A 449,174-nucleotide genomic window follows, 5' to 3' on the forward strand; every position below is an offset into this window, starting at 1 on the left:
AGCACCTGGGGCTGGACCAGCCCGGCCGTGCTGTCGATGTTCGCCGCCGCCGTGGTCCTGTTCGGACTGTGGGGCTTCCAGCAGCTGCGCAACCGCAACCCCCTCGTGGATCTGCGGGTCTCGGCGCGGCGCACCGTCCTGATGCCGCACCTGGCCGCCCTGCTGGTCGGGTTCGCGTTCTACGGCAACACCCTCATCACCACGCAGCTGCTGCAGGCCGACCCGGACCGCGGCGCCGGTTACGGGCTGCCGATCCTGCTCGCGGCCCTGTGCCAGCTGCCGGCGAGCTTCGCGATGATGTCGTTCTCCCTCGTCGCGGCGCGGTTGTCCGACCGGTGGGGAACGAAGGTCCCCATGCTGGCCGGCGCACTGTTCCTGCTGTGCGGATACTCGCTGCATGCGGTGCCGGACAAGCCGCTGTGGTCGGTGGTGGTGGCGCTCGGCGTCGCCGCCATCGGCACCACCCTCGTGTACTGCACGCTGCCGGTGCTGATCATGGGCGCGGTCCCGCTGGAGCAGACCGCCGCGGCGAACGGCGTCAACGTGCTGCTGCGCACCACGGGCAGCACCGTGTGCAGCGCGGTGGTCGCGACCGTTCTCGCGGCGCATCTGTCGAACGGGGGCATCACCACGGCGGGCTTCTCGATCGCCTACCTGGTGTGCGCGACGTGCGCGGTGGTGGTGTTCGTCGCCGCGCTCGCCCTGCCGGCGGCGAACCGGCGTCCCGCCGAGCACGTCGCCGAGGTGCCCGCCGGGTGACGCACGCCGGCCCGCCGCCCCTCCGGGGCGGGCGGGCCGGCGCCCTCCCCTCCCCCCGGATCAGTACCCCACGCCGAGATCCCGGGGGCGGTAGCCCTCCGGATATCCCGGATAGGTGCGGTTGTTGGGGTTGCTCGCCGCCCGCGAGAGCCGTCGCTTGGGCAGCCGGCGCACCACCGCGGACCGGGCGCGCAGCGCGGCCTCCGCGACCGCCCGGACCCGCGCAGAGCCCTGCGGGAACCCGAACGCCGCGGCCATCCGCTCGTCGATCAGCGCGTACACCGCGGTGGCGACGGCGGGTGCGAGCGCCTTCGGATACCACGACTGGAACAGCCGCAGGGTGTAGGTGCCGATGCGGTGGTTGTCGTCGCTGTAGGTGAAGTGCTCGTCCTCGTAGTCCAGCTTGAACCGCTGGAACTCCTGGTAGGACTCCGGAATGTCCTTGATGCCCATCCGGATTCCCACCTGCCGGTAGAAATGGAACGACGCGAGGCGCTCGTGCGGGTGCAGCCGCCGCCAGCCGTAGCGGTCGATCCAGTCGATCGGGTCGTAGACGAACGTCGAGAGCACGTAGAGCATGTCGTCGTTGTCGATCGAGTACCTGCCGTGCATCCGGTTGACGTTGCGCAGCGACTCGCGGCCCCGATCGGAGTCGTAGCCGTGCTCGACGAGCTCGGACATCAGGATCGCGGTGTCGTCGTAGCGCTTCTGCGGGCGGTGCTCGAACTCGCCGGTGCGGGCCAGCAGCGCGGAGATGCTCGGCACGCAGTAGGTACGGAACAGCGCGAACTCGAGCGACCGCTGGTAGTCCCACGGGAACTCGTAGCCCGCGGTGATCCGCAGGATGTCCTGATGGTGGGTCACCGGGTCCAGGCCCTCGATCACCTTCAGCCAGCCGAACCGGCCGAGCCCGGCGTGCGGGTCCCGGTTCGGCGCCGGGAAGGTGGTGGCCTTCTCCGTCCGGGCGTCGGGGCGGGCGGCGACGGACGCGCCGCGCGTGCGTTCCTGGGTGCGGTCGGGGGAGGTCGACGTCATCGGTGTCACCGCCCGTGCCGGGTCTTGAGCATCCACGCGGCGATCTTCATGTCCCGCGCGGTGCGCTCGAGCGTGAGCAGGTTCAGCGGGGCCCGGAACCTCTCGACGGTCACCGACTTGGGCCGGCTGAATTCGCGCAGGCCGTCGGCGCCGTGGATGCGGCCGAACCCGGATTCGCCGATGCCGCCGAACGGCAGCGACGGGATGCCCGCGAAGCCGAGCACCGAGTTCACCGACACCATGCCGGTGCGCAATCGGTCGGCGATCTTGCGGCCGCGGGAGCGGTCCTTGGTGAACACCGACGCGCCGAGGCCGTAGTCGGTGGCGTTGGCGCGCTCGACGGCCTCGTCGAGATCGCGCACCTTGTTGACCACCACCGTCGGGCCGAAGGTCTCCTCGCACACGGCGGAGGACCGCTCCGGCACGTCGGTGAGGATCACCGGGTCGACGTAGCGGTCGTGCACCGACTCGCGACCGCCGACGACGGCCTCGGCGCCGTGATCGAGGGCGTCGTCGATCTGGCCGCGCACGATGTCGATCTGCCGGGGCAGCGTCATCGGGCCGTAGCTGGCGTCGTCGGTGCCGCCGGGGCGCACCCGCTCGATGGTGGCGGTGAGCTTGTCGAGGAACTGCCGGTAGACCGGCTCGACGACGTAGATGCGTTCGACGCCGGCGCAGGTCTGGCCCGCATTCCCGAACGCGCCGAACGCGGCCATCTCCACGGCCTTGTCGAGGTCGGCGTCCTCGGCGACGATCATCGCGTCCTTGCCGCCGCACTCGGCGACGAGCGGGGTGAGGGTCTCGGCGCACACGGCCATGACCTTGCGGGCGGTGGCGCCGGAGCCGGTGAAGGCGATCTTGTCGACACCGGAGCGGGCGAGTGCCGCGCCGGTCTCGCCGAGGCCGGTGACCACCTGGAACACCGGCTGCGTGGGAGCGAGCGCGTTCCACTTCTGCTCGAGCCACCTGCCCACGCCCGGGGTCAGTTCGGACGGCTTGAACACGACGGCGTTGCCGGCGGCGAGGGCGTAGGAGATCGAGCCCATCGGGGTGTAGACCGGGTAGTTCCACGGCCCGATGACGCCGATCACGCCGAGCGGCTGGTACTCGAGGGTGGCGTGCTGGTTGGCGCTGGCGAGGCCGGACGGCACCCTGCGGGGGCGCAGCACCTTCTTGGCGTTGCGGGCGGCCCAGTCGAGGTGCTCGATCGCGAGCATCACCTCGAGGAAGGCGTCGCCGCGCGGCTTGCCGGTCTCGGCGGAGACGACGGCCGCGAGGGCCTCGGCGTCGGCGGCGACGGCCTTCTTGAACTCGAGCAGCCAGTCCCGGCGGCCGCGGAAGCCCTGGGCGGCCCACCAGCGGGCGGCCGAACGGGCGCGGTCGACGGCGGCGGCCACGTCGGTGGCGTCGGCGATCGGGTACTCCGCGAGGACGGAACCGTCGCGCGGGTCGAGGCTGGTGAACGTGGCGGACGGGGGAGCGGGCGACGGCGTGCCGGGGGTGCTGAGGTCCTGGGTCATGGAGTGACGCTTCCTTCACTGGGTCGCATCAAATATATTTGATGTGATTCACTGTCGTGGATCTCACACTAGGCGGCGCGCCCGGCGTCGACAACCCCCCACTACTTGTCCAGGCCAGGAGGCCGATCCCATGCACACCAACCTCACCGAGTTCACTCCGGAGCAGCAGGACTTCGCGGCGGCCGTCGCCGACTTCTGCCGCCGTGAGGTGGGCACCCGCGCCCAGCGCGACGCCCTCACCGACCACGGCACGCACAGCCACAGCCAGGAGCTGTACCGGAAGATGGCCGACCTCGGCTGGCTCGGCGTGACCGTCCCCGAGGAGTTCGGCGGGTCCGCCGGCAGCACGGTCGACCTGTGCATCCTGCTCGAGCAGAGCACGCGCGGCATGGCCCCCATCGGCGGCATCGGCCCCACCCTCATCACCGGCGCCGCCTACGAGAAGTTCGGCACGCAAGCGCAGAAGGAGACCGTGCTCGGGGGCATCGTCGAGGGCCGGTCCCAGTCCATCTCCATGTCCGAGCCCGAGGCCGGTTCCGACGTCGGCGCCCTGACCTGCCGCGCCGAGAAGGTCGACGACGGTTGGCTGATCAACGGCCAGAAGACCTGGTGCTCCAACGCGCACTTCGCCGACAACATCCTGCTCGTCGCCCGCACCGACCGCAGCGGCGCCAAGCACCAGGGCCTGACCATGTTCCATCTGCCGGCCGGCACGCCGGGCCTGAAGATCAGCGGCATCGAGACCATGGGCGGCAAGGAGGTCAACGACCTCTACCTCACCGACGTGCGCCTGCCGGAGGACGCCGTCGTCGGCGAGGTCGGCAACGGCTGGACCCAGCTGATGGCCGGGCTGAACACCGAGCGGCTCATCCTGGCCGCGATGATGCTCGGCACCGCGCAGCGCGCCTTCGACGACGCCCTGCAGTTCGTCACCGAACGCAAGCAGTTCGGCCGCCCGGTCGGCACGTTCCAGGCGATCCGTCACCGGGTCGCGGACCTGGCCACCGAGATCGAGGCGACCCGGCTGCTGGTGTACCGCGTCGCGCGCCTCGTCGACGCCAACCCGGGCACGCTGTTCCCGCGCGAGGCGTCCATGGTCAAGCTCAAGGCCACCGAGGTCGCGAAGAAGACCGCCCTCGAAGGCATGCAGATGATGGGTGGCTACGGGTACGCCACCGAATTCGACATGGAACACCACGTGCGCAGGACGATCGTGTCGACGATCTTCGGCGGCACCAACGAGATCCAGCGCGACATCATCGGCAAGAGCTACGGGCTGTAGACCGATGACGGCACCGGCCCGAGCGTCGCGCGGACTACGGCGACGGCCCCAGCTCTCCGAGGAGGTCGCGACCCACCTGCGCGGACTCATCATCTCCGGTGCGCTGCGGCCCGGCGACTTCGTGCGTCTCGACGAGACCGCCGCCGAACTCGGGGTCAGCGTCACCCCGGTCCGGGAGGCGCTGCTGACGCTGCGCGGCGAGGGCTTGGTGCAGTCGGTACCCAACCGCGGCTACGTCGTCTCGCCGCTCGACCGGGGCGACGTGGCCGACATCTTCTGGCTGCAGAAGCAGATCGCGGTGGAACTGGCCCTGCGCGCGCTGCGCTCCGCGGAACCCGCGGACCTCGAGCGGTTGAGCGCCCTGAACGATGCGCTGTGCCTGGCCGTCGAGTCCGGAGAGGCACAGCGGATCGCCGACGCGGAGTTCGAGTTCCACCGGGACCTGAACCGGATCGCGGCCAGTCCGAAGCTCGCCTGGTTTCTCTACTGTGCGGCGCGCTATACCCCGTACCGGCTCTACGCGGCGGATCCGGGTTGGGGCCGGCTCGCTGTCGCGTCGCACGCCCGGCTGATCGACGCGTTCCGCAGGGGGGACCGCGCCGAGGTGATCGCGCAGACCGAGGTGCAGTTCGACGACGCGGTGGCCCGGTTGCTGGCCCACCTGGACCGGATCGCACCTCGCAGCTGACCCGCACCCCGGGTGGCGGTGGTTGCGGTGGTCGTGAGGGCCGAATGTCACATTCCTTCGATCAGACCGAAGTGATGTGACATTCGGCCACTGCCAACGGGATCGGGTGCTACAGCGCGACGTCGCGTTCGAGGCCGAACCAGTAGTGTTCGCCCGCGTCGAAGACGAGCTTGCCCTTGCCGTTCATGACCCCGACGAGCGTGTCGTCGTCGGCCTTCTTGAAGTGGTCGAACACGGGCATGCCGTCGTAGACCATCGTGGCGGTGACCTCGCCGCGGAACCGGATCTCCCACAGGCTCGCCTCGCCGCGCCCGGTGTCGACGTCGGAGAAGAGTTCCCCGTTCGCGTCGTAGCACAGCAGCGGCTGCACGTCGTCGGCGGCGGCGAACTGCTTGCCGTACCACCGGGCCCGGTCGAGGAGGGTGTGGGTCCGGTGGCCGGTGTCGAAACTGAATCCGCGCCAGCGGTATCCGACGAGATCGCCGAGGCGGGCGGGCTCCAGACGCGCCCACAGGGCGTCGAGTTCGCGCGGGGAGATCACGTCGGTCCGGCTGCGCAGTGCGGCCAGCTCGTCGGCCACGGTCATGGTCACTCCTGAGGGTCGAAGGTGAGTACTGCCTTGACGACGTCGCCGGCCCGGACGGCGGCGAGCGCCTCGTCGAATCGTTCGAACGGGAAGGTGCGGATCAGTCTCTCCACTGGGAACGAGCCCTGCTGCCACAGGCGGACGAGTTCGGGGAGGAACACGTGCGGGTCGGCGTCCCCCTCGATCACCCCGGTGAGGGTGCGCCCGTTGAGCAGATGCGTCTGGTCGACGGTGACCGGATTCCGGCCGGCGCGCAGTCCCAGCGTGGCACAGGTGCCGGGGATCGTGAGCGAGGCCAGTGCCTGCCGGATCACCGCTTCGGTACCGACGGCTTCGACGGCGTGATCGACTCCCCCACCGGTGATCTCGCGGATCCGCCGGCCGGGGTCGGTGTGTTCGTCGGGGTTCAGTGTCTCCGTCGCACCGAGTTCGCGGGCGAGCGCGTGCCGCCGCGGGTTCGGGTCGACGCCGACGACGGTGCCGCACCCGGCGATCCGGGCGGCCATGACGGCGGCCATGCCGACCGCGCCGAGACCGAACACGGCGATCGACGAGCCGGGTTCGGGCCGCAGGACCCGCAGCACCGCTCCGGCGCCGGTCTGCAACCCGCAGCCCAGCGGTCCGGCCGGGACGAGCGGAACGTCGTCCGGCAGGCGCACGGCGTTGCGTTCGGTGGCAATCGCGAGGGATGCGAACGACGACTGTCCGAACCAGTTCCCGTGCAGGGGTTCCCCCGACGCGTCGCACAGGGTGGTCGAGCCGTCCGCGCGACGGCCGCCGTAGTTGAGCGGGGCGAAGCGGGTGCAGTAGGCCGGCCGGCCGCGCGCGCAGTTGCGGCACGTTCGGCACGAGTCGAATCCGAGCACCACCGGGTCGCCGACTGCGAGATCGGTGACGTCGGAGCCGATCTCGACGACGGTGCCCGCACCCTCGTGCCCGAGGACGGCCGGCAGCGGGATCGGGACCCCGCCGGCGGCGGCGGTGAGATCGGTGTGGCAGATGCCGACGCCACCGATCCGGACGAGGACCTCGTCGGGCCGCAGCGGCGGCAACTCGATCGGCTCCGCCCGCGGTGTCGTCCCGTAGTCGCGCAGTACCGCCGCGGTGGCCGTGTGCGTCACGAGTTCGCCTCCCGCGGGGCGCTGTTACCGAGGAGGGTGACCAGCATCAGTTGCTGCACCCGGCTCTCGTTGGACGGGGTGGGTTCGAAGTGCATCAGCCGGCCTATGTCGAGCACGAGGTTCAGCGCGGCATGGACCAGGAATCGGCACTCGACCGCGGACAGGCCCGGCCGGACGTCGGCGAGCAGACGGGCCCATTCCTCGACGTTGAGCCGCTGGATGTTGCGCAGGTCGGTGCGGTGGGCGGCGGGCAGGCTGCCGATCTCCGTGAAGTACACCGACATCAGCTCGCTCTGGGCGAAGGACAACCGGACGTACACGTCGGTGAGGGCGCGCAGCGCCTCGGCCGGAGACGTGGAGTCGGCCAGCGCGGTGTTCACGGCGACGGAGAGCCGGTCCGCGGCTCGGTGGAAGGCCGCGGCGAGCAGGTCGGACTTGCTCGCGAAGTGCCGGTAGACGCCGGAGGCGTTGATGCCGGCCGCGGCGCCGATCTCCTCGATGCTCACGTCGTGGTACCCGCGGGCGTGGAACAGCAGGATCGCCTCGTGCAGCAGCACCTCGCGTTTGTTGGCGACGGCGAGGCCGGGGGTCCGGACGGCCGCGGCGCGCGACGGGCCGGCCGCCTCGAGCCGGACCGCGGCCACCGACCGGCACGCGTCCAGCAGCAACCGCTCGATCCGGCGGTTGGACAGCGGCGCCCGATGGGCGGTGATGCTGCCGACGACGCTGAGCATGGCGGCGCTGAGCAACACGTTGTCCGGCTCCGGCAGGTCCGGGCGCAGGGCGGCCAGGGCGGCGCCGACACGGCGGTTGACGCCCCAGATCACGCTGCGGACCTCGCTGCGGTCCTCGGCCGTCAGGTAGCGGTTCTCCCACCGGTAGAGCCCGGCGGTGCGACGGCACTCGACGGTGGTGCGGATCGCGGCGAGCAGCAGCCGCTCGAGCCGCTCGGCGGGGTCGTCCACCGCGTCCTCGTCCGCCTCGGCGACGGCCGTGCCGAGCGTCGTGCCCAGGCTCAGCGCGGCGTCCCGGAACAGCGCGTACTTGTTGGGGAAGTGCCGATAGAGGGCGGGGCCGGAAATGCCGACCGCGGCGGCGATCTCGTCGATCCCGACGCCGTGGTAACCGCGTTCGCTGAACGCTTCCGCCGCGACCGCGGCGATCTGTGCCTTGCGGTTCTTCGGCCGCCGTCGCGGAGCCGGTGCCGCCTCGGTCGACGTGCGGGCGGTCGACCGTGTCCGCGTCGCCCGCGAACCGGTCCGGGTCTGCTCCGCCACCGTACCTCCATCCATGCCGGGCGTGGTCCCGGCAGCCTATCGCAAACGTTAGCGCCCAGCACCATATCCGCGGCGGCGAATTCCCTCGGGCCGCTCCGTGGAAAGGCCTGCGGAGAGCCCTTGACAAACAAGACCGCACACCGCGAAAGTTAACGGGAATTCTTGAAGTCATCACGGTACCCGGTGCTGCGCCGGACGTGTCCGTCCCCTGCGCTCGCGGCGCAGGTCCAGGATCCGAGGAGGTCCAGTGAGAACCCGATTCACCGAGGCATTCGGGGTCGAGCACCCCATCGTCCAGGGCGGGATGATGTGGGTCGGTCGCGCCGAGCTCGTCGCCGCCGTGGCCGAATCCGGCGCCCTGGGATTCCTGACCGCGCTCACCCAGCCGACGCCCGAGGACCTCGTGAAGGAGATCGCCCGGACCCGCGAGCTCACTGACAAGCCCTTCGGCGTCAATCTGACGATCCTGCCGTCGATCACCCCGCCGCCGTACACCGAGTACCGGCAGGCCATCATCGAGTCGGGCATCAAGATCGTCGAGACCGCCGGCTCCAACCCGGTCGACCATCTGCCCCACCTGAAGGACGCCGGCGTCAAGGTCGTCCACAAGTGCACGAGCGTGCGGCACGCGCTCAAGGCGGAACGGGTCGGCGTCGACGCCGTCAGCATCGACGGGTTCGAGTGCGCCGGCCATCCCGGCGAGGACGACGTGCCCGGCCTCGTCCTGATCCCCGCGGCCACCCGGCAACTGCAGATCCCGGTGATCGCCTCGGGCGGCATCGCCGACGCGCGCGGCCTCGTCGCCGCGCTCGCCCTGGGCGCGGACGGGATCAACATGGGGACCCGGTTCATGTGCACCGTCGAGTCGCCCGTCGCACACGCGGTCAAGGAACAGATCGTCGCCAACACCGAACGCGACACCAGGCTCATCTTCCGCACCCTCCACAACACCGCCCGCGTGGCGGCGAACTCGATCAGCGCGGAGGTCGTCGAGATCGAATCGCGCGGAGCCGAGTTCGGCGACATCGCGCACCTCGTCGCCGGGGAGCGTGGCCGGAAGGTGTTCGAGGACGGCGATCTCGAGGCGGGCATCTGGACGGCCGGGCAGAGCCAGGGCCTGATCGACGACATCCCGACCGTGGCCGAACTCGTCGACCGCATGGTGACCGAGGCGGAGTCGATCATCGAGGACCGGCTCCGCGGATTCGTCGGCCAGGGGGTCCGGGCATGAGTACGCCGACCGTCGAGGGGCTGCGGTCGGAACTCGCCGACGGCATCCTGCGTCTGACCATCGACCGGCCGAAGCGGATGAACGCCGTGGACCTGCCGACCATGCGGGCGCTCGGCGCCGCGCTGGATGAGGCCGGCGCCGATCCCCGGGTTCGCACCGTCGTCCTCACCGGCGAGGGGACCGCGTTCTGTACCGGAGCCGATATCGCTGCGGCGGCGACGAACCCGGCCGACCCGTCCGAGGTCATGGACGCCGCGAACGCGGTGATCCGATCCATCGCGACGGTTCCGGTGCCGGTGATCGCCGCCGTCAACGGCCCGGCCGCGGGGGTGGGTGTGTCGATGGCTGTCGCGGCGGACCTCACCTACGCCACGGAGAGCGCCTACTTCCTGCTGTCGTTCGTGAACATGGGGCTGATGCCCGACGGCGGCGCGAGCCTGCTCGTTCCTGCCGCGGTCGGACGTGCGCGGGCCGCGGAGATGGCGTTGCTCGGCGAGCGGGTCTCGGCCGCGGACGCCGACCGGTTCGGCCTCGTCGCGCGCACGCTGCCCGACGCGGAGTTCGCCGCGCACGTCGACGCCGTGGCGGCCCGGACGGCGACCACGCCGCGGCGCGCCGTCGCGCTGACCAAGCGGGCCCTCGCCGCCGCGACGCTCGGCCGGCTCGACGACGCGCTGGCACGGGAGAAGAGCGGCCAGACGGAGCTGCTCGCCTCGGCGGACTTCGCCGAGGCGGCCATGGCCATGCTCGAGAAGCGCCCACCCCGATTCTCCTGACGATCGCTCGCATACTTCCAGGCCCGGGTGCCCGGGCCGCCGAGGGGCGGGTCTGCGCCGAGGATCTCTGTTATACCCCTGGTCAGCAGTAACATTCATGCCGGAGAGCGGTCCCGTGCTGCGTGCACCCGCCCCTGCATCGACGGTCAGATCGGATGAGAATTTCGATTAACAAAGTGGTGGCCGAATGTGGCCGATGCCTGTAATGTGCCTCACATCGAGAACCGGGATCGCGTCCCGTCGGCACCCCCGTCACGCCCCGAGAGGAACCCTCATGGTCACCCCGTCAGCCCTCGCCGAGACCCAGCGCCTGCGCCGCAACAACTGGAACAACCACGTCGCTCGGCACGCTCTGATGATCCCGGACCGCACTGCGCTGCGGTTCCAGGGCCGGTCGATCACGTGGGCGGAGTTGCACGAGCGGGTCGAGCGGCTCGCCGACGCCCTCGCGCGGCGCGGCGTCGGTTTCGGCGACCGGGTCGTCGTCCTCATGCTGAACCGTCCCGAGTATCTCGAGACCGTGCTCGCCGCCAACGCCCTCGGTGCGATCGCCGTCCCGGTCAACTTCCGCCTCACCGCACCCGAGGTGGCATTCCTGCTGCGGGACAGCGGATCCAAGGCGATCGTCGTGGAAGCGCCGCTCGCTCCGCTGGCCGCCGCGGCCCGTGCGGAGAGCGAAGGCCTGGAACTGTCCGTCACCGTCGGCGGCATCCCCGAGGGCGACGGCCTCGCCTACGAGGATCTGATCGCCGAGGCGGGCGACCCCCACCCGGCGGTCGACGTCCCGGACGACACCCCGGCCCTGATCATGTATACCTCCGGCACCACGGGCCGGCCCAAGGGCGCGGTGCTCTCCCACAGCAACATGTCCGCGCAGGCGCTCACGTGCATCCGCGCGTTCCACCTGTTCGACGAGTCCGGCGTCGGGTTCTGCGCCTCCCCGATGTTCCACATCGCCGCGCTCGGCGCGATGGCGCCCAACCTGATGCTGGGCGTTACCACCGTGATCCATCCGGTCGGGGCGTTCGACCCGAACGACCTGCTCGACGTCCTCGAGGCCGAGCAGGTCACCAACCTGTTCCTCGTGCCGGTGCAGTGGCAGGCGGTGTGCGCCGCCCAGCAGGCGAATCCGCGGAAGCTGGCCCTGACCAACATTTCCTGGGGCGCGGCGCCGTCGTCCGACACCATCCTGCGCGCCATGGCCGAGACGTTCCCCGACGCGTCGAACGTCGCGGTGTTCGGCCAGACCGAGATGTCGCCCATCACCTGCGTGCTGGACGGCGCGGACGCGCTGCGCAAGCTCGGTTCCGTCGGCCGCGTCATCCCGACGATCCAGGCGCGCGTCGTCGACGACGAGATGAACGACGTGGCGCCCGGTCAGGTCGGCGAGATCGTCTACCGCGGGCCCACCATGATGAGCGAGTACTGGAACAACCCGGCTGCGACGGCGGATGCGTTCCACGGCGGCTGGTTCCACTCCGGCGACCTCGTGCGCGTCGACGCGGAGGGATTCGTCTACGTCGTCGACCGCAAGAAGGACATGATCATCTCCGGGGGTGAGAACATCTACTGCGCCGAGGTCGAGAACGTGCTGTTCTCGCATCCGAAGATCCTCGAGGCGGCCGTGATCGGGCGTCCGGACGCGAAGTGGGGCGAGGTGCCGGTCGCGGTGATCGCGTTGCGGCCCGGCCACGACGATCTCACGCTCGACGAGTTGCAGCCGTTCTTCGACGCGCAGCTCGCGCGCTACAAGCATCCGAAGGAGGTCGTGATCGTCGAGGCCCTGCCGCGCAACGCCAGCGGCAAGGTCGTCAAGCACCAGCTGCGCGGCGGCCTGTCGGCGGTTGTGCAGGGCTGAAGACCGCAGGGGCCGAAGAGGTTCCATCGGGGGACGGGGGACGCCGCGATGACGCGTACGGGAGTGTGGGAGTGACGTTCGAGCTGCCCAAGGCGAGGGGGCCGGTGCACGACCTGGCGATCCAGGTGGGTGCGCTGGTGGGGTTCTCGGTGGAGACCCTCGCCACGACCGTGCGCGTCGTCGTCGGCCGTCGCCTCTCGCTCCGCGAGACGATCACGCAGTCGCTGTTCATCGCCAAGGTGTGCAGCGGTCCGGCCCTGCTGCTGATGCTGCCCGTGGGGGTGCTCATCGCGGTCTCCGTCGGATCCCTGGCGGGCCAGCTCGGAGCCGGCGCCTACTCCGGCGCGATCGTCGCCTTCGTCGTGGTCGGACAGGCGGCCGCACTCGTGTGCGCCCTCATGCTGGCCGGCGTGGGCGGCTCCGCGATCTGCGCCGATCTCGGCGCACGCACCATCCGCGAGGAGATCGAGGCGATGGAGGTGATGGGGCTGAACGTCATCGAGCGCCTCGTCGTGCCGCGGCTGCTCGCCGCGGTCCTGGTGTCGGTGATGCTCTGCGCGCTCGTCACACTCGTCGGGGTGGGCGCCTGCTATCTGTACGAGATCTACCTCAACGATGCCTCCGGCGGCGGATTCCTCCGCACCCTGGGCGAATACGGCCGGTTGTCGGATTTCGCGACGGCGATGGTCAAGTCGGCGTTCTTCGGGATCACCTCCGCCCTCATCGCCGCGTTCAAGGGCCTGCACGCCAAGGGCGGTCCCAGCGGCGTGGCCGACGCCGTCAACGAGGCGGTCGTGCTGGCATTCGTCATGGTGTTCGTCGTCAACACCGTTCTGTCCCAGATGTACACCGTGATGGTGCCGGCCGTGGGGACGTACTGATGCTCTCCTGTTCGGCGGTGACACAGGCCCGGGCCGTCCATCGGTCGCTGACCGGGGTCGTGGGCGCGTTCGCCACGGTGGGCCGGCACGTGGTGTTCGCGGTCGAGGCGATCGCCGGTGTCCCCACGGCGCTGCGCCGCTACTTCAAGCACGTGATGTACCACGTGGGGGAGGTCAGCTTCGGCTACGCCTCCCTGCTCGCCGGGGGCGGCACCATCGGCATCGTGTTCGCGATGTCCGCCGTCGCCGCGATGATGGTCGGAGTCGAAACCCAGCGGGGTCTCGAACTGATCGGGATGACCTCGCTGTCGGGCATGCTCTCCGCTCTGGCCAACACCCGCGAACTGGCGCCGGTGGTCGCGTCCATCGCCCTGGCCGCGAAGGTGGGCACCGGCTTCACCGCGCAGCTCGGCGCCATGCGGATCTCCGACGAGATCGACGCCCTCGACGCCATGGCCGTGAAGTCGGTGCCCTTCCTGGCCAGCACCCGGCTCATCGCCACGGCCGTGTGCGTGGTCCCGATCTACATGGTGGGCCTGCTGTCCGCGTTCGTCGCGACGCGCCTCGTGGTCGTCACCTTCCAGGGCAACTCGGCCGGCACCTACGACTACTACTTCCACCTCGCGCTCTCCCCGGCCGACCTGTGGTACTCGCTGACCAAGGCCGTCGTGTTCGCGGTGATCGTCGGCATCGTGCACTGCTCGTACGGCTACCACGCCACGGGCGGCCCGGAGGGCGTCGGCCGGGCCGCCGGGCGCGCACTGCGCACCAGCATCCTGGCCATCGGCATCACCGACGTGGTCCTGACCTTCGCGTTGTGGGGTCTCGTGCCCACCGTGCCGGGGGTGGGGCTGGCGTGACGACCCAACGCGACCGGACGACTCCGTCCGGCACGGGCATCCCGCCGAACGGCCGGACCCGGTCCGCGGCGCCCCGCCGCAGTCGCCGGCTCGGACTGCGCACCGGCACGCTGGCCGTCGTCGGTGCGCTCGCCGTCGCGGTGCTCACCGTCACCGGCGGACTGCTCGTCGTCTCCGGATCCGGTGGGCTGTCGAGGGATCCGGAGATCACCGCCGTCGTCCCGGCCGGCGCCGGGGTGATCTTCGGTGCCGCGGGTGTGCAGTACCAGGGCGTGCACGTCGGCCGTCTCGCCCACCTGGACGCGGGTGTCACCGGCTCGCGTATCACGATGCAGCTCGACCCGGACGCGATCCGGAACATCCCGGCAGCCGTGCGGGTGCGGATCGTGCCGCGCACCCTGTTCGGTGACGTCTTCCTCGAACTGGTGCCGCCCGGCGACCCCGCCGCCGGGCCGCGCCTGCGCGACGGTGCGCAGGTCACCGCGGACACCTCGGCCGAGGCCGTGCAACTGGCCGGCCTGTACTACACCACCACGGAGCTGCTGCAGGAACTGCGCCCGGACCGGCTCGCGGTCGCGCTCGACGCGATGAGCCAGGCGCTCGCCGGCCGCGGTGAGACCCTCGGCCGGACCCTCGACCGCACCGCCGCGCTCACCGAGCAGCTCGGTCCCCGGATCGACGCAGGCCTGGCGGCGTCGCCGCAGCTGGCGGCGGTGACCGAGGCCATGGCCGCAGCGACGGACGACATGATCGGCACGATGCAGAACGCGGCCACGCTCTCCGAGATCGTCCTCGAGCGCCGGGACGGCATCGCGCGGCTGCTGCGCGGCGGCGCCGGCCTGGCCGCCGAGGGCTCCGCGCTGATGTCGGAGAACACCGACCGGATCATCTCGGTCGTCCGCACCGGCAGCCCGGTGCTCGGTACGTTCGCCGCGGACACCACCGGCCTCGACGACACCCTGCGCTACCTCACGACCTTCGGCGACGCCGGCGCGCGGGTCTTCGCCACCGGCCGGTTCGACATCACCGCGGTCGTGGATTTCTCCGATCCGATGCCGTATACCGCGGCGGACTGCCCGCGCTACCCCGGGCTCGACGGCGCGAACTGCGGTGACCCGGTCGACGGCCGGCCGGTCCTCTCGGCCGCCACCGAACGCGACACCCTCGGCTACCTGGAGCAGATCGCGGGCGGTGTGGATCCGTCCGACCCGAAGGCGACGGAGGTGGACCCGTCCACCGCGGCCTCGGTTCTGCTGGCACCCCTGGTCCGCGGCACGGAGGTGGCGGTCTCGTGAACACGCTGCTCCGGCCGGCGCTGCGCCTGGCGGCGTTCTGCACGGTGGGGGTCCTCGCCGCGGTCGTCGTCGGCAACACCCTCGACAGGACCGTCACCGGGCCCACCCGCGACTACGCCGCCGAGTTCACCGACATCGAGGGGCTGAGCCCCGGCAGCGACGTCACGCTCGCCGGCGTGCGCGTCGGGCGCGTCTCGGACGTGACGTTCGCCCCCCGGGACGACGGGACCTCGCGGGCAGTGGTGGATTTCGAGATCGACTCGGAATTCGAGCTCACCACCGATGTCACCGCCGACATCAACTACGGCGACATGATCGGCGTCCGGTACGTCGCGCTGACACTGCCGGAGCGCAGCACCGGCACGGTACTGCCGGAGGGCGCGACGATCCCGATCGAGCAGACCGCACCCGCCCTGGATCTCACCGCGCTCGTCAACGGATTCGAGCCGCTGTTCGAGTCGATCGATCCGGCGCAGATCAATGCGCTCGCCACCGCGGTGATCGAGGCGTTCCAGGGGCAGGGCGGCACCCTCGATTCCCTGCTGCTGCACATCGCCGCGGTCAGCAGCGACATCGCCGACCACGAGCAGGTCTTCGACAGTCTGGTCGGCAATCTCGAGACGCTCGTCGCCGTGGCGGACCGGCGCAGCGAGGACATCAGCCGGCTGCTCTCCGGGCTGGCCGTCGTCGGTGACGCACTCGCCGGGGACGGTGAGCAACTCGCCACGCTCGTCGACCGTGGCAGCACCGCGGTGCGTTCGACGGCGGTGCTCATGGCCGGCGCGATGGCGCCCCTCGACCGGTCCGTCACCGATCTGCGGGTGATGACCGACGCCTGGATCCCGCAGACGGAGAACTTCGAGCAGGCGGTGCGCCGGCTGCCGGAACTGGCCGACAGCCTCAACCGCATCAGCGACTACGGCGGCTGGCTGAACCTCTACATGTGCAACTTCACCATCAAGGCAGGCGATTTCGAAACCAACATCTTCGGTTCGACGTACTCGGAGGTGTGCCGATGAGGCGCGCGCAGCAGATTCGCGACGCGCTGCGGGCCGTGTTCGCGGGCCGCCGCGGCCGCGCCGGCAACCCGCTCGTCGTCGGGGCCGTGGGCATCGTCCTCGTCGCCCTGGTGATGACCGTCGCCCTGGCCGCGCCCCGGGCCACGTACCTGCTCCGGACGAACGGCTACACCGCGGAATTCGCCAACGCCGCCGGTCTGCAACCCAACGATCCGGTGTACGTGGCGGGTGTGCCCGCCGGACGGGTGGAGAGCCTCGAGCTCGCGGCGGACCGGGTGATCGTGACGTTCCGCGTCGACGGCGGCCAGCCGCTCGGCGACCGGACGACCGCCGAGGTGCGGCTCAGGACCATCCTCGGGAAGATCTACCTGGCGGTGACGCCCGCCGGTGCCGGAGAACTGCCCGGCGGGCGTATCCCCCTGGCGCGGACCTCCGTTCCGTACAGCCTCGACGACCTCGCGTCCGAGGCGCAGCACGTGGCCCGGGAACTCGACGTGCCCGCCCTCGAGGCGATGATGCACACCCTGGCCGAGGCCGTGCCGTCCGACCCGGGCCGGATCGCCGATGCGCTCGCCGGAGCCACCGCCGCGGCGGAGATGCTGTCCCGCAACGACGCCCGCATCCACTCCCTGCTGCAGGCGTCGAAGTCGCTCACGTCCATCGTGGCGGGCCAGAGCCGGGACGTCGAGCTGCTCGTGCAGAACGCCACGACCGTGGTGTCGATCCTCGAAGCCCGTAAGGAATCCCTCGTGCAACTCGTCGAGGATCTGCGGCTGCTCACCGAGCACACCGCGACGTTCCTGACCGACAACTCCGGCGAAATGGACGCGTTGCTGGGGAACATGCGGTCGGTGACCGACACGCTGAACCGCAACGCCGAGCAGATCGACGTGCTGATGACCCGGCTTCCGCCCGCCCTGCGCGCCGCGGCCGACGCCTCGGGCAACGGCAACTGGGTCGACGTCCACGCCCCGGCCGGGCCGATCCCGGACAACCTGCTGTGTGCCCTCGGAGTGATGGAGGGTTGCCGGTGACCACCGTCGGAACCACGCGGAAGACCCGGCTGCTGCGCGGTATCGGGATCGTCGTCGTCGCGGCGCTGTGTGCTGCCGCTGCCTGGTACGTGTTCGTCGGGACCGACCGCACCCGCACCGTGACCGCCGAGTTCGCGTCCGTCGGAGGCATCTACCCGGGGAGCAAGGTCGCGGTCCTCGGCCTGCCCGTCGGCACCGTCGAAGCCGTGGAACCGGCCGGAACGGTGGTCGAGGTGACGATGCGGATCCCCGACGACATCACGCTGCCGGCCGACGTGTCGGCGTTCGTGATGAACCCGTCGATCATCAGCGACCGGTTCGTGGAACTGAGCCCGGTGTACACCGCCGGACCGCGGTTCGAGGGCGACGATGTCATTCCGCCCGAACGCAGTCACGCGCCGATCAACTGGGACGAACTGCTCGAGAGCGTCGATACGATCGCCGCGGCGCTGGGACCGGAATCCGGGTCGCTCGGATCCACCCTCGACCTCGCCGCCGACGCCACCGCAGGTCTCGGGCCGGAGATCAACCGGGCGTTGCGCGCGCTCGGGGCGGCCGGCTCGGTGCTCGGTGCCCGGTCCGAGGACATCGGTGCCCTCGTCGACGACCTCGGCGTCGCGGTTGCCGCCGTCGACGCCCGGCAGGGCTCCCTGTCCGAGCTCGCCGGGGGGCTGTCCGAACTCGGCGCCGAGATGCAACGACAGAACCTCGACGTCGCCGGGCCGATCGGTCAGCTGACGACCATCCTCGATCGGCTCGACGTCCTGCTCGGCTCCCGCGGCGAGGACATCGCCGCCGTCGTCTCGAACGCCCAGGTCCTCACCGGGCAGTTCGCACAGCACGAGGTCGACTTCGCCGAGTTCATGGACGTGCTGCCGCTGGCGATGCAGAACATCGACAACACGATCGGCGCCGACACCACCGCGCGTATCCGCCTGAACATCTCCACCCAGGTCGGCCAGTTTCCCCGCGCGAGGGAACTCTGCGAGCGCGAGCGCCTTCCCCTGTGCACGGGCGCCGGCTTCACCAACCCGATCACCGTTCCCTTCGACCTGTCCGATCCGCTCCAGGACCTCGTGCCGGAGTCGCTCGACCGGGCGCTGAACGAGGGAGGCGTCCGGTGAGCCCTTGGGGAAGAATGGGATTCGTCGCTGCGCTGACCGCGGTGGCCGTCTCGGTGACCGGCTGCGGACTGGGTCTGCATCAGTTGCCGACGGGACGCAGCGGCGCCGGCGAGACCTACCGCGTGATCGCCGTGTTCGACGGAGCCGATCGGATCGATCCCGGCACCGAGGTGCGGGCAGGTCAGGCTGTGGTCGGCCGGGTCCACGGGATCTCGACGGACGGGCACCGGGCCTTCCTCGAACTGAGTATGAGTGAATGGGCCGCGCTTCCGTCGAACGTCGGTGCCTCCGTGCGGCTGCCGTCCGCGCTGGGCAACCCGTTCGTCCAGATCGATCTGCCGGAGCAGCCGTCGCCGGAGTTGCTCGCCGACGGCGACGTCATCGACCGGACGGAGATGGGGCCGGAACTCGAGGCCACGTTCGCGATGCTCGGACAGGTGATCAACGGCAGCGGTCTGGACCAGCTGCGCACGATCACCACCGAGCTGAACGCCGCCTTCGGCGGCCGGGGGCAGACCGTTCGGGAACTGCTCGAGCGGACGGACCGGACGATGGCGCTGGCCGCCGAGAACGGCGACGACATCTCGCGGGCGCTGCGGGCCACCGACGCGGTGGCCGCGCGGCTGGCGCAGCAGCAACAGCTGATCGACGACGGTCTGGCGAGCAGCGCGGAGGTCGTGGACCTGCTCGCCGCTCAGGAGCAGGACCTCCGGTCGCTGGTCTCGAGCACCTCGTCGGTGCTCACCTCGCTGGACACGGTGCTGGCGGACTCCGGCCGGATCGGCGGAGCGGTCGACGACCTGGACGAAATACTGTCCGGGATAAGGGACTTCAACAACACCGTGGGGTCTGCGCTGACCAACATGAACGCCTTCATGGACGGCTTCGCGCGGTCCGTGCACGGCGACTACCTGTTGTTCGACGGCGCCCTGGACGTGCCGGGAGCGATCGACATGCTGCTCACCGGCGGCGTTCCGGTGACGATGCTCGGCGAGTCGCCGCCGGTCACCGTCCCGGCGGGGCTGCCGGACCTGCTTCGGGGCGGTGTTCGATGAAACGCCCGGTGCTGGTGCAGGTTTCACTGTTCGTTGTGGTAGGCCTGCTGGCCACCGCCTTCGGCGTCCGTTACGTCCTGGGCCCGCAGAGCTTCGGTGGCGGCATCGAGGTGCGAGCGCACCTGGTCGACGCCCGCGGTATCGGCCCCGGAACGACGGTGACCTACCGCGGGGTCGCGGTAGGGGAGATCGAATCGGTGACGATCGACGACGGCGGTCGCGGCTCGACGGCGGTGCTCGTGCTGGATCCGGACACCCGCATCCCGGTGGGCAGCACCGGACGGATCGCAACCGCGACCGCGATCGGCATCCTCACCCTCGACATCGAACCGCAGACCGCCGACGGCCCCTACCTGACGGACGGCGACACCGTCGAGGTCCCGGCGGACGAGCAGGGACTGCGCCTCGATCAGCTGCTCGTGCGGATGAGCGCACTGGTCGAGAGCATCGATCCGCAGTCCGTCGCCACGCTCGGCGAGACGTGGGGCACCGCCCTCGCCGGGACCGGAGCGGACCTGCAGTCGATGATCGAGAACGCCGACGCCCTCTCCACGATGGCATCCGAACGGGCGCCGGCCCTGGCGGCACTCCTCGAACAGGGTGTCGATCTGGTGAACACGCTCGCCGAGGACGCCGGCACCTTCCCGGGTGCGATGCGCGCCGTCCGGGACGTCTCCGATCAGCTCGTGGGCAGCCGGGACGCGCTCGTGTACCTGCTGGACCGGTCGCCGGACACGCTGGCGAAGACGGAGGAGCTGTTCGCCGAGACCCGCGACGACTACGGGCTGCTGCTGACGAACCTGGTGACCGTGGGCGATGTGCTCGCCCCGCGGACCCCGGCGCTGGCGGCCGGCCTCGACTCGATCCCTGCGGCACTCGGCGATCTGACCTCGGTGGTCAAGGGCGACCGCGGCGACTTCTCGCTCGTCGCCACGCAGGGTCCGGTCTGCTACTACGACACACAGCGCCGTGCGGTCGGCGACGAAAGCCCCCGCACGCCGAACCTGTCGCTCTACTGCCCCCCGGGCGAAGACCTCGCCCAGCGCGGCGCCCGCGTCGCACCGCGGCCCGACGACCTCGGACTGCAACACCAGAGCACCCCGGGAAGGGTGACCGGGCCGGACATGGCGCAGGACCCGCTGCTCGTCCCGACCGGAGTCGAGGTGCTGCAGTACTGGCAGAAGCTGTTGGAAGGACTGGGTAACTGATGCCGACCACGGACCATACTGTCGACGACACCCCCGCGACCGCGCCGCCGGATCCGCCGGCCCCGCGCTCCCGGGTGCGGCGATGGCTGACGCCCGCACTGATCGTGCTGCTCGCCGCGGCCGCCGGCTTCTGCGGATTCCGGTGGTGGCAGGCCGAGCAGGCCGAGGGCCTGCGCGCCGACGCGCTGGACCGGGCGCGGGAGTACGCGATCGCCCTCGGCACCTACGACTACCAGCATTTCGACGATGCGCTGGCCGCGGTCACCGACGTCTCCACCGGGGAGTTCGCCGAGAAGTACCGCTCGGTCGCGGGGGACCTGCGCGGGCTCGTCGAGAACGGGCAGGGCGTGTCCGTCGCGACCGTGTCGCACGCCGCGGTCGAGACACTGGACGCGGATCGCGCGACGGTGCTCGTGTTCCTCGACCAGGACGTGAAGAACGTCGCGGTGCCGGACGGGCGGGTCGACGCGACGCGGTTCCTGATCACCCTCGCTCGGGTGGACGACCGGTGGCTGCTGCAGGGAGCGGATGCGAAATGACGGCGTGCGGGGCGGTGACATGCCGCGGGGCGGTGACATGCCGCGGGGCGGTGACATGCCGCGGGGCGGTGACATGCCGCGGGGCGGTGACATGGCGCGGGGCGGTGACATGGCGCGGCGCGGTGACATGGCGGACCTGACCGGACCCGGCGACGGTACGTCGGGACGGATCAGGAGGCTGACACAGGCCGCGCTCAACGCGGACGTGACGATCGCCCGGATCGAGGGCGTGGCCGACGGGATCGGCGTCTCGCTCGCGAACTTCGACCGGGTGCTGGGGCGGTTCGACGAGCAGCTCGGGGACTTCGCCGTGGCGGTGGACCGGCTCGGCGCGTCGATCGACCGGGTGGACCTCACTCTCCGGAAGATCGAACGGATCGTGGACACCGCCGATTGGCTGCTCACCCCGGTGTCGGCGACCCGCCGGCAGCTGACCCGGTTGCCGGCGGAGATACTGCCGGTCCTGCACGGACCGTGGCGCGACGTGTCGGGACTGGCCCGCACGGTGCTCCGAGGGCTGGGCCGTCCGGGCCCGGGCTGAGAAGTCCCGCCCGGGAGAGGAGTCTCCCGGGCGGGTGCCGTCTCGTCAGTACCGGGGCCGGGGGCCCAGGTCGTCGGACAGGTGCGGATGCTCGGAATCCGATCGCACCAGGTAGGCCTTGAAGGCCGCGGTGCCGCCCAGTGCGGCACCGAGCAGTAGCAGTAGCTGGACCACGTTCGCGTTCATTTCGGTTCTCCTCTCGACGTGTGGCCCGAGTTGCCGAGGGTCAGTCGGCCGTCGGGTGCTCCTGCTGGTCGTGTTCCGCGAACATGGCCTCGATGCGGGCCTTGATCTCCTCGGTGCTCATGGAGCGACGGGCCGCGGCGACAGCGGAGGTGTGCATCTGTGGTGTTGTTCCTGTCTGTGGTGTCGGAATGGACGGGGCTCGGTCGACCGGGACGATCAGTTCGTCCGGAGGAAGGACACGAGACCCGTGACGGTGGTGGTGGTGCCGATCGCCGTCAGGCCGGTGACCATGAGGGCCGCGGCGCTGACGGAGACGGCGGTGCCGAGTGCGTGCCCGAGGGCGGAGCGCCACCCCGACGTCGATGCGCCGGTGGTGGACGTGAGCACCAACGGGGTGCTCCGGGCGTCCTCGTCGTGTGCTGTGTGGCGGCGCGTTGCCGTGCCTGTCATATTCGGTTTATCCCCCTGCAAACAAATCGTGACTTGGTTCACAAAACCAATGCCGATGTGTTGTACCGCATCACAGCGACCGGCGCCACTCGAACGGATGTCCAACTCGTGCCGCGGCACCGCCGGACCGCCCCGAATTCGCATGTAGGAAGCGAATTCGCCGTCCGGGCGAATAGGGGGGTGTTCCGGCGTCTCTGGTTGAATGGCGATCCGACGCCCCGCACGGAAGGGCGCGGCGAAGAGGTCGAGGAGCGCTCATGCAGAACGGACAGTCCGCGGCTGATCCGGCGACGGTGTTCGCCGCACTGGCCGAGATCGTCTATGGCGGCGCCGAGCCCTCGGAGGCGTACGCGGCGATCTGCGTGGCCGCCACGATGCTGGTTCCCGGCTGCGACCATGCGAGCCTCATGCTGCGGGAAGGCAGGGCGTACGTCACCGTCGGCGCCTCCGACGCCGTCGCGCGGCACGTCGACGACCTCGAGCGCGCCACCGGCGAGGGGCCGTGCCTGGATGCGATCGAGGAGGAGGCCGCCCAGATCGAGCCGGACCTGAGCGTCTCCGAGCAGTGGCCGCACCTGGCTCCCGGCGTCGTGAAGCAGACGCCCGTGCGGGGGGCGATGGGATTCCGGTTGCGGGTCGACGACCGCAAGGTCGGGTCGCTGAACCTGTTCTCCGACACGCCTGGGGCCTTCGACCTCGCGGCCGCCGCGAACGGCACCGTCCTGGCCGCCTTCGCGGCCGTCTGCGTCGCCGCCGTCTCCCGCGGCGAGGACGTCGCCTCGCTCCGCAACGGCATCGAGAGCAATCGGGAGATCGGCAAGGCGATCGGGCTCCTCATGGCGCTGAACAAGATCTCCGACGACGAGGCTTTCGATCTCCTCCGCCGGACGTCGCAGCAGGTCAACGTCAAGGTTGCGGAGCTGGCCCGCACCGTCGTCGACCAGCATCGCCGCGAGATCAAGGGGAGTAGCTGAACCCCGGATCCCACCCCTTGCCATCGGGGTGTGATGCAGGTAACATCAGTAGTGCGAATCGAGCAGACGTCCGAGGACGACAGAGGCTCGTGAAGCAGAGATCCGGCCCGGAGGTTGCGAAAGCGATTCCCGGGCCGAACCCCTGTCCGGGGGTGGTCTCGTCCGAGCGGCGGGTCAGGCGAGCCGCTCGCGGCGCAGCTGCTCGACCTCCGGCAGGTCCAGCGGCGGCAGCGAGTCCACACCGAGCGCGCGGGTCAGCAGCAGGTCCGCCAGCTCGGGATTGCGGGCCAGCACCGGGCCGTGCATGTACGTGCCGACCACCGAGCCCTGGACGACCCCTTCGACGCCGTCGCCAACGCCGTTGCCGACGCCCCGGGTGACCCGGCCCAGTGCGCGGGCGGCGGGGCCGAGAGTCGTTCCGCCGCGGTGGTTCTCGAATCCGGTCAGCGGCAGGCGCAGGCCCTCGACGAGGGGAGTGGTGACCACCTCGCCGATGGCCCGGGTCTGCTGCGGAGCGGTGGTCACGTCGAGCAGGCCGACGCCGTCGACGCGCTCGCCCGCCGACGTCTGGTACCAGTTGCCGAGCACCTGGATCGCCGCGCAGATCGCCAGCACCGGCGCCCCGCGTTCGACCGCCCGTTGCAGGCCCGGATGGCGCTGCAGGTGCCGAGTGGCGAGGCGCTGCGCCGAGTCCTCGGCCCCGCCGAGGGTGTACAGGTCCAGGGACTCGGGCACCGGGTCCGTCAGGTTGATCGACACGACCTCGGCGTCCTGCCCGCGCATCCGCAGGCGCTGCCGCAGGACCAGCGCGTTGCCGCCGTCGCCGTAGGTGCCCATCACGTCGGGCAGCACGAGCCCGATCCGGACGGTGGACTCAGACATGCGCGGCTCCCTTCGCCAGGGCAGTGTTCAGATCCCGGAACGCGGTGTAGTTGGCCAGGACCTCGACCCGTCCCGGCGGGCACGACGCGATGGCCCGGATCGGATCTGCCACCAGCGTGTGCTCGACCCCGGCGTAGGTCAGCCGTACGGCCAGGTCGGTGCCGCGCTCGCCGGACGCCACGACGTGCACGCCCTCGAAGTGCTCGAACCGCACGTCCCACAGCCACGACAGGTCCTCCCCGTCCGGCACCTGCCCGTTGACCGCGATGACGAGACCGTCGACCGTCGGGTCGATCATCGACAGGGCCTCCTGCCACCCGGCCGGGTTCTTCGCGAGCAGCATGTGCACCGAATGCGGACCCACCTGCACGGTCTTGTACCGGCCGGCGACCTCCTCGACGACACCCGCGGCCGCGACGGCCGCGGCCGGATCGGCGCCGAGGGCGACCGCCGCGGCCACCGCCTGAGCGGCGTTACCGCGGTTGGCGCGCCCGGGCAGGGTCAGCGTCATCGGCAGCACCAGACCGTCCGGCCCGTAGAGATTCTCGTCGTCGACCCACCAATCCGGTTCGGGCCGTGCGAAATCCGAGCCCGTACTGTGCCAGCGCCCGTCTTCCCAGAGGATCGGCTCACCGGTGCGGGGGCAGCTGACCGAGTCGCCCGACCAGCCGGCCCCGGCCGCCACCCACACCACGTTCGGGTGGTCGTAGGCGACGGAGGTGACGAGCACGTCGTCGCAGTTGGCGACGACCACCGCGTCCGGGTGGCGTTCGAGGCCCGCACGCAGCTTGCGTTCGATCATGTTGATCTCGCCCACGCGGTCGAGCTGATCGCGGCTGAGGTTGAGCAGCACGATCGCTTCGGGGTCGAGGGCGTCCGCGACGTGCGGGGTGTGCAGCTCGTCGACCTCGATCGCGGCGAGCGGCGCCTCCTGGTGGGCGACCAGCGCGGCGACGATGCCGGCGTCCATGTTCGCCCCGTCGGCCTGCGTGGCGACGGCGTCCATCGTCTCCAGGGCCGCCGCCGTCATCCGGGTGGTGGTGGACTTGCCGTTGGTGCCGGTGACCAGGACGGTGCGACGGCCGCGGCCGAGCTGTTCCATCAGGCGCGGATCGATCTTCAGCGCGACGAGGCCGCCGATCATCGACCCCTTGCCGCGCCCCGCCTTCTGCGACGCCCACGAGGCGGCCTTCGCCGCGCGCAGCGCCAGCCGCCCGCGCCCGGTGATTCGAGTGCTTGTACCCACGTCGCGAGTTTTCCACAGCGGCGCCTCCACCGCCGCGGCGCGGCCGTGTCCACCGCCGCGGCGCGGCCGTGTCCACCGCCGCGGCGCGGCCGTGTCCACCGCCGCGGCGCGGCCGTGTCCGCACGGTCACACGCCGCTACGCTGCGGGAATCGCTCACAGCGACCGCGCCGCCGGATGCGCCGCCGCAGGTTGCGTGGTCCCCTGAGGCGGGGAGGTGGTCGCCGTGGCGGAGGCGGATACAACCGGCGGGAACACCGGGACGTACGTCGTGGTGGGCGACACCACCGTCGCGCGCCGGGTCTGCGCCTCGCTCGTCGACCTCGGCTGCGCGGTGCGGCACGCGCCCCGGCCCGACGACGAGGAGCTGCGGGCCCTCCTGGACCGGCCGCCGGTCGCCGGGATCGCGGTGCTCCTGCAGGACGACGTGGTCGCGCTGCGGTATGCGCTCGCCGCGGCGCACCTGCAGCCGGACGCACCGATGGTCGCGACGATCTTCGACCGCACGATCGGCGATCAGCTCGCACGGTTCCTGCCGCAGTGCGACGTGACGTCGCCGGCGGATCTCGCCGTGGCCTCCCTGGCCGGGCCGTGCGTGGCACCCGGCCTGCTGGCCGTGACCTCCACCCGCGAACCGCGCGGCATCCGCGTGGCCGGCGACGTGCTCGACGAGGTGCCCGTCGCGGTACCGCGACGGATGGTGTGGCAGCGGTGGGCCGGGCAGCTCACCGCGGTGCTGCGCACCCACGAGACCGGCACCCGCATCCTGCTGGCCGGGCTGCTCGGCCTGGCGGCGGTGCTGTTCGGCGACTGGGCCTGGCTGACCTTCGGGGAGGGCAAGGGGGCGATCGACGCGTTCCACGAGGCGGTCCGCGTGGTCACGACGGTGGGCCCGGCGGCCGATCCGCACGGCAACGAGGCGTACGCCGCGATCGCGTCGACCGCGATGCTGGCGACGATCGTGTTCACCGCCATGTTCACCGCCGGGGTGGTGGACCGGCTGCTGGGCCCCCGCCTGACCGCGCTGCTCGGCCCCCGGTCGCTGCCCCGCTCCGGGCACGTGATCGTGGTGGGCCTCGGGCAGGTGGGCCTGCGGCTGTGCCGGGAGCTGCGGGACCTCGGCATCCCGGTGGTGGGCGTCGAGCGGGACACCAATGCCCGCAACCTGCGGCTCGTGCGCGACCTGAACATCCCCGCTGTGGTCGGCGACGGCGGCGACCGGCGGCTGCTCGAACGCGTCGGGGTGCATCGCGCGGCGGCGCTCGCCGCGGTCGGCTCCGACGACCGGGACAACGTCGCGGTCTCGCTCGCCGTCCAGGGCGTCGCGCCGGGCCTGCGGCTGGTGTTGCGCGCGGGCGAGCGCGAGGTGCTCGCCGAGACGGGCTCGCTGCTGCCGCTGGGCGTGATCCGCGACGTGACCAGCCTGAGCGCGACGTACGTGCTCGCGCGCCTGCTGGGTCGCGAGCCGCTGGGGGTGGTCGCCGGTGCGGTGCACGTACACCTGCGCTTCCCGGACGGCCGGTTCGAGGAGCTGCCGATCGCGTCGCCGGGTGGATGCCGGCACACGTCGGCTGCAGGCGTGGGGACGAGCCTGCGGTAGCCGTCGGTGGTATGCCGGAGAGCACCGTCCCGACGTCAGCGACCGCCGAAGGCCTCGCCAACAGCGAAGGCGACGACGAGTAGAAGCGTGAGGGAGGCGATCACGACAAGGAGAATCGACCGCTCCCCCTTCCGGAAGATGGCCAGGCCTGCCGTGACCAGCGAGACGCCAGCGAGCCCGATGATGGCGATGCCTGCCGCAATGCTGAGAGCCCGCCACGAGTCGGGGATCAGGCGAAGTACGGACCAGTACAGGGGGTAGAGCAGCACGGGTAGCAGCAGCCACAACGCGCGCTTCCCCAGCTGGGTTCGCGGTAGGACGTACATCTTCGATTCCCCCTGCCTATACGGTCCTTTCGGTCCGGGAACCGGGACACAGAACGTCAACCGGCTGCGAACAGCCTGGAGTGCGCGAGGGGCGGTTTCAGCAAGTCCCCCGGCTGCAGGTCAGCCTTCGTGTCATGGAAGAGGGGGCCGAAGTCCTTGGCCTCGGACGGCATCGGTTCGTTCTCTGCTCCGGATGCTTCGTTCACCCCGACATGTTCGCTGATGCCGCGGCGCGTGTCCGTCGCCGCGGTCACGAGTTTCCTTACTGTGCGGGCCGACGGCCATGTGGTGTGGGACGGCTCCGGCTAGCTGCCGGATTCGCCGAAGCTGCCGTGCCGCCCGGCGCCGGCGGCGAACCGGGAGGCGCCGTCGAGCGTGTCGTGGGCGAGGGAGACCGTGCCGTGCCGGAACTCGTTGAGCAACGCCTGGTCCTCGTCGAGACCGTGCTGTTCGAGCAGGGAGAGACGATCCCGGCGCAGGCAGGTCTGGGGGAAGGCGGCGATCTCGGCGGCGAGCGTGCGGGCCGCGGCGAGCGCCTGCCCGGCGGGCACGAGCCGGTTGACCAGCCCGATGCGCAGCGCCTCGTCGGCTTCGACGGGACGGCCGGTCAGGACGAGATCCATCGCGCGGCTCTCGCCGATGAGCCGCGGCAACCGCACCGTGCCGCCGTCGATCAGCGGCACGCCCCAGCGGCGGCAGAACACGCCCAGCACCGCCCCCTCCTCGGCGACGCGCAGATCGGCCCACAGCGCCAGCTCGAGCCCGCCCGCGACGGCGTGGCCCGAAATCGCGGCGATGACGGGCTTGGACAGCCGCATCCGCGACACCCCCATCGGCCCGTCACCGTCCGGGGCGACCCGGTTTGCGCGTCCCTCACTGATCGCCTTCAGGTCGGCGCCGGAGCAGAAGGTGCCTCCCTCGCCGTGCAGGACGGCGACCGCCGCCTCGTCGTCGGCGTCGAAGGCGCGGAAGGCGTCGGCGAGCGCCTGCGCCGTCTCCCGGTCGACCGCGTTGCGGACCTCGGGACGGTTGATCCCGATGGTGGTGACGGGCCCGTCGCGGCGGACCCGAACCGGATCGGACGTCATCGTCGTGATCCCCCCGGGGGCGGCGTCAGGCCAGCGCCTTGGCCTTGAGGGCCTGGTATTCGGCCTCGGTGATGGTGCCCGCGTCGAGCAGGGCCTTGGCGTCGGCGATGTGCTCGGCGGGGGACTTGCCGGCGACCTCGCGGATGTAACTGTCCTGGGCCTGCTTGACCTGGGCGTACTCCCGCGCGGAGCGCTCGGCCATGCCCTTGCCGTTGACGATCAGATAGATCAGGGCGGTCAGGAACGGCAGGAAGATCAGGAAGACGATCCAGATCGCCTTGATCCAGCCGGACTGCTGGTGGTTGCGGAACAGGTCCCCGATGATGGAGAAGAGCACCATCAGGTACGCGATGAACGCGAAGCTGACGATGATGAACCAGATGATGTCCCAGAAATCCATGTGACGCTCCCTTTCGTGGGGCACGTGCGGAGACGGATCCGAACCGAGATTCGCCCGGCCGACAAACGGACACGCGGCGGCACTCCTGCGAAAGAGTACCGCCGCGTTCGTCCGAATTCGCGCCGTTTGCCGCGGTGTTCGCGGGACCGGAGGGCTCAGTGGGCCCGGTTCACCGCCGAGACCACCGCGCGCAGCGACGCCGTCGTGATGGACGGCGCGATTCCGACACCCCAGACCAGGGCCGAGACCCCGTCGGGCCGGGTCACGTCCGCCTCGACGTACGCGGCCGCGAGGGCGTCGTCACCGGCCGACATGGCGTGCTCGGCGTAGCCGCGGACCGCCACCTGGTAGCCCAGGGTCTCCAGGGCGTCGACGAAGGCGGCGAGCGGGCCGTTGCCGGACCCGGTGATCTCCTGTTCCTTGCCGTGATACTTCACGACCGCGGTGACGGTGTCGGTGCCGTCGTCGGTCTCGGCCGCGGCGACCTTCTGCCGGATCCGCTCGAGCGGGGTGATCGGGGTCAGGTACTCCTCGTGGAAGATGTCCCACATCTCCTTGGGGCTGACCTCGCCGCCCTCACCGTCGGTGACGCGCTGCACCGCCTGCGAGAACTCGATCTGCAGCCGCCGCGGCAGGTTCAGGCCGTGGTCGTGCTTCATGATGTACGCCACGCCGCCCTTGCCGGACTGCGAGTTCACCCGGATCACGGCCTCGTAGCTGCGGCCGACGTCCTTCGGGTCGATCGGCAGGTACGGAACCGCCCAGGTCAGGTCGTCGACGTCGGTGCCCGCCGCGTCGGCGTCGGCCTTCATCATGTCCATGCCCTTGTTGATGGCGTCCTGGTGGCTGCCCGAGAAGGCCGTGTACACCAGGTCGCCGCCGTAGGGGTGCCGCTCGGGCACGGGCAGCTGGTTGCAGTACTCGACGGTGCGGCGGATCTCGTCGATGTTGGAGAAGTCGATCTGCGGGTCCACGCCGCGGCTGAACATGTTCAGGCCGAGGGTGACCAGGCACACGTTGCCGGTGCGCTCGCCGTTGCCGAACAGGCAGCCCTCGATGCGGTCGGCGCCGGCCTGGTAGCCCAGTTCGGCCGCCGCGACGCCGGTGCCGCGGTCGTTGTGCGGGTGCAGCGACAGGATGATCGAGTCGCGCTTGGCCAGGTTGCGGTGCATCCACTCGATCGAGTCGGCGTACACGTTCGGCGTGGCCATCTCGACCGTCGCCGGCAGGTTGATGATCACGGGGTTCTCGGGGGTCGCGCCCAGGGTGTCGACGACCGCGTCGCACACCTCCTTGGCGTACGACAGTTCCGTGCCGGTGTACGACTCGGGGGAGTACTCCCACCGCCAATTCGTGTCGGGGTGGTTCTTCGCCTCCTCGAGTACCAGTTCGGCCGCGTCGGTGGCGATCTTCTTGACCGTGTCCTTGTCCGCCTTGAACACCACGCGGCGCTGCAGGATCGACGTCGAGTTGTAGAAGTGGACGATGGCCGTGTGGGCCCCGGCGCACGCCTCGAAGGTGCGCTTGATCAGCTCGGGGCGGGCCTGCGTCAGCACCTGGATGGTGACGTCGTCGGGAATCGCATTGTCCTCGATGATCTCTCGGACGAAGTCGAAATCGGTCTGGCTCGCCGACGGGAAGCCGACCTCGATCTCCTTGTAGCCCATGCGTACCAGCAGGTCGAACATGCGCCGCTTGCGGGCGGGGCTCATGGGGTCGATGAGCGCCTGGTTGCCGTCACGCAGGTCCACGGCGCACCAGGCGGGGGCCCGGTCGATGACCTTGTCCGGCCAGGTGCGGTCCGGCAGCGTGACCGGCTCGACCTCCTCGGCGAACGGCCGGTACCGGTAGGTCGGCATCGAGGAGTTCTTCTGCGTGTTCCACGCCGGCTGATCGGCGGGGGCGGGCTTGCTCGGCGGCGTGATAGTGCGCGAGCCGGAGGTGAATGCGTCGGCGGGTGACATGACGTAACTCCAAAAAAAGGGGACCGGTGAGTCCGGATGAGGATACGACCGGCGCGACCACACCCCGCGACGGGAAGCCGGTCTGGTCAGATCCCGCCGCGGCGGCCGAGGAGAAGCGCGCGCTGCATGCCAGGCAGTGTACTCGCTCGCCCCCGCCGGAGCCCACCCGGGATGCGGGGATTTCGCTGCCGGGGCCGGGCGGAGCAGGCCGTGCGAACGTGACCCGATCGATACGGAGGGCGCTGTCGCGAGCCCCATCGATCCAATACGTTGACCTCATTTGTCACGCAGACACCATTGGTCACAGGAGTATCAGGGAAGACGCGTTTCGGTCACCCGGCCGGGAGGAGGGCTCATGAGGGCGGTCCGGTCGGCGACGACGTTCTCCTCGGCGCTGCTGCTCGCGCTCGGCTGCGCGGTGCCATTTGCCGCCACCGCTCAAGCGGAACCGTGCGGGGGCTCCGGGTCCGGAAGCAGCGGCTTCGGCAGCAGCAACCCCGGTGCCGGGACGCCGCAGGGACCGCTGCCGACGATCACCTCCGGGCCCACCCGCACCGTCGCCTGGGTCACGGGACCGCGCAGCCCGAACCGGACCGACACCCGCTTCTCCGTCTCGGGCACCGACCTGGGAATCATCTGGGACAACGGCGGGACCGGCCCCGGCCGGCAGGTGCTCGCGGCCTTCGGAGACACCTTCGGCGACTGCTCGGTCGAGGGCGACGAATGGCGCCGCAACATCCTCATGCGCAGCGGCGACACCGAGCTGTCGGACGGCATCGCCGTGCCCGACCCCCGACCCGGGGATCGCTACTCCGGGGCGCCGGTGCTCTCCTCCGACCCGAACTTCGCCCGCGAGGTCCTCGGCAGCGTCGGCATCGACGGGGTCGAGACCACCGTCGTGCCCACCGCCGGCATCTCGGTCGGCGGCACGCAGTACATCAACTTCATGTCGGTGCGCGCCTGGGGCGAACCGGGCGAATGGTGGACCAACGCCTCGGCCGTCGCGTACTCGACCGACAACGGTGAGACATGGACCGTCGACCCGGCCACCGCGCGGGTGAACACCCCCGTCGAGGTCCCCGGCGTCCAGCAACTGGCGACGGGCAACAGCAACTTCCAACAGCACGCGTACGTGAAGCACGACGGCTACGTCTACGACTTCGGCACGCCCAACGGGCGCTTCGGTCCGGCCCACGTCTCGCGCGTGCCCGAGGCGCAGATCCGCGACCTCACCGCCTACGAGTTCTGGACCGGCACCCACTGGATCCTCGGCGGGATCGATGCGGCGGTCCCCGTCGTCGACGCCCCGGTCGGCGAGATGTCGGTGCACTGGACCGGCAGCACCTTCGTCCTCCTCTACGGCAACGAGGAACGCGGGCAGATCGAGATGCGCACGAGCGCGCGCCCGGAAGGCCCGTGGAGCGCGCCGCGGGCGGTCGTCACCGGCGCCCAAGATCGGAGGCCTGTACGCGCCGTACATCCATCCGTGGTCCAGCGGCAACGACCTGTATTTCGTCGCGTCCCGCTGGAGCGACTACAACGTCATGCTGCTGCGCACGACCGTCGCGGGATGAGCCGCCCGTCCGGTCTCAGCCCCCGTGACGGATCGTCTCGCGCGGCTCGGCATAACGGACGGTCTCGTACCCGATGAGGACGAGCAGCACCGCCACCAGGATGCCGAGGGTCGCCAGCGCCGGGACGTGCCCCACCACGGGAAGGAGTGCGAGCAGGACGACCGCCGTCGTCGCCCGGGGAACCTCGACGCGACCGGTCGCGTAGGCGCGGAAGAACACCAGGGCGAGGAGATAGAGCGCGGCCCCGCCGTACAGGCCGGCCAGCGGCCAGCCCTGGAGGGGATCGGTGAGCCGATGATGGTTCCCGTCCCCGACGTAGGCGAGGATCTTCTTCAGGCCCAGCGAGAGCATGACGATTCCGATCACCATCGGCAGGTGGGCGTAGCTGTAGCAACGCTGGGCGATCCGGATCAGCCGGGTCCCGGTCGCCGCGTCGAAGACCTTCTCGACGGCCAGGGACGTGACGTCGAAATACGCCCACCACAGCAGCGCCGAGACGGACAGACCCAGCAGTGACGCGACGATGATCGCCCAGGAGATCGGCAGCGCCGCGACGCCGATCCCGATCGAGACGATCGACTCACCGAGGGCGACGATCACCATGAGTCCGTGCCGCTCCGCGAAGTGGCTCACCGAGCGGAGCCGCCACCCGGTGCCCCCGGCCAGGGTGCCGAGGTAGTCGCCCGCCAGGGCGAGGATCCACAGCACCGTCTGCGCGGGTCCGGACAGCTGCGAGGCGATCAGCAGGAACGCCGTTCCCGCCAGCATGCTCGGAAGGAATCGGAGCACCTGCCGCCGCAGCTGCGGATCGTCCCGGCTCAGGACGAGGAACGTCGACAGGTGGATCAGGCGCACGGTGAAGTAGCCGACCGCGAAGATCACCGGTCCGTCGAGGCCACCCGGCATGTCGTCGAACGCCTCGGGAATCGTCAGGGCGACGACGAACACGGCCCCCATCGCGGCGAACATCACCACTCGCATGAGGCCCTCGTCGGCGCGGGCGAGATTGCCCAGCCACGAGTAGCCGACCCACACCCACCACAGCACCGCCATGACGAGGGCGGCGCGCAGCACGTCGACGCCGCTGGTGTCCACCGCCATGAGGTCGGTGACCCGGGTCAGGGCGAAGACGAACACGAGATCGAAGAACAACTCGATGGGGGAGGCGGAGGAACGTTCGTCCACCGCTCGGACCTGCAGGCGTCTGCCGATGCTCACGCCGGAGATGCTGTCACCACCCGAGACCGCTGTCACGCCCGACGGTTCCGGCCCTCGCCGCAGGCCGGGAGTGGACGGCTGCCGGGTGCCGGGGCAGGTCGAGCCCCGTCCCTCCAGGCCGCATCGGTAAGCTGATCCCCTGGACTTGCACCCAAGACCCCGGAGGTTCGCCAGCGTGGCACTCGTCGTCCAGAAGTACGGAGGATCCTCGGTCGCGACGGCCGAGCGGATCCGGCGCGTCGCTGAACGGATCGTCGAGACCAAGAAGGCGGGCAACGACGTCGTCGTCGTGGTCTCGGCGATGGGCGACACCACCGACGAGCTGCTCGACCTCGCCCAGCAGGTGTGCCCGGCGCCGCCGGCGCGGGAGATGGACATGCTCCTCACCTCCGGTGAGCGGATCTCCAACGCCCTGGTCGCGATGGCGATCCACTCGCTCGGCGCCGAGGCGCGGTCGTTCACCGGCTCGCAGGCCGGCGTGATCACCACGAGCAGCCACGGCAACGCGAAGATCATCGACGTCACCCCCGGCCGCGTCCGGGCCGCGCTGGACGAGGGCAGCATCGTCCTCGTCGCCGGCTTCCAGGGCGTGAGCCAGGACAGCAAGGACATCACCACCCTCGGCCGCGGCGGCTCCGACACGACCGCCGTCGCCCTGGCCGCGGCGCTGAACGCCGATGTCTGCGAGATCTACACCGACGTCGACGGCGTCTTCACCGCCGACCCGCGCATCGTCAAGGACGCGCAGCGGCTCGAGAAGGTCTCCTTCGAGGAGATGCTCGAGCTCGCGGCGTGCGGCGCGAAGGTGCTCATGCTGCGCTGCGTCGAGTACGCCCGCCGCTACAACGTGCCCGTGCACGTTCGTTCGTCGTACACCACCAAGCCCGGCACCATCGTGTCCGGATCGATGGAGGACATCCCCGTGGAAGAGGCTCTGATCACCGGCGTCGCGCACGATCGCGGCGAGGCCAAGGTCACCGTCGTCGGCCTGCCCGATACCCCCGGTTACGCCGCGAAGGTGTTCCGCGCCGTCGCCGACGCCGAGATCAACATCGACATGGTGTTGCAGAACATCTCCAAGGTGGAGACGGGCAAGACCGACATCACCTTCACCCTGCCCAAGGGCGACGGCCCGCGCGCCGTGGAGCTGCTGAGCAAGCAGCAGGAGGAGATCGGCTTCACCCAGGTGCTGTTCGACGACCACATCGGCAAGGTCTCGCTCGTCGGCGCCGGCATGAAGAGCCACCCGGGTGTCACGGCGAAGTTCTGCGAGGCCCTCGCGGGTGCGGGCATCAACATCGACCTCATCTCCACGTCGGAGATCCGTATCTCGGTCCTCGTCGACGACACGGAACTCGACGACGCGGTGCGCGCCCTGCACGCCGCGTTCGAACTCGGCGGCGAGGAAGAAGCCGTCGTCCACGCCGGAACGGGACGGTAATCGCTGTGACCACTCTCGCTGTCGTCGGTGCCACCGGACAGGTCGGCATCGTCATGCGCACCCTTCTCGAAGAGCGCAACTTCCCCGCCGACCGGGTGCGGTTCTTCGCCTCGGCCCGCTCGGCCGGCAAGAAGCTGCCGTTCCGCGGCGAGGAGATCGTCGTGGAGGACGCAGCGGCGACCTCCGACGAGGATCTGAAGGGCATCGACATCGCCCTGTTCTCGGCCGGAGCGACCCTCTCGCGCGCGCAGGCGCCGCGGTTCGCCGCCGCCGGCGCGACCGTCGTCGACAACTCCTCGGCCTGGCGCAAGGATCCCGAGGTTCCCCTCGTCGTGAGCGAGGTGAACCCGCAGGAGGCGAAGAACCCGCCCAAGGGCATCATCGCCAACCCGAACTGCACCACCATGGCCGCGATGCCGGTGCTCAAGGTCCTGCACGACGAGGCCGGACTGCAGCGGCTGATCGTCTCGAGCTACCAGGCCGTCTCCGGCAGCGGCATCGCCGGCGTCGACGAACTGCTCGGCCAGGCGCGCGCCGTCATCGGCGACGCCGAGAAGCTGGTGCACGACGGCAGCGCCGTCGACTTCCCGGCCCCGGACAAGTACGTCGCGCCCATCGCGTTCAACGTGCTGCCGCTGGCCGGCTCCCTCGTCGACGACGGCAGCGGCGAGACCGACGAGGACCAGAAGCTGCGCAACGAGTCCCGCAAGATCCTCGGACTGCCGGACCTGCTGGTGTCGGGTACCTGCGTGCGCGTGCCGGTGATCACCGGCCACTCCCTGTCGATCAACGCCGAGTTCGAACGCCCGCTGTCGGTGGAGCGCGCGAAGGAACTGCTCGCGAACGCCCCCGGCGTGCGGCTCGTGGACGTTCCGACGCCGCTGCAGGCCGCGGGCCAGGATCCGTCGCTGGTGGGCCGGGTCCGTCAGGATCCGGGTGTGCCGGAGGGCCGCGGTCTCGCGCTGTTCGTCTCGGGGGACAACCTCCGGAAGGGCGCCGCCCTCAACACCATTCAGATCGCCGAGCTGCTGGTGTAGGTTCTTCGCCCCCGAGGGGGAGGTTGCCGCGACACGTCGCCGGCAACCTCCCCCTCGTCGTTCTCGGTGGGGCGTCGACGCATGGGCGCGGCGTTCCTCGTGCCGATTTCGCCGGCAGAGACGATCAGGACGCGTGTGTGTCCTCTGACGAGACCGGATGATCGGATTCGTCGAACGACGGCCTGTTCCCCTGAGCGAGCATGAGGTGGTCGTTGCTGGCGCCCGCTGCGATCACCGGCCAGACCAGGGCGGTGTCGTCGACGATGAGGTCGACGACGACGGGACGGTCTTCGGTGGCGCGTGCGCGATGGTGTCCTCGAGATCCGCCTCGTGTTCGCAACGCAGCCGAGCGCTTCGGCGAGGAGGGCCAAGTCCGGGATGCGCCGCGAATGGGTGGCGAGGTCGACGCTCGAATAGCGGCCCTGGTAGTGGATTTGCTGGAGTTGCCGGACCATGCCGAGGTTGCCGTTGTTGATGATCGCGACCTTGATGGGGATGCCTTCGACGGCGGCGGTGGCCAGTTCCTGGTTGGTCATCTGGAAACATCCGTCACCGTCGATCGCCCAGACCTCCCGATCCGGGGTGCCGAGTCTGGCGCCGAGTGCGGCGGGAACGGCGTAGCCCATGGTGCCGAGGCCGCCGGAGTTGAGCCAGGTGCGGGGCTTGTCGTAGGTGATGAAGTGTGCGGCCCACATCTGGTGCTGTCCGACTCCGGAGAGGTAGATCGCGTCCGGGCCCGCCCTGCGTCCGATCGCATCGATGACGCGTTCGGGCGCCAGAGCGCCGGTGGGCGGGCGGGTGTAGCCGAGGGGGAAGGTGTCGCGTAGTCGGTCCAGATCGGCGTACCAGCCGGTCGGATCGGGTGCGGGAGGGCAGGCTGGGCGGGCGCGGATGTGGCGTATCAGGGAGCTGATCGTTGTCTTGCAGTCGCCGACGATCGGTACGTCGGCGAAGCGGTGCTTGCCGATCTCGGCCGGGTCGATATCGACGTGGATGACCCGGGCGTGCGGGGCGAACGAGGCGGGGGCGCCGGTGACCCGGTCGTCGAACCGTGCGCCGAGTGCGATCAGCCGGTTCCTGCGTTGCAGGGCGGCGACGGTGCCGTGCATGCAGGGCATGCCGTAGTGCAGTCGGTGACTGTCGGGGATCGCGCCGCGGGCCATGTGGGTGGTCACGACGGGGATGCCGGTCAGCTCGGCGAGTTCACGCAGTTCGTTCGAGGCGTCGGCTTTGATCACTCCGCCGCGGACGTAGAGCACCGGGCGTTCCGCTGTGGCGATCAGGTCGGCTGCGGCCCGGAGGTGCTTGTCGTGGGGTTGCGTGATGACGTGGTACCCCGGTAGCTGTCGTTCCGGGGGCCAGGTGCAGGTGGTGCGGGCTTGCAGGACGTCCTTGGGAATGTCGACGAGCACCACGCCGGGTCGGCCGCTGGAGGCGATGTGGAAGGCGTCGGCGAGGGCTCGGGGGATCTCGGCCGGGTCGGTGAGCAGGACGTTCGGGACAGCTTCGAGACGCAGAACTGTCGTAGGAACGTACGGGTCGCGAAATCCACTTCATCGATCGGAGTGGTGGTCACCATCGCCAGAAGGCGTTGGTAGAACACCGCGGGGGTGAGGCCGAATTCGGGAAGGATGTACTCGTCTCCTCCGCCGAAGGGGGACCATTTGACGGCCAATGCCAGCAGGGTGCGATCGTCCGGGCTCACGCTTGCTCCTTCCGGGTGTGGTGGGCGGTCAGGTCAGGTCGGTTGTGGTGAAGCCGCATTCGAGGGTGTTCTTGACTGTGGTGAGGAAGCGGGCGGCGTCGGCGCCGTCGACGATGCGGTGGTCGTAGGTGATCGACAGGTAGGCCATCGAGCGCACGTCGATGCGGAGTTCACCGTCGGCTCGGATGGGGATCAGTCGTTCGACCACGGCACCGACGCCGAGGATGCCGGTCTGGGGCTGGTTGAGGATCGGGGTGTCGAACAGGGCGCCGCGGCTTCCTGTGTTGGTGAGGGTGAAGGTGCCGCCGGTCAGTTCGTCCGGGGAGATGGTGCCGGTGCGGACGCGTTCGGCCTTGCCGGCGATGGCCCGGGCGAGCCCTTCGATCCCGAGATTCTGGGCATCGCGGATGACCGGCACCATCAGCCCTTTGTCGCTGTCGACGGCGATGCCCAGGTGGCAATGGTCGAAATAGGTCACCTCGGTGACCTCGCTGTTCAGCGAAGCGTTCAGAATCCGGTGCTGCGCGAGCGCGTCGACGGCGGCCTTGGCGAAGAACGGCAGGAACGAGAGCTTGATGCCGGTGCGGTCGTAGAACTCGTCCTTGTGGGTGGTGCGCAACCGGGCGATGGCGGTGACGTCCACCTCGAACACCGTAGTCAGCTGGGCGGCGGTTTGTAGCGACTCGACCATTCGCCGGGCGATGGTGCGGCGGATGCGGGGCAGCTTTTCCACTGTGGTGTCGCCGGTCCCGGGGTCCTTCGGTTGTGGGGCAGCGTCTTTCGGTGTGGGGGGCGGTGCCGGGGGCGACGGCCGCAGGGGAGGAGCCGCAGCCACCGGCGCCACCGGCGCCGCCGCGGCCGGGGGTGCCGGATTCGCAGCAGGCGCCGGGATGGGTGGCTCAGAGGGTGTATCCACCGATCCGGTGTCCGGTTCGGCGATGACGGCCAGGTCGGCGCCGACGGCGACGACGTCGTTCTCCTCGGCGAGGATGCGTTGCAGGACACCGGTGACGGGGGAGGGGATCTCGGTGTCGACCTTGTCGGTGGCGACCTCGAGCAACGGTTCTTCGGCGGTGACGTGGTCGCCGGGTCGTTTGAGCCAGCGGGTGACGGTGCCCTCGTCGACGCTCTCGCCGAGGGCCGGCATGCGCACGGTGGTGCCGGTGAGTTGTCCGGTGGTCATGGGGGTCTCTTCTGTTTCCGGTGATGCGTGAACGGTGCCAGGTCAGGGGAGGAGGTCGAGGGCGGCGGCGACGATGCTGTCGGTGTCGATGCCGTGGTAGCGGTAGACGTCGTCGAGCCCGCCGACCTGCCCGAACTTGCTGACGCCGAGGCAGGTGCTGCGCACCCGGTTGATGCCGGCGAGGAAGGCGAGGGTGTGGGGGTGGCCGTCGAGGACGGTGACCATCGGGGTGGCGCGGTCGGCGGGGAAGAGCTGATCGAGGATCCAGCTCTGACCCGAGGCTCGGCCCTGGCGGGCCTGCCAGGCCTCGAACAGCAGTCCGGGGCTGGTGATGCACAGCACGTCGGCCGGCGCACCGGAGGCCTCGAGCCGGTCGGCGGCGGCGAGCGCCTCGGTGATCATCGCGCCCATCGCCACGATCGTGACCTGCGCGCCCTCGCGGCGCCGGATCGGGTAGCCACCGGCGACGACCTGGCGGCGGCGGCGTTCGCGCGCGGCCGGGTCGGTGGGCACGGCGGCAAGGGTCTGATCGACCGGGCGGGTGGACAGCCGCAGGTACGCGGAGGTGCCGTCGGGGCGGCCGAGCCGGGCGAGGGAGGCGAGCAGGGTCCATTCGACGTCGATCGCGAAGGCAGGTTCGTAGCTGATGCAGCCGGGTTGTTCGAGGCCGATCGAGGGGGTCTTGATCGACTGGTGCGCACCGCCTTCGGCGGCGAGGGTGACCCCGGAGGGGGTGCCGACGAGGATGGACTGTCCGCCGGCGTAGATGCCGTACGACCAGGGCTCGAGGGCGCGTTCGACGAACGGGTCGTAGAGCACCCCGATGGGCAGCAGCGGCTGGCCCCAGCGGCTCCAGGTGGCGCCGAGTTCGCCGATCAGTCCGACCAGGTTGGTTTCGGCGATACCGAGTTCCATGTGCTGGCCGGTGGGGCGTTCGTTCCAGTGCATGATCGTTTCGGCGTCGTCGGCGAACCAGTTGTGCCGCTCGGCCGCCGACCACACGCCGACCTTGTTCACCCAGCCGCCGAGGTTGGTGGTGGAGCTGACGTCGGGGCTGACGGTGACCACCCGCCCGGCGGCCTCGGGGGCTTCGCGGGTCAGGTCCAGCAGTACCCGGCCGAGGGCGGCTTGGGTGGTGGCGGTGCCCTTGGGGGTGCGGCCGATGTCGGTGGGAATCGTCAGGTTGGGCAGCGCCGGGGTCGCGTCGCGCCGCAGCCGATCGGCGGTGCTCTGGCACAGCTGTCCCGCTGAGGTGTCGGCCGCGAACCGGCCCCACGGGTGCTGCGGGTCCATTCCCAAGGCCGAGGCCAGTTGCGTGTATTCGTCGACGGTCAGCAGCGCGGAGTGGTTCTGCGGGTGGCCTTCGGTGGGCAGGCCGTAGCCCTTGATGGTGTAGGCGATGATCACCGTGGGGCGGGTGTCGTCGATCTGCCGGTACGCCTCCGAGAGGGCTCGAAGGTCGTGTCCGCCGAGGTTGCGGACCGCGGCGGTGAGTGTCGCATCGTCGAGGGTGGCGATCAGCTCGGCGATCTGCGTGCTGCCGGGGCCGTCGCCGGGCAGCCGGTCGCGGACCTCGGCCGGGGTGCAGCGCAGCAGCCGCTGGTATTCCGGATTCGGCATGTCCAGGATGCGGGTGCGCAGCGCATCCCCGCCGGGTCGGGCGAACAGTTCTTCGAGCAGCGTGCCGAATTTGACGGTGACGACCTGCCAGCCGGCGGCGTCGAACATCTTCTCCAGGCGGCGGGCGGCGATGTGGGGCACCACCCGGTCCAGGGACTGGCGGTTCAGATCGACGATCCACACCACCTCACCGAGGTCGGTGATACCGGGATCGAGGATGGCCTCCCAGACCGCGCCCTCGTCGAGTTCGGCGTCGCCGACCAGTGAGTACTGCCGGCCCCGGCCGGTGTCGCCGAGGTGGGTGTCGACGTAGCGGCGGGCCATCGCACCCCAGATCGGGGCGGTGGCGCCGATCCCGACCGACCCGGTGGAGTAGTCGACCGTGTCCGGGTCCTTCGACCGGCTCGGATACGACTGCAGGCCCCCGAACTCGCGCAGGGTGGTCAGGTACTTCTCGTCCAGTTCGCCGAGCAGATAGTTGATGCTGTGCAGCACCGGGGAGGCGTGGGGTTTGACCGAGACCCGGTCCCCGGGCTGCAGGTGCTCGAACCACAGGGTGGTCATGATCGAGACCATCGACGCGCAGGACGCTTGATGGCCACCGACTTTCAGGCCGGTGGGGTTGGGGCGGACCCGGTTCGCGTGGTGGATCATCGAGGTCGACAGCCACAACACCCGCTGCCGGATCGCCTCGAGGGCGGCAAGGTCCTCGGACGCACCGGTGTGGTCGGTGGGGTGCGGGGTCACGGAGTCGAGGGACACGGGCAGGGACATCGGAATTCTCCTTGAAGACAACAACGCGGAACCGGGCAGGACTACTGCATCAGGTGCCGAGGGGAGCCGGCTCGGCCGGCGACGGATGAGACGCGGCCGAGCGGCGAAGGAATGGGGATGCCCACCGGATTGTGTCTGGGAGGCTGCCCGACCTGCGGGGTGTTACAACAGTCCACCAGCGGGTGTCTGTTTGCGCAATACTGGAACCGAAAATTGAGCATTATGCACCCCGCTGGCGGGTGTGGACGAAAGGGAGGTGGGCACTGTGCCAAGCACACACCGAGCCGACCGGATCGACGCGCGAATCCTGACCGCCCTGTCCGACGACCCCCGCGCCACCGTCCTGGCGGTGGCCGAGCGAACAGGTCTGTCCCGCAACACTGTTCAAGCACGTTTGAGCAAGCTCGACGAGGCGGGGGCGCTGCGCTCGTTCGAACGCCGCATCGACCCGGCAATCCTCGGGTATCCGCTGCAGGCGTATGTGCTCACCAACGTCACCCAGCGCAAACTCGACCGGGTCGGGGCCGCACTCGACGCGATACCCGAAGTTCTGGAAGTGCACGGCCTCAGCGGCGTCGCCGATCTGCTCGTCCACGTCGCAGCCCGGGACGCGGACGATCTGTATCGCGTCGCCGGGGACATCCTGAACATCAAGGGCGTCAAACGCACCACGACGGCCTTGGTGATGCGCGAAATGGTGGACTACCGGGTCCGACCACTGCTCGACACGCTCGCGGAGTAAGTAACCCACGATCACTCCCAGCGGAGGCACTCGGTGTCCTCGAGGCGCGGAAGCCGCTCGAACCACGGATTCTGCCCCGGGTAGCCGATGTTGACGACCAGCAGCGACCGCCACTGCCCGTCGGGGAAGAAGTCGGCATCGAGTGCGGCGGCGTCGAAGCCGCTCATCGGCCCGGCCGCCAGACCGCGGGCCCGGACGGCGAGGATGAAGTAGCCGGCCTGCAGCGCCGCGTTCAGCTGGGCGGTGGCCGACCGGACTGCCTCGTTCGATTCGTAGAGCGGCCCGAGTTCGGGCTTGAACGGCAGCAGCGTGCCCATATGGTCGTGGAACCGGGTGTCGACGGCCAGGATCGCCGCGGCCGGAGCCGAAGCGGTCTTGGCCTTGTTGCCGTCGTTCATGTGGGCGACCAGACGATGACGCCCGGACTCGGTGCGTACGAACACCACTCGCAGCGGCTGAGTATTGGCCCCGGTCGGTGCCCAGCGTGCCAGCTCCCAGATCTCGGTGAGGTGTTCGTCGGACACCGGGATGGGTGCGAAGGTGTTCGCGGTCCGCGCCGCGGTGAACAACGCCTCGAGCGCCCGGTCTTCGACAGGCTCGAGCCGGTGGGGTGCAGGGTTCTCGACGGTGTCGGTCACGGCAGTCCTCACTGATCCTGTGTCTGGCGAGAGCGGTGAAAGGCGTTGGCATAGTCGATGTACCAGTCCAGAGCGTCGGTATCGGCGACGGTGGACCGGTTCAGTGCAGTCTCCGGCGGGGCCCCTTGGATGAGCTTCTTGATCGGCACCTCGAGGCGCTTGCCGGTGCGGGTGGTGGGTACGGCCGGGACGTCGACGATCTCGTCGGGCACGTGGCGGGGGGAGACCTCGGTGCGGATGGTGGTGCGGATCTTGTCGACGAGAGCGTCGTCGAGGTCGTATCCGGGGTGGAGTACCACGAACAGGGGCATGTGGTAGCCGCCGTCGGGGAGTTCGGCGCCGATGACCAGGGCGTCGGCGATCTCGGGGAGGGCTTCGACGGCCTGGTAGATGTCGGCCGAGCCCATCCGCACACCGCCGCGGTTGATGGTCGAATCGGAGCGGCCGTGGATCAGGCAGCTGCCGCGGCCGGTGACGGTGATCCAGTCGCCGTGCCGCCACACTCCGGGAAAGGTGTCGAAGTACGCGTCGTGGTAGCGGTGACCGTCGGGGTCGTTCCAGAAGTAGATCGGCATCGACGGCATCGGCGCGGTGATCACCATCTCCCCGACCTCGTCGATCAGCGGGTGTCCCTCGGCATCCCAGGCCTCGACGGCGACGCCGAGGCACGGTCCCTGCAGCTCGCCCGTGTACACCGGCTGGAGGGGATTGGCGCCGACGAATGCGGTGGCCACATCGGTGCCGCCGCTGTCGGATCCGAGATGCACATCCGGTGCGATCTCTCGGTAGACCCAGGCCCAGGTGGAGTCGGGCAGCGGGGAGCCGGTGCTCATGATCGACCGCAGGGAGCCGAGGTCGAAGTCCTCACCCGGTGTGGCGCCGGCCTTTTCGCACAGGGTCAGGTAGGCGGCTCCGGTGCCGAAACGGGTGACGCGTTCCTTACCGCAGATACGGAACAGGGTGTCGGGGCCGTCGGCGGTGGGGCTGCCGTCGTAGGTGACGATGGTCGCGCCGGTGACCATGGCGTCGACGAGCATGTTCCACACCACCCATGCGGTGCTGGCGGCGATGAACACCCGATCGGTGGGGCCGAGGTCGTAGTGCAGGGCGTTGGCCTTGAGGGATTCGAGCAGGATGCCGCCGTGGGAGTGCACGATGCCCTTGGGCAGCCCGGTGGTGCCGGAGCTGTAGAGGATCCACAGGGGATGGTCGAACGGCACCTGCTCGTACCGAGGTTCGGCGTCACCGGTGATCAGCTCGGCGAAATCGAGGACACCGACGGGAAGCGGTGCCGTGCTGTCGAGGTGGCGGACCATGATGGTGTTTTCGACGGTGGGCAGGTGGGCCTGCAGCTCGGCGAGCAGGGCGCGGCGGTCGACAGTCTTGTGGTTGAACCGGTAGCCGTCGACGCCGATGAGCACGGTCGGTTCGATCTGGGTGAACCGGTCCAGCAGTCCCTTGAGACCGAAGTCCGGTGCGCAGCAGGACCACACCGCGCCGACGCTGGCCGCGGCAAGCACCGCGACCACGGTCGGCGCGATGTTCGGCAGCACCGCCGCGATCCGGTCGCCGGGGCGCACCCCCATGGCGCGGAACTGTGCGGCGAGACTGGCGACCTGGGACACCAGCTGCGCCCGCCCGATCTCGGATCGGTGGCCGTCCTCGTCGAGCGAAATGATTGCCGGGCCGTCGGCGTCGATGTGCCGTAGCAGGTTCTCCGCCCAGTTCAGCCGCGCCCCGGGGAACCACTGCGCCCCGGGCATCTTGTCTGCGGCCAGCGCGGTGGAAGCGGGAACCGAGGCGAGGACGTCGAAGTACTCCCAGATCGAGGACCAGAATCCCTCCGGATCGGTCACCGACCATTGCCACAGCGACCGGTAATCGGTGGTGCTCACGTTCTTTTCGGTGGCGAGCCAGCGCTGGTACTGCGACATCCGGCAGGAGGCGACCCGCTCGGCAGCGGGAGACCACAACAGTTCGGGCTCGGGACCGGACATCGGTGGGTGTTTCCTTTCGGCTGGTATGCCACCCCGGCGACCGAGGTATGCGCTGGTAAGCGCACAGGTGTCGGTCGTCGGGGCGGCGTGTGCGGCGTCGGCTCAGCGGGACAGGAGGGTGCCGACGGTGCGGGCGAGCTCGTCGGCAGGATCGGCGGCGCGCCCGGCGCTGCGCCAGGCGACGTGGTTGTCGGGGCGGACCAGGATCGCCCCGTCTTCTGCGATCTCGCGCAGTTCGTTCCAGCGGCCGGTGGGATCGGTGTAGTCGGCGCCGTCGGCGATCGTGACGACCTTGATGCGGATCCCGAACTTCTCTTCGACCGTGTCGGCGGCGGTCACCCATGCATCGCCCTGGGCACCGGTGATGAGCACGAAGGCGGTATCGGTTCCGGTGAGATCGTGGGTGGAGATCCGCCGGCCGTGGTGTTCGATCCAGGCGTGGGGAAGGCGGTGTCCGGGACGGGTGGTGGGGAAGTACACGCTGCCCATCGGGTCCCGCGGCGGAGCGTCGCTGCCGTCGGGCACCAGGGCGCCGTCCTGGTAGGCGAAGCCGATCTCGAGGTCGTGCGCCTGGAACTCGGTGCGCTGGGTGTTGGCGACCTCGAACGCCCGCGACCGGCGGGTTTCGCCCATGGGGGTGTCGGAGAAGAAGTCGCGGAACACCTGGGTGCGAAGCTCGAGGGGCTGATCGGGGCTCAGGCCGAGGCCGGCGTCGATGACCATGTGGTTGAGGAAGGTGAACATGGCCCAGTCGACGTTGCGCATGCCCACCAGGCGCCGTTCCGGCTCGTAGGTGTCGAGCAGTGCGGGCGAGGCGTCCCCCCGCAGGACGGCGGCGAGTTTCCACACCAGGTTGTGGGCGTCCTGGATCGCGGTGTTGAGCCCGAGACCGGTGGTCGGGGGGTGCCGGTGGGCGGCGTCCCCGGCGAGGAAGATCCGCCCGACCTGGTACTTGTCGGCGAGCACCCCTTCGAGGATCCAGTGGCTGACCTTGTGCACCTTCGGTTCGAGGTCGGGCAGCTTGAGCAGTTCCCGCAGCCGGGGAACGATCGCCTCTTCGTCGAATCGGTTGGGGTCGTCCGGGCGGAAGGTGAAGTGGATGACGAACTCTTCCGAATGCTTGCCCCAGGTCGGTCCCATCGCGGCCATGGCGCCGCTGTGCCACGATCCCGCCCCTTCCGGGTTGACCAGCCAGGTGATCAGCACGTCGTCTTCCCAGTACTGCGACAGATCCGCGGTGAAATGGGTGCTGACCATGTCCAGGATCCCGGTCGGGCCTTCCAGCGTCACCCCCAGTTCGGGGCCCACGGTCTTGCCGCCGTCCGCGGCGACCAGGTACTGGGCGTGGACGGTGTAGGTCTGCTGCGTGTCCCGGTCGAGGATGACCGCATCGACGCCGTCGTCGTCCTGGGTGAACGAGACCAGTTCCCGGTGGAAGTGGATCGAGCCCGGTGCGCGCTGCTCGGCGTGCGCGCGCAGCAGCGGCTCGAGCCGCACCTGCGGGTAGTTGCTCGACAGGCACGGGCTGTCGTCGGCGTACTTGTTCTCGAGGCCGCCGCCTCCGAACGAGTCGAGGGTGAACAGGGTGCGGCCGTCGAGTTCGCCGTCGCCGCCCAGGGAGGTCACCCAGCGGGTCTTGCCCATGTTCTTCGGCGGCGTGCCGACCTCGTAGATCGAGTCCGCGACACCGTACTGCCGGAGCACCTCCATGGTGCGCTGGTTGAGGTAGTGGGCCTTCGGCAGCGGCGAGGTGCCGGTGTGCCGCTCGACGAGATGGTGGTCGATGCCGTGCTCGGAGAGCAGGATCGAGGTGGTCAGGCCGCAGCCGCCGCCGCCGACGACGAGTACGGGAACGGTGATGTCAGACATGGTGCGTGCTCCTGGAAACGGTGGTGAGGGGGTGGGGGCGGCCGGTGGCGACGAAGCGGTGGCGCATCTCGCCGATGCCCTCGGCCCGGCTCACGAGTTCGTCGTCGGTGCCGATGAGGCGTTTGGGCTCGCGGGTGAAGCCGATGCCCGCGGGGGTGCCGGTGAAGATCAGATCGCCGGGACGCAGCGGCACGATCGACGACAGGTAGGACACCAGGACGGGGATCGGGAAGATCAGATGCCGGGTGCGGGATTTCTGCATGAGTTCACCCGAGAGCACAGTGCTCACCTCGACGTCGTCACGATCGGCGAACTCGTCGGGGGTGACCAGCACGGGTCCGATCGGCGCGAAGCCGGTGAAGGACTTGCCGAGGGCGAACTGCTGCGGCGGTGGTCCGGACAGCTGCAGCTCGCGTTCGGAGAGGTCCTGACCGAGGGTGAGGCCGGCGACGTGGTCCCAGCCTTGCGAGACGGGGACGTGGCGGGCGTGTTTGCCGATGACCGCGACGAGTTCGACCTCGAAGTCCACCGAGCCGCCGGGGTGTTCGATGGTGTCGTACGGTCCGGCAATCGCGGCGGGGAACTTCGTGAACACGAAGGGCGCATCGGACAATTCGAGACCGGATTCTTCGACGTGATCGGCGTAGTTCACGCCGACGGCGAAGATCTGGCCCGGCCGGGGAACCGGAGCGTGCAGCTCCGATTCGATCACCGAAGCAGCATTGGAGAAGTCCACTGTCCGGGCCCACGAGACGAACTCGTCCCAGCGCTCGAAAATCTGCTGGGGATCCGCAGGGAAGCGCCCGGCGCTGACGGTTTCGACGTCGACGCCGCGTCCGTCCGCGACGAGGATGAGCCGGCCGGATTGATTTGCCACACGCATGAGAACGAGTCCTTCGAGAGACGATCGAGTGTCGGTATCGGTAGAGGCCGTCGGGTCAGCTGGTGAGCGCGACCATCGGATCGGGCAGATGGGGGCTGGTCTCGAGAGCCCAGGCATGGGTGGTGATCTCCGAGACCGGGGTGCCCATCGCGAGCGCCTCGCGCATCAACTCGGGGACGAACGACACACCGACGGGGTTGTTGCCGTATTCCGGCCCGTGCATGTACTCGGTCGCCTCCTCCGGGGTGGCGAAGTTGTCGATCTGCAGTTCGACGAAGTTCCCGTCCGGGTCCTGGTAGTACAGCGACGTGGTCACCCCGTGCTGGATCGGCACCTTCGGTTCGATGCCCTTGTCCTTGAGCCTGTCGTACCGGTCGAGCAGATCCTGCAGGGTGTCGAAGGTGTAGGCGGTGTGGTGCATGCCGGCGGCTCCGGGGTTGCGCGGCGCCAGCTCGACGGGGGCGCCGAGCAGAGCAACCCGGTGATGCTCCTCGTCGAAGGTGATGAAGCACAGGCCGTGGCCCTCGTAGACCACGTGAGCGTCGAGGACGGTGCAGTACCAGTCCCGCATCTCGTCGAAACGACTGGTCTGCAGCACAACGTGAGCGAACTTGGGGGTGGAGGTCATCGGTGTCTCCTTCGGAGCTGAACGTGGTCGTCGGTGCGAGACCTCGCGCGAATCCGGGCGGACCTCCACGTGGGCCGCTCGGGCAACAGCGTGCTCAGGACGGGAACGCTGCTGTCTGTGGAAGCGACGGCGCTGCCGGGACGGATTCTTGATGTGGTCTCTGTCACGTGATCTGTTGCACAATTCCATCCGATGTCGCCTTGTGCGGCTACGGGCTGGAAGCCAAGAAATCCGGACAGAGTTGGTCTGGAGCCCAATAGAGTCGTCTACACACCGTGCCGGGGTCGGATCGGAAGGATGCCGAAGTGGCGCATTGGACAGATGAGCTCTCGGGAGCACGTGCACCCCAGGCCGAGGACGAGTGGCTGAGCCCGGATGCCGAGCGCGTCAGGGAGGCTCTCGGGGGCGGGGCGGTGACCTGGGCGGTCGAGGTCGGTCAGGACATCGCCGCCAGGATTGCCCAGAAGATACCGGCCCTGGCGGACGAGGCGGCTGCCAGGGAGGCGGTACGTCGTGCCACCACCTCCACCACGCTGCGCGCACTGATGTTGGTGGCCGGTCTCGGCGAGCCCGACACCACGCTGGCCAGTGCCGAGGTGGGCGAGATCGCCCGGGACTTCGCTCGTCGAGGTATGGCCCTCGACGATCTGCTGCGTGCCATTCGCGTGGGGTACGCCGTGCTGGCCGCGGCCCTGCTCGACGCGGCGCGCCTTGTGCTCCCGCCCACGGAGAGCAGTGCCGAACTTCGGCGGATCTCGGTGTTGCTCTTCGAAGTGCACGACGACTTCACGGCCGTGGCTGCCTCGGCTTTCATCGAGGAGCAGAGTGTCTGGGCCGCGGGGGTGTCTGCAGCCCGATTCGATCTGGTGAACCAGATCCTGGGCGCCGAGGACGTCGATCGGGTCCACGCCGAGAAGGTTCTCGGCTATGCGCTCGCCGGCCCCCACATTGCACTCGTCGCGTGGAGCGGACCGCACTCCACCCGGGATCTGCGTGCCGTCGTCGACACCGTCCTGCGGCAGCGAGGCGTCCCGTCGGCCTCGTTGGTACTACCGGTCGGGCTCCAGACGGTATGGGCATGGGGAACCATGACCTCCGGGAGTTCGCCGCACCGGTATGCGCTACCCACGTTCGACGTCGCGTTCGTCGTGGTAGGGGAGACGGGCGTCGGGGTGGAGGGCTTCCGTCGAAGCCATGCCGAAGCCAAGGCGGTCGAACGGCTGATCCGCCTTCGCCCGGGTCAGGGTCCCTGCACCGTGGCCCACGAACACGTCGCACTCGAGGTGTTGCTCCTGTCGGATCCGGACGCGGCAGAACAGTTCGCATCGCGGCTGCTGGGCCCACTCGCGCAGCGCGAACCTCGCATGGCAGAGCTTCGGTCGACGCTGCGCCGCTATCTCGACATGGATCACAGTCTGTCCAAGGTGGCTGCGGCAGAGCATATCTCGAAGAACACGGTGACCTATCGCGTGCACAAGGCGTTGAATCTGTGTGGTCATTCGGGGGAGACGACCACCGACCTGCGTGCCGCGCTCCGCATTCACGAGTGGCTTCGAGGAGATCCGCTCGCCCGAGAATAGCGCTCGGCGGTACCGGCATCCCGCGTCCGCAGGTTGGTCTGGAAACCAAGGTTGGTGCGCAACCTTAGGCTGCGCACCAATGCGCAAGGCGCAACCCGTGCGGTCTACTTGTGTCCTAGAACACAGCCGGCCACCGCGGTGAGAGCAGTCGAAGCGGGTCCCGGCGCCCCATCCTCCAGACCCGCGGCATGTCCCGCGGTCGATCGAAGGACACGTCCGTTGACCTCGCTCCAGGAAACATTCAAGAACGTGATGGCGCACGTAGCCACCCCCGTCGCCGTCGCAACCTCCATGGACGGCGGGCTGCCTGTCGGCACCACCGTCAGCGCCTTCCTCTCGCTGTCGATGAACCCTCCGATGGTCCTCGTCTCCCTCGACCGGGGGTCCGAAACCCTCGAACTCGTCACCGAGTCGCGCAAGTTCGGCCTGAACATCCTGTCCAGTGACCAACACAGCGCCGCCCTGAAATTCGCCACCAAGAACGGCCTCGGCAAGTTCCACGGGGTCCGCTGGGACATCGACCACGACCTGCCCCGGATCACCGGTGCGGCCGGATGGGTAGCGTGCACCGTCGAACGGATCCTCGAAGGCGGCGACCACATGATCGTGCTGGGCACTGTCGTCGCCGCCGAGCAGCGCGACAGCGACCCCCTCACCTATCACCGCCGCACCTTCGGCACCCACTGCGCGCTGGAAATGGTGTAACCGGACAGTGCCGGTCGGCAGCGTCTGTCGCTTCTGCCCCTGCTTCCCAGCGCCGAACACCCTCGAAGAGAGGAAAGTCATGACCACCTCCGTTGCATACGCCGCTCTCCCGCGGACACCGTGGTCGACTGCAGCCGAGGGCATGCGCGCCCTGGCACGAGGCGAACTGATCATCCTGCGGCACGGTGCTCGTCTCGTGCTCGTCGGATGTGCAGGCACCGTGACCACCGAGCAGATGGCCTTCGTCATTCGACACAGCACGGGATTCGTCCAAGTGGCCCTCCACGAGCGGGACTGCGACCGGCTCGGTCTGCCCGAAGCCACTCCGAGTTCGCGCGCACCGTCGGTATGCGCATACGGCCAATGTGTTGCCGTCGACGCTTCGGCCGGAGTCACCACCGGCATCTCCGGGGCAGATCGGGCTCTCACCGCCCGGGTGCTCGCGGATCCCCGCTCGAGCGTCGACGACCTCAGCAGGCCCGGGCACCTCGTCCCCGTGCGGGTCGATCCGCGAGTCCTGTGCGAGCGACGAACAGTCGCCGCCTGCGCGCTCGCGCTGACCGATCTGGCACGGCCGGAATACTCCGGTGCGGTCTTCGCCGAACTCGACGGCATCAGCGACCCGGTGAACACCGCCGGCCCCCACGACGCCGAGGCACTGGCCGACAGCTACGACCTCACCCTCGTAGCACCCGACGAGCATCACGAACGCTCCCGCTGACCGCCACCCTTTTCCGAATCTCTTCCGATCCAGCCGATGTCGCGCACCCGAGGTGTGCGGTGCCGGCGTGGGTCAGCTCTCTGCGATCAGTTCGACCACCCCCATCCCGAAGCGAGGAAACCATGGACATCACCGCCGATCAACTGATGAGCCGCGTCAACGACCTGGTGCCGGTCTTGGCCGAACGCGCCCAGAAAACCGAGGAGAACCGAGCGCCGCTCGACGAGACGATCACCGACCTGATCGACTCGGGGATCCTGGCGACGCTGACACCGAAAGCGTACGGCGGGCTCGAACTCGGTCTCGATGTCGCAGCGGACATCGTTCGTGCCATCAGCGCTGTGTGCCCGTCGACGGGGTGGGTCACCTCCTTCTACATCGGCGCGGCATGGCGCGTGAACATCTTCCCCGAGCAGGCACAGCGGGAGATGTTCGCGGACAAGCCCTACACCCTCACCGCCGGCACTGCCGCCCCGCTGCGCGGAGTGCAGAAGGTCGAGGGCGGCTACCGGATCACCGGCCAGACCGCCTGGAACTCCGGTTCCGCCCACGCCGAATGGTTCACCTTCGCAGGAGTTTCCATCGAGGAGGGGCGCCCGCCGGCGCCTTTGTGGTTCCTCGTTCCTCGCAGTGAGGTCAAGATCCACGACACCTGGTACATCTCCGGCATGGCCGGGACCGCCAGCAACGACGTCTCCGTCGAGGACGTGTTCGTCCCCGACTACCGGACCGGCCCGTTCGACCTCGCCCTCGCCGGCACGGCCCCCGGCATGCTGATCCACGAGAACCCGATGTACCACCTGCCGTTCCTGCCCTTCGCGATGGCGGAGGTGACCCCCGTCGTCGTCGGCGCCATGCGGGGGGCGACGAACGCCTTCGTCGACCGCACCCGTCAACGGCAGGGAACCTTGAGCCAGGAGAAGGCCGCCGGCAAGCAGGCCGCCCAGATGCGGCTCGGCCGTGCCCTTGCCGCGGCGGACGCCGCAGAGACTCTCCTGCACGCCTTCTTCGAACGCCTCACCGCACAGCGTCCCGAGCAGTCGGATCCGCAGGACCGGGCCGAAATGAAACTGAAGGCGGCGTACATGACCGACCTGTGCCGCAATGCACTCAACGACATGGTGCGCGGCATCGGCGGCGACGGATTCCGCACCGCCTCGCCGATCCAGCGCTTCCATCGCGACCTCAATGTCCTGGCGGTACACGCCTTCCTCGACATCGACACCGCATCGGAAACGATGGGTCGCTTCACCCTCGACCTCCCCGTCGCCGACCCGCTGCTCTGACACACCCGAATCGGTCCACCCACACGCCTCCAGGTGCGCGACGTACGAGCACCTTCACCGCAACGGAAGTGAACGCCATGACATCGGATACGACCTCCCACGATCTCACCGCCCTCGAGATCACCCGCAACCTTCTTCATGCTGCGGACACCGATATCGCCCGATTCTTCGGGTACTTCTCCACGGACTGCATCTTCCGCATGGGGAACAACGACCCGGTCGAAGGAAGCGAGGCGATCCAGGAGTGGGTGGCGTCCTACCTGGGATCGGTCGCCGGAATGCGGCACGTCATCCTCGAAGAATGGTTCGACGGGAACGTCACCGCCTTGCATGTGAACGTCACGTACACGATGAACGACGGCACCACGTTCACCCTTCCCGCGGTCACCCGCACCCGCATCGAGGACGGGAAAGTGACCGAGTATCTGATCTTCATGGATCCCAGCCCGGTCGTCGCCGCGCGCTGACACCGAGAGGCGGCTGCTGCCGCAGACCTACCGGTGGAAGCCACCCGACTCGGTGACGCCACATCGCCCCACCCTGCGCATCCCCCACGCCCCGTCGTACTCCACGATCGCGTACGGGGTGGAACACCTCGAAAGGAACCACCATGAACCATCCCACAAGTCGCGAGCCGGAACAGGACTCGGTCGGCCCCGAGTCGTCGTCGACGAACGCCGCCACGGCGATCGATGTGTCGTCGCGGCGACCGGTGGTGATTTCCGGCGCGGGCCCGGTAGGGATGATTCTCGCGCTCGAACTCAGCCTGCACGGGATCCGCAGCGCCCTCGTCGAACAGGCTCCGCAGACGACCCGCTTTCCGAAGATGGATCTGACGAATGCGCGCAGCATGGAGCTTCTCGACCGGCTCGGTCTCGTCGACGACATCCGGTCGGTCGGCGTCGCCCCGGAGCACTCGCACGATGTCGTCTTCTGCACCTCGATGGCAGGCCGGCAGGTAGGCCGCTGGAAGTACCCCAGCGTCGACGAGATGTCCGAGTGGATCGCGTCCAGGAACGACGGCACCACGCCGGCGCACGCCTGGCAGCGGGTCACCCAGATCGAGGTCGAAAAGCTGCTCATGCGCCGCTGTCTCGCAGACGAGAACATCGAGGTTCTCCGGCCCTGGCGCGTCACCGCCGTCACCCAGGACGACAGCGGCGCCCGGATCGAGATCACCTCCCCGGTCGACGGCACCGTCCACACACTCGCGGCGGACTACGTCGTCGGATGTGACGGCGCCGCCTCGGTCGTGCGCCGCGCCATGGGGCTGACCATGGAGGGCGAGCGCGGCGTCATCACGTTCTGCCAGGTGCATTTCAAGTCCCGGGATCTCGAAACCCTGCACGCGCACGGCCAGTTCTGGCACACCTTTTTCGTCGGCGGCGGCGTCGGCGCGATCATCGCCCAGGACGAACGCGACACGTGGACGCTGCAGACCAGCGCCATCACCGACGGTGTGCGGACCGAAGACATCGACAAGCAGGAGCTGCTGGACGCGGTCTGCGGCCGGCACCTCGACGTCGACGAGGTCCTGCAGAGCAGTGTGTGGCACGCGAACGTACTCGTCGCCGACCGGTACCGCCTCGGTCGGCTGTTCGTCGCAGGCGACGCCGCCCACGAGGTCATCCCGACCGGCGGATACGGACTGAACACCGGCATCGCCGATGCCGTCAACCTCGGATGGAAGCTCGCCGCAGTCATCCAGGGATACGGCGGCAACGATCTTCTCGACAGCTACGAAACCGAGCGTCGTCCGGTCGCGGTCATGGCCCGGGACTGGTCGTTCCGCCATCTCGGCGTCCACGTCGAAGCCCAGCAGCTCGTCGACCGCGAACTCGTCGAAGCCGACACCGCCGAAGCAGACGAGCACCGGCACGCCCTGGAGGAGTACTTCGCTTCCCACACCGGTGAGCACGAGAGCTTCGGCGTGGAAATGGGGTATGTGTACGCCTCGCCGGTGATCGTCCGGGACGACAGTCCTGTCCCCGACAACGACGGTTCGACCTACATCCCCACCACTCTTCCCGGCGCACGCGCACCGCACGTGCGGCTGCCGGACGGCCGGTCCATGCTCGACGCCTACCGCGACACGTTCACGATCGTCAGCTTCGTCGGCAAGGACGCCGCGACGGAACTGGTCGATGCTGCAGCCGCCGCGAACATGCCCATTCGAGTGCTCGCGGTGGACGACGCCACGGTGCGCGCCGTCTACGAGGCCGATCTCGTACTCGTGCGGCCGGACGGTCACGTGGCGTGGCGCGGAAACAGCATTCCCGAGGATGTGTCCGCGCTGATCGGGGCGGTCACCGGTCGAGTCGACACATCCGCGTGCTTGGCCATTACTTCTGTTCGAGGACCACAGTTTTCGTGATCGGGGACCGTCCCTGGGTCGACGCCGTGACGTCGGCGAACTCGTCGGCGAGGTAGGCGCTGCTGCCGACGAGCATGATGAGCGCGCCCGCGATCCACGCGGTCCAGGCCGCGCCGTCGCCGGCGAACTGCCCGATCCACGGCGAGATGAACAAGATCAGGCCGACGACGGACAGGGACCAGTGGTCCTTGGTCGGATCCCGGGCGATCAGCGACCACAGGGCGTAGATCGCGGCGATGGCGCCCAGTCCGAGAGTGACCCCGGAGCCGACGGGGGTGGTGTCGAACCATACCGATGCGGTCATGGTGACGATGCCCAGGATCAGGGCGATCGCTCCGGCCGACGAGTTCGAGATCTTCATGTGCGTCCCTCTCTTCGAATCGCTACATGTTGCGTAGCTACATATAGTGTAGCGCTATTGTAGGATTGTCGTAAGTCGAGACAGCGGACAGGAGGGGGCGCATGCGGCAAGGTGAGGGGACTGCCACGCCGGAGGAACGCATCGCCGACGCCGTGCTCGAGCTGCTGCGTCGCAAGGGGCCCAAGGCGGTGACGATCGAGGCCGTGGCCGCACACACGGGCATGGCCCGCACCACCATCTACCGCCGCTACCGCGACCGGGACGAGATGCTCACCGCGGTGATGGAGCCGATCGCGCAGCCCGCGCCTCCCGCGCCGGATGCCACCGCGCACCAGGTGCTGACGTGGCTGGCCGAGCAGTCCCTCCGTTCGGTCGACGGGGGCGTCGGCTTCGGCGGCCTTGCTGCGCTGGTGACCGATGCGGATCCCGCGTTCACCGGTCTCATCCGCTCGGTGCTCGTGCGCCACCGCAGCACCTTGACCGAGGTCGTGCGACACCACATCTCGCGGGGACTGGTGCGAGCCGACCTCGACGTCGAAACATTTCTGGACTGCATCGTCGGTGCCTACTTCGCGGAACGGGCCCGGAGCGGTGACATCGACGCCAACTGGAACGAACGGGTCGCGCAGACGCTGCTGCCCGCGTTCGTGCAACCGTGAGCCGTCCTGGAACGAGCGAATGTACCCTTCCCCCTTGTAGATCGACGGAAGGGTACATTCGCTCGGCTGCAGGCGGCGGCCGCTAATCGAACATGCGGTAGACCGCCTCGACGACGACGGCGGGCCGCTCGCTGCCCTCGAGCTCGATCATGCCGTCGATTGTGATCTGCACGCCGCCCTTCGGCAGCTTCTCGAGCGACTTCAGCGTGGCGTTGAGGCGGACCTTGCCGCCGGCCGGAACGGGGTTGGTGAAGCGGACCTTGTTCAGGCCGTAGTTGACGGCCATGGTCACGCTGTCGACCTTCAGCACCTCGCTCCACATCGGGATGATCAGCGAGAGCGTGAGGTAGCCGTGGGCGATGGGGCCGCCGAAGGGGCTTTCCTTCTTCGCCCGTTCGACGTCGAGGTGGATCCACTGGTGGTCGTCGGTGGCGTCGGCGAAGGTCTGGATGCGGTCCTGCTCGACGGGCAGCCACGAGCTGACACCGAGCGGTTGCCCGACGAGTGCCTCGAGATCGTCCAGGGTGGCGACGTGGGTGGTGGCGGTGGCGGGAATGGTCATGGGAACTCCTCGGTTCGCAGGTACCGACGTCAGCGCTCGATGCCGAGAACGCGCAGCGCGTTCTGCTTGAAGATCATCGGGGCTACGTCGGGTTTGATGTCGAGAGTGGCGAAATCGTTGCGCCATCGATCCACTTGGATGACCGGGAAGTCGGATCCGAACAGCACCTTGCGGCGCAGCATCGTGTTCGCGGCCTTGACCAGTTGCGGCGGAAAGTACTTCGGCGACCAGCCGGACAGGTCGAGGTAGACGTTCGCCTTGTGGGTGGCGATGGAGATCTGCGCGTCGACCCACGGTACAGCGGGGTGGGCCATGACGATGGTCAGATCGGGGAAGTCGGCCGCGACGTCGTCGAGCAGCATCGGGTCGGAGTAGCGCAGCTTGATGCCGTGCCCACCGGGCAGCCCCGCGCCGATGCCGGTCTGCCCGGTGTGGAACAGGGCCGGCACCTGTGCCTCGACAAGGGCCTCGTACAGCGGGTAGAAGCGCCGGTCGTTGGGCTCGAAGCCCTGCATGCTCGGGTGGAACTTGAAGCCCTTGACGCCGTACTCGTCGACCAGGCGGCGCAACCGCTGGACGGCGGCCTTGCCCTGCAGGGGGTCGACGGAGCCGAACGGGATGAGCACGTCGTTGTTCTCGGCGGCGAACTCGGCGATCTCCTCGACCGAGTTCGGGGCGTGCCCGGTGGCCGACTGCGCATCGACGGTGAACACGACCGCGGCCATGTTCCGCTCGCGGTAGTGCTCGGCGATGGACTTGATGGTCGGGGTGCGTTCCTCGCCGGACTTGAAGTACTTCTCCGACGCGGCCATCAGTTCGTCGTCCATGGACCGGTGGCCGCAGCCGTCGATCTCGACGTGGGTGTGGATATCGAGGGCGTCGATCTTGTCGAAGTCGATGCCGTATTCGTAACGGCTCACTTGGCGAGCACCTCCTCGGGGAATTCCTCGCCGACGGACTCGACGCGGTCGGCGAACACGATGGGCCACTGGGCGGCGACGTCGTCGGCGGAGAAGCCGCCGTCGTGGAAGGCGGTGGCGGTCAGCTGCGGGTGCGACCACAGTGCGAGGCGATCCCCGCCGACGGAGAACGCCTGACCGGTGATGGCGGCGGCGTCGTCGGAGGCGAGGAAGGCGATCAGGCCCGCGACGTCCTGGGGGGTGCCCATGCCGACCTCGCGGCGGATGACCGCGGGCAGCTCGCCGGTCTGCTTCATCTGTTCGATGTAGGGCGCGAAGATCGGCACGGTCTCGGTCATCGCCGTGACGGCGACGGGGCACACGGCGTTGGCGGTGATGCCGGCGCGCTGCAGTTCTATCGCCCAGGTGCGGACCATGCCGACGACGGCGGCCTTGGCGCCGGCGTAGTTGGTCTGGCCGAAGTTGCCGCGCTGGCCGGCGGGGGAGCCGATGGCGATGATGCGCCCGCCCTCGCCCTGCTCGCGGAAGCGCAGCACGGCCTCGCGCACGCACGTGAAGGTGCCGCGCAGGTGCACGTCGATCACGGCGTCGAAGTCGTCGTCGGTCATCTTCCACAGCACCTTGTCGCGCAGGATGCCGGCGTTGGTCACCATCACGTCGAGGCGGCCGAAGTGCTCGACCGCGGCCGCGACGAGCTTCCTCGCCGTCTCTGTGGGGCCGACGGGGGCGACCACGGCGACGGCGCGTCCGCCCGCGGCGGTGATCGTCGCGACGGCGGCATCGGCGGTGGCCCGGTCGACGTCGTTGATCACGACCGCGGCGCCGTGACGGGCCAGCTCGGTGGCGTAGGCGAGGCCGAGGCCCTGTCCGCTACCGGTGACGACGGCGACTTTGTTGCTGAGGTCCACGAGATCCTCCGTTGCTCGAGCTGATGTACTCCCAATCACATAGGAACATCTATTATTGAAAAAGTCAACGATTGAGGAACTGTTACCCTGAGGGTCACGACGAAAGGCTGTCGGAATGGAACGTCGACGCGTCCTCGAGGACGACCTGGGATTTCTGCTGACGCGTGCCAGCGCGATGGTGGTGCGATCGGTGAACGAGGCCCTCGCCCCGCTCGGGCTGCGGGTGCGCCCGTACACGGTGCTCTCCCTCGCGTGCGACGAACCCGCCGGTGTGGCGCAGCGCCGCATCGCCGCGGACATGGGACTGGATCCCAGTCAGATCGTCGCGATCGTCGACGAACTCGAGAGCCGCGGCCTCGTCGCGCGCACCGCGGATCCGGGCGACCGGCGCAACAAGCTCATCGTCGCCACCGACGAGGGGCGAAAGCTGTGCGACGAGGCGCGCCGGCTCAGCGAGGAGGTGTCGGACCGGCACTTCGCCGGCGCGAACCCGGCTCTTCTCACCGAAATGCGCAATGTGCTCGGCCGCATGGTTTTTCCCGAGTCGGTGAACTCGGTCTCCTGAACGGCCGCAAGCCGCCTCGCCGACGGCGCTGGGTGCATGTCAGCCTTGCCGGGCAGGAGTCGACGCATCGATCGATGCCGGACGGGTGACCAGCCACAGCGCCGCCACTACGGTGCCTCCGAGTGCGGTCGCGGCAAGAGCGGCGGCGGCGGAATCGATCCACAGTCCGGCAAGTGCGAGGCCTGCCGGAACAGCCGCGGTCAGCACCCCCTCCGTGATCGCCACGGCACCGGTGAAGCGGGTGAGTTCGGTGCGGCCGAGAGCCAGGACCAGAAAGAAGAGCAACCAAAGCCCGGCCCAGGCCAGCCAGAATACGACGAAGAGCCGGCCGCCGTCGTACCAGGTGCGGGCGGCAAACCCGACCGCGGCCACCGCAACGAAGAGGGAGAACCAGCCCAACCCTTCCGGAGGCCATCCCGTCGCAGCGTTGATCCCGACCCACAGGTACGTGAAGCCGAACAGGTAGAGACCGGCTGCCCCGGCGATTGCGGCGCCGCCACCGTCCGTGGTGACGATCAGGACGGTCGGGATCACCACCTGGAGGGTGCCGACGCACAGGTTCAGCGGCGCAGCGGCGCGGGCGGAGATCCGCCCGAGAAGCATGATGCCGTTCACGATCAGGACGGCACCGACGTAGAACAATCCGACATCGGTCATCTGCGGTCGCTTTCCGCCGAGGCGCCCGCGGTGCCGGGGCGTCCGAGCATCCCGGCACCGCGGACCCGTCGACTTACTGGGGGAGGATGTCCTTGTCGAAGATGTCGAGCGGAATCTTCAGCGTGACAGCCGCGTTCGGAATGTCGACGATGCCGCCGACGTGCATCTCGCACGGTGCGACGCTGATGATCGTGTACGCCTGCTCGGGCGCGTAACCGAACTTACCGAGGTAGTCGATCGCCTGTTCGACGGCGTCGACCGCGGCCATGGTGGTATCGATGTACTTCTGCTCCCGGCCGCGCGCGGACAAACCGGTGAACGACAGGTACCGGGTACCGAAGTTCGGGTCGACAGGAGAGGGTCGCAGCATCGGGTTCCGCACCCCGTACTTCGCCATGCCACCCTTGATCAGGTTGAACCGCAGCCACGTGGACCCATCCATTTCGATGGCGTTCCAGGTGATTTCACCATCGCCCTCGGCGAAGTGAAGGTCGCCGCACGAGAAGAGCGCCCCCTCGACGAAAACCGGGAAGTACACCCGCGAGCCGCGGGAGAGGTTCTTGATGTCGAGGTTGCCGCCGTTCTCTCGGGGCGGCACCGTGCGCGCCGCCGTGGCGGCGACCCGCGCCCATTCGTCGCCCTCCAGGGTGCGCAGCACCGACGTCGCGATCGCGTCCTCCCGCGGGCCGGCCAGGCCGTCGGCGATCAGCGGATCCTCCCGCTCGTTCCAGATCTGCAGCAGCTCGTGCGACGGCGCCACGCCGATCACACCGGGGTGGCTGATCGCGGGGATCTCCACGCCCGGGATCTGCCGGCTCGTCGCGAACAGACCGTGCAGGTCCCACACCGTCTTGAAGCCTCGAGGGAACCAGCTCGCCAGTGGTCCGCCCATTCCGGGCAGGATGTTCGAGTATCCGATACCCGAGAGCGGCTGCACGTCCAGAACATCGACCACCAGTAGGTCGCCGGGCTCGGCGCCGTTGACGTAGACCGGTCCGGCGATCGGATGGGTACGGGTCAGGTCCAGATCCCGGATGTCCTGGTCCTCGTCGGCATCCTGGAGCTGGTAGTCGTCGTAGCCGGGGGTTTCGAGGATCACCTCGTCACCCGGATCCAGTTCGTGCAGCGGCGGAATGTCGGGATGCCAGCGGTTGTGCCCGAGCTCCTTCTGCTCGGCAAGGGGAACGCCCACCTCGCAGCAGAATCTCGGAACGCCGAGATCGCGGTTGGGGAAACGGGATACGCCCGAGCGCGTGAAGTCCACGTCGGCTCCGAGCGAACGGGGGAGAGCAACATCGCTTGACATCTGTCCGACCTCCAATGGGGGATGTGCGTGGTGCGGCTCACAATTTACTTCCATTTGGAACTGTGTCAAGTGGAAATAATCTCGGAGCGGACGCCGCTACCTCCGTGCGCAGGGGTGCGTGGCGCGCGAGGAAAGCTGCCGCGCGGCACGCGGCAGCATCCGTGAGTCACACGGGGGCGACGGTCAGCGAGTGGTGAGCTTCTCCAGAAGCGTTCCCAGTTCACGCAGCTCCGCAGGCGCGAGCGGGGCGAACGCGTCCGCGAGCGCGGCGGTCACCGCCGGGGCGAGTGCACGATGACGAGCGATGCCGCGGGCACTGAGGCGGACCATCATGCGTCGCCGATCGTAGGAATCCAAGGTCCGGTACGCCAGCGCGGCGTCGACGAGCCGATCGACCGTCCGGGTCAGGCTCGGCCCCGGGATGAGGGTGACGGCGGAGATCGCACTCATCGTGGCCTCTTCCACGGAGGCGAGGTGGTCGACCACCCGCCACTGGTCGAGGGTGAGATCCGACCCGGTGAGGGCGCCCCGCACGGCCGCGCGGACCAGGGCGGCCGCCCGATCGACCGCCAGCGTATCCACCATGACCGCGTCGTCCCGATCAGCCTGCACCATGGGCACCCCTTGCTGAGACATCGTTCCGAACGCAATACTTCCAGATGAATATTCCACCGCTCGCGCAGCGGCCGCAAGGAGGCTCGATGATGTCGAGGAGCTATCGCATCGGACTGGTCATTCCACTGCGCGGGCCGGGCGGAATCTACGGTCCGTCGTGTGAGGCCGTCGCGAACCTCGCCGCCGCGACCCTCAACGACAACGGCGGCATCCTCGCCCGCGAGGTGGAAATCGAGGTGATCGACGCGAGCCTGCCCGCGCCGGAGCTTCGCGCCGAGATCGCTCGACTGCTGGCCGCAGACCGCATCCACGCGGTGACCGGCTGGCACATCTCGACGGTACGCGAGCAGCTCTCCTCGGTCCTGGCCCACCGGATCCCGTACGTGTACACCTCCCTCTACGAGGGCGGCGAGTCGCGTCCGGGCATCATCTGTTCCGGTGAAACCCCGGGCCTGCAAATCGGTCCCGCGTTGCGATGGCTGCGGGAGCACGCCGGCATCCGGCGGTGGACGGTCGTCGGCGCCAACTACGTGTGGCCGCGACGGACCGTCCCCGCCATCCGCGCCTACTGTCACGAGCTCGATCTGCAGGTCGTCGAGGAGATCTACGTCGACTACGGCACCACCGACTTCTCCCGGGTGCTGCCGCGTATCGAAAAGAGCGGCGCCGAGGGCACCGTCATGTTGCTCGTGGGTCGTGACGCAGTCGCGTTCAACCGGGCGTTCTGCGGACGGGGTCTGCATCAGCGGCTGTTGCGGTTCAGTCCGCTGATGGAGGAGAACATGCTACTGGCAAGCGGGGCGGACGCTACCGAAAACCTGTTCGTCGCCGCGAGCTACTTCACATCACTCGTCACCGCGTGTGCGCAGGATTTCATGTCCGCCTATGTCCGTCGGTTCGGTCCGGGCGCACCACCGCTGAACAACGCCGCCGAATCGTGTTACGAGGGCGTGACCACTCTCGCCGCGCTCACCGCCGCGGCCGGATCCAACACGATCGACGAGATCCTCCGTCACTCGGGCACATTGAGGTACGACGGCCCGCGCGGGTCGGTGCACGCCAGCGCCGGGTTGATGCACCAGGACGTGCACATGGCCGTGGCGGACGGGTACGAATTCGACGTCGTGGCCACGCTCTGACGCTCCTGCTCCGGGCGCAGGACTCCCGATGGTCATCAGCGCAGGAGACCAGCCGGACAGATGCCATGCCTCGGTTCGAACAGGACTGGAAGCACATGCATTTCCGCGGGGATCCCGGGACAGGGCAGGAACACACCGGCCGGTCCCACGGCGCCTCGGCGTGGATCGGACTCAGCGAGGCCATGGGCCGTGGTCACGACGCCGGCGCGTGGCCGGCGAGGACCGGTGGCGGCGCGGCGCGGTCGACGAGCCGCAGCTTCCACTCGGCAGCACGCACGGCTGCAACCGTGCGGTTGGCGGCGCCGGTCTTGCGCAGCACGTGCTCCAAGTGGGTGGACACCGTCGACGGGCGGATTCCCAGCTCCCGACCGATAGCGGTATTCGACGCGCCGTCACGCACCAGGCCGAGCACCTGCAGTTCCCGCACGGTCAAGCCGTCGGGCGGTGGCACGACGCGCGCCCGCACGAGGACCCCTCCGCCGCGGGCGGGCGCTAGATGGGCGTCGTAGACAATGCCGGTGGCGATGAGCAGGTAGTCGGCGGCGCGCCCGCGGCGACGCACCTCGGCCGCGACCGCACGCAGCCCGTCGCCCGCGGCTACGAGCGCGGCGGCGGCGGGCTCCGGGGGCGCGTCGAGGGGGCGGTCGATCGCGCCGGATGCGGCGACAACGAGCACGATCCCGCGCCCCGGATCTCGGTCAGCGGGGCCGGGCGCGGCAGCCGGGTCGACGACGCAGGCGAGGTCGGCGGCGAGCAGCGCCACCATGACCAGGTCTTCCCGATCGAACACCCGTCCACCGGCAGCGCTCAGGTTCAACATCCCCACATAGCGCCCGTCGGGGGCAAACAGGCATTGGCTGAGGCCGTCGGTGTACTGCTGCGGCACGATGACCTCGTCGAAGACGGGACCGTGGCGCAGCCGCGGGGGCACCGTGCACAGCTGCTGCGGCAGGCGCCGGCCGAGCATGTCGTCGAACAGCGGGTGGCGGGGCAGAAAGCGATTGATCGCGTCGACGATCGGCCGCGGGTAGCCGAGGCTGGAGGCGGTGCGGTGGCACCCGCGCGCCGCGTCCCAGCGAGAGATGGCGCCATGCGCGAACGGCACGCACGCGGACAGCTCGAACAGGACGCGAGCTGGGTCGGGCGGGTTGTCGTCGCGGGCGAGGCGTGCACTCAGTGCCAGCGCGGCCGCGAGGCGTTCCGTGTCGGCGCGGGACATGAGGTGATCATCCCCGGCGCGTCGCGCGTTGGCCAGGGGCATCGTTTCGGCGTTCGCGCATCGGTCGTTCGGCCGATGTTGTGTTACGGGCGTCACCCTACTGTCGGGCCGTTCGTTCCCCCGAATGGAGATCACCGTGGACATCAACGACTACACCGCGCACGACGCAACCGGCCTGGCCCGCCTCATTGCTGACAGGCAGGTGAGCCCGGCCGAGGTGCACGACGTCGCGGCGCGGGCGATAGACGCCGTCGATCCGGTTCTCGGCGCAGTCGCCGGCGAACGGTTCGCCACCCCGCTCGACCACAGCAGCGACGGCCCGTTCGCGGGCGTACCGTTCGCGATCAAGGACCTCATCGCGCACGCGGCCGGCGTCCCGCAGCGCAACGGAAGCCGGCTGTTCGGCGACGGTCTCGTGCCCGCGGAGGACACCTATCTGATGGCGCGTTTCCGCCGCGCGGGCCTGGCCACCATGGCCGTGACCACCACGCCGGAGCTGGGGTTCAACGCGTCGACGGAGGCGGCCGCCGCGTACGGGCGCCCCACTCGCAACCCGTGGGACACCGACCGCAGCCCGGGCGGGTCGAGCGGCGGGTCGGCGGCGCTGGTGGCGGCGGGTGCACTACCGATGGCACACGCCAATGACGGGGGCGGGTCGATCCGGATCCCCGCCGCCGCGTGCGGGCTGGTAGGCCTGAAGCCGACCCAGGGCCGCACCACCCCCGGACCCGAATACGCCGACCCGCTCATGGGCCTGGGCATCGAATTCGCGGTGACGCGCACCGTCCGCGACAGTGCCGGGCTGCTCGACGCGGTGCACGGCAGTGAGCCGGGCGATCGGTATCTGCTCCCGGCGCCCGAGCGCCCGTTCGCCGAGCTGGTCGGGCAGGACGTGCGGCCGTTGCGGATCGCGGTGTGCACCACCCCGTACGACCCGTCCCGCGCGGTCGACCCGCAGTCCGTCGCCACGGTGCAGGAGGTGGCGGCAGTACTCGAGCGACTCGGCCACCACGTCGAAGAGGCGGCCCCGCGTATCGACGCGCAGACCTTCGACGACGCGAACTTCACCGCCTGGTGCAGCTTCCTCGCCGACGGCGTCTACGCAACCGCAGAATTGCTGGGCGTCACCCCCAGCCGCGAGCACCTGGAGGCGACGACGCTCGAGTGCGCCCGGTACGGCGCGACGCTCACCGCGCGCGATCTGTACGCCGCCGACCGGGTGTTCAACACGGTGCGCCGCGAGGTGGCACGCTTCCTCGGCGAGTACGACGTGCTCCTCACACCGACGACCGCGCAACCGACCGTCCCGCTCGGGCACCTCGACGCCGACAACCCGGAGCTGGACGCGCGCGGATGGTACGACCGCATCTTCGACTACGGAGCGTTCACCTCGGTGTTCAACACCACTGGGCATCCGGCGCTCTCGCTGCCGCTCGGGCAGTCCGCCGAGCGCTGGCCGGTCGGGGTGCAGTTCGCCGGGCGCTACGGAGACGAGGCGACCCTGCTGCAACTGGCGGGCACGATGGAGCGGGCGATGCCGTGGGCGCATCGCCGTCCTCGCGTCCACGCCTGACCGGCGGCGGCCCCGGCGTCGAGGCGCGAACCGGGGCCGCCGCTCGCACGCCGCGAGTCCGAGCCGGCGAAAGACCTGGGTGCGACGGTGCCGGGCCGGTTCCACGCGTCTCTTTCGGTGAACCGCCCTCGATCCGCCCCGTGGCCCCCCATAGTCGTGGGTGCGCCGTTCGGGCATGCCCTGACGGCGCACCAGCGCTGACCCCGGCTCGTTGGTGGAATGGGCAGGGCGGGGCGAAGGTGCAAGGCGCAGCGAGACCGCTTGTGCCGCTGCCGAGGCGAGCAGGACCTCCGGCAGGGAACATGCCGGCTTGCTCCTGTCGGCGCGCCGTTTCTGGACGTTCATCGCGTGCTCGGAGTTCGGTGCCCGAGCATTTCGTGCGCTGGCACTATCGACCTTGTGGTTGCTGTAGCGGTGGCGATGCTCGCCGGGGTGCTCGTCTTCGCCGTGATGCGTCCGTGGGGACTGCCGGAGGTGTTCGTGGCACTGCCGGCCGCGGCCGCGGTCGTCGCATTCGGCGTCGTAACCCCGCACGAAGTAGAGCAGCAGCTGCGCACGCTGTTCCCGACCGTTGCGTTCCTCGCCGTCATACTCGTGCTCGGGCATCTCGCCGACGCGCTCGGCGTGTTCGCGTGGGTGGCGTCGGTTCTCGTCCGGCGCGCGAATCACGACCCGCGACGTCTGCTCAACGCCGTGTTCGTCACCAGCGCCGTCGTGACCGCCGTGCTCAGTCTCGACGCCACCGTGGTCCTGCTGACGCCGATCGTCCTGCGGGCCGCGACGGCGCTGCGGATGTCGCCCCGACCGCACGTCTACGCCACCGGGCACCTGGCGAACTCGGCGTCGCTGCTGATGCCCGTCTCCAACCTGACGAACCTGCTGGCCTTCACCGCTACCGGGCTCACATTCCTGCACTTCACCGTCCTCATGACGCTGCCGTGGCTCGCGGTGGTGCTCGTCGAGGGTCTCGTCTTCCGGTGGTTCTTCGCGCGCGACCTCGCCTCGTTGCCACCGCTGCAACCCGACCCGATACCGCCCGTGCACGCGCCGCGTTACGCGCTCGGGATCGTCGCCGCCACCCTCGTCGGATTCGCGGCGACGGGGCCGCTGGGGATCGAACCCGTGTGGGCGGCGGCGATGGGCGCGGCGGCCCTTGCCGTCCCGGCCCTGCGGCGGCATCGCACCACCCCTCGGCGAGTTCTCGCCGCCGCCGATCTGTGGTTCTGCGTGTTCGTCTTCGCGCTGGCCGTCGTTGTCGCCGGCGTCTCGTCCGGCCCCGTCGGCGACGCGTTGGCGAACGTGCTGCCCACCGAGTCGAGCCTCGGGGCGCTGCTCGGGGTGGCGGCCGCAGCCGCGGTGGCCGCCAACGTCGTCAACAACATTCCCGCGACGTTGATGCTCCTCACCGCTCTGGGCCCCGGGGCCCCGCCCGCTCTGATCCTTGCTGCGCTGCTCGGTGTAAACCTCGGTCCGAATCTCACCTACGTCGGTTCCCTCGCCACGATGCTGTGGCGACGTCTGCTCGAAGGCTCCGCCGGCCGTCCGGACCTTTACACCTACACCCGGCTCGGCGTGATCACGACGCCGCTCACCCTGGTCGTCGCGGTTCTGGCGCTGTGGATCGTCACCTGACTCCGCGTCGGACCTGACCGACCACCTCGGCGCAACCTCCGGGTCGAACTCGTTGCACGGTGCAGCGTCCCGGCTCCGGCGACCAGCCCTCAGCGGTGAACCGGCGGCACGTCCCGTTGCTCCAGCCGCAGACGGGCGGCGGGAATGACCCCGGGAAAGTAGTAGTGGCCCTCCGGAGACTCGACCAGATCCTCGGCATCGATACCGTGGACCTCCCACACGTCGACCGCGCCGCCGGTGTTGTTCATCTGCACGAACCAGTCCCGCTCCCACTCGCCGGCGCAGAGGAAGCAGCCCTGCTGCTCGGGCCGTCGGCTACCGGCGATACCGGGCGCGGCATCCATCCGATTCCAGTCCAGGCCGTATCGCGAGATGGAAGCACGGTTGAGCACGGAGGTGACGTGGTAGCGGACAGCCATCCGCCGACGGTAACAACGACGAACTATCCCCGGATAGTAGATTTTTTCGGAACCCCTGGGTATGGAACGCCGCACACCGGACTCGGCTGAGGTGACTTCGATGCGAGAAGTCCGTGCCCGGGCGTCACCTTCGCCAGAACGGGTGGTGCGTCACGCCGCTCGGGCTGGGCACGACCTCGAGATGGAACCGGTCGAGTAGCTCATCGGGTGACTCCCAGAGTCGTACTCCGGATCCGAGCTGCACCTGCGAGACTGCCACGTGCATGGTGTCGACGAGGTCGGCCTCGAGAAACTGCCGGATGGTGGTAGTCCCGCCACCGAGTCGGACATCCTTGCCCCGCGCCGCCTCCCGCGCCCGCTCGAGGACCGTGGCCGGGTCGCCGTCGACGAAGTGGAAGGTGGTGTCGGAGAGGGTGAACGACGGGCGCGGGTGGCGGGTCAGCACGAACACCGGGGTGCGGAACGGGGGTTCGTCGCCCCACCATCCGCGCCACTCGTGGTCGTGCCAAGGCCCGCGTTGGGGACCGAACTTGTTGCGGCCCATGATCTCGGCACCGATATTGCGGGCGTAGTCCCGCGTGAAGTAGTCGTCGAGGCCACGGCTGCCGCCAGGGTCTGTGCGCATGGGCCAGCTCGCCGTCGCGCCGGCCCACGCGAACATCTCGCCAGGGTCGGCGTGTCCGAACGGCCTCTCGAGGCTCTGGTGTACACCGGCCCCGAAGCCGTCACACGAGACGGTGAAGTTCTGGACTCTCAGCAGCTGATTCACTCGGTTCCTCCCGCACTCTCGATGAGGATGATACGGAGATTGAGACTCCATGGGGTGGACAAACTCATCGGTGGGGTGGCAATCATCCGAAATTCGGATCACTTCGAGAGACGACGGGAGGAACATCCGGGGAACAGAGTTCCTTGTCGGGGCGTCGGCCGCCCGGCCATGGTGATCGCAGGTGACACCGGGTCCGTGGCCGTCGTGCCGCGGTTCGTCGAGTACTCGAGGCATGAGATGCACAGGTTCACCGAACCGATCCCCATCCCTCCTGCGGCATTCATCGCAGCCCGACGTGGTTCACCCGCGACCTCGACACCACGGGACGGATCGAGACCGGTGTACTGATGGAGGTGGCGGTGCCGCGCTGATGGGAACCGACTCGTCGATCCTCGCCGACAGCACGCCGTCGCCACCGTCGGCCAACTCTTGGACGGCATCGCCTGCCGGGACCGAGGGTCGATCGCCCGGCGGTCGACCGGCCCACTCCTCGATGAGCTGCTGCCGGGCAGCAGCCAGCCCTTGTCCACAGGTCAGCACAGCCGGTACCACCCCGGTCTCGGCGGGGCGCCCATTGCCGTCGTCGAGGACGACGTTGCCGTGGTGCTCGGCGCCACCGACGAATCCGCCGAGCGTGCACCGAGGCCGGTCCCGGCCGTGCTGGTCGCATCCTCCTCCGCGCCTCGAACGGGACGCTGGGACGATCCCACCGTGATCCTTGGACCGACGCGCGGACAACACGGTCGCGGACGCGGTCGCCGAACCGGCCGAGTGGGACCGGAATGCCTGGCCGTGGATCGCCGACGACTGCGCGCTGTGGTGCGGTCTGCATCTGCGAGCTCGCCATCCCGAACTCGTCCGCCGGTACTGGGTGCTGTCTCCGTTGTCATGACACCCACCGCCGCTGAGTGCTGCCGACTGGGTTCTCGTCACGCCTGTCCCATTATCCTCACGATCGAGCGAAGACGGAGGCGAGGCGGTGGATCGCTCGGGCTCGGGCCAGCCGGGGGATGTCGCTACCGTCTCTGACACGGGTGCCGTCCGCGCCGAGTTGGTCGATGACGTCGCGGGCCCAGTCGATGTCGGTCGGGGTAGGGCTCAGGGCGCGGTTGATGACGGGGGCCTGCTCGGGGTGCATGCACAGCTTGCCCGACAAACCCATGGTGCGGGACACGGCGAGCGCGTCGGTGAGCGCGTCCTCGGCGGTGGTGAGTGTGGGGCCGTCGATGGGGCCGGGCAGTCCCGCTGCTCGGCTCGCTACCACCAGTCGTCCCCGCGCGTAGGACAGGGCCGGTGCTAGATCGGCTGCCCCGGTGTCGCGGCGGAAGTCGCCGCTACCGAAGGCGAGCCGGAAAGTTGGTTCTGTGGAAGCGATGTCGTAGGCGCGTTCGATGCCGAGTGCCGACTCGACGAGTGCCAGGACGGGGGTGCCGGCAGGTAATCGTATGAAGGTCTCGGTGACCTGTTCTGCCGATTCGCATTTGGCGAGCATCACGCCCAGCAGTCCGGGTGCTCCATCGAGTGCGTCGAGGTCGTGGTTCCAGTCCTCGCTTCCGGCGGGGTTGATTCGGACCCAGCCGGTGCCGCCGCGAGTGAGCCACAGGTAGAGGGCTTCTCGTGCCGCGGGTCTCGCGGAGGGGACGACACCGTCTTCGAGGTCGTAGATGACGGCGTCCGCCGCTCCGGTGCACGTGTCACCGAGATGCCGGCTGTGGGCTGCGGATACGAGCAACCACGATCGGGCATCGGTGGCGGGGACGACGGGATGGTCCGGGGGCATCGGTGCCATGGGCGGTCCTCCAGGTAGTCGCTGTTGTTATCGGGACAGCCATCCACCGTCGACGGACAGGGCGGTGCCGGTGACGTAGGCGGACGCGGCCGAGGCGAGGAAGACGACCGCGCCGGCGACGTCTTCCGGCCGTCCCCAGGTGCCGGTGGGGATGCGACGCAGCATGTTCTCGGCCCGGGTGGGGTCGTCGCGGTGGGCGGCGGTGAATTCGGTTTCCATGTAGCCCGGGGCGATCGCGTTGACGCGGATGTGGTGGGCCGCCCACTCGTTTGCCAAAGCGCGCGTCAAGCCGAGGATTCCGTGTTTGGAGGCGGCGTAGGACGGGACCTCCATCCCGCCCTGGAACGAGTTGACCGATGCGATGTTGATGATGCTGGCGGCGGCGTTGTCGTCGAGGGCGGACCGCGCGAAGGCCTGGCTGAGTAGGAAGGGGGTAGTGAGGTTGAGGTCGAGCACCGCCGACCAGTCCGAGGGTGTGGTTTCGGTCGCGGGACCACGGCGGATGATGCCGGCGTTGTTGACCAGGATCGTCGGGTGCGGGAACTCGGTCTTGGCCCAGGAGAAGAGTTCTGCCGCCGATTCGGGGGTCAGGCCGCTGAGGTCGGCGGTGCGGGTCGCGCAGCGGACTCCCCGGGCGCGCACTTCCTTGGCGACCTGATCGAGTTCCCCGATGTCGACGGCGACGATGTCGGCTCCGGCCTCCGCGAGTGCGATGGCGAGCGCGCGGCCCAAACCGCGCGATGCCCCGGTCACGATGGCCGCGTTGCCGTCGAGTCGGAACAGGTCCAGGACCGGGGTGTGGACGGGTGCGTTCATGCGAGAGCTCTTTCTGCTCGGATCGGGAGACGAGACCTTTTGGCCGGGCCGGTGTGCGGGTGAGCGCCGCACACCGGCCCGGCGGCGTTGTCAGTTCCGGGTGGCCTCGTCGAGGACCCGGTCGTGGACGAGGGAGGTGCGGGCGGTTTCCTTCGCGGCGATCACGGCGATGATGGTGATCACGGCCAGGATGGCGAGGTAGATGCTGACCGCGATCGTGTTCTTCTCCTCGACGGTTCCCAGCAGTGAGACTGCGATGACGGGGGCCAGACCGCCGGCGAACACCGAGGCGAGTTGGTAGCCGAGGGAGGCGCCGCTGTATCGGACGCTGGTGCCGAACAACTCGGAGAACATCGCCGCCTGTGGCGCGTACATCAGTGTGGTGAAGATCAGGCCGATGAAGATGGCCGCCGCGATGATGGTCTGGTTGCCGGTGTCGATGAGGGGGAAGAACACGAATCCCCATATGCCGGCGCCGAGTGCGCCGGTGAAGTAGAGGGGTCGACGGCCGACTCGGTCGGACAGGGCGCCGATGAGCGGCGTGAGGAAGAACTGGGCGACGGAGGCGATGAGCACACCGGCGATCGCGGCACTCTTGGGCATATCCAGGTAGGTGACCATGTAGGTCATCACCACGACGGTGAAGATGTAGTACGAGGTGTTCTCCACCAGTCTCAGTCCCATGGCGATGAGCACCTCGCGCGGGTACTTGCGCAGGACTTCGATGATGGGGGCGTGTTCGCTCTTGTGGTTTTCGAGGGCCCTCTTGTTTTCGGCGAAGACGGGGGATTCCTCGATGCTCAGACGGATCCAGAGACCGATCAGGACCAGTACTGCACTGAGCAGGAAGGGAACTCGCCATCCCCAGGAATCGAAGGTTTCGTCGCTCTGGACCAACGCCAGCACCCAGAGCACCACCGCGGAGAGGAGGTTTCCGAGAGGAACGCCGGCCTGGGTCCACGAGGTCCAGAATCCGCGACGATCGTTGTCGCCGTGTTCGGCGGCCATGAGCACTGCTCCGCCCCATTCGCCTCCGACGGCGAAGCCCTGCAGTAGCCGGCAGCCGATGAGCAGCATCGGCGCGGCGATGCCGATGCTCGCGAAGGTCGGCAGCAATCCGATGGCGAAGGTCGCGGCGCCCATCATGAGCAGGCTGACGACCAGCATCTTCTTGCGGCCGAGTTTGTCGCCGTAGTGACCGAAGACGATGCCGCCGAGCGGGCGGGCGAAGAATCCCACCGCGAAGGTCGCGAACGCGAGCAGGGTGGCCGTGGCAGGTTCGCTGTCGGGGAAGAACAGGGGCCCGAAGACGAGCGCGGCGGCAGAGCCGTAGAGGAAGAAGTCGTACCATTCGACGGCTGTGCCGATCATGCTGGCGAAGGCGACCTTGACGATCGACGTGCGCCCGGCCGCGTGAGTAGCTGGTTCGACAGCGACATCGGAACTGGACATGGCGTGGCCTTTCGGGACAGGGGTGGGGTCCGGTGTGGTCATGGGACGAGCACGACCTTCATGTCGTGGCCGGCCGCGGCACGTTCGAGTGCCGAAGCCGCGTCAGTGAGGGGAATCTCGGTCACCAGCTGCGGCCACGGTGTCGGGTCGACGGCCATGGCGGTGGCAGCGGCCCGGTAGTCGACCTTGGTCGATCCGTAGCTGCCTTGCAGGCGAATCTCCTTGCGGGTGACGGCGTTGAAGTCGACCGGTCCGGTGCGGGCGAACAGGCCGACGACGGAGATGGGGCTGCCGGGGAGGACGGCAGCGATGGCGGCGTCGAGTGCCGCGGTCGAACCGGAGGCGTCGACCCAGGCGGTAGGGGTGAACGGCAGCTCGTCCCGTCCGGCGATCACGGTGCGCAGACCGAGGGAACGGGCGAGCGGCAATCGCCCGTTCTCGTCGTTGTCGACTCCTGAAAGTACGACATCGTGGCCTCGCTGGGCGAGGACGAGAGCAGCCATCGTGCCGATCGGTCCGGGTCCGGAGACCACCACCTGGGTGGGGCCCTCGCCGGCGTTCTCGATGTGCGCTACAGCGCGGCAGGCGACCGAGAGTGGTTCGGTCAGGGCCAGTGTCGACGCCGGCAGGTCGCGGTCCACCTCGACCAGGCGGACCTCGGAGACGACGAACGATTCGGCGGCGGCGCCGTCGAAGGACAGCCCGAGGACAGTGCGTTGGGGACAGATCTGGCGGAAGCCGCGCTCGCACAGCGTGCATACCCCACAGCCGTCGATCGCCACGGGCACCACTCGCTTGCCGAGCCAGTTCGGGTCGACACCATCACCGAGAGCTTCGACGCATCCGACCGCCTCGTGTCCGAGCACTACCGGGGGGCGGATCCATTCATAGCCGGTGTCGTGACGCCAGGCGTGCACGTCGCTGCCGCACAGGCCGCAGGCCTCGGTGCGAACCCGCACCTGTCCCGGGCCCGGTTCGGGCTTGGGCAAATTCTGCACGCGGACGTCGCAGGGGATGGCACTTTTCTTGGTGAGAGCTCGCATGGGGAACCTGTACTTTCGCCCGCGGGCGGGCTCAGGGCTGAAAGAGGGTGAGATGCCGGCGGACACCGCCCCCGCGTGCGTAGAGCACTCGGTGTGGTTGCACCAGGCCGGGCGGTGTCCGCCGGAGCGGCGTCAGCGGATGAAGCGGTCGACGTAGTCGGCGCCGAGACCGACCGTCTCGTAGTGGGCGCGGGCCTTGTCGATCTTGCTGAAGACGTCCTCGATGCCGACGGTGTTGCCGTCGACGTCGACGTAGATGTAGGCGCCGCTCACGTGGAACAGGGTGGCCATCTCGGTCACGTCTTCGGGGACCTCGAGGGTGTGGATGTCGCCGGGCGGCTCGAAGGCGTAGGTGCCCTCTTCGGCCCACCAGTCGTATTCGAGGTAGTGCCAACGGCCGCGCAGGGTGAACGCGTGCACCGCGCCGGCGTGCCGATGGCGGGACAGGATTCCCGAGCGGCGTACTCGCAGGATGTTCACGAAGTAGCCCTGGCTCGCCGACAGCACCAGCGGGCGGAACTCGACGTCCTGGGACTGGGGGACCCACAGCCGTTCGTCGCAGTCGAGGTCCAGGGCACCCGGAACGATCAGGTCGTCACTCATGCCATACGGCTTGGGCCCCGTGTACGCGACCGCGGCCTCGTCCCTCATCTCAACGGTGGAACTCATGATGCTCTCCTTTCGCTTAATCGCATAAGTTACGGTACAGCCCTGTGTTTCAGCGCACAAGCCCCAAAGATGTCGGGGAGGTATTACGCGTCCACCTGGTCATATGCGGGCGGCGTCGCGTTCGTATGGGGCGACTCGAGTCCGCCATACCGGTAAGTCAATCTGATTAACCGAATCAGTCGGACCTGGGCGCACGCCGTGGCAGGAAGTCCCGGCCTGTGCCGAGTGCTTAACCGACTAAGCTTTCGGTATGGCTGATGTCTCCCACCCCCAGAGCGGGGGCCGTCCCCGCGGAGGGCGTCCTCGCCGAGTGACGATGAGCGATGTCGCTCGTCGGGCAGGGGTGTCCTCGGCAGCAGTCTCCTACGCGCTCAGTGGGGCGCCGGGGGTGAGCGAGGAGCGACGTCAACGGATCCTCGCCATCGCCGAAGAAATGGGATTTCGGCCCAGCAGAATCGCCCGGGAGCTTCGCGCCGGTACCACGAAAGCCATCGGACTGCTCCTCGCCGACATCGCCAACCCCTTCTACACCGAGGTCGCCGGCGGTGTGGTCGCTGCCGCCGCCGAAGAAGGCTACGAGGTGTTCGTCTCCCATGTCGGCGTGGATGGCTCCCGCCAGGCCGATGTCGCACTGGCCCAGGTCGATCGAAACTGCAGCGGCCTGATCTTCACCTCGCTCGTCGCCGACGACAAGCCGCTCCTCGACAAGCTCCGGCACGAGAACATCCCCGTGGTGCAGCTCTATCGCAAGGTCGAGGACGAGCCCTCCGACTGGGTCGGCATCGACGACTATTCCGCCTCGTTCGAAATGGCTTCCCACGCCGTCGCAACCGGCCGACGCAAAGTCGCGATCCTCGGCGGTCCCGACACGTCCAGTGTGTCCGTCAACCGCATGGCGGGATACCGCGACGCCCTCACCAAAGCAGGCCTGCAGGCGATCAACGAACCAGACCTGTGGGGCGAACTCACCCGCGCCTCCGGGGCGCTGCGCGCACGGGCGCTGTTCGCCGAACACCCCGAAACCGATGCGATCGTCTGCGGCAACGACCTGATCGCCCTCGGCGTTCTCGACGTCTGCCGAGAAATCGGCAAGCGCGTGCCCGAGGATGTGGCCTTGACCGGTTTCGACGACATGAGTTTCTCGAGCGCAGGCCCGTTGCAGCTGAGCACCGTGACGGTGCCGCGGGACCTGATGGGGCAACGAGCCGCCCGCATGCTCATCCAACGGATCACCGGCGACGAGAGTCCCCCACGCAACGAACTACTGCCCTACAGCATTCAGGTACGGGATACGACCGCCCGCCGCGGATAGTTCGCTCAACCGGAGCGTCGTAGCGATCCGGTTGAGCGCTGCGCACCGCCGAATGGGCGAACCGATGCGCAGGCATGGCCGAACGAGGGCGAGGCGTGCTCGATACGTCGTTGGAAGGGCAGCCGTCCCGGTACGGGCCTGGTGGCTGCACCTGCGCACGACCCCCTTTCCTCAGGGACCGGAGAAGATCGCGTGCCTGTGCCGTCCCCACCGGATAGCTGAGGCGACTACCCTTCGTCGATGATCGGTACTCCGAGGAGTGACTCGTGACAGGCGCAATCGGGCAGTCCCTACCGATTGCGGTCGGCCTGCTGCTGGCCGCGATGCCGATGGTGATGCTGTCGGTGCTCCTGGTCACCAAGCGGCCGGTGAGCGTGTCGTACGCCTTCGTCGGTGGCTGGGTTGCGGGCCTGCTCGTCGTGGGCGCCGTGGTGCTCGCGGTGGCGGATGTGATCATGCTGGCCGACGAGCCCACCTGGTGGGCCGGTGCTGTGAAACTCGCGCTCGGGATCGTGCTGGTCCTGATGGCTGTCCGGAAGTGGCGGGCGCGGCCGCAGGCCGGAGAGGAGTCCACCGTGCCAGGGTGGATGGCGGCCGCACAGACCATGACCGCTCGACGGGCTCTGCGTCTGGGGTTTCTGTTTGCGGCGGCGAATCCGAAGAACCTCGCCCTGGTCGCGGCGGGCGCAGCGGTCATCGCGGACGCGACTGCGCGGGTGCTCGAGCAGGTCGTGGCGCTGGTTGTCTTCACGGTCGTGGCGAGCCTGGGCGTGGCCGCCCCGGCCGTGGTTCGGGGCGTGTTCACCGACCGCGCTGATCGCGCGCTCGCCGTGGCCGATGAGTGGATGACCCGGCACCACGCGGCGATCATGGCGGCGGTCCTGCTGATTCTGGGCGTGCTTCTGATCGGCAACGGGATCGCCGGGCTGTAGACGCCTGCCCTGAAGCTCCGTCGTCGGCAGGCTTGTTGCCGCCGGATCGATGCAACGACGTCGGCAATTCTGCACTGCGGTGGTGGTCTCCACGGTGGCGAGTTACGGGTTTGCGCTAGACGGTTTGGATGAGACGCAGGAGCGGAAGTACGCGATCGGTGCGGCGAAGATACCTGGCATAGTCGGGGGCGGTCTGCAGTATCCGCGGCCAGAACGCGGCTGCCTGCTGGGGTGTCAGCTCTTCGGCGCGAACCTGTTTCGTCTCGCCGTCGACCTCGACCTGCGCCTGGGGGTCGGCTTTGAGGTTGAAATACCAGCCCGGATGGGTTGGCAGCCCGCTGTTCGCTGCGACGACTATCAGGTCTGGGCCGTCCGGGAAGTACTGCAGTAGTACCGTGCGCGGCAGGCCGGAGCGTCGCCCACGGGTGGTGAGGATGAGCGCTCGGCGGTGCCACGGACGCACGATCCGGCCCCGGGTCCGTCGGATGAGCCATGCCCCGATCCCGACCGAACGGGTGTCGACGACGTGTTCGATGCGTGTCTCGAGCCGTTCGACGCGCCGGGCAGCACTGTTCGTGTGGTCGTTCGAATCGGAGTTGCGCAGCTCGGTGGCGAGCAGTCGTAAGGCGCTCCGGCGGATCAGGCCGCTGAAGGGACCGACGACGGTCCAATAGCGGCCGAACCGCCGTCTGCTCTCCGCATCGGTCACGGCGACGCGCGTTTCTACTGTGAGAATCGACGACTCGGCGCCGTATGGGGCGACTCTGAGGTTGAGCACGATCTTGGCAAAGCCCGGCTCTTCGAAGGTGGCGAAGCCATCCGGGCTGACGTTCGGACCGGACGAGGCGTCGGCAGCCGCCCACGGGCGACCGATCTGGCCGAGGACCATCTCGAGATTCGGTGCTTCTGCGAGCAGAACCCAGCCATGGTCGGTCATGTCCGTGAGCCGGAAGGTCGGTGCAGCGGCGGCAGCTACTCCCGGGCCGGTCCGGTGCGCGATGAGGCGTTGGGGGAGGGCGCGCAGACCGATGAGCGTCCGGATCAGCGGGGCCTGGAACAGGTCGAGCTGACGCGCGGCGCGGTAGCACGATCGGGGGTGGGCGCGGACGATGTCGGCGTGTGCGATGGAGTAGTCGTAGTGCGGTAGGAACTCATCGATCAGCATCGCTGACGCGGTCGTCGGGGCGGGCGCGGGGTGCGGCCGCGGGGCCGATTGCTCACCGGTCACCACGATGCCTTCGGCATCCCGGGTACCGGCGGCTGCGACGGGGACGTCACTGTGCAGCGGAAGCGGGTGCCGACACCGATCAGCCCATCGATGAGCTTGTTCGCACGTAGCATCCGCGGGGTGTAGGCAGGTTCGTTGCGCTTGTCTATGACGACGTCGAACACTTCCTCAACCGGCCGGTGGATGAGGATCTCCCCGGTGATGGTCGCCATGGTGCTCTCCTGTCGACCTTCTCGGATGCTTGGGAAACTACCTCGAATGATACGGCCGGCAACTCCAGTAGTTCGCAGAAGAACTCAGCGAACTACTGGGGCGCAGCGGTGTGGTCGCGGGTTCATATCCTCCGAATCGGTACTGTTCGCCGGCGAGGCGCAGCTTGCGGTCCTCGACCATCGGAGTCGCACGCCCCGAGGTGGCAGCCGTGACCGGCGCGCCGGCGTGGACGCGGCGACATGCCGGTCCAGCACCCGCACGCACGCCGCGTCCCGCGGTGGATCCACATTAACGGCATACCGACTGTGGATGCGGCTATCGGCCGAGCCGGCAACACCTGCCGACTGATAGCCGGCGACCCACCGCTCGAGTGTGCTCACCGACACGTGCAGCTCCTCGGCTTGGTGGCCGTGGCGCCGATCGGAACATTCCGGCGTCGTCGCGACGGGACTACCGGTGTCCTGCACGTATCCGACCTCGACTTCGCCGGTCCGGGCACGATTCCTGTGTTGACCCCGAGGGACATCGAACCGCATCGAACTCGGTCCGGTTTCATTCAGCTGCCTGATCGGTCGACGACAAGCGGGCGAGGTGTCGAGTGTCAGTCCAGCATTTCCTTGAGATAGGCGGTGATCATGGCCGTCAGCTGGTCCGCGATGACGTCCGGCTCGATGGGCGGCTGATCGAGCACGTAGCCGACCGCGACGTTCTCGACGGTGCGGACGAGCATCCACGCGATGGCCTCGGGATGCTCGATCGGGCGCCGGCCGGGATTGAAGCGCAGCCACATGGCCAGCAGCGCGTCGATGCGGTGTTCGAACGCGACCAGCCGGCTGTCCGGCGTGCGGGGGAGTTGTTCGATGAGCACGCGCAGCAGGCGGGGGTTCTCGCCGAGTGCCTCGAGCAGCACCCGCATGTTGGTTCGCACCGATTCGGTCCAGGTGGGGGCGTCGAGCGCACCGGTGAACACGTGCGAAATGCGAGCTTGCACCTCCTCGGTCCAGCGGTCGACGACTTCGGCCACGATGGCATCCTTGCCGGGGAAGTACTGGTACAGCGATCCGGGGCTGATGCCCGCCGCGGCGGCGATCCGATTGGTGGAGGCGCCCTCGTATCCGTCGGTGAGCAGGACCTCCCGGCCGGCGGCGACGATGCGTTCGACCATCTCCAGCGAGCGGCGCTGCTGCGGTACGCGGCGCATCCGGCCCTGCTCCGCCGGTCTCACCGGCACCGTCCGGATGCGAATTGAACGCGAGTAATTGCTCGTGTAAGCATCGGCCCATGGTGGCACAGGAGATTCGACAGGACGCGCAGGCGGTGCGTTACCCGCACCGATACGTCGGCATCCGACCCAGAAACGAGCGCATCGGGCGGCCCCTGCGTGCCTACGCGCGGATCGGTGCCGTCGACGAGGAACTGCTCGACCGGATCGGCCGCCGGATGGTCGCCCGCGACGAGGTGGGCGCGGACCTGGTGCGCGCGATGCGCCGCCCCCGGACGGACGCCGAGCGGGTGACCATGGCGCAGTTCCAGCGGGCGCTCGAGCACGGCATCGACGCGGTGCCGGACGCGCCGGACGCACTGCGACGGTTCTTCGCCGTGGTCGATCACGTCCCCGAATGGGTGGACTTCGGCCTGGTGGAGAAGGGTGCCCGGGCCTTCCGCCGGATGGGCCGCAGCCGCATCGACGTGCTGCTCCAGCTGTCGCTCATCGGCGGTTACCGGTTCGGTGGGCCGCCGGATCTGCTGGTCGAGACCGGGGGCCTGACCGGTTCGACCGCGATGCGACGCCTCGGCGAAACCCAGAAGTGGGGTACGGCTGTCGGCGAGCCCGGTGGGATGCGCCGGGACGGTGAGGGATTCAAGCTCACCGTGCACGTGCGCGCCATGCACGCGCTGATCAACCACCAGTTCGAGACCAACGGTCGATGGGACATCGAACGCTGGGGGCTGCCGATCAACCAGACCGACCAGGCGGCAACCCTGGGGCTGTTCAACGGCACACTGCTGCTCGGCATGCGGGCGCTCGGCTACTTCGTCACCCGTGAGGAGTCCCGGGCGGTGATGCACCTGTGGAAATACGTCGGATGGCTCATGGGCATCGACGAGGACTGGCTGTTCGACACCGAACGCGAGCAGCACGTGTTCAACTACCACGTGCTGTTGGTGCAGGACGACGTCACGCCCGCGGGGGCCGCGCTGTCCGGGGCCCTCGTGGAGGGCCAGCGCACCCTCGACTACGGCCGGTTCGGCGACGTGCGCGGCCGGTACGAGCGGCAGCGCCTGCTGAGCATGCTCCGGTACTTCCTCGGCACGCAGAGCCTGCGGGAGCTGGGTCTGCCCGTCACCCCGGCATGGGCGGTTCCGCCGGTGGTGGTCAAGAACGTCGTCATCTCCACAGTGGTCGCACGCACGCGCACCGGGAGGCGGTTCCTCGAGCGGCTCGGCGACCGGGCCGCACGGCGCGAACTCGCCTCGAAGTTCGGGGCGTCGAGGCCCGCCGTCGGCGCGCTGCCCGGCTGAGCTTTTCCCGGCCGCCCACCGGGGGCCGGATCGGTCGCGTCGTCCCGGTCGCTAGGCTTGTCCCGGCAAGCCGGACCGCCGGTCTCCAGCAGCTGCGGGCGGCGGTCGTCGAGTGGAGCGGGTGAAAGACGTTGACGGACTCCGGAGAGCTGAGCATCGGGCCCCTTGTGCGCCCGTCCGACGGCAGTGACGACACGGCGAAGGTGGTCGCCGACCTCGTCAATGCCGTCTATGCGGTCGCCGAGGAAGGCATGTGGCCGGAGGGAGCCACCCGGACCTCGGCGAGCGAGATCGCCGAATTGGCCGGTGCCGGCCGGCTCTTCGTCGCCTCGCTCGGTGACCGGATCGTGGGCTGCGTGAAGGTGGTGCAGCTCGACGCCCGCGTCGCCGAGTTCGGGATGCTCGCTGCCGATCCGGAGGTGCGGGGCGCCGGCATCGGCCGTGCCCTCGTGCGGTTCGCCGAGGCCCACGCGGCACGGCTCGGGAGCGAGATCATGCAGCTCGAGGTCATCCAGCCGAGAGACTTCGAGCACCCGTCGAAGGTGTTCCTGTCGCAGTGGTATCCGCGAATGGGGTACGAGCCGGTGCGGACGGACGGGCCCGAGGTCATGTACCCCGAACTGGTCCCGCTGCTCGCGGTCCCGTGCGACGTCGTCGTCTACCACAAGCGGCTCGGCTGACCGGTCCGTCTCCGCGTGGCGCCCGGCGCGGGCGGCGGCGACGTGCTTCCATGGTCGGACGAGTTCCGCGAGGAGGCGAGATGACGAGCAACCGTATCGGCCGCCATGCCCGGCGCGCGGGAGCCACGCTGCTGCTGACGGCCGCGGCCGTCCTCGGTGCGTCCGGTCCGGCAGCGGCCCAGGACGAGTGGCCCGAGATTCCGTCCTATCCGACACCGATGGTGCCGTTCGAGACCAAGGACTTCCTCACCCCGGCGGACCTCGACTACTGGAATCCGCTGGTGAACCGGAATCGGCTCACGTCACCGTTCGGCACCGGCACCCGGATCGTCTGCGTCGGATTCCACGGCGTGACCACCGACTGCTGGCAGGCCGATCAGAACGGACAGCCGCACAAGCTGATCCGGCTGCCGGCCAATCTGCCGAACGTCACGGGTTCGAGTCTGCCGGGCGGTGGGCCGGGACACTTCGTCTACCCGATCCTCTGAATCCGCACCGCGGACATATCAGCCGGTGAACAACACCGCTGCCTGAGCCGGCAACCGCGCGCCGTCCTTGCGGCGGAACAGTTCCGCCGGCCGGCCGGCGCCCGGACTCGACATGCGCCCGGTGCTGACGAGAGCGTCGACCACGTGGCGGCGGAACGAATCCTTCTGCAGCGGAACGCCGAATATCACCTCGTACAACCGCCGCAGCTCGAGGACGGTGAACTCGTCGCCGAGCAGTCCGTCGGGATCCACGCGCTGCGCGTAGCGGGTTCGCAGATCCGCGACGGCCGCCGCCACCATCTCGGCATGGTCGAAGGCCAACGGCTGCTCGGCCTTTCCGTCGCGCACGCACACGAGGTGGGCGTCGCCCGGAAGGTCCTTGCGAGGCAACGCCGCGGCGTGGGCGATCGAGATCACCCATCCGCGCGGGTCCCGGTCGGGAGCGTCGAACACGCCGATCTGATGGAACCGGATGCCGGTGAGTCTCGTCTTGTCACGCAGTGCACGTCGGGCGGCGTCGGCGGCGCGTTCGCGTTCGCGGAGGAAGGTGCCGGGCAGGGCCAGGTCTCCGAGACTGTGCTCGACCACCAGCACTCGCAGTTCGCCGTCGGAGTAGGTCAGCACGGCGATGTCCACCGCGGTCGAGGGGTGCGGGTACTCGGCCAGCTTCCGGCCCGCCCCGTCCGTCCAGTCGCTCACGGTTGCACTTTAGCGTGATTTTGATCTAAGTTGATAGCGCAGATTTGATCGAAATGGTCGGCGGAGGGAGCGGGAAATGGCGTTGACGGCGCAGCAGTGTGACCGGGCGGTGGGGGTGCTTCTCGCGACGGCGGCAGGGGACGCCCTCGGTGCCGGCTACGAGTTCACTCATCCCACCGCCGACGCGGTGATCGACATGATCGGCGGGGGCGTGTTCGGCTGGGAACCGGGGGAGTGGACCGACGACACCGCGATGGCCGTCGCCGTCGCCGAGGTCGCGGCCACCGGCGTCGACCTCGGCGGCGCAGCAGGTCTCGACGCGGTGGCCGCGCAGTTCGTGCGGTGGTTCGACTCCGGCCCGAAGGACATCGGCAACCAGACCCGCGCCGTGCTCTCGCATCGCCCCGCCGGCGCCGCGGCGATGCAGGCCCGCGCCCGCGCGCTGACCGGTCGCAAGGGCGGCAACGGCGCCCTGATGCGGACCGCCCCGGTCGCCCTGTCCTATCTCGGCTCGGGCGACGCGGACGCTGCCGTCGCCGCCGCCGGGGAGGTGGCGCTGCTGACCCACGACGACCCGCAGGCGGTTCAGGCCTGCCGGCTGTGGACGTATGCGATCCGCCACGCCGTCCTGCACGGCACCTTCGACGGTGTCCGCGGCTACCTGCAGGTCTGTCCCGCCGACGTCGCCGGTTACTGGGCTCCGCTGCTCGACCGGGCCGAGCACGGCACGCCCGGCGACTTCGCGAACAACGGATGGACCGTCCACGCCCTGCAGACCGCGTGGTGGGCGATCAGCACCACCGACGATTCCGACGCCGGGCACCTGCAGCGTGCCCTCGAGGCCGCGGTCCGCGCCGGCGGTGACACCGACACCACCGCCGCCATCGCGGGCGGACTGCTCGGCGCCCGCTGGGGAGCCTCGGCGGTCCCCGATCGGTGGCGGCGCATCCTGCACGGCTGGCCCGGGCGCACCGCGCACGACCTGAACCACCTGGCCACGGACGCCGCGCGGAAGGGATACGACCGCCGCGCCGCCGTCTCCGCTCACCCCACCGAACTCCAGGAGCAATCGTGACCCTGATCGACGTCGTCCACGGCGACATCACCACCCAGCGCGTCGACGCGATCGTCAACGCCGCCAAGTCCTCCCTCCTCGGCGGCGGCGGCGTCGACGGCGCCATCCATCACGCCGGCGGTCCGGAGATCCTCGCCGCCTGCAAGGCCCTGCGCGCGACGACGCTGCCCAACGGTCTGGACGTGGGCGCGGCGGTGGCCACCACCGCAGGAAAGCTCCCGGCGCGCTGGGTGATCCACACCGTCGGGCCGATCTACTCGCCTCACGAGGACCGCTCGCACCTGCTGCGGTCGGCGTACACCCGCAGCCTTGCCGTCGCCGACACCCTCGGTGCCCGGACCGTCGCGTTCCCGTTGATCTCCGCCGGTGCCTACGGCTGGCCGAAGGAAGACGCGATCCGGCAGGCGGTCACCGCCCTCACCGCCGCCCGGACCGCGGTCGAGATCGTCACGCTCGTCGCGTACGACCGGAGCGTCGCCGAACTGATGCGCCGCACCCTGGCGTAAGGCGCTGGAGCCGGCGGCCGAATGTCACACGCGTTCAATTGGATCGAATGCGTGTGACATTCGGCCGCGGCGATCCTGCGGCGCTCAGGACATCGACGGTTCCTGCGACGGCAGGGTGAACACACAACTCTCCCCGGCCCCGAGTTCGCACACCTGGCCGTCGAGACCCACCCGGACGGGGCCGTGGAACCCTTCGGGCTGAGCGAGCACCGTCAACTCGTTGCCGACGATGCGCACCCGCAGTGGCGTGCCCCGGAACCGGATCGAGAAGGACACGCCGTCGAGCCGGTCCACCAGCCGGGGCCGGAACAGCAGCACGCCCTTGTAGACCCGGGCCCCGACGAAGCTGCTCTGGAGCAGGTCCAGCGTGCCGGACATGACCCCCATGTGGATGCCTTCCTTGGTGGTTCCGCCCTGTATGTCACTGACGTCGCTCTCGAGAGCCACCATGAAGCGCTCCCACGAACTGGGCGGGTGGATGTCGGCGAGCACGCCGGCGAACGTGACGTGGCTGAGCGTCGACCCGTGCGAGGTCCGTTGGTCGTAGTACTCGATGGTGCGCCGGGCCAGTTCCTGGTCGTACGGATAACCCAGCCGCTCGAACGTCGCGTGCAACTCGTCGTCGTCGAACAGGAAGAACAGCATCACCGTGTCGGCCTGCTTGGCCATCTTGAACCGGTTCGGATCCTCGCCCTCCGCCCGGAGGATGCGATCGAGCCGCTGGATGTTGGGGTAGGCGGCACGGTAGTGCTCCCAATCGAGCTCCTCGAGCTCGTCGTAGCCCTCGAACTGGCTGATGACCCCCTCGTGGAAGGGCACGAACATCCGCCGGCTCATGTCGTCCCACGTGTGCAGCTCCTCGTCGGTCACCGCGAGCTGGGCGAGCAGGGCGCTGCGGCGGCTGGCCGAGAGCGAGTCGAGCACCGACGGCACCGTCGCCATGATCCAGGCCACCATGACGTTGGTGTAGGCGTTGTTGCGCAGTCCGTCCTCGGACGCGCCGGGATGGCGCTCGTGGAACTCGTCCGGCCCCATCACACCGTGGATCTCGTAACGTTCGCGCTCGGGGTTGAAGTGGGCGGTCGACGCCCAGAATCGGGCGATCTCGAGCATGAGCTCGGCGCCGTAGTCGGCCAGGAACTCCGTGTCGTCGGTCGCCTGCAGGAAGCGCCACACGTTGTAGAAGATCGCCGCGTTGACGTGCCGCTGATTGCGGCTGAGGTCTGGATCCCACTGTCCGGAAAGGGGGTTGAGATGTACGGCCTGGGTCTCCTCGGTGCCGTCGCTGCCGCTCTGCCAGGGGAACATCGCACCGCGGTACCCGGCCTCCTCGGCCGCGGCCTGGGCCTCCGACAGCCGTCGGTACCGGTAGAGCAGCAGGCTCCGGGTCACCTCCGGCATCCGCAGGTTCAGGAAGGGGTAGATGTACATCTCGTCCCAGAACACGTGCCCCCGGTAGGCCTCCCCGTTGAGGCCCCGCGCCGGCACCCCGACGTCGTGCCGCGCCGTGTGCCGGGAACAGACCTGCAGCACGTGCGCCACGTGGAGCCGCAGCAGCAGGTGGGCGCGCGGCTCGCTGGGCAGCCGGACGTCGCAGATGTCCCACAGCTCGTCCCACGCCGCCTCGTGCTCGGCGTACGCGGCGGCGAAGTCGGGGTACCGCAGCACGTGCCGGCCGGACGCGGCCAGCGCCTCGGTGATCGCATTGTCCCGGGAGGTGAACAACGAGACCATCTTCTCCACGCGTGTCGGCCGGCCCTCCTCGACATCGAAGCAGAGCACCTGCTGGATGTAGTCCTCCATCTGGTACAGCGAGCGGTCCACCTCCACGGGTCCGTCGTCGTAACCTTCCCCGCGGAAGACCCGGGTGCGTGCGGCCTCGGCGACGTAGATGTCGGACTGGCGGGTCTGCACCCGCAGGGCGATCGTCTCGGTGCCGAACGTGCGCGGGGACACCGGATCCAGATGGCGCCCTTCGAGCTGCCGGTAGCGGGCGACGATCTGGTTCGTGACGCGACCGTCCAGCGCGGAGACCACCTCGATCTGCCCCGACCAGTTCTCCGGGACGAGCGTCCACTCGATCCCGGCCTGGTGGCTGTGGGCCATGCTCACGAAGCGGCGGCTCCGCAGCGTCGTCTCCCGCCCGAAGCGGTCCCGGAACCGCAGCTCGCGCATCACCGTGGCGAGCCGGATGTCGTAGGTGTGCCGGTAGGACAGCACGTCGACGTTGTCGAGCCGGACCGCGTCCTGGCCCTCGATGCGCAGCTTGAGGACGAGCCAGTTGGACACGTTGACCAGGTCCTCGTTGAGTACCGGGCGTCCGCCCATGATCGTGGTCTCGCGGTTGTAGATCCCGTGCACATAGGTGCCGGGATAGTGGATGGGGCTCATGTCCTCCCACTCGGCGGTGCCGCGCGTGCAGAAGTAGCCGTTCCCGGTGGAGGTCAGCGCCTCCCGCAGTCCCTCCGACGCGCTGTCGAACCGGTCGTAGTCGAGCTCGAACTTCGGCTCCTGCACGACGTTCCCTCCCGGACTCCCGTGGCGTGGTCCGCGATCACCGCGCCAGTGCGGTCAGAAAGCGCTCCACCTCGTCGACGGAGGAGAGCACGAACTCGGCGGCCGTGGTCCGGCCTGCCATCTCCGGATCGTCCGCCCGGCCGACGAGGATGCCGATCCCACGTCCGCGCAGCGCCCGGAAGGCGTCCTCGTCGGTGATGTCGTCGCCCAGGTACACCGGTACGGTGCCGGCGGAGTCGAGGTCGAGCACCTCGATCAGGTACAGCACGGCTCGGCCCTTGTCCCAGTCGACGGCGGGCGCGAGCTCGTACACCATCTTCCCCGGGGTGACCTTCAGCTCGCCGCGGTACTCGGCGAGCAGCCCCTGCACGACCGTCGCGATCCGGTTCCGGTCGGCGGGTTCGGCGAGCCGGTAGTGCACGGCGACCGACGCCCGTTTGGGCTCCACCAGCGCCCCGGGGATCGCCCCGATCTCGGTGCGGAGCCGGTCGGTCACCGCCGCGACGAGGTCCGCGAACCGGGCGACGCGGTCGTCGGAGACGGAGCCGCGTTGCGGGGTCCAGATGTCGAAGCCGTGGCTGCCGGCCACCACCAGGTCGTCGATACCCATCAGCTGCTGCACCACCGCCCGGTCCCGGCCGGTGACGACGCATACCGGGCAGCGTGACGCGAGTTCCCGGACCACGGTGCGCATGCCGTCCGAGATCACCGCGTCCTCCGGTCGCGGCACGATCGGGGTGAGTACTCCGTCGTAGTCCAGGAACACCGCCGGCCGGCACTCCGCCAGCCGACGGGTCAGGCTTTCGTTCCCCAGCGCGCGAGGCAGATCGCGGACCGAAGTTTCCTCCATCATCGGGGCACCCCCTGTGGCGCGGCGGACGCCGCGCCTGCGGCACGGCCACGGTCTACCCTTCCACTGTAGGACCGTGTCGTGGGACGAGGGGGGTATCCCGTCCGCACCCGCGGTACGGGTGTGGGCACTACGACGGCCCGCGGGTTCGTAGACTTCAGCCATGACGTCCGGCGCAATGTTCGACCCCGCCGACGTGCAGCGCGCCGTTGCGGCACTGCACACGCCGGACATCGACCGGTGGGCCCACCGCTTCGAACTGTTGTCCGACGTGAACCGGCTGCGCTTGTTGCTGTGCCTGCACCACGCGCCGGGCATCTGTGTCACGGACCTTGCCGCAGCCCTGGAGATGACCGGCACCGCGGTGTCCCACGCGCTGCGCCTGCTGCGCAACCAGGGCTGGGTGGCGGCGGAGCGTGAGGGTCGTATGGTGCGGTACCGCCTCGTGGACGAGACGGTCCACGAGTTGCTGCATTCGATCGGCGCGACCCACCAGCACGCCGGGCACACGCACCCGGACCGTGACCACGCCGCCCCGGAGAACGGAAGCATCTGATTCCGCGTCCCCGGGGCGGGCCCGCGGCCTATCGTGAAGACGAGCCCGTGAGGTGGGCGGAGTGGGGCCGCGATGCATGAATTGTCGATCGCGCAGAGCGTCGTGGACGCGGTGTGCGAGCACGCCGGCGACCGTCGCGTGCACAGTGTGCGCGTCGCGGTGGGAGCGCTGTGTGCCGTGATCCCCGACTCGATGCTGTTCTGCTTCGAGCTGGTCACGGTGGGCACCGTCGCGGAAGGTGCACGGTTGGACATCGAGACGCCCGCCGGTGTCGGGCACTGTCGGGACTGCGGGACCGAATTCGCACTGTTCGATCCGATTCTGTTGTGCTCCTGCGGAAGTGCCGATGTCGAAGTGCGGTCGGGTCGCGAGCTTCGCATCGTGTCGATGGAGGTGAGCTGAAGCGATGTGTGCCACCTGTGGCTGTGACGACGAGGCGGGGCCGCGGATCACGGTGCCGCCCGCGCACGACCTTCCCCACGGCGCCGAGCGCGGCCACGAGCACGGCCACGAGCACGGCCACGGCCACGAGCACGGCCACGGCCACGGCCACGGCCACGAGCACGGCCACGAGCACGGCCACGGCCACGAGCACGACCGTGCGCCCGTGCAGACCGAGACCGTCACTCTCGAACAGCAGGTGCTCGCGAAGAACGACCTGCTCGCCGAGCGTACGCGGGGGTGGCTCGCGGGTCGCGGCGTGACGGCGATCAACGTGATGAGTTCGCCGGGGGCCGGCAAGACCACCCTGCTCGAACGAACGATCCGTGAGCTGTCCGGCTCCGCGCCGATCGCGGTGATCGAGGGCGACCAGGAGACCCTGCTCGATGCCGAGCGCATCCGCTCGACGGGATGCGCCGCGGTGCAGGTCAATACCGGTGCCGGATGCCATCTCGACGCGCAGATGATGCACGACGCGCTCACCGCCCTGGATCCGGCTCCGGGAACGCTGTTGTTCGTGGAGAACGTGGGGAATCTGGTGTGCCCGGCCCTCTTCGATCTGGGGGAGCAGGCCAAGGTGGTGCTCATCTCGACGCCGGAGGGAACGGACAAACCGCTCAAGTATCCGCACATCTTCGCGGTCGCCGATCTCGTCGTCGTCAACAAGGTCGACCTGCTGCCGTATGTCGACTTCGAACTCGAAACCTGTGTCCGCCACGCCGGATCGGTCAACCCCGGCGTGGAGGTGCTCGCGGTGTCGGCCACCACGGGGGAGGGCATGGAGGCGTGGTACCGCTGGATCGCCGACCGCCGGTCGGGACGATCATGATTCGTTGACATCCCTCCGGAACGGGGCGTTAATAGAGAAAGCGCCGCGCAAGTGGGCCGAGGGTCGACTCCTGCGGCGCAGGAGCGTGGGGCGCTCCGGAAGGTGGTCGGCATGCCCACACCCGAGGCCCAGGCGGCCGAAGAGGCCTTGATCCACGTGTTGTGGATCAACGCCGGGCTCAGTTGCGACGGCGATTCCGTGGCTCTCACCGCCGCCACGCAACCCAGTGTGGAAGAGATTGCACTCGGCGCGCTGCCGGGGCTGCCGAAGGTCGCGGTGCATTGGCCGCTGATCGATTTCGAATGCGGCCCCCAGGGTGGTGCGGACGACTTCCTCGAATGGTTCCGCAAGGCGGACCGCGGCGAGCTCGAGCCGTTCGTGCTGGTGGTCGAGGGTTCGATCCCCAACGAGAAGCTGCACGACGAGGGGTACTGGTCCGGCTTCGGCAACAACGAAGAGACCGGGCAACCGATCACCACCAGCGAGTGGCTCGACCGGCTGGCGCCGAAGGCCACGGCGATCGTCGCGGCGGGCACCTGCGCCACGTACGGCGGCATTCACGCCATGGCCGGTAACCCGACCGGCGCGATGGGCGTGCCCGACTACCTGGGCTGGGAATGGAAGTCGAAGGCGGGTATCCCGATCGTGTGCGTGCCGGGATGCCCCATCCAGCCGGACAACCTGTCCGAGACGCTGACCTACCTGCTGTACCAGGCGACGAATCAGGCGCCGATGATCCCGCTGGACGAGGCACTGCGGCCGCAGTGGCTGTTCGGCATCACCGTCCACGAGGGCTGCGATCGCGCCGGGTACTACGAGCAGGGCGACTTCGCCACCGAGTACGGCTCCCCGAAGTGCATCGTGAAGATCGGCTGCTGGGGGCCGGTTGTCAAATGCAATGTCCCCAAACGTGGTTGGATGAACGGAATCGGCGGATGCCCCAACGTGGGGGGTATCTGCATCGGCTGCACGATGCCCGGCTTCCCGGACAAGTTCATGCCGTTCATGGACGAGCCGCCCGGGGGGAAGCTCTCGACGCGGGCGGTCGGCGTGTACGGCTCGGCCGTGCGGCAGCTGCGGAGCCTGACGAAGAGCACATTGGACAAGGAGCCGACCTGGCGTACGCCCGGTACGGAACTCACCACCGGCGCGACCCGTACCTGGTAGTCCCGCCCCGAGAGAGGCAGCCCGATGACAGCCACCGTCCCCGATCCCGCCGCCGGCAGCAACCTGGTGGAGATGGCGTGGGATCCGATCACCAGAATCGTGGGCAGTCTGGGTATCTACACGAAGATCGACTTCGCGAACCGCGAAGTGGCCGAATGTCACAGCACCTCGTCGATCTTCCGTGGCTACTCGCTGTTCATGAAGGGCAAGGACCCGCGCGACGCGCATTTCATCACCAGCCGCATCTGCGGTATCTGCGGGGACAACCACGCCACCTGTTCCTGTTATGCGCAGAACATGGCGTACGGCGCCAGGCCGCCGCACCTCGGTGAGTGGATCGTCAACCTCGGTGAGGCCGCGGAATACATGTTCGACCACAACATCTTCCAGGAGAACCTGGTGGGGGTCGACTACTGCGAGAAGATGGTCTCCGAGACCAATCCGGGGGTGCTGGCGAAGGCCGAGAACACCCGGGCCCCCCGGGCGGACCAGCACGGCTACCGCACGATCGCGGACATCATGCGCTCGCTCAACCCGTTCACCGGCGAGTTCTACCGCGAGGCACTGCATGTGAGCCGCTCGACCCGGGAGATGTTCTGTCTCATGGAGGGTCGCCACGTGCACCCGTCCACCCTGTACCCGGGCGGTGTCGGCACGGTCGCCACGATCCAGCTGATGACCGACTACCTGACCCGGCTCATGCGCTACGTCGAGTTCATGAAGAAGGTCGTGCCCATGCACGACGACCTGTTCGACTTCTTCTACGAGGCGCTGCCGGGGTACGAGAAGGTGGGGCTGCGGCGCACCCTGCTCGGGTGCTGGGGTTCGTTCCAGGACCCGGAGACGTGCAACTTCGCCTACCGGGACATGGAGGACTGGGGCCGGAAGATGTTCGTCACCCCGGGGGTGGTCGTCGACGGCAAGCTGGTGACGACCTCGCTGGTGGACATCAACCTGGGCCTGCGCATCCTGCTCGGCTCCTCGTACTACGAGGACTGGACGGATCAGGAGATGTTCGTGAAGACCGATCCGCTGGGCAATCCGGTGGACCGTCGCCATCCCTGGAACCAGCACACCAATCCGAGACCACAGAAACGCGATCTCGAGGACAAGTACAGCTGGGTGATGTCGCCCCGCTGGTTCGACGGCACCGACTACCTGGCCCTCGACACCGGAGGCGGGCCGCTGGCCCGGCTGTGGTCGACGGCGCTGGCCGGGCTTGTCGACATCGGCTACGTCAAGTCCACCGGGTCGAGCGTGCAGATCAACCTCCCCAAGACCGCGCTGAAGGGGCCGGTGACGTTGGAGTGGAAGATCCCGCAGCACGGCAGCAACACCCTCGAACGCAACCGGGCCCGCACCTACTTCCAGGCCTATGCCGCCGCGTGCGCCCTGCACTTCGCCGAGAAGGCGCTGGTGGAGATCCGGGCCGGCCGCACCAAGACCTGGGAACCGTTCGAGGTCCCCGACGAGGGCATCGGCTGCGGGTTCACCGAGGCGGTGCGCGGCGTTCTCTCGCATCATCTGGTGATCCGCGACGGGAAGATCGCCAACTACCATCCGTATCCGCCGACACCGTGGAACGCCAGCCCGCGCGACAGCTACGGCACACCCGGCCCGTACGAGGATGCGGTGCAGGGGCAGCCGATCTTCGAGGAGAACGACCGCGAGCACTTCAAGGGCATCGACATCATGCGCACCGTGCGCAGTTTCGACCCGTGCCTGCCCTGCGGGGTGCACATGTACCTCGGAGACGGGAAGACCCTCGAGAAACTGCACTCGCCGACCCAGTCGGTCACCGGGGAGTGACGGATGGAGCGATGGCGGGAGTCGGGTGAACGTATCGAGGCACTGCTGGACGCGAGCTCCGCGGCCGGGCCGGCGGCGCGCGAACGGGCCGAGGACCTGGTCCGGGAGGTGATGGGACTCTACGGGGCGGGACTCGCCGGAATCTGCGACGCGCTGGCCCGGTATCCCGGCGCGATGGACGACCTGGCCCGCGACGACCTGGTCGCCAGCCTGCTGCTGATCCACGGGCTGCACCCGCACGACGTGGAGACCCGGGTGCGCACGGCGCTGGACGGGGTGCGCCCGTACCTCGGGTCGCACGGCGGGGACGTCGAGCTGGTCGCGATCCGCGACGACGTGGTCCGGTTGCGTCTGCTCGGCAGCTGCCACGGATGCCCGTCGTCGGCGGTGACCCTGGAGCTGGCCGTGCAGGACGCGGTGCGGGCGGCGGCGCCGGAGATCACCGAACTCGAGGTCGAGACCGCCGGGTCCACGGGGCAAGGACTCATTCCCGCGGCGGCGCTGTTCACCCGGGTGCATTCCGATGTTCGTGGAACATGGTGTGCGGCGCCGGAACTCGACGAGATCCCGGAAGGTGAGGTCGGCGGCTTCGTCGTCGCCGGACTGCCGGTTCTGGTGTGCCGCGTCGCCGGTGAGCTCCTCGCCTACCGGGACCGGTGCCCGGTCTGCACCCACGCGTTCGCCGGCGCGGCGCTGCACCGGCGGGCCGGGGCCGGGGCGGACGCGGCGGTGCTGCGGTGCCCGACCTGTGCGGCGCACTTCGACGTGCGCGGTGCCGGGGTCCGGCTCGACGCGGGCGACGAACACCTCGAACCGGTGCCGGTGCTGGTGCGGGACGGCGTGCTGTCGGTGGCCGTGCCCGCCGGGGTGGCGTGATGCCGTCCCCCTTCGAGGTCCTGCAGCGCATCGCCGCACCTCGGCCGGCGGGGGAGCGCTGCGAGATGTGCGCCGTGGGCATCGGCGACGGGCACGGGCACGTCGTCGACGTGCAGGCACGCCAGCTGATGTGCGTGTGCCGGGCCTGCTGTCTGCTGTTCACCGATCCCGGGGCAAAACTGCGCTACCGGGCGGTGCCGGAGCGGTACCTGTCCTTCCCGGAGTTCGCGCTCACCCCCGGCGCCTGGGCGAGCCTCGAGATCCCGGTGAACCTGGCGTTCTTCTTCCGGAATTCGACCCTGGGCCGGACCGTCGCGTTCTATCCCGGCCCGGCCGGCGCGACCGAATCGGAGCTGCCGCTCGACGCCTGGGAGGCGCTGTGCGGCGGCAACCCGTCGCTCCTGCCCCCGCTGCCGGACGTCGAGGCGCTGCTCGTGCGGGTTCCGCGACGGGGCGCCGCCGACTGTCATCTGGTGCCCATCGACGCCTGCTACGCGCTGGTCGGCCGGCTGCGACGGGTCTGGCGCGGCTTCGACGGCGGCACCGATGCCCGTGCCGAGCTCGACGCCTTCTTCGCGGAGGTCGCCCGGCGGAGCCGTCCCGTCCCGGCGAGGGGGCAGGCGTGACCGCCCTGGACTTCACGGTCGTCGACATCGCTCCCGAACCGTATGCCGCCACCCCGAGCCTCTCGGCGCGCCTCCGGATCCGGGAAACCACGGGTGCGCCGGTGCACAGCGTGGCGCTGCGCTGCCAGGTGCGCCTGGAACCGGCCCGCCGACGCTACGGTCCGGACGCCGAGGCCGCCCTGGGAGACCTGTTCGGCACCCGCGACCGGTGGGGCAGCACCCTCTCCTCGTTCGCGTGGTTGCAGACGTCCACGATGGTGCCGGGCTTCGCCGGCGAGTGCGAGACGGCACTGCCGCTGCCGTGCACGTACGACTTCGAGGTCGCGGCCGCCCGGTATCTGCACGCCCTCGACGACGGCGCGGTGCCGCTGCTGCTGCTGTTCAGCGGGACGGTGTTCGGCCGCGGCGGCGGCGGGGTGGCTGTCGAGCCGGTGCCGTGGGACCGCGAGGCCCGCTACGACCTGCCGGTCTCGGTGTGGCACGAGATGATCCGCAGCCACTTCCCCGGCACCGGGTTCGCCCGCATGGGGCACGACACGCTGGCCGCGCTGACCCGGTACAAGGTGGCGCACGGGCACACCGATCTCGACGCGGCGGTCACCGAACTGCTCGCCGCGGCCGAGGCGAGGCCGGCCGCGGCGACCGGCGCGGGGGAGGCGGCGTCGTGACCGTGCAGGGACAGGCTGATCGGGTGCGAGCGGTGGCCGACGCTGTGCTGTACGAGGGCTACCTGTTGTACCCGTACCGGGCCAGTTCCCGTAAGAACCACTCCCGCTGGCAGTTCGGTGTGCTCGGCCCGCCCGGCGCCGCCGCTGCGGGGATCGGCGAGGAGCCGGCGCTGGCCACGCAGTGCGTGCTGCGCCCACTGCGCGCCGACGCCACGATCGACGTGGTCGTGCGGTTCCTGCAACTGCAGACCCGCACGGTGCAGCGCCGCGACGGCGACGACTACGTCACCGTGGCCGAACTGACCGTCGCGGGCCGCTCGTGGATCGGGTGGGACGAGGCCGTGGAATGCGAGATTCCCCTCGGGCCGCTGCCGGTCACCGAACTCGCCGTCCCGCGTATGGTTCCGGTCGCCGTTCCCGGCGGTGCGGACATCGAACTGCTCACCGCCGCGGACGGTGCCGTCACCGGCCGGGTGGTACGCACGCGGTGGCCGGTGCACGCCGTCGTTCGTGTGGAGCGGGGCCCGTCCGCCGGAACCGGTGCGGCGATGCGCCTGGATCTCACCGTCGAGAACACCGGCGATGCACCCGTGGACGCCGCCGACGCGCTGCGACGGTCGCTGATCGGGGCGCATCTGATCCTCGCCGCCCGCGGCGGGCGGTTCGTCTCGCTGCTCGAGCCGCCCGCCGACGTCGCCGACCTCGCGGACGAGTGCGCACACACCCGGTGTTTCCCGGTCCTCGCCGGCGACGCCGACCCTGCCACACCCGGCGAGTCCGCCACGCTGCTGGTGTCCCCGATCATCCTGTACGACCATCCGCAGGTCGCCGAGCAGAGCGGCGGGGACCTGTTCGACGCCACCGAGATCGACGAGATCCTCACCCTGCGGGTCCTGACCCTGACCGACGAGGAGAAGGCCGAGGCGCGGGCCACCGACCCCCGGGCCGCGCAGATCGTCGAACGCTGCGAGACGATGACCCCCGCCGAGATGCAGGCCCTGCACGGCATCCTGCGGGACCCGCACCGCGAGGGCGGGCTGATTCCAGAATTGCCCGACGGCGTCGACTGGTGGACCCCCGAGGCGGACACCAGCGTCCGGCCCGAGACGGACGGGGTGCTGATCGGCGGGATCCGGGTCGCGCAGGGCAGCCTGGTGCGGCTGCACCCGTCGCGCCGGGCCGACGCGCAGGACCTGTTCTTCCGGGACCGGGTGGCGCGCGTGGCCACCGTGCACGCCGACGTCGACGGCGAGACCCACGTCGGGGTCGTCCTCGTCGACGATCCGGCCGCGGACCTGCACGACTGGTACGGGCGCTACCTGTACTTCGCGCCCGACGAACTCGAGCCGCTCGGGAGGAAAGAGGAGCCATGAGATTCATCGGAATGCTGGCCACCGCGGCACTGGCCGCCGCGGTGATCGGCGGGGTGGTCGTGACGGTGCAGTCGCTGCCGGACATCCAGCGGTACCTGCGGATGCGCAGGATGTGACGTGGTGCGGATCCTGGTGGCGGGCATCGGCAACATCTTCCTCGGCGACGACGGCTTCGGCCCCGAGGTGGTGCGGCGGATCCCGGCCGACACACCCGGAACCCGGGTGGTGGACTACGGGATCCGCGGCATGCACCTGGCCTACGACCTGCTCGACGGGTGGGACGCGCTCGTGCTCGTCGACGCCGTCCCCGGCGCCGGCGAGCCGGGCGCCGTGCGGGTCTTCGAAGCCGACACCGCCACGCGGGGGCCGGCGGGAATCGACGCGCACGCCATGGACCCGGCCGCGGTGTTCGCGAGCCTCGAGGCGCTCGGCGGGCAGGCGCCCCCCACCGTGGTGGTGGGCTGCCAGGTGGCGGCGGTCGAGGAGGGCATCGGGCTGTCCCCGGCGGTCGCCGCGGCCGTCGGCCCGGCCGTCGATGCCGTCCGGCGCACCGTGCGCCGCCTGCGTGCGCAGGCGCCGCCGGCGGGAGCCGCGGTCGCCGGGGACGAGGGCTGAGCGGTGTGCCTCGGCATCCCGGGACGGGTGATCCGGCGGCTCGACGGCTACGCCGGGCAGCTCGCCCTCGTCGACGTGGCCGGCGAGGAGCGCAAGGTGAACGTCGGCATGCTCGACGACCCGGACCTCGCGCCCGGCGACTGGATCGTCATCCACATGGGCTTCGCGATGGATCGGGTCGACGAGGCCGGCGCGCGGCGCGCGATGGAAGGGCTCGAACTGATGGGACGGCCCCGGGACGAACCGGGAGCGGCGCCGTGATCCCCGTGGCCGAGCGACGGCGCCTGGTGGTGCGTGGCGTGGTGCAGGGCGTCGGCTTCCGGCCGTTCGTCGCCGGGCTGGCCCGCGAGTTGCGCCTGGGCGGGTACTGCGGCAACGACGACTCCGGGGTGTTCCTCGAGATCGAGGGTGCCGCCGCGGATCTGGACGAGTTCACCCGCCGCCTGCGCGACGACGCACCGCCGCTGGCCGTGCTCGTCGACGTGGCCACCGCCCCGCGAATGCCGCGCGGCGAGGACGACTTCCGCATCGTCGAGAGTCACCACGCGGACGGGGCGCGCACCCTGGTCCCGCCGGACGTGGCGACGTGCGCCGACTGCCTGCGCGAGCTGAACGATCCCGCCGACCGGCGCTACCGGCATCCCTTCGTCAACTGCACCCACTGCGGGCCCCGCTACACGGTGATCACGGACCTGCCGTACGACCGGCCGGCGACGACCATGGCCCGGTTCCCCCTGTGCCCGAGTTGCGCCCGCGAGTACACCGATCCCACGGACCGCCGCTACCACGCCCAGCCGATCTGCTGCCCGGACTGCGGGCCGCGGATCTTCGCCGTACGCGACGGCCGCCGGATCGACGGAGACTCGGAGGTGCTGGCCACGGTGCAGGCGGCGCTCGCCGCCGGGGACATCGTGGCGGTCAAGGGACTCGGCGGCTTCCATCTCGTGTGCGATGCCACGAACCCCACCGCGGTGAACCGGCTGCGGGAGCGGAAACACCGGCCGGACAAGCCGTTCGCCGTGATGGCGCCGGACGTCGCGGCCGTCGCCGCGGTGTGCCTGCTGTCCGCGGCCGAGCAGGCCGTGCTCACCGCGCCGGCCCGGCCGATCGTGTTGCTGCGGGCCCGTCCCGGCGCGGCCGTCGCCGACGCGGTCGCACCCGGACTCGACGAGCTCGGGGTGATGCTGCCGTACACGCCGCTGCACCACCTGTTGTTCGCGCCGGTGCCCGGGCACGGGAACGATGTGCCGCGGCTGCTGGTGGCGACGTCGGGAAACCTGTCCGGTGAGCCTCTCTGCTTCCGCAACGACGACGCCCTGGCCCGGCTCGGCGGCATCGCCGATCTGTTCCTGATGCACGACCGGGACATCGCGGTGCCGTGCGAGGACTCGGTGGTCGCGGTCGCCGACGGCATGGAACTGCCGCTGCGGCGCTCCCGGGGATTTGCGCCGATGCCGGTGCTGCTCGGCGGCGCGGCGCCGGTGGTCCTCGCGGTCGGCGCCGAGGTGAAGAACACCTTCTGCCTGACCCGGCAGGACTACGCCTTCTGTTCGGCGCATCTCGGGGACATGGGCACGGTGGAGAGCCGGCGCGCCTTCGAGGCGTCGGTCGCGCAGCTGACCGCCCTGCACCGCGTCACCCCCGAGGTGGTGGTGGCCGACGCGCATCCCGGCTACGCGACCCGGGAGTGGGCCGAACGCTACTGCGAGGACCACGACGTCGAGCTGCGCGCAGTGCAACACCACCACGCGCACGTCGCGTCCCTGCTCGCCGAGCATCGCCGGCTCGGTACCCCCGTGCTGGGGATCGCGTTCGACGGCACCGGATACGGCTGCGACCGCACCGTCTGGGGCGGGGAGCTGCTGCTGGTGGGAACGGATCCCTGCGACGCCCGGCGCGCCGGGCACCTGCGGTCGTTCCCGCTGCCCGGCGGCGACGTCGCCGTGCGCACCCCGGCCCGGGTCGCGCTGGCCGTGCTGCGGGAGGCCGGCATCGAGGAGATCGAGGACCTGCCGTGCGTGAGCGCGCTCGGTGCCGCCGAACGCGCCCTGGTGGACTCGCAGCTGGCGTCGGGCGTCGGCTGCGTGCGCACCACCAGCGCCGGCCGGCTGTTCGACGCGGTGGCCTCCGTGCTGGGGGTGCGGCACCGGATCAGCTACGAGGCGCAGGCCGCGATCGAACTCGAGGTGCTGGCGCGCACCGCCACGGATGCCGCGCCGGTGCATTCGTCGCTGCGGGGGGACGAGCTGGACTGGGCCGGCACGCTGGCCTGCCTCGTCGCCGGCGTCCGGCTCGGGGTCCCCGCCGCGGACCTCGCGGCGGGCTTCCACCGTGCGCTGGCATCGGCAACAGTGCGGTTGGCGGCCCGGATCGCCGATGCGGCGGAGGTACGCACCATCGGCCTGACGGGCGGCGTGTTCCAGAATCGGCTCCTGCTGGGCATGGTCCGAACTATGCTGCAGGACAGAGGGTTCGAGGTGCTGACACACAAGCGGGTGCCGCCGAACGACGGTGGCCTGTCGCTGGGGCAGGCCGCGCTCGGTGCCGCGTTCGCACGCGGCCGGGCCGTGGACCCTGCCGGGACGGGACGAGCGCGATGACATCGACACACGACACCGAGCCGATCGGCGCGGAACTCGCCGCCGACCTCGCCGCGACGGCGCTGAGCCTGGCCCGCCGGTTCCATGCCGGGGCGACCCTGTGGGTGGTGTCCCCGCAGTGGGAGCCGCACGCCCATCACGTGGCGGTCGAGTTCGTGCACCCCGTGATCATGGGTAAACGGGCGTTGCCGTCGGTGTCGCTCGTGGAGCCGGACCCGGTCGCCCAGTGCCGGGTCGCCGCCCGCCCCGGCGACGTCATCCTGGCGGTCGCCTCCGCCGATCAGCCGGCCGTGCGCGAGATCGCCCGGCGCGCACCCGCGTGGGGCACCGACACCATCTGGATCGGCTCCGGTCCGCGGCCCGCGCCCGGTGCGGCCACCCACGTGCTGTGGGTGGACTCGGACGATCCGATGGTGCCCGCCACCGGGCGGTTCGTGCTGCTGTACCACCTGCTGTGGGAACTGACGCACGTGTGCTTCGAGCATCCAGGCCTGCTCGCCGACCCGGGCTGCACCGACGAGGTGTGCGTGACCTGCAGCGACGAGGGCCGGCTCGGCGAGGTGATGTGGCCGGCCGACGACACCGGCGCCGCGCCGGTGCGGACCGCGGCCGGCCGGGAGCGGGTCGACGTCTCCCTCCTCGGCGACGTCACGCCCGGCGACCTGGTGCTGGTGCACGGCGGCGTCGCCCTCACCAGACTCGACGCGCCGGAACTCGATGCTGGGGCACTCGATGAGGGGGAACGGCTGTGAGCACCGAACCGGACGGCACCGACTTCCTGTACCCGTTCATCGACGCGCAGGAGCACGACGCCACCGCCCTGTTGCGCGACCTTGCGGAATCCGCCCGCGGCAAGGCGGCCGACAGCGCGCGTCTGCAACGGGCTTCGCTGGACGAATGGGGCGAGGACCTCGTCGCGGCGGGGCAGCGCATGGCCGAGCGTTTCGCTCGCGGCGGCCGGCTCTACACCTTCGGCAACGGCGGCAGCTCCACCGACGCAGCGACCCTGGCGACGCTGTTCAGCCGGCCGGCCCGGGGACGGCCGGTGCCGGCCTGGTCGCTCGCCGCGGACCAGGCGGTGGTGACGGCGCTCGGCAACGACGTCGGATTCGAGCTGATCTTCTCGCGGCAGATCATCGCGCACGCGCACGGCGACGACGTCGCGATCGCCCTGTCCACGTCTGGCAACTCCGACGACCTGATGACGGCGCTGGCGGAGGCGCGGCGGCGGGGACTGCTCACCATCGGATTCGCGGGGCACGACGGCGGCCGGATGGCCGCCACCGACGATCTCGACTTCTGCTTCACCATCCGCTCGCAGAGCATCCACCGGATCCAGGAGAGCCACGCCCTGATCGGGTACCGGCTGTGGTCGGCCGCGCAGGAACACCTGGCGCGCGCGGAATCGGCGACGGGAGGCGGACGGTGAGCACATCGGCCGAACGCGAGGACCGGGTCCTCGAACGGATCGAGGCGTTCCGGCGGCGCCGGCCGCGCCTGCGCGACACCGTGATCTCCCTCTCGCACGGCGCCGGGGGCAAGGCGTCCGCGGCCCTGGTGGATTCGGTCTTCGTCGAGGCCTTCCGCAACACCGAACTCGAGCAGCTCGGCGACGCCGCCACCGTGCGCCTCGACTCCGGGGAGAGACTGTCGTTCTCGACGGACTCGTTCGTCGTCAAGCCGCTGTCGTTTCCGGGCGGCTCGATCGGGCACCTCGCCGTGCACGGCACGGTCAACGACCTTGCCGTGTCGGGCGCGCGGCCGCGGTGGCTGTCCGCGGCGTTCGTCATCGAGGAGGGCTTCGAGATCGCGCGGCTGCGCGAGATCGTCGCCGACATGGCTGCGGCCGCCACCCGGTCCGGGGTCGAGATCGTCACCGGCGACACCAAGGTGGTGGGCCGGGGCGCCGCCGACGGTCTCTACATCAGCACCGCCGGGGTCGGCCTGGTTCCCGCCGGGCGCCGCCTCGGGGCCGACCTGGTGCGCCCCGGCGACCGCGTGCTGATCTCGGGGACGCTCGGCGACCACGGCATGGCGGTGCTGCTGGCCCGCGGCGACCTGGCGATCGAAGCGGACATCGCCTCCGACACGGCGCCGGTGCACGAGCTGGTGGCGGCCCTGCTCGCAGCCGCGCCGTCGACCCGGTGGATGCGTGACCCCACCCGCGGTGGCGTCGGTACCGTCTGCAACGAGCTGGCGCAGGCCACCGGCTTGGCGGTGGTGCTCGACGAGGCCGTGCTGCCGATCCGGCCGACGGTGACCGGGGCGTGCGACATGCTCGGCATCGACCCGCTGTACGTCGCCAACGAGGGCAAGTTCGTCGCGGTCGTCGCCCCGGACGAGGCGGACGCCGCCCTCGCCGCACTGCGGGCGTGCCCCGGCGGCGGCGACGCCGCGGAGATCGGGGAGATCCTGGCCGAACCGGAGGGCATCGTCGCGTTGCGTACCGCGTTCGGGGGCAGCCGGATCGTGGACATGCTCGTGGGCGATCCGCTGCCCCGGATCTGCTGAGGTGAGGAGAGACGCAATGTGCCTGGGAATTCCCGGCCGGGTGGTCGACATGGTCGACCCCGCCCAGCACCTGGCGAAGGTGGACGTCAACGGCGTGCAACGCGCCATCAGCGTCCGGCTGCTCGCCGGCACCGGCCTGCAGGTCGGGGACTGGGTGCTGGTGCACGTCGGCTTTGCGATGGCCCGGATCGACGAGGACGAGGCGAAGCTGACCCTCGATCAGGTGCGGAAGATGGGCGCCGACTACGTCAACGAGATCGAAGCCTTCAACGCGTCCGAGATCGCGTGAGCACCGGATGAAAGGCGGAGCAGGATCATGAAATTCGTCGACGAGTTCCGCGACCCCGCCGCGGCGCGCGCCCTGGTGGCCTCGATCACCGACCTCGCCGCCGGGGAGGAGTTCAAGTTCATGGAGGTGTGCGGCGGCCACACCCACACTATCTACCGGCACGGCATCGAACATCTGCTGCCCGCGTCGGTGGAGCTGGTGCACGGCCCCGGCTGTCCGGTGTGCGTGATCCCCATGGGCCGCATCGACGACGCCATGTGGCTGGCCGAGCAACCGAACGTGGTGTTCACGACGTTCGGAGACATGATGCGGGTGCCCGGCTCGCGCGGGAACCTGCTCGAGGCCAAGGCCCGCGGCGCCGACGTCCGATTCGTGTATTCCCCGCTGGACGCCCTGAAGATCGCGGTGGACCACCCGGACCGGCATGTGGTGTTCTTCGCCGTCGGATTCGAGACCACCGCCCCGTCCACGGCGGTGACGCTCGTGCGGGCGAGACAGCTCGGCCTGAGCAACTTCACGGTGTTCTGCAACCACGTGACGATCGTGCCGCCGATCAAGGCGATCCTCGAGTCGCCGGATCTGCGGCTCTCGGGATTCCTCGGACCGGGGCACGTGTCGACCGTGGTGGGACTGCGTCCCTACCGCTTCGTCCCCGCCGTGTACGGAAAACCGATCGTGGTGGCCGGATTCGAGCCGCTCGACATCCTCGCCTCGGTGCACATGCTGCTGCGGCAGATCCGGGACGGCCGGTGCGAGGTGGAGAACCAGTACAGCCGGGTGGTGCGGCCCGAAGGAAACGTGCAGGCACTACGGCTGATGGCGCAGACGTTCGCGCTACGGCCGCACTTCGAGTGGCGCGGCCTCGGATTCATCTCGCAGAGCGCGCTCGGCATCCACCCCGACTACGCGGATTTCGACGCCGAGCAGCGGTTCTCGATGCCTGGCCTGCGCGTCGCCGACCCGAAGGCATGTCAGTGCGGCGAGGTGCTCAAGGGCGTCATCAAACCGTGGGAATGCAAGGTCTTCGGCACGGCGTGCACGCCGGAGACCCCCATCGGCACCTGCATGGTGTCACCGGAGGGGGCGTGTGCCGCCTACTACAACTTCGGCCGGCTGCACCGGGACACCGCGGCGCTGGTGGGGCAACGCGGAACGGCCTGATCCGTGGCGGTGGTGACTGAGGGGCAGTGGTGACGGAGGGGCAGTGGTGACGGAGGGGCAGTGGTGACGGAGGGGCAGTGGTGACGGAGGGGCAGTGGTGACGGAGGGGCAGTGGTGACGGAGGGGCAGCGGCTCTTCGCCCGTTACGCCCATGCGCCGAACGCACTGGGCTACTGCGGCCCGGCAGGGGCGGCGGCCCTCGAGGCCGCCGCGTGCGGGCACGGCGACGGCGCGGCGGTCGTGGCCGCCGCCCGGCGGTTCACCGGAGCATGGCCCTACCAGGAGCTGATCGCGGCCCTGGCCGGCCGGACCGACCCCCTCGACGCAGAGGTGGTGCGCGCCTACTGGACCGGCAACGCCCTGACGGACCGGATCGATCCGGTGGAGTTCGGGACCCGGCTGCTCGAGCGGCTGGGCACGCAGGCGGGGCACTACTGGACCCACCTGACACCCGAACTGCTTGCCGAGGCGGCCCCGACGCACGCGTTCCACGTGCTGGGGGTGTACCCGTGGTCGCGACTGCTGACCACCGGGATGCCCCAGCCGGTACAGGTTCTCGATTCCTGCCGGATCCGCTGGGGCACCGTCGTCGCCGTCGGACCCGACACGGCGACGGTGCGCAGCCGCCGGCTCGGGTTCGACGGTGCCCGCCTGCGTCTCGGCGCGGAACGCGCCGAGACGGTACGGCGCCGCACCGGTGCGGGTGTGTTCGTGCCGGGACTGCGGCTCGGCGAACATGTTGCGCTGCACTGGGATTTCCTGTGCGACCGGCTCGAGGAGGAGGAGGTGGGCCGGCTGGAGGCCGCGACGGTGCGGCAGCTCGACCGCACCAACGGCCGGCTCGCCGCGGGGTGACGGCGCTCAGCGCGGGTCGGTCTCCGGCAGGGTGAATCCCCACGGCAGTTCCAGCCGGTTCGCGGCGAGCAGGTCGGCGTCGGCGAGCAGGGCGGTGATCGGACCGTCCGCGACGAGTCGTCCGTCGCTCACGATCACGGCCCGGCTGCACACCTGCGCGGCGTACGGCAGGTCGTGGGTGACCAGCAGCAGGGTGGCGTCGATGCCGAGGAGGACCTCGGCCAGTTCCCGGCGGGCGACGGGATCGAGGTCGGTGGACGGCTCGTCCAGGACCAGAACGTCGGGCCGGCACGCCAGCACGGTGGCGAGGGCGACCCGTCGACGCTGACCCGCGGACAGATGCGCGGTGTTGCGGCCGGCGTGCTCGGTCATGCCGACCGCCTCGAGGGCCTCGCGGACCCGGGCGTCGAGTTCGGCTGCGGAAACGCCGAAGTTGGCGGGCCCGAACGCCACGTCCTGTGCGACGGTCGGCATGAACAACTGGTCGTCGGGATCCTGGAACACCAGTCCGACCCGTCGCCGGATCTCACGCAGGGTGTTCCGCGCGACCGGCAGCCCGCCGATCCGGACGGTCCCGGACGACGGCGCCAGTACGCCGTTCAGGTGCAGCATCAGGGTGGTCTTGCCGGCGCCGTTCGGGCCGAGGACCGCGACCCGCTCACCGGCGGTGACGGCGAGGTCGATGCCGTCGAGGGCGCAGTGCCCGTCGGGGTGGACGTGCCGTACCCCCGTCAGCAGCACGGCCGGCTCCGCGGTCATGCCGTCACCCAGGCGGCGGCGCAGACGGCACCGGCGACGGCGGCCGGCAGCAGGCCCGCAGCCCAGGCCATCGCGGTGGCGGGAGGACCGGAGGCCGGGACGGCACCGGTGAATCCGCGGGAGAGCATGGCCAGATGCACCCGCTCACCGCGCTCGTAGGCGCGGACGAACAGCCCCCCGATTCCCCGGGCCGTCGCTCCGATGCGGTGGAGGGTGCGTGGGTCGTCGCCGCGGGAGATCCGGGCACGGTGCATTCGGTTCGCCTCGGCGGCAAGCAGTTCGAGATAGCGCAGCATGAGCACCGCCACCGTCGTGAGCAGTGCCGGAACCCGGAGGCGGGCCAGGCCGGCGGGCAGGTCCTGGGCCGGGGTGGTGGCCGCGAGGACGAGGGAGACGAGCACCCCGAGGGTGCCCTTGACGAGGATGCCCCACGCCGCGTACAGGCCCGGAACCGACAGGGAGAACCCCAGGACGTCGACCCGGTCGCCGGCCTCGGCGAACGGGAGCAGGACGGCGAGCGCGACGAACGGAGCCTCGATCGACATGCGCGGCGCCAGCCAGGCGCAGCGGATCCCGGCGAGTGCGCAGATCGCCGCGACGACCGCGAAATGGAGGGCGAAGGCCCACATCGCCTCGCGCGGAGTGGCGACCACGACGAAGACGAATGCCGTTGCGGCGACGATCTTCACCTCGGTGGGCAGGCGGTGCACAGCAGTCGTCGCGCGTGCAGGCCCGCCCCGCAGCGCGGTGGTCACGGCCGCGCTCCCGGAGTCCTGTTCCCGGATGCGCCCCGTCGACGGACGAGGAGACGGAACAGCGCGGCGGCCACCGCCGAGGTCGCGGCGACGCCGAGAACCCCGGCCACGCCGGTGGATCCGGTGTGGCCGCCGACCGTGTAACCGGCCAGCGGACCCGCGTCCCACGGATGATCGGTGGCCTCACCCGCCAGGCACTCCCCGGTGACCGTGGCGCTACCGTCGACTTCGACCACGGCACACCCCCGCGCGGTCGCGGCCTCGAGGCCGTCGGGGCTCGAATCGGCAAGGTACGACAGCATCCCCGCGCACAGGAACGCCGCCACCGCGAACAGGATCAGGAGACGCCGGCGCGTCATGCCGGTGCCCGGGTCGGCGGCCGCAGCGGGCGGAGCAGATGGACGATGTCGGGCCGCGCCCGTGCCACCGCGACGACGGTGACGGCGGTGACGAGTCCCTCACCGGCGCCGATGAGAACGTGGGTGCCGAGCAGGAACGCAGCGACGGTGCCGGCGGACCCGGCGGTGCCGCCGACCGCGTACTCGACCAGGAACCCGGTCGCCGCGGCGACCGTCGCGACCAGCGCTGCGGCAAAAGAGATCACGCCGAGGGCCGGTCCGCACGGGTACCGGCGCAGCAGCGGACGCAGCGCCACGGCCGTGCCGTACCCGGCGAGCACGCCGAGCAGGGCCATGTTGGTGACGTTGGCGCCGAGGGCGGTGAGACCGCCGTCGGCGAAGAGCAGTGACTGCACGACCAGCACGACCGTCAGGCACAGGGCGGCGGTCGCGGGACCGACCAGGACGGCGGCGAGCGCGCCGCCGAGTACGTGCCCGCTCACCCCCGGCAGGACCGGAAAGTTGATCATCTGCAGGGCGAAGACGAAGGCCGCGACGAGGCCGGCCAGGGGAGCGATGCGCTCGTCGAGCCCGGACCGGGCCCTGCGGAGCGCCACCGCGAGGCCGAGCGCGGCGACGACGAAGAACGCCAGCGAGGTCCGCGCGTCGAGCAGACCGTCGCTCATGTGCATGGCTACGACGTCCATCGGAAGAACCTCCGAGACGTGAGGATGCGTCGACGCGATTCTAGCTGCCCACCTGAACAACTGAACAGTCTTTCGGCCGTCGGGCCGGTTCGTCCAGTTCCGCCGGGACCTTCGTGCGGCGCGGTCCGCAGTGGGGCGTCCTGCCGTCTCCCCGGCGAGATCGACTGTCGACAAACGCGGCGCCGCGTGCTCGGATGGAGTGAGGGGGTCCATTCGTCGGAATGCTCGAATCCCCGAGGAGAAGCGATGAACGACGGAACCGGAAGGCAAGAGGAGCCGCAGTCGGAGCGGGGTGCCCCCGGCTCGCGCGACATGGGCTCCACCGGCCCCGGAGGAGGGCCCGCGGACCGCCCCGCCGGCGCGTTCGAGGACGACGAGATGATCTCCGTCGACCCCGGCGACGCGGGGGTCGCACCGACCCGGGCACACCACGACGGTCGGGGATGCGGACGCGGCCGTCCCGCCCTACGAGGGGCGGACGGAGCGCGGGGATGTCCGTCCCGCGCCGGACGACAGGGGAGAGGCGAGCACCGGGGGTGCCGGACGGCCGGTGGCCGACGAGACCCGCAAGTCGGCGGAGCCCTCCGAGACCCCGGGTGGCGCCACGACGTCGCCGACCGAGGAGCGGCCCGCCGGGTGAGCCGACACGACCCGAGGTGACGACGAGGGGCCGGCCCCGCCCACCGGGCGAGGGTGCACCGCGCCGAGGACGCGCGCTGTTCGGGCGGACCAGGGAGCCCGGTGCGCCGGGGCGGCGTCAGACGAACGTGCGCGCCAGCACGATCGCCAGCGCGATCAGCAGTGCGACCTTGACGATCTCGAGCGCCACATAGGCGTAGTGCACCTTCGAGCGGGGTGCGTCCTCCCCCGCGAGGATGCGGTTCGAGCGGCGCGTCAGCGGCGGGCGGATCACCGCCACCTGGACCGCCAGCACGGCCACCGTCACGAGGAGCAGGATCCACCCGGTCGTGCCGGGCGACGAGACCAGGCACGCCGTGATCAGCACGAGGGCGAGGACCCCCTCCACCGTGTTGAGTGCCCGGAACACCAGGCGACCGATACCGAGTCCGAGGGGGATGGTGATTCCCGGCGCCCGGAACTTCAGGGGTGCTTCGAGGAAGGAGATGGCGAGCACCATCCCGAGCCAGAGCATCGGCACGAACAGTTCCACGTAGCGTGCGAGAGTTTCCATCACTTGTCCTCGACTGCTGTGATCGGCACCTGATCGCCGATCCTAGTGGCGCCTGCGGCGACGGGGACGCCGGCCGTCCTTCGTCACGGCGAGAAGGGTGAGGACGAGGGCCGTCGCTGCGAGAGCGCGACGAAGACGACCACGTGGGCCGCACCCGCGCTGCGGTCACTACAGTCCTGACCGTCCTCGGATTACTCGTTGCGCAGAGGGGGAGCGGGAATTCCGGCCACGGACGTGTGTGAACGATCGACCCGTGGCGGCCCGTTCTTGCTCGGCGGCCGAGACCGAGGAATGCTGCTGACAGCTCGCGTTCGACAACGTTCACCGAAAGGATCGGTCATGCCGCGCATCGGTACCGTCGCCCGGGACCTCTACCGACGGGAGATGGCCGCGTCGAAAACTGCCGGCGACCCGCAGCAACGGTGGCGCCACCTCGAACGGGCGCACATCCTGTCCCAGCCGGATCCGTGGTTGCACACCTGCAATCACGTCGCGATGCTCGCCCTGGCGCTGCGCTGCCGTGACCGCCGCGAGGCCCTCGGGCAGGTCGTGCGGATCGTCGTCGCTGCTCCCGGTTCGATGACCGGCCGGTATCCCGAAGGCAACACCGGACGGGTCGCCGCCGGCCTGACGACCCCGATGCCGGTTCCGGCCGATCTGGCCCGGGCGCTGTCGGCGTAGTCGCCCACCCCCGGGTTCGGAGGGGCGGACCCCGCTCACGACCGGCTCCTACAGGTGCACGGTCCCGCGGATGCACGTCGTGCTGTGTCCGCCGATCCACACCTCGTCGCCCGACGAGTGCACGGTCACGATGCCGCAGCGGCCGACGCGCGTCCCCTGGCTCGCTCGGTAGTCGGCCGGCGCGATGCCGGCGCCGATCAGCCACTGGGCCAGGCCGGCGTTGAGGCTTCCCGTCACCGGGTCCTCCTTGACGCCGACGGGCGCGGCGAAGGCGCGGACCTCGAACTGCTGCGGCGATCCCGGCGGGTAGGGGCCGACGACACCGAGCATCAGGTCGCGCATGTGCTGGTCGTCGGGTTCGAGGTCGAGCACGTCCTGCGCGGACTCGAGCAGGACCGCAGCCCAGCCGGGCCCGTTGTCGACCCAGTTGTGGGCCACGATCCGCTCGCGCGCGATCCCGAGGCCACGGGCGATGCGGGCCAGGTGGTCCTCGTCGAGGTCGCCGCGACGGACCAGCTCGGGGGCGCGGAACGCTGCCGACTCGTCGGTGTGGCGCAGTTCGACGAGTCCGGCTCCGCATTCCTGGACGAGAAGGCCCGGGGTTTTCGGCACGCCGCCGGCCTCGAGCCACGCGTGCGCCGAGCCGAGCGTGGGATGGCCGGCGAACGGGATCTCCGCGCCGGGGGTGAAGATGCGCAGCCGGTAGTCGGCCTCGGGGGTCGTCGGGGGAAGAACGAACGTGGTCTCGGACAGGTTCGTCCACGCCGCGAACTGCGCCATCGCCTCGTCGGGGATGCCGTCGCCGTCGAGGACGACCGCGACCGGGTTTCCCCGGTACGGCTCGGCGGCGAACACGTCGACCTGCGCGAAGTTCCGGGAACGTGGCTGCATCATCGGCTGTGTCTCCTTCGTCGGTTCCGTCCCGACGATTGTGGTCGCGGCGCCGGCGGGGCGCATCCGAATATGCCGGCGACCCTGCGATGGGCTCAGTGCGGACCATCCGTTCCGCGACGCTCGCCCGCATCGGTCCGAACCACCTCGAGGCCGGCATCGATCACGTGCCGATGCGGCGCTGAACGACTGCGGCGCTGAACGACTGCGGCGCTGAACGACGAAGGGCGCGCAGGGAAGTCCCTGCGCGCCCTTCACGGTTCGAGGATTCAGTGCTCGTACGTGCTCAGGTCGCGGTCCTTGCTCTCCTTCGCCAGGAGGATGAACACCGCGCTCAGGACTGCCAGCCCGATCATGAACGCCGCGACCAGGCCGGTGCCGCCGCCGGCGGCCGCCTGCAGCGACGCGAGGATCACCGGCGTGAAGCCCGCGCCGAGCAGTGTCGCGCCCTGGTAGCCGAGCGAGGCGCCGGTGTACCGGGCCGCGGTGCCGAACTGCTCGGCGATGTACGCCGCCATCGGACCGTAGGTCGCGGACTGGCAGACGCCGAAGCCGAGCACGAACCCGAGCGTCACCAGGGCGACGTTGCCGGACGACAGTAGCGCCAGGATCGGCACGATCAGCACGACGAACGCGCCGAGACCGAAGAGCATCACCGGTCGCCGGCCGACGCGGTCGGAGAGGCGGGCGAATCCGAGCAGGGTGAAGATCGCGACGAACTGGCAGACGGCGAACGCCAGGAGCGCCTGCGATCGGGTCACCCCGGAATGGGACGCGTACCCGATGGCGAACGTGGTGAACATGGTCTGGATGCCGAAGCTGGCCATGCACCCCAGGGCGACGAGCAGCAGGTTCCGCGGACGGCGCAGGATGCTCAGGATCGGCGGGGTCCGCCTGTCGACCGCGGTGGCGTCCACCTCGGCCTGCTTGGCCATCGCCTCCCGGAACAGCGGGCTCTCGGACACCCGGGCCCGGACGAACAGGCCGACGGCCAGCATCACCGCGGACAGCAGGAACGGGATGCGCCAGCCCCACGACAGGAAGTCGTCCTCGGGCAGCAGCGCCACCAGCGCCAGGGCGAGGGTGCCGAGCAGGGAACCGGTGGGTGCGCCGGCGTTGGTGAACGAGGCGGCGAAGCCGCGCCCCCGCCCGCCGACGTGTTCGAGGGACATGAGCGCCGCGCCGCCCCACTCACCGCCCACGGCGATGCCCTGGCACACGCGCAGCAGCACGAGAATGATTGCGGCCCAGGATCCGATCGCCGACGCCGGCGGGACGAGGCCGATGAGGAACGACGCGACGCCCATGACCGTCATGGAGATCAGCAGCATCGACTTGCGGCCGTACCTGTCGCCGAAGTGCCCGAAGACGACGCCGCCGAAAGGACGGGCCAGGTAGCCCGCGGCGAACGTGCCCATCGACGCGATGGTCCCGGCGAGCGGGGACAGGTCCGAGAAGAACACGGGTGCGAAGACGATCGCTGCCGCGGTCGCGTAGAGCAGAAAGTCGTAGAACTCGATGGTGCTGCCCAGATAGCTCGACAGCACGACGCGTCGAACTTCCTTCTTTCTCTGGGCCGCAGTGATGTCCGCGGATGCGGTGACGGTCATGGGAGCTCCTGCCGTGGCGGTCGGGTCAGTGGGCGTACTGCTCGCGCAACTTGTCCTTGCGGATCTTTCCGGTGGCGTTGCGGGGGATCTCGTCGAGAACGAGAAGGGATTTGGGGATCTTGTACCTGGCGAGGCGCTCGCCGAGGAAGGCGAACAGCTCGTCCTCGGTGAGGGTGGCGCCGTCGGCGAGGGTGACGGCGGCCCGGCCCACCTCACCCCACTTCTCGTCGGGCACACCGAAGACGGCGCAGCCGAGGACGCCGGGCAGGTCGAGGATGGCGGCCTCCACCTCGGCGGGGTAGATGTTCTCGCCACCCGAGATGATCATGTCCTTGAGCCGGTCGACGATCGTGACGAAGCCGTCCTCGTCGGGAACCCCCACGTCGCCGGAGCGGAACCAGCCGTCGCCGGTGAAGGCTTCGGCGGTGGCGTCGGGGCGATTCCAGTACCGCCGCATCACGTTCGGGCCGGAGATCTGGATCTCGCCGCGGTCGCCGGGGGCGACCTCGGTGCCGTCCGGGTCGACGACGCGCACGTCGGTGAAGAAGTGCGGGGCGCCCGCGGTGCCGAGCTTGCGCTCGGCGTCTTTGGGCGTGAGGATCAGCGCGCCCGGGCCGGTCTCGGTCAATCCGTATCCCTGGCAGAGGCGGACGCCACGGGCGGTGTAGGTCTGCAGGGTCCGTGGCGGTACCGGTGCGGCCGCGACGATCCAGCGACGGATCGAGCTCAGGTCGGTGCGGTTCCAGTTCGGGTGGGTGCTCATCGCGTCGAGCATCGTGGGCACCCCGAACGAGTACGTGACCCTCTTGGTTTCGATCAGGTGCAGGATGCGGCCGGGCTCGAAGCCCTCCTCGACGATCACGGTGCCGCCCTTGAGCAGGGTCGGCAGGGCGACGAAGTTCAAGGCGGCGGTATGGAAGAGCGGTGCGGCGACCAGGGCCACCTCGTCGGAGAGGAAGTCGAGATCGACGATCGGATTCATCACCGCGAACACCACGTTGCCGTGGGTGAGGACGACGCCCTTGGGCCGGCCGGTGGTGCCGGAGGTGTACATGATGAAGCACGGGTCGTCGTGCGTGACCGGGACGTCGAGACGGTCGGCGGGGGCGGTCGCGATGATCTCCTCGTAGCCGACGGCCCGGTCGTCGGGTGCCCCGTCGAGGACCACGCGCCGGGCGGTGCCGGCCGCGGTGGCGGCCGCGTCGGCGACGTCCGCGAGGGCGGCGGAATGGATCAGCACGGCGCTGCCGGAGTCCGCCAGGCAGTACTCCACCTCGGGGGTGGTCAGCCGGGCGTTGAGCGGCACGAACACGGCCCCGAGCAGGCCGGCGGCGAACAGCACCTCGAGGTAGGCGGGGTGGTTCGCGGACAGCAGCGCGACCCGGTCTCCGGGGCCGATACCCCGGGCGCGCAGGGCGTGGGCGAGCCGGGTGACCCGCTCGTCGAGTTCGCGGTAGGTGACGGTGGTGCCGCGGAAGTCGAGCGCGACCGCGTCGGGGGCCTGCCGGGCGCGTCGGTGCGGCCAGGTTCCGGTACCTTGATTGAGCACGGGATCTCCTCGATGCCTTGGGATGCGGGATGGTCTGTGGCCGAAGCGACTACGTCCGGGTGAGCCGGCGACCGACGATCTCCTTCATGATTTCCGTGGTGCCGCCGTAGAGGGTCCCGGCCCGGGAGTCCAGATAGTCGCGGGCGACGTCGTACTCCTTCATGAACCCGTAGCCGCCGTGCAGCTGCACGGCCCGGTGCACCACCTTCAGATGCAGTTCGGTGACCCACCACTTGGCCATCGCCGCCGTCACCTCGTCGAGCCGGCCGTGGGCGGCGTCGAGGATGCAACGGTCCACGAACACCTGCGCGATCTCGATTTCGGTGGCCAGTTCGGCGAGGTAGAAGCGGTTGGCCTGGAAGTCGACGATGCGCTGCCCGAACGCTGTGCGGTCGGTGGCGTAGCGCAGCGCCGTCTCGAACGTGCGGGTCATCAGGGCCATGGAGGTCACCGCGATGCTGAGCCGCTCCTGCGGCAGGTTGTGCCGCAGATAGCCGAAGCCCCGGTTCTCCTCGCCGAGCAGGTTGGCGCGGGGCACGCGGACGTCGTCGAACACCAGCTCGGCGGTGTCCTGCGCGGACAGGCCCACCTTGTCGAGCGGGCCGTTCTTCGTGAACCCGGGCATGCCGTCCTCGACGACGAGCAGGCTTACCCCGTTCTTCCCGGCGGCGGGATCGGTCTTCGCGACGACGATGATCGTGTCGGCGAGCAGGCCGTTGGAGATGAAGATCTTGCTGCCGTTCAGCACGAAGTGGTCGCCGTCGGGAATCGCGGTGGTGGCGACGGCGGCGAGGTCGCTGCCGGCGCCGGGTTCGGTCATCGCGATCGCGCCGATCGCCTCACCGGCGACCATGGGGGCGAGCCAGCGATGGTTCTGCTTCTCGGTGCCGAGGGCCGTGAAGTACGGGGCGACCAGGTCGTTGAATCCCGACAAGCCCATGGTGACGGCCTGGGCGCCGACGCGGGCGAGTTCCTCGATGAGCACGGCGCCGAACCGGAAATCGTCGATGCCCCCGCCCCCGAACCGTTCCGGCACGGCGACACCGAGCAGGCCGAGCTTGCCGGCCTGCCGGTACAGCTCGCGATCGACGCGGCCCGCCGCGGCCCACGGCTCGAGGTGGGGTGCGACCTCGCGCTCGGCGAAGCGTCGCGCGGTTTCGCGGAACGCGGCGTGGTCGGGTTCGTAGATGGTGCGTTCGAGCGACACGGCACTCATGGAGACGGCGGTCCTCCTTCTGCGACCTCGTGGTTTGTCGCGCAGATCACAGTAGACCAATAATGATTGAAATAGTCAACGGTTGAATTCCATCCGCTTTCCGGGTGGGCGGTGCCCTCAGCTGGGGATATGTGTCTCGGCTAAAAACTTGCAAGCAGTCTGGACTGTTTGTTGTTTTGCTGTTACCGTCCGTTCTTGTGACTCGAACCACATCCACGGGCACGGGGCGCACGCAGGCCGAGCGCACCGCCGTGACCCGGGCGAAACTCCTCGACGCGGCCGTCGACTCGCTCGTCGAACTCGGCTACGCGCGCACCACCACCCAGGTCATCGCCAAACGGGCCGGGGTATCCCGGGGTGCGCAGCTGCATCACTTCCCGACCAAGGAATCGCTCGTCGTCGCCGCGGTCGAGCACCTCGTCGACAAGCGCCTCACGGAGATCCTCGAGGCCAGCCCGGACCCCGAGCGTGGCCTCGACGTCCTCACCGACGCGTTCCGCGGACCGTTGTTCCACGCCGCGCTCGAGCTGTGGGTGGCCGCCCGGACCGATCCCACCCTGCACGAGGCGGTGATCCCCCTCGAGCGCAAGGTCTCCGACGCGCTGCGGGTCGGCTGCCTCGAGATCATGGGGGACCGGATGGGCCCCGACGGAATCGACCTGAGCATCGAGCTGGCCCGCGGCCTCGCCGTCGCCGCCCTGATGCGTACTCCCGAATCGGATCGTGAGATCCGGGAGCGGCTGCTCCCGGTCTGGAAGGAACTGGTGATGAAGTGAGCATCGTGACCCTCCCGCCGCACGTCCACACGCTCGTCGTGGGGGCCGGCTTCGGGGGCATCGGCATGGCGGCCACGCTGCTGCGTGAGCACCCGCGCGCCGACGTCCTCGTGATCGAGCGGGGCGACGACGTCGGCGGCACCTGGCGGGTGAACACCTACCCGGGCGCGGCCTGCGACGTGCCGAGCGCGCTGTACTCGTTCTCCTTCGCGCCCGAACCGGACTGGTCGAAGGCCCACGGCACCCAGGAGGAGATCTACGCCTACCTGCGTCGGGTCGCGACGGAACAGGGCGTCACCGACCGGACGATGTTCGGGTGCGAACTGCGCGACGCGCAGTGGGACGGCGAGAACACCCGCTGGATCGTGTCGACGTCGCGGGGCGACCTCACCGCCGACGTGCTGGTCTCGGCGACCGGTGCGCTGTCCACCCCGACCCTCCCGAAGGTGCCGGGCCTGGAGATGTTCCGCGGCAAGATGTTCCACTCGGCAGAGTGGGACCACGGCTACGACCTGCGCGGCAAGCGCGTCGCCGTGATCGGTACCGGCGCCTCCGCGATCCAGTTCGTCCCCGCCATCGTCGACACCGTCGGGCACCTGACGCTGTTCCAGCGCACCGCCTCGTGGGTCATGCCCAAGCACGATCACACCATTGCGCGTCCGGTGCGCGCCCTCTACCGGCGTTTCCCGCTCGCGCAGAAGATCGTTCGTGGGGCCGTCTACGGGCAGAAGGAAACGTACGTCGTCGGGATGACACGGCCGTTCGCGCGCCGGTGGCTCGTGCCGTTGTTCGAGCGCCGAGCGCTGTCGGTCCTCGACAAGCAGGTCCCGGATCCGGATCTGCGGACGAAGCTCACCCCGGGGTTCCGGATCATGTGCAAGCGGATCCTGCTGTCCAACGACTGGTTCCCGGCGATCACCCGGCCCGACGTCACCGTGGTTGCCTCCGGGCTGACCGCGGTCACCGAGAAGGGTGTCGTCGACGAGACCGGCAACGAGTACGAGGTCGACGCCGTCATCTTCGGCACCGGCTTCACCGTCACCGAACCGCCTGTGGCCCGGCACATCCGGGGACGCGACGGCTGCACCCTGGCCGAGGCCTGGAACGGCAGCCCCAGCGCCTACCTGGGCGTCTCGGTCCACGGCTTCCCCAACCTTTTCCTGATGTACGGGCCGAACACCAACCTCGGCCACAGCTCGATCGTGTACATGCTCGAATCGCAGGCCGCCTACATCGCGGACGCCCTGCGCACCATGCGGTCCCGGGCACTGGCCACCGTCGAGGTGACCGCCGGCGCGCAGCGCGACTACAACGCCGAACTCGACCCCGCCCTCGCCGGCACGGTGTGGAACGCGGGCGGCTGCCACAGCTGGTACCTCGACCGCAAGGGGCGCAACTCGGTGATGTGGCCGACGTTCACCTGGCGGTACCGCGCCCGGACCAAGCGCTTCGATCCCGAGAACTACGTGACCCGTCCCGCTGCCGAAAGGATTGCGGCATGACCCATTACGACGTTCTGGTCGTCGGGTCCGGCTTCGGCGGCAGCGTCGCCGCGCTGCGCGCGACCGAGAAGGGCTACCGCGTCGGCGTTCTCGAGGCCGGCCGCCGCTTCGCCGACGACGAACTGCCGAAGACCAGCTGGCGACTGCGCAAGTACCTGTGGGCCCCGGCCCTGGGCTGTTACGGCGTGCAGCGCATCCACCTGCTGCCCGACGTCCTGGTCATGGCGGGCGCCGGCGTCGGCGGGGGATCGCTCAACTATGCCAACACCCTCTACCGGCCGCCGGCCCGGTTCTTCCGGGACCCGCAGTGGGGGCACATCACCGACTGGCAGGCCGAGCTCGGACCGTACTACGAGCAGGCGGCGCGGATGCTCGGCGTGCGCCCGAATCCGCTGACGACCCCCGCCGACGAGGTGATGCGCTCGGTGGCCGAGGAGATGGGGGTCGGCGAGACGTTCACCACCACGCCGGTCGGGGTGTTCTTCGGCGAGCCGGGGAAGACGGTGTCGGACCCGTTCTTCGGGGGCGCCGGGCCCGAGCGCACCGGCTGCACCGAGTGCGGCGGCTGCATGACGGGTTGCCGGGTGGGCGCGAAGAACACCCTCGTCAAGAACTATCTGTACCTTGCCGAGCAGGCCGGGGCGACGATCCATCCGCTCACCACCGTCACCGAGATCCGTCCGCGCGCCGAGGGGGGATACGAGGTCCGTGCCCGCAGCACGAACCGGATCCGCAAGCGCCACACAGTGTTCACCGCCGACCAGGTGGTGTTTGCCGCCGGCACCTACGGCACGTCGCGGCTGCTGCTCGCGATGCGCGAGACCGGTGCCCTGCCGAGGTTGTCGCCGCGACTGGGCACGGTGGTGCGCACCAACTCCGAAGCGGTGCTCGCCGCGACGGCGCAGGACCGCACCGTGGACTACTCCCGCGGCATCGCGATCACCGCCTCCTTCCACCCGGACGACCACACCCACATCGAACCGGTGCGGTACGGCAAGGGCAGCAACGCCATCGGGCTTTTGCAGGCCCTCCTGGTCGACGGTGGGGGCCGGGCACCGCGGCTGGTGAAGTTCCTCGCGGTGGCGGCCCGCAACCCCGCCGCGTTCCTGCGCACCCTGTCGGTGCGGCGCTGGTCCGAGCGGACCGTGATCGCGCTGGTCATGCAGACCGACGACAACTCCCTCGAACTGGCGAGCACGCGCGGGCCGTTCGGACGCCGGCTCACGAGCCGTCGCGGGCCCGGCACGCCACCGCCGGAGTGGATTCCGGTGGGTCACGAGGCCATCCGGCGGGTCGCCGGCAAGATCGACGGCGACGCGGGCGGATCGGTTGCGGACCTGGTCAACATTCCCATGACCGCGCACTTCCTCGGCGGCTGCGTGATCGGGGACTCGCCCGAGTCCGGTGTCGTCGATCCCTACCTGCGCGCCTACGGCCACGAGGGCCTGCATGTCGTGGACGGATCCGTGGTCAGCGCCAACCTGGGCGTGAACCCGTCGCTCACCATCACGGCGCAGGCCGAGCGGGCGATGGCGTTGTGGCCCAACAAGGGTGACGCCGATCCACGCCCGACGCTCGGATCCGGTTACGTGCCGGTCACTCCGGTGCGGCCGGTGCGGCCCAGCGTGCCGGAGTCGGCTCCCGCGGCGCTGCGCCTGCCGATCCATCCCGTCCGACGAGAGGAGGCCGCCCGTGTTGTGGAGCGTGCCTGAGAGCACCGACGAACGTACCGACTGGCCGACGTCCGCGCCGCCGCCGTGGTCGGCGCAGGCGCGCGCGGCCCTGTGGTGGCACCGCAGCGCGCCCGGGGCGGCCCAGTTCGGCCCCGGCGGCCGGACCCTGCCGTTCACCCTCGCGATGGTGGTGGACTACCTCGAATCGCCCGTCGGCCCCTATCGCGAGGTGCTCGCAAGTCCCGTCCTGCGCCCGGGGCTGATCCCGGCGATGGCCGTGCCGTTCATCGCCGTGGACTCCGAGGCGTCCGTGCACGGCGGGCGCGAGCACTGGCATCTGCCCAAGGTGCTCGCCTCGTTCACCGGCGACGTCATCGGCCGGTTCTCCGCCACGGGCGACACATGGAAGGTGGACACCGACGCGACCCCGCGCGGTCCGGAACTGCCGATCGTCGGGGGACTGGCGTTCGCACAGCCCGAACCGGACGGCAGCCAGGCCCGCGCCACGGCACGGCTGAGGGGACGGTTCCGCTATGCCCGGGTCCGCGTCGAGGCGCAGGGCCCGACACTGGGACGGTGGCTGCTGCCGGGGGCCCACCACGGCATCGTCATCACGTCGGGCCGGATGAGCATCGGCCCGGCCCGGACGGTGCGCTAGGGAACCTGCGGTGGGCTCACGACGCCTCGCGCATCGTGAGCCCACCGAGTTCGACGACGTACTGCCCGGCTGCGTCGTCCCACGTCACCGAGTAGGTGGTGGGGTAGTAGCCGGACTGCTGATACGCGCTCGGCTGCCGCAGTTCCTCGTGCAGGTCGGGCCGGGACGCCAGCCAGTCCCGGGTCATCATCGGCTCGATGAAGACGTGCCGGCCGTCCCACGAGCCCTGCAGGACCGTCTCGGTGAAGTGCCCGTGCGGCTCGGCGGTGTCGAGCCAGTGCAGTCCCATGTTGGGGACGGTGCCGAGAATCGGCTGGGGGTCCGACGGCGCGTAGCCTTCCGGGAGGTACTTCGGGTCCGGCAGCTTCGCCGCCCGCTCGAGATACCCGGGGACGAGCGGGTTGATCGACTCCACCGTCGCGGTGTCGACGAGGTAGAAGTGCACATCGAAGTGCGGCTGGTCGAACCCGTGTTCCGGATTGTGGCCGTGAGAGTTCCAGTCCAGCGTGACATGGTCGACGACCGTCGCGGGCGCCCCGTCGGGAACGTCGAGCACGTAGGCCTCGGTGGTGGGCAGCAGACCGCTCGTGAGGCCTTCGAGGGCGGCGGCATCGAGGCGGACGCCGATCGCGGTGGGGGTGTCGTCGGGTCCGACGGTGACGTACGTGTGCGCCGATCCGTTACCGACGGGGCGGGGCGGGCCGTCGACGGACGTGGAGCCCTGGGCTCCGGCCACGGAACCGACGACGAGTGCCGTCGCCGTCGCCGTCACGCCGACGACTCCGAGCACCGCGAACGTGCGAAGGTGCACCACTGTCACGACTCCTCTCGCATGGTGAGTCCACCGAGTTCGACGACGTACTCCTGCGCCTGGTCGTCGAAGCTCACCGAGTAGGTGGTGGGGTAGTACGCGCTCTGCTGATAGGCCTCGGGCTGTTTCACCGGCTCGTCGATCGTGGGCCGGGTGAGCAGCCAGTCGCGGGTGAGCATCGGCTCGATGAAGGTCCATTCCCCGTCCCAGGATCCCTCGATGAGGATCTGGGTGAAGTCGTACTGTCCCGGCGCGATCGGCAGGGTGCCGTCGACCCAGTGCATCCCCATCTGCGGGACGAGCGCCATCTCCGGCGGACCGGCGGGCACGTAGTCGGCCGGCATGTACCGGGCTTCGGGCATGTTGGCCGCCGCGTCGACGTACCCGGGTGCGGCCGGGTCGATCTCGGAAATCTGCTCGGCGCCGATCATGTAGAAATGGATGTCGAAATGAGGCTGGTCGAACAGCCCCACCGGTTCGTGCCCGTGCGGGTTCCAGTCCATGGTCAGGTGGTCGAACGCGGTCTCGTCCGCCTCGGCCGGGAACTCGAGCGTGTGCACCTCGAGGGCGTCGGAGAGGCCGTCGAGCGCCGTCGCCGAGAAGCGGACCCCGATCGCCGCGGGGGCACCGTCGTCGCCCTGCTCGACGTAGGTGCGGGCCGTGCCGTCGCCGACCTCGACGGTGGGGCCGTAGGAGTAGGGCTCGGATTCCGTGTCGGATCCGCTGGAGCAGCCGAGCAGCAGGGTGAGCGCGGTGCCGGCCGCGATCGCGATCCCGGAGGCGCGAGAGATCGGGTTGGTGCGCATGGCGAACCTCTTCCGGTGGGCTGAGAAGCAGGGTAGACCCGGCCGGCGGGTCCGTTGTGCGGAATCAGGCGATCGTGTGCGGACCGATCCCGCCCGTCTTTTCTTGACTAATTCCAGAAAAGGGGCATACTGGGGTCATGCAACGAGCGGATGAGCACCTCGACCCCCCGGCGCAACTTCGCTCCGTGGGTCTGCGGGTGACCGCTCCGCGTGTTGCCGTGCTCGGCGCGGTTGCCGCGCACCCCCATTCCGATGCGGACGAGATCGCGGCCGCGGTGCGGAGCGAACTCGGCTCCGTCTCCACGCAGGCGGTGTACGACGTGCTCAAGGCGTGCGTCGGGGCCGGGCTCCTGCGCCGCATCGAACCCGCGGGTTCGCCGGCCCGGTACGAGACCCGGATCGGCGACAACCACCACCACCTGGTGTGCCGCAGCTGTGGCGCGGTCACCGACATCGAGTGCGTCGTCGGGGTGGCGCCGTGCCTCGAACCCTCGGACGACCACGGCTACGTCGTGGACGAGGCCGAAGTGACGTTCTGGGGACTGTGCTCCGACTGTCGAGAGTCTTAGTCCCGCAACATTTCTCCACTACGACCCGCACCGCGGCGACGTGGCGCGGAGCGTGCACCCTTCCAGAGGAGGATCACCGTGACGAATCCCCGCCCCACCACCAACAACGTCGGCATTCCGGTCGCGAGCGACGACGAATCGCTCACCGCAGGAACGCAGGGCCCGGTACTGCTGCACGACCACTACCTGATCGAGAAGCTCGCCCACTTCAACCGCGAACGGGTCCCGGAGCGTGTCGTGCACGCCAAGGGCGGCGGCGCGTTCGGCGAACTCGTCGTCACGGGCGACGTCAGTGCCTACACCAAGGCCAAGCTGTTCCAGCCGGGCGCGAAAACCGAATCCCTCGTGCGTTTCTCGACGGTCGCCGGGGAGCAGGGCAGCCCCGACACGTGGCGCGACCCGCGCGGTTTCGCGGTGAAGTTCTACACCGAGGACGGCAACTACGACCTCGTCGGCAACAACACCCCGGTGTTCTTCGTCAAGGACCCGATCAAGTTCCCCGACTTCATCCACTCCCAGAAGCGGCTACCCGGTTCGGGTCTGCGCGACCACACCATGCAGTGGGACTTCTGGACGCTGCGACCCGAGAGCGCCCACCAGGTGACGTGGCTGATGGGTGACCGGGGCATCCCCCGAACCTGGCGCCACATGGACGGTTTCGGCTCCCATACCTACCAGTGGGTCAACGCCGCGGGAGAGCGGTTCTGGGTCAAGTACCACTTCAAGACGAACCAGGGCATCGAATTCCTCACGCAGGACGAGGCCGACCGCCTCGCCGGCACCGACCCCGACTACCACCGCGCCGACCTCCACGACGCGATCGAGCGGGGCGAGTTCCCCAGCTGGACGCTGAAGGTGCAGATCATGCCGGTGGCCGAGGCGGAGGGGTATCGCTTCAACCCGTTCGACCTGACCAAGGTGTGGTCGCAGCGCGACTATCCGCTGATCGAGGTCGGCACCTGGACGCTGAATCGCAATCCGCGCAACTTCTTCGCCGAGATCGAGCAGGCCGCGTTCGCGCCGTCGAACATCGTGCCGGGCATCGGCCTGTCGCCGGACAAGATGCTGCTCGGCCGCGTGTTCTCCTACGCCGACGCGCACCGCTACCGCATCGGCGCGAACCACGCGCAGCTGCCGGTCAACGCGCCGAGGAACGAGGTGAACTCGTATTCCAAGGACGGCGCCATGCGGTACTCGTTCAACGACCCGGGCACCCCGGTGTATGCGCCGAACAGCTTCGGCGGCCCGCACGCCGACCCGCAGGCCGCCGGCGACGAAGGTTTGTGGGAGTTCGGCACCGAGGCGGTGCGGGCCGGCTACGTCCGGCATGCCGAGGACGACGACTTCGGTCAGGCCGGCACGCTGGTCCGCGAGGTGCTCGACGACGCGGCCCGTGAGCGGCTGGTGGGCAACATCGTCGGCCACATCCTCGGGGGGACCGCGGCGGCGTTGTACGAGCGGATCTTCGAATACTGGTCGAACGTCGACGCCGACCTCGGCAAGAAGGTCGAGGAGGGCGTGCGGGCGGGCCGGGCCTGACCTCCCGTCAGAGAATGCCCCACCAGTAGAGGAGGGTGGCCAGTATCCACACGATGACCGTCTGCATCACTCTGTCCTCCCTCGATACGGATTCTTCCTCCATCATCCGCCCGCGCGGCCGCGGCTGCCACGGACACTCCGGGCCGAAGGGGCCCCGTATCCACTTCGTTGCCTGCGGCCGCGCGGAACTCGGTCACCGCGTCGAGCGTTGAAGCGGGGGAGATATGTCCGAAGCACGGCCGGCGCGCGACGTCCGTCGCCGCCGGGAGGCACATCGACACGGATAGGAGCTCGGATCATGACCGGACCGATCACCAGCACGTTGAGCCCGGACCAGCAGAAGGTCGCCGGGGACGCTCTGCAGGGCACCCTCGTCGACATGATCGACCTGAGCCTGATCGCCAAGCAGGCGCACTGGAACGTCGTCGGCCCGCAGTTCCGCAGCCTGCATCTCGCGCTGGACGAGATCGTCACGGCCGCCCGCACCTACACCGACGAGGTGGCGGAGCGCCTCACGGCGATCGGCGTCAGCCCGGACGGACGGGCCACCACCGTCGCCCAGGACTCCGGCACCACGGGTTTCGGCGCGGGCTGGACCAAGGACGAGCAGGTCGTCGCGGCGATCACCGACAACCTCGCGGCCGTCATCGGACGCCTGCGCGAGCGCATCGCGGTGACGGACGAGGCCGACCCGGTCACGCAGGACCTGCTCATCGCCCAGACCGCCGGCCTCGAGCAGGCGCACTGGATGTGGCAGGCGCAGCTCGCCTGAGCCGTCGAGTGCGAGAGGGCCACCCGTTCCCGCGGGTGGCCCTTCGTGTGCGCCGGGCGATCGAACACCTGTGTTACTGAAGTGTCGGATGTGATTGCTACGTTGGCATCGGTTCGTTCTTCGATCGAAAGGTGCCTGCAGCGATGGTCATGGGTCCCACCCACGCGGTGTCCGGGGCGCTGGTCGGCCTCCTCGTCGCCGACGTGCTGCCCCGCGAGTGGGGCGGGCCCACATCCACGGCCGAGACGTTCGCGTTCGCCGCGGTCTGCGCCGGTTCGGCCCTCCTGCCGGATCTCGACACGCCCCAGTCGACGGTGGCGCGGTCCTTCGGGCCGGTGAGTCAGGTCGCGGCGCGCGGCATCGACAACCTCTCGCTCGGTTACTACACGCTCACCAAGGGCCGCCGCGACCGCAGCCGTCGCGGCGGGCATCGCACGCTGACGCACACGGCCCTGTTCGCGGGCCTGCTGGGGGCGGGGGTGTCGACGCTTGTCGCCCGGTTCGACCGGGTCGCGGTCGTCGCCGTCCTGTTCGTCACGCTCGGCCTGGCGCTGCGCGGGCTCGCGGACGGATGGGCCAAGCGCAACGGCTGGCTCGTGGTGACCGCGACCTCGGCGGTGCTGTCGGTGCTCATGTGGAACTGGTTCCCCGGAGAGGTCGGTTCGGTGGGCCTCGGGGTGGCAGTGGCGCTGGGATGCGCGACGCACTGCCTGGGCGACGCCGTCACCAAGGAGGGCATACCGTTCCTCGCGCCGTTCCTGCCGTGGCGCGGCGAGCGCTGGTGGGAGATCAAGATGCCCGGGTTCCTTGCCATCCGCGCCGGCGGCGCCTTCGAGCTGGCGATCCTCGGTCCAGGGCTGACGATCGCCGCGTTCGCGATGGCGGTGTGGTCGATCGACGGCGCGCCGGAACTCCTGCGGGAGGCCGTCGGCGTGTAGGTCCTCGAGGGTGCTCACCTGCGCAGCGACGCGGCGATGCGATACACGGCGGGCACTGTGTACGCCCAGTCCTGCAGCGACAGGTAGGCCGACGTGGGGACGAGCACCACATGCCGCAGCCCGGCCTCCCCGAACTCCCGCAACCGCGCGGTGATCCGGCCCGGTGTGCCGACGAGGAATCCGTATTCGGTGACCTCCGGGGGCACCGCCGCGAGCGCCTCCTCCCACCGGGCCCGGTCGTAGCGTTCCGGGATCACGTCGACCGAGCCGCGGAACTCCGGCCCGAAGGGATGTACCGCGCCGGCCGCAGCCCAGTGCTCGGCGGAGAACAGCAGCGTCCAGTACCGCATCATCCGGCTGTGCAGCATCGCCTGCGCCCGCTTCTGTGTGGGGGCGACGAGGATGTAGGCCACCAACGCCGGCACGATCCGGTCGGGGTCGCGACCGGCCTCGGTGGCGGCGGTACGGATGCGCGCCAGTTTCGCCCCGTACTCGTCCGGGGTGCGCAGTGCGATGGTCATCGGCAGCCACCCGTCGCCGTAGCGCCCGGTCAACTGCAGCATCCGAGGTCCGTGGGCGGCGATCCAGATCTCCGGGGTGCGCCCGGGTGGGGCCTGCAGGTCCATCACCGCCCCGTCCAGGTGGAAGTGCGTGCCGTGGAAGTCGAACGGGCCGTGCGAGTCGAAGCAGCGGCGGACGATCTGCACGGCTTCGGCGAGTCGGTCGACCGGGTGGGCCTGCGACAACCCGTACGGGTCGATGTTCATCCGCTCCCCGCAGCCCAGGCCGAGGATCGGCGCGCGCTTGGTCAGATGCGCCAGGGTCAGGGCGGCCTGAGCGAGCAGCACCGGGTGGCGCCGGATCGGCTCGCTCACTGCCACCCCGAGCCGCATCCTCCCCGCAGGGGCCGCCAGTGCCCCGAGCAGGGTCTGGTAGTCGAACACCTCGTGCGGACTCGACACCTGGTCGCTGAAGCGGGTGAAGGTCCTGTCCCACAGGGCGGTCGGGAAGAACTCCTGGAAATGGTCCCAGACGAACAGCGACGTCAGCCCGCCATACCTCGCCAGCGCCGTGATGACCCGCACCTCGCGCCACGGTGGGTTGGACGAGGTGTACATGCCGGTATCGATCGTGGTGGACGTCATGGCGTTCCCTTCCGGGCCTGTCCGTTCACCGGCGGCCGGCGGTGCTCTGACGCCGCCGTGCAACGGCACTCTGTCGCCGCCGTGCAACGGCACTCTGTCGCCGCCGTGCAACGGCACGCTGTCGCCGCCGTGCAACGGCACGCTGTCGCCGCCGTGCAACGGCACGCTGTCGCCGCCGTGCAACGGCACTTGCCACTGTCTGCCCGTGACCGGGTGCGGGGCTAGGGTCCTACGTCCTCGCTCCGGTCGTGGACGGCGGCGTTCAGCCGGTTCGGCGGCGCATTACGGAACCACTGGCATCGAAAGAGAACTTGTTCTATTTTTGCTCTGTTTCTGCCTCTTCCCAGATCGGAGCCCAGCCCGGTGGACCCCCGCGACGCCCGGACGGACGGCGACCCCGCCTCGACCACGACCCTCAGCCGACGAGCCCTCCTCGGCGCCGCCGGTGCCGCCGGTGCCGTCGCACTGACCGGCCTCGCCTGGACCCCCGCCGGTGCGGTCCCGGCCGGCGATCCGCGCGCCACCATTCCGGCACCGCCGGAGTTCCCCGCAGACATCCCGCTGGCCCAGCAGCGCTTCGAGAACTGGGCCCGGACGATCCGCTTCGACGCGGTGTGGACCGCCACCGCACGCGATGCGCACGACGTCGTGCGCATCGCCGACTGGGCCCGCGCCCACGGTTACCGCGTCCGGCCGCGCGGCACCATGCACAGCTGGAGCCCGCTGACCGTCGTGCCCGGCGAGAGCGTCGAGAAGATCGTGCTGATCGACACGATGGTGCACCTGAACGCCGTCACCGTCGATCCCGCGGGAACACCCGCCACCGTCACCGCCGGCGCGGGTGCGAGCATCGAGTCGATCCTCGCCGCGCTCGAACAGCACGGCCTCGGCTGGGCCAATGCCCCCGCGATCGGCGACATCACCATCGCGGGCGCGCTGTCGATCGGCGCGCACGGCGCCACCTATCCGGCCGCGGGGGAGCGTGCGCTCCCCGGCCAGTCGTTCGGCTCACTGTCGAACCTCGTCGTCGCCCTCACCGCCGTCGTGTGGAACGCCGCCGCCGGCGCCTACGAACTGCGTGAGTTCCGTCGGTCCGAACCCGAGATCACGCCCCTGCTCGCCCACCTGGGCCGCAGCTTCGTCACCTCGGTGACCCTGCAGGCCGGGGCCAACTACCGGCTGCGCTGCCAGAGTTTCACCGACGTGCCGTGGCAGGAACTGTTCGCCCCGCCCGGTTCCCCGGGCCGTACCTTCGAGCGGTTCGTCGAGGAGTCCGGCCGCGTCGAGGCGATCTGGTTCCCCTTCACCGAGACGCCGTGGCTGAAGATCTGGTCGGTGTGCCCCGAGAAGCCACCGACCGCGCGCGAGGTGCACGGCCCGTACAACTACTTCTTCTCCGACAGCATCCCCGAGGAGGTCACCACCCCTCTCGGCCGGGTGGCGAGCGGGATGCAGGCTGCCACCCCGGCCTTCGGTGCCGGCCAGTTCGGGGCCGTCGCCGCCGGTCTCGCCGCCACCGGCACCGCCGACCTGTGGGGCTGGTCGAAGGACCTGCTGTTCTACCTGCGGGCCACCACGCTGCGCGTCATCGCCGGCGGTGGGGTGGTCGTCACGCGGCGCGCGAACATCGCCCGCGTCGTCCACGAGTTCACCACCTGGCTGCACGAGCGGATGACCCACTACGCCTCGCTCGGGCAGTATCCGGTCAACATGCCGTTCGAGGTGCGACTGTGCACCGTCGACGACCAGTCGGAGGTGCTCGTCGATTCGGCCGGAGCGCCGAATCTGTCGGCCGTGCGTCCCCGTCCCGACCGGCGCGACTGGGACACTGCCATCTGGATGAACGTCGTCTCCATTCCCGGCACCGCGGGGCAGTCCGCGTTCTTCCGGGAGATGGAGCAGTGGATGGCCGACCACTACTCCGGTGACTACGCCGCCTTCCGGTCCGAGTGGTCGAAGGGCTGGGCGTTCGACGAGCAGGGGGGGCACCGGGATTCGCGGTTCCTCGGCGAGACGATCCCGGCGATGTACCGCACCGGGCTGTCCGCCGACGAGGGCTGGGACGCGGCGCGCGCGGCGTTCGATCGGCACGATCCGCACCGGGTGTTCAGCAACGGTTTCCTGGACCGGCTGCTGCCGCCGGTGTAGGGGCCACGGGAGGGGGTTCCGGTACGGTCCGAGGGCACGGTTCGGTTTCGATCCGGCCGCTTGCGCCTTTCACAACTCCCACACCAGTCACATCCGTATACATTTGCCCCGTTCCATGTGAGTCGACGGTGGGAGCGACGTGCGGAAGTTCGAGACGGGGAAGAAGGCGGGCGGTCACCACGCGGCTCGACGCCACGTCCGCCGTGGATCCGTCGCGGCCGCGATGTCGCTGCTCGCCTTCCTGATCGCGCCGGCGCCACCCGCCGCGGCGAACCCGATCGTCGAGCCCGTCGCGGCCGACCCCAGCATCGTGCGGGCGCCCGACGGGGCGTACTACATGTACACCACGGGCGACGACTGGGGCGACGGCCGGGGACTGCGGGGGATGTCCGTCTTCAAGTCCTTCGACCTCACGGACTGGATGTACGTCGACGACGTGTTCTCCGAGAGTCCCGGATGGCATCCGGCGAACAACTACGTCTGGGCTCCCCACGTGATCGAGTCGGACACCGGGTACAGCCTCTACTACGCGCTGCCGGACGGGGCGAATCCGTGCATCGGCCTCGCCACCGCACCCGGACCGGCCGGCCCGTGGACCGACCTGGGCCGCCCCGTGTTCTGTGCCGAGGACGTCGGCGTCCAGGGCACGATCGATCCGTTCGTGTGGGACGACGGCACGACGAAGACGATGTTCGTCGGGAACTTCAAGGGCGTCTACGCCATCCCGCTCGCCGCGGACGGAACCGCGCCCGCAGGCGAACCGGTCCGGGTCGCGGACGAACGCTTCGAGGGGCCGCACGTCGAATACCGCGACGGCTACTACTACCTGTTCCTCTCCTCCGGCCACTGCTGCAACGGCGCAGACACCGCCTACCGGGTGCTCGTCGGCCGGTCCGAGTCGTTGACCGGCCCGTACGTCGACCGCAAGGGTGACGACCTCGACGGCGGTGGCGGCGCGCTCATCCTGGCCGGCAGTGATCCGTGGGCGGGACCCGGGCACAACACGGTGGTGACCGACGACGCCGGCGACGACTGGATCGTCTACCACGCGATTCCCCGCGACGATCTCCAGCTTCCCAGCGGTGCCCAGCGACGGGAGGGCATGATCGACCGGATCGTGTGGGCCAACGGCTGGCCGGAGATCGGCGACGGGTCCCCGTCGTCGACCCGCCCCGACGTTCCCCGGACGGATCTTCCCGTACGCGTCTCGCTCACGGCCGACACGGCCACGACGCTGCCCGCCTCGGGCGGGGTGATCGAAGCCACCATGCTCGTCGAAGCACCCGGCGACGCGCCCTACACGGGTCAGGTGTGGGGCAGTGCGGTCCGTCCGAACGGCGAGGAAGGCGAGCCGGTCCTGGGCCCGATCGACGTCGATCTGGCGCCGGGGGAGACCCGCGAGGAGCGAATCGCCTTCACGGTGAGCGACAGTGCGGCGAACGGCACCTACGGCCTGTACGCCTTCGCCGGCACCCACGGCGTGGAGACGGTCGAGTTCGGTGCCGTCACCGCCCGCAAATCCGAGGGGCTCTCGGACGTCGGCGACCCCCTCGACGTGGTGACACTGCGAGTGCGCGAGACGGCCCGCTGACCGCGTGGTCCCACCCCGGCGCGCCGGGGCTTCGGCGCGACGGGGGAGCCACCCATAATCGAGGGATGGATCGAGCCTCCTATCCGGCGCTGTTGCGCGCAGACACCGAGCGGCTGCTCGCCGCCGGCGAAGGCCGGCTCGACCGGCCGGTCCCGACCTGCCCGCGCTGGTCCGTCGAACGGCTTCTCGGGCACGTCGGCCGAGTGCACCGGAACGCGGCGGGCTGGTTGCGCACCGGCGGTCGCACCGAGATCCCCCCGGCTCCGGCCGGGGCCGCCGTCGTCGCATGGGTGCGGGACGGACTCGAGGAGCTGACGGAGGCCGTGCAGTCGGCCGATCCGCACGTCGACGAGCAGACCTTCGCCGGACCGCAACCGGCTTCGTTCTGGGTCCGTCGCATGGCGGTCGAGACTGCGCTGCACCGGATCGACGCCGAACTCGCCGCGGGCGAGGGCACCACGCCCGTCGACACCGCGCTGGCCGTCGAGGGCATCGACGAACTCTTCGGGGTGCTGCTCCCGTTCCGTGCCCTCGGCGGCGCGGGGGCCCTCGGTGAGGCGGGGAGTGCCGGGTCGCCGGCCGGGTCGGGGAAGACGATGCACCTGCATGCGACCGACCCCGCCCTCGCCGCCGGCGAGGGCGAATGGTTGATCACCTTCGATGCCGACGAACCTTCCGTCGTCCACACCCACGCCGAGGGGGACGTCGCGGTCCGCGGGCCGGCGTCGGATCTGCTGCTCCTCCTGTGGAACCGGGCGTCCCTCGATCGATTCGACGTGTTCGGTGACGCCGCGCTGCTGACCCGTTGGCGCGACGAGGTGACGATCTGACGCCGATCTCGGTTACTGCCGTGCGAGCAATCGCTCGAGGTCGTCGAGAACGAGCATCGCGCCGGTCGGGCCGAGTGCGAGGAACCACGTCTCGTCGCTCACCGCGACGGCGCGCCCCTGCTGCACGGCTGTGAGGCTCGACCACAGCGGGCCGCCGACGACGGCCGCCTCGTCGGTTTCCCTGCCGTAGCTCGAGTAGAAGATCCGGTCGCCGTCCGCCTCCGTGATCGTTTCCGGGCTGACCTCGGCCGCAAGTTCCTCGATGTCCTGGACCGGCGGACGTCGCAGCCCGACGTCCTGCAGGATGACGCCGATGAACGAGAGGTTCCCGTACAGGCGGATCTTGCCGGACATGAACCGCACGAGCGAGATGCTCGGATCGCCCTGGATCGAGTCCCGCACCTCGTCGGCGCGGGTCTGGTAGGCGTTGAGGACGGACTCGGCCTTCTCCTCCTCGCCCAGCGCGTCCGCGACGAGCAGGAAATTCTCCTTCCACGGGAAACCGGGCCGGATCGAGAACACGGTCGGGGCGATGGCGGACAGCTGCGGGTACATCTTGTCCGCGCGGAGCTTGCTGCCGACAATCAGATCCGGCCGCAGCGCGCCGATGGCCTCGAGATCGAGGTTGTTGATCGTGCCCACGTCGGCCACACCGGCGAGCCGGTCCGCGAGGTACGACGGCTGCTCCGCCGCGCCCTCGGGACTCGCGAGGCCCACGGGTGTGAGGCCGAGGGAGAGGACGTCGTCGAGTTCGCCGCCGTCGAGCACGACGACGCGCTGCGGCTTGGCCGCGATCTCCGTCTCGCCGAGAGCGTGGGTGACCACGCGGGGGAACCGGCCGGGTTCCGCCTCGCTACCGAGCTTCGCCGTCTCCTCGTCGGCGGTGGCGAACAGCCGGCCGCCGGTGGCCACGTCGGTGTTGCCGGAGCCGGAGCCGGTGTCGCGGGTCGACTCGGCCGCGCCGCCGCACGCCGCGACGGTGAAGGTGACGAGCAGGGCCGCGGCGGTGAGGCGGCCGAGGTGTCTGAGCTTGTGCATGAGGGCAGGCTATCCTTGCCTCATATCCTTCGTGGCCCCACCCCCGGGAGGATCAACCCGTTGTCGGGGTCCCTCGCCGGCGGTTGCGCCGGTCGATGTGCAGGGTCCGCAGAACTGCCCGACGGCCGGGTCGCGGGGCTGCCGGCGGAACGGCCGGCGCGGTAGTCGGGGAGCGGAACTTCAGTTCGGAGGCGGTTTCCGGGGCGTCATCGGAGGTCGCGCGCAGGAATCGATCAGGCAGAGCGAGCTTGTGGATCGTGCGCAGCGTCAGAAGGTACTGCCGGACGAGCGAGCCGGTGGTGTACGGCAGATCGTACTTCTCGCACAGCGCCCGGACCTCCGTGGAGATCTCTGCGTAGCGGTTGCTGGGCAGGTCCGGGAACAGGTGATGCTCGATCTGGTAGCAGAGGTTACCGCTCATGAAGGCCATCACCGGACCGGCGTGGAAATTGGCGCTTCCGAGCATCTGCCGGAGATACCATTCCGCCCTTGTCTCGCGCTCGAGCTCGACGAGGGTGAACTTCTCGGCGCCGTCCGGAAAGTGCCCGCAGAAGATCACCACGTACGACCACAGGTTCCGGAGCAGATTCGCGGCCAGGCCGGCCGTCAGGGTGCGCCGCCAGCGACGACCGCTGAGGGCGGGGAAGACCAGGTAGTCCTTGAGCGATTGGCGGACAACCTTTCCCAGCAGTGCCCGGTTGTGGTCGGTCTTCTCGGCCGCGCTGCCGGCGTGCTCGTTCACGGAGTGCAGACCGTGCAGTGCGATTCCCCACTCGAATGTGGTTGCCAACAGCAGGTTTCGCAGCGGTTGCGCCAGATTGCCCGGATGCCAAGGCTGGTCGCGGGTGATCCGGATGACGCCGAAGCCGAGGTCGTCGTCCATGCCTACGACGTTGTTGAAGACGTGGTGGCGGTAGTTGTGGGAGTACCGCCACTGTGAGGAGAGCCCGGCCATGTCCCATTCCCACGTGGTGGAGTGGATCTCCGGGTCGTTCATCCAGTCCCACTGCCCGTGCGAGACGTTGTGGCCGATCTCCATGTTCTCCACGATCTTGGCCCCGGCGAGGGCCGTCACCCCCAGCACCCACACGGCCGGCGCCTTGCTGGCGCATATCATCAGCCGCGCGGCGACATCCAGTGCACGCTGGAAGGCGATCGCGCGCCGGATGTAGGCGGCGTCCGCCGCGCCGAGCGACTCGGTGACATCCCGGCGGATCCCGTTCAGCTCGTTGCTCAGAGCCTCGACGTCTTCCGCGGTGAGGTGCGCATATTCCTTGATGTCGGAGATCGCCATCGTGTTCTTTCCGTATCGAGTCCGCAACGCGCGATGCCGGATTCGGCCCCGCACGGCAGGACTGAATCAGTAGTAGTCGCGGCGGACTGCCACGGCGTACCCCGTGGAGCCGTGTGCCCGCTCGCTGTCGCTCGGCCCTCCGGGCCCGACGATCACGGCGGCGAGCAGGGGGTTCGGTCGCAGAACGTTGATCATGGCGGCCTCCGGGGCCTGGGGTGTAGACCCAGTCAACACCCGCAGCGCCCGAGGTGTCAACACTGTAGACATACGACATAGGGCTACAATGGAGGCGAACGGAGAGGAGTCCGTGATGCCGAAGGTTCCCGCGGGCCGCTCGATCGGATCCGACGACGGCAGGTCCGGCGGGAACACTCGAGCCCGGGAATTGATCCTTGCGTCTGCGCTCGCGATCATCGATCGCGACGGCGTCGAGGGGCTTTCGATGCGCCGCCTCGGCAAGGCTCTCGGCCGGGATCCGATGACCCTCTACCGTCACGCGCCGAACAAGGCCGCCCTCCTCGACGGAGTCGCCGAAATCGTCCTCGGGCAACTGGCCGTCGACCCCTGCGACGGTGACTGGGAAGATCAACTGCGCACGGTTGCAAGGGATTTCCGTCAACTTGCCCTCGACCACCCGCGCGTGGTTCCGTTGCTGGTCACCCGCCCCCTGGCCACACCCCTCGCGCTGCGGCCGCTCGGCACGCTGCGTCCGCTCGAAGGCATCCTGACCTTGCTCACCCGGGCCGGCTTCTCCGCGGCCGATGCGTTGCACGTCTACCGGGCCTTGTTCGGATTCCTCCACGGTCACGTCCTCGACGAGCTGCAGGAACTCGTCGAGCGTCCCGAGGAGTCCGACGACCTGCTCCGCCTGGGACTGCATCGCCTGCCGATCGTCGAATTCCCTCTCCTGCGCAGTCTCGCGCCGATACTGGCCTCCTACGACGGCGCCGCCGAATTCGAACGCGGCCTCGACCTCCTCTTTTCCGGCCTCAGGGCAATACTGGACTCCGGGGACGGTCGGCCTTCCGGATGAGCCGCCGGCGCCGGCCGGACCTACGAATCCGCCAACGTGCGCATGATGCCGTAGGCGTGATCCGGTTCGGTGTCGGGGTGCAGGAGTACCAGCACGAGTTGGGTGCCGTTGCATCCGAGGAAGTACATCGTGTGCGGTGGTTGTCCGGGTGCCGGCTCGCGCAGTGCGATACCGCCGGAGTCGAGGTCGAACTCGTCGATTCGCTTTCGCGATATCTGCAGGGCGTTCCAGTCGAAGCAGACCCGGGCAACGGGGCCGAGTCGCAGGGTGAGCGCGGAGATCAGGTCGTCCAGCTCATCGGTGAGGTTCGCGGTCCACGGGAACCACGAGCCGTCGATCGAGGACGGTGGTGCCGAGTTCGGCCGGAGCAGGAAGCGGGGAGTCTGGGTCGGTGTGGGAAATCGAGCAGGGGGGCGTCGCGACGGTAGGGGGCGCTCGGGAGGGCCGGAGCGATTCCCGTTGCTGTGGGTGATGGCGTGGTTGTGCGTCATGAGACGCTCCTTGCGCGGCCTCGAGGAGGCCGACTTGTCACCGGGAGGCGTCGAGCCGGGCGCTCGAGGCGGGAAACGTGCCGGTCTGCTCACCGTACGTCACGATCGCGTCGGGCGCGTCGTGCCGAGACCCGGAGAACGGGATCGGGGCCCCTTCTCCGGATGGAGAAGGGGCCCCGATCAGGTCCTTCACGAGTCGGGGTGGCGGGATTCGAACCCACGACCTCTTCGTCCCGAACGAAGCGCGCTACCAAGCTGCGCCACACCCCGTTTCGAACCTCGGTTAGCTTACAGCACGATCGGGGTGACGGTTAAATCGCCTGGTCAGTGCGGTGAAAACGTGCTCCGGGTGCCCGCGTCCGCGGTGCTGCGAGCCTGCTCGCGGGGGGCCGGGATCAGCGTCAGCAGCGTCGCCTCGGGCCGGCACCAGAACCGGGCGGGGGCCGTCGGCGACGTGCCGATGCCCGCCGACACGTGCAACCGCATGTGCGAGCCCCAGCGCGACACGCCCTTGACCCGCGACCGGTCCAGCCCGCAATTGGTCACCAGCGCGCCGACCAGCGGCAGGCACAGTTGGCCCCCGTGGGTGTGGCCCGCCAGCACGAGGTCGTAGCCGTCGTCCGCGAACCGGTCCAGCACGCGCGGCTCGGGTGAGTGGGTCAGCCCCAGCCGCAGATCCGCCACCGGGTTCGCCGGACCCGCGACGGTGTCGTACCGGTCCCGGTCGATGTGCGGGTCGTCGACACCGGCCGCGCTGATGCGCACCCCGGCGATCTCGAGTTCGCGGTGCACGTGCGTGACGTCGAGCCAGCCGCGCTCGCTGAACGCGGCGCGCAGATCGCTCCAGGGCAGCGGCACGCCGTGTACGCGCTCGTGGTCGCGGTCGAAGTACTTCAGCGGGTTCTTCACCCGGGGCCCGAAGTAGTCGTTGCTGCCGAAGACGAACAGCCCCGGCCGGGCGAGCAGACCGCCGAGCGCCTGCACGACGGCGGGCACAGCCTTCGGATGCGCAAGGTTGTCGCCGGTGTTGACCACGAGGTCGGGTTCGAGGCGATCGAGTTCGCGGAGCCAGTTCTGCTTGAGCCGCTGCCCGGGCGTCATGTGGATGTCGCTCAGGTGCAGCACGCGCAGCGTCGAGGCGTCCGGTGCAAGGACCGGGAGCGTCACCTCCCGCAGGGCGAAGGCGTTGCGCTCGATGAGCGTCGCATAGCCGAGGCCCAGGGCGGCGGCACCGGCCGCACCGATCGCGGCACGTCGAAGAGTGGGAACGTCTGGCACGTCTCCAGCGTACCGCCGGGGCTCGTCCGCGCACGGGTTCGCGGGGCGCCGCGTAGCGTCGAGGCATGTCCGACACCACGTCCTCGCTCAAGTCCACGCTCCGCGCCGACCTCACGGCCGCGATGAAGGACAAGGATCCGCTGCGGATCACCACGCTGCGCATGCTGCTTGCCGCGATCCAGACCGAGGAGGTCGCCGGCAAGCAGGCGCGCGAGCTCACCGACGAGGACGTCGTGAAGGTGCTCGCGCGCGAGGCGAAGAAGCGCGGCGAGGCTGCCGAGGTGTATACCGAGAACGGTCGCGGCGAACTGGCGGCCAAGGAGCACGCCGAGGCCCGCATCATCGACGAGTACCTGCCGACGCCGCTCACCGACGCCGAGCTGGCCGACGTCGCGGATACCGCCATCGCGCAGGTCGCCGAGGAGATCGGGGAGCGGCCCGGGCCGCGGCAGATGGGTCAGGTCATGAAGGCCGCGACCGAGATCGCCGCCGGGAAGGCCGACGGCAAGCGTCTGTCCGCCGCCGTCAAGTCGCGCCTGTAGCCGAAGACCCCGTCCGGTCGTCGCGCGACCGGACGGGTGACGGTCATCGTCCCGGGATGGGTGCCGGCGCGGCTGGCACCGTCGTGTCCGGCACCTGGCTCTCGGTCGGTCGGCCGGGGGTCGCGCTCGGGCTCGGTGGCGCGGCGCGCACCGAGCCGTCGCTGACGAAGATCGTCACCGTGGACCCCGGGACGGCCGACCCGGACGGGGAGACCGAGGCGACGGTGCCGCTGCGGCCCTCCGCCTTGACCGTCGTCTCCGTCACCTGGAAGCCGGCGTCGATCAGCCGTTGGCTCGCCTGCTGACGGTTCAGACCCACGACGTTGGGCACCTGGGCATTGCCGGCGCCGCGCACGTACTTCTGGTCCGCGGGCGGCAACTCGGTGGGCCCGAACTTGTTCGCGACGGGCAGCAGTGCCGTGAACCAGGTGCGGGCCGGCTCGGTGCCGCCGAACAGATTGCCGTCGGAGCACGGGCGCACGGGTCCGCTGCAGATCTGCCCCGGCGTGGGGGAGTCGCCGTAGGTGTAGACCGCCCCGGCCAGGTTGTTCGTGAACCCGACGAACGCCGACGACATGTGCGACTCGGTCGTTCCGGTCTTCGCCGCCACCGGCAGGTTCCAGCCCACCGATCCGGCCGCACCGGACGCCGTACCACCGCCCGCGGTGTCCTTGCTCAGGGCGGTGGCGAGGGTGTCGGCCAGCCCCGGTTCGACGACCTGCTCGCACGCCTGCTGGGTGATCGGCACGGGCTTGCCGTCGCGGTCGAACACGGCGTCGATCGGCGTCGGCGGGCACCACTTGCCGTGCGAGGCCAGCGTGGCGGCGACGTTCGACAGCTCCAGCGGGTTCACCCAGGTGGGGCCGAGCGTGAACGAGCCGAGGTGCTGGGCCTTCTGCATGTCGACCATGCTCTGCTCGCCGAAGCCGGACGTGTTGGGCTGCGCGTACGAGCGCAGGCCCAGCCGCACCGACATGTCGACGACCGCGTCCACACCGGTGGCCTCGATCAGCTTGACGAAGGCGGTGTTGGGGGACTGTGCGAGCGCGTCCGGCACCGACAGCTTCGCCGGGTACGGTGCGGCGTTCTCGACGCAGTAGGTGGCCGGCGGGCATCCGGGGGCACCGCCGTCGCCGAGGCCGCGGGCGTTGTAGCGGGACGGCACGTCCAGCACGGCGCTGGTGCCGAGGCCCTTCTCCATCGCCGCGGCGACGGTGAAGATCTTGAACACCGAGCCGGCGCCGTGACCGGTCAGCGAGTACGGCTGCGGCTGCACTGTCTGCGAGGCCCCGCCGTCGAGGCCGTACACGCGGCTCGACCCCATCGCCAGGACGCGGTGCGAATCCTCCCCGGGCCGGATCACGTTCATCACCGTCGCGACGTCGTCGACGGTCGGGCTGGTGAACTTGTCCAGCGACGATTTGACCGAGCCCTGGATCTCGGGGTCGAGCGTGGTGCGGATCAGGTACCCGCCCTTGTCGATCTGCTCGCGCGACAACCCGGCCTCGGCCAGGTACTGCAGGGCGTACTCACAGAAGAACCCGCGGTCGCCCGCCGCGATGCAGCCGCGCGGCAGGGTCTTCGGCTCGGGCAGGACGCCGAGCGGCTGCTCCTTCGCGGCCCGGATCTCGGCGGCGCGCTCGGGGATGTTCTGGATCATCGTGTCGAGCACGACGTTGCGTCGCGCCAGCACGCCGTCCGGATTGGTGTACGGGTTCAGTGCGGAGCTGGACTGCACCATGCCGGCGAGCATCGCGGACTGGGTGACGTTCAGATCCTTCGCGTCGATGCCGAAGTACGTCTGGGCGGCGTCCTGCACGCCGAAGGACCCGTTCCCGAACGGCACGAGGTTCAGGTAGCGGGTGAGGATCTCGTCCTTGGTCAGCTCGTCGTCGAGCGTCAGCGCCATCCGGATCTCCCGGATCTTGCGCGCGGGCGTCGTCTCGATCGCCGCGCGCCGCTCGGCGTCGGTCTTGGCGACCACGTGGAGCAGGTAGTTCTTCACGTACTGCTGGTCGATCGTGGACGCGCCCTGCTCGACCTGACCGCTGGTGGTGTTGGTGAGGAAGGCGCGGATCGTGCCCTGCCAGTCCACGCCCTGGTGTTCGGCGAAGCGCTTGTCCTCGATGGAGACGATGGCCAGTTTCATCTCGTTGGAGATCTGGTCGCTCGGCACCTCGAACCGGCGCTGGTCGTAGAGCCAGGCGATGGGGGTGCCCGCCGCATCGGTCATCGTGGTGACCGCCGGCACCACACCCTCGACGAGTTCGGCGGAACTGTTGTCCACCGTGTCCGCGGCGCGGTTCGACACGTAGCCGAAGCCTCCGGCCGCCGGGAACATCACACCGGCCAGCAGGACTCCGCCCAGTGCCGTGCATCCTGCGAGCTTCGCCACCGTTTTTCCGATCGACACGCCTACACAGTACGTGCCACCCCGGGGCGCAGACCCCGGCGCACGCGTTCCCGTGTGCGCGTTGCGCTGGCAAAAGCCCTCCGACGTGCAGTGATGCACGGGCGTACCAGAAAAGTGTTTCTCCACCTTGCATCCGGGGAAGTCTTTACCTAGATTGAGTCCTCAGTGTGATGCAGATAACACCTGAATAGGAATGTGGTGCAGATCCGTCGTGCTACGCCGCCGATTCTGCGCGCCTTCCAGGACCCCGTGACACGGCGTTCGGAGAGTAAGGGGCAACTGAATGCACATGACCACCCCGATGGCCCGGCTCGACGTAGACCAAGCAGAAGCACGCATCGCATGGGTATCGAAAGCCCGATGCCGTGAAGTGGACCCCGATCAGTTGTTCGTCCGCGGCGCCGCCCAGCGCAAGGCCGCAGTCATCTGCCGGCACTGCCCGGTGATGCTGCAGTGCGGCGCCGACGCCCTCGACAACCGCGTCGAATTCGGCGTGTGGGGCGGAATGACCGAACGTCAGCGCCGGGCGCTGCTCAAGCAGCACCCCGAAGTCGACTCCTGGGCCGACTTCTTCGAAGCGCAGCGTCAGCACCAGAACGCCGTCTGACCGCGCACCCCCGAGACCCGCGAGGTTACGCCTCGCGGGTCATCTGATCGGCGACGGCGCGCAGCCCGTCGAGGTCCGAGACCTCGAACGGCAGCGACGGCACGCCGACGACCGGAACCCGCGGGTGCGCACTCGTGAACCGGGCCAGCAGCCGCAGCTCCCGCTTCGCCGTCACCGCCCGATGAGCATGGACCCGGAGCACGGCCTCGGCCGGCGCGCTCTCCTTCCGGCCCTGCTCCTCGAGCAGATCCGCCGCGGTCAGGGCGTGGTCGGCCGGCAGCGGGCACAGCGTGGGATGCGTGCGGTTGAGGATCAGACCCGCGAGCGGCATGCGGTCCTCGGAGAGCCGCTCGACGAAGAACGACGCCTCGCGCAGCGCATCCGGTTCGGCCGCGGCCACCACCATGAAGTGGGTGCCCGGCTGCTGCAGCAACTGGTACGTGCGGTTGGCCCGCTCCCGGAACCCGCCGAACATCGAATCGAGTGACTGCACGAAAGCCGAGGCATCCGAGAGCATCTGGCTGCCGACGATCGTGGAGACCGCCTTCAGGGCCAGGCCCATCGCGCCCGTGACCAGCCGCCCGAGCCCGCGGCCCGGCGCGGTGAACAACCGGATCATCCGGCCGTCCAGGAACGCCCCGAGCCGCTGCGGTGCATCGAGGAAGTCCAGCGCGTTCCGCGACGGCGGGGTGTCGACCACGATCAGATCCCACGTGTCGCTCGCCGCGAGCTGCCCGAGCTTCTCCATCGCCATGTACTCCTGCGTGCCGGAGAACGACGAGGCCACCGTCTGGTAGAAGGGGTTGTCGAGGATCTGCTGCGCCTTGTCCGGTGCCGAGTGCTCGAGCACCATGTCGTCGAAGGTGCGGCGCATGTTCAGCATCATCGCGTGCAGCTCGCCCTTCGCGTCCGGCCCCAGCTGCACGAGTTGCGGGCTGTTGTCGAGGGCCTGCACGCCCAGCGCCTGTGCCAGCCGCCGAGCCGGATCGATCGTCAGCACCACGACGTTGCGGCCCTGCTCGGCCGCACGCAGGGCCAGCGCCGCCGCGGTCGTCGTCTTGCCGACCCCGCCCGCGCCGGTGCACACGATGATGCGCGACGAGGGGTCGGCGAGGATGGATCGGACGTCGAGCGGGGGCGCGTGGTGCGCCCGCGGCGCGGTCACCGCACGCCCTGTTCACCGAGCTGCTCGGCGAGTTCGTACAGCCCGCCGAGATCCACGCCGTCCGCCAGCGCGGGCAGATGCATTCGTGCCACGTTCACCTCGTCGAGTTGGGCGGCGCTGACCTGCTGCGCCTGCAGGGTGGATGCGTACTCGATCGTCTCGGTCAGCAGACCCGCGAAGTCCTCGTCGCCGAGGGCGACCCCGGCGCGGTCGAGCCCCTCGCGTACCGCCTCCGCGTCGATCCGGCCGGCGGCGGCCTCGTCGACCATCTCCTCGGGCAGGAAGTCGGGGGCGGTGCGGTTGACGATCACCGTGCCCAGCCGCAGGTCCGCCGCGAGCAGCTCGGCCACCGCGTCGGCGGTCTCCTGGACCGGCAGCGCCTCGAGCAGCGTGACCAGGTGGACCATCGTCTCGTCGGAGTGCAGCAGCCGCACCACACCCTCGCTCTGCGACCGGATCGGACCCGACTTGGCAAGGTCGGCCATCGCCTTGGTCACGTCGAGGAAGCTGCCGATGCGTCCCGTCGGCGGGGAGTCCACCACGACCACGTCGTACACGGGTTCGCCGGTGCGGTCGGTACGCACCACGGTCTCCTTGATCTTGCCGGTGAGGATCACGTCCCGCAGGCCCGGCGCCAGCGTGGTCGCGAACTCGATCGCACCGATCCGGCGCATCGCCCGTCCCGCGAACCCGAGGTTGTAGAACATGTCCAGGTACTCGAGGAAGGCCGTCTCGATGTCGATGGCGAGGGCATACACGGCGCCGCCGCTGTCCGTCGTGGCGATCTTGGTCTCGACCGGCGGAAGCGGCGGCACGTCGAACAGCTGCGCGATGCCCTGCCGTCCCTCGACCTCTACGAGCAGCACCTTGCGGCCGCCCGCCGCCAGGGCCAGGGCCAGCGCCCCCGCGACGGTCGACTTACCGGTACCGCCCTTGCCCGAGACGAAGTGCAGCCGCGCCTGCGCGGCCTTCGCCGGCCAGACGTCGTGTTCAGCAGTCGTTGATGCCACGACGTCGAGCCTATAAGTCCGGTGCGCATATAGGGTCGAGACATGAGCGAATTGACAACGTGGGAGTACGCGACGGTGCCCCTGCTGACCCATGCCACGAAGCAGATCCTGGACACGTGGGGAGCCGACGGCTGGGAACTCGTGTCGGTGCTCCCGGGACCCACCGGCGAGCAGCACGTCGCCTACCTCAAGCGCCCGAAGGGCTGAGCCGCGTGGCAGCAGAGGATTCCGCGGGGCGGACCTGGACGGCGCGGCTCGCCGAACTGGGTCTGAGCCTGCCGCCGGTGGCGGCACCCGTCGCCGCCTACGTTCCCGCCGTCCGCACCGGTGACCACGTCTACACCTCGGGGCAGCTGCCGTTCGTCGACGGCACGCTCGGTCTCGTCGGCAAGGTGGGCGCCGACGTCTCGGCCGAGGCCGCCAAGTCCGCGGCGCGTATCGCCGCGCTCAACGCGCTGGCCGCGCTGGACGGCCTCGTCGGCATCGACAACCTCGTCCGCATCGTGAAGGTCGTGGGCTTCGTCGCCTCGGCGGAGGGCTTCACCGGCCAGCCGGGTGTGATCAACGGCGCGTCCGAACTCCTCGGTGAGGTGTTCGGGGAGGCGGGCGTGCACGCCCGCTCCGCCGTCGGCGTGGCCGAACTGCCGCTCGGCGCTCCCGTCGAGGTCGAGATCATCGCCGAGGTGCGCTGACGGGCGCGGGGTGAGCCGGATCTAGAGTGGGACGCACCCCACACCTTCCGACGGAGGAGGCCGGATCATGACGCTGGTTCACCCCGCGTACGCGCAGTTGCGACAGGTCACCGCCAATGCCGCGGTGGTGCTGGCGGAGAACCCGTCGATGATGACGCTCGACGGCACCAACACCTGGATCCTGCGGGCGCCCGGCAGCGACGAGTGCGTCGTGGTCGATCCGGGCCCGCTCGACGAGGCGCACCTCGCGCGCGTCGCCCGGGTGCCCGTGGCGCTGACCCTGGTCAGCCACCGGCACGGCGACCACACCGACGGCGCCGGACGGTTCGCCGAACTCACCGGCAGCGCGGTGCGGGCCGTGGACGCCCGGCACCGGCACGGCGGGGGAGCGGGCCTGGCCGACGGCGAGGTGATCGAGGCGGCCGGACTGCGTATCCGGGTACTCGCCACGCCGGGTCACACGGCGGACTCGCTGTCCTTCGTCCTCGAGGACGACCGCAGCGTGCTCACCGCCGACACCATCCTCGGTCGGGGCACCACCGTCCTCGACGACTTCGACGGCGACCTCGGGGACTACCTCGGGTCGCTGCGCCGGCTGATCGACCTCGGCGCCGGCTACACCGTTCTGCCCGGGCACGGACCGGACCTGCCCGACCTGGAGACCATCGCCCGCGGCTACCTCGACCATCGGGAGGAGCGGCTCGACCAGGTGCGGGCCGCGCTGCGGGTGCTGGGGGACGACGCCACGCCGCGGTCCGTCGTCGAGCACGTGTATGCCGACGTGGACCCGTCGCTATGGCCGGTCGCGGAGAAGTCGGTCAACGTCCAGCTCGAGTACCTGCGCAGCTTCGCCTGACCTCCCGAACGATCGAGGCCGGTGCATCGACGATGCACCGGCCTCGATTCGTGGAACGGGTGTTACCGCGCGCGGCGGGCGAGGCGCTCCGAGTCGGAGATGAGCACGCTCTTGCCCTCGAGCCGCAGCCAGCCGCGGTGCGCGAAGTCGGCGAGCGCCTTGTTCACGGTTTCGCGGGAGGCGCCGACGAGCTGTGCGATCTCCTCCTGGGTCAGGTCGTGCGTGACGCGCAGCGCGCCCGCCTCCTGGGTGCCGAACCGCTGCGCGAGCTGCAGCAGAGCCTTCGCGACGCGACCGGGCACGTCGGTGAAGATCAGGTCGGCCAGGTTGTTGTTGGTGCGGCGCAGACGGCGCGCGAGCACGCGCAACAGCTGCTCCGCGATCTCCGGGCGCTGGTCGATCCAGGCCTTGAGGGCGTCGCGGTCCATGCTCACGGCCCGGACCTCGGTCACGGTCGTGGCGGTGGAGGTACGCGGGCCCGGGTCGAAGATCGACAGCTCACCGAACATGTCGGACGGGCCCATGATGGTCAGCAGGTTCTCGCGGCCGTCCGGCGAGCGGCGGCCGAGCTTCACCTTGCCGGAGACGATGATGTACAGGCGGTCGCCCGGCTCACCCTCGTTGAAGATGACATGTCCGCGGGGGAAATCGACCGGCTGAAGCTCTTTGACCAGCGCCGCAACCGCCGAGGGTTCGACTCCTTGGAAGATGCCTGCTCTGGCCAGGACGTCGTCCACGTGCGCTCCTTTGGGGAAAATTCTCGTCGTCATGCTGCCGGGTCTGCACGACGTCCACGGGCGCCCGGACAGGCCACCTGCAACGCGTACGGAAACGAAGTCTACTGTGCGCGCACTCGGCATGAGTGATTGACACCACGACAGCTGCCGTGCCGTTCCTGCAGCAACGCCCACGCATCCTACCGATGCGTCCCGAAATCAGCTCGCGCGGCGCGCTCCCATGTCGGACTCCGCATCGTCGAGCTCCATGACGAGGACCCGCCGCCGACGGCGGTGGAACCGGGCGAGAGCGTGGGGGAATCCCTCCCTGGCCAGGGTGGCGACGTCGTCGTGGCTCGCCTTGTCGAGGAACTCCTCGACCTCCTGCTGGCGAACGGACAGACGGCTCAGCCGGGACTCGACCCGCTCCATCGCCAATGCGAACAGCATGAGCAGCACGGGGAAGAGTACGACAGCAAGAGCTTGCATACCGGGAAGTAAACACAAGAAAGGTCTCAGAAGCGACACAGCGCCGAATCCGCGACCGGCCGGGTACGTACAGTGGAGCAGGTGCATGCGACCCCGTCCGAGAGTCCCGACGTGCGCCGACGACGCGTGTCCGGAGGCGAGCGGAAACCCGAGAGCAGGCTCGCCCTGGTGCGGCGGGCCCGCCGCATGAACCGGCGGCTCGCCGAGGCGTTCCCCCACGTGTACTGCGAACTCGACTTCACCACGCCGCTCGAGCTGGCGGTCGCCACGATCCTGTCCGCGCAGTGCACCGACGTGCGGGTCAACCAGGTCACCCCGGCCCTGTTCGCCCGCTACCCGGACGCCCGCGCCTACGCGGAGGCCGACCGGGCCGAGCTCGAGGAGTACATCCGGCCCACCGGTTTCTACCGCAACAAGGCCAACTCCCTGATCGGCCTCGGACAGGCCCTGCTCGAGCGGTTCGACGGCGAGGTACCGCGCCGCCTCGAGGATCTCGTCACACTTCCCGGATTCGGCCGCAAGACTGCCAACGTGGTCCTCGGCAACGCGTTCGACATCCCCGGCATCACCGTCGACACCCACTTCCAGCGTCTCGTGCACCGCTGGAAGTGGACCGAGGAAACCGACCCCGTCAAGATCGAACACGCCGTCGGCGCGCTCGTCGACCGCAAGGAATGGACCCTGCTCTCGCACCGGGTGATCTTCCACGGCCGGCGCGTCTGCCACGCCCGCAAACCCGCCTGCGGCATCTGCGTGCTGGCCAAGGACTGCCCGTCCTACGGCATCGGACCCACCGACCCCGTGACCGCCGCCGCGCTGGTGAAGGGACCGGAGACCGAGCACCTGCTCGAACTGGCCGGACGGTGACCCGGTGCAACTGACCCGCGCAGGCCGCTGGAGCCTGGTGGCCCTCGTCGTCGTGGTGGCCCTGATCGTCGCGATCTGGCCCCGCGACGCCGACGACCCGGCGCCGGCCGCCGACGGTGGTCGCCCGACCGCGGCGCCGGTGGACCGCCGCGCCCAGGACACCCCCGAATCCCTCGCGCCGCTGCGTGCCGCGGCGGCGCTCGAGCCCTGCCCGGCCCCGGCCGGGAACGGGGCCGGGCCCCTCGCGGGGTTGCGGTTCGAGTGCCTCGGCGACGGCAGCAGCGTCGATCTGGCCGCCGCGCTCGCGGGCCGGCCCGCGCTGGTGAACCTGTGGGCCTGGTGGTGCGGGCCGTGCGCCGAGGAACTGCCCTACCTGCAGGAGTACGCGCAGCGTGCCGGTGACGCGGTTGCGGTCGTCACCGTCCACACCGACCCCAACGAGGCCAACGCCCTGTCCCGGCTCGCCGAGTACGCCGTACGGCTGCCGGGGGTGCAGGACGGGTCCGCGCGCATGCAGGCAGCGGTGCAGTCGCCACCCGTGCTGCCGGTGACGGTGCTGATCCGGCCCGACGGTTCCGTCGCGAAGGTGCTGCCTCAGCCGTTCCGCAGCGCCGACGACGTCGCCGCAGCCGTGGAGAACCACCTGGGGGTGAAGGTATGACGCCGTACTGGCTGCGCCGCGTGTCCACCGTGGCGCCGAGCGATCCGCACCAGGTCAACCCGGTGCTCGACCGCCGCGCACCGAACGGGTTCACCGTCCGTCCGGCGGCCGTGCTCGTGCTGTTCGGTGGCTCGTCCGAACCCGATCCCCTCGCGCGGGGCGGTCTGCCCGCCGACGCGGATGTCCTGCTCACCCAGCGGGCGCCGACGATGCGTCAGCACAGCGGGCAGGTCGCCTTCCCGGGTGGCGCCGCCGACCCGGAGGACGGCGGCCCGATCGCGACCGCGCTGCGCGAGGCGCAGGAGGAGACGGGCCTCGACCCCGCCGGCGTCCGTCCGCTGACGGTGCTGCCCGAGATCTTCATCCCACCGTCGGGGTTCGACGTCACCCCGGTGGTCGCCTTCTGGGAGAAGCCCACCCCCATCGGGGTGGTCGATCCCCGCGAGGCCGTCCGGGTGGTGCGGGTCTCTCTGCACGACCTGCTCGATCCGGACAACCGCTTCCAGATCCGGCACGAGCGCGGCTACCAGGGACCGGCTTTCCTCGTGGACGACATGCTCGTGTGGGGGTTCACGGCGGGGATCCTGGCGGGCCTGTTCGCGGTGTCGGGCTGGGAGATCGAGTGGGACCACACCGACATCCGTGACTTCGAGGTCACGCTCGCCGAGCTCGAGACAGGGGTGGTCGAACCGTGACACCGTCCGGATGGATCGACGTGCTCATCCTGCTGGTCGTGCTCGTGGCCGCGTCGTCGGGCCTGCGACAGGGCGCGGTGGCGTCTGCGCTGGCGTTCCTCGGCGTGGTGCTCGGCGCGGTCGCCGGCATCCTCATCGCCCCGCACGTGCTCGTGCACGTCGAGGAGGGACGGATGCGGATCCTCGCCGGGATTGCGCTCATCGTCGTGCTCGTCATCATCGGCGAGGTCGCGGGCATGGTGCTCGGCCGGGCGGCACGGAGCAACATGCACAGCCCCGTCGCGCGGGGCGTCGACAGCGTGGTCGGGGCCGGTCTGCAGGCCGTGGCGGTGCTGGTCGCGGCGTGGCTGCTCGCGATTCCGCTCACCGCGTCGTCGCAACCGGAGATCTCGGCCGCCGTACGCGGCTCCCGGGTGCTGGCCACGGTCGACGTGCTGGCCCCGGACTGGCTGCGCGGCGTCCCCAAGGAGTTCTCGGCGCTGCTCGACACCTCGGGCCTGCCGGAGGTGATCGGGCCGTTCGGCCGCACGCCCATCACCGAGGTGGAGCCGCCGGACCCGAGCGTGCTCGCCAGTCCCGTCGCGCTCGACCTGCACCCGAGTGTGCTGCGCATCAACGGCGTCGCGCCGAGCTGCCAGCGTGCGCTCGAGGGATCCGGGTTCGTCGTCGCGCCCGAACGCGTCATGACCAACGCGCACGTCGTCGCCGGCACGTCGGCGGTGTCGGTGGAGACGCTCGGTGGGGCGCTCGACGCCGAGGTCGTGCTCTTCGATCCCGCCGTCGACGTCGCGATCCTCTCGGTGCCGGGACTCGACGTGGCGCCGCTCGCGTTCGCGCCCGCGCCCGCCGATTCGGGTCAGGACGCCCTCGTCCTCGGATATCCCGGCGGGGGCCCGTACACGGCGAGCGCCGCACGGATCCGGGAGACACTCGACCTGCAGGGGCCGGACATCTACCGCTCCGGCACCGTCGAACGGGAGGTGTACACCGTCCGCGGTTCGATTCGTCAGGGCAACTCCGGCGGGCCGCTCGTCGACGATCAGGGCCGGGTGCTCGGCGTCGTGTTCGGCGCGGCCGTGGACAACAGCGATACCGGGTTCGTGCTGACCGCGGCGGAGGTGAGCAGTCAGCTGGAGCTGGCCGACGATTCCTTCGCGGCGGTGGCGACGGGTACGTGCATCGCCTGAGCCGGGGCGTCCCTACAGTCCGGCGGCGAAGTCGAGCAGCGCGGCGGTCACGTCGTCGGCGCATTCCTGGTGGGCGTAGTGCCCGGCGTCGTCGATCATGAGCAGTTTCCGGCCCGGAGCGTGGCGGACGCACCGGCGCACGGTCGCCGGCAGCACGTACGGGTCCAGCGTGCCGTGCAGTTGCAGGACCGGCAGGGTCAGCGTCTTGTCCATTGCGGCCATGAACCGGCGTCCGTCCGGCCGCCATTGGCTGCGGAACGCCCAGCGCTGGTACTCGAGCGTGCAGTGCGCGGTGCCGGGAATCCGGATGGCCGACCGCATCCGCTCCGCGACCTCCCGGAATTCGTCCGACTGCTGCCACCGCGCGCCGGAACGGGCCTGCAGCAGTCGTTCGATCTCCCACCCGTCGTCGCGCACGAGCTTGCGTTCGGGCCGCCACGGCACCTGGTAGGCGAGGAACGTGGGCAGCAGCGCCGACCGCTGCGCGCGGTCGTGCAGCGCCGCGTCCCGCAGCGAGATCGGGTGCGGCGAGTCCACGAGGGCGATCGCCCGGACGAGCCGCGGGTGCAGCACGGCCGTCGCCCAGCACACCAGCCCGCCGTCGGCGTGTCCGATCAGCGTCGCCTCGGAGCAGCCGAGGGCGCGGATGAGGCCGGCGACGTCGCCCGACAGGGTCCAGCCGTCGTAGCCGCGCGGCGGCTTGTCGGAGTCACCGTAGCCGCGCAGGTCCACGGCGACGGCGCGGTATCCGGCGTCCGCGAAGGCGGTGAGCTGGTGGCGCCACGACCACCACAGGTCGGCGAACCCGTGCAGGAACAGCGCCAGCGGCGCGTCGGGGCCGGACGGGCCGGCCTCGACGGCGTGCAGGCGGATGCCGTTGGCGTGGATGTCGCGGTGCGTCCACGGCCCGGGGTACCGGACCGTGGACGGATCGGGGAGGGACACGGTGCCCTGCATGTGGAGGGTCAGCGCGCGTGCCGGGGGCCCGGTGCCGGCTCCGCGTCGTGCTGCTGCGGCAGGACGGTACGGGCCTGCCTGAGCGAGTCGATGGTCTTCTCCGGGGCGCGCAGCTTGCGCACCCGCAGGTAGCCGATCAGGGCGAAGATCGCCGTGACCACGACCATGATGAGGAAGACGATCAGGAACGCCAGCCAGCGGGGCGTCCAGATGTCGATCAGTTCGGCGAGGAAGAAGAAGAAGAAGAACGAGCTGAACACCAGGACCGCGAAGGCCAGGATGAAGAACAGGCTGCCCTGCAGGCCCTTCTTCACCTCCCCGGTGACCTCGGCCTTGGCGAGTTCGACCTCGGCGCGGAACAGCGTCGAGACCTGTGCCGTGGCATCGCGGACCAGGTCTCCGATGCTCGCTTCCTGAGGAGTGCGGGCGCGCACCTCGGTCAGCGGAATGGACGAGATGCTCGTCGGTACCCCGTCACCCTGCTTCCGGTTCCCGTTCGTCACGCTCAATTGTCGACCCCTCCAGTTGGTTCGTATTGACTACGGTGGGCTCGCCCACGCCGTAACAGTAGCGTCGATCCCAGCACCGAGGCGATCAGTGACGTGACGAGGACGGACGCCTTCGCGATCTCCGCGGGCGCCCCGCCGTCGATACCGGCGAGCGAGAGGTCGGCGATGAGCAGGCTCACGGTGAATCCGATGCCTCCGAGCACGGCGAGTGCCAGCAGGTCCTGCCACGCCAGCCCGGTCGGCCTGGTGGCCACGCCCACGCGGATCGCGAGCCAGGACGCGCCGAAGATGCCGACGGTCTTGCCGATCAGCAGGCCCAGCAGGACGGACAGGCCCACCGGGCTGGTGAACACGTCACCGAGGACCTCACCGTTTATGGGGACGCCGGAGGCGAACAGCGCGAACAGGGGCACACACAGGCCGGCGGACCAGGGCTGGATGTCGTGGGCGAGCCGTTCGGCCGGTGCCTGCCGCTCGCCCGGGTCGGTGCGGACGCGGGTGAGCAGGCCCAGTACGACGCCCGCGATGGTGGCGTGGATGCCGGCCTCGTGCATGCCGTACCAGGTGAGCAGCGCCAGTGGGACATACAGCCACGAGGTCGTGATCCGCTTGTGCTGGGCGTACCAGTAGGCGGCAGCGCACGCGACGGTCCCGAGCAGCCACAGTGCCGCGATGGACGTGGTGAACAGGACGGCGATCAATGCGATGCCGATGAGGTCGTCGACGACGGCGAGGCTGAGCAGGAAGACGCGCGCGCCGGTGGGGATGCGGGAACCGGTAAGGGCGAGGACTCCGAGTGCGAAAGCGATGTCGGTGGCGACGGGGATCGCCCAGCCGCGGTCCATGCCCGGGCTGCCCCACCCGACCGCGGCGGCGATGAGCGCCGGGAGCAGCACGCCGCCGCACGCGGCGATGACCGGCAGCAGGGCTCTCTTACGGTCCGCCAGTTCACCGACGACCAGCTCGCGTTTGAGTTCGAGTCCGGCGACGAAGAAGAACACGGCGAGCAGGCCGTCCTGCGCCCAGGTGCCGACGGTGAGGTTCAGGTGCAGTGATTCCGGCCCGAAGGGGAAGTCGCGCAGCGCCTCGTAGGCGGGTCCGAGCGGGGAATTGACCCACAGCACGGCCACGGCGGCGGCGACCAGGAGGATCGCGCCACCGACGGTCTCGGTACGCAGGTACCGGGTGAGTTCCGAGCGCAGTGGCTGGTTCACGAAGGCCTTTCGATTCGCGAATTCGGGGTACGCGGGGAGCGCCGCCGAACGGGCGTCCCGGCGTATCCCGGCACGAATCGTAGCCGTCGCCGACCCGGACGACCGATGTCCGATTTGATTCGCTCGGGAAAGGAAGTGTTCACTTTCCTAGCAACTGGGATCGATTCCCATCATGTGATTCTCTGGAGCTGGTTTCGTGAGCACTTCCCTCGACAACACCGCCGGCCGGGACGGATCGCTGGTCGCGGGAGTACCGCGCAGCCGCATCATCGTCGCGAGCACCGTCGGCACCTCGATCGAGTTCTACGACTTCTACATCTATGCGACCGCCGCCGTGTCGGTGTTCCCGCACCTGTTCTTCCCGAAGGGCAACGGCACCACCGCCCTGCTCGCCTCGCTCGCGACGTTCGGCCTCGCGTTCGTCGCCCGGCCGGTCGGCTCGATCCTGTTCGGCCACTTCGGGGACCGCATCGGCCGCAAGGCCACCCTCGTCGGCTCGCTGCTGACGATGGGCATCGCGACGTTCCTCATCGGAATCCTGCCCACGTACCACCAGGTGGGACTGCTGGCCCCCGCACTGCTCGCACTGATGCGCTTCTGCCAGGGCCTCGGCCTCGGCGGCGAATGGAGCGGCGCGGCGCTGCTGGCCACCGAGACCGCCGAGAAGGGCAAGCGGGCCTGGGCCGCCATGTGGCCCCAGTTGGGCGCGCCGATCGGATTCTTCCTGGCCAACGGCCTGTTCCTGATCATCACGCTGTTCCTGAACCACGACAACGCCGACCCCGACCTGGGCAGCGCGTTCCTGACGTGGGGCTGGCGGATCCCGTTCCTGCTCAGCGCCGTGATGGTGATCATCGGCCTCTACGTGCGGCTCAAGCTGGAGGAGACCCCGGTGTTCGCCCAGGCCGTCGCCGAGGGCAAGAAGGTCAAGACGCCACTGGCCGAGGTGTTCAGGACGAGCTGGCGTCAGCTGATCATCGGCACTTTCGTGATGCTCGCGACGTACACCCTCTTCTACATCATGACGACCTGGGTGCTCAGCCACGGCACCGGCAAGACCCCCGCCCAGGGCGGCACCGGCGCCGGCTTCCAGTACTCGGACTTCCTGGTGCTCCAACTCGTCGCCGTGCTGTTCTTCGCGGCCGCGATCCCGGTGTCCGGTCGTCTCGCCGATCGCCACGGCCGCCGCATCACGCTGCTGGTCATCACCGGAACCATCATGGTGTTCGGCCTGACCTTCGGGATCCTGCTCGCCCCGGAGGGCATGAGCGAACCGCGCATGCTCCTGTTCCTGATCATCGGCATGATCCTCATGGGCTTCACCTTCGGCCCCATGAGCGCGGTGCTGCCCGAACTGTTCCCGACCAACGTGCGCTACACCGGTTCGGGCATCGCCTACAACGTCTCGAGCATCCTCGGCGCGGCCGTCGCCCCGTTCATCGCGACGTGGCTCGCCACCACCTACGGCGTCGGCTGGGTGGGTGTGTACCTGCTGGTGGCCGCCGCGCTGACCTTCGTCGCGCTGCTCGTGATGCACGAGACCAAGGACCGCCACCTCGAGGAGGTGTAGGGCCGCTTCGCGGCCGGTGCGTCCTTCGGGCGGCTACGACAACCCGAAGGACGCACCGGCAGCTCCGCTGCCTACTTGCCCTGGGCGCGGATCGCCTCGAAGACCTTCGGGTCGACCAGGGTGGAGGTGTCGCCGAGCTCGCGACCCTCGGCGACGTCGCGCAGCAGGCGGCGCATGATCTTGCCGGAGCGGGTCTTGGGCAGTTCCGGCACGATCGAGATCTGCCGGGGCTTGGCGATCGGGGAGATCTCGGTGGAGACCTGGTTGCGCAGCTCGGTGATGAGCTGATCGCCGGTGTTGGTCACGCCCTCGCGCAGGATGACGAACGCGACGATGCCCTGGCCGGTGGTCTCGTCGGCGGCACCGACGACGGCGGCCTCGGCGACGGCCGGGTGCCCGACGAGCGCGGATTCGACCTCCGAGGTCGAGATCCGGTGTCCGGAGACGTTCATGACGTCGTCGACGCGGCCGAGGACCCACAGGGCCCCGTCCTCGTCGTAGCGGGCGCCGTCGCCGGCGAAGTACCAGCCCTCCTCGGCGTACCGGGACCAGTAGGTGTCCTTGTAGCGGTCCATGTCGCCCCAGATGCCGCGCAGCATCGACGGCCACGGCTGATCGAGCACCAGGTAGCCGTTGCCGCCGGCCCCCAGCGGCACGGCGTTGTCGTCGACGATCTTGGCGGAGATGCCGGGCAACGGCGCCATCGCCGAGCCCGGCTTGGTGGCGGTGATCCCCGGCAGCGGGGAGATCATGATCGCGCCGGTCTCGGTCTGCCACCAGGTGTCGACGATCGGGGCCTGGCCGGCGCCGATGACCTCCCGGAACCAGCGCCACGCCTCGGGGTTGATCGGCTCGCCGACCGAGCCCAGCAGCCGGATCGAGGACAGGTCGTGCGCGTCGGGGATGTCCCGGCCCCACTTCATGAAGGTGCGGATCAGGGTCGGGGCGGTGTAGTAGATGCTCACCCCGTACTTTTCGATGATCTCGAAGTGCCGGTGCTCGTTCGGCGAGTTCGGGGTGCCCTCGTAGACGACCTGGGTCGCGCCGTTGCTCAGCGGCCCGTACACGATGTAGCTGTGCCCGGTGACCCAGCCGATGTCGGCGGTGCACCAGTACACGTCGCGGCCGGGCTTGTGGTCGAACACGTAGTGGTGGGTGTAGGAGGCCTGCGTCAGGTAGCCCCCGGAGGTGTGGATGATGCCCTTGGGCTTACCGGTGGTGCCCGAGGTGTAGAGGATGAACAGCGGGTGCTCGGCGTCGAACGGCTGCGCCTCGTGCTCGGCGGAGGCCTTGTCGACCGTCTCGTGCCACCACAGATCGCGTCCCTCGGTCCAGTCGACGTCGATGCCGGTGCGCTTGACCACCAGCACGTGCTGCACCGACGCCGCATCGGCGACAGCTTCGTCGGCGGCCGGCTTGAGCGGGGCGGCCTGACCGCGGCGCCACTGCCCGTCGACGGTGACGACGAGTTTGGCCTGCGCGTCGTCGATGCGCGAGCGCAGCGCGTGCGAGGAGAACCCGGCGAAGACCACCGAGTGGGTCAGGCCGAGGCGGGCGCAAGCCAGCATCGCCACGATCGCCTCGGGGATCATCGGCATGTAGATCGCGACCCGGTCGCCGGCGACCAGGCCCAGGTCGGTGAAGGTGTTCGCCGCCTTGCACACCTCGGCGAGCAGATCGTTGTAGGTCAGCGCGCGCGAATCGCCGGGCTCGCCCTCGAAGTGGATGGCGACGCGGTCGCCGTTGCCGGCGAGGACATGCCGGTCGACGCAGTTGTAGGCGACGTTGAGCTGCCCGCCGACGAACCACTTCGCCACCGGCGCGTCGGACCAGTCCAGCACCTCGGACCACTCGGTGGCCCAGTCCAGCCGCTGCGCCTGCGTCGCCCAGAATCCGAGCCGGTCGGCGTCTGCGGCGGCCTGCAACTCGGGACCGGCGTTGGCGGTGGCGACGAACTCGGGGCTCGGTGGGTACACCTGCTGTTCGTGGTCCTGCGCTGCGCTCGTCATGGTTGCGGGGCCTCTTTCCGGTCGGTCCAAACAGTTCGGGCACCTGTGAGGGTAGTCACCTGTGACCGACATCGCACCGTTGCATCCGGCTGCAACCTGGTCACTTTCGACAATCGGTCGGTCCCGCGCGACGGGCGGTCGGCCTCCGCGGCCAGTGGAACCGCGGGCGCGGGTGGTCGGCAACAGCCGGTACCGTCGGATGCCGTGACCGACCCCTTGCAGCCCCTGCTCGACCTGCCCGGAGTGCGCGATGCCGCGGACCGGGCGCGCGATGCCCTCGCCGAGGTGCACCGGCACAGGACCAACCGGCGCGGCTGGCCGAACACCGCCGCCGAGGCGTCGGTTCGGGCGGCCCGGGCCTCCGCCGCGCTCGACGGCGGATCGATGGAGCTGCCGCCGCCGGGGGAGGCGGGTGATCCGATCCTCTCCGGTGCGCTGCGGGTGGCGCAGGCGCTCGACGGCGACGGCCTGGCCGTCATGGTGTCCACCTGGCAGCGCGCGCCCCTGCAGGCCCTTGCGCGCCTGCACCTGCTCGCGGCGGCCGACCTCGTCGACGAGTCGGAGGCGCTGGGCCGGCCTCGCACGGAACCGGGCGTGGGGGAGCGGCTCGACGCGCTCGCCCAGTTGGTGACCGGAGGCACCCGGGCGCCGGCGCCGGTGCTGGCCGCGGTGGTGCACGGCGAGCTGGCGGTGCTGCGCCCGTTCGGTGTCGCCGACGGCGTGATCGCCCGGGCGGCGTCCCGCCTCGTGTCGGTCGCGAGCGGGCTGGACGTGCACAATCTCGGTGTTCCCGAGGTGAGCTGGATGCGTCGCGCCCAGGCCTACCGCGACGGGCTCGCGGGCTTCGAGTCGGGCACCGCGGAGGGCGTCGGGGGTTGGATCGTCTTCTGCTGCGGCGGGCTGGAAGCGGGCGCGCGCGAGGCGACATCGATCGCGGACGCCTTCGCCGGAGGATGATCCGGAGCGTGAATCGTCTTGCGTGTCACCGATTTTCATGCAGGTGACCACATGTAAGCGGGCGACGTCGCCGAATGACTTCGGTGGCGTCGCCCGCCGGCACGGACTGCCGAGTTACCAAGCGTGCTGCATGGGTTGTGTGTCACTGGCCTCGGCGAGGGTTCGGATATCGCTGGTTCGTCCTCGCAACGGGTGCGGGGTGTTCGCCTTCGAAGACCCGAATCTCGCAAGCCCACAACACTTTTGCCCTTATAGTGGCATCGGCTCCGCGTGGGTGCTCGGTGTCCGTGCTGGGAATTCCGGTCGGGAGATCGAACCTTCTCTTCCGATTCGCTCTTGGCCTTCCGTCCTTCCGTAACTCCTTTCTACTCCCGGTCTCCGAGGGGGGCAAGTCCCATTTTCGGGACCGTCACCCGCGCGCCGCGAACCCCGGCCGGTGCCGCCGGCGCAGCGCGAGGTACGTCGCCGCGCCCGCCGCCACCGCGCCCGCCGTGATCGCGGCCGTCGCGGCGACGGCGGCCGGCGGCGTCGCGGTGAGACGATGCAGGAGCGGCACAGGACGCGTGAAAGTAAGTATCGGCCAACCATTTTCGAGGGATTCTCGACGCAGCACCCGATCCGGGTTCACCGCGCGCGGATGGCCCACGGCCCGCAGCATCGGAATGTCCGTCGACGAGTCGGAGTACGCGTAGCAACGTGCGAGATCGTAACCGTACTGCAGCGCCAGTGCCTGTATCGCCTCCGCCTTGGCCTCGCCGTAGCAGTAGAACTCCAGCTCTCCGGCGTAGCGGCCCTCCTCGATCCGCATCCGGCTGGCGGTGCTGTGCGTCGCCCCCAGTGCCGCCGCGATGGGAGTGACCACCTCCTCCCCGGACGCGGACACGATGATCACGTCGTGCCCGCGGAGCTTGTGGTCCGCAATGAGATCGGCGGCCTCGGCGAAGACCAGAGGATCCACGATATCGTGCAGCGTCTCGGCGACGATCGACTTGATCTGCTCGACATCCCAGCCCGTGCACATCGCCGCGATGTGGGCCCGCATGCGCTCCACCTGATCGTGGTCGGCCCCGGACAGCATGAACAGGAACTGGGCATAGCTGCTCTTCAGCACCGCCCGCCGGTTGAGGAGTCCCTGGGCGAAGAACGGCTTGCTGAAGGCGAGTGCGCTGGACTTCGCGATGACGGTCTTGTCGAGGTCGAAGAAGGCGGCGATTCGGCCGGACTGGGTCGGGGCCACGGTCGCGTCGGTCACGGCACCACAATAGGTGTGACTGCTCCTTCCCGGTACGCCCTGCGCTCCGGCCGGTCGTCCGGCCCCTCCACCTGCGCAAAACCCGCGACGGTCGAACCTGCACACTGCGTGAAATGCGCGACGGTTGAACTTGCAAATATCGGGTCGGGGCGTAGTATCGACGACACCTGGACATAGTCCAGGGGGTGTTCAGCCCGACCCCCCCGGGGCTGAACATGACGACCCTCGCCTCCTCCCCCCCTGGCGAGGGTCGTCCTCTGTTCCGGGACCTTTCGGAGCCCGGCGCGTTCATCCACAGGCAGCGCGTTCATCCACAGATTCGCCGGTTCCCCCGGCAGCTGCTTCCGGGGCGCCCAGCCACCGCGCAAGCTGGGCGCCATGACCGATGTCCTGGCCCTCGTCGACGATCCCGCGCTGATGGCGAGCCTGCGTCGCGTGGCGGCCGCCTCCGACCGCACGGTCGGTGAGACGGTGACGACACCGTCGCGCAGAACCTGGCTCGACGCCGGACTCGTCGTGATCGACCGCACCGCGGCCCTGGCATGCGCGCAGCAGCTCCCCCGGCGGGGCGGAATCGTCCTGGTCACCGCCGGCGGCGCCGACCTCCCCGATTGGCAGGCGGCCACCGCGGTCGGCGCCGAACACGTGGTGGGGCTGCCCGACGACGAGGTCGAACTGCTCACCGTGCTCGGCACGGCCGCCGAGCCCGACGCGGGCGGCGGCCACGTCGTCGCTGTCCTCGGCGGCTGCGGCGGCGCCGGCGCGTCCACGTTCGCAGCCGCCCTGGCATGGACGGTCGCCGCCTTCCGGCGCAGTGCGGGAGCCCTCCTCGTCGACGGCGACCCCCTGGGCGGGGGACTGGACGTCCTCACCGGAATCGAGGACCGGCCGGGTGTCCGCTGGCCCGGTCTCACCGTCGATCGTGGCCGGCTCTCCGCCCGGACCCTGCGCGATGCGGTGCCCGAATGGCTGCCGGGACTCGGCGTGCTGTCCGCAGATCGCGAGTCCGCCGCAGAGCCGGCGCCCGCCGCGGTCACCGCCGTGCTCGACACCGTCCGCCGCTCCGGCGACCTGGTGGTGTGCGACGTGCCCCGCAGCCGCGGGCCCGCCGCCGAGGCGATGGTGGCCGCCGCCGACCTGACCGTGCTGGTGGTGCCCGCCCGCGTCCGCGCCGCCCTCGCCGCGGGGCGGGTCGCCGGCTGGGTCGCCGAACAGAACACCAATCAGGGCATCGTCGTGCGCGGCCCGGCCCCCGGCGGGTTGCGCGGCCGGGACGTTGCCGACGTGGTGGGGCTGCCGCTGATCACCACGATGCGCGCGCAGCCCGGGCTCGCCGCGGCGCTCGAACGCGGCGGACTGCGGCTCGGACGGCGCTCTCCACTCGTCCACGCCGCCGAGTCCGTTCTCGACGTGCTGACCGGACCCGAACCGGGCTCGCGGTGGGCGGCATGAGCGCCGTCCTCACGGCCGAGCTGCTCGACCGGGTCCGCGAACGGCTCGCGACCGAGGCCGGCGAACCCACGCCGGACCGTGTCGCCGCCGCGCTGCGTGCGGAGTCCGGCGGGGTTCTCGGCGACTTCGACCTGCTCACGGCCCTGCGGCACCTGCAGACCGAGCTCTCCGGCGCCGGCCCGCTCGAAGCGCTGCTCGCCGAGCCCGGCGTCACCGACGTCCTCGTCACCGCCCCGGACCGGGTCTGGGTCGACCGCGGCGCCGGGCTGCGGCTCGCTCCCGTCGCCTTCCCCGACGAGGCGTCGGTGCGGCGACTCGCCCAGCGCCTCGCGCTGTTCGCCGGACGGCGCCTCGACGACGCGCAGCCGTGGGTCGACGGCCGGCTGCCCGGGCACGGCGATTTCGGGGTGCGCCTGCACGCCGTCCTCGCACCCGTCGCGCAGGGCGGCACCTGCCTGTCGCTGCGCGTGCTGCGGCCCGCCACCCAGGGGCTCGACGCGCTGCGTGATCGCGGCGCCGTCGATCCGCACGCCTATCGGCTGCTGCGACGGATCGTCGCCGCCCGGCTCGCCTTCCTCGTCGTCGGGGGCACCGGGGCAGGCAAGACCACCCTGCTCGCGGCACTGCTCGGCACGGTGGACCCGGGCGAGCGGATCGTGTGCGTCGAGGACGCCGCCGAGCTCGCTCCCGCCCATCCCCACGTCGTGCGGCTCGTCGCCCGGGCCGCCAACGTCGAAGGCGTCGGTGAGGTCGCGGTGCGCGACCTCGTGCGGCAGGCGCTGCGGATGCGGCCCGACCGCATCGTCGTGGGCGAGGTGCGCGGCGCCGAGGTCGTCGATCTTCTGACGGCACTGAACACCGGTCACGACGGCGGCGCGGGCACGGTGCACGCCAACTCGCCGGACGAGGTGCCGGCGCGGCTCGAAGCGCTCGCCGCACTCGGCGGCCTGGACCGGGCCGCCCTGCACAGCCAGCTCGTCGCGGCGGTGCAGGTGGTTCTGCACGTGCACCGCACCCCCGACGGGACCCGCCGGCTGACGGAGATCGGTGTCGTGCAGCGGGACACCGTGTCGGGTGTCGTCGTCGCGCCCGCGTGGACCCACGAGCGCGGCACGGAGGCCGGCATGGACCGACTCGAAGAGCTGTTCCGCCGACGGGAACCGCGGTGACCGCGGCGGCCCTGTGCCTGGCCGCGGCCGTGCTGGTGGCGCCGGGTGCGGTCGCCACGCCGCGGCTGCGGGCACTGCGCACGACGGTCGCCGCCGGACGGTCGTGGCGGCCGCCGCAGGAGGTGACGGTCGGGCTGTGCGTCCTCCCGGCGCTGCTGCTCGGCGTCGCGCCCGCCGTCGCGGCGGCGGTCGTCGCCGGCACCGCCGTGCGACGGCTGCGGCGACGGCGCCGGGACCGCGCACTCGACGCCGAGCAGCGGACCCTGCTCGCCGGGCTCGAAACCGTTGTCGCCGAGCTCGAGGTGGGCACCCATCCGGCCGAGGCGTGCGCGACGGCGGCGCGGGAGACGACCGGGCCGACTGCCGACGCCTTCCGCGTCGCGGCGGCGCGGGTCCGGCTCGGCGGCAGCGCGGCCGACGGCCTGCGCGCCGCGGCCCGCGCGCCGGGACAGTCGGGGCTCGCCGCGTCGCTCGAGCGGCTCGCCGCGGCCTGGGAGGTGTCGGACCGGCACGGGCTGGCGCTGGCGCAACTCCTCACGGCCGCGCGCTCGGATCTGTCCGGCCGCATGCGGCTGCGCTCGCGCACCGAGGCGGGACTGGCGGGGGCCCGCGCGACGGCGACGGTGCTCGCGGCCCTTCCGGCGCTCGGTGTGGCGCTGGGGCAGATGATGGGGGCCGCGCCGGTGACGGTGCTGCTCGGCGACGGTCTCGGTGGTGTGTTGCTGGTGGTGGGCACCGTGCTGGCGTGCGCCGGGCTGCTGTGGACCGATCGGATCGCGACGCGGGTGGCATCGTGACGGCGTCGCTGGTGTGCCTTGCCGTGGCGCTCGTGATCCTGCCGGACCTGCAGGCGCGACGGTTGCAGGCCCTCGCCGCCGGGGCTGCGACGTCCGGCGGAGCGGCCGACTCCGGCGGTGCGCCGGACGACCCCCATGCCGTGCCCGCCGCGTTCGACCTGATGGCCGCCTGCCTGCGTGCCGGCCTGCCGACGGCGACGGCGGCCCGGGCGGTCGCCGACTCGGCGCCGCCGGCCCTCGCACGGGCCCTGCGTCGGGGCGCGGACCGGCTCGAGCTCGGGGCCGCCCCGACGGACGCGTGGAGCGGTCTCGGGGACGCGACCTCGGACGGCTCCGGCGCCGAGACGGAGGCGCTGGAGGCCTTCGCCCGCGCGGCGCGGCGATCGGCGCGGTCCGGTGCCCCGCTGTCGGGCATCGTCGCCGAGGTGGCGGAGCGGCAGCGCGAACAGGCGGAGGACCGGGCGGCTGCGGCCGTCGAGCGTGCCGGGGTCCTGGTCAGCGGCCCGCTCGGGCTGTGCTTCCTGCCGGCGTTCGTGTGCCTGGGCATCGTGCCCGTCGTGATCGGGCTCGCGGGACGCGTGCTCGGCGACGGGCTGTTGTGAGACGTCGGCGCGGACGGTCCGCGCCGAAGGAGGGGAGGAACCATGGTAGGCAACGTGATTCGGGCGGCGGCGCAGCGGCTGAGCGGTGCCGTCGCGGCGGAGGACGGCATGTCCACCGCGGAGTACGCGATCGGCACGATCGCCGCGGCGGCGTTCGGTGCCGTGCTGTACACGGTGGTCACCGGCGACAACATCGTCACCGCGCTCACCGGCATCGTCGAGCGCGCGCTGAACACGGCGGTGTGAGCGGGGACGACGGCGGGGTGACCGTCGAGGCGGCGATCGCCCTCACCACGCTGGTGAGTGTTCTCGTGCTGTGTCTCGGTGCGGTGCTGTGTGTTTCGAATCAGCTCCGGTGTCAGGACGCGGCGCGGGAGGCCGCCCGGCTCGCGGCTCGCGGCGACGGGGTGCGAGCGGTGGAGGTGGCGGCGCGGGTCGCTCCGGAGGGCGCACGGATCTCCGTGCGCCCCGACGGTGACCTCGTCGTGGCGACGGTGACGGCGGACGGTCCGCTGCTGCCGATGGTGACGCTCACGGCGGAGGCGGTATCCGTGATCGAACCGGAAGTGGCGCAGTGACATTCGGGGACGACCGGGGTAGTGCGAGCGTGCTGGGGTGTTTCGTCGCGGTCGCGCTGATCGTGGTCACCGGGCTGCTCGTGCAGACGGGGGCGGGGGTCGCGACGCGGCACCGGGCGCAGGCGGCGGCCGACCTGGCGGCCCTGGCGGTGGCCGGTGCGCTCGATCGCGGATCGGACACCGCATGCTCGGAGGCGGACCGGATCGCGGCGCGGATGCGGGTGCAGGTGCGCTCGTGCACCGTCGACGGCTGGGACGCCGTCGTCGAGGTCGGGGCCGAGGTGTCGCTGCCGGCTGGGCGGCAGGCCCGGGCGATCGCGCGGGCGGGGCCGGCCGGGTGAGGCGCGAGGTCAGGCGAGGGTGTCGAGCACCGCGCCCAGCAACGCGACCGCGCCGGCCTTGTCGAGCGGGTCGTTGCCGTTGCCGCACTTGGGGGAGTACACGCATGACGGGCAACCGGCGGCGCATTCGCAGGCCGTCACGGCCGCGCGGGTTGCACCGAGCCACTCGGCGATGCGCGCGTACCCGCGGTCGGCGAAACCGGCGCCCCCGGGATGCCCGTCGTAGACGAAGACGGTGGGCAGCCCGGTGTCCGGGTGCACCGCGGTGGACACGCCGCCGATGTCCCAGCGGTCGCACGTCGCCACGAGCGGCAGCAGGCCGATGGCGGCGTGCTCGGCGGCGTGCAGCGCGCCGGGTACCCGTTCCGGTCCGATCCCGCACCGGTCGAGCAGTTCGGGGGTGACGGTGTACATCACCGCGCGCGTCGGCAGGCACTGGGACGGCATGTCGAGGTCGGTGCTGTCGAGCACCTCGCCGGACGGCAGCCGTCGCAGGTACGAGACCACCTGGTGGGTCACCTCGACCTCGACGAGGCCTACGGTCACCGGCCCGAGCGAGCGCTGTTCCGCCACGGCGGTCACGACGATGTCGGTGATCTCCCGCGCGGAGGTGGACCATTCGGGGTCCTCGGCGTGCACGAGCGCGATCCCGTCGTCGAGGTGCAACTCGTCGACGACGAACGACTCGCCGCGGTGCAGGTACACCGCTCCCGGATGCGCGGTCGCCGGTGCGCGACCGCCGTCGACGGTGCCGAGCATCCGTCCGGTGTCCGACTCGACGATGGCGATCTGGGTGCCGATGCCGCCGCGGATGTCGATGTCGGAGTGGGGACGGGTGTCCGGGGTGACGAACCAGCCGTGCGGGCGCCGCCGGATCGCTCCCTGCGCGGCCAGGGCGGCGAGCACGTCGGCCGCACCGAACTCCTCGACCTCGGCGTCGGTGAGCGGCAGCTCGAGCGCGGCGCACAGCAGTTGCGGGCCGAGCACGTACGGATTGGTGGGATCGGTGACCGTCGCCTCGACGGGCTTGTCGAGCAGCGCCGCCGGATGGTGCACGAGGTAGGTGTCGAGCGGATCGTCGCGGGCGACGAGCACGACCAGCGATCCCGCACCGCGGCGCCCGGCCCGGCCGGCCTGCTGCCAGAACGACGCGACGGTGCCCGGGAATCCGGCGACGACGACGGCGTCCAGGCCGGCGATGTCCATGCCGAGTTCCAGGGCGTTGGTGCTGGCGGCACCGAGCAGCCGGCCGTCCGCCAGGGCCGCCTCGAGCTCGCGGCGCTCCTCGGCGAGGTAGCCGGCGCGGTAGGCGGCGACCCGATCGACGAGCTCGGGGGCGGCCTCGGCGAGCAGCCGCTGCGCACCGAGCGCGGTGAGTTCGGCACCGCGCCGGGACCGCACGAAGGCGAGGGTGCGGGCACCCTCGACGACGAGGTCGGCGAGGATGCGGGCGGCCTCGGTTCCGGCGGCGCGGCGCACGGGGGCACCGTTCTCGCCGGTCACCTGCTCGAGCAGCGGCGGCTCCCACAGCGCGACGGTGCGAGGTCCGTGCGGGGAGCCGTCCTCGGTCACCTCCCGGCAGGGCGCGCCGACGAGCCGGGACGCCGCGGCGCCGGGGTCGGCGGTCGTGGCGGAGGCGAGGACGAAGACCGGCCGGGCGCCGTAGCGCGCGGCGATCCGCCGCAGCCGGCGCAGCACCAGGGCCACGTTGGAGCCGAAGACGCCGCGATAGGAGTGACACTCGTCGACCACCACGTAGCGCAGCCGGCGGAAGAACCGGGACCAGCGGGCGTGCCCGGGCAGCATCGACATGTGCAGCATGTCGGGGTTGGTGAAGATCCACCGTGAGTGGCTGCGCGCCCACTGCCGCAGTTCGGTGGAGGTGTCGCCGTCGTAGGCGCACGCGTGCACGTGACCGAGTTCGGGCTCGGCGGCGGTCACCTCGGTGACGGCGCGCAACTGGTCCGCGCAGAGCGCCTTCGTGGGGGAGAGGTACAGCGCGGTGGCGTGCGGGTCCTCGGCGAGGGCGGTGAGCACGGGTAGCTGGTAGGCGAGGGACTTGCCCGAGGCGGTGCCGGTGGAGACGACGACGTGCTCCCCGCCGGCGGCGAGGTCGGCGGCCTCTGTCTGGTGGCTCCACGGCCGGGGCACGCCGGTGGCGCGCAGAGCCCGGACGACGGCGTCGGACGCCCAGTCCGGCCAGTCGGTGTGGCGAACGTCGCGGGCGGGCAGGTCCGCGCTGTGGGTGAGGGGATGTTCCGAGGCCGGCGTGCCGGCAAGCACCCGTTCGAGCAGTTCGTGGCCGAAGCTCGACGGCCCGTCGCCGACGGGACGGCGGTGCGGCGAGCTGGTCACACTGGGTACTCCGGAGGATGCGGTCGGGATGGGTAACCAGCGTAGTAGGCCATCGCTCCCGGCGTTCGGTCGGTGTCCGGTCGCGCGCGGGGTAACATCGACGTAACCGTACCGGCGAGTAATCCTGCCGTCGGCATATACAAGATCAAATTTTCGGGCGAATTGTGCGCCCGCCTACTGTTGTCTGCGCCCGGAACGTGGTTCACTGACATCGGTCGCAGCTTCTGTGTTCGGTGACTTGAGAAAGTGCACGGCTCGCAGGATCGATGGTTGCGAGCGCGGTGCTTTGCTCTTCCTGTGGGGGGATCAAGAAGTACAGCGGTCGGAACCGGCCCGGCGGCTCGCTCGCCCGCGAACCGCCGCATCCGGTGTTAGAAAGAGAAGGAAAAGCATGGCACAGGGCACTGTGAAGTGGTTCAACGCGGAGAAGGGCTTCGGCTTCATCGCTCCCGAGGACGGCTCCGCCGACGTTTTCGTCCACTACTCGGAGATCCAGGGCAGCGGCTTCCGCACCTTGGAGGAGAACCAGCGCGTGGAGTTCGAGGTCGGCCAGGGCACCAAGGGCCCGCAGGCCACCGGCGTTCGCGCGCTCTGATCGTCGACGCTCCTGCCGGAGCCTGACGTGACTCGGTCCGCAGGGACCGAATCCTCGATCGTCCCCCGTCACCATCGGTGAGGGGGACGATCTGTTTCTGCGGCAGGTAGCGGAGGAAGGGCGGGTGAGTGAGCCAACTGTCGTTCTTCGGGGCCGAGGAGATGCCCCCGGACCCGACCGACCTCGGCGGCCTGCTGGCCGCGCACGGCCACGCGGTGGTCTCCGGTGACGGCGCACGGATCTCCGTGGTCGTGGACGAGCCGTGGCGGGCGGAGGCGATCGCGGAGCTGATGGCGCAGGCCGCGCTGTCCCCGGAGGTCACCCGGACGGACGAGGGACACCCCCTGGTGCGCACCGCCGCCCTACCGGAACTCGTCCCGGTGGCGGCCGCATGGACACGGGGTGCGGTGAAGGCGGTGCCGGCGGGATGGGTGCCGGGCTCGCGAGCTCTGCGGGCGTGGGTGCTCGCGGCCGGCCGCGCCGAGGCCGAGGGCGAGCGCTACGTGCTGGGGCTGGATCCGCATGCCCCGGACACCCACCCGGTGCTGGCCCAGTCGCTGATGCGCGCCGGGATCGCGCCGACGCTGATCGGCACGCGCGGCGCCGCACCGGGCCTGCGGGTGTCCGGGCGACGCAGGTTGATGCGTCTCGTCGAGAACATCGGGGCGCCGCCGGACGACCCCCGCGCGCGGCAGATCTGGCCGCGCGTGCGGTAGGCGCCGCATCACAGGTGACAGGCCTTCCGTCGCAGGTGTGCGACCCTGTGTATGGCCGCGTCCGGGGAACGGGTCGGTATACATGTCGGGGAGAAGCACGACATGTCAGCGAACAGGGAAGGTGCGGGCAGCGCTGTGGCAGCACGGGACAACAGCACGTCGAACGGCTCGTCGGGCACGCGTCGGCTCGTGATCGTCGAGTCCCCGACCAAGGCGAAGAAGATCGCGCCCTACCTGGGCCGGGACTACGTCGTCGAGGCCTCCGTCGGGCACATCCGTGACCTGCCGCGCGGTGCCGCCGACGTGCCGGCCAAGTACAAGGGCGAGTCGTGGGCCCGGCTCGGCGTGAACGTCGACCACGGCTTCGAGCCGCTGTACGTCGTCAGTCCCGAGAAGAAGTCCAAGGTCACCGAACTGAAGGGGCTGCTGAAGGACGCGGACGAGCTGTACCTCGCGACCGACCCCGACCGTGAGGGCGAGGCCATCGCCTGGCACCTGCTCGAGACCCTCAAGCCGAAGGTCCCGGTCCGCCGGATGGTGTTCCACGAGATCACCGAGCCGGCCATCCGGGCCGCCGCGGAACACACCCGCGACCTCGACAACAACCTCGTCGACGCCCAGGAGACCCGCCGCATCCTCGACCGCCTCTACGGCTACGAGGTCAGCCCGGTGCTGTGGAAGAAGGTCATGCCGCGGTTGTCGGCGGGCCGCGTGCAGTCCGTCGCCACTCGGGTCATCGTGCAGCGCGAACGCGAGCGCATGGCCTTCCGGTCCGCGACGTACTGGGACATCGCCGCCACGCTCGACGCCGGCGCCGACGCGAGCCCCCGCTCGTTCGGGGCCCGGCTCGTCGGTGTCGACGGCGCCCGCGTCGCGGCCGGCCGCGACTTCGGACCCGACGGGCAGCTCAAGTCCACCGGCGTCGTCGTGCTCGACGAGGCGTACGCGCGACGGCTCGCCGAGGCCCTGCACGGTGTCGACCTGACGGTGACGTCGGTCGAGAGCAAGCCGTACACCCGCAAGCCGTACGCGCCGTTCATGACGTCGACCCTGCAGCAGGAGGCGGGCCGCAAGCTGCGGTTCTCGTCAGAGCGCACGATGCGCATCGCGCAGCGCCTGTACGAGAACGGCTACATCACGTACATGCGTACCGACTCGACGACCCTGTCCGAGAGCGCGATCTCCGCCGCCCGGGCGCAGGCCACCGAGTTGTACGGCGCGCAGTACGTGCACCCCACCCCGCGGCAGTTCACCCGCAAGGTGAAGAACGCGCAGGAGGCGCACGAGGCGATCCGTCCGGCCGGCGACGTGTTCGCCACGCCCGGCGAGCTGCACTCACGCCTCGACACCGACGAGTACCGGCTCTACGAGCTCATCTGGCAGCGCACCGTCGCCTCCCAGATGGCCGACGCGCGGGGCACCACCCTGACGCTGCGCATCACCGGCACCGCCGCGAGCGGCGAGGAGTGCACGTTCTCCTCGTCGGGCCGCACCATCACCTTCCCGGGCTTCCTCAAGGCGTACGTCGAGAGCGTCGACGAGGAGGCCGGCGGCCAGTCCGACGACGCCGAGTCCCGGCTGCCCAACCTGTCCGAGGGACAGCGCGTCACCGCGACCGAGCTCGATCCGGACGGCCACTCGACCAACCCGCCGGCCCGCTACACCGAGGCCAGCCTGATCAAGGCGCTCGAGGATCTCGGCATCGGCCGGCCGTCGACGTACGCGTCGATCATCAAGACCATCCTCGACCGCGGCTACGTCTACAAACGTGGCAGCGCCCTGGTCCCGTCGTGGGTGGCGTTCGCGGTCATCGGGCTGCTCGAGGCGCACTTCGGACGCCTCGTCGACTACGGCTTCACCGCCGCCATGGAGGACGACCTCGACGAGATCGCGGGCGGCCACGAGCAGCGCACCGACTGGCTGACGAGCTTCTACTTCGGTGGTGCCCACGGCGCCGAGAACTCGGTGGCGCGCGAGGGCGGCCTGAAGAAGATGGTCGGAGAGAACCTCGAGGACATCGACGCCCGCGAGATCAACTCGATCCGGCTGTTCGACGACGCCGAGGGCCGGGAGATCCACGTGCGCGTCGGCCGGTTCGGCCCCTATCTCGAGCGGATGGTCCCCAATCCCGACGCTCCCGACGGGGAACCGGTCTCCCAGCGGGCGAACCTGCCCGACGACCTGCCGCCGGACGAGCTGACGCTCGAGTACGCGGAGAAGCTGTTCTCGACCCCGCAGGAGGGCCGGGTCCTCGGTGTCGACCCGGCCAGCGGCAACGAGATCGTCGCGCGGGAGGGCCGCTTCGGTCCGTACGTGACCGAGCTGCTGCGCGAACCGGAGCCGGAGCCGGAACCGGACATCACGCCCATCCCGGTCGAGGAGGCACCCTCGGCGGGCGGCACCGCGACTGGTGGTGGCACGGCCACCGTGACGAAGACGGCCGCGAAGAAGGCCGCGAAGAAGGCGCCGGCGAAGAAGGCCGCCAAGAAGGCGGCCGGCCCCAAGCCGCGCACGGCCTCGCTGCTCAAGTCGATGGAACTGTCGACGGTGACGCTCGAGGACGCCCTGCGGCTGCTGTCGCTGCCGCGGGTGGTCGGGGTCGACCCCGCGACGGGCGAGGAGATCACCGCCCAGAACGGCCGCTACGGGCCGTACCTGAAGAAGGGCACCGACTCGCGGTCGCTGGCCGACGAGGAGCAGATGTTCACCGTCACCCTCGAGGAGGCGCTGAAGATCTACTCCGAGCCCAAGCGCCGCGGTCGGCAGGCCGCCGCCACGCCGCCGCTGCGGGAGCTGGGCACCGACCCGGTCAGTGGCAGCCCGATGGTGATCAAGGACGGCCGCTTCGGCCCGTACGTCACGGACGGCGAGACCAACGCCAGCCTCCGCAAGGGCGACGAGGTCGACACCATCACCGACGAACGCGCCTCCGAGCTGCTCGCGGATCGTCGCGCCCGGGGCCCGGCGAAGAAGACCGCGAAGAAGACCGCGGCCAAGAAGGTTCCGGCCAAGAAGACGGCCGCCAAGAAGACCGCGGCAAAGAAGACGACCGCGAAGAAGGCCGCCGCGAAGAAGGAGTGACCCTCCCCGGAGCGGCGGCCTATCCTCGCCGTGTGTACCGCGAGGCGGCGTCCGGCATACCCGGCGTGCTCGTGTGGACGGCGACGAGGACCGCGGGTACGGCCGGAACGTCCGTGCTGCCCGACGGCTGCACGGATCTGATCTGGCACGAGGACGGCTTCCTGGTGGCCGGACCGGATACCCGCGCCCAGTTCTCCGACCTGGGCACCCGCCGGGACCTGACCGCGGTGCGGTTCGGTCCCGGGGTGGGGCCGGCGGTGCTCGGGGCGGACGCGGCCGAGCTGCGCGACGCGCGCGTACCGCTGGACCGCATCCGGCCCGAGGCGCACGTTCGTCGCCTGGTGTCGGCCGCGGAGTCCGACCCGCTCGGTGCGCTCCTGCACGAGACGCGGCGCCGCCTGGACGGCGTCGACCGCAGCGTCGAGACGGGCATCGCGTCGCAGCTCGGCGCCGGAGCGTCCGTCGCCGAGGTGGCGACGTCGATGGGTTGGAGTGCGCGGCGGTTGCACCGGCACGCGCTGCGGGTCTACGGCTACGGTCCGAAGACGCTGGCGCGCGTGCTGCGATTCCGTCGCGCGGTCGGTCTCGCGCGCGCCGGCCGGTCGTTCTCCGACGTCGCGGCCGAGTGCGGTTTCAGCGACCAGGCCCACCTCGCACGGGAGGTACGCGCCCTCTCCGGCGTTACGCTCGGCGCGCTCGTTCGCTGAGCGGTCACGCGGGCAAGGCCGCGAACAGTTCGATGCTGTGCCCGTCGGGATCGTGCACGCTCGCATACCGCTGCTTCCAGAACGCGTCCCACGGTTCGAGCACGCTCGTGCATCCCGCCTCCAGCAGGTCGCGGTACGTCGCGTCCACATCCGCTGGTGAACCACAGTCGAACGCGAGTGCAGGACCACCGGTGCCCGGCCGGAAGCCCGGATGGAAGGCCCGGACCGACTCGAGGGTGTCCCACGCCAGGCGGAGCCCGCCCGGCAGCGTCGTCTCGTAGTGCGGTTCGTCGGAGCCGGCGGGCAGGTCCAGCCCGAGGCGGCGATAGCAGTCGAAGGAACGGGTCATGTCGGCGACGACGAGCCCGACCAGCGCGAGTTGTGCAGTCATGACGGTGACGCTAGGCCGCCGCGACGTCGCCGTCTTGAAGGTTTCGGACGGCCGACGCACCGGCCGCGTCGGAGCCGGTCGCTACGCTGAGGCCATGCCCGGTGTCTTCGAACGTCTCGTCGGCCAGCGCGACGTGGAGACCGAACTGACCGCCGCGGCCACCGCCGCGCGCGGGGGCGGAGCCGGTTCTCGGATGACGCACTCGTGGCTGTTCACCGGGCCCCCCGGCTCCGGGCGGTCGATCGCCGCCCTCTGCTTCGCCGCCGCCCTGCAGTGCACCGACCCCGCGGCACCGGGCTGCGGTCACTGCCACGCGTGCAGCACCACCATGGCCGGCACCCACGGCGACGTCCGTCGGGTGATCCCCGAGGGGCTCACGATCAGCGTCAAGGCGATGCGCGACATCGTCCGGACCGCCTCGCGTCGCCCGAGCACCGGGCAGTGGCAGGTCGTGGTGATCGAGGACGCGGACCGGCTCACCGAGGGCGCCGCGAACGCGCTGCTCAAGGTCGTCGAGGAACCGCCCGAACGCACGGTGTTCCTGCTGTGCGCGCCGTCGATCGATCCGCAGGACATCTCCGTGACCCTGCGCTCGCGATGCCGGCACGTCGCACTCGTCACGCCCAGCCCGGACGCGATCGCCCGGGTCCTGCGCGAACGCGACGGGCTCGACGCCGAGACCGCGAGCTGGGCGGCGTCGATCAGCGGCGGCCACGTCGGCCGTGCCCGGCGTCTGGCCACCGACGAGTCCGCCCGCGCCAGCCGGCGGCGTGCGCTGGATCTGGCCGAAGCCGTGCTCCGCCCCGCGACCACCTACACCGCCGCAGACGAGCTGGTCCAGCGTGCCGAGGCCGAGGCGAAGGAGATCAGCGTCGCGCGCGACGAGCGCGAGACCGAGGAACTCCGGACGGCTCTCGGCGCCGGTGGCACCGGTAAGGGCGCCGCCGGGGCGCTCCGCGGTGCGGCCGGCGTCCTCAAGGACCTCGAACGCACCCAGAAGTCCAGGCGCACGCGGACCGAGCGCGACATCATGGACCGCGCCCTCATCGATCTGGCCGGTCTCTACCGGGATGCGCTGGCACGTTCCCTGGGCGCTTCCGGCACCGCCAACCATCCCGACATGGCCGAGCGTGCCTCCGACCTGGCTTCGCGGGCCCGGCCGGAGGCGTTGCTGACCTGCATCGAGGCGATCCTCGAATGCCGTGAGGTTCTCGCACAGAACGTCAAACCGCGCTTCGCGGTGGCCGCCATGGCGGCCCGGCTGAGCTCGGCATTCCGGTAGGCGGCGAGGGGTGGTTTGCATTGGACAGGGGGGTAGGCGCTAAACTCGTGCGCGCCGTCAGGCACGCTGCCTTAGCTCAGTCGGTAGAGCATTTCACTCGTAATGAAAAGGTCGCGAGTTCGATTCTCGCAGGCAGCTCGGAGCGACGAAGGCCCTTCACCCGGAAGACGGGTGGAGGGCCTTCGTCGACCGGGGGACCCTTCCGGTCCGCTCGCCCACGACGAAGTCGCCCGCCGGCGCCCTCCGTGCCGGATGATGGCACGTGTGCTTCTGGAAATTTTCTCGATCGTTCTGATCGTCGGCGCCCTGGTCGTTCTCATCCCCACCGCGATGCGCGTGTTCCGCCGGCGCGACGACGACCACTAGGTCGGTCTTCGCCGCTCGGCACCCCGCTCGGGCGGCGCCCCCTCAGTACACTCGACTTATGAGTGAGTCGTTGAAAGAGCGGGTGCGAGCGAAGATTCTGCGCCAGCGCGGCGAAGACGGCGGGCGCCCTCTCGGTGACGCCGAAGGGGACAACCCCCGGCTCATCGACATCGACCTCGACCTGGCGCTGCTGGAGCAGGCCGCCGAGGGCGATGCCGTCGTGGAGGAGCTGGCCGTGAAGTACTGGGTGCCCTGACTCGGCGCAGAAAAGCGGTCTGACCAGGTGATTTGGTGAGAGCGCAATGTTCACGTAACTTATTCCAGGTCAGAGCGACACGGACACCGACCCGGCCCGCAGGGGCTCGGGACAACGAGGTTGGACGCAGGCGCCTGATTGTTCGGTTCGGAATCTTCTGGTAGGGTTCTGGGCCGTTGCCGATCCCACCGAGCGCGTCGGGTTTGTTTTCGCCGGGTGGTGTGGGTAGGCTGGAACGGTTGCCCCGGAACGCCGCGGACCTCGGTTCGTGGGGTGATGGTGTGTGCGTGTTCTTTGAGAACTCAACAGTGTGCCGATGAATGTCAGTGCCAAAATTTGTTTTTGGTGCGACCGCCCCTCTTTTCGGGGGGTGGTTGTTGCTGGCTGCCGCATTCTTCCGTCTGTGGTGGTCAGTGTTTTTGCTGGTTTGAGTTTTTTGCTGGTGATTTGGCTCGATGTCTATGACTGATCGGCCCTTCGGGGTTTGATTGTGAGTCTTCAACGGAGAGTTTGATCCTGGCTCAGGACGAACGCTGGCGGCGTGCTTAACACATGCAAGTCGAACGATGAAGCCCAGCTTGCTGGGTGGATTAGTGGCGAACGGGTGAGTAACACGTGGGTGATCTGCCCTGCACTTCGGGATAAGCCTGGGAAACTGGGTCTAATACCGGATAGGACCTCGGGATGCATGTTCCGGGGTGGAAAGGTTTTCCGGTGCAGGATGGGCCCGCGGCCTATCAGCTTGTTGGTGGGGTAACGGCCCACCAAGGCGACGACGGGTAGCCGGCCTGAGAGGGCGACCGGCCACACTGGGACTGAGACACGGCCCAGACTCCTACGGGAGGCAGCAGTGGGGAATATTGCACAATGGGCGCAAGCCTGATGCAGCGACGCCGCGTGAGGGATGACGGCCTTCGGGTTGTAAACCTCTTTCAGTACCGACGAAGCGCGAGTGACGGTAGGTACAGAAGAAGCACCGGCCAACTACGTGCCAGCAGCCGCGGTAATACGTAGGGTGCGAGCGTTGTCCGGAATTACTGGGCGTAAAGAGCTCGTAGGCGGTTTGTCGCGTCGTCTGTGAAAACCCGCAGCTCAACTGCGGGCTTGCAGGCGATACGGGCAGACTTGAGTACTGCAGGGGAGACTGGAATTCCTGGTGTAGCGGTGAAATGCGCAGATATCAGGAGGAACACCGGTGGCGAAGGCGGGTCTCTGGGCAGTAACTGACGCTGAGGAGCGAAAGCGTGGGTAGCGAACAGGATTAGATACCCTGGTAGTCCACGCCGTAAACGGTGGGCGCTAGGTGTGGGTTTCCTTCCACGGGATCCGTGCCGTAGCTAACGCATTAAGCGCCCCGCCTGGGGAGTACGGCCGCAAGGCTAAAACTCAAAGGAATTGACGGGGGCCCGCACAAGCGGCGGAGCATGTGGATTAATTCGATGCAACGCGAAGAACCTTACCTGGGTTTGACATACACCGGACCGCCCCAGAGATGGGGTTTCCCTTGTGGTCGGTGTACAGGTGGTGCATGGCTGTCGTCAGCTCGTGTCGTGAGATGTTGGGTTAAGTCCCGCAACGAGCGCAACCCTTGTCCTGTGTTGCCAGCAATTCGGTTGGGGACTCGCAGGAGACTGCCGGGGTCAACTCGGAGGAAGGTGGGGACGACGTCAAGTCATCATGCCCCTTATGTCCAGGGCTTCACACATGCTACAATGGCCGGTACAGAGGGCTGCGATACCGCGAGGTGGAGCGAATCCCTTAAAGCCGGTCTCAGTTCGGATCGGGGTCTGCAACTCGACCCCGTGAAGTCGGAGTCGCTAGTAATCGCAGATCAGCAACGCTGCGGTGAATACGTTCCCGGGCCTTGTACACACCGCCCGTCACGTCATGAAAGTCGGTAACACCCGAAGCCGGTGGCCTAACCCCTCGTGGGAGGGAGCCGTCGAAGGTGGGATCGGCGATTGGGACGAAGTCGTAACAAGGTAGCCGTACCGGAAGGTGCGGCTGGATCACCTCCTTTCTAAGGAGCAACTCCTTGCTCGGACCAGCACACAGGTGCCGGGGGAGCGAGGCAGAGCCATTTCGGATTCACACGTAATCCGGTGGTGCTCATGGGTGGAACGCTGACAGCTTCATGCACGCTCGGTGGGTCACATGGCCGGCCGGTGGGTGATATATCGGTGCACTGTTGGGTCCTGAGAGAACACGCGAGTGTTTTGTCAGCGACGATGATCGGGAACGAAGGGGTTGTTTCTTCTTCCGGTACCGGTTGTTGTGTGTTGTTTGAGAACTGCACAGTGGACGCGAGCATCTTTGTTGTAAGTGTTTATGAGCGTACGGTGGATGCCTTGGCACCAGGAGCCGATGAAGGACGTGGGAGGCTGCGATATGCCTCGGGGAGCTGTCAACCGAGCTGTGATCCGAGGATTTCCGAATGGGGAAACCCAGCACGAGTGATGTCGTGTTACCCGCGCCTGAATATATAGGGCGTGTGGAGGGAACGTGGGGAAGTGAAACATCTCAGTACCCACAGGAAGAGAAAACAACATGTGATTCCGTGAGTAGTGGCGAGCGAAAACGGAAGAGGCTAAACCGCGGGTGTGTGAGAGCTGGCAGGCGTTGCACTCGTGGGGTCGTGGGGCCCTTCTTCCCATCACTGTCATGGTGGGCGAGAGTAAGAAACCGGTGTGTTAGTCGAAATGGTCTGGAACGGCCTGTCGTAGAGGGTGAGAATCCCGTAGACGAAAACATGCCGGCTCTCGTGGAGGGTACCCGAGTAGCAGCGGGCCCGTGAAATCTGCTGTGAATCCGTCGGGACCACCCGATAAGCCTGAATACTCCCTGGTGACCGATAGCGGACTAGTACCGTGAGGGAAAGGTGAAAAGTACCCCGGGAGGGGAGTGAAATAGTACCTGAAACCGTGCGCTTACAATCCGTCGGAGCCTTCGAGCAGTTTGGTCTGCTGGGGGTGACGGCGTGCCTTTTGAAGAATGAGCCTGCGAGTTAGTGGCATGTCGCGAGGTTAACCCGTGTGGGGTAGTCGTAGCGAAAGCGAGTCCGAACAGGGCGTCTGTAGTGGCATGTTCTAGACCCGAAGCGGAGTGATCTACCCATGGCCAGGGTGAAGCGACGGTAAGACGTCGTGGAGGCCCGAACCCACTTAGGTTGAAAACTGAGGGGATGAGCTGTGGGTAGGGGTGAAAGGCCAATCAAACTCCGTGATAGCTGGTTCTCCCCGAAATGCATTTAGGTGCAGCGTCGCGTGTTTCTCACCGGAGGTAGAGCTACTGGATGGTCTAGGGGGCCCACAAGCTTACCGAAATCAGCCAAACTCCGAATGCCGGTGAGTGAGAGCGCGGCAGTGAGACTGCGGGGGATAAGCTTCGTAGTCGAGAGGGAAACAGCCCAGATCGCCGGCTAAGGCCCCTAAGCGTGTACTAAGTGGAAAAGGATGTGGGATCGCTGAGACAACCAGGAGGTTGGCTTAGAAGCAGCCACCCTTGAAAGAGTGCGTAATAGCTCACTGGTCAAGTGGTTCTGCGCCGACAATGTAGCGGGGCTCAAGTACACCGCCGAAGCCGCGGCACTCGCACAACACCCCGGAGGGTCCACGGATCGTCCGGCAGTGGTGCGGGTGGGTAGGGGAGCGTCGTGCAGCCGGGGAAGCGCCGGAGTGATCCAGGTGTGGAGGCTGCGCGAGTGAGAATGCAGGCATGAGTAGCGAAAGACGAGTGAGAAACTCGTCCGCCGAATGACCAAGGGTTCCTGGGCCAGGTTAATCCGCCCAGGGTGAGTCGGGACCTAAGGCGAGGCCGACAGGCGTAGTCGATGGACAACGGGTTGATATTCCCGTACCCGTGTGAACGCGCCCCTGGTGAATCATCGGTACTAACCGTCCAAAGGGTGATCGAGTTCCTTCGGGAGCCGAGAGCCTGCTGCACGGGACCTTCGGTGGTAGTAGCCAAGCGATGGGGTGACGCAGGAAGGTAGTGGGGCCGGTCAGTGGTTGTACCGGTGTAAGCCCGTAGGGCGTGACACAGGCAAATCCGTGTCGCACACAGCCTGAGAGGTGATGCGTAGCCGAATGAGGCGAATTCCATGATCCTATGCTGCCGAGAAAAGCCTCTAGCGAGCTTTCACACGGCCCGTACCCCAAACCGACACAGGTGGTCAGGTAGAGAATACCGAGGCGATCGAGAGAACTGTGGTTAAGGAACTCGGCAAAATGCCCCCGTAACTTCGGGAGAAGGGGGACCAGTCCCGGTGACCGGACTTGCTCCGTGAGCCGGGGGTGGTCGCAGAGACCAGAGAGAAGCGACTGTTTACTAAAAACACAGGTCCGTGCGAAGTCGTAAGACGAGGTATACGGACTGACGCCTGCCCGGTGCTGGAAGGTTAAGAGGACCGGTCAGCGGAGTTCACTCCGCGAAGCTGAGAATTTAAGCCCCAGTAAACGGCGGTGGTAACTATAACCATCCTAAGGTAGCGAAATTCCTTGTCGGGTAAGTTCCGACCTGCACGAATGGCGTAACGACTTCTCTGCTGTCTCAACCACAGACTCGGCGAAATTGCACTACGAGTAAAGATGCTCGTTACGCGCGGCAGGACGAAAAGACCCCGGGACCTTCACTACAGCTTGGTATTGGTGTTCGGTTCGGTTTGTGTAGGATAGGTGGGAGACTGGGAAGCCCGCACGCCAGTGTGGGTGGAGTCGTTGTTGAAATACCACTCTGATCGTATTGGACCTCTAACCTCGGACCCTGATCGGGTTCAGGGACAGTGCCTGGTGGGTAGTTTAACTGGGGCGGTTGCCTCCCAAAATGTAACGGAGGCGCCCAAAGGTTCCCTCAGCCTGGTTGGCAATCAGGTGTCGAGTGCAAGTGCACAAGGGAGCTTGACTGTGAGACCGACAGGTCGAGCAGGGACGAAAGTCGGGACTAGTGATCCGGCACCGGCATGTGGAAGCGGTGTCGCTCAACGGATAAAAGGTACCCCGGGGATAACAGGCTGATCTTCCCCAAGAGTCCATATCGACGGGATGGTTTGGCACCTCGATGTCGGCTCGTCGCATCCTGGGGCTGGAGTAGGTCCCAAGGGTTGGGCTGTTCGCCCATTAAAGCGGCACGCGAGCTGGGTTTAGAACGTCGTGAGACAGTTCGGTCTCTATCCGCCGCGCGCGTTAGAAACTTGAGGAAGGCTGTCCCTAGTACGAGAGGACCGGGACGGACGAACCTCTGGTGTGCCAGTTGTCCCGCCAGGGGCACGGCTGGTTGGCTACGTTCGGAAGGGATAACCGCTGAAAGCATCTAAGCGGGAAGCCTGTTCCAAGATGAGGTTTCTCACCCCCTCGAGGGGGTAAGGCCCCCGGCAGACCACCGGGTTGATAGGCCGGAACTGGAAGTGCGGTAACGCATGCAGGTGACCGGTACTAATAGGCCGAGGACTTACCACAAAGAAGCTACGCGTCCACTGTGCGGTATCTGAAACAACACACTCACACTCGCTGCGCGAGGAGTCGGAGTAAACGCTGCCCCCCAAAGAATGGGTGGGCCTGCGGCCCCCGACCCACGCGAACAGCGTGCGTGGGTCGTTTCACAGAGTTACGGCGGCCATAGCGGAGGGGAAACGCCCGGTCCCATTCCGAACCCGGAAGCTAAGCCCTCCAGCGCCGATGGTACTGCACCCGACAGGGTGTGGGAGAGTAGGACACCGCCGAACACCCGTTACCGGAAGCCCCCCAACCTCGTTGGGGGGCTTCCGGCATTTTTCGTGTCTATTCCGGGGCGTCGCCATTCCCTTCCGGAAACCTGCGTTCACGGCCGTGACCGGGCCCCGTGAACTGCTCCGTTTCGTGTGAGAGTCGGTCCTGAGTTAGGACATTTGGCTTAGTGTCCCGATTCGAAGCCGAGACGGGTGAGAATCTCCAGTTCAGCAGCAGGGATCTGCGGCGGAAAGTCCTGGACGGCGCCGTTGATGGCGATGGTCGAGGTTCGTAGCGGCCGCAGTTGCTTGACCAGCCTCGCGATCGCCACACCGGTGTGGTCCTGGGCGCAGCGGGCGACGGCCAGAGCGGCGAACACGATGGTCAGGTGGGCCTCGATGGCGTCGCGGGTGCGGTGGAACATCGGCCGTGCCCGCAGATCGGTCTTCGACATGCGAAACGACTGCTCGACATGCCACAGGTCGTGGTACTTGCCGATCACCTCGCCCGGTTCCATGAGCGTGACCGGGATATTGGTGACGTATCCCTTCAAGCCGACCAGCGATCGAGCTCGTGCCAGCGCGGCATCATCGAGTCGCTGACCTGCGGTGGTGGTCTTGACGAAGCGCGTCGCCTTCGACTTCTGGGTGCCCTCGACCACCGCCCGCGCCCTCGCCTCCTGGGCATTGAGAGTCTGGTTGTCGCGCACGGCACGTTTGCGGGTGTACTGCCAGATCGCCCGCCACGAGGTGGGATGCCGAACCGGATCCCAGACCGGTTCGGCCCGCCTTTTCACGGTGTTGACCACGCTGCGGGCGTGCCGGGGGGTGACGGTGTCGATGATCTGCCCATCGGTGAACACATCACCGTGCCAATGGAAATGGGACGTCAGATCAGCGGGCGCCTTCGTCACCCGGGAGCCGACGATGAACTTCAGGCCGGCCTCGTCGAGAGCGGTGAGATTCGCCGCCGACAGCATGCCGGCATCGGCGGCGATGACCATCTCCACGCCCTCGAGGTCGTGCCGGGCTTGGAACTGACGCACCATGGGGACCAGGGTGTGCGTTTCGGCCTTGTTGCCCTCGAAACAGGCGATCTCCAGTGGGAACCCGGTGCGGTCGACGAGCAACCCGACCACGATTTGTGGATCGACCCGGCGCTCTTTGGAGTAGCCGACCTTGCGCAGGTCGTCTTCCTTCTCGGCCTCGAAGTACAAGGTGGTCACATCGAACAGCAGCAATCCCAACCCGCCGGTGCTGGCCGCGTACTCGAAGCAACGGCGGGCGATCCGGTCGCGGTAGTCGCCGGTGATGATCTGCGCGAGGTGGCGTTGAATCCTTTTGTACGACACCGGATCAGCGCCGAGATCGTCGAGGACGCGCAGGGCATCGATCTTCGAGGTCGGTTCGACGATCCGGGCGATGACCAGGTCTTTGAACACCGCGTCGTCGATGATGTCGAAGCCGAGCCCGTCGTAGACGAAGGTGAGCACGTCGTAGAGCAACCGGGCGCTGGTGCGCACGGTTCGTCCCGCCCCGGCGAGCTCGCCACCCTTGCTCGTCGTCGGGCCGGGCAGTTGGCCGGTCCGCCAGTCGGCAACATCGGCGATCTGCTCGACGGGCGTCGGCACATCCAGCTCCAGCACGCCTTGATCGCCGTGCAGCAGGTGTCGGGCTCGTTCGAGCAGAATGCCCAGCTCGACGTCGGTATGCGCGGACCCGACGTGAGCGAGGATCTCGTGCCGGCCGCGGTGTTTGCGCACGACCTGCACCGCTACCGCCCCGGATGCGGTGCGCACTTTCCGCACGAATGCCACGGCCCGAACCTACCTGCTTAGTGTCCCGATCCGCTTCGTCGACGTCGTGAATGCGCAGGTGGAAGCCTCGGCAGGTGTTCTACCCGCCAGTAATGTCCTAACTCAGGAGGAGTCGGAGTAAACGCTGCCCCCCAAAGAATGGGTGGGCCTGCGGCCCCCGACCCACGCGAACAGCGTGCGTGGGTCGTTTCACAGAGTTACGGCGGCCATAGCGGAGGGGAAACGCCCGGTCCCATTCCGAACCCGGAAGCTAAGCCCTCCAGCGCCGATGGTACTGCACCCGACAGGGTGTGGGAGAGTAGGACACCGCCGAACACCCGTTACCGGAAGCCCCCCAACCTCGTTGGGGGGCTTCCGGCATTTTTCGTGTCTATTCCGGGGCGTCGCCATTCCCTTCCGGAAACCTGCGTTCACGGCCGTGACCGGGCCCCGTGAACTGCTCCGTTTCGTGTGAGAGTCGGTCATTGCGGTGCAGGCACCAGGTTGTACCGCTGGTAGCCCACGGGCATTGCCTCCTCGAGTTCCACTCGATGAGGGGACGGGCCGCTGTGCGCGGTGTGTCGGTGTTCGCCGGCTGGTTCGGGATGCTGAACGACGAATTTCTCCTGCCCTGGAGGTCTATCTCAGCGGAACAGCCCGGCGGGCTGGAGGCGAAGGCGACAGGAGTGGAGCGCACCCATGGTCATCGTTGCAGGACACCTCACCGTCGAGCCGTGGCGGCGCAAGTCCTACTGAAGCACAGGCGATAGGTGCCCCAGTCGGTGAGAGTCGATCAGGGAGAGGTGCGGGTTGGCGCGTAGACCGCCGGCGGCTACCTGCCCGGGTGCAGCGTGTCGACGACCTTCTCCAGTCCGATCAGCCTGCCAGTGCCTCGCGCCGCCGCCACAGCCGGGCAACCGTCCATGGCCCGAACACGAGCGAGATGATGTTGATCCCGGTCTCGACCGCCATGTCCGCAGTCATGTGCCGGTAGCTGCCGTGCTCGAGGTTCCACAGCGTATCCATGGCCCCGAGGAATGTCATCGCGCCGCCGGCCGCGATCCCAAGCGGGATGGCGACCGCTCGTCCCCTTGTCAGGTGCCAGGCACTCGTTGCGAAGCTCGCGGCCATCAGTCCGTCGGCGGCCGGAAAGGCGTTCTCGAACGCGATATAGGCGGCATCGTCGGACGACCTGACATGTCCGGCAGTGAAGTAGTCGAGCCAGTACGCCGCGACGCCGCCGGCGACGCTGCCCATCGCAACCGCGTGCAGCCGATCGCCCCACGTCGGCGGTGGTTTCATCACGCTCCCTTCAGTGCATCCGAGTATGGCGGCTGCTCTTCGCAGTTGAGGGTGTAGGGCTGGTCGGCGCGTCGGTGGCCGGGTCGGCCGGCGAGGTGCCGCCGGTCGGGGTCACCCGCCCTGTGCGCTGCTGCACGCCTTTCATTATGGGCGCGCGACGCACGACCGGCTCCGGCTGGGGTTGCCCTCGTCAGCGGGCCGGGTCGTCCTGGAACTGCCGGACCTCTTGCGAGCAGCGGCAGGCGACGGCGATCTTCGCGGCCCACTCGAGTGCCGCCTCCCGCGAGGGCAGCTCGAGAACGGTGTAACCGCCGTTGGGCACCTTGTGGCCGGGGTACGTGCCCTCGGTGACGGTGCCGTCACCGGCCACGAGCACCGGGTCTACGTCCTCATCGATCCCTCCGGCGAAGACGTACACGCCCGCCGCCTTGGCCTCGTCGATGACGGCATGGGAGGCTTCGACCACCGCCTCGAAGTCCTCCTCGGGGAACACCATGGCCTCGCCAGGGAACGAGATCAGGTACTTCGCCATTCGAGGACTCCTCTGCTCCTGCCGCGTCATCCGCCGGCTCTTCTCTACGGCACCGCTCGAATGCCCAGCCCGATTGCGGCTCCGGCGCCCGACATGTGCTCGAGGTAGGGCGTCGCGACGGACCCGCAGAACCTCCTCGACGCTCTCCCCACGACCGCTTTCTCCTGTTGCGATGGACGGGTTCACCGGATTCGAGGCCGCCGCCGCGAAGAGCTCCCCGAGGCGGTCGCGGTCATGGCTCCCTTCCACCTTGCCCTCCTGGGCAAGCCGGCAGGGCCGCGTGGTGCCCCACCGTCGGCCTACGGTATAAATACATCTTGTGTCTATGTCGTATTCAGCCGCCGAGGCGGCCTACCGCGAGGTCAAGGAGCTGATCCTCTCGGGTGAGCTGCCCGGCGGGGATCTGATCAGCGAAGGGGAGATCGCCGCACGGATGTCGTGCAGCCGCACCCCGGTGCGCGAGGCCTTCCTCCGGCTCGAGGCGGAGGGCTGGATGCGCCTGTACCCCAAGCGGGGCGCGCTCGTCGTCCCGGTGGCGGACGGGGAGGCCGAGCACGTCGTCGATGCGCGACGGCTGCTGGAAACGCACGCCGTGCGCGCCGTCGCGTCGGCTCCGCAGGCGCGGGAACGGCTCGAGCGCACGTTGCGCGAATGCCTGGACACCCAGCGGGAGCTGGCCGAGCGCGGGGACGTCGGCGCCTTCAGCGGCGCCGACGCGGACTTTCACCGCAGCATCGTCGCGGCGGGCGGCAATCCGCTCCTCGACAACTTCTACGCAAGCCTGCGTGAACGCCAGCGACGGATGACGGCGCGTTCGGTCGCTCGTGATCCGGCGCAGCTGCAGAAGATCATCGCCGACCACACGCACCTGGCGGATCTCGTCGCCGCCGGGGATGCCGACGCGTTCGACGAGGCGCTTCAGGTGCACATGCGTGAGGTGCACGGACTCGGAGGGGGACGACTGTGACCGCTACTACCACCGACCCCGGTCGCCTGCCGGCGCTCACGGAAACGGTCCCGCGCGGGACGTGGCTGCTCGTGGCCGCCGCGATGTTCACCGTCGCCTGGGGCGGCAACGAGTTCACGCCGCTGCTCGTGATGTACCGGCTCGAACACGGTTTCGCGCCGGTCGTCGTCGACCTGTTCCTCTTCGCGTACGTCCTGGGCATCGTGCCGGCCCTGCTCGTCGGCGGCCCGCTCTCCGACCGGCTCGGGCGGCGACCGGTCATGGTGCCCGCGCCGTTCGTCGGCCTGGCCGGTTCCGCGGTGCTCGCCCTCGGGGCGGACTCCGCGCCGCTGCTCATCCTCGGTCGCATCCTCTGCGGGATCGCCCTCGGTCTCGGCATGGCCGTCGGCGGCAGCTGGCTGAAGGAACTGTCCGATCCGCGCTGGGATCCGCGCGCGACTCCCGGTGCCGGTGCGCGACGGGCCGCGATGAGCCTGACCGCCGGCTTCGGGGTCGGGGCCGGGGTCGCGGGGGCCCTCGCGCAGTGGGCGCCGATGCCGAGCGCCCTGACCTACCTCGTGCACATCGGGCTGAGCGTCGGCGCCGGTGCGGCGCTGCTCCGGACGCCGGAGACCCGGCCGGCGCAGCCGGAGGTGGAACGGACTCCGCTGCGGGAGGATCTGAAGATCCCGGCGGCCGGGCACGCCCGCTTCCTGTTCGTGATCGCCCCCGTCGCCCCCTGGGTGTTCGGTGCCGCGAGTTCGGCCTACGCGATCATTCCGGCGCTGATGACCGGACACAGCGGCGACGCGCCGGTCGCGTTCTCGGCACTGCTGTGCGTCGTGGCCCTCGGTGCCGGTTTCGCGATCCAGTCGCTGGGCCGCCGGATCGACACCCCACGCAACGCCCGGGCCGTGGTGGTGGCGCTGACGCTGCTCGTGGTGGGGATGGTCACGGCGGCGGTCGCGGCCGCGGCACTGACCGTGCCGCTGGCGCTGCTGGCCGCGGTCGTCCTGGGGTGCGGCTACGGCATGGCACTGGTGTCGGGTCTGCAGGAGGTGCAGCGCATCGCCGGCCCCGACGACCTCGCCGGGCTCACCGCGGTGTTCTATTCGCTGAGCTATCTCGGTTTCGCGGTGCCCGCCGCCATGGTGTACCTGTCGCAGACGTACCCGGTCCTGACCTACCCGGCGATGTTCGTGGTGGGCGCCGTCGCGGCGGCCGCGTGCCTGGTGCTCGTCCTGGTCAAGTGGCGGGCGCACCTGCCGGAGCGAGCACAGGCCTGACGCCTCACGGCTCGGGCATCGGCGGCAGTGCCTTCTCGGCGAGCCACGCGTCCCACAGCGGACGCAGCGGTGCATCCGCGAACCGCGCCGCCAGATCGGTGAACTGCTCGGTGGTGACGGTCCCGTGCCGGTGCTCGGCGGTCCACTGCCGCAGCAACGCGAAGAACTTCTCGTCGCCGAGGCGCAGGCGCAGCGCGTGCAGGGTCAGGGCGCCGCGCTTGTAGACGCGGTCGTCGAACATCAGCTCCGGACCCGGGTCGCCGAGGAGGAGGTCCTGGGGTTTGCGGCCGAGCCCCCGGTGCGCGTCGGCGGCGATCGTGTGCGCCGACGGGCCGTCGGAGTTCTCCGACCACAGCCACTCCGCGTAGCAGGCGAAGCCCTCGTTCAGCCAGATGTCGCGCCACCGCGACAGGGTGAGGCTGTTGCCGAACCACTGGTGGGCGAGTTCGTGCGCGACAAGCCGCTCCTCGCCGCGGCTGCCGTCGCAGTGGTTCGCGCCGAAGATCGACAGGGTCTGCGCCTCGATCGGGATCTCGAGCTCGTCCGCGGTGACGACGACGCTGTAGTGCGTGAACGGGTAGGGCCCGAAGAGCCGGGAGAAGACGTCCATCATCTGTGGTTGCCGGCCGAAGTCCCGGTCGAAGTTCGCCTTCAGGCGCGGGGGATGCACCGCGTAGAGGGGCACCGGCCCGTCGGACACCCTGCGGGTCTCGTAGTTTCCGATCTGCACGGTGGCCAGGTAGGTCGCCATCGGCTCCGGCTGTTCGTACTCCCAGGTGGTCTGGCTGGCCCTCGTCGTCCTGCGCACCAGTGTGCCGTTCGCGATCACCTGGAAGGGCGAGTCGGCGGTGACCGTGATCCGGTAGCTGGCCTTGGCGCCGGGATGGTCGTCGCAGGGGAACCACGATGCGGCGCCGTTGGGCTGACTCGCGACGAGCGACCCCTCCTCGAGTTCCTCCCAGCCGACCTCGCCCCAGGGGCTGCGGATCGGTTTCGGTGTTCCGTGATAGTGGACGACGATCGTCAGGACCCCGCCCACGGGAATCTTCCGGGCCGGGGTGACGACGAGCTTGCCGTCGCGCTGGGCGTACTTGGCGGGCCGGGATCCGTTGACCGACAGTTTCGTCACCCGCATCGTCGGTGCGAGGTCGAGCGCGAACTTGCCGCGTGCGTCGGTGGTGGTGGCGATGACGGTGGCCGTGCCGGTGAGCCGGTTGGCCACCACCCGGTAGGTCAGGTCGAGCTCGTACCGCGACACGCGGTACCCGCGGTTGCCGCTCCGCGGCAGGTACGGATCGATCGGGGCGTCCGGCTTCGCGGTCCTGCCGTTGTCGCGCGACTTCTTCGGGTCGTTCCCCGGCTTCACTGCGGGGACCAATCGCTCGGGTGTGACCACGGTGCGATCGGATTGCCTTGCCATCTGCTCGAATCCGGAACGACGTCGCCGCGCATCACCAGCGAGGCGGGACCGACGGTGGCGCCGGCTCCGATTCCGGCCGCGGGCAGTGCGACGCACTGGGGGCCGAGGGTGGCGCCGGCGCCGAGCGTGACGGTGTCCATGGACATGATCCGATCATGGAACAGGTGCGTTTGCACAACACATCCGCGTTCCACCGTCGCGCCGTCGCCGAGGGTCACCAGGTCGGCCTCCGGCAGCCAGTAGCTCTCGCACCACACCCCGCGGCCGATCTTCGCGCCCAGGCCCCGCAGCCACAGGTTCATCACGGCCGTTCCGGTGGCGGGCCGGGCGAACCACGGCGCCGCGACGGTTTCGACGAACGTGTCGGCCACCTCGTTGCGCCACACGAACCAGCTCCACAGCGGGTGCTCCTCGCGGCCGATGCGCCCGACGGCCACCCACTTGGCGGTCACGGACACGATGCCGGCCACGGCGCCGGCAAGGATGAGCACGAGGCCGCTCAGCGCCGCGGCCGGGCCGTATCCCGCCGCGGCGGCCAGCGCCTGCAGGGCGAACAGGACGCCGAGGCCGATGCCGAACGTGACGATCATGGGGAGCAGGCGGAAGGTCTCGACGAAGCCGCGTGCCACCCGGAGCCGCAGCGGGGGCGCGAACGTGCGGCTCGAGTCGCCGTCGTTCGCGGCGCGGCGCAGCCGCACCGGTGGGCTGCCCAGCCACGAGGAACCCGACTTGGCCTTCGACGGGGCAGCGGAGAGCACGGCGACGAGCCCGTACTTGGGCACCCGGCGCCCGGGGGCGGCCATGCCCGAGTTGCCGAGGAACGCGCGCTTGCCGACCTTGGCCCGGGAGATGTACAGCCAGCCGCCACCGAGTTCGTAGCTGGCGACCATGGTGTCGTCGGCGAGGAAGGCGCCGTCGGCGACGCGGGTGAACTTGGGCACCATCAGCACGGTGGAGGCTTCGACGTCCTTGCCGATGTCGGCGCCGAGCAGCCGCAGCCAGCCGGGGGTGAGCATCGAGGCGTAGAGCGGGAACAGGAACGTGCGCGAGCTGTCCATCAGGCGCTCGGTCGCCCACACCTGCCAGCCGACGCGGCTGCGGACGGGGTGGTGGCCCTCGATCATGCCGAGGGACAGGGCGCGCACCGACAGCACCGTGAGCGCGGCGAACACGAACAGGGTCAACAGTGCGGCCACCGGCAGGATCGCTGCGCTGCGGAGCAACGCGTCGGTCAGGTCGGTGGTGTCGCGGATCCACCATCCGACCAGCGTGAGGCCGGCGGCGATCGAGACGATCGGCAGCGAGGCCAGCGCCACCGACGTGAGGCCGAAGACCGGCACCCACCACGCGGCGCGGCGCGGCGGCTCGTCGGGCCACGGATGTACGGCTTTGCCGACCTTCCGCGCAGGGGAGCCCGCCCAGTGCTGGCCGGCCTTGACCCGGCCGAAGACGGCGGAGCCGGCCTCGACCTCGGCGTTCTTGCCGATCTTGGCGCCCGGGGCGAGCGTCGAGCGGGCACCGACGGTGGCGCCGGCGCCGATCCGGATGGTGCCGATGTGGACCTCGTCGCCGTCGACCCAGTGGCCGGACAGGTCGACCTCGGGTTCGACGGAACAGCCGTCGCCGAGTTCGAGCATGCCGGTCACCGGCGGCAGGCTGTGCAGGTCGACGCCCTGACCGACCTTCGCGCCGAGGGCGCGGGCGTAATACAGCATCCACGGCGCCCCGGACAGGTTCACCGCGCCGCTGGCCTCCGACAGCCGCAGCGCCGTCCACAGCCGCAGGTGTTCGCTGCCGCCCCTCGGATAGGTGCCGGGTTCCAGGTTGCGCAGCAGCAGCCGCGTCCCGGCGACGGCGACGGACATCCGGCCGAGCGGGGTCAGGAACAGCAGGATCCCGAGCGCCACCCACCACCACGACACCGGCGCGAGCCACGGCAGGTCGACGAACAGCGCGAAGACGTTGTTCGCCGTCGCCAGCCATGTCACCCATTGCAGTCCGGTCAGGGTGGTGAGCGGCACCGTGATGGCCAGCTGCAGCAGCTGCGTCCGGCGTGGGACGGGGGCCACCTGCCGCGGCGCGACCACCGCGGACGGTGCGAGGTCGTCGAGGTACCCGGCCAGCGAGCCGAGCCGCGGATGGTCGTACAGTTCGGCGACGGTCATCGCGGGGTAGCGCTCGCGCAGGGCGGTCACCAGCTGGGCCGCGGAGAGGGAGCCGCCGCCCAGTTCGAAGAAGTCGTCGTCGATGCTCTCGATCGGGGTGCCGAGGATCGACACCCACAGTCCGGCGACCCACTCGGCGGTCGGGTCGAGACCCAGGGCCTCGGCGGAGTCGGCCTCGGCGCCGGGCAGCGGCCACGGCAGCGCGTTGCGGTCCACCTTGCCGGAGGTGCGGGTGGGCAGCTCGTCCACCAGCGCCAGCCGCGGCACCAGGGCCGCGGGCAACTGCTCGCCGAGCAGGTCGCGCGCGGAGGCGAGGTCGAACTCCGGGTCGGTGCTGGCGATGTACCCGACGAGGATCGAGTGCCCGGCCGCGGTCTTGCGCACGGCGGCCGCGCCGCCGGCGACGCCGGGCAGGTTCTGCAGAGCGTTGTCGACCTCGCCGAGCTCGATGCGCCGACCGCCGATCTTGACCTGATCGTCGGCGCGTCCCTGGAACAGCAGGCCCCTGCGGTCGAGGGTGACCAGGTCGCCGCTGCGGTACGCGCGGTCCCAGCCGAGGGTGGGCATGGGGGCGTATTTCTCGGCGTCCTTGGCCGGGTCGAGGTAGCGAGCCAGTCCGACGCCGCCGATGACGAGTTCGCCGGTACCGCCCTCGGGCACGGGCCGGCCGTCGGCGTCCACCACGGCGAGGTCCCAGCCGTCGAGCGGCAGACCGATGCGGATCGGGCCCTTGCCGTCCATGGTTGCCGCGCATGCGACGACGGTGGCCTCGGTCGGCCCGTAGGTGTTCCACACCTCGCGACCGGGCACGGCCAGTCGCTCGGCGAGGTCCGGCGGGCAGGCCTCGCCACCGAAGATCAACAGCCGCACCGCTTCGAGCGCCTCGGCGGGCCACATCGCCGCGAGGGTGGGGACGGTGGAGACGACGCTGATGTCGCGGGAGACCAGCCACGGCCCGAGGTCCATCCCGGACCGCACGAGCGAGCGGGGCGCCGGCACGAGGCACGCGCCGTGCCGCCACGCCAGCCACATCTCCTCACAGGAGGCGTCGAAGGCGACCGACAGTCCGGCCAGTACGCGGTCGCCGGGCCCGATCGGGTTCTCGCGCAGGAACAGCCGGGCCTCGGCGTCGACGAAGGCGGCGGCGCTGCGATGGCTGACCGCGACGCCCTTGGGGGTGCCGGTGGAGCCGGAGGTGAAGATGATCCAGGCGGCGTCGTCGAGGCGCGGGCCGCGCAGCTGTGGCGCGGGCGACGGCGGCGCGGTGCCCGGGCCGATGCCGTCGGCGGTGACGACGGCGGTGACCATCGCCTCCCCGAACACGAGTTCGGCGCGTTCGTCGGGGTCGTCCGCGTCCACCGGCACGTAGGCCGCGCCGGCCGCGAGGATGCCCAGGATCATCACGTACAGGTCCTTGGAGCCGGACGGCATGCGCACGCCGACGCGGTCACCGGCGCCGACTCCCGCGTCGGCGAGCCGGTACGAGCAGGCGATGACCTCCTCGACGAGTTCGGTGTAGCTGAGAGTGACGGTGCCGTCGTCGACGGCCGGGGCGTCCGGGTGGGTGTCGGCGGTGGCCCGCAGGATGTCGACGAGGGTGCGGGGGGCCGGGGCGTGGGAGGAGCGAACGTACTCCTCGGGGATGCGATACGACCGATCCGGATCCGTCGTGGGCTGGGCAGGCAATCGCATGTCCTTCTCTCGGCCTGGTGGTGCGTTCGTCCGGTTATCTCACGGTCAGATGGACGGAGGGTGAACATCGGGTGTGTCGGTGCCCACTCCATCGGTGGAATCTCCCGCTCGACCCGACGTCGCGCTCCGCGGCGCGGCGTCCGACTCCGCTCGAAAAACCTTATCTCCCTGAAACTTCCGTTTGCGGGACGACGGCCTCCGCGATTCCGGTTTGACATCCGTGCGCGCTCCTGCAATCCTCTTCGGCAGGTCACGAGAACCAGCGACAAGCCCCGGCTAGCTGGTCGGCAACCCTCCTCCGCGGTGGGGTGCTCCGGGTGACGACCAGGCCGTGTTTCCACACCGGACACGGCAAGCGCGGATTCGGACCGTGATCGCACTCGGGCGACGAGGCGACCACCGGCGAATCCCTGAACGACGAGGGAACGTCATGACTGCTGCCGTACTGACCGCCGACACCTGCATCGCCCCGTTCGCCCGGGTCACCGGATGTGACCTGCAGGTACCCCTGGTCCAGGGTGGTACCTGCACCTACGCCAACTTCGACTACGCGGCGAGCGCGCCCGCCCTCGAAGCGGTCACCGAGCGGATCGCCGAGCTCCTGCCGTACTACGCCAGTGTGCACCGCGGTGCCGGTTACGCCTCCCGGATCTCCACCTCGAGCTACGAGCAGGCTCGTGAGTCGGTGGCCCGATTCGTGTGCGCCGCAGACGATCAGGTGGTGGTGTTCACCCGCAACACCACCGACTCCCTCAACCTCCTGGCCGGAGCCGTACCCGGCGACGTCGTGGTGCTCGACGTCGAGCACCACGCAAACCTGTTGCCCTGGAAGAATGCCCGCGTCGTCGAGGCCGCGGACACCGTCGCCGAGACGGTCCGCCGGCTCGTCGCCGAGCTGTGCAGCAAGCCCGCCGCGCTGCTCGCCGTCACCGGCGCCTCCAACGTGACCGGCGAGGTCCTCCCGATCGCCGAACTCGCCGACGTGGCGCACGCCTGCGGCGCCCGGATCCTCGTCGACGGAGCGCAATTGGTGCCGCACCGGCGGATCGACCTCACCGCTCTCGGCGTCGACTACCTCGCGTTCTCGGGTCACAAGCTCTACGCCCCGTTCGGTGCCGGCGCTCTGGTCGGACGCCGGGACTGGCTCGACGTCGCGGAACCGTATCTCGCAGGGGGCGGTGCGGTCCGCGAAGTGCGTCTCGGTCACACCGAATGGGCGTGCGCCCCGGCGCGGCACGAGGCCGGCACGCCGAACGTGCTCGGCGTCGCGGCCCTCGCCGCGGCGTGCGACGCGCTCGCCGGTTTCGACGCCGACGCCGTCGCCGAGCACGAGGAGGCGCTGTGCCGGCGCCTCCTCGGCGGGCTGCGCGACCTCGACGGCGTGGAGATCCTGCGGCTGTGGAGCGACTCGCCGGACTCGGTCGGCATCGTCACCTTCACGGTCTCCGGATTCGAACCCGGCGAGGTAGCGTCGTACCTGTCCGCCGAGCACGGAATCGGTGTGCGCGACGGCCGGTTCTGCGCACACCCGCTGCTCGCGCGGGTCGGCCTGCCCGGCGGTGCGGTGCGCGCCTCCCTGGGGCTCGGCAGCTCGTCCGCCGACGTGGACCGCCTGCTCGACGCGCTGCGCGGGCTCGTCGACGCCGGTCCCGGCTGGACCTACGCCAAGACCGACGGCCTGTGGGGACCGTCGCCCGAGACCCGTCCGGGCCTGGTGGAGTCCACCGCCGGCGCCGCGCAGTGCAGCTGACCGATTCCCGGGCGGACCGCCGGACAGGCACTGCCCGCCGGTCGAGCCGGCAGGTCTAGTCGACGTCGACGTCGACGGCCGCCGTGATGCGCATCAGCTCGCGGAACGTCGTGCGGAACAGCGTGCGCGGATGCCCGCCGGAGGCCCACAGCTCGGGGAAAGCGGCCAGGGCGGTGTCGACGTACGTGGTCAGGTTCGTCGGATGCCCGAGCGGTGCCACCCCGCCGACGGGCTGCCCGGTGACCTCGGTGACCACGTCCGGGGGCGCCGCAACGAGCGCACCACCGAGGCGTTTGCCCGTCCGTTCCGGGTTCACCCGATGCGCACCCGAGACCAGCAGCAGCACCGGTTCGTCGTCGAGCAGGAACACCAGCGACTTGACGATCGCACCCACGTCGACCCCGAGTGCGGCCGCCGCCTGCTCCGCGGTGTGCACCGACTCCGGCTGGGTTGTGATCAGCCCGTGATGACCGCGCGCGATGAGCGTGTCGGCCACCCGAGCGGCATTCGGATGCAGTGTCCCGGACATGGTTCCAGCCTAGGAGCCCACCGCCGTCCGTGGCCCCGATCGACAGGGCTGCCTGCCCGCAGTCGGCGGTCAATACAGGGGAAAGCCGTCCTCCGGTCCGAGCATGCGCTCGAGCCGGGTACGGGTGATCTTGGCCAGTTCCTCCGTGCACGCTTTGCGCTCCGCCTCGGGTTCGTGCGCGAGGCGGTGGTGAAGATCCGTCAGCAGTTCCCCCGGCCCGCGTCCCTGGGGGCACCACAGGTAGCGGTAGCCGAAGCGCTCCTCGTAGGCGGCCGCCGCGGCCGTGATCGCGGTCATCAACGCCTCGTCCTCGTCCCACAGCGAGCACTGCTCGAGCCGCGAGGCGGTGCTGCCGCGCCGGCGTCCCACCACCGGGTGGCAGTCGAGGGCCTCCGCGATCTCCGCGTCGCCCAGCGAGAACAGGGCGGCGTCGGCTCGGGCGAACAGTTCCGAGTAGCTCGCGTAGGGTCGCCCGGCCGCCACCGACTGGGCCCAGGTCAGCGACGCGCAACACTCGTACAGCGCGTGGGTGGCGCCCCGCCGGGACAGGGCATTGAAGGCGCCCAGACCGATGCCCTGATGCATCAACATGGCAGTCGCTCCTTTGCGAGTCGGACCGTTCGTGTCCTCAGGATCCGTCCGGTTCGCGGCGGTCACCAGTGGGGTAGCAGGGAATTTTCGAGGCTGTAACGAGCGGCCCTCGTCGGCCGTCCGAAGCGCAGACATTACTGTTGAGTAATGACTGCAGATTCCCGCTGGAAAGCGTTCACCGTCGACGTCGCCGACCACGTCGCCCGCGTCACGCTGGTCGGGCCCGGTAAGGGCAACGCGATGGGTCCCGACTTCTGGACCGAGCTGCCCGTGCTGTTCGGCGAGCTCGACGCCGATCCGGACGTGCGCGCCGTCGTGCTCGCCGGCGCCGGCAAGCACTTCTCCTTCGGCCTCGACCTGCCCGCCATGAGCGGCGACCTGGGCAAGGTCCTTGCCGACAAGGCGCTGGCCGCCCCGCGCACCGAGTTCCACGAGATGGTCAAGCGGATGCAGGCGGCGATCACCGCGGTCGCGGACTGTCGCAAGCCGGTCGTCGCGGCCGTGCAGGGCTGGTGCATCGGCGGCGGCGTGGACCTGATCTCGGCGGCCGACATCCGCTACGCCAGTGCCGACGCGAAGTTCAGCGTCCGCGAGGTCAAGGTCGGGATGGTCGCCGACGTGGGTAGCCTCGCCCGCCTGCCGCTGATCATCGGCGACGGGCACCTGCGCGAACTCGCCCTCACCGGCAAGGACATCGACGCGGCACGTGCGGAGAAGATCGGTCTGGTCAACGACGTCTTCGCCGACGCCGACGCCGTTCTGGCGGCCGCGCAGGCCACCGCCGCCGAGATCGCGGCGAACCCGCCGCTGGTCGTGCACGGCATCAAGGACGTCCTCGACCACAGCCGCTCGGCGCGCGTCGACGACAGCCTGCGCTACGTGGCGGCCTGGAACGCGGCGTTCCTGCCGTCGGAGGACCTGACCGAGGCCATCACGGCAGTCTTCGAGAAGCGGCCCCCGGAGTTCCGGGGGCGGTAGAGGATGGACGGGTGCGACGGCATCCGGCCCTGACGTGGGGCGGCCGGCTGGTGCCGGTCGTCCCACTGTTGTATCTGGCGGTCTATCGGCCGTGGCAGCTGCGCTGGGGTGCGACCAGGACCGAAGTGGCTCAGCGGGTTCCGGGGGACGAGATCGTGCCCGGTCCGCACTGGTCGGCGACCCGTGCGGTGTCGATCGCGGCCGACCCCGAGGACGTGTGGCCCTGGCTGGTCCAGATGGGGGCGGGGGACCGTGCCGGCTGGTACAGCTACGACCTCGTCGACAACGGCGGGAAGCCGAGCGCCGGCGAGATCCGGCCCGAACTGCAGCGGCTCGAGGTCGGCGACCCCGTCCGGCTCGTCGCGGGTTCTCCGGCCGCCTTCCGGGTGGAGTCGATCGACCCCGGACGTTCGCTCGTGTATGCCCACTCGCACGACGGTGGCACGGTCACCGCCGCGCTGGTGCTGCGCCCGGACGGTCCCGGCCGTAGCCGGCTGGTGCATCGCGTGCGATTCCGCATCCCTCCGTCGCCGTTCGCTGTCGGCTGGGCCGCCCTCATGGACGCGGGGGACTTCGTGATGTCCCGGCGGATGCTGCTCGGCATCCGGGACCGGGCCGAGCGGCATGCCCGACGGCGCCGGGGCGGGCCGCCGCCTGTCGACGAAAGTCATGGGGCCACAATGGATTTCCGGCTCATGATCCCGGTGCGCCGACCGCCCGGTGCGGCGTTCGCGCTGCTCGCCGACGTTCAGGAACACGTGGGTGCACCGGCGCGCACGGGCGTCCGGATGAGCAAATCTCCACTCGGTCCGACCGCCGAGGGCACCCGGTGGCACGAGCGGGTGCGGCTCGCGCCGGGCTGGTGGATGTCCGTCGACAGCGTCGTGACCGCGATCGAGGAGCCGGAGCTGCTCGGGATGGACTTCCGGAGCGCCTGGTTCACCGGTCACCTCGACTACCGGATCGAGTCCACCCCGGGGGGATGTCTCCTGCGGCAGCACTTCGTCATGCGGTTGCCGCGCCCGCTGCAGTCGTGGTCGGCGCGGGTGGACGCCCGGCTCCGCCCGCGCCTGCTCGATCGGCTCGCCGAGGTCCGGGACGCGATCGAGCAGGGCGTGTGAGAACGCGTTCGGGCTCCGCAGCCGGCGGCCGCGGAGCCCGAACGATGCGTGGTGTCAGTGCCCGCCGTCGGCCTTCAGGCGCTCGATCGACGCGGAGACCTCGGCCTCGGCCTCGGCGCGGCCGACCCAGTCCGCGGCCTCGACGTGCTTGCCCGGCTCGAGGTCCTTGTAGTGCACGAAGAAGTGCTTGATGGCGTCCAGTTCGAACTGCGAGACGTCGCTGATGTCCTTGACGTGGTCCCAGCGCGGATCGCCCGCGGGCACGGCGAGGACCTTGTCGTCGCCCCCGGCCTCGTCGACCATCTTGAACATGCCCACCGGGCGGGCCTCGACGATGACGCCGGGGAACACCGACTCGGGCAGCAGCACCATGCAGTCCAGCGGGTCGCCGTCCTCGCCGAGGGTGTTCTCGATGTAGCCGTAGTCGGCGGGGTAGCCGAACGAGGTGTAGAGGTAGCGGTCCAGCTTCACACGGCCGGTTTCGTGATCGACCTCGTACTTGTTGCGCTGTCCCTTGGGGATCTCGATGGTGACCTCGAACTCCACGCCGTGTCCTCACTTGTAAGTCGATACGACTGCCGTATCTGCGGTGATGGTCCGCACAGAGGATAACGGGTCGGCGCTAGGCTGGTGGCGCAGGTGCCGGACCAGCGGGGCGGCCACCAGGGCGCGGGTTTCGCCGGAGCGGACGCCGCGGGATTCGACACAGCGGAGGCGTGTTGGCGGGGCAGGGCAAGAAGAAGCTGGGCACACTGGCGGGACGGCGCCGCCGGAACCTCCGGATCCTGTTCACCATCTGGGGAGCGGGAACCGTCGCGCTGCTCGTGGGGGGAGCCTTCGCGCTCTCCGACGTCCGCAGCGGGGAGGCCGCCGCCGCGATAGCGCCCGCGCCGGCGCCCGTCACCGCAACCCCGCAGGTGGCGCCGGTACCCGCCGACGCGCTCGCCCCCACCGCTCCCGCGCTGGCGGCCACGCTCGCACCGGCGCTGGGGAACGCGGGACTCGGCAACTTCACCGGCTCGATCACCGACGCCGCCACGGGCACCGTGCTGTGGTCGAAGGATCCCGCCCGGCCGATGATCCCGGCGTCGACGACGAAGGTCCTCACCGCCGCCGCGGCGCTGCTCGCCCTGCCCGCCGAACACCGTGTCACCACCAAGGTCGTCGAGGGTGGCCGGCCGGGGGAGATCGTGCTCGTCGCCGGCGGCGATCCCACCCTCACCGCCCGGCCCGTCGGCGAATCCGGCTTCTACGCCGGCGCCCCGCGCATCGCCGACCTGGTGCAGCAGATCCAGCGGAGCGGCACCGTCGTCGACACGGTGCTCGTCGACGCCGGTGCCTACGCCGGCGACCCTCTGGCCCCCGGCTGGTTCCCGGCCGACATCGCCGGCGGTTCCGTGGCCCCGATCGAACCGGTGATGCTCGACGGCGGCCGCCTGAACCCGCTCGAGGACGAGTCGCCGCGCACGCCCACCCCCGCCCTCGACGCCGGTCGGGCCCTCGCCGCAGCACTCGGCGCCGACCCCGCCCGGGTCGCCGCCGGCACCGCCCGGCCCGGAGCAGCCCCGCTGGCCGCGGTCCAGTCGGCGCCGCTGCGCGACCGGCTCGGGCAGATGATGGGCTACTCCGACAATGTCCTCGCCGAGGCCGTCGGCCGCGAGATCGCCGCGGCCGAGGGCGCCGAGCCGTCGTTCCGCGGCGCGGTCGACAGCGTCTCCGCGGTCCTGCGCGAGGCCGGATTCGACCTGACCGGGCTCACCCTCCACGACGTGAGCGGGCTGTCCGTCGACAACCGGATTCCCGCGCAACTGCTCGACGGGGTGATGGCCGCCGCCGCCGGAACCGAACAGGCGTCGCTGCGCCCGATGCTGGACTACCTGCCCGTCGCCGGCGCCACCGGCACCCTCTCCGAGCGCTACGCCTCGACCAATCGCGACGGGGCGGGTTGGGTCCGCGCGAAGACGGGCACTCTGTCACAGGCGAGCGGCCTGACCGGATTCGTCGTCGACACCGACGGACGGGTGCTGACGTTCGCCCTGTTGTCCAACGACCGTCCGCCGGGCGAGAGCCGGCCGGCCCTCGACGCGGTGGCGGCGACCCTCCGAGGATGCGGATGCCGATGACCGACCAGGACCGGACGCTGGGTGACGCGATCGACTGGAAGCTCGCGGCCGGGATCGGGGCGCGCCTGACCCGACCGGGCCCGGCGATGTCGCGCTACACCGCCGAGACCGTCTCCGCCGAGCTGGCGTCGGCCGCCGACCGCGCCGAGCCGCCGGTGCGGGAGCTGACCGGACTCGGTGACGGGCGGGACGTGCCGCCCGCCGCGGTCGTCGACCGGTCCGGCTGGGTGCACGCCGCCGCCAGGTCGATGGCAGACCTCACCGGTTCCGGGCCCGCCGACGGCCGCTGGGTCGGCAAGCCCGCCGGCGTGCAGGCCGGTGCGATGCTCGCGTACCTTTCCTCCGCCGTGCTCGGTCAGTACGACCCGTTCTCACGGTCGCTGCTGCTCGTCGCGCCGAACGTCGTCGCGGTCGAGCGGGCGCTGCGGGTGCCCACCGCCGACTTCCGGCTGTGGGTGTGCCTGCACGAGGTCACCCACCGCGTGCAGTTCGCCGAGGCGCCGTGGATGGCAGATCTGATGCGCGAGGCCGCGGCGGAGCTGGGCCGGACCGCGGAAGAGTCGTTCACCGACCTGGCCGGCCGGATCACCGGGGTCCTGCGCGATCGCCGGCCGGGCGAGGAGAAACCCATGGCCGAGCGCGGCGTGCTCGGTCTCGTCCGAGCGGTGCAGTCCGAACCCCAGCGCGCCGCACTCGACCGCATGCTGGCCCTCGGCACCGTGCTCGAAGGCCACGCCGACCACGTGATGGACGCGGTCGGGCCCACCGTGGTGCCCGCCGTCGCGCAGATCCGCCGGGCGTTCGACAACCGCCGGCGCCGGGCCGTGAACCCCGTCCACCGCATCATCCGCGCACTGCTCGGGATGGACGCCAAGATGGCCCAGTACGTGCAGGGCAAGAAGTTCGTCGACACCGTCGTCGAGCGGGCGGGCATGGCCCGGTTCAACGTCGTCTGGAGCGGTCCGGACGCGATGCCGACCCTCGCCGAGATCGACGACCCCCACGCGTGGATCGCGCGGGTGCTGGGCTGACGGTGTCGTCCGAGCGGCCGCTCCTGCCCGAGACCCCTGCCCTCCACGAGGTGCGCCTGGCCGTGCGGCGGTGGGTCGCGGCCCACGGCCGGTCCGTCGCGGTCGGCCTGTCCGGCGGCGCCGACTCGTCGGCCCTGACCGCCGCCGCCGTCGCCGAGGCGGATTCGGTGCGGGCCGTCGTCGTCGACCACGGCCTGCAACCCGGCTCCGGCGACGTGGCCGCCCTGGCCGCGGAGTTCGCGCGATCCGCCGGGTGCGGATCGGTGCAGGTCGTCCGCGTCGCGGTGACCGGCCCCGGCGGACTCGAGGCGGCAGCGCGCGCGGCCCGCTACCGGGCGCTCGGCGAGGCCCGGGCGGGGTTGCCCGTGCTGCTCGGGCACACGCTCGACGATCAGGCCGAGACGGTGCTGCTCGGGCTGGGCCGCGGTTCCGGTGCCCGGTCCCTCCGCGGCATGTGCGAGTTCGACGATCCGTGGGGCCGCCCCCTGCTCGGGGTGCGCCGCGAGGTCACCCGCCGGGCATGCGCGGAACTGGGGTACGCGCCCTACGAGGACGCGCACAACAGCGACCGGCGCTTCACCCGGGTGCGGCTGCGTGAGGAGGTGCTGCCGCTGCTCGAGGAGGTGCTCGGGGGTGGGGTCGCGTCGGCCCTGGCGCGCACGGCCCGGCAGTTGCGCGAGGACGAGGACGCATTGGAGGAGCTGGCCCTGCAACTGCTCGCGGAGGCCCGGGTCGGGACCGGCCTGGCCGTGGACGCCCTCGCCGGCACTCCCGTGGCGGTGCGACGGCGGGTCCTGCGGCGATGGCTGCTCGACTCGGGGGCGTCGGCGCCGACGGACCGCACCCTGCGGGCCGCCGACGAGCTGATCGGCCGGTGGCGCGGGCAGGGCGCGGTGGCCGTGGGCGGCGGGCCGGAGCCCGGCGTCAGGTTGGTGGTCACGCGTCGGCGTGGCAGGCTGATCGTCGAGTTCGTCGGCCGGCGACAGGGCGCGGACGACTGAGGGAAGGCAGGAAGAACCCGGTGTACGAGAACGACATCGCGTCGGTACTGATCTCCGAGGACCAGATCAAGCAGCGCACGAAGGAGCTGGCCGAGACCATCGCCACGCGCTACCCGGTGGGCGCACCCGAGGGTGACCTGCTGCTCATCGGCGTGCTCAAGGGCGCGATCTTCTTCATGACCGACTTCGCGCGGGCGCTGCCGATCCCCACCCAGATGGAGTTCATGGCGGTCAGCTCGTACGGGTCGTCCACGTCCTCGTCCGGTGTGGTGCGCATCCTCAAGGACCTCGACAAGGACATCGCCGGCCGGAACGTGCTGATCGTCGAGGACATCATCGACTCCGGCCTGACGCTGTCCTGGCTCATGCGCAACCTCTCCTCGCGCAACCCGGCGTCCCTCGAGGTGGTGACGTTGCTGCGCAAGCCGGAGGCCGTGAAGGTCGACGTCCACGTCGCCGACGTGGGATTCGACATTCCGGACGAGTTCGTCGTCGGCTACGGCCTCGACTATGACGAGCGCTACCGCGATCTGCCGTACATCGGCACCCTCGACCCGAAGGTCTACACCGGCTGATCCGAGGTCGGCCCCACCGGATCGCGCGTCGACCGCGTCGGGGCCATACCGCGCTGCAGCGCCCGCAGGTCGTCCTCCATGATGCGGAACAACCAGTACACGAGCACGAACGCGGCGATGCTGCCCACCGCCAGCACCCGGACCGCGACGAGAACCTGCTGGATCTCCTCGGGCGAGAGATACGTCACGCCGGCGACCCCGACGAGCGGCACGGCCGCCGCGAGCGCCAGGTAACGCACACTGCGCCGGTGCAGCCCCTCGAGTTCGCGGGCGTCCGTGGCGTCGGTCGCCCCGTGTGGCAGGAACGCCGGATACAACGATCGCACCATGTAGAAGGCAACCAGGAAGAACGGGTAGGCGACGGCGATCGCGCCGCACACCAGGATCGACGTGAGGAAGTGCGCGGCCGAGGGGCCGTCGATGTTGCCGCCGACGAAGTGCAGCGCGACGGGGAACGCGATGCCCGCGACCGTCCACAGGGTCATCACCACCGCGGCGACGCGGTCGCTGATCAGCAGCGCGTCGTGCCGGGCCCGGGCGAGTTCCACCGCGTTGTAGCTGCGGCCGCGGTGGAGGCCGCGCGGCACGGTGATCAGCCGTCGGCACAGGTACACGATGATCACCGTGCCGAGGGGGAAGGTGATCCCGTTGATGATCAGCGCGAGCTGTTCGAACTCGCGCTGGGTGTCCGGTGGGAGCCGGTCGACGATCAGGTTCGCATTGTGCTGGTAGTTGTACAGGGCGGCCAGCACGTTCGGGATCGCGATCGCGGCCGTGAGGATCGGCACCACGGGGCGGCGCAGCCGGGCCCGCCAGCTGTGCGGCGGCGGGTCGACGAGGTCCCGGGCCCGCGGATCGAGGCATAGGTCGAACTGCTGGGCCAGCTCCGCGCCCGACGCCCACCGGTCCGCCGGATCCGGCTCGAGGCACTTCGCGAGCACCCGGAGCAGGGTCTGGGGGCAGTCGGCCGGTACCCGCTCGCGTGCAGCCGCGGTCAGTCCCGTGCGGCGCCGCGCGAGCATGGTCTCGAGCGCGGGCAGGGTCTCGGCGCCCAGATCGTCCTCGCTGTTGGGCCGGCCGCCGGTGAGCAGTTCCCACAGCATCACCCCGAGCGCGTAGATGTCGCTGCGGGTGTCCATGTCCGCGGCGGTGCCGGGTAGCCCGGGATGGCACGCCTCGAGTTGTTCGGGCGACATGTAGGCCAGGGACCCCCCGAGGTACGCCACGGCGGACGTGCCGCCGACGGACTCGGCGAAGCTGATGTTGAAGTCGGCGAGCTTGGGCACGCCCTCCGCGGTGAGCAGGACGTTGGCCGGCTTGACGTCGCGGTGGAGCACGCCGCGCCGGTCGGCGTAGTCCAGCGCGGAGGCGAGCCGGCGGCCGAGCCACGCGACGGTCTCGGGCCAGGTCAGGCTCTCGAGCCGGCTGCGTACGGTCGACTCGGCGGGCCGGATCTCACCCTTCTCGGCGAGGGTCTCGTCGACGACGTCGAGCAGGAGCCGGCCGCTGCGCTGCTCCGGCGGGGTGGTGCGCACCCGTTGAAGCACCCGCAGCAGCGTCCCGCCCGGCAGATACTGCATGTACAGCAGCCGCAGGCCGTGTTCCGGCAGGATCCGCTGGTCGAAGACGCGGACGATGTAGTCGTGGTCGAGCTGGGCGAGGGTCTGCGCCTCGGTGCCGCGGTCGGGGGAGATCTTCACCGCGACGAGCCGCTGCATCGAGTGCTGCCGGGCGAGGAACACGCGGCCGAAGGCGCCGCGGCCGAGGTTGGTGAGCAGGTCGAAGTCGTCGATCCGGTTCCCGGCCTCGACGTCGTCGATGCCGGTGGGGACGCGGACCGGGAAGGGCTCGGTCGTCGACTCGCCAGGAAGGACGGCCGCAGCCGTGCGGGTCGGCTCGGTGGTCGCATCGGCCGTGCGCGTGAGGTCAACAGGTGCGGTACGGGTGGGATCGGCCGCAACCGTGCGGGTCGGCTCGGCCGCAGCCGTTCGGGTCGGCTCGGCCGCAGCCGTTCGGGTCGGCTCGGCCGCAGCCGTTCGGGTCGGCTCGGCCGCAGCCGTTCGGGTCGGCTCGGCCTCGGTGATCCGGGTCGGGTCGGCCTCGGTTGCAGCGTCCGGCTCCTGCATGGCCATGCGAAATGATAACCACGTCGTGGCCCGTGACCGCAGGCACCTGACGCGACCGGGAACCCCCGGGTGGTCCCGGACGTTGATCCTTCGGACCGTGCGGCCGCGCGAGGGCAACGCTGCGCGTCCACGCGGTAACCTTGCGGTGTCCGGTTCGTCGCCGGACTCCTCGGGACGACCACGATGATGACCGCACTATCGAAAGGACCGGCCGGCCGGGCCGAACCTGTATGAACCGCAAGACAGTGTTCCGTAATCTGGCGATCGTCGCCGGCATCCTGTTGGTCATCTACGCCTTCAGCTACTTCGGCGACGACACCCGCGGTTTCGCCAAGGTGGACACGTCTGTCGCGATCGCCCAGCTCGACGCGAACAACGTCAGCCGGGCGCAGATCGACGACCGCGAGCAGCAGGTCCGCCTGTGGCTGAAGAGCGGCAACGAGGCGACCGGAGACAACACCGAGATCCTCGCGAAGTACCCGGAGTCGGCGTCCGAGCAGATCTTCGACAAGGTCGCCGGCGCGGGCCTCGAGAAGTTCGACACCACCGTCACCCAGGAGAGCTGGCTGACGTCGATCCTGCTGTTCGTGCTCCCGATGATCATCCTGCTCGGGGTGTTCTTCTTCGTGATGAGCCGCATGCAGGGCGGTGGCCGCGGCGGCATGATGGGCTTCGGCAAGTCCAAGGCCAAGCAGCTGTCCAAGGACATGCCCAAGACCACGTTCGCCGACGTCGCTGGTGCGGACGAGGCGGTCGAAGAGCTGTACGAGATCAAGGACTTCCTCCAGAATCCGGCGCGCTACCAGGCCCTCGGCGCGAAGATCCCGAAGGGCGTGCTGCTGTACGGACCTCCCGGCACGGGCAAGACCCTGCTCGCCCGCGCGGTCGCCGGCGAGGCCGGTGTCCCGTTCTTCACCATCTCCGGTTCGGACTTCGTGGAGATGTTCGTCGGTGTCGGCGCGTCCCGCGTGCGCGACCTGTTCGAGCAGGCCAAGCAGAACAGCCCGTGCATCATCTTCGTCGACGAGATCGACGCGGTCGGCCGCCAGCGTGGCGCCGGCCTCGGCGGTGGCCACGACGAACGTGAGCAGACGCTCAACCAGCTGCTCGTCGAGATGGACGGCTTCGGGGACCGGCAGGGCATCATCCTTATCGCCGCCACCAACCGTCCCGACATCCTGGATCCGGCCCTGCTGCGTCCGGGCCGGTTCGACCGGCAGATCCCGGTCAGCAATCCCGATCTCGCCGGGCGCCGGGCGATCCTGCAGGTGCATTCCAAGGGCAAGCCGCTCGACCAGAACGCCGACCTCGAGGGGCTGGCCAAGCGCACGGTCGGCATGTCCGGTGCCGACCTGGCCAACGTCGTGAACGAGGCCGCGCTGCTCACTGCGCGCGAGAACGGCACCGTCATCACCGAGGCCTCGCTCGAGGAGTCGGTGGACCGCGTGATCGGCGGCCCGCGGCGCAAGAGCCGCATCATCAGCGAGCACGAGAAGAAGATCACCGCCTACCACGAGGGCGGGCACACGCTCGCCGCCTGGGCGATGCCGGACATCGAGCCGGTCTACAAGGTGACGATCCTCGCCCGTGGCCGCACCGGTGGTCACGCGATGACCGTCCCCGAGGACGACAAGGGCCTGATGACCCGCTCGGAGATGATCGCCCGCCTGGTGATGGCCATGGGTGGCCGCGCCGCCGAGGAACTCGTGTTCCACGAGCCGACGACGGGTGCCTCCTCCGACATCGACCAGGCCACCAAGATCGCCCGGGCGATGGTCACCGAGTACGGCATGAGCGCCCGCCTCGGCGCCGTCCGCTACGGGCAGGAACACGGCGATCCGTTCCTCGGCCGCTCGATGGGCGTGCAGTCCGACTACTCGCACGAGGTGGCCCGCGAGATCGACGAGGAGGTACGCAACCTCATCGAGGCCGCGCACACCGAGGCGTGGGCGATCCTCAACGACTACCGCGACGCGCTGGACCTGCTCGCCGGTGAGCTGCTCGAGCACGAGACCCTCACCCGCAAGGACCTCGAGCGGATCCTCGCCTCCGTCGAGAAGCGGCCACGGATCACCGAGTTCAACGACTTCGGTGGACGCACGCCGTCGGACAAGCCCCCGATCAAGACGCCGGCCGAGCTGGCGAAGGAACGCGGCGAGCCGTGGCCGCCGGAAGCGGTGCGCCCGTCCTTCACCAAGCCCGCCCAGCCGCAGCCGCAGCCCGCGGCGCCGACGAACGGGCATCCGGCGCCGGTGCCGGCGCCCGCCTCGGAGCCCCTGCCGGGCTTCGGGCAGCCGCCGCACCCGGGTGGGCCGCGTCATGCGACCCGGCCCGACTACGGCGCGCCGGCCGGCTGGTCGGCACCCGGTTGGCCGCCGGCCGAGTCCGAGCAGCCGCCGCAGAGCACCTATCCTGGGTATCCGCAATGGACCCAGCCCGCGCGCCCGGCTGACGACGACGAGCGGCAGACCGGTAGGAACGTGGCTCCCGAGCCACCGCCGACACAGCCGTGGGAGGGGCCGACCGGTCCGCGCTGAGCCCGAGTCAACGAGAGTGGAGGTACGGTCTGGTGTCGGTGAATCACCTGGATTCCGAGACGGATTCCGCGTCGATCGGCGGTGACGGCGAGGTCCTGCGCAGCCTGGAATCGGGCCGGGTCTTCGATCAGGCCCGCGCGGAGGCGGCCGTCCGGGAACTGTTGATCGCGGTGGGGGAGGACCCCGAGCGCGAAGGTCTGCTCGACACCCCGGCCCGCGTCGCGCGGGCGTACCGGGAGATGTTCGCCGGCTTGTACACCGATCCGGACTCGGTCCTCGACAAGACCTTCGACGAGGGCCATCAGGAACTCGTCCTGGTGCGTGACATCCCGATGTACTCCACGTGCGAGCACCACCTGGTCTCGTTCCACGGCGTCGCGCACGTGGGCTACATTCCCGGCCGCACCGGCCGGGTGACCGGGTTGTCGAAGCTGGCGCGGGTGGTGGACCTGTACGCCAAGCGCCCGCAGGTGCAGGAGCGGCTGACCAGTCAGATCGCGGATGCGCTCGTGCGCAAGCTCGATCCGGTCGGGGTGATCGTCGTCGTCGAGGCCGAGCATCTGTGCATGGCCATGCGGGGCATCCGCAAGCCCGGGGCGAGCACCACCACCTCGGCGGTGCGGGGGCTGCTGCAGTCCAACTCGGCGTCGCGTGCCGAGGCTCTGGATCTGATCCTCCGCCGGTGAGCGCGCTCCCGAACCCCGGGCGCCCGGTGGTGATGGGCGTGCTGAACGTGACCCGGGATTCGTTCTCGGACGGTGGCCGGTACCTCGACCGCGACGCGGCGATCGCGCACGGTCTGGAACTGCGCGACCTCGGCGTGGACATCGTCGACGTCGGCGGCGAATCCACCCGTCCCGGAGCGGCCCGGGTCGACCCGGAGGTCGAGGCCGGGCGCGTCGCGCCGGTCATCGCCGCCCTGAGCGCCGCCGGCATCCCCACGAGCGTCGACACCATGCGCGCGTCCGTGGCCGAGGCCGCGATCGAGGCCGGCGTCACCATCGTCAACGACGTCTCGGGTGGGCGCGCCGACTCCCGCATGGCCGCGGTCGTGGCGTCGGCAGGCGTGCCGTGGATCCTCATGCACTGGCGGCCCGCGGGCGGCTTCGTGCACGCCGGCGGGTCCACCCACTACGACGACGTGGTCCGTGAGGTCCGCGATGAGCTGATGGTGCAGGTGGATGCCGCGCTCACGGCAGGCGTGGAGCCGGCGAACATCATCCTCGATCCCGGACTCGGATTCGTGAAGGACGCCGACCACAACTGGGAACTGCTGCACCGGCTGCCCGAGCTGACCGAGCTCGGCTACCCGGTGCTGATCGGCGCGTCGCGCAAGCGGTTCCTCGGGTCCCTGCTCGCCGCCCCCGACGGTACGATCCGGCCACCCGGCGGCCGCGAGGTGGCCACCGCGGTCGTGTCGGCGCTCGCGGCCGAGCGCGGGGCCTGGGGGGTGCGCGTACACGACGTGCGGGCGTCGCTCGATGCCGTCGCCGTCGTCGGCGCGTGGCAGCGCGGCAGTGCGGCGGGAGGACCGGCGTGAGCGACCGGATCGAACTGCGCGGACTGCGCGTACGCGGCCACCACGGCGTGTTCGACCACGAGAAGCGCGACGGTCAGGACTTCCTGATCGACATCGTCGCGTGGCTCGATCTCGCGCCGGCCGCGGCGAGCGACGCCCTCGACGACACCCTGCACTACGGCATCCTCGCCGAGCGGGCCGCCGCGATCGTCGCGGGCCCGTCGCGGGACCTCATCGAGACCGTCGCCGGCGAGATCGCCGCCGACGTCCTCACCGATCCGCGGGTCACCCGGGTCGAGGTCACCGTCCACAAGCCGTCGGCGCCGATCCCGCTCACCTTCGCGGACGTAGCGGTGGTGGTCGATCGCACCCGGAGCGGCTCGTGAGCCGGGTGGTGCTGTCCATCGGGTCGAACATCGGGGACCGGCCGGCGCACCTGCGCTCGGTCACCGAGGCCCTCGCCGACCGGATCGTGGCCGTGTCACCGGTGTACTCGACCGCGCCGTGGGGCGGGGTCGAGCAGCAGGACTTCCTCAACGCGGTCGTCGTCGCGGAGGACCCGTCGCTGGACTGCCGCGGCTGGCTCGAGCTGGGCCGGCAGCTCGAGGCCGCCGCCGACCGGGTCCGGGAGCAGCGGTGGGGCCCGCGCAGCCTCGACGTCGACGTGGTCACCTGCCACGACTCGGACGGTAACGAGGTTCTCAGCGACGATGCCGAACTGACCCTGCCGCATCCGCGTGCCCACCTGCGCGCCTTCGTGCTCGTCCCGTGGTGGGACGTCGAACCCCAGGCGACGCTGACGGTCGACGGCACGCGACGACCGTTGACGGAGTGGCTCGCCGCTCTCGACGTCGACGAACGCGAAGGGGTGCGCCGCACCGAGTACCGGCTGGAGCCGCCGCGGTGATGAAGGCGACGCGTATCCGGGACCTGCTGGCGCTGGCGGTGCTCGCCGCCGTCGCGGCGTGGTTGCTGGCGCGCGGCCTGTACGGCACGTTGCCGCCGATCCCCGTCTACGCGGGGGCGTCGCTGTACCCGGTCGCGATCGTCGAGGTGGTGCTGGCGTTCATGATCCGTTCCCGGGTGGGCAAGCACGAGATCGGCGACGGGCCGCACCAGTTGCATCCCATCACGGCGGCCCGCGCGGTGGCGCTGGCGAAGGCGTCGGCTCTGGTCGGGGCGGCCAGCGCGGGCATCTGGGCAGGATTCCTGCTGTACCTGGTTCCGCAGCGGCCGGTGCTGCAGGCCGCAGTCGAGGACAGCGCCGGGGTGATCGTCGGGCTGCTCGCCGGCGTGGCGCTCGCGGCTGCCGCGCTGTGGCTCGAACACTGTTGCCGGACACCGGAAGACCCGGACGAGCCCGCGACCTGACCGGGGCGGCGAATCCTGTGCGCTCGACTCTCGGGACCCGGCGGCCGCGCCCAGTAGTCTGGAACGCATGGGGACTCCGGTGCGAACGAGGAAGGGCCGTCGGTCACGGCGCAGCGCGAGTTCTGTGATCGTGGCGGCGCTGCTCGCCCTGGCGTTGATCGCGTCGCTGTTCCTGGTCTTCAGCGACAGCGTCCAGCTGCTGCGCGTCGGTCTGGTCGTCGCGTTGTGGGCCGCCACCGTCGGCGCGATCGCGATGACGAAGTACCGTCGCGAGTCGGCGCTGGACCGTGCCAAGGTCCGGGATCTGCAGACCGTGTACGAGTTGCAGCTCGAACGGGAGATCGCGGCGCGGCGCGAGTACGAGCTGACCGTCGAGGAGAAGGTCAGGTCGGAGCTGCGGATCGATGCCGACCAGATGGCGGCCCTGCGCGCCGAGCTCGGTGCCCTGCGCCGCAACCTCGAGGTGCTCTTCGAGGGCCGGCTGCCCGAGGACCGTGCGGCGTTGTGGGCGGGCCGGGGACAACTGCAGGAGCTCGGCGGCGGGAACTTCCGGGTGACGGCCGCGCCCCGTCCGGCGGGCCCGTTCTTCGCCTCGCCCGACGACGAGCCGGTGACCGCCGAGACCACGGTGGTCACCGACGGCGACACGACGACGGCCGTGCCCCGCCGGCCGGCGGGCGCGACGGCCGCTCCCGGCGGATCCGAGGACACGGAACGGCGGGACCGGACCGAGCCGGAGGAACCGGCCGAACCGGAGGGCCGGGCCGAGTCCGGGTCGCAGCCGGAGGAACCCGAGGAGCAGGCCGAGGCGGACGACGACGCCGAGCCCACGGGCCGACGCGCCCGGCGACGGCGGCCGGACGGTGCCGGCGGCGAGGGGGCACACAGCCAGGGCCGCACGGTCGCGGAGATCCTCGCCGCCCTGTCCGCCGAGCGCTGAGCGTTCGCCGCGCCGGGTGAGGCGCAGATCACGTTCCCCGGCCATGGCCGGGGTTGCTCGGGCCGCGCTATTGTCGGTCGGAACGTCTGGTACCCGCCGAGCGGGACTGGAACGAACGAGAGGACTCCCGTGACCTCCTTCGGGATCACAAACGAGCCTGCGCCTGCACGACTGACGGTCGGAATCGTTTCCGCCGGGCGGGTGGGCACGGCGATCGGCGCGGCACTCGAACGCGTCGGCCACCTGGTCGTGGCCTGTTCCGCGGTATCCGAACTGTCCAAGCACCGCGCCCGCACCCGGCTTCCGGACACCGAGGTTCTCCCCGTCGACGAGGTCGCCGCCCGCTGCGACCTGCTGCTCCTCGCCGTTCCGGACTCGGAACTCGGCTCGCTCGTCCGCGGGCTCGCCGCCACCGGCTCCGTCTCGCGCGGCACGATCGTCGCCCACACGTCCGGCGCGAACGGCGTCGGCATCCTCGCTCCGCTCACCGAGCAGGGCATCGTGCCGCTCGCCATCCACCCGGCGATGACCTTCACCGGCCACGACGAGGACACTGCCCGGCTCGCCTCGGCGTGCTTCGGCATCACGGCTGCCGACGACATCGGCTACGCGATCGCCCAGTCCCTCGTGCTCGAGATCGGTGGCGAACCGGTGCGCGTCCGCGAGGAGCGGCGCGCGCTGTACCACGCCGCGCTCGCGCACGGCAGCAACCACCTCGTCACCCTCGTGGTGGATGCGGTGGAGGCGCTGCGGGTGGCGCTCGAGGGCGACGAACTGCTCGGCCAGCAACTCGTCGACGACGCGCCCGGCGGTGTCGCCGAGCGGGTGCTGCAGCCGCTGTTGTCGGCGGCCCTCGACAACGCGTTGCGCCGCGGGCCGTCGGCGCTGACCGGACCCGTCGCCCGCGGCGACGCACAGGCCGTGGCCACGCACCTGCGGGTGCTCGGGGAGGTCGATCCCCGGATCGCTACCGGATACCGCGCGATGTCCCTGCGATCCGCGCAGCGCGCCGGAGCGAAACCCGAACTGATGGAGATCCTCGAAGGGGCTGATCACGGTGAGTGAATCGCAACAGGGCGGCTACGTGCGCGGCGAACTGACCGTGCACCACGACCCCGCCGCCCTGACCAAGGTCACCAAGGCGCTGCGTGGCGTCGGCCGCACGGTCGCCCTCGTGCCGACGATGGGCGCCCTGCACGCCGGTCACCTGGAGCTCGTGCGGCAGGCGAAGCTCACCGGTGCCGTGGTGGTGGTGTCCGTCTTCGTCAATCCGTTGCAGTTCGGGGCCGGTGAGGATCTCGACGCCTACCCGCGCACCCTCGACGCCGACCTGGAGCTGCTGCGGGAGGCCGGCGTCGAGCTGGCGTTCGTGCCGTCGGTGTCCGCGATGTACCCGAAGGGCCGGCGGACCGTGATCCACCCGGGGCCGCTGGGGGCGGAGCTCGAGGGTGGCAGCCGCCCGACGCATTTCGCGGGGATGCTCACGGTGGTGGCGAAGCTGCTGCAGATCGTCGCCCCCAATGTCGCGTTCTTCGGCGAGAAGGACTACCAGCAGCTCGCCCTGATCCGGCAGATGGTGGAGGACCTCAACTTCGACGTCCGCATCGTGGGCGTGCCCACGGTGCGTGAGCAGGACGGGCTGGCGCTGTCCTCACGCAACCGCTACCTGGATCCGGAACAGCGCCGGGTCGCCACCGTGCTGTCCGCGGCGCTGGTCGCCGGGGCGCACGCCGCCGCCGGCGGTCCCGAGGCGGTGCTGACCACCGCGCGCGAGGTGCTCGCCGCCGCGCCCGAGGTGGAGCTGGACTACCTCGAGCTGCGCGGCGTGGACCTCGGGCCCGCGCCGGAACGCGGCGACGGCCGGCTGCTGATCGCCGCGCGGATCGGCACCACCCGGCTCATCGACAACGTCGGTGTCGCGATCGGCACCGGATTCCTCGAACGCGAGACCGGCCCGGTCGACGCGTCCACCCCCGACGACCTGCTCACCCGCCGATAGCGCGACCGGCCCGAAAAAGCTGAGGAGACACCATGTTCCGCACGATGATGAAGTCGAAGATCCACCGCGCCACGGTGACCCACGCCGATCTGCACTACGTGGGTTCGGTAACCGTCGACCAGGACCTGATGGACGCCGCCGACCTGCTCGAGGGCGAGCAGGTCGCCATCGTCGACATCGACAACGGCAACCGTCTCGAAACCTATGTCATCGCGGGCGAGCGCGGCTCCGGCATCATCGGGATCAACGGTGCGGCAGCGCGTCTCGTGAGTCCCGGTGATCTCGTCATCCTCATCGCCTACGGCGTGATGAACGAGCAGGAGTGCCGCGACTACGACCCGCGCGTGGTGTTCGTCGACGCGGACAACCGGCAGGTCGAGCTCGGCAACGATCCGGCGCACGCGCCGGAGGGTTCCGGCCTGATCACCCCGCGCATGCTCGCCACTCTCGACTCCGGTTCGTTGGTGTAGCAGTGCTCCTCGCTGTCGACGTCCGGAACACGAACGTCGTCCTGGGTTTGTTCACCGGCAGCGGCTCGCACGCGAAGCTGTTGCGGGACTGGCGGATGCGCACCGATCCGCGCATGACCGCCGACGAGCTCGCGCTCATCTTCCGTGGTCTGCTCGGCGGGTACGCCGACCAGATCACCGGCGTGACCGCGTTGTCCACGGTGCCGTCGGTGCTGCGCGAGATCCGGGTGATGCTGAGCCGCTACTGGGAACACGTGCCGCACGTGGTCGTCGAGCCGGGTGTGCGCACCGGGGTGCCGCTGCTCGTCGACAACCCCAAGGAGGTCGGCGCCGATCGCATCGTCAACAGCCTTGCGGCACATCACTTCTACGACCGGCCGTGCATCGTGGTCGACTTCGGGACGTCCACGTGCGTGGACGTGGTCTCGGCGAAGGGCGAGTTCCTCGGCGGCATCATCGCCCCCGGCATCGAGGTGTCGATGGACGCGCTGGCCTCCCAGTCCGCGGCGCTGCGCAAGGTGGAACTGCTGCGCCCGCGCGCCGTGGTCGGCAAGAACACCGTCGAATGCATGCAGTCCGGTGCGGTTTTCGGATTCGCCGGGATGGTCGACGGGCTGGTGCGCCTGGTGCGTGCCGAGCAGCGCGGATTCGAGGGTGACGACGTCGCGGTCATCGGGACCGGCGACCGTGCGCCGTTGATCATGCCGGAGTCCGAGACGCTCGAGCACCACGAACCGGACCTGACGCTGGAGGGCCTGCGCCTGGTGTACGAGCGCAATCTCGCACGGCGCGGCGCCCGATCTGCCGCCGTGGGTTCCGCCCGCCGCGATCCTGTGCAAGAATAGTCGCCGTGATCCGCTGCATGAGCGCCCAGGAGTGTTGTCGAGGCTGACGTCCGCCTCGATCGTTCACACATACCTGGAGTCACCCTCATGCGCACTGCGCTTGCTGCATCCTTCGTCGCCGCACCCGTTCACACTCTCCCGCTCACCACCGAGCGCACCTATCCGGCCGGGCTGGCCGCGACCGTCGCGCGCGGCGCGGTGGTCGTCGACATCCGCACCCACGCCGAACGCGCCGTCCAGGGCACCCTGCCCGGGGCGCTGGCCATCTCCGCCGAGCTGCTGCCCCGGCGCCTGCATCCCACCAGCGACGAGCGTCTGGCGGTGGCCGTCGACCGCGACGTCGAGTGGGTCGTGGTCTCGGCCTCCGGCGCGGAGACCGACGCCGTCGTCGCCGCGCTGCAGGCGCTCGGGCTGCGCCGCGTCACCGGCCTCGTCGGCGGGTACGCGGCCCTCGCGGCGGCCGGGGCGACCGATGCGATCGCCGCGGCCCCGCACGTCGAGGACGACGTGGCGCGCGTGACCGCGCACTGACCCGGCGGGCGCCGGCGCCCCGGGCACCTCGGCCCTGCGCAGGCGCTGGTCCTGCGCAGGCGCTCGAGGCGGTCCGATAGTCTGGTCACCCGTGAGTGATGCACCCGTTCAGCAGTCCGACGACACCCCCGAGCAGATCCGCATCCGCCGCGAGAAGCGCGAACGGATCCTGGCGCAGGGCAAGGACGCGTACCCCGTCGTCGTGCCCCGCACTCACACCCTCGCGGAGATCCGGGAGAAGTATCCGGACCTCGAGCCCGACACGACGACCGGGGAACAGGTCGGCGTCGCGGGCCGGGTCATCTTCTTCCGCAACACGGGCAAGCTGTGTTTCGCCACGTTGCAGGAGGGCGACGGCACCCAGTTGCAGGCGATGATCAGCCTCAACGGCGTCGGCGAGGAGTCCCTTGCGGCGTGGAAGCACGACGTGGACCTGGGCGACTTCGTGTTCGTGCACGGCGAGGTGATCAGCTCTCGGCGCGGCGAGCTCAGCGTCATGGCGGACTCGTGGCAGATGGCCGCCAAGGCCCTGCGGCCGCTGCCGGTGGCGCACAAGGAGATGAACGAGGAGACCCGGGTCCGGCAGCGCTACGCCGACCTGATCGTGCGTCCCGAGGCCCGCGCCAACGCCCGCATGCGTGTCGCGGTGGTGCGCGAGTTGCGCAACGCGCTCGAGCGGCGCGGCTTCCTCGAGGTCGAGACCCCGATGCTGCAGACCCTGCACGGCGGCGCGACGGCCCGTCCGTTCGTCACCCATTCGAACGCCCTCGACATGGATCTGTATCTGCGCATCGCGCCGGAGCTGTTCCTCAAGCGCTGCGTGGTGGGCGGCATCGAGAAGGTCTTCGAGATCAACCGCAACTTCCGCAACGAGGGTGCCGACTCCACGCACTCGCCCGAATTCGCGATGCTCGAGACGTACGAGGCGTACGGCACGTACGACGATTCGGCGACGATGACCCGGGAACTCATCCAGGAGGTGGCGATGGCGGTGTTCGGCACCCACGTCGTCACCCTCGCCGACGGCACCGAATACGACCTCGGCGGCGAGTGGAAGACGATGGAGATGTACCCGTCGCTGTCGGCGGCCATCGGAACCGAGGTCACGCCCGACACGTCGCTGGAGGAGCTGCACGCCCTCGCCGATCGGGTGGGTCTCGAGGTCCCGGAAGGCAAGGGCTGGGGCCACGGAAAGCTCGTCGAGGAGTTGTGGGAGCACCAGTGCGGCGACCAGTTGCACGAGCCGACGTTCGTGCGGGACTACCCCGTCGAGACCTCGCCCCTCACGCGGCAGCACCGCAGCAAGAACGGCGTGACCGAGAAGTGGGATCTGTACGTGCGTGGTTTCGAACTCGCCACCGGTTACTCGGAACTCGTCGACCCCGTGATCCAGCGGGAGCGGTTCGTCGACCAGGCGCGGCTCGCCTCGGCCGGTGACGACGAGGCGATGGTTCTCGACGAGGACTTCCTCGCGGCGATGGAACAGGGTATGCCTCCGACGACCGGAACCGGCATGGGAATCGACCGTTTGCTGATGGCGCTGACGGGCCTCGGAATCCGGGAAACAATCCTGTTCCCAATTGTTCGCCCGGCGAGGTAATTGATCGCATTCGTTTTCCGTATTGCCATGAATTGATTCCCGGGTATTGTTGTCTCGTACCGCGGGGGGCCGCGCTTCTTCATTCGAGAGGATTTGCAGCACATGGCAAAGAAGGTCACCGTTACCCTGATCGACGACGTGGACGGGGAGACGGCGGCGGACGAGTCCGTGGAATTCGGGCTCGACGGAGTCACCTACGAGATCGATCTGTCGGAAGACAACGCGGCCAAGCTCCGGGAGGAATTGGAGTTCTGGGTCACTCATGCCCGCAAGGTGGGTGGCCGTAAGCGCGCGAAGGTCGTGCCCACCGCGCCCGCTCCCCGCAAGTCTTCTCGCGGCGGCACGGACCGGGAACGTACCGCGGAAATTCGGGAATGGGCCCGCAACAACGACATGCCCGTCTCGGCCCGAGGCCGTATCTCCGCCGAAATCATCGAGGCTTACAACAAGGCGCACTGAGCCGGAAGCGTCGCCTTCCGTCCGACCGAGGCGATATCCGCGACAACTGTCGCGGATATCGCCTCGTCGTCGTACCCCGCGGAATTCTTTGCTATTCGTTCGAGAAAAGAAACGGTCGGTCGGAACGGGGCGCCGCCGGGAAGCGGAGACAGTCGGGAATCGGAGACAAGGGTCACACCCGCTCGGTATCCCGTCCGTCGCGGCGGAAACGGCGGTATCCCCGGGTAGCGTGTCGGCCATGGGAGAGCGGATTGCCGTCCCGGGTGAGACGTGCTGGCGGGTCGATCGTGCCGATCGCCTCGCCTGCATTGTCGACGCCGCCGACTATTTCCGATACGCCAAGTCGGCGATGCTGCAGGCACGGCGGCGGATCCTCCTGATCGGGTGGGACTTCGACACGAGGATCAAGCTCGAACCCGACCGGAAGACCCTCGAGGGCCCGAACCGGCTGGGCGCATTCCTCAAGTGGCTGCCGCACCGGCACCCGGATCTCGAGGTGTTCCTGCTGAAGTGGAACATCGGCGCATTCGCAGCCATCGGGCGCGGGATGACACCGGTCTTCGTGCTCAACTGGATGAGCGACCCGCGGCTCCGGCTCGAAATCGACGGCGCCCATCCCGTGGGAGCGGCACACCACCAGAAGATCATCGTGATCGACGACGCCGTCGCGTTCTGTGGGGGCATCGACATGACCGTCGATCGCTGGGACACCAGCGAGCATCCCGACCACAGCCGCTACCGGCGGGAGCCGAACGGCCGTCGGTACGGACCGTGGCACGACGTGACGACCGCGGTGGACGGCGCGGCCGCCCGCGCGATCGGCGAACAGGCTCGCGCCCGGTGGAAGGCGGCAACGGGGGAGGACCTCGAGCCGGTCGACACCGGGCACACCATCTGGCCCGACGGGCTGCGCCCGGCCCTGCGCGACGTCGATGTCGCCGTCGCACGGACCCTCCCCGAACTCGGCGACCGGGCGGAGGTCCGGGAGATCGAGGCCCTCTACCTGGCGGTGATCGCCGGCGCCCGCCGCACGCTCTACCTGGAGAGCCAGTACCTGGCGTCCCGGACCCTCGCCGAGGCCCTCGCGAAGCGGCTGCGGGAACCGGACGGCCCCCAGATCGTGCTGGTGCTGCCGCGCAACGCCGAGGGCTGGCTCGAACAGAAGGCGATGGACGGCGCCCGCCGCAAGCTGCTGCACCTGCTGTGGAACGCCGACGTCCACGGCCGGTTCGCCGCCTACTACCCCGTCACCGCGGGCGGGGCGCCGATCTATGTGCACGCCAAGGTCGTCGTCATGGACGACGTGCTGCTGCGCATCGGCTCGTCGAACCTGAACAACCGGTCCCTGGGCTTCGACACCGAGTGCGATCTCTTCGTCGAAGCGGACCACGAGGGCGACCACATCAGCCGCGCGGTGGTCGAGATGCGGGAGCGCCTGCTGTCCGAGCACCTCGGGGTGTCCCCGGCCGACGTCGCGTCCGCCGTCCGGTCCGAAGGTTCGCTCGTCGCCGCGGTGGAGCGGTTGCGCGGACCCGGTCGGACCCTCGCGCTCTTCGAGCCGGGCACCGTCGCCGACGAGGACAGCCCCCTCGCGGAGAACGAACTCGTCGACCCGGAACGCGCCCCGCAGCGCATCGGACGGCGCATTCGCCAGCTGATGCCCCGCTGAGCAGCGTGTTCGCTGCTGGCGTACACGGAGGCGGGAACGCCGTGCCGACGTGCAGCGTTACCCCTCGTGACCGGAGTTGCCGCCGGCGCCGATCGGGTGGAGGGGCAGCGCCTCGAAACGGCGGCAACTAGAGTGTCAAGTGGGGTCGTGGAACCTGGTTCCACTCGACGACTCGAGTGCCGGAGCGAAACGCGGCAGCCGGGTCCGGAACGATCCGCGTACCGGACCTGTCGGCCGGAGAGTGTGAGGGAGTGCGATGTTCGAAAGGTTCACCGATCGCGCGCGGCGCGTCGTCGTCCTGGCTCAGGAAGAGGCCAGGATGCTCAACCACAACTACATCGGCACGGAGCACATTCTCCTGGGCCTCATTCACGAAGGCGAGGGCGTAGCGGCCAAGTCGCTCGAATCTTTGGGGATCTCCCTCGAAGGCGTCCGCAGCCAGGTCGAGGAGATCATCGGCCAGGGACAGCAGGCCCCGTCGGGCCACATCCCGTTCACGCCCCGTGCCAAGAAGGTGCTCGAGCTCAGCCTGCGTGAGGCGCTGCAGCTCGGACACAACTACATCGGTACCGAGCACATCCTCCTCGGCCTCATCCGCGAGGGCGAGGGCGTCGCGGCACAGGTGCTCGTCAAGCTCGGTGCGGACCTGAACCGGGTGCGCCAGCAGGTCATCCAGCTGCTCTCCGGGTACCAGGGCAAGGAGCCCCAGGAATCCGGCACCAGCCGTGGCGAGGCCGGCACCCCGTCGACGTCGCTGGTGCTCGACCAGTTCGGCCGCAACCTCACGCAGGCCGCGCTCGAGGGCAAGCTCGACCCCGTCATCGGTCGCGCCAAGGAAATCGAGCGCGTCATGCAGGTCCTGAGCCGCCGCACCAAGAACAACCCGGTGCTCATCGGCGAGCCGGGCGTCGGCAAGACCGCCGTCGTCGAGGGCCTGGCGCAGGCCATCGTCAACGGCGAGGTCCCCGAGACGCTCAAGGACAAGCAGCTGTACACCCTCGACCTCGGTTCGCTGGTCGCGGGCAGCCGCTACCGCGGTGACTTCGAGGAACGCCTGAAGAAGGTGCTCAAGGAGATCAACAGCCGCGGCGACATCATCCTGTTCATCGACGAGCTGCACACGCTCGTCGGCGCGGGTGCCGCCGAGGGCGCCATCGACGCGGCGTCGATCCTGAAGCCGAAGCTGGCGCGCGGCGAGCTGCAGACCATCGGTGCCACCACCCTCGACGAGTACCGCAAGTACATCGAGAAGGACGCCGCGCTCGAGCGCCGGTTCCAGCCGGTGCAGGTGGGCGAGCCGACGGTCGAGCACACCATCGAGATCCTCAAGGGCCTGCGCGACCGGTACGAGGCGCACCACCGCGTGTCCATCACCGACAAGGCGCTGGTCGCCGCGGCGAGCCTGGCCGACCGCTACATCAACGACCGCTTCCTGCCGGACAAGGCGATCGACCTCATCGACGAGGCCGGTGCGCGCATGCGCATCCGCCGGATGACCGCGCCGCCGGACCTGCGCGAGTTCGACGACAAGATCGCCGACGCGCGCCGGGAGAAGGAGTCCGCGATCGACGCGCAGGACTTCGAGAAGGCCGCGAACCTGCGCGACAAGGAGAAGCAGCTCGTCGCGCAGCGCGCCGAGCGCGAGAAGCAGTGGCGCGCCGGTGATCTCGACGTCATCGCCGAGGTCGACGAGGAGCAGATCGCCGAGGTCCTCGCCAACTGGACCGGTATCCCGGTGTTCAAGCTCACCGAGGAGGAGACCACCCGTCTGCTCCGCATGGAGGACGAGCTGCACAAGCGGATCATCGGCCAGGAGGACGCCGTCAGGGCCGTCGCCAAGGCGATCCGGCGTACCCGCGCCGGCCTGAAGGACCCGAAGCGTCCCGCCGGTTCGTTCATCTTCGCCGGCCCGTCCGGCGTCGGTAAGACCGAGCTGTCGAAGGCGCTCGCGAACTTCCTGTTCGGCGAGGACGACGCGCTCATCCAGATCGACATGGGCGAGTTCCACGACCGGTTCACCGCGTCGCGGCTCTTCGGTGCCCCTCCGGGCTACGTCGGCTACGAAGAGGGCGGCCAGCTCACCGAGAAGGTGCGCCGCAAGCCGTTCTCCGTGGTCCTGTTCGACGAGATCGAGAAGGCCCACCAGGAGATCTACAACACCCTCCTGCAGGTCCTCGAGGACGGCCGCCTCACCGACGGCCAGGGACGCACGGTCGACTTCAAGAACACCGTGCTGATCTTCACCTCGAACCTCGGTACCGCCGACATCTCGAAGGCGGTCGGCCTGGGCTTCACCAAGGGCTCCGGCGCCGAGTCGAACTACGAGCGGATGAAGCTCAAGGTCAACGACGAGCTGAAGAAGCACTTCCGGCCCGAGTTCCTCAACCGCATCGACGACATCATCGTCTTCCACCAGCTCACGCAGGATCAGATCATCCAGATGGTGGACCTGATGATCGGCCGCGTCGAGGTGCAGCTGAAGAACAAGGACATGGGCATCGAGCTCACCGAGAAGGCGAAGTCGCTGCTCGCGAAGCGGGGCTTCGATCCGGTCCTCGGCGCCCGGCCGCTGCGCCGCACGATCCAGCGCGAGATCGAGGACCAGCTCTCGGAGAAGATCCTCTTCAACGAGATCGGCCCCGGCCAGATCGTCCTGGTCGACGTCGAAGGCTGGGACGGCGAGGGTGCCGGGGAGAACGCGAAGTTCATCTTCACCCCGAGCGAGAAGCCGGCCGCGGTGCCCGACACCCCGGCGGTGGCCCTGGCCAAGGACGCCGAGTAGTCCTGCTCCGACGAACGCCGACGGGCGGCACCCACTGCGGGTGCCGCCCGTCGGCGTTGGTGTGTCGGGATCAGCGCCGCCAGGCCGCGGTGTCCCGCCCGGACCAGTTCGCGAGCCGCTCAACGGGGCTCGCGTCCGGCGCCGGCTCGACGGCCGCGCCGAAGGGAACCCGTCCGCCGCGCACGGAGGCGGGGATCTTGCTGCGCGCGACGACGAACGCGGCCTCCACGAGCACCGGATCCGGCTCGGCCGGCAGTCCCGTGGCGACGGCGAGATCCCAGCCGTGCACGAGGGCCTCGTTGAGATTGCTCAGCACCGCGGCGCGGCCGGGCACCGTTCCCCACGGCGCGACGACGGGCCGGTCGAGCAGGTCGTCGTCGCTCCACACCTTCCGGTAGTGGGCCTGCGCCCGCTCGAGTTCGGCGCGCCACGCGTCGTCGGGCACGCCGGTCAGGAACTCCGGAACGCTCAGCGGGTCGCCGTCGCTGCCGATCACGCGGCCGCGATCGACGGTGGCGACGAGGTGGCCGAGCAGCGCGCGCACGTCGTAGTCCGGGCAGGGCGTCGGGTCGGTCATCTGCTCGGGGCGGACCTCGTCGATCAGCGTGGCCACCCACGCCAGGGCGTCGCGGTAGAGGGGACGGGGGTCGGACGCGGTGCTCATGTCGGGCCTTTCGGTCGTGTGGTTGCTGCCGGACACGATCCTGCGCGCGAAACACGACACCTTCTGTCATGTATTTCTGGGAGAGTTCGGCAGGTGCGAGCCGATCGGTTGCTGTCCCTGGTCCTGCTGCTGCGACACCGGGGCCGGATGACCGCGCCCGCGATCGCCAGGGAACTCGAGGTCTCGGTGCGCACCGTGCTGCGCGACGTCGAGGCCCTGTCGGCGGCCGGGATCCCCGTCTACGCCGAACGCGGACGCGACGGCGGTTTCGCGCTGCTCCCCGGCTTCACCACCGACCTGACCGGCCTGACCGTCGACGAGGCGACCGCCCTGCTCGCGGCGAGCGCGTCGGCCACCCCCGACTCGCTCGGCATGGCCTCCGCGTTCGCCTCGGCGATGCGGAAGGTGACCGTCGCGCTGCCCGAGGCGCAGCGCACCGCCGCCGCGCGGGTCGGGGAGCGGATCGTCGTCAGCTCGTCGGGGTGGGTGGTCGATCACCGGCGGGACGAGCACCTCGGCGTCGTCCAGCAGGCCGTGTTCACCGATCGCCGCCTGCGCATCCGCTACCGCTCCCGTGGCGCCGAGGCGCGGTGGCGGACGGTCGACCCGCTCGGGCTGGTCAGCGCGGCGGGCCGCTGGTATCTGGTGGCGCTGCATCGCGGCGCCGAACGCACCTACCGCCTCTCCCGCATGGAACGGGTGCAACCGCTCGACACCGCGGCTCACCGCCCACCCGACGTCGACCTCGCCCGGATCTGGCAGCGGCGCCGCACCGAGTTCCGGGCCGGTCTGGGCACGGTCACCGCCGCGGTGCGGATCCGGGACCGGCGCCGGGAAGACCTCGCGGCGATCGCGATCCGCGTCGTCGCGCAGCGGCCCACCGGCGACGGCTGGTGGGAGGCCGAGGCGGAGTTCGGCGGGGCCACCCACGCCGGCGCCGCGATGTGGCAACTCGGCGACGACGCCGAGCTGCTCGGGCCGCCCGAACTCCGGGAGCAGGTCCGGTCGTCGGCCGAGCGCCTCGCCGAGCGGCACCGGTAGCCCGGCCCGTCACCGCGCCACTGCGGTTCTCGTCGCCGCATCGCCGCGGTCCGGGACGCGAGGGGCGGCGACGAACGCCTCCTCCGCGATCTGGGCCGCGTAGACCGCCGGGTCGATCCGCGCGACGAGGTCGGCGGTCTGGGTCGCCATGGCCCGCAGCGCGGTGAGTTTGCGGTCGAGCGCGAGCCCGTGCAGCCGGACGTGGACCGCGAGCCGCTCTTCGCGCACGCCCGTGGGGCGCTCGTCGCTCATGTACATGCCCCATTCCTCGTAGAGGTCCCGGAACCGGTCGAGATGCTCCACGGTGGGGGTGGCATACAGCAGCCGGGAACGGCAACCGCGGTCACGCCAGGCCCGGGTGACCCAGCGGTGCACGGCGGTGTGGTCGGGGTGGTAGGTCATCCCGTCGGCACCGAAGGTCAGGATCGTGCCGGGGCGGACGTCGTCGAGGAGCCGTCCGGCCCACGCGAGACCGGTGTCCTCGTGCTCGGCGAGGGCACCGTCCGGCAGGCCGAGGACGTGGTGCTCTTCGACACCGAGGACGGCCATGGCGGCGGCCGCTTCCCAGCGGCGGACCCGGCCCAGCCGCTCCGGAGGCCACGAGCGGGGGTCGGCGGTTCCGTGCTCGCCGGCGGTGGCCGAGGCGCACACGACGCGCCGGCCGTCGTCGCGGGCGGCGGCCATGACGCCGGCGGCGAGGTAGGTCTCGTCGTCGGGGTGGGCCCAGATCGACAGGATCGTCCCGGGCAGGGGCAGGGATGTCGTCGCGTTCATGCCTCTCACGGTCCGTGCGGGCCCTGCCCCGGCGCTCCCGCGCGCTCTCGGCGCGCTGGGATCCGGTGGGAGCGCGGTGAGAGCAGGCGGGCGCATCGTCGTGGCCATGGACACCACACTCACCCTGAACCCCACCCGGAACCGGACCGCGGCCGAGTTGCCGACCGAGATGCTGGAGCGGTTCCGATCCCGTGCCGGCGAACTCGACCGGTCCAACTCCTACTTCGACGAGGACCTCGCCGAGCTGCGGGCCGCCGGCTATCTCGGCGCCGCCGTACCCACCCGCTACGGGGGATGGGGCCTCGATCTGGCCCGGCTGGCCGCGAGCCAGCGGCGCCTCGCCCGCTACGCCCCGGCGACCGCGCTGGCGATGACGATGCACTCCTACTGGATCGGGATCGCCACCGAACTGGAACGCACGGGCGACACGTCGCTCCGCTGGATCCTGGAGGCCGCGGTGGCCGGCGACGTGTTCGCCGCCGGACACGCCGAGACGGGCAACGACATCCCGGTGCTGCTGTCGACGTGCCGGGCGCAGCGCGTGGCGGGCGGCTACCGGCTCACCGGCCGCAAACAGTTCGGCTCCAACGGTCCGGCGTGGCGGTGGCTCGGCGCGCACGCCGTCGACGCGGACGCGGCGGGCGGGCCGCACATCGTGCACGCCTTCGTCGAACGAGGCAGCGCGGGGGTGAAGGTCGTGGAGACGTGGGACACCCTCGGCATGCGGCCGACGCAGAGCCACGACACGGTTCTCGACGACGTCTTCGTGCCCGACGACCGCATCGGGCGGGTCGTCCCCGCGGGCGACGGCAGCGACCCGTTCCTCGTGGCGATGACGATGTGGCCGCTCTCGCTCATGGCGGCGGTGTACCTGGGGATCGCCGACCGCGCCCTGGAACTCGCCGTCCGCAGCGCCCGGCGCAAGACCTCGGTGGCGATCGAGCGGGGCGCGTACGCGTACAACCCGTTCGTGCAGCACCAGGTCGCGGAGATGTATCTCGAGCTGGACGCCGCCTCGGCGACGCTCGACCGGTTCGTCGCGGACTGGGTGGCCGGCACGGACCACGGCGACGAGTGGGTGCCCAAGGTGTATGCGATGAAGTGGCGGGCGGTGGAAGCGGCCAAACGGGTCGTCGACATCGCCCTCGACGTGGCCGGTGGCGCCGGCATGTTCACCGGGAACGAGCTCGAACGCCTCTACCGCGACGTGCGGTGCGGGGGATTCCACCCCGGCAACGACGCGCTCACCCACGAACTCGTCGGCAAGTCGCTGCTCGGCATTCTCGGCGAACAGCCCAGGTGGTGAGGTCGCGCCCCGGCCCGGGCGGTCACAGCGCGCGGAGCGCATGCTCGGCGGCGGCCTCGCCGTCGAGCATCGCGCCGTGTCGTCGCGCCGCCTCGTACGCGTCGTCGCCGAGCGCGGCGCGCAGTCGCGCGCCGAGCTCGTCCAGGGCCACCTCGTCGGCGCCGAAGATGCGATGACCGGCCGCGGTCGCGCGCACGGCCCCCTCGAGCACCGCGGCGTCGCGGTAGCGGTCCAGGCGTTCGAGAAGCCCGGCGATCGAGCGCAGCATCGTCCACTGCGTCGACCACATCCCGGCGCGCCGCCAGTGCGGGATCAGGCGCCGGTACTCGTCGGCGGCGGCCGCCGGGTCACCGATCCGGGCGTCGATGGACGCCTTCGACGCGCCGGCGAGACCGGTCACGAACGAGGCGTTCGTCTGTTCCGCGATGTCCAGTGCCCGAGCGAAGCGCGCGCGGGCCCGTTCGACGTCGACTGCCAGATCCGCCTCCCCGGCGCAGTGCCAGACATACGCGGCGTGCGGGGTGCGTGCGTCGGCGACCTCGGCGAGGAGGGCCTCGGCCTGCTCGACGGCGGCCGGGTCACCCGCATAGCCCAACGGCAGCAGCTCGGTGGCACGCGCCATGAGCCGCTGCGCCGGGTCGTTCGCGGCGGCCGCGGCGGCCCGCCGGTACCAGGCGGCGGCCTCGTCGAGATGCCCCTCGAACAACTCGTAGCTCCCGCGAACGGTCATCGCCTCCGCCGCCGGCTCGGTCTTCGCCCGCTCGACGGCGCGCAACGCAGCGGCGCTGAGCCGGCCCGTCTCGGCCACGTCGCCGGACATCCATGCCGCGTAGGCGGCCACCACCCGCACGCGCGCGGCGAACGGGCTCCGGCCCTCCGGATCGGCGTCGATCACCAGCCGCGCCCAGCCCAGCACGTCCGGTCGCAGCCGGAAGATCCCGTAGTCCAGCAGGGCATTGACGAGACGACCCGCGAGCGCGACCTCGTCGTGGTCGAGCAACCAGCCGAGCGCGCTGCGCAACTCCGGTACGGCGGCATCGATCTGCGCCAGGACCTGCTCGCCCGGCTGCAGCAGTCGTGAATCCGCCCGGTCGACCCAGTCGGCCAGGTGCCGGGCGTGCCGTTCCGCGACGAGGTCGACCCGGTCCTCGCGGGTGAGTTGTTCGGCGCCGAACGCCCGCAGCGTCTCGAGCAGCATGTACCGGCGGCCGGGTATCCGCAGCACCAGCGAGCGCTCCACGAGGTGTGTCAACGCCGCGGTGACCGTCCCCGGATCCGTGCCGCAGACCGCCGCGGCGTCGGCCGCGTCGAACGAGCCCGAGAACACCGACAGTTCCGCGAAGGTCCGCTGCAGATCCTCCGCGAGCAGCCCGAACGACCACGACACCGCCGCGGCCAGCGACCCGTGCCGCGGCGACGTGCGGTACCCCGACGCCAGCAGCTCGAAGCGGTGGTCCAGGCCCGCGGCGACCTCCGCGACCTCATGGGTGTGCAGGCACGCGGCTGCCAGCTCGATCGCCAACGGCAACCCGTCCAGGCGCCGCACGATCTCGGCGATGCAGGCGAGTTCTCGCCCGTCCGGCTCGAAGCCCGGGACGACGGCCCGCGCCCGCTCCTCGAACAACCGCACGGCCGGTGCGTCCTCGCCGTCGTACGACAGCGTCGGCACCTGGCGGACGTGCTCGCCTACGACTCGGAGCCGCTCCCGGCTCGTTGCCACGATCCGCACGTGCGCGCAGGTGGCGAGCAGGCGTTCGACGACAGCGGCGATCGGATCGAGCACGTGCTCACAGTTGTCGAGCAGCAGCACGAGCTCGGTGTCGCCCAGCACGTCGGCCACCCGCTCGGCGAGGGAGGTGCCGGGACGGGCGTCGATCCGCAGGGCGGCGGCGGCCACGTCGACCGCGGAGTCCGGGTCGGCAGTGGCCAATTCGCACAACACCACCGGCCGATCCGGTCGGGCGGCCCGGAGCCGGTGCCCGACCTCGAGGAGCAACCGGGTCTTGCCGACCCCGCCCGGACCGACCAGGGTCACCAGGCGCCCGGACTCCGCCAGCTCGGTCACCGCCACCGCCAGGGCGTCCCGGCCGACGAGCGACGTCGCCGGAACCGGCAACCGGCCCACCGGCGCCCACGCCCGGTCGGCGGCACCGGCGAGCAGTTCCGCGTGGTGAGCCGCCAGTGCCGGCGACGGTTCGATGCCCAGCTCGTCGCCGAGCAGCCGCCGGAAGTCGTCGTAGACCCGTAGCGCCTCGGCCCGGCGTCCGGTCGCCGCGAGCGCCGTCATCAGCAGCGCGCGCGGCCGTTCCCGCAGCGGCTGCGCGTCGGCGAGCGCCACCAGTTCGGCAACGAGGCCGTCGGTGTCGCCCCGTCCGAGCCGCACCTCGGCCCGGACCTCGTGGGCCCGGGAACGCAGCTCCTCCAGCCGCGTCGCCTCGGCCCGGGCCTCGTCCACCTCGTCGAGTTCGGGGTAGGCGGGGCCCTGCCAGCGCGCGAGCACGGCGTCGATCTCGGCCGACACGCCCGCATCCCCCGTCGCCCCCGCGCTCAGGGCCACCACGAGCCGGTCGGCGTCGACCTCGACACCGGCCGGATCGAGCCGATAGCCCTCACCGACGGACTCGATCAGGCCGTCGGGCAGACCACGGCGAAGCCGGAACATGTGGTTCTGCAGGGCGGCGGCCGGATCCGCCGGTCGCCTGGACGGCCACAGGGCATCGACGGCGGAGTGCGCCGGCACCACCCGGCCCCGCCGGAGCACCAGCAGTGCCAGCAGGCGTCGCTGCAGCAGCCCGTCGGGAGTGATGTCGCGCCGATCCGCATCCAGCACGCGGAGCGGGCCGAGTACCTCGACTCGCGCCCGGTCGCCACCCGTGACCACGGAACCATTGGACCACTCCCGCCGGTCTCCTGCCGAGACCCGGGGCCTTCACGTGCGATGCGGTTCCGGCGGATCGGCGGGCCGCATCCACAGCGCCGCGACGAGGAAGCACACCGCCCCGACGAACGTGCCGAGGTCCGCGAGCCGCGGCGCGAGTGTTTCGCCGGCCGGATCGATGTGGGCGCCGACGGCCGAGGCGCCGAATGCGAGCGAACCGAGCATGTTCAGCCACGTGCTGCGCCAGTTGCGGGCGTGCGGATCCCACAGCGCATCGGTGTCTGTGGTGGCCACCACCGCCAGTGCGCTGCTGACGAGGAAGCACACCGACCCGACGGCGTCGGGCCGCCACACCAGGTTCCGCTCCTCGGACGCCGTCAGGCCGGCGACGAGCGCGAATCCGGTGCTCACGTTGAACGTGAGTGTGCCCGCCCACTGCACCGCGGCCGACCACCAGTCGTACCGGTCCACGCGCGTCGCCGCGGGCGGGCGGTGCGTCAGCAGCAGTTGCACGGTCGCTGCCGCGGTGAAGAACCACGAGCCCACGAAGTAGAGCAGATTCGAGGTGGCGGCGGGGAGGACGAGCACGCCGCCGGAACCGGCGGCGAACAGGGCGGAGCCGATGACGAACAGCCGCGACTCGCGGCGCAGCGTCGGCCGGGTGAACACACCCGCGAACCTAGCGGGCGCGGCCCGCCGCCGTGCAGAGGGGCGGCCCGCCGCCGTGCAGAACCGGAGCCGGGCTGCGCGACGTGGCGTAGGTTCGGCGGGGGAGGACACCCCACGACGAAGGGACCGATCGATGCCCACACGTACCGCTCGCACCGCCTGGAACGGTGGCCTGCAGGACGGCGCCGGACAGGTCGAACTCACCAGCTCCGGCCGCGCCACGTTCGACGTCTCGTTCCCCAAGCGGGCCGCCGAGGACGCCGGTGGCACCACCAGTCCGGAGGAGCTCATCGCCGCGGCACACTCGTCGTGCTACGCGATGCAGCTCTCGGCGCTGATCGCCGAGGCCGGCGGCACGCCGCAGAGCCTCGACGTCACGGCCGACGTCTCGCTCGGCCCCGACCCGGACGGCGGTTTCCGGCTCACCGGCATCAAGCTGACGGTGCGCGGCGAGGTCGACGGCCTCGATGCCGACGGGTTCGCGAAGGCCGCGCAGGGGGCCAAGGAGGGCTGCCCGGTCAGCAAGGCACTGACCGGGGTGGACATCACGCTCGACGCGGCACTCGAATCCTGAGCGATTCCACCACCGCGGGTGCGCACCCGCTGCGGCGACGACCGTGTCGTCCCCGGCACCCGCGCACCCGCGGTGTGGGTCACCGTCCGGCGAGCGCGTCGAGGTAGCGGCCCATCATCCACCGCTGAGCGAGCGGCAGGACCGGCGCGCCGAGGCGGGTGAACCATCGGCCGGGGCGGGAGACGGCGCTGATGTGGCCGAACACCGCGCCGTCGGGCCGTCGCTCGACGACGAACGCCTCCTCACCGCTGACGGGGTGACCGTCGAGGGTGCCGTACGCGAAACCGCGGCGATCCGGCTCGTCGACGACGTAGACCACGCGGCACCACGCACCCCAGCGCGCCGGACCGAACCGTGGATCCAGCCGTACCTCCAGCCCCGCCCGCGGCCGCGGAGTATTCGCATCGACGCGAAACCCCGCATGCCGCTGCATGTTCCAGCTTTCCAGTGCCCGAACGGCGGTACGGAACGCGACGTCGCCCGAGCCGAGGCGGCGGGTGAGGTGCGCGTGCCGGAACCCTGCCGGAACCCTGCCGCGCGTGGCGCCGACGTGCGGGTAGTTGAACGAGCGCTGCGCGTTCACGGCGGCGCGCTCAGCCCTGATCGGTGTCCTCGCCGGCGGCCTTCACGTCGAGCACGACCTCGAATTCGAGCAGCGACGCCCCCGACGCGACCGGCCGCTTCGCCTCACCGGCGTGCGCCTGCCGGGCCGGGCCGTCCCGCCACGCCGCGAACGCCTCCTCCGACTCCCACTGGGTCACCACGAAGTAGCGCGTCTCGCCCTGCACCGGCCGCAGGAGCTGGAAACCGAGGAAACCGGGCGAGTTCTCCACGGTGTGCGCGCGGTGCGCGAAGCGCGTCTCCAGTTCCGGGCCCGCGCCCTCGGGGACCTCGATTGCATTGATCTTCACCACTGCCATGGCGGCGAGCGTACTCCGCTACCTTGGCGGTTGTGTTGCACGACGAAGGTGGTTCCGGGCGGCCGATCCTGCTGCTGCACGGCCTGATGGGCAGCTCCCGCACGTGGCGCCGGCAGTTGCCGTGGCTGCGCGCGCACGGCCACGTCCACACCTTCGACGCCGCCGGCCACGGCCGTCCCGCCCCGGATCGGCTCACCACTGAGGCGTTCGTCGCAGACCTCGCCGCGCACCTCGACGGCATCGGTGAACCGCTGGTGGTGATCGGGCACTCGATGGGCGCCCTGCACGGGTGGTGCTTCGCCGCCGCGCACCCCGGCCGGGTGGCCGCGCTCGTCGTCGAGGACATGGCCCCCGACTTCCGGGGCCGCACCGCGGCGGACTGGGCCGCGATGATCGCGCGGTGGCCGCAGCCGTTCCCGGACGAGGAGGCGGTCGTCGGCTACTTCGGCGACGTCGCCGGCCGGTACTTCCTCGACTCCTTCGAGCATCGGGCCGACGGCTGGTACCTGCACGGCGAGGTGGCCACCTTCCGCGACATCTCCGAGGAGTGGGGCGCCCGGCACTTCTGGGACCAGTGGCGGTCGATCTCGGTGCCTGCCCTGCTCGTCGAGGGGGAGTTCACCATCACCCCGGAAGGACAGATGCGGCGGATGGCCGACGAGCACCCCGGGGCCCGGTACGCCCGGATTCCGGGCGCAGGGCACCTGGTGCACGACGAACGCCCCGACGAATACCGCGCCGAGGTCGAACGATTCCTCCGTACCCTCGCCTGATCACGCCTAGCCGGCGAGGCCTTCGCCGGCGAGCGCGAAACGTCCGTCGTCGGTCTGTTCCACGAGACCGTCCACGAGCAGCGAGTGCAGCGCCCGGTCGCGCTGCCCCGGATCCGTGAGCCACACCCGGTCCAGCACCGGCCGCTCGACCGGGACGTCGCTCTCGCGCAGCACCGCCATGAGCTTGCCCCGCACCTGACGGTCGGTGCCCGTGAACTTCTGCACCCGTCGCGGCGGGCCGTCGTGGGCGGGCCGGCCGGCCTCCACCCATGCGCACCGCGGCAGCGGGCACCGGGCGCAGTCGGGCGAGCGGGCCGTGCAGATGGTCGCACCGAGTTCCATCAGGGCTGCGGAGAACGTCGCCGCCCGCTCGCGGGTTCGCGGCAGGAGCGATTCGACGTCGGCCAGGTCCCGGGTGACCGACGGATTACCGGGTTCGGCGGCACCGTGCACCGCCCGCGCGACGACGCGACGGACGTTCGTGTCCACCACCGGGACGCGCCGGCCGTACGCGAAGCAGGCGACCGCCCGCGCCGTGTACGCGCCGATGCCCGGCAGCGACAGCAGCACGTCCACGTCGGCAGGGACCACGTCGCCGTGCTCGGTGGCCAGGACCCCGGCGCACTCGTGCAGCCGCAGCGCCCGGCGCGGATATCCGAGCCTGCCCCAGGCGCGCAGGACGTCGGCCTGGCTCGTCGCGGCCATCATCGACGGCACCGGCCACCGCTGCACCCACTCCAGCCAGATCGGTGCCACGCGGGCCACCGGCGTCTGCTGCAGCATCACCTCGCTCATCAGGATCTGCCACCCGGTGACGCCCTCCTCGCGCCACGGCAGATCCCTCGCCTCGGCGGCGTACCAGCGCAGCAGGGCGGTCGCGTCGACCGGCATCTCTCACATCCTCCCGTCCCGTTGTCGGCCCGATTTAGCCCCGCGGTAACTCCACCGAGCGGGATGCGTCACAGTAAGGGATGGATAATGCCCTTATGCCTAACTCCAACCCCATATCCGCGTGGAAGGCCCTGACCGAGGGTAACCAGCGTTTCGTCAGTGGTACCCCGCTGCACCCCAGCCAGGGCATCGACCACCGTGCCACCCTCGTCAACGAGCAGCACCCCATCGCGGTGCTCTTCGGATGCGGCGACTCGCGGGTGGCCGCCGAGATCATCTTCGACCAGGGCCTCGGCGACATGTTCGTCGTGCGCACCGCCGGACACGTGATCGACAGCGCGGTGCTCGGTTCGATCGAGTACGCGGTCGGCGTGCTGAACGTGCCGTTGATCGTCGTGCTCGGTCACGACAGCTGCGGCGCGGTCAAGGCCACCCTGGACGCCCTCGACAAGGGAGACATCCCGCCGGGATTCATCCGGGACATCGTCGAGCGCGTCGCGCCGTCGATTCTCATGGGCCGCAACGACGGGCTGTCCACGGTCGACGAGCTCGAGGGCCGCCACGTGGTGGAGACCGGGAAGTTGCTCAGCCAGCGGTCCCAGATCATCGCCGAGCGCATCGCCAAGGGGCAGTGCGCCATCGCGGGCGTGACCTACAAGCTCTCCGACGGTCACGTCCAGTTGCAGGGACACGTCGGCGACATCGGTGTGACCGTCGACTGACGCGACACGCCGACTTCGGTGCGGCGACGCCTCGCCGGTGGCACATACCGTGTGAGGCGTGCTTGAACCGACCGGGCCGCTGCCCCCCGAGATCTACTGGCGTCGACGCGCGCTCGCCGTGGGTGTCGGCGTGGTCGTGCTCGCGCTCGTCGTGTGGCTCGTCCTGTCCCTGACCGGCGGGGGCGACGACCCGGAGCCCGACCCGGCGGCCGCCGGCGTCCTGACGTCCGAGACCAGCACCACCCGCACACCCACCAGCAGCACCGGGAGCGAGGAGGCCGACGGCGTCGCCGCCGCCGGCCCCGGCGGGTCCTCCGGAGGCTCCGATTCGGGGTCGTCGCAGTCGGGGTCGTCGCAGTCGGGGTCGTCGCAGTCGAGCACGACGTCGGGGTCCGCCGGGTCCTCGAGTTCCGCGGCGGCGAGTGCGTCCGCCGTCGCGGCCGGGCAGTGCCCGGACCAGTCGCTCGCCGTGCGGGTGACCGCGGACCGGCCCAACTACCAGGTGGGCGAGGAGCCCGAGTTCACCATCGTCATCACGAACATCGGCACGGCCGCCTGCGAGCGCGACCTCGGCGCGGGCCTGCAGCAGGTGCTGGTCTACTCGCTCGACGGCAGCCGGCGGTTGTGGGCGAACACCGACTGCTTCCCCGAGTCCACCGCCGATGTGCGCAAGCTGGCCCCGGGTGACCAGGCCGCCTTCGCGGTGAAGTGGTCCGGAACGACCTCCGAGCCCGGTTGCCAGGCACCGCGGGAACGGGTTCCGGCCGGGGCCTACACCGTGGTCGGCCAGCTCGGGGGCCTGCGCAGCACGCCGGAGCCGTTCAACATCGCCTGACCGGCCGACACCGCCCGACCGGCGCGCCGCCGTGCTCGCGGATCAGTCGTACGGGCCGCTGATGGACGATTCCGCCAGCCGCGACAGCCCTTCGCGGATGTAGCGGGCCCACAGCCCGCCGATGCCCTCCACGGACTGCAGGTCCGCCGCCGTCGCCGCCAGCAGGCCCTGCAGGCTCCCGAACGAGCCGACCAGCCGATGGATCTGCGACGACTGCAGCCGCGGCACCCGATGCAGCACGCGGTAACCGCGCGGACTCGTCGCCGCGTCCAGCGCCTCGATCGTGCCCGGATACCCGAACACGCGCGCCAACGTCGTCAGATCCAGCAGATCGACGTCGGTGAGCCGGTCCAGCGCGGCGAGGGTCTGCTCGACGGCGACGAGCTGCGGCGCGTCGGTGCCGGCCAGATAGTCCCGCACGATCAGCTGCCGGGCCAGGTCGTTGTCTCCCACCAGCTCCTCGAGCTGCAGTGCCAGCTGCCGCCCGTCGGTGCCCAGTTCGAGCACCTCCTGTTCGATCTCCACCGAAACGCGGCGCACCATCTCGAGCCGCTGCGCGACGGTGAGCGCGTCGCGCAGCGTCACGAAGTCCTCGATCTCCACCACCGACAGCTGCCGGGTGACCTCGTCCAGCCGCGACTTGTAGCGCTCGAGCGTCGCGACGGCCTGGTTGGCGCGGGAGAGAATGGTCGCCGAATCGTTGATCACGTGCCGCTGGCCGTCGACGTAGACGGTCACGATGCTCATCGACTGGCTCACCGACACCACCGGGTAGCCCGTCTGAATCGCGGTGCGCTCGGCGGCGCGGTGCCGCGTGCCGGATTCGACGGTGGGGATCCGGTGATCGGGTACCAGCTGCACGTTGGCCCTGACGATGCGGCCGCCGTCGGTGGACACCACGACCGCTCCGTCCATCTTCGACAGCTCCCGCAGCCGGGTGGGGGCGAACTCCACGTCCAGCTCGAAGCCGCCGTCGCACAGCGCTGCCACGTCGTCGTCGAACCCGAGAACGATCAGGCCTCCGGTGCGGCCGCGCAGGATGCGCTCGAGTCCGTCGCGCAGGGCGGTGCCGGGCGCGAGCCGGGCGATGGTCTCGCGCAGCGTCACGGACGGTGCCACATCGGTCATCGATGGATCCTTCCCGTGTCCGGCCGGTGCGGCGAACGTCACTTCGTGTCGGTCCGCCGGGTGGAGCCGACCGAACCGCCGACTAGATTACTGCCCCATGAGCGGTACCTGGACCCTGCCCGACGACCTCACCCTTCCCAAGCTTCCCGACGACCATCCCGGGGCAGGCGCGCCGATTCCGTCCCATTGGAGCAAGTGCTTCGGCTGCGGCGACGACCAGCCCGCGGGAATGGCGATGCAGTTCACGTTCGGCGAGGGTCTCGAGATCACCGGCATGCTCGACGTCGCGAACCGCTACCAGGGCGGTCCCGGCTTCATCCACGGCGGGATCCTGAGCACGGCGTTCGACGAGGCGCAGGGCATGGCATGCATGGTGCTGCGCCGGCCCGTCGTCACCGGCCACCTGCAGATCGACTTCGCCAAGCCTATCCCGCTCGGGTCGGTGCTCGAGCTGCGCGCCCGGATCGACGGGACGGTGCGCCGCAAGGTGTACACCAGCGCGGAGGCCCGCATCGTCGAGGGACCGTTCGCCGACCCGGACGTCGTCGTCGCGACGTCGCGCGGGTTGTTCCTCACCGTCGGCGCGCAGCACTTCGACAGGGCCAAGGACTTCGTCGACGGGGTACCCAGGTCGCCGCACGGCACCTCGTCCGTGTAGCCGCCCCGGTCACTCCGGCAGGAGGGGCACGGCCGGGTGCGGACGCCGGCCGAGCAGCGAGGCCGACGTGAGCGCCCGCGTGCCGAACCGGCCGTGCACGTCGTCGAGCACGGCGTCCAACGCGTGGCGGTCGACGGGCGGATGGCCGGCCGCCGCACCGTCGGAGGCCGGTTCGTCGAACGGCAGCTCGAGCTGTTCGGTGTCCGCGGAGTCGAGATTCGACACGGCCACGCCGATCAGGGTCAGCCCCCGATCGGCGACCAGCGGCCCCGCTTGCGCCAGCAGTTCCCGCGCGGCGCCGAGGACGACGTCCGTCCGGGCGGTGGGTCCGCGCAGCGTGTGCGACCGCGTCACCCGCGTGTAGTCGGCGAAGCGCAGGCGCAGCACCACGGTGCGACCGGGCCGCCCGGCCGCGCGCATGCGGCCGGTGACCCGTTCCACCAGCATCCGCAGCGTCCCGTCGACCTTCTCGGGATCGTGTCCGGCGGCGCTGCGGGGCCGGCCGAGGGCGTGCTGCGCGCCCATGGACCGGCGCCGGTGGTGGGGGCGGACCGGTCTCGGATCGTGCCCGTGCGCGAGCGCATGCAGGTGACGTCCCATGGACGTGCCGAGCAGGGCGACGAGCTCGACCTCGCTCTCCCGCACCAGGTCGGCCACGCGACGGATGCCGTGCGCGTGCAGGGTCGCGGCGGTGACCTTGCCGACGCCCCACAGGCGTTCGACAGGCAGCGGGTGGAGGAACTCGAGTTCCCGGTCGGGAGGCACCACCAGCAGCCCGTCCGGCTTGGCGACGCCGCTCGCGACCTTCGCGAGGAACTTGGTCCGGGCCACCCCCACCGTGATCGGCAGCCCCACCTGTTCGGCGACGTCGCGCCGCAGCCGGGCCGCGATGTCGGCCGGGGTGCCGCCGATTCGCCACAGCCCGGCGACGTCGAGGAAGGCCTCGTCGATGGAAACGGCCTCGACGAGCGGCGTGGTCTGCTCGAATACCGTGAACACGGCGCGGCTGGCCTGCGCATACGCGTGCATGCGCGGAGGAACGACGATCGCCGCCGGGCACAGGGCGCGGGCGGCGCGCCCGGGCATGGCCGTCGCGACGCCGCAGGCCTTGGCCTCGTAACTGGCGGCGAGTACGACGCCACCCCCGCCCACGATCACGGGCCGGCCGCGCAGGCCCGGGTCGTCGCGCTGCTCGACGGATGCGTAGAACGAGTCGAGATCGGCGTGCAGGATGGTCGCGTGACCGGACACGAACACATGTTCGCATCCGGTTCCGACACGTCTACATGCCCAGCGCGGCGAGCGCCTGGCCGACGTTGCCGACCTCGATCGGATCCCCGTCGGAGGCCGGGGACCGCGACGTGCGGCCGCCCACCGGGGCCGCCGCGGGTTCGTGCGGCACGATCGCGCGGGTGAATCCGAGCCGCCCCGCCTCCGCGATGCGCCGCCCGACCCCGGTGACCCGGCGCACCTCGCCGGCGAGGCCGACCTCGCCGAGCAGCACCGTGCCCGGCGGCAGGGGGCGCTCACGTGCGGCCGACGCGACCGCCAGGGCCAGGGCCAGGTCCGCGGCCGGATCGGTGATGCGCATGCCGCCGACGGTCGAGGCATAGACGTCGCACTTGCCGAGCGGCAGCCGGCATCGCCGCTCGAGTACCGCCAGCACCATCGCGACCCGTGCCGCATCCAGGCCGCTGACCGCGCGCCGTGGTGCGGGGTTCTGCGTCGGCACCACCAGCGCCTGCAGTTCGCCGAGCAGCGGCCGCTTGCCGTCCATGGTGACGGTGACGGCCGTGCCGGCCACTTCCTCGGTCCGATGGTGCAGGAACAGGCCCGACGGGTCGCTGACACCGACGATGCCGCCCTCGGTCAGTTCGAAGCAGCCCACCTCGTCGGCGGCACCGAAGCGGTTCTTCACCCCCCGCACCATGCGCAGTGTGGAGTGCTTGTCGCCCTCGAAGTGCAGCACCACGTCGACCAGATGCTCGAGCGAACGCGGACCCGCCACCGCACCGTCCTTGGTGACGTGCCCGATGAGCAGCACCGGGACGCCGCTGGCCTTGGCGAGCGAGGTCAGCGCGCTGGTCACCGCCCGGACCTGGGTGACGCCGCCGGACACGCCCTCCACGTCGGCGGCGAGCATCGTCTGCACGGAGTCCACCACCAGCAGCGTCGGCTTGACCTGCTCGATGTGTCCGAAGATGGTCGCCAGATCCGACTCGGCGGCGAGGAAGACGCGTTCGTGCACCGAACCCGTGCGGTCGGCGCGCAACCGTACCTGTCCCGCCGATTCCTCCCCGGTGACGTAGAGGGCCCGGTCGTCGCTGCCGCGCCGCGCCCAGCGGTGGACCACCTCGAGCAGCAGGGTGGACTTGCCGACGCCGGGCTCCCCGGCGAGCAGCACCACCGAGCCGGGAACGACGCCGCCGCCGAGCACCCGGTCGAGTTCCTCGATGCCGGTGGGCTTCGCGTGGGTGGTCCGGCTGTCGACGAGGGTCAGCGGCGTGGCCGGGGTCGTGGGGAGAAGTGCCGCGGCCCCGGCGCGGGCGAGCGAGGTGCCGGGCCGCGACGCCATCGCGGCAGGCAGGGCCGGCGCCTCGTCCATCGAACCCCACGTCCCGCAGTCGGGGCAGCGGCCGACCCATTTCGCGACGGTGTGCCCGCAGTCGGTGCAGCGGTAGATCGACTTCGTCTTTGCCACCACGTCAGCCTAGGGCCGGGGGCCGACACGAGAACGGGGCCCGGGGCGAGCGGAGTGCTCGCCCCGGGCCCCGGGTGCCTCGGGGGTGCCGGTCAGTGACCCTCGCCCTCGACCGGCGACTTCTCGGAGACGTTGCGCTCGACGTCCGTGCCGGCGTCGACCGGGACCTGCATGGTGACGTCGCCGGCCTCGGCGAAGGTGAACGTGACCGGGATGGTCAGGCCGGGGCGCACGCCCTCCTTCAGTCCGGTGAGCTCGACCTGGGCCACGGACGGGGTGTCGGAGGACTCGGCGGCCTCGGCGGGACGCGGGGACTCGTCGGTCGCGGCTTCGGCGGTCGCGTCCTCGGCGAGGGTTTCACCGGTCAGGCCGGCCGAGATCGAGGCCTGCGGCTCGATGCGCAGGCCGGACACGCCGGTGGCGGAGGACGCGAAGTCGGTGGTGATGCGGGTCAGCTCGTCGGGGGTGGTCTCGCTCAGGTTGACCACGGTGAAGCCGAGCGCGGCCTTGCCGCCGGGTTCGAGGCTGTACTCTTCGGAGTCCGGGTAGATCACGTGCACGTTGCGCAGCGCGATGTTTCCGAGCTCGGCGCTGTTGCCGTTGACCGCGGCCACCTGGGTGGCGGTCTGGCTGATCTGACCGGCGCCGCAGGCGGACAGCGTGAGCGCCGCACCCGCGGCCAGGGCGAGAGCGGTCGCGACTCGGCGAGTCGGCGCTTTGGGAGCAGTCACGGGTTGTCCTCCACTCGAGTAAGGCTCGCAATCCACTAGGCAGAGTAGTAGTCGAAGGGCGCCGAGTCTGCGCCGGGGGCAGAAGTCGGGGCTTTCGTCCCGCTCGGGCCGCGTCCGCGGGGCTGCGAAGGGCCGCTCCGGGTGGTGTGTCGAACATCACCGGATGCACGTAACCGGTTGGCTGTCAAGTCCTACGCGCACGCGTCTGTGCCCCTGACCTGCGCCGTTGATGAGAGCCGGACGTAAGCACGTGTTAAACTCGAAGAATCGAAAGGGGCACGGGACACATGATTTTCAAGGTCGGAGATACCGTCGTATACCCCCATCACGGTGCGGCGCTGATCGAAGCTATCGAAACGCGCACCATCAAGGGTGAGCAGAAGGAATATCTGGTTCTGAAAGTCGCCCAGGGCGACCTGACGGTTCGGGTACCTGCGGATAATGCAGAATACGTCGGCGTTCGCGACGTGGTCGGGCAAGAAGGCCTCGACAAGGTTTTCCAGGTGCTGCGCGCACCGCACACCGAAGAGCCGACCAACTGGTCGCGGCGGTACAAGGCCAACCTCGAGAAGTTGGCCTCCGGAGACGTGAACAAGGTCGCCGAGGTCGTGCGTGACCTGTGGCGGCGGGAGCAGGACCGCGGCCTGTCCGCAGGTGAGAAGCGGATGCTGGCCAAGGCGCGGCAGATCCTCGTCGGCGAGCTCGCGCTCGCGGAGGGCACGGACGACGTCAAGGCCGACAGCCTGCTCGACGAGGTGCTCGCCGCCGCTTCCTGAGCGGCCGCGCGAACTGCAGAATTACAGATGAGCGATCGCAACGGGCCGGTCGTCGGAATCATTCCGGCGGCCGGCCGTGGTGTACGTCTGGGCGAATCGCTGCCCAAGGCGTTCGTCGAACTCGACGGGCGCACGATGCTGGACCGGGCAGTGGAGGCCATGCTGGCCTCGGCGGTGGTCGACCGCGTGGTCGTGGTGGTGCCGCCGGAGCTGGTGGCGTCCGTCGCGGCCACGGCGCCGGCGCGGGTGTGCGTGGTGGCGGGCGGCGCGGAGCGCACCGATTCGGTGCGCGCCGGGCTGGCGGCGGCGGAGGACGCCGCCTACGTCCTGGTGCACGACGCCGCACGCGCCCTCACTCCGCCGCGGTTGTTCGCCCGGATCGTGGTGGAACTGCGCGGCGGACGGTCCGCGGTGATCCCCGTGCTGCCGGTCGCGGACACCGTCAAGAGCGTCGACCGCGACGGCCGTGTCACCGGCACCCCCGACCGGTCCGTCCTCCGGGCGGTACAGACCCCGCAGGGATTCGAGGCCGGCCTGCTGCGCCGCGCCAACGCCGGCGCCGGGGACGCGACCGACGACGCCGGTCTCGTCGAGCGCCTCGGCGAGGGCGTGTACACCGTCCCGGGCGAACCGCTCGCCTTCAAGATCACCACACCGCTCGATCTGGTCCTGGCCCGTGCCGTGCTCGCGGCCGGGGCCCCCGTCGGACAGGAGAGCTGAGTGCGCGTCGGGATCGGAACCGATGTCCATCCGATCGAGCCCGGACGGCCGTGCTGGCTGGCCGGTCTGCTGTTCGAGGACGCCGACGGGTGTGCGGGGCATTCGGACGGTGACGTCGCGGCCCACGCGCTGTGCGACGCCCTGCTCTCCGCGGCCGGCCTCGGCGACCTCGGTTCCGTCTTCGGCACCGGCCGGCCGGAGATGCACGGCGCGAGCGGTGCGGCCATGCTCGCCGAGGTGCGGCGCCTGCTCGACGGCGGGGGCTTCGCGATCGGGAATGCCGCCGTCCAGGTGATCGGGAACAGGCCCAGGATCGGTCCCCGCCGCGACGAGGCGCAGCGGGTGCTGTCCGAGGCGCTCGGGGCGCCGGTGTCGGTGTCGGCGACGACGACGGACGGCCTCGGCCTGACCGGGCGCGGCGAGGGCGTCGCGGCCGTCGCGACGGCACTCGTATTTTCGCGCGACGACGACCGGTAGGATGGCCGGTCGTGACCTTGCGCTTGTTCGACACCGAATCGCGGGCCGTGCGGGATTTCGTTCCGCTGGTCCCCGGCCGGGCTTCGGTGTACCTCTGTGGCGCGACGGTCCAGGGTGAGCCCCACATCGGTCATGTGCGCAGCGGCGTCGCCTTCGACGTGCTGCGGCGCTGGCTCATGGCGAAGGGCCTGGATGTCGCCTTTGTGAGAAACGTCACAGACATCGACGACAAGATTCTGCGCAAGGCCACCGAGGCGGGCCGGCCCTGGTGGGAGTGGAAGACGACCTACGAGCGGGCCTTCGCCCGCGCCTACGACCAGCTCGGTGTGCTGCCGCCGTCGGTGGAGCCTCGCGCGACGGGTCACGTCACCCAGATGGTCGAGCTGATGCAGCGCCTGATCGACGCCGGGCATGCCTACGCGGCCGACGGGAACGTCTATTTCGACGTGCTCAGCTACCCCGAGTACGGCCGGCTGTCGGGCCACCGGATCGACGACGTCCATCAGGGGGAGAGCGCGGGCAGCGGCAAGCGGGATCCGCGGGACTTCACCCTGTGGAAGGCGGCGAAGCCGGGCGAGCCGTCGTGGCCGACGCCGTGGGGCCGCGGCCGCCCGGGCTGGCACCTCGAGTGCTCCGCGATGGCCGAGTACTACCTCGGCGAGTCCTTCGACATCCACTGCGGCGGAATGGATCTCGTCTTCCCGCACCACGAGAACGAGATCGCCCAGGCCAAGGCCGCCGGCGACGGGTTCGCGCGGTACTGGCTGCACAACGGCTGGGTCACGATGGGCGGCGAGAAGATGTCCAAGTCGCTCGGCAACGTGCTGTCCATCCCGAACGTGCTCGCCCGGGTGCGGCCCCAGGAGCTGCGGTACTACCTGGGCAGTGCCCACTACCGGTCCATGCTCGAATACTCCGACGCCGCGCTGCACGAGGCGGCGGCCGGGTACCGCGGCCTCGAGGCGTTCGTCCTCAAGACCCGGGACCGGGCCGGCGACATCCCGGTAGGAACGTGGACCGAGGAGTTCGCCGCGGCGCTCGACGACGATCTCGGCGTCCCGAAGGCGCTCGCCGAGATCCACGGCCGGCGCAGCGAGGGCAACAAGGCGCTCGACGCCGGCGACCTGGACACCGCGGTGCACATCGCCGCGCAGGTACGCGCCATGCTCGGCATCCTGGGGGTGGACCCGCTCGACCCGCACTGGGCCGAGGTGGCCGGCCGCGACTCGGCGGCCCTCGAGGCCCTCGAGGTGCTGGTGGCTGCCGAACTCGACCGCCGGCAGGCGGCGCGGGCCGCGAAGAACTGGGCGCTCGCCGACGAGGTGCGCGATCGATTGACGGCGGCGGGCATCGAGGTGACCGATACGCCGAACGGACCCGAGTGGTCCCTGAAAGCAGGGCAGTGATGGCTGGAAATTCTCAGCGACGAGGTGCGGTCCGCAAGGGCGGCACCAAGAAGGGCCAGGTCGTCGGGTCCGGCGGGCAGCGCCGCCGCGGCCTCGAGGGCCGCGGTGCCACCCCCAAGGCCGAGGACCGGCCGTACCATCCCGCCGCGCGGCGCGCCCGCGCCGCGGCGAAGGCCGCCGACAAGCGCGGCCGCAGCACCGCCGGCCGCAAGGGCGAGGACGGGCCGGAGATGGTGCTCGGCCGCAACCCGGTCGTGGAGTGCCTGCGCGCGGATGTTCCCGCGACGGCGCTGTACGTCGCGGTCGGCGCCGAGGCGGACGAACGCCTCAAGGAGGCCGTGCAGCGGGCCGGGGACGCGGGCATCTCGATCCTCGAGGTTCCGCGCGGCGAGCTCGACCGTCTCACCGCCAACGGCATGCACCAGGGCATCGGGTTGCAGGTCCCGCCGTACCGCTACGCCCATCCGGACGACCTGCTGGCCGTCGCCCACGACCACCACGAGCGGCCGCTGCTGGTGGCCCTCGACAACATCACCGATCCGCGGAACCTCGGCGCGGTGATCCGGTCGGTGGCCGCGTTCGGCGGGCACGGCGTGCTGATCCCGCAGCGGCGCAGCGCCGCGGTCACGGCGGTGGCGTGGCGGACCAGCGCGGGTGCCGCGGCGCGCCTCCCCGTCGCCCGGGCGACGAACCTGACGCGCACCCTCAAGGAGTGGCAGTCCCGGGGCGTCCGGGTCGTCGGGCTGGATGCGGGGGGCGACACCAGCCTCGACGAGTTCGACGGCACCGATCCGGTGGTGATCGTCGTCGGCTCCGAGGGCAAGGGACTGTCGCGCCTGGTCCGCGAGACGTGCGACTCGATCCTGTCGATCCCGATGGCCGGCGACGTGGAGTCGCTCAACGCGTCCGTCGCCGCCGGCGTCGTCCTCGCGGACATCGCGCGTCAGCGCCGCCTGCAGTAGTCCCGGATCCGCGCCGACGGTCGGCCGCGACACCCATCGAGGTGGCGGCCGACCGGGGACCACGCGGCCGGATGTTCCGGGGAACGGTTCCGTCCCCGACTGCGTCGAATCGGGTAGAGCGATCGACCGCGGACGGGGGACACATGGCACATCGAACCGAATTCACCGGACGGATCGAGATCGATCCTCCGCTGAACCGGCAGGAGATCGACTTTCTCGTCGCGTTCGCCGGCCCGGCGAGTGGCCCGCACCGGTCGCCCGCCGACGGACTGCCCAGGCGGGGGCGCCCGCTGTCGTGGTGCCAGTGGGTGCCCACCGCCGACGGCACCGCACTCGGCTGGAACGGCGGCGACTGCTTCTACTTCTACACGGAGTGGCTGGCCTACCTGATCGACACCTTCCTCTCGCGCCGGGCGCGGTTGCGCCGCGCGTCGCGGGGCCCGCGTGCGACGGTCCCGGCCGGATGCACGGGTTTCACGTTCGACCACGTGCTCGACGGCACGGTCGACGTCCGCACGCCGGCCGGCACGTTGCGACGAATCACCGTGCGGGACAATCGCGTCGAGGAACACCTCGTTGCGGGCCCGGGCCTCGCGGTCCGGTCGTCGAGCGATGCGGCGGTGTCCTGACCGGTCGCGGGGTCACCGCGTGAGGGTGGCGACGAACCGCACCCGGTGCCCCGGCTCGAGCTGCGCGGCGACGGGAAGATCGGCGGGCACGACGACGGCGATCACCGGGTGGTCGCCGACGACGGGGTGGTCGGCCAGGAACAGGATGGGGTTGCCGTCCGGGGGAACCTGCACCGAGCCCGCGACGGTCGGCTCCGGGCGGTCGGTCCCGCCCCGCGCGAGATGCAGCCTGCCCGGGCCGTGCAACCGGATCCCGACGCGGTCCAGTTGCGGCGTCACGGTCCACGTCTCGTGCAGCAGCGCGTGCACCGAACCGGCGCTGAACACCTCGGAGTGCCGGCTCAGACGCACACGCAGCATCGCCGGATCCTCGATCGGGGCCGGCGGCGGGATCTGCTCCTCGATGGGCAGCTCGCCCGCCAGGGTGCCGACCGGGAGCCGGTCGCCGTCCCTGATCGGGGCGGGGCCGGTCCCGGTCAGGGTGTCGGTGGATCGGCTGCCGTGGGTCTCGGGCACGTCGATTCCGCCGCGCACCGCCAGGTACGAGCGCAGCCCCCTCGACGGGCTGCCCAGCGCCAGCACGTCACCGTCGTCCAGCTTCAGCATCGCGTAGTCGGCCTCGGGGTGGCCGTCGACGGTCACCGGCACGCGGGCGCCCGTCACCGCGACGACGTTCTCGCCGATGCTGCGCACGGTCAGCCCGCCGGCGGCGACCTCGAGGGTCGCGGCGGCGGGCTCGTTGCCGACCAGCCGGTTGGCGGCGGCGTGCGCCGCGCGGTCGGCGGCGCCGGACGTGCCCAGCCCGTGGTCCCCGTGTTCCGGCCGGCCGCGGTCCTGGACGGTGGTGAACATCCCGCTGTGGACGACTTCGAGCCCCTGCATGGGGAAATTGTCCCCGGAACCGCGGGGGTGCCGGGGGCGTCTTCGCGAATCAGCTCGCCGCGGAGCAGGGCGGTTCGACGGCGGTGACCAGCGGGCCGCCGGCCGGAACCAGGGAGCCGACGGCCGAATCGAGGTTGTCGTGCAGATTCAGGCGGGAGCGGACCCCGGCCGCGGCGATCGTCCGGCGGACGCGTCCTGCCGGGGCGACGACGGCGACGGTGCCGGGATGGGCGGAGGTCGCGCGCAGGAGGATCGTGAGGCCCACCGCGCCGAAGAAGGTGACGCCGCCCATGTCGGCGACGAGGGCACGGCCGCGATGGGCGTTGTCGAGCGCGGAGCGCAGCAGGTGCGCGGTGGTCATGTCGATCTCGCCGGCGACCGAGAGCACGGCGTATCCGGCACGTTCCGACAGGGTGGCTCCGAAGGCCGGCGACGGTGCGGGGGAATCGGACGGAGTCTCGGGAGTAGTGGGGTCGATCATCGGCACGAACCTTTCGCTCGGGATGTCTCGACGCCGTGGATCCGACGCTGTTTCGCAAAAGCAAGCATGTCGCAGTTCGATAACGGCCCAGGACCGCGCTCCATAGCGAAATGATCTCGAAAAGATAGCGATGAGATAACGGAGACGGGAAAGGCCTGGCAGAGGAGGGGACCGGACTGCGCGGAACCGGCCGCTTCGCCGCCCGAAAATCGCTCGTGCCGGCCGCCGTGCTCCTGCTAGCGTCGCGGCACCGCCTCCTCCCGAGTGAATGCCGACCGCCGTGACCACCCTCGACCTGACCACCCGCCGCTTCGCGCCGCTGATCCTCCTCAACGTCGCCACCCTGCTGTCCGCCACCGGCAACGGCATCGTAGTCGTCGCGCTGCCGTGGCTGGTGCTCGAGCAGACCGGCCGGGCCACCGACGCGGCGATCGTCGCGGGCGCGGCCACCGTGCCGCTGCTGCTGGCAAGCCTGCTCACCGGCACCGTCGTCGACCGGTTCGGCCGGCGGCGCACCGCCGTGGTCTCGGATGCCCTCTCGGCGCTGTCGGTCGCGACGATCCCCGTGCTCGCGGCCACCGTCGGACTCTCGGTGCCCCTGCTCGCCGCACTCGCGGCGCTCGGTGCCGTGTTCGACCCGGCGGGCATCTCGGCGCGGGAGTCGATGCTGCCGGCGGCGACCCGCGCCGCCGGGTGGTCGCTGGACCGTGTCAACAGCCTCTACGAGGCGAACTACAACCTCGCCTACCTGATCGGACCGGGTGTCGGCGGTGTCCTCATCGCGGCGGTCGGTCCCGAGAACACCCTGTGGGTGACGTCGGCGTGCTTCGTGCTCTCCCTCGTCACCGTCGCCTTCCTCCGGCTCGAGCACGCCGGCCGGCCCGACCGGGCCACCCGGCCCGCCTCGCTGTGGGCCGGCACCCTCGAGGGGCTGCGGTTCGTGTGGCGCGACCGGTTGCTGCGCACGCTCGCGCTGGTCGACATGGTCATCATGGCGCTGTTCCTGCCGATCGAGTCGGTGCTGCTGCCCGCCTACTTCACCGGCCTGGACGCACCCGCTCAGCTCGGCTGGGTGCTGATGTCGCTGAGCATCGGTGGCCTGGTGGGTGCCCTGGCCTACGGCGCCTTCGCACCGCGCCTGCGGCGCCGCACCCTGATGCTCGTCGCGGTCACGGTGCTGGGCGCGGCGACGACCGGCATGGCGTTCCTGCCGCCGCTGGGGGTCCTCGTGCTGCTGGGCATCCTCATCGGCCTGGTGTTCGGCCCGGTGGGGCCGATCGGGAACTGGGCCATGCAGACCCGCAGCCCGGAGCACATGCGCGGCCGCGTCGTCGGTGTGATGACCTCGACCGCGTACGCGGCGGGCCCGGTCGGGATCCTGGTCGCCGGGCCCCTGATCGACGCGGCGGGTGTGCGGACGACGTTCTTCGCGTTGGCCGTGCCGATGATGTTCGTCGCCGCGGTGTGTTTCGCGCTGCCCGTCCTGCGGGAACTGGATCCCACCCCGGAGTCCCGTGCGGCCTACCGGCCGTAGCCGCCCCCGCCCGGCGTCTCGACCACGAGCACGTCACCGATCCCGACCTCGACGGAGTCGCAGCCGGCCATGTGGGTGACGGCGCCGTCGGCGCGCTCGATGCGGTTGCTGCCCAGCGCTCCCGGCTCGCCCCCGGCCATCCCGTACGGCGGCACGCGCCGGTGCCCGGAGAGTGTGCTGACGGTCATCGGCTCGAGGAACCGGAGCCGGCGCACGGCGCCGTCGCCGCCGCGCCACCGGCCGCCGCCCCCGCTGCCGTGACGAATCGTGAAGGCCTCCAGCAACACCGGAAGGCGCCACTCCAGTACCTCCGGATCGGTGAGCCGCGAGTTCGTCATGTGGGTCTGCACCACCGACGTCCCGTCGAACCCCTCGCCGGCGCCCGACCCGGAGCCGAGCGTCTCGTAGTACTGGTATCGCGCGTTGCCGAAGGTGACGTTGTTCATCGTGCCGGCGCCCTCGGCCTGCACCCGCAGCGCCGCGTAGAGCGCGCCGGTGACGGCCTGCGACGTCTCGACGTTGCCCGCGACGACGGCGGCGGGGAACTCGGGGGCGAGCATCGACCCGTCGGGGACGACGATGTGCAACGGACGCAGGCACCCGTCGTTGAGGGGGATGTCGTCGGCGACGAGCGTGCGGAAGACGTACAGCGCCGCGGCCCGCGTGACGGACGAGGGCGCGTTGAAGTTCGACGCGAGTTGCGGTGACGTGCCGGTGAAGTCGATCGTCGCCGAGCGCGCCCGCCGGTCGACGGTGACCCGCACCGCGATCACCGCACCGGAGTCCATCTCGTAGCGGTACTCGCCGTCGTGGAGGCGGTCGACGACGCGGCGCACCTCCTCCTCGGCGTTGTCCTGCACGTGGCGCATGTAGGCCTGGACGACGTCGAGACCGAAGTGGTCGATCATCCGGCCCACCTCGACCACCCCGCGGGCGTTGGCCGCGATCTGTGCGCGCAGGTCCGCGAGGTTGGTGTCCGGGTTCCGGGACGGGTACGGGCCGCCGGTGAGCAGCGCGCGGGTGTCGGCCTCCCGGAAGGTTCCGTTCTCGACGAGCAGCCAGTTGTCGAACAGCACGCCCTCCTCGCGGATGTCGTGGCTGCCGGAGGGCATGGAACCCGGTGTCGATCCGCCTATTTCGGCGTGGTGACCACGGGAGGCGACGAAGAAGAGGATGTGCTCGCCGGACCCGTCCGGCCCGGGGCCGAAGACCGGCGTGATCACCGTGACGTCCGGCAGGTGGGTACCCCCGTGGTACGGGTCGTTGACCGCGTACACGTCACCCGGCTTCATCGACCCGTGCCGGCGGCGCACCACCTCCTGCACGCTCGTGCCCATCGAGCCGAGATGGACGGGGATGTGTGGCGCGTTCGCGATCAGGTTTCCGTCCGGATCGAACAGCGCGCACGAGAAGTCCAGGCGCTCCTTGATGTTCACCGACTGCGCGGTGGATTCGAGGGTGGTGCCCATCTGCTCGGCGATCGACATGAACAGGTTGTTGAAGATCTCGAGCATCACCGGGTCGGCGTGGGTGCTCACCGCGGTGTCGTCGTGGGCGTGCACCCGGGTGAGCACGAGATGGCCCTGCTCCGACATCGTCGCCGCCCAGCCGGCCTCGACGACGGTGGTCGAGTTGTCCTCCGCGACGATTGCCGGGCCGGCCACGGCGTCGCCGGGGGAGAGGTGTTCGCGGCGGTGCAGGGGGGCATCGCGCCACGCGCCGTCGACGAACATCCGGACGGTGCCGCGCGGCGGGCGGGTGGGCTCGGGTGCGCCGCTGTCGTCGCTGCGGCCGCGTCCGAGCCCGGACAGGTCGGGCCGGCGCGTCGCCCCGACGGCCTCGACCGCGACGGCATCGACGATCAGCGGACGGTCCATGAGGAAGGAGTAGGTGCGCCGGTGCACGGCCTCGAACTCCGCGGTCATCGTCGCCGGGTCGGCGAGCGCGACGGGCACGGACGTGTCGGTGCCGTCGTAGCGCAGGTGCGCCCGGAAGGCCACGTCGATGCGTTCGGGGGGCACGTCCTCGTCGAGCAGTTCCGCGCGCGCCGCGGCCTCGAGTTCGGCGGCGACGTCGCGCAGCCGCGGCATCGCCTCGGCGTTCAGTTCGACGACGACGGACTGCTCGCGCATCGCGGTGGTGTCCGCGAGACCCATGCCGAGCGCGGACAGGACACCGGCCAGCGGCGGCACGAGGACGGTCCGGATGCCGAGCGAGTCGGCCACCGCGCAGGCATGCTGCCCGCCGGCGCCGCCGAAGGTCGTCAACGCGTACTCGGTGACGTCGTGTCCCTTCTGCACCGAGATGCGCTTGACGGCGTTGGCCATGTTCGCCACCGCGATCTGCAGGAAGCCGGCGGCGACCTCCTCGGGGCTGCGGTCGTCGCCGGTCGCCTCGCGGATCTCGGCGGCCAGGGCGGCGAACCGGGCCCGCACCGTCTCGTCGTCCAGCGGTTGGTCGCCGCCGGGACCGAACACGTGCGGGAAGTGCGCGGGCTGCACGCGGCCGAGCATGACGTTGGCGTCGGTGACGGTGAGCGGGCCGCCGCCGCGGTAGCAGGCCGGCCCGGGGTCGGCGCCGGCGGAATCGGGCCCCACCCGGTACCGGCTGCCGTCGAAGTGCAGGATCGAGCCGCCGCCGGCGGCGACGGTGTGGATGTCCATCATGGGGGCGCGCAACCGCACCCCGGCGACGACGGTGTGGAAGACGCGCTCGTATTCCCCGGCGAAGTGCGACACGTCCGTCGACGTGCCGCCCATGTCGAACCCGATCACCTTGTCGAACCCGGCCAGCGCCGACATCCGGCTCATGCCGACGATGCCCCCGGCAGGACCGGAGAGGATCGCGTCCTTGCCGCGGAAGTGCATCGCCTCGGTGAGCCCGCCGTTGGACTGCATGAACATCAGCCGCACGCCCGGCAGTTCCTCGGCCACGCGGTCCACGTAGTGGCGGAGCACGGGCGAGAGGTACGCGTCGACGACGGTGGTGTCGCCGCGCGGCACCAGCTTCATCAGCGGGCTGGCGACCGCGGACAGCGAGATCTGCCCGAAGCCGAGACGCTCGGCGAGCTCACCGATCGCGTGCTCGTGCTGCGGGTACAGGTGGCTGTGCATGCACACCACGGCGACGGAGTCGATGCCGTCGTCGCGCACCTGCCTCAGGTCCCGCTCGAGCCGGTCGAGGTCGGGGGCACGCAGCACCGTGCCGTCGGCCCGGATGCGTTCGTCGACCTCGAGCACCCGCTCGTACAGCAGCTCGGGCAGCACGATGTTGCGCTCGAAGATCCGCGGCCGGTTCTGGTAGCCGATGCGCAGCGCGTCCCGGAAACCGGCGGTGATCACCAGGGCGGTCCGGTCGCCCTTGCGCTCGAGCAGTGCGTTGGTCGCGACGGTGGTGCCCATGCGCACCTGCTCGACGAGGTCGGCGGTGACGGGTTCGCCGGCGGGCACCCCGAGCAGCTCCCGGATCCCGGCGACGGCCGCGTCCCGATACCGGGACGGGTTCTCCGACAACAGCTTGTGGGTGACCAGGGCACCGTCGGGCCGGCGGGCGACGACATCGGTGAAGGTGCCGCCGCGGTCCACCCAGAACTCCCAGCGCCCGGGTGTCCGGTCTCGTTCGCTCGCCTGCTCCGCTGTCGCCATGACAGCAGGTTAGCCACCGCGTGCGGGACGGCCCAGACCGCCGCACCCGGGCTCAGGCGGTGACGGCCGCGGCCCTGTCCGGGGCCGGCGCGGGCGCTCTGCGTCCGGTGCCGCGCCGGGTGCGGGCCGCGCCGATTCCGCGGCACACGAGATAGATGACGAACGCGATCGCCGTGATGAACGCCGAGACCGGCACGCCGGGCGCGAGGGCGAGCAGGATCCCACCGACCGCGGAGACCTCCGCGAAGATCACGGCCAGCACCGTCGCGGCGAGCGGGCCGCCGGCCACCCGGGACGCCGCGGCGGCCGGGGTGATGAGCAGCGCCATCACCAGCAGGGCCCCGACGATCTGCACGCCGAGGGCGGCGGTGATTCCGACCAGCACGGCGAAGACGATGGACAGCGCCCGCACCGGCACCCCGCGCGCGGCGGCGACCTCGGGGTCGGTGCTGGCGAACAGCAGCGGGCGGTAGATGACCAGCATGGTGCCGATGACGCCGACGGCGCAGGCGGCGAGCAGCGCGATGCCCGTGCCACCCGGCGCGACGATCTGGCCGGTGAGGAGGGAGAACGCGGCGCCGGTGCGGCCGTCGTAGGCCCACAGCAACAGCACGGCCAGACCGAGCCCGAACGCCATGACGACGCCGATGACGGAATCGCGTTCACGGGCGCGGGTGCCGAGGACACCGAAGAGGATGGCCGCCACCACCGCCCCCAGCACGGCGCCGAGCCCCACGGAGACGCCGATGATCAGGGCCGCGGCGGCACCGGTGAGCGAGAGCTCGGAGGTGCCGTGCACGGAGAATGCCATCTGACGGCTGATCACCAGCGGCCCGATCACGCCCGCGAGCAGGCCGAGGATCGCGCCGGCCAGCAGGGCCTGCTGCACGAAGTCGTACTGGAGCAGGTCGACGGTGGCCTGCACGTCGAACATCCGGCCCATCGCGTCGGTGAACTTGCTGCTCAATGCTGATCCTCGTGATGGTCGTGGTGGACGCCCTCGCCGGGGCGCAGCCCGCCGGCGCTGCCGAGCGCGTCGATGGCGTCGCCGGTGCCGACGACGACGAGACGGCCGCGGATCTCGAGGACCTCGACGTCGGTGCGGTACAGCTCGGAGAGCACCTCGGAGGTCATCACCTCGGCGGGGGTGCCGATGCGGAACTGCCCGTCGACGAGATACAGCACGCGGTCCACCAGAGGCAGGATCGGGTTGATCTCGTGGGTGACGAACAGGACGGCGGTGCCGTGTTCGCGGCGACGACGGTCGATGAGGGACGACACGAGGTGCTGGTTGGCCAGGTCGAGACTGAGCAGCGGTTCGTCGCAGAGCATGACCCGCGGGTCGCCGACGAGGGCCTGCGCGATGCGCAGCCGCTGCTGTTCGCCGCCGGAGAGGGATCCGATCGGGGCGTTGGCGTAGGTTTCGGCGCCGACCTGCCGGATCGCGGCGTCGACGGCGCTGCGGCGGGTCTTCCAGTAGCGCAGGCCGGTGCCCCAGCGATGGCCGTCCACGCCGAGCCCGACGAGGTCGCGGCCGCGCAGGGGCACGCCCTCGTCGAGCGACTTCTGCTGCGGCACGTAGCCGACGTGCGAGTTGCCCGTGCGGGCGGGCGCGCCGGCGATCGTGGCGGTGCCACCGCTGAGGGGTAGCTGACCGAGCAGGACCTTCAGCAGCGTCGACTTGCCCGCCCCGTTGGGGCCGAGCACCGCGACGAACTCGCCGGGCTCGACGGTGAGATCGAGGCCCCGCCACAGGACGCGGTCGCCGAAGGCCATGCGGGCGTCGCGGAGCTCGACCGCGGCGGTGCGGCCGGCGGGCGTCGCGGGCGCGCTCGGTGCCGCGGCGGTGCCGCCCGGTGTGACGTCGGCCGGTGTGGTCACGGGAGTGATGTCCTTGCCCTGCTCGAAGGGTCAGCGGGCGGCGTCGAGGGCGGCGGCGAGCGCCTCGGCCGTCTGCTTCTGCCACTGAATGTAGTCCACGCCCGCGGGCAGGGTCTCCACAACTTCGACGACGGGGATGCCCGCGGATTCCGCGGTCGCCCGCATGTCGCGGCTGACCTTGTCCTCGGTCTGCGGGTTGTGGAGCAGGACGGCGACCTGCTTGTCGAGGAGCAGCTGGCGGGTCGCGGCGATCGCGGCGGGCGACGGGTCGGTGCCGTTCTCGACGGCGTTGGTGAAGTCGGCGGGCGTCCGGTCCTCGAGCTTCGCGGACGTGACGAGGTAGTAGCCGATGGATTCGGTCTGCGCGACGGGGGTGTTCGCGTGCGCGGCGGCGATCTCGGCGGTCACGTCGGTGACCTCGTGCAGCTGCGAGTGGAAGGCCTCGGCGTTGGCGCGGTAGGTGTCGGCCCCGGCCGGATCCAGTTCGGCCAGCCGGTCGGCGACGGTGTGCGCGACGGCGTCGGCGGCGGCCAGGTCGTACCAGACGTGCTCGTTGATGCCGCTGTGGTCGTGCCCGGCGTGCGCGTCGCCTTCCTCGGCGGCATGGGTCTCACCCTCGTGGGTGTCGCCCTCGGGTGCGGTGCCGCCCGAGTGGTCGTGGCCGTCCTCGAGGTCGCTTCCGGTGCCGGACTCGAACAACGCGAGGGCGTCGACCGTGGCGGTGTCGGTTCCGGTGGACTCGAGGATGTCGTCGACGAACTGGTCGTAGCCGCCGCCGTTGTAGACGACGAGGGTGGCGTCGCTGATGGCGGCGGCGTCGGCGGGGCTGGCCTCGTACGAGTGCGGGTCGGCGGAGGGCTCGGTGATCAGCGACTGCACCTGGGCGCGGTCCCCGGCGACGGCCTGCGCGACCGAGCCCCACACGTTGGTGGACGCGACGATGCGGATCTCGCCGGAGCCGGTGCCCGCCCCGTCCCCCGAGTCGCTGCCGCAGGCGGCGAGGGTGAGCGCGGCGGCGCAGGTCAAGCCCACGGTCGCGGTGGCGGCGCGCATTCGGCGGGGCAGTCGCACGGTTCCATCTCCTGTGATCACGTTCGGCCGGAGGGCCGGGGAGGTCGCGGTTCCCACCTTATTGGAAACCGTTACCGTTCCACTTTAGCGGATGTCCGGATCTGCGCCCATCCGGCCCGATTCGTCGCCGCGGCGCGGACCCGCTACCGTCCGTTCATGCCCAGGTCTCGTCAGCCGCGTCCCCAGGCCACCCTGGCGTCGATCGCTGCCGAGCTGAAGATCTCCCGCACCACCGTCTCCAACGCCTACAACCGGCCGGACCAGCTGTCCGCCGAGCTTCGCGAGCAGATCCTCGAGGTCGCCAAGCGTCGCGGCTACGCAGGTCCGGACCCGATGGCCCGATCCCTGCGCACCCGCCGGGCCGGGGCCGTGGGCGTGCTGCTCACCGAGGCGCTGAGCTATTCGTTCCGGGACCCGGCCGCGATGAGCTTCCTGTCCGGCCTCTCCGAATCCTGCGAGGCCGCCGGCGAGGGCCTTCTGCTCATTCCCGCCGGACCGGAACGCGACGAGGAGGAGGCAGCGCAGGTCGTGCACGGCGCGGCGGTCGACGGCTTCGTCGTCTACTCGGTTCCGTCCGACGATCTGTATCTCGCCGCCGTCCTCGAACGGAACCTGCCCCTGGTGGTGTGCGACCAGCCCCGCGGCATCGCGAGCGCGCCCCTGGTCGGCATCGACGACCGAGGCGCGATGCGCCGGCTCGCCGAGCACCTCATCGCCCTCGGCCACCGCCGGATCGGGGTGCTGTGCATGCGACTCGGCCGCGACCGGCACGACGGTGTCGTCGACCCCGCCCGCTTCGAGTCCGACCGCTTCCACGTGCAGCACGAGCGGATCCTGGGCGTGCAGGAGGCCCTGCGCGCGGCCGGCCTCGACCCCGCGAGCCTCACGGTCGTCGAGCGCTACGCGCACACCGCGGAGGACGGCGCGTCCGCCGCCGCGCAGGCGCTGGCGGCGAACCCGGCGATCACCGCCCTGATGTGCACCACCGACGTCCTCGCACTCGGCGCGCTGGCGTGGGCACGCAGCGCCGGCCTGGAGGTCCCCGGACGGTTGTCGATCACCGGCTTCGACGGGATCGGCGAGGCCCTGCGCGAGGGCGTGACCACCGTGCGCCAGCCTCAGGAGGAGAAGGGCCGGCGCACCGGCGCCCTGCTCATGGCCGCGCCGTCACACTCCGGGGTCGCGACGGTGGAAACCCTTGCGACGGAACTGCTCATCGGCCAGACCACCGGCGTGCACGACGAGACGTCGATCTACGCCGAGTGATCGACGACCGACAGCGTCCGATCCGCCTCCGCCGGCGCCGCCGCGAGCAGCTGGGCGCACCGCAGCAGCCCGAGGTGGCTGTACGCCTGGGGATGGTTGCCGAGTGACCGCTCCGCCACCGGGTCGTACTCCTCGCTGAGCAGCCCCGTGGGCCCCGCCGCGTCGACGAGCTGTGCGAACAGCGCCTCCGCCTGCGGACGGGCGCCGACGAGGAGATATGCCTCCACCAGCCACGCCGCGCACAGGTGGAAGCCGCCCTCGGTTCCGGGCAGGCCGTCGTCGTGCAGGTAGCGGTACACCGTCGAACCGCTGCGCAGCTCCGCCTCCGTCGCGACGACCGTCGCGTGGAACCGTGGGTCGTCGGGGTCGATGAGCCCGGACAGGCCGATGAACAGCGTCGCCGCGTCGAGATCGGTGCCGTCGTAGGCCGCGGTGTAGGAGCAGACGTCCTCGTTCCAGCCCTTCTCCAGCACCTCCTCCGCGATCTCGGCGCGCAGCCCGGCCCAGTTGTCGCCGGCGGTGCGCCCGAACTTCTCGGCCAGCGTCAGCGCGCGGTCCACGGTCAGCCAGCCCATGACCTTCGAGTACACGTGGTGGCGCGGGTTGTCGCGGATCTCCCAGATGCCGTGGTCGGGCTCGAACCAGCGGCATTCCACGGCGGTGACCATGGCGCACACCAGCTCCCAGTCCCGGTCGGTGAGGGCCTGATCGTGCGGGACGCCGCGCTCCTCGCGGCGGTGCGCCAGCGCCGAGATCAGGTCCACGATCGGACCGAACACGTCGAGCTGGACCTGCTGGCTCGCGGCGTTGCCGACCCGGACGGGCCGGGAGCCGGCGTAGCCGGGCAGCGTGTCGATGACGGCCTCGGGCGGCAGCGCGCCGCCGGCCAGCGTGTACAGCGGGTGCAGGCGCTCGGGACCCGGCACGGTGTCGAGCACCCGGTGCACCCAGTCCAGATAGGCATCCGCCTCGGCGAGCGACCCGACGCTCACCAGGGCATGCGCGGTCAGGGCGGCGTCACGGAGCCAGCAGTAGCGGTAGTCCCAGTTGCGGACGCCGCCCATCTCCTCGGGCAGCGACGTGGTCGCGGCCGCCATGATGGATCCCGTCGGTGCGTGCACGAGGCCGCGCAGAGTCAGCGCCGACCGCTTCATCAGGTCCCGCTTGAGCGGCGGCAGGTCCAGGCCCGCCGCCCACTTCCACCAGTACTCCTCCGCGGACGCGCGCCGCTGCACCTCCGCGACGGGGTGTGGGCCGATATCATCGGTGCCGCAACGGAATTCGAGGATGATGTCGCTGTCGGACGGATCGACGACGGCGTGCGCGGTCTGATGGGCGCCGTCGGTGGTGATGTTCCACTCGACGCCGGGGGAGCGCAGCACGTACGGCTCGTTGAATCCGAGTACCCGCAGGCCGTCGGCCACGGGTTCGAGCCCGACCTGGCCCTGTCCGAACTCGGGGCGCGGCGCGAACGTGACCACCGCCTTGGCCTTGCCGGTGATGACCCGGGTCAGGTCGGTGCGGCCCGGTTCGACGTCGTGCGGAAGGTAGTCGATCACCGCGAGGCTCGCCCAGCGGGTCACCGCCGTCATGGTGCCGTCGATGTAGCGCTGGCTCAGGGGCAGGGCCTCCCGGCTCGGACCGATGGTGAAGTGCCCGGCCGGTTCGCCGCCGAGCAGATGCGCGAACACCGCCGCGGAATCCGGCTCGGGGTGACACAGCCACGTCACCGTTCCGTCCGGCGTCAGCAGCGCCTTCGAGCGCGGGCTCGCCAGCATCGTCAGCCGCTCGATCGGGCAGGCCTCCGCGCCCGAGAGCCACGTGCGGCGCTGGTCGAGCAGGAACGCCAGCGCGGCCGCGACGTCCTCGACCGTGCCGATCCGGTACTGGGCGGCGGTCTCGCCGTCCCCGACCTTGACGCCCACGTCCGGGCCGTGGAGGGAGGCGAAGGCCTTCTCGTCCGTCACGTCGTCGCCGAAGAAGACCGCGGCGCTCGCCGATTCCTGGTGCCGGATGATGTCCAGCGCGTGGCCCTTGTCGGTGGGCACGACCGCCAGCTCGATGACGGCCTTGCCCTCGGTGACCTGCACACCCGGGTGCCGGGCGAGGTCGCCGCGGACCAGCGACAGTGCCAGCTCGGCGTCGGCCGGGTCGGCGTTGCGCACGTGCAGCGCGGCACTGGCCGGCTTCGCCTCGACGTGCACGCCGTCGTAGCGGGCGGCGATCGCCTCGAGCTCGGCGACGATATCGCGCAGCAGCTGCCGGGCGTCGCTGTCGATGGCGTGGACGAAGCCGATGTCGAACTCCGAGCCGTGGCTGCCGACGAGCTGCACCTCGGCGGGCAGGCGGGACAGGGCCGCGAGATCCTTCAGGGCGCGACCGGAGATCACGGCTGCGGCCGTGGACGGCAGGCCGGCGAGCGCGCGCAGGGCGCGGACCGACTCGGCGTTCGGGAACGCCTTGTCCGGATCCGAGACGATCGGCGCGACGGTACCGTCGTAGTCGGAGGCCACGAGGAGCCGCGGGGTCCGCGCCAGCGCGACGAGGGCGCGGCGCAGGTCGATCGGGAGGTCTTGGGCGCTCACTCACTCAAAGGTAGGTGATCCGGCGCCCGGCGTCGTCTCCCCTGTCCGGTTCGGGACGTGTTTCCCGTTACAGTTCCGCTCCTCGCGGCGCAGGTCAGCCTTCCTGGACCGGAATCGAGGCCGGACGCTGCGATCCGTCGCCGAGCAGCAGTTCGACGGTCAGCTCCAGCCGGCGCGCGACGTCGGTCGCGGACGAGCGCCGCGTCAGCCACGCCACGAGGTTCGACAACCACACGTCGCTGATGACGCGGGCGATCGCCAGTTCCTCCTCGGTGGGCTCGCCCTCGTTCATCGCGCGGGCGAAGAGCCGGTCCATGAGCAGGCCGACCTGATCGACCTCGGCGGCGGCCGAGGCGTCGGCGAACATGAACGCCCGGGTCATGGCTTCGGTGAGCAGCGGGTCACGTTGCATCGCCTTCGTGATCAGGCTCAGGATCAGTTGCATCCGCTCGAGCGGCGTGTGGCCCGGGGGGATCTTGCCCTTGCCCTCGATGCGCGCGAACTCGCGGCCGAGGGCCGAGACGAGCAGGTGCACCTTCGAGGGGAAGTACCGGTACAGGGTGCCGACGGCCACGTCGGCCTTCTCGGCGACGGAGCGCATCTGTACGGCCTCGTACCCACCCTTGGAGGCGAGCGCCAGGGTGGCGTCGAGTATCCGCTTGCGCCGTTCCTTCTGGGCGTTGGAACTGAGATCGTCCTCGGTGAGGGCGGTCAGAGTTCCGCCGCCGCCGGTGGAACGTGAGCGGGACGATGTCGTCATCGAGATGTCTTCCTCTGCCTTGACTCTGAACCGGCTGTCATATTAGAACACGTTCTAGGCATCGTGTCATTCCCGAAAGGCGGAAACCCGCTGTGAGCATTGCCACCACCGAGGAACAGCAGGCCGCGCAGGCCTCTGTACAGGCCTGGGCGCGCGCCACAGCGCCGATCCAGAACCTACGCGAACGACCGGCGACCATGTGGCGGCCGGGGTGGGAATCGCTCGCCGACCTCGGAATCTTCGCCGTCGCCGTGCCCGAGGCCGCGGGCGGCGCCGGCGCCGGCGTCGTCGACCTGGCGACGATGCTCGAACAGGCTGCGCACCACCTCGCGACGGGCCCCGTCCTTCCCACCGCCCTGGCCGCGCTCGTCTTCGGCCGCGCCGCCGGCACCGACGGCGCCAAGTGGACGGAACTCCTGGCCGAGGGCGCCCTGCCGACCGCCATCGCATTGGACGGCGCGCTCACCGCGACGACCCGGGAGGGCGGGTACGACCTCGACGGCGACGCGGGTCCGGCGCTCGGCGGCGAGCCGGGCGTCGCGGTCCTGGTCCGCATCGGCACCGACGGCGGGACCGAACGCTGGGCGTTGCTCGACGCCGACACCCCCGGACTGAACCTCGAACCCCTCGACACTCTCGACAAGTCGCGGGCGCTCGCCCGCGTGCGGCTCGCCGGCGTCGCCGTCACCACCGACCGGGTCGTCTGCGTCCCGGCAGGCCTGGTGCGCGACCTCGCCGCCACGCTCGCCGCCGCCGAACTCGCCGGCGTCGCCGGCTGGGCCCTGGCCACGGCCGTCGAGTACGCCAAGATCCGCGAACAGTTCGGCAAGCCCATCGGCTCGTTCCAGGCGATCAAGCATCTGTGTGCCGAGATGCTCTGCCGTACCGAGAAGATCCGCGCGGCGGCCTGGGACGCCGCCGTGGCGGCCGACGCGGCCCCGCACGAACTGCCCCTGGCCGCGGCCGTCGCGACCGCCGTCGCCCTCGACGCCGCCGTGCAGAACGCCAAGGATGCCATCCAGGTGCTCGGTGGTATCGGCTTCACGTGGGAGCACGACGCCCACCTGTACCTGCGCCGCGCCGTCGTCACCCGTCAGCTGCTCGGCGGCTCCGCCGCGTGGCGGGCCCGGGTCGCCGGCCTCGCCCGCTCCGGCGCCCGCCGTCACCTCACCGTCGACCTGAGCGCCTTCGACGACGAACGCGTGCGCATCCGTGCCGAGATCGCGCAGCTCCTCGACCGGCCCGGACCGCAGCGGCGGGCCGCGCTCGCCGAGGCCGGGTTCCTGGCCCCGCACTGGCCGCCGCCGTACGGCCGGGGCGCGCACGCCGCGCAGCAGATCCTCATCGAGGAGGAACTCGCGGCCGCCGGCGTGGACCGGCCCGATCTGGTGATCGGGTGGTGGGCCGTGCCCACCATCCTCGAGCACGGCACCGCCGAGCAGATCGACCGCTTCGCCCTGCCGACCCTGCGCGGTGAGATCGTCTGGTGTCAGCTGTTCTCGGAGCCGGGCGCCGGATCCGACCTGGCGTCGCTGCGCACCGCCGCGGAGAAGGTCGACGGGGGCTGGCGCCTGCAGGGGCAGAAGGTGTGGACCTCGCTGGCCCAGGAGGCCGACTGGGCGATCTGCCTGGCCCGCACCGACCGCGACGCCCCGAAGCACAAGGGCATCACCTACTTCCTCGTCGACATGAAGTCCGCGGGCATCACCGTCTCGCCGCTTCGGGAGATCACCGGCGACGCGCTCTTCAACGAGGTGTTCCTCGACGGCGTGTTCGTCCCCGACGAGTGCGTCGTCGGCCCGCTCGGCGGCGGGTGGAAGCTCGCCCGCACCACGCTCGCCAACGAACGGGTCGCGATGAGCGGCGGATCCTCGCTGGGGAGGGCGGTCGAGCAACTGCTGGACCTGGTGGCACCCGGTGACCCGGTCGCCGAGGACCGGATCGGCGGGCTCGTCGCCGAGGCCACGGCCGGGTCGCTGCTCGAGCTGCGGACCACCCTCGCGCAGCTCGACGGTCAGGACCCCGGCCCGGCGTCGAGCGTGCGCAAGCTGATCGGCGTACGGCAGCGCCAGGACACCGCGGAGCTCGCGATGGATCTCGCCGGTGCGGCCGGCTGGGTCGAGGGCCCCCTCGCGCGCGAGTTCCTCAACACGCGCTGCCTGACGATCGCCGGCGGCACCGAGCAGATCCTGCTCACCCTCGCGGCGGAGCGCCTGCTGGGCCTGCCGCGCGGCTGACGGGTGCTTCCACCCGCCCTGCCGAGGTGATACAACTAGAACACGTTCTAATCGAAGGTGGAAACGTGGACTTCGCTCGTGACGACACGCAGGAGGCCGTGGCCCAGGTCGCCGTCGACCTGCTCGCCCGCGACCTGAGGCCGGACGAACTGTGGCGCGCCCTCGCCGACGCCGACCTCCTCTCCCTCGCCCTGCCCGCGCGGCTCGGCGGCGACGACCTCGGCGTCGCCGAGGTCACCGCACTGCTCACCGAGATCGGGCGACGTGCCGCACCCGTCCCCGCCCTGGCCACCCTCGGCTTCGGTGTGCTGCCCGTCCGGATCCTCGCCGCCGACACGCAGCAGGACGAGCTGCTCGCGGGCGTCGCCGACGGCGCCGTCCTCACCGCCGCCCTCGCCGAGGTCGGCCGCGCCTTCCCGGCGTCCCCCGCCGCCACGGCGGTACCCGACGGCGAACGCCACGCCGTCACCGGGCGCTTCGTCGGCGTGCCCTACGCGGCGACGTCGCGAAAGATCCTGGTGCCCACCGACGCCGGTGTGATCGCCGTCGAACCCACGGCGCCGGGCGTGACCCTGACCGAGAGCCCGTCGTCGGCCCACACCCCCGAGTGCTCCGTGCGGCTCGAGTCCGCGCCGGGCCTGCTCCTCGGCGACGGCGCCGACCCGGCCGCCGACGTCGCCGTCCTGTACCGCCTCGCCCTCGCCGCGCTCGGCGCCTACGCGGACGGACTGCTTTCGGGCGCAACGCAGCTCACCGCACAGCACGTGAGCACCCGGCACCAGTTCGGCAAGCCGCTCGCCGCCTTCCAGGCGGTGGCCCAGCAGATCGCCGACGTCTACGTCACCTCCCGCACCCTGCACGTCGCCGCGCTCGCCGCGGCCTGGCGGGTCGCGCAGGACGCCCGCAGCGCCGCCGCGGACGACGACCTCGACGTCGCGGCGTACTGGATCGCCACGGAGCTGCCGCCCGCCGTGCGCGTGCTGCACCACCTGCACGGCGGTCTCGGCGTGGACGAGACCTATCCGCTGCATCGCTATTCCTCGACCGCAAAGGATCTGGCGCGCCTGCTCGGCGGCGCCTCGTACCGACTCGACCTCGTGGGGGCCCGGTGTTCATCGATCTGACCGACGAGCAGCGCGCGCTGCAGGCGGAACTGCGACGGTACTTCGCGGACCTGATCTCCCCCGAGGAGGCCGCGATCATGCGCACCGAGCGCCACGGCCCCACCTACCGGGAGGTCGTGCGCCGGATGGGCAAGGACGGCTGGCTCGGCGTCGGCTGGCCCGTCGAATTCGGCGGCCGCGGCTTCGGTGAGGTCGAGCAGCAGATCTTCGTCAACGAGGCCGTGCGCGCCGACGTGCCGCTGCCCAGTGTCACCCTGCAGACGGTCGGGCCGACCCTGCAGGTCTACGGAACCGAGGAACAGAAGCGGAAGTTCCTGCCCGCCATCCTCGCCGGCGAGGTCCACTTCGCGATCGGCTACTCCGAGCCCGACGCCGGGACCGACCTCGCCGCACTGCGCACCACGGCCGTGCGCGACGGCGACCACTACGTCGTGAACGGGCAGAAGATCTTCACCACCGGCGGCCACGACGCCGACTACGTCTGGCTTGCGGTGCGCACCGGCAGCGCCGACTCGAGGCACCGCGGCATCTCGATCCTCATCGTCGACACCAAGGACCCCGGCTTCGGCTGGACCCCCATCATCACCTGCGACGGCGCGCACCACGTCAACGCCACGTACTACAGCGACGTGCGCGTCCCGGTCGAGATGCTCGTCGGCGAGGAGAACGAGGGCTGGAGGCTGATCACCACCCAGCTCAATCACGAACGCGTCATGCTCGGCCCCGCCGGCCGCGTGGGCGGGCTCTACGACCGGGTGTTCGCCTGGGCCCGTTCCCGGGACCTGCTCGGCGAACCCGACGTGCGGCGCGGGCTCGGCGAGATCCACGCGACGTTCCGGCTCAACGAACTGCTCAACTGGCAGGTCGCCGCCAGCGAATCCGAGGCGGTCGACATCGCGGACGCGTCGGCCACCAAGGTGTTCGCCACCGAACGCATCCAGCGTGTCGGCCGGCTCGCGGAGGAGATGGTCGGCCGGTTCGGGGATCCCGGCGACCCGGAGACCGCGGACCTGCTGCGCTGGCTCGACATGCAGGTCAAGCGGAACCTGGTGATCACCTTCGGCGGCGGTGTCAACGAGGTGATGCGGGAACTGATCGCGACGGCGGGCCTGGCCATGCCCCGGGTCCCGCGGTGAAGGGGGACGTGTCGATGAGCGCCGCCGTGCCGGCCCCCCACGACGAGATCCGCGCGGCCGCCGAATGCGTCCGCGCCGACGGGCCGTCCAAGCCGCGTGCGGGCCGCGACCGGGTGAACCTGCCGCTGATCCGCAACTGGCTCGAGGCGATCGGAGACGAGAACCCGATCTACACAGACGAATCCGCCGCGATTGCGGCCGGGCACGGCGGCCTCGTCGCGCCACCCGCGATGGCGCAGGTGTGGACCATGCGCGGCCTCGGCGCCAAGCGCGAGGAGGACGATCCGCTCCGCCGGATGACGGAGATCCTCGACGAGGCGGGCTACACGTCGGTCGTCGCCACGAACTGCGATCAGGTCTACCACCGCTATCTGCGCCACGGCGAGGAGGTGACCATCGAGTCCACCCTCGAGGACCTCGCCGGACCGAAGAAGACCGGCCTCGGCGAGGGCTGGTTCTTCACCACCCGCAGCGTGTGGAAGGTCGGCGACGAGGTGGTCGCCGAAATGCTCTTCCGCATCCTCAAGTTCGCGCCGCCCCTCCGCGAGACCGGCCGAATGTCACATTCTGTCGATTCAACCGAACCGGTGTCACATTCGGCCCCGACGGTTCCGGCGGACCTCGACCCCACCCGCATGCTGCAGCCGTCCGCGTCGCAGGACACGCGGTTCTTCTGGGACGGTGTCGCCGCGCACGAACTGCGTATCCAGCGGCGGCCCGACGGCACGCTGCAGCACCCGCCGGTGCCGGCGCTGTGGCTGGCCAAGGACGAGACGACCGACTACGTCGTCGCGTCGGGCCGCGGCACCGTCTTCAGCTACGTGGTGCACCACGCGCCGAAGGTGCCGGGGCGGACGGTGCCGTACGTCGTCGCCCTCGTCGAACTCGACGAAGGCGTTCGTATGCTCGGCGAACTGCGCGGGGTGGACCCCGGCGACGTGCGCATCGGGACGCCGGTCGAGGCGATCTTTCTCGATTTCCCGGGCGACGACGAGACCGGCGGCGATCCCTGGACCTTGTACGCCTGGCAGCCGAGCGAGGAGAGCGCATGAACGCGGGAACGGTCACCGTCGGACAATCCTTGCCGCCGTTGACGATCCGGGCCGATCCGACGTTTGTCGTCTCGACGGCCTTGGCCACCAGGGACTTCCAGGACGTGCACCACGACCGCGACAAGGCGCAGCAGCGCGGGTCGAAGGACATCTTCGTCAACATTCTCACCGACACCGGGCTGGTGCAGCGCTATGTCACCGACTGGGCCGGTCCGCGCGCGGTGCTGAAGTCGGTCTCGCTGCGGCTGGGTGTGCCCTGGTACGCGTACGACTCGCTGACCCTGACCGGGACCGTCGCCGCCGTCGAGGAGGACGGGCGCATCACCGTCGACATCGTCGGCAAGAACGGTCTGGGCGACCACATCACCGCGAAGGCCGTCCTCGAGATCGGAGGCTCCGCATGAGCGACCTGTCCCGCCGCGCCGCCATCGTCGGCATCGGCGCCACCGACTTCTCCAAGGACTCCGGCCGCAGCGAACTGCGCCTGGCCGCGGAGGCGGTGCGGGCGGCGCTGGCCGACGCCGGCCTGCGCCCGGCGGACGTCGACGGCCTGACCTCCTTCACGATGGACACCAACACCGAGATCGCCGTCGCACGTGCGGTGGGGATCCCGAGCCTGAAGTTCTTCTCCCGCGTCCACTACGGCGGCGGCGCGGCATGTGCCACCGTGCAGCAGGCGGCGATGGCCGTCGCCACCGGCGTCGCGGACGTGGTGGTGGTGTACCGGGCCTTCAACGAGCGCTCCGGGGCGCGGTACGGTCAGGTCAACACCGCGCTGTCCGCGCAGGTCAACTCCTCCGGCACCGACTACGCCTTCTCCTATCCGCACGGCCTGGGCACCCCCGCTTCGTTCGTGGCGATGGCCGCCCGGCGCTACATGCACGTCACCGGTGCCACCAGCGCGGACTTCGGGAAGGTCGCCGTCGCGGCCCGCAGGCACGCTGCGACGAATCCGCATGCCTTCTTCCACGGCAGGCCGATCACCCTCGACGACCACCAGAATTCGCGGTGGATCGCGGAACCGCTGCACCTGCTCGACTGCTGCCAGGAATCCGACGGCGGCGTCGCGCTCGTCGTCACCACGACCGAACGGGCGCGGGATCTGCCCCAGCCGCCGGCCGTCGTGGCGGGGGCCGCCCAGGGCAGCGGACCGGACCAGTACATCATGGCCAGCTACTACCGTGACGGCCTGACGGGGCTGCCCGAGATGAGCATCGTCGGCCGCCAGCTGTGGGAGCAGTCCGGCCTCGGCCCGCAGGACGTGCAGACGGCGGTGCTCTACGACCACTTCACGCCGTACGTGCTCATGCAGCTCGAGGAACTCGGGTTCTGTGGGCCCGGCGAGGCGAAGGACTTCGTCGCCGACGGGGCGATCGAGCTCGGCGGCCGCCTGCCCCTCAACACCCACGGCGGCCAGCTCGGCGAGGCGTACATCCACGGGATGAACGGCATCGCCGAGGGGGTGCGCCAGCTGCGCGGCACATCCGTCAATCAGGTTCCCGACGTGGAGAACGTACTGGTCACCGCGGGCACCGGCGTGCCGACGTCGGGACTGGTGCTGGCGAGGAGCTGAGGGCGGCGATGTCCGCCCGGACCCGGGAGGATCCGGCCGGACATCACGGCCGGGAGCCGACCGGGACGGTATAAGTAGGACATGAATTCCGCCTCACACTCAGGCCGCGGCGACGCGGGCCGCGACGCCGACTGGGACGGACCGGCGCCGTCCATGGCGCCGGCGGACCTGCTGCACGACCCGCCGGTCACCCAGCGCGGGGCGCGCCGCCGCGCCGAGCTGATCGCGGCGGCCCGGGTCGTCTTCGAGCGGTCCGGGTTCCTCGACAGCAAGCTCACCGACATCACGCGTGAGGCGAAGTGCTCGACGGGGTCCTTCTACACCTACTTCAACAACAAGGAGGAGGTGTTCGCGGCCGTCCTCCAGGAGGCCCAGGAGGACATGCTGCACCCGGGGATGGGCCGGGCCGCGGGCACCGACGACCCGTACGCGGTGCTCGAGGCCAGCAACCGGGCGTACCTCGAGGCGTACCGCCGCAACGCCCGCCTCATGGTGCTGCTCGAGCAGGTCGCGAGCATCGATCCGCGCTTCCGCGAGCTGCGGCGCCGGCGCGGCGAGACCTTCATCCGGCGCAACGCGCGCAGCATCGCGGAGCTGCAGAAGCGCGGCATCGCCGATCCGGAACTCGATCCGATGCTCGCCTCGCGCGCGCTGTCGGGCATGGTCAGCCGCCTGGCCTACTCGACGCTCGCCCTCGGCGACGCCGAGCCGGTGGATTTCGACGTCCTGGTGACCACCCTGACGCGGCTGTGGGCCAATGCGCTGCGGATCCCGGAGCGCGCCGCCACGGCAACCACTTGAACTCGAGGTTTGATTCAACTAAACAGAGAGGCATCATCCCCGACGAGAGGAACGCCAGTGCACGTCGAAGGCAAGGTCGCCGTTGTCACCGGAGCCGGTAACGGGATCGGCGCCGCACTCGCTGCCCGGCTCGTCGCCGCGGGAGCGCGGGTGCTCGTCGCCGATCTCGACGGCGACGCCGCGCAGCGCGTGGCCCGCGAACTCGATCCCGACGGCGCCGGTCTGGCCGTGGGCGTCGGCGCCGACGTCGCCGACCCCGACCGCATCCTGGAGATCGTCGACCGCGCCGAGGCCGACCTCGGTCCCGTCGCGCTGTACTTCGCCAACGCCGGAGTCGCCGGGGCAGCGGGGCTCGGCGCCGACGAGTCGGCCTGGGACCTCGCGCTCGACGTGAACCTGCGCGCGCACGTGCGGGCCGCGCAGCTGATGGTGCCGCGATGGCTCGAGCGCGGCGAGGGCTACTTCGTGAGCACCGCCTCCGCCGCCGGGCTGCTCACCCAGATCGGTTCGGCCACCTACTCGGCCACCAAGCACGCCGCCGTCGGATTCGCCGAATGGCTGTCGGTCACCTACGGCGACAAGGGAATCCGCGTCAGTTGCGTGTGCCCCATGGGGGTGAACACCCAGCTGCTGCACGAGGGGGAGACCTCCGGCGAGGGGCTGGGCGTGGCGGCCGCGCGGGCCGTCACCTCCGCGGGGGCGGTCCTCGAACCGGCCGACGTCGCGGAGGTGGTGCTCGCGGGGGTCGAGGCCGAGCAGTTCCTGATCCTGCCGCACCCCGAGGTCCTCGACATGTACCGGATGAAGGGCGCCGACTACGACCGCTGGCTCACCGGAATGCGGCGCTATCAGGAACGACTGCTGGCCGGTATCTGACGAGCCGGGAAAACCGCTCGAAACCTGTCGGAGGTCTGTAGCACACTGGGGCGCACATCCGACGACGGGGAGGACTCATGGCCGACGCCATAGTCGCCGAGGGGTTGATCAAGAGGTACGGACGGGTCACGGCCCTCGACGGAATCGATCTGCGAGTCCCGGAAGGGACGGTGACGGCGCTGCTCGGGCCCAACGGCGCCGGCAAGACGACCACGGTGCGGGTGCTCACCACCCTGCTCGTACCGGACGAGGGCCGGGCCACCGTGGCGGGACTCGACGTCGTCGCCGACGCGCGCGCTCTGCGTTCGCACATCGGCGCCTCGGGCCAGTACGCCGCGGTCGACGAGTATCTCACCGGGTTCGAGAATCTCGAAATGGTCGGTCGCCTCTACCATCTGGGTATCAAGCGCAGCCGCGAGCGGGCGCGTGAGCTGCTCGAGCAGTTCGACCTGGTCGAGGCCGGGGACCGTCCGGTCAAGGGCTACTCCGGCGGCATGCGGCGCCGGCTCGACCTCGCCGGTGCGCTGGTGGCGCAGCCACCCGTGCTGTTCCTGGACGAACCCACCACCGGGCTGGACCCGCGGGCCCGGCTCCAGCTGTGGGAGGTCATCGACCAGCTCGTCGCGCAGGGGACGACGCTGCTGCTCACCACCCAGTACATGGAGGAGGCGGAGCGGCTCGCAGACCGGATCGCGGTGATCGACCGGGGCGTCGTGATCGCCCGCGGCACCGCCGACGAACTCAAGAGCCTCGTGGGCGGGGAACGCATCGAGCTGGGGGTCGCGGACGCCGCCACGATCCCGACCGTGCGCCGCGAGCTCGACGACCTCGCGGTCGGCGAGATCCAGGCCGACGCGGGATCCGGTCGCGTCACCGTGCCGGTCAGCGACACCGGCTCGACAGGCAGCGGCGCCGATGTGCTGGCCACGGCGCTCGGCCGCCTGTCCGCGGCGGGCATCCGCGTCACCGATGTGGCGTTGCGCAAACCGACACTGGACGACGTGTTCCTCGCCCTCACCGGGCACGAGGCGGACGAGAAGATCGAGGAGGCGGTGGGATGAACACGGCTCAGATGATGGTGTCGGACGGGGTCACCATCGCCAAGCGCAACGTCATCAAGATCAAGCGCGTGCCCGACCTCATCGTCTTCACGATGCTCTCGCCGATCATGTTCGTGTTGCTGTTCGCGTACGTGTTCGGCAGCGCGATCCAGGTTCCGGGGATGTCCTACCGCGAGTTCCTCATCGCCGGCATCTTCACCCAGACGGTGATCTTCGGGGCGACCTGGACCGGTCTGGGCATGGTCGAGGACCTGCAGAAGGGCATCATCGACCGGTTCCGCTCGCTGCCCATGGCGCCGTCCGCGGTGCTGGTCGGCCGCACCTCCACCGACGTGCTCATCAACGTGCTCAGCCTGGTGGTGATGTCGCTGACGGGCCTGCTCGTCGGGTGGCGGATCCACTCGTCGTTCGGGGAGGCCCTTGCCGGATACGCGCTGCTGTTGTTGTTCGCCTACGCGCTGTCCTGGGTGATGGCGGTGGTGGGGATGTGGATCCGCACGCCGGAGGTGTTCAACAATGCGAGCTTCATGGTGATCTTCCCGTTGTCGTTCGTGGCCAACACGTTCGTCGACATCTCCTCGCTGCCCCCGGTGCTGCAGACGATCGCGGAATGGAACCCGGTGTCGGCCCTGACGCAGGCTGTGCGGGAGTTGTTCGGCAACACCAATCCGGCGATGCCCGTGTCGGACGCGTGGCCGCTGCAGAACCCGATCCTGGCGTCGCTGCTGTGGACGGCCGCGATGCTGATCGTGTTCGTGCCCTTCGCGATCCGTCGCTACCAGAAGGCCGTCAGCCGCTGAGGAACCCTGGTCGACGCGCTGGGGTCGCGCACGGGCCGCGGCCCCAGCCGTCGAACGCGCTACGCGGTGCTCGTGGCCGGACTGGTGCACCTGCCCCCCCGACCCGATGGTCAGTGGGAGGTGTGGTCGTTGGTGCCGATGCGGTGGACGTGGATGAGGTCGGTCGAGCCGATGGTGTTCGGGGGTGATCCGGCGACGATGACGACGAGGTCGCCGTGCCGGTAGCGGTCGAGTCGGAGGAGGGCGGTGTCGACTTGGCGGATCATGTCGTCGGTGGTGCGGACGGGGTCGACGAGGAAGGTCTCGGTGCCCCAGGTCAGGGCGAGTTGGTTGCGCACGTCGGGCAGCGGGGTGAAGGCCAGTAGTGGCAGCGGGGTGTGCAGGCGGGCGAGGCGGCGGACGGTGTCCCCGGATCGGGTGAACGCGACGAGGGCTTTCGCGTGCAATCGCTCCCCGATGTCGCGGCCGTCTCCCGGCGGACGCACCTCACGCCACCCGCACGCACCCTGATGGACTCGGAAAATCGTGCCGCAGTACGACTAGCGCGCTCGGGGGATGGGTACTCCGTCCGTACCGATCCACGTCGTGGGGAAGGGGCCATGACAGCTGAGAACCAGGGCGACCGAACCGACGTCGACAAGGCGTTGCTCGGGCACGCCACCTATCGCAGCCTCGGCGAACAGCGGCTCTCACCCGCCGAAGAGCGGTTCGAGAAGGGCCGCCGCACGATTGGGCTGTTTCTCGCGCCGCTGATCGCGATCGTCTTCCTCGCCCTGCCGATCGACATACCGCCGCAACAGCAGACGTTGGCCGGCGTGCTGCTCGGCGTCATCCTGCTGTGGGTGAGCGAGGCGATGCCGATCCCGATCACCGGACTGCTCGGTGTCGCGGTCGTGGTCTTTCTGGGGGTGGCGCCGGCCGACGAAGTCCTCGCAGCGTTCGGGTCGTCGACGATCTTCACTTTCATCGGAGCGTTCATCCTCGCTCAGGCGATGCTCAAACACGGCGTGGCGCGTCGGTTCGCGTTCCGCATCCTGACCCTGCCGCGTGTGGGCCAGTCCACCACCGGGGTGATCATCGCCTTCGGCGCGATCACGTGCGGGCTCTCGGCCTTCGTATCCAACACCGCGACCGTCGCGATGCTGCTGCCCACGGCGCTGGGCATCCTCGGCGTCATCGCGAAGCTCATGCAGAACCGCGGCGTCGTCGCACCCGACTTCGACCCGCTTCGCGTCCGGGTGGGCGCCGCGATCATGCTGATGCTCGCGTACGGAGCAAGCGTGGGCGGCCTGCTGACGCCGGTCGGGAGCCCACCCAACCTCATCGGACGCGGGCTCATCGAGGAGGCCACGGGGGAGCGGATCAGCTTCGGGCAGTGGATGGTGATCGCCATCCCGATCTGTCTGTCGATGTTCATCGCGCTCGCCGTCATCCTGCTGCGCCTGAACAAGCCGGAGATCCGACGTATCGAGGGCGTCGCCGACTACCTGGCGCAGCAGCGCGCGGAAATGGGTCCGCTCTCTCGTGCCGAGAAGAACACCCTCATCGCTTTCGGAGTCACGGTGACGCTGTGGATCTTGCCCGGTGTCGTCGCGGTGATCGCCGGCAACGACTCGGACCTCTACAGCACGATCAGCGACCGACTCGACGAGGGCATGGTCGCGGTCTTCGGGGCGGCGTTGCTCTACCTTCTGCCGACCGATTGGGAGAATCGCGAGTTCACGCTGCGCTGGCGAGACGCAGCGGAGATCGACTGGGGCACGATCGTGCTGTTCGGCACCGGCATCATCTTCGGCTCCCTGCTCGCCGACACCGGCCTCGCCGAGACGATCGGCACATCCGTCGCGGACTCGCTGGGCCTGACGAGCGTCGTCGCCATCACGGTCTTCGCCGTCGTGCTGGCCATCGCCGTATCGGAGACGACGAGCAACACGGCGTCGGCGGCGGTCGTGGTGCCGATCGTGATTCCGGTGGCGGTGGCGGCCGGTGTCAACCCCTTCGTGCCGGCGCTCGCGGCCACGTTCGCTGCGTCGTTCGGCTTCATGCTTCCGGTCTCGACGCCGCAGAACGCCGTGGTCTACGGCTCCGGGGCCGTCCCGATCACCACGATGATTCGAAGCGGGGTGGTCTTCGACATCGTGGGTGCGATCCTGATCATCGTTCTCCTGCCCTTGACGATCGCCCTGGTCGGCCTCGGCGCTGCATGATCGGCCACACCGTCGTCGCGAAGGTCGATGTCCGGAGACTGCACGCGACGGGGGTGGTCATCGATGGCGCGATGCGGTTGCGGTTCGTGGGTGTAGTCGTCGGTGCGGTCGACGTGGATGCCATTGGCGTGCAGCCTCGGTAGGGCAGCGCTCGCACCTCGTTCAGGAGGCCGGAGTCGTCGTTGCCGAGGGAGGCGATCGCTGCGTGCCGCGGCCCTTCCACCCGAAAGAGCCTGAGTGAACGGCCCGGAGAGATGCCGGTCGCCGTGGGATAGTGGGCCTGTCGAGCGAGTACAGGGAGCAGGCCCACATGCACGAATCGACCGGGAGATGACGATGAGTGGACCGGTGATCGACCCCCGCCGTCACGACGCGGTGATCTTCGACCTCGACGGGGTGGTCACCGACACCGCGGCGGTCCACGCCGCGGCGTGGAAGGAACTCTTCGACCGGTATCTCTCGCGTCGTCCCGAACGCGACGGCGAGGAACATCGCGAGTTCACCGACGAGGACTACCGCAAGTTCGTCGACGGCAAGCCGCGCGTCGACGGCGTCGCCGATTTCCTTGCCTCGCGCGGAATCACGCTGCCGTGGGGGGACCCCGACGACGGCCCGGACGTCGAGACCGTGTGCGGGCTCGGTGCCCGCAAGGACGAGATGTTCCGCGAGCGCATCCACCGCGACGGTGTCCCGGTGTTCGAGTCCAGCGTCGATCTCGTGCGCCGGGTCCAGAGCCTCGGGCTGGGCACCGCGGTCGTCACCTCGAGCCGCAACTGCACGCTCGTGCTCGAGGCCGCCGGGCTCGCCGACCTGTTCGGCGTCCGGGTCGACGGCGTGGTCTCCGACGAACTCGGGTTGCCCGGCAAGCCCGATCCGGCGGCCATGCTCGAGGCCGCCCACCGGCTCGGGGTCCACCCGGCCCGGTCCGTCGTCGTCGAGGACGCGGAGGCGGGCGTCGCCGCGGGCCGGCACGGCGGGTTCGGTCTCGTCGTCGGCGTGGACCGGGTCCATCATCGCGACGAACTGCGGCGCCGCGGCGCCGACGTGGTGGTCGACGACCTCGCCGAGCTGGCGGTGCGCACCGGCGACCGGCGCATGTCGGAGATCCCGGACGCGTTGGCGTCGCTCCAGCAGCTGACCGCCTTGCTCGGCACACGCCGGCCCGCCGTCTTCCTCGACTTCGACGGCACGCTGTCCGAGATTGTGAACGATCCCGCGGCCGCCACGCTGGTCGACGGTGCGGCGGCGGTGCTGTCTTCCCTGGCGAGCGAATGCACCGTCGCCGTCATTTCGGGACGCGACCTCGCCGACGTGCAGACCCGGGTCGGTCTTCCGGGCCTGTGGTATGCAGGAAGTCACGGCTTCGAACTGATCGGCCCCGACGGGCAGCACCAGCAGAACGACGCGGCCCTGGCCGCCGTGCCCTACCTCGAGCGGGCCGCCGCCGCTCTGCAGGAACGGCTCGCCGACGTGCCGGGCGCGGTGATCGAACACAAGCGGTTCACCGTCGCCGTGCACTACCGCAACGTCGATCCGGACCGCGAGGAGGGACTCGTCGCCGCGGTGCACGAGGTCGCCGCCGCCGAGGACCACCTCCGGGTCACGACCGGTCGCAAGGTCGTCGAGATCCGCCCCGACGTCGACTGGGACAAGGGCCGGGCTCTCGAATGGGTGCTCGAGCACGTGCGCGACGAGGACAACCCGATCCCGGTCTACATCGGTGACGACATCACCGACGAGGACGCGTTCGACGCGCTGGCCGGCACCGGACTCGGAATCGTGGTGCGCCACACCGAGGACGGCGACCGTCGCTCGGCGGCACAGTTCTCGGTGGACGGCCCCGAACAGGTCCGGCGGCTGCTGCAGCGGCTCGCCGAGCTGTGGGGCGAGGACCAGGAGGTCGGCCCGCGTCACGACGCCTGGACCCTGTACTTCGAGGGTTACGATCCGCCGGCCGAGAAACTGCGCGAGGCCGTGTGCACGGTCGGCAACGGGTACTTCGCCACTCGTGGCTGCGCCCCCGAATCCCGCGCCGGTGCCGTGCACTACCCCGGCACGTACGCCGCCGGGATCTTCAACCGCCTGACGGACGAGGTGGCGGGCCGCACCATCGACAACGAGAGCATGGTGAACCTGCCGAACTGGCTGCCGGTCACCTTCCGCATCGACGGCGGCGAGTGGTTCGACATCGACTGCGTCGAAGTGCGGGAGTACTGCCAGTATCTCGATCTGCGCCGGGCCGTGCTCACCCGGCGGTTCCGATTCCGCGACGGTGCGGGCCGCACGACGACGGTCGTGCAGCGCCGGTTCGTCGCGATGCACCAGCCGCACGTGTGCGGCCTCGAGACGACGATCGTCCCGGAGGACTGGTCGGGGCGGCTCGAGATCCGGTCGGAGGTCGACGGCGCGGTCCGCAACACTCTCGTCGAGCGCTACCGGCACCTGGCCGGCGATCATCTCCGATTGCTGCACACCGCCCGGTTGTCCGAGGACTCGGTGTGCCTGACGGTGCAGACCAACCAGTCCCGCATCCCCGTCGCCGTGGCGGCTCGCAGCACGCTCTGGCGCGACGACGAACGGATCCCCGCCGAGTACACCCTCCTCGACTCGGGAGGGCGGGTCGGGCACATCGTCGCGCTCGATGTCGCGGCCGGGGAGCCCGTGACCCTGGAGAAGATGGCCACCCTGTTCACCGGGCGTGACCAGGCGGTGTCCGAGCCGTCGGAGGAGGCCACGCGCTGGCTGGCCCGCACGGGGCGCTTCGAGGAAACGCTCGAGGGGCACGTACTCGCCTGGGTGCACCTGTGGGACCGCGTGGACATCTTCCTCGGGGGCGACGGCGAAGGCCTGCGGATAGTGCGGCTGCACCTGCTGCAGATGCTGCAGACGCTGTCGCCGAACACCGCGGATCTCGACGTCGGCGTACCGGCGCGCGGCCTGCACGGCGAGGCGTATCGAGGGCACATCTTCTGGGACGAGCTGTTCGTGCTGCCGGTGCTGAACCTGAGGTTGCCGGGGTTAACCCGTTCGCTCCTGCGCTACCGCCACCGCCGCCTGGACGAGGCCCGCCGCGCGGCGCGGGAGGCGGGTCACAGCGGCGCGATGTTCCCGTGGCAGTCCGGCAGCGACGGCCGCGAGGAGAGCCAGCAGGTGCACCTCAATCCGAAGTCGGGACGGTGGAATCCCGACGCGAGCTGGCGCCAGCACCACATCGGGGTCGCGGTCGCGCACAACGTGTGGCAGTACTACCAGGTGACCGGGGATCTGGGGTTCCTCGCGGAGTACGGGGCCGAGATGCTGGTGGAGATCGCCCGGTTCTTCGCCGATCTCGCCACGTACGACCGCGCCCGTGATCGGTACGTCATCCGCGGCGTCATCGGCCCGGACGAGTTCCACTCCGGCTATCCCGACGCGCCCTTCGACGGGATCGACAACAACGCCTACACCAACGTCATGGCGGTGTGGGTGATCCTGCGCGCGCTCGAGGCGCTGGAGATCATCCCGCTGCGGATCCGCACCGAACTGGTCGATACCCTCGGCCTGACCGCTCGCGAGACGGCGCGTTGGGAGGACGTCAGCCGCCGCATGTTCGTGCCCTTCCACGATCAGGTCATCAGCCAGTTCGAGGGCTACGGGGACCTGGCCGAACTCGACTGGGAGGGATACCGGCGCCGGCACGGCGACATCCAGCGTCTCGACCGGCTCCTCGAGGCCGAGGGCGACGACGTCAACCGCTACCGCGCGTCGAAGCAGGCCGACGTGCTCATGCTGTTCTACCTGCTGTCGGCGGACGAACTGCGGGAGCTGTTCGAGCGGCTCGGCTACCAGCTGACGGGCGAAACCATCCCGCGGACGATCGACTACTACATGGCGCGGACGTCACACGGGTCGACGCTGAGCGCGGTGGTCCACTCGTGGGTTCTGGCCCGGGCGCATCGCGGCCAGGCCATGGAGTTCTTCGACCGGGTGCTGGCGTCCGACATTGCCGACATCCAGGGTGGCACCACCTCGGAGGGGATTCATCTCGCGGCCATGGCCGGCAGCGTCGACCTGCTGCAGCGTTGCTTCTCCGGGCTCGAGGCGCGGGGGGACCGCCTGGTCTTCGGCCCGGAGTGGCCGGAGGAACTCGGCGCGCTCGAATTCCCGATCTTCTATCGGGGGCACCACCTGCAGGTGCGGATCTCCGGTCGGCAGGTCGAGGTCAGTGCAGGTGCGGGCATCCAGCGGCCGATCGAGATCGAATGCCGCGGCCGGGTCGAACGCCTGCATCCGGGCGACACGGTCCGGATGCTCTGACGGTCCGGCCGTCGGCTAGAGCGGGCTGTCGAGCCACGAGTAGTCGACCCCGATCCAGCCGCCGGCCAGGCTGAGCGTGCCCAGCAGCCACAGCGTCATGACCACGATCGCGCCGGTCGTGAGCGCTCCCGCGCCCCGCACCACCAGCGACTGCTGCCCGAACCAGTGCATGAACCGGTCGTAGCGGCCCCGCGCGAAGTGCAGCAGACGGTGAGCCCAGGCGAACTCCGAGGCCAGGATCCCGAGGCCGGCGAAGACGATCAGCCAGCCCGGTCCGGGGTAGGGGATGGCGACGACGCCGGCCAGCAACACGAGCGCTCCGAAGGTACCGACGGTGATGCGGTACGTCAGATTCAGCGACGGGCGCGTCTCGATGCGCCGGCGCCAGCGGAGCCACCGCTGCTTCAGCCGACGCAACGGGGATATGTGGGTCCGGGCCCCGACCCGGTCGGGCGCAACCGCGTGCCGAATCCGTCCTTCACTCACGATCTACCGAGCCTGCTTCTCGTCATACCTGGGTGCCGTGCACGGCAGGGTCGTCTTCCAGTCTACCGACGACCGGCGGGTACGGCGGGGCCCGGAAACACGGACCCGCACGTCGCGGCCGGTCCGATCCGCGTGGTCAGGCCGCCGCGGCGTCCGTCGGGGCGGGATTCGCGGCGGTGAGCCGGTCCAGGTAGGCGGTGAAGACGGTGCCGAGGGCGACCGCGGTCTCGATCGTGTCGAGCCCCCGTATCGCCGCCACGAAGGACTCGTAGACGATGGCCGCTGCCTGCGACGGGAACAACCCGCCCTCGTCGGCGGTCAGCACCCGCACCGCGTCGTCCACGCTGCCTTCCACCGCGCCGGCCACCGATCCGTGCAGCGGCACCGCGGCCGCCGCGGCGATCAGGGCGTCCGCCAGCGCGGAGGAGGGGAACGCCACCGCAGCCGGTGCGATCACCCGACGGAACATCGTTACGTTCGCCATGTCGAACCTCCCGTGGAATCTCCCGAGCCGTTCTGTCGAGTGGTACCCGTGCGGGCACGCTGTACACAGTGCCCGAGGGGACCGACAAGTTCCGCTGCCGGCGAGCGACTCGTCACGCCGCCAGGACGCGCCGGGCATCGGCACGTCCGGCATGCATGAACTCCGGCCAGTCCCGGGTGCCGAGGAACTGCCGGTAGAAGCCGACGCCTCGCACTTTCTCGTACGGAACCGGCTCGATCATCGTGACGTGGGAGGCCGAGCGCAGCCGCGCCAGGTTCTCCCGCGCCAGCTCGACCTGCTGGGACGTGCGCACCTGACCGGCGATGTAGAGGATGCTCGCGCGCCGCTCGGCCCAGCCGGTGGCGTCCTCGCCTTCGAAGCCGGGTGGGTAGAAGCCGTTGACGGCGAGGGTGACCTCGCACGGCTGCTCGAGGTCGAGCAGCGGGTGGACGGGGAAGATGTCGACGATCCCGCCGTCACACCAGTGGAATCCGCCGAGCTCGACGGGCGCGACGAACAGCGGCAGCGCGACCGCCATGTGCACGGCCCGGGCCACGGGCAGGTCGGGATACGTTCGTGGCCCGAGGTATTCGAGCCGGTTCTGTTCGATGTTCCAGATCGGCGCGTAGGCGGGTACGGGCATCGCGGCGAGAGTCATGTCGCCGAGCAGGCGCCGGTACGTGGCCTCGATCGCATCGCCGCGCAGGATGCCGGCGAATCCGCGGCCCACCGTCGGTGCGACGGCGAGCAGGCGACGCCAGTCGACGTCGAGATAGTCCTCGGGATCCAGCGCGAGGGTGAACTCTGCGACCTCCTCGGCGGGGACTCCCGCTGCGATCGGGAAGCCGAACAGCGCGGAACCGGAGCACAGGGAGATCACCGCCGGCCGGATCCCACCCTCCTCCATCGCCCGGGCCACACCGACCAGAGACGCGAGCGCTCCGCTGCCCCCTGTCGCGGCCATCGCGATCCGATCCCCCTCCTGCAGCCCGACCCGGAAGGGCTCGAACCGGGGAAAGGGGTGCAGTTCCCGGTCCGGCGTGCCCGAGGGCCGCTGCAGGGCCGCCCGCGCGACGTCGACGAGAAAACCGGCGTCGCTGCGCACGCCTTCGACCACGTCACGACCGCGGGAGAGGAGGTCGAAGTACTGGCGCACCCGGAAGATGTCGAGGACGGTGTCGAGCATGCCTCGACTGTGCGCGCGTGCCACACCGCGGGCCAGGGTCCTCGGTCCCGAATCCGTGCGGGATGCCCGCCGCGCAGCGGCTACCGGCCGGGGACGCGGCCCGGTTGTGCCGCGGTGCGGAGTTGATAGCGCCGTTCGGCGTAGTCCAGGTCGTCGCGCCACAGCCGGGTGGCCGTGTGCCGCATGAGGGGGCGGAGGGCGGCGGCGGCGCGCCGGGTGGCGATGCCGAACCCGGGGCGAGGGGAATCGGCGACGACGGCCTCGACGATCGCGGTCCGGGGCCGCCCGTCCGGTCCGGCACCGAGGGGCGTCGCGTGGGTCTCGACCACGCTGCCCATGCCCTCGCCCGACACGATCCGCATGACGACGGTGCGCGGGTCCGGGCTGGTGAATTCGGCGCGCACCGGCACACCGATCCGGCCGGCGACCCGGAAGGTGACGTCGACGAGGAACCGGTCCTCGCCGTCCGCAGTGCCGCGGGTGGAGGGAGCCTCGACCACCTCCAGGCGGGCGAACGAATACGGGTGGAACCAGGCGCCGTGCCACGGGTCGAGGCGGTTGGCGACGATGTCGGCCGGTTCGCACACACCGACGAGGGTGGCCACCGCGGCGAGGCGGGACCCGGCCGTCGGGCGAGTCGGGACGATCGGCAGTTCCGTCGGCTCCTCGCCGCCGACGTGATCGAGACGGACCCACACGAGCACCCCGTCGTCGTGGCTGGGGAAGGGCTTCCAGCCGTAGGCGCCGTCGGCGTCGAGGCGCAGCCCGTGCCAGCGGCAGACCAGCGCGCCGCAGTCCACCGCGGCCAGCGCCATCGGGGCGCCGAGGTGGGGGCAGGCGCCGGGGCCGACGAGCACCCGGTCGCCGTCGCGCCAGGCGACGAGTTCGATGCCGGCGATCGTGATGCCGAAGGGCCGGTCCGCGCCGATCTCACGGCTGGCCGCCACGACGTACCAGTTGCCGGACGGCCGGCGCTGGGCGCGGTCGAGGACGGCGGAGATCAGCTCGGGCCGTGCACCGCGGTAGGTGGGTTGCTGCGCGGCCCAGCGGTCCGGGTCGATGGGCCGGACGGGCCAGGTGTCGGGCCAGCGCCGGTACAGCGGATCGAGCACGCTCATGCGGGGTGCCTTTCCAGGGCGGCGAGCCGGCGCAGGACGGGTGAACGGCCCTGCGTGGGCACCGTGTACAGGTCGTGTCCGGCCACACCCCATTGCGCGAGAAGGGAATTCGCGGCGTGCCACCCGGTGGTGGCCGCGCGTTCCATGAGGGCCACCGGCAGATCGATCCGGATGCCGTCGCCGGCGAGCATCAACCGCTCGTGCGGGGTGCGAACGGTGGGCCGTCGCGCGAAATCGCCCACCCCGAACAACGGGCAGTCCTGACGCCAGAGCGTGCGTTCCTCGACGACGCGGGCCGCGGCGGTCTCGGGATAGATCGCGTGCAGGCGCGCGAGTACCTGGGCGCGCACGTCGTCGGGCGAATGTGCCCCGCCGACAGCGTCTCCCGTCGCGGCGTACGCGTGCAGTTCCACGACCGAGCCGCCGGTGCGGCGAGTCCAGGCCCGGGCCTCCTCCTCGTAACGGTCGAGCACGCTGACATTGTCGAGCGGGCGCAGGCCGCCGGTGCCGAGAAATGCCGGGCGGTCCGCGGCGACGGGACGGTCCAGCCACAGGCGCTGCACCAGGAACGGGGGCGCGGAACGCAATCGGTCCACCCGGGAACGCCATCCGGGATCGCCGAGATCCGGCGAGGCGTCGACGAGGGCGCGCAGCCCGGCCACGTCGAGCGCGAGGACGAGGCCGTCGGCGTCGATGCTGCCGCCGGTGCCGTCGTGGACGCGGAAGGTCCGGGTACCGCCGAGTTCGACGCCGGTCACCGCGGTGGACGTCCGGATGCGCGCGCCGTGTCCCGCGAGGTACCGGCCGAGCGGCTCCCACAGGGTGGTGTCGAAGTTGCCGGTGGCCACGTCGAAGAGCAGTCCCTCGGCGGAGCCGAGGAAGTAGATGTGGAACATCGTGGCCAGCTCGGCGGCCGACATGCCGGCCGGGGGAGCGAAGAAGCTGCGCGAGAACACCTCGAACGCCAGATGGTTGGCCGCCTCCGGAAAGCGGATGCGCTGCAGGAACGTCTGTGCATCGACGTCGTCGAGCCGGTCGTAGATCTCCGGCACGGACACGGTCGCCAGCGGGGCCGCCGCCCGCACGTCGATGCGCACCAGGTCCTGCAGCCGGAACGTGGGGCTTCGCAACGCGAACACCAGCGCGTTCCACGGAGGGGTGTTCGGGATCCCGCGAAAGGTGTCGCGCCGGCCCTCGCCGTCGATGAGCGGATAGTCGTCGACCGCCGTCAGCCGTTGCAGATCCGGGTCGGTGCGGCGCAGCAGCCGGCGCAGGTTGTAGTACTGCCGGAAGAAGGCGTGGAACCCGCGGTTCATCGCGATCCCGGTGCCGTCGTCGAGCCGCTCGTGCCACCCGCCGACCCGCCCGCCGAGGTGAGCCTCGCGTTCGAGCACCTCGACCTCCACGCCGCGCTCGGCGAGGGCGGTGGCGGCGGTCAGCCCCGCGATGCCCGCGCCGACGACCACCACTCGGGGCCGCTGCGGCAGATGCCCGGTGTCCGGCGCACCCCGAGAGGCGGCGTGGTGGGCGATCCGCCGATCGCTGCCGACGGCACCGTTCATATAGCTGCCCTCCTGCGGCGCCGGTCCGAATCCGGCCGTCCTGGTCGAACAGTGGCGAGGCCGAGCCTACCGCGGCAAGGCCCCCGGCGACGGCCGACGCGGTCAGGCGCCGAGCCGGGCCGCGTGCGACGCGACGGCCTCGAGATGCTTGTCCGCGGTGCTCAGATCCAGGTGGGCGTCGCTGAGGCCGTCGACGACCTCCCGCAGGTTGGCCTCGGCGGCGTCGTCGTCCGGTACCGGATCCACCAGGTCGAACGCCTCGGCGAGGGAGCGCACGCGCCGGTCCAGGGCCTGTAGATCCGTACGCAGTTCGGCGACCTGCCGGAGGAGATCGTTCATCGTGCTCCCTCCCCGTGCTGTGCGGCCGGCGACGGTCCGGGCGCGAACATCCAGCCGCACGCTCACGGTAAGCCGGAACCGGGGACCTTCGAGGCGGAACGGGCGGTCCGGGAAGTGACGTCACGAGATAGGCTCGACTGTGCGCGTGTGTCGGCGAGCGCATGCGGCAACCGGGTGAGGACGAAGGCAGTGGAACGGCTGAAGTCCCGGAGGGCGTGGACTTCTCCGGGGCGCGTAGCCGACACCGGGTGGGAGAAATGTGAAGAGAACCGCCGGCCTGTCCCTCCTGGTCGTGCTCTGCCTGGCGAGTTGTTCGGATGGCGGCGGGCCGCAGGGTCGGCCGTCGCCGCCCGCGACCGTCCCGGCGGCCGCAGCGTGCGACGTTACCGAGAGCGCCGGCCATCGCTACATCTCCGCTGTCGGTCGTGACGGCCGCTACTTCGAAGATCAGCATGGCGACCCGATCCTGATTCGCGGAGACTCGCCGTGGTCCGGCCTGGCGGACTGGTCGCCCGAGCAGGCCGAATCGTACTTCGCGAATCGTGAGGCCCACGGGTTCAACGCATCGATAATCTCTGCGGTCGCCGTCCCCGACAACGGCGGGCCGAGCGAGGAGGGGGCGACCTTCGACGGCATCCGACCGTTCGTCGACGGTGACATCACGGCGTGGAACGAGCGGTACTGGGCGCGTGTCGACGAGTACCTGCGGATCGCCTGCCGGCACGGGAACACGCTGTTCCTCTACCCGATGGACGGGTGGAACATCTCCGACGTGTTCGCGTCGGCGACTGCCGAACAGGCCGCCGTCTACGGCCGGATGTTCGCCCAGCGATACGCTCGGTTTCCGAACATCGTCTGGATGACCGGCGGGGACTATTCTCCCGAGACAGACGATCCCGCTGCGGGTTCCGACTCCGACCACGTGTTGCGCGGCATGCTCCAAGGGATCAGGGCGGCCGGCTCGGACAGGCCGTTCTCGATACAGCTGGGACCCCAGAAATCGCTCTCGACGGACAACCCCTTCTGGGAACCGTTGGCGGACTGGAACTTCGTCTACACATATCTGCCGACGTACAAGGCAGTGCTGGACGGTTACCAGCGACCGGCGGGCGCCAGGGACCCGCGTCCCGCCGTCTTCTCGGAGGGAAACTACGAGGGCGAGAACAACCAGCCCGACACGGCGCCGACAACCGACGAGACCCTTCGGCGCCAGGCTCTGTGGGCGTTGACCTCCGGATCACCGGGGGAGTTTCGTGGCTCCGACGACTGGGAGTTCCGAGACGGCTGGGAATCGCGCCTCGACACACCCGCCGTCACACAGCTCGAGGCCATTCGCGATCTGTGGGCCTCGTGGGCCTGGTGGCAGTTGGTGCCGGACGTCGACGAGCCGTTCGTGCTCGACGGGCGAGGCACCCGATCGACGGACGACGAGATGGTGGACGTCCTGGACGACGACTACGTCACCGCTGCACGCACCCCGGACGGCTCGCTCGCCGTCGTCTATGTGCCGACGCAGCGCACGATCCGGCTCGACCGTGCACTGATTCCGCCGGGAGCGACACTCGGCTGGATCGATCCCGCCGATGCCGCCGCGCCTTCGCTGCCGGCGGAGATCGATCGGGACGGATACGTGGCCACCCCGGGGACGAACGTCGACGGCGACCAGGATTGGCTCCTGGTGGTCGAGGCGTGAACGGGGAGCCGGGTCCGCGCGTCAGATCATGATGGCGGCGATGGCTACGGCCACCAGGACGGACGCTGCGACTGCCAGCCCGAGAAGCACCGAACCGGTGACGGCGACCGCCATGGCTGCCGCCACCATGCACGCACCTGCCGCCGTGCCGGACGTGTGCCGGAGACGCGAGTAGGACTCGCCGGCGTCGTCGTCGATATCGGTCCGTAACCGGTGCCGACCCTCGCATGTATGGACCACTGATGTACCCCCTGCCGTACCACAGTGTGATCGCTCTCACATTATGCACTCATTTGTATCGCATCACAAAACGATTTCGCCAGTCGAACGCGTATCCGGATCGTCGCGGTGCTCCTCTCGTCCCCTGTTCGTGCACCGAGGGTGTGAATTCCGTCCGGGCTGGGTATCGGATACGGAGTCGGCAGGAAAGGAGACGGGCGGATGGAGACGGAACGACAGGGCGGCAACGACGAGCCTCTGGTCGCGCACCCCGTGGTGGCTTTCGTGCTGGACGGCGTGCTGGTGCTGGCCGTAGCCGTGGTGGGGATGTGGATGTTCGGTTCGCTCCTCTGGGCGGCACTCGGCGGGGCGTTCTGCGCGGCCACGCACCTGCTGTGCCGGGCCACGGGGAACTGCGGTGCGCCCTCGCGCTCCACGGTCACGCAGCCGGAGAAGCAGAAGTCGGTCCCGGTGGCCACGGACGTCCGAGCCGAGGTCGCACAGGCGGCCTGACGCTCGGTCCCGCGGGTTCGAGTCGCACGCTCACGACGCCTCCTCGCTGCGCGAGTTCGTCGGTCACGGGTGCCGATCCCTTCCCCGGGCAACGATGTTCCGAACGTTACCGTAGGTCTCCGGCAGCAGAGGAGACACGGAACCGCCTCCGCGGGGTGTCGTCGCGGCCTATCGTAGGCGTGCGGATCTCGTATGGGAGGACCCATGGCCGAACCGGTGTTCGAGGAGTCGCAGGGCGCGGGCGGACCGCCGCAGTTCGAGGGACTGCGTGCGATGTTCGTCAACTGCACGCTCAAACGATCGCCCGAGACCAGCAACACGCAGGGGTTGATCGATCGCAGTGTGGCGTTGATGGAGCGCGAAGGCGTCACGGTGGACCAGATCCGGGCCGTCGACCACGACATCGCGACGGGCGTGTACCCCGACATGACGGAGCATGGATGGCCGAGCGACGAATGGCCGCAGTTGTTCGACCGGATCCTCGCCGCGCACATCCTCGTCATCGCCGGGCCCATCTGGCTGGGTGACAATTCGTCGGTCACCAAGAAGGTCGTCGAACGTCTCTACGGCTGTTCCTCGCTGCTCAACGAGCACGGCCAGTACGCGTACTACGGCCGCGCGGGCGGTTGCCTGATCACCGGCAACGAGGACGGCGTCAAGCACTGCGCGATGAACATCCTCTACAGCCTCCAGCACCTCGGATACGTGATCCCGCCGCAGGCCGACGCCGGCTGGATCGGGGAGGCCGGCCCGGGTCCCTCGTACCTCGATCCGGGGTCGGGCGGCCCCGAGAACGACTTCACCAATCGCAACACCACATTCATGACCTACAACCTCATGCACACCGCCGCACTGCTCGTGCGGGCCGGCGGCTTTCCGGTGGGTGGCAACCAGCGATCGCTGTGGGACGCCGGGTGTCATCCGTCGTTCGAGAACCCCGAGCATCGGTGATGCCGGCACAGATCGGCGAGCGGGGGCCGGGGGCCGTGTGGTGCGCGCTCCTCCCGCTCGTGGTGCTCGTCGCCACCGGCTGTGGGGCGACGGGCGAGAGCTCCTACGATGTCGTCCCGGCGTCGGAACCTGCGGTGACCACGGCCGGCGAGCCGACGGTGATCACCACGGCGAACGGTCCCATCGGTGAAATGCTCTTCGACCGGAGGGACCAGGCGATCTACATCTTCGACCGGGAGGCAGGCACGGTCCCCGACTGCTACGGGGACTGTGCCGTGGCGTGGCCGCCGGTGCTCACCGTCGGTGCTCCCGTCGCGGCCGGTGACGCCGACCAGGGGCTGCTGGGCACCACGTCGCGCTCCGACGGGACCGCTCAGGTCACCTACGCCGGGCACCCGCTGTACTTCTATGCCGACGAGGAGCCCGGACAGGTGCTGTGCCACAAGGTCGAGGAGTTCGGCGGCCTGTGGCTGGCGATAGACGAGGCCGGCGTGCCACTCCCGTGACCGGGGTGACCGTCCGGTGGTGTTCTACCGTCGCCCGGGCGAACGTGAGCGGATACCAGGAGTGACGGGTGCGCACCATTCGAACCCGCTATATCGGTCTGCTCACCAGATTCCTTGTTGCGCAGCATATCTCGAGCGACGGTCCTCGTTCGGTGAGGGGCTTCCGCGGACCTTGGCCTGCGCGTCGAGTGCGGCTACCAGTACTGATGCCGTCTTCCGTCGGTGTCGGCGACGAAGATGACCGCGTCGGCGCCGTCCAGGTCTGCCGGGCCCAGCGGGATGTGGCCGGGCACGATCGGTTCGCCCGTGCCCATCGACGGGGCAAGCGCGGCGCGCAGGGCCGGTGCCGGGAACAGGGCGCGGCGGGTGGTCGCCTCGGCCAACACGCCCTGGAGGGTGCCCGGATCGCTGTCGGGGTTGGCGTCGGTGGCCAGGAACACATAGCGCTCGCCGAGGGTGAGCCCGACGAGCGCGCCGGCGCTCCCCCAGCTCACCTCGCTCTCGCCGACCGGCATGTGGGACTGCGCACGCTGGAGGTGAACGTTGTGCGCGAACACCAGACTCGGCCCGCGTCGCTGCTCCTGGGCAACGATCGCGAGCAGGTTCTCGGCCATCATCTCGGCGCGCAGGCTGAGCAAGGTCGCGATGCGATCGGGTGCGGGACTGGCCATGGCGGCGTGATAGCGCAGCAGGCCCTGGGCGGTGCGCGCGTGCGCGACGGCGTGGTCGTAGCCGGTCGGGTCGGCGGAGCGCAGGCCGGGTGCCGCGCGGCGCAGGGCGCTGGCGAGGTCGTCGGCGACAATGCGCAGGGCGCGAGCGCGATCGGAGTCGCCGACGGACGCTGCCGGGTCGAACATGGCCGCCTGGTTCGTCCAGTCCGCGTCCTCGCCGAGCAGCGCGTCGAGGTCGCGGACCGATGCGGGCCGCAGCGCCGCGGGCAGGTAGTCGTTGGCCGAGGACAGTGCGCGTCGCGGGCTCGGCGCCCCGGAGAACTCCAACGGCGCGTCGAAGCCGTGGAAGCGAACCCGATCCTGCTCCGCGCGGCCGGCATTGTGCGCGCGGAGCCATTCGACGAGTTCGCGGTTGCCCGGCACCGCGCCGAACCCGTGGCTGAACCCGGTCGCGAGCACCGTGTCGATCTCCGCCGTTCCCACGGCCACGTAGTCGTCGACGACGGACGCGGCGAAGACATCGGTCTCCAGCACGATCGACCGGTACCCCCGTTCGACGAGGTGACCGAGGAGTTCGTTGCGCAGTAACGGGAACGCCTCGATCCCGTGGGTCGGCTCGCCGAGGGCGAGCAGGGTCGGCGGCTCGGTCCGCGTGGCGAGCAGTTCGTCGAGGGCGCGGCCCAGGCTTGCCGGATCGTCGAGTTGGCGGCCGATTCCACGCAGTGCTGCGGCAGTAGACATGAACACCCCTTGTCGGAAGGAACTGCCCTCGACGATATCGTTGAAGAATCGGGTGAAACTTCTGCGATTCCGACCAGGAATCTGGAGGTAGAAGCCTCAATCGGAGGTGCACGTTGCGACCCATCGACCTCGCCCGGGAACACGGGTTGTCCGCACAGGCGATCCGCAACTACGACGACGCGGGCATCCTCCCGCCGACCGAGCGCAGCGAGACCGGCTACCGGCGCTACACGCCCCTGCACGCGCAGGCTCTACGCGCCTTCCTCGCGTTGCGCGGTGGCCACGGGCACCGGCAGGCAACAGACATCATGCGTTCAGTCAACCGCGGCGACACCGAGTCCGCCTACCGGCTGATCGACGCCGCGCACGTCGCGCTGCTCGCCGAACGCGGCACCCGCACCGAGGTCGCAACGGCCCTGGGCGCCCTGTCCACCACGGCACCGACTGCTGTCCGCGGTGGACCGCTGACTGTGGGCGAACTCGCCCGCCGACTCGGCGTGCACCCGGCCACGCTGCGCACCTGGGAGACCCAGGGCATCCTGCGCCCCGACCGCGACCGAGCAACGGGCTATCGCGAATACGGACCGGACTGCGTGCGCGACGCCGAGATCGCACGGCAACTGCGCCAGGGCGGCTACCCGCTGTCCCAGGTCGCCCGGTTCCTCGAGTCGCTGCGCACGGCGGGCGGGGCGGACGCGTTGGCCGCCTTCCTCGGCTCCTGGCAGGACCGGCTGACCACGCGCAGCCGCAACCTTCTCGCCGGCGCGGCCCAGCTCGATACCTACCTCACCCTGCTCGACCGGACGCAGCAGGGGCGACCGACGACGTCGTGAGGGCAAGGGCCGGATCCTGGGGCCATTCCGCGCAGTGCCGGGTCGCTCGCGTGGATGCCACCGGTATCCCATCTTCCGGAGGCTTGCCCATGCCTCAGCCTCATTCTCGATCGGATTCCATTGTCACGGATACAATTCCGTGCGAGCCGCAGTCGCGAACGGATCGTGCCGTTCTCATTCGGAAACCGTGCACGCCGCTGCCGCGCCCGCCCCTCCAGCATCGCCTCGCACACAGTCTGCCCAGCGTCCAAGTGCACGACGTTGCATGCCAGAACCCCGTCGCGTCGAACCGGGGGCCTCGTCAAACCACAGCGATGGTGCATCCATTCCTATTTCGGTGCTCTTACCTCCTCCGGCTCCTTGTCCGGCCGCAGTCCCTTCCAACTCGGGTGGCGCAGACTGTCGCCGGTGAACTCGCGATACTCGACGTCCCCGACCAGCACCGGCTCGGCCCATCGGGCGGCCCGGACGACGGGCGCCGGAGGCATCACGTCGAACGGATCGCTGGGCCGCTCGAGTTCGTCGAGCCTCTCCCACAGGGCGCGCCGGCCGGCGGTGGTGAAGCCGATGCCGAGGTTGCCGATGTGGACGAGACGGCCGTCGTCGTCGTGGGCGCCGAGGACGAGGGAGCCGAACGTCGCGCGGTGCATGCCGGTGCCCGGCAACCATCCCGCGATCACGGCTTCGGTGCTCTCGCGCAGGGCGGTCTTGATCCATGCCGGAGAGCGGCGTCCCGGTTGGTAGACGGAATCGGTCCGCTTGCAGACGATGCCTTCGAGACCGTGATCGCGGGCAAGGTCGAGGAGGATCTTCGTGTCGGTGCCGACCCAGTGCGGCGGCGTGCGGACCAGGGGGCCGGACACCGACAGGTCGACCAGCCGACGGCGACGTTCGAGGTACGGCAGCCGGGTCGTCGGCGCGCCGTCGAGCGCGAGCAGGTCGAATGCGTAGAACTCCACGGGGATGGTCCGGATCAGGGCCGCCGTCGGTTTCGCCACGTGGATGCGGCTCTGCAGCCGGGCGAACGCCGGCGCCCCGGACCGCGGATCGGGAGCGACGATCTCCCCGTCGACGACCATCGGCCGGCCCCGGGACACCGCCGACAGTGCGATCGTCAATTCCGGGTAGACCCCCGAGACGTCCTTGCTGTTGCGGCTGTAGAGCCGGCACCGCTCGCCGTCGCACACCGCCACCGTGCGGACGCCGTCCCACTTCATCTCCACCGCCCAGCCGGTGCCGATCGGCGGCCGGCCGGGCGTGGCCAGCGTCGGGGCGGGCACCGCGGAGCGGGAGGCGGGCATGGGTCGAATTATCCGGTGTGGCGTGCCCGGCTGCAGGGCAACTGTTCGGATCACCCTGTACCGGAATGAATTACACGCGTGTATTCCGCTGCCGTCCGGTGGCGTCGGTGCATTGCCGCAGTTTTCGTGCCGGTGGCGACACCTGTCGCTCGTCTTGACGAAACTCCTGCGGAGTGTCTACCGTCACATATATCCACTCAGCGGACATGCGTTCGCATTACGAACACACGGATCGAGGATCGGGTATGAACGAGCGGCACCTCGCCGGCCCAGACGAGTCTCAGGCTCGGCGCGCAGCCTTCGGCAGCTTCGTCGGCGCCGTCATCGACTGGTACGACTTCATCCTCTACGGCCTGGTGGCCGCGCTCGTCTTCAACAAGGAGTTCTTCCCCAACGTCAGCCCGGCCATCGGCACGCTCGCCGCGTTCGCGACTTTCGGCGTCGGATTCCTCTTCCGGCCGCTCGGTGGGGTGGTCTTCGGTCACTTCGGTGACCGCCTCGGTCGCAAGCGGATGCTGGTGCTCACCATCGTGATCATGGGAAGCGCCACTGCCCTGATCGGCCTGCTGCCGAGCTTCGCGTCGATCGGGTGGTGGGCGCCGGTCCTGCTCGTCACGCTGCGGGCTGTGCAAGGATTCGCCGTCGGCGGTGAATGGGGTGGTGCCGCGTTGATGGCGGTGGAGAGCGCGCCACCGAAGAAGAAGGCTCTCTACAGCAGCGGCGTACAGGTCGGCTACTCCGTCGGCCTGATCCTCGCCACCGGATTCGTCATGCTGATGAGCAGCGTCACGACCGACGAGGCTTTCACCCAATGGGGGTGGCGTGTTCCGTTCGTCGCCAGCATCGTGCTCGTCGCCTTCGGCCTGTGGGTACGCTCCAGCGTGGAGGAGAGTCAGGAGTTCACCGAGAAGGTCGAGAGGCTCGAAGCGGAGCTCGGCGAGCAGAGCCGCAAGCGCATCCCCCTCGTGGAAGCACTGACCAAGCATCCCAAGGCTTTTCTGCAGATCATCGGTCTGCGCTTCGTCGAGCTGTTCTCGATGTACATCGTCACGACGTTCGCGCTCAGCTATTCCACCAACGAACTCGGCATGGAACGCAGTTTCATGCTCAACGTCGGCCTGCTCGTCGGTGCCCTCGGAATGGTGACCATCCCGTTGTTCGCGTGGCTGTCCGACCGGTACGGGCGTCGCCGGGTGTACATGCTCGGTTCCGCACTCGGCGCCGTCTGTGCGTTCCCGTTCTTCGCGATGCTCGAGGGCGGCTCGATGATCGGAACCGTCATCTTCGCGGTGCTGTTGGTCAACATCGCCCACGATATGGTGGTCAGCGTGCAGCAGCCGCTGTTCACCGAGATGTTCGGCGCGGAGTACCGCTACAGCGGCGCCGGGGTGGGCTACCAGGTGGCCAGCGCGGTCGGGGGTGGCTTTACCCCCTTCATCGCGGCGGCCCTGGTCACCGTCTCCGGCGGGTCGTGGCACCTGGTGGCGGTCTATCTCGCCGGCGGATGCGTGATCTCCGGGATCATCGCCTCGCGGCTCGGACACGACCACGGTGACGCCGGCCGGGCCGCCCGGGCGTCGCGGACGTCGACTGTCGCGACCGCGCCCTGAGACGCGGATCGACCGGAGGCGGCGACGGACGGGGCCAGGGGCGTGGGCGCTCGAAATCTCCTACGCGTAATGGCTTCTCGATCACGAAATGCTGCACGGATCGGTTGATCCGCCTCGCCGGGCCGGGTGCGGCCGAGCATGGAAGGGGAGCCGCCGGCACCGCGCACGGCTCATGGTCCGCTGATCGCGAGATCGGCCCCGATCCGCTGGGCTGCTTCCTGCAATCGGGAGACCACTCGTGCCTCGACGTCCGCGCCGGAATGCGCGATGTTCTGCAGGGAAGAGTTGAGCGCGGCGACGATCCGGCCGGTTCGGTCCCGGATGGGCACGGCGACGCCGCGAACCCCCAGTTCCAGTTCGTCCTCCGACAGCGCCCAACCCCGCTCGGCCGTGGTCAGGATCTCGGCGCGCAGCCGGTCCGGGTCTACGAGGGTCTGCTCGGTGAACGCCCGCAGTTCCGTCGTCTCCAGGTAGCGGTCGAGTTCGTCGGCGGTAAGGCCGGACAGCAGGACCCGGCCGTGCGAGGTCGCGTACGCCGGGAAGCGCATGCCGACCGAGATCGCGATACGCACGATCCGCGGCGAACGGACTCGCGCGACGTAGAGTGCGTCCGATCCGTCGAGCACGGTGACCGAGACGGTTTCCTCGAGTTCGGCGGCGAGTTTCGCCAGGTGCGGTTCGGCCAGCTGCGGGAGCGCCAGCCCGGACAGGTAGGAGAAGCCGAAACGGAGAACGCGCGGGGTCAACATGAAGCGACGACCCTCCTGCCGCAGGAACCCGCGATCGACGAGGGTCAGCAGGATTCTTCGCGTTGTCGATCGGGTGATCCCCACCACCTGAGCCACCTCGCTGAGAGTGCGCTCCCGGTGCTGTTCGTCGAAGCACTCGAGCACCGCGAGCCCACGGTCCAGAGACTCGAGGAAGTACCGTTCACCGGCGGCCGATCGCATGAGCCAATCCTAGGCACGCGACGTGTCTTCGCCTGCCCACGGCTGGGCCTCCCGGGAGGCAGGCCGGTGCCGGATCACGATCGCATGGTTCGTGCCCGGCCGGTACCGTCGCCCCCGGCGAGGCCGCGGAGGTACACCGCGATCGGCCGGGCCAATTGCGCGACGCTCGCGGCGGTGCCGGCGGCGAGTCCCTCCAGCGACCGGGCGCCGAGCAGCCGGTCCACGGTCAGTCCCTCGGCCAGGCTCACGAGATCGGCAGCCGCGGAGTCGGCGTCGTCGGCGCCGCAGGCGGCCACGAGGTCGCGCGCGGCGGCGCGGGAGAACAGGGCGGCTGCAAGGCCGGCGCGTTGCTCGGCACCGATGGCCGGGTCGGTGGCCAGGGCATACCGCACGAGCAGATCCCGGCGGCGGTGGGCCAGGTCGCGGTCGAGTGCCGTCGCGACCGCGCGCGCGGCGGCGTCGACGTCGACCGGGGTCGTCGGGCGGGTGAGACCGGAGTGCTCGAACGCGTCGCGTGATCGCTCGGCGAGCCGGTGCACGGCGGCGTCGAGCAGGGCTCCGCGGGTGCGGAAGTAGTACGAGCACGAGCCGTCGGGCAGGGCGAGGGCGCGGTCGACGGCGCGGTGGGTCAGCGCGCGCAGTCCGTCGCGGGCGATCAGGTCGAGGGTGGTCTCGGCGATCAGGGTGCGACGGTCGGGGCTGCTGGCCATGATCCAACTCTACATATGTAGAGTACTCTACCAATGTAGAGGAGGTGGGATGGCCGAGGATCCGTACCAGCGGGCCGGCGCCGCCGCCCTGGGGCGGCTGTGCGGCGACCTCGCCGCGCGGCGCACCACCCCGCGCGGCGTCTACCTGTGGGGGCCGGTCGGTCGCGGCAAGACGTGGCTGATGGAGCGGTTCCTCGAGGCCGTGCCCGGTCCCGCGCGACGGCACCACTTCCACGGCTTCTTCGCCGGCCTGCATGCGCAGGCGCATCGCCTCGGCTCGATCGACGACGCCGTCGACGCCGCGCTCGGCGACGCCCGTGTGCTGTGCTTCGACGAGTTCCACGTCCACGACGTCGGCGACGGCATGCTCGTCGCGCGCGCCGTACGCATCCTTCACGAGCGGGGCGTCGCGCTCGTCGCCACCTCCAACTACCCGCCCTCGGGCCTGTTGCCCAACCCTCTGTTCCACCACCTGTTCGAGCCCACCATCGCCCTGCTCGAACGCCGGCTCGAGGTGGTCGAGGTCGGCGGGCCGATCGACCGTCGCCGCACCGGTACGGCCACCCCGGGCGACGGGTTCGCCTCGGGTGAGTTCCTCCCGCCCGGCGCTCTCGACGTTCCGGAGCCGGGGGAGCGGCGAACCCTGCGACCGTCGGGCCGCGCACTACCCGTCCTCGCCGTGCGCGGCGACGTCGTGTGGTTCGACTTCGCCGACCTGTGCCGCGCCCCCACCGCGCCCGCCGACTACCTCGCCGTCCTCCGCGACCACGGCGAATGGGTCGTCACCGGTGTCCCGCCGCTGCGCGAGCTCGACGCGGACGCCCTGCGCCGCTTCGGCAACGTCGTCGACGTGCTGTGCGACGCCGACGTCCGGCTCACGGTGTCGGCCACCGTCGCGCGCGCCGACTTCGCAACGTCCGTCCCCGCCGAACCCGACGTCGACCGGCTGCTCAGCCGCCTCGCACTGCTCCGCGAACCCGACCGAGCCTGGATTCAGGACAGCCAAACCTTATAGACTGCCGCGGTGGTACCACGTTCTTCCGAGCTCGTCGACTGTCCGACGGTTCCGTTCGTCCGACATCTCGCCGAACACGGCGAACGGACCGCACTCGTCTGCGACGGCACCGAGATCACCTATCGCGACCTGGCCGAGCGGATCGCCGCCGTCGCCGACCGCCTCGGCACCACCCGGCGTCTCGTCCTGGTCGCCGGGGCCAACGCCGTCGACCCGATCGTGGCCTACCTGGCGGCGCTGTCCGCCGGCCATCCCGTGCTGCTCGTGCCCGGCGACCGGCCCGACGCCCTGGCCGCGACGATCGAGGCCTACCGGCCCGACGTCGTCGTCGACGGCGGCCGGATCGAAGAACTCGCCGACGGCACCACCCACGACCTGCATTCCGACCTCGCGCTGCTGCTCAGTACCTCCGGCTCGACCGGCTCGCCCAAGCTCGTGCGCCTCTCGCACCGCAATGTGCAGGCGAACGCCGAGGCCATCGCCGACTACCTCGACATCCGCGCCACCGACCGCGCGATCACCACCCTGCCGATGCACTACTGCTACGGCCTGTCCGTGCTGCACAGCCACCTGCTGCGGGGCGCCGGGATCGTGCTCACCGACCGGTCCGTCACCGACCCCGGATTCTGGGACCTCGTGCACCGGCACCGGGTCAGCGCCCTCGCGGGCGTGCCGTACACCTTCGACCTGCTCGACCGCGTCGGCTTCGCCGACATGGACCTGCCGAACCTGCGCTACGTCACCCAGGCCGGCGGCCGTCTCGACCCCGACCGCGTCCGCCGCTATGTCGACCTCGGCCGGCGCGACGGGTGGCAGTTCTTCGTCATGTACGGCCAGACCGAGGCCACCGCCCGCATGGCCTACCTGCCCCCGCACCTCGCCGCGGAGCACCCCGGCACGATCGGCGTCCCCGTTCCCGGCGGCGCCTTCCGTATCGACCCTGTGCCCGAGGCCGGCGACGGTGCCGGCGAACTCGTCTACACCGGACCCAACGTCATGCTCGGCTATGCCACCGACCCGTCCGAGCTGGCCCTCGGGCGTGTCGTCGACGAACTGCGCACCGGTGACCTCGCCGTCCGCACCGACGCCGGGCTGTACCGGATCGTGGGCCGTCGCTCCCGCTTCGCGAAGCTGTTCGGCCTGCGCATCGACCTGCAGCGCATCGAATCCGTCCTCGCGCGCCACGAGCTCGTCGCGTGCTGCGCCGGCGGCGACGACGAACTGATCGTCGCCGTCCAGGGAGCCGACGCCGCGCCCGTGCGGGCGGTCGCGGCCCGCGCGAGCGGGCTGCCCGAGTCCGCGGTGCGGGTGTGCGTCGTGGCCGAGCTGCCCCGCACCCCCAACGGCAAACCGGACTACCGCGCCGTCGCCGCGCTCGGCGCCGCCCCGGAACCGCCGCAGCCGGCGCCCGAGGCGCGGGCCGTGGACCCCCGGCGGCTGCGGGCGCTGTACGCGGACGTTCTCCGCCGCGACGACGTCACCGACGACAGCACGTTCGTCGACCTCGGTGGCGACTCGCTGTCGTACGTGCGCATGTCGGTGCGGCTCGAGCGGCTGCTCGGGCATCTGCCCGCGGACTGGCCGACGACGCCGCTGCGCGAGCTGAGCCCGTCGTCGCGCCGGGCGCCGTGGGGCTGGCGGATCGTCGAGACCAACGTGCTCATCCGCGCCGTGGCGATCGTGCTCATCGTCGGCTCGCATCTGCACCTGTTCGCCCTCGTGGGCGGGGCGCACGTGCTGCTCGCGGCCGCGGGCTACAACTACGCGCGATTCCAACTGCCCAAGCCCCGCGCCGAGCGGCTGCGCACCACCCTGCTCAGCGTCGCCCGGATCGCCGCACCGGCCGTCGTGTGGATCGGCGCGGTGCACGCGCTCACCGGCGAGTACCGCTGGTCGAGCGTGTTCCTGCTCAACGGGGTGCTCGGACCGCCCGCGTGGACGAAGGAATGGCGGTACTGGTTCATCGAGGCGCTGGTGTACGCGCTCGTCGCGGTGGCTCTGTTGCTCGCCGTGCCGTGGTTCGACCGGCACGAGCGACGGTTCCCGTTCGCGTTCCCGCTCGCGCTGGTGGGCGTGGGCCTGCTGACCCGGTACGAGGTGCTCGGGCCGGACATGCCGACCAGTCAGATCCTGGCGTCGTACGTGGTGTTCTGGCTCTTTCCGCTCGGCTGGGCGGCCGCCCGGGCGACCGCGGTGTGGCAGCGGCTGGTGGTGTCCGTCCTGGCGGTGGCGACGGTGCCGGGGTTCTTCCATGCCGAAACCGACCGCACCGCTCTCGTGATCGGCGGCCTGCTCCTGCTGATCTGGGTGCCGCGGACCTGGTGGCCGGCGCTGCTGGTGCGGCCGGCCGAGGTGCTCGCCGCCTCGTCGCTCTACATCTACCTGACCCACTTCACGGTCTATCCGCTGCTGCGGGACATCGACCCGTGGCTCGCGTTCGCGGCGTCGCTCGTGGTGGGTGTGGCGTACTGGCAGCTGTGGGTGCGGCTCGGCCGGCTGTGGGGCCACTTCGGCCGGGTATCCGTCCTCACCATGCTTGCGCGGCGTGGTGCTACCCGCGCGCGTGAGAACGCGCGCGGGTAGCACCGACGGGCGCGGATGTCCGGCGCCTTCTCGTCAGGGCAGCAGCCGGTCGATGAAGCTGTTGCTGAATACCCGATGCGGGTCGAGCCGGTTGTACACCGCCCGCGCGGAGTCCCAGTTCTCGTCCGCGGGCACGCCTTCCCGGTAGGTGTCGGGCAGGACCTGCTCGATGACCCGCTGGTCCGTGTACGGCAGTTCGGGGCCGAACGCCCAGCCCTTGGACCATTCGGGCCGGAAGGTGGAGTCGGCGTTGTTGTAGTGACCGCGCATCCACTGCTCCATCTCGTCCATCTCGCGGTAGAACGCGAACATGCCGGGGGTGCCCGGCACCCCGAGCACGTTGAGCCAGATCGCGGTGTCCCACTCGGGGTGGTCGGGTCGCGGCCGGGTCGCGGAGATGGTCGGCGGCCCGGCGGACGGGACCCGCACGTCGTCGGGTTGATCGAGCCCGCAGCACCGGATCTCGACCGGGCCGTTGAGCGGGTACTGCCCCAGCGCCCGGTAGTGCTCGATGCGTTCGTGGAACCACTGCGTGAAGTCGTGGATCACGTTCGCGATGTTGGCGCGGTTGGTGAGGACCGCGCCGCCGCCCTCCGTGAGCCGCAGGGTGGTGGCCTTGATGTAGAACTGCAGGTCCTTGGACCAGCCCCAGATGTCGCTCGAGTTCGTGGCGGCGAGGCCGGCGACGGTGGTGTTGTAGTAGACCTGCCCGAAAGCCGGCGCGATGGCGGGGTTCCCGGCCGTCATCTGCCCGAGCAGGTCGGTGACGGGCTCGGGGACGTTGTCCGAGAACGGATAGTTGTACGGGCCGAACACCTCTCGGGACGTCACCGGCTTCTGCGGAGCGAGGGACCACACCTTCATCCACGGCTTGTCGGTGAACGGATACCAGATCGCCTCCGCGCGCCCGCAGGCCCGCACGAAGCTCTCGAAGGTGCGTCCCGGTGCTCCGGCAGGCGCGAACAGCTCGCGCCAGTCGATGTCGGTGTAGCTCTGGCACCGCATCCGGGTGTCCGGGCCGGCCTGCAGGGTGACCGAGGTGACGAACGTCCGGCCGAGGTGGGCGAGCAGCGCAGTGATGTCCGCGTCGGCGCGCGTGTAGGTGCGCAGCGCGTACTCGCTGCCGTTCCACGCCACCGTGGTCAGTTCCGTGACGAGATTGCTCAGCGAGCCGAAGGTGTGTCCCGGGACGTTCTTTTCGCCGTCGGCGGGCAGCGCCGCACCGTGCGCGTTGACGGCCAGTGCACCGGCGATGGACAGCACCCCGGGGGCGGGGAGGTTGGCCCAGCCGAGGCCGTGCCCCTGCAGCGCCGTGGTGATCGCGTCGAGTGTCGCTCCGGCTCCGGCGGTGACGGTGGCGGGGTCCGAACCGGAGTGCACCGACACCCCGTTCAGGTGCGCCATCGTGTCCGCCAGGATCACCCTGTCCACCGGTGCGCCGTTGACGATGGTCAGCGGAGTCCAGCCGTGCATCGCGCCACGCGGCCGGACGGTGTAGCCGTGAGCGTGGGCCCAGTTCGCGAGCCGGACGACGTCCTCGGGACTGCGCGGGGCGCACGTCCAGATCGCGTCGAGCATGATCTCCTTGGACCAGTTCTGGTAGGCCTGCTGGTAGAGGGCGATGCCGTCGGGAAACGCGGCCGGGGTGGTCAGGGTGGCAGCGGACGAGCCGGCCGGTACGGCGTGGACGGGGGTCCAGCCGCCGAGCGCGGTGGCGGCGAGCGCGCCCGCGCCGGCGGCGAGGAAACCCCGGCGCGACAGGCGCAGGGGTTCGGTGCGAATCGTCATGAACACACTGCTTTCTCACCGGACCGTGGCGGACCGGTGCTGGGGGAGGACGGGGTGTCAGGCGATGGTGAGGACCACGTCGGTGAGGGCGGGCGCGAGGTCGCGCTCGACCACCGCGGCGGTCGCGAGCAGCCGGTCGCCGGTGCGCCACGCGCGCACCCGCAGGGTCTCGCCGGGAAAGACGACGCCGGCGAACCGGGCCGTGAATCCGTGCACGGACGCGGCATCACCGTCGAGCGCCGCGTCGGTGAGCGTCTTGCAGACGATCCCGTACGTGCACAGCCCGTGCAGGATCGGAGCGGGGAACCCGGCGGCCTGCGCGAACTGCGGGTCCGAGTGCAGCGGGTTGCGGTCGCCGCACAGCCGGTACAGCAGGGCCTGTTGCGGCAGCGTCGCGACATCCACCTCGAAATCGGGTGCCCGGTCCGGCAATTCGACGGACTCGGACGGTCCGCGTTCGCCGCCGAAGCCGCCCTCGCCGCGGGCGAAGATGGACGAGCGGGCCGTCCACAGCGGGTTGCCGGCCGGATCCGTGGTCGTCGACTCCTGCACGATCACCGCGGCCTTGCCCTTGTCCCACACCTCGGCGATTCGGGTCACGGTGCGGCCCTTGCCTTCCGGTGGCAGGGGAGCGTGCACCGTCACCTCCTGGCTGCCGTGCACCACCTTCGCCAGGTCGATCTCGATGCCCGGGAACGAGACCTTCGGCGGCTCGGTGTCGTGGAACGTCGCGGCGACGGTGGCGAAGGTGGGCAGGACCTGCGGATCGCCGTCGCGCAGGTAGCGCAGCTCACCGAGGTCGGTGGGACGCGCGCCGGCGCCGAGACCGAGGTGATAGAGCTGAACGTCGCTGCTGCTCCAGGCGAATTCCTGGGCGGGTAGTTCGGCGCCGAGTGCGACGGCGGGATCGATGGGCACGCGGGACCCTTTCTGTTCGGCGGACGGGGTTCGGCCGGATCGAGTGCGGCTCAGTGCTGTTCGGCGGTCTCGGAGATCGGCCGCGCGGCGGGCTGCTCCGGTCGGCCGAGGGCGTCGAGGACCGCGAGATAGGCGAAGGTCATGGCCGGGCCGATCGTGGCGCCGGGGCCGGCGTAGGTGTGGCCCATGACGGGACCGCTGGCGTTGCCGGCCGCGTAGAGACCCTCGATCACGGTCCCGTCCTCGCGCAGGACCCGGGCGTCGGCGTCGGTGCGCAGGCCGCCCTTGGTGCCGAGATCGCCGGGCACCACCTTGATCGCGTAGAAGGGGGCCTTGTCGATGGCGCCGAGGCTCGGATTGGGCTTGTTGCGCGGGTCGCCGTAATAGTGGTCGTAGCCGGATTCGCCGCGTCCGAAGTCCTCGTCCCGGCCCGCGCGGGCGAAGCCGTTGAATCGTTCGACGGTCGCGGTGAGGGTCTGCGCCGGCACGCCGATCTTCTCGGCGAGCTCGTTGATCGAGCCGGCCTGGACCACCACACCCGCCTTCAGCCACCGCTTGGGGAAGGGACTGCGGGGCGTGATGCCGGCGAAGGTGTAGCGATTGCGGTAGCGCTGGTCGAGGATCATCCAGCACGGGATGTTCTCGCCGGGTCCGTCGCCCCGGCCGTGGCGGCCGCCGTACATAGCGTGCACCGCCTCGACGTACGGAGCGGATTCGTTGACGAAGCGCCGGCCGGCCGCGTTGACCATCATCGAGCCCGGCAGGCTGCGCTCGGACAGGGCGAACCACGGGCCGCCGGTGAGCGGGAAGGACGGACCCCACCAGGCGTCGTCCATGAAATCGACGGCGGCACCGAGAGCCTGGCCCGCGCGGATGCCGTCCCCGGTGTTGGCCTTCGCGCCGACGGTCCACTCGGTGCCGATCGGGGCGCGCTGATACTGCGTGCGCATCTGCTCGTTGTGCTCGAAGCCGCCGGAGGCGATCACGACGCCGCGGCGGGCCCGGATGGTGTGCTTCCGTCCGTCCGACTCGACGCGCACACCGCGCACCACCCCGTCCTCGACGACGAGGTCCGTCAGGGCGGTGTTGAGCAGCAGCGGAACCCCGGCGTCGCGCAGGCCGACGCGGAGTCCGGCCATGAGCGCCTGGCCGCGGACCAGCAGGTGCTTCCTCGTCGCGCGGGCCCACAGGTATCGCATGCCGACCTTCGCGGCGCGGACCGGTCCGCGCGGGTTGCGCATGAGGAGGTTGAGCCACTTGTAGTCGGCCTGGGTGATGACGAAGTTCGGCGGGCCCTTGACGTAGTCGGGCTCGAGCAGGGCGAGGTCGTCGCCGAGGCGCTTGCCGTCGAACGGCTTCGGCTCGACGGACCGCCCGCCGAGCCGGCCACCGGGGGCCTCGGGGTAGTAGTCGGAGTAGCCCGGCACCCACCGCAGTTCCAGGGCGCTGTGCTTCAGCACGAAGGACAGCATCTCGGGCCCGCGGTCGATGTAGGTGTCGATCTTGTCGGCGGGCACCACGTCGCCGATGATGCTGTGCAGGTAGGTGCGGGCCGAGTCCGGGGTGTCGGTGACCCCGGCGGCCCTCAGGGCCTCGTTGTTCGGGATCCACACCCCGCCGCCCGAGCGCGCGCTCGAGCCGCCGTAGTGGGGTGCCTTCTCGATCAGGACGACGCTCGCGCCCTGGTGCGCGGCGGTCAGCGCGGCGGTCATTCCGCCGGCACCGCTGCCGACTACGACGATGTCGTATTCCTGCTTGATCATGTAGAACACGTTATAGAATGATGGCGCGGTGAGTCCATCCCTTCTGCCAGGAAGAATCACCCGCACACCACGGGCCGAATGGAAACAGGTTGCAGAACATGCCGGTCGCCGGTGAACAGGAAGGAACCGCAATGCTGCCGACGCAACTGTGCACCCGGCTGGCGGACGAGCTCAAGGCCGCCGAACGCGACCGCACCCCCGTCGACCCGCTCGTGGCCCGGCACCCCGACATCGACGTCGTCGACGCCTACGAGATCCAGCTGATCAACATCCGTCGCCGGCTCGCGGCCGGTGCCCGCGTGGTCGGCCACAAGGTCGGGCTGTCCTCGCTGGCCATGCAGCAGATGATGGGCGTGGACGAACCCGACTACGGCCACCTGCTCGACAACATGCAGGTCTTCGAGGACCGGCCCGTCGACACCTCGCGGTACTGCTTCCCGCGGGTGGAAGTCGAGGTGGCCTTCGTGCTCGGCAAGGACCTGCCCGGCGCGGACTGCACCGAGAGCGACGTCCTCGACGCCACCGTCGCGTTCGCGCCGTCCATCGAACTGATCGACAGCCGGATCAAGGACTGGAAGATCGGCCTCGCGGACACCATCGCCGACAACGCCTCCTCCGCCGGATGGGTGCTCGGCGCGCAGCGGGTGGCGCCGTCCGGCGTCGACATCAAGGGCATCGACGCCGTGCTCACCCGCAACGGCGAACGGATCGCCGAGGGGCGCAGCGACGCGGTGCTCGGCAATCCCGTCACCGCCGTCGCCTGGCTCGCCCGCAAGGTCGAGAGTTTCGGGGTGCGGCTGAAGGCGGGCGACATCGTCCTGCCCGGCTCGTGCACCCGGGCCGTCGACGCGCGCCCGGGCGACGAGTTCCACGCCGAGTTCGCGGGACTGGGCTCCGTCTCGCTCACGTTCTCGTGACCACCCGGTCCCGACTACAAGGAGAAGCAATGGCCAAGGCAAGTGTCGCGATCGTCGGGTCGGGCAACATCAGCACCGACCTGCTCTACAAGCTGCAGCGTTCGGACCTGCTCGAGCCGCGGTGGATGATCGGCATCGACCCGGCGAGCGAGGGCCTCGCCCGCGCCCGCACGCTCGGCCTGGAGACGTCGGCCGAGGGCATCGACTGGTTGCTCGCGCAGCCGGAGAAGCCGGACCTGGTGTTCGAGGCGACGTCCGCGTACGTGCACCGGGCGGCGGCGCCGAGGTACGAGGCGGCCGGCATCCGGGCGATCGACCTCACCCCTGCCGCCGTCGGACCGGCCGTCGTGCCACCGGCGAACCTCGGGGCGCATCTCGACGTGCCCAACGTCAACATGATCACCTGCGGCGGTCAGGCCACCATCCCGATCGTGCACGCCGTCTCCCGGGTGGTGGACGTGCCCTACGCCGAGATCGTGGCGTCGGTGGCGTCGGTGTCCGCCGGGCCGGGCACCCGCGCCAACATCGACGAGTTCACCAAGACCACCAGCCGGGGCATCGAGACCATCGGCGGTGCCCGCAAGGGCAAGGCGATCATCATCCTCAATCCGGCGGACCCGCCGATGATCATGCGCGACACCATCTTCTGTGCCATCCCCGAGGACGCCGACCGGGACGCGATCGCCGAGTCCATCCACCGCGTCGTCGCCGACGTGCAGGAGTACGTGCCCGGCTACCGCCTGCTCAACGAACCACAGTTCGACGAGCCGACCGTCGTGTCCGGCGGGCACGCCACCGTCACCACCTTCGTCGAGGTGGAGGGCGCCGGCGACTTCCTGCCGCCGTACGCCGGCAACCTCGACATCATGACCGCGGCCGCCACCAAGGTGGGCGAGGAGATCGCCCGCGCGCTCCTCTCGGCGGACTCCCTCCCCTCGAACTCCACCGTGAAGGCCTGACTCCGATGACCTCTTCGAACTCCGACCTCCGTCGCGACGACATCTTCTTCGAGCCGTCGTGGGACATCCGCGTGACCGACACGTCGCTGCGCGACGGCTCGCACCACAAGCGTCACCAGTTCGACCGGGAGGAGGTGCGCGCCGTCGTCGCCGCCCTCGACCTCTCGGGCGTCCCCGTCATCGAGGTCACGCACGGCGACGGCCTCGGCGGGTCCTCGTTCAACTACGGGTTCTCGAAAGTGCCGGAGCAGGAACTGATCAAGATCGCCGTCGATACCGCGCAGCACGCGAAGATCGCCTTCCTCATGCTGCCCGGTGTCGGCATCAAGGAGGACATCATCGAGGCGCAGGACAACGGCGCCTCGATCTGCCGCATCGCCACCCACTGCACCGAGGCGGACGTGTCCGTCCAGCACTTCGGGCTCGCCCGCGAGCGCGGGCTCGAGACCGTGGGCTTTCTGATGATGGCGCACACCGTCACCCCGGAGAAGCTGGCCGAGCAGGCCCGCATCATGGCCGACGCGGGCTGCCAGTGCGTGTACGTCGTCGACTCGGCCGGCGCGCTCGTTCTCGAGCAGGTCGCCGAACGCGTCGAGGCGCTCGTCGCGGAACTGGGTTCCGACGCGCAGGTCGGCTTCCACGGGCACGAGAATCTCGGCCTGGGCGTGGCGAATTCGATCGCGGCGGTCCGCGCGGGTGCCAAGCAGATCGACGGGTCGGCCCGCCGGTTCGGCGCGGGTGCCGGCAACACCCCGGTCGAGGCGTTCGTCGGCGTGTGCGACAAGGTGGGGATCAAGACCGGCATCGACTTCTTCGCCGTCGCGGACGCCGCGGAGGACGTCGTGCGCCCCGTGATGCCCGCCGAGTGCCTGCTCGACCGTCAGGCCCTGATGATGGGCTACGCCGGGGTGTACTCGAGCTTCCTGCGCCACGCCGAGCGCCAGGCCGAGCGGTACGGGGTCTCCGCCGCGGAGCTGCTGGTGCGGGCGGGCAAGCGCAAGCTCATCGGCGGCCAGGAGGACCAGCTGATCGACATCGCCCTCGAACTCCAGCGCGAACAGCAGACCGCCTGACCGACCGACCGAATGTCACATCGCGTCAATTCGATCGACGCAATGTGACATTCGGCCCCAACGGGTTTCGACGCTCAGCCATCCGGGTTCGCCACCGGTGGCGTCCTCACGGTCCATCAGCGAGGTCTGTCGCTGTTCGAATTCGAATCGCCGCGACCCTTCGAACACCGCACCGACCTCCTCGAACCCCGTTGCCGCCACCGGCCGTGTGCGACCGTCCCCGCTGCGCCGGAGCAGGCGATGACCCGTCAGACGGCTCCACAACACCTCGACCGCGGCCGCGCCCACCAGCAGGCAGGCCAGTCCCGGAATCGTCATCGCGAACAGCGCGCCCATCGTTCCAGGGTATCGAGCCGTGGAACGCGGCAACGATTTCCGGAGCGCAGGGGCGGGTATCGAGGGACTTCGCCGGTGCTCGCACTGCGGAGCCCGTCCGGGGGTGCTCTGCCCGTAGCCGGGTGGATGAAGGACGGTGCATGTGCCACCGACGCGGTCAAGCCTGACCGGGCCGTCTCCGGGCCGGGCCGGCCCGACCCGACAGATGCCGCGATGTCCTGACCGATATCCGGGGGGACTGTGAACCGATCGTGGGCGAGAGCCGCCACAGTCCGGTGGCGGCGAGAATGTGCCACAGCGCGTGGCCTTGCAGGACACTACTCGGCCGGCAGAGCGAGGTCCGGTCGCCGATGGTGCCGAGCACGGCGCCGGACGCGAGAAGCAGTGCCGCGACGATCGTCGTGCGGCGCAGGTGCGGACGGACGCGGGCGCGTTCCAGCGCGAGTCCCACAGTGACCGCGGCGAGCAGTGCCTGCACGATCGTGGAGGCGCTCGAGCCGGCTGCGACGACGGGAACCATCACGAACGGAACGACGAGCCACCACCGCGGCGACAACCGTCGGTCGAACCGGTCGGAAGCGGCGTCGACGGCTATGTAAGCGAGCAATGTCGCGATCGGTATGTCGTGTGCGTAGGCCTGCCACGGCGGGTTCGGTCCGTGCGCTATGAGGGATCCGGCGCCGACCGCGATGACGAGGAGACCGTAGGTCACCGTCGGCGTGCCCTGCCGACGACGTGCGAGCACGGCCAGGCCGGCGATCACGAAGGCCAGGCTGGTGGCGGCAGCCGCTGGCTGCCCGAGAAAGCCTGCGTCTCGATAGAGCTCGCAGACGTTCGCCAGCATCATGGCTCGAGGCTATCCGTTACCGGTCCGCATCGGACATACACAACGGCAGCCGTCTCGACCTGGCTGTCGGGCCGAACGGTGCCGGGGTGGCCGGCGCCGGTTGCTCATCTCTTGGTTCGTCGACTGCCACCGTGCCAGTCCTGCTCCACTCCCACCTCGTCGGGAGCCACGCCGAGGCCGGGCAGCTGCGGCAGTTCGCGCAGGCTACGTTTGAGTTCGGCGAAGCCGGGGAAGCTTGCCAGCCCGACGACGTGGTCCCACAGGCGGAGGGCGTCCTCTTCGCCGGGTAGCCGGCTGATCACCGGCCCGAAGAAGGCCACGCCGTTCGGCGGCTGGAAGTGGATGATCGGCGTGCCGACGTCTCTGCCGGTCAGGCGCAGTGCCTCGTCGGTCTCCGCCTGGATGAGCGCATCGAGCGAGGGGTCGTCCAGCGCGTCCGCCACCTGCACGGGTAGGCCCGCCCGGGCCAGGATCGGCTCGAGGAAAGCCCGCGTTCCTTGCTGTTCCGGTCCGGCGGTGTTGTCGGCGTCCGGCGTGGTCTCGAATATCCGCGCACCGAGCGCCCGGTACAGCGGATCCACCGCCTCGCGCCCGTGCTCGGCCCGCACTCGCGCCGCGACCCGGAGCAGCCGCAGCCCACTCGTGTGACCAGCTTCGTACTCGGGCGGGAAGTGAACGTCGTAGTCGACGTGCGCGTTGATCAGGCGCAGCGAAATGAACCGCCAGTCGACTCGGAATTCGCGCTGGGCCGCCACCAGGCGCACCCACTTGCTGGTCATCCAGGCGAACGGGCACACCGGGTCGAAGTAGAAGTGGATATCTGCATCACTCATGCCTCGTCAGGCTACGGAGTGCTCGGGCGGTCGCCGGCACAGACACCCCTCTCGTCTGAGACGTCGTCGATCAGAGAAGATTCGGATCGCGGGGTCGACAGGCTGATCGCCTACGGCTTCACAAGTCCCGTTCGGTAGGCGATGACGACCAGTTGCGCGCGGTCGCGAGCACCGAGTTTCACCATGGCATGGCTGACGTGGGTGCGGGCGGTGGCCGGGCTGAGGCAGAGTTCGGCGCCGATCTCGTTGTTGCTCATGCCCATACCTACCAGCGTCAGGACCTCGCGTTCCCGGTCGGTGAGGACCTCGAGCCGATGATCGGCGACCTTGTCGGCTGTGCGCTGGGTGGTGAACTGGGCGATGAGGCGGCGCGTGATGCGCGGTGCGAGCAGAGCTTCTCCGGCGGCGACCACGCTGATGCCGTGCAGGAGCTCGGCCGGGCCCGCGTCTTTGAGCAGGAAGCCGCTGGCGCCGGCCTGGAGGCCTTCGAAGACGTAGGCGTCGGTGTCGTAGGTGGTCAGGATGAGGATGCGTACGTGTTGGAGCCCGTTGATGGTGGCGATCTGCCGGGTGGCCTCGATGCCGTCCATCTTCGGCATACGGATATCCCTGAGCACGACATCCGGGCGCAGGGCCCGGGCTTGCTCCACGGCTTCGGCGCCGGTTGCGGCTTCCCCGACCACCGTGATGCCGTCCTCGACTTCGAGGAGGATCTTGAAGCCGGACCGCACCAGATGCTCGTCGTCCACGAGTAGGACCTTGATCGGAGTGTCGCGGCCGGATGCGCCTGTCACCGGGTTCATACCGTCACCGTTGCGGCCGGGGCCAAGGGCAGCCGGGCGGTGACGGCAAAGCCGCCGCCCGGGAGCGGGCCGGCGTCGAAGTCGCCGCCCAAGAGTCGGCAACGCTCGCGCATCCCTACGATCCCGTGGCCGCGTGTGTCCGTGCCGGCGAACTCGGCGTCCGCACGGTCGGCGCCTCTGGCTGCTTTGTCGGTGTCCCCATCTACGCGCGGGCCGTCGTCTGTCACGCGGACTTCCACGGCGTCGGGGCCGTAGTTCAGGGCGACCGCGACCCTGGTCGGTCCGACATGGCGAATCACATTGGTGATCGACTCCTGCAGGATCCGGTACACGGCGCTGCCTACCGCGCTGGGTACGGGCGGTGGGGGTGATGTCGTCTCCAACTCGACGTCGAGCCCGGCTTCGCGTGCCCTGGCGGTGAGTTCGTCGACCTGCCCGAGCCCTGGGGGTGGGAGGCGGCCGTCGTGGTCGCCGCGAAGGACCCCGAGGATGGCCCGCATCTCCTGCAGGGCCCGGGAACTGGTCTGCTCGATGGCCTCGAGCGTCTGGCGTGCTTGTTCCGGTCGCTTGTCCAGTACGTGTGCGGTGACGCCGGCTTGGACGTTGATGATGGCGATGGCGTGCGCGACGGTGTCGTGGACCTCGCGCGCGATCCTGAGCCGTTCCTCGTCGACCCGGGCGCGTGCTTCGTCCTCACGAGAGCGTTCGGCCAGTTCGGCGCGCTCGAGTGCTTCTTCCGCGATGACTCTCCTCGAGCGGACGCTCTCCCCGAGGGCGGCACTCATGCCCGCGGCGCCTATCCGGAAGTACACCCAGCCGACGGCGGCTGGGGGTTCGATGTCGGTCGCGGCGATCAGCCAGACCGCGGTCAGTGCTGCGATGCCCACAACGGCCATCACCAGCGAGCGACGTCCGTCGCCGCGGGCGGTGAGGGTGTAGAGGGCCACGAACAGGCCCAGCCATCCGGGGCCGTCCGGGAAGTCGAGGGTGTAGTACACCATGCTGGCGAGCGCGGTCACGGCGAACACTGCGACTGGCCAGCGGCGGCGCAGGACCAGGACCGCGCCACCGGCGATCAACAGCAGGTAGCCGAGGTTCCCGAGGTCGGACAGGGGGCGCAGCACTGCTTCGGGCTCCCCGCTGTTGCGGACGACGGTGCCCTGGACCTGCATGACAGTGATGAATACCGCCAGCAGCACATCCTGCGCCCAGGCGGGCGGGCGGAACAACGTGACGCGATCCGGCATGGCGCGATCATATGGTTCCGGGTGGGGAAAACAACTCCCGCGAACTGCGCGGCCGCCTACGTCGAGAAGCGTGGTTGCGCGCGAGCCACCTACGTCGAACTTCGTATCCGCTGTCGCCCGCTGTCCGAGGACACCCCGTTGCCGAGACGCGACGATCGTATGCGTCCGCTCAACGACGGAGGCCTCCATGAGCGCGGCCGGAACCCGTCGTTCGACCGAAAGGATCCGCAATGCCTGTCCTCGATTTGCTTGCCGCACCGTCGATCACGCACGTCTCCGTTGTCGCTGCCGGTTACGAGCTCGGCGTCGGGCGAACTGTGCCCACCGCGGCAGCCGTGCTGGGGCTGATCAGCGCCGTCGCCGGTGGGCTGGCCCTGGCCCGATCCCGCCGCACCGGCACCGGACGAGTTCGGACGATCGTGGCCCTGGTGCTGGGACCGATCAGCGTCATCGCCGGCGGGGTGCACGGGGTCAACTCCGCCGGTGGACTCGGCACCGGCAACGGGCTCGCCGGCGCCGTCCTCGCCGTGGCGCTCGGGCTGATCGGCACGGTCCTCGGTGGGCTGGCTCTGGCCCGCTCTCGTCGCACCAGCCGATCCGGTCACGATTCCAGGCCGGTGCCCGCGTCGTGACCCCCGTCCTTCAGCGTGCACCCGCGGTGCCGGTGCGCGGTAGCCGAACCGTGGCGGGTTCGACCTGCCACTATATGAGTGTGGGTTCGTCTTCTGTGGCCCTGACCGTCGACCGGTTTCGCGCGTTGGCGCGGTCGTCACCGTGGCGGTGGCGCACCCTCGAATTCGCGTGGGCCGATCACGGCGCCACCGCCTACCGACACGGGTGGATACGCCGACCTGATGGCTTGCGGGTGGAGACGGGCGACGGGCGTGTCGAGACGGCGCGGATCGTCACTCGCCCGTTCGAGGGCGCCTACGTCTCCTCCGGGGAGAAGATGGTCCCGCGAGCCGGGATATGGCCCATCCACGCTGCGGTGTCCCTCGATGCGGACGGGCTCGTCACCGCGTTGCCGGCACGCTCGGACGTCGACTACGTCGCGCCGTTCTTCACCGAATACCACTGGGCGGCAATGCTCAATCCCGTCGAGTTGGCCGACAGCGGCCGGTGCGCACATCCCGAACTGCCGGTACGGCCGGCCGAGCTGACCGACGTCGAGCATTACGGGCGGCCCACCTGGCAGGCGAGAGTGTGGCCGACCCGCTCCTACGATCCGCGGTGTGACTGTTGTGCGTTGTTGACCGGTCGGTTCGATTACGGCCGCGACGAACCAGGTTGGGTTCCTGAGGTCGAGTCCGTGGTGCGCCTCGATGTCGGGACCGGGGTGTGCGTCTGGATCCGCCACCTGTATGACGCCCCGACCGTCGATCTCGATCTGCGGATCATTACGGTCGACGAGCCGCTGGACGATGCGTTGTTCTATTCGCGCCGTCGGCGGGGCTTGTTTTCTCGTCGCAGGTGATCCGGTCAGGACGTGAGAACGGCACCCGCGCCGCACGGTGGACAGGCACTGTCCTCTGCCAAGTGATCATGAGACATGAACAGGCCACTGACCTGGGCTGCCGGTGCGCAGGTACAGATCGTCGAGCGTCGATCACCGCGGTAACAGCCGATCTGCAGGCGTGACCCGGGTCGTCGGTCCGCGGCGCGGCGCAGCTGTCCGCCGTCGGGCTCGGGATTCCTCTGGTCGCAGACGGTGGCACGTGGCGAATCGAGCGCGCCTGGGCCTGCGCCCACCTGGGCGCCCGCTGCCGACGCGGTGGGCCTTGTCGAGCCGGCGCGGCCCGCGTCGGGGTGGCTGCGGTGACGAGCAGGACGAGCCCTGCCGGTGACGGGGAGTATGGGCTCGCGGTGCGGTGACGTCGAGCACCGTGAGCTGGTGGCCGGGTGCGTTCTCGGTCGTGAGCGGCGGGCCAGGTGGTGCGATGGTTACCCTCGACTGATGGCGGCATTCCCGGAGTCCACGGTAGGCACGAACTCGGCGGTGGCGCGCCTCGAGAGCACCTTTGCCGACGAGTTGGCCGCCCTGGCGGTGCCGTGGCAGGGCGCTCATGCCCCCGACCCGACGTTGCTGGTGCTCAACGAGCAGCTCGCGGTGTCGCTGCGATGGGACGTGGAGGTGCTGCGGAGCGAGGTCGGGATCGGGGTGCTGTCCGGATCGACGGCGCCGGCTGGGGCCACGCCGGTCGCGATGGCGTATGCGGGACATCAGTTCGGCGGGTACGCACCCCTGCTCGGGGACGGCCGGGCGTTGCTGCTCGGCGAAGTGGTGGGCAGTGACGGTCGGCGAGTGGATCTGCACCTGAAGGGCTCGGGGCCCACGCCGTTTTCTCGGGGTGGTGACGGCTTCGCGGTCCTCGGCCCGATGCTGCGCGAATACCTGGTCAGCGAGGCCATGTATGCCCTCGGTATTCCCACGACGCGTGCGCTGGCGGTGGTCGCGACGGGCCGCCGCGTTCGCCGAGGCGGCGCCGAGCCCGGTGCCGTGCTCGCCCGGGTCGCGGCCAGTCACCTGCGGGTGGGCACCTTCGAATTCGCGGCCCGACAGGAGGGAGTCCTGCAGCGGCTCGCCGACTACGCGATCACCCGCCACTACCCGGAGTTGACCGAGCTGCCGGCGACGGGTGAGGGCAGTCGCTACCTGGCATTCTTCGAGGCGGTGGTCGAGGCGCAGGCAGCACTGGTGGCGCAGTGGATGCTCACCGGGTTCGTGCACGGGGTGATGAACACCGACAACACGACCATTTCGGGGGAGACCATCGACTTCGGTCCGTGCGCCTTCCTCGATGCGTTCGATCCGGCGGCGGTGTTCAGTTCGATCGATCACGGCGGCCGTTATGCGTTCGGCAATCAGCCCGCTGTCCTGAAGTGGAATCTGGCGCGCTTGGCGGAAACGCTGCTGCCGCTGCTCGATTCGACGCCGGATGACGCGATTGCCGCGGTGTCGGCAGTCCTCGATACCTTCGACGCGCGTTACGAGGGCCACTACGCCGCCGGGATGGCGGCCAAGCTCGGGGTGGCCGGCCCGCTCCTCGATCGAGCGCTGGTCGACGACCTGCTGAGGTTGATGGCCGAACACGGCGCCGACTGGACGGGCAGCTTCCGGGCACTCGCGGACGAACTCCGTGGGCATTCGGCGCCGCTGCACGCCCTCGTCCCGCGCGAGCACATCGGGCCGTGGGTGGATCGCTGGCGCGGCGCCCTGAGCACACAGGGGCGTGGGACAGCGCAGACCGCGGACGCGATGGACGGCGTGAACCCGCTGTACATCCCGCGCAATCATCAGCTCGATGCGGCTCTGCGTGCCGCGGCCGACGGTGAGCTCGCTGCTTTCGAGAAGCTGCTCGAGGTCGTCACGCATCCGTTCGACCGCCGTGACGAGTGGTCCGACTACACCACACCCGCCCCATCGTCGTTCAGTGCAACCTTCCGAACCTTCTGCGGCACATAACGCCCGAATACCCGCCGCTGGGCACTGCTGTGTTCGTGTCGGGGACTCCCTCGCCGGTGCTGCGCCGCCGGGAACGACGTCGGCAGACCTGGCGGAGGCACCCCCGAGGACACGGACCCAGCTGGTGCGGGGCGGGTTCAGCCGTCCCGCCCGGCGCCGCGGTCGGGGGCGCTCATGTCCCCGGTGCCGGGTATGCCTTGGGTGAGCCCGTAGCGCAGGTACACGGTGCCCGTCGGGCCGGCGACCGGCGGTGCGAGGAGGGTGAGGTTGGTGGGCACCGCGCCGGCGTCGAACACCTTCTTCCCGACGCCGAGCACGATCGGGTGCACCCAGAGGTCGAGCCGGTCGAAGAGTTTCTCGCGCAGCAGGGTCTGGACCAGGTTCAGGCTCCCGACGACCTTGACGTGCTCGTGCCGGTCCCGGATTTCGCGCACCGCGCCGGCCAGATCCGGGCCGAGTTGCGTGGATCCGGCCCAGGAGAGGTCGGGCCGGCCGCGGGAGGCCACGTACTTGGGGACGCTGTTGAAGAGCGTGGCGATCTCGTGGTCCTCGCCGCCGTCCTGGTACGGCCAGTAGGCGGCGAAGATGTCGTAGGTCCGGCGGCCGAGCAGCAGGGCGTCGGTGCCTTCGTAGGCGGCCTCGATCTGCGCGCCGGTGACCTCGTCGAGCAGGGGTGCCTGCCAGCCGCCGAACGGGAACCCTTCCGGGTCTTCGTCGGGGCCGCCGGGTGCCTGTCCGACGAGGTCGAGGGTGGTGAACAGTTCGATGTCGATCAGGCCCATGGCTCGGCTCCCGGTGAAGTGATGTGTCTCGGTCGCAAAGGTAGACCTGCGGGCGTCGGCGGACTCATCGCTGTGACGGCATCGAACTTCGTCCTCCTCGACCGGCCTCGCGGTGCATCGGTTGCCACCGGTTCTGCGGTGGGCGTCCGTGCGTTGCCCGGCAGTCCGGGCTCGGCGGGCGGTGCACATCTCCTCACTCGCCTCGATCGGGGTGGGGTCGCGCAGGTCGTGCCGGAGAACGGCCGCCCATGCGGTCGGCGGCGTCGCGCGGGCACCGTTGGGGGCAGTGCCCCAGGGGTATGGTTTCCCGACCGGGTGGTGTCGGAGAAGGGCGCTGAGCAGTTTCAGCTCTTGACGTGACCGAGCAGTGTGCGAGTAATGATGTGGTGAGCTTCGGTGAGGATCGAGCCGACCGCTGTCTCGCAGCTGCCGATGCCGTGGATCAGGCTTGGACTTGGCCGGCCCACCAGAGGCCGCCTTCTGCGGTGCCTCGGCGAACGTGCCGCTGCGCTGCTCGCCACCCGATGGATGGCACTCGACAGGATCACCCTGTGCCCCAAGGGAATCGGTTCTATCATCTCGGGCCTGGTAGCCGGTCTGGTGGTCGATGGGGGTGGGGTCGTGGAAACGGTCGCGCGCCCGGGAGGCAGTGCCCGTGACGGAGTGTTTCGACCGGATTGTAAAAGTCTCTGTTGCGCAACGATTTTCGTGTGACAGCACAGGGTGCTGCAGCTGTTGAACAACCGTGTCGGCTGAGTGCGCCGACGCACGCTCCGTCGGTGGCCCGTCGCCGAATGAAGGCGCTCAGACTTCGACGGCGGTGCCGCAGATGCCGCATTCCTCCAGCTGCCGGCGCCTCCATCGCGCGACCGGAACGAAGAACAACGTGAACTGGCTGAATTCCCGGATCCGTGCCCACTGTGTGGTGTTGTGGCAGCGCGGGCACGTTCGGGTCTGCCCGGAGCCGAGGTGTTGCCGCTTGGTGCCGTATCCGAATAGAAGGAACACCACGCCAGCATAGAGCGATGCTCAGTAGACGGTCGTCAGGTGGCAACGGTCTCGAGGGAGACCACGCGATGCCCACAGCCGACGATATCGATCGGCACCGGTTGCCCGAAGACCGACTCGCCAGCCAACCCCGCCTGCCGGCGATCTGCTGTCGCCTCTTCCGCCGGCATACAGAAGCCGTGAGCCGGGTAGCCTCACGAGGACGAACATCGAGTGGAGGAAGGGCTATGACGACTGACTTCTCCGTCGGCGACCATGTCCGGTGGAACTCCGAAGCCGGATACGTCGAGGGCGTCATCATCAGGAAGCACACGAAGGACGTGGAGTTCAAGGGGCGCACACGGCGTTGCAGTGAGAGTGACCCTCAATACGAGATCAAGAGCGACAAGACCGAGCACATCGCGATGCACAAAGGCGATGCGCTGACGAAGCTTTAGGGGGCCGGAATCCCGATGGTCACTCGAGACGAGACGAGCATCATCGACGCGGTCCGGGAGGCAGTCGCTGCCATCCCTCCGGGCTCGGTTGCCTCCTATGGCGATATCGGCAAGAGAATCGGGGCGGGTCCACGGCAGGTGGGCCGAGCGATGAGCCTGCTGGACGACAACGTTCCCTGGTGGCGAGTCGTCTACGCCGACGGAACAACCGCCTCGTGTCACGGCGGTCGTGCACCGGCACTCCTGCTCGAAGAGGGCACCCCCGTGGCCGGGAAGCGGGTTGACATGCAACGCGCTCGGCAAGGATGGATGGACTGACGATCCCTGACGGTGGGTCAGCTCGAGGAGCACCGGGTGCGGCACGTCTATCGGGTGTCGGCGACGGCGCCGGTGCTCGATTCGCTCGAACAACTCGCCGCTCCGCGGCGCGGCGACGTCAGTCCGGCACGGTGATCCGGCCGTCGAGCACCGCCTGCTCGATGCTTGCGCGCAGTTGCGGGCAGCCGTCTCGCAGGGCGCCCGGGGTCGCGTCGTCCCGGAAGTTCGGGCACACCGACGCGGGGTTCTCGCACCACTGCACGCTCGTGTGGTCGAAGCTGTTCTTGCGCACCAGCACGCAGGTGCCGCACTCGCGGCACCGCACCTCGTGCAGGCCCGAATCCAGGTAGTTGATCTTGTCGATGGCGGTCTGCGCGCGGACCGCCTCGACCCGCGCGGGCTGGCCGGCGAAGTCCGGGGCCTTCGCCCACCGGCGCGCCCGGGTCGAGGGATCCATCGTCAGACCTCCGCTTCCTGCTTGCCCTGTTCCTGCTCGGCCTTCTGCCGCGCGAGGTTCTCGGCGACCTCCGCCTGCCACGCCTCGTTGGCCTTGGTGGTGTCCACCTCGTATTCGAAGCGCTGCGTCATCTTCTCGGTGACGTTGGCGACGTCGACGTAGAACTGCTCGTACCAGCGTCGCAGCTGATAGACCGGGCCGTCCTCCTCGCACAGCAGCGGGTTGTCGATCTTGGTCTTGTTCTTCCAGATCTCGACGTCCTGCAGGAAGCCCTCGCCGATGCCCTCGGTGAACTTCGCGGCGAGCTTGGCCGACATCTCGTCGGACATCCCGGTCGGCTTCTTGACGATGATGCCGTACTGCAGCACGAACGAGTCGTGGGTCACGGGGTAGTGGCAGTTGATCAGCACCGACTCGACCTCGTAGCCGCCGTAGCTGTTGGTCATCGGATTGATCATGTAGGAGGGACCGTAGTACGCCGCGAACGACTTCAGCAGCGACTCCATGCCGTACTGGGTGGACATGCCCTTGTCGGGCCGGCCGCGGGTGTTGAGGTACTGCGCGGCGACGTGCCCTTCGAAGACGTTCTTGAAGTAGGTCGGGAACGCGTAGTGGATGTAGTAGAAGTGCGCCATATCCACGACGTTGTCGATGATCTCCCGGCAGTTGGCGCCCTCGATGAGGATCGAGTTCCACGTCCAGTCGGTCCACTCGCCCGACCCGTACTGCTCGATGTCGGGGATCGTGACCTCCGGCGGCGGGGGGTTGCCCTCGGGGTCGTTCCATACGAACAGCTGCCCGTTCTTCTCCATCGTCAGCCAGGAGCGGGTGCGGGCGAGCGGCGGCACGCGACGGGCGTAGGGAATGCCGGTGCACTTGCCGTTGCCGCCCCACCGCCAGTCGTGGAAGGGGCAGGCGACGGAGTCGCCCTTGATCTCGCCCTGCGACAGGTCGCCGCCCATGTGCCGGCAGTAGGCGTCGAGGACCTTCGGGTCGCCCTGGCTGTCGGCCCAGACCACGAGCTTCGTGCCGAAGGCCTCGACGGCGTGCGGCTTGCCGTCCTTGAACGTCCTGGCGAGCCCGAGGCAGTGCCAACCCCGCGCGAAACGCGTGCGGACCTCTCCGACGTCGATCTCGCGAATCTGTGCCATTGTCCCCTCACTTCCCTTCGGTTCATCTAGTAGAACACGTTATAGAATATTGCGGCGATCCGGAAGCGATCCGGGACTTTCGTCCCACAGAAAAGACGCCGACGTGCGGTGATTCCGCGGTCTCGACATGAATGGGAACGTGTTCTAGTCTCGAAGCAAGCGATCATTTCCGGAACAGACGGGAGCGTCCAGTGGGCGACCACGAGAGCCACGAGGTACTGCAGCGGATCGACGCGCTGCTGCCCGCCCTGCGGGAACGTGCACAGGAGACCGAGGATCTTCGCCGCATCCCCGACGACTCGATCAAGGCGCTGCAGGAGACGGGGTTCTTCCGGCTGCTCCAGCCGAAGCAGTGGGGCGGCTACGAGGCCGACCCGGTGCTGTTCTACACGGCTGTCCGCAACATCGCGAGCGCGTGCGGCTCCACCGGATGGGTGTCCGGGATCATCGGTGTCCACAACTGGCACCTGGCCCTGTTCTCGCAGCAGGCCCAGGAGGACGTATGGGCCGAGGACACCGACGTGCGCATCTCCTCCTCCTACGCCCCGATGGGCGCCGGCGAGGTCGTGGACGGCGGCTACCGGGTCAACGGCGCGTGGGCCTGGTCCTCCGGGTGCGACCATGCCACGTGGGTCGTCGTCGGTGGCCCGGTCCTCAAGGACGGCCGCCCCGTCGATTTCGGCAGCTTCCTGATCCCGCGCGCGGACTACGGGATCGACGACGTCTGGAACGTGGTCGGCCTGCGCGGCACCGGGTCGAACACGATCGTGGTCGAGGACGTGTTCGTGCCCCGGCACCGCTTCCTCAGCTTCAAGGCGATGAGCAACCTCACCGCCCCCGGCCTCGAGCGCAACACCGCGCCGGTCTACAAGATGCCTTGGGGCACCATCCATCCCACCACGATCTCCACGCCGATCGTCGGCATGGCCTACGGCGCCTACCGGGCCCACGTCGAGCATCAGGGCAAGCGCGTGCGCGCCGCCTACGCGGGGGAGAAGTCCAAGGACGATCCGTTCTCGAAGGTGCGGATCGCCGAGGCCTCGAGCGACATCGACGCCGCGTGGCGCCAGCTGTCCGGAAACGTCGCCGACGAGTACGCGCACCTCGTCGCCGGCGAGGAGGTCCCGATGGAACTGCGGCTGCGCGCCCGTCGCGACCAGGTCCGCGCCACCGGCCGCGCCATCGCGTCCATCGACCTGCTGTTCGAGAACTCCGGTGCCACCGCCCTCGCCAACGGCACGCCGATCCAACGGTTCTGGCGCGACGCCCACGCCGGGCGTGTCCATGCCGCCAACGACGCCGAGCGCGCCTATGTGATGTTCGGCGCCGGCGAGTTCGGACTGCCGATCACCGACACGATGGTGTAGGGAGACCGAATTGACTGCGACGGAAGAGATCACCTACGAGTCGACATCCCGGTTCGCTCAGGTGCGCCACGACCTGCGGCTGCACTACCACGAGGCGGGGGTCGGACACGACACCACGATCGTGTTGCTGCACGGCGGCGGTCCGGGCGCCTCCGGCTGGTCCAACTTCGCCCGCAACATCCCCGTGCTGGCCGAGCGCTTCCACGTCATCTGTGTCGACCAGCCCGGTTACGGCAAGTCCGACAAGCCCACCGAGCATCCGCAGTACTTCGTGCACAGCGCCACCGCGCTGAAGGACCTGCTCGACCACCTCGGCGTCGACGGGCGCGTGCACCTGCTCGGCAACTCGCTCGGCGGCGGTGCCGCGGTGCGGTTCGCACTGGACTTCCCGGACCGGGCCGGACGGCTCGTGTTGATGGGGCCGGGGGGATTGAGCGTCAATCTCTTCGCGCCCGACCCTACCGAGGGCGTGAAGCACCTCGGCCGGTTCGCGGCGCCGCCGGAGGGCCCGACCAGGGAGAAGCTCGAGGCGTTCCTCCGGGTGATGGTGTACGACCAGTCGCTGATCACCGAGGAGCTGGTCGAGGAACGCTTCGCCGCCGCGAGCACCCCCGAGTCGCTCGCCGCTGCGCGCGCGATGGGAAAGTCGTTCTCCGGACCGGACTTCGAGCTGGGGATGCTCTGGCGCGACGCGTACAAGCTGCGGCAGCGGGTGCTGTTGATCTGGGGCCGGGAGGACCGGGTCAATCCGCTCGACGGGGCACTCGTCGCGCTCAAGCTCATCCCCCGCGCCCAGCTGCACGTCTTCGGCGGCTGCGGGCACTGGGCCCAGCTCGAGAAGTTCGACGAGTTCAACCGCCTGACAATCGATTTCCTGACCGACCGGAGCGGTCGGGGCGAGCGAAGCGACGGGAGTGTCTGACATGGGTATCCGATCCCTCGCGTATCTGCGCATCGGCGCCACCGACATGGACGCCTGGCGCGAGTACGGGCTGAAGGTGCTCGGCATGGTGGAGGGCAAGGGTGTCCACCCGGACGCCCTGTACCTGCGGATGGACGACTTCCCGGCCCGGCTGGTCATCGAGCCGCACGAGAGCGACCGGCTGCTGGTCGCGGGCTGGGAGACGGCGAACGCCGCCGAGCTGCAGGAGGTGCGCGACAACCTCGCGGCCGCCGGGGTCCCGTTCAAGGAGGGCACGGCCGAGCAGCTCGCCGACCGTCGTGTGGACGAGCTGATCGTGTTCCAGGACCCGTCCGGCAACACCCTCGAGGCGTTCCACGGGGTGGCGCTCGAGCACCGCCGCGTGGTCAGCCCGTACGGGCATCGGTTCGTCACCGGCGAGCAGGGACTCGGGCACGTCGTCCTGTCCACCCGCGACGACGAGGAGGCCCTGCACTTCTACCGCGACGTCCTCGGCTTCCGGCTGCGGGACTCGATGCGCATGCCGCCACAGATGGTGGGCCGCCCGGCCGACGGGAAACCGGCCTGGCTCCGCTTCTTCGGGTGCAACCCACGGCACCACAGCCTGGCGTTCCTGCCGATGCCCACGCCGAGTGGCATCGTGCACCTGATGATCGAGGTGGAGAACGCCGACGACGTCGGGCTGTGCCTGGACCGGGCGCTGCGCCGGAAGGTGAAGATGTCGGCGACGCTGGGCCGGCACGTCAACGACCTCATGCTCTCGTTCTACATGAAGACCCCGGGTGGCTTCGACGTCGAATTCGGCTGCGAGGGAAGGCAGGTCAAGGACGAGGAGTGGATCGCCCGGGAGTCCACAGCGGTCAGCCTGTGGGGTCACGACTTCAGCGTGGGGATGCAGCCGTGACCACCGCCGACGACGGTGGGATCGACCCCCGGGTCTTTCGGAACGTGCTGGGCCAGTTCTGCACGGGGGTCACGATCATCACCACCGTCGACGCGGGCGAGCCGGTGGGATTCGCCTGCCAGTCGTTCGCGGCGCTGTCGCTGGACCCGCCGCTGGTGTTGTTCTGCCCGACGAGGACGTCGCGGTCGTGGACCGCGATCGAACGATCCGGGCGCTTCTGCGTCAACGTGCTCGCGGAGGAGCAGCAGGACACGTGCGCCCGGTTCGGGTCCCGGGAGCCGGACAAGTTCGCCGGCGTCGAGTGGCGCCCGTCGCCGCTCGGCTCGCCCGTCCTGACCGGATCCCTGGCGCACATCGACTGCACCGTCGAGACCGTGCACGACGGCGGCGACCACTGGGTGGTGTTCGGACGGGTGTCCTCGCTCAGCGAGGTGCGCGACGAGAAGGAGCGGCCGCTGTTGTTTTATCGCGGCCAGTACACCGGCATCGAGCCGGACAAGACCGTGCCGGCCCCCTGGCGCGACGACCTCGAGGCGTTTCTCACCAGTACCTCGGAGGACACCTGGCTCTAGGGGGCCGGCACGGCCGGCCGGACGGTTACTCGCCGGGCTGGGGCACCTGGATGCTGTCGGGCAGCTGGTCGCGGGCCCGGTCGAGTTGCTGTTCGAGCTGCTCGACCATGCGGTCGTTGTTGAGCACCGTCACCACACCCGCCACGTAGGCGATCGACAGCACGAGCGAGACGATGCTGAGCACGATGCCCGCGATGGCGACGCCGCGCCCGGTCACGCCCAGTCGACGTGCCGCGCGAAGACCCACGATGCCGAGCACGAGCCCGACGACGGACAGCACCAGACCCACGGGGGAGAGGACGAGCGAGAGCACGCACACCAGGGCGGCGGTGCCGACGGCGAGTGCGAGGGCGGCGGCCACACTCGTCTTGGCCGGCTTCGTCGTCACCCGCTCCTCGAAGGGCGCGGCGGCGGTGGTGCGGTCCGTCACCCGGTCGTCCGTGACCACGCGCTCGCGGCCGGGAACGGGGTCGCGGCCGGGAGCGGGGTCGCGGCCGGGAACGGGGTCGCGGCCGGCGGCACTGGCACCGGCAGGCTCGCGTTCGATCATCGTCGGTCCTCCTGGTCGGGGTGCTGGCCGGGGGCGCCCTCGTCGACGTAGTACTCGGTGGTCACGACCCGCTTGTGGAGTCGCGGGCCGGGCGAGGGGGCGCCGTGTTGCGTTGTGTCACCGGTGCCACCGGGATGCGACGGTGTGGCCGACGGCGGAGCCGAGGTGGACACACCCGGCGCGCCTCCCTGCGGCGTCCGATGGGTCTCCGGTGTCCGGTCGGTGTCGCGCAGCCGATCGGCGTCGGGTGTCCGGTCGGTGTCCGGCGTCCGGTCGGTGTCCCGCACCCGATCGGCGTCGGGTGTCCGGTCGGCGTCCGGTGCGCGACCGGTGTCGGTGTCGGTATCCGCCCTGTCGTAGTAGCGGTAGAGCTGCGTCTCCTCCTCGGGGGTGAGACGGCCGTCCTCGTCGATGTTCGGGGCGCCGGTCACCGTGTCCTTGTCGAACGGCAGACGGATGTCCTTGCCGTCCAGCTCGGCGACGTCGATCGGCACGAAATGCCGACGGGTGCCGAACAGGCCGGTGACGACGGTGATCCAAGCAGGGTTCCCGGTGCGGTTGTCGAGGTAGACCTCGCCGACCTTGCCGAGCTTGTCGCCGCCGGGTCCGTAGACGGTGGCGCCGACAAGTGCATCGATGTCGCTGTTGTTGATCATGGTGACCTCACCGATCGATTGTGTCTTCGAGTCGGTGGGTGCCCGCTGCGACGGGCGTCGAAACCCGAAGGCCGGATCAGATCGGTTCGGCGTCTCCGAAGGTCATCTGCAGGCGGGGGATCGACGAGGTGAGCAGCGCGCGCCGGGGCAGCCCCAGCGCGCGCAGTTCGCCGGCGATGGGGTGGGTTCCGAGGCGCAGGGTGGCACCGCCGACGCGGCTGCGCACGCCGGCGGGATTCATCGCCCATCCGGTGCGCCGGGTGATCCCGTCCAGATGGGAGTAGGCCGTGACGGAGGCGGCGGCACCACGCCCGGGAACCGCGAGGCCCGGGCGCACCGACAGTTCCGCGATCAGCTGCCCGTCCCGGCTCACCGACGCGCGCTTGACGGCGCCGGCGTGGTCGGCGTCGAAGTCGGCGAGGATCTTGGGGAACCCCCAGATTCCCCGTCCTGCCGCCAGGGTGAACTCGCCGTCGACGGGCAGTTGATGGATCAGGGCGCCGGCGCCGCCGCGGGCGAGTTCCCGCAGATCCTGCAGCACGGTACCGCCGCGCCGGCGATGGTCACGAACGAGGAAGCACACGCCGAACTCGTTGTAGGGTCCGAGATCTCCGTCGACGTAGTCCACGAACACCAGGATGCAGATACCGCGCCCCGGGCGGTGGTGCAGCAGTTCGAGTCCCGTGTGATCGATCAGGGCCCGAGCCGGGGCGGCGGGCACCGAGTACATCGCCATGAATGCCGTCGCGGTTCGAATCCGCACCGGCATCTCGATCGGGGTGCCCGAGATCATGTGTGTCGTCACGTCCTGCCCCTCTGCGCGAACCGATTGCGAACCCGCGACCGGCCGGGTCCTGAATGAGAACGTGTTCTACTATTCGTGCTGCGTCCTGGAAGCGCAAGGTGATCGGCGAATACGCCCGGAAACGGGCAGCCGCGTGCCGAGGGGCGCGGCTGCCCGTGCGGGGATCGTCCGTCAGTCCGGCGCGCCGATGTTCATCTCGTCCGGGTGCATGCCGACGCGCGTGCCGTCGTCGAGGGTCGCGATCTCGCTCAGGTCGAGGTCGTCGAGTTCGAAGTCGAACACGTCGAAGTTCTGCGCGATCCGCGCGTCGTGGACCGACTTCGGAATCACGATCAGGCCGTTCTGCAGGTGCCAGCGGATCAGCACCTGGGCCGCGGACTTGCTGTGCCGGTCCGCGATGCGCGTGATGATCGGATCGATCAGCAGCGTGTTCGGCTTGGAATCGCGCCCCCACCCGGAATTGCTGGTACCGCCCAGCGGGCTCCACGATTCGACGGCGATACCGTGGTCGGCCGCGAAGGCGCGGATCTCCTGCTGGGGCAGGTGCGGGTGCAGCTCCACCTGGTCCACGGCGGGCAGCATGCCGCCGCGATCGACGAGCAGCTGCAGGTGGTGCGGCTCGAAGTTGCACACGCCGATCGCCTTTGCCCGGCCGGACCCGGCGATCTTCTCGAGTGCGTCCCAGGTGCGCAGCAACCGGTCGTTGTCCTGCAACGGCCAGTGGATCAGGTACAGGTCGACGTAGTCCGTGCCCAGGCGGCGGAGGCTCTCGTCGAACGCCTGCAGTGCCCGGTCGTAGCCCTGGTCGGCATTCCACAGCTTCGTGGTGAGGAAGACGTCCTCCCGCGGGACCGCGGAGGCCGCGATACCGCGCCCGACGCCCTCCTCGTTCCCGTACGCGGCGGCGGTGTCGATGTGCCGGTAGCCGGCCTCGTCGAGGGCGAAGCGCACGGCGTGTTCGGTCTGCTCGTTGGTGGCCTGCCAGACTCCCAGGCCGAGCTGCGGGATGGTGGTTCCGGAATTCAGCGTGATCACGGGAGTGCTCATCGTCCCAGGCTAACGACTGCCGGATCGCCCCGCGGCCCGAGCGAATGTACCCCTCACTCGATCAGGCCGACGCGATGGTTCATTCGCTCGGGCACGCGGGCGTCACATTCCGATCGCGGCCAGGAACTCGCGCGGCTGCCCGAACAGCTGGGCGGTGCCGTGGGCGCGCTTGAAGTACAGCTGCGCGTCGTGTTCCCACGTGATGGCGATGCCCCCGTGCAACTGGATCGTCTCCGCGGCCACCTGCTCGAACGCCTCCGAGCAGTACACCTTCGCCGCATACGCGTCCTGCGTATCCTGCGACAGCGCCGCCGCGTACGACATCGAGCGCGCGGTCTCCACCAGCGCGTACATGTCGGCCATGCGGTGCTTGAGCGCCTGGAAGGACCCGATGACGCGGCCGAACTGCTTGCGGTTCTTCGTGTACTCCACGGTCAGATCCAGCGCGGCCTGTGCCGCACCGACCTGCTCGGCCGACAGCGCGATCAGCGCGACGGTGCGCAACCGGTCCACGAGATCCGCCGGGCACGCGAGCGGCCGCCCGGTCACCCCGTCGAACCGCACCTGCGCGAGGCTGCGGGTCGGGTCCATCGTCGGCCCCCGGCGCCGGGTCACGCCGGTCGCGTGCGGATCCACCTCGAACAGGGCGACGGCGTCCCCGTCGCGCGCGAGCACCAGCAGGGTGCTCGCGACGTCTCCGCCGAGCACGTAGTGCGCGGTGCCGTCGAGCCGGTCGCCGGTCGCGGTCACCCCCGGCGACGACCAGCCCGCCCCCGAGGCCCAGCACACGGCCGCGATCTCCCCGGCGGCGATGCCCGGCAGCAGCCGCGCGCATGCTTCGGTGTCGCCGGACAGCAGCAGCGCCTGCGCCGCGAGCACCGCCGAGCCGAGCATCGGTGACGGCGTCAGTGTCCGGCCGAGTTCCTCGAGCACGACGTGGGTCTCGGCGAGCGAGGCGCCCACGCCGTCGTAGTCCTCGGGCACGGCGAGCGCCGCCACCCCGATCTGCTCGACCATCCGCTCCCACAGGCCGGCGTCGTAGCCCTCGGGCGCGGTGATCGCCTTGCGCACCGCCGACGAGTCGGAGTGCTTGGCGAGCAGGTTGCGCACCGACTCGCGCAGCGCGGCGCGGTCCTCGGTTTCGAACGTCACGACGCCTCCAGCGCGTCGACGATCCGCGCCCGGTGCACGTCGGGCGTGCCCCACGCGGTGACGAGGGCGCGGACCTTCGTCAGCCACAGCGACAGATCGTGTTCCCGGGTGTAGCCGATGGCGCCGTGCACCTGCAGCGCGGTCCGGGCCGCACGGTAGGCGGCGTCGCCGCATGCGACCTTGGCGGCGGAGACGTCCCGCGACGCCTGCGGCAGCCCGTCGCGCACCGACAGCGCCGCGCCGTGCAGCAGCGGCCGGGCCATCTCCAGCGCGACGGCCACCTCGGCGAGGTGGTGCTTGACGGCCTGGAAGGAGCCGATGGCCCGGCCGAACTGCCGGCGCTGCTGTGCGTACTCGGTGGTGCGCTCGAGCAGCGTCCGGCCGAGCCCCTGCAACTGCGCCGCGGTGGCGAGCGCGCCGAGGTCGAACGCGGCACCGAAGTCGGCTTCGCCCAACGACTCTCCCGCCGAGACGGGGAACAGCCGGCGGGCCGGGTCGACGGACTCGCGCGGCTGCCCGGGGGTGCCGACGGACACGGCCGAGCCGTCGACGTGCAGCACCAGGTCGGCGACGTCGGCGTCGACCGCGAACGGCACGCCCGGAGCGGCGGCGACGGTCGCGAGCGTGCCGGAGGCCAGGGCCGGCAACCGGTCCGGCGCCGCGGCCGCGAGCAGCACCGGGGCGACGGCGACGGTGTCGACGACCGGGCCCGGCACGGCGTGGCGGCCGAGTTGTTCGACGGCGACGACGAGGTCGACCGCGTCGGCACCCACGCCGTCGTGGTCCTCGCCGACGAGCAGGCCGCCGAGCCCGATCTCGGCGAGACGCTGCCACACCTTCAGGCCGGGGCCGGTGTCGCCGGCGCTCCACGCGCGGATCACGGCCGGCATGTCGGACTTGGCGAGCAGCGCATCGATACTGGACGCGAAGTCCTCGTGGGAGGAGTCGAGCGCGAATCTCATCGGTCGCCCTTCGGGAGGCCGAGCAGGCGCTCGGCGATGACGTTCTTCTGGATTTCATTGGTGCCGGCGTAGATCGGGCCGGACAGCGAGAACAGGTAACCGTCCGTCCAGCCGTCGACCAGCTCGGCGGCGGCGCCCTGCAGGTCGAGCGCCGTCTCGTGGGCGGCAATGTCCCACTCCGACCAGAACACCTTGTTGATGGACGACTCCGCGCCGAGCTGCCCGCCGTCCTGCAATCGCGTGACCGTGCCCCAGGTGGACAACTCGTAGGCGCGCGCGCCGATCCAGGTGTCGGCGACGCGGTTGCGCAGGGCCGCGTCCCCGTGTAGATCCGACGACTTGTACAGCTGCAGCAGCCGGTCGGCGGTGGCGAGGAACCGCCCGGGGGAGCGCAGCGACAGGCCGCGCTCGTTGGAGGCGGTGCTCATCGCGACCCGCCAGCCCTCGTTCACGCCGCCGATGACCCCGGACGCGCCGGGGTCGGCGGGGTCGTCGGGCACGAACACGTCCTCGAGGAAGATCTCGGCGAAGCCGGGCTCGCCGTCGAGCTGGTCGATGGGCCGGACGGTGACGCCCTCCGCGCGCAGGTCGAACATGAAGTACGTGATGCCCTTGTGCCGCTGCGCTTCCGGGTCGGAGCGGAACAGGCCGAAGCCCATGTCCGCGAAGGACGCCCGGGAGCTCCACGTCTTCTGCCCGTTGAGCAGCCAGCCGCCGTCGACGCGGGTGGCCGTCGAGCGCAGCGACGCGAGGTCGCTGCCGGACTCGGGTTCGGACCAGGCCTGTGCCCAGATGTCGTCGGCGCGCGCCATGCGGGGCATGATGCGGGCGAGCTGGTCGGGGTGGGCGTGCTCGAACAGGGTGGGGGCGAGCAGGAAGATGCCGTTCTGGCTGACGCGTCCGGGTGCCCCGGCGCGGTAGTACTCCTCCTCGAACACCACCCACTGCAGCAGCGAGGCGTCGCGGCCGCCGAGTTCCTCGGGCCAGGACACCACGGACAGCCGGGCGTCGGCGAGGGTTCGTTCCCACCGCCGGTGCTCTTCGAAGCCCTCCGCGGTGTCCATCGACTTCAGCGGGGTCTGCGGGACGTGCTCGGCGAGGAACGCGCGGACCTCGTCGCGGAAGGCGAGGGTTGCGTCGTCGAACTCGAGATCCACTACTTCGCTCCGTCCTGGGCCGTGGGGCCCGCGTTGCTCGCGGGGGCGGGGCGGGCGCTCGCCGCCATCGACTTGGCGTTCATGCCGCCGAGGGAGTCGGTGCCGACCTCGGCGTTGTGGGCGTGGGCGAAGTGGTGCAGGCCGAACACCGAGTCCATGCCGTTCCGCATGCCCATCTGGTCCTCGCACTGGTTGACGGCGCGCTTGGTCAGGGCCAGGCCGAACCGCGGCATCTCGGCGATACGCGCGGCCAGGGCGAGGGTCTCCTCCTCGAGCTTCTCGCGCGGCACGACGCGGTTGACCATGCCGACCTCGTACGCGCGCTGGGCGCCGAAGCGGTCGCCGGTGTAGAGGATCTCCTTGGCGAAGCGGGTGCCGAGGACCCACGGGTGGGCGAAGTACTCCACTCCGGGAATGCCCATGCGCACCACGGGATCGGAGAAGAACGCATCCTCCGACGCGACGATCAGGTCGCACACCCAGGCGAGCATGAGGCCGCCGGCGATGCATGCGCCCTGCACCATCGCGATCGTCGGCTTGGGGATCTCCCGCCAGCGGCGGCACATGCCCAGGTACACCTCCATCTCGCGGGCGTAGCGCTGGTCGCCGCCGGGCTTGTCGACGTGGTCCCACCACATGACGGCCTTGTTGTCGTAGTGCACGTGGTGATCACGCCCGGGGGTCCCCAGGTCGTGGCCGGCGGAGAAGTGCTTGCCGTTGCCGGCGAGCACGATCACCTTCACCTCGTCGTCCTCGACGGCCCGTTCGAACGCGGCGTCGAGGGCGTAGGTCATCACCGAGTTCTGCGCGTTGCGGTAGTCCGGCCGGTTGAGGGTGACGATCGCGACGCCGTCGCGCACCTCGTAGGTGACGACGTCGGGTTCGTAGGGGACGGTCATGACTTCTCCTCACGCAGAATGTTTTTCAGAACCTTGCCGGACGGGTTGCGGGGCAGGTGCCCGGTGAAGCGGACCGAGCGGGGCACCTTGAAGTTGGCCAGCTTCTCCTTGCAGAACGCGATCACGGCCTCCTCGGTCAGGCCGCTGCCCTCGAGGGCGACGACGTACGCGCGGCCGACCTCGCCCATGCGCTCGTCGGGCACACCGATGACCGCGACCTCGTGCACGCCGGGCAGGCGCATCAGCGCCGCCTCGATCTCGGCGGGATAGACGTTGAACCCGCCGCTGATGTACATGTCCTTGAGCCGGTCGGTGATGTCGAGGTAGCCGCGTTCGTCGAGGGTGCCCACGTCGCCGGTGTGCAGCCAGCCGTCGGCGTCGATCGTCTTGGCGGTGGCCTCCGGGTCGTCGAGGTAGCCGAGCATCACGTTGGGGCCCCGCAGCAGGATCTCGCCCTTGTCGCCGATGCGGACCTCGAAGCCGGCGGTGGCGCGGCCGGAGGAGGTGGAGACGGTGACGGGATCGTCGTCGGTGCGGCACATCGTCGCGACCACGGCCTCGGTCTGCCCGTACGCGGTGAGCACCGCGTCGAAGCTCAGTTCGTTCTGCATGCGTTCGACGAGCGCGACGGGCACGGGTGCGGCCCCGGTGACCGCGATCCGCAGGGACGACATGTCGAATTCGTCGCGGCGGGGGTGGTCGAGGATGCTCTGGTAGATCGTCGGCGCTCCGGGCAGCACGCTGATCCGCCGGTCGGCGACGGTGGCCATCACCTTCTCGACGTCGAACACCGCCATCGGCACGACGGTGCTGCCCGCGAGCAGCGCCGCGACGAAACCGGCCTTGTATCCGAAGCTGTGGAAGAACGGGTTGATGACGAGATAGTTGTCGTCCGGCGTGAGTTCGGCGCAGTCCGCCCACGCCCGGGCGACCCCGATCAGCTGCCGGTGGGCGCTGAGCACACCCTTGCTCCGCCCGGTGGTGCCGGAGGTGAACAGGATGTCGGAGACGTCGTCGGGGGAGACGGCCCGCGCGCGCGCGTCGGCTTCGGCGCGCGCGTCCTCCGTCGCCGAGGCGAGGAACTCGTCCCAGTCCACCACGCCGTCGGCGGGGGCGTCGGTCCCACCCAGCGGGACCCGCACGACGGTGGGAAGGTGCAGTTCCGGCGCCGCAGCGCGCAGGGCCGCGTACCGGTCGGTGCCGAGGAAGTCCCCGGCAACGACGAGGGCGCCGGCGTCGATCCGGTCGAGGATGTCGTGCGCCTCGTCGCCGGTGTATCGGGTGTTGACGGGGACGACGATGCCGCCGGCCCAGTGGATCCCGAGCGCGGCGACGATCCAGTGGTGCGTGTTGGGCGACCAGATCGCGACGCGTGCGCCGGGCCCGACGCCGTGGGCGACGAGGGCGGCGGCGAATTCGCGGACGTGGTCGCGCAGTTGTGCGAACGTCGGTTGCACGTCGCCGTCGACGATCGCGGTCCGGTCGGCGTGCGCCGATGCGGCGCGTTCGAGGGCCGCCGGTGTGGTTCTCGGTTGTGCGGTCACGGAGCTCCCTACCTAGCAAGTGCTTGGTAGGTTATCGTACAGACGTGCATCAGAGCGAGAGACTGGACGACACGGGTTTCGACAACGCCGCGTTCGCCGCCACGGTCCGGCAGTGGCTGGAGGACAATCTGACCGGCGAATTCGCCGAGCTGAAGGGCAAGGGTGGCCCGGGCAGCGAGCACGAGTACTTCGAGCAGCGCCTGGCCTGGGACCGGCATCTCGCCGCCGCCGGATGGACCTGCATCGGCTGGCCGGCCGAGTACGGCGGACGCGGCGCCACCCTCGAACAGCAGGTGATCTTCCACGAGGAGTACGCGAAGGCGAACGCGCCGGCCCGCGTGAATCACCTCGGCGAGGAACTGCTCGGGCCCACCCTCGTCGCCTTCGGTACCGAGGACCAGAAGCGCCGCTTCCTGCCCGGCATCCGGAACGTCACCGAACTGTGGGCCCAGGGCTACTCCGAGCCCGGCGCCGGTTCCGACCTGGCCAACGTCGCCACCACCGCCCGGCTCGAGGACGGCAAGTGGATCATCAACGGCCAGAAGGTGTGGACGTCCCTCGCGCACGTCGCACAGTGGGCGTTCGTGGTCTGCCGCACCGAACCCGGCTCTTCCCGGCACCACGGCCTGAGTTTCCTGCTCGTGCCGCTCGATCAACCGGGCGTCACGGTCCGGCCCATCCAGCAGCTCACCGGCACCTCCGAGTTCAACGAGGTCTTCTTCGACGACGCCGTCACCGACGCCGACCTCGTCGTCGGCGCCCCCGGCGACGGGTGGAAGGTCGCGATGGGACTGCTCACCTTCGAGCGCGGCGTCTCCACCCTGGGCCAGCAGATCGGCTTCGCCCGTGAGCTGCAGGGCGTCGCCGACCTCGCCGCATCCAACGGTGCCGCCGAGGATCCGCACATTCGCGAGCGGATCGCGCGCGCCCGCATCGGCCTGCGCGTGATGCGCGCCCACGCCGTGCGCACCCTCGGCGAGGCCGACCCCGGCCAGGCGTCGGTGGCAAAGCTGCTGTGGGCCAACTGGCACCGCGACCTCGGCAAGCTCGCGATGGACGTGCAGGGCCCGGCCTCGCTCGTCGGGCCGGAGCACGACCATGCCGGCAACCCGTCGGTGCTCTCGGATCCCGAGCATCTCGAGCTCGCCGAGTGGCAACGGCTGTTCCTGTTCACCCGCGCCGACACCATCTACGGCGGATCCAACGAGGTCCAGCGCAACATCATCGCCGAGCGCGTGCTCGGCCTTCCCCGAGAGGCCCGTCCGTGACCACTTCCCCCCTCGCCACGCCGCCCGTCGAGACCCCGGGCCACGGCCTGCTCGCCGGCAAGAAGGTCGTCGTCACCGCCGCCGCCGGCACCGGCATCGGTTTCGCGACCGCCCGTCGCGCCCTGCTCGAGGGCGGCGACGTGCTCGTCTCGGACTTCCACGAGCGTCGGCTCGGGGAGACGGTCGACAAGCTCGCCGCCGAGTTCCCGTCGCAGCAGGTCGACGCCCTCGTGTGCGACGTCTCCTCCACCGAGCAGGTCGACGCGCTGATCACCGGCGCCGCCGACCGGCTCGGGCGCATCGACGTGCTGGTCAACAACGCCGGCCTCGGCGGTGAGACCCCGGTGGTCGACATGACCGACGAACAGTGGGACCGCGTCCTCGACATCACCCTCACCAGCACCTTCCGCGCCACCCGCGCCGCGCTGCGCTACTTCCGGTCGGCCGGCCACGGCGGCGTCCTCGTCAACAACGCCTCGGTGCTCGGCTGGCGCGCGCAGCACTCGCAGGCGCACTACGCGGCCGCCAAGGCCGGCGTGATGGCGCTGACCCGCTGCTCGGCGATCGAGGCCGCCGAGTACGGGGTCCGGATCAACGCCGTCGCCCCGTCGATCGCGCGGCACGCCTTCCTCGCGAAGGTCACCAGCGAGGACCTGCTCGACCGGCTCGCCGCCGACGAGGCGTACGGGCGGGCCGCGGAGGTCTGGGAGATCGCCGCGACCATCGCCATGCTCGCCAGCGACTACACCACGTACCTGACCGGCGAGGTCGTCTCGATCTCCTCGCAGAGGGCCTGACCCGTGCGCGGTTCCGGTAGCCGCCGCCACCGGAACCGCGCACGGCAGCCTGAAAGGATGCCTCCATGACTCCTCCCAGAGACGATGCTGCCAAGTCCGGGCGTCGCGCCGAGTTGCTCGATATCGCCGCTCAGCTGTTCGCCTCGCGCGGGGTGCGTGCCACCACCGTGCGCGACATCGCCGACGCCGCGGGCATCCTGTCGGGCAGTCTCTATCATCACTTCGACTCCAAGGAGTCGATGGTCGACGAGATCCTGCGGGGATTCCTCGACGACCTGTTCGGCCGCTACCGCGAGATCGTCGCCTCGGGGGCGGACTCCCGCGCCACCCTCGAGGCGCTCATCACCGCGTCGTACGAATCGATCGACAAGTCGCACGCCGCGGTCGCGATCTACCAGGACGAGGCCAAGCGGCTCGTGGAGAACGAGCGGTTCTCCTACATCTCCGACCTCAACACCGAATTCCGCGACCTGTGGGTGGGGGTGATCGAGCGCGGCATCGCCGACGGCACGTTCCGGCCGGACGTCGACGTCGAACTCGTCTTCCGGTTCCTGCGCGACACCGTGTGGGTGGCCGTGCGCTGGTACCGGCCCGGCGGCACCCTCACCGCCGACAAGGTGGCGCAGCAGTACCTGTCCATCGTCCTCGACGGACTTGCCAACCCCTGAACCGACCTTCCCCGGAACCGACTAGGAGTCCCTCATGACCGAGGCATACATCGTCGACGCGGTACGCACCCCGATCGGCAAGAAGAACGGCGGCCTGTCCGTCGTCCACCCGGCCGACCTGGGCGCGCACGTGATCAAGGCGATCGTCGACCGCACCGGCATCGACCCGAGCGACGTCGACGACGTCGTCTTCGGCTGCGTCGACGCCATCGGTGGCCAGGCCGGCAACATCGCCCGCACCGCGTGGCTCGCCGCCGGCTACCCGCAGCACGTTCCCGGCGTCACCGTCGACCGGCAGTGCGGGTCGAGCCAGCAGGCCCTGCACTTCGGTGCGCAGGCCATCCTGTCCGGCACCGCCGACCTCATCGTCGCCGGCGGCGTGCAGAACATGTCGCAGATCCCGATCTCCGCGGCCATGATCGTCGGGCAGCAGTACGGCTTCGACACCCCGTTCGGCGGTTCGACCGGCTGGACCGAGCGCTACGGCGACCAGGAGGTCTCGCAGTTCCGCGGCGCCGAGATGATCGCCGACAAGTGGGATCTCAGCCGCGAGGACCTCGAGCGCTGGGCGTTGCAGAGCCATGAGCGGGCCAAGGCGGCCATCGCCGAGGGCCGGTTCGAGGGCGAGATCGTCCCGCTCGGCGACGCCACCGTCGACGAGGGACCCCGCGAGACGAGCCTCGAGAAGATGGCGTCACTCGCGACGCTCGTCGAGGGCGGCCGGCTCACCGCCGCCGTCGCCAGCCAGATCTCCGACGGTGCCTCGGCGGTGCTGCTCGCCTCCGACGAGGCCGTGCGCAAGTACGGCCTGAAGCCCCGCGCCCGGATCCACCACCTCAGTGCCCGCGGCGACGACCCGATCTTCATGCTCAGCGCGCCCATCCCGGCGACGCAGCATGCGCTGGAGAAGACCGGCCTGAGCATCGACGACATCGACCTGGTCGAGATCAACGAGGCCTTCGCCCCCGTCGTGCTGGCCTGGATCAAGGAGATCGGCGCCGACCCGGCCAAGGTCAACGTCAACGGCGGCGCCATCGCGCTGGGCCACCCGCTCGGCGCCACCGGCACCAAGCTGATGGCGACTCTGCTGAACGAGCTCGAGCGCCGCGAGGGTCGCTACGGCCTGCTGACGATCTGCGAGGGCGGCGGCACCGCCAACGTGACGATCATCGAGCGGGTGTAGAAAGGCGGCTGCGCCGCCGGTGTGTCCCTTGGGCTGTCAGGGCAGCCCAAGAGACACACCGGCGCGTCAGCGCAGGGTCGGATCGGTGACCCGGTCGCTGCTGCCGGCGGTGCGGAACGCGTGGTCGGCGAGGTCGGCGAGCGGATCGGCGGGCAGGACGTGGACGATCTGCTCGTAGACGATGCCCCCGTCCGGGCACCAGACGAGCACGCGCCGCGGCCCGGGTGCGACGCCGTGGGCGACCATCGAACCGGACGGTTCGACGGGCAGGCTGCGGGTGTGGCCGTCCGCATCGGGATCGACACGGCAGCTCTCCGGATGGACGGGCACACCGTGCACCGTCACCTTCACCCGCTCCCGGCCCGCGACGACGTCGGCGGTGGGCCCCGCCTGCGCCGTCGCCGGGACGACCAGGGCCGCAACGATCGTGGACAGCGCCGCCGCCGTGACGCCTGCGGAACCGAATCTCATGGTTTCTCCCTCCCGTGCGGGCCTCTCCCACCCGCCCGGCTCAGCCTACGACACGGGTGGGCGCCGGCTCAGGACCGCAAGGACACCCGGGCGTGTAGTCCCTCCGGCATGAGGGTGAGCCGTTCGGCCACCTTCAGCCGGTAGGCGGGGTCCATCGCCAGGTCGTAGCGGCGCAACAGGGTTCCCAGCACGAGCGTGGCCTCGTGCAGCGCGAACTGCCTTCCTATGCAAGCGCGTTCGCCGGTGCCGAACGGTTTGTACACGTGCGCGGGCCGGGCCCGGACCCGTTCGGGCAGGAAGCGGTCGGGGTCGAACTCGTCGGCGTCGTCGCCCCAGACCGCCGGGTCGCGGTGCACCGCGGGCAGCAGCACGAGCACCCAGTCGCCGGCACGCATCCGGTATCGGCCGGCGAGGGTGGTGTCCACCCTCGCCTCCCGCGCGTACGCGGGCGCGGTCGGCCACAGGCGCAGCGCCTCGTCGAGCACCCGGCGGACGTAGCGCAGCTTGGCGATCTGCTCGAATGCGGGCTCGCCGTCGCCCCAGATCTCCTCGACCTCCGCCCGCGCCCGCGCGTAGGCCTGTGGGTCGCGCATCAGGTAGTAGAGAGCGAACGACAATGCGCCCGAAGTTGTTTCGTGACCGGCGACGAGGAAGGTGAGCACCTGGTTGCGGATGTTGATCTCGTCGAGCTTGTTGGGATCGTCCTCCCGTGCCGCCCGCAGCATCAGCTCGAGCAGGTCGTCGGGGGCGGGGCCGGGGGCGTCGCGCCTGCTGTGGATCACCGCGTCGACGACGTCGCGCATGTGCGCCCGGTCGAGGTCGTACTGCCGCTTGGCGGCGGGGAAGAGGAAGCGCCCGACGACCGGCACCGTGCGCAGCATGCTGCGCTGCGAGAACGAGAGTCCGCCGACCATCGCCTCGACGAACGGGTGCCGCGCCGCACGCTCGAACGGCTCGAACGAGTAGCTGAAGCCGCTGCGGCCGATGGTCTCCAGCGTCAGCTTCGTCATGTCCGCGGCGATGTCCACGTCGCCGCCGCTGCGCGCCGTACGGTCCCAGTGTGCGACGAGCTGGGCGGTGACGTCGAGCATCGTGGCGTGGTACCGGCGCATCGCCTGCTGGGTGAACGCGGGCATCAGCAGCTCGTGCGCGCGGCGCCAGTTCGGTTCCTCGTTGAAGGCGGTGAACAGCCCGTCGCCGCCGATCGCGCGCAGGGCCTCCACACCCGGCGCGAGGTGCTTGGCGAAGCGTTTCTCGTCGGACAGCTCGGCCGTGAGCTCGCCGGAGCAGACGAACACGAAGCGGCGGCCGAAGGCCGTGCGCTCGAACACCGGGCCGAGGGCCTTGTGGATTGCCATCGAGTTCTGCACCGGGGTCTCGAGCGACATGCCCAGGACGTCGCCGACGAGGGGGAGACGTTTCGGCGGGCGCGGAATTTCCGTGTCGAACACCCGTGACGTGGCCATGGCCATGCTCCGACCCCCAGTTATTGAATCCGTGTACAGTAATCACGCTACGCCGGGACGGACGGGTGTCAAGAACTAGATTGAGTCCGTGGCCCGATCCCGCCGACGACTCGATCCCGAGCAGCGCCGCGCGCAGCTGCTCGACATCGGCGCGCGCCTGTTCGCCGAGCGCGCCTACGAGGACGTGTGGATCGAGGAGGTCGCCGAACTCGCCGGGGTCTCGCGCGGCCTGATGTACCACTACTTTCCGACCAAACGAGACTTCATGGCGGCGGTCGTCCAGCGCGAGTCCGACCGGCTGCTCGCCGTCACCGAACCGGATCCGCAGCTCACCGTCGCCGAGCGGATCATCGCGGGCCTCGACGCCTACCTCGACTACGTCGCGTCGCACCGGCAGGGCGTCGCGGCGGTCAACCGGGCCGCGGACTCCGCCGACGCCGGTATCCGCGCGATCGTCGACGCCGAACTCGGCGTTCAGCAGGAACGCATCCTCGACGCGCTCGCCCCGCCCGACGACGAACGCGAACTCGTCGCGGTGGCCGTGCAGGGATGGATCGCCCTCGTGCGCAGCGTGTGCGTCGACTGGCACGATCACCCCACGGTCACCGGGACGCAGCTGCGGGAGCTCTGCCTGAATGCGCTGCGCGGCATGCTCGGCGGTCGCCTCGGCTGAGGACCCGGGTTACCCTCGGTCCATGTGCCGGAACATCACGGAGCTGCGCGGGCTCGAGCCGGCAGCGACCGCCGAGGAGATCGAGGCCGCCGCCCGCCAGTACGTGCGCAAGGTCAGCGGCGTCCACAAACTGTCCGACGCCACCCGCGAACCGTTCGAGGAGGCCGTCGCCGAGGTCACTGCCGTCACCATGCGACTGCTCGACCGGCTCCCGCCGCGCCGGCAGCCGCCGCCGACGGTGCCGCCGCTGCGCCGGCCGGAGGTGCAGGCACGGATCGCGGCGCGCGGCTGAACGACGTCGCACCCCGAGTCCCGCGGCGGCTGTCAGCCGGGCCCGTGTGCCGTTCCCGCGGCGCGGGCGTGCACCCAGGCGACCACCTGGGTGCGGGATCCGACGCCCAGTTTGTCCAGGATGTGTTCGACGTGCCCGTCGACCGTCCGGTGCGAGATCACGAGCTGATCCGCGATCTCCCGGTTGCTGAGGCCCCGGGCGACGAGTTCGGCCACCTCCTCTTCCCTGCGGGTCAACGGGGAAGCGGTGGGTGACGCGGTCGCCGATCCGCCCGCAGGCGTCCCGAGAGCCGTGTCGACAGCCTGCTCGATGGTCAGGTGTGCCGGCGGTGTCGACAGGCGCGCGTACTTCTTCGTTCCGAGCGACTGTCGGACCCGCTGTTCCCAGTGCGCCGAATCGCCCGTGATATGGGGACCGAAGGCGGCGACGGAAGTGCCGAGTCGCTGCCACACGGCCTTGGCCGCGCCGAAGAGCGCGGCAGACCGCTCGGTGTGACCGACGGCTTCCGCCGCCCAGGCGAGAAGTTCGATCGACAGGGCGGTGCAGATCTTGTCCTTGAAGTCGCGCTGGATGTGCAGGGCCTGTTCCGCGGCGTCGACGGCGTCGTCGATCCGGCCAAGGTGGAAGTAGGCCAGGCTCGAAACCCACAGGGCGTACGCCTTGTTCCACTGCTCGCCGTGTTCGTCCGCCACGTGGATCACGTGTGCACACGTGGCGAGTGCGTCGTCGAGCCGGCCGTCGTAGGTCTGGGCCATGGCCAGCTGGAACAAGGCGGTGAGGGTTGCTGCGCGATCGCCTCGGGTGCGATGAACGGCGATCGCCGCGTCGTAGAGATCGATCGCGTCGGTGGTTCGTCCGCAGAACAAGGCGTGCAGGGCGGCCCAGTGGTCGTGGTGCGCCTGCAACTCGGCATCTTCCAGTTCGGCTGCGATGGATCCGCATTCGGCAAGATGAAGTGCGGCTCCCTCCCGGTCCCCCTGGATCAGGGCCGTCCACGCGGTCACCCACAGGACGTGGCCCCGGTCGCGAGTGGACCGGGGCAGTCGTTGCAGAAGCCGCTCGAGCCGGGTGCGGCCGTGGGAGAGGTTGCCTCCCGCGATCCAGTGATACCGCAGCGCCACGGCGAGGGCGGCCGCGGCCGACAGGTCGCTGTCGTCCCGTAGCGACCAGTCGAGCGCGGCCATGAAGTTCGGATGGTCGATCCGCCACCGCGACAACAGTTCCGATTGTCTCGGCCCGTACCAGTCCGCCGCGTGACGTTGCGCCCGCTCGAGGTAGTGGTCTCGGTGCCGCCGGTACAGATCGTTCCGTCGTCCACCGGCGTCGAGCAGCTCGTGCGCGTACTCGCGCACGGTCATCAGCTGCGAGTAGCGGAAGGCCTCTGCGGAACGATCGACCGTGACAAGCGATTTCGACACCAAACCGTCGAGCAGATCCATCACCTGTTCCGGGGGAAGGTCTTCGTCCCCGCAGATCGACTCGGCGGCTTCGAGATCGAAGCTGCCGGGAAAGACCGACAGCCGCGCCCACAGCGTGCGCTCCGGTGCGGAGCACAGTTCGTAGCTCCAGTCGATCAGCGCCCGGAGCGTCTGCTGCCGGGGCACGGCCGCGCGGTTGCCGCCGGTGAGCAGGGCGAAGCGCCGGTCGAGCCGTTCGACGAGCTGGGCGGGGGACAGGGTCCGCAACCGGGTTGCGGCGAGTTCGATGGCCAGGGGGATGCCGTCGAGCTGGATGCACAGCTGGGCGACGGCGTCGGCGTTGGCGTCGGTCATCCGGAATTCGGCGACCACGCTCTGGGTGCGCTCGACGAGAAGCGTGACCGATTCGAACAGGGCCAGGTCGGCGGCGCGGTTGCCGGTCGATTCCGTCGGGGTGCTCAGCGGCGGCAGCACGTAGGTGAATTCGCCGCCGACGCCGAGCGGCTCCCGGCTCGTCGCCAGAACGCGCACCTCGGGTGCGCCGGTGAGGACCGTGGTGACGAACGCGGCCGCCGCGTCGAGCAGGTGCTCACAGTTGTCGACCACGATCAGCATGTGGCGGTCCCGCAGGTGATCGAGGATCTTGTCCCGCACGGGACGGGTGGACTGGTCGGTGACGCCGAGCGCCGCGGCCGCAGCCGACGGGAGCGCCTCGGGATCGCGGACCACGGCGAGGTCGATCCAGCAGAAGGCGTCGCGGAAGGCGCGGGCGGAGCGGAGGGCGATCTCCTCCGCCAGCCGGGTCTTGCCGACCCCGCCCGGACCGAGCAACGACAGGAGCCGGGCCTGTTGCAGGCGGGCCCGAGCCTCGTCGATCTCCCGGCGACGGCCGACGAAACTGGTCAGCGAGGGCGTCAGCCCTTTGGTGCGGGGCAGGGGGGACTCCATCTTCACGCTTCCCAGAGATAGTGGTCAGAACATACCCGAATGCGGTGTGACGCCCAACACAGGTATCGAAAGGGGTGATTTCCCCCGCGTGGGGGTGAGGTGACGCGGGTCATTGTCGTGGTCAGGCATCGAAGCGCCCCGGACGGGGCCGAACCCCTTTGATCGTGAGGAGCCCGCACCATGACCGAAACCGATTTCTCCGCTCCCGACGTCGACGTCGTCGTCGTGGGAGCAGGCTTCGCCGGCCTGTACGCCCTGCACAAGCTGCGCGACACGATGAACCTGGCGGTGCGGGTGTTCGAGGCCGGCGCCGACGTGGGCGGCACCTGGTACTGGAACCGCTACCCGGGCGCTCGCTGCGACATCGAGAGCATCCACTACTCGTACTCCTTCGACGAAGAGCTGCAGCAGGAGTGGCGGTGGAGCGAGAAGTTCGCCGGCCAGCCGGAGATCCTGCGGTACCTCGAGCACGTCGCCGACCGCTTCGACCTGCGCAGGGGGATCACCTTCGACACCCGGGTGATCGGGGTGCACTGGGACGACGAGAACTCGATGTGGACGGTGCACACCGATGACGGCCGCAGCGTGCGCAGCCGGTACTTCATCTCCGGCGCCGGCAACCTCTCGGTCCCCAAGACTCCCGAGTTCGGCGGCATCGAGAACTTCCGCGGCGAGGTCCTGCTCACCGGCAACTGGCCGCACGAGGGCGTGGACTTCGCAGGCAAGCGTGTCGCGGTCATCGGCGCCGGTGCCAGCGGCATCCAGGCGATCCCCCTGATCGCCGAGGAGGCGGCGGAGCTGATCGTCTTCCAGCGCACCCCCAACTTCGCCACCCCGCTGGGCAACGGGCCGCTCGACCCGGAGGTGGAGACCGAGGCCAAGCAGAACTACCGGAGTCTGCGCGACGCAGCCCGCAACCACTTCCTCGGCGTCCCGTTCGACCAGGTCCAGCCCTCGGCTTTGGCCGTCGACGCGCAGGAGCGCCGCCGGGTGTTCGACGAGCGCTGGAACGCCGGCGGGTTCCGGTTGTTCATCGACAGCTTCCAGGACATCCTGTTCGACAAGAAGGCCAACGACACCATCGCGGAGTACATCCGCGAACGCATCCGCGAGCGGGTGCAGGACCCGGCCAAGGCCGACAAGCTCGCACCCGAGGGCTACGCCTACGGCACCAAGCGTCCCCCGCTCGAGACGAACTACTACGAGGCCTACAACCGCGAGAGCGTGCACATCGTCGATGTGAAGGACACTCCGATCGACGAGATCACCGCCACCGGGGTCCGGGTGGGGGAGCGCACGTACGAGGTGGACACCGTCGTGCTGGCCACCGGCTTCGACGCCATGACCGGGCCGCTGCTGGCGATGGACATCCGCGGCCGCGGCGGACAGACGCTGGCCGAGAAATGGGCCCACGGGCCGCGGACATACCTCGGCATCATGATCCACGGGTTCCCGAACCTGTTCACCATCACCGGGCCGCAGTCGCCGTCGGTGCTCTACAACATGCCGCTGGCCATCGAGGACCACGTCGACTTCGCCACCGACGCGATCGACTATCTGCGCGCACACGACCTCGACGTGATCGAGCCGACCGCGCAGGCCGAGACCGACTGGCTGCACCTGACCAACGAGATCGCCGGGCAAACCCTCCTGCCGCAGACGAACTCCTGGTACATGGGCGCCAACATCCCCGGCAAGCCGAGGGCCTGCATGGTCTACCTCGGCGGTGCCCCGACCTACCGGCAGACCTGCGCCGAGGTCGTCGCCGGCGGCTACACCGGCTTCGACACGACGAGTTCGCGCGCGGTGGTCGCGACCGCCGTCTCCTGACCCCACCGTCCATTCCCCGGAAGGAAATGCCATGGCACTCGACCACCACGTCGAGCAACTGCTCGCGGGACTGCAGGCGCAAGGACTGAAATCGTTCGAGAACATGTCCGTCGACGAAGCCCGCGCGGTCGTGTCGACGTTCACCGGCTTGCAGGCCCCGTCCGAACCGGTCGCCCGGATCGAAGACCTCCACTATGTCAGCGACACCACCGAGCTTCCGCTCCGGATCCACCTTCCCGAAGGGACCGGTCCGCGCCCGGTGGTGCTCTACTTCCACGGCGGTGGGTTCGTCGCCGGTGATCTCGAGGTGGTCGACGAACCCGCCCGGGCACTCGCGAACGAGACGGGAACGGTCGTCGTGACCGCCGCCTACCGCCGGGCGCCCGAACATCGGTTTCCGGCGGCCGCCGACGACGCCTGGGCCGCGCTGAACTGGGTCGCCGCGCACATCGCCGAGCACGGCGGGGACCCGGGCAACATAGTGGTGATGGGCGACAGCGCCGGGGGGAATCTGGCGGCCGTCACCGCGCTGCGCTCGCGAGACCAGGGAGGGCCGGCCCTTCGCGGACAGGTGCTGATCTACCCGGTGATCGACCCGAACGCTCAGCTGCCGTCCCGAATCGACTACGCCGACGGCTACCTCATCACCGCCGCGGCCCTGGACTGGTTCTGGGAGCAGTACCTGTCCGCACCGGAGGACGCCGACAACCCGTATGCCGTCCCCACCCGGGCGGACCGCGTGGACGGACTCCCGCCGGCCCTCATCCTCACGACGGAGAACGAGGTCACCCGCGACGAGGCCGAACAGTACGGCGCTCGGCTGCGCGCCGAGGGCGTGGACGTCCGTACCGTCCGATTCGACGGGCTGGTGCACGGCGTGTACTGGATGTCCGGCGCGGTTCCCCGCAGCCGCGAGTTGCGCGCCGCCGTCGCCGATTTCGTCAAGAGCGTCGTCGCCCCCACGTCGGCGGCCTGACGGTCTACCGCCCGGCGGACGTGATGTCGTCCGCCGGGCGCGATGGACGTGCGAACCGGTCGGCTGCCCCGGTGACCGTGTCGGTGCCGGATGTCAGGATGCCGGCATGGACGAACGACCGGTGTTGGTTCTCGGTTCCACGGGCACCGTCGGGCGACGGGTCACCCGGCAGTTGCGCGAACGCGGGCACGCGGTCCGTGCCGGCTCCCGCTCGGGCGACGTGCCGTTCGACTGGTTCGATCCGCACACCTGGAAACCCGCGGTGTCCGGTGCCGGAGCGGTGTTCGTCATGGCGCCCGACGGCGTGCCGGTCGCGGACGGATTCGTCGATATGGCTGTCGCCGAGGGGGTTTCGCGGTTCGTCCTGCTGTCGAGCAAGGCGGTCGACGTGATGGGCGATGAGCGGCTGCTGGCCGCCGAGCGTGCCGTCACGTCGTCCGGCGCGGAGTGGACCGTGGTGCGCCCCGACTGGTTCGACCAGAACTTCGACGAGGGTTTCCTGCGCGCTGCCGTGCTCGCGGGCGAGATCGTCCTGCCCCTGGGTGACATGCGTCAGGCGTTCAACGACGCCGGGGACATCGCCGCCGTCGCCGTCGCCGCGCTCACCGGGGACGGCCACGCCGGCCGGACCTACGAGCTGAGCGGGCCGGACGCGCTGTCGTTCGGCGAGGCCGCGGCCGTGATCGCCTGCGCATCGGGGCGCGAGGTCCGTTACCGCGGTGAGCCGGACGCCTACCTCGAGACGATGACCGGCCTCGGCCTGGACCGGGCGCAGGTGCTCGCCGAGATCGAGGCCTTCGAGGCCCTGCGGGCGACCGGCGACGCGACCCCGAACGACGTTGTCGCCGAGGTGGCGGGCCGGCCGCCCGTGTCCTTCGAGACCTACGTGCGCGCCGCGGCGGAACGCGGGGCCTGGGCCTGACCGCGCAGCGCGGCCACGGCGTCGATCCGCTCCACGGCCTCGGCGACGATCCGGTCGATCAGCTCCCGGCAGCTCGGCAGGTCGTCGAGCATGCCGACGACCTGCCCGGAGGCCAGCACACCGGCGTCGGTGTTGCCCTCCACGAGCCCGGCCTTGAGCAGCATGGGGGTGTTGGCCGCCATGATGATCTGCTGCCACGTGCGGTCGCTCGCCCGCTTCATCGCGATGCCGTCCTTGACGAGCGTCGACCACTTCATCCCGGTCATGGCCTTGAACTTCGCCGCGTTCCTCGCGGCGGCGACCAGGCCTTTCGCGTAGCTGCCGCGCTCGAGGCTGTCGACGAGGTCGGTGTTGAGCACACGGTGCGGCATGCCGTCGACCTTGAGGGAGACCGTGGTGTCCTGCAGGCCCCGCCTCAGGTACTCCTGCTTCACCGAGTCGGGCACGGCGCTGTCGCTGGTGAGCAGGAACCGGGTGCCCATGGCGACGCCGGCCGCCCCGTAGGCGAGCGCCGCGGCGAGCCCGCGCCCGTCGAAGAATCCGCCGGCCGCGACGACCGGGATGTCGACCGCGTCGAGCACGCTCGGCAGCAGCAGCGTCGTGGCCACCGGCCCGGTGTGCCCACCGCCCTCGCCGCCTTGCACGATCACCGCGTCGGCCCCCCACGAGGCGACCTTCACCGCGTGCTTCGCGGCGCCGATGGACGGGATCACCACGATGCCGTGGTCCTTGAGCTTGGCGATCAGTTCCTTCCTGGGCGCGAGGGCGAAGGACGCGACCTTGACGTTCTCACGGATGAGCAGGTCGATGCGCTGGGCGGCGTCCGACGCGTCGGCCCGGATGTTCACGCCGAAGGGCTTGTCCGTCGCCGCCTTCGTCTTCGCGACGGCGGCCTCGAGTTCCTCGTACGTCATCGTCGCCGAGGCCAGGATGCCGAGACCGCCCGCGTTGGAGGTCGCCGCGGTCAGGCGCGGGCCGGACACCCAGCCCATCCCCGTCTGGACGATCGGGTGCTCGATGCCGACGAGGTCGGTCAGTGCCGTCGTCAGGCGCGGGCTCATACCGCCACCTCCCGATCCCGCAGGCCGCGCGGATCGAGGACCTCGCGGATCAGGCGCAGCTCCTCGGCGGTGGGCTCGCGGGTCACGCCCGCCTCGTCGAGGCCGGCCACCTCGAAGGAGGTGTTCTCCGCGACCTGCTCCGCCGTGACCCCCGGGTGCAGGGCCAGTGCCCGCATCGTGTGGCCGGGACCGCCGAAGTCGAACGACCCGAGATTGGTGACCACCCGGTGCAGGTGCAGGTACTTGAAGGCCGGGTTGGCCGGGTCCACCCTGTCGTAGCCGACGCCCGAGACGATGTCGACCTTGTCGCAGAACGCGCGCGTGTTGTGCTTGCCGACCCAGTAGCTCGTCGGGTGGTTGATGGTGTTGCCGGGGGCGCCCCGCACGCCGAACATCTGCCGGGTGGGGTGCTGCAGCGGGCCGAACGCGGAGAGATTCTGGTTGCCGTGCCGGTCGATCTGGTTGGCGCCCATCACCACGTGGCGGCGGCCGGAGGCGACGACGTCGAACACCTTGCGGAACGGCATCCAGCCCTCGATCGGGCCCTTCGCGCCGAGTGCGGGAGTGTCCGCGAGGATCAGCGCCTCCCCGTCGGTGATGAGCAGGTCCGGTTCGGTGGTCAGCCGGGCGAGGCGGGCGCCGATCAGCGGCAGCGTCGCCATCGGGCTGGCCATGATTTCGCCTGCCCCGGCGAAGATCTCGGCGCATGCGATGGCGCAGTACTCGGCCCGGGTCACCGTGCCCGTCGTCGCCGGGGTGGTCGTGTCGGTCATGCCTGCTCCTCGGTGAAAGTCTTGACGGCGGCTCGGTAGTCGTCCTCGCTGCCGGAGAGGAACCGGTCGACGAACGCCTGCCAGGTCTGCGGGTCCTTCGCGGCCTCGGCGTAGTGGCGCTGGAATTTCTCGTCGCGGCCGTAGCTGTCGCCGGCGAGGGTGAAGTGGGCGCCGTCCGGTGCCTCCACGACCCCGTCGACCATCATGCGATTGAGGATGATCGACTGCAGCGGAAGGGACTTGACGAGTTCCTCGGTCTCGACGATGCGCTCGACCGAGACGTACCGCTTCTCCGCCGCCAGGCAGTACAGGTCGTCGAAGTAGGGGTCGACGCCGGTGTAGGCGGCGTTGCCGTGCGCGTCGCCGATGTTCAGATGCACCAGGGCGGCATCGAGATTCAGCGCCGGCATCGCGATCAGCGTCTCGGGCGTGCCGGACGCGTCGGGGTACGGGGAGGTGACGGTCCGCAATTCACCCTCCCAGAAGTCCGGGACGGCGGAACCGAGTCCCGCCCGGATCGGCAGGAACGGCAACCGGGCGGCGGCCGCCTCGAGGCCGCACTTGACCATGCCCTCGTCCATCTCCCGCGCGACGATCTCCCCGTTCGTGCGCGCCTTGGCGAACCACGGGTCGTAGAAGGGGGCCGAGTCGAGGGAGACGAACCCGTAGTACGCCTTCTTCACCTTCCCGGCCGAGCACAGCAGCCCCAGGTCCGGGCCGCCGTAGGTCACGACGGTCAGGTCCTTCACGTCCGAGCGCAGGATCGCGCGGACGAGCGCCATCGGCTTGCGCCGCGACCCCCAGCCCCCGATGCCGATCGTCATGCCGCTGCGCAGCTCGCCGACCACGTCGTCGAGCGACATCCTCTTGTCACGCATGGTGTTTCATGTCTCCTGATCAGTGGTTGGCGCGCGGCTTGCCGGTGGCGACGAACTCGTCGCGGTGCTCGTCCGCGATGCCGGCGAGGTTGAGTTCGAAGGTGAAGCCCTGCTCGAAGCGGTAGCTCTCCTTCACGTCCACCGGGTCGATGCCGTTGATGGCTTCCTTGGCGCACCGGATGACGCGGGTGTCCTTCGCCGCGATCTTCTCGGCGATCTCGCGGGCAGTGGCGTCGAGGTCGGCGCGCGGGACCACCTTGTAGACGGAACCGAAGTGCTCGAGCTGCTGGGCGGTGACGTTCTGCGCCGTGTAGTAGAGGGTGCGCATCATGTGCTGCGGCACGAGCCGGGCAAGGTGGGTGGCGGCACCGAGTGCGCCGCGGTCCACCTCGGGCAGGCCGAAGACGGCGTCGTCGGAGGCGACGATGACGTCGGCGTTGCCGACGAGGCCGATGCCGCCGCCGACGCAGAAGCCGTTCACGGCGACCACGACGGGGACGGCGCAGTCGTAGACGGCGGCGAAGGCGGCGGCGCAGCCGCGGTTGGCGGCGATGAGCGCGCCGTGCCCGTCGGTGGCCTGCATCTCCTTGATGTCGACGCCGGCGTTGAAGCCGCGGCCCTCCGCACGCAGGATCACCACGTGCGTGGCCGGATCCTTGCCTGCGGCCAGGACCGCATCGGCCAGTTCGAACCACCCCTGGGAGGGGATGGCGTTCACAGGCGGGTAGTCGACGGTGACCGTGGTGATGCCCGCGCCGTCGGTGGTCGAGGTGATGCCCATGGCAGGTTCCTAACGTCTGTACCGAACCAAGCGATTGCTTGGTAAGTTAGCACATGCGGGGCGCAGACCCCAGGGAGCGGAATCGTGGAGGCGGGGCGAGTATGTCGCCCGGATTCCCCGACAACGACATCTATTCGAGGAGAAGACAAGTGAGTGGACTGGTCAACGGGCGCGTCGTGATCGTCACCGGCGCGGGGCGCGGCATCGGGCGGGCCCACGCGCTGGCCTTCGCGGCCGAGGGCGCGAAGGTCGTGGTCAACGACATCGGGGCCGGAGCGGACGGTTCCGCGACGGGGGAGAGCCCCGCCGAGCAGGTCGTCGCGGAGATCCGGGCGGCGGGCGGCGAGGCCGTCGTCAACGGCGACGACGTGGCCGACTGGACCGGCGCGGAGAACCTGGTGAAGACGGCCCTGGACACCTTCGGACGGCTCGACGTCCTGGTCAACAATGCGGGATTCCTGCGGGACCGCATGCTCGCCAACATGAGCGAGGAGGAGTGGGACGCCGTGATCCGGGTGCACCTCAAGGGTCACTTCGCCCCGATGCGGCACGCGATCGCGTACTGGCGCGGGGAGGCAAAGGCCGGCAACCCGGTCGACGCGCGGATCGTCAACACCAGCTCGGGCGCCGGCCTGATGGGCAGCATCGGCCAGGGCAACTATGCCGCGGCGAAGGCCGGGATCGCGGCCCTCACGATCCAGGCGGCCGCCGAGTTCGCCCGGTACGGCGTCACCGTCAACGCGATCGCGCCGGCCGCCCGGACCCGCATGACCGTGGGCGCGGGGGGCGCGATGGCCGAGTCGATGGCCGCCCCGGAACAGGGCTTCGACGCGATGGCCCCGGAAAACGTCTCACCGCTGGTGGTGTGGCTCGGCAGCGCCGAGTCGAAGGACGTCACGGGCCGGGTCTTCGAGGTGGAGGGCGGCAGGGTTTCCGTCGCCGACGGCTGGCGGCACGGTGAGGCGATCGACAAGGGCGAGCGCTGGGATCCGAAGGAACTCGGCCCGGTGGTGGAGAAGCTGATCGCGCGCAGCGAGCCCCCCACCCCCGTCTACGGGGCCTGATCAGCCGTGCGCGCTTTCGGTAGCGGCCGCTACCGAAAGCGCGCACGGGTGGGGCGACTATGCGGGCGAGCGGACGATGATGGTGGTGCCGGGGAAGTACGCGGCCAGCTCGGTGCGGGCGTGCTTGAGGGTCGCGGTGCCGTAGCCCTGCTTGCGCAGCTCGGGGTGAACCCAGATCGCGACGTCGACCTCATGGCCCTGCAGCTCGCCGAACGCGAAGCCGACCGGCTTGGGTTCGGTGCCGGACAGGTCCTCGGCGACCAGCCACACCGCGGACTCGTCGTCGATGCGCGACAGGCCGGCGGCGCGCTCCTGTTCCACCCGCGCTGCACCCGCGTCGCCGAGCTGCTCCTCGCACCGGACGCGGAACAGCTCGCGGTCCGGCTCGCTGTCGCTGAACTGACGCAGCCGGAAATGGGCGCCGGTGGCGTAGGGACGCTCGGCGGGCGTCCACTTGAGCACCGCGTCGAGGTCGTCGAGCTCCTCCCGGATCTTCTTGCGCTCCGCCTTGGTCAGCCGCCGGAACGGAAGGTTGAGCACCGCTTCGGCGCAGAACTCGTCCGTGTCGAGCAGCCGCGCGACGGTCGCGACGGCCTCGGCCCTGTCGTTGCTCTCGACGATGGCATCGAGGACCTCGTGCCGGCGTTCGAGCGCGCGCAGCAGTGCCGCCGCGATCTCCCGCTTGTCGAGTACCTGATCGTGGTTCGCGGTTGTCATCGGGTGACATCCCTTCTCGAGAGCAGCTCGACCGGGCACCCCACTGGTTCGTGCCCGGTCGTGCCGGCTCCCGCGAGGGTCACTCGCACACCACCACCGGGATGACCCGATCCGTCCAGGACTGATAATTGTCGAAATCCGCGTACATTGCCACCAGCCGCGGCCAGTAGTGCGACCGCTCCTCGGGCGTCGCCGCCCGTGCCGTCATCTGCCGCACCCGGGACTTCACCTGCACGGTCACCCGCGGATCGGCCTGGATGTTGCGGAACCACAGCGGGTGCTCGGGCAGGCCGCCCTGGGACGCGACGAGCACCACCCGCTCGTCGTCCTCGAGGAACAGCAGCGGAACGGTCCGCGGCCGTCCCGTCTTCCGGCCCGTGGTGGTCAGCAGGCAGACGGGGATGCCCCACGGAAAGGCGCTGCCCACCCGCCACTTTCCCCCGATCCGGCCGCCGGTGGCCTGATAGGCCGCCACGTTGGCGCGCGACATCCACTTGATGATCGGCACGGTCCACTTCGAGTCGAGACCCTTCGGCGCGGCGGGCCCGTTCATGTCAGATCCGCTCGATGATCGTGCCGGTGGCCAGCGCGCCGCCCGCGCACATGGTGATCAGCGCGGTGGCGCCGTCGCGCCGCTCGAGCTCGTGCAGCGCGGTGGTGATCAGCCGCGAGCCGGTCGAGCCGACGGGGTGGCCGAGCGCGATCGCGCCGCCGTTCACGTTGACCTTGTCCATGTCGGGCTCGTGCACCCGCGCCCACGACAGCAGCACCGACGCGAACGCCTCGTTGACCTCGAACAGGTCCAGGTCGCGGATCGTCATCCCGGACTTCTCGAGGACGCGGCTCGTCGCCTGCACCGGGCCGTCGAGATGGAACTCGGGCTCGGCGCCGACGAGGGCCTGCGAGACGATCCGGGCCCGCGGCTTCAGGCCGAGCGCCGCGGCGCGGTCGGAGTCCATGAGCAGCACCGCAGCAGCGCCGTCGGAGATCTGCGACGAGGTGCCGGCGGTGTGGATGCCGCCGTCGAGGACCGGCTTCAGCTTCGCGAGCGATTCCGTGGTCGTCTCGCGCAGGCCCTGGTCGCGGGCGACGGTCTGCTTCTCGCCGGTGAGGGTGCCCTCCTTGTCGACGACGGGCGCGACGACGGGCAGCACCTCGCGGTCGAAGCGGCCCTCGTCCCACGCCTGCTTGGCCAGCGCCTGCGACCGGACGCCGAGCGCGTCGACGTCCTCGCGGGTGATGCCGCGACGGCGGGCGATGCGCTCGGCCGCCTCGAACTGGTTGGGCAGGTCGATGTTCCACGACTCGGGCCGCCGCGGGCCGGCGAGTTCGCCGACGTTCGCGCCGAGCGGCACCTGCGACATCGCCTCGATGCCGCAGGCGATGCCGACGTCGATGGCGCCGGTGGCGATGAGTCCGGCGATCAGGTGGTTGGCCTGCTGGGCCGACCCGCACTGGCAGTCGACCGTGGTGGCGCCGACCTGCCACGGCAGGCCGGCGTGCAGCCACGCGGTGCGGGTGATGTTGTTGGACTGCGCGCCGGCCTGGGTGACACACCCGCCGATCACCTGCTCGACGAGGGCGGGATCGAGGCCCGCGCGCTCGATCAGTCCGCTCTGTGCGGCCCCGAGAAGCTCGGCCGCATGCAGGCCGGCGAGCCAGCCGCCGCGCTTGCCGATCGGGGTGCGTGCCGCCTCGACGATGACTGGTGTGCCCACGGTGGGCTCCTTTCTGGTCCTTGTCCTCGCAAAGTAGAACAGGTTTCCGGGGCAGACAAGGCGGGGTCCGAATGATCGGGACTTGGCGATTCCTTGGCCTGCGGGCCGCCCTGTGCTTGAATGCTTTTAGAACGTGTTCCACATCACGACACGGTGCACTCGTCAGGGCAGGAGAGAATTCAGTGGCGCAGCCCAACATCCCCGAAGACATCGACTTCACCGATCCGGATCTCTACGCCGAGCGGATGCCGTTCGAGGAGTTCGCCGAGCTGCGTAGGACGGCCCCCGTCTGGTGGAACAAGAAATCCCCGGACGTCGGCGGATTCCACGACGAGGGATTCTGGGTCGTGTCCCGGCACGAGGAGGTCCGTGAGGTCTCCCGCCGGAGCGACGTGTTCTCCAACTGGGAGAACACCGCGATCCCGCGGTTCAACGACGACATCCCGCGCGAGGCCATCGAACTGCAGCGCCACGTCCTGCTCAACAAGGACGCGCCCGAGCACACCAAGCTGCGCAAGCTCGTCGCCCGCGGTTTCACCCCGCGCGCGATCAACGGCCTTCGCGACGAGCTGAACGCCCGCGCGAAGAAGATCGTCGAGGAGGCCTGCCGGGCCGGCGGGGGCGACTTCGTCACTCAGGTCGCCGCGGAGCTGCCGCTGCAGGCCATCGCCGAACTCATCGGCGTCCCGCAGGAGGACCGCGACAAGATCTTCGAGTGGTCGAATCAGATGACCGGCTACGACGACCCGGACAACACCGCCGACCCGGCGGCCGCGTCGATGGAGGTCCTCGGCTACGCGTACCAGATGGCCGCCGCCCGCAAGGAGTGCCCGGCCGACGACATCGTCACCACCCTGATCGAGGCCGACATCGACGGTGACGAGCTCTCGCCCGAGGAATTCGGCTTCTTCTTCATCGTGCTCGCCGTCGCCGGCAACGAGACCACCCGCAACGCGATCACGCACGGGATGGCGGCGTTCCTCGACAACCCGGAGCAGTGGGAGATCTTCAAGCGGGACCGGCCGAAGACCGCGGCCGACGAGATCATCCGCTGGGCCACGCCGGTCACGTCGTTCCAGCGCACCGCGCTCGAGGACACCGAGCTCGGCGGCCGGACGATCCGCAAGGGCGACCGCGTCGTGATGCTGTACGCGTCGGCGAACAACGACGAAGAGGTGTTCGAGAACCCCCGCACCTTCGATGTCCTGCGAGATCCCAACCCGCACCTCGCCTTCGGCGGTACCGGTGCGCACTACTGCCTCGGCGCGAACCTGGCGCGGATGGAGATCGACCTCGTGTTCAACGCGATCGCCGACTACATGCCCGACATCACCAAGGTCGCCGATCCGAAGCGGCTGCGCTCCGGCTGGCTCAACGGCATCAAGGAGTTCCGGGTGGACTACAAGACGCAGGGCGGCTGCCCGGTCGAGCACTGACCCGGGTGGGGCGGCGCCGAGAGATCGGGAATCCCCCGGCGCCGCCGCGCTTTCCGTGTGAGCGGGGCTGCGGGAGCCGGCGGCATGGGTGCACCCCGCCGAAATTGGGGGTGAGGGCGGGGTGCTCGCCCACAGTATTCGGCCGCCGAGGCGCCCCCGGCTTTCGGTCCTACTGGCCGGGACCTGTTTGCGCGACCGCCGCCGTGCCGGGTCCGGTCTGCGCGGGCCGAACAGCGGGACTCGGCGCCGAGCCCCGAGAGAACCCGCGCAGCAGGGGCCGTGCCTGTTGTTCCACCCAGTGAGACGTCTCCTCCCGCGCGCCGCGGTTGCGGAAATAGTGTCACGTGCTCCTGGAACGGAATCGGCGAAAGGCATCGAACATGGTGGAATGGGCGGAAGAATGCGACGTCCTCGTCGTCGGATCGGGCGCCGGCGGCTGCTGTGGCGCCTACACCGCTGCCCGCGAGGGACTGTCCGTCGTCCTGGTCGAGGCCTCCGAGTACTTCGGCGGCACCACCGCATATTCCGGCGGCGGCGGGGTCTGGTTCCCCACCAATGCGGTGCTGCGACGTGCCGGTGACGACGACACCATCGACGACGCCCTGACCTACTATCACGCGGTCGTCGGCGACCGCACCCCCCGCGACCTGCAGGACGCCTATGTGCGCGGCGGCGCTCCCCTGATCGACTATCTCGAGGCCGACGAGGACATCGAGTTCACCGCCTACCCGTGGCCGGACTACTTCGGCAAGGCTCCCAAGGCCAGCGCGAAGGGCCGTCACATCGCGCCGACCCCGCGGTCCGTCGTCGACGACCCGGAACTCAACGAGTCCGTCCGCGGGCCGCTGGGTCGCGAGCGCAACGGGGATCCGTTGCTGGACAAGCTGATCGGCGGACGTGCCCTCATCGGCCGGTTCCTGCTCGCCATGCGCAAGTACCCGAACGTGCAGTTGCATCGGAACACCGCGCTCGAGGAACTCGTCGTCGAGGACGGCGCCGTGGTCGGCGCGATCGTCTCCCACGGCGACCAGCGGCGGGCGGTGCGGGCCCGCAAGGGCGTCGTGCTCGCCGCCGGCGGATTCGACCACAACGACGAGATGCGCGCGCAGTACGGCGTTCCCGGCGCGGCCCGCGATTCGATGGGTCCGTGGTCCAACCTCGGCAAGGCCCACCAGGCGGCCATCGCGATCGGTGCCGACGTCGACCTGATGAGCGAGGCGTGGTGGTCGCCGGGGCTGACCCACCCCGACGGGCGCTCGGCCTTCGCGCTGTGCTTCACCGGCGGCATCTTCGTCGACCAGGACGGCAACCGCTTCACCAACGAGTACGCGCCCTACGACCGGCTCGGCCGCGACATCATCGCCCGGATGGACAAGGGTGAGATGACGCTGCCGTTCTGGATGATCTACGACGACCGGGGCGGCGTCGTGCCGCCGATCGCGGCGACAAACGTGCCGCTCGTGGAGACCGAGAAGTACGAGGCGGCGGGACTGTGGAAGACCGCCGACACGCTCGCCGAACTAGCCGGGCAGATCGGGGTGCCGGCCGAGGCGCTCGAGGCGACCGTCGCGCGGTTCAACCGCCTCGCCGCCACCGGCGTCGACGAGGACTTCGGCCGCGGGGACGAGCCCTACGACGTGGCGTTCACCGGCGGCGGTTCGGCGCTGATCCCGATCGAGAAGGGCCCGTTCCACGCCGCGCAGTTCGGCATCTCGGACCTCGGCACCAAGGGCGGACTGCGCACCGACACGGTCGGCCGCGTGCTCGACGGCGCCGGGACGCCCATCGCCGGGCTGTACGCGGCGGGCAACACGATGGCCGCCCCGAGCGGCACCGTCTACCCCGGCGGTGGCAACCCGATCGGCACCAGCGCGTTGTTCGCCCACCTGGCGGTCCGGCACATGGCCGGAGCATAGGAACGCCGCGACTCGTCCGGTCCCGCTCAGTGGGTCCTGCGTCACACTCGGAGCACTTCGTCCGTACGGTTCACATCGACGAACCGTAGGAGTTTTCATGAGTACATCGTTGGCACCCGAACGGGCACCCTCGACCCGCGCCGAACGCCGCTACGAGCGGACCCGACCCGTGTGGGCGGTGGTGGCCATTCTCATCGCCGTCGAAGTCATCAGCGCATTCGAGACGTCGATGATGTACGCGGCGCTGCCGACGTTCGCCCGCGTCTTCGAGGCGGACGCCTCCGCGGTCGGATGGACCGTGACGGCGTTCCTGCTGGTGGCGGCGGCCTCGGCGGCGGTGTGCGGCCGGCTCGGCGACATGTACGGCCGCGAACGGGTGCTGATGTTCGTGCTGGCCTGCGCTGCCACCGGCTCCGTCGTCAGCATGGCGTTCGGGACCCTCGAGGCCATCATCGCCGGCCGGGCGATCCAGGGTGTGGCCGGAGCGATCCTGCCGCTGTGCATCGGCCTGGCCCGCGAACACCTGCCGGCCGAGCGCGTCCCCATGGCGGTCGCGCTGATCTCCGGGTCGGCCGTCGCGGCCGGCGCGGCCTCCCTGCTGGTCGCCGGCGTCCTCATCGACCTGGGCGACTGGCGGTACATCTTCGTCGTCGCCGCCGGCTACGCGCTCGTCTGTCTCTTCCTGGTCGAGGCCGTGCTGCCGTGGCGGCGCCGCACCGCTCGGCGGCAACCGATCGACGTCGTCGGCGCGGTCGGCCTGGCGGTGTCGGTGGCGTCCGTCCTGTTCGGTCTGACCCAGAGCCGCTCCTGGGGCTGGAGCGACGCCCGCGTGCTGGGTCCGATCGTCCTCGGCGCCGCGGTGTTCGCCTGCTGGGTGTGGTGGGAACTGGGCCGGACGTCTCCGATCGTGAACCTGCGCCTGCTCGCCGAGCGCAACGTCGCCCTGACGATGCTCGCCGGGGTCGCACTCGGCGTCGGACCGATCGGCGTCGGGACGATGATCATCCCGATCATCATGCAGAGCCCGGCCACCGCGCCGTTCGGCCTGGGACTCTCGCCGACCTACGCCGGAACGCTGTCGTTCGTCGGCGCGATGATCGGCATGGCATTCACCCCGGTCGCGGGCAGGATCGCCGCCGCCGTAGGGGCGCGGACGTCGTTGCTGCTAGGCAGCGTGATGTTCCTCGTCGCGTGTGCCGGGTTCTTCTTCTTCCGCGCATCGGTGATCGGAATGACGCTGCTGGTCGTGGCCGTGTCGGTGGCGACGGCGTTCGCGTACACGGCGCTGCCGAACCTGCTCGTCGAGTCCGTCCCGGAGCACAACACCAGCGAGATGGCCGGCAGCCAGACGGTGCTGCGCACCGCGGCGTCGGCGGTGGGCACCTCGCTCGCCTCGCTCCTGCTCGCGTCCCTGGTGCTGCCCGGGACGGCGACGCCGACAGTGGCCGCGCTCGGGGCCGTCTGCGCGATGCTGGTCCTCTCCTGCGCCGTGACGATCGGGCTGGGTTCGGCGATCAGGTATCGGCGGGCGTGATTCCCGGCCCGTCCAGCAGCGTCAGATCGTCGGGGACGTCGATGTCCCCGGGATCGGCGAGGCGCGTGCAGTCCAGCCGTCGCACCCGGTCGCGGTTGCGGGTGAGGAATCGCCGGGCTCCCTCGTCGCCGACGGCCTCGCCGGCCGCCGCCTCGGCGTCGCGGCGGTCGAACACCACGGGATGCCCGGGGCGGTCCCCGAACACCGGCAGGGTGATCGTGCCCGGGCGGTGCGCGAGGAGTACGGCGCGGACGAGGTCGGCGGTGATGCCGGGGAAGTCGACGACCGTCAGCGCGATCACGTCGTGGCCGGTCGTGGCGTCCACCCCGCACCGCAGCGACGTCGACATCCCCTCGGCCCAGCGCGGATTGACGACGGAGCGGACGCCGGGCGGACACGCGGCGACGACGTCGTCGGCGTAGGCGCCGGCGACCACCGTGACCTCGTCGCAGCCGCCGTCGGCGAGCGCGGCCACCACGGTGTGCAACAGGGGGCGGCCGCCGTGGGGGAGCAGCGCTTTCGCGCGCCCGCCCAGCCGCGTGCCGCCCCCTGCCGCGAGGACGATCCCGGCGACGGTCATGGCCGGACTCTAGCCGCGTGCTTCCTCGGTTGCGGGACGAACCGTCGCCATGGCCCGCTCGACCTCCCAGAAGGCGCGCAGCGACGCGATCCGGCCCGCGTCGTCGACGCGGTAGACGAACACCCCCTCGGCGTCGATCACGTTGCCGCCGAGGGTCGTGCGGATGGTGCCGATGTTGACGCACTCGTCGCCGCACACCAGCACGTCGTCGACGAGGAACTCGAGCTTGTCGGTGTTCGCGATGGTCATGTCGTAGAACCGCGAGATCGCCTCGCGGCCGTGATGGCCCTTGCCCTCCGGATCGAATCCGGACGGACCGACCGGGTCCTCGACGACACCGTTCTCGGCGAACAACGCGACCCACTCGTCCTTGCGTTTGCCGCTTGCCGCCGCCTGCGACGCCCGCGCGGCGACCCGAGCCGGGTGTTCCTCGCTCATGCCGATGCCTTTCCGTGGATGTACCTGTCGGCGAAACGGTGCAGGGACTCCTGCTTCGCCTCGAGGGGACTGTCGAAGCCGTGCCCGTCGAAGATCCACGGCACCACGATGATGTCGGTGACGCCGGCATCCTCGAGCTCGGCGTACCCGGCACGGCCGAACCGGTCCACGCACACCGCCTGGATCTCGAACGGATCGTCGGCGCGGCCGTGTTCGGCGCGCAGTTCCCGCAGCCGGGCGATCACCTGCACGAGGTCGTCGAACCGGATCATCGCCGAGGTCCAGCCGTCGCCCACGCGCGCCGCCCGGCGCAGCGCCACGTCGGTGTGGCCGCCGATGTAGAACGGCACGGGTTCGGTGGGGGCGGGGCTCATCTGAAGCCGGTCGAAGTCGAAGAATTCGCCGTGGTGCTCGACCATGCCGCCGCCGAGGATGAGCTTGATGACGTCGATCATCTCGTCCACCCGCTTGCCGCGCCGCGCGTACGGCACCCCGCACCACTCGAACTCCTCGGGGGCCCAGCCGATTCCCACTCCGAAGCCGAAGCGGTTACCGGTGAGGTTGGCCACCGAGCCGACCTGGCGCGCCAGCAGCACCGGGTTGCGCGAGCCGAGCTTGAGGACCTGGGTGTAGAACCGGAGTGTCGACGTGACCGCCCCCATCGCGGCCGCGGCGATCAGTGGGTCCGCCCAGGGCGTGTCCTCGGTCCACATCCGCGACCCGTCGGGGGTGTACGGGTAGTCGACGGTCTGCTTCTCCATGTAGAACAGGGAGTCGGGCAGCGCGATCGACCGGAACCCGCACTCCTCGGCGGTGCGGGCGAGGCCGGTGAGCTGGTCGAGGGGCGTCATCGCGACGCCGACGGTGAAGTCCACCACGGTCCGTGCCTATCGTTCCGGTCGGTCCGAGCCGACGACCCACATCGAGAAGTACTGCGAGCCGCCGCCGTACGCGTGCCCGAGTGCCTTGCGTGCGCCGTCGACCTGATGCTCCCCGGCGCGCTGCATCACCTGCATCGCGGCCTCGGCGAACCGGATCATGCCGGAGGCGCCGATCGGGTTGGAGGACAGCACACCGCCGGACATGTTGACCGGCAGCTGACCGCCGATGGCCGTCTCCCCGGCCTCGGTGAGCTTCCAACCGGAGCCCTCCGGGGTGAAGCCGAGGTTCTCGAGCCACATCGGCTCGAACCACGAGAACGGGACGTAGATCTCGGCGCAGTCGATCTCGGTGAGCGGGTCGGTGATACCCGCGGCCTGCCACAGCGCCGCCGCGGCCATCCGGCCTGCCTCGGGGTTGACCTGGTCGCGTCCCGCATACGTGGTCGGCTCGGTCCGCATCGCGGTGGCGTGGATCCACGCGACCCTCCGGCCCTGCGCCTCGACCGCCGCGGCCGAGTCCTCGTCGCCGATCACGACGGCGCACGCGCCGTCCGACGACGGGCACGTCTCGTCGTAGCGGATCGGATCCCACAGCATCTGCGACGCCTGCACCGACTCGAGCGTGATGTTCGGCTGCTTGAGGTGCGCGTACGGGTTCTTCGCGCCGTTGAGCCGGTCCTTCACGGCGACCATCGCGCCGATGTGCTCGGGTGCGCCCGATCGGCGGATGTAGGAGCGCACGTGCGGGGCGAAGTAGCCGCCGGCGCCGGCGCCGACCGGCATGGTGAACGGCACCGGGGTGGACAGCGCCCACATCGCGTTCGACTCGGACTGCTTCTCCCACGCCACGGCCAGCACCCGCCGGTGCACGCCGGCCTGCACGAGGCTGGCGGCGACGTTGGCGGTGGACCCGCCGACCGAACCGGCGGTGTGGACCCGCAGCATCGGCTTGCCGGTGGCGCCGATCGCGTCGACCATGGTCAGTTCGGGCATCATCACGCCCTCGAACAGGTCGGGGGCCTTGCCGATCACGACCGCGTCGATGTCGTCCCAGCCGACGTCCGAGTCGGCCAGGGCGCGGTCGATCGCCTCGCGCACGAGGCCGGACATGGACACGTCGTGCCGTTTGGCGACGTAGTGGGTCTGCCCCGTGCCGAGGACAGCCGCGAGTTGCTTGGCCATGTCAGTTACGTCCCTCCAGAACGGCTACCAGATTCTGTTGCAGCACAGGACCGCTCGTCGCGTGTGCGAGGGCCCGCCCGGCCCGCCCGGCCATGATCGCCTGCGCGGCGCAGCCGATGCGCTCGAGGCCGCCGGAGAACATGGGGTTACCCGTGAGCGGGCCGCCGGTCGGGTTGACCGCCGTCGCGTCGGAGAGGCCGAGGGCCTCGCGCAGGATCAGCTCCTGATGGGTGAACGGCGCGTGCAGTTCGGCGACGTCGAACGCGGTGTCACCGCCGGTGACGGCCCGCGCGGCGGCCGACGCGGACGGCGCGGTCGTCAGGTCGCGGCCGCCGAGGTTCGGCGAGTCGATGCGATGCTCGATGCCCGTGATCCAGGCGGGGTTCTCGCACAGTTCACGGGCCCGGTCGCCGGCGGCGAGCACGATCGCGGCGGCGCCGTCGGTGACCGGCGCGCAGTCGTGCCCCCGCAGCGGATCGGCGACGTAGGGCCGGGCCAGCAGCTCCTCGACGTCGAAGTCGCCGCTGATCTGGGCGTTCGGGTTGTCCTTGGCGGCGGCCCGCGCGCGCACCGCGACCTGTGCCATGTCCTCCGCCGTCCACTTGCCGGCGTCGAGCCCGAACCGGGCCTGCAGCCCGGCGAGGGACACGGAATCGAGGCCGAGCGGGGCGACGAGGTACGGGTCGAGCTGCAGGCCGAGGACCTGACGCAGGGTGCCGGCCGACGACTTGCCGAAGCCGTACACCAGGGCGGTGTCGACCTCCCCGGTGATCAGCTTGACCCACGCCTCGTACAGCGCCCAGGCGGCGTCCATCTCGACGTGGGATTCGTTGATCGGCGGCACCGCGCCGATCGCGTCCACGGCCGAGATGAACGAGAACGCCCGGCCCGCGAGGTAATCGGACGAACCGGAGCACCAGAAACCGATGTCCGACTTGGTGATTCCCAGCTTCGAGTACAGCTCCCGGAAGCAGGGGACGAGCATTTCGACGCCGTTGGTGGTGCCGGTGGTCTCGCGCACGTGGGGTGCCTGCGCGAAGCCGACGACTGCGATGTCTGTCATGGTGGGCGCGGCTCCCTTACAGGTGGTGTTTGAAGGTCTCGTAGTCGGCGTCCGGTTCGCCGGTCGGCCGGAAGTACTCGATGTTGCGCAGCGTGTAGTCCCACTCCTCGCGCGGGCGCCACTTCGCCTCCACCCGCATGCCCATCCGGACGTCGGCGGCGTCGCACTCGAGGATCAGGTGCAGGAACGGGATGTCCGCACCGTCGAGCAGCACGTAGGCCGCGACGTACGGCGGCGTGATCTGCTGGCCGAGGAACGGCACGTTGACGATGCAGAACGTGGTGACGATGCCCTTGTCGGACACCTCGACCTGCTCCCGGGTGGGGATGCCGTCGGTGGGGTTCGCGCCGCGCGGCGGGATGTAGACCTTGCCGCCCGGTCCGGTGCGGCCGCCGATCAGCTTGCCCTCGGCCAGCGCGCGCAGGTAGTAGGACTCCTCGTAGGACGCGCTGTGCGTGTAGTGCAGATCCAGCGGCGTGATCATCATCGTCACCGGCTCGCCGGAGGCGTCCGTCCGGACCGTGACGGTCTCGGCCTCGCCCGGTTCGAAAGCTGCGATGTCACGAATGTGACCGGCGCGGTCGTCGGCCCACCGCACGCGTACCCGCATCCCGGTGCTCATGTCCTCGGGACCGGGGACGTCGACCGCGTGCAGCAGCGTCGTGTCGGCCCCGTCCATCTGGATCAGCGCCCACGCGAACGGCCGGTCGAACGGCTGGCCCGGCAGCGGCTCGGGGTTCCACGTCCAGCTGCGCACCGTGCCGGACTGCCCCACCTCGACGAAGTCGGTGAGGGGTTCGTGGGTGACCGCGTCGAACTCCGGGGGCGGCACGAGGACGCGCCCGTCCGAGCCGCGGGCGCCGAGGATGCGCCCGTCGCGCAGGCCCGTGACGAACGCGCCGACGGTCGGCCCCGTGGATCGGGTGTAGTCGAACTTCAGGTTCAGTGGTGCGCTCAGCGGCTTCTCCGCGATCGCGCTCTTTCCCAGGCTCACAACTTCGAGTAGAACAGGTTCTAGAGACGGTGGCAAGGGTACCGTCCGAGCAGCGGTGTCCCCGGTCCGCCCCGAAAGGAATGGTGTGCAATGAAACTGGGTCTGCAACTCGGCTACTGGGGGGCGCAGCCGCCCGCGAACGCCGGCGAGCTCGTCGCCGCCGCCGAGGCGGAGGGTTTCGATGCGGTCTTCGCCGCGGAGTCGTGGGGTTCGGACGCGTTCACGCCGCTCGCGTGGTGGGGCTCGGGCACGCGGCGGGTGCGGCTCGGCACGTCCGTCGTGCAGATCTCCGGCCGCACCCCCACCAGTTGTGCCATGCACGCGATCACCCTCGACCACCTCAGCGGCGGGCGGCACATCCTGGGGCTCGGCGTGTCCGGGCCGCAGGTCGTCGAGGGGTGGTACGGCGAACCGTTCGCCAAGCCGCTCGCCCGCACCCGCGAGTACGTCTCGATCGTGCGCAAGGTGCTGGCCCGCCGGGAGCCGGTGACCAACCCGGGCCCGCACTACCCGCTGCCGTACGACGGACCCGGCGCCACCGGGCTCGGCAAGCCGCTCAAGCCGATCACGCACCCGCTGCGTGCCGACATCCCCATCTGGATCGGCGCCGAGGGGCCCAAGAACGTCGCGCTGACCGCCGAGATCGCCGACGGCTGGCTCGCCATCTACTACTCCCCGCGCCTGGCCCCGATGTACGACGAGTGGCTCGACGAGGGCTTTGGCCGGCCCGGCGCCCGGCGCACCCGCGACGACTTCGAGATCGCCGCGACCTGCCAGGTCGTCGTCACCGACGACCGGACGGGGACCATCGCCGGCCTCAAGCCCGTCACCGCCCTGTACGTCGGAGGCATGGGCACCCCCGAACTCAACTTCCATGCCCAGGTGTACCGGCGCATGGGCTACGGTGACGTGGTCGACGAGGTGACCGCCCTGTTCCGCGCGGGCCGCAAGGACGAGGCCGCCGCCGCGATTCCCGACGAGATGGTCACCGAGACGATGATCATCGGCGACCGCGACGAGGTGCGCGCCGGCGTGAAGCGCTGGTCCGACGCCGGCGTGACGATGCTGCTCGTCAGCTGCCGCGACGCCGAGCACGTGCGCTCCCTGGCGGACGTCGTGCTGCGGTAGGCGCCCGCTTCCCCCGAGCGAATGTATCGTTCACCTCCTCAGATCGACGGGATGCCACATTCGCTCGGTGGGGAGGTTGTCCACAGTCGGCGAGTTGCTCCACAGATTCGACGAATGCACGATCCGCGGCCGCACGAATCCGATCGAGCGGCGCACTGTAGGTCCATGAGAAGGGGTGAGTGGGCGGGGGATCCGGAGGCACTGGGCCGGCTGGGCGACAGCGGTGTGGTTCGCGACGCCGTGCTTCGTCGTGTCGGAGTGTCGGGGTCGGCAATTCACGAGCGGTGCCGTCCGGGTGGTCCCTGGCAACGGCTGCTGCCGGGCATCGTGATGCTCGGAAACGGACCGGCGTCGGCTCGGCAACGCACGATCGCGGCCATGAAGTACGTCGGCGACGACGCCGTACTCACCGGACGATCGGCGCTCGGAGAACATGGACTGGCGGGAGAACAATACGACGTCCACGTGCTGCTCCCGGCGAATCGTCGCGTGCAGTCGGCCGGATTCGTCCTCGTCGAGCGGACAACCCGAATTCCGGACCCTTTGATACGTAATGGCATCCGGTGTGCTCCCATCGAACGTGCCCTGCTCGACGCCGCGCGCCGGTGCACCACTCTCGATGCGACGCGGTCGTTGATCGCCTCGGCCGTCCAGCGTGGAGCGGTGTCGGTGGCAGCGCTGCAGGAGGAACTGGCGGAGGGGAGCGGGCGGGGTTCGGCTCTGCCGCGGCGGGTGCTCCGGGAGGTGGATGCCAACGTCCACTCGGTGGCGGAGGCGAAGGCCCGGGAGCTGTGGGAACGCAGCGGTCTGCCCGAGATGGTGTTCAACCGCGATGTTCTCGACTCCCGGGGCGGGTTCATCGCACGACCTGACGGCTGGATCGACGACGTCGCGATGGCCTGGGACATCGACTCCCTCGCGTGGCACCTGTCGCCCAAGGCGTACAAGGACACGATCGAGCGCCGGACCCGCATGCAGAACGCGGGCATCATCGTGCTGCCGACGATCCCGAGTGCGGTGGAGCGGTCACCGAGGCGTGTCGTCGACGACCTGCGCCGGCACTACGAGCTCGCGGCCTCTCGGCCGCGGCCCGACGTGCGACTACGGACGGTGACCCCGGGCTGAGCGAATGGACCATACCGTCGGACTACGGAGGTGAGCGATACATTCGCTCGGCCCGGGCCTCCGGCCCGTCAGGCGCCGGTGAACTTCGGGGTGCGCTTCTCGGTGAACGCGCGGGGGCCTTCCTTGGCGTCGGCGCTCTTGAAGACCTCGGCGCCGAGTTTCGCGTCGATCTCGAAGGCTTCCTCCTCGTGCATGCCCTCGGTGTCGCGGATGGTCTTCAGGATGGCCTGGACGGCGAGGGGGCCGTTGGCGGCGATGGTCCCGGCGATCTCGAGGGCCTTGTCGAGAGCCTGGCCGTCGGGGACGACGTGGCCGATCAGGCCGATCTCCTTGGCCTCGGCGGCCTTGATGTGGCGGCCGGTGAGCAGGATGTCGGCGGCGATCGTGTAGGGGATCTGGCGGACGAGCCGCACCGCCGAGCCGCCGAGGGGGAACAGGCCCCACTTGGCCTCGGAGACACCGAACTTCGCGCTCTCCCCGGCGACGCGGATGTCGGTGCCCTGGAGGATCTCGGTGCCGCCGGCGATGGCCGGGCCCTCGACCGCGGCGATCAGCGGCTTGGTGAGGCGACGGCCCTTCAGCAGTGCGGGCAGCCTCGACAGATCCCAGCCACCGCCTTTGCCCTTCCCGTCGCTTCGCTCGCCCTGCTCGAACTTGTCGCCCGGGGCCGACCGGTTCATCGCCTTGAGGTCGGCGCCCGCGCAGAACGCGCCGCCGGCGCCGGTCAGGATGGCCACTCGGATCTCCGGATCGTTGTCGACGCGGTCCCAGGCCTCGGCCATGATCGCCATCATCTCGCCGGACAGGGCGTTGCGCGCCTCGGGCCGGTTCATGGTCACGATCAGGACCGAGCCGCGCTGCTCGACGAGGCAGTGCGGGGCGTCTGCCGAAATGCCGGAAACTTCCGATGCGGTGGTGGACACTGAGGACTCCTGAGGGGTTGTGAACTGGATCTCATCCGGGTCTTGTCAGAAACGGTAACACGTTCTACTTTTGTGACGTGGCCCTTAACATCGCAGACCTCGTAGAGCACGCAATCGACCTCGTTCCCGACCGCGTCGCGCTCGCGTCGGACGGACGTGAGGTCACCTACGCGCAGGTGGAGGAGCGCGCCAACCGGCTCGCCCACTATCTGCAGGAACGGGGCGTGAAGCCCGGTGACAAGGTGGGTATCTACTCCCGCAACACCATCGAAGCGATCGAGGCGATGGTCGCGGTGTTCAAGATTCGTGCCGTGATGGTGAACGTCAACTACCGGTACGTCGAGAACGAGTTGCAGTACATCTTCGACAACTCGGACATGGTCGCGCTCGTCCACGAGCGCCGTTACTCCGACAAGGTCGCCGCCGTGCTGCCGCACTGCCCGCAGATCCGCACCGTCGTCGTGGTCGACGACGGCACCGATCTCGACTACGCGAGCTACGGGGGCGTCGACTACGAGTCCGCGCTGGCTCAGGGCTCACCCGAGCGCGACTTCGGCGAACGCAGCGCCGACGACCTCTACATCCTCTACACCGGCGGCACCACCGGCAGCCCCAAGGGCGTGATGTGGCGGCAGGAGGACGTGTGGCGCGTACTCGGCGGCGGCATCAACTTCATGACGGGCGAATACGTCGCCGACGAATGGGAACTCGCAAAGACCGGTGCCGCGAGCCCGCCGCTGGTCCGTTTCCCGATCCCCCCGCTCATCCACGGCGGTGCCCAGTGGGCGGTGCTGCAGTCGCTGTTCAGCGGCGGCAAGGTGATCATGCATCCCGAGTTCGACGGCCACGAGGTGTGGCGCGTCATCGAGGAGCACAAGGTCAACGTCATCTTCATCACCGGCGACGCGATGGGCCGCCCGATGCTCGACGCGCTCGAGAGCGGACGTCCGGGAACCGGTGAGAAGTACGATCTTTCGTCCCTGTTCGCGATGGCGTCGAGCGCCGCGCTGTTCTCCCCGGCGCTGAAGGAACGCTTCCTGGACCTGATGCCCAACACGGTGATCACCGACTCGATCGGCTCGTCCGAGACCGGCTTCGGCGGACTCGGCATCGTCGCCAAGGGCCAGGCCCACTCGGGTGGCCCCACCGTCAAGATCGACGCCTCCACGGCCGTGATCGACGACGACGGAAATCCGGTCGAGGCCGGCTCCGGGCAGGTGGGCGTGCTCGCCCGCAAGGGCCACATCCCCATCGGCTACTACAAGGACGAGGTCAAGACCAAGGCGACCTTCCGCGAGTACCACGGCGTCCGCTACTCGATCCCGGGCGACCATGCGCGGGTCGAGGCCGACGGCACCGTCACCATGCTCGGCCGCGGGTCCGTCTGCATCAACACCGGTGGCGAGAAGGTGTTCCCCGAGGAGGTCGAGGGCGCCCTCAAGGCCCACCCGGACGTGTTCGACGTCCTCGTCGTCGGCGTGCCCGACGAGCGCTGGGGGCAGCGGGTGTCCGCCGTGATCGCGCCCCGCGCCGGTACCCGCCCGGCGCTGGCCGACCTCGTCGAGGTGGCCCGCACGCAGATCGCCAGCTACAAGATTCCGCGCAGTGTCTGGTACGTCGACGCCATCAAGCGTTCGCCGGCCGGCAAGCCCGACTACCGCTGGGCCAAGGAACAGACCGAGCAGCGCCCAGCGGACGACCACCACACCAACGGCTCCGCCGCGGCGAGCTAGAAGGGACCGGGATGCACACCGATCTCAGCAGGAAATTCGGCATCCAGTACCCGATCTTCGGGTTCACCCCGTCCGAGCACGTCGCCGCCGCGATCAGCCGGGCCGGTGGTCTCGGCGTCCTCGGCTGTGTCCGGTTCAACGACCCGGACGAGCTCGACGCCGTGCTCACCTGGATGGACGAGAACACCGACGGCAAGCCCTACGGGGTCGACGTCGTGATGCCCGCAAAGGTTCCCACCGAGGGCACCGCCGTCGACCTCGACAAGCTCATCCCCGCCGAGCACCGTGCCTTCGTCGAGCGCACCCTCGCCGAGCTCGGCGTGCCGCCGCTCGACGAGTCCGCCGAACACGCGGCCGGCGTCCTCGGCTGGCTGCACTCGGTCGCCCGCGCACATGTGGACGTCGCCCTCGAGCACCGGCCCGCGCTCATCGCCAACGCGCTCGGCTCCCCGCCGAAGGACGTGATCGACCTCGCCCACGAGAAGGGGGTGCCCGTCGCGGCGCTCGCCGGGGCGGTCGAGCATGCCCGGCGGCACGTCGAGAACGGCGTCGACATCGTCATCGCCCAGGGGTACGAGGCGGGCGGGCACACCGGCGAGGTGGCCTCGATGGTGCTCTGGCCCGAAATCGTGGACGCCCTCGGCGATTCGGCGGCGGTGCTTGCCGCCGGCGGTATCGGCTCCGGGCGGCAGGTCGCGGCCGCGCTCGCGCTCGGCGCGTCCGGGGTGTGGATGGGTTCCTACTGGCTCACCACCTCCGAATACAAGCTCGGCGCTGCCGCCGACGGCCCGTCGTCGGTCCAGCGGGCCCTGCTGGGCGCGACATCGTCGGACACCGTCCGCTCGCGGATCTACTCCGGCAAGCCCGCCCGCCTGCTCAAGACGAAGTGGACCGAGGCATGGTCGAAGCCCGATGCCCCGTCGCCGCTGCCGATGCCGTTGCAGAACCTGCTCGTGAGCGAAGCCCACCAGCGGATCGCCGCCGCGGACGATCCCGAGGTCGTCGCGATGCCCGTCGGGCAGATCGTCGGCCGGATGAACGAGATCCGGCCGGTCGCGGAGATCATGGCCGAGCTCGTCGAGGGGTACGAGCGGGCCGTGGACCGGTTGAACGCAGCACGGTGACGGACCGGTGGTGACCGTCTACGATCCCTTCGATCCGCAGTTCCTGGCCGACCCCTACCCGGCCTACCGGATGCTGCGGGACGAGGACCCGGTGCACCGCCACGTCAGCACCCGGAACGGCATTCCGCCGTTCCGGGTGCTGTCCCGTTTCGAGGACGTGTGGAACGCGGTGCGCGACACCGAGACCTACTCGTCCGCTGGGGGATTGACGTTCGTTCCCGACGAGATCGGCACACTGGGTCTCGCCCCGACGATCGTCATGCTCGACCCCCCGCGGCACGGGCAGCTGCGCAGCCTGATCGCGAAGGGGTTCACGCCCCGGCGCGTCGCGGCGCTCGAGGACGCCGTGCGCGGGTTCGTCCGCGGCCGGCTCGATTCGTTCGCCGGGCGGCGCGAGGTCGATCTGCACCGCGAATTCTCCTCGACCGTCCCGACGTTCGTCCTGGCGGAGATGCTCGGCGTGCCGGCGGCCGACCGGGCCCGGTTCGATCCGTGGGTCGCCGCGCTGACGACGTTGCAGGACAGCGGATTCGACGTGGCCGCCATGAGCGCACCCGACGCCGTCGCCGAGATGTTCGAGTACTTCTCGCGGCTGATCGGCGAGCGCCGCCGCGAACCCGGCGACGACCTGATCAGCGCCCTGACCACCGTCGAGTCCGACGGCGAATTGCTCACCGACTGGGAGATCCTCGGGTTCTGCTTCGTCATGGTGGCCGGCGGCAACGACACCACCGGAAACCTGATCTCGCACGCCGTGATGCTGCTCGACACCGATCACCGCCAGCGCGACCTGCTCGTCGACGAGCCTTCCCGGATCCCGGGCGCGTTGACGGAGACGCTGCGGCTGGAGGGATCGGTGCAGGGACTCGCGCGCACCACCACCCGTGACGTCGAGTTGCACGGGGTGACGATTCCGGCCGGGGAGAAGGTGATGATGCTCTACGGCGCCGCCAATCGCGACGAACGCGAATTCGGCGACACCGCGGAGCAGTTCGACGTCACCCGGCCGATTCCGCGGCACCTCGGATTCTCCAGCGGTCCCCACTTCTGCATCGGCTCGCACCTGGCGAAGCTGCAGTCCCGGGTTGCGCTCGAGGAGTTGCTGGCCCGGTATCCCCACGTGTCGGTCGATCCGGCATCGGGGGTGCGTCTGCAGTCGTCGTTCACCCGCGGCTGGGTGAGCCTGCCCGCCCTCCTGCGTCAGCCGAGCGGGAGGTTGGGGCGGTGAGCGGGAGTATGTCGCGGCATCGTGCGGGTGCGTCGACCAGGATGCTCCCCCTCGGAACGAGAACCTCCCTGTCACGACCCACGGACACGCCGCGCGTTCGCGACGATCGCGGCGTGGACGAACCGCGGCAGCCCGGGCGCCAGCTCCTCCCACTCGGAGGTGGCGGCGTCGCCGGAGACATACAGGGCCGCGATCTCGCAGTGCTGCTGCGGACTGCACGGGCCGAACCAGCGTTCGAGGTGGCGGCGGTGCTGCTCGGCGGCATCCATCGCTACCGGTCCGTCCGCCGGCTCGCCCGCCGCGATCGCCTCGACGAACGCTCGGATGTCGGCGGCGGCCTCGGCCTTGATCGTCTCCCAGTCCTCCCTGGTGTGCCCCGCGGCGCGGTGCGCCGCCCGCTCCCACTGGTCGTGATTCGGCCAGTCCGGCTCGGTGGCCGCGAATCGTTCGGCGAACCGGTCGGTTCCGAAGATCTCCAGTTGCTCCTCAGGGGTGAGCGATACACCCGTGCGCCGCGCCTCGAGCTCGCGATCGAGCGCCGCGAGCAGACCGATGAGGTGGTCCCGGCGCTGTTCGAGAAGCCGCCGCTGGCGGCGGAGGTGATCGTCGACGGTCGCGCCCGGATCGGCGAGCATGTCGGCAATGGCATCGAGGCCGAAGTCGAGCGCGCGATAGAACAGGATGCGTCGCAGCCGCTCGACGTCGGCGGCCGAGTAGAGGCGGTGGTTGCCGGCGCTGCGTCCATGGGGCACGAGCAGGCCGATCCGGTCGTAGTGGTGGAGCGTGCGCACCGAGACGCCAGCCATCCGCGCGACGTCCCCGACCGTGTACTCGCCGTCCACACGTCGATGATGCGCCGTCACGGCCGGTGTCGTCGCGCCGCCCGGGCGTGGGCGACGGCGAGCAGGCCGGGGACCTGTGCGGCGGTGCGCACGCCCGGGTTCAGGATCGACACCCACCCCTGCGGCGCGTACACGGGATGGGGAAGCAGGAGATCGAGGGCGGTGTAGTCCACGGCGGCGCCGTGCCGCGCGTGCCCGGCCGGCGGGTAACCCAGCAGGTCGCGGAACTCGTCGCGGCCGACCGCGACGTTGAGCCGGAACACCCCCGTCCGGTAGAGGTGGGACGCGGTGTCGAAGCCGTCGTAGTCGTGGACGACGACCGTGGCGAACGGGAACCTGCGGTCGGCGGGGGTGGTGCCGTCCGGATCGAAGAACAGGAAGGTGTCGCCCCACGCCTGCCGGGGCGCGCCGTTGTCCTCCCCGGCCGTCGTCGCCACCACCCCGGGCAGGGCCGCCGCGACGTCGATGATGTCGTCCACCGTGAGGGATCGGGGTTCGTTCGTCGTCATGGGGCGGACGCTACGACCTGACGCAACGTCAGGTTCAAGTCCTCGTGCCGGATCGCCTATCGGCCCGATCCGGTGACCTGCGGCTGCAACTCGGCCGCCAGGTCGTCGGTCAGCGGCGTGAACTCGCGCTCGCCGCGGCGGCGGACCCATACCGGGTCGGCGCAGTGCCACCGCTCGGCGCTGAGTGTGCGGGTGAGGATCTTGAACGTGGCGGTGCGCGGGAAGTCCCGGCACACCCGGATCAGCGTCGGCAGCTGCTTGGGGCCGAGATCGCCCTGCGCGTCGAGGAACCCGGCGAGTGCGACGGGGTCGAACGCGGAATCCGCGGTCGGGATGACCGCGGCCATCACCCGGTCGCCGACCTGCGGATCCGGGACCGCGTAGACCGAGACCTGCGCGAAGCCCGGGTAGCGGAGCAGGGCCCGCTCGATCGGAGCGGCCGCGATGTTCTCGCCGTCGACGCGCATCCAGCCGGAACTGCGGCCGGCGAAGTAGACGAACCCGTCGGCGTCGGCGTAGCCGAGATCGCCGCTGTGGTACCGGCCGTCGCGCACCCGCTCGGCGTCGGCCTCCGGGTTCTTGTAGTAGCCGGCGAACAGTCCGGCCCCGGCGACGTTGACGAGCTCACCGGTCGCGACGTCGGCGTTGAGGATGCGGCCGTCGGCATCGAACTCGGCGACCGGACAGGGCGATCCGGTGTCCGGTTCGAGGATCCGCACGCCCTCGGGCAGCCGTCCCAGCGCCCCGGGCGGCGCATCGGGCGCCGCGGAGATCGAGATGCCGCCCTCGGTGGAGCCGAACCCGTCGACGACCGTCGCGCCGAACCGCCGGCGGAACTCGGCGATCGCGGGCGCCGTGCCCTCGTTGCCGTACATGATGCGCAGGGGATTGTCCGCCTCGCCGGGCTCCTCCGGGGTGGCGACGATGTAGGACAACGGCTTTCCCACGTAGTTGGCGTAGGTGACGCCGAAGCGGCGCACGTCCGGCAGGAAGCCGGAGGCGGAGAACCTGCGCCGCAGGGCGATCCCGGCCCCGGCCGCCAGCGCCACCGCCCAGCCGGCCATCATCGCGTTGGAGTGGAACATCGGCATCGACACGTACACGACGTCGTCGGCGCCGAGACCGAACCGTTCCGCGAGCATCACTCCGGGGCCGGTGATCTTCTCGTGGGTGCAGCACACGGCCTTCGGGTCGCCGCTGGTGCCGGACGTGAAGATCAGCATGAACAGATCGGTCGCGGCGACGGGCGCCGGCGCGGCGGTAGAACCGGTGTGGGGAGCGAGCAGATCGGCCCACTCGGCGGAGTCGACGTCGATCACCCGGACGCCGCCGAGGTCGAGTCCGTCCAGCAGCCGCGCGTTCGCGGCCTCGGTGAACACCACCTGGCAGTCCGCGAGCGCGATGTCGCGGGCGAGGGCCTGCCCGCGACGGGTGGTGTTCAGCCCGACCACCACCGAGCCGGACAGCGCCGCGGCGCCGAGCAGCATCGAGAACTCCGGCACGTTGTCCATGAGGATCCCGAAGTGCCGGGGTCTGCGTGGGTCGAGCAGTTCGTGCAACAGGGCGGCCCGGTCCCGGCCGGCCTGCACGTGCTCGCGCCACGACAGCGACATGTTCTCGAACTGCAGGCCACGATCGTCGACGGTGGCGAGCCGTTCGAGGAGCGCGGTCACGGTGGGGACGTCGGTCATGCCGGCATCCTGGGGCATCGCCGCGGCGGGTGGGGTGCCGGTTCCGCTGATCGGGACGCTCACGCCGGCGCCTCCGCGAGGGACGCGCCGAGGTGCCGCAGCTGCGCGGTGGCCGACCCGAGGTGGAACTCGTGGTGTTTGGCGGCCAGGAAGTACCGGTGCACGGGGTGGTCCTCGTCCAGGCCGACTCCGCCGTGGACGTGTACGAGTGTGTGCGCGACGCGGTGCCCGGCGTCGGCGGCCCAGAACGCGGCCGTGCGCAGCTCCCCGGTGTCGGGCAGCCCGGCCTCCGCGCGGAAGGCCGCCTGCCACAGGGTGAGCCGGGCGCCCTTGACGTCGATGTAGGCGTCGGCGAGCCGCTGGGCCACCGCCTGGAAGCTGCCGATGGGCCGATCGAACTGCACCCGCTCGCGGGCGTACCCGGCGGTGAGTTCGAGCGCCCCGTCGAGCACCCCGTACTGGTATGCGGCCGAGCCGAGCAGCCCGCGGTCGCGCAGCCACACGGTGACCGCGTGGCCGTCGGTGCCGAGCGCGCGGTCCCCGGGCACGGAGGCCGCGGCGAGGGTGAGCGTCCCGAGGCAGCCGAGGCCGGTGTCGTACTGGCGGGTCACGGTCACGCCGGGATCGCCGGGAAGGACGAGGAGCACGGTGACGCCGTCGGGGGTCGAGGCCGGCACGAGGAACAGGTCCGCGGCGGGCGCGGCGTCGACGAGGATCTTGGTGCCGTCGACGATCCATCCGCCGTCGGCGCGACGTGCCGTGGTGGTCGGCGACGTGGGGTCGTCGTTCAGTTCCTCCTCGAGGGCGGCGGTGAGGATCTTCTCGCCGGTGGCGGCGGGTTCGCCCCAGTCGCGACGCTGCGCGTCGCTGCCGAACTCGGCGACGGCGGCGGCGGACACGACGATCGAGGACAGGTAGGGGACGGCGGCGACGCCGCGGCCGAGTTCGGTGAGGATGCTCGTCTGTTCGAGCGGTCCGAAGCCGTCGCCGCCGACGGACTCGGGCAGTGCCGCGCCGAGGATGCCCGAGGAGGCGAGCGCGTCCCACAGGGTGTGGTCGATGCGGTCGTCGGCGGCGTCGAGCCGGCGCAGGTGGTCATTGGTGACGATCTCGGTGACGATGCGGCGGGTGAGGCCGGCGAGGTCCTGCTGCGCCTCGGTGAGGGTGAAGTCCACGGTTTGTCCCTTCCGGTGGAGTGTCAGCGCTTGGCGGGTGGCTGTCCGAGGGCGGTCATCGCGATGATGTCGCGCTGGACCTCGTTGGTGCCGCCGCCGAAGGTGAGGATCAGGGAGCTGCGATGCATCCGTTCGAGCCGGCCCCGCAGCAGCACGCCCGGGGAGTTCTGTCGCAGCGTGGCCGACGGGCCGAGGATCTCCATCAGCAGGCGGTAGGCCTCGGTGGCGAACTCGGTGCCGAACACCTTGTTCGCCGACGCCGGTGCGGGTCCGAGCGGCGCAGTGCTGGAAGCGATCTCCCAGTTCATCAGCTTCAGGTACTCGGCCTTGGCGTGGACCCGGGCCAGGTTGATCTGCACCCATTCCTGATCGAGGACGCGGCGGCCGTCGGGCAGGCAGGTGTGCTGCGCCCACGCGCGCACTTCCTGCAGCGCGGTGAGGATCGGGCCCGCGGAGGTGAGCGCGACGCGTTCGTGGTTGAGCTGGTTGGTGATCAGCGCCCAGCCGCCGTTCTCCGCGCCGACGAGCGCGGACGCCGGGACGCGCACGTCCTGGTAATAGGTGGCGCTGGTGTCGGGGCCGGCCATGGTGTGCACGGGCGTGTACGAGAACCCCTCGGCGGTGGTGGGCACGATGAGGACGCTGATGCCCTTGTGCTTCCGGGCATTCGGATCGGTGCGGCACGCGAGCCACACGTAGTCGGCGTAGGCGATCAGGCTCGTCCACATCTTCTGGCCGTTGATCACCCACTCGTCACCGTCGCGCACGGCGGTGGTGCGCAGCGACGCGAGATCCGTGCCCGCCTCGGGCTCGGAGTAGCCGATGGAGAAGTGCAGCTCGCCGGCGGAGATCCTCGGCAGGAAGAACTCCTTCTGCTCGGGCGTGCCGAAGTGCATGATCGTGGGCGCCACCGAGTTGACGGTGAGGAACGGGACCGGCGCGCCGGCGATCGCGGCCTCGTCGGTGAAGATGAGCTGGTCCATGGCCGAACGGTTCTGCCCGCCGTACTCCTCGGGCCAGCCGAGCGTGAGCCAGCCGTCCTTGCCCATCTGCTGGACGACCTCCCGGTACACGTTGCCGGCGCCGTACTCGCCCGTGGTCGCGGCGAGCGCCTCCCGTCGTTCGGGGGTCATCAGGTCGGCGAAGTAGGCGCGCAACTGCGCGCGGAGTTCCTCTTGCTGCGGGGTGTACGCGATGTCCACGAACCGCTCCGTTCGTCGGGTAGGCAGCTGGTCGACGGCCGAGGACCGGGACCGGCTCGGCGATGTTCCCGAATCATTGCACAGAACTGAAACGCGTTCTAGCCTGGTTTTCGAGCCGTCGCGCCAGCCCGCGCGTCCGGCGCCCGATCGGTCGAGCAAGCGAGAAGCGAGGTCTGTTCATGGAGGTCAAGGTCGACTTCGATCGTTGCGAGGCGAACGGCGTGTGCGTGGGAATCGCGCCCGAGGTGTTCGATCTGAACGACAACGACGAGCTGATCGTCACGTACCCCATCGCGCCGGAGCGGGAGGAGGACGTGCGCACGGCGATCGCCCAGTGCCCGCGTGCGGCGCTGAGCGAGGCCTGACGGCGCCCCTTGTCAGAAACGAGAACACGTTCTACATTTCCGGGGGTCGCCGGAATCCGCGGCGACCAGGAGCGCGGCGGCCCCGGGTGGGCCGCCCGACATCGCTAGGGAGAGCGCGTCCATGAGTGCAACCGGCAACGGTCTCGGCCCCGCAGGAAACGGTGCGACGGACGAGGGGGGCGTGGGTCTCGACGGCAAGGTCGCCGTCGTCACCGGCGCCGGTGCCGGGCTCGGCCGGGCGGAGGCCGTCGCGCTGGCCCGGGCCGGCGCCGCGGTGGTCGTCAACGATCTCGCGGCGACCGATGCCGTCGAGGACACCCTCGCCGAGATCCGCGACCTCGGCGCCGATGCGGCGTTCGTGGCCGGCAGCGTCGCGGAACGTGCCACGGCCGACGCGCTGCTCGCGACGGCACAGGAACGCTTCGGCGGCCTCGACATCGTCGTCAACAACGCCGGAATCGTGCGGGACCGCATGCTGTTCAACATGTCCGACGAGGACTGGGATGCGGTGATCGCCGTGCACCTGCGCGGCCATTTCCTGCTGTGCCGCAACGCGGCGGCGTACTGGCGTGGCGAGTCCAAGAAGGCCGGCGGTCCCGTCTACGGCCGGATCGTCAACACGTCCTCCGAGGCCGGCCTGCTCGGCCCCGAGGGGCAGGCCAACTACGGTGCCGCCAAGGCGGGAATCACGGCACTCACTCTCTCCGCCGCGCGGGGCCTGTCCCGGTACGGGGTGCGCGCCAACGCCATCTGCCCGCGGGCCCGCACCGCGATGACGGAGGGCGTCTTCGGTGCCGCGCCCGAGGGGGAGGTGGATCCACTGTCGCCCGAGCACGTCTCGGCACTGGTCGCCTACCTGGCGTCGCCCGCGGCGGACCGGATCAACGGCCAGGTCTTCGTCGTCTACGGCCCGATGGTCGCGCTCATGGCCGCGCCCGTCGTCGAGCAGCGCTTCGACGCGGACGTCCGGTGGACCCCGGAGAGCCTCGCCGAACGGGTCGGCTGCTACTTCGGCGACCGGGACCCCGCCCGAAACTTCTCGGCCGCGCAGGCGCTCGCCCTCTGACGTCCCACTAGGCGGTACCCGAAGTGACATGCAACGTTGTCCTTCGGTAATATCGCGCCGTCCGGGGCCGATCCGGCTAGTGTCGGCCCGACCCCGGGCTCGCGTGTCGTCCGGCGATCCGGGCGCGTGAACGCGCGGCCGGAGGCCGCTCGGAGATCGTGTAGTACCTGTTCTAGTTTTGCGTCCCGCGACGCGGTTCGCGAAGGGGCGGCCGGCGCGGTTCCCGACCGAGTTCGGTCCCGTGGACGGGCGGCGGATCCGATCTCGTGGTCCACTGAATTCCCAGTTCGAATCCCGATTTTCCGCTCGACGCGAGCGCCGCCGGTTCGGTCGGTGCGGCGGGGGCTCCCGCCCGCAGAAGTAGCCGTGTCATGCCGCGCCGCAGTGGTCTTTGACACGTGAACACGTTCTAGTTAATATGACGCGGGTCACAAGCTGACCCCTCGCCGGCCTCGGCCGGCGAGCGAACCAACGGAGGAGGAGACGGTGGTAGACCTCCTCGACGTACCGCTCCGCGCGGTCGGTGGATTCTTCGCGATGACGGGCGAGACCGCCCGGGCCGTGTTCTCCCGGCCCTTCCAGCGACGCGAGTTCGTCGATCAGGCATGGTTCGTCGCGCGGGTCTCCCTCGTGCCGACGGTCCTCGTCGCGGTGCCGTTCACCGTCCTGGTCAGCTTCACCCTCAACATCCTGCTGCGCGAGATCGGTGCCGCCGACCTCAGCGGCGCCGGCGCCGCACTCGGCGCGGTCACCCAGGTCGGCCCGATGGTCACCGTGCTCATCGTCGCCGGTGCCGGCGCCACCGCCATTTGCGCGGACCTCGCCGCCCGCACCATCCGAGAGGAGATCGACGCGATGCGCGTGCTCGGCATCAACCCGATCCACCGCCTCGTCGTGCCCCGGGTCCTCGCGTCCACCGTCGTGGCGCTGCTGCTCAACGGGCTGGTGTGCACCATCGGCATCCTGGGCGGCTTCGCGTTCTCCGTCTTCCTCCAGGACGTGAACCCCGGCGCCTTCGTCAACGGCATCACCCTGCTCACCGGCTTCGGCGAACTCGTGATCTCCCAGGTCAAGGCCGGCCTGTTCGGCATGATCGCCGGCCTCGTCGCCGCCTACCTCGGCCTCAACGTCAAGGGTGGCGCCAAGAGCGTCGGCGACGCCGTCAACCAGACGGTCGTGTTCGCCTTCATGGCATTGTTCGTGGTCAACCTTCTCGTCACCGCCGTCGGCATCAAGCTGACGGGCGGGTGACCGGCACGGCGGTGATGTAGATGGCAGTGATCTCCTGGCGCTTCCCCCGCGTGCGGCGCCGTGTCGCCCGCGCCTCCGACTCCGTGGACCGACTCGGCGAGCAGGCGCTCTTCTTCGGCAAGGCGCTCGGATACGCCCCGCGCGCGATCACGCACTACCCGAAGGAGACGGTCCGGCTGATCGCCGAGATCAGCATGGGCACCGGTGCGCTCGCCGTGATCGGCGGAACGGTCGTCATCGTCGGCTTCCTGACCCTGTTCACCGGCGGGATCATCGCCATGCAGGGCTTCAGTTCCCTCGGCAACATCGGCGTCGAGGCGCTCACGGGCTTCTTCGCCGCCTTCATCAACGTCCGCATCGCGGCGCCCACCATCGCGGGCATCGGCCTGGCCGCCACCATCGGCGCCGGCTCGACCGCCCAGCTCGGCGCCATGCGGGTCTCGGAGGAGATCGACGCGCTCGAGGTCATGGCGATCCCGTCGATCCCGTATCTCGTGAGCACCCGCGTGATGGCGGGGATGATCGCGATCGTCCCGCTGTATTCGCTGGCGGTGATCGCCTCGTTCATCGCCAGCCGCTTCGCGACCGTCGTGCTCTACGGCCAGTCCGCGGGCGTGTACGACCACTACTTCGACACGTTCCTCATCCCCACCGACATCCTGTGGTCGTTCGTGCAGGCCATCGTCATGGCGGTCGCCGTCATGCTGATCCACACCTACTACGGCTTCAACGCCGGTGGCGGCCCGGTCGGTGTCGGCGTCGCCGTCGGCAACGCCGTGCGCGCATCCCTGATCGCCGTGGTGACCGTGACCCTGCTCATCTCGCTCGCGGTGTACGGGGCGACCGGCAACTTCAACCTGTCGGGATAGGCGCATGGACACACCTTCCTGGAAGAAGAAACTCGCGGCCCTCGGTCTCGTCGGGGGACTCACCGTCGCCGTCGCGCTGGCGCTGCTGATGTTCGCCGGTGCCTTCACCGCCACCACCCCGGTCACGGTCACCTCGGCGCGGTCCGGCCTGGTGCTGGAGCCCGACGCGAAGGTCAAGCTCCGCGGTGTCGAGGTGGGCCGGGTCCGGTCCGTCGAGCACACCCCCGACGGCGCGCTGCTGCAGCTCGCGATGGATCCCGGCCAGCTGCACCTGGTGCCGTCCAACGTGCGCGTGGCCATCGAGTCCACCACCGTGTTCGGCGCGAAGTTCGTCAATCTGCTCATGCCGGACGATCCGTCGCCGGTGCCGCTCCAGGAGGGCGCGATCATCGCGGCCGAGAACGTCACCGTCGAGTTCAACACGGTCTTCCAGCACCTGTCCGACGTGCTCGCGCAGGTCCAGCCGGAGAAGCTCAACGCCACCCTCGGGGCGATCTCCGAGGCCCTCAACGGTCGCGGCGACACCCTCGGCGCCACCCTCGTCGAGGCCGACGACTATCTCGCGACGATGAATCCCTCGCTGCCGCAACTGCAGTACGACCTCGCCGTGGCCGCCGACGTCACCAACCTGTACGCCGACGTCGCGCCCGACGTGATGAACCTGCTCGACAACGCCACCTCGATCGGCAACACCGTCGTCGACGAGCAGGCCAACCTGGACCTGATGCTGATGAACGTCACCGGCCTGGCGAACACCGGTCGCGACGTCCTCGGCGAGAACGAGGCGCAGCTGACCTCGGCGCTGGACCTGCTGACGGAGACCACGACGCTGCTCGGCGAGTACTCGCCGGAGCTGACGTGCTTCATCATCGGGCTCAACGACGCGCGAATCGCCTTCGAGCCCATGGCCGGAACCGGCAAGTACCCGGCCCTGATGCTGAGCACGAACTTCCTGGGCGGCGCCACCATGTACGACCACGAGAAGGACCTGCCGGTGGTGGGCGCGACGGGTGGGCCGAACTGCCACGGGCTGCCGGCCTTCGATCCCAAGCGCGACGGCCACGCCCCCTTCGTCGTCGCCGACACCCATCCCGTGCCGTTCCACCCGAACACCGAGACGTGGGTGCGGTACCCGACGATCTTCGGTTTCCTGTTCGGCGACATGCTCCCGGGAGGCGAGTGAGATGCCGGAGTCGCAGAGGGGGACGTGGACGCGCACGGTGGGCCGGGCGCCGCGGGGGAGCGGGGTGATCCGGTGAGGGCCACCACGGTCAAGTTCCTCGCGTTCACCGTCGTGATGGTGCTGATCTTCGCGGCACTGGCGATCGTGTTCAGCCAGGTGCGGTTCACCGGCACGCAGACCTATCACGCGACGTTCACCGACGTGTCCGGGCTGCAGGCCGGCGACAAGGTCCGCATCGCCGGGGTGCCCGTCGGGTCGGTCGACAGCGTCGACATCGGTCGCGGCAACCAGGCCGAGGTGTCCTTCGACGTCGACGCCGAGCACACGCTGCTGGCGAGCACCAAGGCCACGGTGCGGTACGAGAACCTGGTGGGCGACCGCTACCTCGAGCTGCTCGAGGGACCGGGTACCGGCGAGACGCTGCCGGCCGGCGGCACGATCCCGGTGGCGCAGACGGAACCCGCGCTCGACCTCGACCTGCTGCTCGGCGGATTCAAGCCGCTGTTGCAGGGCCTCGACCCGCAGCAGGTCAACGACCTGTCCGGCGCGCTGCTCCAGGTCTTCCAGGGGCAGGGCGGCACCCTGGTGTCGCTGCTGGGCAACACCAACTCGTTCACGAACTCCCTCGCCGACCGGGACCGGCTGATCGGCGACGTCATCGACAACCTCAACGCCGTCCTCGCCACCATCGACGAGAACGACCAGCAGTTCACCGAGACCGTCGACCGGTTGCAGACCCTGGTGAGCGGGCTCGCGCAGGACCGCGACCCGATCGGCACCGCCATCCCGCGGATCGCGGCCGGCACCGGGGATCTCGCCTCGCTGCTGCAGAACAACCGGCCGGACCTGCAGTCGGTGATCGCCGAGACCAACCGCACCATGACGCAGCTCGACCTCGGGCGCGACGACATCAACCGGACGCTCGAGCGGCTGCCGAACGACTACAAGAAGCTCATCCGGGTGGGGGTGTACGGCAACTTCTTCCAATTCTTCCTGTGTGCCAACACGTTCAAGTTCTCGGGACCGGACGGGACCACCATCCGTTTCACGTCGGCCGAGCAGACGACCGGAAGGTGCGCGAAGATCGAATGAGTCCGATCCGTGAACGCAATCCCGTGCAGGTCGGCATCGTCGGCCTGTCCGTCGCGGCCGCGACGGTGCTCGCCGGCCTGCAGTACGACCAGCTGCAGTTCCTCTCCGGCGGCCTGACCTACTCGGCGTACTTCGCCGACGCCGGCGGTCTCGTGCCCGGCGACACCGTCACCCTCGCCGGCGTCGACGTCGGCGAGGTCACCGACGTCCGCCTCGACGACCAGCAGGTTCTCGTCGCCTTCACCGTCCGCGACGGCATCGCGCTCGGCGAGGACACCGGGGCCGACATCAAGACGAACACGGTGCTCGGCCGCAAGTCCCTCGCGGTGCAGCCCTACGGTTCGGGGACGCTCGACCCGCGCGAGCCGATCCCGCTGGCGCGCACCGACTCCCCGTACTCGCTCACCGACGCTCTCGGCGACCTCACGACATCGGTGTCGGATCTCGACACGGAGCAGATCAACGACTCGCTCAACGCGCTGTCGGATTCGCTGCAGGACACCCCACCCGAGTTGCGCGGGGCGCTCGAGGGAATGACCAGGCTGTCCCGGTCCATCAACGCGCGCGACGAGTCGCTCGAGGACCTGCTGGCCCGCGCCGAATCGGTGACCGGCATCCTCGCCGAGCGCAGCGACCGGATCAACGCCCTCGTGGTGGACGCCAACGCCCTCTTCGGGGAGCTGAGCGTGCGCCGCGACGCGATCACCGAGCTGATCGCGAACATCTCCGCGGTCTCACGGCAGCTGTCGGCGCTGGTGCAGGAGAACCAGGCGCAGATGGCTCCCACCCTGGAGAAGCTCAACGCGGTGACCGCCAACCTGCAGGCGAACAAGGAGAACATCGCCGGCGCCCTCGACGGTCTCGGCCCGTACATCAGCGCGCTCGGCGAGTCCGTGGCGAGCGGTCCGTTCTTCAACGCGTACGTGTCGAACGTCCTGCCCGCGCCGTGGTGGAAGGCCTTGGTCGACAGCACGGTCGCCCCCGAGCTGCTGCAGCAGGACCTGCAGGACATCATTCCGAAGAACCCGCCGTCGATCACGAAGGATGGCGAATGAGCACCCACACCCTCGAGGCCCCCGGGGGGCGGCCCGGAAAGCGCCGCCGCCTGCTGATACCGGTGATCGCCGGTGTCGCGGTGGTGGCCCTGGCCCTCGTCGCATTCGCCGTGGTGCTGCCCGGCTGGGGGAAGCGCACGATCAACGCCGAATTCGTCTCCACGAGCGGCCTGTACGAGGGCGACGACGTGCGCGTGCTGGGCGTGAGCGTCGGCACGATCACCCGCATCGAGCCGGGCGACGACCTGGTGCGCGTGCAGATGCAGGTCGACGACTCCGTCGACATCCCGGCCGACGCCAAGGCCGTGATCATCGCGCAGAGCCTCGTGTCCGCGCGCTTCATCCAGCTGACCCCGGCGTACTCGGGCGGCCCGCAGTTCGCCGACGACGCGACGATCCCGGTCGAGCGCACCGCCTCGCCTGTCGAATGGGACCAGATCAAGACGGAACTGATGCGCCTGTCGGAGGCGCTGGGCCCCCAGGGCCTCGACCCCCAGGGCTCGCTCGGCCGCTTCATCGATACCGCCGCCGAGAACCTCGACGGCAACGGCCTGACCGTCCGTGCCACGCTGCGCGAACTGTCCGACACCATGCACACCCTGTCGGAGGGGCGCACCGACCTGTTCGGCACCGTCCGGAACCTGCAGGCGTTCGTGTCGGTGCTCTCGACCAGCAACGAGCAGATCGTCCAGCTCGGTGGCCGGCTGGCGTCGGTCTCGGACGTCCTCGCCCAGAGCTCGGGCCAGCTCGGCACCTCGCTCGCGGACCTCGACCTCGCGGTCGGCGACGTGCAGCGGTTCGTGCAGGACAACCGGGCAGCGCTGACCGAGTCGGTGCAGCGCCTCGCCGACGCCACCGAGGTGCTCGCACGCAAGCGGCCCGAGATCGAGCGGGTCCTGCACTCCGGCCCGACGGCGCTGGCGAACTTCTACGACATCTACAAGCCCGCCCAGGGCTCGCTCACCGGTGCGCTGGCGATCAGCAACCTCGCCAACCCCGTCGAGTTCATGTGCGGGTCCGTGGCCGCCGCGGCGAACGCCACCTCCGACCGCAGCGCGGAGCTGTGCCGCCAGCAGCTCGGGCCGGTCCTCCAGTCGCTGGCGATGAACTACCTGCCGATCATGACCAACCCCATCGCCGCGGTGGAGGCGTTCCCCGACCAGATCGTGTACACCGAACCGGGTCTCGAGGCGGAAGCCGAGGCGGCGGGCCGGGGCATCGCACCCGCGGACGCCACTCCGCCGCCGGCCGGGCCGCTCTCGGATCTGCCCACCGTGACGGTTCCCCCCGACCTCGGTGCGCTGTTGCAGCCGGGAGGAGGACGATGAGCACCCGAACCCGGCACACCCGCCCGGCACGGCGGTACGCCGCCGCCGCGATGGTGGTCGCGGCGTCCCTGACGTTGACCGGATGCGAATGGGAGGGGCTCAACTCCCTCCCCCTGCCCGGCACCGCCGGGCACGGCGAGGACGCCTACCAGGTACGGATCCAGATGCCGAATGTGACCACCCTGACGCAGAACTCGCCGGTGCGGGTCGACGACGTCCAGGTCGGCAGCGTCACGAAGATCGAGGTCGAGGACTGGCACGCGCTCGTGACGGTGGCCCTCGACGGCGACGTCGAACTCCCGGCGAACGCCACCGCCAAGATCGGGCAGACCAGCCTGCTCGGCTCGCAGCACCTCGAACTGGCGTCGCCGGCGGACGAGCCGCCGCAGGGCCGGCTCGAGGACGGCGACCTGATCCCGCTCGAGCGGGCCGGGGTGTACCCGACCACCGAGCAGACGCTGTCGTCGCTGTCGGTGGTCCTCAACGGCGGTGGACTCGCGCAGATCAACGACATCACCACCGAGCTGAACGCGGCGCTGAACGGGCGGGAGGACTCGATCCGGAACCTGCTGCCGCGGCTCGACGAACTCGTCGGCACCCTCGACCGGCAGCGCGGCGACATCATCGCCGCGATGGAGGGCATCGATCGGCTCGCGTGGACGGTCGACGCGCAGAACGCCACCCTCGTCCGTGCGCTCGACGAGATGCCGGCCGCGCTGAACGTGCTGGTGGAACAGCGGCAGGACCTGACCACCGCGCTCACCTCGCTCGGCGAGATGAGCACCGTCGCCAGCCGGCTCGTCGAGAACAGCGGCGACGACCTGCAGACCAACCTGCAGGCGCTGGCTCCGACACTGCGTGCGCTCGCCGACTCGGGCAACGCGCTGACCGAGGTGCTCGGCGTGCTGCTGACCTATCCGTTCCCGCAGGCCGGCATCGACCAGGTGATCCGGGGCGACTACGCGAACCTCGCCATGACCATCGACCTCACCCTCGAACGGCTGGACCTGAACTTCCTCACCGGCACCCCGCTCGCCGGGCGCCTCGCCGGCCCGGAAGGCATCCTCGGCCGGGACGCCGGGCTGGCGGCCCAGTCCGCGGACCCCTTCCAGGCCCCGCTCCAGCAGCCGGCCGCGCAACCCGCGCCCGGCCCGGCCGCAACGCTGTCGGTCCCCGGTCTGGGGGAGATCACCGTTCCGGGGCTGCCCCCGCTGGGGGTGCCCGCGCCATGATGCTGTCGAAGTTCGTCCGGATCCAGCTCGCCATCTTCTCGGTGCTCACGGTGGTCGGGTTGCTGGTGATGTCGCTGCAGTACGTGCGGCTCCCGCAGCTGCTCGGCGTCGGCCGGTACACGGTGATCGTGGAACTGCCCTCCACCGGCGGGCTCTACCCGCACGCCAACGTCACCTACCGCGGCAACACCGTCGGGGTGGTCGACAAGGTGCAGCTGTCGCCGGCCGGGGTGGAGGCCATCCTGTCGATCGACAGCGACCGCTCGATCCCCGCCGACGTCGACGCAGCGGTCCGCAGCGTGTCCGCCGTCGGCGAGCAGTACGTGGACTTCGTTCCCCCGCAAGATGGTTCGAACGGGGAGTATCTGTCGGACGGCGACGTGATCCCGGCCGACCGGACGTCGGTGCCGCAGGAGGTGGGCGAGCTGCTCGACCAGGCCGACGTCCTGCTCGCCAGCATCAGCGACACACGGCTGCGCACCGTCGTCGACGAGTCGTTCGACGCGTTCAACGGGTCGGGGCCCGACCTGCAGCGGCTGATCGACTCGACCCGCCTGTTCGTGCAGGAGGCGAGCGCCGGCAGCGAGCAGACGAAGGCATTGCTCGATCAGCTCGGTCCGCTGCTCGACACCCAGGTCGTCACCAGCGACGCGATCCGCTCCTGGACGCGGGACATGCTGACGTTCACCGACGGGCTGCGGGCCGCCGACACCGACCTGCGGGCGGTGCTCGCGAAGGGGCCGGGCGCCGCGGCCGAGGCCGAACAGCTGCTGCAGGACCTGCGGCCGACGCTGCCGCTGCTGCTGGCCAACATGGTCGGCGTCGGGGAGGTGGGCGTGCTCTACAACGCCGGCATCGAACAGATCCTGGTGCTGTACCCGCCGATGACCACGGCGCTGATCACCGCGGCCGGCAGCGGACCGGCCGAGGACGGCGCGGTCGTCGACTTCCACCTGCAGCTGCACGATCCGCCGCCGTGCCTGTCCGGCTTCCTGCCGCCCGAACAGTGGCGCAGCCCTGCGGACACCACGATGGTGGACACCCCCGGCGAGGTGTACTGCAAGCTCCCGCAGTCGGATCCGAACGCCGTGCGAGGCGCGCGGAACCTGCCGTGCATGGAGTTCCCGGGCCGGCGCGCCCCCACCCCGGAGGCGTGCCGCAACGGGTACCAGCCCGAATACCTCGACAACCCGTGGCGGGGCGCCCCGACGCCCGTGCAGTCGGAAGGCGACATGCCGGTGCCCGCCTCGCACGCGACCGGGACGGGTGCGGCCGCGCCCGCCGGGGTGACGGCGCGCGGCATCGACCCGGCGACGGGAACGTACATCGGTCCCGACGGTACGGTGTACCGCAACGTCGACACCGGCCCCGAGACCAGTTTGGAGACGTACATGAAGGCGCAGCAAGGCTGATGGCGGACGAAGAGACCCCCACGACATCGACGCCGGAGACCGGACCCGCCCGGCAGAGCCGGGTGCTCCCCGCGGTCGCAGCCCTGATCGTCCTCGCCCTGGTGGGCGCCGGAGTGTGGCTGTGGCTCGGCGCGACGGCCGACCGCGACCACGACGCCCGGCGGGCGGCGTACCTGCAGGCCGCGCGGCAGACCGTGCTGAATCTGACCACCATCCACCCGCAGAGCGCGGCCGAGGACGTACAGCGTCTGCTCGACGGGGCGACCGGTGACTTCAAGGCCGAATTCGAAGGACGCGAAGGGCCTTTCGTCGATGTGGTGACCAAGGCGAACGTGGACACCACCGGTGAGGTGATCGAGGCCGGAATCCAGGCCGAGGACGGCGCCTGCATGTCCTCGCTCGTGGCCGCGCGGTCGATGGTCAGCAACGCGGAACAGCCCGAACCCGAGCCCCGCGACTTCCGGCTGCGGGTGACGATCTGCGACGAGAACGGTCGGCTGCTGGCCTCGAAGGTGGATTTCGTACCATGACCGAGCATTCGAAGGACGAGGCCGTGACCCTCGAGAAGACCGACGACGCCGCGGGCGTGGAGGGCGCGGAAAGCGCTACGGCGCAGCCCGGCTCCGGGGGAGGTGCGCGCCGGATGCTGCTCGCGGCCCTCACCGCCGCGGCGATCGTGCTCGCCGGCCTCGTCGGCGTGGGCGTGTACGACAAGGTCGAGCGCGACGGCGCCGAGGCCGCCCGGACCGAGGCCCTGCAGGCCGCCGAGGAGCAGGCCGTCGCGATGCTCGCGTACGACCACGCCACGGTCGACGAGCAGGTCGCCGCCGCCTCCGACGGGCTCACCGGCGACTTCCGGGACGAGTACACGAACCTGATGAAGAACGTCATCGCGCCCGGCGCCAAGGAGAAGGCGATCACCGTGCAGGTGAGTGTGCAGGCGTCGTCGGTCGTGTCGGCCGAGGCCGACCGGGCGGTGACCCTGCTGTTCCTCAACCAGATCACCACCAGTTCCGTCAATCCCGAGGCGGTCAGCAGCGGCAGCCGCGTCCGCGTCGAACTCGAGAAGCACGACGGCCGTTGGCTGGTGAGCCGCCTGACCCCGATCTGAGCCGGGCGGACGGTCAGCGGCCGGGCAGGCGCACCATGTGCACGAAGAACCGGTCGATGTGCCGCACGGTGGCGACGAACCGGTCGAAGTCCACCGACTTGGAGACGTAGGCGTTGGCCCGCAACCGGTAGCTGCGCACCACGTCCTCCTCGGCGGTGGACGTCGTCAGCACGACGACGGGGATGGACGCCAGGTCGGGATCGGACTTGACCGCCTCGAGCACCTGCCACCCGTCGTACTTCGGCAGGTTCAGATCGAGCAGCACCAGCGCCGGCCGCACGGCGCCGGCGTGGGCCCCGCGCCGGTACAGGAAGTCGAGAGCCTCCGCGCCGTCCCGCACCACGTGCAGCGTGCTGCCGATCTCGTTGGCCTCGAACGACTCCCGGATGATCAGCTCGTCCCCGGCGTCGTCCTCGACGAGCAGCACGTCGAGGGAATCGGCGGGCGTGGGCATGCGTGGTGCCGGCGTCCCGGTCGTCGCCTCCTCGACGTTGCGCTCGGACGACGACCGGACACCGTAGGCTTCGCGGTCCGGTGTGCTTGTCACTCGGGCTCGCCGACCTCCGCCGGCGCGATCAGCGCCGGACCGGCCGCGCCCTGATGCGCGAGTGCGTCGAGGAAGGAGCGCGCCCACCGGTCCACGTCGTGGGCGAGGACCTGCCGGCGCAGTGCCCGCATGTGCCGCCGACCGTCCTCGCGGGACTGGTTCAGCGCCGCCTCCATCTTGTCCTTGACGTCCTCGAGGTCGTGCGGATTGCACAGGAATGCCTGGCGCAATTCCGCTGCGGCCCCGGTGAATTCGCTCAGGACGAGGGCGCCGCCGAGGTCGCTGCGGCAGGCCACGTACTCCTTGGCGACGAGGTTCATGCCGTCGCGCAGCGGCGTCACCAGCATGACGTCGGCCGCGACGAAGAACGCGATCAGCTCGTCGCGCGGAATGGGCCGGTGGATGTAGTGCACCACGGGCCGGCCCACCTCGGCGTACTCGCCGTTGATCCGGCTGACCGTCTGTTCGATGGCGCCGCGCATCTGCACGTACGACTCGACGCGCTCGCGGCTGGGGGTGGCCAGCTGCACCATCACCGTCTCGGCCGGATCCACCCGGCCCTCGGCGATCAGCTCGAGCAGCGCGTCGAGCCGGACGTCGATGCCCTTGGTGTAGTCGAGCCGGTCGACGCCGAGCATGATGTGCTTCGGGTTGCCGAGCTCCTTGCGGATCTGCTTCGCGCGGTCGCGGATCGACTTGCGGCGGGCCCGCTCGTCGAGCTGCCCGGAGTCGATGGAGATGGGGAACGCACCGACGCGCACCGCCCGGAACCCGACCTGCACCACCCCGAGCTTCGAGCGCACACCCACGGTGCCGCGGGAGGTCTGATGACCGGCCAGCCGGCGCGCGAGGTACAGGAAGTTCTGGGCACCGCCGGGCAGATGGAAGCCGATCAGATCGGCGCCGAGCAGGCCCTCGACGATCTCGGTCCGCCACGGCATCTGCATGAACAGCTCCACCGGAGGGAACGGAATGTGCAGGAAGAAGCCGATGGTCAGATCCGGCCGCAGCATCCGCAGCATCTTCGGCACCAGTTGCAGCTGGTAGTCCTGCACCCACACCGTCGCGCCCTGTGCCGCCGCCTTCGCGGTCGCCTCCGCGAACCGGCGGTTGACCTCGACGTAGGTGTTCCACCACTCCCGCCGGTACTCCGGCCGGACGATGACGTCGTGGTACAGCGGCCACAGCGTCGCATTGGAGAAGCCCTCGTAGTAGTCGGCGATCTCCTGCCCGCTCAGCGGCACCGGATGCAGCTCGAGGCCGTCCTCGACGATCGGGTCCAGCTCGGCGTCGGCGACACCGGCCCAGCCGACCCACGCTCCGCGGTTGTTGCGCAGGATCGGCTCGAGCGCGGTGACGAGGCCACCCGGGCTGCGCTTCCATCGGGTCGAGCCGTCCGGAAGACGCTCGAGGTCGACGGGCAGGCGGTTCGCGACGACCACGAAGTCCGAACCACCCACGTGCATCGACTCCTCACCTGCAGCCACGTGGTGCTCCTCTGTCCTTGTTCGCCGGTATCCGCTCAGTCCGTCTTCGGGTTCGGCCCGATGCCGAGCATGGACAGCAGCATGCGGCATTCGTCCGCATCCTCCGCGTAGGCAGCGACGACACGCTGCGCCTGACGGGCCGTCTCGTCCGCGACGGGTTCGAGTTCCTCGTCGGGGATGTCGTTCTCGGTGGTGGCGTCCGCGGCCATGGTGATTCCTCCCGGGCTGGCTGCTCCGTTCGAGCAGGTCATTCGTAGTGCGACTCTATGAGAACCGGCGACTCCGACGCCAGCCGCTCCACGAGTTAGGGTTGGCTCACTTCTGGGAGCGGGGACGGGGAACGGAGAGTTTCGTGTGGTGGGAGGCATGAGCAGCGACGGTGCTCGCCGGATCGATCAGGGGAAGGAGCCGGGTCTGCGGCTGCTGCGGCACACGATTGCGAACCAGCGGGTCGCGCTGGCGATCGGCACCGCGCTGGTCTCGCTGCACCAGGTCATGGAGACCCTCGTCCCCGTCGCGATCGGGGCGATCATCGACGGACCGGTCACCAGCGGCGACGCCCCGACGCTGGTCGTCGCCCTCGCGGGCCTGGCCGCGTTGTTCGTCGTGCTCACCTACTCGTGGCGTTTCGGCGCGCGCCGGCTCGTCGTGGCGATCGAGGCCGAGTCGCACCGGCTGCGGGTCACGGTGGCGCGCCGGATCCTCGATCCGCGCGGGGTGCGCACCTCCCTGCGCATCGGGGAACTCCTGGCGGTGGCGACCACCGACGCCGGGCGGGCCGCGCAGATCCTGCACGTGGTGCCCGCCACCGCCGCGGCGATCACCGCGGTGGCCGGGGCCGCGGTGGCGCTGCTGCTCGTCGACGTCCCCCTCGGTCTGCTGGTGCTGCTGGGCACGCCCGCGATCCTCGTCGCGCTCGACCGCGCCACCCCGCTGCTGACCCGGCGGATGACCGCACAGCAGGAGGCGGTGGCGCGGGCGTCGGGCCTGGCGACCGATCTCGTCACGGGGCTCCGACCGCTGCGGGGCCTCGGTGCCGAGCCGGCCGCCGCCCGCCGCTACCGGGAGGCCAGCGCGGACGCGCTCGCCGCGACGCTCCGCGCGACCCGCGCCGCCGGCGTCTACACCGGCACCTCGGCGGCGGTGAGCGCGCTGCTGTCCGTCGCGGTCGCGGGCGTCGCGGGCTGGGCCGCGCTCGCCGGCCGGATCTCGGTCGGCGAGCTCATCACCGTCGTGGGCCTGGCCCAGTTCGTCGTCGAACCCCTCGGGACGCTCGCCGCCCTGCCGTCGTCGTGGGCCGCGTCCCGCGCCTCCGCCGACCGGCTGTCGCTGGTGCTGCACGCGCCGCCGCTGCTGCCGGCCGGAACCGGGACACCGTCGGACGGCCGCCTCGTGTTGCGCGGACTCGGCTACCGGTCGCTGCGCGGGATGGACCTGACCGTCGCGCCGGGGGAACTGCTCGGTGTCCTCGCCCACCGGCCGCAGGACGCGGAGGCCCTCGCCGACGTGCTGTCCGGGCAGGTGCCGCCGGAGGACGTCCGCGGCGAGCTGACCGTCGGGGGAGTCCCGCTCGGCGCGCTCGACCCCGTCGCCGCACGCCGGACCGTCCTCGCCGAACCGCACCACAGCGACCTGTTCGCCGGCACGCTCGCCGGCAACATCACCGCGGGCATGTGCGACCCGTCCGGGGGCATACCCCCGGAGGTGCTCCGCGCCTCCGCCGCCGGGCAGGTCGCCGACACCCATCCCGACGGTCTCGGCCAGCGGATCGTCGACCGCGGCAGCAGCCTGTCCGGCGGGCAGCGACAGCGGGTGGCGCTGGCGCGGGCGCTGGCGCGGCGCGCCCCGGTACTGGTGCTGCACGAGCCGACCACCGCCGTCGACGCCGTCACCGAGCAGGCCGTCGCGGAGGGGATCGCGCGCGTCCGGCACGACGGGGGCGAGCACACGACCGTCGTCATCACCTCGAGCCCGGCGCTGCTCGCCGTCGCCGACCGCGTGGTCGTGGTCGACGACGGCAGGATCGTCGCCGCCGGCACCCACGCCGAACTGGCCGCCACACACCCCACCTACCGGGCGGCGGTGCTGCGATGACGACGCACGAGTCCGAGCTGTTGCCGATCGCCTCCGCCGGACGGTCGTGGCGCTGGCTGGGGGCGCAGCTGCGCGCCGCGCCGGGCCGGGTCGCGCTCACCGTGGCGGTGTCCGTCGGGGCCGCGGTGGCCTCCGTGGTGCCGGTGCGCGTCCTCGGCATCCTCGTCGACCGGGTGCGCGAACAGGCGCCGATGGCCACGCTCGGGTGGGTCGTCGCGCTGATCGCAGCCGCGGCGGTCGTCGGCGGGGTGCTCGACGGCGCCGGCCTGCACCTCGTTGCGCGACTGGGCGAGACGGTGCTGGCCCGGCTGCGCGAGACGGTCCTGGCGCGGGTGCTGCGCCTGCCCACCGAGACCGTCGAACGCGCCGGGCACGGCGACGTCCTCTCCCGTGTCGGCGACGACGTCGCGGTGCTGGCAAAGGCGCTGGTCTCGGTGGTGCCGCAGCTGGTGGCGGCGCTGATGCTGGTGGTGGTCAGCGTCGCGGCCATGGTCGGGATCGACTGGCGGCTCGGGCTCGCCGGGCTCGTCGCGCTGCCGCTGTATGCGCTCGCCCTGCGCTGGTACCTGCCCCGGTCGGCGCCGCTGTACGCCGCGGAGCGGGTGGCGATGGGAGAACGGTCGCAGGCACTCGTCAGCAGCATGCACGGTGTGCGCACCGTCCGCGCCTACGGGCTCGACCCGGCCCACCTGTCCGGCATCGACGCCGCGTCGGGCCGCGCCCGCGACCTCACCGTCGGCGTGTTCGGCCTGTTCACCCGGTTCGCGGGCCGCGCCAACCGGGCCGAATTCGTCGGTCTCTCGGCGCTTCTCGTCGCCGGGTTCGTGCTGGTGCGGGCGGATGCGGTGACCGTCGGCGAGGCCACCGCGGCGGCACTGCTGTTCCACCGCCTGTTCTCGCCGCTCGGGCTCCTGCTCTTCACCTTCGACGACGTCCAGTCCGCGGGCGCCAGCCTGGCCCGCCTCGTGGGCGTCGCCGAGCTCCCGGCGCAGCCGCCGGAGCGCGACGCTCCGCGCGACGTCCGACGCGACGGTCCGCCGGCGCTGGAACTGGCCGGGGTGCGGCACCGGTACCTGCACGGGCCCGAGGTTCTGCACGGCGTGGACCTGAAGGTCGCGCCGGGGGAGACGGTGGCCCTGGTCGGGTCGACCGGCGCCGGGAAGTCGACGGTCGCCGCGGCCGCGGCCGGCGTCGTCACGCCCGCCTCGGGGGAGGTCCGTATCGACGGCCGGTCGCTCGGCGAACTCGGACCGCGGCTGCGTCGCAGCGTCGTGATCGTCAGCCAGGAGGTGCACGTGTTCGCCGGGCCATTGCTCGACGACGTGCGGCTGGCCAGGCCCGGCGCCACCGCGGACGAGGTGGAAGCGGCACTCGACGCGGTCGGGGCCGGCGAGTGGGTCCGCGCGCTCGGCGACGGCCTGCACACGGTCGTCGGCGAGGGCGGACATCCCCTGACCGCGGCCCAGGCCCAGCAGCTCGCGCTGGCGCGGGTGCTGATCGCCGATCCACCGGTGGTGGTGCTCGACGAGGCGACCGCGGAGGCCGGCAGCGCGGGCGCACGGGCCCTCCAAGCGGCCGCGGCCGTCGTGACGCGGGGACGCACCGCCCTGGTCGTGGCGCATCGGCTGACGCAGGCCGCGGCGGCGGACCGGGTCGTCGTGCTCGAGGCGGGCCGGGTCGTCGAGGAGGGACCGCACGCGGCGCTCGTCGCCGCCGGGGGCCGCTATGCGCGGCTGTGGCGGGCCTGGCAGGCCGGCGGCTGAGATGTGCTGCCAGGGCCGCGACCTGCGGTGCAGGGTAGTGTGGATCGGTCCGTTGTGCCCGTGCGGCCGTACGGCCGCACCCGTGCCACCCACCTCAGGAAGGTTTTCATGCCCATCGCGACAATCAACGGCATCCCGCTGAACTACCAGGTCAAGGGGACCGGCGACCTCGTCGTGCTGATCATGGGGACGGGCAGCCCCGGCCGGGTCTGGGACCTGCACCAGGTCCCCGCGCTGGTCCAGGCCGGCTACCGCGTCGCCACCTTCGACAACCGCGGCATCGCGCCGTCGGGGGAGAGCCTCGGCGGCATGACCATCGACGACCTGGTGGCCGACACCGCCGGACTGATCGAGCTGCTCGGCGGTCCCGCGTACGTGGTGGGCACCTCGATGGGCGCGCGTGTCGCACAGGAGCTGACGCTGGCGCGCCCGGACCTGGTGCGCAAGGCGGTGTTCCTGGCCGGGCACGCGCGCATGGACCAGTTCCAGCTCACCCTGACCGAGGGCGAGCGGCAGCTGTACGACAGCCGTGTCGAGCTGCCCCCGAAGTACCGAGCGGCGGTCACGGCCGTGATGAACCTGTCGCCGGCGTCGCTGGCCGACCCGCACACCGCGCGGGACTGGCTCGACGTGTTCGAGTTCACCGGCGGCAAGACGTCGCCGGGCGTGCGGGCGCAGCTGGGAATGGACCGCGAGTTCGACCGTCGCGCGGCCTACCGGGCGGTGCGGGTGCCGTGCCTGGCCGTCGGTTTCGCCGACGACCGGATGATCCCGGCGTACCTGTCGCGGGAGGTCGCCGACGCGATCCCCGGCGCGAGCTACCAGGAGATCCCGGACGCCGGGCACTACGGCTACCTCGAGCAGCCGGAGGCCGTGAACAAGGTGCTGCTGGAGTTCCTGGCGAGCTGAACCTCGCCGAGACCGGGATCGCGGCCCGCGGCGTACCGGGTTTCACTCGCCGCCACGGCATTCCGCCGCGTGACCGAGATCCTTCGTGGGCGGTGGCGGACTCGTGAACCGGTGACACGGGTTCGGTGTCACCGGTTCACGGGTGAAAGAGGTGATCGTGTCACCTCGGTTCCGGCGGGACGGCTGCCGGGAGGGCGGGGTGCCGGGCTCGGCGTTCCGCTTCGGTGGTGCCGCCCCAGACGCCGTACCTCTGCCGGCTGTCGAGTGCATAAGCACGGCACGGGATTCGGACCGGGCAGGTGTGGCAGATCTGTTTCGCGGTGCGTTCCCGTCGTAGGCGGGCACCGCGTGGCTCGTCGTCCGGGCCGAAGAACACGGACGGCTCGACGAACCGGCAGTCGGCGCGGGCGGTCCAGTCCTCCCGCTCGTCGCGGGACGGCACGGCGAGTTCCGCGGAGGCGCGGGCGGGCGGTGTGCTCATGGTCGTCGGTGGGAGTGTGAGTCGACACCGCACTGTCGTGCAGTACACGGTCTCCCTGCCGCGTGCGCCGGGAGAAGGTGCGGGGCCGTGTCTGTCCGGGCGCGGATCCCGGCGGTCAGTGCATGTGGCTGCCGCCGTTGATGTCGACGGTGGTGCCGGTGAGGTATGCGGCGTCCTCGGAGGAGAGGAACGTGATGACCGAGGCCACTTCGCGGGTGCCGGCGGTGCGGCCGAGCGGGATGTCGCGGCAGATGGCGGCTTCCTGCTCGGGGGTGCTGCCCACCCGGATGCCGGTGTCGACCGCTCCGGGGGTGACGGCGTTGACGGTCACTCCGGTGTCTCCGAGTTCGCGGGCGAGGGACTTGGTGAAGCCGAGGACGGCGGCCTTGGCGGAGGAGTAGGGGACCTTGCCGAAGACGCCGCCGCCGCGCTGGGCGGAGACGGACGACATGTTGACGATCCGGCCCCAGCCGTTGTCGATCATCGCCGGCAGGAAGGCGCGGGTCACCAGGTAGGTGCCGGTGGCGTTGACGGCCATGACCTTGTTCCACAGTTCGAGGGTGGTGTCGAGGAACGGCACCGGTGACGTGATGCCCGCGATGTTGGCGAGGGCCCCGACGGGCGGGAGGGTTCCTGCGGCGACTTCGGCGGCGACGGCGTCGTGCGCGCGCTGGACGGAGGCCTCGTCGGCGACGTCGATGTCGTGGCCGAACGCCGGGACGGAGTAGTCGCTGCCGATCTCCGCGGCGACCTTGGCGGACTTTTCACCGTCCAGGTCGAGGACGACGACGGCCCAGCCGTCTTCGGCGTAGCGGCGGGCGGTGGCGATGCCGATGCCGCGCTCGGAGGTGGCGCCGGTGACGACGGCGGTGCGCTGGGTGGAAGACATGGGTTTCTCCTCGATGGCTGTTGATGGCTGGGTCAGGGAATGAGGGGGGAGATGAGGCGGGCCGCCTCCGCGGTGCCGGCGGGGCGCTGCGCGTCGGTGATGTCGCGGGTTTCGAGTTCGAGGCTGAAGTGGCCCGCGTATCCGAAGGCGGTGAGGGCGTCGATGCCGGCGGCGAAATCGGCGGCGCCGTTGCCGATGCCGAGATTGATGTTCCCCGGGACGGCGTCGCGCAGGTGCACATGGGTGATGCGATGGCCGAACAGGTCGACGAAGCCGACCGGGTCGCCGCCGGAAGCGACGATGTGGCTGAAGTCCATCACGATCCCGATCTCGGGGGAGAGTCGGGCGGTCAGTTGCGTGGCACGTGCGGTGTCGCAGCACAACCGGTACACGTGCAACGACTCGGTCCACAGGGCCACGCCGAACGTGCGGGCCGTGTCGGCTGCCCACTCCAATTGGGCGGCAACGGCATCGAGGTCCTCGTCCAATGACCGGACCGGGGTGTGGTCGAGGGCTCCGCACGGCAGGACCAGCGCCCGGGCCCCGACACCGGCGGTGAGGGTGAGCAGCCGATCGAGGTGACGTCTCCGCTCGTCGCGCTGTGCCGGGGTCAGGGGCAGGTTGAGGTCGCCGATGTCGCCGTTGACGCTGCGCACGCGCAGGCCCGACGCGGCCACCTCCTTGGTCACCTGTTCGACGCCGGCGGTGTCGAGCCCGAAGGGGACGTGGTCGCACACTCCCGGCAGGGCTCCGAGATCGATCTCGGCGAACCCGAGTTCGGCGATCGTGGAGAGCGCGTCGCTCAGCGCGAGGTGACGGAAGCTGATCGACGAGCAGCCGAGCCGGTCGTGGACCACGAGAACTCCTTCGAGGAAGCGGGGTGATGGGGACCACGGTAGAACGATTCACTGTCAACAGTCAACGGTCGAAGATTGACGGTTGACAGGGGCTGGTGGCGGCGGTCACACTCGGTGCACACTGTTGACAGTCGACATCCACTGCCCGATCCCCACCGGTCCTCCCGGTTCGAAGAGGAGATGTTCATGAGCACCGATGCTCTCCGGATGCGTGGTCCCGTCCACGGCACGAAAGACGCGAAACGCGTCGCGATCGGCTCCTCGGTAGGGGCGGTCATCGAGACCTACGACTTCATCGGCTTCGGCACCGCCGCTGCCCTGTACTTCGGTACCGCCTTCTTTCCCAGCGGCGATCCGGTCATCGGTACCCTCGCCGCCTTCGCCACCCTCGGTGTCGGATTCGCGGCCAGGCCCCTCGGCGGCATCCTCGGCGGACACCTCGGGGACAGGATCGGGCGCAAGCCCGTCCTGGTCGCCTCCCTCATCGTCATGGGCCTGGCCACGTTCGCGATCGGCCTGCTACCGACCTACACCCAGGTCGGACTCGTCGCCCCGGCCCTGCTGGTGACGGTGCGGATCGTCCAGGGTCTGGCCTTCGGCGCCGAGTGGGGCGGGGCGATCCTGATGAGCTACGAACACGCCCCCTGGAAGGCCAAGGGCCGCTACACCGGCATCGTCCAGGCCGGCTTCCCGGTCGGACTGCTGCTGGCGAATCTCGTCTTTCTCTTCAGCGTGCACCTCGACGGTGACTGGGCGTGGCGCGTACCGTTCCTCGCCAGCATCGTCCTGGTTGTCGTGGGCCTGATCATTCGGTCCAAGGTGCCCGAGTCGCCGGTCTTCGAAGACGTCAAGGACAGCGGCGAGATTGCCGCGTCCCCGGTGCTCGAGTCGATCAAGAAGGACTGGCGCGACATCCTGCGCGGCATCGGGCTGCGGGTCGCCGAAACCGCCGGATACGCCGTCTCGATCACCTACATGATCTCCTACCTGCACACCAACGACCTGGCCGGAAAATCCGAAACGCTCCTGGCGCTGTGCGTCGCCTCCGCGATCGGCATCGTCGCCACCTTCGCCTGGGCCGCCCTGACGGACCGCATCGGGCGGCGCCCGGTGTACCTGGGCGTGTGCGCCTTCGCCGCCCTGTTCGGCGTGCCGATGTTCCTGCTGGTCAACACCGGCCTGTTCGTCCTGATCGTCGCCACGATCGTCATCGCCTACGCGGTGTGCCAGAACGCCCTCGCCGGCGCCCAGGGTGCCTGGTTCCCCGAACTGTTCCAGGCGGCGCGGCGCGCGTCGGGCGCCTCCCTGGCCTACCAGATCTCGGCCATGGTCTCCGGCTTCACCCCGTTCGTCACCACCCTGCTCTACGTCTCTCTCGGCTGGGTCGGCCCGGCCCTGCTGTTCAGTGCCTTCGGGCTGATCGGCTTGATCACCGCCCTGCTCACCCGGGAGACCTGGGGTGCGGCCGAACGTCGCCTCGCCGACGAGGCCACCCGCTCAGAAGAACACGCCTCCGGCCCCGGCGGCGCAACGCTGCGCCACCGGTCCGGGACGGCATCGAGCACCAAGGAAAAGGAACTGCTGTGACCACCACTGCGCACGCCGGCGCCGTCCATCGCGACCGCCGCCTCGCCGCCGTCGACGAGTTCGCCTACCGCCTCAGGCACAATGTGCTCGACATGGGCCAGGAACAGGGCCAGGGCTACGTCGGACAGGCCCTCGGCGCGGCCGACATCCTGGCCACCGTCTACGCGGAGCACCTCCGGTTCCGTGCCGACGACCCGGACTGGGCCGGCCGCGACCGGTTCCTGCTCTCGACCGGCCACTACGCCATCGGCCTGTACGCAGCGCTCGCCGAGGCCGGGATCGTTCCCCGCGACGAACTGCTGACGTACGGCTCGGACGATTCCCGCCTCCCGATGTCGGGTATGTCGACCTACACCCCCGGCATGGAGATCTCCGGAGGCTCGCTCGGGCACGGTCTCCCCATCGCCGTGGGAATGGCCCTGGGTCTGCGCCACCAGGACTCGCAGGCACGGGTGTTCAACTTCCTGTCCGACGGTGAGCTCGACGAAGGTTCGACCTGGGAAGCGGCGATGAGCGCGCACCACCACCAGCTCGGCAACCTGATCGCGATGGTCGACATCAACGCCCTGCAGGCCGACGGCCCGACCGCCGGGGTACTGAGCACCGAACCCGTGCACGACAAGTGGACCGCCTGCGGCTGGCGCACCTACCGCGTCGACGGCAACGACACCGGCGCCCTGCTCGGCGCCTTCGACGAGGCCGCGGCCGGTGCCGCCGTGCGCGGCGCGCCGGCGGTCGTCCTGTGCGACACGCGAGTCGGCAAGGGCGTGCCGTTGCTGGAGACCAGGGAGAAGGCCCACTTCATGCGCATCGACGAGCACGAATGGCAGATCTGCCGCGACCAGTTGACCGCCGGATACGACCTCGAGGATGCTCGATGACCACCACCGCCCCCAAGCTCAAGACGTCGGCGATGATCGCCTCCTTCGTCGACCCCGGCCAGAAGACGACCGCCGCGCCGTTCGGCCACGCACTGGTCGCGGCGGCACGGGAGAACGACAAGATCGTCGGACTGTCCGCGGATCTGGCCAAGTACACCGACATGCACATCTTCGCCGAGGCGTTCCCGGACCGCTTCTTCCAGATGGGCATGGCCGAGCAGCTGCTGCTCGGCGCCGCCGCCGGCATGGCCGAAACCGGACTGGTGCCGTTCGCCTCGACCTACTCGGTGTTCGCCGCCCGTCGCGCCTACGACTTCCTGTGCCTGGACATCGCCGAACCGAACCTCAACGTCAACATCGTCGGCGGCCTGCCCGGCCTGACCACCGGCTACGGCCCGAGCCACCAGGCCACCGAGGACATCGCCATCTTCCGGGGCATGCCCAACCTGACGATCGTCGACCCGTGCGACTCGGTCGACATCGAGCAGGCGGTACCACAACTGGCCGCCTGCGAGGGGCCGACCTATCTGCGATTGCTGCGCGGCAAGGTCGCCACCGTCCTCGACGAGTACGACTACACCTTCGAGCTCGGCAAGGCCAAGGTACTGCGCGACGGCAACGACGTGGTCTTCGTCGCCAGCGGCCTGATGACCATGCGGGCACTGCAGGCGGCGCAGGAGCTGTCCCGGCACAACGTCGATGTCGCCGTGGTCCACACCCCGACGATCAAACCGTTCGACGCCGCCACCGTGCTCGCCGAGATCGACACGGACCGCCTCGTGGTCACCCTCGAGAATCACACGGTCGTCGGAGGGCTGTTCGAAACGGTGGCCGCTGCCGCCGCCGGGGCGGGGCTGGGCCGGAAGATCACCCCGATCGCGCTGCCCGACCGCTTCCTCGACGCCGGTGCCCTGCCGACGCTGCACGATCGTTACGGCCTGAGCACCGACCGCATCGTCGCCCGCGTCCTGGACGAGCTGAGCTGAGCTGACGCAGTGTGGACGGGCCCGCGCCGCCGCCGGCGCGGGCCCGTATCATTGTCGACAGACTGCTGTCGACAGTCGCCCGCTGACACCGCCTGGAGGCATCAATGGCCGCACAACCTGCCGCGCTGCTCGGACTGGAGAAGACCAGTTTGCGCCAGCAGGCCGTCGCGGCTCTGCGCAGCGCGATCACCAGCGGCGCCCTCGCCCCCAGCAGCCCGCTCGTCGAAACCGAGCTGTCCGAGATGCTCCAGATCAGCCGCGGCACCTTGCGCGAGGCCATGCGCCAGCTCCAGCAGGAAGGCCTGATCTCCGCCGGCGCCCGGGGCCGGCTCTACGTGCGCCACCTCGACGCCAAGGAGATCCGCGACATCTTCGCCGTCCGCGCGGCCCTCGAAGCCCTCGCGGTCCGGGAGCTCGCCGAGCTTCCCGACCGCTCCACCGTGGTCCCGGCCCTGCGCGCGGCGCTCGACATCATGGCGCGTGCCGAGCACGATCTCGATGCGCGCATCGAGGCGGATCTGAACTTCCACCGCATCCTCTGCCGTCTGACCGGCAACGAGACACTGATGCACTCGTGGCAGTCCCTCGAAGGGTCGATCCGCATGTCCATCATGTTCGCCGGCCTGGAAAAGGCTGTCGGCAACATGGACGTCGGACGGCACAGCGCCATCGTCGACGCCATCGAAACCGGCGACTCCGACGAAGCGGCCGCCGCCGTGCGTTCCCATATGAAATGGGCTGCAGCCAACCTCGTTTCGTAGCCGGTTTCCCTCCGATACCGCCGGTCCGGCCGTCGTGGCGCTTCTCCGCGCCCGTTCGGGCGGTGGAGTGGTCCCCGCGCTTCGACAGGCCGCCGACGCATCCCCGCGACGAGGGGCGCGCCGGCGGCCTGTCCTGTGCGCGCGGGTGATGAATATGGGCATATGTCTTGACATATACCGGGGCTATGTGTGAGGGTCGTCACTACGGATTAGCACGTGCTAAACCGCTCGGATTACATCTGCAGACTCTTCCCTCCATCACGGTGTCGTCACGGTCGTAGAAACCGATCTCGGCGAGGCCCCCGAAGAACTCGTCCCAGTCGACGTCGCCGTCGCCGATCTTCAGGTGCTGGTGGACACGGACCGCGTTGCCGGGGGGATTGGTGATGTAGCGAAGGCCGTGCGAGGCGTGATGGTCCATCGTGTCCGCGACGTGCACCAGGCGGAGCATGTCGCCGGCGGTCCGCATGATCTCCAGCATGTTGCCGCCCATGTGATAGGTGTGGCAGGCGACGTACACCAGTCCGAAGTTCTTCGAATTGATACCGCGGATCATCCGGATGGCGGCCAGTCCGTCCTCCACGAAGTCGTCCGGGTGCGGGTCGATCCGGACGTCGATGCCCTCGCGTTCGATGATCGGGACGAGTTCCTCCATCGACCGGTAGAACGCCCGCTCGGACTCCTCGGCCTTCTCCGGCCGGCCCGAGAATTCGGTGTTCATCACGTTCACACCCAGGTCGACCGTGATCTGGATGGCGCGCTTCCAGTACCGCACCGCGGCTTCACGCGCATCCTCGTCCGGACCGGACCAGCGCAGCACGGGGAGCACGGAGGCGATGCCGACGCCCGCGTCGGCGCACGCCTTGCGGAACTTGGCCACCAGCGCGTCGTCCGCCTTCGGATGGTTGAAGAACGGGATCATGTCCACGTGCGGGGTCAGCTGGAGGTATTCGTAGCCGAGTTCGGGACGACCCCGGGCAGCTCGAGCAGCGAGTGGGAGTGGTGGAACGGGGTGGGATCCAGTGCGATCTTCACGGCGGTCACGCTCCCGGGACGGACGCGCGGTCCACCATGTCCACGGCGACCCGCTCACCGGTCTCGAGCGAACGGACGCCGGCCTCGCACACCGCCGCGGCGGCGTAGCCGTCCCAGGCGCCGGGACCGTCGACGTAGCTGCCGGTCTCGGCGCCCGACCGTACCGCGTGCACCCAGCGCTGGATCTCGGCGTCGTAGGCGGCACCGAAACGCACCCGGAAGTCCGGCGTGATGGTGCCGCCCCAGACGCCGGGGCGGGTCTTGCGGACCAGTCCCACGTCCAGGCCGATCATCGCGGAGCCGAGCTCGCCGACGACCTCGGTGCGCACCTCGTACGCCAGGCGGGTGGTGACGAACGCCTCGACGTCGACGTGGCGGCCGGTCTCGGTGGTGAAGATGGCGATCTGCGGATCCTGCAGATCGGAGCCGGAGAGCGTGTTGGCCGTCGGCCTGATGATCTGCACGGAGGTGATCTCCTCGGCGAACAGGAACCGGGTGACGTCGACCTCGTGCACGATCGAATCCTTGACGATCATCGCGCTGTCGAAGTACGGCGGGACCGCAGGGTTGCGGTGCGCGCAGTGCATCACGAGCGGCTGCCCCAGCTCGCCCGCGACGAGGGCGGCCTTGAGCTGTTCGTACTCCGCGTCGAACCGGCGCATGAACCCGACCTGGATCAGCTTCCTGCCGAGCTGGGCCTCGCGCTTGACGATCTCGAGGGACGTCGCGGCGTCGGTGGTCAGGGGCTTCTCGCACATGACGGGCTTGCCGGCGTCGAGGCAGGCGAGCAGCTGCTTCTCGTGCGTGGGTCCCGGGGTGGCGAGCACGACGGCATCCACGTCGTCGGCGGCGATCGCGTCGAGCGGATCGGCGACGACGCGGGCGCCGGGCACGGTGGCGGCGACCTGCTCGGCCTTCTCGGTGAGGTAGTCGTTGATCACGGTGACGCGCGCGCCGCTGATGCGGTCGGTGATGCGGGCGACGTGGTCGGCGCCCATCATGCCGACGCCGAGCACGGCGATGCGGAGATCGGTGTTGTCGGACATTCTCGGTGGCTCCTGACGTACTCAGACGAAGCGGACGGCTGGAATCCCGCAGGACCCCAGGTACTTTCGGGTGCGCTGTGCGATCGGCAGCGGGGCGTCGACCGGGCAGGGGTACATGTCCTGCTCGACGATGGCGAACACGTCGATCCCGAGCTGCTCGACCGCCTCGAGCAGGGGCGGCATGTCCGGGATGCCGCGTGGCGGTTCGGTCATCGCGCCGAGGCGCACGGCTTCGCCGAACGGCAGGTCCTCGGCCTCGACCTTGGCGCGGACCTCGGGATCGACCTGCTTGAGGTGCAGGTAGCCGATCCGGTCGGGGTGCTTGGCGATGATCGCCAGGTTGTCGCCGCCGCAGTAGCTGATGTGACCGGTGTCGAGGCACAGGTTGACGAACTCGGGATCGGTGCCGTCGAGGAACCGGTAGACGTTCTCTTCCGTGTCGACGTGGCTGTCGGCGTGCGGATGGTACTGGGCACGCACGCCGTACTTCTCGAACATGGCCTTGCCGAGCTCGTTTATGCCGCCGGTCTTCTTGCGCCACTGCTCCGGCGTCAGGTTGCGGTCCTCGAGCACCTCGCCGGTCGCGGGATGCCGCCACATCTCCGGGATCACCACGACGTGGGTTCCGCCCACCGCGGCGGTGAGCTGGGCGACGTCCTCGATCTGGGACCACACCGCGTCCCAGGAGTCGTCCTGGTGGAGGTGCTCGAACACCGTGCCGGCAGAGAGCTTCAGGTCGCGGGCCGCGAGCTCGTCGGTGAGCTGCTGCGGCTCGGTGGGCAGATAGCCGTAGGGGCCGAGTTCGATCCACCGGTAGCCGGCCGCCGCTACCTCGTCGAGGAAACGGGTGTAGGGCGTCTGCTGCGGGTCGTCCGGGAACCAGACGCCCCAGGAGTCGGGAGCGGAGCCGACGCGGATGGTGCTCATGTGGTGGGTGTCCTTCTCTCGGTGGGGGTCAGTTGTCGGTGGAGGACGATTCGGGCGCGGGTTCGGACGGGCGCAGGTAGGGACGCTGGACCTTCTTCCACGCCTCGTACACCTCGCGGGCCTGCTGTGTGGACTCGAGCGTCGAGGTCTCCGATACGGGGACGTCCCACCAGGATTCGCTGTCGGGTGCGCCGATGAGCGGGTCCGTCTCCACGTGGACGACGGTGGCGCGGTCGGACGCCTTCGCGGCCTCCAGGGCGTCGGCGAACTCCGCGGCGGTCGTCGCCCGCAGGACGTCCACGCCGAGGCTGGCGGCGTTGGCCGCCAGATCCACCGGCAGCACGCCGCCGTCCAGCCGGCCCCGGTCGCTGCGATAGCGGTACGAGGTGCCGAAGCGCTGCGAGCCGAGCGATTCCGACAGCGAGCCGATGGAGGCGAATCCGTGGTTCTGCACCAGCACCACGATCACCTTCACGCCCTCCTGCACGGCGGTGACGAGTTCGGTGGCCATCATCAGGTAGGAGCCGTCCCCGACCATCACGAAGACGTCCCGGTCGGGGCATGCCATCGCCACGCCGAGCCCGCCGGCGACCTCGTATCCCATGCACGAGTAGCCGTATTCCACGTGGTAGCCCTTGGGATCCCGGGTGCGCCACAGCTTGTGCAGGTCGCCGGGCATCGACCCGGCGGCGCACACCACGACGTCCCGCGGTTCCGAGATGGCGTTGACGAGCCCGATGACCTCGTTCTGGGTGAGGGCTTCGGCACCCGTCGCGACGTTCGTGCCGTGCACGCCGGGGGAATAGACGGCGTCGACGGTCGCCTCCCAGTCGGCGGCGAGCTGCGCGACGAGGGCGCGGTAGCCGTCGGAGACGGCGTAGCCCGCCAGCGCCTCGTCGAGTGCCTCGATCGTCTCGCGGGCGTCGGCGACCACGCCGACGGCGCCCTGCTTGACCGCATCGAACGACGCCACGTTGATGTTGACGAACCGCACGTCGGGGTCGGTGAACGCGGTGCGGGACGCGGAGGTGAAATCGCTGTAGCGGGTGCCGATCCCGATCACCAGGTCGGCCTCGGCGGCCAGGGCGTTGGCGGCGGTGGTGCCGGTCGAGCCGATTGCTCCCACCGACTGCGGGTGGTCGTAGGGCAGCGAGCCCTTTCCGGCCTGGCTCTGCCCGACCGGAATCCCGGTGCGCTCGCAGAACCGCGCCAGCGCGTCCGTCGCGCGGCTGTAGACGACGCCGCCACCGGCGACGATCAACGGCCGGCGCGCCGACCGGATCGCCTCGGCCGCACGGGCCAGCGCTGCGCGCTCGGGCAGCGGGCGGCCCACGTGCCAGGTCCGTTCGGCGAACAGGGACACCGGCCAGTCGAACGCCTCCGCCTGCACGTCCTGCGGGATCGCGACGGTGGCGGTGCCGGTCTCGACCGGGTCGGTGAGGACCCGCATCGCGCCGAGCAGGGCCGCGGGCAGCTGCTCCGGCCGCCAGACCCGGTCGAAGAAGCGCGACACCGGACGGAAGCAGTCGTTGACGGTGACGTCCCCGGAATCGGGACGTTCGAGTTCCTGCAGGACCGGAGCGCTGGCACGGGTGGCGAACGTGTCCGCCGGCAGGAGCAGCACGGGCAGGCGGTTGATCGTCGCGAGGGCGGCACCGGTGACCATGTTGGTCGAGCCCGGTCCGACGGATGCGGTCACGGCCCAGGTCTGGAGGCGGTCCTTCATGCGGGCGTAGGCGACGGCGCTGTGCACCATGGCCTGTTCGTTGCGGCCGAGCACGTACGGCAGGGAGGGCTCGCGCCCGGCGTCGAGGTCCTCGGTCTCGGCCTGCAGCAGAGCCTGGCCGAGGCCGGCGACGTTGCCGTGTCCGAAGATGCCGAAGCAGCCGGCGAAGAACGGGGTGCGCTCGCCGTCGCGTTCGACGTGCTGGGCGGCGAGGAACCGCACGGTCGCCTGCGCCACGGTCAGGCGCACGGTCTGCTCGGTGTCCGGCGTGCGGATTCCGGTGACCGCGCCGTCGCGGTCGGAGTTGATGGGCGCCACTGGTCTACTCTCCTGAGCTCTGGGGCGGGCGGCCGGTGTGGAGCGGCAGTCGGGGATCGATCTCCTGGTGTTCCCAGCTGGTGCGGAGCCAGGTGTGGGCGGGGTCGTCGCAGATGCGCCAGGCCCGTTCGGGGCCGGGTCCGGCCATGACGTTGAGGTAGTACATGTCGTAGCCGGGGGCCGCGATGGACGGGCCGTGGTAGCCGTGCGGGACGAGCACGACGTCGCCGCTGCGGACCTCCTCGAGCACCTCGATCGGCCGCTCGGGCGTGCCGTAGACCCGGTGGAAACCGAATCCTGGTGTGCCCGTCTCGCCTTCGTCGATCTCGAAGTAGTAGATCTCCTCGAGCTCGGACTCGGCGTCGGTGTTCTCGTCGTGCTTGTGGGCGGGGTAGGACGACCAGTTGCCGCCCGGGGTGATGACCTCGCACGCGATGATCGAGTCGGCGTCGAAGACATCCGCGGTGCCGAAGTTGTGCACCTGACGGCTGCAGTTGCCCGCGCCGCGCAGTTCGACGGGGACGTCGGCGGCCGGGACGTACCGGAACGGCATCCGGCGGGTGGCGCGGGCACCGCAGAGCGCGAAGCGGCCACCGGCCGCGCTCGCGACCCGGAAGGAGCTGTCGACGCCGACGTAGGCGAAGTCGGTGGGGCCGTCGAAGACGCTCCGGCGGCCGGCGAGCGTCACCGTCTCGTCGGCGCAGCGCACCTCGGCGGAGCCGGACAGCGGCACGACGAGGATCTCGTCGTCGCCGGACCGGTGCTCGACGTGCTCGCCGGGGCCGAGTTCGACGACCCACAGGCTGGATTCGGACCACCCGGCGGTCCCGGGGGTGACGGCCACGGTGAACGGGGCCTCGCCGGTGGAGCGGGCGGGCAGGTAGTACTTGCTGTTCACGGCGCTCACCGCACCAGCGAGACGGCGGTCGCGACGGCGCCGGCGACGTCGTCGTCGTGCGGGTACAGCAGGGTGCGCCCGACGACGAGGCCGCGCACGGACGGCAGGCCCAGCGCCTTCTCCCAGGCGGCGAAGGCGGCGTCGGGATCGCTGGGGTCCCCGCCGAGCAGCAGGGTCGGCAGCGTGGTGGCGTCCATGACCCGCTCCATCTCGTCGACCACGGGCAGCTTCATCCAGGTGTAGGCGGAGGTGGATCCGATGCCCTGCAGGATGTGGATCGACTTGATGACCGCGTCGGGCGACAGGTCGTTGCGGACCTTGCCGTCGACGCGCCGGGAGAGGAACGGCTCGAGCATAGCGATCAGGCCGTGGTCGGCGAGTTCGTCGACGGCCCGGGCACACTCGGTCATCATCGACAGGGTGCCGGGATCGTCGAGCGCCACCCGGCAGAGCATCTTCGCGCCGTTCATGCGGTACCGGGCGGTCGACGCGGCGGTCGCGCCGGTCATCCGGTCGTCGAATTCGAAGGTGGCGCCGGCGAGCCCGCCGCGGTTCATCGAGGAGAAGACCACCTTGTCCTCGAGCGCGCCGAGCAGCACGAGGTCGTCGAGGATGTCGGAGGTGGCGAGCACGCCGTCGACGCCCGGGTCCGCCAGCGCGGTGCGGAGCCGGTCGAGCAGGTCGGTGCGGCTGTTCATGGCGGTGGGCCGGTCGCCGACGGCCAGGGCGCCGCGGGCGGGGTGGTCGGCGGCGACGATCATCAGGCGCCCGTCGCCGCGCGTCGCGGGCCGGGTGGCCCGCGCGGCCCAGGCCCGTTCGATGGCGCCCGGATCCTCGGCGCGCAGCTCGGTGATCTCGCCGTAGGTCCGCTGGGGCGGGGTCGACGGCAGGGTGGAATTCTCAGACATCGACGGCCTCCGTGGCGGTCGCGTCGGCGAGGTGGGCGACCTCGTCCGCGGTGGGCATGGCGGTGGAGCATTCGAGGCGGGAGGCCACGATGGCGCCTGCGGCGTTGGCGTAGCGCAGGGTCTTCTCGAGCGGCCACCCGGCGAGCAGTCCGTTGATCAGCGAGCCGCCGAACGCGTCGCCCGCACCGAGGCCGTTGACGACGTCCACGGGGTTGGGCGCGACGGTCACCGACTGCGAGCGGGTCTTGCCGAGCACGCCTTTCGGGCCCTGCTTGACGATCGCGAGCTCGACGCCGAGGTCGAGCAGGGCGTCGGCCGCGCGGTGCGCATTGGTCTCGCCGACGGCGATCTCGCACTCCTCACGATTGCCGACGGCGACGGTGACGTGCTGCAGTGCCCGCTGGACCTGCTCGGTGGCGGCCGCCGGGGAATCCCAGAACATCGGCCGGTAGTCCAGGTCGAGGACCGTGTGCCGGATTCGGCCGCGCGCCTCCCAGGCGGCGAAATGTGCACTGCGGCTGGGTTCTTCGGACAGTCCGGTCACCGTCGCCCAGAACAGCCGCGCGGTGCGGACGGCCTCGAGGTCGAGGTGTTCGGGCTGGATCTGCAGATCGGGAGCCGACGGACGGCGGTAGAAGTAGAGCGGGAAGTCGTCGGGCGGGAAGATCTCACAGAAGGTGACCGGGGTGGGGTAGCGGCCGTCGGTGATCAGGTGCCGGGTCCGGACGCCGAGCCGCTCGAGTTCGGCGCGGACGAACCGGCCGAACGGGTCGGCGCCGATCCCGGAAATCAGGGCACTGCTGCGCCCGAGCCGGGCCGCGGCAACGGCCACGTTCGCGGCGCTGCCGCCGAGAAACTTGCCGAAGGTCGACACGTCCTCCAGTCCGACGCCGGTCTGGAGCGGGTAGATGTCGACGCCGCTGCGTCCGATGGCGAGCACGTCCAGCGGGCGCTCGGTCTGCGTCTGCGTGGTGGTCAAGGCTGCACTCCCGAAAGATGATGGTGGCAGTCCGCGGGGATCGCGGCGTCCACAGAAACTGTGCGCCATGTCACCGACGCGTGTCAATGTTTTGTCCTGACATATTGACTTGCAATCAAGCGTATGTCCGTGTTCACATACACTTCAGCTGAATCCGCGGTCCGCCGGGCCGCCTCGCTGGAGATCGGAGTGGTCCGTGAGTGCACAGCTCGCAGTCGAGCTCGACCGTTCGAGCCCGGTACCGCTGTACTTCCAGCTTGCCCAGGCCATCGAAAAGGCCATCCTTGGTGGGGATCTCGCCCCCGGCGACCGGTTCGAGAACGAGCTCGCGCTGGCGCAGCGGCTCAATCTGTCCCGCCCGACCACCCGGCGCGCCATCCAGGAACTCGTCGACAAGGGTCTGCTGGTACGCAAGCGCGGGGTCGGCACGCAGGTCGTCCAGAGTCCCGTCCACCGTCCCGTGGAGCTGACCAGCCTGTTCGACGACCTCGCCCGCGCGGGGCAGACCCCCACCACGAAGCTCCTCGACTATCGGGTGGGCCCTCCGGCCGAGGAGGTCGCGCTCGAACTCAATCTCGGGCCGGACGCGGAGGTGGTGTCGATCCGCCGGCTGCGGTGTACCAACGGGGAACCGCTGGCGATCATGAACAACTACCTCCCGGTCGCGATCGCGCCGGATGCGGACGAACTCGAGGATCACGGCCTCTATCAGTCGCTTCGTGCGCGCGGCGTGCACATCCGGCTGGCCCGCCAGCGCATCGGAGCGCGAGCGGCCACCCGCGAGGAGGCCGGCCTGCTCGACGAGAAGACGGGCGCGCCCCTGCTCACCATGAACCGCACCGCGTACGACGACTCGGGAACCGCCGTGGAGTTCGGTAGTCACTGCTACCGCGCGTCGCGCTACCACTTCGACACCACCGTCGTCGACCGCTGAGAACCCGCGGGCGCCTCTCGTGATGTCGTCGCGGCCGTCGTGGTGAACGCGGCAATCTCGGCGCATCTCCTCACGCTCGCGGCGCCGGCATCGGAGTCGCGGTCGCCGCGCTGACCGTCACCGTGTGCGGGGCAGCGGGGGCTGTGCGGCACCTGCCCGCCGGCGCGGAGTACTCGCTCGCCTCCGTCGTCCTGGCTCTGCTACGGGCACCGACGGTGTTCGAGAGTGCGCGGATGTCCCGCGCGCTCGGTGCCGCGGTGACCGGTTCGGCTCCCGAGCGGGTTCACCGATGACGTTCGGAACCGTTGCCGAACAGTATCTTTCGATTCCTATTCGGGCCTGGAGGCATGCGCACACCGAGGTCGAATCTGACAGCGACAGCGACGGGATCGCCCTCATCCTCGCCAACCCGGACGCGCTGGCCGCCGCCTTATCTCGGAGCGAGGGGACATTCGCACTTCAAGCTCTATCCCGCATACCCGGTCGACCGCGTCGCGCGCCGGCCGGCGCGCGACAGGGTCCCCGGACACGCGTTCGGGCGGAGGCGATCGTGTCGCCTCCGCCCGAACGTGACGGTCCTCGACGGATCCTCGAGGTCGCGGGTCCTACGCCTTGGGGACGCGGACGATGAGGGCGTCGCCCTGGCCGCCGCCGCCGCACAGGGCCGCGGCCCCGACACCGCCGCCGCGGCGGGCCAGTTCGAGCGCCAGGTGCAGCACGATCCGGGCCCCGGACATCCCCAGCGGGTGGCCCAGCGCGATGGCGCCGCCGTTGACGTTGATCCGGGCCGGGTCCAGCCCCAGCTCGCGGCCGGAGGCGATCCCGACCGCGGCGAACGCCTCGTTGATCTCCACCAGGTCCAGCCCGGCCGGGTCCAGGCCCTCCCGGGCGCAGGCCTTGGCGATCGCCCGGGCCGGCTGGGACTGCAGCGTCGAGTCCGGGCCGGCGACCACCCCGTGCGCGCCGATCTCGGCGAGCCAGGACAGACCCAACTGTTCGGCCCTGGCCCGGCTCATCACCACCACCGCGGCCGCCCCGTCGGAGATCTGCGACGCCGACCCGGCGGTGACGGTGCCGTCCTTCGCGAACGCCGGCCGCAGCGCCGCCAGCGACTCGGCGGTGGTCTCCGGGCGGATGCCCTCGTCGGCGGTGACCACGACCGGCTCGCCGCGGCGCTGCGGGATCGACACCGGCACGATCTCCGCGTCGAACAGCCCGTCCTTCTGCGCGCGGGCCGCCCGCTGGTGGCTGGCGGCGGCGACGGCGTCCTGCTCGGCGCGGGAGACGAACCGGGTGCCGGTGTTGGCGGCCTCGGTGAGGTTGCCCATGGCCTGGTCGGTGAAGATGTCGTGCAGCCCGTCGAAGGCCATGTGGTCGCGCAGGGTCACATCGCCGTACTTGAACCCGGCCCGGGAGTGCTCGAGCAGGTGCGGGGCCTGGCTCATCGACTCCTGGCCGCCGGCGACGACGATGTCGAACTCGCCGGCGCGGATGAGCTGGTCGGCCAGCGCGATCGCGTCGATGCCGGACAGGCACACCTTGTTCACGGTCAGGGCGGGCACGTCCATCGGGATGCCGGCGGCCACCGCGGCCTGCCGGGCCGGGATCTGGCCGGCGCCGGCGGTGAGCACCTGACCCATGATCACGTACTCGACCTGCTCCGGGGCCACCCCGGCCTTGGCGAGGGCACCGGCGATGGCGACCCCGCCGAGGTCCGAACCGGAGAGGTCCTTCAGGGCGCCCTGCAGACGCCCCATCGGGGTCCGGGCTCCGGCAACGATGACAGAACTGGTCACGATGGGGTCTCCGATCTTGTTGTCGAGCAGTGGTATTCGACTACTTCTCTCAGACGAGCTCGTCGATGCGGATCTCGAGCGGCGCCGCGGTGGCCGCAACGACGTCGTCGACGGTCACGCCCGGCGCGAGCTCGCGCAGCGCGAGGGTCCCGTCGCCGACGACGTCGATCACCGCGAGGTCGGTGATGATCCGGTCGACGACACCCTGGCCGGTGAGGGGCAGGGAACACGTGTCGACGATCTTCGAATTGCCGTCGCGGTCGGTGTGTTCCATGACCACGATGACGCGGCTGGCGCCGTGCACCAGGTCCATGGCGCCGCCCATGCCCTTGACCATCTTGCCGGGAACCATCCAGTTGGCCAGGTCGCCGGTCCGGGAGACCTGCATGCCGCCGAGCACGGCGGTGTCGATGTGCCCGCCGCGGATCATGCCGAACGACAATGCCGAATCGAAGAATGCGGCACCGGGATTGACGGTGACCGTCTCCTTGCCCGCGTTGATCAGGTCCGGGTCGACGTTCTCCTCGGTCGGGTACGGGCCGGTGCCGAGGATGCCGTTCTCCGAGTGCAGCGTCACCTGCACGTCCGGCGGAAGATGACCGGGGATGAGCGTCGGCAGCCCGATGCCCAGGTTGACGTACTCGCCGTCGATCATCTCCGCGGCCGCGCGGGCCGCCATCTGGTCTCGGGTCCATCCCTTGGTGCCGGTCATCGTGCCGCCCCTTCCGTTGCCTGGACTGTCCGCTTCTCGATCCGCTTGTCCTGCGGACCGGTTTCGACGATGCGCTGCACGAAGATTCCCGGCAGGTGCACCTGCGCGGGATCGAGCTCGCCGGGCTCGACGAGTTCCTCGACCTGCGCGATCGTGACCTTCCCGGCCATCGCGGCCAGCGGGTTGAAGTTCATCGCCGTCTTGTCGAAGATCAGGTTGCCGGCGGTGTCGCCCTTGACGGCGTGCACCAGCGCGAAGTCGGCGGTGATGCCCTCCTCCATCACGTACCGCTTGTCGCCGAAGGCCCGGGTCTCCTTCGGCGGGGAGGCCACGGCCACCGAGCCGTCGACGTGGTACCGCCACGGCAGTCCGCCGTCCGCGACGGGGGTGCCGACACCCGCCGGGGTGAAGAACGCGGGGATGCCGGCGCCACCGGCGCGCAGCCGCTCGGCGAGGGTGCCCTGCGGGGTGAGCTCGACCTCGAGCTCACCGGCGAGATACTGGCGGGCGAACTCCTTGTTCTCCCCGACGTAGGAGGCGGTGACCCGGCGGATCTGGCGCGCGTTCAGCAGCAGGCCCAGGCCGTGGTCGTCGACGCCGCAGTTGTTGGAGAACACCTCGAGATCACCGACGCCGGACTCGACCAGCGCGCGGATCAAGGCGTCGGGGATGCCGCACAACCCGAACCCGCCGACGGCGATCGTCGCGCCGTCGGACACGTCCGCGACGGCGGCCGCGGGCGTGTCGAACACTTTCGTTCCCATCACAGACCCCTTCTCGAGACTTCGGTCCCTCCGGACCCCGGTGCAGGATGCGTTCATTCAATGGACGATGACGCATCGGTCGAGTACCACTACATGCTCTGTGTTTGCCGATTTCAAGGCCTTGCGAGCGGCGCATTCGAGATTGCTCGCCCATCGGAACGTCGATTTCGACGGCGTTCACTGAGTAGACGTATTCTCGTGTCATGGAGGAGGCACAGAGACCCCACGTGATCGGCCGCGTCAGCGCGCTGCTGCGCGCGATCGCCGGGCACGAGCCCACCGGCTCGTCGACCTCGGATCTGGCCCGGGCGACGAACCTCGCGCGCCCGACGGCGCACCGCCTGCTGACTTCGCTCACCGACGAGGGCCTCGTCGACCGCGACCCGAAGACCGGTCGATGGTCGCTGGGGCCCGAGCTGTACCTGCTCGGCTCGCTGGCGGCCGGCCGTTACGACATCACCGACCTCGCCCGCGACATCCTGCGCGACCTCGCACGGGAGACCGGCGAGAGCGCCTTCCTGTCCGCCCGGCGCGGGGACGAGACCGTGTGCCTCGCCAGCGAGGAGGGCAGCTTCCCGCTGCGTTCCCACGTCCTCCACGTCGGGATCCGGCTGCCCCTCGGTGTCGCGTCCGCGGGGCTCGTCATCCTGTCCCACCTGTCCGACCGCGACATCGACGAGTATCTGTCCCGTACCGACCTGACCGCCGGGTGGGGGCCGGACCACAGCCGGCAGGCCGTCGAGGAACGGATCGCCGCGACGCGCCTGGCCGGCTACTCCACCAATCCCGCCCTGCTCGTGGAGGGAAGCTGGGGGATGGGGGCCGCCGTCTTCGACCACCGGGACGCGCCGGCCTGGGCGCTGAGCATCACCGGGGTGGAGAGCCGTTTCCGCGCCGACCGTCGTCCCGAACTCGGGGAACTGCTGCTCCGGCAGGCGCATCGTCTCACCCAGTTGCTGCGCCACCGCCCCCGGCGGTCCGGGTGAGGGACGATCGTCCGGACGCGCACCCGGATCGGGCCGCCGCACCGCCCGCACTCGCGTCGCGTCAGCCCGGCCCTCGCCCCGTGAGCACCGCGCGGGCCATCTCGGCCAGCTGCGCCGGACGCTGTGCGAGGGCGTCGATGTCGACCTCCTGATCGCCCATCGCGCCGGCGCGGAACCTCGCCGCCACGCCCTCCGCGATGGCTGCGAGCTTCCACAGCGCGAAGCCCTGGTGATACCGCAGGTCGTCGAGGTCACGGCCGGTCGTGTCGGCGTACCGGGAGGCGACCGTGTCGACGTCGAGGAAACCGTCGGCGGGATCGGGCGCCCAGCCGATCACGTCGGCCGACGCCCAGGTGGCGGTGAGCCACCCGAGGTCGGCCATCACGTCGCCGATGGTCCACAGCTCCCAGTCCAGAACCGCGCGCACCTGCCCGTCGGTCCCGATCAGCAGGTTGCCCGGCCGGAAGTCGCCGTGCACCAACCCGGTCCACCGTTCGGCGGGCAGCTTCCGGGTCAGGAGCTCGTGGACGTCCCACACGGGCCCGGGACCGACACCGCCGGCGGTGAGCTGACGGCTCCAGCGCCGAAATTGGCGCTCGAGGTAGCTGCCCGGTTTGCGCAGTTGCGCCAGCGGTCCGGTCGTGGTGTCCACCGCGTGGATCACCGCGAGGGTGTCCACGATGCTGCGGGAGGCGGTCGGTCGGTTCGGCCGGGGGATCGCGGCGACCGTCTCGGCATCGTCGAGGACGATGCCCTCGACGTGCTTCATGACGTAGAAGTCCGCCCCCGTCACCGACCGGTTGGTGCAGCAGCCCGTCACCGGCGGCACCGGCACCGGGCCGCCGGCGAGCAGGTCGAGGATGCGCCACTCCCGCACGACGTCGTGGGCGGAGGAGAGCAGTTCCCCGGTCGGCGGCCGGCGCAGGACCCAACGCGTCCCCGCCTCGTCACGGACCCGGTAGGTGAGGTTGGACCGGCCTCCGGTGATCAGTTCGAAGTGCAACGGGGGTGCGACGTCCGGGAGGTGCTCGACGAACCACGCGGTGACGCGCGCTGCGTCGAGGCCGATCGGCTCGCTCGCGGCATCCACCTGAGCCATCGCGCCCTCTCTGCTCGTTCGGATTCGGTGCGGATCCCTCATGCTTACTCGCCTCGCGCACCGATCGGTACGTGCCGTGCCGGACCACCGGGGAAATTCGGGGCGCGGTCCACGCGCCCCAGACGCCGTTGGGCCCTGACCGGGTCCTCCGCCCGCCGGCGACCCGGGACTCGGGGATCGGGCAAGCCCCGTCGAGCCCGCGCCGACCGTGGCCCGGGCCGCCTGCCCCGGTCACATCCGGATGGCCCGAGCGATTGACATCACACCGCCTCGGGCGCAAACTATGCGAGCGCTCAGCAACTTGAATCTGACGTCAAGTTACGTGACTCCCTGCTGTGAAGGAGCACCCGGATGACCGACGCACCCGCCGCGGCGACCCGCGGCGTGGCCACCACCGACGACCTGGTCCTGACCGAGCGGCGCGGCCCCGTCGCCCTGCTCACTCTCAACCGGCCGGCCAAGCTCAACGCCTGGAGCAACGCGCTCGAGGACCGCTACTTCGACCTGCTCGCCGAGGCCGACGACGACCCGCAGGTGCGGGCCGTCGTCGTCACCGGTGCCGGCCGCGGATTCTGCTCCGGCGCCGACCTCGACGACCTGCGCCACGTAGCCGACGCGTCGGACGACGACCTGATGCGGCCACGCCCGCGCGACTTCCCGCTGCGGGTCCGCACACCGCTCGTCGCCGCGATCCGTGGACCCGTCGCGGGACTCGGCCTGGTCGAGGCTCTCTACTGCGACGTCCGCTTCGGCGACCCGACCGCCCGGTTCACCACCGCGTTCGCGCGCCGCGGGCTCATCACCGAGTACGGCATCAGCTGGCTGCTGCCCCGCCTCGTGGGCCACAGCCGCGCCACGGACCTGCTCCTGTCGAGCCGTATGGTCGACGCGGACGAGGCCCACCGGATCGGCCTGCTCGACCATCTCGTCACCACCGGCGACGTCGTCGACGCCGCCGTCGCCTACGCGACCGACCTCGCCGCGCACTGCTCGCCGCGGTCGATGGCGACGATCAAGCAGCAGCTGCGCGACGACGCCGACCGGTCCTACCCGGACGCGCTCGCCGCCGCGGACCGCCTGATGCGCGAGGCCTTCCGCGGTCCCGACGTCGCCGAGGGCGTCGCCAGTCACCTCGAGCGGCGCGCCCCCGCGTTCGCCGCCCTGCCCGGGAGTGCCCATGCCCCTGCGTGAAACCGTCGGCATCGACCCGGACGCGATCCTGCGCTGGTTCCGCGACCTCGGCATCGAGCACACCGCGCCGCTGACCTTCGACCGCATCGGGCTCGGACAGTCGAACCTGACCTACCTGGTGCAGGACGGCGACGGCCGCCGGTGGGTGCTGCGGCGACCGCCGCTCGGGCACCTACTGGCGTCCGCGCACGACGTCGCGCGCGAGGCCCGCATCCTCTCCGCGCTCGAGGGCACCGACGTGCCGACGCCGAAGGTGTTCGGGCTCACCGACGATCCGGCATTCAGTGACGTGCCGCTGGTGCTCATGGAGTTCGTCGACGGACAGGTGGTGGACCGGATGTCCGTCGCCGAATCCCTGACGCCGGAGCGCCGCCGCCGGATCGGGCTGTCGCTCGCGCGGACGCTCGGCCGGATCCATGCCGTGGACCTCGAACGTACGGGGCTCGACGCCCTCGCCCGCCCCAAGCCGTATGCGGAGCGGCAGCTGCACCGCTGGGCCGGCCAGTGGGAGAAGTCGAAGACCCGCGAGCTGCCCGAACTCGACGACCTGACCCGCCGGCTCCTGGCCGCCGTGCCGCCACAGCACGAAATCACCTTGGTGCACGGTGATTTCCACCTGCGCAACGTCATCACCTCGTGCGAGAGCGGTGACGTCGTCGCCGCGCTGGACTGGGAACTGTCCACCGTCGGCGACCCCCTCGCCGACGTCGGGTCGTTGTTCGCGTACTGGCCCGAGCCGGGGGAGGACACCGGCGGCGACTTCCCCGCCTCCACCCTCGAGGGCTTCCCGAGCCGCGCCGAACTCGCCGCCGTCTACCTGGACGAGACGGGCCGCGACCCGGCGGCGCTGAAGTTCTGGCACGCGCTGGGGCTGTGGAAGGTGGCGGTGATCGCGGAGGGTGTGATGCGCCGCGCCCTCGACGAACCGCAGAACAAGGCCGCGGCCGGCACTCCCACGGTCGCGCGCATCGACGCTCTCGTCCACAAGGCCCGCGAGATCGCCGACGAAGCCGGCATCTGACGCCCCCACCACCCTCGACACGCAGGAGACGACGATGTTCCCCGACGAGCAGACGACCTCGCGCGACCTCTCCGGGCGCGTGAAACATCTTCTGGACCAGTATGATCCGAGCACGACCGGGCCGGAGGACTTCCTCGGCGCTCGGTTCGACGCGGGTCTCGCCTGGGTGCACTTCCCGCCGGGCCACGGCGGACTCGGCCTGCCGCAGAGTCACCAGGCGCAGGTCGAGGCCGAACTGGCCGCCGCCGGAGCACCCCGGCCCGCCGCGGGCCGCAACGGCATCGGCCTGGGCATGGCCGCGCCCACCATCGCGGCGTTCGGCACCGAGGAGCAGAAACGCCGGTTCCTGCGTCCCCTCTACACCGGACGGCACATCTACTGCCAGCTGTTCAGCGAGCCCGGCGCCGGCTCCGACCTGGCCGCCGTCGCGACCCGCGCGGTCCGCGACGGCGACGACTGGATCGTCAACGGCCAGAAGGTGTGGACGTCGGGCGCGCAGAACGCGCAGATGGCGATCCTGGTGGCCCGCACCGACCCGAGCGTGCCCAAGCACGCCGGCTTGACGTACTTCCTGCTGGACATGAGCGATCCGGGCGTCGACGTGCGACCCCTGCGGCAGATCACCGGCGAGGCCGAGTTCAACGAGGTGTTCCTCACCGACGTGCGGGTACCCGACGCCAACCGGCTCGGCGACGAGGGGCAGGGCTGGAGCGTCGCCACGACCACCCTCAACAACGAACGCGTCGCGATCGGCTCCGGCGCGCCCCGCGAGGGCGGCATGATCGGCAAGGTCGCCGCGACGTGGCGCGAGCGTCCCGAGCTGCGCGACCCGGCGCGGCACGACCAGCTGATGCGGCTGTGGGTGGAGGCGGAGGTGACCCGGCTGACCGGAGAACGCCTGCGCCAGAAGCTCGCCGCGGGCCAGCCCGGTCCGGAGGGCTCCGGCATGAAGCTCGCGTTCGCCCGCCTCGCCCAGACCGTGTCGGGATTCGAGGTGGAGTTGCACGGCGAGGACGGCCTCCGATACGACGACTGGACCCTGCGCCGGCCTGAGGCGGTGGACTTCACCGGCCGTGAACCCGGATACCGGTACCTGCGCGCCAAGGGCAACTCGATCGAGGGCGGCACGTCGGAGATCCTGCGCAACGTCGTCGCCGAGCGGGTGCTCGGGCTGCCGCCGGAACACCGTGTGGACAAGGATATTCCGTGGAAGGACCTGGCGCGATGACCGACCTGCTGTACTCCGACACCGAGGACGCCCTGCGGGACAGCGTCCGTCGCGTGCTCACCGATCGCTGCCCACCGTCCGTCGTGGTGACCGCGTACGACGCCGCGCCCGCCGACTTCTCGGGCGTGTGGAAGACGGTCGCCGCCGAACTCGGGCTGGCGGGGCTGCTGGTGCCCGAGTCGCTCGGCGGCGCCGGCGCGAGCACCCGCGAGGCCGCGGTCGTCATGGAGGAGATCGGCCGGGCCGCCGCGCCGGTGCCGTACCTGTCGAGCGCGGTGCTCGCCACCGTCGCGCTGCTGCGCGCCGGCGACACCGGGACCGTGCCGGCCCTCGCGGAGGGCGCCGCGACCGGCGCCCTCGTCGTGCCGTTGTCGACGGCGCCGGACGCCGCGATCACCGGGGTGCATCGCACGGCCGACGGCCTGACCGGACGGGTCACCAGCGTCGCCGGGGCACACGAGGCCGATGTGCTCGTCGTCCCCGTCGCGGGGCCGGACGGCCTCGAACTGCACACCGTCCGGTCGGACGCCGCCGGCGTCACGGTGACCCCGGTGCTGTCGCTGGACATGACCCGGCCGATCGCCGACGTCGAGTTCGCCGGGGCCGCCTCCACCCGCGTCGACGGCGGCGACGCGGCCGCCGCGGTGACCGAGGCGCTGCAGTGCGGGGCGGTGCTGCTCGCCTCCGAGCAGCTCGGGGTGGCCCAGTGGTGCCTCGAGACCACCGTCGCCTACGTCAAGGAGCGCCGCCAGTTCGGCCGCGCCGTCGGTTCGTACCAGGCGATCAAGCACCGGCTCGCCGATCTGTGGCTCGAGGTGGGCGCAGCGCTGTCGGCCGCCCGGTACGCGGCCGACGCGTACGCACGCGGCGACGACGACACCGCGATCGCGGCGGCGGTCGCCCAGTCCTACTGCAGCGACGTCGCCGTCCACGCTGCCGAGGAGTGCATCCAGTTGCACGGCGGCCTCGGCATGACCTGGGAGTACCCGGCGCATCTCTACCTCAAGCGGGCCAAGGCCGATCAGCTCGCGCTCGGCGTCCCGTCCCGGCACCGCGCCCGGCTGGCGGACCTCGTCGGCCTGCCGGTCTCGTGACCGAAACGATTGCGCTGCAACAACACACGAAAGGACAGGTGCCGCCACGATGAGCTGGTACGACGACAGGCCCTGGATGGCCCAGTACGATCCCCGCGTGGCCGAGGTCGGACCCGTCCCGCGGCGGACCACGCTCGAGGTGTTCGCCGACGCCGTCGCCGCCGCGCCGGACGGGCCGGCGATCACGTATCTCGGTGCGACGCTGACCTATCGGGAAGTCGACGAGCTGACCGACGGCGTGGCGGCCTACCTGCTCGAACACGGCTTCCGCAGGGGCGACCGGCTGGCCGTGTACCTGCAGAACGTGCCGCAGTTCGTCCTCGCGCTGTTCGGCGCGTGGAAGGCCGGCGGCGCGGTGGTGCCGCTGAACCCGATGTACAAGGACGAACTCGACCACATCCTCACCGACGCCGGCGTCGTCGCCGTCGTGTGCGGCGAACAGGCGTGGGCGGACCGGGTGGCGGAGCGGGCCGCCGGGGCGGGCGTGACGATCGCGCTGACCGCGAGCGAACTGGACCTGCAGACCCGGAACGACGAGCGGCTCTTCGCGGGCGTCGAGCGCCGCCGTACGCCGGGCGTCCCCGACCTACTGGAGGTCGCCCGCGAGTGGGCGGGCCGCCCCGTCCCCGATCCGGGCCTGGTCCCCGACGACATCGCGCTCGTCTCCTACACGTCCGGGACGAGCGGACTGCCCAAGGGCGCCACCAACACCCACGCGAACCTCACCGTCAACTGCGTACTGCTGCGCCTGTACGACGAGATTCCGGCGGGTTCGCCGATCTTCGCTCTCGCGCCGCTGTTCCACATCACCGGGATGGTCGTCCAGTTGCTCACCGCGGTGGATCTGGCCGGTCCGCTGGTGCTGGCCTACCGCTTCGACGCCGGGGTGGTGCTCGACGTCCTGAAGCGGGAGCGGCCCGCGTTCATGGTCGGCCCGTCGACCGCGTACATGGCGCTGCTGGCGCATCCGTCGTTCTCGTCGGACGCGTTCGAGTCGCTCCTGACCCTCAACTCCGGTGGCGCGCCGCTGCCACCGGCCATCGTCGAGCGCTTCCGCGAGCGGACCGGCCTCTACATCCGCAACGGTTACGGCCTGACGGAGACCAGCGCGCCCTGTGTCGTCGTGCCCTCCGGCCGCGAGGCGCCGGTGGATCCGGACTCGGGCACGCTGTCGATCGGCCTGCCGCTGCCCACCGCGATGGTGCGCATCGTCGACGAGGACGGCAAGGACCTCGGACCGGGCGAGGTCGGGGAGATCGCCGTCGAGGGTCCCATGGTCGTCCCCGCCTACTGGAACCTGCCCGAGGCCACCGCCGAATCCATCCCGGGCGGGCGGCTGCTGACCGGTGACGTCGGCTTCATGGACGCACAGGGCTGGGTGTACGTGGTCGACCGCAAGAAGGACATGATCAATGCCTCCGGGTTCAAGGTCTGGCCCCGCGAGGTGGAGGACGTGCTCTACCGGCATCCGGCGGTCCGCGAGGCCGCGGTCGTCGGCGTGCCCGACTCCTACCGCGGCGAGTCGGTCGCTGCGTTCGTGAGCCTGCGCCCGGACCAGGACGTCGACCCGGACGAGCTGGTGGCGTGGTGCCGCGACCGGCTGGCCACCTACAAGGCCCCGCGGTCGGTCGAGATCCTGGACGAGCTGCCCAAGACCACCAGCGGGAAGATCCTGCGCCGCGAGATGCGCAGGGTCGCGTCGTCCTGACCCGAGGAGGGAAACACGTGCCGAGCATCGACGAGGTTCTGGGCCTGCGCGAAATCGCCCCGGCGACGTTCCGCGCCGACCCGGTGCCGACCGAGATGGAGCGGACCTTCGGCGGCCAGGTCGCCGGGCAGGCGCTTTCCGCGGCGGCACGGACCGTGCCGCCCGAGTTCGGCGTGCACTCGATGCACGGGCACTTCCTGCGCCCCGGCCGGCCGCTCGACCCCACCGACTATCGGGTGGACGCCGTGCGGGACGGCGGCAGCTTCCGCACCCGGTACGTCACCGCGGTCCAGGACGGCGAGACGGTGTTCACACTGACCGCCTCGTTCCACCGCGGCGACGACGGGTACACCCATCAGGCGGCCATGCCGGCGACGGCCGGACCGGAAGAGATCGCGGAGAACGGCCGCCCGTGGGCCGCGTGGTACGACTTCCCGGAATGGGACGACTGGGAGCGCCGCTGGCTCCCTGCGGACGAGGCCACGCCCGACGTGCCGTCGCGCCGGCGGTTGTGGATACGGCACCGCACCCCCCTGCCGGACGACCCGGTTCTGCACGCCTGCGCCCTGACGTACTGCAGCGACATGGCGCTGCTCGACATCGCCGTCCTACCGCATCCCGACAGGCCGATCCAGGGAGCGTCCCTCGATCACGCCGTGTGGTTCCTGCGGCCGTTCCGGGTGGACGAATGGCTGCTGTTCGATCAGGTGTCGCCGTCGTCCGAATCGGGGCGCGCCCTGATCCAGGGACAGATCTTCGACACGACCGGACGACTGGTCGCCGCCGTCGCGCAGGAGGGCATGGTGCGGTTCCACACCGAGCGCGCCGCGGCGGTCGGCGCCGGACGCGCGGAAGGCCGGGCGGAATGAACCTCGCTGCACCCATCTCCGAACGCACCGCCGTCCTGGTCGACTTCGGCGGGGTGATCACCACGAGCGTGTTCGCCGCGTTCGAGGAGTTCGGCGCGACACTCGGCGATCCGGGACTGCCGCTGCGGCTGCTCGGCGGCGACCCGATCTCGCGCGGGCTGCTCGCCGAGCACGAGTCGGGGCGCATCGACGCGGAGGAGTTCGAGCAGGGCTTCGCCGAGCGGTTGCGCGCCCACGGGGCGGCCGTGACCGCGGAGGGACTCGCCGCCCGGATGCAGGCCGGGATGCGGCGCGACGACCGGACGGTGGCCCTCGTCGACGACCTCCGGGCGGCCGGCGTGCCGGTCGCATTGGTGTCCAACGCCTTCGGCCGGGACTGCTATGCCGGCTTCGACCTGGCCGCGCTCGCGGACGAGGTGGTGATCTCCGCCGAGATCGGCATCCGCAAGCCGTCGCGCCGCATCTACGCCCTCGCGTGCGAGCGGCTGGGGGTGGCGCCCGAGCAGGCCGTGATGGTCGACGACCTGCAGCAGAACCTCGACGGGGCGGCGCGGATCGGCATCGCCGGCGTGCTGCACACCGACGCCGACACCACGCGCCTCGAGCTCGCCGAGCGGTTCGGCTTCGTGACGGGACGAGTGCCCGGTCAGGTGTGAGCCGTCGGCGCGCGGGTACCCGCCACCCATGACCAACGCACAGCCCCACAGCCCCGACGCCGCGACGGTCGACGTCGCGGGTTCGCCGGACGAGTCGGTCAAGGAGACCCAGCTGCTGCAGGTGCTGACCAAGGCGGCGAACACCCTCAACGAAGCCGGGGTGCCGTTCGCGGTCGGCGGTGGATGCGCGGTGTACGCGCGCGGCGGGCCCGCGTCCGACCACGACGTGGACCTGTTCGTCCGCCCCCGGGACGTGGACGCCGCGCGGGAGGCGCTCGTCGCCGCCGGCATGCGTCCGGTCGATCCGCCCGAGAACTGGCTGAGCAAGGTCTACGAGGGGGAGCATCTCGTGGACCTGATCTTCCGCCCCAACGACCGGGACGTCGACGATTCGATGCTCGCCCGCGCCCAGTGGATGCGCATCGGCCCGACCGCGGCGCCGGTGATCAGCGGCACCGACCTGATGAGCGACAAGCTCAACGTGCTCGACGCGCACCGCTGCGACTTCGCGCCGCTGCTGCGCATCGCCCGCGCCCTGCGCGAGCAGGTGGACTGGGCCCAGGTGGCCACCGCCACGGCGGCGTCGCCGTACGCCCGCGCCTTCCTCGGCCTGCTCGCCGACCTGGGCATCATCGAACCCGGCTCGGAGGTCCGACGATGAGTCACGAACACCCGGAGCAGGATCACCCGCAGTATGTGGTTGCGCACCTGCACCGCGCCCTGGCCGAGGATCCCCGCACCGCCGAACAGGGCGTGCGCGTCACGATCCGCGGCACCGACGTGTACCTGACCGGCGAGGTCGCCAGCGCCGCACGCCGCGACGCGCTGACCCTGGTGGTGCAGGAACAGCTACCGGACGTCACCGTCCACAACGACGTGCACGTGGTCGACTCGCGCGACCCCGGAACCTCGGTGGAGGAACTGCGATGAGGATTGCCGCCGTCGGCGACGTACACCTGGCCGAGGACGCCCGCGGCCATCTGCGGCCCGCCCTCGAACACCTGCACGAGCATGCCGACGTGCTGCTGCTCGCCGGTGATCTCACCCGGCACGGCACCGTCGACGAGGCGCGCGTCGTCGCCGACGAGTTCGGCGACCTGCCGGTGCCTGTCGTCGGGGTGCTCGGCAATCACGACTACCACAGCGACGCCGCGGACGAGATCACCGAACTGCTCCGCGACCGGGGCATCGTCATGCTCGAGGGTGAGTCGGTCGTCCTCGAGGTGGACGGGGCGCGGCTCGGTGTGGCGGGGACCAAGGGATTCGGCGGGGGTTTCGCGGGCAAGTGCGCGAGCGCGTTCGGTGAGCCGGAGATGAAGCAGTTCGCCGGGCACACCGTGGAACTGGCCGACAGGTTCCGCAGCGCCGTCGCCGAGCTCGACGGTGCCGACGTCCGCGTCGGGCTGCTGCACTACTCGCCGATCAGCGACACCCTGCGCGGCGAACCCGCCGAGATCTACCCGTTCCTCGGGTCGTATCTGCTCGGCGAACCGGTCGACGAGTTCCACCTGGACCTGGCCGTGCACGGGCACGCGCACGCCGGGTGCGAGCGCGGCACCACCCCGGGCGGCGTGCGGGTCCGCAACGTCGCGCAGCCGGTCATCCGTACCGCCTACGCGGTCTACCGGTTCGAGAACTGATCGCTGGGGCCGGTCGCGGGGTGGCGGGCCCGACACTCGACCACCCCGCGCGAGCCCTCAGGCGTCGTCGGTCATCTTCAGCACGAGCTTGCCGGTGTTCGCACCGTCGAACAGCATGTTGAGCGTGCGCCCGAAGGCCTCGGCGCCGCCGCTCTCGACCTGCTCGCGGGTGACCAGTTCGCCGCGGCGGATCCACTCCGACACCGCGGCCATGCCCTCGGGGAAGCGGTCGAGGTAGTCGAAGACGATGAACCCGGCCATGGAGGCCCGGTTCACCAGCAGGGACAGGTAGCGTGACGGCCCCGGCTGCGGGTCGGTCGCGTTGTAGCCGGAGATGGCACCGCACAACACGACTCGCGCATTCTTGCGCAGCACGGCGAGCGCCGAGTCGAGCGTCTCACCGCCGACGTTGTCGAAGTAGATGTCGATCCCGTCCGGCGCGGCGGCGTGCAGCGCCCGGCCCACGGAACCGGCCTTGTAGTCGATGGCGGCGTCGAAGCCCAGTTCGTCGGTGAGCCACGCGCACTTGTCGGGCCCGCCGGCGATGCCGATGACGCGACACCCGCTCAGTTTGGCGATCTGCCCGGCGATGCTGCCGACGGCCCCGGCGGCGCCCGAGACGAGCACGGTGTCGCCCGGCTTCATCCGCCCGACGTCGACGAGGCCGAAATATGCTGTCATGCCAGGGAATCCGAGGGCGCCCAGCCACACCGGCGGGGCCGCAAGGGATTCGTCGACCGGGACGACGCCGCTACCGTCGGAGACGGCGTAGTCGCACACCCCGAAGTGTCCCGAGACGAGTTGCCCCTCCTTGTAGTCGTCGTGCCGGGATTCGTGTACCCGGCCGACGGCATGGGCGCGCATGATCTCGCCGATCGCGACCGGCGGGATGTACGAACGGACGTCGTTCAGCCACCCCCGCATGGCGGGGTCGAGGGAGACATACTCGACGCGGACGGTGAACTCGCCGTCGGCGGGCCGCGGAACGGGTGCGGTGGTGATGTCCCAGGTGGACTCGTCGGGGCGGCCGACCGGTCGTCGCGCCAATCGGACCTGCTTGTTCACGGACGCCATGCGTATTCCTTTCGGCAGCGGAACGTCTACTGCGGTGCGGTGATTCGGACTCCTCGCGAGAATTCCGGGCAGTTGAATCCGACACCGGATTCAACTATACATGGCGGGTGACCGGGATCACCCCGGCCGTCGCGGATGCCCCGAGAAACGGAAGGTCGACATGACACGCCAGCTCGACACGGTCCCCACCGATTCCGATGCGCTCGAGGCCGCGCTCGCCGAGATCCGGCGGGTGCAGGAGGCCCACTGGCCGCCGGAGGTGCCGCGCACGGTGGAGTACCCGATCGAGGGTCGCGGGCTCGTGGACTACCTGCGGCACTGGGCGAGCGTGCGTCCCCACGCCCCCGCGATCGAGTTCTACGGTCGCACCGTCGGCTATGCCGAGTACGACGACCTCTCCGACCGGTTCGCCGGCTGGCTGCTCGCCCGCGGCGCCCGGGCCGGCGACCGCGTCGGTGTCCACCTCGGCAACTGCCCGCAGTTCCACGTCGCGATGCTCGGGATCCTCAAGATCGGCGCCGTCCACGTGCCCGTGAACCCGATGCTGCGCGAGCACGAACTCGCCCACGAGCTCGCCGACGCCGGCGTCACGATCCTGCTCACGCAGCCCGAACTGCTCCCGCTCGTGGAAGCGGTCCGGCCGCGCACCCCTGTGCGGCACGTCGCCGTCACCGCCCTCGGCGACATGCTCGCCGGTGTGGCGCCGGGGGAGGTGCCACCGCCCTTCCCGGTCGCCGATCCCGCCGTCGGCGACTGGGCGGGCATCGTCGACAGCCCCCGCGCTCCTGCCGTCGCGACCGATCCGGACGCGCTCGCCGCGCTGAACTACACCGGTGGCACCACCGGCATGCCGAAGGGCTGTGAGCACACCCAGTGGCACATGGTCTACACCGCCGCCGCGGCCACCGTCGGCGGCGGCCGCCGGGTGGGGGAGACGACGGTGGTGCTCAACTACCTGCCCATGTTCTGGATCGCCGGCGAGGTTTTCGGCATCCTCAATCCCCTCGTCAACGGCGGCACCGTCGTGCTGATGACCCGGTGGGACGCGGACGCCGCGCTGGCCCTCGTCGAGCGGCACGGAGTCACCAGCACGGTCGGCACCGTCGACAACTACGTGGAGCTGATGGAGGCGCCCGGCTTCGACGGCAGCCGCGCCGCCAGCCTCGACAACGCCATGGCGGTGTCGTTCGTGCTGAAGCTGGATCCGGCGATCCGCCGGTGGTGGCGCGACGCGACCGGCCACACCCTGCGGGAGGCGAGCTACGGCATGACCGAGACGAACACCGCCGACACCTTCACCCTCGGCTTCCAGGACGGCGACGTCGACCTCGAGAGCGAGCCCGTGTTCTGCGGCCTGCCGGTGCCGGGCACCGACATCCTGATCGTCGACGAGACGGGCGTTCCGGTGCCGATCGGCGCGACCGGGCAGATCATCGTGCGCAGCCCCTCGGTGACGACCGGGTACTACCGCAACGCCGAGGCCACCGCGGACTCGTTCCAGGGCGCCTGGTTGTGCACCGGTGACGTCGGTCGGTTCGACGAGCGGGGCGCGCTGCACTACCTCGCCCGCAACAAGGAGATGATCAAGACCAACGGCATGAGCGTCTTCCCCGCCGAGGTCGAGGCGCTGCTGCGCATGCATCCGGACGTCGCGACGGTCGCGGTGGTCCCCAAGTCCGATCCGGACAGGGGACAGGTCGCGTTCGCGTTCGTCCAGCCGGTCCCCGGCACGGCCGTCACGGCCGAGGGGCTCGTGGCGTGGGCGCGGGAGAACATGGCCGGCTACAAGGTGCCGATCGTCGAATTCGTGGCTGCGCTGCCCATGACCGCCACCGGCAAGATCCGCAAGGGCGACCTGTTCGCGCGGGCGGAGGAGCGCAACTAGGGCGGGTCGGAGCCGGGCCGGGAGGGTGCAGCGCAGCCTCCCCAGCCGACCTCAATGATTGGTAGGCTAACCAAACCAAGGATAGCCTGAGCTATCTTCTTGTGCGATCGATCCATCCGCGGCTGCGGCCCCAGAGCACGGAAGAGCGACCAATGACCGACCGATCCTGCAACGACAGCGGTGACTCGCCGTCGCCGGACGGCGAACCACCGGAACTCCTCGACCTCGTCGGGATCGGATTCGGGCCCGCCAATCTCGCTTTGGCGATCGCCGTCGAAGAACACAATGCCGACGCCCCGCACGATCCCGTACGGGCACGGTTCTTCGAGCGGCAACCCGCCTTCGCGTGGCATCCCGGCATGCTCCTCGAGGGCGCCACCATGCAGATCGCCTTCCCGAAGGACCTGGTCACCTTCCGCAACCCCACGAGTCCCTACACCTTCTTCGCCTACCTGCACGACCGGGGCCGGCTCGTAGACTTCGTCAACCACCAGACGTTCTTCCCGACGCGGCACGAATTCCAGGACTACCTGCAGTGGGCGGCCGGCCGCGTCGACGCCGACGTGCGCTACGGCACCGAGGTCACCGCGGTCGAGGCCGTGCACGACGAGGCAGGCATCGCCGACCGCCTCGCCGTCCACACCGCCGACGGCACCGTCGTGCACGCCCGGAACGTCGTCGTCGGCGTGGGGTTGCGGCCCCGCATCCCCGCGTGGGCCACCGAGACCGCGCGCTGCTTCCACAACCACCGGTTCCTGTTCCATCTGGCCGAGATGCCCGCGCCCGTGCACCAGCGGTTCGTCGTCGTCGGCGCCGGCCAGAGCGCCGCCGAGGTGGTGCAGTACCTGCACAGCCACTATCCGCAGGCCGAAGTGCACAACGTCTTCGCCCGCTTCGGCTACAGCCCCGCCGACGACAGTCCGTACGCCAACCGCATCTTCGACCCGGCCACCGTCGACGAACTGCACGCCGCACCCGAGACCGAGCGGGCACGACTGCTCGCCCTGCACCGCGGCACCAACTACTCCGTCGTCGACCCCGACCTGATCACCGCGCTGTACGCGGCCGAGTACCGCGAACGCGTCAGCGGACGGCGGCGGCTGTTCATGCGGCGCGCCTCCGAGATCGCCGCGGTCACCGAGTCGACCACCGGAATCGAGGTGGACGTGCGCAGCACGATCGACGGACTCACCGACACCCTGATGTGCGACGCCGTCGTCCTCGCCACCGGGTTCGAGCCCGCCCCGCTGCCGCCCCTGCTCGGCGCCCTCGCTTCCGCGTCGTCGCCGCTGCGCACGGTCGACCGGGACTACCGGCTGCCCACCGCCGGCGACGTCCGTGCCGGGATCTATCTGCAGGGCGGCACCGAGAAGACCCACGGGTTGACGGCGTCGCTGCTGTCGAACGTGGCGATCCGGTCCGGGGAGATCCTCGGATCCGTCCTCGAGCGGCGCGGAGGAAAACTACCAGCGGGTCATGACCGGACCCCCGGGCTTGCTAGGGTACGAAAGCAGCACACCTATGCGACAAGTGAGGCGAGATGAGCACGAATCCTTTTGACGACGAAGACGGCCGCTTCTACGTCCTCATGAACGACGAGGAGCAGTACTCGCTGTGGCCGACTTTCTCCGAGGTGCCGCAGGGGTGGCGCGTGGTGTTCGGGGAGGAGTCGCGTGCAGCATGCGTCGAGTACGTGGAGAAGAACTGGACCGACATGCGGCCGAAGAGCCTGCGTGACGCCATGGAGGCAGACGAGAAGGCCCGCAACGCGGGCGCCTGACCTGCCGCGGTAACCGCGTCGACCGAGAGTCACGCCGTGGGTGCACCACCCGCGGAGTGACTCTCGTGGCGTTTCGAGCCCCGGTACGGACGCACCCGCCGGACGCGGCGCAACTGCGGCCGGCGAAGCGACCCCGCCCGCAGCACGCTCCGCGGATGCCGGACCGTGCGGGCCAGCCACTCGCCGAGCGTCACCCCTGCCGCCAGCGCGCACCCGATGCCGAACGCCGAGAACAGCGCGGTCAGCCCGAGCAGCAGTTCGCTGCCGATCACCGCGTACAGGCCCCGATACAACGACAGGCCCGGCAGCAACGGGGTGATACCGGCGACCGCCACCACCAGCGGCGGGGTCAGCGCCCGTCGCGCCATCAAGCCACCGGCGAAGCCGACCACCGTCGCGGCGGTCGCCGACGAGATGATCGGACCCACCGCGAACTCCATCGACATCAAGAACACGAGGCTGCCCACCGCACCGCCGAGCGCGGCGGCCGTCAGCGCCCGTCGCTCGGCGTAGCACGCCAGCGCGTAGAACAACGCCGACGCCGCACCGGCGAGCACCTTCACCGGCAGCGCGGTCGCCGTCGGCAGCGCATCGTTGCTGATCACCGGCAGCTCCGCGCCGAGCGCCTCCATCACCTTCAGCGCCGTCGCCACGCCGGCGATGATTCCGCCGGTCATCATCACCAGCTCGAAGAACCGCGCCGACGCGGTGATCGGTGCCCCGGTGATCGCGTCCTGCACCGAACCGACCAGCGACAGTCCCGACAGCAGCACCGTCACGCCGGCCGCGATGATAAGGCCCGGCGGCACGTCGACACCCAACGGTTCGCGCAGGTTGAACAACAGGATCGCGGGCGTCGCGGCGATGATGCCGCCGACCACGTGCTGGAAGAAGAACGGCAGGCCCATGCCGTTGAGGACGCGGTTCGTCCGGTCGATGACCGCCGTGGATGCGAACGCCATCACCGCCACGAGCGCGCCACCGCCGAGCAGGACCGAGATCGACGCGGCCATCGCCGCCCACGCGAACGTCGCCACCCAGCGGTGATACGGGTGCGGCGCCGTCGTGATCGCCAGCAGATCCTCGCGGGCCTGCGCCGGCGAGATCGCCTCCCGTCGGATGCGCCGGGTCAGCCGGTCCACCGCGGCGAGCCGCGTGAAATCCATCGACCGGTACTGCACGACGCGCATCGTGCTCGCCGGCGGCATCGTCGGCCCCCGGTACGCCGAGAGCACGATTGAGTTGTAGGTGACGTCCACGTCGCACTGGGCCAGGCCGTACGTCGCGGCGACGAAACGGACCTGCTCGGAGGTGTCGATCGCACCGGTGCCCGCGGCCAGCAGCACCTCGCCGACGCGGACGGCGACGTCGAGCGCCTCGGCGACCGTCGCGTCGTCGGTCAGGTCGATCGGCTGCAGCGGCGCCGGCGCCTCGGTGATGGTGTCGAGGGTGGCGCGACGGTCGAGGACGAGCTTCCCGAAGGCGGTTGCCAGCGTCCCCACCGTTACGTGCTCCCGTCCGTCCGGTGTTCGGCGATGCGCGCGGTAACAGCAGCCATGGATCCACCGTAACGAACCCGGCCGGTCGCATGTGGAGCGGGCGCTACCGATATGATGGGGCCGCTCGACTGCCTCCTTAGCTCAGTGGTAGAGCACTCGCCTTGTAAGCGAGCGGTCGTCAGTTCAATCCTGACAGGGGGCTCCACCAGAGGGGCGCTGACCAGCGGAAACGATGGTCAGCGCCCCTTCTGCCGTCTTACGAACCGGTCGAGTTGTCACGGTTTGTCACAGTGCGTTGAAGAATGCGCGCAGCGTCTGCCAACGCGTCGTTCTGCGAGTGCATGTAGGTGCGCATCGTGAAGGCCGCATCCGCGTGCCCGAGCCACGCCGAGATCACCACGATCGGCACCCCTTGCAGGTGCATCAGCGTGCCGCAGGTGTGGCGCGCATCGTGCAGCCGGATCTGCGACACGCCCGACCGTGTGCACATTTCTCGCCAGAAATCGGAGATCGTGTCCGGGTGGTAGGGGCGGCCGGCCTCGTCGCACACCACGTACGTGCCGGGCCCGTACGCCTCGCCCAGGCGGAGCCGTTCCCTCGCCTGCCGGGTGCGGGCCGCCTTCAACGCCGCGGTCAGTGCTGGGGTGAGTGGCAGCGTGCGTGCGGAGCGGGTGGACTTGGGTTCGCCCTCCGACACCTTCCCGTTCACCGACACCCGGTTGTTGGCGATCGTGATGGTGCCGGCCTCGAGGTCGAGGTGCTCCCACTTGAGGCCAGCGATCTCGCCGCGGCGCAGCCCGGACAGGGCGAGGTGCCAGGCGTGCTCGTTGCGGTCGGTCGCCGCGACCTCGAGCAGTGTGCGGACCTCGTCCTCGGTGAAGGTGCGCATCTCCTTCTTCTGCCGCGGCACCCGGTCGACCAGGGCGGCGACGTCGCGAACCAGTTGGCCCTGCTTCACGAGTCCGGACAGCACCGAGGACAGCACGTTGAGCATCGGGTTGACGGTGTTCGCGGTCCACGCCTTGCGGGGGGTGCCGTCCGACTTGATGACGGTGCCGGCGAGCAGCGCGGAGACCAGGTCGTCGATGTCACGCTTGGTCAGCTTCTGCACCGCCAGGCCGCCGTACATGTCGCGCACGGGTTGGAGGGCGTGGGTGTAGGCACCGAGGGTGGTGGGGCGGACGCGGCGGCCGGCGAGCCAGTCCGCGCACGCCTGCTCCACGGTGAGCGTCGAGCGGTGCACGTGCGTGCCGCGGGCGACGTCGTTCTGCAGCTCCGACAGTTTGTCCTTCGCGTCGTCGAGGCTGTCGAACCGTTTGCGGTACTGCTTGCGCCCACCGGTGACCGGGTCAGTGCCGATGTCGACGGTGAGCTGGTAGCGGACAACGGGTCGGCCGCGGACCTTGCGGGCGAGTTCGACCTTCTTGATCTGCGGGGGGAGTTGTTGGCGGGCCACGGGTGGCTCCTAGTTGTTCCAGGGCTGGCGGCGGGCCAGCTCGAGGTTGATATAGCCACGTTCTCGTGGTGTCAGGTGTTCGAGTCGTGTGCTGAGGGTGTCAAGATCGACGAACAGTTCGTCGGCCAGTTCGATTGGGTGTTTCGTCCACAGCAGAGCGTCGAATAGATGGGGGAGCGCGATGAGTCTCCGGGCGGCGAGGACGTCGACGATGTGTTCTTCGAGCGCGGCGAAATGCGGGTGGTCGGGGACTGGCCCACGCTCAAGGTGCTCGATCTCATGTTGGAGGGTGCATCGCCGGCCGGCCTGGTTCAGTCGGCAATCGAGGTAGATGCCGTGCACGGTGAGCAAGCCCGCCCGTGTGCCAGGGAGGGGGTACCGGCAGTTCACCTTCATATGGGGGTGGTTGCGGCTGAGATACCGCCACGGATTCCAGCGCCGACCACCGCGAAGAATGTCCGATTCCCGCATTCCCAGATTAGAACACATGTTCGATTAGATGGCGATGGACCCGTCGTCATGCCGTCCGGTGCATAATCGCCAGCAGGTTTTCTGCCGCTGTTGCTTCGTTGTCGACATCAACGATCTCGGCCACCTTGAAGATCGGTGTCAGCATCGAGTCGCCACCCATCTCTTCGACGGCCTCGCCCGAGTAAAACGCGATGAAACTCTCTGCTGCTCCTGCGGCGCTAGCAGCTGTCACTCGCGCATTGAACTCCCTGGCCACCATCTTGGAGGTATCGATGGATGTCTGGTGAAGCTGAAGGCGCTCCATGAGATGTCGCCTGCCATTGGTGTAGGCATAGTCGAACTCGACGTCGTCCGCAGCATCATCCCAGAGTGCGGGTACAACGATGTCGGCTTGCGGCTCGACTTCAGCAAGCCGGAGCGTCTGCTCGACCCGCTGCTGCAGGACGCGGGCCCTTGGCTCCACATGCCCTTCCTCGCGGTGCACAAGCTCCGCAAACAACCTTGTGGCGACATCTCGAGCGGTGCCAGCTGCACGCGTGTGGCCACCGGTGACAAGTCGAAACTCTGACGGACGGCGCCGCTGGGCCTGCAGTACCCGTTCCCACCTACCGGACAGGATCATGTCTGTGAAGTACTCGACCCATGCCTCGTACCCGTCCTTGGTGAGCCCATACTTCTTCAGGGCGCGCCCGTTGATGCGGCCGGATGACTGATCCACCGCAAACAACTTGATCGCCCACTGGTCGTCGACCGAGACCGCGACACCGATGTTTCGCGGTTCCTTTCGTCTCATGTCCGCCGTGTACTGGATCAGGTGCCACGCGGCATCCACTGCACACACCTCCTGTCACGGTTGGAACAGCGAAGGCTCGTCATCGGTACCGACATATGAGCGCAGCGGCGCGACGAACCTATCCACCAAAGTATCTATTCGCTCCTTGCGATCGCGCAGCAGCTTGCGGAGCGTGGCGCCATTCGCCTTCGGCAGCAGTCCGCGCGCGTTTGCCTCATTGAGCGCAAGGTCAATCGCGCCCATCGGGGCGTTCTTCACGCGCCAGGCCCAGAATCTCAACGCCTCAAGTGGAGGCTCTGTGCTCTGAAAGCCATGCCAGCCCAGGGTCATGTCGGTTGTCTTGGCGAAGGTATTGAATCTCCTCCCGTCCGATCCGGCTAAGGCATCATCGTGATCAATGAGCCAAATGCCGAGACTTGGGTGGAACAGAAAGTTCTCCTCATGTCGATCCTCGTTCAGCACCCAGCAGTCGAACACAAGGGCGCCTGCAATGGTCGGCGCGTGCGCCGCGACAACCTCTTGTCCGCGGGTCGGCGGGACGGTGACACCAGCATGACTGACCTGAGGCGTCACCCAACACTTGCGTCCATTGGGATGCAGTGCAATCTCGCCAGGTAGGACGGGAAGGCCGATCGCTGCAGCAAGCCGGCAGCAGATGAGTTCGTTCGCGAGCAGAAATGGCAGGTCGTGGTCCTGAGCCTTGACGTGCATCTTGGCCACACCCCACCAAGAGTCATGCGCGCCTGCGTAATCATCAGTGATAGACGTGTACGACTCGATCTCGATACCCGGCTCGCGGTACCGCCGGCTCACTTCTGACCGTCCTCGGGATATACGGAGCTGGCGTCGTCGATGTCGCGGGCCGCGAGGATCTCGCGGGAATTTAGCGTATCCGGGTCGGGCATGTCCTGGTTGCTGTCCACGTATGTGGTGGACGGCTGCGTGCCCCTTACCTCATTATGGCCCACGGGCGACGGCTCGTAACCCTTCCGGGCCGCCGCATAGTCAGGGTCGGGATCGGCAACAGGAGCGAGTCCGGCCGGGTTCATGGAGGGCGATCGCCGCGAGCGACCGCCGCCAGTCGGGCCGCCGTGCTTCGTGCTGCCCTCTTTCGTCCGCGGTTCCGGGACTTCTTCGGTGCCTGAGTCATGCCGGTTCTCCTTCGGTGTCATTGCCCGGATCACGGCGAGCACGGCGTCTCGCTGTTCCTCGGTCAGGTCGTCCGCGTTGCTGGGGAGCATCGCGGCCAGTTCGGATTGCCGGCGTTCGACGGGGAGTCCGATGGATGCGGCCGCGGCCAGGACGACGGATGCGACGTCGACTTCGAGTGCATCTGCCATTGCCTGGATTGTGGCCGGCTCCGGGAACTCCTTGATCCGAACGCCAGTACCCAGCTGCTGCCAGCGCTGCGCACTGAATACATGGTCGGCGCGGTCCGCGAGGGTGCGGTACGACCAGCCGCGTTCGGCGCGTCGAGCCTGTATGAGGTCAGCGATTGTGGGCACGCTCTGAGATTGGCTGGCCGGTTCACTGCCTCGCAACAGACGCTCCTTGATAGACACCTACCGGTATTTGACACCCGCCGCGCGGATAGCCGCCTACCGATTGACGGTTGCAATCGTGCCGCATAGTCCCTGCCTGCGGAAAGTTCGCTGATTCACATCTCTTGCACCCGCCTACCGGTAGGCGCTACAGTTCTGCTCAGTACTTGACAGATAGGCGCCTACTAGGCAGGATGGAGACCACGATGGCAACCCGCTATCGCAGACGACCAAAGGGGACCTGGATGAGACTCCGCAGCGCGGCGCTCCTCCGGGCGCTGGTGGGACCCGAGAAGGACAAGGTGATGTCCGGGAGAAAGCTCGCCCGGTACGCCGACGTCCATCCGAGTTTCATCGACCACCTCCTCCATGAACGACGTCGCGGATGCGAACCGCTCACTGCGGACCGCATCGCGGAGGCCCTCGGTGTGCCGACCGAGGTTCTTTTCGAGGAGAAGGTGTCAACTACTGAGCGCCCATCCGTAAAACGGAAGACGGCAGTAGCTGCATAAGAAAGGCCGCCGCCTGAGGCAACAGGCGACGGCCACGACATGAAAGGCACATCAATGTCAGAACTCAGTGTAATGGGAGGTGGATCGGCGGGGCAGTCCCCGTTCGACGCCATCCGCCAAGTTCGACCAGACGGTTCGGAGTTCTGGTCGGCTCGCGGCATCGTGCCGAACCTCGGGTACGGCGCTGACTGGCGCAACTTCGTCGCAGCGATCGATCGGGCGAAGGCGACCGCCAAGAACCAAGGGCTGGACGTCGACACACTTTTCGTTGGCGCCACCGAAAAGTCCGGCGGCCGTCCTCGCGAGGACTTTCAGCTCGCCCGCTTCGCCTGCTACCTGGTTGCGATGAACGGCGATCCGCGCAAGCCCGATGTCGCTGCCGCGCAGGCGTACTTCGCGATCCGCACCCGTGAAGCCGAGACCATGGCGCCGGCGCTCACTGGCCCCGAGCTACTCGCGCACGCAGTTCTCGAAGCGCGGCAGATGCTCGCATCGAAGGACAAGGAAATCGCTGCCCTCGACGCTCACATCGCAGAGTTGGCACCGAAGGCTGCCTACGTCGACGAGTTCGTCGCCGACGAAGACATGCTCCGGTTCGCCACCGTCGCGTCCACGCTGGGCATGCAGGAGTCGAAGCTGCGCGAGCTGCTCATCGCAAAAATGTGGATCTACTCCGAGACCTCGACCCGCTGGTCGCACTCGAAGGGCCGCAAGGTCACAGTCAATCGGTACTCGGAGTACGCCGACAAGAAGCGCTACTTCCAGCGCGTCGAGAACCATGAGGCCCCGCGATTCCGTGGCGAGGTCATGCACACCTTGAAGATCACCCCGGCTGGCGCCGAGGCGATCGCCCGACTGGTGCGGCGCGGCGGCGACAACGTGGTCGACCTCTTCGACGGCGGTGCAGCATGAGTGCCCAGATCGGACCGAAGCTGCTCCTCAACGCCGCCGAAGCGGCCGAGCTGCTCGGGGTCTCCGAAACCACCATCCGCGAAATGTGGAAACACGACGAACTCCCGTGCATCCGTATCGGCCGCGGCCGCAAGGTCACCCGCCAGTGGCTCGAGGACTACATCGCTGCACACATGGAGGTGGCATCGTGACCGCGCGTCTGGTGGCTGACCGTGTCGAGACGGTGGTCGAGGTCCTGGACTACCACGAGCACGGCAGCGAACGGTTCGCGCACGTGGTGATCGACGAGGCCTCGTACAGCGACGAACTCGGAGACGCCGAGTTTTGCGTCTCACTCGACGAACTGTCCGTGATCGGGAGTGCGTCGTGACGTTCGCACTGTGCCCGATCGTGACCATGGAGAAGATCGCCGACCACCCCGCCGCCGGCCACATGTGGTTGATGGAACTCGCCAACGGGCGCACGCAGGTGGGGTTCGGTTGCGAGATCCAGGTGTGTGCCGCATGAGCATCCGAGACGAACTCTCCAGAGTCATCGCCAGTGCACCTGCTATCGACGTCTGGTCAGCGCCCGAGCCTGACAACGTCGCCGATGCGATCCTCGTTCGCTTCGGCGTCGTCGAACTGCCGGAACCTGTGATCCCGCAAAGTGCGACCCGACCGGCATGGCTGGCGTCGCACCCTGACGGCGACCGCAAGTACCTGGTAGCCGCCGATACGGACGTGGTTCTGGCACTAGGGGTGCGAATGACGCCCGCCGAATCCAGGGAACTCGCAGCCGCTCTGCTTGCTTCTGCCAAGTACGCGGAGACCCAGTCGTGACGGGTCCGTTCCGCGGGATCGTGTTCACCCTGCCGCCCGCGCTGCTGCTGTGGGCCCCGATCATCGCAGCCCTCGCGTTGTTCCTCGCCCTCATCCCATGACTCCGGTTGCGCCGCTGTGGGGATGGCGGCGCAACCGGCACCAACTTCTGACAAGGACCTTCGAATGAACCTTCCGATCTACGAGCAGACGCGACGCACTGTGCCGTGCGCGCTGCTGTGCGACAACACCCCGGTGCCGGCCGACGAGCTCGAGGAGCTGGACGTCGATGTGGAGCTCGACCACCTGCCCGTGTTCGTCGGCCGTCCGAACGAACTTCCGAGCGTGTGGTGGTCCATCCTCGCGATGGTCGGCCTGGTGGGGATGCTCGCGTTTATCATGTACGCCGCGGCGGTGTCCTCATGAGCATCGACTTCGTTCCCGAACTGATCGCCCGTCCCGGCACGCGCCGCGCCACCCATGCGAAGCCGACGATGACTGCGGAACGTCGCGCCATGCTTCGCCGCATCACCCGTCGGCATCTGAGCCACGCGGAACCCGCCGAGCAGTACGCCGCCCGCCAGTTCGCCGCAGCGACTCGTGACCACGAGATGACTGTCCTGCACGACGACGGGGTGTACAGGCACGTCCGGTTCGCGAAGCCCGGCACCGGAATGTGGTCGTGGACGCTCACCACGTGGCCAGGGCATCTGTGCATCGACGGCGACCTCGAGTCATTCACGTTCGCCCGCGAACACGACATGTTCGAGTTCTTCGCCTACGACGGCGCCCGGATCAATCCGCACTACTGGGCGGAGAAGATCACGAACGATGCCGCACGGCGGGGAACCCACACGTTCTCCGAATCGAAAGCCGTATCTGCGGTCGTACAGGACTTCCTCGCACAGCGGCACTACGTCGACGGCCCGGCGGCCGATGCATGGCTCGACCTGCGTAACCAGGTCATCGACGAGATCCACTCCTACGACAGCTCACTGTTCCATGAGGCCGTCAACCGCTGGAACTACGACGGTTACCACTTCACCGAAACCTACGAATGGGACGTGTCGGACTGGGATCACCACTACCTGATCGCCTGTCACGCCATCGCCTGGGGAATCGCCCGGTACCGCAAGGTGGTGCAGCCATGAGCGACAGGTGCGGAACGATGGCCGGCTACGCGGACCACCGCAAAAATGGCACGCCAACGTGCCGGGCATGCAAGGACGCCCGCAACGACTACCAGCGGCGCTACCGGATGTACGGGCCGCAGAAGCACGGCATCCACGGCACCTACGGCGGATACAAGCGGCACCTCAGGAACCGAACCCAGCCGTGCACCGAGTGCCTCGAAGCCCACAACGAATACCAGCAGCGGCGGCGCGCACTGACCGCCCGAAACGTGCTCGTCCCGACCGAGCTGCTCGTCGAGCTGTACCTCAGCTCACCGCCTGAGGTGCAGGTCAAGACCGAAGACATGTTGGGAGCCAAGCGCCTCGAGGTGCTGGTGCAGCGCGTGGACGAGGCCGCGGCATGAGCGGCTGGAACGATCCGGGCGCCGACCCGGCCGACGCATGGGCTGTGACGACACCGCCGCCGATCACCATCCACGACGACCGACTCATCTGGCGGCTGCGCACCGGAACCCGCATCCGCGAAGAGTCCGGTCGCACCTTCGCCGTCACCGTCAACGGCCACCTCATCAACACCGGCACCGGCACCTGGTGCGCCGTCGCCGACCTCGAACTCCCCGTGGAGGTACTCCCATGACCACCCACTACATCGCCCCGCCGCGAAACCTGTGGCAGTGCAACACCTGCAACGCGATCCGGTCCGCGAAATGCGCCCCCGCCTGCCTCGCTGGCGACCACTACGACCCGCGTGCGCACCGCGAGGCCGCCGCGGTCGCCGGGCCCGTCGAGGAGGCCCTGTGAGCCACCCCGGATGGGATGACACCGACCGGCCGAGGTTCCTTGAGTTCGATGCCGGCGCTTATGCCGACCGTCTCCACGAGGCGCAGGTCGACCGCGAGATGGGAGTCGATCTGTGAAGATGCCGAAGCTTGAGCCCGGATCGCCCGAATGGGTCCGCACCGTCACCGCCTCGAAGGTCCCTGCCATCCTGGGGATCTCGCGCTACCAGTCGCAGTACGCGCTGTGGCACGAGATGGCCGGACTCGTCGACGCGGCGCCGCTGGGGGAGCAGAAGCAGGACCTGTTCGACTACGGGCACGCCGCGGAGCTGGCCGCCGCCGAGTATTGGAAGTACCGCACCCCCGGCTGGCGTATCTCCACCGGCGAGGTGCAGTTCACCCTGCCCGATCTCGGGTTCCCGAACGCCGCAACCATCGATCGCCGCGCCTCCCGCGGCCGGGCCCGCCGCATCGTCGAAGTCAAGACCGCCCGCTCCCTGGAGGAATGGGGCGACGACGGAAGCGGCGAGGCCCCCGCCGACTACGCCGCCCAGGTCACGTGGCAGATGCTCGTGTCCGGGATCCACGAGGCCGACATCGTTCTGTGGCCCACGTACGGGATGCCGCGCATCTACCCGATCGAATGGGACCGCGAGTTCGCCGACGCGATCCTCGACCGTGTCCGAACATGGGTGGCGTCGCTACAGGCCAGCACCCCGCCGGAGCTGGACAACAGCATCACCACATACGAGTGCCTGCGACGTCTACACCCGGACATCGACCGGGACACCGAGGTCGAACTCGACGAGGACCTGGCCGCCGCATATCTGCGGGCTGTGGCCGATCAGAAGCTGATCGACGCCGAACTGCGTGCCGCGAAGATCCGTGTCCTCGACGCAATGGGCCGCGCCCAGTACGCCACCTGCCGCGGTCGCAAGATCGCCGACCGACGCAACGGCCGCGGCGACTCCATCAGCTTGTACGCCAACACCAAGACCGACTTCCTCGAAGGAGTAAGTGCATGACCACCAACGACATCGCGCACCTGGACGAGGGCGACACCGTTCCCTCGGGCGCAAGCTTCGCTGCGACCACCGACTCGAGCAAGGCGATCGACACCCTCATGTCGCACGCCAAGGCGATGGACATCGCGTACTCGCTCGCCGAAGGCATGTGCAAGACCGCGCTCGTGCCGAGCATCTACCGCGGTAAGCCCGCTGACGGCACGGCGGCGATCCTGTACGGCGCCGAGCTGGGCCTCAATCCGATCCAGTCCCTGCAGCAGATCTTCGTCGTGCACGGGGCGCCGGCGATCTACGCCCGGACGATGGTCGCCCTATTGAAGGTGAAGGGCTACCACATCTGGACCGAGGAGAGCACCGACGAGTCGGTGACGGTCTGCGGGCAGGCGCCCTCCGGCATCACCGAGTCCTCCACGTGGACGATGGACCGCGCCCGCAAGGCCGGATACGTGCCCGAGGTCGATGAGCGCACCGGGAAGTTCAAGACGAACGACAAGGGCAACCTCATCGGGAACGAGAAGTACCTCAAGGACCCGCAGGCAATGCTCTACGCCAAGGCCGCTTCCGAGGTTTGCCGCAAGATCGCACCGGACGTCCTCCTCGGTATCGCGCACACACGCGAGGACCTCGAGCTCGACCCGCCGGAGGAGGCGACCGTACAGCGCAGCGCCCCGAAGCAGCGCGGCGTTGCCGGCGCCCGGGCTGCCCTGGGCATCGCCTCGAAGCAGGGCGAAAAAGCGGACACCCCGCAGGCCAGCGAACCGCCCACGGCAGAGAAGACACCTCCGGCCGCTACCCCAGCGGACCTCAAACGCCTCGATGCCGCACTCACCGACGCTGGGATCCTCGACCAGGAGGAGCGCCGCACGTTCTTGTCGGCCCGCGTCGGCCACGAACTCCGGGCTGCTCGAGAGCTGACGCGCGACGAGGTGGCCTCGATCATCCGGTTCGTCAAGGAAGGCGAGCCAGCCGAGGCCGGTGAGCCAGCATGACCGGTCACGCAGAGAAGGCCACCGCCCTGCTGCAGGTTGCGCAGACACAGCTCGGGTCCGGGTCACGGTTCGAGGCGGTGTCGGCGGCGAGCGTGCACGCGCAGCTCGCCCAGGTCGAAGCCACTACCGGCCTCGCCACCGCCGTGCGCGACCTGACCGCGGCGCTCGTCGACGAGGAGAAGACCGTCGACCAGATCAGCACCGACGCCGTGGCGCGTGATGTGGCAGCGATCGGGGACCGCCCATGACCGGCCGCCAACTGGCCGTGTTCGCCCTCGCCGTCGGTGTGTCGGCGGCGGGGGTGGCGGTCGCCATCTTCCTGGCCGGCGACTCGATCGTCGGCGCCATCGAGAGGTCGTTCCCTCAGCGCTGGAAGGCCCTGCCGTGACCATCCGAACCCGCGTCCACCGCACCGAGATCCCCATCACCGACGAGACGGTGCAGACGCTCCGCGGCTATCGCCGAGCCATCGCCGTCGCCCCCAGCCGACGCGCACCCACCGAGTGCCTCGAGGTCTGGTACGAGTGCGCCGACATCGACGAGGACATGACCGTCCGATTCCACGTCCACGGCACCGGCCACCCGTTCACTCACGACCGCATCAATGCGCCCCACGTCGGCACGGTATTCACGCACGACAGCCAGCTGGTGTGGCACGTGTACGCCGAATACCCGGTATCCGAGGCCCTTCAGTGAAGCGCCTCGCCATCGCTACAGAGGCGATCGGTCTCACCGCCGCCGGCCTCCTCACTGCCGGCGCCCTGATCATCACCATCCTCACCCCCACAGGAAGGGGACTCATCCCATGAGCCTCGGACTCGAGAAGGCCCGCGCCGCGGCCGGCGGCTACGGCATCGCCGCCGCCTACGACGACATCGACACCGTCCTCGCCGAACGCGACTCCCTCCGCAAGGCCCTCGCAAAGGCCGACGCCGGCAAGGACGCCGCTACAGCCGAAGCCGAACGCCTCGCCGGGCAACTCGGCACCGAACAGTTCCGCACCAAGGGCTGGCGCGACCGGGCCCTGGTCGCCGAAGACCTGTCGCGGCAGCACGCCCAAGACCTGTCCGCCGCCCGAGCCGACGTCATGCGCCTGACCGCGCTGCTCGGACAGGGACTCGACCTGATCGACACCGCAACGAACGGACCCCTCGACACCGTCGACGAGGATCTTCTCGACGCACTGCGCACCGCCCTCACTGTCGCGCCCGGGGAACGGAACATCACAGCCGATGGAAAGTGCGGGCACAACGGCGGCCAGGGAACCGGCGCCGGCCACGTCTGCGTCTGCATCCGAGGGATGAACCATCCATTCGACTCGGAGCGACCGCACGGATGCAGCGGTGGCGCGCTGTGGACAGACGGTGACCGATGAGAGTCACCGACGCCAACGCTGCCATCCGCATCGGCCGGTGGGCACTCGACAACCGCGAGATCCTGCCCGACCAGGTCCGCCTCGACATCGCGCATATCGCCGAACGCGGCAGCCAGAAACTCATGGCCGGCCTCCGCGACGACGAACTCGCCACCCTCCGAGGAGCACCACGCTCATGACCTGCAAGACACCAGGCTGCAGCCGCGGCGGACAAACCCGCCGCGGCATGTGTCGCGCCTGCTACGAACGCTGGCGCCTCCGCCAGCACGCATACGGACGCTTCCAGCCGCTCGTCGTCGACGCCGAACCAGCACGACGACACATCACCGCCATGCGCGACATCGGTCTCACCTGGCGCACCATCAGCAACCTCAGCGGAGTCGACCGCAAACAAGTCGCCGACATCTGCCGAGGCGCCAAGATGACCAGCCGCGATGTCGCCGACCGCATCCTCGCCACCCGCATCCCCACCGCGGCACACGAAGTCGCCCCCGACGACGGACGCGTACCCGCCATCGGCACCACCCGCCGCATCCAGGCCCTCGTCGCGAACGGCTGGACCCAGTCCTACATCGCCGAGCAGGTCGGCATCACCGTCGCCAACATGGTGCCGCTCACCTTCGGCCGGCAGCCCATGGTGCAGGCCGCCAAGGCCCGCACCGTCGCCGCGCTTTTCGACCGGCTCCAACTCGAACAGGGCCCATCTACCAGGGCCCGCAACATCGGCCGCAAGTACGGGTGGGCGTTGCCACTCGAATGGGACGACGACGCCATCGACAACCCCGACGCCACACCGATCGTGTCCCGCCGCACCAAGCGGGACGACTTCCTCGGACCCGTCATCGAACGCCGCGAGAAAGTCTTCGAGCTCACCCGCAACGGACTGTCCTCCGCGCAGATCGCCGACCAGCTCGGCGTCGACCCGCGGACGATCACCCGCGACAGGGGCGCCGCGGCATGACCGAATCCATCACCACCCGAGTGGAGCCAGCGGCCGCCATCAAGGCCGCCGAACACCCACACCAACCACCGGAGCGCCACTGCAAAGTCTGCGGCGCCCCGGCCGCCGCCGGCGCCTACTGGTGCCGTGACTGCAAGGGGCTGCTGTGAACGTCCATGACCGCGGCGATCAGACCATCCTGCGTCACGCCGGCAAGGCCGGTTACTGCGGTCGGGTTGCATATACATCAACGTTGAATCCAGCTGCACCGCAACAGGACCCGATGTGGAACACTCCCGGCGCACTCGAACCCATAGAGAGGAGGGCCGCCTGATGGCGCGGGACCACGGCCGCATCTTCACGTCGATCTGGTCCGACGAGGACTTCCGCCAACTCACCCCCGGGGCGCAGCACGTGTACCTGATGCTCACCACCTCACCGAGCCTGAGCTACTGCGGTGTCGCGGATTGGCGACCACGCAGGCTGCTCCCGCTCGCACGCGACTGGAAGCCGGACCACTTCTGGGCCTCCGTCGCAGAGCTGGTGCAGCGTCTCTACATCGTCGTCGACGAGGACACCGAAGAGGTTCTCGTCCGATCGTTCATCCGCAACGACGGGTTGATGAAGCAGCGGCATATGGGTGTGTCCATGGCCAAGGCGCATTCGGCTGTGGCGTCGAACGTGCTGCGCGGGGTGATCGTGCACGAGCTGATCCGCCTCCAGGCGGACGAGCCGGAGCTGAAGGGCTGGGGGAGTGACGCGGTCCGCCGGCTGGCCGATCAGACCCCTATCGATCCCGCCACGTACCCCCTCGGTGATGGTGCGGTTCATGCCCCGAACAAGGGTGACGTTCAACCCCCGAGCGATCCCCCTGTTCAGCCCTCGATTCATCCCCCAATTCAGTATGAATCGCGCCCCCCGAATGACCCCTCGACTCAACCCCCCTCTACTCCTTCTCCCTCTCCTTCTCCCTCTCCATCTCCAGATAGGGGTTACGTAAGTACGGAAGGAGACAGGGCGCGCATCACCGAACCCACCCCCTTCTGCTCATCTCATCCAGGCGGCACGACGGCGAACTGCCACGCCTGCGGCGAGGCACGCCGATCGCACACCGCCTGGATGGGCCAGCAGCAACGAGAAGCCGCCCTGCGCCTCTCCACCGAAGCGAGAGAACGCGCCGAGCTCCGAGCCCACGCCATCGCCGAATGCGGCATCTGCGACGACGACGGCTACGACCGAGGGCTCCCATGCGACCACGACCGAGACCGCGAGGAACGAGCCCGAAGAGGGATCGCCGCCGTCCGAGCCAAACTCCCGAAACCGAAAGGCGCCGCCTGATGGCCCGCAGTCGCGCATCCGCCCGCAAGGCCGGCACCGCGTTCGAAACCCTCATCGCCCAAGCCCTCGCACACCACCTCGACGACGACCGCATCGAACGCCGCGCCCGCAACGGCGCCAAAGACCGCGGCGACATCGCAGGCGTACGAATCAGGGGCCAGAGGCTCGTCCTCGAGCTCAAATCCCCTGGGAAGGGTCAGCGGGTGGATCTGCCCGGCTGGACGCGTGAGGCGGCGATCGAGGCCGGTAACGACGATGCCCTCTGCGGACTGGTCGTCCACAAGCGCCACGGCACCACCAACCCACTCGAGCAGTGGGTCACCGGAACTGTCGCCGACCTCATCGCACTCATCACCGGGCACCGACCACAGGAGGACCAGCAGCCGTGACCGAACTCGACCGACCAACCCGGGCACGGCTCCTCACCGCCCTCGACAACATCGCCACCTGGCTCGCCGACGAGCTCGACACCACCATCGCCAAGCTCACCGCCCAACCCGACATGGTCGGCGGCCCAAGTGCTGACACACCACTACCCATCAACGCCGACGCCTTCGACGCCGCACTCGACCTGACCGGCACCCTCGACGACTGGATCAACCAGGTGTGCCTCACACACCACCAAATCGCCTATCCCGGACGGCTACGCATCCAGCCCGCCGCGACATGGCTGTACGACCACTACCTCGACCTAGCCCGCCACGAACGTATCCAGCAGGCCGCCCGCGAGATCATCGAAGCCCACGACCGCGTCTACCACCTCGTCGAACAGAAACGTGACCCCGCATGGAAGCAAGCTGACCCAATCGCAGCAGCAGCAACAGAACTCAATCCGAGCGGACTCGAAACGCTAGGCCGCGAACTAGGCGGCGACTACTCCACCCTCACCCGAGAACGAGTCGAATCCCTACGACGGAACGGCCACATCACACCCGTCCGCGCCATCGAAGGAATCGGAAACCTCTACAACACAGGAGATGTGCTGATCGCGCATCTGACAATTCCGATGAGGAAACGGAAGCGAGCAGCGTAAACGTTCTTAACCGACCCGCTGTGATACGCTTCGCGCGAAGCCGAGTGTGACCCCCAAGGTCCCTCGGCTTTCGTCGTCGAAGGGGGACACAATGCAACTCCGAACCCACATCCGAATCCTGCTCCTCATCGCCACCCACCTCCGCCTCCGCCACTGACCCACACACGTCCACCCTCGACGCAGCCACAGGCGCTCGGGTGGACACGCCCCGCACCGTCCATTGGATGGTGGCGGTGCGGGGCCATAGACCAAGAAGGACACATGGCCACAACCACCGAACGCGGTCTCGGATGGAAGCACAGGCAACAGCGTGATCGGCTACTACGCAACCATGTCGACGGATCGCCGTGCTGGTGGTGTAACCAACCTCTACATCGCGACCCCACCCGGAACTGGGATGGCCGATCCCTTCACGCGGACCACAGCATCGCCCGATCCCGCGGCGGCACCATCGCCGACCGACTGATCCACGACACATGCAACAAATCACGGGGAGACGGCAGCCGCGACCACCTCAGGCCGGCCATCACCGGAATTGATCCCGCGTCCGCGAAATCGATCGACGACCAACTAGGCATCCGCCTACTTCCCTGGCCATAACAGACCACAACAACCCGCGCACAAAAGAACGCCCCGGTGAGGACTCCAATCCTCCCGGGGCTTTGCCGACTGTGAAGGAGTCGACGTGCAGAACGTAGCAGTACCGCAACGCGCGTGCCTCGAGTGCGGACGCAGTAAGCCACCCGGCGAGTACTACTACAACCGCAAGGCAGGTACGTACTTCAAGCACTGCAAGGACTGTGTCCGAACGGCCAACTTGAAGCGCTACCACGACCGCAACCCAGGTTCGAACACCGCACACACTCGACGTGAGACCAGCAGGCGACGGCAACTGACAACTGCACCGGACGTGACCTCAACCAACACGACAACCCGCGGACTAGGTTGGCAGCACCAACTGCAACGCGCCCGGCTTATCGCCCAGCACATCGACGGATCTCCCTGCTACTGGTGTGGCCGCGGCACCTTCCTCAGCGCCGACCAGAACTGGGACGGGAACGGGCTGGAAGCCGACCACAGCATCCCTCGCTCCGCTGGAGGGACCATCGCCGATCGACTGATGCACAGAACGTGCAATCGAGCCCGTGGCGACGGCGATCGCGACCATCTCAGGCCCGCTCTGAGCATGCCCGCGCACGCCTGACGGACAATCCCCACCCGACCCGAAAATTATCGAGGGGGTGGGGGGTCCGTGACTGGCCGCCTCAGTCTCGAACTTTTTTACGGACCGGAATTTTCTACGGGATCGGGGAGGTGATCGCGTGCCAGATCTGGACAGTCTTGCGTCGGCCGGCCGTCGCCTCTACGCCGAGCTGCACGACGACGCCGATCCCTACTCGCTGACGGCGCTGATCGTCGAAGCTGCCCGCATCAAGGACCGTCTCGACCAGTTCGACCGAGTTCTCTGCGGCGACGTCGATTGCTGGGTGAGCCTCGTCGACGCGCGCGGGGCGGACGGCATCCTCGAGATCCGCGTGGATGGCGCACTGCAGGAGTCGAGGCAGCAGGCCAACGCCCTTCGGCAACTGCTCGCCGAGATCCGCCGACAGAAGGACTCCGAGCCTGCCGGTGATGACGATGACGGCCTCGCTGATCTGTGACGATTTCCCCACCCTGACCGGCCGGCAAGAACCGCACAACCTGTCTGTCTCTGACGGTGACATCACGCACGGCGAGAAGGCCGTCGAGCTCGGTCGGCGCGCCGGGTCGATCGCGATGCCGTGGCAGGTCAAGGCGCAGCATGCGATCCTGTCGACCACCCAGTTTGGGCGGTGGGTGCACTCGACGTGCTGTCTGATCGTCCCGAGGCAGAACGGCAAGTCTGAGATCCTCATCCAGCGATGCCTGTACGGGCTGTTCAAGCTGGACGAGACCATCATCTACACCGCGCAACGGTGGAAGACCGCCCGCGACGGGTGGAAGCGGATGATGGCGCTCATCAAGAGCCGACCATGGCTGCGGAAGCGCGTCGTTCGAGCTACGTGCTCGCAGGGTGAGGGCATCATCGAGCTGACATCAGGCGCGACGATCTCGTTCGGCACCCGATCGAACGACACTGGCCGCGGCCTGACCGACGTCGACCTGGTCATCTACGACGAGGCATACAACCTGACGCCGGGCGAGATCTCCGCGATGTCGTTCGTGCAGATGGCCGCGAAGAACCCCCAGCGGATCTACGCCTCGTCTGCAGTGAATCAGGATGAGCACCCCAACGGCGAGGTGCTCGCGTCGGTCCGCCAGCGTGGACTGAAACAAGAGCCGGGCCTGTATTTCGCCGAGTACATGGCGGCTGAGGGAATGCCGCGAGACTCGGAAGAAACATGGCGCTACGCGAACCCGTCGTACGGGGTCATTCAGACTGACGAGAAGATCCTCGACATCATGAAGAACCTCGCGACCCCGGCGGGACGCAAGGGGTTCGACGTCGAAGCGCTCGGCCGCGGCGATTGGCCGGCCACCGACGACAAGGCGGAGACCTGGCAAATCGTCGCCGAAGACCACTGGTCTGGGTTGCTCGACTACGCGCCGGATCTGATCGGAACGACCGGGATCGGTGTCGCGCGTGTCGGAAGCCAGTGGGCAATCGCGGCGGCCCGGCGCACCGTCGACGAGCGGATCCACGTCGAGGTCGGGTACCTGCCGATTGCACCGAACCCGGAGATCGTCGCGCTTCTCGCTCGCGTTGATGACGCGATCGAGCCCTGTGCGATCGCCACGGACAGTCGCTCGCCGGCCGCCGTGATCGAGCCGCTGATGAAGACTGCCGGAATCGAGCTGATCAAGTCAACGACTAATCAGGCCGCACTCATGTGTGCCGGGTTCGTCGACGACGTCGAGGACGGGCTGATCTGCCACACCGGGCAGCCATCCCTACGGCACGCACTCGAACACGCCATGAAGCGTGAACTGCCACGAAAAGACTGGGTCATCGACTCGAACGGTGATCCGGGCGTCGCGTCGCTGCAGGCCGTCGTCTTGGCGCGGTGGGCGCTACTCACATTCGAGTCCCGCGTCGTCGGTCCGGCGGCCGCGCCCGCGTTCGAACGTGCCACCGGTACCGAGGGCGGCTACGTCGATTCGTTCGACGCGATGACCGTCGCGTTCTGAGGAAGGAGGTGACCATGGCGCAGACAGCGCGGCCGGCCACCGAAGTGGGATACGTCAACGGCGGCGGGACCGAGTGGCAGCAGTGGGACCACACCGAGAAAGTCCCTGAACTGCAGTGGCCCGAGTCGGTGAAGGTGTTCAGCCGGATGGGCCGTGAGGACGGCCGCGCCTCCTCGCTGCTGCGCGCGATCGGGCTACCGATCCGGCGAACAGGATGGCACCTCGACCAGAACGGGGCCAGAGACGAGGTGACCGAGTTCGTCGCGCGGAACCTGAGACTGGGCATCAAGGGGTCGGACTTTGTGCCGGCGACCCGCACGAGGGGTCGATTCTCCTGGCGGAGTCACCTGCAGCCGGCGCTGTTGATGCTGCAGTACGGGCATTCGTTCTTCGAGCAGGTCTATCAGTTCGATCAGGACGGAAGGATCAGCCTGCGCAAGCTCGCGCCGCGCCCCCAGCGCACGATCTCGAAGATCAATGTCGCACTCGACGGCGGCCTCGAATCGATCACGCAGGAGCCTCCGGTCGGCAGGCTCACTGCGGCCTCGGCGATCCCGGACGGATTCACGATCCCCGTCTCTCGTCTCGTTGCCTACGTGCACGAACCGGACCCCGGACAGTGGCAGGGCAACTCGATCCTGCGGCCGGCGTACAAGCACTGGATTCTCAAGGACGAGTTCATGCGGACGCAGGCCGCGGCGGCTCGACGCAACGGCATCGGTGTGCCGGTCGGTACTGCATCGAAGTCCGACGACCAGGCCGAGGTCGACCACATGCGGGATCTTGCGTCGAACTTCAAGGGCGGTATGACGTCCGGTGTCGGTCTCGCAAACGGCCAGAAACTCGAGCTGCTCAGCGTGCAGGGCGTGTTGCTCGACATCCAGCAGGCCATCGACTATCAGGACAAACAGATCGCGCTTGCAGGTCTGGCGCACTTCCTGAACCTCGACGAGGGCGGATCATTCGCCCTCGCGAGCGTTCAGGAGGACACGTTCGTGCAATCGGTACAGACGCTCGCCGAGAGCATTGCGGACATCGGCACGGCCCACGTCGTCGAGGACCTCGTGGACCTGAACTGGGGTGAGGACGAGCCCGCACCGAAGATCGTGTTCGACGAGATCGGCTCGCGCCAGGACCTGACCGCATCCGCGCTGAAGATGCTCATCGACGCTGGCCTGATCCGTCTCGACCGTTCGCTCGAGGAGTACACGCGGCAGCAATACGGTCTGCCAGCCAAGGACACCCCGCCCCCATCCGAGCCATGGACGCCCCCCTCCGGCCCGACCGAATCCGAGGGGACGACCACGTAAAGGAGACGACCATGACCATCCGCAACGGTGCTGGTGCTTCCCGCCGACCGCGCGAGTGGTGCCGGATCAACGCGCAGGCTGGCGCCGCCACCGAGATCCTGATCTACGACGTGATCGGCAGCTACTGGCGAGATACCGACGCTCAGACGATCGCCACTCAGATCAAAGAACTCGACACCGACGAGATTGTCGTCCGGATCAACTCGCCCGGCGGCGATGCGTTCGACGGCATCGCGATCATGAACGCTCTTCGTGCGCACTCGGCGAAGGTCACCGTTCGCATCGACGGACTGGCCGCGTCGGCCGCGTCGGTGATCGCGATGGCCGGCGACGAGATCGTCATGGGCGAAGGCTCGCAGATGATGATCCACGAAGCGTGGCTCTACACCTCCGGCACCGCCGACTACCTGAGGTCGGAAGCGGACCGGCTCGACAAGATGACCGACTCGATCACGTCGCTGTATGCCCGCCGGGCCGGTGGGGATTTCGAGGAGTGGCGCGACCTCGTCGCTGCCGAAACCTGGTTCACCGCAGACGAAGCCGTGGCAGCTGGCCTGGCCGACAAGGTCAGTGACAGTACCCCCGACAGTGGTGAACTCTCCGCGGCATTCAACCTGTCGCAGTTCCGCTTCGCCGGTCGGGAACATGCCCCGGCCCCACGGATCCCCTCTGCCGAGGCGGTAGAGGACACCAACAGGAAGGAGGGCATCGTGCCCACCCTCAACGAAACTCTCGCCCAGCGCCTCGGCATCAACGCCGACGCCACCGACGAGACGATTCTGGCCGCCCTCGACGAGGCACTGGCCGAGCAGGCCCAGGAAACCGGAACCCAGGCATCCGCCCCCGGCGCCGGCGACCCGACCGCCGAACAGGTCGCAACCTACATGGAGCGCCACGGCCTCGTCGCCGTCGACCGTGCCCAGCACGAGGACTACATCGCTGCCGCCAACGAAGGCCGCGCAGCTCGAGCCCAGCAGCTCCGCGAAGCCGACGAGGCACTCGTCGACGGAGCAATCCGCGCCGGGAAGTTCGGCCCCGGCCGGCGTGAGCACTGGCTCAACGCTCTCAAGCGCGACCGCGAGGGCGCCACCGAGGCAATCAACAGCCTCGCGAAGGGTCTCGTACCGCTTGACGAGGTCGGTCACGGCGTCGACCCGGAGCCCACCGGCGGTGCGGACTTCACGGCCGTCGACAAGTTCAAGAACTGGATCGAGGAGAACTGACATGGCTGCAGTCACACAGGTCACCCAGGGTGGCCCCAAGAGTTTCATCCCGGCCGAGGTCATCCTCGGAGGACAGCTCGTCGAGGCCCGCGCCGCCGGCCGGATCGGCGTCGCCGCCGCGGACAGCGTGAAAGTCCTCGGCGTCGCACTCACCGACGGCCAGAGCCCCGAAACGGCACAGGGCGGAACCACCGTCGACGCGATCGGGCGCCCGATCATCAACGCGATGCCGATCCCTACCGTCGTCTCCGTCGCTTACGCGGGCACCGAAACGAAGGTGACCTACTCGGCCGCCGCGCAGTTCGGCGACAAGCTGGTCTCGACCGGTGCCGGCAAGGTCGGGCCCGCCGCCGTCGACGCCACCGCCGCCGAGATCGTCGGCATCTGCACCCAGCCCCAGGGCGTCGCCGCCAACGCGGTCGGCCTCATCCGGATCGCCTGATCCCTCACTTCCCCAGGAGACAATCACCATGGCACCCAGGACCATCGTGAGCGGGTCGGACGGCGCGGCACTGACCGTGGCCGACTTCCTCGCGAACCCGCTGCTGATCCCGACCAAGCTCAAGAAGCTGCTCGAGAACCAGTTCATCGCCGAATCGCTGCTCCGCAACGCCGGCGCCAACACCTCCGGCGTGTTCGCCTACCACGAAGGCGACCCGGCCTTCCTCGCCGACGACATCGACGAGCTGGCCGAGTTCGGCGAGATCACGGTCTCGAACGCCGCCCGCGGTATTCCGAAGGTCGTGTTCTCGACCAAGCGCGGCAAGGGTATTCGCGTCACCCTCGACATGATTCGGAAGAATCAGATCGACGACGTGAACAAGCAGATCACCGCGCTGAAGAACACTTTCATCAGGGCCAACGATCGTGCAGCGAAGGCGATCTTCAACTCCGTCCCCTCGTTCCCCGTGTCCACCGCGTGGGACGTGGCGAACTCGCGGCCGCGGCGCGACATCGCCGACGCGATCTTCGAGATCTCTCAGGCCGCCCCTACCGCAGAGCAGGGCGGCAGCGAAGACGAGGGGTACGAGTTCGCCGCCGACACGATCGTGCTCAACCCTGCGTTGCTTCCGATTCTGATGGACAACGACGATCTGCTGAAGGTCTACCGCGGCAATATCGCCGACCAGAACATCGCGTATGTCGGTGCGCTGCCGGAGACCATCCACAACCTGCAGATCATCGTGTCGCGGGCATGGCCGGCCGACCGGGCACTCATCCTCGAGCGCGGCACCATCGGGTTCTACGGCGACGCTCGTCCGCTGACGTTCACCGAGCTGTACCCCGAGGGCAACGGCCCCAACGGTGGTCCGCGTGAGACGTGGCGCTCGGATGCGACGCAGGAACGCGGACTGGCGCTCGACCAGCCGCAGGCGGGTCTGTGGCTGACGGGTCTGGTGACGCCGTGACCAACTACATTCTGACCGCGCTGCGGTTCAACCAGGTTCTTGAGCGCAACGACCAGGGCCGGCCGATCAAGGAGATCAGACACCGTCAGGGCGCCCTGGTCACCGATCTCGACGAACTGGAAGCGCAACGCCTGCTGCGTGCCGGAGCGATCCGTCCCGCCGACGAGGTCACCGACGAGGCAACCGAGGACCCCGACGTCAACACTGGCGGCGACACCGTCGGCGGTCAGGCACCGCTCCAGGGTGACGAGACCCCGGTCTCGGGTTCTGGTGGAAGGTTGGCCGAGAAGCCCCGCAAGCCTCGTGCGACCGCGACTGACGAGAAGTGGGTGGCGTATGCGGAAGCGATCGGCATCGACGATGCCGACCTCGACGGTAAGAACAAGGACGAGATCATCGCCCTCGTCGACGCTGCCGAAGCGAAATGAGATGAGGCGTCGCTGTGGCTGACTTCGTCGACGTCACGGGGCTCACTCTCGGCTGGCGGCCACTGTCGGCAACCGAGACGATCTGGGCCGAACAGCTCATCGCCTCAGCCTCGCAGTGGATCCGTAAGCACAAACCGACCATCGACGACGGCGATCCGGACGCTCGGTTCGTCGTCGTCGAGGTCGTACGGGCAGCGCTGACAGCTGCCAAGCACGCCGGACACGTTTCCTACACGAAGACGGTGGGAGGGGTGACGCGGTCGGGGACCCTCGTCAACCCGGGCCGGTCACTGGTGTTCACCCCGTACCACTACCAGCTGCTCGGAATCTCGCAGGCGGCGAAACCGTCGTGGACGTTCGGAGACTGACATGGACGATCTCGGTAACCAGACCATCCGCGTGACCGTCCGGGAGCGCGGCAAACGGGGTGTGATGACCGAGCGGCCCGGAGGCGAGTACCCCGGCTGCTCGGTGCAGCCGGTGTCGTCCACCGAGGGTGTTCCGCTCGAGCGACACGACCGGTGGGTTCTCTACGCGCCGCCGGGGTTCCCGGAGTCCACCGAGAACGTTCTCGACGTCGACGGAATCGGGCCGCGGCTGCACGTCGACGGTGAGCTGCAGACGTGGTTCGACGACGACGGGATCCCGGACCACGTGTGGGGCTATCTCGAAAGGTGGGAGGGAAATGGCTGATCGGAAACCCGGCACGTTCCGTTTCTCCTCGAAGGACGCGAAGGCGATCATGGCGTCGAGGTCCGTTCAAGCGGCCACGGCGGGGGCAGCGCGGGTCGGTCTCGAGGCGTTCCGTCGCGAAGCCCGCCGGCACGCGAAGATCGGTCAGCTCGCTGCCCGGGTGCGTATCGAACGGGCGCGAGGCTGGGACGGGCGGCCCGGTCACCGCATCGTCGCCTCCCGGGCCGGTAACCAGTACGCGTTGTTCGGCACCAGGCGTTCGAAGCCGGTGCGCGCGACCGAGGCCGCGATGCGCGCCATGAACCAGCGACGGAGGTACTGATGGTTGTCGAGCTCGACGGGACGCTGTTCCCGGATATTCAAGAGGTGCTGATGGTGTACCTCGCCCCGCTGGGGGAGACGGACACCGAACCACCTGTCGAAGACGGCATCGGCATCCAGATCAACCGCACCGGCGGCGGCAACGACGGGATCAGCGACTACCCGCGCGTGCAGATCACCTGCCATCACCCGGACCCGCGTGGCGCCTCGCTCCTCGCGCGGCAGGTCGCGAACCGGATGGAGAACATCCCCGGCGTTGCGATCGACGTCGAGGGTGAGCCGAAGCCGATCTGCGTCGACTCCTGCCGGGTCGACACCCCACCGGAAGCAGAGCCGTACGACAACCCCGACGCTCGACGCGAGGTCGCGTACTACGCGCTCAGTCTGCAGAAACCCTGGCGGCGCTGACACCCCAGGTCACCCCCCATTCCTTCCTGGCTCACGACATACACGTCGTGGGCCTTTCTCATGCCCAGGAGGCATCATGGCCACATCTGTTGGCGAACTCGAGGTCGCGCGGCACCAGCGCGAGCTCATCCTCAAGCCCAACCGCATGCACATCTTCGGGATGGGCATGGACGTCGACCCGATCGAGTACATCACCGAGGGCGCGAACTCTCAGCTCGCCGAACTCCCGGATGGTGCGTGGGACTTCGGTCTCCTGCTCAAGGACGATGCGATCACGCTGACTCGTGAGATGGAGAAGTCCGACATCATGGCGGTCGGCTACTCGAATCCGATCCGCTCTGACTTCACGTCCGACATCGCGGGCCTGCAGTTCACCGGTCTCGAGGCGAACCGGTACAACATCGAGAACAACCTCGGTATGGATCTGTCGCAGATGGTCGCCGATCCGGAGACCGGTGAGATCGCGTTCGATCAGTCGGCGATCGCGGAGATCCGCCAGCAGCGTTACCTCTGCGTCGCCCAGTTCAACTCCGGGGTCGATCGGATCTACCTCGGGCGCCTGTTCTATGCGGGTGAGGTCGCCGAGATGGGGGAGCAGACCCTGTCGGACGGTGAGGGGTCGCTGACCTGGCCGACCACCGTGAATGCGATGGTCGACACCGAGCACGGCGTGTCGGTGCGGCACTACTTCGGCGGCGAGGGCTGGAACCGTGTCCTCGAGGATGCGGGCTTCAAGCGTGGCGGTCTGTCGATCACCACTGCTTCTCTGCCTGCCGGCACCGTCGGCGCGGCCTACTCGCAGACCCTCGCCGTGTCGGGTGGTACGGGCACCAAGACGTGGACGCTGTCGACCGGCACTCTGCCTGCTGGTTTGACGCTCGCCTCGTCGACCGGTGTCATTTCCGGTACCCCGACCGCGGCCGGCACGTCTAACTTCACCGTGCAGGTTGTCGACAGTGCGACGTCCGGCAGTGCCCTCAAGCCGCTGTCGATCGTCGTAAACCCCTAGCGCCCCTGCTGCCTGGCTTTCTGCCGGGTGGTGACGCCCTCCCCGGATGATCCCTGGGGAGGGCGTGTGGCGGGCCAGGATGAGAGGAGACTTCCGTTGGCCTACACCAAGGTCCATCGCGCGGGGTGGCAGAACGATCCGCGGTCTCGTCCCCCTGAGCCTGGGGAGACACCGGTCAATGCTGAGGCGCTCGACCAGATCGAGCGGGGGGATCGCTGACGTCCACGAGCAGCTCGACAGCAGGCTGTCCGGATCAACCCTGAATGCCACGGACGCCGTCGCTATCCGAGCCCTCCGGCCCAGCCGCACCCGCGCACGCAGAACCCCACCACGCCGATGTCGCGGCAGGAGCCGTCCGCGAACGACATCACCTCCCGAGTAGCGGCAGCTTCGGCCCCACATGCGGGGCAGCTGTACCCGAGGGCGGGCATGGATTTCGCCTCGACCGGCCATAGTGTCTCCCCCATGGGGACGAACCTACTCGCCTAGGCAACCGGTTGGGCGGTATCTTTCGTCGATCGCTCAGCTGGCCGACCGCCACGGATCGTCGTCGCGGCGCTCGAGCTGGCGAGGCTTCTCGAATTCGTCGCGCGCCCGGATGACACGCCCGAACACTACGGCCGCAGCGACGGACAGCACGAGCCACCCGAGCAACAGCCAAACGATCCAGGTCATGCCTTGGACAACGGAACGTACCGGCGGAATGTTACTTGATAGTAGGTATATCACCCGCCGGTTCACCCTTTGTGAAGGGCCCCGCCGGTACAGCGTCCCCGACAGCGAGGCCCCCCACCGTCGGCGAGCAGGGGGGGTGCCTATGCCGACGATTTGCTGTTGCGTAGCCGGGAAGCCGCAACAACCACCTTGGACAGTAACAGTCCATCGGTATCTTTTGCGTGCCCGGACATCACCCCGTCATTCACCCTCGGCTTCACTCGGCAGGCGACTCACGTGCCCTGAACGGGGTCGATACCCATCTCGGCCGCGTCGCATTCCTCCATCGCGGGCGACGTGGTCATTGAGGATGAGGACGCCAAGAAGGGTCGGTTCGTCCCGTGCAGCCCCCTGCGAGGCACGGTCCGATCCGGCCACCATGCAGCGTCCCACCCAGGACTCGGATGCGGACGAGATCGAACCGAGAAGCCCCGCCGGCGATCTCTGTGAGGAGCCGACCGGCGGGGCCGGGCCGCCGGACGGGGGAGAACGGCGACCAAGATCAACCCTATGCAGACATCGTGAGGTCTGCAGCTCTTCTGCCCGCAGCTGCTCACCATCTCCCGCACCTGAGGTCGCCACTCCCGTGGCGACCTCAGTCGTTTGTCCCCAAATTCTCCGGCGGCGTGACGTCCCGCAGACCCCGCCACGCCGCCGGTCTCTACCCCGGGTCTGCAACCACCAGAAGAAGGGTCTGCCATGCCCACCATGAGAACCATCCGCAAGGACGACTGGAAGCCGACACCGCTCGTGTCCCCCGACGGTCGCCCCTACACCCCCGGCTCGTTCCGCGAGGACCGCGAACTCCGCAGCAAGGGATACGTCCCCGCGCCGGAGGTCGACACGGCCACCGCAGCGCCCGACAGCGCCGCCGCAGACACAGAGGCCAACCCGGTCCTGGCGATCGACGCCCCGACCGAGACCCAGGCCAAGACCACCCGACGCAACGGAGGCGCGAAGTGAGCACCGACAACCTCGACACCATCACCTCGATCGACACCCAGGACGTCCGCCGGTACGGCGGAGAACAGCGCGAGCCGAAGAAGCCGTTCAAGTTCCAGATCGGCGAATCGCCGACCTTCTACGTCCAGGAACCGGACGCCGACACCGTCATGGACATCGAGGAAGCCCGGACCTCTCGCAGTGTTCTGAAGCTGTTCCTCGGTGACCAGTACGACGATGTCGCCGACTTCCTCGGCCCGCAGGACCCGGACGTGCTGATCGACCTCGCGCGCGACCTGTCCAAGCACTTCGGGCTGTTCGATGCGGAGCAGGCGGTGAACCGCGCCGATCGACGGAGCCGGGATCGGCGCCGCAGCGGTCGTCGCCGCTGACAGGTGAGCGACGACCACGGGTCGGCGGCCTCGTTCTTTCGAACACTCCTCGATGAGGCTGCCGGCCCGTTCGTCGTGCATCTAGGCGATGACGACGAGGACGGGCCCGAGCTCGTCATCGAGGCGCCCGAATCGGCCGACGTCGCCGACCTCGACACCACTGTCTCCGTCCATGACCAGCTCGATCTCCTCGTCGGCGATGAACTGGCCGATGTCATCGCCGACCACTACGCCCGCCGGCCGTTCTCCGAACTCGCCGACCTCGTCGACGACATTCGCGAGCACTTCGGGATCCTCATCCCGCCGGACGCCGGATGGGCGTACCTGGTGCACGAGATCGACCGCTACGGCGCAGGGATCGAAAAGGACCTGTTCACCCTGCCCGGCGACGAAAGTCTGTACGACTGGGTCCGCGACCACCTGAACAATCCCTGGAACCGGCTGCTTCGACTGTTGCCGACGTTGCCTGAGGGCGGCTGGTACTTCGCCGCACTGGGCAATGACGACGAGCGTGCCCAGAAGATCCTCGAGATGGAGCAGCGCGGCGAGCTGCCTCCTCCGTCGAAGCGGCCGTCTCTGGTCGGTTGGACATACGAGCGGGCGAAGCTCACCGATCTTGTCGACTCGGCGCGCCGCATCGAGCATGCCGTGTGGGGAGCGTCCCCGAAGTTCAAGGGCAAGGGCGGCAAGCCGCCGCGGCCATCACCTCGTCCGCAGACTGCGCGCGATCGCGTCGAAGAGTTCCAGGCCCTCGTCGAACACGACGACATTGCCTCACAGCTCCTCGGCAGCCGCTACACGCGGCGCTACACCCCACCGGAGGTAAACGATGGCTGACCTGCAGGGTGGACAGACCTACATCAACGTCTTGCCCTCGATGGCCGGCTACTTCAAGCGGGTCCGCGCCGAGATCAAGGGCCACCCGGTCGACCACAAGATCGGCGTGGAAGTCGATCAGCGCAAGCTCGTGAAGGCGAAGTCCGATCTCGACAGTGCCACCAAGGCTGCGGCTGACGCACGACGCCGGGAATCCGCGGCGACCAAGGAAGCTGCCGATGCCGAACGGCAATTACAGGCCCTTCGCAGCAAGGGCGTCACCGACGCGAGTCGGCTCGCAGCCGCCGAAGCAAAGGTCGCCAAGGCCAAGCGCGACAGTCAGGCCGCGGCCGCGGCGCTCAATGCTGCCGAGTCGAAGCGCACATCAGCTGCGAACCGGGTCGTGCACATCGAGACCCGGATCGACGACAAGCGTGCCGAAGCCGACAGCGCGTCGCTCCTGCAGCGGCTCACCCAGCGGTTCGGTGCCGGGGGCCAGGCGGCCGGTGCTCAGTTCGTCAGCGGCGTGAGCGCCTCCATGAACTCGCATGCTCGAGGCAGCGAGGAAGGACGCAGTTTCGTGGCGGGATTCTTCTCCGCCATCGGCAGTGGCATGCGCGCAGCAGTCGCGGGTTTCGCGATCCTCAGCACCGCGGCCACCTCGGTGATCAGGAACGTCGGTACTGCAGCCACTGTGCTTGGATTCGCTGCACGTGCTGTCCGAAACCTCAGTGTTGGGTTGCTTGCAAGTACCTCGCTGCTGCGGATGATGACTGGCGCGGGCGTCGCCCGTCTTGCGGGTGCGCTGCGGCTCGCCGCCACTGCCGCCGGCATCCTCGCCCGCGATATCGGCCGGGTGACCGCCGCCCTGCTGGTGATGGCGGGCGTGGCCAAGCTGGTCGGGATCTTGACGCGCATCGGCCGTGCTCTCGGCGTGGTGACTGTCGGGTCCGCCGTTGCACTCGGTGCGGTCTCGGCGCTCGGCTCCGTGGTGGCGACCTTCGCTACCGGCCCGATGGTGTCGGGTCTGATGGCGATCGCCGCGGCTATGGGAACGGTTGCGGCGGCCGCGGCAGGCATCCTCGGGCCCGCCATCGGCGTGGCGAAGTTGGCGTTCGCTGGCCTGTCCGATGGGGCGAAGGCCTGGACCGACTCGCAGAAGAATGTGGGCGCCGCTGCTTCGAAGAGTGCGTCCGCGCTCAAGGCCGTCGAGAACGCCAAGAAGGCTCAGGCGCGCACCGCCGAGCAGGGCAACCGCCAGATCGTCTCTGCTGAGAAGCAGGTCGTCAAAGCGCAGGAAGCGGTAAAGGAGGCACAGGACGAGGTCAACCAGGCCCGCAAGGAAGCCAAGCGTGACGCCGAGGGCTACGCGCGGACCCTCGCCGGGTTGGCTCTCGACGAGGAAGGCGCCGCCCTGGCGCTGGCCGAAGCCGAGAAGAACCTACGCGAGACACGGGCCAATCCGGATGCGGACGGTCTCGACCGGTGGCGAGCGGAGCTCGGTGTCCGCGAGGCGAAGCAGGCGTTCGAGGAGATCAAGGCGACAAGCGCCGAGCAGCGCGCCGAGATCGCCGACGCACAAGCCAAGGGCATCGAAGGCTCCGACCGGGTCGTCGAGGCCAAGGAGCGTGAGGTCGACGCTCAGGAGCAGCTGCGCGAGGCCCAGTCCGATCTGGCGCAGACACAGAAGGATGTGGCCCAGGCCAACATCGATGCCGCCGAGGCCGTGGCGGACGCGTACCAGAGCATGGCGGATGCGCAGCAGTCGGCAGCAGGAGACGATCCGTTCGCGGCGATGATCGGACAGCGGCTGGCACCGCTTCTGCAGGCATTCAAGAACCTGCGCGAAGAACTCACCGATCGATTCAGCTTGGCGATGGTCGGCTCGTTCACCATGCTCGGTGGGCTGCTGGACCGGTTGAAGCCGAACCTCGGTGGACTGGCCGCCACCCTCGGCACCATCGGGGCGCAGATCGCCACCTCGATCTCGAGTCCGGCCGCCGTGGCCGGCTGGGATCGGATGATCGCAGGCTCGAGAACCTTCTTCGACAGCCTCGCTCAGGGCGAAAACGGTCTGGGATCGGTGTTTTCCGGCCTGATCAGTGTTCTCGGGACCGCGGCGGAGACGTTCGCCCACACCGGAGCAGGACTCAACGAGTGGCTGCTGGGGCTTGGTGAGAAGCTGCGGAACATCAGCGCCGACGATCTGCGCTCGTCGCTGGACGGTGTCCGGCAGACGTTCGAGAACATCGGCGCGGTGGTCGGTCCGCTGTTCGAGCTCTTCCGCGGGTTCGGGGCGGAAGCAGCGGCCGGCCTGGCACCCGGATTCGTGGCGCTGGGGCAGTCGATCAAGGACTCGATCCCGGGTCTGATGGACATGGCACGAGTGCTGATGCCTGCCCTCGGGCAGGCGCTCGCCAACCTCGCTCCGGTACTGCCCGGTCTGGTGGAGGCATTCCGTCCCTGGTCGGACGTCCTCGCCGCGGTGGCGCCGCACTTGGGCACGATCATCGAGAAGCTGGCGCCGCTTGCGCCGATGCTCCTCGCCGCTGTCATGGCGGTGAAGGTCATCGGTGTGGCGATGACCGCGTGGAATGCGGTCATGTTCGCCTCGTCCGTGGCTCAGGGTGTGTTCGCTGCCGCGACCGGGCGGTCCGCGATGTCGCTGCGTCGAAACACGATCGCCCTCGCGGCCCATCGCGCCGCGCTCGTCGCGGGTGCGGTAGCGCAGTGGGCGCTCAACGCGGCGATGAGCGCGAACCCCATCACGCTCCTCGTAATCGCGATCGCTGCTCTGGTCGGGGCACTGGTGTGGTTCTTCACCCAGACCGAGACCGGAAAGCGGATCTGGGAGACGGTGTGGTCCGGGATCCAGGCGGCACTGTCGGCGGCATGGGAGTTCATCCGGCCGATCTTCGAGGCGATCGGTGCGATCTTCGTGTGGCTGTACGAGAACGTCGTGCAGCCGGTGTTCACCGCCATCAAGGTCGCGCTCGCTGTGGTTGCTGCAGCGTTCATCCTGATGGGCCAGGTCGTAATGGGGATCTGGAACACCCTCGTCACGTTCCTGAAGACGTACTGGGACAACGTCGGATCGAAGATCTTCGACGCCATCAAGGTCGCTCTGCAGGCGGTCGGCGCCTTCTTCGGCTGGGTGTGGAACTCGCTGATCAAACCTGCCTGGGAGGCGTTCGGCGCCGGTATCGCCTGGGTGTGGGAGAACGTCATCCGGCCGGCGTGGGAGGCACTGAAGGCTGCCCTCGGCGCGGTCGGTGAATTCTTCTCGTCCGTGTGGAATTCGGTGATCAAGCCCGTGTGGGACGCCCTTGGCGCAGGCATCAAGGCGGTGATCGACAACGTCGTGACGCCTGCATGGGAGGCGATGAAGACCGCCCTCGGGAAGGTGCGTGACTTCTTCAGCGAGGTCGTGAAGGGCATCGGCGAAAAGTGGGACAGCCTGAAGAGCGTCCTCGCGAAGCCGATCAACTTCATGATCAACACGGTCTGGAACGAGGGCATCCTCAAGGCATGGAACAAGGCCGCAGGTCTCCTCGGTCTAGGACCGGCCGAACCGCTCGCAGGCATCCCGGAGCACGCCACCGGTGGAGCGATCCGCGGCCCCGGCACCGGCACGTCCGACGACGTCCTGATGTGGGGTTCGAACGGCGAGCACATGGTCACCACCGCCGAGGTCAAGGCAGCCGGCGGCCACAACGTGCTCTACGCCATCCGCGACATGATCCTGCGCGGCATCCCGTTCCAATGGAACGGCGGGCGGATCATCTCGCAGATCGGCCGCGACAATCTGAACGCCTACGGTGCCCAGGTTGCGGCGAAGGGTCTGGGGAACGTCGACCCGCAGGGCATGTTCAACGGGATACTGCCCGGCTACAAGGACGGCGGCGAGATCCGACCGATGTGGCAGACGCAGCTCGAGAACGGCCACCGCGCCGCGAAGAGCCGCAACGGCAACCCGTACACCTGGGGATTCGAGGACTGCTCGGGCCTAATGTCGATGATCGCCGACGCCATCATCAACGGCGGCAACGGTTCCCGAAACTGGTTCACCGGATCCTTCCCCGGCACCCAGCCGTGGACGCCCGGCCTCGGCCAGGGCTTCTCGGTCGGCGTCTGGGACGACCCGGGCGGACCAGGAGGCGGCCACACCGCGGGCACCTTGACCGGTGTCGGCGGGTATTCGACGGTCAACGTCGAGTCGAGTGGCTCGGGTGGGGTGATGTACGGCGGCGGCGCGATCGGCGCGGACTCCCCGTACTTCGCCGGCAAACACCCCGGACTGTTCCACCTTGCGATCGGCGCGGACGGCGCGTTCGAGTCCGGCGGTGCAGGCGGCGGCGGTGGGCTGTCCCCCGAGGGGAAGCAGTCGTTCGTGCAGCGGAAGGTCGCTGACATCTTCGATTTCTTCCTCAACCCGATCACGGCGGGCATCGGCGCTGCGATCGGAGCACCGCCGCCGGAATGGGTCGGTGTTCCGCCGGCATACCTGGACAAGGGCCGCGACATGACGTCGAGGTTCCTGTCCGACAAGGTCGCCGGCCTGGGCGACCTGCTCGGATCGGTCTGGGACAAGGCCAAGAACATCGGTGGCCTGTTCCGAGACAAGGGCGGTTGGATCCCGAACGGGCTCTCGCTCGTCCGCAACGAGACAGGCCGTCCGGAGGCGGTGCTGAACTGGGAACAGATCAAGCTCATCAAGGATCTGCTCCTGGGCGGCGACATTGCCGGCGCGCTGTCTGCAATGGG

General features: G+C 69.9%; 439 protein-coding genes, 3 tRNA genes, 4 rRNA genes, 5 pseudogenes and 1 riboswitch (2 of these 452 cut by a window edge). Of the genes and pseudogenes, 270 read left to right on the forward strand and 181 right to left on the reverse strand.

Translation table 11 applies throughout. From position 1 onward, the window contains the following. Positions 1-759: the 3' portion of an MFS transporter gene (locus tag HFP48_RS02575; protein WP_168578975.1), read on the forward strand. It extends 738 nt beyond the left edge of the window; only the last 759 of its 1,497 coding nucleotides appear in the window; its start codon lies beyond the left edge, outside the window; its stop codon occupies positions 757-759. Positions 760-819: 60 nt separating this feature from the next. Here HFP48_RS02575 and HFP48_RS02580 read toward each other — a convergent pair whose 3' ends face one another. Together HFP48_RS02580 and HFP48_RS02585 are read right to left on the reverse strand one after the other, a co-directional pair. Further along, positions 820-1,794, reverse strand: coding sequence for an oxygenase MpaB family protein (locus tag HFP48_RS02580; protein ID WP_044476596.1), 975 nt, complete (start codon positions 1,792-1,794; stop codon positions 820-822). Between the two features lie 5 nt (positions 1,795-1,799). After that, positions 1,800-3,314, reverse strand: a complete 1,515-nt coding sequence (locus tag HFP48_RS02585; protein ID WP_006947468.1) for an aldehyde dehydrogenase family protein — start codon at positions 3,312-3,314, stop codon at positions 1,800-1,802. Between the two features lie 130 nt (positions 3,315-3,444). Between HFP48_RS02585 and HFP48_RS02590 the strand changes: the two genes are divergently transcribed. Both HFP48_RS02590 and HFP48_RS02595 read left to right on the forward strand, forming a co-directional pair. Beyond that, the gene (locus HFP48_RS02590; RefSeq protein ID WP_168578976.1) at positions 3,445-4,596 is read left to right on the forward strand and encodes an acyl-CoA dehydrogenase family protein; all 1,152 of its coding nucleotides are present in this window, start codon (positions 3,445-3,447) and stop codon (positions 4,594-4,596) included. A gap of 4 nt (positions 4,597-4,600) precedes the next feature. Then, positions 4,601-5,284: a GntR family transcriptional regulator gene (locus HFP48_RS02595; protein WP_006947472.1), complete on the forward strand. Its 684-nt coding sequence runs from the start codon at positions 4,601-4,603 to the stop codon at positions 5,282-5,284. A gap of 109 nt (positions 5,285-5,393) precedes the next feature. On the opposite strand, the gene HFP48_RS02600 is transcribed toward HFP48_RS02595, so the two are convergent. Genes HFP48_RS02600 through HFP48_RS02610 form a run of 3 tightly spaced genes read right to left on the reverse strand, consistent with a single transcriptional unit; the run spans position 5,394 to position 8,268 of the window. Beyond that, positions 5,394-5,870 carry a DUF4334 domain-containing protein gene (locus tag HFP48_RS02600; protein WP_168578977.1) on the reverse strand — a complete coding sequence of 159 codons (477 nt, stop codon included), beginning with the start codon at positions 5,868-5,870 and terminating at the stop codon, positions 5,394-5,396. Positions 5,871-5,872: 2 nt separating this feature from the next. Then, positions 5,873-6,991 carry an NAD(P)-dependent alcohol dehydrogenase gene (locus tag HFP48_RS02605; RefSeq protein WP_210432798.1) on the reverse strand — a complete coding sequence of 373 codons (1,119 nt, stop codon included), beginning with the start codon at positions 6,989-6,991 and terminating at the stop codon, positions 5,873-5,875. After that, positions 6,988-8,268 (reverse strand): TetR/AcrR family transcriptional regulator, encoded by a 1,281-nt coding sequence (locus HFP48_RS02610; RefSeq protein ID WP_168578978.1) that lies wholly within the window; start codon positions 8,266-8,268, stop codon positions 6,988-6,990. The genes HFP48_RS02605 and HFP48_RS02610 overlap by 4 nt, the downstream gene beginning before the upstream one ends. 247 nt (positions 8,269-8,515) lie before the next feature. On the opposite strand from HFP48_RS02610, the gene HFP48_RS02615 reads away from it, so the two are divergent. From HFP48_RS02615 to HFP48_RS31450, 13 genes are all read left to right on the forward strand, one after another. Continuing rightward, positions 8,516-9,499, forward strand: coding sequence for a nitronate monooxygenase family protein (locus HFP48_RS02615; protein WP_168578979.1), 984 nt, complete (start codon positions 8,516-8,518; stop codon positions 9,497-9,499). After that, positions 9,496-10,275, forward strand: coding sequence for an enoyl-CoA hydratase (locus HFP48_RS02620; protein ID WP_168578980.1), 780 nt, complete (start codon positions 9,496-9,498; stop codon positions 10,273-10,275). The genes HFP48_RS02615 and HFP48_RS02620 overlap by 4 nt, the downstream gene beginning before the upstream one ends. A gap of 274 nt (positions 10,276-10,549) precedes the next feature. Next, entirely contained in the window at positions 10,550-12,133 is a 1,584-nt protein-coding gene (gene fadD5 / locus HFP48_RS02625; protein ID WP_006947483.1) for a fatty-acid--CoA ligase FadD5, read from the forward strand. A gap of 71 nt (positions 12,134-12,204) precedes the next feature. Next, positions 12,205-13,014 (forward strand): ABC transporter permease, encoded by an 810-nt coding sequence (locus HFP48_RS02630; RefSeq protein ID WP_029547144.1) that lies wholly within the window; start codon positions 12,205-12,207, stop codon positions 13,012-13,014. Further along, a complete protein-coding gene (locus tag HFP48_RS02635; RefSeq protein ID WP_006947487.1) occupies positions 13,014-13,874 on the forward strand; it encodes an ABC transporter permease in 861 nt (286 codons plus the stop codon). Before HFP48_RS02630 ends, HFP48_RS02635 begins: the two co-directional genes overlap by 1 nt. Then, positions 13,871-15,169 (forward strand): MCE family protein, encoded by a 1,299-nt coding sequence (locus HFP48_RS02640; protein ID WP_246872506.1) that lies wholly within the window; start codon positions 13,871-13,873, stop codon positions 15,167-15,169. Before HFP48_RS02635 ends, HFP48_RS02640 begins: the two co-directional genes overlap by 4 nt. Next, the gene (locus tag HFP48_RS02645; RefSeq protein ID WP_050034474.1) at positions 15,166-16,188 is read left to right on the forward strand and encodes an MlaD family protein; all 1,023 of its coding nucleotides are present in this window, start codon (positions 15,166-15,168) and stop codon (positions 16,186-16,188) included. Before HFP48_RS02640 ends, HFP48_RS02645 begins: the two co-directional genes overlap by 4 nt. Beyond that, a complete protein-coding gene (locus tag HFP48_RS02650; protein WP_006947493.1) occupies positions 16,185-17,222 on the forward strand; it encodes an MCE family protein in 1,038 nt (345 codons plus the stop codon). The genes HFP48_RS02645 and HFP48_RS02650 overlap by 4 nt, the downstream gene beginning before the upstream one ends. Further along, positions 17,219-18,346: an MCE family protein gene (locus HFP48_RS02655; RefSeq protein WP_246872507.1), complete on the forward strand. Its 1,128-nt coding sequence runs from the start codon at positions 17,219-17,221 to the stop codon at positions 18,344-18,346. The genes HFP48_RS02650 and HFP48_RS02655 overlap by 4 nt, the downstream gene beginning before the upstream one ends. Beyond that, positions 18,343-19,401, forward strand: a complete 1,059-nt coding sequence (locus HFP48_RS02660; protein ID WP_246872508.1) for an MCE family protein — start codon at positions 18,343-18,345, stop codon at positions 19,399-19,401. Before HFP48_RS02655 ends, HFP48_RS02660 begins: the two co-directional genes overlap by 4 nt. Beyond that, entirely contained in the window at positions 19,398-20,609 is a 1,212-nt protein-coding gene (locus tag HFP48_RS02665; protein ID WP_065923118.1) for an MlaD family protein, read from the forward strand. Before HFP48_RS02660 ends, HFP48_RS02665 begins: the two co-directional genes overlap by 4 nt. After that, positions 20,609-21,148 carry a hypothetical protein gene (locus tag HFP48_RS02670; protein WP_006947497.1) on the forward strand — a complete coding sequence of 180 codons (540 nt, stop codon included), beginning with the start codon at positions 20,609-20,611 and terminating at the stop codon, positions 21,146-21,148. The genes HFP48_RS02665 and HFP48_RS02670 overlap by 1 nt, the downstream gene beginning before the upstream one ends. Then, on the forward strand, positions 21,138-21,689 hold the full coding sequence (locus tag HFP48_RS31450; protein WP_246872509.1) for a hypothetical protein: 552 nt from the start codon (positions 21,138-21,140) through the stop codon (positions 21,687-21,689). Before HFP48_RS02670 ends, HFP48_RS31450 begins: the two co-directional genes overlap by 11 nt. 45 nt (positions 21,690-21,734) lie before the next feature. Here HFP48_RS31450 and HFP48_RS02680 read toward each other — a convergent pair whose 3' ends face one another. Both HFP48_RS02680 and HFP48_RS02685 read right to left on the reverse strand, forming a co-directional pair. Beyond that, positions 21,735-21,875: a hypothetical protein gene (locus tag HFP48_RS02680; RefSeq protein WP_006934528.1), complete on the reverse strand. Its 141-nt coding sequence runs from the start codon at positions 21,873-21,875 to the stop codon at positions 21,735-21,737. A gap of 216 nt (positions 21,876-22,091) precedes the next feature. Continuing rightward, positions 22,092-22,325 (reverse strand): hypothetical protein, encoded by a 234-nt coding sequence (locus HFP48_RS02685; protein WP_029547149.1) that lies wholly within the window; start codon positions 22,323-22,325, stop codon positions 22,092-22,094. Positions 22,326-22,582: 257 nt separating this feature from the next. Here HFP48_RS02685 and HFP48_RS02690 point away from each other — a divergent pair, with 257 nt between their 5' ends. After that, positions 22,583-23,299 carry a GAF and ANTAR domain-containing protein gene (locus HFP48_RS02690; protein WP_050034479.1) on the forward strand — a complete coding sequence of 239 codons (717 nt, stop codon included), beginning with the start codon at positions 22,583-22,585 and terminating at the stop codon, positions 23,297-23,299. Between the two features lie 174 nt (positions 23,300-23,473). Here HFP48_RS02690 and HFP48_RS02695 read toward each other — a convergent pair whose 3' ends face one another. Together HFP48_RS02695 and HFP48_RS02700 are read right to left on the reverse strand one after the other, a co-directional pair. Further along, entirely contained in the window at positions 23,474-24,181 is a 708-nt protein-coding gene (locus tag HFP48_RS02695) for an amidotransferase (RefSeq protein ID WP_006934533.1), read from the reverse strand. Further along, positions 24,174-25,427, reverse strand: a complete 1,254-nt coding sequence (locus tag HFP48_RS02700; protein ID WP_006934534.1) for a Mur ligase family protein — start codon at positions 25,425-25,427, stop codon at positions 24,174-24,176. Before HFP48_RS02700 ends, HFP48_RS02695 begins: the two co-directional genes overlap by 8 nt. Before the next feature lie 224 nt (positions 25,428-25,651). On the opposite strand from HFP48_RS02700, the gene HFP48_RS02705 reads away from it, so the two are divergent. Next, positions 25,652-27,025, forward strand: a complete 1,374-nt coding sequence (locus HFP48_RS02705) for an NAD(P)-binding protein (protein ID WP_006932597.1) — start codon at positions 25,652-25,654, stop codon at positions 27,023-27,025. A gap of 35 nt (positions 27,026-27,060) precedes the next feature. On the opposite strand, the gene HFP48_RS02710 is transcribed toward HFP48_RS02705, so the two are convergent. The 5 genes from HFP48_RS02710 to leuA all read right to left on the reverse strand — a co-directional run bounded on the left by HFP48_RS02710 (position 27,061) and on the right by leuA (position 30,803). Then, on the reverse strand, positions 27,061-27,351 hold the full coding sequence (locus tag HFP48_RS02710) for a hypothetical protein (RefSeq protein ID WP_029547150.1): 291 nt from the start codon (positions 27,349-27,351) through the stop codon (positions 27,061-27,063). A gap of 56 nt (positions 27,352-27,407) precedes the next feature. Further along, positions 27,408-27,605, reverse strand: a complete 198-nt coding sequence (locus HFP48_RS02715; RefSeq protein ID WP_029547151.1) for a hypothetical protein — start codon at positions 27,603-27,605, stop codon at positions 27,408-27,410. A gap of 51 nt (positions 27,606-27,656) precedes the next feature. Next, the gene (locus tag HFP48_RS02720) at positions 27,657-28,439 is read right to left on the reverse strand and encodes a crotonase/enoyl-CoA hydratase family protein (protein ID WP_006932599.1); all 783 of its coding nucleotides are present in this window, start codon (positions 28,437-28,439) and stop codon (positions 27,657-27,659) included. A gap of 25 nt (positions 28,440-28,464) precedes the next feature. After that, positions 28,465-28,839, reverse strand: a complete 375-nt coding sequence (locus HFP48_RS02725) for an SHOCT domain-containing protein (protein ID WP_006932600.1) — start codon at positions 28,837-28,839, stop codon at positions 28,465-28,467. A gap of 155 nt (positions 28,840-28,994) precedes the next feature. Next, positions 28,995-30,803: a 2-isopropylmalate synthase gene (gene leuA, locus HFP48_RS02730; RefSeq protein WP_050034480.1), complete on the reverse strand. Its 1,809-nt coding sequence runs from the start codon at positions 30,801-30,803 to the stop codon at positions 28,995-28,997. 355 nt (positions 30,804-31,158) lie between these two features. Here leuA and HFP48_RS02735 point away from each other — a divergent pair. Continuing rightward, positions 31,159-32,181: pseudogene (locus HFP48_RS02735) on the forward strand (DUF4185 domain-containing protein); the annotation flags it as partial. Then, positions 32,084-32,377 (forward strand): DUF4185 domain-containing protein, encoded by a 294-nt coding sequence (locus HFP48_RS32040; RefSeq protein ID WP_282597472.1) that lies wholly within the window; start codon positions 32,084-32,086, stop codon positions 32,375-32,377. The pseudogene HFP48_RS02735 and the gene HFP48_RS32040, both read left to right, overlap by 98 nt. A gap of 15 nt (positions 32,378-32,392) precedes the next feature. On the opposite strand, the gene HFP48_RS02740 is transcribed toward HFP48_RS32040, so the two are convergent. Beyond that, on the reverse strand, positions 32,393-33,595 hold the full coding sequence (locus HFP48_RS02740; protein ID WP_072634195.1) for a low temperature requirement protein A: 1,203 nt from the start codon (positions 33,593-33,595) through the stop codon (positions 32,393-32,395). 175 nt (positions 33,596-33,770) lie between these two features. Here HFP48_RS02740 and HFP48_RS02745 point away from each other — a divergent pair, with 175 nt between their 5' ends. After that, entirely contained in the window at positions 33,771-35,036 is a 1,266-nt protein-coding gene (locus HFP48_RS02745; RefSeq protein ID WP_006932606.1) for an aspartate kinase, read from the forward strand. 5 nt (positions 35,037-35,041) lie between these two features. Beyond that, positions 35,042-36,073 (forward strand): aspartate-semialdehyde dehydrogenase, encoded by a 1,032-nt coding sequence (locus tag HFP48_RS02750; RefSeq protein WP_072634118.1) that lies wholly within the window; start codon positions 35,042-35,044, stop codon positions 36,071-36,073. Positions 36,074-36,197: 124 nt separating this feature from the next. On the opposite strand, the pseudogene HFP48_RS02755 reads toward HFP48_RS02750, so the two are convergent. From HFP48_RS02755 to HFP48_RS02765, 3 genes and pseudogenes are all read right to left on the reverse strand, one after another. Further along, positions 36,198-37,569, reverse strand: a pseudogene (locus HFP48_RS02755) (thiamine pyrophosphate-dependent enzyme); the annotation flags it as partial. Positions 37,570-37,806: 237 nt separating this feature from the next. Beyond that, the gene (locus HFP48_RS02760; protein ID WP_168578982.1) at positions 37,807-38,961 is read right to left on the reverse strand and encodes a 2-oxo acid dehydrogenase subunit E2; all 1,155 of its coding nucleotides are present in this window, start codon (positions 38,959-38,961) and stop codon (positions 37,807-37,809) included. Positions 38,962-39,003: 42 nt separating this feature from the next. After that, entirely contained in the window at positions 39,004-41,355 is a 2,352-nt protein-coding gene (locus tag HFP48_RS02765; protein ID WP_168578983.1) for a transketolase C-terminal domain-containing protein, read from the reverse strand. 265 nt (positions 41,356-41,620) lie between these two features. Between HFP48_RS02765 and HFP48_RS02770 the strand changes: the two genes are divergently transcribed. Further along, on the forward strand, positions 41,621-42,097 hold the full coding sequence (locus tag HFP48_RS02770) for an Lrp/AsnC family transcriptional regulator (RefSeq protein WP_006932622.1): 477 nt from the start codon (positions 41,621-41,623) through the stop codon (positions 42,095-42,097). A gap of 11 nt (positions 42,098-42,108) precedes the next feature. Here HFP48_RS02770 and HFP48_RS02775 read toward each other — a convergent pair whose 3' ends face one another. From HFP48_RS02775 to HFP48_RS02795, 5 genes are all read right to left on the reverse strand, one after another. Beyond that, entirely contained in the window at positions 42,109-42,735 is a 627-nt protein-coding gene (locus tag HFP48_RS02775; RefSeq protein WP_168578984.1) for a malonic semialdehyde reductase, read from the reverse strand. 8 nt (positions 42,736-42,743) lie between these two features. Further along, positions 42,744-44,732: an acetoacetate--CoA ligase gene (locus tag HFP48_RS02780; protein ID WP_168578985.1), complete on the reverse strand. Its 1,989-nt coding sequence runs from the start codon at positions 44,730-44,732 to the stop codon at positions 42,744-42,746. Positions 44,733-44,834: 102 nt separating this feature from the next. After that, positions 44,835-46,601, reverse strand: coding sequence for an FAD-dependent monooxygenase (locus HFP48_RS02785; RefSeq protein ID WP_168578986.1), 1,767 nt, complete (start codon positions 46,599-46,601; stop codon positions 44,835-44,837). Continuing rightward, positions 46,594-47,484: a fumarylacetoacetate hydrolase family protein gene (locus HFP48_RS02790; protein WP_168578987.1), complete on the reverse strand. Its 891-nt coding sequence runs from the start codon at positions 47,482-47,484 to the stop codon at positions 46,594-46,596. The genes HFP48_RS02785 and HFP48_RS02790 overlap by 8 nt, the downstream gene beginning before the upstream one ends. A 55-nt stretch (positions 47,485-47,539) precedes the next feature. Continuing rightward, positions 47,540-48,112: a VOC family protein gene (locus HFP48_RS02795; RefSeq protein ID WP_029547159.1), complete on the reverse strand. Its 573-nt coding sequence runs from the start codon at positions 48,110-48,112 to the stop codon at positions 47,540-47,542. Positions 48,113-48,417: 305 nt separating this feature from the next. Between HFP48_RS02795 and HFP48_RS02800 the strand changes: the two genes are divergently transcribed. The 6 genes from HFP48_RS02800 (at position 48,418) to HFP48_RS02825 (ending at position 54,778) form a co-directional block, all read left to right on the forward strand. Next, entirely contained in the window at positions 48,418-49,692 is a 1,275-nt protein-coding gene (locus HFP48_RS02800) for a PucR family transcriptional regulator (protein ID WP_168580507.1), read from the forward strand. A gap of 252 nt (positions 49,693-49,944) precedes the next feature. Further along, complete coding sequence (locus HFP48_RS02805) at positions 49,945-50,397, forward strand: flavin reductase family protein (protein WP_044475691.1); 453 nt, start codon at positions 49,945-49,947, stop codon at positions 50,395-50,397. Between the two features lie 79 nt (positions 50,398-50,476). Further along, the gene (locus HFP48_RS02810; RefSeq protein ID WP_168578988.1) at positions 50,477-51,118 is read left to right on the forward strand and encodes a 3,4-dihydroxy-2-butanone-4-phosphate synthase; all 642 of its coding nucleotides are present in this window, start codon (positions 50,477-50,479) and stop codon (positions 51,116-51,118) included. 122 nt (positions 51,119-51,240) lie between these two features. Then, positions 51,241-52,404: an acyl-CoA dehydrogenase family protein gene (locus HFP48_RS02815; protein ID WP_043801663.1), complete on the forward strand. Its 1,164-nt coding sequence runs from the start codon at positions 51,241-51,243 to the stop codon at positions 52,402-52,404. 77 nt (positions 52,405-52,481) lie between these two features. Beyond that, a complete protein-coding gene (locus HFP48_RS02820; RefSeq protein ID WP_029547162.1) occupies positions 52,482-52,871 on the forward strand; it encodes a nuclear transport factor 2 family protein in 390 nt (129 codons plus the stop codon). A gap of 143 nt (positions 52,872-53,014) precedes the next feature. Further along, positions 53,015-54,778, forward strand: a complete 1,764-nt coding sequence (locus HFP48_RS02825; RefSeq protein ID WP_168578989.1) for an FAD-dependent monooxygenase — start codon at positions 53,015-53,017, stop codon at positions 54,776-54,778. Here HFP48_RS02825 and HFP48_RS02830 read toward each other — a convergent pair. Then, entirely contained in the window at positions 54,747-55,139 is a 393-nt protein-coding gene (locus tag HFP48_RS02830) for an SPW repeat protein (RefSeq protein ID WP_006932652.1), read from the reverse strand. The genes HFP48_RS02825 and HFP48_RS02830 overlap by 32 nt on opposite strands. A 101-nt stretch (positions 55,140-55,240) precedes the next feature. On the opposite strand from HFP48_RS02830, the gene HFP48_RS02835 reads away from it, so the two are divergent. Further along, positions 55,241-55,798, forward strand: coding sequence for a TetR/AcrR family transcriptional regulator (locus HFP48_RS02835; protein ID WP_006932656.1), 558 nt, complete (start codon positions 55,241-55,243; stop codon positions 55,796-55,798). 82 nt (positions 55,799-55,880) lie between these two features. Here the strand turns inward: HFP48_RS02835 and couM are convergent, their stop codons facing one another. The 3 genes from couM to couN are packed head-to-tail and all read right to left on the reverse strand — an operon-like array spanning position 55,881 to position 58,188. Next, a complete protein-coding gene (gene couM, locus HFP48_RS02840; protein ID WP_006932658.1) occupies positions 55,881-56,360 on the reverse strand; it encodes a p-hydroxycinnamoyl-CoA hydratase in 480 nt (159 codons plus the stop codon). A gap of 29 nt (positions 56,361-56,389) precedes the next feature. Beyond that, positions 56,390-57,280, reverse strand: a complete 891-nt coding sequence (couO, locus tag HFP48_RS02845; protein ID WP_006932660.1) for a 4-hydroxyphenyl-beta-ketoacyl-CoA hydrolase — start codon at positions 57,278-57,280, stop codon at positions 56,390-56,392. Beyond that, positions 57,277-58,188: a 4-hydroxyphenyl-beta-hydroxyacyl-CoA dehydrogenase gene (gene couN / locus HFP48_RS02850; RefSeq protein WP_168578990.1), complete on the reverse strand. Its 912-nt coding sequence runs from the start codon at positions 58,186-58,188 to the stop codon at positions 57,277-57,279. Before couN ends, couO begins: the two co-directional genes overlap by 4 nt. A gap of 115 nt (positions 58,189-58,303) precedes the next feature. On the opposite strand from couN, the gene HFP48_RS02855 reads away from it, so the two are divergent. Beyond that, positions 58,304-58,753, forward strand: a complete 450-nt coding sequence (locus HFP48_RS02855) for a MarR family transcriptional regulator (RefSeq protein ID WP_029547166.1) — start codon at positions 58,304-58,306, stop codon at positions 58,751-58,753. Positions 58,754-58,792: 39 nt separating this feature from the next. Here HFP48_RS02855 and HFP48_RS02860 read toward each other — a convergent pair whose 3' ends face one another. The 3 genes from HFP48_RS02860 to HFP48_RS02870 all read right to left on the reverse strand — a co-directional run bounded on the left by HFP48_RS02860 (position 58,793) and on the right by HFP48_RS02870 (position 61,331). Further along, positions 58,793-59,410, reverse strand: a complete 618-nt coding sequence (locus tag HFP48_RS02860) for an AmiS/UreI family transporter (RefSeq protein WP_006932667.1) — start codon at positions 59,408-59,410, stop codon at positions 58,793-58,795. A 73-nt stretch (positions 59,411-59,483) separates the two neighbouring features. After that, a complete protein-coding gene (locus HFP48_RS02865) occupies positions 59,484-60,785 on the reverse strand; it encodes an acetamidase/formamidase family protein (RefSeq protein WP_230304401.1) in 1,302 nt (433 codons plus the stop codon). A 114-nt stretch (positions 60,786-60,899) separates the two neighbouring features. Next, positions 60,900-61,331 carry a MarR family transcriptional regulator gene (locus HFP48_RS02870; protein WP_006932669.1) on the reverse strand — a complete coding sequence of 144 codons (432 nt, stop codon included), beginning with the start codon at positions 61,329-61,331 and terminating at the stop codon, positions 60,900-60,902. Positions 61,332-61,417: 86 nt separating this feature from the next. Here HFP48_RS02870 and HFP48_RS02875 point away from each other — a divergent pair, with 86 nt between their 5' ends. Next, a complete protein-coding gene (locus HFP48_RS02875; protein ID WP_168578991.1) occupies positions 61,418-62,470 on the forward strand; it encodes a substrate-binding domain-containing protein in 1,053 nt (350 codons plus the stop codon). Positions 62,471-62,663: 193 nt separating this feature from the next. Here HFP48_RS02875 and HFP48_RS02880 read toward each other — a convergent pair whose 3' ends face one another. Then, positions 62,664-63,689 (reverse strand): helix-turn-helix transcriptional regulator, encoded by a 1,026-nt coding sequence (locus HFP48_RS02880; RefSeq protein ID WP_168578992.1) that lies wholly within the window; start codon positions 63,687-63,689, stop codon positions 62,664-62,666. A 124-nt stretch (positions 63,690-63,813) separates the two neighbouring features. Between HFP48_RS02880 and HFP48_RS02885 the strand changes: the two genes are divergently transcribed. Beyond that, positions 63,814-65,262, forward strand: coding sequence for an amidase family protein (locus tag HFP48_RS02885; protein ID WP_246872510.1), 1,449 nt, complete (start codon positions 63,814-63,816; stop codon positions 65,260-65,262). A gap of 399 nt (positions 65,263-65,661) precedes the next feature. After that, positions 65,662-66,894 carry an SLC13 family permease gene (locus HFP48_RS02890; RefSeq protein WP_168578994.1) on the forward strand — a complete coding sequence of 411 codons (1,233 nt, stop codon included), beginning with the start codon at positions 65,662-65,664 and terminating at the stop codon, positions 66,892-66,894. Positions 66,895-66,983: 89 nt separating this feature from the next. Here HFP48_RS02890 and HFP48_RS02895 read toward each other — a convergent pair whose 3' ends face one another. After that, positions 66,984-67,313 (reverse strand): hypothetical protein, encoded by a 330-nt coding sequence (locus HFP48_RS02895; protein ID WP_037201361.1) that lies wholly within the window; start codon positions 67,311-67,313, stop codon positions 66,984-66,986. Positions 67,314-67,437: 124 nt separating this feature from the next. Next, positions 67,438-68,082 carry a dihydrofolate reductase family protein gene (locus HFP48_RS02900; protein WP_168578995.1) on the reverse strand — a complete coding sequence of 215 codons (645 nt, stop codon included), beginning with the start codon at positions 68,080-68,082 and terminating at the stop codon, positions 67,438-67,440. 718 nt (positions 68,083-68,800) lie between these two features. Here HFP48_RS02900 and HFP48_RS31455 point away from each other — a divergent pair. Further along, complete coding sequence (locus HFP48_RS31455; RefSeq protein WP_006942037.1) at positions 68,801-68,974, forward strand: hypothetical protein; 174 nt, start codon at positions 68,801-68,803, stop codon at positions 68,972-68,974. A 57-nt stretch (positions 68,975-69,031) separates the two neighbouring features. On the opposite strand, the gene HFP48_RS02910 is transcribed toward HFP48_RS31455, so the two are convergent. The 5 genes from HFP48_RS02910 to HFP48_RS02930 form a co-directional block, all read right to left on the reverse strand. Further along, positions 69,032-69,871, reverse strand: a complete 840-nt coding sequence (locus HFP48_RS02910; protein ID WP_168578996.1) for a CoA ester lyase — start codon at positions 69,869-69,871, stop codon at positions 69,032-69,034. Between the two features lie 27 nt (positions 69,872-69,898). Next, a complete protein-coding gene (locus tag HFP48_RS02915) occupies positions 69,899-70,687 on the reverse strand; it encodes an SDR family oxidoreductase (RefSeq protein ID WP_168578997.1) in 789 nt (262 codons plus the stop codon). 90 nt (positions 70,688-70,777) lie between these two features. After that, positions 70,778-72,139 (reverse strand): MFS transporter, encoded by a 1,362-nt coding sequence (locus HFP48_RS02920; protein WP_006942028.1) that lies wholly within the window; start codon positions 72,137-72,139, stop codon positions 70,778-70,780. 38 nt (positions 72,140-72,177) lie between these two features. After that, positions 72,178-73,182: an alcohol dehydrogenase catalytic domain-containing protein gene (locus HFP48_RS02925; RefSeq protein WP_043802259.1), complete on the reverse strand. Its 1,005-nt coding sequence runs from the start codon at positions 73,180-73,182 to the stop codon at positions 72,178-72,180. 132 nt (positions 73,183-73,314) lie between these two features. After that, on the reverse strand, positions 73,315-73,851 hold the full coding sequence (locus HFP48_RS02930; protein WP_006942026.1) for a 2,4'-dihydroxyacetophenone dioxygenase family protein: 537 nt from the start codon (positions 73,849-73,851) through the stop codon (positions 73,315-73,317). 316 nt (positions 73,852-74,167) lie between these two features. Between HFP48_RS02930 and HFP48_RS02935 the strand changes: the two genes are divergently transcribed. Together HFP48_RS02935 and HFP48_RS02940 are read left to right on the forward strand one after the other, a co-directional pair. Then, on the forward strand, positions 74,168-75,163 hold the full coding sequence (locus tag HFP48_RS02935) for a LacI family DNA-binding transcriptional regulator (RefSeq protein WP_231385999.1): 996 nt from the start codon (positions 74,168-74,170) through the stop codon (positions 75,161-75,163). 266 nt (positions 75,164-75,429) lie between these two features. Then, entirely contained in the window at positions 75,430-76,095 is a 666-nt protein-coding gene (locus tag HFP48_RS02940) for a GAP family protein (RefSeq protein ID WP_006942023.1), read from the forward strand. A 115-nt stretch (positions 76,096-76,210) separates the two neighbouring features. Here HFP48_RS02940 and HFP48_RS02945 read toward each other — a convergent pair whose 3' ends face one another. From HFP48_RS02945 to HFP48_RS02955, 3 genes are all read right to left on the reverse strand, one after another. Continuing rightward, positions 76,211-77,326, reverse strand: coding sequence for a nitroreductase/quinone reductase family protein (locus HFP48_RS02945; protein WP_152103850.1), 1,116 nt, complete (start codon positions 77,324-77,326; stop codon positions 76,211-76,213). Continuing rightward, positions 77,320-77,535 carry a hypothetical protein gene (locus tag HFP48_RS02950; RefSeq protein ID WP_006942019.1) on the reverse strand — a complete coding sequence of 72 codons (216 nt, stop codon included), beginning with the start codon at positions 77,533-77,535 and terminating at the stop codon, positions 77,320-77,322. The genes HFP48_RS02945 and HFP48_RS02950 overlap by 7 nt, the downstream gene beginning before the upstream one ends. Before the next feature lie 602 nt (positions 77,536-78,137). After that, entirely contained in the window at positions 78,138-78,767 is a 630-nt protein-coding gene (locus tag HFP48_RS02955; protein WP_246872511.1) for a TetR/AcrR family transcriptional regulator, read from the reverse strand. A gap of 50 nt (positions 78,768-78,817) precedes the next feature. Here HFP48_RS02955 and HFP48_RS02960 point away from each other — a divergent pair, with 50 nt between their 5' ends. From HFP48_RS02960 to HFP48_RS02970, 3 genes are all read left to right on the forward strand, one after another. Continuing rightward, positions 78,818-80,059 (forward strand): oxygenase MpaB family protein, encoded by a 1,242-nt coding sequence (locus tag HFP48_RS02960; protein ID WP_065923107.1) that lies wholly within the window; start codon positions 78,818-78,820, stop codon positions 80,057-80,059. A gap of 167 nt (positions 80,060-80,226) precedes the next feature. Then, a complete protein-coding gene (locus HFP48_RS02965) occupies positions 80,227-80,739 on the forward strand; it encodes a GNAT family N-acetyltransferase (protein ID WP_065923106.1) in 513 nt (170 codons plus the stop codon). A gap of 80 nt (positions 80,740-80,819) precedes the next feature. Next, on the forward strand, positions 80,820-81,227 hold the full coding sequence (locus HFP48_RS02970; protein ID WP_006942012.1) for a hypothetical protein: 408 nt from the start codon (positions 80,820-80,822) through the stop codon (positions 81,225-81,227). An 18-nt stretch (positions 81,228-81,245) separates the two neighbouring features. Here the strand turns inward: HFP48_RS02970 and HFP48_RS02975 are convergent, their stop codons facing one another. Beyond that, positions 81,246-81,926, reverse strand: a complete 681-nt coding sequence (locus HFP48_RS02975; RefSeq protein ID WP_168578998.1) for an NUDIX domain-containing protein — start codon at positions 81,924-81,926, stop codon at positions 81,246-81,248. Between the two features lie 76 nt (positions 81,927-82,002). On the opposite strand from HFP48_RS02975, the gene HFP48_RS02980 reads away from it, so the two are divergent. Together HFP48_RS02980 and HFP48_RS02985 are read left to right on the forward strand one after the other, a co-directional pair. Further along, the gene (locus HFP48_RS02980; RefSeq protein WP_210432799.1) at positions 82,003-83,001 is read left to right on the forward strand and encodes an ADP-ribosylglycohydrolase family protein; all 999 of its coding nucleotides are present in this window, start codon (positions 82,003-82,005) and stop codon (positions 82,999-83,001) included. Beyond that, positions 82,998-83,507 carry an O-acetyl-ADP-ribose deacetylase gene (locus tag HFP48_RS02985; protein WP_168578999.1) on the forward strand — a complete coding sequence of 170 codons (510 nt, stop codon included), beginning with the start codon at positions 82,998-83,000 and terminating at the stop codon, positions 83,505-83,507. The genes HFP48_RS02980 and HFP48_RS02985 overlap by 4 nt, the downstream gene beginning before the upstream one ends. An 84-nt stretch (positions 83,508-83,591) precedes the next feature. On the opposite strand, the gene HFP48_RS02990 is transcribed toward HFP48_RS02985, so the two are convergent. Together HFP48_RS02990 and otsB (HFP48_RS02995) are read right to left on the reverse strand one after the other, a co-directional pair. Then, positions 83,592-86,024 (reverse strand): glycosyl hydrolase family 65 protein, encoded by a 2,433-nt coding sequence (locus HFP48_RS02990; RefSeq protein WP_006942004.1) that lies wholly within the window; start codon positions 86,022-86,024, stop codon positions 83,592-83,594. A 37-nt stretch (positions 86,025-86,061) separates the two neighbouring features. After that, complete coding sequence (gene otsB / locus HFP48_RS02995; protein ID WP_006942003.1) at positions 86,062-86,877, reverse strand: trehalose-phosphatase; 816 nt, start codon at positions 86,875-86,877, stop codon at positions 86,062-86,064. Positions 86,878-87,037: 160 nt separating this feature from the next. Here otsB (HFP48_RS02995) and HFP48_RS03000 point away from each other — a divergent pair, with 160 nt between their 5' ends. The 18 genes from HFP48_RS03000 (at position 87,038) to HFP48_RS03085 (ending at position 103,250) form a co-directional block, all read left to right on the forward strand. Beyond that, positions 87,038-87,430, forward strand: a complete 393-nt coding sequence (locus tag HFP48_RS03000) for a metalloregulator ArsR/SmtB family transcription factor (RefSeq protein ID WP_029547178.1) — start codon at positions 87,038-87,040, stop codon at positions 87,428-87,430. 72 nt (positions 87,431-87,502) lie between these two features. After that, on the forward strand, positions 87,503-87,832 hold the full coding sequence (locus HFP48_RS03005; RefSeq protein WP_006941999.1) for a hydrogenase maturation nickel metallochaperone HypA: 330 nt from the start codon (positions 87,503-87,505) through the stop codon (positions 87,830-87,832). 4 nt (positions 87,833-87,836) lie between these two features. Next, positions 87,837-88,700, forward strand: coding sequence for a hydrogenase nickel incorporation protein HypB (gene hypB / locus HFP48_RS03010; protein WP_168579000.1), 864 nt, complete (start codon positions 87,837-87,839; stop codon positions 88,698-88,700). Between the two features lie 111 nt (positions 88,701-88,811). Continuing rightward, entirely contained in the window at positions 88,812-89,867 is a 1,056-nt protein-coding gene (locus tag HFP48_RS03015) for a hydrogenase expression protein HypE (protein WP_043801121.1), read from the forward strand. 24 nt (positions 89,868-89,891) lie between these two features. Then, a complete protein-coding gene (locus tag HFP48_RS03020) occupies positions 89,892-91,676 on the forward strand; it encodes a nickel-dependent hydrogenase large subunit (protein ID WP_029547181.1) in 1,785 nt (594 codons plus the stop codon). Positions 91,677-91,679: 3 nt separating this feature from the next. Further along, entirely contained in the window at positions 91,680-92,552 is an 873-nt protein-coding gene (locus HFP48_RS03025) for a NifU family protein (protein WP_029547182.1), read from the forward strand. Further along, positions 92,552-93,178 carry a DUF5947 family protein gene (locus HFP48_RS03030; protein WP_006941983.1) on the forward strand — a complete coding sequence of 209 codons (627 nt, stop codon included), beginning with the start codon at positions 92,552-92,554 and terminating at the stop codon, positions 93,176-93,178. Before HFP48_RS03025 ends, HFP48_RS03030 begins: the two co-directional genes overlap by 1 nt. Continuing rightward, positions 93,175-93,846, forward strand: coding sequence for a DUF6084 family protein (locus HFP48_RS03035; protein ID WP_006941981.1), 672 nt, complete (start codon positions 93,175-93,177; stop codon positions 93,844-93,846). Before HFP48_RS03030 ends, HFP48_RS03035 begins: the two co-directional genes overlap by 4 nt. After that, positions 93,843-95,219, forward strand: coding sequence for a hypothetical protein (locus HFP48_RS03040; RefSeq protein WP_168579001.1), 1,377 nt, complete (start codon positions 93,843-93,845; stop codon positions 95,217-95,219). Before HFP48_RS03035 ends, HFP48_RS03040 begins: the two co-directional genes overlap by 4 nt. Positions 95,220-95,339: 120 nt before the next feature. After that, positions 95,340-95,834 (forward strand): hydrogenase maturation protease, encoded by a 495-nt coding sequence (locus tag HFP48_RS03045; RefSeq protein ID WP_155948219.1) that lies wholly within the window; start codon positions 95,340-95,342, stop codon positions 95,832-95,834. A 3-nt stretch (positions 95,835-95,837) separates the two neighbouring features. Then, positions 95,838-96,095 carry a HypC/HybG/HupF family hydrogenase formation chaperone gene (locus HFP48_RS03050; RefSeq protein ID WP_006941975.1) on the forward strand — a complete coding sequence of 86 codons (258 nt, stop codon included), beginning with the start codon at positions 95,838-95,840 and terminating at the stop codon, positions 96,093-96,095. Then, positions 96,092-98,434: a carbamoyltransferase HypF gene (gene hypF / locus HFP48_RS03055; protein WP_168579002.1), complete on the forward strand. Its 2,343-nt coding sequence runs from the start codon at positions 96,092-96,094 to the stop codon at positions 98,432-98,434. Before HFP48_RS03050 ends, hypF begins: the two co-directional genes overlap by 4 nt. Next, on the forward strand, positions 98,431-99,186 hold the full coding sequence (locus HFP48_RS03060; RefSeq protein WP_006941967.1) for a HypC/HybG/HupF family hydrogenase formation chaperone: 756 nt from the start codon (positions 98,431-98,433) through the stop codon (positions 99,184-99,186). The genes hypF and HFP48_RS03060 overlap by 4 nt, the downstream gene beginning before the upstream one ends. Further along, the gene (locus HFP48_RS03065) at positions 99,183-99,863 is read left to right on the forward strand and encodes an SIS domain-containing protein (RefSeq protein WP_006941965.1); all 681 of its coding nucleotides are present in this window, start codon (positions 99,183-99,185) and stop codon (positions 99,861-99,863) included. The genes HFP48_RS03060 and HFP48_RS03065 overlap by 4 nt, the downstream gene beginning before the upstream one ends. Next, a complete protein-coding gene (gene hypE / locus HFP48_RS03070) occupies positions 99,860-100,945 on the forward strand; it encodes a hydrogenase expression/formation protein HypE (protein ID WP_282597447.1) in 1,086 nt (361 codons plus the stop codon). Before HFP48_RS03065 ends, hypE begins: the two co-directional genes overlap by 4 nt. A gap of 16 nt (positions 100,946-100,961) precedes the next feature. After that, positions 100,962-101,234, forward strand: coding sequence for a HypC/HybG/HupF family hydrogenase formation chaperone (gene hypC, locus HFP48_RS03075; protein WP_006941963.1), 273 nt, complete (start codon positions 100,962-100,964; stop codon positions 101,232-101,234). Between the two features lie 27 nt (positions 101,235-101,261). After that, complete coding sequence (gene hypD, locus HFP48_RS03080; protein ID WP_006941958.1) at positions 101,262-102,395, forward strand: hydrogenase formation protein HypD; 1,134 nt, start codon at positions 101,262-101,264, stop codon at positions 102,393-102,395. Positions 102,396-102,509: 114 nt separating this feature from the next. After that, positions 102,510-103,250 carry a DUF6390 family protein gene (locus HFP48_RS03085; RefSeq protein ID WP_050036257.1) on the forward strand — a complete coding sequence of 247 codons (741 nt, stop codon included), beginning with the start codon at positions 102,510-102,512 and terminating at the stop codon, positions 103,248-103,250. Positions 103,251-103,256: 6 nt separating this feature from the next. Here HFP48_RS03085 and HFP48_RS03090 read toward each other — a convergent pair whose 3' ends face one another. From HFP48_RS03090 to HFP48_RS03115, 5 genes are all read right to left on the reverse strand, one after another. After that, on the reverse strand, positions 103,257-104,009 hold the full coding sequence (locus HFP48_RS03090; protein ID WP_144414996.1) for an ABC transporter ATP-binding protein: 753 nt from the start codon (positions 104,007-104,009) through the stop codon (positions 103,257-103,259). After that, positions 104,006-104,764 carry a cobalt ECF transporter T component CbiQ gene (gene cbiQ, locus HFP48_RS03095; protein WP_050034500.1) on the reverse strand — a complete coding sequence of 253 codons (759 nt, stop codon included), beginning with the start codon at positions 104,762-104,764 and terminating at the stop codon, positions 104,006-104,008. Before cbiQ ends, HFP48_RS03090 begins: the two co-directional genes overlap by 4 nt. After that, entirely contained in the window at positions 104,761-105,123 is a 363-nt protein-coding gene (locus HFP48_RS03100) for a PDGLE domain-containing protein (RefSeq protein WP_006945654.1), read from the reverse strand. The genes cbiQ and HFP48_RS03100 overlap by 4 nt, the downstream gene beginning before the upstream one ends. After that, on the reverse strand, positions 105,120-105,809 hold the full coding sequence (locus HFP48_RS03105; RefSeq protein WP_006945652.1) for an energy-coupling factor ABC transporter permease: 690 nt from the start codon (positions 105,807-105,809) through the stop codon (positions 105,120-105,122). Before HFP48_RS03105 ends, HFP48_RS03100 begins: the two co-directional genes overlap by 4 nt. Before the next feature lie 757 nt (positions 105,810-106,566). Further along, entirely contained in the window at positions 106,567-107,001 is a 435-nt protein-coding gene (locus tag HFP48_RS03115; protein WP_006945649.1) for a hypothetical protein, read from the reverse strand. 339 nt (positions 107,002-107,340) lie between these two features. Between HFP48_RS03115 and HFP48_RS03120 the strand changes: the two genes are divergently transcribed. Next, positions 107,341-107,682: a DUF3703 domain-containing protein gene (locus HFP48_RS03120; protein ID WP_006945647.1), complete on the forward strand. Its 342-nt coding sequence runs from the start codon at positions 107,341-107,343 to the stop codon at positions 107,680-107,682. A 48-nt stretch (positions 107,683-107,730) separates the two neighbouring features. On the opposite strand, the gene HFP48_RS03125 is transcribed toward HFP48_RS03120, so the two are convergent. The 4 genes from HFP48_RS03125 to HFP48_RS03140 all read right to left on the reverse strand — a co-directional run bounded on the left by HFP48_RS03125 (position 107,731) and on the right by HFP48_RS03140 (position 112,948). Next, complete coding sequence (locus HFP48_RS03125; protein WP_102800628.1) at positions 107,731-108,576, reverse strand: PhzF family phenazine biosynthesis protein; 846 nt, start codon at positions 108,574-108,576, stop codon at positions 107,731-107,733. Positions 108,577-108,842: 266 nt separating this feature from the next. Continuing rightward, the gene (locus HFP48_RS03130) at positions 108,843-110,183 is read right to left on the reverse strand and encodes an MFS transporter (RefSeq protein ID WP_050034503.1); all 1,341 of its coding nucleotides are present in this window, start codon (positions 110,181-110,183) and stop codon (positions 108,843-108,845) included. Positions 110,184-110,208: 25 nt separating this feature from the next. Beyond that, the gene (locus tag HFP48_RS03135) at positions 110,209-111,732 is read right to left on the reverse strand and encodes a long-chain fatty acid--CoA ligase (protein ID WP_006945643.1); all 1,524 of its coding nucleotides are present in this window, start codon (positions 111,730-111,732) and stop codon (positions 110,209-110,211) included. Positions 111,733-111,781: 49 nt separating this feature from the next. Continuing rightward, positions 111,782-112,948 (reverse strand): acyl-CoA dehydrogenase family protein, encoded by a 1,167-nt coding sequence (locus HFP48_RS03140; protein WP_168579003.1) that lies wholly within the window; start codon positions 112,946-112,948, stop codon positions 111,782-111,784. Positions 112,949-113,145: 197 nt separating this feature from the next. On the opposite strand from HFP48_RS03140, the gene HFP48_RS03145 reads away from it, so the two are divergent. The 4 genes from HFP48_RS03145 to HFP48_RS03160 are packed head-to-tail and all read left to right on the forward strand — an operon-like array spanning position 113,146 to position 117,557. Continuing rightward, positions 113,146-113,724, forward strand: coding sequence for a TetR/AcrR family transcriptional regulator (locus HFP48_RS03145; protein ID WP_006945640.1), 579 nt, complete (start codon positions 113,146-113,148; stop codon positions 113,722-113,724). Continuing rightward, positions 113,721-115,226, forward strand: coding sequence for an NAD(P)/FAD-dependent oxidoreductase (locus HFP48_RS03150; RefSeq protein WP_168579004.1), 1,506 nt, complete (start codon positions 113,721-113,723; stop codon positions 115,224-115,226). Before HFP48_RS03145 ends, HFP48_RS03150 begins: the two co-directional genes overlap by 4 nt. Beyond that, positions 115,223-116,938, forward strand: a complete 1,716-nt coding sequence (locus HFP48_RS03155; protein WP_168579005.1) for a GMC family oxidoreductase — start codon at positions 115,223-115,225, stop codon at positions 116,936-116,938. Before HFP48_RS03150 ends, HFP48_RS03155 begins: the two co-directional genes overlap by 4 nt. Beyond that, entirely contained in the window at positions 116,931-117,557 is a 627-nt protein-coding gene (locus HFP48_RS03160) for an acetoacetate decarboxylase family protein (RefSeq protein WP_029547198.1), read from the forward strand. The genes HFP48_RS03155 and HFP48_RS03160 overlap by 8 nt, the downstream gene beginning before the upstream one ends. Before the next feature lie 16 nt (positions 117,558-117,573). Here the strand turns inward: HFP48_RS03160 and HFP48_RS03165 are convergent, their stop codons facing one another. Both HFP48_RS03165 and HFP48_RS03170 read right to left on the reverse strand, forming a co-directional pair. Then, positions 117,574-118,377: a DUF5602 domain-containing protein gene (locus tag HFP48_RS03165; RefSeq protein WP_230304405.1), complete on the reverse strand. Its 804-nt coding sequence runs from the start codon at positions 118,375-118,377 to the stop codon at positions 117,574-117,576. Next, positions 118,374-119,174, reverse strand: a complete 801-nt coding sequence (locus HFP48_RS03170; RefSeq protein WP_168579006.1) for a DUF5602 domain-containing protein — start codon at positions 119,172-119,174, stop codon at positions 118,374-118,376. Before HFP48_RS03170 ends, HFP48_RS03165 begins: the two co-directional genes overlap by 4 nt. Positions 119,175-119,311: 137 nt before the next feature. Here HFP48_RS03170 and HFP48_RS03175 point away from each other — a divergent pair, with 137 nt between their 5' ends. From HFP48_RS03175 to HFP48_RS03190, 4 genes are all read left to right on the forward strand, one after another. Next, positions 119,312-119,743, forward strand: a complete 432-nt coding sequence (locus tag HFP48_RS03175) for a Fur family transcriptional regulator (protein ID WP_168579007.1) — start codon at positions 119,312-119,314, stop codon at positions 119,741-119,743. 78 nt (positions 119,744-119,821) lie between these two features. After that, positions 119,822-121,282, forward strand: a complete 1,461-nt coding sequence (locus HFP48_RS03180; RefSeq protein WP_029547200.1) for a catalase — start codon at positions 119,822-119,824, stop codon at positions 121,280-121,282. A gap of 298 nt (positions 121,283-121,580) precedes the next feature. Further along, positions 121,581-122,054: a DNA starvation/stationary phase protection protein gene (locus HFP48_RS03185; protein ID WP_168579008.1), complete on the forward strand. Its 474-nt coding sequence runs from the start codon at positions 121,581-121,583 to the stop codon at positions 122,052-122,054. Positions 122,055-122,197: 143 nt separating this feature from the next. Next, positions 122,198-122,992, forward strand: a complete 795-nt coding sequence (locus HFP48_RS03190) for a metal-dependent hydrolase (RefSeq protein ID WP_006945629.1) — start codon at positions 122,198-122,200, stop codon at positions 122,990-122,992. A gap of 14 nt (positions 122,993-123,006) precedes the next feature. Here HFP48_RS03190 and HFP48_RS03195 read toward each other — a convergent pair whose 3' ends face one another. Then, a complete protein-coding gene (locus HFP48_RS03195) occupies positions 123,007-124,137 on the reverse strand; it encodes an LLM class flavin-dependent oxidoreductase (RefSeq protein WP_006945628.1) in 1,131 nt (376 codons plus the stop codon). A 363-nt stretch (positions 124,138-124,500) separates the two neighbouring features. Between HFP48_RS03195 and HFP48_RS03200 the strand changes: the two genes are divergently transcribed. From HFP48_RS03200 to HFP48_RS03210, 3 genes are all read left to right on the forward strand, one after another. After that, a complete protein-coding gene (locus tag HFP48_RS03200; protein WP_168579009.1) occupies positions 124,501-126,285 on the forward strand; it encodes a cholesterol oxidase substrate-binding domain-containing protein in 1,785 nt (594 codons plus the stop codon). Between the two features lie 139 nt (positions 126,286-126,424). Further along, positions 126,425-127,876 (forward strand): family 43 glycosylhydrolase, encoded by a 1,452-nt coding sequence (locus HFP48_RS03205; protein ID WP_168579010.1) that lies wholly within the window; start codon positions 126,425-126,427, stop codon positions 127,874-127,876. A gap of 65 nt (positions 127,877-127,941) precedes the next feature. After that, positions 127,942-128,706 carry a maleylpyruvate isomerase family mycothiol-dependent enzyme gene (locus HFP48_RS03210; protein WP_168579011.1) on the forward strand — a complete coding sequence of 255 codons (765 nt, stop codon included), beginning with the start codon at positions 127,942-127,944 and terminating at the stop codon, positions 128,704-128,706. 12 nt (positions 128,707-128,718) lie between these two features. On the opposite strand, the gene HFP48_RS03215 is transcribed toward HFP48_RS03210, so the two are convergent. From HFP48_RS03215 to HFP48_RS32045, 3 genes are all read right to left on the reverse strand, one after another. Further along, complete coding sequence (locus tag HFP48_RS03215; protein ID WP_168579012.1) at positions 128,719-129,744, reverse strand: iron-siderophore ABC transporter substrate-binding protein; 1,026 nt, start codon at positions 129,742-129,744, stop codon at positions 128,719-128,721. A 52-nt stretch (positions 129,745-129,796) separates the two neighbouring features. Then, a complete protein-coding gene (locus HFP48_RS03220; protein ID WP_168579013.1) occupies positions 129,797-131,038 on the reverse strand; it encodes a fatty acid desaturase in 1,242 nt (413 codons plus the stop codon). 66 nt (positions 131,039-131,104) lie between these two features. Beyond that, a complete protein-coding gene (locus HFP48_RS32045; protein ID WP_268256881.1) occupies positions 131,105-131,233 on the reverse strand; it encodes a hypothetical protein in 129 nt (42 codons plus the stop codon). A gap of 115 nt (positions 131,234-131,348) precedes the next feature. On the opposite strand from HFP48_RS32045, the gene HFP48_RS03225 reads away from it, so the two are divergent. Continuing rightward, positions 131,349-132,071, forward strand: a complete 723-nt coding sequence (locus HFP48_RS03225; protein ID WP_029547206.1) for a TetR/AcrR family transcriptional regulator C-terminal domain-containing protein — start codon at positions 131,349-131,351, stop codon at positions 132,069-132,071. Between the two features lie 20 nt (positions 132,072-132,091). On the opposite strand, the gene HFP48_RS03230 is transcribed toward HFP48_RS03225, so the two are convergent. The 3 genes from HFP48_RS03230 to HFP48_RS03240 all read right to left on the reverse strand — a co-directional run bounded on the left by HFP48_RS03230 (position 132,092) and on the right by HFP48_RS03240 (position 133,840). Further along, the gene (locus HFP48_RS03230) at positions 132,092-132,562 is read right to left on the reverse strand and encodes a DUF5994 family protein (RefSeq protein WP_029547207.1); all 471 of its coding nucleotides are present in this window, start codon (positions 132,560-132,562) and stop codon (positions 132,092-132,094) included. Between the two features lie 196 nt (positions 132,563-132,758). Continuing rightward, a tRNA-Pro gene (locus HFP48_RS03235) sits at positions 132,759-132,832 on the reverse strand. Between the two features lie 54 nt (positions 132,833-132,886). After that, on the reverse strand, positions 132,887-133,840 hold the full coding sequence (locus HFP48_RS03240; protein ID WP_065923089.1) for a metallophosphoesterase: 954 nt from the start codon (positions 133,838-133,840) through the stop codon (positions 132,887-132,889). Positions 133,841-133,905: 65 nt separating this feature from the next. On the opposite strand from HFP48_RS03240, the gene HFP48_RS03245 reads away from it, so the two are divergent. Further along, positions 133,906-134,382 (forward strand): GatB/YqeY domain-containing protein, encoded by a 477-nt coding sequence (locus HFP48_RS03245; protein ID WP_168579014.1) that lies wholly within the window; start codon positions 133,906-133,908, stop codon positions 134,380-134,382. A gap of 43 nt (positions 134,383-134,425) precedes the next feature. Here HFP48_RS03245 and HFP48_RS03250 read toward each other — a convergent pair whose 3' ends face one another. Next, complete coding sequence (locus tag HFP48_RS03250; RefSeq protein ID WP_161996315.1) at positions 134,426-136,777, reverse strand: transglycosylase domain-containing protein; 2,352 nt, start codon at positions 136,775-136,777, stop codon at positions 134,426-134,428. Positions 136,778-137,078: 301 nt separating this feature from the next. On the opposite strand from HFP48_RS03250, the gene HFP48_RS03255 reads away from it, so the two are divergent. Next, positions 137,079-137,402 (forward strand): WhiB family transcriptional regulator, encoded by a 324-nt coding sequence (locus HFP48_RS03255; RefSeq protein ID WP_026137870.1) that lies wholly within the window; start codon positions 137,079-137,081, stop codon positions 137,400-137,402. 25 nt (positions 137,403-137,427) lie between these two features. Here HFP48_RS03255 and HFP48_RS03260 read toward each other — a convergent pair whose 3' ends face one another. Both HFP48_RS03260 and HFP48_RS03265 read right to left on the reverse strand, forming a co-directional pair. Continuing rightward, positions 137,428-138,567, reverse strand: a complete 1,140-nt coding sequence (locus HFP48_RS03260; protein ID WP_029547210.1) for an ArsA family ATPase — start codon at positions 138,565-138,567, stop codon at positions 137,428-137,430. Next, positions 138,564-139,577, reverse strand: coding sequence for an ArsA-related P-loop ATPase (locus HFP48_RS03265; protein ID WP_029547211.1), 1,014 nt, complete (start codon positions 139,575-139,577; stop codon positions 138,564-138,566). Before HFP48_RS03265 ends, HFP48_RS03260 begins: the two co-directional genes overlap by 4 nt. A gap of 42 nt (positions 139,578-139,619) precedes the next feature. On the opposite strand from HFP48_RS03265, the gene HFP48_RS03270 reads away from it, so the two are divergent. From HFP48_RS03270 to HFP48_RS03280, 3 genes are all read left to right on the forward strand, one after another. Continuing rightward, positions 139,620-139,784, forward strand: coding sequence for a DUF4177 domain-containing protein (locus HFP48_RS03270; RefSeq protein ID WP_006945567.1), 165 nt, complete (start codon positions 139,620-139,622; stop codon positions 139,782-139,784). A gap of 5 nt (positions 139,785-139,789) precedes the next feature. Beyond that, the gene (locus HFP48_RS03275) at positions 139,790-140,269 is read left to right on the forward strand and encodes a RidA family protein (protein ID WP_006945565.1); all 480 of its coding nucleotides are present in this window, start codon (positions 139,790-139,792) and stop codon (positions 140,267-140,269) included. 67 nt (positions 140,270-140,336) lie between these two features. Next, the gene (locus HFP48_RS03280; protein ID WP_168579015.1) at positions 140,337-141,125 is read left to right on the forward strand and encodes an MBL fold metallo-hydrolase; all 789 of its coding nucleotides are present in this window, start codon (positions 140,337-140,339) and stop codon (positions 141,123-141,125) included. A 62-nt stretch (positions 141,126-141,187) separates the two neighbouring features. Here HFP48_RS03280 and HFP48_RS03285 read toward each other — a convergent pair whose 3' ends face one another. Together HFP48_RS03285 and HFP48_RS03290 are read right to left on the reverse strand one after the other, a co-directional pair. Beyond that, on the reverse strand, positions 141,188-141,862 hold the full coding sequence (locus HFP48_RS03285; protein ID WP_003935274.1) for a Crp/Fnr family transcriptional regulator: 675 nt from the start codon (positions 141,860-141,862) through the stop codon (positions 141,188-141,190). A gap of 198 nt (positions 141,863-142,060) precedes the next feature. Beyond that, positions 142,061-142,330, reverse strand: coding sequence for a hypothetical protein (locus HFP48_RS03290; RefSeq protein ID WP_029547213.1), 270 nt, complete (start codon positions 142,328-142,330; stop codon positions 142,061-142,063). 72 nt (positions 142,331-142,402) lie between these two features. Here HFP48_RS03290 and nth point away from each other — a divergent pair, with 72 nt between their 5' ends. The 4 genes from nth to HFP48_RS03310 are packed head-to-tail and all read left to right on the forward strand — an operon-like array spanning position 142,403 to position 145,740. After that, entirely contained in the window at positions 142,403-143,197 is a 795-nt protein-coding gene (gene nth / locus HFP48_RS03295) for an endonuclease III (protein ID WP_037201375.1), read from the forward strand. Positions 143,198-143,201: 4 nt separating this feature from the next. Then, complete coding sequence (locus tag HFP48_RS03300; protein ID WP_246872512.1) at positions 143,202-143,858, forward strand: TlpA disulfide reductase family protein; 657 nt, start codon at positions 143,202-143,204, stop codon at positions 143,856-143,858. After that, on the forward strand, positions 143,855-144,553 hold the full coding sequence (locus HFP48_RS03305) for a CoA pyrophosphatase (protein WP_050034517.1): 699 nt from the start codon (positions 143,855-143,857) through the stop codon (positions 144,551-144,553). Before HFP48_RS03300 ends, HFP48_RS03305 begins: the two co-directional genes overlap by 4 nt. Next, positions 144,550-145,740: a MarP family serine protease gene (locus HFP48_RS03310; RefSeq protein ID WP_006945555.1), complete on the forward strand. Its 1,191-nt coding sequence runs from the start codon at positions 144,550-144,552 to the stop codon at positions 145,738-145,740. The genes HFP48_RS03305 and HFP48_RS03310 overlap by 4 nt, the downstream gene beginning before the upstream one ends. A gap of 12 nt (positions 145,741-145,752) precedes the next feature. Here the strand turns inward: HFP48_RS03310 and HFP48_RS03315 are convergent, their stop codons facing one another. From HFP48_RS03315 to nhaA, 3 genes are read right to left on the reverse strand one after another with little or no spacing between them, the layout of a single operon-like run. Further along, entirely contained in the window at positions 145,753-146,697 is a 945-nt protein-coding gene (locus HFP48_RS03315; protein WP_006945554.1) for an alpha/beta hydrolase, read from the reverse strand. 8 nt (positions 146,698-146,705) lie between these two features. Beyond that, positions 146,706-147,206, reverse strand: a complete 501-nt coding sequence (locus HFP48_RS03320; protein WP_006945547.1) for a phage holin family protein — start codon at positions 147,204-147,206, stop codon at positions 146,706-146,708. Beyond that, positions 147,203-148,420, reverse strand: coding sequence for a Na+/H+ antiporter NhaA (gene nhaA, locus HFP48_RS03325; RefSeq protein WP_168579016.1), 1,218 nt, complete (start codon positions 148,418-148,420; stop codon positions 147,203-147,205). Before nhaA ends, HFP48_RS03320 begins: the two co-directional genes overlap by 4 nt. Positions 148,421-148,616: 196 nt before the next feature. On the opposite strand from nhaA, the gene HFP48_RS03330 reads away from it, so the two are divergent. Beyond that, positions 148,617-149,990: an MFS transporter gene (locus HFP48_RS03330; RefSeq protein ID WP_006945544.1), complete on the forward strand. Its 1,374-nt coding sequence runs from the start codon at positions 148,617-148,619 to the stop codon at positions 149,988-149,990. Positions 149,991-150,061: 71 nt separating this feature from the next. Here HFP48_RS03330 and acs read toward each other — a convergent pair whose 3' ends face one another. Next, positions 150,062-151,999, reverse strand: coding sequence for an acetate--CoA ligase (acs, locus tag HFP48_RS03335; RefSeq protein WP_029547218.1), 1,938 nt, complete (start codon positions 151,997-151,999; stop codon positions 150,062-150,064). A 204-nt stretch (positions 152,000-152,203) separates the two neighbouring features. Here acs and HFP48_RS03340 point away from each other — a divergent pair, with 204 nt between their 5' ends. Continuing rightward, positions 152,204-152,956: an oxidoreductase gene (locus HFP48_RS03340; RefSeq protein WP_168579017.1), complete on the forward strand. Its 753-nt coding sequence runs from the start codon at positions 152,204-152,206 to the stop codon at positions 152,954-152,956. A 409-nt stretch (positions 152,957-153,365) separates the two neighbouring features. Here HFP48_RS03340 and HFP48_RS03345 read toward each other — a convergent pair whose 3' ends face one another. Then, the gene (locus tag HFP48_RS03345) at positions 153,366-154,208 is read right to left on the reverse strand and encodes an HAD-IB family hydrolase (RefSeq protein WP_006941337.1); all 843 of its coding nucleotides are present in this window, start codon (positions 154,206-154,208) and stop codon (positions 153,366-153,368) included. Between the two features lie 378 nt (positions 154,209-154,586). Between HFP48_RS03345 and ssd the strand changes: the two genes are divergently transcribed. The 7 genes from ssd to HFP48_RS03380 are packed head-to-tail and all read left to right on the forward strand — an operon-like array spanning position 154,587 to position 159,147. Further along, entirely contained in the window at positions 154,587-155,660 is a 1,074-nt protein-coding gene (gene ssd, locus HFP48_RS03350; protein WP_006941338.1) for a septum site-determining protein Ssd, read from the forward strand. Further along, positions 155,657-156,829 carry a TadA family conjugal transfer-associated ATPase gene (locus HFP48_RS03355; protein WP_050036261.1) on the forward strand — a complete coding sequence of 391 codons (1,173 nt, stop codon included), beginning with the start codon at positions 155,657-155,659 and terminating at the stop codon, positions 156,827-156,829. Before ssd ends, HFP48_RS03355 begins: the two co-directional genes overlap by 4 nt. Beyond that, entirely contained in the window at positions 156,826-157,626 is an 801-nt protein-coding gene (locus tag HFP48_RS03360) for a type II secretion system F family protein (RefSeq protein WP_006941346.1), read from the forward strand. Before HFP48_RS03355 ends, HFP48_RS03360 begins: the two co-directional genes overlap by 4 nt. After that, entirely contained in the window at positions 157,590-158,228 is a 639-nt protein-coding gene (locus HFP48_RS03365) for a type II secretion system F family protein (RefSeq protein WP_050034520.1), read from the forward strand. The genes HFP48_RS03360 and HFP48_RS03365 overlap by 37 nt, the downstream gene beginning before the upstream one ends. A 42-nt stretch (positions 158,229-158,270) precedes the next feature. Next, on the forward strand, positions 158,271-158,474 hold the full coding sequence (locus tag HFP48_RS03370) for a DUF4244 domain-containing protein (RefSeq protein ID WP_006941350.1): 204 nt from the start codon (positions 158,271-158,273) through the stop codon (positions 158,472-158,474). A gap of 17 nt (positions 158,475-158,491) precedes the next feature. Next, positions 158,492-158,806: a TadE family type IV pilus minor pilin gene (locus HFP48_RS03375; protein WP_072634213.1), complete on the forward strand. Its 315-nt coding sequence runs from the start codon at positions 158,492-158,494 to the stop codon at positions 158,804-158,806. Further along, positions 158,803-159,147 (forward strand): Rv3654c family TadE-like protein, encoded by a 345-nt coding sequence (locus HFP48_RS03380; protein WP_044476208.1) that lies wholly within the window; start codon positions 158,803-158,805, stop codon positions 159,145-159,147. Before HFP48_RS03375 ends, HFP48_RS03380 begins: the two co-directional genes overlap by 4 nt. 9 nt (positions 159,148-159,156) lie before the next feature. On the opposite strand, the gene HFP48_RS03385 is transcribed toward HFP48_RS03380, so the two are convergent. Then, entirely contained in the window at positions 159,157-161,502 is a 2,346-nt protein-coding gene (locus tag HFP48_RS03385; RefSeq protein WP_161996313.1) for a DEAD/DEAH box helicase, read from the reverse strand. A gap of 391 nt (positions 161,503-161,893) precedes the next feature. On the opposite strand from HFP48_RS03385, the gene HFP48_RS03390 reads away from it, so the two are divergent. The 4 genes from HFP48_RS03390 to HFP48_RS03405 all read left to right on the forward strand — a co-directional run bounded on the left by HFP48_RS03390 (position 161,894) and on the right by HFP48_RS03405 (position 166,601). Continuing rightward, positions 161,894-162,097: a cold-shock protein gene (locus HFP48_RS03390; protein ID WP_003935252.1), complete on the forward strand. Its 204-nt coding sequence runs from the start codon at positions 161,894-161,896 to the stop codon at positions 162,095-162,097. A gap of 128 nt (positions 162,098-162,225) precedes the next feature. Then, on the forward strand, positions 162,226-162,813 hold the full coding sequence (locus tag HFP48_RS03395; protein WP_006941359.1) for a hypothetical protein: 588 nt from the start codon (positions 162,226-162,228) through the stop codon (positions 162,811-162,813). 135 nt (positions 162,814-162,948) lie between these two features. Next, positions 162,949-165,894 carry a type I DNA topoisomerase gene (topA, locus tag HFP48_RS03400; RefSeq protein WP_168579018.1) on the forward strand — a complete coding sequence of 982 codons (2,946 nt, stop codon included), beginning with the start codon at positions 162,949-162,951 and terminating at the stop codon, positions 165,892-165,894. Between the two features lie 32 nt (positions 165,895-165,926). Continuing rightward, a complete protein-coding gene (locus HFP48_RS03405; RefSeq protein ID WP_168579019.1) occupies positions 165,927-166,601 on the forward strand; it encodes a helix-turn-helix domain-containing protein in 675 nt (224 codons plus the stop codon). Between the two features lie 4 nt (positions 166,602-166,605). On the opposite strand, the gene HFP48_RS03410 is transcribed toward HFP48_RS03405, so the two are convergent. After that, positions 166,606-166,992: a VOC family protein gene (locus HFP48_RS03410; protein ID WP_029547227.1), complete on the reverse strand. Its 387-nt coding sequence runs from the start codon at positions 166,990-166,992 to the stop codon at positions 166,606-166,608. A 94-nt stretch (positions 166,993-167,086) separates the two neighbouring features. On the opposite strand from HFP48_RS03410, the gene HFP48_RS03415 reads away from it, so the two are divergent. From HFP48_RS03415 to rrf (HFP48_RS03445), 7 genes are all read left to right on the forward strand, one after another. Then, positions 167,087-168,274 (forward strand): DNA polymerase III subunit delta', encoded by a 1,188-nt coding sequence (locus HFP48_RS03415; RefSeq protein WP_029547228.1) that lies wholly within the window; start codon positions 167,087-167,089, stop codon positions 168,272-168,274. 65 nt (positions 168,275-168,339) lie between these two features. Further along, positions 168,340-168,412: transfer RNA gene (locus tag HFP48_RS03420), tRNA-Thr, on the forward strand. A gap of 286 nt (positions 168,413-168,698) precedes the next feature. Next, on the forward strand, positions 168,699-168,896 hold the full coding sequence (locus tag HFP48_RS03425) for a hypothetical protein (RefSeq protein ID WP_029547229.1): 198 nt from the start codon (positions 168,699-168,701) through the stop codon (positions 168,894-168,896). A gap of 316 nt (positions 168,897-169,212) precedes the next feature. Then, positions 169,213-169,365, forward strand: a complete 153-nt coding sequence (locus HFP48_RS03430; protein WP_168579020.1) for a hypothetical protein — start codon at positions 169,213-169,215, stop codon at positions 169,363-169,365. A gap of 29 nt (positions 169,366-169,394) precedes the next feature. Beyond that, positions 169,395-170,916: ribosomal RNA gene (locus tag HFP48_RS03435) — 16S ribosomal RNA — on the forward strand. Positions 170,917-171,212: 296 nt separating this feature from the next. Beyond that, positions 171,213-174,349 (forward strand): 23S ribosomal RNA (locus tag HFP48_RS03440). Positions 174,350-174,498: 149 nt separating this feature from the next. Further along, a 5S ribosomal RNA gene (rrf, locus tag HFP48_RS03445) occupies positions 174,499-174,615 on the forward strand. 167 nt (positions 174,616-174,782) lie between these two features. On the opposite strand, the gene HFP48_RS03450 is transcribed toward rrf (HFP48_RS03445), so the two are convergent. Beyond that, the gene (locus HFP48_RS03450; protein ID WP_168579021.1) at positions 174,783-176,414 is read right to left on the reverse strand and encodes an IS1634 family transposase; all 1,632 of its coding nucleotides are present in this window, start codon (positions 176,412-176,414) and stop codon (positions 174,783-174,785) included. A 198-nt stretch (positions 176,415-176,612) separates the two neighbouring features. Here HFP48_RS03450 and rrf (HFP48_RS03455) point away from each other — a divergent pair. Further along, a 5S ribosomal RNA gene (rrf, locus tag HFP48_RS03455) occupies positions 176,613-176,729 on the forward strand. The 16S, 23S and 5S rRNA genes sit together here, the layout of an rRNA operon. 540 nt (positions 176,730-177,269) lie before the next feature. Here rrf (HFP48_RS03455) and HFP48_RS03460 read toward each other — a convergent pair. Further along, positions 177,270-177,695, reverse strand: a complete 426-nt coding sequence (locus HFP48_RS03460; RefSeq protein ID WP_006930445.1) for a hypothetical protein — start codon at positions 177,693-177,695, stop codon at positions 177,270-177,272. A gap of 190 nt (positions 177,696-177,885) precedes the next feature. Continuing rightward, the gene (locus HFP48_RS03465) at positions 177,886-178,227 is read right to left on the reverse strand and encodes a YciI family protein (protein WP_006930444.1); all 342 of its coding nucleotides are present in this window, start codon (positions 178,225-178,227) and stop codon (positions 177,886-177,888) included. A gap of 325 nt (positions 178,228-178,552) precedes the next feature. Here HFP48_RS03465 and HFP48_RS03470 point away from each other — a divergent pair, with 325 nt between their 5' ends. Continuing rightward, on the forward strand, positions 178,553-179,194 hold the full coding sequence (locus tag HFP48_RS03470) for a GntR family transcriptional regulator (protein WP_006930442.1): 642 nt from the start codon (positions 178,553-178,555) through the stop codon (positions 179,192-179,194). Positions 179,195-179,277: 83 nt separating this feature from the next. Beyond that, complete coding sequence (locus HFP48_RS03475; RefSeq protein ID WP_230304602.1) at positions 179,278-180,459, forward strand: MFS transporter; 1,182 nt, start codon at positions 179,278-179,280, stop codon at positions 180,457-180,459. A 4-nt stretch (positions 180,460-180,463) separates the two neighbouring features. Here HFP48_RS03475 and HFP48_RS03480 read toward each other — a convergent pair whose 3' ends face one another. Both HFP48_RS03480 and HFP48_RS03485 read right to left on the reverse strand, forming a co-directional pair. Then, entirely contained in the window at positions 180,464-181,825 is a 1,362-nt protein-coding gene (locus HFP48_RS03480; RefSeq protein WP_006930439.1) for a M1 family metallopeptidase, read from the reverse strand. Continuing rightward, positions 181,822-185,736, reverse strand: a complete 3,915-nt coding sequence (locus HFP48_RS03485; RefSeq protein ID WP_168579022.1) for a Pls/PosA family non-ribosomal peptide synthetase — start codon at positions 185,734-185,736, stop codon at positions 181,822-181,824. Before HFP48_RS03485 ends, HFP48_RS03480 begins: the two co-directional genes overlap by 4 nt. Before the next feature lie 248 nt (positions 185,737-185,984). After that, a riboswitch (SAM riboswitch) is annotated at positions 185,985-186,100 on the forward strand. A gap of 66 nt (positions 186,101-186,166) precedes the next feature. On the opposite strand from HFP48_RS03485, the gene HFP48_RS03490 reads away from it, so the two are divergent. Continuing rightward, complete coding sequence (locus HFP48_RS03490; RefSeq protein WP_029540699.1) at positions 186,167-187,486, forward strand: aminotransferase class V-fold PLP-dependent enzyme; 1,320 nt, start codon at positions 186,167-186,169, stop codon at positions 187,484-187,486. 55 nt (positions 187,487-187,541) lie between these two features. On the opposite strand, the gene HFP48_RS03495 is transcribed toward HFP48_RS03490, so the two are convergent. Next, positions 187,542-188,015 (reverse strand): YbaK/EbsC family protein, encoded by a 474-nt coding sequence (locus HFP48_RS03495; RefSeq protein ID WP_006930436.1) that lies wholly within the window; start codon positions 188,013-188,015, stop codon positions 187,542-187,544. A 69-nt stretch (positions 188,016-188,084) separates the two neighbouring features. Further along, positions 188,085-188,606 (reverse strand): 2-oxo-4-hydroxy-4-carboxy-5-ureidoimidazoline decarboxylase, encoded by a 522-nt coding sequence (locus tag HFP48_RS03500; RefSeq protein ID WP_006930435.1) that lies wholly within the window; start codon positions 188,604-188,606, stop codon positions 188,085-188,087. A 147-nt stretch (positions 188,607-188,753) separates the two neighbouring features. On the opposite strand from HFP48_RS03500, the gene HFP48_RS03505 reads away from it, so the two are divergent. Both HFP48_RS03505 and HFP48_RS03510 read left to right on the forward strand, forming a co-directional pair. After that, positions 188,754-189,584 carry a crotonase/enoyl-CoA hydratase family protein gene (locus tag HFP48_RS03505; RefSeq protein WP_006930434.1) on the forward strand — a complete coding sequence of 277 codons (831 nt, stop codon included), beginning with the start codon at positions 188,754-188,756 and terminating at the stop codon, positions 189,582-189,584. Positions 189,585-189,595: 11 nt separating this feature from the next. Then, on the forward strand, positions 189,596-190,705 hold the full coding sequence (locus HFP48_RS03510) for an SRPBCC family protein (protein ID WP_050034526.1): 1,110 nt from the start codon (positions 189,596-189,598) through the stop codon (positions 190,703-190,705). A 54-nt stretch (positions 190,706-190,759) separates the two neighbouring features. Here HFP48_RS03510 and HFP48_RS03515 read toward each other — a convergent pair whose 3' ends face one another. Then, positions 190,760-191,251 (reverse strand): inorganic diphosphatase, encoded by a 492-nt coding sequence (locus HFP48_RS03515; protein WP_006930432.1) that lies wholly within the window; start codon positions 191,249-191,251, stop codon positions 190,760-190,762. Positions 191,252-191,421: 170 nt separating this feature from the next. Between HFP48_RS03515 and dacB the strand changes: the two genes are divergently transcribed. The 4 genes from dacB to hpt are packed head-to-tail and all read left to right on the forward strand — an operon-like array spanning position 191,422 to position 195,435. Further along, positions 191,422-192,828: a D-alanyl-D-alanine carboxypeptidase/D-alanyl-D-alanine-endopeptidase gene (gene dacB / locus HFP48_RS03520; RefSeq protein WP_029540702.1), complete on the forward strand. Its 1,407-nt coding sequence runs from the start codon at positions 191,422-191,424 to the stop codon at positions 192,826-192,828. Further along, on the forward strand, positions 192,819-193,859 hold the full coding sequence (locus HFP48_RS03525) for a zinc-dependent metalloprotease (RefSeq protein ID WP_006930430.1): 1,041 nt from the start codon (positions 192,819-192,821) through the stop codon (positions 193,857-193,859). The genes dacB and HFP48_RS03525 overlap by 10 nt, the downstream gene beginning before the upstream one ends. 2 nt (positions 193,860-193,861) lie before the next feature. Then, a complete protein-coding gene (gene tilS, locus HFP48_RS03530) occupies positions 193,862-194,860 on the forward strand; it encodes a tRNA lysidine(34) synthetase TilS (protein WP_050036263.1) in 999 nt (332 codons plus the stop codon). 20 nt (positions 194,861-194,880) lie between these two features. Then, a complete protein-coding gene (gene hpt / locus HFP48_RS03535; protein ID WP_006930428.1) occupies positions 194,881-195,435 on the forward strand; it encodes a hypoxanthine phosphoribosyltransferase in 555 nt (184 codons plus the stop codon). Here hpt and HFP48_RS03540 read toward each other — a convergent pair. Next, the gene (locus HFP48_RS03540; protein ID WP_168579023.1) at positions 195,423-197,567 is read right to left on the reverse strand and encodes a protein kinase; all 2,145 of its coding nucleotides are present in this window, start codon (positions 197,565-197,567) and stop codon (positions 195,423-195,425) included. The genes hpt and HFP48_RS03540 overlap by 13 nt on opposite strands. 224 nt (positions 197,568-197,791) lie before the next feature. Here HFP48_RS03540 and ftsH point away from each other — a divergent pair, with 224 nt between their 5' ends. The 16 genes from ftsH to HFP48_RS03620 all read left to right on the forward strand — a co-directional run bounded on the left by ftsH (position 197,792) and on the right by HFP48_RS03620 (position 214,283). Next, positions 197,792-200,098: an ATP-dependent zinc metalloprotease FtsH gene (gene ftsH / locus HFP48_RS03545; protein ID WP_065923084.1), complete on the forward strand. Its 2,307-nt coding sequence runs from the start codon at positions 197,792-197,794 to the stop codon at positions 200,096-200,098. A gap of 32 nt (positions 200,099-200,130) precedes the next feature. Next, positions 200,131-200,784, forward strand: a complete 654-nt coding sequence (folE, locus tag HFP48_RS03550) for a GTP cyclohydrolase I FolE (RefSeq protein ID WP_006930424.1) — start codon at positions 200,131-200,133, stop codon at positions 200,782-200,784. 32 nt (positions 200,785-200,816) lie between these two features. Continuing rightward, complete coding sequence (folP, locus tag HFP48_RS03555; RefSeq protein ID WP_044475554.1) at positions 200,817-201,638, forward strand: dihydropteroate synthase; 822 nt, start codon at positions 200,817-200,819, stop codon at positions 201,636-201,638. Beyond that, positions 201,635-202,003, forward strand: coding sequence for a dihydroneopterin aldolase (folB, locus tag HFP48_RS03560; protein ID WP_072634222.1), 369 nt, complete (start codon positions 201,635-201,637; stop codon positions 202,001-202,003). The genes folP and folB overlap by 4 nt, the downstream gene beginning before the upstream one ends. After that, positions 202,000-202,524: a 2-amino-4-hydroxy-6-hydroxymethyldihydropteridine diphosphokinase gene (folK, locus tag HFP48_RS03565; RefSeq protein ID WP_168579024.1), complete on the forward strand. Its 525-nt coding sequence runs from the start codon at positions 202,000-202,002 to the stop codon at positions 202,522-202,524. Before folB ends, folK begins: the two co-directional genes overlap by 4 nt. Next, positions 202,524-202,988, forward strand: a complete 465-nt coding sequence (locus tag HFP48_RS03570) for a DUF3180 domain-containing protein (protein ID WP_037200442.1) — start codon at positions 202,524-202,526, stop codon at positions 202,986-202,988. Before folK ends, HFP48_RS03570 begins: the two co-directional genes overlap by 1 nt. A gap of 124 nt (positions 202,989-203,112) precedes the next feature. Continuing rightward, positions 203,113-203,928 carry a DUF6779 domain-containing protein gene (locus HFP48_RS03575; RefSeq protein ID WP_006930401.1) on the forward strand — a complete coding sequence of 272 codons (816 nt, stop codon included), beginning with the start codon at positions 203,113-203,115 and terminating at the stop codon, positions 203,926-203,928. Between the two features lie 129 nt (positions 203,929-204,057). Continuing rightward, complete coding sequence (locus HFP48_RS03580) at positions 204,058-204,993, forward strand: DUF2520 domain-containing protein (RefSeq protein ID WP_029540714.1); 936 nt, start codon at positions 204,058-204,060, stop codon at positions 204,991-204,993. Continuing rightward, positions 204,986-205,927 (forward strand): pantoate--beta-alanine ligase, encoded by a 942-nt coding sequence (gene panC, locus HFP48_RS03585; protein WP_006930397.1) that lies wholly within the window; start codon positions 204,986-204,988, stop codon positions 205,925-205,927. Before HFP48_RS03580 ends, panC begins: the two co-directional genes overlap by 8 nt. Before the next feature lie 32 nt (positions 205,928-205,959). After that, positions 205,960-206,397 (forward strand): aspartate 1-decarboxylase, encoded by a 438-nt coding sequence (gene panD, locus HFP48_RS03590; RefSeq protein WP_029540720.1) that lies wholly within the window; start codon positions 205,960-205,962, stop codon positions 206,395-206,397. Positions 206,398-206,399: 2 nt separating this feature from the next. Further along, positions 206,400-207,242, forward strand: a complete 843-nt coding sequence (locus tag HFP48_RS03595; RefSeq protein ID WP_029540725.1) for a type III pantothenate kinase — start codon at positions 206,400-206,402, stop codon at positions 207,240-207,242. 87 nt (positions 207,243-207,329) lie between these two features. Then, positions 207,330-207,773, forward strand: coding sequence for a rhodanese-like domain-containing protein (locus tag HFP48_RS03600; RefSeq protein WP_006930391.1), 444 nt, complete (start codon positions 207,330-207,332; stop codon positions 207,771-207,773). 91 nt (positions 207,774-207,864) lie between these two features. Next, entirely contained in the window at positions 207,865-209,373 is a 1,509-nt protein-coding gene (gene lysS / locus HFP48_RS03605; RefSeq protein WP_006930389.1) for a lysine--tRNA ligase, read from the forward strand. A gap of 102 nt (positions 209,374-209,475) precedes the next feature. Then, the gene (locus HFP48_RS03610) at positions 209,476-209,832 is read left to right on the forward strand and encodes an Lsr2 family protein (protein WP_006930387.1); all 357 of its coding nucleotides are present in this window, start codon (positions 209,476-209,478) and stop codon (positions 209,830-209,832) included. 238 nt (positions 209,833-210,070) lie between these two features. Then, positions 210,071-211,501 (forward strand): phospholipase D-like domain-containing protein, encoded by a 1,431-nt coding sequence (locus HFP48_RS03615; protein ID WP_102799747.1) that lies wholly within the window; start codon positions 210,071-210,073, stop codon positions 211,499-211,501. Positions 211,502-211,757: 256 nt separating this feature from the next. After that, the gene (locus HFP48_RS03620; protein ID WP_168579025.1) at positions 211,758-214,283 is read left to right on the forward strand and encodes an ATP-dependent Clp protease ATP-binding subunit; all 2,526 of its coding nucleotides are present in this window, start codon (positions 211,758-211,760) and stop codon (positions 214,281-214,283) included. A 70-nt stretch (positions 214,284-214,353) separates the two neighbouring features. On the opposite strand, the gene HFP48_RS03625 is transcribed toward HFP48_RS03620, so the two are convergent. After that, the gene (locus tag HFP48_RS03625) at positions 214,354-214,947 is read right to left on the reverse strand and encodes a TIGR03086 family metal-binding protein (RefSeq protein ID WP_029540731.1); all 594 of its coding nucleotides are present in this window, start codon (positions 214,945-214,947) and stop codon (positions 214,354-214,356) included. 93 nt (positions 214,948-215,040) lie between these two features. On the opposite strand from HFP48_RS03625, the gene HFP48_RS03630 reads away from it, so the two are divergent. Further along, positions 215,041-215,988 carry a WYL domain-containing protein gene (locus tag HFP48_RS03630; protein WP_006930367.1) on the forward strand — a complete coding sequence of 316 codons (948 nt, stop codon included), beginning with the start codon at positions 215,041-215,043 and terminating at the stop codon, positions 215,986-215,988. Positions 215,989-215,997: 9 nt separating this feature from the next. Here HFP48_RS03630 and HFP48_RS03635 read toward each other — a convergent pair whose 3' ends face one another. Further along, positions 215,998-216,762: a PIG-L deacetylase family protein gene (locus HFP48_RS03635; protein WP_168579026.1), complete on the reverse strand. Its 765-nt coding sequence runs from the start codon at positions 216,760-216,762 to the stop codon at positions 215,998-216,000. 106 nt (positions 216,763-216,868) lie between these two features. Here HFP48_RS03635 and HFP48_RS03640 point away from each other — a divergent pair, with 106 nt between their 5' ends. Further along, complete coding sequence (locus HFP48_RS03640) at positions 216,869-218,068, forward strand: acyl-CoA dehydrogenase family protein (RefSeq protein WP_168579027.1); 1,200 nt, start codon at positions 216,869-216,871, stop codon at positions 218,066-218,068. A 22-nt stretch (positions 218,069-218,090) separates the two neighbouring features. On the opposite strand, the gene HFP48_RS03645 is transcribed toward HFP48_RS03640, so the two are convergent. Both HFP48_RS03645 and HFP48_RS03650 read right to left on the reverse strand, forming a co-directional pair. Beyond that, positions 218,091-220,949, reverse strand: coding sequence for a BTAD domain-containing putative transcriptional regulator (locus tag HFP48_RS03645; RefSeq protein ID WP_168579028.1), 2,859 nt, complete (start codon positions 220,947-220,949; stop codon positions 218,091-218,093). A gap of 48 nt (positions 220,950-220,997) precedes the next feature. Then, positions 220,998-221,615 carry a YrhK family protein gene (locus tag HFP48_RS03650; RefSeq protein WP_168579029.1) on the reverse strand — a complete coding sequence of 206 codons (618 nt, stop codon included), beginning with the start codon at positions 221,613-221,615 and terminating at the stop codon, positions 220,998-221,000. Positions 221,616-221,748: 133 nt separating this feature from the next. On the opposite strand from HFP48_RS03650, the gene HFP48_RS03655 reads away from it, so the two are divergent. Next, on the forward strand, positions 221,749-222,189 hold the full coding sequence (locus HFP48_RS03655; RefSeq protein WP_006947898.1) for an OsmC family protein: 441 nt from the start codon (positions 221,749-221,751) through the stop codon (positions 222,187-222,189). Positions 222,190-222,268: 79 nt separating this feature from the next. On the opposite strand, the gene HFP48_RS03660 is transcribed toward HFP48_RS03655, so the two are convergent. Together HFP48_RS03660 and HFP48_RS03665 are read right to left on the reverse strand one after the other, a co-directional pair. Continuing rightward, entirely contained in the window at positions 222,269-222,772 is a 504-nt protein-coding gene (locus HFP48_RS03660; protein WP_006947899.1) for a DUF1990 domain-containing protein, read from the reverse strand. 10 nt (positions 222,773-222,782) lie between these two features. Then, entirely contained in the window at positions 222,783-223,109 is a 327-nt protein-coding gene (locus HFP48_RS03665) for an antibiotic biosynthesis monooxygenase (protein ID WP_006947900.1), read from the reverse strand. A gap of 32 nt (positions 223,110-223,141) precedes the next feature. Between HFP48_RS03665 and HFP48_RS03670 the strand changes: the two genes are divergently transcribed. Then, positions 223,142-223,882, forward strand: a complete 741-nt coding sequence (locus HFP48_RS03670) for an alpha/beta hydrolase (RefSeq protein ID WP_168579030.1) — start codon at positions 223,142-223,144, stop codon at positions 223,880-223,882. A 6-nt stretch (positions 223,883-223,888) separates the two neighbouring features. Here the strand turns inward: HFP48_RS03670 and HFP48_RS03675 are convergent, their stop codons facing one another. Further along, a complete protein-coding gene (locus tag HFP48_RS03675) occupies positions 223,889-224,773 on the reverse strand; it encodes an A/G-specific adenine glycosylase (RefSeq protein WP_168579031.1) in 885 nt (294 codons plus the stop codon). 95 nt (positions 224,774-224,868) lie between these two features. On the opposite strand from HFP48_RS03675, the gene HFP48_RS03680 reads away from it, so the two are divergent. Both HFP48_RS03680 and HFP48_RS03685 read left to right on the forward strand, forming a co-directional pair. Beyond that, positions 224,869-225,495 carry a carbonic anhydrase gene (locus tag HFP48_RS03680; protein ID WP_006947904.1) on the forward strand — a complete coding sequence of 209 codons (627 nt, stop codon included), beginning with the start codon at positions 224,869-224,871 and terminating at the stop codon, positions 225,493-225,495. Between the two features lie 58 nt (positions 225,496-225,553). Beyond that, positions 225,554-226,330, forward strand: coding sequence for a hypothetical protein (locus HFP48_RS03685; protein WP_006947907.1), 777 nt, complete (start codon positions 225,554-225,556; stop codon positions 226,328-226,330). A 42-nt stretch (positions 226,331-226,372) separates the two neighbouring features. Here the strand turns inward: HFP48_RS03685 and disA are convergent, their stop codons facing one another. Further along, on the reverse strand, positions 226,373-227,458 hold the full coding sequence (gene disA / locus HFP48_RS03690) for a DNA integrity scanning diadenylate cyclase DisA (protein WP_168579032.1): 1,086 nt from the start codon (positions 227,456-227,458) through the stop codon (positions 226,373-226,375). Positions 227,459-227,555: 97 nt separating this feature from the next. On the opposite strand from disA, the gene HFP48_RS03695 reads away from it, so the two are divergent. Further along, positions 227,556-228,116 carry a PaaI family thioesterase gene (locus tag HFP48_RS03695; protein ID WP_029540763.1) on the forward strand — a complete coding sequence of 187 codons (561 nt, stop codon included), beginning with the start codon at positions 227,556-227,558 and terminating at the stop codon, positions 228,114-228,116. Between the two features lie 9 nt (positions 228,117-228,125). Here HFP48_RS03695 and dinB read toward each other — a convergent pair whose 3' ends face one another. The 3 genes from dinB to HFP48_RS03710 all read right to left on the reverse strand — a co-directional run bounded on the left by dinB (position 228,126) and on the right by HFP48_RS03710 (position 231,548). Beyond that, the gene (gene dinB, locus HFP48_RS03700; RefSeq protein WP_065923078.1) at positions 228,126-229,373 is read right to left on the reverse strand and encodes a DNA polymerase IV; all 1,248 of its coding nucleotides are present in this window, start codon (positions 229,371-229,373) and stop codon (positions 228,126-228,128) included. A 25-nt stretch (positions 229,374-229,398) separates the two neighbouring features. Continuing rightward, positions 229,399-230,817, reverse strand: a complete 1,419-nt coding sequence (radA, locus tag HFP48_RS03705) for a DNA repair protein RadA (protein ID WP_168579033.1) — start codon at positions 230,815-230,817, stop codon at positions 229,399-229,401. Between the two features lie 92 nt (positions 230,818-230,909). Then, entirely contained in the window at positions 230,910-231,548 is a 639-nt protein-coding gene (locus tag HFP48_RS03710; RefSeq protein WP_006947912.1) for a hypothetical protein, read from the reverse strand. A gap of 287 nt (positions 231,549-231,835) precedes the next feature. Between HFP48_RS03710 and carD the strand changes: the two genes are divergently transcribed. The 6 genes from carD to HFP48_RS03740 all read left to right on the forward strand — a co-directional run bounded on the left by carD (position 231,836) and on the right by HFP48_RS03740 (position 236,518). Next, positions 231,836-232,324: an RNA polymerase-binding transcription factor CarD gene (gene carD, locus HFP48_RS03715; protein ID WP_003935974.1), complete on the forward strand. Its 489-nt coding sequence runs from the start codon at positions 231,836-231,838 to the stop codon at positions 232,322-232,324. Between the two features lie 27 nt (positions 232,325-232,351). Further along, positions 232,352-233,044, forward strand: coding sequence for a 2-C-methyl-D-erythritol 4-phosphate cytidylyltransferase (gene ispD, locus HFP48_RS03720; RefSeq protein ID WP_006947915.1), 693 nt, complete (start codon positions 232,352-232,354; stop codon positions 233,042-233,044). Beyond that, positions 233,045-233,521 (forward strand): 2-C-methyl-D-erythritol 2,4-cyclodiphosphate synthase, encoded by a 477-nt coding sequence (gene ispF, locus HFP48_RS03725; RefSeq protein ID WP_029540770.1) that lies wholly within the window; start codon positions 233,045-233,047, stop codon positions 233,519-233,521. A gap of 11 nt (positions 233,522-233,532) precedes the next feature. Beyond that, on the forward strand, positions 233,533-234,927 hold the full coding sequence (gene cysS, locus HFP48_RS03730) for a cysteine--tRNA ligase (RefSeq protein ID WP_029540772.1): 1,395 nt from the start codon (positions 233,533-233,535) through the stop codon (positions 234,925-234,927). Beyond that, positions 234,927-235,889: a 23S rRNA (guanosine(2251)-2'-O)-methyltransferase RlmB gene (rlmB, locus tag HFP48_RS03735; RefSeq protein WP_029540775.1), complete on the forward strand. Its 963-nt coding sequence runs from the start codon at positions 234,927-234,929 to the stop codon at positions 235,887-235,889. The genes cysS and rlmB overlap by 1 nt, the downstream gene beginning before the upstream one ends. A gap of 143 nt (positions 235,890-236,032) precedes the next feature. Further along, the gene (locus HFP48_RS03740; protein ID WP_029540778.1) at positions 236,033-236,518 is read left to right on the forward strand and encodes a hypothetical protein; all 486 of its coding nucleotides are present in this window, start codon (positions 236,033-236,035) and stop codon (positions 236,516-236,518) included. A gap of 12 nt (positions 236,519-236,530) precedes the next feature. Here HFP48_RS03740 and HFP48_RS03745 read toward each other — a convergent pair whose 3' ends face one another. Then, positions 236,531-237,400 (reverse strand): biotin-dependent carboxyltransferase family protein, encoded by an 870-nt coding sequence (locus HFP48_RS03745; protein WP_168579034.1) that lies wholly within the window; start codon positions 237,398-237,400, stop codon positions 236,531-236,533. Between the two features lie 49 nt (positions 237,401-237,449). Then, entirely contained in the window at positions 237,450-237,881 is a 432-nt protein-coding gene (locus HFP48_RS03750; RefSeq protein ID WP_029540784.1) for an STAS domain-containing protein, read from the reverse strand. 268 nt (positions 237,882-238,149) lie between these two features. On the opposite strand from HFP48_RS03750, the gene HFP48_RS03755 reads away from it, so the two are divergent. After that, on the forward strand, positions 238,150-239,415 hold the full coding sequence (locus tag HFP48_RS03755) for an MFS transporter (RefSeq protein WP_168579035.1): 1,266 nt from the start codon (positions 238,150-238,152) through the stop codon (positions 239,413-239,415). On the opposite strand, the gene HFP48_RS03760 is transcribed toward HFP48_RS03755, so the two are convergent. The 4 genes from HFP48_RS03760 to HFP48_RS03775 form a co-directional block, all read right to left on the reverse strand. Then, positions 239,403-243,059, reverse strand: coding sequence for a hydantoinase B/oxoprolinase family protein (locus HFP48_RS03760; RefSeq protein ID WP_102800432.1), 3,657 nt, complete (start codon positions 243,057-243,059; stop codon positions 239,403-239,405). The two genes, HFP48_RS03755 and HFP48_RS03760, sit on opposite strands and share 13 nt — an antisense overlap. Before the next feature lie 52 nt (positions 243,060-243,111). Next, complete coding sequence (locus tag HFP48_RS03765) at positions 243,112-244,026, reverse strand: metal ABC transporter permease (RefSeq protein WP_006943426.1); 915 nt, start codon at positions 244,024-244,026, stop codon at positions 243,112-243,114. Next, positions 244,023-244,835: an ABC transporter ATP-binding protein gene (locus HFP48_RS03770; protein WP_202917110.1), complete on the reverse strand. Its 813-nt coding sequence runs from the start codon at positions 244,833-244,835 to the stop codon at positions 244,023-244,025. Before HFP48_RS03770 ends, HFP48_RS03765 begins: the two co-directional genes overlap by 4 nt. 135 nt (positions 244,836-244,970) lie before the next feature. Beyond that, entirely contained in the window at positions 244,971-245,993 is a 1,023-nt protein-coding gene (locus tag HFP48_RS03775; RefSeq protein ID WP_037200450.1) for a zinc ABC transporter substrate-binding protein, read from the reverse strand. Between the two features lie 174 nt (positions 245,994-246,167). Between HFP48_RS03775 and HFP48_RS03780 the strand changes: the two genes are divergently transcribed. After that, a complete protein-coding gene (locus HFP48_RS03780) occupies positions 246,168-247,277 on the forward strand; it encodes a LacI family DNA-binding transcriptional regulator (protein ID WP_006943423.1) in 1,110 nt (369 codons plus the stop codon). Here HFP48_RS03780 and otsB (HFP48_RS03785) read toward each other — a convergent pair. Further along, entirely contained in the window at positions 247,265-249,862 is a 2,598-nt protein-coding gene (gene otsB / locus HFP48_RS03785) for a trehalose-phosphatase (protein WP_006943418.1), read from the reverse strand. The two genes, HFP48_RS03780 and otsB (HFP48_RS03785), sit on opposite strands and share 13 nt — an antisense overlap. 94 nt (positions 249,863-249,956) lie before the next feature. After that, positions 249,957-250,622 carry a cholesterol catabolism transcriptional regulator KstR gene (gene kstR, locus HFP48_RS03790; RefSeq protein WP_006943416.1) on the reverse strand — a complete coding sequence of 222 codons (666 nt, stop codon included), beginning with the start codon at positions 250,620-250,622 and terminating at the stop codon, positions 249,957-249,959. A gap of 92 nt (positions 250,623-250,714) precedes the next feature. On the opposite strand from kstR, the gene HFP48_RS03795 reads away from it, so the two are divergent. From HFP48_RS03795 to HFP48_RS03840, 10 genes are all read left to right on the forward strand, one after another. After that, a complete protein-coding gene (locus HFP48_RS03795; RefSeq protein ID WP_168579036.1) occupies positions 250,715-252,859 on the forward strand; it encodes an acyl-CoA dehydrogenase family protein in 2,145 nt (714 codons plus the stop codon). Between the two features lie 65 nt (positions 252,860-252,924). Beyond that, complete coding sequence (locus HFP48_RS03800; protein ID WP_168579037.1) at positions 252,925-253,983, forward strand: acyl-CoA dehydrogenase family protein; 1,059 nt, start codon at positions 252,925-252,927, stop codon at positions 253,981-253,983. Then, positions 253,968-255,119 carry an acyl-CoA dehydrogenase family protein gene (locus tag HFP48_RS03805; RefSeq protein ID WP_006943410.1) on the forward strand — a complete coding sequence of 384 codons (1,152 nt, stop codon included), beginning with the start codon at positions 253,968-253,970 and terminating at the stop codon, positions 255,117-255,119. Before HFP48_RS03800 ends, HFP48_RS03805 begins: the two co-directional genes overlap by 16 nt. Before the next feature lie 14 nt (positions 255,120-255,133). Continuing rightward, positions 255,134-256,171, forward strand: coding sequence for a bifunctional MaoC family dehydratase N-terminal/OB-fold nucleic acid binding domain-containing protein (locus tag HFP48_RS03810; protein ID WP_168579038.1), 1,038 nt, complete (start codon positions 255,134-255,136; stop codon positions 256,169-256,171). After that, a complete protein-coding gene (locus tag HFP48_RS03815) occupies positions 256,168-256,575 on the forward strand; it encodes a MaoC family dehydratase (protein WP_050034540.1) in 408 nt (135 codons plus the stop codon). The genes HFP48_RS03810 and HFP48_RS03815 overlap by 4 nt, the downstream gene beginning before the upstream one ends. Beyond that, the gene (locus HFP48_RS03820) at positions 256,572-257,744 is read left to right on the forward strand and encodes a lipid-transfer protein (RefSeq protein ID WP_168579039.1); all 1,173 of its coding nucleotides are present in this window, start codon (positions 256,572-256,574) and stop codon (positions 257,742-257,744) included. Before HFP48_RS03815 ends, HFP48_RS03820 begins: the two co-directional genes overlap by 4 nt. Before the next feature lie 81 nt (positions 257,745-257,825). Then, positions 257,826-258,545, forward strand: coding sequence for a TetR/AcrR family transcriptional regulator (locus HFP48_RS03825; RefSeq protein WP_043797593.1), 720 nt, complete (start codon positions 257,826-257,828; stop codon positions 258,543-258,545). 57 nt (positions 258,546-258,602) lie between these two features. Continuing rightward, positions 258,603-259,421, forward strand: coding sequence for an SDR family NAD(P)-dependent oxidoreductase (locus tag HFP48_RS03830; protein WP_050034543.1), 819 nt, complete (start codon positions 258,603-258,605; stop codon positions 259,419-259,421). 77 nt (positions 259,422-259,498) lie between these two features. Next, the gene (locus HFP48_RS03835; RefSeq protein WP_006943394.1) at positions 259,499-260,482 is read left to right on the forward strand and encodes a daunorubicin resistance protein DrrA family ABC transporter ATP-binding protein; all 984 of its coding nucleotides are present in this window, start codon (positions 259,499-259,501) and stop codon (positions 260,480-260,482) included. After that, positions 260,479-261,282 carry an ABC transporter permease gene (locus tag HFP48_RS03840; protein WP_006943393.1) on the forward strand — a complete coding sequence of 268 codons (804 nt, stop codon included), beginning with the start codon at positions 260,479-260,481 and terminating at the stop codon, positions 261,280-261,282. The genes HFP48_RS03835 and HFP48_RS03840 overlap by 4 nt, the downstream gene beginning before the upstream one ends. A gap of 110 nt (positions 261,283-261,392) precedes the next feature. Here HFP48_RS03840 and HFP48_RS03845 read toward each other — a convergent pair. Continuing rightward, positions 261,393-261,746, reverse strand: a pseudogene (locus HFP48_RS03845) (pyruvate kinase alpha/beta domain-containing protein); the annotation flags it as partial. A 135-nt stretch (positions 261,747-261,881) separates the two neighbouring features. On the opposite strand from HFP48_RS03845, the gene HFP48_RS03850 reads away from it, so the two are divergent. Continuing rightward, positions 261,882-263,489, forward strand: a complete 1,608-nt coding sequence (locus HFP48_RS03850) for a DASS family sodium-coupled anion symporter (protein ID WP_072634247.1) — start codon at positions 261,882-261,884, stop codon at positions 263,487-263,489. Positions 263,490-263,825: 336 nt separating this feature from the next. Beyond that, positions 263,826-267,785 carry a trehalose-phosphatase gene (gene otsB / locus HFP48_RS03855; protein WP_168579040.1) on the forward strand — a complete coding sequence of 1,320 codons (3,960 nt, stop codon included), beginning with the start codon at positions 263,826-263,828 and terminating at the stop codon, positions 267,783-267,785. A gap of 15 nt (positions 267,786-267,800) precedes the next feature. Here the strand turns inward: otsB (HFP48_RS03855) and HFP48_RS03860 are convergent, their stop codons facing one another. The 6 genes from HFP48_RS03860 to HFP48_RS03885 all read right to left on the reverse strand — a co-directional run bounded on the left by HFP48_RS03860 (position 267,801) and on the right by HFP48_RS03885 (position 272,960). Next, the gene (locus tag HFP48_RS03860; RefSeq protein ID WP_006943381.1) at positions 267,801-268,202 is read right to left on the reverse strand and encodes a TIGR02611 family protein; all 402 of its coding nucleotides are present in this window, start codon (positions 268,200-268,202) and stop codon (positions 267,801-267,803) included. A gap of 205 nt (positions 268,203-268,407) precedes the next feature. Continuing rightward, positions 268,408-268,755, reverse strand: coding sequence for a hypothetical protein (locus HFP48_RS03865; RefSeq protein WP_006943375.1), 348 nt, complete (start codon positions 268,753-268,755; stop codon positions 268,408-268,410). A 112-nt stretch (positions 268,756-268,867) separates the two neighbouring features. After that, on the reverse strand, positions 268,868-269,941 hold the full coding sequence (locus HFP48_RS03870; protein WP_029540825.1) for a patatin-like phospholipase family protein: 1,074 nt from the start codon (positions 269,939-269,941) through the stop codon (positions 268,868-268,870). Between the two features lie 80 nt (positions 269,942-270,021). Continuing rightward, positions 270,022-271,059, reverse strand: a complete 1,038-nt coding sequence (locus tag HFP48_RS03875) for a DUF5914 domain-containing protein (RefSeq protein ID WP_168579041.1) — start codon at positions 271,057-271,059, stop codon at positions 270,022-270,024. Further along, entirely contained in the window at positions 271,056-272,621 is a 1,566-nt protein-coding gene (locus tag HFP48_RS03880) for an FAD-dependent oxidoreductase (protein WP_006943365.1), read from the reverse strand. Before HFP48_RS03880 ends, HFP48_RS03875 begins: the two co-directional genes overlap by 4 nt. A gap of 102 nt (positions 272,622-272,723) precedes the next feature. Further along, positions 272,724-272,960, reverse strand: a complete 237-nt coding sequence (locus HFP48_RS03885; RefSeq protein WP_168579042.1) for a hypothetical protein — start codon at positions 272,958-272,960, stop codon at positions 272,724-272,726. 259 nt (positions 272,961-273,219) lie between these two features. Here HFP48_RS03885 and HFP48_RS03890 point away from each other — a divergent pair, with 259 nt between their 5' ends. The 4 genes from HFP48_RS03890 (at position 273,220) to HFP48_RS03905 (ending at position 276,842) form a co-directional block, all read left to right on the forward strand. Next, the gene (locus HFP48_RS03890; RefSeq protein WP_168579043.1) at positions 273,220-274,653 is read left to right on the forward strand and encodes a DUF4038 domain-containing protein; all 1,434 of its coding nucleotides are present in this window, start codon (positions 273,220-273,222) and stop codon (positions 274,651-274,653) included. A gap of 441 nt (positions 274,654-275,094) precedes the next feature. Then, the gene (locus HFP48_RS03895) at positions 275,095-275,385 is read left to right on the forward strand and encodes a hypothetical protein (protein WP_043797559.1); all 291 of its coding nucleotides are present in this window, start codon (positions 275,095-275,097) and stop codon (positions 275,383-275,385) included. Between the two features lie 204 nt (positions 275,386-275,589). After that, positions 275,590-276,336 (forward strand): flavodoxin family protein, encoded by a 747-nt coding sequence (locus HFP48_RS03900; RefSeq protein WP_037200461.1) that lies wholly within the window; start codon positions 275,590-275,592, stop codon positions 276,334-276,336. Continuing rightward, positions 276,336-276,842: a lipoprotein gene (locus tag HFP48_RS03905; protein WP_006943359.1), complete on the forward strand. Its 507-nt coding sequence runs from the start codon at positions 276,336-276,338 to the stop codon at positions 276,840-276,842. Before HFP48_RS03900 ends, HFP48_RS03905 begins: the two co-directional genes overlap by 1 nt. Positions 276,843-277,036: 194 nt before the next feature. On the opposite strand, the gene HFP48_RS03910 is transcribed toward HFP48_RS03905, so the two are convergent. Beyond that, on the reverse strand, positions 277,037-278,254 hold the full coding sequence (locus HFP48_RS03910) for an erythromycin esterase family protein (protein WP_168579044.1): 1,218 nt from the start codon (positions 278,252-278,254) through the stop codon (positions 277,037-277,039). A 113-nt stretch (positions 278,255-278,367) separates the two neighbouring features. Between HFP48_RS03910 and HFP48_RS03915 the strand changes: the two genes are divergently transcribed. Beyond that, entirely contained in the window at positions 278,368-279,087 is a 720-nt protein-coding gene (locus HFP48_RS03915) for a MerR family transcriptional regulator (protein WP_168579045.1), read from the forward strand. A gap of 329 nt (positions 279,088-279,416) precedes the next feature. On the opposite strand, the gene ligD is transcribed toward HFP48_RS03915, so the two are convergent. Continuing rightward, on the reverse strand, positions 279,417-280,388 hold the full coding sequence (gene ligD, locus HFP48_RS03920; RefSeq protein ID WP_168579046.1) for a non-homologous end-joining DNA ligase: 972 nt from the start codon (positions 280,386-280,388) through the stop codon (positions 279,417-279,419). Between the two features lie 245 nt (positions 280,389-280,633). Here ligD and shiA point away from each other — a divergent pair, with 245 nt between their 5' ends. Then, on the forward strand, positions 280,634-281,998 hold the full coding sequence (gene shiA / locus HFP48_RS03925; protein WP_168579047.1) for a shikimate transporter: 1,365 nt from the start codon (positions 280,634-280,636) through the stop codon (positions 281,996-281,998). 170 nt (positions 281,999-282,168) lie between these two features. Here shiA and HFP48_RS03930 read toward each other — a convergent pair whose 3' ends face one another. Next, on the reverse strand, positions 282,169-282,948 hold the full coding sequence (locus HFP48_RS03930; RefSeq protein WP_043797546.1) for an IclR family transcriptional regulator C-terminal domain-containing protein: 780 nt from the start codon (positions 282,946-282,948) through the stop codon (positions 282,169-282,171). A 74-nt stretch (positions 282,949-283,022) separates the two neighbouring features. After that, on the reverse strand, positions 283,023-283,658 hold the full coding sequence (locus HFP48_RS03935) for a hypothetical protein (RefSeq protein WP_029540862.1): 636 nt from the start codon (positions 283,656-283,658) through the stop codon (positions 283,023-283,025). A gap of 49 nt (positions 283,659-283,707) precedes the next feature. Here HFP48_RS03935 and zapE point away from each other — a divergent pair, with 49 nt between their 5' ends. Then, on the forward strand, positions 283,708-284,673 hold the full coding sequence (gene zapE / locus HFP48_RS03940; protein WP_050034554.1) for a cell division protein ZapE: 966 nt from the start codon (positions 283,708-283,710) through the stop codon (positions 284,671-284,673). A gap of 9 nt (positions 284,674-284,682) precedes the next feature. Beyond that, the gene (locus tag HFP48_RS03945; protein ID WP_168579048.1) at positions 284,683-287,256 is read left to right on the forward strand and encodes an AMP-binding protein; all 2,574 of its coding nucleotides are present in this window, start codon (positions 284,683-284,685) and stop codon (positions 287,254-287,256) included. A 33-nt stretch (positions 287,257-287,289) separates the two neighbouring features. On the opposite strand, the gene HFP48_RS03950 is transcribed toward HFP48_RS03945, so the two are convergent. From HFP48_RS03950 to kstD, 3 genes are read right to left on the reverse strand one after another with little or no spacing between them, the layout of a single operon-like run. Next, positions 287,290-289,044 carry a cholesterol oxidase substrate-binding domain-containing protein gene (locus tag HFP48_RS03950; protein WP_168579049.1) on the reverse strand — a complete coding sequence of 585 codons (1,755 nt, stop codon included), beginning with the start codon at positions 289,042-289,044 and terminating at the stop codon, positions 287,290-287,292. A 57-nt stretch (positions 289,045-289,101) separates the two neighbouring features. After that, positions 289,102-289,962, reverse strand: coding sequence for a MaoC/PaaZ C-terminal domain-containing protein (locus HFP48_RS03955; RefSeq protein ID WP_006943326.1), 861 nt, complete (start codon positions 289,960-289,962; stop codon positions 289,102-289,104). A 50-nt stretch (positions 289,963-290,012) separates the two neighbouring features. Continuing rightward, positions 290,013-291,725, reverse strand: coding sequence for a 3-oxosteroid 1-dehydrogenase (kstD, locus tag HFP48_RS03960; protein ID WP_168579050.1), 1,713 nt, complete (start codon positions 291,723-291,725; stop codon positions 290,013-290,015). A gap of 131 nt (positions 291,726-291,856) precedes the next feature. Between kstD and HFP48_RS03965 the strand changes: the two genes are divergently transcribed. Genes HFP48_RS03965 through dmpG form a run of 3 tightly spaced genes read left to right on the forward strand, consistent with a single transcriptional unit; the run spans position 291,857 to position 294,674 of the window. After that, a complete protein-coding gene (locus tag HFP48_RS03965; RefSeq protein ID WP_168579051.1) occupies positions 291,857-292,642 on the forward strand; it encodes a 2-keto-4-pentenoate hydratase in 786 nt (261 codons plus the stop codon). Between the two features lie 29 nt (positions 292,643-292,671). After that, on the forward strand, positions 292,672-293,601 hold the full coding sequence (locus tag HFP48_RS03970; protein ID WP_029540875.1) for an acetaldehyde dehydrogenase (acetylating): 930 nt from the start codon (positions 292,672-292,674) through the stop codon (positions 293,599-293,601). 5 nt (positions 293,602-293,606) lie between these two features. Next, entirely contained in the window at positions 293,607-294,674 is a 1,068-nt protein-coding gene (gene dmpG, locus HFP48_RS03975; RefSeq protein ID WP_006943321.1) for a 4-hydroxy-2-oxovalerate aldolase, read from the forward strand. Between the two features lie 15 nt (positions 294,675-294,689). Here the strand turns inward: dmpG and HFP48_RS03980 are convergent, their stop codons facing one another. The 5 genes from HFP48_RS03980 to HFP48_RS04000 all read right to left on the reverse strand — a co-directional run bounded on the left by HFP48_RS03980 (position 294,690) and on the right by HFP48_RS04000 (position 298,740). Beyond that, on the reverse strand, positions 294,690-295,010 hold the full coding sequence (locus HFP48_RS03980; protein ID WP_006943319.1) for a DUF6191 domain-containing protein: 321 nt from the start codon (positions 295,008-295,010) through the stop codon (positions 294,690-294,692). Between the two features lie 157 nt (positions 295,011-295,167). Further along, the gene (locus tag HFP48_RS03985) at positions 295,168-295,857 is read right to left on the reverse strand and encodes a hypothetical protein (protein WP_161996828.1); all 690 of its coding nucleotides are present in this window, start codon (positions 295,855-295,857) and stop codon (positions 295,168-295,170) included. A gap of 104 nt (positions 295,858-295,961) precedes the next feature. Beyond that, on the reverse strand, positions 295,962-296,690 hold the full coding sequence (locus tag HFP48_RS03990; protein ID WP_168579052.1) for a hypothetical protein: 729 nt from the start codon (positions 296,688-296,690) through the stop codon (positions 295,962-295,964). Positions 296,691-296,800: 110 nt separating this feature from the next. After that, positions 296,801-297,493 carry a response regulator transcription factor gene (locus tag HFP48_RS03995; RefSeq protein ID WP_168579053.1) on the reverse strand — a complete coding sequence of 231 codons (693 nt, stop codon included), beginning with the start codon at positions 297,491-297,493 and terminating at the stop codon, positions 296,801-296,803. Next, positions 297,490-298,740: a sensor histidine kinase gene (locus tag HFP48_RS04000; protein ID WP_168579054.1), complete on the reverse strand. Its 1,251-nt coding sequence runs from the start codon at positions 298,738-298,740 to the stop codon at positions 297,490-297,492. Before HFP48_RS04000 ends, HFP48_RS03995 begins: the two co-directional genes overlap by 4 nt. Positions 298,741-298,970: 230 nt before the next feature. On the opposite strand from HFP48_RS04000, the gene HFP48_RS04005 reads away from it, so the two are divergent. From HFP48_RS04005 to HFP48_RS04015, 3 genes are all read left to right on the forward strand, one after another. Further along, positions 298,971-299,372 carry a DUF6223 family protein gene (locus HFP48_RS04005; protein WP_168579055.1) on the forward strand — a complete coding sequence of 134 codons (402 nt, stop codon included), beginning with the start codon at positions 298,971-298,973 and terminating at the stop codon, positions 299,370-299,372. 50 nt (positions 299,373-299,422) lie between these two features. Next, the gene (locus tag HFP48_RS04010; RefSeq protein WP_210432800.1) at positions 299,423-300,214 is read left to right on the forward strand and encodes a hypothetical protein; all 792 of its coding nucleotides are present in this window, start codon (positions 299,423-299,425) and stop codon (positions 300,212-300,214) included. Positions 300,215-300,694: 480 nt separating this feature from the next. Continuing rightward, complete coding sequence (locus tag HFP48_RS04015; RefSeq protein WP_168579057.1) at positions 300,695-302,203, forward strand: protein adenylyltransferase SelO; 1,509 nt, start codon at positions 300,695-300,697, stop codon at positions 302,201-302,203. A 137-nt stretch (positions 302,204-302,340) separates the two neighbouring features. On the opposite strand, the gene HFP48_RS04020 is transcribed toward HFP48_RS04015, so the two are convergent. Then, positions 302,341-302,985: a dihydrofolate reductase family protein gene (locus tag HFP48_RS04020; protein WP_168579058.1), complete on the reverse strand. Its 645-nt coding sequence runs from the start codon at positions 302,983-302,985 to the stop codon at positions 302,341-302,343. Positions 302,986-303,459: 474 nt separating this feature from the next. Between HFP48_RS04020 and HFP48_RS31460 the strand changes: the two are divergent. Continuing rightward, positions 303,460-303,561: pseudogene (locus tag HFP48_RS31460) on the forward strand (IS5/IS1182 family transposase); the annotation flags it as partial. Between the two features lie 228 nt (positions 303,562-303,789). On the opposite strand, the gene HFP48_RS04030 reads toward HFP48_RS31460, so the two are convergent. Next, a complete protein-coding gene (locus tag HFP48_RS04030; RefSeq protein ID WP_081636979.1) occupies positions 303,790-303,993 on the reverse strand; it encodes a zinc-ribbon domain-containing protein in 204 nt (67 codons plus the stop codon). 227 nt (positions 303,994-304,220) lie between these two features. Here HFP48_RS04030 and HFP48_RS04035 point away from each other — a divergent pair, with 227 nt between their 5' ends. From HFP48_RS04035 to HFP48_RS32050, 3 genes are read left to right on the forward strand one after another with little or no spacing between them, the layout of a single operon-like run. Next, on the forward strand, positions 304,221-304,430 hold the full coding sequence (locus tag HFP48_RS04035; protein ID WP_029540900.1) for a DUF2945 domain-containing protein: 210 nt from the start codon (positions 304,221-304,223) through the stop codon (positions 304,428-304,430). Between the two features lie 15 nt (positions 304,431-304,445). Then, positions 304,446-304,748 (forward strand): MGMT family protein, encoded by a 303-nt coding sequence (locus HFP48_RS04040; protein WP_006937742.1) that lies wholly within the window; start codon positions 304,446-304,448, stop codon positions 304,746-304,748. 12 nt (positions 304,749-304,760) lie between these two features. Continuing rightward, positions 304,761-304,883: a hypothetical protein gene (locus HFP48_RS32050; protein ID WP_006937749.1), complete on the forward strand. Its 123-nt coding sequence runs from the start codon at positions 304,761-304,763 to the stop codon at positions 304,881-304,883. Here HFP48_RS32050 and HFP48_RS04045 read toward each other — a convergent pair. Both HFP48_RS04045 and HFP48_RS04050 read right to left on the reverse strand, forming a co-directional pair. Beyond that, positions 304,867-305,205 (reverse strand): hypothetical protein, encoded by a 339-nt coding sequence (locus HFP48_RS04045; protein ID WP_006937751.1) that lies wholly within the window; start codon positions 305,203-305,205, stop codon positions 304,867-304,869. The two genes, HFP48_RS32050 and HFP48_RS04045, sit on opposite strands and share 17 nt — an antisense overlap. A gap of 2 nt (positions 305,206-305,207) precedes the next feature. Next, complete coding sequence (locus HFP48_RS04050) at positions 305,208-306,356, reverse strand: Rieske 2Fe-2S domain-containing protein (RefSeq protein WP_065923063.1); 1,149 nt, start codon at positions 306,354-306,356, stop codon at positions 305,208-305,210. Positions 306,357-306,547: 191 nt separating this feature from the next. Between HFP48_RS04050 and hsaA the strand changes: the two genes are divergently transcribed. The 4 genes from hsaA to hsaB are packed head-to-tail and all read left to right on the forward strand — an operon-like array spanning position 306,548 to position 310,121. After that, entirely contained in the window at positions 306,548-307,723 is a 1,176-nt protein-coding gene (hsaA, locus tag HFP48_RS04055; protein ID WP_006937755.1) for a 3-hydroxy-9,10-secoandrosta-1,3,5(10)-triene-9,17-dione monooxygenase oxygenase subunit, read from the forward strand. A 10-nt stretch (positions 307,724-307,733) separates the two neighbouring features. Beyond that, complete coding sequence (hsaD, locus tag HFP48_RS04060; protein ID WP_006937757.1) at positions 307,734-308,645, forward strand: 4,5:9,10-diseco-3-hydroxy-5,9,17-trioxoandrosta-1(10),2-diene-4-oate hydrolase; 912 nt, start codon at positions 307,734-307,736, stop codon at positions 308,643-308,645. Between the two features lies 1 nt (position 308,646). After that, positions 308,647-309,549 carry an iron-dependent extradiol dioxygenase HsaC gene (gene hsaC, locus HFP48_RS04065; protein WP_161996832.1) on the forward strand — a complete coding sequence of 301 codons (903 nt, stop codon included), beginning with the start codon at positions 308,647-308,649 and terminating at the stop codon, positions 309,547-309,549. After that, on the forward strand, positions 309,546-310,121 hold the full coding sequence (gene hsaB / locus HFP48_RS04070; RefSeq protein WP_065923061.1) for a 3-hydroxy-9,10-secoandrosta-1,3,5(10)-triene-9,17-dione monooxygenase reductase subunit: 576 nt from the start codon (positions 309,546-309,548) through the stop codon (positions 310,119-310,121). Before hsaC ends, hsaB begins: the two co-directional genes overlap by 4 nt. 25 nt (positions 310,122-310,146) lie before the next feature. Here the strand turns inward: hsaB and HFP48_RS04075 are convergent, their stop codons facing one another. The 9 genes from HFP48_RS04075 to fadD3 form a co-directional block, all read right to left on the reverse strand. Then, complete coding sequence (locus HFP48_RS04075; RefSeq protein WP_168579059.1) at positions 310,147-310,671, reverse strand: DUF4190 domain-containing protein; 525 nt, start codon at positions 310,669-310,671, stop codon at positions 310,147-310,149. Beyond that, on the reverse strand, positions 310,668-311,327 hold the full coding sequence (locus HFP48_RS04080; protein WP_168579060.1) for a PRC-barrel domain-containing protein: 660 nt from the start codon (positions 311,325-311,327) through the stop codon (positions 310,668-310,670). The genes HFP48_RS04075 and HFP48_RS04080 overlap by 4 nt, the downstream gene beginning before the upstream one ends. A 76-nt stretch (positions 311,328-311,403) precedes the next feature. Further along, positions 311,404-312,120 carry an acetoacetate decarboxylase family protein gene (locus tag HFP48_RS04085; protein ID WP_043797523.1) on the reverse strand — a complete coding sequence of 239 codons (717 nt, stop codon included), beginning with the start codon at positions 312,118-312,120 and terminating at the stop codon, positions 311,404-311,406. 183 nt (positions 312,121-312,303) lie between these two features. Beyond that, on the reverse strand, positions 312,304-313,179 hold the full coding sequence (locus HFP48_RS04090) for an aldo/keto reductase (protein WP_029540948.1): 876 nt from the start codon (positions 313,177-313,179) through the stop codon (positions 312,304-312,306). A gap of 102 nt (positions 313,180-313,281) precedes the next feature. After that, positions 313,282-314,331, reverse strand: a complete 1,050-nt coding sequence (locus HFP48_RS04095) for an acyl-CoA dehydrogenase family protein (protein WP_168579061.1) — start codon at positions 314,329-314,331, stop codon at positions 313,282-313,284. After that, positions 314,328-315,293, reverse strand: coding sequence for an acyl-CoA dehydrogenase family protein (locus HFP48_RS04100; protein ID WP_029540956.1), 966 nt, complete (start codon positions 315,291-315,293; stop codon positions 314,328-314,330). The genes HFP48_RS04095 and HFP48_RS04100 overlap by 4 nt, the downstream gene beginning before the upstream one ends. Beyond that, positions 315,290-316,450 (reverse strand): acyl-CoA dehydrogenase family protein, encoded by a 1,161-nt coding sequence (locus tag HFP48_RS04105; RefSeq protein ID WP_006937775.1) that lies wholly within the window; start codon positions 316,448-316,450, stop codon positions 315,290-315,292. The genes HFP48_RS04100 and HFP48_RS04105 overlap by 4 nt, the downstream gene beginning before the upstream one ends. Then, on the reverse strand, positions 316,450-317,349 hold the full coding sequence (locus tag HFP48_RS04110) for an enoyl-CoA hydratase (RefSeq protein WP_029540960.1): 900 nt from the start codon (positions 317,347-317,349) through the stop codon (positions 316,450-316,452). Before HFP48_RS04110 ends, HFP48_RS04105 begins: the two co-directional genes overlap by 1 nt. Continuing rightward, positions 317,346-318,893 (reverse strand): 3-[(3aS,4S,7aS)-7a-methyl-1,5-dioxo-octahydro-1H-inden-4-yl]propanoyl:CoA ligase, encoded by a 1,548-nt coding sequence (fadD3, locus tag HFP48_RS04115; RefSeq protein ID WP_029540963.1) that lies wholly within the window; start codon positions 318,891-318,893, stop codon positions 317,346-317,348. The genes HFP48_RS04110 and fadD3 overlap by 4 nt, the downstream gene beginning before the upstream one ends. Positions 318,894-318,937: 44 nt before the next feature. Here fadD3 and HFP48_RS04120 point away from each other — a divergent pair, with 44 nt between their 5' ends. The 4 genes from HFP48_RS04120 (at position 318,938) to HFP48_RS04135 (ending at position 322,809) form a co-directional block, all read left to right on the forward strand. Continuing rightward, positions 318,938-320,161 carry an acyl-CoA dehydrogenase family protein gene (locus tag HFP48_RS04120; RefSeq protein ID WP_006937778.1) on the forward strand — a complete coding sequence of 408 codons (1,224 nt, stop codon included), beginning with the start codon at positions 318,938-318,940 and terminating at the stop codon, positions 320,159-320,161. Further along, positions 320,158-320,958, forward strand: a complete 801-nt coding sequence (locus tag HFP48_RS04125; RefSeq protein ID WP_006937781.1) for an SDR family oxidoreductase — start codon at positions 320,158-320,160, stop codon at positions 320,956-320,958. The genes HFP48_RS04120 and HFP48_RS04125 overlap by 4 nt, the downstream gene beginning before the upstream one ends. Positions 320,959-321,023: 65 nt before the next feature. Continuing rightward, a complete protein-coding gene (locus HFP48_RS04130) occupies positions 321,024-321,626 on the forward strand; it encodes a TetR/AcrR family transcriptional regulator (RefSeq protein WP_043797511.1) in 603 nt (200 codons plus the stop codon). Positions 321,627-321,660: 34 nt separating this feature from the next. Further along, positions 321,661-322,809, forward strand: coding sequence for an acetyl-CoA C-acetyltransferase (locus tag HFP48_RS04135; protein WP_168579062.1), 1,149 nt, complete (start codon positions 321,661-321,663; stop codon positions 322,807-322,809). Positions 322,810-322,875: 66 nt separating this feature from the next. Here HFP48_RS04135 and HFP48_RS04140 read toward each other — a convergent pair whose 3' ends face one another. Together HFP48_RS04140 and HFP48_RS04145 are read right to left on the reverse strand one after the other, a co-directional pair. Then, complete coding sequence (locus HFP48_RS04140; RefSeq protein WP_168579063.1) at positions 322,876-323,280, reverse strand: hypothetical protein; 405 nt, start codon at positions 323,278-323,280, stop codon at positions 322,876-322,878. A 68-nt stretch (positions 323,281-323,348) separates the two neighbouring features. Then, complete coding sequence (locus tag HFP48_RS04145) at positions 323,349-324,746, reverse strand: cytochrome P450 (protein ID WP_006937788.1); 1,398 nt, start codon at positions 324,744-324,746, stop codon at positions 323,349-323,351. An 88-nt stretch (positions 324,747-324,834) separates the two neighbouring features. Here HFP48_RS04145 and HFP48_RS04150 point away from each other — a divergent pair, with 88 nt between their 5' ends. Both HFP48_RS04150 and HFP48_RS04155 read left to right on the forward strand, forming a co-directional pair. Beyond that, positions 324,835-325,419, forward strand: a complete 585-nt coding sequence (locus HFP48_RS04150; protein WP_029540975.1) for a TetR/AcrR family transcriptional regulator — start codon at positions 324,835-324,837, stop codon at positions 325,417-325,419. Between the two features lie 22 nt (positions 325,420-325,441). Next, a complete protein-coding gene (locus HFP48_RS04155; protein ID WP_006937792.1) occupies positions 325,442-325,711 on the forward strand; it encodes a DUF2277 family protein in 270 nt (89 codons plus the stop codon). Positions 325,712-325,743: 32 nt separating this feature from the next. Here the strand turns inward: HFP48_RS04155 and HFP48_RS04160 are convergent, their stop codons facing one another. After that, on the reverse strand, positions 325,744-328,077 hold the full coding sequence (locus HFP48_RS04160; RefSeq protein WP_210432801.1) for a LuxR C-terminal-related transcriptional regulator: 2,334 nt from the start codon (positions 328,075-328,077) through the stop codon (positions 325,744-325,746). Positions 328,078-328,257: 180 nt separating this feature from the next. Between HFP48_RS04160 and HFP48_RS04165 the strand changes: the two genes are divergently transcribed. From HFP48_RS04165 to HFP48_RS04175, 3 genes are all read left to right on the forward strand, one after another. Further along, the gene (locus tag HFP48_RS04165) at positions 328,258-329,907 is read left to right on the forward strand and encodes an NAD(P)/FAD-dependent oxidoreductase (protein ID WP_006937797.1); all 1,650 of its coding nucleotides are present in this window, start codon (positions 328,258-328,260) and stop codon (positions 329,905-329,907) included. A gap of 31 nt (positions 329,908-329,938) precedes the next feature. Next, positions 329,939-330,883 carry an alpha/beta hydrolase gene (locus HFP48_RS04170; protein ID WP_029540987.1) on the forward strand — a complete coding sequence of 315 codons (945 nt, stop codon included), beginning with the start codon at positions 329,939-329,941 and terminating at the stop codon, positions 330,881-330,883. 106 nt (positions 330,884-330,989) lie between these two features. After that, entirely contained in the window at positions 330,990-331,805 is an 816-nt protein-coding gene (locus tag HFP48_RS04175) for an NAD(P)H-binding protein (RefSeq protein WP_168579064.1), read from the forward strand. Here the strand turns inward: HFP48_RS04175 and HFP48_RS04180 are convergent. Genes HFP48_RS04180 through echA20 form a run of 4 tightly spaced genes read right to left on the reverse strand, consistent with a single transcriptional unit; the run spans position 331,766 to position 335,298 of the window. Continuing rightward, positions 331,766-332,866 (reverse strand): nitronate monooxygenase, encoded by a 1,101-nt coding sequence (locus tag HFP48_RS04180; RefSeq protein WP_006937803.1) that lies wholly within the window; start codon positions 332,864-332,866, stop codon positions 331,766-331,768. The genes HFP48_RS04175 and HFP48_RS04180 overlap by 40 nt on opposite strands. Further along, on the reverse strand, positions 332,863-333,639 hold the full coding sequence (gene ipdB / locus HFP48_RS04185; RefSeq protein WP_006937804.1) for a cholesterol ring-cleaving hydrolase subunit IpdB: 777 nt from the start codon (positions 333,637-333,639) through the stop codon (positions 332,863-332,865). The genes HFP48_RS04180 and ipdB overlap by 4 nt, the downstream gene beginning before the upstream one ends. Further along, positions 333,636-334,517: a cholesterol ring-cleaving hydrolase subunit IpdA gene (gene ipdA / locus HFP48_RS04190; protein ID WP_210432802.1), complete on the reverse strand. Its 882-nt coding sequence runs from the start codon at positions 334,515-334,517 to the stop codon at positions 333,636-333,638. Before ipdA ends, ipdB begins: the two co-directional genes overlap by 4 nt. A 19-nt stretch (positions 334,518-334,536) precedes the next feature. Further along, positions 334,537-335,298: a (7aS)-7a-methyl-1,5-dioxo-2,3,5,6,7,7a-hexahydro-1H-indene-carboxyl-CoA hydrolase gene (gene echA20, locus HFP48_RS04195; protein ID WP_050034575.1), complete on the reverse strand. Its 762-nt coding sequence runs from the start codon at positions 335,296-335,298 to the stop codon at positions 334,537-334,539. A gap of 149 nt (positions 335,299-335,447) precedes the next feature. Between echA20 and HFP48_RS04200 the strand changes: the two genes are divergently transcribed. Next, complete coding sequence (locus tag HFP48_RS04200) at positions 335,448-336,362, forward strand: SDR family oxidoreductase (protein WP_168579065.1); 915 nt, start codon at positions 335,448-335,450, stop codon at positions 336,360-336,362. Positions 336,363-336,419: 57 nt separating this feature from the next. Here the strand turns inward: HFP48_RS04200 and HFP48_RS04205 are convergent, their stop codons facing one another. The 3 genes from HFP48_RS04205 to HFP48_RS04215 form a co-directional block, all read right to left on the reverse strand. Next, the gene (locus HFP48_RS04205) at positions 336,420-337,079 is read right to left on the reverse strand and encodes a GNAT family N-acetyltransferase (RefSeq protein ID WP_029541002.1); all 660 of its coding nucleotides are present in this window, start codon (positions 337,077-337,079) and stop codon (positions 336,420-336,422) included. A 79-nt stretch (positions 337,080-337,158) separates the two neighbouring features. After that, complete coding sequence (locus HFP48_RS04210) at positions 337,159-337,632, reverse strand: nitroreductase family deazaflavin-dependent oxidoreductase (RefSeq protein WP_006937809.1); 474 nt, start codon at positions 337,630-337,632, stop codon at positions 337,159-337,161. Between the two features lies 1 nt (position 337,633). Next, positions 337,634-338,797 carry a steroid 3-ketoacyl-CoA thiolase gene (locus HFP48_RS04215; protein ID WP_050034578.1) on the reverse strand — a complete coding sequence of 388 codons (1,164 nt, stop codon included), beginning with the start codon at positions 338,795-338,797 and terminating at the stop codon, positions 337,634-337,636. 182 nt (positions 338,798-338,979) lie between these two features. Between HFP48_RS04215 and HFP48_RS04220 the strand changes: the two genes are divergently transcribed. From HFP48_RS04220 to HFP48_RS04230, 3 genes are all read left to right on the forward strand, one after another. Then, positions 338,980-340,233 (forward strand): cytochrome P450, encoded by a 1,254-nt coding sequence (locus HFP48_RS04220; RefSeq protein WP_029541008.1) that lies wholly within the window; start codon positions 338,980-338,982, stop codon positions 340,231-340,233. A 344-nt stretch (positions 340,234-340,577) separates the two neighbouring features. After that, the gene (locus tag HFP48_RS04225; protein ID WP_168579066.1) at positions 340,578-342,149 is read left to right on the forward strand and encodes an FAD-binding protein; all 1,572 of its coding nucleotides are present in this window, start codon (positions 340,578-340,580) and stop codon (positions 342,147-342,149) included. Between the two features lie 97 nt (positions 342,150-342,246). Beyond that, entirely contained in the window at positions 342,247-343,683 is a 1,437-nt protein-coding gene (locus tag HFP48_RS04230) for an MFS transporter (protein ID WP_246872514.1), read from the forward strand. Here the strand turns inward: HFP48_RS04230 and HFP48_RS04235 are convergent. Genes HFP48_RS04235 through HFP48_RS04260 form a run of 6 tightly spaced genes read right to left on the reverse strand, consistent with a single transcriptional unit; the run spans position 343,664 to position 348,821 of the window. Continuing rightward, positions 343,664-344,263 carry a nucleotidyltransferase family protein gene (locus HFP48_RS04235; RefSeq protein ID WP_168579067.1) on the reverse strand — a complete coding sequence of 200 codons (600 nt, stop codon included), beginning with the start codon at positions 344,261-344,263 and terminating at the stop codon, positions 343,664-343,666. The two genes, HFP48_RS04230 and HFP48_RS04235, sit on opposite strands and share 20 nt — an antisense overlap. Before the next feature lie 9 nt (positions 344,264-344,272). Beyond that, positions 344,273-344,701, reverse strand: a complete 429-nt coding sequence (locus HFP48_RS04240; RefSeq protein ID WP_168579068.1) for a nuclear transport factor 2 family protein — start codon at positions 344,699-344,701, stop codon at positions 344,273-344,275. Next, the gene (locus HFP48_RS04245) at positions 344,698-345,576 is read right to left on the reverse strand and encodes a TIGR03619 family F420-dependent LLM class oxidoreductase (protein ID WP_050036270.1); all 879 of its coding nucleotides are present in this window, start codon (positions 345,574-345,576) and stop codon (positions 344,698-344,700) included. The genes HFP48_RS04240 and HFP48_RS04245 overlap by 4 nt, the downstream gene beginning before the upstream one ends. Before the next feature lie 12 nt (positions 345,577-345,588). Continuing rightward, a complete protein-coding gene (locus HFP48_RS04250) occupies positions 345,589-346,764 on the reverse strand; it encodes a thiolase domain-containing protein (RefSeq protein WP_006937825.1) in 1,176 nt (391 codons plus the stop codon). Position 346,765: 1 nt separating this feature from the next. Continuing rightward, positions 346,766-347,827, reverse strand: a complete 1,062-nt coding sequence (locus HFP48_RS04255; RefSeq protein ID WP_006937826.1) for a thiolase domain-containing protein — start codon at positions 347,825-347,827, stop codon at positions 346,766-346,768. Positions 347,828-347,843: 16 nt separating this feature from the next. Beyond that, positions 347,844-348,821, reverse strand: a complete 978-nt coding sequence (locus HFP48_RS04260) for an OB-fold nucleic acid binding domain-containing protein (RefSeq protein ID WP_029541022.1) — start codon at positions 348,819-348,821, stop codon at positions 347,844-347,846. A 90-nt stretch (positions 348,822-348,911) separates the two neighbouring features. Between HFP48_RS04260 and HFP48_RS04265 the strand changes: the two genes are divergently transcribed. Both HFP48_RS04265 and HFP48_RS04270 read left to right on the forward strand, forming a co-directional pair. Further along, entirely contained in the window at positions 348,912-349,949 is a 1,038-nt protein-coding gene (locus HFP48_RS04265; protein WP_065923041.1) for an LLM class F420-dependent oxidoreductase, read from the forward strand. 165 nt (positions 349,950-350,114) lie between these two features. Further along, entirely contained in the window at positions 350,115-351,074 is a 960-nt protein-coding gene (locus HFP48_RS04270; RefSeq protein ID WP_168579069.1) for a hypothetical protein, read from the forward strand. Positions 351,075-351,142: 68 nt separating this feature from the next. Here HFP48_RS04270 and HFP48_RS04275 read toward each other — a convergent pair whose 3' ends face one another. Continuing rightward, positions 351,143-351,997, reverse strand: a complete 855-nt coding sequence (locus tag HFP48_RS04275; RefSeq protein ID WP_006937836.1) for a crotonase/enoyl-CoA hydratase family protein — start codon at positions 351,995-351,997, stop codon at positions 351,143-351,145. Positions 351,998-352,074: 77 nt separating this feature from the next. Here HFP48_RS04275 and HFP48_RS04280 point away from each other — a divergent pair, with 77 nt between their 5' ends. The 3 genes from HFP48_RS04280 to HFP48_RS04290 are packed head-to-tail and all read left to right on the forward strand — an operon-like array spanning position 352,075 to position 356,082. Beyond that, positions 352,075-353,730 (forward strand): acyl-CoA synthetase, encoded by a 1,656-nt coding sequence (locus HFP48_RS04280; protein WP_043797480.1) that lies wholly within the window; start codon positions 352,075-352,077, stop codon positions 353,728-353,730. Between the two features lie 11 nt (positions 353,731-353,741). Continuing rightward, entirely contained in the window at positions 353,742-354,854 is a 1,113-nt protein-coding gene (locus HFP48_RS04285) for a nitronate monooxygenase family protein (RefSeq protein WP_043797477.1), read from the forward strand. Between the two features lie 10 nt (positions 354,855-354,864). After that, positions 354,865-356,082 carry a cytochrome P450 gene (locus HFP48_RS04290; protein ID WP_246872515.1) on the forward strand — a complete coding sequence of 406 codons (1,218 nt, stop codon included), beginning with the start codon at positions 354,865-354,867 and terminating at the stop codon, positions 356,080-356,082. 71 nt (positions 356,083-356,153) lie between these two features. Here the strand turns inward: HFP48_RS04290 and HFP48_RS04295 are convergent, their stop codons facing one another. The 5 genes from HFP48_RS04295 to HFP48_RS04315 are packed head-to-tail and all read right to left on the reverse strand — an operon-like array spanning position 356,154 to position 361,501. Continuing rightward, the gene (locus tag HFP48_RS04295; RefSeq protein ID WP_168579071.1) at positions 356,154-356,924 is read right to left on the reverse strand and encodes a MerR family transcriptional regulator; all 771 of its coding nucleotides are present in this window, start codon (positions 356,922-356,924) and stop codon (positions 356,154-356,156) included. Positions 356,925-356,941: 17 nt separating this feature from the next. After that, positions 356,942-357,433, reverse strand: a complete 492-nt coding sequence (locus HFP48_RS04300; protein ID WP_006937846.1) for a DUF6194 family protein — start codon at positions 357,431-357,433, stop codon at positions 356,942-356,944. Between the two features lie 56 nt (positions 357,434-357,489). Next, on the reverse strand, positions 357,490-359,124 hold the full coding sequence (locus tag HFP48_RS04305) for a long-chain-fatty-acid--CoA ligase (RefSeq protein WP_029541037.1): 1,635 nt from the start codon (positions 359,122-359,124) through the stop codon (positions 357,490-357,492). Between the two features lie 59 nt (positions 359,125-359,183). Then, entirely contained in the window at positions 359,184-360,299 is a 1,116-nt protein-coding gene (locus tag HFP48_RS04310; protein ID WP_168579072.1) for an acyl-CoA dehydrogenase family protein, read from the reverse strand. Positions 360,300-360,322: 23 nt separating this feature from the next. Next, entirely contained in the window at positions 360,323-361,501 is a 1,179-nt protein-coding gene (locus tag HFP48_RS04315) for an acyl-CoA dehydrogenase family protein (protein WP_050034582.1), read from the reverse strand. 179 nt (positions 361,502-361,680) lie between these two features. On the opposite strand from HFP48_RS04315, the gene HFP48_RS04320 reads away from it, so the two are divergent. From HFP48_RS04320 to HFP48_RS04375, 12 genes are all read left to right on the forward strand, one after another. Beyond that, entirely contained in the window at positions 361,681-361,866 is a 186-nt protein-coding gene (locus tag HFP48_RS04320) for a ferredoxin (protein WP_050034583.1), read from the forward strand. Between the two features lie 121 nt (positions 361,867-361,987). Beyond that, positions 361,988-362,932 (forward strand): 3-oxoacyl-ACP reductase, encoded by a 945-nt coding sequence (locus HFP48_RS04325; protein ID WP_168579073.1) that lies wholly within the window; start codon positions 361,988-361,990, stop codon positions 362,930-362,932. Positions 362,933-363,418: 486 nt separating this feature from the next. Then, a complete protein-coding gene (locus HFP48_RS04330; protein WP_168579074.1) occupies positions 363,419-364,183 on the forward strand; it encodes an ABC transporter permease in 765 nt (254 codons plus the stop codon). Between the two features lie 20 nt (positions 364,184-364,203). Continuing rightward, positions 364,204-365,052: an ABC transporter permease gene (locus tag HFP48_RS04335; RefSeq protein WP_168579075.1), complete on the forward strand. Its 849-nt coding sequence runs from the start codon at positions 364,204-364,206 to the stop codon at positions 365,050-365,052. A gap of 4 nt (positions 365,053-365,056) precedes the next feature. Beyond that, entirely contained in the window at positions 365,057-366,235 is a 1,179-nt protein-coding gene (locus HFP48_RS04340) for an MCE family protein (RefSeq protein WP_006937867.1), read from the forward strand. Positions 366,236-366,307: 72 nt separating this feature from the next. Continuing rightward, entirely contained in the window at positions 366,308-367,327 is a 1,020-nt protein-coding gene (locus HFP48_RS04345) for an MCE family protein (RefSeq protein ID WP_006937869.1), read from the forward strand. After that, positions 367,324-368,382, forward strand: a complete 1,059-nt coding sequence (locus HFP48_RS04350) for an MCE family protein (RefSeq protein ID WP_006937871.1) — start codon at positions 367,324-367,326, stop codon at positions 368,380-368,382. Before HFP48_RS04345 ends, HFP48_RS04350 begins: the two co-directional genes overlap by 4 nt. Further along, the gene (locus HFP48_RS04355) at positions 368,379-369,710 is read left to right on the forward strand and encodes an MCE family protein (protein WP_006937873.1); all 1,332 of its coding nucleotides are present in this window, start codon (positions 368,379-368,381) and stop codon (positions 369,708-369,710) included. The genes HFP48_RS04350 and HFP48_RS04355 overlap by 4 nt, the downstream gene beginning before the upstream one ends. Continuing rightward, the gene (locus HFP48_RS04360; protein WP_161995568.1) at positions 369,707-370,942 is read left to right on the forward strand and encodes an MCE family protein; all 1,236 of its coding nucleotides are present in this window, start codon (positions 369,707-369,709) and stop codon (positions 370,940-370,942) included. The genes HFP48_RS04355 and HFP48_RS04360 overlap by 4 nt, the downstream gene beginning before the upstream one ends. After that, positions 370,939-372,354 (forward strand): MlaD family protein, encoded by a 1,416-nt coding sequence (locus HFP48_RS04365; RefSeq protein WP_006937877.1) that lies wholly within the window; start codon positions 370,939-370,941, stop codon positions 372,352-372,354. The genes HFP48_RS04360 and HFP48_RS04365 overlap by 4 nt, the downstream gene beginning before the upstream one ends. Further along, a complete protein-coding gene (locus HFP48_RS04370; RefSeq protein WP_050034586.1) occupies positions 372,354-372,884 on the forward strand; it encodes a hypothetical protein in 531 nt (176 codons plus the stop codon). The genes HFP48_RS04365 and HFP48_RS04370 overlap by 1 nt, the downstream gene beginning before the upstream one ends. Next, positions 372,881-373,465, forward strand: coding sequence for a hypothetical protein (locus tag HFP48_RS04375; protein WP_029541061.1), 585 nt, complete (start codon positions 372,881-372,883; stop codon positions 373,463-373,465). Before HFP48_RS04370 ends, HFP48_RS04375 begins: the two co-directional genes overlap by 4 nt. A gap of 13 nt (positions 373,466-373,478) precedes the next feature. On the opposite strand, the gene HFP48_RS04380 is transcribed toward HFP48_RS04375, so the two are convergent. Genes HFP48_RS04380 through HFP48_RS04390 form a run of 3 tightly spaced genes read right to left on the reverse strand, consistent with a single transcriptional unit; the run spans position 373,479 to position 375,708 of the window. Next, positions 373,479-374,012, reverse strand: coding sequence for a response regulator (locus tag HFP48_RS04380; protein WP_210432803.1), 534 nt, complete (start codon positions 374,010-374,012; stop codon positions 373,479-373,481). Beyond that, positions 374,009-375,478: a trehalose-6-phosphate synthase gene (locus HFP48_RS04385; protein WP_164528090.1), complete on the reverse strand. Its 1,470-nt coding sequence runs from the start codon at positions 375,476-375,478 to the stop codon at positions 374,009-374,011. Before HFP48_RS04385 ends, HFP48_RS04380 begins: the two co-directional genes overlap by 4 nt. Positions 375,479-375,534: 56 nt before the next feature. Further along, complete coding sequence (locus HFP48_RS04390; protein WP_006937887.1) at positions 375,535-375,708, reverse strand: hypothetical protein; 174 nt, start codon at positions 375,706-375,708, stop codon at positions 375,535-375,537. A 157-nt stretch (positions 375,709-375,865) separates the two neighbouring features. Between HFP48_RS04390 and HFP48_RS04395 the strand changes: the two genes are divergently transcribed. The 3 genes from HFP48_RS04395 to HFP48_RS04405 all read left to right on the forward strand — a co-directional run bounded on the left by HFP48_RS04395 (position 375,866) and on the right by HFP48_RS04405 (position 380,265). Further along, a complete protein-coding gene (locus HFP48_RS04395; RefSeq protein ID WP_210432804.1) occupies positions 375,866-377,593 on the forward strand; it encodes an ABC transporter ATP-binding protein in 1,728 nt (575 codons plus the stop codon). Further along, complete coding sequence (locus HFP48_RS04400; protein WP_168579077.1) at positions 377,590-379,356, forward strand: ABC transporter ATP-binding protein; 1,767 nt, start codon at positions 377,590-377,592, stop codon at positions 379,354-379,356. The genes HFP48_RS04395 and HFP48_RS04400 overlap by 4 nt, the downstream gene beginning before the upstream one ends. A gap of 108 nt (positions 379,357-379,464) precedes the next feature. Continuing rightward, entirely contained in the window at positions 379,465-380,265 is an 801-nt protein-coding gene (locus tag HFP48_RS04405) for an alpha/beta hydrolase (protein WP_006937895.1), read from the forward strand. A gap of 160 nt (positions 380,266-380,425) precedes the next feature. Here the strand turns inward: HFP48_RS04405 and HFP48_RS32055 are convergent, their stop codons facing one another. The 3 genes from HFP48_RS32055 to HFP48_RS04420 form a co-directional block, all read right to left on the reverse strand. Next, positions 380,426-380,746: a WhiB family transcriptional regulator gene (locus HFP48_RS32055; protein WP_081636978.1), complete on the reverse strand. Its 321-nt coding sequence runs from the start codon at positions 380,744-380,746 to the stop codon at positions 380,426-380,428. 115 nt (positions 380,747-380,861) lie between these two features. Continuing rightward, a complete protein-coding gene (locus HFP48_RS04415) occupies positions 380,862-381,635 on the reverse strand; it encodes an SDR family NAD(P)-dependent oxidoreductase (protein ID WP_006937897.1) in 774 nt (257 codons plus the stop codon). Between the two features lie 32 nt (positions 381,636-381,667). Next, positions 381,668-382,492 carry a sugar phosphate isomerase/epimerase gene (locus HFP48_RS04420; protein ID WP_168579078.1) on the reverse strand — a complete coding sequence of 275 codons (825 nt, stop codon included), beginning with the start codon at positions 382,490-382,492 and terminating at the stop codon, positions 381,668-381,670. 186 nt (positions 382,493-382,678) lie between these two features. Between HFP48_RS04420 and HFP48_RS04425 the strand changes: the two genes are divergently transcribed. The 4 genes from HFP48_RS04425 to HFP48_RS04440 all read left to right on the forward strand — a co-directional run bounded on the left by HFP48_RS04425 (position 382,679) and on the right by HFP48_RS04440 (position 386,707). Next, the gene (locus HFP48_RS04425) at positions 382,679-384,079 is read left to right on the forward strand and encodes an MFS transporter (RefSeq protein ID WP_168579079.1); all 1,401 of its coding nucleotides are present in this window, start codon (positions 382,679-382,681) and stop codon (positions 384,077-384,079) included. Then, the gene (locus tag HFP48_RS04430; RefSeq protein ID WP_006937900.1) at positions 384,076-384,960 is read left to right on the forward strand and encodes a transketolase; all 885 of its coding nucleotides are present in this window, start codon (positions 384,076-384,078) and stop codon (positions 384,958-384,960) included. The genes HFP48_RS04425 and HFP48_RS04430 overlap by 4 nt, the downstream gene beginning before the upstream one ends. Then, positions 384,957-385,946 (forward strand): transketolase C-terminal domain-containing protein, encoded by a 990-nt coding sequence (locus tag HFP48_RS04435; RefSeq protein ID WP_006937901.1) that lies wholly within the window; start codon positions 384,957-384,959, stop codon positions 385,944-385,946. The genes HFP48_RS04430 and HFP48_RS04435 overlap by 4 nt, the downstream gene beginning before the upstream one ends. 104 nt (positions 385,947-386,050) lie before the next feature. Continuing rightward, the gene (locus tag HFP48_RS04440; RefSeq protein WP_065923032.1) at positions 386,051-386,707 is read left to right on the forward strand and encodes a GntR family transcriptional regulator; all 657 of its coding nucleotides are present in this window, start codon (positions 386,051-386,053) and stop codon (positions 386,705-386,707) included. A gap of 256 nt (positions 386,708-386,963) precedes the next feature. On the opposite strand, the pseudogene HFP48_RS04445 reads toward HFP48_RS04440, so the two are convergent. The 7 genes and pseudogenes from HFP48_RS04445 to iolC form a co-directional block, all read right to left on the reverse strand. Further along, positions 386,964-387,742 (reverse strand): annotated as a pseudogene (locus HFP48_RS04445) (sugar phosphate isomerase/epimerase family protein); the annotation flags it as partial. 5 nt (positions 387,743-387,747) lie between these two features. Further along, the gene (locus tag HFP48_RS04450; protein WP_168579080.1) at positions 387,748-388,788 is read right to left on the reverse strand and encodes a Gfo/Idh/MocA family oxidoreductase; all 1,041 of its coding nucleotides are present in this window, start codon (positions 388,786-388,788) and stop codon (positions 387,748-387,750) included. A gap of 21 nt (positions 388,789-388,809) precedes the next feature. Continuing rightward, complete coding sequence (locus HFP48_RS04455) at positions 388,810-389,715, reverse strand: sugar phosphate isomerase/epimerase (RefSeq protein WP_168579081.1); 906 nt, start codon at positions 389,713-389,715, stop codon at positions 388,810-388,812. Positions 389,716-389,743: 28 nt separating this feature from the next. Next, the gene (iolD, locus tag HFP48_RS04460; RefSeq protein WP_168579082.1) at positions 389,744-391,759 is read right to left on the reverse strand and encodes a 3D-(3,5/4)-trihydroxycyclohexane-1,2-dione acylhydrolase (decyclizing); all 2,016 of its coding nucleotides are present in this window, start codon (positions 391,757-391,759) and stop codon (positions 389,744-389,746) included. A 4-nt stretch (positions 391,760-391,763) separates the two neighbouring features. Beyond that, the gene (gene iolB, locus HFP48_RS04465) at positions 391,764-392,657 is read right to left on the reverse strand and encodes a 5-deoxy-glucuronate isomerase (protein WP_168579083.1); all 894 of its coding nucleotides are present in this window, start codon (positions 392,655-392,657) and stop codon (positions 391,764-391,766) included. Between the two features lie 5 nt (positions 392,658-392,662). Then, positions 392,663-393,565, reverse strand: coding sequence for a hypothetical protein (locus tag HFP48_RS04470; protein ID WP_006937913.1), 903 nt, complete (start codon positions 393,563-393,565; stop codon positions 392,663-392,665). After that, positions 393,558-394,544 (reverse strand): 5-dehydro-2-deoxygluconokinase, encoded by a 987-nt coding sequence (gene iolC / locus HFP48_RS04475; RefSeq protein WP_161995557.1) that lies wholly within the window; start codon positions 394,542-394,544, stop codon positions 393,558-393,560. Before iolC ends, HFP48_RS04470 begins: the two co-directional genes overlap by 8 nt. A 196-nt stretch (positions 394,545-394,740) precedes the next feature. Here iolC and HFP48_RS04480 point away from each other — a divergent pair, with 196 nt between their 5' ends. Next, positions 394,741-395,478, forward strand: coding sequence for a GntR family transcriptional regulator (locus HFP48_RS04480; protein WP_168579084.1), 738 nt, complete (start codon positions 394,741-394,743; stop codon positions 395,476-395,478). Positions 395,479-396,083: 605 nt separating this feature from the next. On the opposite strand, the gene HFP48_RS04485 is transcribed toward HFP48_RS04480, so the two are convergent. Genes HFP48_RS04485 through HFP48_RS04495 form a run of 3 tightly spaced genes read right to left on the reverse strand, consistent with a single transcriptional unit; the run spans position 396,084 to position 398,750 of the window. After that, on the reverse strand, positions 396,084-397,274 hold the full coding sequence (locus HFP48_RS04485; RefSeq protein WP_161995413.1) for an acetyl-CoA C-acetyltransferase: 1,191 nt from the start codon (positions 397,272-397,274) through the stop codon (positions 396,084-396,086). A gap of 49 nt (positions 397,275-397,323) precedes the next feature. After that, positions 397,324-397,986: a CoA transferase subunit B gene (locus HFP48_RS04490; RefSeq protein WP_006942868.1), complete on the reverse strand. Its 663-nt coding sequence runs from the start codon at positions 397,984-397,986 to the stop codon at positions 397,324-397,326. Beyond that, a complete protein-coding gene (locus HFP48_RS04495; protein ID WP_029541161.1) occupies positions 397,983-398,750 on the reverse strand; it encodes a CoA transferase subunit A in 768 nt (255 codons plus the stop codon). Before HFP48_RS04495 ends, HFP48_RS04490 begins: the two co-directional genes overlap by 4 nt. Before the next feature lie 203 nt (positions 398,751-398,953). On the opposite strand from HFP48_RS04495, the gene HFP48_RS04500 reads away from it, so the two are divergent. Continuing rightward, positions 398,954-399,736, forward strand: a complete 783-nt coding sequence (locus HFP48_RS04500; RefSeq protein ID WP_043801479.1) for an IclR family transcriptional regulator — start codon at positions 398,954-398,956, stop codon at positions 399,734-399,736. A 61-nt stretch (positions 399,737-399,797) separates the two neighbouring features. On the opposite strand, the gene HFP48_RS04505 is transcribed toward HFP48_RS04500, so the two are convergent. Further along, complete coding sequence (locus HFP48_RS04505) at positions 399,798-400,835, reverse strand: phosphotransferase family protein (protein WP_168579085.1); 1,038 nt, start codon at positions 400,833-400,835, stop codon at positions 399,798-399,800. A gap of 351 nt (positions 400,836-401,186) precedes the next feature. On the opposite strand from HFP48_RS04505, the gene HFP48_RS04510 reads away from it, so the two are divergent. From HFP48_RS04510 to HFP48_RS04555, 10 genes are read left to right on the forward strand one after another with little or no spacing between them, the layout of a single operon-like run. Further along, positions 401,187-402,026 (forward strand): enoyl-CoA hydratase-related protein, encoded by an 840-nt coding sequence (locus HFP48_RS04510; RefSeq protein WP_168579086.1) that lies wholly within the window; start codon positions 401,187-401,189, stop codon positions 402,024-402,026. Then, positions 402,013-403,047, forward strand: coding sequence for a phosphotransferase family protein (locus HFP48_RS04515; RefSeq protein WP_043801613.1), 1,035 nt, complete (start codon positions 402,013-402,015; stop codon positions 403,045-403,047). The genes HFP48_RS04510 and HFP48_RS04515 overlap by 14 nt, the downstream gene beginning before the upstream one ends. A 34-nt stretch (positions 403,048-403,081) precedes the next feature. Next, on the forward strand, positions 403,082-404,275 hold the full coding sequence (locus HFP48_RS04520) for an acyl-CoA dehydrogenase family protein (RefSeq protein ID WP_168579087.1): 1,194 nt from the start codon (positions 403,082-403,084) through the stop codon (positions 404,273-404,275). Beyond that, positions 404,272-405,369: an acyl-CoA dehydrogenase family protein gene (locus HFP48_RS04525; protein WP_006942879.1), complete on the forward strand. Its 1,098-nt coding sequence runs from the start codon at positions 404,272-404,274 to the stop codon at positions 405,367-405,369. The genes HFP48_RS04520 and HFP48_RS04525 overlap by 4 nt, the downstream gene beginning before the upstream one ends. 49 nt (positions 405,370-405,418) lie before the next feature. Then, on the forward strand, positions 405,419-407,077 hold the full coding sequence (locus HFP48_RS04530) for an AMP-binding protein (protein ID WP_050034592.1): 1,659 nt from the start codon (positions 405,419-405,421) through the stop codon (positions 407,075-407,077). Positions 407,078-407,094: 17 nt separating this feature from the next. Next, on the forward strand, positions 407,095-407,946 hold the full coding sequence (locus HFP48_RS04535; RefSeq protein ID WP_168579088.1) for an acyl-CoA thioesterase II: 852 nt from the start codon (positions 407,095-407,097) through the stop codon (positions 407,944-407,946). Further along, positions 407,943-408,602, forward strand: coding sequence for an HAD family phosphatase (locus HFP48_RS04540; protein WP_006942885.1), 660 nt, complete (start codon positions 407,943-407,945; stop codon positions 408,600-408,602). Before HFP48_RS04535 ends, HFP48_RS04540 begins: the two co-directional genes overlap by 4 nt. Positions 408,603-408,630: 28 nt before the next feature. Next, positions 408,631-409,263 carry a nucleotidyltransferase gene (locus tag HFP48_RS04545; protein WP_029541180.1) on the forward strand — a complete coding sequence of 211 codons (633 nt, stop codon included), beginning with the start codon at positions 408,631-408,633 and terminating at the stop codon, positions 409,261-409,263. Continuing rightward, positions 409,260-409,532 carry a BON domain-containing protein gene (locus tag HFP48_RS04550; protein ID WP_050034594.1) on the forward strand — a complete coding sequence of 91 codons (273 nt, stop codon included), beginning with the start codon at positions 409,260-409,262 and terminating at the stop codon, positions 409,530-409,532. Before HFP48_RS04545 ends, HFP48_RS04550 begins: the two co-directional genes overlap by 4 nt. Then, the gene (locus tag HFP48_RS04555; protein WP_050034595.1) at positions 409,529-410,242 is read left to right on the forward strand and encodes a metallophosphoesterase; all 714 of its coding nucleotides are present in this window, start codon (positions 409,529-409,531) and stop codon (positions 410,240-410,242) included. The genes HFP48_RS04550 and HFP48_RS04555 overlap by 4 nt, the downstream gene beginning before the upstream one ends. Positions 410,243-410,299: 57 nt before the next feature. Here HFP48_RS04555 and HFP48_RS04560 read toward each other — a convergent pair whose 3' ends face one another. After that, positions 410,300-411,316, reverse strand: coding sequence for an NADP-dependent oxidoreductase (locus HFP48_RS04560; protein WP_006942896.1), 1,017 nt, complete (start codon positions 411,314-411,316; stop codon positions 410,300-410,302). 160 nt (positions 411,317-411,476) lie between these two features. On the opposite strand from HFP48_RS04560, the gene HFP48_RS04565 reads away from it, so the two are divergent. From HFP48_RS04565 to HFP48_RS04575, 3 genes are all read left to right on the forward strand, one after another. Next, positions 411,477-413,201, forward strand: a complete 1,725-nt coding sequence (locus HFP48_RS04565; RefSeq protein ID WP_168579089.1) for an AMP-binding protein — start codon at positions 411,477-411,479, stop codon at positions 413,199-413,201. Positions 413,202-413,353: 152 nt separating this feature from the next. After that, positions 413,354-414,745: a SidA/IucD/PvdA family monooxygenase gene (locus HFP48_RS04570; RefSeq protein ID WP_029541191.1), complete on the forward strand. Its 1,392-nt coding sequence runs from the start codon at positions 413,354-413,356 to the stop codon at positions 414,743-414,745. Next, the gene (locus HFP48_RS04575) at positions 414,742-414,981 is read left to right on the forward strand and encodes an MbtH family protein (protein ID WP_003936798.1); all 240 of its coding nucleotides are present in this window, start codon (positions 414,742-414,744) and stop codon (positions 414,979-414,981) included. The genes HFP48_RS04570 and HFP48_RS04575 overlap by 4 nt, the downstream gene beginning before the upstream one ends. Positions 414,982-415,010: 29 nt before the next feature. On the opposite strand, the gene HFP48_RS04580 is transcribed toward HFP48_RS04575, so the two are convergent. Further along, positions 415,011-416,483: a threonine/serine exporter family protein gene (locus tag HFP48_RS04580; protein WP_006942907.1), complete on the reverse strand. Its 1,473-nt coding sequence runs from the start codon at positions 416,481-416,483 to the stop codon at positions 415,011-415,013. 127 nt (positions 416,484-416,610) lie between these two features. On the opposite strand from HFP48_RS04580, the gene HFP48_RS04585 reads away from it, so the two are divergent. Continuing rightward, positions 416,611-416,685 (forward strand) — tRNA-Thr (locus tag HFP48_RS04585). Between the two features lie 51 nt (positions 416,686-416,736). Here HFP48_RS04585 and HFP48_RS04590 read toward each other — a convergent pair. The 5 genes from HFP48_RS04590 to HFP48_RS04610 form a co-directional block, all read right to left on the reverse strand. Further along, positions 416,737-417,936: a site-specific integrase gene (locus HFP48_RS04590; RefSeq protein WP_168579090.1), complete on the reverse strand. Its 1,200-nt coding sequence runs from the start codon at positions 417,934-417,936 to the stop codon at positions 416,737-416,739. Between the two features lie 9 nt (positions 417,937-417,945). Next, positions 417,946-418,278, reverse strand: a complete 333-nt coding sequence (locus tag HFP48_RS04595) for a hypothetical protein (RefSeq protein WP_239010612.1) — start codon at positions 418,276-418,278, stop codon at positions 417,946-417,948. A 175-nt stretch (positions 418,279-418,453) separates the two neighbouring features. After that, positions 418,454-419,239, reverse strand: a complete 786-nt coding sequence (locus HFP48_RS04600) for a hypothetical protein (protein WP_168579092.1) — start codon at positions 419,237-419,239, stop codon at positions 418,454-418,456. Between the two features lie 15 nt (positions 419,240-419,254). Beyond that, positions 419,255-420,013, reverse strand: a complete 759-nt coding sequence (locus HFP48_RS04605; protein WP_168579093.1) for a hypothetical protein — start codon at positions 420,011-420,013, stop codon at positions 419,255-419,257. Continuing rightward, positions 420,010-420,762 carry a helix-turn-helix domain-containing protein gene (locus HFP48_RS04610; protein ID WP_168579094.1) on the reverse strand — a complete coding sequence of 251 codons (753 nt, stop codon included), beginning with the start codon at positions 420,760-420,762 and terminating at the stop codon, positions 420,010-420,012. Before HFP48_RS04610 ends, HFP48_RS04605 begins: the two co-directional genes overlap by 4 nt. Before the next feature lie 224 nt (positions 420,763-420,986). Between HFP48_RS04610 and HFP48_RS04615 the strand changes: the two genes are divergently transcribed. From HFP48_RS04615 to HFP48_RS04785, 36 genes are all read left to right on the forward strand, one after another. Then, the gene (locus HFP48_RS04615) at positions 420,987-421,253 is read left to right on the forward strand and encodes an XRE family transcriptional regulator (protein ID WP_168579095.1); all 267 of its coding nucleotides are present in this window, start codon (positions 420,987-420,989) and stop codon (positions 421,251-421,253) included. A gap of 39 nt (positions 421,254-421,292) precedes the next feature. Further along, positions 421,293-422,165 carry a phage antirepressor KilAC domain-containing protein gene (locus HFP48_RS04620; protein ID WP_246872516.1) on the forward strand — a complete coding sequence of 291 codons (873 nt, stop codon included), beginning with the start codon at positions 421,293-421,295 and terminating at the stop codon, positions 422,163-422,165. Further along, on the forward strand, positions 422,162-422,356 hold the full coding sequence (locus HFP48_RS04625) for a helix-turn-helix domain-containing protein (protein WP_168579096.1): 195 nt from the start codon (positions 422,162-422,164) through the stop codon (positions 422,354-422,356). The genes HFP48_RS04620 and HFP48_RS04625 overlap by 4 nt, the downstream gene beginning before the upstream one ends. Continuing rightward, positions 422,353-422,535, forward strand: coding sequence for a hypothetical protein (locus HFP48_RS04630; RefSeq protein ID WP_168579097.1), 183 nt, complete (start codon positions 422,353-422,355; stop codon positions 422,533-422,535). The genes HFP48_RS04625 and HFP48_RS04630 overlap by 4 nt, the downstream gene beginning before the upstream one ends. Continuing rightward, positions 422,532-422,672: a hypothetical protein gene (locus HFP48_RS04635; protein ID WP_168579098.1), complete on the forward strand. Its 141-nt coding sequence runs from the start codon at positions 422,532-422,534 to the stop codon at positions 422,670-422,672. The genes HFP48_RS04630 and HFP48_RS04635 overlap by 4 nt, the downstream gene beginning before the upstream one ends. Next, positions 422,669-422,986 (forward strand): hypothetical protein, encoded by a 318-nt coding sequence (locus HFP48_RS04640; RefSeq protein WP_168579099.1) that lies wholly within the window; start codon positions 422,669-422,671, stop codon positions 422,984-422,986. Before HFP48_RS04635 ends, HFP48_RS04640 begins: the two co-directional genes overlap by 4 nt. Before the next feature lie 165 nt (positions 422,987-423,151). Further along, entirely contained in the window at positions 423,152-423,391 is a 240-nt protein-coding gene (locus HFP48_RS04645; protein ID WP_168579100.1) for a hypothetical protein, read from the forward strand. After that, the gene (locus tag HFP48_RS04650) at positions 423,388-424,116 is read left to right on the forward strand and encodes a hypothetical protein (protein WP_168579101.1); all 729 of its coding nucleotides are present in this window, start codon (positions 423,388-423,390) and stop codon (positions 424,114-424,116) included. Before HFP48_RS04645 ends, HFP48_RS04650 begins: the two co-directional genes overlap by 4 nt. Next, positions 424,113-424,502 (forward strand): hypothetical protein, encoded by a 390-nt coding sequence (locus tag HFP48_RS04655; protein ID WP_168579102.1) that lies wholly within the window; start codon positions 424,113-424,115, stop codon positions 424,500-424,502. The genes HFP48_RS04650 and HFP48_RS04655 overlap by 4 nt, the downstream gene beginning before the upstream one ends. Continuing rightward, complete coding sequence (locus tag HFP48_RS04660; RefSeq protein WP_168579103.1) at positions 424,499-424,735, forward strand: hypothetical protein; 237 nt, start codon at positions 424,499-424,501, stop codon at positions 424,733-424,735. Before HFP48_RS04655 ends, HFP48_RS04660 begins: the two co-directional genes overlap by 4 nt. Continuing rightward, a complete protein-coding gene (locus HFP48_RS04665) occupies positions 424,732-424,899 on the forward strand; it encodes a hypothetical protein (protein ID WP_168579104.1) in 168 nt (55 codons plus the stop codon). Before HFP48_RS04660 ends, HFP48_RS04665 begins: the two co-directional genes overlap by 4 nt. Before the next feature lie 118 nt (positions 424,900-425,017). Beyond that, positions 425,018-425,902: a YqaJ viral recombinase family protein gene (locus tag HFP48_RS04670; protein WP_168579105.1), complete on the forward strand. Its 885-nt coding sequence runs from the start codon at positions 425,018-425,020 to the stop codon at positions 425,900-425,902. Continuing rightward, entirely contained in the window at positions 425,899-426,891 is a 993-nt protein-coding gene (locus HFP48_RS04675; protein WP_168579106.1) for a hypothetical protein, read from the forward strand. Before HFP48_RS04670 ends, HFP48_RS04675 begins: the two co-directional genes overlap by 4 nt. Next, positions 426,888-427,139, forward strand: coding sequence for a hypothetical protein (locus HFP48_RS04680; protein WP_168579107.1), 252 nt, complete (start codon positions 426,888-426,890; stop codon positions 427,137-427,139). Before HFP48_RS04675 ends, HFP48_RS04680 begins: the two co-directional genes overlap by 4 nt. Next, positions 427,136-427,279 (forward strand): hypothetical protein, encoded by a 144-nt coding sequence (locus tag HFP48_RS04685; RefSeq protein ID WP_168579108.1) that lies wholly within the window; start codon positions 427,136-427,138, stop codon positions 427,277-427,279. The genes HFP48_RS04680 and HFP48_RS04685 overlap by 4 nt, the downstream gene beginning before the upstream one ends. After that, on the forward strand, positions 427,276-427,587 hold the full coding sequence (locus HFP48_RS04690) for a hypothetical protein (RefSeq protein ID WP_168579109.1): 312 nt from the start codon (positions 427,276-427,278) through the stop codon (positions 427,585-427,587). The genes HFP48_RS04685 and HFP48_RS04690 overlap by 4 nt, the downstream gene beginning before the upstream one ends. A gap of 109 nt (positions 427,588-427,696) precedes the next feature. Further along, positions 427,697-428,266, forward strand: a complete 570-nt coding sequence (locus HFP48_RS04695; protein ID WP_246872517.1) for a hypothetical protein — start codon at positions 427,697-427,699, stop codon at positions 428,264-428,266. Continuing rightward, a complete protein-coding gene (locus HFP48_RS04700) occupies positions 428,263-428,445 on the forward strand; it encodes a hypothetical protein (RefSeq protein WP_168579110.1) in 183 nt (60 codons plus the stop codon). Before HFP48_RS04695 ends, HFP48_RS04700 begins: the two co-directional genes overlap by 4 nt. Beyond that, positions 428,442-429,227: a hypothetical protein gene (locus tag HFP48_RS04705; protein WP_168579111.1), complete on the forward strand. Its 786-nt coding sequence runs from the start codon at positions 428,442-428,444 to the stop codon at positions 429,225-429,227. Before HFP48_RS04700 ends, HFP48_RS04705 begins: the two co-directional genes overlap by 4 nt. Then, the gene (locus HFP48_RS04710) at positions 429,224-429,376 is read left to right on the forward strand and encodes a hypothetical protein (RefSeq protein WP_168579112.1); all 153 of its coding nucleotides are present in this window, start codon (positions 429,224-429,226) and stop codon (positions 429,374-429,376) included. The genes HFP48_RS04705 and HFP48_RS04710 overlap by 4 nt, the downstream gene beginning before the upstream one ends. A gap of 163 nt (positions 429,377-429,539) precedes the next feature. Beyond that, a complete protein-coding gene (locus HFP48_RS04715; protein ID WP_168579113.1) occupies positions 429,540-430,544 on the forward strand; it encodes a hypothetical protein in 1,005 nt (334 codons plus the stop codon). Further along, positions 430,544-430,933 carry a hypothetical protein gene (locus HFP48_RS04720; RefSeq protein WP_168579114.1) on the forward strand — a complete coding sequence of 130 codons (390 nt, stop codon included), beginning with the start codon at positions 430,544-430,546 and terminating at the stop codon, positions 430,931-430,933. The genes HFP48_RS04715 and HFP48_RS04720 overlap by 1 nt, the downstream gene beginning before the upstream one ends. Next, the gene (locus HFP48_RS04725; RefSeq protein ID WP_168579115.1) at positions 430,930-431,577 is read left to right on the forward strand and encodes a hypothetical protein; all 648 of its coding nucleotides are present in this window, start codon (positions 430,930-430,932) and stop codon (positions 431,575-431,577) included. Before HFP48_RS04720 ends, HFP48_RS04725 begins: the two co-directional genes overlap by 4 nt. Positions 431,578-431,838: 261 nt before the next feature. Then, the gene (locus tag HFP48_RS31470) at positions 431,839-432,177 is read left to right on the forward strand and encodes a hypothetical protein (protein ID WP_239010511.1); all 339 of its coding nucleotides are present in this window, start codon (positions 431,839-431,841) and stop codon (positions 432,175-432,177) included. Positions 432,178-432,899: 722 nt separating this feature from the next. After that, the gene (locus HFP48_RS04730; RefSeq protein WP_168579116.1) at positions 432,900-433,238 is read left to right on the forward strand and encodes a hypothetical protein; all 339 of its coding nucleotides are present in this window, start codon (positions 432,900-432,902) and stop codon (positions 433,236-433,238) included. Then, on the forward strand, positions 433,210-434,745 hold the full coding sequence (locus HFP48_RS04735; protein ID WP_168579117.1) for a hypothetical protein: 1,536 nt from the start codon (positions 433,210-433,212) through the stop codon (positions 434,743-434,745). Before HFP48_RS04730 ends, HFP48_RS04735 begins: the two co-directional genes overlap by 29 nt. Before the next feature lie 14 nt (positions 434,746-434,759). Continuing rightward, positions 434,760-436,055: a DUF935 domain-containing protein gene (locus HFP48_RS04740; RefSeq protein ID WP_246872518.1), complete on the forward strand. Its 1,296-nt coding sequence runs from the start codon at positions 434,760-434,762 to the stop codon at positions 436,053-436,055. A gap of 11 nt (positions 436,056-436,066) precedes the next feature. Beyond that, entirely contained in the window at positions 436,067-437,278 is a 1,212-nt protein-coding gene (locus tag HFP48_RS04745) for a head maturation protease, ClpP-related (RefSeq protein ID WP_168579119.1), read from the forward strand. 1 nt (position 437,279) lies between these two features. After that, positions 437,280-437,720 carry a hypothetical protein gene (locus HFP48_RS04750; protein ID WP_168579120.1) on the forward strand — a complete coding sequence of 147 codons (441 nt, stop codon included), beginning with the start codon at positions 437,280-437,282 and terminating at the stop codon, positions 437,718-437,720. 28 nt (positions 437,721-437,748) lie between these two features. Then, positions 437,749-438,687, forward strand: coding sequence for a hypothetical protein (locus HFP48_RS04755; protein WP_168579121.1), 939 nt, complete (start codon positions 437,749-437,751; stop codon positions 438,685-438,687). Further along, complete coding sequence (locus HFP48_RS04760; RefSeq protein WP_168579122.1) at positions 438,684-439,115, forward strand: lipase chaperone; 432 nt, start codon at positions 438,684-438,686, stop codon at positions 439,113-439,115. Before HFP48_RS04755 ends, HFP48_RS04760 begins: the two co-directional genes overlap by 4 nt. Before the next feature lie 14 nt (positions 439,116-439,129). Continuing rightward, a complete protein-coding gene (locus HFP48_RS04765) occupies positions 439,130-439,483 on the forward strand; it encodes a hypothetical protein (RefSeq protein WP_168579123.1) in 354 nt (117 codons plus the stop codon). A gap of 1 nt (position 439,484) precedes the next feature. After that, positions 439,485-439,808 (forward strand): hypothetical protein, encoded by a 324-nt coding sequence (locus HFP48_RS04770; protein WP_168579124.1) that lies wholly within the window; start codon positions 439,485-439,487, stop codon positions 439,806-439,808. Next, positions 439,801-440,130, forward strand: a complete 330-nt coding sequence (locus HFP48_RS04775; RefSeq protein ID WP_168579125.1) for a hypothetical protein — start codon at positions 439,801-439,803, stop codon at positions 440,128-440,130. The genes HFP48_RS04770 and HFP48_RS04775 overlap by 8 nt, the downstream gene beginning before the upstream one ends. Then, positions 440,130-440,537: a hypothetical protein gene (locus HFP48_RS04780; RefSeq protein WP_168579126.1), complete on the forward strand. Its 408-nt coding sequence runs from the start codon at positions 440,130-440,132 to the stop codon at positions 440,535-440,537. The genes HFP48_RS04775 and HFP48_RS04780 overlap by 1 nt, the downstream gene beginning before the upstream one ends. Positions 440,538-440,613: 76 nt before the next feature. Further along, the gene (locus HFP48_RS04785; protein ID WP_168579127.1) at positions 440,614-441,546 is read left to right on the forward strand and encodes an Ig domain-containing protein; all 933 of its coding nucleotides are present in this window, start codon (positions 440,614-440,616) and stop codon (positions 441,544-441,546) included. A gap of 522 nt (positions 441,547-442,068) precedes the next feature. Here the strand turns inward: HFP48_RS04785 and HFP48_RS04790 are convergent. Beyond that, positions 442,069-442,221 carry a hypothetical protein gene (locus HFP48_RS04790; protein ID WP_168579128.1) on the reverse strand — a complete coding sequence of 51 codons (153 nt, stop codon included), beginning with the start codon at positions 442,219-442,221 and terminating at the stop codon, positions 442,069-442,071. Between the two features lie 738 nt (positions 442,222-442,959). Here HFP48_RS04790 and HFP48_RS04795 point away from each other — a divergent pair. The 4 genes in view from HFP48_RS04795 to HFP48_RS04810 are tightly spaced (at most 3 nt apart) and all read left to right on the forward strand, a layout consistent with a single transcriptional unit that may run on beyond the window. After that, positions 442,960-443,223 carry a hypothetical protein gene (locus HFP48_RS04795; protein WP_168579129.1) on the forward strand — a complete coding sequence of 88 codons (264 nt, stop codon included), beginning with the start codon at positions 442,960-442,962 and terminating at the stop codon, positions 443,221-443,223. Then, entirely contained in the window at positions 443,220-443,594 is a 375-nt protein-coding gene (locus HFP48_RS04800; RefSeq protein ID WP_168579130.1) for a hypothetical protein, read from the forward strand. The genes HFP48_RS04795 and HFP48_RS04800 overlap by 4 nt, the downstream gene beginning before the upstream one ends. Positions 443,595-443,597: 3 nt before the next feature. Next, positions 443,598-444,431, forward strand: coding sequence for a hypothetical protein (locus HFP48_RS04805; RefSeq protein WP_168579131.1), 834 nt, complete (start codon positions 443,598-443,600; stop codon positions 444,429-444,431). Next, positions 444,424-449,174, forward strand: partial view of a hypothetical protein gene (locus HFP48_RS04810; protein ID WP_168579132.1) — the 5' portion only. The gene runs 985 nt beyond the window's last position; 4,751 of the gene's 5,736 nt are visible here — the first part of the coding sequence; the start codon lies at positions 444,424-444,426; its stop codon lies off the right edge, out of view. Before HFP48_RS04805 ends, HFP48_RS04810 begins: the two co-directional genes overlap by 8 nt.

The organism is Rhodococcus sp. DMU1, assembly GCF_012272955.1.
Classification (GTDB): domain Bacteria; phylum Actinomycetota; class Actinomycetes; order Mycobacteriales; family Mycobacteriaceae; genus Rhodococcus; species Rhodococcus aetherivorans.

What these genes read in the sequence shown, in the direction of transcription:
- HFP48_RS02580 (WP_044476596.1), bottom strand. Translation starts at nt 1,794, where the DNA reads ATGACGTCGACCTCCCCCGACCGCACCCAGGAACGCACGCGCGGCGCG.
- HFP48_RS02585 (WP_006947468.1), bottom strand. Translation starts at nt 3,314, where the DNA reads ATGACCCAGGACCTCAGCACCCCCGGCACGCCGTCGCCCGCTCCCCCG.
- HFP48_RS02590 (WP_168578976.1), top strand. Translation starts at nt 3,445, where the DNA reads ATGCACACCAACCTCACCGAGTTCACTCCGGAGCAGCAGGACTTCGCG.
- HFP48_RS02595 (WP_006947472.1), top strand. Translation starts at nt 4,601, where the DNA reads ATGACGGCACCGGCCCGAGCGTCGCGCGGACTACGGCGACGGCCCCAG.
- HFP48_RS02600 (WP_168578977.1), bottom strand. Translation starts at nt 5,870, where the DNA reads ATGACCGTGGCCGACGAGCTGGCCGCACTGCGCAGCCGGACCGACGTG.
- HFP48_RS02620 (WP_168578980.1), top strand. Translation starts at nt 9,496, where the DNA reads ATGAGTACGCCGACCGTCGAGGGGCTGCGGTCGGAACTCGCCGACGGC.
- fadD5 (WP_006947483.1), top strand. Translation starts at nt 10,550, where the DNA reads ATGGTCACCCCGTCAGCCCTCGCCGAGACCCAGCGCCTGCGCCGCAAC.
- HFP48_RS02635 (WP_006947487.1), top strand. Translation starts at nt 13,014, where the DNA reads ATGCTCTCCTGTTCGGCGGTGACACAGGCCCGGGCCGTCCATCGGTCG.
- HFP48_RS02650 (WP_006947493.1), top strand. Translation starts at nt 16,185, where the DNA reads ATGAGGCGCGCGCAGCAGATTCGCGACGCGCTGCGGGCCGTGTTCGCG.
- HFP48_RS02665 (WP_065923118.1), top strand. Translation starts at nt 19,398, where the DNA reads ATGAAACGCCCGGTGCTGGTGCAGGTTTCACTGTTCGTTGTGGTAGGC.
- HFP48_RS02670 (WP_006947497.1), top strand. Translation starts at nt 20,609, where the DNA reads ATGCCGACCACGGACCATACTGTCGACGACACCCCCGCGACCGCGCCG.
- HFP48_RS31450 (WP_246872509.1), top strand. Translation starts at nt 21,138, where the DNA reads ATGCGAAATGACGGCGTGCGGGGCGGTGACATGCCGCGGGGCGGTGAC.
- HFP48_RS02680 (WP_006934528.1), bottom strand. Translation starts at nt 21,875, where the DNA reads ATGAACGCGAACGTGGTCCAGCTACTGCTACTGCTCGGTGCCGCACTG.
- HFP48_RS02685 (WP_029547149.1), bottom strand. Translation starts at nt 22,325, where the DNA reads ATGACAGGCACGGCAACGCGCCGCCACACAGCACACGACGAGGACGCC.
- HFP48_RS02690 (WP_050034479.1), top strand. Translation starts at nt 22,583, where the DNA reads ATGCAGAACGGACAGTCCGCGGCTGATCCGGCGACGGTGTTCGCCGCA.
- HFP48_RS02695 (WP_006934533.1), bottom strand. Translation starts at nt 24,181, where the DNA reads ATGTCTGAGTCCACCGTCCGGATCGGGCTCGTGCTGCCCGACGTGATG.
- HFP48_RS02710 (WP_029547150.1), bottom strand. Translation starts at nt 27,351, where the DNA reads ATGTACGTCCTACCGCGAACCCAGCTGGGGAAGCGCGCGTTGTGGCTG.
- HFP48_RS02720 (WP_006932599.1), bottom strand. Translation starts at nt 28,439, where the DNA reads ATGACGTCCGATCCGGTTCGGGTCCGCCGCGACGGGCCCGTCACCACC.
- HFP48_RS02725 (WP_006932600.1), bottom strand. Translation starts at nt 28,839, where the DNA reads ATGGATTTCTGGGACATCATCTGGTTCATCATCGTCAGCTTCGCGTTC.
- leuA (WP_050034480.1), bottom strand. Translation starts at nt 30,803, where the DNA reads ATGTCACCCGCCGACGCATTCACCTCCGGCTCGCGCACTATCACGCCG.
- HFP48_RS32040 (WP_282597472.1), top strand. Translation starts at nt 32,084, where the DNA reads ATGCGGCGGTCCCCGTCGTCGACGCCCCGGTCGGCGAGATGTCGGTGC.
- HFP48_RS02760 (WP_168578982.1), bottom strand. Translation starts at nt 38,961, where the DNA reads ATGACCACCGGACAACTCACCGGCACCACCGTGCGCATGCCGGCCCTC.
- HFP48_RS02765 (WP_168578983.1), bottom strand. Translation starts at nt 41,355, where the DNA reads ATGTCCCTGCCCGTGTCCCTCGACTCCGTGACCCCGCACCCCACCGAC.
- HFP48_RS02780 (WP_168578985.1), bottom strand. Translation starts at nt 44,732, where the DNA reads ATGTCCGGTCCCGAGCCCGAACTGTTGTGGTCTCCCGCTGCCGAGCGG.
- HFP48_RS02785 (WP_168578986.1), bottom strand. Translation starts at nt 46,601, where the DNA reads ATGTCTGACATCACCGTTCCCGTACTCGTCGTCGGCGGCGGCGGCTGC.
- HFP48_RS02790 (WP_168578987.1), bottom strand. Translation starts at nt 47,484, where the DNA reads ATGCGTGTGGCAAATCAATCCGGCCGGCTCATCCTCGTCGCGGACGGA.
- HFP48_RS02795 (WP_029547159.1), bottom strand. Translation starts at nt 48,112, where the DNA reads ATGACCTCCACCCCCAAGTTCGCTCACGTTGTGCTGCAGACCAGTCGT.
- HFP48_RS02805 (WP_044475691.1), top strand. Translation starts at nt 49,945, where the DNA reads ATGGCGCACGTAGCCACCCCCGTCGCCGTCGCAACCTCCATGGACGGC.
- HFP48_RS02810 (WP_168578988.1), top strand. Translation starts at nt 50,477, where the DNA reads ATGACCACCTCCGTTGCATACGCCGCTCTCCCGCGGACACCGTGGTCG.
- HFP48_RS02815 (WP_043801663.1), top strand. Translation starts at nt 51,241, where the DNA reads ATGGACATCACCGCCGATCAACTGATGAGCCGCGTCAACGACCTGGTG.
- HFP48_RS02820 (WP_029547162.1), top strand. Translation starts at nt 52,482, where the DNA reads ATGACATCGGATACGACCTCCCACGATCTCACCGCCCTCGAGATCACC.
- HFP48_RS02825 (WP_168578989.1), top strand. Translation starts at nt 53,015, where the DNA reads ATGAACCATCCCACAAGTCGCGAGCCGGAACAGGACTCGGTCGGCCCC.
- HFP48_RS02830 (WP_006932652.1), bottom strand. Translation starts at nt 55,139, where the DNA reads ATGAAGATCTCGAACTCGTCGGCCGGAGCGATCGCCCTGATCCTGGGC.
- HFP48_RS02835 (WP_006932656.1), top strand. Translation starts at nt 55,241, where the DNA reads ATGCGGCAAGGTGAGGGGACTGCCACGCCGGAGGAACGCATCGCCGAC.
- couM (WP_006932658.1), bottom strand. Translation starts at nt 56,360, where the DNA reads ATGACCATTCCCGCCACCGCCACCACCCACGTCGCCACCCTGGACGAT.
- HFP48_RS02855 (WP_029547166.1), top strand. Translation starts at nt 58,304, where the DNA reads ATGGAACGTCGACGCGTCCTCGAGGACGACCTGGGATTTCTGCTGACG.
- HFP48_RS02860 (WP_006932667.1), bottom strand. Translation starts at nt 59,410, where the DNA reads ATGACCGATGTCGGATTGTTCTACGTCGGTGCCGTCCTGATCGTGAAC.
- HFP48_RS02870 (WP_006932669.1), bottom strand. Translation starts at nt 61,331, where the DNA reads ATGGTGCAGGCTGATCGGGACGACGCGGTCATGGTGGATACGCTGGCG.
- HFP48_RS02875 (WP_168578991.1), top strand. Translation starts at nt 61,418, where the DNA reads ATGATGTCGAGGAGCTATCGCATCGGACTGGTCATTCCACTGCGCGGG.
- HFP48_RS02880 (WP_168578992.1), bottom strand. Translation starts at nt 63,689, where the DNA reads ATGTCCCGCGCCGACACGGAACGCCTCGCGGCCGCGCTGGCACTGAGT.
- HFP48_RS02885 (WP_246872510.1), top strand. Translation starts at nt 63,814, where the DNA reads ATGGAGATCACCGTGGACATCAACGACTACACCGCGCACGACGCAACC.
- HFP48_RS02895 (WP_037201361.1), bottom strand. Translation starts at nt 67,313, where the DNA reads ATGGCTGTCCGCTACCACGTCACCTCCGTGCTCAACCGTGCTTCCATC.
- HFP48_RS02910 (WP_168578996.1), bottom strand. Translation starts at nt 69,871, where the DNA reads ATGGCACCGATGCCCCCGGACCATCCCGTCGTCCCCGCCACCGATGCC.
- HFP48_RS02915 (WP_168578997.1), bottom strand. Translation starts at nt 70,687, where the DNA reads ATGAACGCACCCGTCCACACCCCGGTCCTGGACCTGTTCCGACTCGAC.
- HFP48_RS02920 (WP_006942028.1), bottom strand. Translation starts at nt 72,139, where the DNA reads ATGTCCAGTTCCGATGTCGCTGTCGAACCAGCTACTCACGCGGCCGGG.
- HFP48_RS02925 (WP_043802259.1), bottom strand. Translation starts at nt 73,182, where the DNA reads ATGCGAGCTCTCACCAAGAAAAGTGCCATCCCCTGCGACGTCCGCGTG.
- HFP48_RS02930 (WP_006942026.1), bottom strand. Translation starts at nt 73,851, where the DNA reads ATGAGTTCCACCGTTGAGATGAGGGACGAGGCCGCGGTCGCGTACACG.
- HFP48_RS02935 (WP_231385999.1), top strand. Translation starts at nt 74,168, where the DNA reads ATGAGCGATGTCGCTCGTCGGGCAGGGGTGTCCTCGGCAGCAGTCTCC.
- HFP48_RS02950 (WP_006942019.1), bottom strand. Translation starts at nt 77,535, where the DNA reads ATGGCGACCATCACCGGGGAGATCCTCATCCACCGGCCGGTTGAGGAA.
- HFP48_RS02960 (WP_065923107.1), top strand. Translation starts at nt 78,818, where the DNA reads ATGGTGGCACAGGAGATTCGACAGGACGCGCAGGCGGTGCGTTACCCG.
- HFP48_RS02970 (WP_006942012.1), top strand. Translation starts at nt 80,820, where the DNA reads ATGACGAGCAACCGTATCGGCCGCCATGCCCGGCGCGCGGGAGCCACG.
- HFP48_RS02980 (WP_210432799.1), top strand. Translation starts at nt 82,003, where the DNA reads ATGGCGTTGACGGCGCAGCAGTGTGACCGGGCGGTGGGGGTGCTTCTC.
- otsB (WP_006942003.1), bottom strand. Translation starts at nt 86,877, where the DNA reads ATGATGGAGGAAACTTCGGTCCGCGATCTGCCTCGCGCGCTGGGGAAC.
- HFP48_RS03000 (WP_029547178.1), top strand. Translation starts at nt 87,038, where the DNA reads ATGACGTCCGGCGCAATGTTCGACCCCGCCGACGTGCAGCGCGCCGTT.
- HFP48_RS03005 (WP_006941999.1), top strand. Translation starts at nt 87,503, where the DNA reads ATGCATGAATTGTCGATCGCGCAGAGCGTCGTGGACGCGGTGTGCGAG.
- hypB (WP_168579000.1), top strand. Translation starts at nt 87,837, where the DNA reads ATGTGTGCCACCTGTGGCTGTGACGACGAGGCGGGGCCGCGGATCACG.
- HFP48_RS03015 (WP_043801121.1), top strand. Translation starts at nt 88,812, where the DNA reads ATGCCCACACCCGAGGCCCAGGCGGCCGAAGAGGCCTTGATCCACGTG.
- HFP48_RS03020 (WP_029547181.1), top strand. Translation starts at nt 89,892, where the DNA reads ATGACAGCCACCGTCCCCGATCCCGCCGCCGGCAGCAACCTGGTGGAG.
- HFP48_RS03025 (WP_029547182.1), top strand. Translation starts at nt 91,680, where the DNA reads ATGGAGCGATGGCGGGAGTCGGGTGAACGTATCGAGGCACTGCTGGAC.
- HFP48_RS03030 (WP_006941983.1), top strand. Translation starts at nt 92,552, where the DNA reads ATGCCGTCCCCCTTCGAGGTCCTGCAGCGCATCGCCGCACCTCGGCCG.
- HFP48_RS03060 (WP_006941967.1), top strand. Translation starts at nt 98,431, where the DNA reads ATGACATCGACACACGACACCGAGCCGATCGGCGCGGAACTCGCCGCC.
- hypC (WP_006941963.1), top strand. Translation starts at nt 100,962, where the DNA reads ATGTGCCTGGGAATTCCCGGCCGGGTGGTCGACATGGTCGACCCCGCC.
- hypD (WP_006941958.1), top strand. Translation starts at nt 101,262, where the DNA reads ATGAAATTCGTCGACGAGTTCCGCGACCCCGCCGCGGCGCGCGCCCTG.
- HFP48_RS03090 (WP_144414996.1), bottom strand. Translation starts at nt 104,009, where the DNA reads ATGACCGCGGAGCCGGCCGTGCTGCTGACGGGGGTACGGCACGTCCAC.
- HFP48_RS03100 (WP_006945654.1), bottom strand. Translation starts at nt 105,123, where the DNA reads ATGACGCGCCGGCGTCTCCTGATCCTGTTCGCGGTGGCGGCGTTCCTG.
- HFP48_RS03105 (WP_006945652.1), bottom strand. Translation starts at nt 105,809, where the DNA reads ATGGACGTCGTAGCCATGCACATGAGCGACGGTCTGCTCGACGCGCGG.
- HFP48_RS03115 (WP_006945649.1), bottom strand. Translation starts at nt 107,001, where the DNA reads ATGGAAACTCTCGCACGCTACGTGGAACTGTTCGTGCCGATGCTCTGG.
- HFP48_RS03120 (WP_006945647.1), top strand. Translation starts at nt 107,341, where the DNA reads ATGCCGCGCATCGGTACCGTCGCCCGGGACCTCTACCGACGGGAGATG.
- HFP48_RS03125 (WP_102800628.1), bottom strand. Translation starts at nt 108,576, where the DNA reads ATGATGCAGCCACGTTCCCGGAACTTCGCGCAGGTCGACGTGTTCGCC.
- HFP48_RS03130 (WP_050034503.1), bottom strand. Translation starts at nt 110,183, where the DNA reads ATGACCGTCACCGCATCCGCGGACATCACTGCGGCCCAGAGAAAGAAG.
- HFP48_RS03140 (WP_168579003.1), bottom strand. Translation starts at nt 112,948, where the DNA reads ATGAGTGCCGTGTCGCTCGAACGCACCATCTACGAACCCGACCACGCC.
- HFP48_RS03155 (WP_168579005.1), top strand. Translation starts at nt 115,223, where the DNA reads ATGACCCATTACGACGTTCTGGTCGTCGGGTCCGGCTTCGGCGGCAGC.
- HFP48_RS03170 (WP_168579006.1), bottom strand. Translation starts at nt 119,174, where the DNA reads ATGCGCACCAACCCGATCTCTCGCGCCTCCGGGATCGCGATCGCGGCC.
- HFP48_RS03175 (WP_168579007.1), top strand. Translation starts at nt 119,312, where the DNA reads ATGCAACGAGCGGATGAGCACCTCGACCCCCCGGCGCAACTTCGCTCC.
- HFP48_RS03185 (WP_168579008.1), top strand. Translation starts at nt 121,581, where the DNA reads ATGACCGGACCGATCACCAGCACGTTGAGCCCGGACCAGCAGAAGGTC.
- HFP48_RS03190 (WP_006945629.1), top strand. Translation starts at nt 122,198, where the DNA reads ATGGTCATGGGTCCCACCCACGCGGTGTCCGGGGCGCTGGTCGGCCTC.
- HFP48_RS03195 (WP_006945628.1), bottom strand. Translation starts at nt 124,137, where the DNA reads ATGACGTCCACCACGATCGATACCGGCATGTACACCTCGTCCAACCCA.
- HFP48_RS03210 (WP_168579011.1), top strand. Translation starts at nt 127,942, where the DNA reads ATGGATCGAGCCTCCTATCCGGCGCTGTTGCGCGCAGACACCGAGCGG.
- HFP48_RS03215 (WP_168579012.1), bottom strand. Translation starts at nt 129,744, where the DNA reads ATGCACAAGCTCAGACACCTCGGCCGCCTCACCGCCGCGGCCCTGCTC.
- HFP48_RS03220 (WP_168579013.1), bottom strand. Translation starts at nt 131,038, where the DNA reads ATGGCGATCTCCGACATCAAGGAATATGCGCACCTCACCGCGGAAGAC.
- HFP48_RS32045 (WP_268256881.1), bottom strand. Translation starts at nt 131,233, where the DNA reads ATGATCAACGTTCTGCGACCGAACCCCCTGCTCGCCGCCGTGATCGTC.
- HFP48_RS03225 (WP_029547206.1), top strand. Translation starts at nt 131,349, where the DNA reads ATGCCGAAGGTTCCCGCGGGCCGCTCGATCGGATCCGACGACGGCAGG.
- HFP48_RS03230 (WP_029547207.1), bottom strand. Translation starts at nt 132,562, where the DNA reads ATGACGCACAACCACGCCATCACCCACAGCAACGGGAATCGCTCCGGC.
- HFP48_RS03245 (WP_168579014.1), top strand. Translation starts at nt 133,906, where the DNA reads ATGTCCGACACCACGTCCTCGCTCAAGTCCACGCTCCGCGCCGACCTC.
- HFP48_RS03255 (WP_026137870.1), top strand. Translation starts at nt 137,079, where the DNA reads ATGCACATGACCACCCCGATGGCCCGGCTCGACGTAGACCAAGCAGAA.
- HFP48_RS03270 (WP_006945567.1), top strand. Translation starts at nt 139,620, where the DNA reads ATGAGCGAATTGACAACGTGGGAGTACGCGACGGTGCCCCTGCTGACC.
- HFP48_RS03280 (WP_168579015.1), top strand. Translation starts at nt 140,337, where the DNA reads ATGACGCTGGTTCACCCCGCGTACGCGCAGTTGCGACAGGTCACCGCC.
- HFP48_RS03290 (WP_029547213.1), bottom strand. Translation starts at nt 142,330, where the DNA reads ATGCAAGCTCTTGCTGTCGTACTCTTCCCCGTGCTGCTCATGCTGTTC.
- HFP48_RS03305 (WP_050034517.1), top strand. Translation starts at nt 143,855, where the DNA reads ATGACGCCGTACTGGCTGCGCCGCGTGTCCACCGTGGCGCCGAGCGAT.
- HFP48_RS03315 (WP_006945554.1), bottom strand. Translation starts at nt 146,697, where the DNA reads ATGCAGGGCACCGTGTCCCTCCCCGATCCGTCCACGGTCCGGTACCCC.
- acs (WP_029547218.1), bottom strand. Translation starts at nt 151,999, where the DNA reads ATGACGAGCGCAGCGCAGGACCACGAACAGCAGGTGTACCCACCGAGC.
- ssd (WP_006941338.1), top strand. Translation starts at nt 154,587, where the DNA reads ATGACCGATGTCCTGGCCCTCGTCGACGATCCCGCGCTGATGGCGAGC.
- HFP48_RS03355 (WP_050036261.1), top strand. Translation starts at nt 155,657, where the DNA reads ATGAGCGCCGTCCTCACGGCCGAGCTGCTCGACCGGGTCCGCGAACGG.
- HFP48_RS03370 (WP_006941350.1), top strand. Translation starts at nt 158,271, where the DNA reads ATGGTAGGCAACGTGATTCGGGCGGCGGCGCAGCGGCTGAGCGGTGCC.
- HFP48_RS03390 (WP_003935252.1), top strand. Translation starts at nt 161,894, where the DNA reads ATGGCACAGGGCACTGTGAAGTGGTTCAACGCGGAGAAGGGCTTCGGC.
- HFP48_RS03410 (WP_029547227.1), bottom strand. Translation starts at nt 166,992, where the DNA reads ATGACTGCACAACTCGCGCTGGTCGGGCTCGTCGTCGCCGACATGACC.
- HFP48_RS03415 (WP_029547228.1), top strand. Translation starts at nt 167,087, where the DNA reads ATGCCCGGTGTCTTCGAACGTCTCGTCGGCCAGCGCGACGTGGAGACC.
- HFP48_RS03425 (WP_029547229.1), top strand. Translation starts at nt 168,699, where the DNA reads ATGAGTGAGTCGTTGAAAGAGCGGGTGCGAGCGAAGATTCTGCGCCAG.
- HFP48_RS03430 (WP_168579020.1), top strand. Translation starts at nt 169,213, where the DNA reads ATGAATGTCAGTGCCAAAATTTGTTTTTGGTGCGACCGCCCCTCTTTT.
- HFP48_RS03460 (WP_006930445.1), bottom strand. Translation starts at nt 177,695, where the DNA reads ATGAAACCACCGCCGACGTGGGGCGATCGGCTGCACGCGGTTGCGATG.
- HFP48_RS03465 (WP_006930444.1), bottom strand. Translation starts at nt 178,227, where the DNA reads ATGGCGAAGTACCTGATCTCGTTCCCTGGCGAGGCCATGGTGTTCCCC.
- HFP48_RS03470 (WP_006930442.1), top strand. Translation starts at nt 178,553, where the DNA reads ATGTCGTATTCAGCCGCCGAGGCGGCCTACCGCGAGGTCAAGGAGCTG.
- HFP48_RS03475 (WP_230304602.1), top strand. Translation starts at nt 179,278, where the DNA reads ATGTTCACCGTCGCCTGGGGCGGCAACGAGTTCACGCCGCTGCTCGTG.
- HFP48_RS03485 (WP_168579022.1), bottom strand. Translation starts at nt 185,736, where the DNA reads ATGCGATTGCCTGCCCAGCCCACGACGGATCCGGATCGGTCGTATCGC.
- HFP48_RS03490 (WP_029540699.1), top strand. Translation starts at nt 186,167, where the DNA reads ATGACTGCTGCCGTACTGACCGCCGACACCTGCATCGCCCCGTTCGCC.
- HFP48_RS03495 (WP_006930436.1), bottom strand. Translation starts at nt 188,015, where the DNA reads ATGTCCGGGACACTGCATCCGAATGCCGCTCGGGTGGCCGACACGCTC.
- HFP48_RS03500 (WP_006930435.1), bottom strand. Translation starts at nt 188,606, where the DNA reads ATGTTGATGCATCAGGGCATCGGTCTGGGCGCCTTCAATGCCCTGTCC.
- HFP48_RS03505 (WP_006930434.1), top strand. Translation starts at nt 188,754, where the DNA reads ATGACTGCAGATTCCCGCTGGAAAGCGTTCACCGTCGACGTCGCCGAC.
- HFP48_RS03525 (WP_006930430.1), top strand. Translation starts at nt 192,819, where the DNA reads ATGCCGATGACCGACCAGGACCGGACGCTGGGTGACGCGATCGACTGG.
- HFP48_RS03540 (WP_168579023.1), bottom strand. Translation starts at nt 197,567, where the DNA reads ATGGCCATGCAGGAGCCGGACGCTGCAACCGAGGCCGACCCGACCCGG.
- ftsH (WP_065923084.1), top strand. Translation starts at nt 197,792, where the DNA reads ATGAACCGCAAGACAGTGTTCCGTAATCTGGCGATCGTCGCCGGCATC.
- folP (WP_044475554.1), top strand. Translation starts at nt 200,817, where the DNA reads ATGGGCGTGCTGAACGTGACCCGGGATTCGTTCTCGGACGGTGGCCGG.
- HFP48_RS03570 (WP_037200442.1), top strand. Translation starts at nt 202,524, where the DNA reads ATGAAGGCGACGCGTATCCGGGACCTGCTGGCGCTGGCGGTGCTCGCC.
- panD (WP_029540720.1), top strand. Translation starts at nt 205,960, where the DNA reads ATGTTCCGCACGATGATGAAGTCGAAGATCCACCGCGCCACGGTGACC.
- HFP48_RS03600 (WP_006930391.1), top strand. Translation starts at nt 207,330, where the DNA reads ATGCGCACTGCGCTTGCTGCATCCTTCGTCGCCGCACCCGTTCACACT.
- HFP48_RS03610 (WP_006930387.1), top strand. Translation starts at nt 209,476, where the DNA reads ATGGCAAAGAAGGTCACCGTTACCCTGATCGACGACGTGGACGGGGAG.
- HFP48_RS03615 (WP_102799747.1), top strand. Translation starts at nt 210,071, where the DNA reads ATGGGAGAGCGGATTGCCGTCCCGGGTGAGACGTGCTGGCGGGTCGAT.
- HFP48_RS03620 (WP_168579025.1), top strand. Translation starts at nt 211,758, where the DNA reads ATGTTCGAAAGGTTCACCGATCGCGCGCGGCGCGTCGTCGTCCTGGCT.
- HFP48_RS03625 (WP_029540731.1), bottom strand. Translation starts at nt 214,947, where the DNA reads ATGAGCACCGCGTCCGACCCCCGTCCCCTCTACCGCGACGCCCTGGCG.
- HFP48_RS03635 (WP_168579026.1), bottom strand. Translation starts at nt 216,762, where the DNA reads ATGAACGCGACGACATCCCTGCCCCTGCCCGGGACGATCCTGTCGATC.
- HFP48_RS03640 (WP_168579027.1), top strand. Translation starts at nt 216,869, where the DNA reads ATGGACACCACACTCACCCTGAACCCCACCCGGAACCGGACCGCGGCC.
- HFP48_RS03655 (WP_006947898.1), top strand. Translation starts at nt 221,749, where the DNA reads ATGCCCACACGTACCGCTCGCACCGCCTGGAACGGTGGCCTGCAGGAC.
- HFP48_RS03665 (WP_006947900.1), bottom strand. Translation starts at nt 223,109, where the DNA reads ATGGCAGTGGTGAAGATCAATGCAATCGAGGTCCCCGAGGGCGCGGGC.
- HFP48_RS03675 (WP_168579031.1), bottom strand. Translation starts at nt 224,773, where the DNA reads ATGCCGGTCGACGCGACCGCCCTGCTGCGCTGGTACGCCGCCGAGGCG.
- HFP48_RS03680 (WP_006947904.1), top strand. Translation starts at nt 224,869, where the DNA reads ATGCCTAACTCCAACCCCATATCCGCGTGGAAGGCCCTGACCGAGGGT.
- disA (WP_168579032.1), bottom strand. Translation starts at nt 227,458, where the DNA reads ATGACCGATGTGGCACCGTCCGTGACGCTGCGCGAGACCATCGCCCGG.
- HFP48_RS03695 (WP_029540763.1), top strand. Translation starts at nt 227,556, where the DNA reads ATGAGCGGTACCTGGACCCTGCCCGACGACCTCACCCTTCCCAAGCTT.
- carD (WP_003935974.1), top strand. Translation starts at nt 231,836, where the DNA reads ATGATTTTCAAGGTCGGAGATACCGTCGTATACCCCCATCACGGTGCG.
- ispD (WP_006947915.1), top strand. Translation starts at nt 232,352, where the DNA reads ATGAGCGATCGCAACGGGCCGGTCGTCGGAATCATTCCGGCGGCCGGC.
- rlmB (WP_029540775.1), top strand. Translation starts at nt 234,927, where the DNA reads ATGGCTGGAAATTCTCAGCGACGAGGTGCGGTCCGCAAGGGCGGCACC.
- HFP48_RS03740 (WP_029540778.1), top strand. Translation starts at nt 236,033, where the DNA reads ATGGCACATCGAACCGAATTCACCGGACGGATCGAGATCGATCCTCCG.
- HFP48_RS03745 (WP_168579034.1), bottom strand. Translation starts at nt 237,400, where the DNA reads ATGCAGGGGCTCGAAGTCGTCCACAGCGGGATGTTCACCACCGTCCAG.
- HFP48_RS03750 (WP_029540784.1), bottom strand. Translation starts at nt 237,881, where the DNA reads ATGATCGACCCCACTACTCCCGAGACTCCGTCCGATTCCCCCGCACCG.
- HFP48_RS03755 (WP_168579035.1), top strand. Translation starts at nt 238,150, where the DNA reads ATGCCGACCGCCGTGACCACCCTCGACCTGACCACCCGCCGCTTCGCG.
- HFP48_RS03760 (WP_102800432.1), bottom strand. Translation starts at nt 243,059, where the DNA reads ATGGCGACAGCGGAGCAGGCGAGCGAACGAGACCGGACACCCGGGCGC.
- HFP48_RS03770 (WP_202917110.1), bottom strand. Translation starts at nt 244,835, where the DNA reads ATGGCCTTCGGCGACCGCGTCCTGTGGCGGGGCCTCGATCTCACCGTC.
- HFP48_RS03775 (WP_037200450.1), bottom strand. Translation starts at nt 245,993, where the DNA reads ATGCGCGCCGCCACCGCGACCGTGGGCTTGACCTGCGCCGCCGCGCTC.
- HFP48_RS03780 (WP_006943423.1), top strand. Translation starts at nt 246,168, where the DNA reads ATGCCCAGGTCTCGTCAGCCGCGTCCCCAGGCCACCCTGGCGTCGATC.
- kstR (WP_006943416.1), bottom strand. Translation starts at nt 250,622, where the DNA reads ATGACGACATCGTCCCGCTCACGTTCCACCGGCGGCGGCGGAACTCTG.
- HFP48_RS03810 (WP_168579038.1), top strand. Translation starts at nt 255,134, where the DNA reads ATGAGCGCCGCCGTGCCGGCCCCCCACGACGAGATCCGCGCGGCCGCC.
- HFP48_RS03815 (WP_050034540.1), top strand. Translation starts at nt 256,168, where the DNA reads ATGAACGCGGGAACGGTCACCGTCGGACAATCCTTGCCGCCGTTGACG.
- HFP48_RS03820 (WP_168579039.1), top strand. Translation starts at nt 256,572, where the DNA reads ATGAGCGACCTGTCCCGCCGCGCCGCCATCGTCGGCATCGGCGCCACC.
- HFP48_RS03825 (WP_043797593.1), top strand. Translation starts at nt 257,826, where the DNA reads ATGAATTCCGCCTCACACTCAGGCCGCGGCGACGCGGGCCGCGACGCC.
- HFP48_RS03835 (WP_006943394.1), top strand. Translation starts at nt 259,499, where the DNA reads ATGGCCGACGCCATAGTCGCCGAGGGGTTGATCAAGAGGTACGGACGG.
- HFP48_RS03840 (WP_006943393.1), top strand. Translation starts at nt 260,479, where the DNA reads ATGAACACGGCTCAGATGATGGTGTCGGACGGGGTCACCATCGCCAAG.
- HFP48_RS03850 (WP_072634247.1), top strand. Translation starts at nt 261,882, where the DNA reads ATGACAGCTGAGAACCAGGGCGACCGAACCGACGTCGACAAGGCGTTG.
- otsB (WP_168579040.1), top strand. Translation starts at nt 263,826, where the DNA reads ATGAGTGGACCGGTGATCGACCCCCGCCGTCACGACGCGGTGATCTTC.
- HFP48_RS03865 (WP_006943375.1), bottom strand. Translation starts at nt 268,755, where the DNA reads ATGGCGAACGTAACGATGTTCCGTCGGGTGATCGCACCGGCTGCGGTG.
- HFP48_RS03870 (WP_029540825.1), bottom strand. Translation starts at nt 269,941, where the DNA reads ATGCTCGACACCGTCCTCGACATCTTCCGGGTGCGCCAGTACTTCGAC.
- HFP48_RS03875 (WP_168579041.1), bottom strand. Translation starts at nt 271,059, where the DNA reads ATGAGCGTGCTCGATCCGCTGTACCGGCGCTGGCCCGACACCTGGCCC.
- HFP48_RS03880 (WP_006943365.1), bottom strand. Translation starts at nt 272,621, where the DNA reads ATGAACGGTGCCGTCGGCAGCGATCGGCGGATCGCCCACCACGCCGCC.
- HFP48_RS03885 (WP_168579042.1), bottom strand. Translation starts at nt 272,960, where the DNA reads ATGAACGATCTCCTCCGGCAGGTCGCCGAACTGCGTACGGATCTACAG.
- HFP48_RS03895 (WP_043797559.1), top strand. Translation starts at nt 275,095, where the DNA reads ATGGAGACGGAACGACAGGGCGGCAACGACGAGCCTCTGGTCGCGCAC.
- HFP48_RS03900 (WP_037200461.1), top strand. Translation starts at nt 275,590, where the DNA reads ATGGCCGAACCGGTGTTCGAGGAGTCGCAGGGCGCGGGCGGACCGCCG.
- HFP48_RS03905 (WP_006943359.1), top strand. Translation starts at nt 276,336, where the DNA reads ATGCCGGCACAGATCGGCGAGCGGGGGCCGGGGGCCGTGTGGTGCGCG.
- HFP48_RS03910 (WP_168579044.1), bottom strand. Translation starts at nt 278,254, where the DNA reads ATGTCTACTGCCGCAGCACTGCGTGGAATCGGCCGCCAACTCGACGAT.
- ligD (WP_168579046.1), bottom strand. Translation starts at nt 280,388, where the DNA reads ATGCCCGCCTCCCGCTCCGCGGTGCCCGCCCCGACGCTGGCCACGCCC.
- shiA (WP_168579047.1), top strand. Translation starts at nt 280,634, where the DNA reads ATGAACGAGCGGCACCTCGCCGGCCCAGACGAGTCTCAGGCTCGGCGC.
- HFP48_RS03930 (WP_043797546.1), bottom strand. Translation starts at nt 282,948, where the DNA reads ATGCGATCGGCCGCCGGTGAACGGTACTTCCTCGAGTCTCTGGACCGT.
- HFP48_RS03935 (WP_029540862.1), bottom strand. Translation starts at nt 283,658, where the DNA reads ATGGCCAGCAGCCCCGACCGTCGCACCCTGATCGCCGAGACCACCCTC.
- zapE (WP_050034554.1), top strand. Translation starts at nt 283,708, where the DNA reads ATGGCCGAGGATCCGTACCAGCGGGCCGGCGCCGCCGCCCTGGGGCGG.
- HFP48_RS03950 (WP_168579049.1), bottom strand. Translation starts at nt 289,044, where the DNA reads ATGACGATTCGCACCGAACCCCTGCGCCTGTCGCGCCGGGGTTTCCTC.
- kstD (WP_168579050.1), bottom strand. Translation starts at nt 291,725, where the DNA reads ATGATCAAGCAGGAATACGACATCGTCGTAGTCGGCAGCGGTGCCGGC.
- HFP48_RS03965 (WP_168579051.1), top strand. Translation starts at nt 291,857, where the DNA reads ATGCTGCCGACGCAACTGTGCACCCGGCTGGCGGACGAGCTCAAGGCC.
- HFP48_RS03970 (WP_029540875.1), top strand. Translation starts at nt 292,672, where the DNA reads ATGGCCAAGGCAAGTGTCGCGATCGTCGGGTCGGGCAACATCAGCACC.
- dmpG (WP_006943321.1), top strand. Translation starts at nt 293,607, where the DNA reads ATGACCTCTTCGAACTCCGACCTCCGTCGCGACGACATCTTCTTCGAG.
- HFP48_RS03980 (WP_006943319.1), bottom strand. Translation starts at nt 295,010, where the DNA reads ATGGGCGCGCTGTTCGCGATGACGATTCCGGGACTGGCCTGCCTGCTG.
- HFP48_RS03985 (WP_161996828.1), bottom strand. Translation starts at nt 295,857, where the DNA reads ATGATGCTGGCGAACGTCTGCGAGCTCTATCGAGACGCAGGCTTTCTC.
- HFP48_RS03990 (WP_168579052.1), bottom strand. Translation starts at nt 296,690, where the DNA reads ATGAGTGATGCAGATATCCACTTCTACTTCGACCCGGTGTGCCCGTTC.
- HFP48_RS03995 (WP_168579053.1), bottom strand. Translation starts at nt 297,493, where the DNA reads ATGAACCCGGTGACAGGCGCATCCGGCCGCGACACTCCGATCAAGGTC.
- HFP48_RS04000 (WP_168579054.1), bottom strand. Translation starts at nt 298,740, where the DNA reads ATGCCGGATCGCGTCACGTTGTTCCGCCCGCCCGCCTGGGCGCAGGAT.
- HFP48_RS04005 (WP_168579055.1), top strand. Translation starts at nt 298,971, where the DNA reads ATGCCTGTCCTCGATTTGCTTGCCGCACCGTCGATCACGCACGTCTCC.
- HFP48_RS04015 (WP_168579057.1), top strand. Translation starts at nt 300,695, where the DNA reads ATGGCGGCATTCCCGGAGTCCACGGTAGGCACGAACTCGGCGGTGGCG.
- HFP48_RS04020 (WP_168579058.1), bottom strand. Translation starts at nt 302,985, where the DNA reads ATGGGCCTGATCGACATCGAACTGTTCACCACCCTCGACCTCGTCGGA.
- HFP48_RS04035 (WP_029540900.1), top strand. Translation starts at nt 304,221, where the DNA reads ATGACGACTGACTTCTCCGTCGGCGACCATGTCCGGTGGAACTCCGAA.
- HFP48_RS04040 (WP_006937742.1), top strand. Translation starts at nt 304,446, where the DNA reads ATGGTCACTCGAGACGAGACGAGCATCATCGACGCGGTCCGGGAGGCA.
- HFP48_RS04045 (WP_006937751.1), bottom strand. Translation starts at nt 305,205, where the DNA reads ATGGATCCCTCGACCCGGGCGCGCCGGTGGGCGAAGGCCCCGGACTTC.
- HFP48_RS04050 (WP_065923063.1), bottom strand. Translation starts at nt 306,356, where the DNA reads ATGGCACAGATTCGCGAGATCGACGTCGGAGAGGTCCGCACGCGTTTC.
- hsaC (WP_161996832.1), top strand. Translation starts at nt 308,647, where the DNA reads ATGGGTATCCGATCCCTCGCGTATCTGCGCATCGGCGCCACCGACATG.
- HFP48_RS04075 (WP_168579059.1), bottom strand. Translation starts at nt 310,671, where the DNA reads ATGATCGAACGCGAGCCTGCCGGTGCCAGTGCCGCCGGCCGCGACCCC.
- HFP48_RS04080 (WP_168579060.1), bottom strand. Translation starts at nt 311,327, where the DNA reads ATGATCAACAACAGCGACATCGATGCACTTGTCGGCGCCACCGTCTAC.
- HFP48_RS04085 (WP_043797523.1), bottom strand. Translation starts at nt 312,120, where the DNA reads ATGATCTCGGGCACCCCGATCGAGATGCCGGTGCGGATTCGAACCGCG.
- HFP48_RS04090 (WP_029540948.1), bottom strand. Translation starts at nt 313,179, where the DNA reads ATGAGCACTCCCGTGATCACGCTGAATTCCGGAACCACCATCCCGCAG.
- HFP48_RS04100 (WP_029540956.1), bottom strand. Translation starts at nt 315,293, where the DNA reads ATGAGATTCGCGCTCGACTCCTCCCACGAGGACTTCGCGTCCAGTATC.
- HFP48_RS04110 (WP_029540960.1), bottom strand. Translation starts at nt 317,349, where the DNA reads ATGACCGTCCCCTACGAACCCGACGTCGTCACCTACGAGGTGCGCGAC.
- HFP48_RS04130 (WP_043797511.1), top strand. Translation starts at nt 321,024, where the DNA reads ATGACTCCTCCCAGAGACGATGCTGCCAAGTCCGGGCGTCGCGCCGAG.
- HFP48_RS04135 (WP_168579062.1), top strand. Translation starts at nt 321,661, where the DNA reads ATGACCGAGGCATACATCGTCGACGCGGTACGCACCCCGATCGGCAAG.
- HFP48_RS04140 (WP_168579063.1), bottom strand. Translation starts at nt 323,280, where the DNA reads ATGAGATTCGGTTCCGCAGGCGTCACGGCGGCGGCGCTGTCCACGATC.
- HFP48_RS04145 (WP_006937788.1), bottom strand. Translation starts at nt 324,746, where the DNA reads ATGGCCACGTCACGGGTGTTCGACACGGAAATTCCGCGCCCGCCGAAA.
- HFP48_RS04155 (WP_006937792.1), top strand. Translation starts at nt 325,442, where the DNA reads ATGTGCCGGAACATCACGGAGCTGCGCGGGCTCGAGCCGGCAGCGACC.
- HFP48_RS04160 (WP_210432801.1), bottom strand. Translation starts at nt 328,077, where the DNA reads ATGGAGTCCCCCCTGCCCCGCACCAAAGGGCTGACGCCCTCGCTGACC.
- HFP48_RS04165 (WP_006937797.1), top strand. Translation starts at nt 328,258, where the DNA reads ATGACCGAAACCGATTTCTCCGCTCCCGACGTCGACGTCGTCGTCGTG.
- HFP48_RS04170 (WP_029540987.1), top strand. Translation starts at nt 329,939, where the DNA reads ATGGCACTCGACCACCACGTCGAGCAACTGCTCGCGGGACTGCAGGCG.
- HFP48_RS04175 (WP_168579064.1), top strand. Translation starts at nt 330,990, where the DNA reads ATGGACGAACGACCGGTGTTGGTTCTCGGTTCCACGGGCACCGTCGGG.
- HFP48_RS04180 (WP_006937803.1), bottom strand. Translation starts at nt 332,866, where the DNA reads ATGAGCCCGCGCCTGACGACGGCACTGACCGACCTCGTCGGCATCGAG.
- ipdB (WP_006937804.1), bottom strand. Translation starts at nt 333,639, where the DNA reads ATGACCGACACGACCACCCCGGCGACGACGGGCACGGTGACCCGGGCC.
- ipdA (WP_210432802.1), bottom strand. Translation starts at nt 334,517, where the DNA reads ATGCGTGACAAGAGGATGTCGCTCGACGACGTGGTCGGCGAGCTGCGC.
- echA20 (WP_050034575.1), bottom strand. Translation starts at nt 335,298, where the DNA reads ATGGGCATCACCTCGACCACCGACGGCGCGGGCATCACCACGGTCACC.
- HFP48_RS04205 (WP_029541002.1), bottom strand. Translation starts at nt 337,079, where the DNA reads ATGACAACCGCGAACCACGATCAGGTACTCGACAAGCGGGAGATCGCG.
- HFP48_RS04210 (WP_006937809.1), bottom strand. Translation starts at nt 337,632, where the DNA reads ATGAACGGGCCCGCCGCGCCGAAGGGTCTCGACTCGAAGTGGACCGTG.
- HFP48_RS04230 (WP_246872514.1), top strand. Translation starts at nt 342,247, where the DNA reads ATGAGTACATCGTTGGCACCCGAACGGGCACCCTCGACCCGCGCCGAA.
- HFP48_RS04235 (WP_168579067.1), bottom strand. Translation starts at nt 344,263, where the DNA reads ATGACCGTCGCCGGGATCGTCCTCGCGGCAGGGGGCGGCACGCGGCTG.
- HFP48_RS04240 (WP_168579068.1), bottom strand. Translation starts at nt 344,701, where the DNA reads ATGAGCGAGGAACACCCGGCTCGGGTCGCCGCGCGGGCGTCGCAGGCG.
- HFP48_RS04250 (WP_006937825.1), bottom strand. Translation starts at nt 346,764, where the DNA reads ATGGCCAAGCAACTCGCGGCTGTCCTCGGCACGGGGCAGACCCACTAC.
- HFP48_RS04255 (WP_006937826.1), bottom strand. Translation starts at nt 347,827, where the DNA reads ATGACAGACATCGCAGTCGTCGGCTTCGCGCAGGCACCCCACGTGCGC.
- HFP48_RS04265 (WP_065923041.1), top strand. Translation starts at nt 348,912, where the DNA reads ATGAAACTGGGTCTGCAACTCGGCTACTGGGGGGCGCAGCCGCCCGCG.
- HFP48_RS04270 (WP_168579069.1), top strand. Translation starts at nt 350,115, where the DNA reads ATGAGAAGGGGTGAGTGGGCGGGGGATCCGGAGGCACTGGGCCGGCTG.
- HFP48_RS04285 (WP_043797477.1), top strand. Translation starts at nt 353,742, where the DNA reads ATGCACACCGATCTCAGCAGGAAATTCGGCATCCAGTACCCGATCTTC.
- HFP48_RS04300 (WP_006937846.1), bottom strand. Translation starts at nt 357,433, where the DNA reads ATGACGACGAACGAACCCCGATCCCTCACGGTGGACGACATCATCGAC.
- HFP48_RS04305 (WP_029541037.1), bottom strand. Translation starts at nt 359,124, where the DNA reads ATGACCGACGTCCCCACCGTGACCGCGCTCCTCGAACGGCTCGCCACC.
- HFP48_RS04320 (WP_050034583.1), top strand. Translation starts at nt 361,681, where the DNA reads ATGGAGGTCAAGGTCGACTTCGATCGTTGCGAGGCGAACGGCGTGTGC.
- HFP48_RS04325 (WP_168579073.1), top strand. Translation starts at nt 361,988, where the DNA reads ATGAGTGCAACCGGCAACGGTCTCGGCCCCGCAGGAAACGGTGCGACG.
- HFP48_RS04335 (WP_168579075.1), top strand. Translation starts at nt 364,204, where the DNA reads ATGGCAGTGATCTCCTGGCGCTTCCCCCGCGTGCGGCGCCGTGTCGCC.
- HFP48_RS04340 (WP_006937867.1), top strand. Translation starts at nt 365,057, where the DNA reads ATGGACACACCTTCCTGGAAGAAGAAACTCGCGGCCCTCGGTCTCGTC.
- HFP48_RS04350 (WP_006937871.1), top strand. Translation starts at nt 367,324, where the DNA reads ATGAGTCCGATCCGTGAACGCAATCCCGTGCAGGTCGGCATCGTCGGC.
- HFP48_RS04355 (WP_006937873.1), top strand. Translation starts at nt 368,379, where the DNA reads ATGAGCACCCACACCCTCGAGGCCCCCGGGGGGCGGCCCGGAAAGCGC.
- HFP48_RS04360 (WP_161995568.1), top strand. Translation starts at nt 369,707, where the DNA reads ATGAGCACCCGAACCCGGCACACCCGCCCGGCACGGCGGTACGCCGCC.
- HFP48_RS04365 (WP_006937877.1), top strand. Translation starts at nt 370,939, where the DNA reads ATGATGCTGTCGAAGTTCGTCCGGATCCAGCTCGCCATCTTCTCGGTG.
- HFP48_RS04370 (WP_050034586.1), top strand. Translation starts at nt 372,354, where the DNA reads ATGGCGGACGAAGAGACCCCCACGACATCGACGCCGGAGACCGGACCC.
- HFP48_RS04375 (WP_029541061.1), top strand. Translation starts at nt 372,881, where the DNA reads ATGACCGAGCATTCGAAGGACGAGGCCGTGACCCTCGAGAAGACCGAC.
- HFP48_RS04385 (WP_164528090.1), bottom strand. Translation starts at nt 375,478, where the DNA reads ATGCACGTGGGTGGTTCGGACTTCGTGGTCGTCGCGAACCGCCTGCCC.
- HFP48_RS04390 (WP_006937887.1), bottom strand. Translation starts at nt 375,708, where the DNA reads ATGGCCGCGGACGCCACCACCGAGAACGACATCCCCGACGAGGAACTC.
- HFP48_RS04395 (WP_210432804.1), top strand. Translation starts at nt 375,866, where the DNA reads ATGAGCAGCGACGGTGCTCGCCGGATCGATCAGGGGAAGGAGCCGGGT.
- HFP48_RS04400 (WP_168579077.1), top strand. Translation starts at nt 377,590, where the DNA reads ATGACGACGCACGAGTCCGAGCTGTTGCCGATCGCCTCCGCCGGACGG.
- HFP48_RS04405 (WP_006937895.1), top strand. Translation starts at nt 379,465, where the DNA reads ATGCCCATCGCGACAATCAACGGCATCCCGCTGAACTACCAGGTCAAG.
- HFP48_RS32055 (WP_081636978.1), bottom strand. Translation starts at nt 380,746, where the DNA reads ATGAGCACACCGCCCGCCCGCGCCTCCGCGGAACTCGCCGTGCCGTCC.
- HFP48_RS04415 (WP_006937897.1), bottom strand. Translation starts at nt 381,635, where the DNA reads ATGTCTTCCACCCAGCGCACCGCCGTCGTCACCGGCGCCACCTCCGAG.
- HFP48_RS04425 (WP_168579079.1), top strand. Translation starts at nt 382,679, where the DNA reads ATGAGCACCGATGCTCTCCGGATGCGTGGTCCCGTCCACGGCACGAAA.
- HFP48_RS04435 (WP_006937901.1), top strand. Translation starts at nt 384,957, where the DNA reads ATGACCACCACCGCCCCCAAGCTCAAGACGTCGGCGATGATCGCCTCC.
- HFP48_RS04440 (WP_065923032.1), top strand. Translation starts at nt 386,051, where the DNA reads ATGGCCGCACAACCTGCCGCGCTGCTCGGACTGGAGAAGACCAGTTTG.
- HFP48_RS04450 (WP_168579080.1), bottom strand. Translation starts at nt 388,788, where the DNA reads ATGTCCGACAACACCGATCTCCGCATCGCCGTGCTCGGCGTCGGCATG.
- HFP48_RS04455 (WP_168579081.1), bottom strand. Translation starts at nt 389,715, where the DNA reads ATGAGCACCATCCGCGTCGGCTCCGCTCCCGACTCCTGGGGCGTCTGG.
- HFP48_RS04470 (WP_006937913.1), bottom strand. Translation starts at nt 393,565, where the DNA reads ATGTCTGAGAATTCCACCCTGCCGTCGACCCCGCCCCAGCGGACCTAC.
- HFP48_RS04490 (WP_006942868.1), bottom strand. Translation starts at nt 397,986, where the DNA reads ATGACCGGCACCAAGGGATGGACCCGAGACCAGATGGCGGCCCGCGCG.
- HFP48_RS04495 (WP_029541161.1), bottom strand. Translation starts at nt 398,750, where the DNA reads ATGGGAACGAAAGTGTTCGACACGCCCGCGGCCGCCGTCGCGGACGTG.
- HFP48_RS04500 (WP_043801479.1), top strand. Translation starts at nt 398,954, where the DNA reads ATGGAGGAGGCACAGAGACCCCACGTGATCGGCCGCGTCAGCGCGCTG.
- HFP48_RS04505 (WP_168579085.1), bottom strand. Translation starts at nt 400,835, where the DNA reads ATGGCTCAGGTGGATGCCGCGAGCGAGCCGATCGGCCTCGACGCAGCG.
- HFP48_RS04510 (WP_168579086.1), top strand. Translation starts at nt 401,187, where the DNA reads ATGACCGACGCACCCGCCGCGGCGACCCGCGGCGTGGCCACCACCGAC.
- HFP48_RS04515 (WP_043801613.1), top strand. Translation starts at nt 402,013, where the DNA reads ATGCCCCTGCGTGAAACCGTCGGCATCGACCCGGACGCGATCCTGCGC.
- HFP48_RS04520 (WP_168579087.1), top strand. Translation starts at nt 403,082, where the DNA reads ATGTTCCCCGACGAGCAGACGACCTCGCGCGACCTCTCCGGGCGCGTG.
- HFP48_RS04525 (WP_006942879.1), top strand. Translation starts at nt 404,272, where the DNA reads ATGACCGACCTGCTGTACTCCGACACCGAGGACGCCCTGCGGGACAGC.
- HFP48_RS04530 (WP_050034592.1), top strand. Translation starts at nt 405,419, where the DNA reads ATGAGCTGGTACGACGACAGGCCCTGGATGGCCCAGTACGATCCCCGC.
- HFP48_RS04540 (WP_006942885.1), top strand. Translation starts at nt 407,943, where the DNA reads ATGAACCTCGCTGCACCCATCTCCGAACGCACCGCCGTCCTGGTCGAC.
- HFP48_RS04545 (WP_029541180.1), top strand. Translation starts at nt 408,631, where the DNA reads ATGACCAACGCACAGCCCCACAGCCCCGACGCCGCGACGGTCGACGTC.
- HFP48_RS04550 (WP_050034594.1), top strand. Translation starts at nt 409,260, where the DNA reads ATGAGTCACGAACACCCGGAGCAGGATCACCCGCAGTATGTGGTTGCG.
- HFP48_RS04555 (WP_050034595.1), top strand. Translation starts at nt 409,529, where the DNA reads ATGAGGATTGCCGCCGTCGGCGACGTACACCTGGCCGAGGACGCCCGC.
- HFP48_RS04560 (WP_006942896.1), bottom strand. Translation starts at nt 411,316, where the DNA reads ATGGCGTCCGTGAACAAGCAGGTCCGATTGGCGCGACGACCGGTCGGC.
- HFP48_RS04565 (WP_168579089.1), top strand. Translation starts at nt 411,477, where the DNA reads ATGACACGCCAGCTCGACACGGTCCCCACCGATTCCGATGCGCTCGAG.
- HFP48_RS04570 (WP_029541191.1), top strand. Translation starts at nt 413,354, where the DNA reads ATGACCGACCGATCCTGCAACGACAGCGGTGACTCGCCGTCGCCGGAC.
- HFP48_RS04575 (WP_003936798.1), top strand. Translation starts at nt 414,742, where the DNA reads ATGAGCACGAATCCTTTTGACGACGAAGACGGCCGCTTCTACGTCCTC.
- HFP48_RS04615 (WP_168579095.1), top strand. Translation starts at nt 420,987, where the DNA reads ATGAGACTCCGCAGCGCGGCGCTCCTCCGGGCGCTGGTGGGACCCGAG.
- HFP48_RS04620 (WP_246872516.1), top strand. Translation starts at nt 421,293, where the DNA reads ATGAAAGGCACATCAATGTCAGAACTCAGTGTAATGGGAGGTGGATCG.
- HFP48_RS04625 (WP_168579096.1), top strand. Translation starts at nt 422,162, where the DNA reads ATGAGTGCCCAGATCGGACCGAAGCTGCTCCTCAACGCCGCCGAAGCG.
- HFP48_RS04640 (WP_168579099.1), top strand. Translation starts at nt 422,669, where the DNA reads ATGAGCATCCGAGACGAACTCTCCAGAGTCATCGCCAGTGCACCTGCT.
- HFP48_RS04645 (WP_168579100.1), top strand. Translation starts at nt 423,152, where the DNA reads ATGAACCTTCCGATCTACGAGCAGACGCGACGCACTGTGCCGTGCGCG.
- HFP48_RS04650 (WP_168579101.1), top strand. Translation starts at nt 423,388, where the DNA reads ATGAGCATCGACTTCGTTCCCGAACTGATCGCCCGTCCCGGCACGCGC.
- HFP48_RS04655 (WP_168579102.1), top strand. Translation starts at nt 424,113, where the DNA reads ATGAGCGACAGGTGCGGAACGATGGCCGGCTACGCGGACCACCGCAAA.
- HFP48_RS04660 (WP_168579103.1), top strand. Translation starts at nt 424,499, where the DNA reads ATGAGCGGCTGGAACGATCCGGGCGCCGACCCGGCCGACGCATGGGCT.
- HFP48_RS04665 (WP_168579104.1), top strand. Translation starts at nt 424,732, where the DNA reads ATGACCACCCACTACATCGCCCCGCCGCGAAACCTGTGGCAGTGCAAC.
- HFP48_RS04670 (WP_168579105.1), top strand. Translation starts at nt 425,018, where the DNA reads ATGCCGAAGCTTGAGCCCGGATCGCCCGAATGGGTCCGCACCGTCACC.
- HFP48_RS04675 (WP_168579106.1), top strand. Translation starts at nt 425,899, where the DNA reads ATGACCACCAACGACATCGCGCACCTGGACGAGGGCGACACCGTTCCC.
- HFP48_RS04680 (WP_168579107.1), top strand. Translation starts at nt 426,888, where the DNA reads ATGACCGGTCACGCAGAGAAGGCCACCGCCCTGCTGCAGGTTGCGCAG.
- HFP48_RS04685 (WP_168579108.1), top strand. Translation starts at nt 427,136, where the DNA reads ATGACCGGCCGCCAACTGGCCGTGTTCGCCCTCGCCGTCGGTGTGTCG.
- HFP48_RS04695 (WP_246872517.1), top strand. Translation starts at nt 427,697, where the DNA reads ATGAGCCTCGGACTCGAGAAGGCCCGCGCCGCGGCCGGCGGCTACGGC.
- HFP48_RS04700 (WP_168579110.1), top strand. Translation starts at nt 428,263, where the DNA reads ATGAGAGTCACCGACGCCAACGCTGCCATCCGCATCGGCCGGTGGGCA.
- HFP48_RS04705 (WP_168579111.1), top strand. Translation starts at nt 428,442, where the DNA reads ATGACCTGCAAGACACCAGGCTGCAGCCGCGGCGGACAAACCCGCCGC.
- HFP48_RS04710 (WP_168579112.1), top strand. Translation starts at nt 429,224, where the DNA reads ATGACCGAATCCATCACCACCCGAGTGGAGCCAGCGGCCGCCATCAAG.
- HFP48_RS04715 (WP_168579113.1), top strand. Translation starts at nt 429,540, where the DNA reads ATGGCGCGGGACCACGGCCGCATCTTCACGTCGATCTGGTCCGACGAG.
- HFP48_RS04720 (WP_168579114.1), top strand. Translation starts at nt 430,544, where the DNA reads ATGGCCCGCAGTCGCGCATCCGCCCGCAAGGCCGGCACCGCGTTCGAA.
- HFP48_RS31470 (WP_239010511.1), top strand. Translation starts at nt 431,839, where the DNA reads ATGGCCACAACCACCGAACGCGGTCTCGGATGGAAGCACAGGCAACAG.
- HFP48_RS04735 (WP_168579117.1), top strand. Translation starts at nt 433,210, where the DNA reads ATGACGATGACGGCCTCGCTGATCTGTGACGATTTCCCCACCCTGACC.
- HFP48_RS04740 (WP_246872518.1), top strand. Translation starts at nt 434,760, where the DNA reads ATGGCGCAGACAGCGCGGCCGGCCACCGAAGTGGGATACGTCAACGGC.
- HFP48_RS04745 (WP_168579119.1), top strand. Translation starts at nt 436,067, where the DNA reads ATGACCATCCGCAACGGTGCTGGTGCTTCCCGCCGACCGCGCGAGTGG.
- HFP48_RS04750 (WP_168579120.1), top strand. Translation starts at nt 437,280, where the DNA reads ATGGCTGCAGTCACACAGGTCACCCAGGGTGGCCCCAAGAGTTTCATC.
- HFP48_RS04755 (WP_168579121.1), top strand. Translation starts at nt 437,749, where the DNA reads ATGGCACCCAGGACCATCGTGAGCGGGTCGGACGGCGCGGCACTGACC.
- HFP48_RS04770 (WP_168579124.1), top strand. Translation starts at nt 439,485, where the DNA reads ATGGACGATCTCGGTAACCAGACCATCCGCGTGACCGTCCGGGAGCGC.
- HFP48_RS04775 (WP_168579125.1), top strand. Translation starts at nt 439,801, where the DNA reads ATGGCTGATCGGAAACCCGGCACGTTCCGTTTCTCCTCGAAGGACGCG.
- HFP48_RS04780 (WP_168579126.1), top strand. Translation starts at nt 440,130, where the DNA reads ATGGTTGTCGAGCTCGACGGGACGCTGTTCCCGGATATTCAAGAGGTG.
- HFP48_RS04785 (WP_168579127.1), top strand. Translation starts at nt 440,614, where the DNA reads ATGGCCACATCTGTTGGCGAACTCGAGGTCGCGCGGCACCAGCGCGAG.
- HFP48_RS04790 (WP_168579128.1), bottom strand. Translation starts at nt 442,221, where the DNA reads ATGACCTGGATCGTTTGGCTGTTGCTCGGGTGGCTCGTGCTGTCCGTC.
- HFP48_RS04795 (WP_168579129.1), top strand. Translation starts at nt 442,960, where the DNA reads ATGCCCACCATGAGAACCATCCGCAAGGACGACTGGAAGCCGACACCG.